The 461,373-nt window shown below is 38.0% G+C and carries 414 protein-coding genes, 8 tRNA genes and 1 riboswitch (2 of these 423 running past the window's edge); of the genes, 221 read left to right on the top strand and 201 right to left on the bottom strand.

Features of this window, described 5'->3' with window-relative positions:
• From thrS to R2800_06870, 3 genes are all read left to right on the top strand, one after another.
• Positions 1-828, top strand: partial view of a threonine--tRNA ligase gene (thrS, locus tag R2800_06880; protein MEZ5016757.1) — the 3' end only. Its footprint begins 1,110 nt before the window's first position; only the last 828 of its 1,938 coding nucleotides appear in the window; its start codon lies beyond the left edge, outside the window; the stop codon is at positions 826-828.
• A gap of 90 nt (positions 829-918) precedes the next feature.
• On the top strand, positions 919-1,473 hold the full coding sequence (gene infC, locus R2800_06875; protein MEZ5016756.1) for a translation initiation factor IF-3: 555 nt from the start codon (positions 919-921) through the stop codon (positions 1,471-1,473).
• Between the two features lie 354 nt (positions 1,474-1,827).
• Positions 1,828-2,916: a hypothetical protein gene (locus tag R2800_06870; protein MEZ5016755.1), complete on the top strand. Its 1,089-nt coding sequence runs from the start codon at positions 1,828-1,830 to the stop codon at positions 2,914-2,916.
• On the opposite strand, the gene R2800_06865 is transcribed toward R2800_06870, so the two are convergent.
• Positions 2,913-3,698, bottom strand: coding sequence for a C40 family peptidase (locus R2800_06865; protein MEZ5016754.1), 786 nt, complete (start codon positions 3,696-3,698; stop codon positions 2,913-2,915). The genes R2800_06870 and R2800_06865 overlap by 4 nt on opposite strands.
• A gap of 197 nt (positions 3,699-3,895) precedes the next feature.
• Here R2800_06865 and rny point away from each other — a divergent pair, with 197 nt between their 5' ends.
• The 12 genes from rny to R2800_06805 all read left to right on the top strand — a co-directional run bounded on the left by rny (position 3,896) and on the right by R2800_06805 (position 16,741).
• A complete protein-coding gene (gene rny, locus R2800_06860) occupies positions 3,896-5,473 on the top strand; it encodes a ribonuclease Y (protein MEZ5016753.1) in 1,578 nt (525 codons plus the stop codon).
• Positions 5,474-5,647: 174 nt separating this feature from the next.
• On the top strand, positions 5,648-6,238 hold the full coding sequence (locus R2800_06855) for a sigma-70 family RNA polymerase sigma factor (protein MEZ5016752.1): 591 nt from the start codon (positions 5,648-5,650) through the stop codon (positions 6,236-6,238).
• 422 nt (positions 6,239-6,660) lie between these two features.
• Positions 6,661-7,032 (top strand): hypothetical protein, encoded by a 372-nt coding sequence (locus R2800_06850; protein ID MEZ5016751.1) that lies wholly within the window; start codon positions 6,661-6,663, stop codon positions 7,030-7,032.
• A gap of 66 nt (positions 7,033-7,098) precedes the next feature.
• Positions 7,099-7,935: a DUF692 domain-containing protein gene (locus R2800_06845; GenBank protein MEZ5016750.1), complete on the top strand. Its 837-nt coding sequence runs from the start codon at positions 7,099-7,101 to the stop codon at positions 7,933-7,935.
• Positions 7,916-8,671, top strand: a complete 756-nt coding sequence (locus tag R2800_06840; GenBank protein ID MEZ5016749.1) for a putative DNA-binding domain-containing protein — start codon at positions 7,916-7,918, stop codon at positions 8,669-8,671. Before R2800_06845 ends, R2800_06840 begins: the two co-directional genes overlap by 20 nt.
• An 8-nt stretch (positions 8,672-8,679) precedes the next feature.
• Positions 8,680-9,120 carry a DoxX family protein gene (locus R2800_06835; GenBank protein MEZ5016748.1) on the top strand — a complete coding sequence of 147 codons (441 nt, stop codon included), beginning with the start codon at positions 8,680-8,682 and terminating at the stop codon, positions 9,118-9,120.
• Positions 9,121-9,221: 101 nt separating this feature from the next.
• Positions 9,222-9,752 carry a cytochrome P460 family protein gene (locus R2800_06830; protein ID MEZ5016747.1) on the top strand — a complete coding sequence of 177 codons (531 nt, stop codon included), beginning with the start codon at positions 9,222-9,224 and terminating at the stop codon, positions 9,750-9,752.
• Positions 9,753-9,843: 91 nt separating this feature from the next.
• Positions 9,844-10,044, top strand: coding sequence for a hypothetical protein (locus R2800_06825; GenBank protein MEZ5016746.1), 201 nt, complete (start codon positions 9,844-9,846; stop codon positions 10,042-10,044).
• 12 nt (positions 10,045-10,056) lie between these two features.
• A complete protein-coding gene (locus R2800_06820) occupies positions 10,057-10,518 on the top strand; it encodes a thioredoxin domain-containing protein (protein MEZ5016745.1) in 462 nt (153 codons plus the stop codon).
• A 179-nt stretch (positions 10,519-10,697) separates the two neighbouring features.
• The gene (locus tag R2800_06815; GenBank protein MEZ5016744.1) at positions 10,698-11,078 is read left to right on the top strand and encodes a hypothetical protein; all 381 of its coding nucleotides are present in this window, start codon (positions 10,698-10,700) and stop codon (positions 11,076-11,078) included.
• Positions 11,079-11,185: 107 nt separating this feature from the next.
• A complete protein-coding gene (locus R2800_06810) occupies positions 11,186-15,547 on the top strand; it encodes a CusA/CzcA family heavy metal efflux RND transporter (GenBank protein MEZ5016743.1) in 4,362 nt (1,453 codons plus the stop codon).
• A gap of 12 nt (positions 15,548-15,559) precedes the next feature.
• Positions 15,560-16,741 (top strand): efflux RND transporter periplasmic adaptor subunit, encoded by a 1,182-nt coding sequence (locus R2800_06805; protein MEZ5016742.1) that lies wholly within the window; start codon positions 15,560-15,562, stop codon positions 16,739-16,741.
• 75 nt (positions 16,742-16,816) lie between these two features.
• On the opposite strand, the gene R2800_06800 is transcribed toward R2800_06805, so the two are convergent.
• The 6 genes from R2800_06800 to R2800_06775 form a co-directional block, all read right to left on the bottom strand.
• Positions 16,817-16,903 (bottom strand) — tRNA-Ser (locus tag R2800_06800).
• 35 nt (positions 16,904-16,938) lie between these two features.
• Entirely contained in the window at positions 16,939-17,703 is a 765-nt protein-coding gene (locus R2800_06795) for a TatD family hydrolase (protein ID MEZ5016741.1), read from the bottom strand.
• A 4-nt stretch (positions 17,704-17,707) separates the two neighbouring features.
• Positions 17,708-18,331, bottom strand: a complete 624-nt coding sequence (locus tag R2800_06790; GenBank protein ID MEZ5016740.1) for a polysaccharide deacetylase family protein — start codon at positions 18,329-18,331, stop codon at positions 17,708-17,710.
• A 32-nt stretch (positions 18,332-18,363) separates the two neighbouring features.
• Positions 18,364-19,113: a tetratricopeptide repeat protein gene (locus tag R2800_06785; GenBank protein ID MEZ5016739.1), complete on the bottom strand. Its 750-nt coding sequence runs from the start codon at positions 19,111-19,113 to the stop codon at positions 18,364-18,366.
• On the bottom strand, positions 19,110-21,113 hold the full coding sequence (locus tag R2800_06780) for a BatD family protein (protein MEZ5016738.1): 2,004 nt from the start codon (positions 21,111-21,113) through the stop codon (positions 19,110-19,112). The genes R2800_06785 and R2800_06780 overlap by 4 nt, the downstream gene beginning before the upstream one ends.
• Before the next feature lie 75 nt (positions 21,114-21,188).
• Positions 21,189-21,881 carry an SDR family oxidoreductase gene (locus tag R2800_06775; protein ID MEZ5016737.1) on the bottom strand — a complete coding sequence of 231 codons (693 nt, stop codon included), beginning with the start codon at positions 21,879-21,881 and terminating at the stop codon, positions 21,189-21,191.
• A gap of 53 nt (positions 21,882-21,934) precedes the next feature.
• Between R2800_06775 and R2800_06770 the strand changes: the two genes are divergently transcribed.
• On the top strand, positions 21,935-22,621 hold the full coding sequence (locus tag R2800_06770; GenBank protein MEZ5016736.1) for an ATP-binding protein: 687 nt from the start codon (positions 21,935-21,937) through the stop codon (positions 22,619-22,621).
• Positions 22,622-22,664: 43 nt separating this feature from the next.
• Here R2800_06770 and R2800_06765 read toward each other — a convergent pair whose 3' ends face one another.
• Both R2800_06765 and R2800_06760 read right to left on the bottom strand, forming a co-directional pair.
• Positions 22,665-24,314 carry a hypothetical protein gene (locus tag R2800_06765; GenBank protein ID MEZ5016735.1) on the bottom strand — a complete coding sequence of 550 codons (1,650 nt, stop codon included), beginning with the start codon at positions 24,312-24,314 and terminating at the stop codon, positions 22,665-22,667.
• A gap of 46 nt (positions 24,315-24,360) precedes the next feature.
• Positions 24,361-25,305: a cytochrome c peroxidase gene (locus tag R2800_06760; protein MEZ5016734.1), complete on the bottom strand. Its 945-nt coding sequence runs from the start codon at positions 25,303-25,305 to the stop codon at positions 24,361-24,363.
• Positions 25,306-25,402: 97 nt separating this feature from the next.
• Here R2800_06760 and fumC point away from each other — a divergent pair, with 97 nt between their 5' ends.
• The gene (gene fumC / locus R2800_06755) at positions 25,403-26,806 is read left to right on the top strand and encodes a class II fumarate hydratase (GenBank protein ID MEZ5016733.1); all 1,404 of its coding nucleotides are present in this window, start codon (positions 25,403-25,405) and stop codon (positions 26,804-26,806) included.
• Between the two features lie 48 nt (positions 26,807-26,854).
• Here the strand turns inward: fumC and prmC are convergent, their stop codons facing one another.
• Entirely contained in the window at positions 26,855-27,706 is an 852-nt protein-coding gene (prmC, locus tag R2800_06750) for a peptide chain release factor N(5)-glutamine methyltransferase (GenBank protein ID MEZ5016732.1), read from the bottom strand.
• 69 nt (positions 27,707-27,775) lie between these two features.
• Here prmC and ribD point away from each other — a divergent pair, with 69 nt between their 5' ends.
• Genes ribD through queG form a run of 4 tightly spaced genes read left to right on the top strand, consistent with a single transcriptional unit; the run spans position 27,776 to position 31,257 of the window.
• Positions 27,776-28,849, top strand: a complete 1,074-nt coding sequence (ribD, locus tag R2800_06745) for a bifunctional diaminohydroxyphosphoribosylaminopyrimidine deaminase/5-amino-6-(5-phosphoribosylamino)uracil reductase RibD (GenBank protein ID MEZ5016731.1) — start codon at positions 27,776-27,778, stop codon at positions 28,847-28,849.
• Positions 28,849-29,727, top strand: coding sequence for an EamA family transporter (locus R2800_06740; GenBank protein ID MEZ5016730.1), 879 nt, complete (start codon positions 28,849-28,851; stop codon positions 29,725-29,727). Before ribD ends, R2800_06740 begins: the two co-directional genes overlap by 1 nt.
• The gene (locus R2800_06735) at positions 29,720-30,325 is read left to right on the top strand and encodes a YigZ family protein (protein ID MEZ5016729.1); all 606 of its coding nucleotides are present in this window, start codon (positions 29,720-29,722) and stop codon (positions 30,323-30,325) included. Before R2800_06740 ends, R2800_06735 begins: the two co-directional genes overlap by 8 nt.
• Positions 30,325-31,257: a tRNA epoxyqueuosine(34) reductase QueG gene (gene queG, locus R2800_06730; protein ID MEZ5016728.1), complete on the top strand. Its 933-nt coding sequence runs from the start codon at positions 30,325-30,327 to the stop codon at positions 31,255-31,257. Before R2800_06735 ends, queG begins: the two co-directional genes overlap by 1 nt.
• 1 nt (position 31,258) lies before the next feature.
• Here queG and R2800_06725 read toward each other — a convergent pair whose 3' ends face one another.
• The 3 genes from R2800_06725 to R2800_06715 form a co-directional block, all read right to left on the bottom strand.
• A complete protein-coding gene (locus tag R2800_06725; GenBank protein MEZ5016727.1) occupies positions 31,259-31,924 on the bottom strand; it encodes a protein-L-isoaspartate(D-aspartate) O-methyltransferase in 666 nt (221 codons plus the stop codon).
• A 60-nt stretch (positions 31,925-31,984) separates the two neighbouring features.
• Positions 31,985-32,560 (bottom strand): DUF5683 domain-containing protein, encoded by a 576-nt coding sequence (locus R2800_06720; GenBank protein MEZ5016726.1) that lies wholly within the window; start codon positions 32,558-32,560, stop codon positions 31,985-31,987.
• 107 nt (positions 32,561-32,667) lie between these two features.
• Positions 32,668-34,848: a carboxy terminal-processing peptidase gene (locus R2800_06715; protein MEZ5016725.1), complete on the bottom strand. Its 2,181-nt coding sequence runs from the start codon at positions 34,846-34,848 to the stop codon at positions 32,668-32,670.
• Positions 34,849-35,004: 156 nt separating this feature from the next.
• On the opposite strand from R2800_06715, the gene lipB reads away from it, so the two are divergent.
• Positions 35,005-35,739 carry a lipoyl(octanoyl) transferase LipB gene (gene lipB / locus R2800_06710; protein ID MEZ5016724.1) on the top strand — a complete coding sequence of 245 codons (735 nt, stop codon included), beginning with the start codon at positions 35,005-35,007 and terminating at the stop codon, positions 35,737-35,739.
• Here the strand turns inward: lipB and R2800_06705 are convergent.
• A complete protein-coding gene (locus R2800_06705) occupies positions 35,729-36,520 on the bottom strand; it encodes a hypothetical protein (GenBank protein MEZ5016723.1) in 792 nt (263 codons plus the stop codon). The genes lipB and R2800_06705 overlap by 11 nt on opposite strands.
• 133 nt (positions 36,521-36,653) lie before the next feature.
• On the opposite strand from R2800_06705, the gene R2800_06700 reads away from it, so the two are divergent.
• Both R2800_06700 and lpdA read left to right on the top strand, forming a co-directional pair.
• Entirely contained in the window at positions 36,654-38,303 is a 1,650-nt protein-coding gene (locus tag R2800_06700) for an amino acid permease (protein ID MEZ5016722.1), read from the top strand.
• Positions 38,304-38,465: 162 nt separating this feature from the next.
• A complete protein-coding gene (gene lpdA / locus R2800_06695; protein MEZ5016721.1) occupies positions 38,466-39,872 on the top strand; it encodes a dihydrolipoyl dehydrogenase in 1,407 nt (468 codons plus the stop codon).
• Positions 39,873-39,945: 73 nt separating this feature from the next.
• Here lpdA and R2800_06690 read toward each other — a convergent pair whose 3' ends face one another.
• From R2800_06690 to R2800_06675, 4 genes are read right to left on the bottom strand one after another with little or no spacing between them, the layout of a single operon-like run.
• Positions 39,946-40,611, bottom strand: coding sequence for a DUF2461 domain-containing protein (locus R2800_06690; GenBank protein ID MEZ5016720.1), 666 nt, complete (start codon positions 40,609-40,611; stop codon positions 39,946-39,948).
• 1 nt (position 40,612) lies between these two features.
• Positions 40,613-40,939, bottom strand: coding sequence for a hypothetical protein (locus R2800_06685; GenBank protein MEZ5016719.1), 327 nt, complete (start codon positions 40,937-40,939; stop codon positions 40,613-40,615).
• Positions 40,936-41,325, bottom strand: a complete 390-nt coding sequence (locus R2800_06680) for an MmcQ/YjbR family DNA-binding protein (protein ID MEZ5016718.1) — start codon at positions 41,323-41,325, stop codon at positions 40,936-40,938. The genes R2800_06685 and R2800_06680 overlap by 4 nt, the downstream gene beginning before the upstream one ends.
• A gap of 48 nt (positions 41,326-41,373) precedes the next feature.
• A complete protein-coding gene (locus tag R2800_06675; GenBank protein ID MEZ5016717.1) occupies positions 41,374-41,739 on the bottom strand; it encodes a VOC family protein in 366 nt (121 codons plus the stop codon).
• A gap of 162 nt (positions 41,740-41,901) precedes the next feature.
• Between R2800_06675 and R2800_06670 the strand changes: the two genes are divergently transcribed.
• Positions 41,902-43,374 (top strand): hypothetical protein, encoded by a 1,473-nt coding sequence (locus tag R2800_06670; protein MEZ5016716.1) that lies wholly within the window; start codon positions 41,902-41,904, stop codon positions 43,372-43,374.
• A gap of 48 nt (positions 43,375-43,422) precedes the next feature.
• Here the strand turns inward: R2800_06670 and R2800_06665 are convergent, their stop codons facing one another.
• Positions 43,423-44,997: a DUF1501 domain-containing protein gene (locus R2800_06665; GenBank protein ID MEZ5016715.1), complete on the bottom strand. Its 1,575-nt coding sequence runs from the start codon at positions 44,995-44,997 to the stop codon at positions 43,423-43,425.
• Between the two features lie 19 nt (positions 44,998-45,016).
• Entirely contained in the window at positions 45,017-46,750 is a 1,734-nt protein-coding gene (locus tag R2800_06660) for a DUF1800 domain-containing protein (GenBank protein ID MEZ5016714.1), read from the bottom strand.
• 168 nt (positions 46,751-46,918) lie between these two features.
• On the opposite strand from R2800_06660, the gene R2800_06655 reads away from it, so the two are divergent.
• The 8 genes from R2800_06655 (at position 46,919) to R2800_06620 (ending at position 52,205) form a co-directional block, all read left to right on the top strand.
• Positions 46,919-47,956, top strand: coding sequence for an acyltransferase (locus tag R2800_06655; GenBank protein ID MEZ5016713.1), 1,038 nt, complete (start codon positions 46,919-46,921; stop codon positions 47,954-47,956).
• A 199-nt stretch (positions 47,957-48,155) separates the two neighbouring features.
• Positions 48,156-48,560 (top strand): hotdog domain-containing protein, encoded by a 405-nt coding sequence (locus tag R2800_06650; GenBank protein ID MEZ5016712.1) that lies wholly within the window; start codon positions 48,156-48,158, stop codon positions 48,558-48,560.
• 134 nt (positions 48,561-48,694) lie between these two features.
• On the top strand, positions 48,695-49,285 hold the full coding sequence (locus tag R2800_06645) for an RNA polymerase sigma factor (GenBank protein ID MEZ5016711.1): 591 nt from the start codon (positions 48,695-48,697) through the stop codon (positions 49,283-49,285).
• 28 nt (positions 49,286-49,313) lie between these two features.
• On the top strand, positions 49,314-49,616 hold the full coding sequence (locus tag R2800_06640; GenBank protein MEZ5016710.1) for a hypothetical protein: 303 nt from the start codon (positions 49,314-49,316) through the stop codon (positions 49,614-49,616).
• Positions 49,613-50,122 (top strand): periplasmic heavy metal sensor, encoded by a 510-nt coding sequence (locus R2800_06635; protein MEZ5016709.1) that lies wholly within the window; start codon positions 49,613-49,615, stop codon positions 50,120-50,122. The genes R2800_06640 and R2800_06635 overlap by 4 nt, the downstream gene beginning before the upstream one ends.
• Before the next feature lie 116 nt (positions 50,123-50,238).
• Positions 50,239-51,048, top strand: coding sequence for a YHYH protein (locus R2800_06630; GenBank protein ID MEZ5016708.1), 810 nt, complete (start codon positions 50,239-50,241; stop codon positions 51,046-51,048).
• Between the two features lie 10 nt (positions 51,049-51,058).
• A complete protein-coding gene (locus R2800_06625) occupies positions 51,059-51,640 on the top strand; it encodes a toxin-antitoxin system YwqK family antitoxin (protein MEZ5016707.1) in 582 nt (193 codons plus the stop codon).
• Positions 51,567-52,205: an SCO family protein gene (locus tag R2800_06620; GenBank protein ID MEZ5016706.1), complete on the top strand. Its 639-nt coding sequence runs from the start codon at positions 51,567-51,569 to the stop codon at positions 52,203-52,205. Before R2800_06625 ends, R2800_06620 begins: the two co-directional genes overlap by 74 nt.
• 1 nt (position 52,206) lies before the next feature.
• Here the strand turns inward: R2800_06620 and R2800_06615 are convergent, their stop codons facing one another.
• The gene (locus R2800_06615) at positions 52,207-53,193 is read right to left on the bottom strand and encodes a hypothetical protein (protein MEZ5016705.1); all 987 of its coding nucleotides are present in this window, start codon (positions 53,191-53,193) and stop codon (positions 52,207-52,209) included.
• 118 nt (positions 53,194-53,311) lie between these two features.
• Between R2800_06615 and R2800_06610 the strand changes: the two genes are divergently transcribed.
• Positions 53,312-54,061, top strand: coding sequence for a Bax inhibitor-1/YccA family protein (locus tag R2800_06610; GenBank protein ID MEZ5016704.1), 750 nt, complete (start codon positions 53,312-53,314; stop codon positions 54,059-54,061).
• A gap of 54 nt (positions 54,062-54,115) precedes the next feature.
• Here the strand turns inward: R2800_06610 and R2800_06605 are convergent, their stop codons facing one another.
• The 3 genes from R2800_06605 to ispF form a co-directional block, all read right to left on the bottom strand.
• Positions 54,116-54,301, bottom strand: coding sequence for a hypothetical protein (locus R2800_06605; GenBank protein MEZ5016703.1), 186 nt, complete (start codon positions 54,299-54,301; stop codon positions 54,116-54,118).
• An 82-nt stretch (positions 54,302-54,383) separates the two neighbouring features.
• Positions 54,384-56,180, bottom strand: a complete 1,797-nt coding sequence (lepA, locus tag R2800_06600) for a translation elongation factor 4 (protein ID MEZ5016702.1) — start codon at positions 56,178-56,180, stop codon at positions 54,384-54,386.
• 66 nt (positions 56,181-56,246) lie between these two features.
• Positions 56,247-56,726: a 2-C-methyl-D-erythritol 2,4-cyclodiphosphate synthase gene (gene ispF, locus R2800_06595; protein ID MEZ5016701.1), complete on the bottom strand. Its 480-nt coding sequence runs from the start codon at positions 56,724-56,726 to the stop codon at positions 56,247-56,249.
• 115 nt (positions 56,727-56,841) lie between these two features.
• Between ispF and R2800_06590 the strand changes: the two genes are divergently transcribed.
• Complete coding sequence (locus R2800_06590; protein MEZ5016700.1) at positions 56,842-57,240, top strand: hypothetical protein; 399 nt, start codon at positions 56,842-56,844, stop codon at positions 57,238-57,240.
• 31 nt (positions 57,241-57,271) lie between these two features.
• Positions 57,272-57,763 (top strand): hypothetical protein, encoded by a 492-nt coding sequence (locus R2800_06585; protein MEZ5016699.1) that lies wholly within the window; start codon positions 57,272-57,274, stop codon positions 57,761-57,763.
• A 28-nt stretch (positions 57,764-57,791) separates the two neighbouring features.
• Here R2800_06585 and R2800_06580 read toward each other — a convergent pair whose 3' ends face one another.
• The 10 genes from R2800_06580 to R2800_06535 all read right to left on the bottom strand — a co-directional run bounded on the left by R2800_06580 (position 57,792) and on the right by R2800_06535 (position 67,963).
• Positions 57,792-58,181, bottom strand: coding sequence for a DUF6331 family protein (locus tag R2800_06580; protein MEZ5016698.1), 390 nt, complete (start codon positions 58,179-58,181; stop codon positions 57,792-57,794).
• A gap of 376 nt (positions 58,182-58,557) precedes the next feature.
• A complete protein-coding gene (gene hutU, locus R2800_06575) occupies positions 58,558-60,216 on the bottom strand; it encodes a urocanate hydratase (protein ID MEZ5016697.1) in 1,659 nt (552 codons plus the stop codon).
• A gap of 97 nt (positions 60,217-60,313) precedes the next feature.
• Positions 60,314-61,288: a c-type cytochrome gene (locus tag R2800_06570; GenBank protein MEZ5016696.1), complete on the bottom strand. Its 975-nt coding sequence runs from the start codon at positions 61,286-61,288 to the stop codon at positions 60,314-60,316.
• Between the two features lie 108 nt (positions 61,289-61,396).
• Positions 61,397-62,914 carry an FMN-binding glutamate synthase family protein gene (locus tag R2800_06565; protein ID MEZ5016695.1) on the bottom strand — a complete coding sequence of 506 codons (1,518 nt, stop codon included), beginning with the start codon at positions 62,912-62,914 and terminating at the stop codon, positions 61,397-61,399.
• 81 nt (positions 62,915-62,995) lie between these two features.
• Positions 62,996-63,913 (bottom strand): phosphoribosylaminoimidazolesuccinocarboxamide synthase, encoded by a 918-nt coding sequence (locus tag R2800_06560; protein MEZ5016694.1) that lies wholly within the window; start codon positions 63,911-63,913, stop codon positions 62,996-62,998.
• A gap of 149 nt (positions 63,914-64,062) precedes the next feature.
• Complete coding sequence (locus R2800_06555) at positions 64,063-65,136, bottom strand: Glu/Leu/Phe/Val dehydrogenase dimerization domain-containing protein (GenBank protein MEZ5016693.1); 1,074 nt, start codon at positions 65,134-65,136, stop codon at positions 64,063-64,065.
• A 60-nt stretch (positions 65,137-65,196) separates the two neighbouring features.
• On the bottom strand, positions 65,197-65,835 hold the full coding sequence (gene pdeM, locus R2800_06550; GenBank protein MEZ5016692.1) for a ligase-associated DNA damage response endonuclease PdeM: 639 nt from the start codon (positions 65,833-65,835) through the stop codon (positions 65,197-65,199).
• A gap of 26 nt (positions 65,836-65,861) precedes the next feature.
• Entirely contained in the window at positions 65,862-66,284 is a 423-nt protein-coding gene (locus tag R2800_06545; protein MEZ5016691.1) for a hypothetical protein, read from the bottom strand.
• 10 nt (positions 66,285-66,294) lie between these two features.
• Positions 66,295-66,813: a biopolymer transporter ExbD gene (locus tag R2800_06540; GenBank protein MEZ5016690.1), complete on the bottom strand. Its 519-nt coding sequence runs from the start codon at positions 66,811-66,813 to the stop codon at positions 66,295-66,297.
• Between the two features lie 76 nt (positions 66,814-66,889).
• Entirely contained in the window at positions 66,890-67,963 is a 1,074-nt protein-coding gene (locus R2800_06535; protein ID MEZ5016689.1) for a rhodanese-related sulfurtransferase, read from the bottom strand.
• A 105-nt stretch (positions 67,964-68,068) separates the two neighbouring features.
• On the opposite strand from R2800_06535, the gene R2800_06530 reads away from it, so the two are divergent.
• Together R2800_06530 and R2800_06525 are read left to right on the top strand one after the other, a co-directional pair.
• A complete protein-coding gene (locus R2800_06530; protein MEZ5016688.1) occupies positions 68,069-68,542 on the top strand; it encodes a hypothetical protein in 474 nt (157 codons plus the stop codon).
• On the top strand, positions 68,539-69,024 hold the full coding sequence (locus R2800_06525) for a hypothetical protein (protein MEZ5016687.1): 486 nt from the start codon (positions 68,539-68,541) through the stop codon (positions 69,022-69,024). Before R2800_06530 ends, R2800_06525 begins: the two co-directional genes overlap by 4 nt.
• A 1-nt stretch (position 69,025) precedes the next feature.
• Here the strand turns inward: R2800_06525 and R2800_06520 are convergent, their stop codons facing one another.
• From R2800_06520 to R2800_06495, 6 genes are all read right to left on the bottom strand, one after another.
• The gene (locus tag R2800_06520; protein MEZ5016686.1) at positions 69,026-69,259 is read right to left on the bottom strand and encodes a PspC domain-containing protein; all 234 of its coding nucleotides are present in this window, start codon (positions 69,257-69,259) and stop codon (positions 69,026-69,028) included.
• Positions 69,260-69,370: 111 nt separating this feature from the next.
• Positions 69,371-71,635, bottom strand: coding sequence for an aconitate hydratase (locus R2800_06515; GenBank protein MEZ5016685.1), 2,265 nt, complete (start codon positions 71,633-71,635; stop codon positions 69,371-69,373).
• A 214-nt stretch (positions 71,636-71,849) separates the two neighbouring features.
• Positions 71,850-73,280, bottom strand: coding sequence for a Glu/Leu/Phe/Val dehydrogenase (locus R2800_06510; GenBank protein ID MEZ5016684.1), 1,431 nt, complete (start codon positions 73,278-73,280; stop codon positions 71,850-71,852).
• Between the two features lie 21 nt (positions 73,281-73,301).
• The gene (locus R2800_06505) at positions 73,302-73,520 is read right to left on the bottom strand and encodes a CcmD family protein (protein MEZ5016683.1); all 219 of its coding nucleotides are present in this window, start codon (positions 73,518-73,520) and stop codon (positions 73,302-73,304) included.
• Entirely contained in the window at positions 73,513-74,211 is a 699-nt protein-coding gene (gene ccsA / locus R2800_06500) for a cytochrome c biogenesis protein CcsA (GenBank protein ID MEZ5016682.1), read from the bottom strand. Before ccsA ends, R2800_06505 begins: the two co-directional genes overlap by 8 nt.
• A gap of 40 nt (positions 74,212-74,251) precedes the next feature.
• Positions 74,252-74,905, bottom strand: coding sequence for a heme exporter protein CcmB (locus tag R2800_06495; GenBank protein MEZ5016681.1), 654 nt, complete (start codon positions 74,903-74,905; stop codon positions 74,252-74,254).
• 144 nt (positions 74,906-75,049) lie between these two features.
• On the opposite strand from R2800_06495, the gene R2800_06490 reads away from it, so the two are divergent.
• The 3 genes from R2800_06490 (at position 75,050) to R2800_06480 (ending at position 76,283) form a co-directional block, all read left to right on the top strand.
• Positions 75,050-75,122, top strand: a tRNA-Gly gene (locus R2800_06490).
• A gap of 65 nt (positions 75,123-75,187) precedes the next feature.
• A tRNA-Leu gene (locus R2800_06485) sits at positions 75,188-75,273 on the top strand.
• Between the two features lie 167 nt (positions 75,274-75,440).
• Positions 75,441-76,283, top strand: a complete 843-nt coding sequence (locus R2800_06480) for a hypothetical protein (GenBank protein ID MEZ5016680.1) — start codon at positions 75,441-75,443, stop codon at positions 76,281-76,283.
• Between the two features lie 306 nt (positions 76,284-76,589).
• On the opposite strand, the gene R2800_06475 is transcribed toward R2800_06480, so the two are convergent.
• Entirely contained in the window at positions 76,590-77,387 is a 798-nt protein-coding gene (locus tag R2800_06475; GenBank protein ID MEZ5016679.1) for a hypothetical protein, read from the bottom strand.
• Positions 77,388-77,564: 177 nt separating this feature from the next.
• On the opposite strand from R2800_06475, the gene rimK reads away from it, so the two are divergent.
• Positions 77,565-78,935: a 30S ribosomal protein S6--L-glutamate ligase gene (gene rimK / locus R2800_06470; protein MEZ5016678.1), complete on the top strand. Its 1,371-nt coding sequence runs from the start codon at positions 77,565-77,567 to the stop codon at positions 78,933-78,935.
• Between the two features lie 118 nt (positions 78,936-79,053).
• Here rimK and R2800_06465 read toward each other — a convergent pair whose 3' ends face one another.
• Positions 79,054-80,430: a T9SS type A sorting domain-containing protein gene (locus tag R2800_06465; GenBank protein MEZ5016677.1), complete on the bottom strand. Its 1,377-nt coding sequence runs from the start codon at positions 80,428-80,430 to the stop codon at positions 79,054-79,056.
• Between the two features lie 299 nt (positions 80,431-80,729).
• On the opposite strand from R2800_06465, the gene R2800_06460 reads away from it, so the two are divergent.
• Together R2800_06460 and R2800_06455 are read left to right on the top strand one after the other, a co-directional pair.
• Entirely contained in the window at positions 80,730-81,938 is a 1,209-nt protein-coding gene (locus R2800_06460) for an MBOAT family O-acyltransferase (protein MEZ5016676.1), read from the top strand.
• Positions 81,939-81,941: 3 nt separating this feature from the next.
• Positions 81,942-83,042, top strand: coding sequence for a hypothetical protein (locus R2800_06455; GenBank protein MEZ5016675.1), 1,101 nt, complete (start codon positions 81,942-81,944; stop codon positions 83,040-83,042).
• Between the two features lie 39 nt (positions 83,043-83,081).
• Here the strand turns inward: R2800_06455 and R2800_06450 are convergent, their stop codons facing one another.
• On the bottom strand, positions 83,082-86,318 hold the full coding sequence (locus R2800_06450) for an amidohydrolase family protein (GenBank protein MEZ5016674.1): 3,237 nt from the start codon (positions 86,316-86,318) through the stop codon (positions 83,082-83,084).
• A gap of 180 nt (positions 86,319-86,498) precedes the next feature.
• On the opposite strand from R2800_06450, the gene R2800_06445 reads away from it, so the two are divergent.
• From R2800_06445 to R2800_06430, 4 genes are all read left to right on the top strand, one after another.
• Complete coding sequence (locus R2800_06445; protein MEZ5016673.1) at positions 86,499-88,010, top strand: FG-GAP-like repeat-containing protein; 1,512 nt, start codon at positions 86,499-86,501, stop codon at positions 88,008-88,010.
• Between the two features lie 55 nt (positions 88,011-88,065).
• Positions 88,066-89,082 carry a hypothetical protein gene (locus R2800_06440; protein MEZ5016672.1) on the top strand — a complete coding sequence of 339 codons (1,017 nt, stop codon included), beginning with the start codon at positions 88,066-88,068 and terminating at the stop codon, positions 89,080-89,082.
• 289 nt (positions 89,083-89,371) lie between these two features.
• The gene (locus R2800_06435) at positions 89,372-92,110 is read left to right on the top strand and encodes a zinc-dependent metalloprotease (protein MEZ5016671.1); all 2,739 of its coding nucleotides are present in this window, start codon (positions 89,372-89,374) and stop codon (positions 92,108-92,110) included.
• Between the two features lie 127 nt (positions 92,111-92,237).
• Positions 92,238-92,924: an ATP-binding cassette domain-containing protein gene (locus R2800_06430; GenBank protein MEZ5016670.1), complete on the top strand. Its 687-nt coding sequence runs from the start codon at positions 92,238-92,240 to the stop codon at positions 92,922-92,924.
• A 2-nt stretch (positions 92,925-92,926) separates the two neighbouring features.
• On the opposite strand, the gene R2800_06425 is transcribed toward R2800_06430, so the two are convergent.
• The 3 genes from R2800_06425 to R2800_06415 are packed head-to-tail and all read right to left on the bottom strand — an operon-like array spanning position 92,927 to position 95,530.
• Positions 92,927-93,694 carry a glycosyltransferase family A protein gene (locus R2800_06425; GenBank protein ID MEZ5016669.1) on the bottom strand — a complete coding sequence of 256 codons (768 nt, stop codon included), beginning with the start codon at positions 93,692-93,694 and terminating at the stop codon, positions 92,927-92,929.
• Complete coding sequence (locus R2800_06420) at positions 93,687-94,790, bottom strand: glycosyltransferase family 4 protein (protein ID MEZ5016668.1); 1,104 nt, start codon at positions 94,788-94,790, stop codon at positions 93,687-93,689. The genes R2800_06425 and R2800_06420 overlap by 8 nt, the downstream gene beginning before the upstream one ends.
• The gene (locus R2800_06415; protein ID MEZ5016667.1) at positions 94,790-95,530 is read right to left on the bottom strand and encodes a formyltransferase family protein; all 741 of its coding nucleotides are present in this window, start codon (positions 95,528-95,530) and stop codon (positions 94,790-94,792) included. The genes R2800_06420 and R2800_06415 overlap by 1 nt, the downstream gene beginning before the upstream one ends.
• 56 nt (positions 95,531-95,586) lie before the next feature.
• Between R2800_06415 and R2800_06410 the strand changes: the two genes are divergently transcribed.
• The 3 genes from R2800_06410 to R2800_06400 all read left to right on the top strand — a co-directional run bounded on the left by R2800_06410 (position 95,587) and on the right by R2800_06400 (position 99,304).
• The gene (locus R2800_06410) at positions 95,587-96,795 is read left to right on the top strand and encodes a glycosyltransferase (protein MEZ5016666.1); all 1,209 of its coding nucleotides are present in this window, start codon (positions 95,587-95,589) and stop codon (positions 96,793-96,795) included.
• A 100-nt stretch (positions 96,796-96,895) separates the two neighbouring features.
• The gene (locus R2800_06405) at positions 96,896-98,095 is read left to right on the top strand and encodes a bifunctional 3,4-dihydroxy-2-butanone-4-phosphate synthase/GTP cyclohydrolase II (GenBank protein ID MEZ5016665.1); all 1,200 of its coding nucleotides are present in this window, start codon (positions 96,896-96,898) and stop codon (positions 98,093-98,095) included.
• Positions 98,096-98,116: 21 nt separating this feature from the next.
• The gene (locus R2800_06400; GenBank protein ID MEZ5016664.1) at positions 98,117-99,304 is read left to right on the top strand and encodes a glycosyltransferase; all 1,188 of its coding nucleotides are present in this window, start codon (positions 98,117-98,119) and stop codon (positions 99,302-99,304) included.
• Here the strand turns inward: R2800_06400 and R2800_06395 are convergent.
• Entirely contained in the window at positions 99,288-104,018 is a 4,731-nt protein-coding gene (locus tag R2800_06395) for a translocation/assembly module TamB domain-containing protein (GenBank protein ID MEZ5016663.1), read from the bottom strand. The genes R2800_06400 and R2800_06395 overlap by 17 nt on opposite strands.
• Before the next feature lie 242 nt (positions 104,019-104,260).
• On the opposite strand from R2800_06395, the gene R2800_06390 reads away from it, so the two are divergent.
• On the top strand, positions 104,261-106,387 hold the full coding sequence (locus R2800_06390) for a prolyl oligopeptidase family serine peptidase (GenBank protein ID MEZ5016662.1): 2,127 nt from the start codon (positions 104,261-104,263) through the stop codon (positions 106,385-106,387).
• 34 nt (positions 106,388-106,421) lie between these two features.
• On the opposite strand, the gene R2800_06385 is transcribed toward R2800_06390, so the two are convergent.
• Entirely contained in the window at positions 106,422-108,164 is a 1,743-nt protein-coding gene (locus R2800_06385; GenBank protein MEZ5016661.1) for a hypothetical protein, read from the bottom strand.
• 132 nt (positions 108,165-108,296) lie between these two features.
• Here R2800_06385 and aspS point away from each other — a divergent pair, with 132 nt between their 5' ends.
• From aspS to R2800_06370, 3 genes are all read left to right on the top strand, one after another.
• Positions 108,297-110,066, top strand: coding sequence for an aspartate--tRNA ligase (gene aspS, locus R2800_06380; GenBank protein MEZ5016660.1), 1,770 nt, complete (start codon positions 108,297-108,299; stop codon positions 110,064-110,066).
• Between the two features lie 84 nt (positions 110,067-110,150).
• A complete protein-coding gene (locus tag R2800_06375) occupies positions 110,151-111,371 on the top strand; it encodes a T9SS type A sorting domain-containing protein (GenBank protein ID MEZ5016659.1) in 1,221 nt (406 codons plus the stop codon).
• A 103-nt stretch (positions 111,372-111,474) separates the two neighbouring features.
• Positions 111,475-112,059 (top strand): hypothetical protein, encoded by a 585-nt coding sequence (locus tag R2800_06370; protein ID MEZ5016658.1) that lies wholly within the window; start codon positions 111,475-111,477, stop codon positions 112,057-112,059.
• A gap of 165 nt (positions 112,060-112,224) precedes the next feature.
• Here the strand turns inward: R2800_06370 and rplL are convergent, their stop codons facing one another.
• The 7 genes from rplL to R2800_06335 all read right to left on the bottom strand — a co-directional run bounded on the left by rplL (position 112,225) and on the right by R2800_06335 (position 116,607).
• Entirely contained in the window at positions 112,225-112,605 is a 381-nt protein-coding gene (rplL, locus tag R2800_06365) for a 50S ribosomal protein L7/L12 (protein MEZ5016657.1), read from the bottom strand.
• A gap of 66 nt (positions 112,606-112,671) precedes the next feature.
• Positions 112,672-113,208 (bottom strand): 50S ribosomal protein L10, encoded by a 537-nt coding sequence (rplJ, locus tag R2800_06360; GenBank protein MEZ5016656.1) that lies wholly within the window; start codon positions 113,206-113,208, stop codon positions 112,672-112,674.
• Between the two features lie 52 nt (positions 113,209-113,260).
• Complete coding sequence (rplA, locus tag R2800_06355; protein ID MEZ5016655.1) at positions 113,261-113,953, bottom strand: 50S ribosomal protein L1; 693 nt, start codon at positions 113,951-113,953, stop codon at positions 113,261-113,263.
• Between the two features lie 34 nt (positions 113,954-113,987).
• Positions 113,988-114,431 carry a 50S ribosomal protein L11 gene (gene rplK / locus R2800_06350; GenBank protein ID MEZ5016654.1) on the bottom strand — a complete coding sequence of 148 codons (444 nt, stop codon included), beginning with the start codon at positions 114,429-114,431 and terminating at the stop codon, positions 113,988-113,990.
• 168 nt (positions 114,432-114,599) lie between these two features.
• Positions 114,600-115,874 (bottom strand): M48 family metallopeptidase, encoded by a 1,275-nt coding sequence (locus R2800_06345; GenBank protein MEZ5016653.1) that lies wholly within the window; start codon positions 115,872-115,874, stop codon positions 114,600-114,602.
• The gene (locus R2800_06340; GenBank protein ID MEZ5016652.1) at positions 115,850-116,263 is read right to left on the bottom strand and encodes a DUF2752 domain-containing protein; all 414 of its coding nucleotides are present in this window, start codon (positions 116,261-116,263) and stop codon (positions 115,850-115,852) included. Before R2800_06340 ends, R2800_06345 begins: the two co-directional genes overlap by 25 nt.
• Before the next feature lie 5 nt (positions 116,264-116,268).
• Complete coding sequence (locus R2800_06335; GenBank protein MEZ5016651.1) at positions 116,269-116,607, bottom strand: TM2 domain-containing protein; 339 nt, start codon at positions 116,605-116,607, stop codon at positions 116,269-116,271.
• A 157-nt stretch (positions 116,608-116,764) separates the two neighbouring features.
• On the opposite strand from R2800_06335, the gene R2800_06330 reads away from it, so the two are divergent.
• Complete coding sequence (locus tag R2800_06330) at positions 116,765-117,493, top strand: hypothetical protein (GenBank protein MEZ5016650.1); 729 nt, start codon at positions 116,765-116,767, stop codon at positions 117,491-117,493.
• 5 nt (positions 117,494-117,498) lie between these two features.
• On the opposite strand, the gene R2800_06325 is transcribed toward R2800_06330, so the two are convergent.
• Entirely contained in the window at positions 117,499-118,029 is a 531-nt protein-coding gene (locus tag R2800_06325; protein MEZ5016649.1) for a hypothetical protein, read from the bottom strand.
• A gap of 209 nt (positions 118,030-118,238) precedes the next feature.
• Positions 118,239-119,066, bottom strand: coding sequence for a hypothetical protein (locus R2800_06320; GenBank protein MEZ5016648.1), 828 nt, complete (start codon positions 119,064-119,066; stop codon positions 118,239-118,241).
• Between the two features lie 245 nt (positions 119,067-119,311).
• Here R2800_06320 and R2800_06315 point away from each other — a divergent pair, with 245 nt between their 5' ends.
• The 5 genes from R2800_06315 (at position 119,312) to R2800_06295 (ending at position 124,860) form a co-directional block, all read left to right on the top strand.
• Entirely contained in the window at positions 119,312-119,836 is a 525-nt protein-coding gene (locus R2800_06315; protein MEZ5016647.1) for a hypothetical protein, read from the top strand.
• Positions 119,833-120,327, top strand: a complete 495-nt coding sequence (locus tag R2800_06310; GenBank protein MEZ5016646.1) for a hypothetical protein — start codon at positions 119,833-119,835, stop codon at positions 120,325-120,327. Before R2800_06315 ends, R2800_06310 begins: the two co-directional genes overlap by 4 nt.
• Positions 120,328-120,386: 59 nt before the next feature.
• Entirely contained in the window at positions 120,387-123,227 is a 2,841-nt protein-coding gene (locus tag R2800_06305) for a pitrilysin family protein (protein MEZ5016645.1), read from the top strand.
• A 119-nt stretch (positions 123,228-123,346) separates the two neighbouring features.
• Positions 123,347-124,552, top strand: a complete 1,206-nt coding sequence (locus tag R2800_06300; GenBank protein ID MEZ5016644.1) for an aminotransferase class I/II-fold pyridoxal phosphate-dependent enzyme — start codon at positions 123,347-123,349, stop codon at positions 124,550-124,552.
• A 5-nt stretch (positions 124,553-124,557) separates the two neighbouring features.
• Positions 124,558-124,860 carry a hypothetical protein gene (locus R2800_06295; GenBank protein ID MEZ5016643.1) on the top strand — a complete coding sequence of 101 codons (303 nt, stop codon included), beginning with the start codon at positions 124,558-124,560 and terminating at the stop codon, positions 124,858-124,860.
• 2 nt (positions 124,861-124,862) lie between these two features.
• Here the strand turns inward: R2800_06295 and R2800_06290 are convergent, their stop codons facing one another.
• From R2800_06290 to R2800_06265, 6 genes are all read right to left on the bottom strand, one after another.
• Positions 124,863-125,600 (bottom strand): response regulator, encoded by a 738-nt coding sequence (locus R2800_06290; protein MEZ5016642.1) that lies wholly within the window; start codon positions 125,598-125,600, stop codon positions 124,863-124,865.
• Entirely contained in the window at positions 125,593-126,627 is a 1,035-nt protein-coding gene (locus R2800_06285; protein MEZ5016641.1) for a histidine kinase, read from the bottom strand. Before R2800_06285 ends, R2800_06290 begins: the two co-directional genes overlap by 8 nt.
• Before the next feature lie 9 nt (positions 126,628-126,636).
• Positions 126,637-126,933 (bottom strand): DUF4288 domain-containing protein, encoded by a 297-nt coding sequence (locus tag R2800_06280; protein MEZ5016640.1) that lies wholly within the window; start codon positions 126,931-126,933, stop codon positions 126,637-126,639.
• Positions 126,934-126,957: 24 nt separating this feature from the next.
• Entirely contained in the window at positions 126,958-127,701 is a 744-nt protein-coding gene (locus R2800_06275; protein ID MEZ5016639.1) for a DUF5668 domain-containing protein, read from the bottom strand.
• Positions 127,702-127,813: 112 nt separating this feature from the next.
• Complete coding sequence (locus R2800_06270; GenBank protein ID MEZ5016638.1) at positions 127,814-128,863, bottom strand: glycosyltransferase family 2 protein; 1,050 nt, start codon at positions 128,861-128,863, stop codon at positions 127,814-127,816.
• Positions 128,864-128,878: 15 nt separating this feature from the next.
• Complete coding sequence (locus R2800_06265; protein MEZ5016637.1) at positions 128,879-129,097, bottom strand: hypothetical protein; 219 nt, start codon at positions 129,095-129,097, stop codon at positions 128,879-128,881.
• Between the two features lie 90 nt (positions 129,098-129,187).
• Between R2800_06265 and R2800_06260 the strand changes: the two genes are divergently transcribed.
• Complete coding sequence (locus R2800_06260; protein ID MEZ5016636.1) at positions 129,188-130,330, top strand: HAMP domain-containing sensor histidine kinase; 1,143 nt, start codon at positions 129,188-129,190, stop codon at positions 130,328-130,330.
• Positions 130,331-130,372: 42 nt separating this feature from the next.
• Positions 130,373-130,456 (top strand) — tRNA-Leu (locus R2800_06255).
• A gap of 45 nt (positions 130,457-130,501) precedes the next feature.
• On the opposite strand, the gene msrA is transcribed toward R2800_06255, so the two are convergent.
• Entirely contained in the window at positions 130,502-131,167 is a 666-nt protein-coding gene (msrA, locus tag R2800_06250; protein ID MEZ5016635.1) for a peptide-methionine (S)-S-oxide reductase MsrA, read from the bottom strand.
• 188 nt (positions 131,168-131,355) lie between these two features.
• On the opposite strand from msrA, the gene R2800_06245 reads away from it, so the two are divergent.
• From R2800_06245 to R2800_06215, 7 genes are all read left to right on the top strand, one after another.
• Positions 131,356-131,440: transfer RNA gene (locus R2800_06245), tRNA-Ser, on the top strand.
• A 142-nt stretch (positions 131,441-131,582) separates the two neighbouring features.
• On the top strand, positions 131,583-131,705 hold the full coding sequence (locus R2800_06240; protein ID MEZ5016634.1) for a hypothetical protein: 123 nt from the start codon (positions 131,583-131,585) through the stop codon (positions 131,703-131,705).
• 434 nt (positions 131,706-132,139) lie between these two features.
• A complete protein-coding gene (locus R2800_06235) occupies positions 132,140-134,893 on the top strand; it encodes a type I restriction-modification enzyme R subunit C-terminal domain-containing protein (protein ID MEZ5016633.1) in 2,754 nt (917 codons plus the stop codon).
• Between the two features lies 1 nt (position 134,894).
• On the top strand, positions 134,895-136,100 hold the full coding sequence (locus tag R2800_06230) for a restriction endonuclease subunit S (protein MEZ5016632.1): 1,206 nt from the start codon (positions 134,895-134,897) through the stop codon (positions 136,098-136,100).
• Between the two features lie 21 nt (positions 136,101-136,121).
• On the top strand, positions 136,122-137,345 hold the full coding sequence (locus R2800_06225) for a putative phage abortive infection protein (GenBank protein ID MEZ5016631.1): 1,224 nt from the start codon (positions 136,122-136,124) through the stop codon (positions 137,343-137,345).
• Positions 137,329-138,333 (top strand): hypothetical protein, encoded by a 1,005-nt coding sequence (locus tag R2800_06220; GenBank protein ID MEZ5016630.1) that lies wholly within the window; start codon positions 137,329-137,331, stop codon positions 138,331-138,333. Before R2800_06225 ends, R2800_06220 begins: the two co-directional genes overlap by 17 nt.
• Positions 138,330-139,799 (top strand): class I SAM-dependent DNA methyltransferase, encoded by a 1,470-nt coding sequence (locus R2800_06215; GenBank protein MEZ5016629.1) that lies wholly within the window; start codon positions 138,330-138,332, stop codon positions 139,797-139,799. Before R2800_06220 ends, R2800_06215 begins: the two co-directional genes overlap by 4 nt.
• 300 nt (positions 139,800-140,099) lie before the next feature.
• On the opposite strand, the gene R2800_06210 is transcribed toward R2800_06215, so the two are convergent.
• On the bottom strand, positions 140,100-141,470 hold the full coding sequence (locus R2800_06210; protein ID MEZ5016628.1) for an NAD-dependent succinate-semialdehyde dehydrogenase: 1,371 nt from the start codon (positions 141,468-141,470) through the stop codon (positions 140,100-140,102).
• A gap of 174 nt (positions 141,471-141,644) precedes the next feature.
• Positions 141,645-141,716 (bottom strand) — tRNA-Arg (locus R2800_06205).
• 52 nt (positions 141,717-141,768) lie between these two features.
• On the opposite strand from R2800_06205, the gene R2800_06200 reads away from it, so the two are divergent.
• Positions 141,769-143,889 carry an ATP-binding protein gene (locus R2800_06200; GenBank protein MEZ5016627.1) on the top strand — a complete coding sequence of 707 codons (2,121 nt, stop codon included), beginning with the start codon at positions 141,769-141,771 and terminating at the stop codon, positions 143,887-143,889.
• Positions 143,890-143,892: 3 nt separating this feature from the next.
• On the opposite strand, the gene R2800_06195 is transcribed toward R2800_06200, so the two are convergent.
• The gene (locus tag R2800_06195; GenBank protein MEZ5016626.1) at positions 143,893-144,489 is read right to left on the bottom strand and encodes a hypothetical protein; all 597 of its coding nucleotides are present in this window, start codon (positions 144,487-144,489) and stop codon (positions 143,893-143,895) included.
• Positions 144,490-144,605: 116 nt separating this feature from the next.
• On the opposite strand from R2800_06195, the gene R2800_06190 reads away from it, so the two are divergent.
• Genes R2800_06190 through R2800_06180 form a run of 3 tightly spaced genes read left to right on the top strand, consistent with a single transcriptional unit; the run spans position 144,606 to position 147,788 of the window.
• Positions 144,606-144,920: a DUF3467 domain-containing protein gene (locus R2800_06190; GenBank protein ID MEZ5016625.1), complete on the top strand. Its 315-nt coding sequence runs from the start codon at positions 144,606-144,608 to the stop codon at positions 144,918-144,920.
• A gap of 31 nt (positions 144,921-144,951) precedes the next feature.
• Positions 144,952-146,490 carry a glutamine-hydrolyzing GMP synthase gene (gene guaA, locus R2800_06185; protein MEZ5016624.1) on the top strand — a complete coding sequence of 513 codons (1,539 nt, stop codon included), beginning with the start codon at positions 144,952-144,954 and terminating at the stop codon, positions 146,488-146,490.
• A 5-nt stretch (positions 146,491-146,495) separates the two neighbouring features.
• Positions 146,496-147,788 carry a hypothetical protein gene (locus R2800_06180; protein MEZ5016623.1) on the top strand — a complete coding sequence of 431 codons (1,293 nt, stop codon included), beginning with the start codon at positions 146,496-146,498 and terminating at the stop codon, positions 147,786-147,788.
• Here the strand turns inward: R2800_06180 and R2800_06175 are convergent.
• The 3 genes from R2800_06175 to meaB form a co-directional block, all read right to left on the bottom strand.
• The gene (locus tag R2800_06175; protein ID MEZ5016622.1) at positions 147,785-148,927 is read right to left on the bottom strand and encodes an MraY family glycosyltransferase; all 1,143 of its coding nucleotides are present in this window, start codon (positions 148,925-148,927) and stop codon (positions 147,785-147,787) included. The two genes, R2800_06180 and R2800_06175, sit on opposite strands and share 4 nt — an antisense overlap.
• A gap of 126 nt (positions 148,928-149,053) precedes the next feature.
• Positions 149,054-150,148: a UDP-N-acetylglucosamine 2-epimerase gene (locus R2800_06170; protein MEZ5016621.1), complete on the bottom strand. Its 1,095-nt coding sequence runs from the start codon at positions 150,146-150,148 to the stop codon at positions 149,054-149,056.
• Positions 150,149-150,279: 131 nt separating this feature from the next.
• Positions 150,280-151,209, bottom strand: a complete 930-nt coding sequence (meaB, locus tag R2800_06165) for a methylmalonyl Co-A mutase-associated GTPase MeaB (GenBank protein ID MEZ5016620.1) — start codon at positions 151,207-151,209, stop codon at positions 150,280-150,282.
• A gap of 152 nt (positions 151,210-151,361) precedes the next feature.
• Between meaB and R2800_06160 the strand changes: the two genes are divergently transcribed.
• The 6 genes from R2800_06160 to R2800_06135 all read left to right on the top strand — a co-directional run bounded on the left by R2800_06160 (position 151,362) and on the right by R2800_06135 (position 158,025).
• Positions 151,362-152,492 carry an O-antigen ligase family protein gene (locus R2800_06160; protein ID MEZ5016619.1) on the top strand — a complete coding sequence of 377 codons (1,131 nt, stop codon included), beginning with the start codon at positions 151,362-151,364 and terminating at the stop codon, positions 152,490-152,492.
• Positions 152,485-153,132: an LON peptidase substrate-binding domain-containing protein gene (locus R2800_06155; GenBank protein ID MEZ5016618.1), complete on the top strand. Its 648-nt coding sequence runs from the start codon at positions 152,485-152,487 to the stop codon at positions 153,130-153,132. Before R2800_06160 ends, R2800_06155 begins: the two co-directional genes overlap by 8 nt.
• A 70-nt stretch (positions 153,133-153,202) precedes the next feature.
• Positions 153,203-153,946, top strand: a complete 744-nt coding sequence (locus R2800_06150) for a type III pantothenate kinase (protein MEZ5016617.1) — start codon at positions 153,203-153,205, stop codon at positions 153,944-153,946.
• Positions 153,927-155,213 (top strand): hypothetical protein, encoded by a 1,287-nt coding sequence (locus R2800_06145; protein ID MEZ5016616.1) that lies wholly within the window; start codon positions 153,927-153,929, stop codon positions 155,211-155,213. The genes R2800_06150 and R2800_06145 overlap by 20 nt, the downstream gene beginning before the upstream one ends.
• On the top strand, positions 155,206-155,790 hold the full coding sequence (gene lptC / locus R2800_06140) for an LPS export ABC transporter periplasmic protein LptC (GenBank protein MEZ5016615.1): 585 nt from the start codon (positions 155,206-155,208) through the stop codon (positions 155,788-155,790). The genes R2800_06145 and lptC overlap by 8 nt, the downstream gene beginning before the upstream one ends.
• A gap of 81 nt (positions 155,791-155,871) precedes the next feature.
• The gene (locus tag R2800_06135; protein MEZ5016614.1) at positions 155,872-158,025 is read left to right on the top strand and encodes a S46 family peptidase; all 2,154 of its coding nucleotides are present in this window, start codon (positions 155,872-155,874) and stop codon (positions 158,023-158,025) included.
• 60 nt (positions 158,026-158,085) lie between these two features.
• On the opposite strand, the gene R2800_06130 is transcribed toward R2800_06135, so the two are convergent.
• Genes R2800_06130 through metG form a run of 3 tightly spaced genes read right to left on the bottom strand, consistent with a single transcriptional unit; the run spans position 158,086 to position 162,570 of the window.
• Positions 158,086-159,105, bottom strand: a complete 1,020-nt coding sequence (locus R2800_06130; GenBank protein MEZ5016613.1) for an NAD(P)H-dependent glycerol-3-phosphate dehydrogenase — start codon at positions 159,103-159,105, stop codon at positions 158,086-158,088.
• A 30-nt stretch (positions 159,106-159,135) separates the two neighbouring features.
• Positions 159,136-160,461, bottom strand: a complete 1,326-nt coding sequence (locus R2800_06125; GenBank protein ID MEZ5016612.1) for an efflux RND transporter periplasmic adaptor subunit — start codon at positions 160,459-160,461, stop codon at positions 159,136-159,138.
• Positions 160,462-160,491: 30 nt separating this feature from the next.
• Positions 160,492-162,570, bottom strand: a complete 2,079-nt coding sequence (metG, locus tag R2800_06120) for a methionine--tRNA ligase (protein MEZ5016611.1) — start codon at positions 162,568-162,570, stop codon at positions 160,492-160,494.
• Positions 162,571-162,696: 126 nt separating this feature from the next.
• On the opposite strand from metG, the gene trxA reads away from it, so the two are divergent.
• Positions 162,697-163,059, top strand: a complete 363-nt coding sequence (gene trxA, locus R2800_06115; protein MEZ5016610.1) for a thioredoxin — start codon at positions 162,697-162,699, stop codon at positions 163,057-163,059.
• Here trxA and R2800_06110 read toward each other — a convergent pair.
• Positions 163,056-166,496: a T9SS type A sorting domain-containing protein gene (locus R2800_06110; protein MEZ5016609.1), complete on the bottom strand. Its 3,441-nt coding sequence runs from the start codon at positions 166,494-166,496 to the stop codon at positions 163,056-163,058. The genes trxA and R2800_06110 overlap by 4 nt on opposite strands.
• 63 nt (positions 166,497-166,559) lie before the next feature.
• On the opposite strand from R2800_06110, the gene R2800_06105 reads away from it, so the two are divergent.
• From R2800_06105 to R2800_06095, 3 genes are read left to right on the top strand one after another with little or no spacing between them, the layout of a single operon-like run.
• Positions 166,560-167,135, top strand: a complete 576-nt coding sequence (locus R2800_06105) for a YdeI/OmpD-associated family protein (protein ID MEZ5016608.1) — start codon at positions 166,560-166,562, stop codon at positions 167,133-167,135.
• 46 nt (positions 167,136-167,181) lie between these two features.
• Positions 167,182-168,354, top strand: coding sequence for an AIR synthase-related protein (locus R2800_06100; GenBank protein MEZ5016607.1), 1,173 nt, complete (start codon positions 167,182-167,184; stop codon positions 168,352-168,354).
• Positions 168,355-168,408: 54 nt separating this feature from the next.
• On the top strand, positions 168,409-169,254 hold the full coding sequence (locus tag R2800_06095; GenBank protein ID MEZ5016606.1) for a hypothetical protein: 846 nt from the start codon (positions 168,409-168,411) through the stop codon (positions 169,252-169,254).
• A 79-nt stretch (positions 169,255-169,333) separates the two neighbouring features.
• On the opposite strand, the gene R2800_06090 is transcribed toward R2800_06095, so the two are convergent.
• Entirely contained in the window at positions 169,334-169,897 is a 564-nt protein-coding gene (locus R2800_06090) for a hypothetical protein (protein MEZ5016605.1), read from the bottom strand.
• Positions 169,898-169,982: 85 nt separating this feature from the next.
• Here R2800_06090 and mtaB point away from each other — a divergent pair, with 85 nt between their 5' ends.
• Both mtaB and R2800_06080 read left to right on the top strand, forming a co-directional pair.
• Positions 169,983-171,257, top strand: a complete 1,275-nt coding sequence (mtaB, locus tag R2800_06085) for a tRNA (N(6)-L-threonylcarbamoyladenosine(37)-C(2))-methylthiotransferase MtaB (GenBank protein MEZ5016604.1) — start codon at positions 169,983-169,985, stop codon at positions 171,255-171,257.
• A 128-nt stretch (positions 171,258-171,385) separates the two neighbouring features.
• Positions 171,386-172,447 (top strand): cytochrome c peroxidase, encoded by a 1,062-nt coding sequence (locus R2800_06080; GenBank protein ID MEZ5016603.1) that lies wholly within the window; start codon positions 171,386-171,388, stop codon positions 172,445-172,447.
• 73 nt (positions 172,448-172,520) lie between these two features.
• Here the strand turns inward: R2800_06080 and R2800_06075 are convergent, their stop codons facing one another.
• Positions 172,521-173,294, bottom strand: a complete 774-nt coding sequence (locus R2800_06075; GenBank protein ID MEZ5016602.1) for an MbnP family protein — start codon at positions 173,292-173,294, stop codon at positions 172,521-172,523.
• Between the two features lie 178 nt (positions 173,295-173,472).
• On the opposite strand from R2800_06075, the gene R2800_06070 reads away from it, so the two are divergent.
• From R2800_06070 to R2800_06030, 9 genes are read left to right on the top strand one after another with little or no spacing between them, the layout of a single operon-like run.
• The gene (locus tag R2800_06070; protein MEZ5016601.1) at positions 173,473-174,294 is read left to right on the top strand and encodes an NAD(P)-dependent oxidoreductase; all 822 of its coding nucleotides are present in this window, start codon (positions 173,473-173,475) and stop codon (positions 174,292-174,294) included.
• Positions 174,295-174,305: 11 nt separating this feature from the next.
• Positions 174,306-175,202, top strand: coding sequence for an ABC transporter ATP-binding protein (locus tag R2800_06065; protein ID MEZ5016600.1), 897 nt, complete (start codon positions 174,306-174,308; stop codon positions 175,200-175,202).
• Complete coding sequence (locus R2800_06060) at positions 175,199-175,990, top strand: ABC transporter permease (protein ID MEZ5016599.1); 792 nt, start codon at positions 175,199-175,201, stop codon at positions 175,988-175,990. Before R2800_06065 ends, R2800_06060 begins: the two co-directional genes overlap by 4 nt.
• 8 nt (positions 175,991-175,998) lie before the next feature.
• Positions 175,999-176,778, top strand: coding sequence for a 5'/3'-nucleotidase SurE (gene surE / locus R2800_06055; protein ID MEZ5016598.1), 780 nt, complete (start codon positions 175,999-176,001; stop codon positions 176,776-176,778).
• Between the two features lie 31 nt (positions 176,779-176,809).
• Entirely contained in the window at positions 176,810-177,820 is a 1,011-nt protein-coding gene (ftcD, locus tag R2800_06050) for a glutamate formimidoyltransferase (GenBank protein ID MEZ5016597.1), read from the top strand.
• Positions 177,817-178,929 (top strand): tetraacyldisaccharide 4'-kinase, encoded by a 1,113-nt coding sequence (gene lpxK / locus R2800_06045; GenBank protein MEZ5016596.1) that lies wholly within the window; start codon positions 177,817-177,819, stop codon positions 178,927-178,929. The genes ftcD and lpxK overlap by 4 nt, the downstream gene beginning before the upstream one ends.
• A complete protein-coding gene (rnr, locus tag R2800_06040; GenBank protein MEZ5016595.1) occupies positions 178,913-180,946 on the top strand; it encodes a ribonuclease R in 2,034 nt (677 codons plus the stop codon). The genes lpxK and rnr overlap by 17 nt, the downstream gene beginning before the upstream one ends.
• A gap of 2 nt (positions 180,947-180,948) precedes the next feature.
• Positions 180,949-181,914 (top strand): polyprenyl synthetase family protein, encoded by a 966-nt coding sequence (locus tag R2800_06035; GenBank protein MEZ5016594.1) that lies wholly within the window; start codon positions 180,949-180,951, stop codon positions 181,912-181,914.
• 6 nt (positions 181,915-181,920) lie between these two features.
• On the top strand, positions 181,921-182,331 hold the full coding sequence (locus R2800_06030) for an EVE domain-containing protein (protein ID MEZ5016593.1): 411 nt from the start codon (positions 181,921-181,923) through the stop codon (positions 182,329-182,331).
• Between the two features lie 50 nt (positions 182,332-182,381).
• On the opposite strand, the gene frr is transcribed toward R2800_06030, so the two are convergent.
• Complete coding sequence (frr, locus tag R2800_06025) at positions 182,382-182,945, bottom strand: ribosome recycling factor (GenBank protein MEZ5016592.1); 564 nt, start codon at positions 182,943-182,945, stop codon at positions 182,382-182,384.
• Positions 182,946-183,102: 157 nt separating this feature from the next.
• On the opposite strand from frr, the gene R2800_06020 reads away from it, so the two are divergent.
• From R2800_06020 to R2800_06000, 5 genes are read left to right on the top strand one after another with little or no spacing between them, the layout of a single operon-like run.
• Complete coding sequence (locus R2800_06020; GenBank protein MEZ5016591.1) at positions 183,103-183,447, top strand: iron-sulfur cluster assembly accessory protein; 345 nt, start codon at positions 183,103-183,105, stop codon at positions 183,445-183,447.
• Positions 183,448-183,455: 8 nt separating this feature from the next.
• Complete coding sequence (locus R2800_06015; protein ID MEZ5016590.1) at positions 183,456-184,109, top strand: hypothetical protein; 654 nt, start codon at positions 183,456-183,458, stop codon at positions 184,107-184,109.
• A 31-nt stretch (positions 184,110-184,140) separates the two neighbouring features.
• Positions 184,141-185,175 carry a hypothetical protein gene (locus tag R2800_06010; GenBank protein MEZ5016589.1) on the top strand — a complete coding sequence of 345 codons (1,035 nt, stop codon included), beginning with the start codon at positions 184,141-184,143 and terminating at the stop codon, positions 185,173-185,175.
• A complete protein-coding gene (locus R2800_06005) occupies positions 185,176-186,129 on the top strand; it encodes a class I SAM-dependent methyltransferase (GenBank protein ID MEZ5016588.1) in 954 nt (317 codons plus the stop codon).
• A gap of 37 nt (positions 186,130-186,166) precedes the next feature.
• Positions 186,167-186,928 carry an ABC transporter ATP-binding protein gene (locus R2800_06000; GenBank protein ID MEZ5016587.1) on the top strand — a complete coding sequence of 254 codons (762 nt, stop codon included), beginning with the start codon at positions 186,167-186,169 and terminating at the stop codon, positions 186,926-186,928.
• 4 nt (positions 186,929-186,932) lie between these two features.
• Here the strand turns inward: R2800_06000 and R2800_05995 are convergent, their stop codons facing one another.
• A complete protein-coding gene (locus tag R2800_05995) occupies positions 186,933-188,477 on the bottom strand; it encodes a helicase HerA-like domain-containing protein (GenBank protein ID MEZ5016586.1) in 1,545 nt (514 codons plus the stop codon).
• A 66-nt stretch (positions 188,478-188,543) separates the two neighbouring features.
• On the bottom strand, positions 188,544-190,325 hold the full coding sequence (locus R2800_05990) for an acyl-CoA dehydrogenase family protein (protein MEZ5016585.1): 1,782 nt from the start codon (positions 190,323-190,325) through the stop codon (positions 188,544-188,546).
• A 99-nt stretch (positions 190,326-190,424) separates the two neighbouring features.
• On the opposite strand from R2800_05990, the gene R2800_05985 reads away from it, so the two are divergent.
• The 3 genes from R2800_05985 (at position 190,425) to R2800_05975 (ending at position 192,850) form a co-directional block, all read left to right on the top strand.
• The gene (locus R2800_05985) at positions 190,425-191,234 is read left to right on the top strand and encodes an alpha/beta hydrolase (GenBank protein MEZ5016584.1); all 810 of its coding nucleotides are present in this window, start codon (positions 190,425-190,427) and stop codon (positions 191,232-191,234) included.
• A gap of 1 nt (position 191,235) precedes the next feature.
• Positions 191,236-192,372, top strand: a complete 1,137-nt coding sequence (locus R2800_05980) for a glycosyltransferase (GenBank protein ID MEZ5016583.1) — start codon at positions 191,236-191,238, stop codon at positions 192,370-192,372.
• A gap of 67 nt (positions 192,373-192,439) precedes the next feature.
• Positions 192,440-192,850: a hypothetical protein gene (locus R2800_05975; GenBank protein MEZ5016582.1), complete on the top strand. Its 411-nt coding sequence runs from the start codon at positions 192,440-192,442 to the stop codon at positions 192,848-192,850.
• On the opposite strand, the gene R2800_05970 is transcribed toward R2800_05975, so the two are convergent.
• Positions 192,847-193,551, bottom strand: a complete 705-nt coding sequence (locus tag R2800_05970) for an SAM-dependent methyltransferase (protein MEZ5016581.1) — start codon at positions 193,549-193,551, stop codon at positions 192,847-192,849. The two genes, R2800_05975 and R2800_05970, sit on opposite strands and share 4 nt — an antisense overlap.
• A gap of 53 nt (positions 193,552-193,604) precedes the next feature.
• Here R2800_05970 and R2800_05965 point away from each other — a divergent pair, with 53 nt between their 5' ends.
• Positions 193,605-194,210 carry a DNA-3-methyladenine glycosylase gene (locus R2800_05965; protein MEZ5016580.1) on the top strand — a complete coding sequence of 202 codons (606 nt, stop codon included), beginning with the start codon at positions 193,605-193,607 and terminating at the stop codon, positions 194,208-194,210.
• Positions 194,211-194,262: 52 nt separating this feature from the next.
• Here R2800_05965 and R2800_05960 read toward each other — a convergent pair whose 3' ends face one another.
• Entirely contained in the window at positions 194,263-195,300 is a 1,038-nt protein-coding gene (locus R2800_05960; protein MEZ5016579.1) for a PorP/SprF family type IX secretion system membrane protein, read from the bottom strand.
• A 102-nt stretch (positions 195,301-195,402) separates the two neighbouring features.
• Positions 195,403-196,053 (bottom strand): uracil phosphoribosyltransferase, encoded by a 651-nt coding sequence (gene upp / locus R2800_05955; GenBank protein ID MEZ5016578.1) that lies wholly within the window; start codon positions 196,051-196,053, stop codon positions 195,403-195,405.
• Between the two features lie 209 nt (positions 196,054-196,262).
• On the opposite strand from upp, the gene R2800_05950 reads away from it, so the two are divergent.
• The 4 genes from R2800_05950 to R2800_05935 are packed head-to-tail and all read left to right on the top strand — an operon-like array spanning position 196,263 to position 200,786.
• Positions 196,263-197,024: an isoprenyl transferase gene (locus tag R2800_05950; protein MEZ5016577.1), complete on the top strand. Its 762-nt coding sequence runs from the start codon at positions 196,263-196,265 to the stop codon at positions 197,022-197,024.
• Entirely contained in the window at positions 197,017-199,686 is a 2,670-nt protein-coding gene (locus R2800_05945) for a POTRA domain-containing protein (protein ID MEZ5016576.1), read from the top strand. Before R2800_05950 ends, R2800_05945 begins: the two co-directional genes overlap by 8 nt.
• A 32-nt stretch (positions 199,687-199,718) precedes the next feature.
• The gene (locus R2800_05940) at positions 199,719-200,234 is read left to right on the top strand and encodes an OmpH family outer membrane protein (protein MEZ5016575.1); all 516 of its coding nucleotides are present in this window, start codon (positions 199,719-199,721) and stop codon (positions 200,232-200,234) included.
• 48 nt (positions 200,235-200,282) lie between these two features.
• Positions 200,283-200,786 (top strand): OmpH family outer membrane protein, encoded by a 504-nt coding sequence (locus R2800_05935; GenBank protein MEZ5016574.1) that lies wholly within the window; start codon positions 200,283-200,285, stop codon positions 200,784-200,786.
• Between the two features lie 46 nt (positions 200,787-200,832).
• Here R2800_05935 and R2800_05930 read toward each other — a convergent pair whose 3' ends face one another.
• From R2800_05930 to R2800_05920, 3 genes are all read right to left on the bottom strand, one after another.
• Positions 200,833-201,465: a DUF1684 domain-containing protein gene (locus tag R2800_05930; GenBank protein MEZ5016573.1), complete on the bottom strand. Its 633-nt coding sequence runs from the start codon at positions 201,463-201,465 to the stop codon at positions 200,833-200,835.
• Positions 201,466-201,504: 39 nt separating this feature from the next.
• On the bottom strand, positions 201,505-203,043 hold the full coding sequence (lysS, locus tag R2800_05925; GenBank protein MEZ5016572.1) for a lysine--tRNA ligase: 1,539 nt from the start codon (positions 203,041-203,043) through the stop codon (positions 201,505-201,507).
• Between the two features lie 83 nt (positions 203,044-203,126).
• Positions 203,127-204,110, bottom strand: a complete 984-nt coding sequence (locus R2800_05920; GenBank protein ID MEZ5016571.1) for a YCF48-related protein — start codon at positions 204,108-204,110, stop codon at positions 203,127-203,129.
• Between the two features lie 125 nt (positions 204,111-204,235).
• On the opposite strand from R2800_05920, the gene R2800_05915 reads away from it, so the two are divergent.
• Positions 204,236-204,688 carry a hypothetical protein gene (locus R2800_05915; protein MEZ5016570.1) on the top strand — a complete coding sequence of 151 codons (453 nt, stop codon included), beginning with the start codon at positions 204,236-204,238 and terminating at the stop codon, positions 204,686-204,688.
• 2 nt (positions 204,689-204,690) lie between these two features.
• Positions 204,691-204,891: a helix-turn-helix transcriptional regulator gene (locus tag R2800_05910; GenBank protein MEZ5016569.1), complete on the top strand. Its 201-nt coding sequence runs from the start codon at positions 204,691-204,693 to the stop codon at positions 204,889-204,891.
• On the opposite strand, the gene R2800_05905 is transcribed toward R2800_05910, so the two are convergent.
• The 3 genes from R2800_05905 to rlmD all read right to left on the bottom strand — a co-directional run bounded on the left by R2800_05905 (position 204,888) and on the right by rlmD (position 207,066).
• Positions 204,888-205,277 (bottom strand): nuclear transport factor 2 family protein, encoded by a 390-nt coding sequence (locus R2800_05905; protein ID MEZ5016568.1) that lies wholly within the window; start codon positions 205,275-205,277, stop codon positions 204,888-204,890. The genes R2800_05910 and R2800_05905 overlap by 4 nt on opposite strands.
• Positions 205,278-205,355: 78 nt before the next feature.
• On the bottom strand, positions 205,356-205,649 hold the full coding sequence (locus tag R2800_05900; protein ID MEZ5016567.1) for a DUF1272 domain-containing protein: 294 nt from the start codon (positions 205,647-205,649) through the stop codon (positions 205,356-205,358).
• Positions 205,650-205,653: 4 nt separating this feature from the next.
• Positions 205,654-207,066, bottom strand: coding sequence for a 23S rRNA (uracil(1939)-C(5))-methyltransferase RlmD (gene rlmD, locus R2800_05895; protein MEZ5016566.1), 1,413 nt, complete (start codon positions 207,064-207,066; stop codon positions 205,654-205,656).
• A 154-nt stretch (positions 207,067-207,220) separates the two neighbouring features.
• Between rlmD and R2800_05890 the strand changes: the two genes are divergently transcribed.
• Genes R2800_05890 through R2800_05880 form a run of 3 tightly spaced genes read left to right on the top strand, consistent with a single transcriptional unit; the run spans position 207,221 to position 212,092 of the window.
• Positions 207,221-208,645: a DUF5106 domain-containing protein gene (locus R2800_05890; GenBank protein MEZ5016565.1), complete on the top strand. Its 1,425-nt coding sequence runs from the start codon at positions 207,221-207,223 to the stop codon at positions 208,643-208,645.
• 23 nt (positions 208,646-208,668) lie between these two features.
• Positions 208,669-210,117: a DUF5106 domain-containing protein gene (locus tag R2800_05885; GenBank protein MEZ5016564.1), complete on the top strand. Its 1,449-nt coding sequence runs from the start codon at positions 208,669-208,671 to the stop codon at positions 210,115-210,117.
• A gap of 25 nt (positions 210,118-210,142) precedes the next feature.
• On the top strand, positions 210,143-212,092 hold the full coding sequence (locus tag R2800_05880) for a peptidylprolyl isomerase (protein MEZ5016563.1): 1,950 nt from the start codon (positions 210,143-210,145) through the stop codon (positions 212,090-212,092).
• 59 nt (positions 212,093-212,151) lie between these two features.
• On the opposite strand, the gene R2800_05875 is transcribed toward R2800_05880, so the two are convergent.
• Together R2800_05875 and R2800_05870 are read right to left on the bottom strand one after the other, a co-directional pair.
• Positions 212,152-212,544: a hypothetical protein gene (locus R2800_05875; protein ID MEZ5016562.1), complete on the bottom strand. Its 393-nt coding sequence runs from the start codon at positions 212,542-212,544 to the stop codon at positions 212,152-212,154.
• A 1-nt stretch (position 212,545) separates the two neighbouring features.
• Positions 212,546-213,100, bottom strand: coding sequence for an archaeosortase/exosortase family protein (locus R2800_05870; GenBank protein MEZ5016561.1), 555 nt, complete (start codon positions 213,098-213,100; stop codon positions 212,546-212,548).
• A gap of 96 nt (positions 213,101-213,196) precedes the next feature.
• Between R2800_05870 and R2800_05865 the strand changes: the two genes are divergently transcribed.
• Positions 213,197-214,606 (top strand): MBL fold metallo-hydrolase, encoded by a 1,410-nt coding sequence (locus R2800_05865; GenBank protein ID MEZ5016560.1) that lies wholly within the window; start codon positions 213,197-213,199, stop codon positions 214,604-214,606.
• On the opposite strand, the gene R2800_05860 is transcribed toward R2800_05865, so the two are convergent.
• Entirely contained in the window at positions 214,603-216,573 is a 1,971-nt protein-coding gene (locus R2800_05860; GenBank protein MEZ5016559.1) for a KUP/HAK/KT family potassium transporter, read from the bottom strand. The genes R2800_05865 and R2800_05860 overlap by 4 nt on opposite strands.
• Before the next feature lie 118 nt (positions 216,574-216,691).
• Between R2800_05860 and dusB the strand changes: the two genes are divergently transcribed.
• On the top strand, positions 216,692-217,687 hold the full coding sequence (dusB, locus tag R2800_05855) for a tRNA dihydrouridine synthase DusB (protein MEZ5016558.1): 996 nt from the start codon (positions 216,692-216,694) through the stop codon (positions 217,685-217,687).
• 3 nt (positions 217,688-217,690) lie between these two features.
• On the opposite strand, the gene R2800_05850 is transcribed toward dusB, so the two are convergent.
• Positions 217,691-218,764, bottom strand: coding sequence for an LptF/LptG family permease (locus R2800_05850; GenBank protein ID MEZ5016557.1), 1,074 nt, complete (start codon positions 218,762-218,764; stop codon positions 217,691-217,693).
• 14 nt (positions 218,765-218,778) lie between these two features.
• A complete protein-coding gene (gene tgt / locus R2800_05845; protein MEZ5016556.1) occupies positions 218,779-219,909 on the bottom strand; it encodes a tRNA guanosine(34) transglycosylase Tgt in 1,131 nt (376 codons plus the stop codon).
• A gap of 51 nt (positions 219,910-219,960) precedes the next feature.
• Here tgt and R2800_05840 point away from each other — a divergent pair, with 51 nt between their 5' ends.
• The 12 genes from R2800_05840 to R2800_05785 all read left to right on the top strand — a co-directional run bounded on the left by R2800_05840 (position 219,961) and on the right by R2800_05785 (position 232,594).
• Positions 219,961-221,121: a glycosyltransferase gene (locus tag R2800_05840; protein ID MEZ5016555.1), complete on the top strand. Its 1,161-nt coding sequence runs from the start codon at positions 219,961-219,963 to the stop codon at positions 221,119-221,121.
• Positions 221,112-221,738, top strand: a complete 627-nt coding sequence (gene rsmG, locus R2800_05835) for a 16S rRNA (guanine(527)-N(7))-methyltransferase RsmG (protein ID MEZ5016554.1) — start codon at positions 221,112-221,114, stop codon at positions 221,736-221,738. Before R2800_05840 ends, rsmG begins: the two co-directional genes overlap by 10 nt.
• 72 nt (positions 221,739-221,810) lie before the next feature.
• Positions 221,811-222,521: a YebC/PmpR family DNA-binding transcriptional regulator gene (locus tag R2800_05830; GenBank protein ID MEZ5016553.1), complete on the top strand. Its 711-nt coding sequence runs from the start codon at positions 221,811-221,813 to the stop codon at positions 222,519-222,521.
• A gap of 55 nt (positions 222,522-222,576) precedes the next feature.
• The gene (locus R2800_05825; protein ID MEZ5016552.1) at positions 222,577-222,786 is read left to right on the top strand and encodes a cysteine-rich CWC family protein; all 210 of its coding nucleotides are present in this window, start codon (positions 222,577-222,579) and stop codon (positions 222,784-222,786) included.
• 15 nt (positions 222,787-222,801) lie between these two features.
• A complete protein-coding gene (rlmB, locus tag R2800_05820) occupies positions 222,802-223,560 on the top strand; it encodes a 23S rRNA (guanosine(2251)-2'-O)-methyltransferase RlmB (protein ID MEZ5016551.1) in 759 nt (252 codons plus the stop codon).
• A 28-nt stretch (positions 223,561-223,588) separates the two neighbouring features.
• A riboswitch (cobalamin riboswitch) is annotated at positions 223,589-223,780 on the top strand.
• A gap of 121 nt (positions 223,781-223,901) precedes the next feature.
• On the top strand, positions 223,902-224,897 hold the full coding sequence (locus R2800_05815; protein ID MEZ5016550.1) for a DUF4465 domain-containing protein: 996 nt from the start codon (positions 223,902-223,904) through the stop codon (positions 224,895-224,897).
• A gap of 5 nt (positions 224,898-224,902) precedes the next feature.
• Entirely contained in the window at positions 224,903-225,907 is a 1,005-nt protein-coding gene (locus R2800_05810) for a T9SS type A sorting domain-containing protein (protein ID MEZ5016549.1), read from the top strand.
• Positions 225,880-226,968, top strand: a complete 1,089-nt coding sequence (locus R2800_05805) for a hypothetical protein (protein MEZ5016548.1) — start codon at positions 225,880-225,882, stop codon at positions 226,966-226,968. Before R2800_05810 ends, R2800_05805 begins: the two co-directional genes overlap by 28 nt.
• Entirely contained in the window at positions 226,958-228,904 is a 1,947-nt protein-coding gene (locus R2800_05800; protein ID MEZ5016547.1) for a TonB-dependent receptor, read from the top strand. Before R2800_05805 ends, R2800_05800 begins: the two co-directional genes overlap by 11 nt.
• Positions 228,905-229,033: 129 nt before the next feature.
• On the top strand, positions 229,034-229,693 hold the full coding sequence (locus R2800_05795) for a hypothetical protein (protein MEZ5016546.1): 660 nt from the start codon (positions 229,034-229,036) through the stop codon (positions 229,691-229,693).
• Positions 229,694-230,091: 398 nt separating this feature from the next.
• Positions 230,092-230,655, top strand: a complete 564-nt coding sequence (locus R2800_05790; GenBank protein ID MEZ5016545.1) for a sigma-70 family RNA polymerase sigma factor — start codon at positions 230,092-230,094, stop codon at positions 230,653-230,655.
• Between the two features lie 10 nt (positions 230,656-230,665).
• Positions 230,666-232,594, top strand: coding sequence for an outer membrane beta-barrel protein (locus R2800_05785; GenBank protein MEZ5016544.1), 1,929 nt, complete (start codon positions 230,666-230,668; stop codon positions 232,592-232,594).
• Between the two features lie 3 nt (positions 232,595-232,597).
• Here the strand turns inward: R2800_05785 and R2800_05780 are convergent, their stop codons facing one another.
• Both R2800_05780 and R2800_05775 read right to left on the bottom strand, forming a co-directional pair.
• Positions 232,598-233,371 carry a queuosine precursor transporter gene (locus tag R2800_05780; protein ID MEZ5016543.1) on the bottom strand — a complete coding sequence of 258 codons (774 nt, stop codon included), beginning with the start codon at positions 233,369-233,371 and terminating at the stop codon, positions 232,598-232,600.
• Between the two features lie 68 nt (positions 233,372-233,439).
• Entirely contained in the window at positions 233,440-234,003 is a 564-nt protein-coding gene (locus tag R2800_05775) for a GNAT family protein (GenBank protein MEZ5016542.1), read from the bottom strand.
• 165 nt (positions 234,004-234,168) lie between these two features.
• Here R2800_05775 and R2800_05770 point away from each other — a divergent pair, with 165 nt between their 5' ends.
• From R2800_05770 to R2800_05760, 3 genes are all read left to right on the top strand, one after another.
• Positions 234,169-234,600, top strand: a complete 432-nt coding sequence (locus R2800_05770) for a hypothetical protein (GenBank protein ID MEZ5016541.1) — start codon at positions 234,169-234,171, stop codon at positions 234,598-234,600.
• A 109-nt stretch (positions 234,601-234,709) separates the two neighbouring features.
• On the top strand, positions 234,710-235,888 hold the full coding sequence (gene rffA / locus R2800_05765; GenBank protein MEZ5016540.1) for a dTDP-4-amino-4,6-dideoxygalactose transaminase: 1,179 nt from the start codon (positions 234,710-234,712) through the stop codon (positions 235,886-235,888).
• Positions 235,889-235,898: 10 nt separating this feature from the next.
• Positions 235,899-236,333 (top strand): FKBP-type peptidyl-prolyl cis-trans isomerase, encoded by a 435-nt coding sequence (locus tag R2800_05760; GenBank protein MEZ5016539.1) that lies wholly within the window; start codon positions 235,899-235,901, stop codon positions 236,331-236,333.
• Between the two features lie 102 nt (positions 236,334-236,435).
• Here the strand turns inward: R2800_05760 and R2800_05755 are convergent, their stop codons facing one another.
• Positions 236,436-237,545 (bottom strand): endonuclease/exonuclease/phosphatase family protein, encoded by a 1,110-nt coding sequence (locus tag R2800_05755; protein ID MEZ5016538.1) that lies wholly within the window; start codon positions 237,543-237,545, stop codon positions 236,436-236,438.
• A 108-nt stretch (positions 237,546-237,653) separates the two neighbouring features.
• The gene (locus tag R2800_05750) at positions 237,654-240,050 is read right to left on the bottom strand and encodes a thiamine pyrophosphate-dependent enzyme (GenBank protein MEZ5016537.1); all 2,397 of its coding nucleotides are present in this window, start codon (positions 240,048-240,050) and stop codon (positions 237,654-237,656) included.
• A gap of 159 nt (positions 240,051-240,209) precedes the next feature.
• Between R2800_05750 and R2800_05745 the strand changes: the two genes are divergently transcribed.
• The gene (locus R2800_05745; GenBank protein MEZ5016536.1) at positions 240,210-241,277 is read left to right on the top strand and encodes a hypothetical protein; all 1,068 of its coding nucleotides are present in this window, start codon (positions 240,210-240,212) and stop codon (positions 241,275-241,277) included.
• Here the strand turns inward: R2800_05745 and R2800_05740 are convergent.
• The gene (locus tag R2800_05740; protein ID MEZ5016535.1) at positions 241,274-242,185 is read right to left on the bottom strand and encodes an EamA family transporter; all 912 of its coding nucleotides are present in this window, start codon (positions 242,183-242,185) and stop codon (positions 241,274-241,276) included. The two genes, R2800_05745 and R2800_05740, sit on opposite strands and share 4 nt — an antisense overlap.
• 146 nt (positions 242,186-242,331) lie before the next feature.
• Between R2800_05740 and R2800_05735 the strand changes: the two genes are divergently transcribed.
• Complete coding sequence (locus tag R2800_05735; protein ID MEZ5016534.1) at positions 242,332-243,744, top strand: arginine decarboxylase; 1,413 nt, start codon at positions 242,332-242,334, stop codon at positions 243,742-243,744.
• A 51-nt stretch (positions 243,745-243,795) separates the two neighbouring features.
• Here the strand turns inward: R2800_05735 and R2800_05730 are convergent, their stop codons facing one another.
• From R2800_05730 to R2800_05720, 3 genes are all read right to left on the bottom strand, one after another.
• Positions 243,796-244,233, bottom strand: a complete 438-nt coding sequence (locus R2800_05730; GenBank protein ID MEZ5016533.1) for an Hsp20/alpha crystallin family protein — start codon at positions 244,231-244,233, stop codon at positions 243,796-243,798.
• 355 nt (positions 244,234-244,588) lie between these two features.
• The gene (locus tag R2800_05725) at positions 244,589-245,461 is read right to left on the bottom strand and encodes an SDR family oxidoreductase (protein ID MEZ5016532.1); all 873 of its coding nucleotides are present in this window, start codon (positions 245,459-245,461) and stop codon (positions 244,589-244,591) included.
• Between the two features lie 81 nt (positions 245,462-245,542).
• Positions 245,543-246,808, bottom strand: coding sequence for an aminotransferase class I/II-fold pyridoxal phosphate-dependent enzyme (locus R2800_05720; protein ID MEZ5016531.1), 1,266 nt, complete (start codon positions 246,806-246,808; stop codon positions 245,543-245,545).
• A gap of 125 nt (positions 246,809-246,933) precedes the next feature.
• On the opposite strand from R2800_05720, the gene pafA reads away from it, so the two are divergent.
• Positions 246,934-248,568, top strand: coding sequence for an alkaline phosphatase PafA (gene pafA / locus R2800_05715; GenBank protein ID MEZ5016530.1), 1,635 nt, complete (start codon positions 246,934-246,936; stop codon positions 248,566-248,568).
• Here pafA and R2800_05710 read toward each other — a convergent pair.
• The 3 genes from R2800_05710 to R2800_05700 form a co-directional block, all read right to left on the bottom strand.
• Positions 248,565-249,251, bottom strand: coding sequence for an NlpC/P60 family protein (locus R2800_05710; GenBank protein MEZ5016529.1), 687 nt, complete (start codon positions 249,249-249,251; stop codon positions 248,565-248,567). The genes pafA and R2800_05710 overlap by 4 nt on opposite strands.
• A 100-nt stretch (positions 249,252-249,351) precedes the next feature.
• Positions 249,352-249,876: a hypothetical protein gene (locus R2800_05705; GenBank protein ID MEZ5016528.1), complete on the bottom strand. Its 525-nt coding sequence runs from the start codon at positions 249,874-249,876 to the stop codon at positions 249,352-249,354.
• 122 nt (positions 249,877-249,998) lie between these two features.
• Positions 249,999-250,070: transfer RNA gene (locus R2800_05700), tRNA-Met, on the bottom strand.
• A gap of 114 nt (positions 250,071-250,184) precedes the next feature.
• Between R2800_05700 and era the strand changes: the two genes are divergently transcribed.
• From era to R2800_05675, 5 genes are all read left to right on the top strand, one after another.
• On the top strand, positions 250,185-251,072 hold the full coding sequence (era, locus tag R2800_05695; protein ID MEZ5016527.1) for a GTPase Era: 888 nt from the start codon (positions 250,185-250,187) through the stop codon (positions 251,070-251,072).
• Positions 251,056-251,946, top strand: coding sequence for a pyridoxal-phosphate dependent enzyme (locus R2800_05690; GenBank protein ID MEZ5016526.1), 891 nt, complete (start codon positions 251,056-251,058; stop codon positions 251,944-251,946). Before era ends, R2800_05690 begins: the two co-directional genes overlap by 17 nt.
• Before the next feature lie 89 nt (positions 251,947-252,035).
• A complete protein-coding gene (locus R2800_05685) occupies positions 252,036-252,701 on the top strand; it encodes a VTT domain-containing protein (GenBank protein ID MEZ5016525.1) in 666 nt (221 codons plus the stop codon).
• A 35-nt stretch (positions 252,702-252,736) separates the two neighbouring features.
• Positions 252,737-253,960 carry an MFS transporter gene (locus R2800_05680; protein MEZ5016524.1) on the top strand — a complete coding sequence of 408 codons (1,224 nt, stop codon included), beginning with the start codon at positions 252,737-252,739 and terminating at the stop codon, positions 253,958-253,960.
• Positions 253,961-254,128: 168 nt separating this feature from the next.
• Positions 254,129-254,716, top strand: a complete 588-nt coding sequence (locus R2800_05675) for a thioredoxin family protein (protein ID MEZ5016523.1) — start codon at positions 254,129-254,131, stop codon at positions 254,714-254,716.
• A 33-nt stretch (positions 254,717-254,749) separates the two neighbouring features.
• Here the strand turns inward: R2800_05675 and mqnE are convergent, their stop codons facing one another.
• The 4 genes from mqnE to R2800_05655 all read right to left on the bottom strand — a co-directional run bounded on the left by mqnE (position 254,750) and on the right by R2800_05655 (position 260,498).
• Positions 254,750-255,904 carry an aminofutalosine synthase MqnE gene (gene mqnE, locus R2800_05670; protein MEZ5016522.1) on the bottom strand — a complete coding sequence of 385 codons (1,155 nt, stop codon included), beginning with the start codon at positions 255,902-255,904 and terminating at the stop codon, positions 254,750-254,752.
• Positions 255,901-257,256, bottom strand: a complete 1,356-nt coding sequence (locus R2800_05665) for a zinc-dependent metalloprotease (GenBank protein ID MEZ5016521.1) — start codon at positions 257,254-257,256, stop codon at positions 255,901-255,903. Before R2800_05665 ends, mqnE begins: the two co-directional genes overlap by 4 nt.
• A 50-nt stretch (positions 257,257-257,306) precedes the next feature.
• Positions 257,307-257,921 (bottom strand): DUF151 domain-containing protein, encoded by a 615-nt coding sequence (locus R2800_05660; protein ID MEZ5016520.1) that lies wholly within the window; start codon positions 257,919-257,921, stop codon positions 257,307-257,309.
• 66 nt (positions 257,922-257,987) lie between these two features.
• Positions 257,988-260,498 carry a DNA gyrase/topoisomerase IV subunit A gene (locus R2800_05655; GenBank protein ID MEZ5016519.1) on the bottom strand — a complete coding sequence of 837 codons (2,511 nt, stop codon included), beginning with the start codon at positions 260,496-260,498 and terminating at the stop codon, positions 257,988-257,990.
• Positions 260,499-260,692: 194 nt separating this feature from the next.
• On the opposite strand from R2800_05655, the gene R2800_05650 reads away from it, so the two are divergent.
• On the top strand, positions 260,693-261,289 hold the full coding sequence (locus R2800_05650) for a hypothetical protein (protein MEZ5016518.1): 597 nt from the start codon (positions 260,693-260,695) through the stop codon (positions 261,287-261,289).
• Between the two features lie 50 nt (positions 261,290-261,339).
• Here the strand turns inward: R2800_05650 and R2800_05645 are convergent, their stop codons facing one another.
• From R2800_05645 to R2800_05635, 3 genes are all read right to left on the bottom strand, one after another.
• Positions 261,340-261,855 carry a hypothetical protein gene (locus R2800_05645; GenBank protein ID MEZ5016517.1) on the bottom strand — a complete coding sequence of 172 codons (516 nt, stop codon included), beginning with the start codon at positions 261,853-261,855 and terminating at the stop codon, positions 261,340-261,342.
• A 65-nt stretch (positions 261,856-261,920) separates the two neighbouring features.
• Entirely contained in the window at positions 261,921-262,703 is a 783-nt protein-coding gene (locus tag R2800_05640; GenBank protein ID MEZ5016516.1) for a (Fe-S)-binding protein, read from the bottom strand.
• Between the two features lie 27 nt (positions 262,704-262,730).
• The gene (locus R2800_05635) at positions 262,731-264,056 is read right to left on the bottom strand and encodes a (Fe-S)-binding protein (protein ID MEZ5016515.1); all 1,326 of its coding nucleotides are present in this window, start codon (positions 264,054-264,056) and stop codon (positions 262,731-262,733) included.
• Between the two features lie 118 nt (positions 264,057-264,174).
• On the opposite strand from R2800_05635, the gene R2800_05630 reads away from it, so the two are divergent.
• Positions 264,175-265,074 carry a hypothetical protein gene (locus R2800_05630; protein ID MEZ5016514.1) on the top strand — a complete coding sequence of 300 codons (900 nt, stop codon included), beginning with the start codon at positions 264,175-264,177 and terminating at the stop codon, positions 265,072-265,074.
• A gap of 45 nt (positions 265,075-265,119) precedes the next feature.
• Positions 265,120-265,196, top strand: a tRNA-Arg gene (locus R2800_05625).
• Positions 265,197-265,262: 66 nt separating this feature from the next.
• Here R2800_05625 and R2800_05620 read toward each other — a convergent pair.
• The 5 genes from R2800_05620 to R2800_05600 form a co-directional block, all read right to left on the bottom strand.
• A complete protein-coding gene (locus R2800_05620) occupies positions 265,263-265,490 on the bottom strand; it encodes a tautomerase family protein (GenBank protein ID MEZ5016513.1) in 228 nt (75 codons plus the stop codon).
• 15 nt (positions 265,491-265,505) lie between these two features.
• Positions 265,506-265,910: a cupin domain-containing protein gene (locus tag R2800_05615; protein MEZ5016512.1), complete on the bottom strand. Its 405-nt coding sequence runs from the start codon at positions 265,908-265,910 to the stop codon at positions 265,506-265,508.
• Positions 265,911-265,993: 83 nt separating this feature from the next.
• The gene (locus R2800_05610; GenBank protein ID MEZ5016511.1) at positions 265,994-267,052 is read right to left on the bottom strand and encodes an alpha/beta hydrolase; all 1,059 of its coding nucleotides are present in this window, start codon (positions 267,050-267,052) and stop codon (positions 265,994-265,996) included.
• A gap of 111 nt (positions 267,053-267,163) precedes the next feature.
• Positions 267,164-268,042, bottom strand: coding sequence for a helix-turn-helix domain-containing protein (locus R2800_05605; protein ID MEZ5016510.1), 879 nt, complete (start codon positions 268,040-268,042; stop codon positions 267,164-267,166).
• 90 nt (positions 268,043-268,132) lie between these two features.
• Positions 268,133-268,855, bottom strand: a complete 723-nt coding sequence (locus R2800_05600; protein MEZ5016509.1) for a VIT family protein — start codon at positions 268,853-268,855, stop codon at positions 268,133-268,135.
• Between the two features lie 232 nt (positions 268,856-269,087).
• Between R2800_05600 and R2800_05595 the strand changes: the two genes are divergently transcribed.
• The 4 genes from R2800_05595 to R2800_05580 all read left to right on the top strand — a co-directional run bounded on the left by R2800_05595 (position 269,088) and on the right by R2800_05580 (position 279,802).
• The gene (locus tag R2800_05595; protein MEZ5016508.1) at positions 269,088-269,714 is read left to right on the top strand and encodes a hypothetical protein; all 627 of its coding nucleotides are present in this window, start codon (positions 269,088-269,090) and stop codon (positions 269,712-269,714) included.
• A 114-nt stretch (positions 269,715-269,828) separates the two neighbouring features.
• Entirely contained in the window at positions 269,829-271,592 is a 1,764-nt protein-coding gene (locus tag R2800_05590) for a T9SS type A sorting domain-containing protein (protein ID MEZ5016507.1), read from the top strand.
• A gap of 123 nt (positions 271,593-271,715) precedes the next feature.
• Positions 271,716-272,747: a hypothetical protein gene (locus tag R2800_05585; protein MEZ5016506.1), complete on the top strand. Its 1,032-nt coding sequence runs from the start codon at positions 271,716-271,718 to the stop codon at positions 272,745-272,747.
• A gap of 224 nt (positions 272,748-272,971) precedes the next feature.
• Complete coding sequence (locus R2800_05580; GenBank protein ID MEZ5016505.1) at positions 272,972-279,802, top strand: T9SS type A sorting domain-containing protein; 6,831 nt, start codon at positions 272,972-272,974, stop codon at positions 279,800-279,802.
• Positions 279,803-279,896: 94 nt separating this feature from the next.
• Here the strand turns inward: R2800_05580 and serA are convergent, their stop codons facing one another.
• Positions 279,897-281,123, bottom strand: coding sequence for a phosphoglycerate dehydrogenase (gene serA, locus R2800_05575; GenBank protein MEZ5016504.1), 1,227 nt, complete (start codon positions 281,121-281,123; stop codon positions 279,897-279,899).
• Positions 281,124-281,286: 163 nt separating this feature from the next.
• Here serA and R2800_05570 point away from each other — a divergent pair, with 163 nt between their 5' ends.
• The 3 genes from R2800_05570 (at position 281,287) to R2800_05560 (ending at position 285,254) form a co-directional block, all read left to right on the top strand.
• On the top strand, positions 281,287-283,545 hold the full coding sequence (locus R2800_05570; GenBank protein ID MEZ5016503.1) for a SulP family inorganic anion transporter: 2,259 nt from the start codon (positions 281,287-281,289) through the stop codon (positions 283,543-283,545).
• A gap of 110 nt (positions 283,546-283,655) precedes the next feature.
• Positions 283,656-283,976 (top strand): hypothetical protein, encoded by a 321-nt coding sequence (locus tag R2800_05565; GenBank protein ID MEZ5016502.1) that lies wholly within the window; start codon positions 283,656-283,658, stop codon positions 283,974-283,976.
• A gap of 99 nt (positions 283,977-284,075) precedes the next feature.
• Complete coding sequence (locus R2800_05560) at positions 284,076-285,254, top strand: C1 family peptidase (GenBank protein ID MEZ5016501.1); 1,179 nt, start codon at positions 284,076-284,078, stop codon at positions 285,252-285,254.
• Between the two features lie 74 nt (positions 285,255-285,328).
• Here R2800_05560 and R2800_05555 read toward each other — a convergent pair whose 3' ends face one another.
• Both R2800_05555 and R2800_05550 read right to left on the bottom strand, forming a co-directional pair.
• Complete coding sequence (locus R2800_05555; GenBank protein MEZ5016500.1) at positions 285,329-288,553, bottom strand: gliding motility-associated C-terminal domain-containing protein; 3,225 nt, start codon at positions 288,551-288,553, stop codon at positions 285,329-285,331.
• Positions 288,554-288,582: 29 nt separating this feature from the next.
• The gene (locus R2800_05550; GenBank protein ID MEZ5016499.1) at positions 288,583-291,561 is read right to left on the bottom strand and encodes a gliding motility-associated C-terminal domain-containing protein; all 2,979 of its coding nucleotides are present in this window, start codon (positions 291,559-291,561) and stop codon (positions 288,583-288,585) included.
• A gap of 381 nt (positions 291,562-291,942) precedes the next feature.
• Here R2800_05550 and R2800_05545 point away from each other — a divergent pair, with 381 nt between their 5' ends.
• The 4 genes from R2800_05545 (at position 291,943) to R2800_05530 (ending at position 296,745) form a co-directional block, all read left to right on the top strand.
• On the top strand, positions 291,943-292,743 hold the full coding sequence (locus R2800_05545; GenBank protein MEZ5016498.1) for an ABC transporter ATP-binding protein: 801 nt from the start codon (positions 291,943-291,945) through the stop codon (positions 292,741-292,743).
• Positions 292,736-294,538, top strand: a complete 1,803-nt coding sequence (locus tag R2800_05540; protein MEZ5016497.1) for a hypothetical protein — start codon at positions 292,736-292,738, stop codon at positions 294,536-294,538. Before R2800_05545 ends, R2800_05540 begins: the two co-directional genes overlap by 8 nt.
• A gap of 33 nt (positions 294,539-294,571) precedes the next feature.
• A complete protein-coding gene (locus R2800_05535; GenBank protein MEZ5016496.1) occupies positions 294,572-296,425 on the top strand; it encodes a M1 family metallopeptidase in 1,854 nt (617 codons plus the stop codon).
• 131 nt (positions 296,426-296,556) lie between these two features.
• Positions 296,557-296,745 (top strand): hypothetical protein, encoded by a 189-nt coding sequence (locus R2800_05530; GenBank protein MEZ5016495.1) that lies wholly within the window; start codon positions 296,557-296,559, stop codon positions 296,743-296,745.
• A gap of 3 nt (positions 296,746-296,748) precedes the next feature.
• Here the strand turns inward: R2800_05530 and R2800_05525 are convergent, their stop codons facing one another.
• Entirely contained in the window at positions 296,749-297,318 is a 570-nt protein-coding gene (locus R2800_05525) for a uracil-DNA glycosylase family protein (protein ID MEZ5016494.1), read from the bottom strand.
• Between the two features lie 131 nt (positions 297,319-297,449).
• On the opposite strand from R2800_05525, the gene R2800_05520 reads away from it, so the two are divergent.
• Positions 297,450-298,259 (top strand): mechanosensitive ion channel, encoded by an 810-nt coding sequence (locus R2800_05520; GenBank protein ID MEZ5016493.1) that lies wholly within the window; start codon positions 297,450-297,452, stop codon positions 298,257-298,259.
• A gap of 81 nt (positions 298,260-298,340) precedes the next feature.
• On the opposite strand, the gene R2800_05515 is transcribed toward R2800_05520, so the two are convergent.
• A complete protein-coding gene (locus tag R2800_05515) occupies positions 298,341-300,413 on the bottom strand; it encodes a thiamine pyrophosphate-dependent enzyme (GenBank protein ID MEZ5016492.1) in 2,073 nt (690 codons plus the stop codon).
• A 190-nt stretch (positions 300,414-300,603) separates the two neighbouring features.
• Between R2800_05515 and R2800_05510 the strand changes: the two genes are divergently transcribed.
• The 6 genes from R2800_05510 to R2800_05485 are packed head-to-tail and all read left to right on the top strand — an operon-like array spanning position 300,604 to position 307,937.
• Positions 300,604-303,138 carry a YfhO family protein gene (locus R2800_05510; GenBank protein MEZ5016491.1) on the top strand — a complete coding sequence of 845 codons (2,535 nt, stop codon included), beginning with the start codon at positions 300,604-300,606 and terminating at the stop codon, positions 303,136-303,138.
• A complete protein-coding gene (locus R2800_05505) occupies positions 303,135-303,674 on the top strand; it encodes an acyltransferase (GenBank protein ID MEZ5016490.1) in 540 nt (179 codons plus the stop codon). The genes R2800_05510 and R2800_05505 overlap by 4 nt, the downstream gene beginning before the upstream one ends.
• Entirely contained in the window at positions 303,643-305,091 is a 1,449-nt protein-coding gene (locus R2800_05500; GenBank protein ID MEZ5016489.1) for an oligosaccharide flippase family protein, read from the top strand. Before R2800_05505 ends, R2800_05500 begins: the two co-directional genes overlap by 32 nt.
• Positions 305,060-306,058: an ion channel gene (locus tag R2800_05495; protein MEZ5016488.1), complete on the top strand. Its 999-nt coding sequence runs from the start codon at positions 305,060-305,062 to the stop codon at positions 306,056-306,058. The genes R2800_05500 and R2800_05495 overlap by 32 nt, the downstream gene beginning before the upstream one ends.
• Before the next feature lie 2 nt (positions 306,059-306,060).
• Positions 306,061-307,290, top strand: a complete 1,230-nt coding sequence (rocD, locus tag R2800_05490) for an ornithine--oxo-acid transaminase (protein ID MEZ5016487.1) — start codon at positions 306,061-306,063, stop codon at positions 307,288-307,290.
• The gene (locus R2800_05485) at positions 307,290-307,937 is read left to right on the top strand and encodes a VIT1/CCC1 transporter family protein (GenBank protein MEZ5016486.1); all 648 of its coding nucleotides are present in this window, start codon (positions 307,290-307,292) and stop codon (positions 307,935-307,937) included. Before rocD ends, R2800_05485 begins: the two co-directional genes overlap by 1 nt.
• On the opposite strand, the gene R2800_05480 is transcribed toward R2800_05485, so the two are convergent.
• Positions 307,921-308,694 (bottom strand): tRNA pseudouridine synthase A, encoded by a 774-nt coding sequence (locus R2800_05480; protein ID MEZ5016485.1) that lies wholly within the window; start codon positions 308,692-308,694, stop codon positions 307,921-307,923. The two genes, R2800_05485 and R2800_05480, sit on opposite strands and share 17 nt — an antisense overlap.
• 111 nt (positions 308,695-308,805) lie before the next feature.
• Here R2800_05480 and asnB point away from each other — a divergent pair, with 111 nt between their 5' ends.
• From asnB to R2800_05465, 3 genes are all read left to right on the top strand, one after another.
• Complete coding sequence (gene asnB / locus R2800_05475; GenBank protein ID MEZ5016484.1) at positions 308,806-310,722, top strand: asparagine synthase (glutamine-hydrolyzing); 1,917 nt, start codon at positions 308,806-308,808, stop codon at positions 310,720-310,722.
• Between the two features lie 96 nt (positions 310,723-310,818).
• Positions 310,819-312,579, top strand: coding sequence for a tetratricopeptide repeat protein (locus tag R2800_05470; protein ID MEZ5016483.1), 1,761 nt, complete (start codon positions 310,819-310,821; stop codon positions 312,577-312,579).
• 333 nt (positions 312,580-312,912) lie between these two features.
• Positions 312,913-322,692 (top strand): T9SS type A sorting domain-containing protein, encoded by a 9,780-nt coding sequence (locus tag R2800_05465; GenBank protein ID MEZ5016482.1) that lies wholly within the window; start codon positions 312,913-312,915, stop codon positions 322,690-322,692.
• A gap of 257 nt (positions 322,693-322,949) precedes the next feature.
• Here R2800_05465 and R2800_05460 read toward each other — a convergent pair whose 3' ends face one another.
• The 4 genes from R2800_05460 to R2800_05445 all read right to left on the bottom strand — a co-directional run bounded on the left by R2800_05460 (position 322,950) and on the right by R2800_05445 (position 329,132).
• On the bottom strand, positions 322,950-324,389 hold the full coding sequence (locus R2800_05460) for a TolC family protein (GenBank protein ID MEZ5016481.1): 1,440 nt from the start codon (positions 324,387-324,389) through the stop codon (positions 322,950-322,952).
• A 1-nt stretch (position 324,390) separates the two neighbouring features.
• The gene (locus R2800_05455) at positions 324,391-327,552 is read right to left on the bottom strand and encodes an efflux RND transporter permease subunit (protein ID MEZ5016480.1); all 3,162 of its coding nucleotides are present in this window, start codon (positions 327,550-327,552) and stop codon (positions 324,391-324,393) included.
• Between the two features lie 21 nt (positions 327,553-327,573).
• Positions 327,574-328,656, bottom strand: a complete 1,083-nt coding sequence (locus R2800_05450; GenBank protein MEZ5016479.1) for an efflux RND transporter periplasmic adaptor subunit — start codon at positions 328,654-328,656, stop codon at positions 327,574-327,576.
• 140 nt (positions 328,657-328,796) lie between these two features.
• Positions 328,797-329,132 (bottom strand): hypothetical protein, encoded by a 336-nt coding sequence (locus R2800_05445; GenBank protein ID MEZ5016478.1) that lies wholly within the window; start codon positions 329,130-329,132, stop codon positions 328,797-328,799.
• Positions 329,133-329,396: 264 nt separating this feature from the next.
• On the opposite strand from R2800_05445, the gene R2800_05440 reads away from it, so the two are divergent.
• Positions 329,397-335,210 (top strand): T9SS type A sorting domain-containing protein, encoded by a 5,814-nt coding sequence (locus tag R2800_05440; protein MEZ5016477.1) that lies wholly within the window; start codon positions 329,397-329,399, stop codon positions 335,208-335,210.
• A gap of 349 nt (positions 335,211-335,559) precedes the next feature.
• Positions 335,560-336,591, top strand: a complete 1,032-nt coding sequence (locus R2800_05435) for a T9SS type A sorting domain-containing protein (GenBank protein MEZ5016476.1) — start codon at positions 335,560-335,562, stop codon at positions 336,589-336,591.
• Positions 336,592-336,805: 214 nt separating this feature from the next.
• On the opposite strand, the gene R2800_05430 is transcribed toward R2800_05435, so the two are convergent.
• From R2800_05430 to R2800_05415, 4 genes are all read right to left on the bottom strand, one after another.
• Entirely contained in the window at positions 336,806-336,940 is a 135-nt protein-coding gene (locus R2800_05430; protein MEZ5016475.1) for a hypothetical protein, read from the bottom strand.
• 192 nt (positions 336,941-337,132) lie between these two features.
• Positions 337,133-337,840: a hypothetical protein gene (locus R2800_05425; protein MEZ5016474.1), complete on the bottom strand. Its 708-nt coding sequence runs from the start codon at positions 337,838-337,840 to the stop codon at positions 337,133-337,135.
• A gap of 120 nt (positions 337,841-337,960) precedes the next feature.
• Positions 337,961-340,306, bottom strand: a complete 2,346-nt coding sequence (locus R2800_05420) for a TonB-dependent receptor (protein MEZ5016473.1) — start codon at positions 340,304-340,306, stop codon at positions 337,961-337,963.
• A 39-nt stretch (positions 340,307-340,345) separates the two neighbouring features.
• Complete coding sequence (locus tag R2800_05415; GenBank protein MEZ5016472.1) at positions 340,346-340,924, bottom strand: DUF3347 domain-containing protein; 579 nt, start codon at positions 340,922-340,924, stop codon at positions 340,346-340,348.
• A 70-nt stretch (positions 340,925-340,994) separates the two neighbouring features.
• On the opposite strand from R2800_05415, the gene R2800_05410 reads away from it, so the two are divergent.
• Both R2800_05410 and R2800_05405 read left to right on the top strand, forming a co-directional pair.
• Positions 340,995-342,929, top strand: coding sequence for an ABC-F family ATP-binding cassette domain-containing protein (locus R2800_05410; GenBank protein ID MEZ5016471.1), 1,935 nt, complete (start codon positions 340,995-340,997; stop codon positions 342,927-342,929).
• Between the two features lie 56 nt (positions 342,930-342,985).
• Positions 342,986-343,477 (top strand): YajQ family cyclic di-GMP-binding protein, encoded by a 492-nt coding sequence (locus R2800_05405; GenBank protein MEZ5016470.1) that lies wholly within the window; start codon positions 342,986-342,988, stop codon positions 343,475-343,477.
• 43 nt (positions 343,478-343,520) lie between these two features.
• Here R2800_05405 and rfbC read toward each other — a convergent pair whose 3' ends face one another.
• Both rfbC and R2800_05395 read right to left on the bottom strand, forming a co-directional pair.
• Positions 343,521-344,072: a dTDP-4-dehydrorhamnose 3,5-epimerase gene (rfbC, locus tag R2800_05400; protein MEZ5016469.1), complete on the bottom strand. Its 552-nt coding sequence runs from the start codon at positions 344,070-344,072 to the stop codon at positions 343,521-343,523.
• Positions 344,072-345,211: a DegT/DnrJ/EryC1/StrS family aminotransferase gene (locus tag R2800_05395; GenBank protein MEZ5016468.1), complete on the bottom strand. Its 1,140-nt coding sequence runs from the start codon at positions 345,209-345,211 to the stop codon at positions 344,072-344,074. The genes rfbC and R2800_05395 overlap by 1 nt, the downstream gene beginning before the upstream one ends.
• Before the next feature lie 145 nt (positions 345,212-345,356).
• Here R2800_05395 and R2800_05390 point away from each other — a divergent pair, with 145 nt between their 5' ends.
• The gene (locus tag R2800_05390) at positions 345,357-346,121 is read left to right on the top strand and encodes a hypothetical protein (GenBank protein ID MEZ5016467.1); all 765 of its coding nucleotides are present in this window, start codon (positions 345,357-345,359) and stop codon (positions 346,119-346,121) included.
• 11 nt (positions 346,122-346,132) lie between these two features.
• Entirely contained in the window at positions 346,133-347,395 is a 1,263-nt protein-coding gene (locus tag R2800_05385; GenBank protein MEZ5016466.1) for a glycosyltransferase N-terminal domain-containing protein, read from the top strand.
• On the opposite strand, the gene R2800_05380 is transcribed toward R2800_05385, so the two are convergent.
• A complete protein-coding gene (locus R2800_05380; GenBank protein ID MEZ5016465.1) occupies positions 347,359-347,952 on the bottom strand; it encodes a hypothetical protein in 594 nt (197 codons plus the stop codon). The genes R2800_05385 and R2800_05380 overlap by 37 nt on opposite strands.
• A gap of 133 nt (positions 347,953-348,085) precedes the next feature.
• Between R2800_05380 and R2800_05375 the strand changes: the two genes are divergently transcribed.
• The 6 genes from R2800_05375 (at position 348,086) to R2800_05350 (ending at position 353,277) form a co-directional block, all read left to right on the top strand.
• Positions 348,086-348,556, top strand: coding sequence for a hypothetical protein (locus R2800_05375; GenBank protein MEZ5016464.1), 471 nt, complete (start codon positions 348,086-348,088; stop codon positions 348,554-348,556).
• Positions 348,557-348,602: 46 nt separating this feature from the next.
• A complete protein-coding gene (locus tag R2800_05370) occupies positions 348,603-350,063 on the top strand; it encodes a TolC family protein (protein MEZ5016463.1) in 1,461 nt (486 codons plus the stop codon).
• Between the two features lie 6 nt (positions 350,064-350,069).
• Positions 350,070-350,852 carry an inositol monophosphatase family protein gene (locus tag R2800_05365; protein ID MEZ5016462.1) on the top strand — a complete coding sequence of 261 codons (783 nt, stop codon included), beginning with the start codon at positions 350,070-350,072 and terminating at the stop codon, positions 350,850-350,852.
• Between the two features lie 19 nt (positions 350,853-350,871).
• Positions 350,872-351,915: a thiamine-phosphate kinase gene (thiL, locus tag R2800_05360; protein ID MEZ5016461.1), complete on the top strand. Its 1,044-nt coding sequence runs from the start codon at positions 350,872-350,874 to the stop codon at positions 351,913-351,915.
• A 56-nt stretch (positions 351,916-351,971) separates the two neighbouring features.
• Entirely contained in the window at positions 351,972-352,475 is a 504-nt protein-coding gene (locus R2800_05355) for a calcium-binding EGF-like domain-containing protein (protein MEZ5016460.1), read from the top strand.
• Positions 352,476-352,560: 85 nt separating this feature from the next.
• Positions 352,561-353,277: an ATP-binding cassette domain-containing protein gene (locus R2800_05350; protein MEZ5016459.1), complete on the top strand. Its 717-nt coding sequence runs from the start codon at positions 352,561-352,563 to the stop codon at positions 353,275-353,277.
• A gap of 49 nt (positions 353,278-353,326) precedes the next feature.
• Here R2800_05350 and R2800_05345 read toward each other — a convergent pair whose 3' ends face one another.
• Positions 353,327-354,361: a PhoH family protein gene (locus R2800_05345; GenBank protein MEZ5016458.1), complete on the bottom strand. Its 1,035-nt coding sequence runs from the start codon at positions 354,359-354,361 to the stop codon at positions 353,327-353,329.
• A gap of 362 nt (positions 354,362-354,723) precedes the next feature.
• Between R2800_05345 and R2800_05340 the strand changes: the two genes are divergently transcribed.
• Positions 354,724-355,536 (top strand): SDR family oxidoreductase, encoded by an 813-nt coding sequence (locus tag R2800_05340; protein MEZ5016457.1) that lies wholly within the window; start codon positions 354,724-354,726, stop codon positions 355,534-355,536.
• A 102-nt stretch (positions 355,537-355,638) separates the two neighbouring features.
• Entirely contained in the window at positions 355,639-357,921 is a 2,283-nt protein-coding gene (locus R2800_05335; protein MEZ5016456.1) for a T9SS type A sorting domain-containing protein, read from the top strand.
• A 76-nt stretch (positions 357,922-357,997) separates the two neighbouring features.
• On the opposite strand, the gene R2800_05330 is transcribed toward R2800_05335, so the two are convergent.
• The gene (locus tag R2800_05330) at positions 357,998-358,594 is read right to left on the bottom strand and encodes a 50S ribosomal protein L25 (protein ID MEZ5016455.1); all 597 of its coding nucleotides are present in this window, start codon (positions 358,592-358,594) and stop codon (positions 357,998-358,000) included.
• A 138-nt stretch (positions 358,595-358,732) separates the two neighbouring features.
• Positions 358,733-359,680: a ribose-phosphate pyrophosphokinase gene (locus R2800_05325; GenBank protein ID MEZ5016454.1), complete on the bottom strand. Its 948-nt coding sequence runs from the start codon at positions 359,678-359,680 to the stop codon at positions 358,733-358,735.
• Between the two features lie 117 nt (positions 359,681-359,797).
• Here R2800_05325 and R2800_05320 point away from each other — a divergent pair, with 117 nt between their 5' ends.
• The 4 genes from R2800_05320 to R2800_05305 all read left to right on the top strand — a co-directional run bounded on the left by R2800_05320 (position 359,798) and on the right by R2800_05305 (position 362,221).
• Complete coding sequence (locus R2800_05320) at positions 359,798-360,304, top strand: transcriptional regulator (GenBank protein MEZ5016453.1); 507 nt, start codon at positions 359,798-359,800, stop codon at positions 360,302-360,304.
• A gap of 102 nt (positions 360,305-360,406) precedes the next feature.
• Positions 360,407-360,799, top strand: coding sequence for a hypothetical protein (locus R2800_05315; protein MEZ5016452.1), 393 nt, complete (start codon positions 360,407-360,409; stop codon positions 360,797-360,799).
• Positions 360,800-360,802: 3 nt separating this feature from the next.
• Positions 360,803-361,744, top strand: a complete 942-nt coding sequence (locus R2800_05310; protein ID MEZ5016451.1) for a TIGR01777 family oxidoreductase — start codon at positions 360,803-360,805, stop codon at positions 361,742-361,744.
• Between the two features lie 66 nt (positions 361,745-361,810).
• Complete coding sequence (locus R2800_05305; protein ID MEZ5016450.1) at positions 361,811-362,221, top strand: OsmC family protein; 411 nt, start codon at positions 361,811-361,813, stop codon at positions 362,219-362,221.
• Positions 362,222-362,281: 60 nt separating this feature from the next.
• Here the strand turns inward: R2800_05305 and R2800_05300 are convergent, their stop codons facing one another.
• The 4 genes from R2800_05300 to pdhA form a co-directional block, all read right to left on the bottom strand.
• A complete protein-coding gene (locus R2800_05300) occupies positions 362,282-363,004 on the bottom strand; it encodes a (Fe-S)-binding protein (GenBank protein ID MEZ5016449.1) in 723 nt (240 codons plus the stop codon).
• Between the two features lie 29 nt (positions 363,005-363,033).
• Positions 363,034-363,540, bottom strand: a complete 507-nt coding sequence (gene ribH, locus R2800_05295) for a 6,7-dimethyl-8-ribityllumazine synthase (protein ID MEZ5016448.1) — start codon at positions 363,538-363,540, stop codon at positions 363,034-363,036.
• Positions 363,541-363,614: 74 nt separating this feature from the next.
• The gene (locus R2800_05290; GenBank protein MEZ5016447.1) at positions 363,615-364,316 is read right to left on the bottom strand and encodes a tetratricopeptide repeat protein; all 702 of its coding nucleotides are present in this window, start codon (positions 364,314-364,316) and stop codon (positions 363,615-363,617) included.
• A 62-nt stretch (positions 364,317-364,378) separates the two neighbouring features.
• Entirely contained in the window at positions 364,379-365,371 is a 993-nt protein-coding gene (pdhA, locus tag R2800_05285; GenBank protein MEZ5016446.1) for a pyruvate dehydrogenase (acetyl-transferring) E1 component subunit alpha, read from the bottom strand.
• Positions 365,372-365,421: 50 nt separating this feature from the next.
• On the opposite strand from pdhA, the gene recF reads away from it, so the two are divergent.
• A complete protein-coding gene (gene recF, locus R2800_05280; GenBank protein MEZ5016445.1) occupies positions 365,422-366,498 on the top strand; it encodes a DNA replication and repair protein RecF in 1,077 nt (358 codons plus the stop codon).
• A 6-nt stretch (positions 366,499-366,504) separates the two neighbouring features.
• On the opposite strand, the gene R2800_05275 is transcribed toward recF, so the two are convergent.
• The 12 genes from R2800_05275 to R2800_05220 form a co-directional block, all read right to left on the bottom strand.
• Complete coding sequence (locus R2800_05275) at positions 366,505-367,362, bottom strand: hypothetical protein (protein ID MEZ5016444.1); 858 nt, start codon at positions 367,360-367,362, stop codon at positions 366,505-366,507.
• A 145-nt stretch (positions 367,363-367,507) separates the two neighbouring features.
• Entirely contained in the window at positions 367,508-367,924 is a 417-nt protein-coding gene (locus R2800_05270) for a hypothetical protein (GenBank protein ID MEZ5016443.1), read from the bottom strand.
• A 98-nt stretch (positions 367,925-368,022) separates the two neighbouring features.
• Entirely contained in the window at positions 368,023-368,838 is an 816-nt protein-coding gene (locus R2800_05265; GenBank protein ID MEZ5016442.1) for a hypothetical protein, read from the bottom strand.
• 101 nt (positions 368,839-368,939) lie between these two features.
• Positions 368,940-369,353, bottom strand: a complete 414-nt coding sequence (locus R2800_05260; GenBank protein ID MEZ5016441.1) for a hypothetical protein — start codon at positions 369,351-369,353, stop codon at positions 368,940-368,942.
• A 307-nt stretch (positions 369,354-369,660) separates the two neighbouring features.
• Complete coding sequence (locus tag R2800_05255) at positions 369,661-369,864, bottom strand: hypothetical protein (protein ID MEZ5016440.1); 204 nt, start codon at positions 369,862-369,864, stop codon at positions 369,661-369,663.
• A gap of 361 nt (positions 369,865-370,225) precedes the next feature.
• Positions 370,226-371,245: a hypothetical protein gene (locus R2800_05250; GenBank protein ID MEZ5016439.1), complete on the bottom strand. Its 1,020-nt coding sequence runs from the start codon at positions 371,243-371,245 to the stop codon at positions 370,226-370,228.
• Between the two features lie 72 nt (positions 371,246-371,317).
• Positions 371,318-372,310: a hypothetical protein gene (locus tag R2800_05245; GenBank protein ID MEZ5016438.1), complete on the bottom strand. Its 993-nt coding sequence runs from the start codon at positions 372,308-372,310 to the stop codon at positions 371,318-371,320.
• Between the two features lie 80 nt (positions 372,311-372,390).
• Entirely contained in the window at positions 372,391-373,452 is a 1,062-nt protein-coding gene (locus tag R2800_05240) for an AAA family ATPase (protein MEZ5016437.1), read from the bottom strand.
• A gap of 104 nt (positions 373,453-373,556) precedes the next feature.
• Positions 373,557-374,024 carry a hypothetical protein gene (locus tag R2800_05235; GenBank protein ID MEZ5016436.1) on the bottom strand — a complete coding sequence of 156 codons (468 nt, stop codon included), beginning with the start codon at positions 374,022-374,024 and terminating at the stop codon, positions 373,557-373,559.
• An 86-nt stretch (positions 374,025-374,110) separates the two neighbouring features.
• Complete coding sequence (locus R2800_05230; GenBank protein MEZ5016435.1) at positions 374,111-374,926, bottom strand: hypothetical protein; 816 nt, start codon at positions 374,924-374,926, stop codon at positions 374,111-374,113.
• An 82-nt stretch (positions 374,927-375,008) separates the two neighbouring features.
• Positions 375,009-375,506, bottom strand: coding sequence for a GNAT family N-acetyltransferase (locus R2800_05225; GenBank protein MEZ5016434.1), 498 nt, complete (start codon positions 375,504-375,506; stop codon positions 375,009-375,011).
• A 34-nt stretch (positions 375,507-375,540) separates the two neighbouring features.
• On the bottom strand, positions 375,541-377,145 hold the full coding sequence (locus R2800_05220) for a hypothetical protein (protein MEZ5016433.1): 1,605 nt from the start codon (positions 377,143-377,145) through the stop codon (positions 375,541-375,543).
• Positions 377,146-377,194: 49 nt separating this feature from the next.
• Here R2800_05220 and R2800_05215 point away from each other — a divergent pair, with 49 nt between their 5' ends.
• Entirely contained in the window at positions 377,195-377,377 is a 183-nt protein-coding gene (locus R2800_05215) for a hypothetical protein (protein MEZ5016432.1), read from the top strand.
• A 9-nt stretch (positions 377,378-377,386) separates the two neighbouring features.
• Here the strand turns inward: R2800_05215 and R2800_05210 are convergent, their stop codons facing one another.
• Both R2800_05210 and R2800_05205 read right to left on the bottom strand, forming a co-directional pair.
• On the bottom strand, positions 377,387-377,611 hold the full coding sequence (locus R2800_05210) for a VF530 family protein (GenBank protein MEZ5016431.1): 225 nt from the start codon (positions 377,609-377,611) through the stop codon (positions 377,387-377,389).
• A 12-nt stretch (positions 377,612-377,623) separates the two neighbouring features.
• A complete protein-coding gene (locus R2800_05205) occupies positions 377,624-378,433 on the bottom strand; it encodes a carcinine hydrolase/isopenicillin-N N-acyltransferase family protein (protein ID MEZ5016430.1) in 810 nt (269 codons plus the stop codon).
• Positions 378,434-378,540: 107 nt separating this feature from the next.
• Between R2800_05205 and R2800_05200 the strand changes: the two genes are divergently transcribed.
• The gene (locus tag R2800_05200) at positions 378,541-379,359 is read left to right on the top strand and encodes a hypothetical protein (protein MEZ5016429.1); all 819 of its coding nucleotides are present in this window, start codon (positions 378,541-378,543) and stop codon (positions 379,357-379,359) included.
• Positions 379,360-379,434: 75 nt separating this feature from the next.
• Here the strand turns inward: R2800_05200 and R2800_05195 are convergent, their stop codons facing one another.
• From R2800_05195 to R2800_05185, 3 genes are read right to left on the bottom strand one after another with little or no spacing between them, the layout of a single operon-like run.
• Complete coding sequence (locus R2800_05195; GenBank protein MEZ5016428.1) at positions 379,435-379,908, bottom strand: hypothetical protein; 474 nt, start codon at positions 379,906-379,908, stop codon at positions 379,435-379,437.
• Positions 379,905-380,300: a hypothetical protein gene (locus R2800_05190; GenBank protein MEZ5016427.1), complete on the bottom strand. Its 396-nt coding sequence runs from the start codon at positions 380,298-380,300 to the stop codon at positions 379,905-379,907. Before R2800_05190 ends, R2800_05195 begins: the two co-directional genes overlap by 4 nt.
• 32 nt (positions 380,301-380,332) lie before the next feature.
• The gene (locus R2800_05185; protein ID MEZ5016426.1) at positions 380,333-381,586 is read right to left on the bottom strand and encodes an MFS transporter; all 1,254 of its coding nucleotides are present in this window, start codon (positions 381,584-381,586) and stop codon (positions 380,333-380,335) included.
• A gap of 189 nt (positions 381,587-381,775) precedes the next feature.
• Between R2800_05185 and R2800_05180 the strand changes: the two genes are divergently transcribed.
• The 6 genes from R2800_05180 (at position 381,776) to R2800_05155 (ending at position 386,665) form a co-directional block, all read left to right on the top strand.
• Positions 381,776-382,360, top strand: a complete 585-nt coding sequence (locus R2800_05180) for a hypothetical protein (protein MEZ5016425.1) — start codon at positions 381,776-381,778, stop codon at positions 382,358-382,360.
• A complete protein-coding gene (locus R2800_05175) occupies positions 382,360-383,151 on the top strand; it encodes a hypothetical protein (protein ID MEZ5016424.1) in 792 nt (263 codons plus the stop codon). Before R2800_05180 ends, R2800_05175 begins: the two co-directional genes overlap by 1 nt.
• A 42-nt stretch (positions 383,152-383,193) precedes the next feature.
• Entirely contained in the window at positions 383,194-384,453 is a 1,260-nt protein-coding gene (locus R2800_05170; GenBank protein MEZ5016423.1) for an ABC transporter permease, read from the top strand.
• A 6-nt stretch (positions 384,454-384,459) separates the two neighbouring features.
• Positions 384,460-384,960 (top strand): phosphoribosyltransferase family protein, encoded by a 501-nt coding sequence (locus R2800_05165; protein ID MEZ5016422.1) that lies wholly within the window; start codon positions 384,460-384,462, stop codon positions 384,958-384,960.
• 26 nt (positions 384,961-384,986) lie between these two features.
• On the top strand, positions 384,987-385,934 hold the full coding sequence (locus tag R2800_05160; protein ID MEZ5016421.1) for an isoaspartyl peptidase/L-asparaginase: 948 nt from the start codon (positions 384,987-384,989) through the stop codon (positions 385,932-385,934).
• Between the two features lie 362 nt (positions 385,935-386,296).
• Entirely contained in the window at positions 386,297-386,665 is a 369-nt protein-coding gene (locus tag R2800_05155; protein MEZ5016420.1) for a hypothetical protein, read from the top strand.
• Here the strand turns inward: R2800_05155 and R2800_05150 are convergent.
• The 3 genes from R2800_05150 to R2800_05140 form a co-directional block, all read right to left on the bottom strand.
• Positions 386,644-387,570, bottom strand: coding sequence for a hypothetical protein (locus tag R2800_05150; GenBank protein ID MEZ5016419.1), 927 nt, complete (start codon positions 387,568-387,570; stop codon positions 386,644-386,646). The genes R2800_05155 and R2800_05150 overlap by 22 nt on opposite strands.
• 22 nt (positions 387,571-387,592) lie before the next feature.
• Complete coding sequence (locus R2800_05145; GenBank protein MEZ5016418.1) at positions 387,593-388,726, bottom strand: beta-ketoacyl-ACP synthase III; 1,134 nt, start codon at positions 388,724-388,726, stop codon at positions 387,593-387,595.
• 202 nt (positions 388,727-388,928) lie between these two features.
• Positions 388,929-390,431: a trypsin-like peptidase domain-containing protein gene (locus tag R2800_05140; GenBank protein ID MEZ5016417.1), complete on the bottom strand. Its 1,503-nt coding sequence runs from the start codon at positions 390,429-390,431 to the stop codon at positions 388,929-388,931.
• A 286-nt stretch (positions 390,432-390,717) separates the two neighbouring features.
• Here R2800_05140 and fusA point away from each other — a divergent pair, with 286 nt between their 5' ends.
• Positions 390,718-392,865, top strand: a complete 2,148-nt coding sequence (gene fusA, locus R2800_05135) for an elongation factor G (GenBank protein ID MEZ5016416.1) — start codon at positions 390,718-390,720, stop codon at positions 392,863-392,865.
• Positions 392,866-392,936: 71 nt separating this feature from the next.
• Here fusA and R2800_05130 read toward each other — a convergent pair whose 3' ends face one another.
• Complete coding sequence (locus tag R2800_05130; protein ID MEZ5016415.1) at positions 392,937-393,146, bottom strand: hypothetical protein; 210 nt, start codon at positions 393,144-393,146, stop codon at positions 392,937-392,939.
• Between the two features lie 70 nt (positions 393,147-393,216).
• On the bottom strand, positions 393,217-393,957 hold the full coding sequence (locus tag R2800_05125; GenBank protein MEZ5016414.1) for a hypothetical protein: 741 nt from the start codon (positions 393,955-393,957) through the stop codon (positions 393,217-393,219).
• Between the two features lie 80 nt (positions 393,958-394,037).
• Between R2800_05125 and R2800_05120 the strand changes: the two genes are divergently transcribed.
• Complete coding sequence (locus tag R2800_05120) at positions 394,038-394,658, top strand: Crp/Fnr family transcriptional regulator (GenBank protein MEZ5016413.1); 621 nt, start codon at positions 394,038-394,040, stop codon at positions 394,656-394,658.
• An 86-nt stretch (positions 394,659-394,744) separates the two neighbouring features.
• Positions 394,745-397,117, top strand: a complete 2,373-nt coding sequence (locus tag R2800_05115) for a TonB-dependent receptor (GenBank protein MEZ5016412.1) — start codon at positions 394,745-394,747, stop codon at positions 397,115-397,117.
• Positions 397,118-397,178: 61 nt separating this feature from the next.
• On the opposite strand, the gene R2800_05110 is transcribed toward R2800_05115, so the two are convergent.
• The 8 genes from R2800_05110 to R2800_05075 form a co-directional block, all read right to left on the bottom strand.
• Complete coding sequence (locus tag R2800_05110) at positions 397,179-397,688, bottom strand: DUF4920 domain-containing protein (GenBank protein MEZ5016411.1); 510 nt, start codon at positions 397,686-397,688, stop codon at positions 397,179-397,181.
• 13 nt (positions 397,689-397,701) lie between these two features.
• On the bottom strand, positions 397,702-398,682 hold the full coding sequence (gene rfaD, locus R2800_05105; protein MEZ5016410.1) for an ADP-glyceromanno-heptose 6-epimerase: 981 nt from the start codon (positions 398,680-398,682) through the stop codon (positions 397,702-397,704).
• Between the two features lie 31 nt (positions 398,683-398,713).
• Positions 398,714-398,983, bottom strand: coding sequence for a hypothetical protein (locus R2800_05100; GenBank protein ID MEZ5016409.1), 270 nt, complete (start codon positions 398,981-398,983; stop codon positions 398,714-398,716).
• 99 nt (positions 398,984-399,082) lie between these two features.
• Positions 399,083-399,610: a 3-hydroxyanthranilate 3,4-dioxygenase gene (locus R2800_05095; protein MEZ5016408.1), complete on the bottom strand. Its 528-nt coding sequence runs from the start codon at positions 399,608-399,610 to the stop codon at positions 399,083-399,085.
• Positions 399,611-399,629: 19 nt separating this feature from the next.
• A complete protein-coding gene (locus tag R2800_05090) occupies positions 399,630-400,904 on the bottom strand; it encodes a hemolysin family protein (protein ID MEZ5016407.1) in 1,275 nt (424 codons plus the stop codon).
• A gap of 61 nt (positions 400,905-400,965) precedes the next feature.
• Positions 400,966-401,532: a guanylate kinase gene (gene gmk / locus R2800_05085; protein ID MEZ5016406.1), complete on the bottom strand. Its 567-nt coding sequence runs from the start codon at positions 401,530-401,532 to the stop codon at positions 400,966-400,968.
• A gap of 108 nt (positions 401,533-401,640) precedes the next feature.
• Entirely contained in the window at positions 401,641-402,054 is a 414-nt protein-coding gene (locus tag R2800_05080; GenBank protein ID MEZ5016405.1) for a BrxA/BrxB family bacilliredoxin, read from the bottom strand.
• 140 nt (positions 402,055-402,194) lie between these two features.
• Positions 402,195-404,042, bottom strand: coding sequence for a CHRD domain-containing protein (locus R2800_05075; GenBank protein MEZ5016404.1), 1,848 nt, complete (start codon positions 404,040-404,042; stop codon positions 402,195-402,197).
• 167 nt (positions 404,043-404,209) lie between these two features.
• Between R2800_05075 and R2800_05070 the strand changes: the two genes are divergently transcribed.
• A complete protein-coding gene (locus R2800_05070) occupies positions 404,210-405,238 on the top strand; it encodes a formimidoylglutamase (GenBank protein MEZ5016403.1) in 1,029 nt (342 codons plus the stop codon).
• A 4-nt stretch (positions 405,239-405,242) separates the two neighbouring features.
• On the opposite strand, the gene R2800_05065 is transcribed toward R2800_05070, so the two are convergent.
• Positions 405,243-406,097: a neutral zinc metallopeptidase gene (locus tag R2800_05065; GenBank protein MEZ5016402.1), complete on the bottom strand. Its 855-nt coding sequence runs from the start codon at positions 406,095-406,097 to the stop codon at positions 405,243-405,245.
• 66 nt (positions 406,098-406,163) lie between these two features.
• Here R2800_05065 and R2800_05060 point away from each other — a divergent pair, with 66 nt between their 5' ends.
• Complete coding sequence (locus R2800_05060; protein MEZ5016401.1) at positions 406,164-407,246, top strand: porin; 1,083 nt, start codon at positions 406,164-406,166, stop codon at positions 407,244-407,246.
• Positions 407,247-407,276: 30 nt separating this feature from the next.
• Here R2800_05060 and R2800_05055 read toward each other — a convergent pair whose 3' ends face one another.
• A complete protein-coding gene (locus R2800_05055; protein MEZ5016400.1) occupies positions 407,277-407,795 on the bottom strand; it encodes an RNA methyltransferase in 519 nt (172 codons plus the stop codon).
• 78 nt (positions 407,796-407,873) lie between these two features.
• Between R2800_05055 and R2800_05050 the strand changes: the two genes are divergently transcribed.
• The 7 genes from R2800_05050 to R2800_05020 all read left to right on the top strand — a co-directional run bounded on the left by R2800_05050 (position 407,874) and on the right by R2800_05020 (position 414,488).
• A complete protein-coding gene (locus R2800_05050) occupies positions 407,874-408,176 on the top strand; it encodes an ATP-dependent Clp protease adaptor ClpS (protein MEZ5016399.1) in 303 nt (100 codons plus the stop codon).
• Between the two features lie 154 nt (positions 408,177-408,330).
• Positions 408,331-410,514, top strand: coding sequence for a S9 family peptidase (locus R2800_05045; protein ID MEZ5016398.1), 2,184 nt, complete (start codon positions 408,331-408,333; stop codon positions 410,512-410,514).
• A 14-nt stretch (positions 410,515-410,528) separates the two neighbouring features.
• Positions 410,529-411,476 (top strand): YihY/virulence factor BrkB family protein, encoded by a 948-nt coding sequence (locus R2800_05040; protein MEZ5016397.1) that lies wholly within the window; start codon positions 410,529-410,531, stop codon positions 411,474-411,476.
• Entirely contained in the window at positions 411,454-412,827 is a 1,374-nt protein-coding gene (locus tag R2800_05035) for a hypothetical protein (protein ID MEZ5016396.1), read from the top strand. Before R2800_05040 ends, R2800_05035 begins: the two co-directional genes overlap by 23 nt.
• A gap of 69 nt (positions 412,828-412,896) precedes the next feature.
• Positions 412,897-413,505 (top strand): thioredoxin family protein, encoded by a 609-nt coding sequence (locus R2800_05030; GenBank protein MEZ5016395.1) that lies wholly within the window; start codon positions 412,897-412,899, stop codon positions 413,503-413,505.
• 76 nt (positions 413,506-413,581) lie between these two features.
• Positions 413,582-413,863, top strand: a complete 282-nt coding sequence (locus R2800_05025; GenBank protein MEZ5016394.1) for a GNAT family N-acetyltransferase — start codon at positions 413,582-413,584, stop codon at positions 413,861-413,863.
• Between the two features lie 22 nt (positions 413,864-413,885).
• Positions 413,886-414,488, top strand: a complete 603-nt coding sequence (locus tag R2800_05020; protein ID MEZ5016393.1) for a tRNA-(ms[2]io[6]A)-hydroxylase — start codon at positions 413,886-413,888, stop codon at positions 414,486-414,488.
• Positions 414,489-414,563: 75 nt separating this feature from the next.
• Here R2800_05020 and R2800_05015 read toward each other — a convergent pair whose 3' ends face one another.
• The 3 genes from R2800_05015 to R2800_05005 all read right to left on the bottom strand — a co-directional run bounded on the left by R2800_05015 (position 414,564) and on the right by R2800_05005 (position 415,683).
• Positions 414,564-414,758, bottom strand: coding sequence for a cold-shock protein (locus R2800_05015; GenBank protein ID MEZ5016392.1), 195 nt, complete (start codon positions 414,756-414,758; stop codon positions 414,564-414,566).
• Positions 414,759-414,850: 92 nt separating this feature from the next.
• A complete protein-coding gene (locus R2800_05010) occupies positions 414,851-415,405 on the bottom strand; it encodes a GNAT family N-acetyltransferase (protein ID MEZ5016391.1) in 555 nt (184 codons plus the stop codon).
• Positions 415,406-415,467: 62 nt separating this feature from the next.
• On the bottom strand, positions 415,468-415,683 hold the full coding sequence (locus R2800_05005; GenBank protein MEZ5016390.1) for a zinc ribbon domain-containing protein YjdM: 216 nt from the start codon (positions 415,681-415,683) through the stop codon (positions 415,468-415,470).
• 63 nt (positions 415,684-415,746) lie between these two features.
• On the opposite strand from R2800_05005, the gene R2800_05000 reads away from it, so the two are divergent.
• Both R2800_05000 and R2800_04995 read left to right on the top strand, forming a co-directional pair.
• Complete coding sequence (locus R2800_05000; protein MEZ5016389.1) at positions 415,747-415,998, top strand: hypothetical protein; 252 nt, start codon at positions 415,747-415,749, stop codon at positions 415,996-415,998.
• A gap of 41 nt (positions 415,999-416,039) precedes the next feature.
• Complete coding sequence (locus tag R2800_04995) at positions 416,040-416,306, top strand: hypothetical protein (GenBank protein ID MEZ5016388.1); 267 nt, start codon at positions 416,040-416,042, stop codon at positions 416,304-416,306.
• Here the strand turns inward: R2800_04995 and R2800_04990 are convergent, their stop codons facing one another.
• From R2800_04990 to R2800_04975, 4 genes are all read right to left on the bottom strand, one after another.
• Positions 416,307-416,690 (bottom strand): hypothetical protein, encoded by a 384-nt coding sequence (locus tag R2800_04990; protein MEZ5016387.1) that lies wholly within the window; start codon positions 416,688-416,690, stop codon positions 416,307-416,309.
• A 53-nt stretch (positions 416,691-416,743) separates the two neighbouring features.
• Complete coding sequence (locus R2800_04985) at positions 416,744-417,235, bottom strand: hypothetical protein (GenBank protein ID MEZ5016386.1); 492 nt, start codon at positions 417,233-417,235, stop codon at positions 416,744-416,746.
• A gap of 72 nt (positions 417,236-417,307) precedes the next feature.
• Positions 417,308-418,768, bottom strand: coding sequence for a hypothetical protein (locus R2800_04980; GenBank protein ID MEZ5016385.1), 1,461 nt, complete (start codon positions 418,766-418,768; stop codon positions 417,308-417,310).
• Positions 418,769-418,852: 84 nt separating this feature from the next.
• A complete protein-coding gene (locus R2800_04975) occupies positions 418,853-421,333 on the bottom strand; it encodes an outer membrane beta-barrel protein (GenBank protein ID MEZ5016384.1) in 2,481 nt (826 codons plus the stop codon).
• Between the two features lie 257 nt (positions 421,334-421,590).
• Between R2800_04975 and R2800_04970 the strand changes: the two genes are divergently transcribed.
• Genes R2800_04970 through R2800_04960 form a run of 3 tightly spaced genes read left to right on the top strand, consistent with a single transcriptional unit; the run spans position 421,591 to position 424,549 of the window.
• Entirely contained in the window at positions 421,591-422,904 is a 1,314-nt protein-coding gene (locus R2800_04970) for a DNA polymerase IV (protein ID MEZ5016383.1), read from the top strand.
• Positions 422,864-424,018 carry a PA0069 family radical SAM protein gene (locus R2800_04965; protein ID MEZ5016382.1) on the top strand — a complete coding sequence of 385 codons (1,155 nt, stop codon included), beginning with the start codon at positions 422,864-422,866 and terminating at the stop codon, positions 424,016-424,018. Before R2800_04970 ends, R2800_04965 begins: the two co-directional genes overlap by 41 nt.
• A 30-nt stretch (positions 424,019-424,048) precedes the next feature.
• Entirely contained in the window at positions 424,049-424,549 is a 501-nt protein-coding gene (locus tag R2800_04960; protein ID MEZ5016381.1) for a DinB family protein, read from the top strand.
• A gap of 35 nt (positions 424,550-424,584) precedes the next feature.
• On the opposite strand, the gene R2800_04955 is transcribed toward R2800_04960, so the two are convergent.
• Entirely contained in the window at positions 424,585-425,004 is a 420-nt protein-coding gene (locus R2800_04955) for a helix-turn-helix domain-containing protein (GenBank protein ID MEZ5016380.1), read from the bottom strand.
• 93 nt (positions 425,005-425,097) lie between these two features.
• Here R2800_04955 and R2800_04950 point away from each other — a divergent pair, with 93 nt between their 5' ends.
• Positions 425,098-425,538, top strand: coding sequence for an SRPBCC domain-containing protein (locus R2800_04950; protein ID MEZ5016379.1), 441 nt, complete (start codon positions 425,098-425,100; stop codon positions 425,536-425,538).
• Between the two features lie 8 nt (positions 425,539-425,546).
• On the opposite strand, the gene R2800_04945 is transcribed toward R2800_04950, so the two are convergent.
• From R2800_04945 to R2800_04915, 7 genes are all read right to left on the bottom strand, one after another.
• Positions 425,547-427,352 (bottom strand): sensor histidine kinase, encoded by a 1,806-nt coding sequence (locus R2800_04945; GenBank protein MEZ5016378.1) that lies wholly within the window; start codon positions 427,350-427,352, stop codon positions 425,547-425,549.
• Positions 427,353-427,360: 8 nt separating this feature from the next.
• Positions 427,361-429,283 carry a sensor histidine kinase gene (locus R2800_04940; protein ID MEZ5016377.1) on the bottom strand — a complete coding sequence of 641 codons (1,923 nt, stop codon included), beginning with the start codon at positions 429,281-429,283 and terminating at the stop codon, positions 427,361-427,363.
• Between the two features lie 45 nt (positions 429,284-429,328).
• Positions 429,329-429,682 carry a DUF4260 domain-containing protein gene (locus tag R2800_04935; protein MEZ5016376.1) on the bottom strand — a complete coding sequence of 118 codons (354 nt, stop codon included), beginning with the start codon at positions 429,680-429,682 and terminating at the stop codon, positions 429,329-429,331.
• Between the two features lie 68 nt (positions 429,683-429,750).
• Positions 429,751-430,320 carry a Crp/Fnr family transcriptional regulator gene (locus R2800_04930; protein MEZ5016375.1) on the bottom strand — a complete coding sequence of 190 codons (570 nt, stop codon included), beginning with the start codon at positions 430,318-430,320 and terminating at the stop codon, positions 429,751-429,753.
• Positions 430,321-430,374: 54 nt separating this feature from the next.
• Entirely contained in the window at positions 430,375-431,325 is a 951-nt protein-coding gene (gene trxB, locus R2800_04925) for a thioredoxin-disulfide reductase (GenBank protein ID MEZ5016374.1), read from the bottom strand.
• 92 nt (positions 431,326-431,417) lie between these two features.
• Positions 431,418-432,341, bottom strand: a complete 924-nt coding sequence (locus R2800_04920; protein ID MEZ5016373.1) for a DUF4249 family protein — start codon at positions 432,339-432,341, stop codon at positions 431,418-431,420.
• 65 nt (positions 432,342-432,406) lie between these two features.
• Positions 432,407-433,180, bottom strand: a complete 774-nt coding sequence (locus R2800_04915; GenBank protein ID MEZ5016372.1) for a hypothetical protein — start codon at positions 433,178-433,180, stop codon at positions 432,407-432,409.
• 213 nt (positions 433,181-433,393) lie between these two features.
• Between R2800_04915 and R2800_04910 the strand changes: the two genes are divergently transcribed.
• From R2800_04910 to R2800_04900, 3 genes are read left to right on the top strand one after another with little or no spacing between them, the layout of a single operon-like run.
• Positions 433,394-435,259: a T9SS type A sorting domain-containing protein gene (locus tag R2800_04910; protein MEZ5016371.1), complete on the top strand. Its 1,866-nt coding sequence runs from the start codon at positions 433,394-433,396 to the stop codon at positions 435,257-435,259.
• Positions 435,260-435,289: 30 nt separating this feature from the next.
• Positions 435,290-437,131, top strand: coding sequence for a T9SS type A sorting domain-containing protein (locus R2800_04905; GenBank protein ID MEZ5016370.1), 1,842 nt, complete (start codon positions 435,290-435,292; stop codon positions 437,129-437,131).
• 6 nt (positions 437,132-437,137) lie between these two features.
• Positions 437,138-439,015: a T9SS type A sorting domain-containing protein gene (locus R2800_04900; GenBank protein MEZ5016369.1), complete on the top strand. Its 1,878-nt coding sequence runs from the start codon at positions 437,138-437,140 to the stop codon at positions 439,013-439,015.
• 84 nt (positions 439,016-439,099) lie between these two features.
• Here R2800_04900 and hppD read toward each other — a convergent pair whose 3' ends face one another.
• On the bottom strand, positions 439,100-440,227 hold the full coding sequence (gene hppD, locus R2800_04895) for a 4-hydroxyphenylpyruvate dioxygenase (GenBank protein ID MEZ5016368.1): 1,128 nt from the start codon (positions 440,225-440,227) through the stop codon (positions 439,100-439,102).
• A 34-nt stretch (positions 440,228-440,261) separates the two neighbouring features.
• A complete protein-coding gene (locus tag R2800_04890; GenBank protein ID MEZ5016367.1) occupies positions 440,262-441,419 on the bottom strand; it encodes a homogentisate 1,2-dioxygenase in 1,158 nt (385 codons plus the stop codon).
• A 114-nt stretch (positions 441,420-441,533) separates the two neighbouring features.
• Between R2800_04890 and R2800_04885 the strand changes: the two genes are divergently transcribed.
• Positions 441,534-441,917, top strand: coding sequence for a VOC family protein (locus R2800_04885; GenBank protein MEZ5016366.1), 384 nt, complete (start codon positions 441,534-441,536; stop codon positions 441,915-441,917).
• A gap of 3 nt (positions 441,918-441,920) precedes the next feature.
• Here R2800_04885 and R2800_04880 read toward each other — a convergent pair whose 3' ends face one another.
• From R2800_04880 to hutI, 8 genes are all read right to left on the bottom strand, one after another.
• Entirely contained in the window at positions 441,921-442,859 is a 939-nt protein-coding gene (locus R2800_04880) for a T9SS type A sorting domain-containing protein (protein ID MEZ5016365.1), read from the bottom strand.
• A 67-nt stretch (positions 442,860-442,926) separates the two neighbouring features.
• Positions 442,927-443,523 (bottom strand): DUF445 family protein, encoded by a 597-nt coding sequence (locus tag R2800_04875; protein MEZ5016364.1) that lies wholly within the window; start codon positions 443,521-443,523, stop codon positions 442,927-442,929.
• 79 nt (positions 443,524-443,602) lie between these two features.
• Positions 443,603-444,481: a glucose-1-phosphate thymidylyltransferase RfbA gene (gene rfbA / locus R2800_04870; GenBank protein ID MEZ5016363.1), complete on the bottom strand. Its 879-nt coding sequence runs from the start codon at positions 444,479-444,481 to the stop codon at positions 443,603-443,605.
• Between the two features lies 1 nt (position 444,482).
• Positions 444,483-445,532: a dTDP-glucose 4,6-dehydratase gene (gene rfbB / locus R2800_04865; protein ID MEZ5016362.1), complete on the bottom strand. Its 1,050-nt coding sequence runs from the start codon at positions 445,530-445,532 to the stop codon at positions 444,483-444,485.
• A gap of 119 nt (positions 445,533-445,651) precedes the next feature.
• On the bottom strand, positions 445,652-446,989 hold the full coding sequence (gene accC / locus R2800_04860; protein ID MEZ5016361.1) for an acetyl-CoA carboxylase biotin carboxylase subunit: 1,338 nt from the start codon (positions 446,987-446,989) through the stop codon (positions 445,652-445,654).
• An 88-nt stretch (positions 446,990-447,077) separates the two neighbouring features.
• Positions 447,078-447,566 carry an acetyl-CoA carboxylase biotin carboxyl carrier protein gene (gene accB / locus R2800_04855; GenBank protein ID MEZ5016360.1) on the bottom strand — a complete coding sequence of 163 codons (489 nt, stop codon included), beginning with the start codon at positions 447,564-447,566 and terminating at the stop codon, positions 447,078-447,080.
• A 36-nt stretch (positions 447,567-447,602) separates the two neighbouring features.
• On the bottom strand, positions 447,603-448,169 hold the full coding sequence (gene efp / locus R2800_04850; protein MEZ5016359.1) for an elongation factor P: 567 nt from the start codon (positions 448,167-448,169) through the stop codon (positions 447,603-447,605).
• 66 nt (positions 448,170-448,235) lie between these two features.
• The gene (gene hutI, locus R2800_04845; GenBank protein ID MEZ5016358.1) at positions 448,236-449,477 is read right to left on the bottom strand and encodes an imidazolonepropionase; all 1,242 of its coding nucleotides are present in this window, start codon (positions 449,475-449,477) and stop codon (positions 448,236-448,238) included.
• A 91-nt stretch (positions 449,478-449,568) separates the two neighbouring features.
• Here hutI and R2800_04840 point away from each other — a divergent pair, with 91 nt between their 5' ends.
• Both R2800_04840 and R2800_04835 read left to right on the top strand, forming a co-directional pair.
• Positions 449,569-451,245 (top strand): C45 family peptidase, encoded by a 1,677-nt coding sequence (locus R2800_04840; protein ID MEZ5016357.1) that lies wholly within the window; start codon positions 449,569-449,571, stop codon positions 451,243-451,245.
• A 32-nt stretch (positions 451,246-451,277) separates the two neighbouring features.
• Positions 451,278-452,480, top strand: a complete 1,203-nt coding sequence (locus tag R2800_04835) for a DUF2062 domain-containing protein (GenBank protein ID MEZ5016356.1) — start codon at positions 451,278-451,280, stop codon at positions 452,478-452,480.
• Here the strand turns inward: R2800_04835 and R2800_04830 are convergent.
• Both R2800_04830 and R2800_04825 read right to left on the bottom strand, forming a co-directional pair.
• Positions 452,467-453,732: a hypothetical protein gene (locus R2800_04830; protein MEZ5016355.1), complete on the bottom strand. Its 1,266-nt coding sequence runs from the start codon at positions 453,730-453,732 to the stop codon at positions 452,467-452,469. The two genes, R2800_04835 and R2800_04830, sit on opposite strands and share 14 nt — an antisense overlap.
• Positions 453,733-453,828: 96 nt before the next feature.
• Positions 453,829-454,686, bottom strand: a complete 858-nt coding sequence (locus tag R2800_04825) for an RNA polymerase sigma factor RpoD/SigA (GenBank protein MEZ5016354.1) — start codon at positions 454,684-454,686, stop codon at positions 453,829-453,831.
• A gap of 365 nt (positions 454,687-455,051) precedes the next feature.
• Between R2800_04825 and R2800_04820 the strand changes: the two genes are divergently transcribed.
• On the top strand, positions 455,052-456,230 hold the full coding sequence (locus tag R2800_04820) for an acyl-CoA dehydrogenase family protein (protein MEZ5016353.1): 1,179 nt from the start codon (positions 455,052-455,054) through the stop codon (positions 456,228-456,230).
• Between the two features lie 52 nt (positions 456,231-456,282).
• On the opposite strand, the gene R2800_04815 is transcribed toward R2800_04820, so the two are convergent.
• Positions 456,283-456,708: a hypothetical protein gene (locus R2800_04815; protein ID MEZ5016352.1), complete on the bottom strand. Its 426-nt coding sequence runs from the start codon at positions 456,706-456,708 to the stop codon at positions 456,283-456,285.
• A 145-nt stretch (positions 456,709-456,853) separates the two neighbouring features.
• Between R2800_04815 and R2800_04810 the strand changes: the two genes are divergently transcribed.
• From R2800_04810 to smpB, 7 genes are all read left to right on the top strand, one after another.
• Complete coding sequence (locus tag R2800_04810; protein ID MEZ5016351.1) at positions 456,854-457,321, top strand: hypothetical protein; 468 nt, start codon at positions 456,854-456,856, stop codon at positions 457,319-457,321.
• Between the two features lie 6 nt (positions 457,322-457,327).
• Positions 457,328-457,636: a hypothetical protein gene (locus tag R2800_04805; protein MEZ5016350.1), complete on the top strand. Its 309-nt coding sequence runs from the start codon at positions 457,328-457,330 to the stop codon at positions 457,634-457,636.
• Positions 457,637-457,689: 53 nt separating this feature from the next.
• Positions 457,690-458,193: a hypothetical protein gene (locus R2800_04800; protein MEZ5016349.1), complete on the top strand. Its 504-nt coding sequence runs from the start codon at positions 457,690-457,692 to the stop codon at positions 458,191-458,193.
• A gap of 117 nt (positions 458,194-458,310) precedes the next feature.
• Positions 458,311-458,844, top strand: coding sequence for a bifunctional pyr operon transcriptional regulator/uracil phosphoribosyltransferase PyrR (pyrR, locus tag R2800_04795; protein MEZ5016348.1), 534 nt, complete (start codon positions 458,311-458,313; stop codon positions 458,842-458,844).
• Between the two features lie 23 nt (positions 458,845-458,867).
• On the top strand, positions 458,868-459,797 hold the full coding sequence (locus tag R2800_04790) for an aspartate carbamoyltransferase catalytic subunit (GenBank protein ID MEZ5016347.1): 930 nt from the start codon (positions 458,868-458,870) through the stop codon (positions 459,795-459,797).
• A gap of 158 nt (positions 459,798-459,955) precedes the next feature.
• Positions 459,956-460,813, top strand: a complete 858-nt coding sequence (gene accD / locus R2800_04785; GenBank protein ID MEZ5016346.1) for an acetyl-CoA carboxylase, carboxyltransferase subunit beta — start codon at positions 459,956-459,958, stop codon at positions 460,811-460,813.
• An 8-nt stretch (positions 460,814-460,821) separates the two neighbouring features.
• Positions 460,822-461,271 carry an SsrA-binding protein SmpB gene (gene smpB, locus R2800_04780; protein MEZ5016345.1) on the top strand — a complete coding sequence of 150 codons (450 nt, stop codon included), beginning with the start codon at positions 460,822-460,824 and terminating at the stop codon, positions 461,269-461,271.
• 4 nt (positions 461,272-461,275) lie between these two features.
• Here the strand turns inward: smpB and R2800_04775 are convergent, their stop codons facing one another.
• Positions 461,276-461,373 carry the end of a saccharopine dehydrogenase C-terminal domain-containing protein gene (locus tag R2800_04775; protein MEZ5016344.1) on the bottom strand. The gene runs 1,225 nt beyond the window's last position, so 98 of the gene's 1,323 nt are visible here — the last part of the coding sequence; its start codon lies beyond the right edge, outside the window — the gene reads right to left on this strand; its stop codon occupies positions 461,276-461,278.

The following is a 461,373-nucleotide window of genomic DNA, read 5'->3' as shown; positions in this document are numbered from 1 at the left end:
GGTGAGCTTCATGGACTTACACGTGTACGCGGATTTACTCAAGATGATGCCCACTTGTTTTGTAGACCAGAGCAGGTAAAAGAAGAGTTTAAGAAAGTAATAGATCTCGTGTTGTATGTATTTAACTCTTTGTCATTCACTAACTATACTGCACAGGTATCTTTAAGAGATAAAGAAGATAGAAGTAAATATATAGGCTCTGAAGAAAACTGGGCGATAGCGGAACAAGGCATCATTGAAGCGGCAGAAGAGAAAGGTTTGAATATGGTGATCGAGTACGGAGAAGCAGCTTTTTATGGTCCTAAGCTAGACTTTATGGTAAAAGATGCCATAGGACGTAGCTGGCAATTGGGTACAATACAAGTAGACTATACACTCCCTGAGCGTTTTGAGCTGGAGTATGTAGACAGCGATAATAGTCGTAAACGTCCCGTAATGATTCATAGAGCACCATTTGGTTCTATGGAGCGTTTTATAGCTATACTTATAGAACACTGTAGCGGAAATCTTCCATTGTGGTTGGCTCCTTTGCAAGTAAAGGCATTGCCTATCAGTGAAAAGTTCATTCCATATGCACAAGAAGTGGCAACAGCATTGAAAAAAGCAGGTATAACTGCTGAAGTAGATGATAGGAATGAAAAAATAGGTAAGAAAATAAGAGAAACAGAGCTAATGAAAGTGCCTTACATGCTTATTATTGGTGAGAAAGAAGTTAATGATGGTACCGTTGCTGTTCGTAAGCATGGTGAGGGAGATCAAGGAACTGTAACCTTAAGTGATTTTGTTAAAAACATTACAGCCGAAGTAGCAGAGCAAATAAAGTACTAGGCTTTGATATGGTATAAATATTTTATACACTAAATAGTACACATTTAATTGGCAAATACACTATTTTTGCCATCAATTTAAAAATCATTAATGCAAAGAAGAAACAGAGGTAAAAGATATTTTAAACCAAGGCAACAAAAAGAGCACCGTACTAACGACGAGATAACAGCTAGAGAGGTGCGTGTAGTAGGCGAAAACATTGAGTCAGACGTATATCCGATAGCAGAAGCCCTAAAGATAGCACAAGATGCAGGTGTAGATCTTGTTGAAATATCTCCTAACGCTAAACCTCCTGTTTGTAAAGTAATTGATTACAATAAGTTTCTTTACGATAAAAAGAAGCGTGAAAAAGAACAAAAGGCTAAAGCAAAGCAATCTGAAGTAAAAGAAATTCGTTTTACTCCTAATACAGATGAACACGACTTTGATTTTAAAGCAAAGCACGCTGATAAGTTTTTGCAAGAAGGTAATAAGGTGAAGTGTTATGTGCAGTTTAAGGGTCGTGCTATTATGTTCCAAGAAAGAGGAGAGCTGTTACTTTTAAAATTTGCAGAAAGATTAGCTGATGTAGGTTCTTTAGAATCAATGCCTAAAATGGAAGGTCGTAGGATGATTGCCATCTTCACACCTAAGAAAAAGAAATAAACAGCTTGTGTTCTGCTTATGTGTTAATTTGAAATATCTATATAATACATAAAAAAAACTTAACACTGTTTGTAAACAAAAAAAAGGTTCTTAACTTTGTACCAACAAACCGATACTAATATCGCTTCGGCGCATATATAAAGATGTTTTCATGGTGATAGGGTTTATAGGGGCTGGCCTGTTCTCAGGCTGGCTTTTTTTTGTCTAGTCGATTCCTAATTATCACATTCACAGTGTCATAAATGCTCACGGCACAATATTTGCCTCCATATACCTGTTCTGTATTGTAAATCATTGTGGTCTGCTTGTAGACCAGCTTTTTTATTTATTTTAGTGCTAAATAGACTACCACCTATGGTATATAGATTAGTGTTTGCCTTATATATATTGCTAAGCTTTTCTCAAAATGCATTAGCTCAGCCTCTTTCCGTTTATACTAATATGCAGAACCAGATAATGGTTTGGGATAAGGGGATCATTAGAAAGGTAGACTATCTGGAACCTGTAGAGATAAAGATAGGTAGGAGTGCCATTCCTTATTTAGATAATTCAAGGTCTTTCAAGATATATTATAAAGGAGGAGTAAAGCAGGTAAATGCAGGATTGACAAATGAATTTAAAGTTAGTGACAATCTGATCGCATTTAGAAATAACCGAGCATTAAGTGTTTTTGATAAAGGGGAAGTTAAAAAGTTGTCTACGTACTGTGAGCAGTATTTTATGGGAGACAGTGTAATTATGTTCTTCGACCAAATACGTAGCGAATACAAAGCGTATTATAATGGACAGGTATTCCCTATAGAAGGCTTTTTGGCAGGTAATCCTCTAGAGGCAGTAAAGGTTACAGATAATATAGCAGCATATGATAACTATGCTAATCAATTCAGAATATTTTACGGTGGTGAAATTATAAGGCAGGAAGATTATGCAGTAAATAGTTTTGAGGTTGGTCGTAATTTGGTTGGCTATATTGACATAAATAGGCAGTTTAAAATATTTGATAAAGGAGATACCTATATTATTGAGGATTTTCCTCCCAACTCTTTTCAGATAGGGGATAATGTTGCAGCCTTTGTTTCGAATGATGGCTACTTTAAGGTTTTTTATAACGGAGAGGTAAAACCGATCGGTTTTTTTGAGCCCGAGTATCGTGTGGTAGATAATATGGTAGCTTTTAGAGACCAAAGCGGTTACTTTAAGGTCTTTTATAAAGGGAAGATTTACTCTTTAGAAAGCTACTATCCAGAGAAGTTTGTAATGCAATATCATTCCATTGCTTACGTAAATCGTATAGGTATGCTGCGTTTGTTTACAGAGGGAGAGATATATGATGTAACCAATGCATCTGTAGAGAATTGGGAATTATCTTATGATGTATTAAAATACCAGTTGGGTAGAAATATGTTCCGTATCTACTATAAGGGTAGAGAGTACCACAACTAAAATAAACGCTTGATAACACGTAAGTTGTGTGTGCGTTTTCTCAAAATTTTGCTAATAATACCACCTTGGTCTATCCGGTCTACAACTACTTTGCCACTAGTGTCGGTAGCATGTATTATCTGTTGATTATCCATAAGTAGACCAACATGGGTAATATTTCCAGCCTCGTTGTCAAAAAAAGCTAAATCTCCTCCTTGGGCATTTAATAGGAAGTCTACGGTCTCCCCCTCTTGAGCCTGTTGGCTAGCATCTCTGCTAATAGCCATCCCACAAAGTTTATAAGCCATTTGGCTAAGTCCCGAACAGTCTATGCCAGATGCAGTTCGCCCTCCCCATAAGTAAGGGGCATTGATAAATTGTAAAGCGGCTGCAATAATACCTCCTGTGGAAGGGCTCAACTCGTCTACGGCTTTCTTCTTTCCTTTAAACTTACCTTGTTGGTTGTTTATCAATGCTTTGCTACCCTTTAGCCCAAATAATTCAGCACCTAATGGTAACATTTGCTCCTGATTGTCAAAGACAATTTTGTCGCAATGCCTATAAGTTATGTGTTTAGGAACTTTAATATATTCTTTCCTAGTTACTATATCTAGCTGTCCTGCTTTACACCAACCTATATAATCATCCCACTCGCATCTCACTTGAGCCCATTCTTCCTCATTTATTTCTATGATTTCCACTCTTTCGCCAAACAATATTTGTGATACCATCTCGGCTCTATGAGAAGGTTCTGCTCTAAGTGGGGCTGCAAATACTATACTGTATGCGTATGCAAGTACCATTGGCTTGTTATAACCGTTGTTTTTTAAATTTAAGGTTGAAGATAGTACATCTTAACCGCTGATATTCATTTCCTTTACCGAAATCTTTTCTTAATTTAGCTCGTTAATAATTAGGCCAGACCATATAGGCATTCTGATATATGGAAAAGGCTAATTGATATGGATTTATTTAAAGACTAAAAGTCACAAAAAAAGTTATGGAATCGACGACTATAATTGTTGCTGTCGTATCGGTAGTAGCAATCTTAATAGGTATATTACTTGGTAAACTAATATTTGCAAAAAACACTAAAAAAGACATAGAAGACGCTGAAAGACAAGCACAAAAAATAATAGAAGACGCTAAAGAACACGGAGATACACTAAAAGAGAAAAAATTACTAGAAGCTAAAGAACGCTTTTTAGAACTGAAGAGTAAGCATGATAGTGAAGTCTCTAAGAAGAATAAAAGAATAGCTGAGGAAGAGAATAAGATCAAGCAGCAAAAACAAAGTGTTAATGACAAAGAAGCTTCTGTTCAAAAGCAAATAAATGAATACGATAGGTTAAAGAAAAACCTAGAAAGCCAACTAGAAGTAGTTAATATTAAGCGTACAGAGCTTGAAAAGCATAAAGAAGAGCACATAAAAAGCTTAGAAAAAGTAGCTAACCTATCTGCCGATGAAGCAAAAGCTGAATTGATAGAAGTGGTAAAAGAGGAAGCTCGTACCAAGGCAATGGCTCACGTGAAAGAGATCATGGAGGAGGCTAAGCAAAATGCTACGAAAGAGGCTAAGAAAATAGTTATTCAAACAATACAGCGTACAGCTGCTGAGCAAGCTATTGATAATGCCATTACAGTCTTTAATTTGGAGAGTGATGAAATTAAAGGTCAGATAATAGGTAGAGAAGGACGTAATATACGCGCACTCGAAGCTGCTACAGGTGTTGACTTGATCATAGATGATACTCCTGAGGCAATAGTATTAAGTTGCTTTGACCCGTTCCGTAGAGAGATAGCGAGATTGTCACTACAAAGATTAGTTCAAGATGGACGTATACATCCTGCGCGTATTGAAGAAGTGGTGGAAAAGACGAAGAAGCAGCTTGAAGAGCAAATAATGGAAATAGGGGAGCGTGCAATAATAGAATTAGGTATTCATGGTTTGCATAAAGACCTAGTGCGTCTTATTGGTAAGATGCGTTTCCGTTCTTCTTATGGGCAGAACTTATTGATGCACTCTAAAGAAACGGCGAACCTTTGTGCTACAATGGCCGCAGAACTTGGTCTTGGGCAGAAGGTGGTTAAACTAGCTAAAAGAGCAGGTTTGTTGCATGATATAGGTAAAGTGCCTGATGAAGAATCAGAATTAAGCCATGCGTTGCTAGGTGCTAAAGTAGCTGAAAGGTGTGGTGAGCATGCTGCCGTAGTTAACGGTATTGGTGCACACCATGATGAAATGGAAATGACTTACATTATATCTCCTATAGTACAGGCATGTGATGCTATAAGCGGTGCAAGACCTGGCGCACGTAGAGAGATGATGCAGAGTTATCTACAACGTATTAAAGATCTGGAAGCGCTTGCTACAGCATATGATGGTGTTGAAAAGGCTTATGCGATACAAGCAGGTAGAGAATTGCGTGTAATTGTAGAAGCAGAAAAAGTAAGTGATAAGGATAGTGATACATTATCATTCCAAATAGCAGATAAGATACAGAAGGAAATGCAATATCCTGGTCAGATAAAAGTAACAGTGATCAGAGAGTTGAGAGCTGTGAATATCGCTAGGTAAGCATTGTGGTAATATTTTTGACGACTTTAAAGAAGTGCTACTCTATTTTACTTCTTTTATGAAAATACTTAAGTGTCGAAAAAACAATATTTAATATATTTAGGCTGTCATTTATGGCAGCCTTTTTCTATTATTACTACTAATGCTATTTTGTGACATTGGCAAATAGAGTAAATGCAACATACAGATAATAACACAGTGCATCATAAATTAGCACCCGATATGTGGGTAGAGAACTATGGAGATATGCTTTATAGTTTTGTTGCATCAAGAATTTCTGATAAAGAGGTAGCAAAGGATATTGTGCAAGATGTTTTTGTTAGTGCATGGAATGGACGGCTAGGATATAAAGGTGAGGCTTCTGAAAAGAACTGGCTGTTTACAATCACAAGAAATAAGATAATAGATCATTATAGAAAGGCTGCTAATAATCCATTAGTATCTATTGAAGACAAGGATTCGGAAGGTTTTTTTGATCTTGAAAATAATTTGCATTGGGTAAATGATAGTAAACCCAAAGATTGGGGAGTGAATTATACAGATACAATAGAAACAAAAGAGTTTTATAAAGTATTGTCTCATTGTAAAGACGCATTGCAAGAGCAACAACAGGCCGTTTTTGTAATGAAGCATATGGAAGACCTCAGTACAAAAGATATTTGTAAGGTATTGAATATATCAGCGTCTAATTACTGGGTATTGATGCATAGGGCAAAATTACAATTGCGCAAATGCATTGAAAAAAGTTGGTTTGATAAATATTAAATGTCATTAGTGTGATTGGAATGATCAATTGTAAAGAAGCTTCAATTTTGTCTACAAAGAAGGCAGAAGGGGAGATAACTCTAAAGGAAAGGATTTTACTGTTCTTTCATTTGAGGGTGTGTGCTATGTGTAAACTATTTGATAAACAGAATAAGTTTATATCAAAGCATGCAAGCAATAAGAATATAGAGGATACAAGCTTGAAGTTATCTGATGAAGACAAAAAGAAAATTAATGAACAGTTAGGTCTTAAATAGTTGAAGATTAATATTTTAGTATTTAGATAAAAAGGGTTGGCAAGCGCCAGCCCTTTTATTTTGTATAAAAATGTAAGGTAATAAAAACTAAACCGTCTTAAGCATCGTAAGTGTATTTGAACATACACTTAATCTGTTTTATTAAATCTAAAAATGTAAACGACGATGCAAAATTCAAAAAAAGTAATTAAGAAGACATTATTTGCTACAACAATTGTTGCTGGTGCTCTTTTAGGAAGTGCAGCTATTAATCAGGCTGAAGCTTTTTCTTTTAGCGATCTAGGGTCAGGTGCTGATGTTAGAGCAGAACTTTTGGACAATACGAATAATGGTATTGTAGGTTTTGATCTTAAATGTGGAGAGGGTAAGACTAAAGACGCAAAATGTGGAGAAGGTAAATGCGGTGGAGATAAGAAAGGGAAAAGTAAAGATGCCAAATGCGGAGAAGGTAAATGTGGAGATAAGAAGGGGAAGAGCAAAGATGCAAAATGTGGAGAGGGTAAATGTGGTGACCACGGCAAAAAGAGCAAGAAATAGTTTTAGTTGATTTCGGGTGGGTTCACTTAGGTGAACTCACTCAAATAATACCTCTAGAAAAAAAGTATGAATCAATATACAGGTATAGGTTTTAGGAAAGATTTCTCAGAGGAGTTTCTGGAGGAAGGGTTGCTTACACCTTCTTTTGTGGAGGTAGCTCCTGAAAACTGGATGGGTATTGGAGGTTATTGGAAAAAGGTATTTGATAAAGTAGCAGAAAAATATCCAGTAACACTCCATGGCTTATCGCTTTCCATTGGTAGCCCAGAAGATTTAGACTATAGTTTTCTAAAAGAAGTAAAGGAGTTTATAGAACGATACGATGTAAAGGTATATTCAGAACATCTGAGTTTTTCTAAATGTGATAATGCACATTTGTATGACCTGTTGCCAATCCCTTTTAGGAAGGATGCCGTTGCACATATTTCTGATAAAATAAAGAAAGTACAAGACTATTTGGGGATGCCATTAGTAATGGAAATAGTGTCTTATTATACACCTGTAGCTGCTGAGATGAAGGAGTATGAATTTATTAATGCTGTTGTAGAAAAATCAGATTGTAAACTGTTGTTAGACGTAAATAATGTCTATGTAAATAGCTTCAATCATAATTATGATGCACAGGATTTTATAGATCAACTTCCTATGGATAAAGTGTCATATATACATATGGCAGGGCATGAACAGGTGGCCGATGATTTAATTATTGATACGCATGGGCAGCCGATAATAACTCCTGTGTACGATCTGTTTGATTACTCTGTGGCTAAAATGCCATTTTCTGTGCCTGTTTTGTTAGAAAGAGATTTTAATATTCCTGAAATGCAGGAATTGCAGAAGGAGATGAATCATCTTGAGCGTATTTGTAAAAAACATTGGGATTATGCAGCCATTACTCACTAAGGATACTGCCATACAACAAAAAAGTTTTGCTGATTATTGTAGAACGGGTGAAGAACCGCATTTGGAAGGAGTGACTTCTGATCGATTGCACCACTACAGAAGGTTGGTGTACAATGTAATAGATGACACATTACGCACGGCATATCCTCTTACTAATAACTTATTAGAAGAAGAAGAGTGGGATGATATGGTACATGACTTTTTTAGTAATCACAAATGTCAATCTCATAAAGTATGGGAAATGCCATATGAACTTTATGAGTATTTAGCAGAAGTAGTATCTCCATTAAAAGAAAAGTATCCCTTTTTTTTAGAGCTGTTATGGTTTGAGTGGTTGGAGGTGCAGATGTTTATGATGGAAGATGTAGAGAATGATGAGTATAATAATGAGGGAGATTTTGTACAGGATAAGATCGTTTTTAATCTGGAATATACCATTGAGCAATTAGCATACCCACTACATAAAAAAAGAACAAAAGATATAACTCAAGATGATAAAGGCAATTATTACGTATTGATATTTAGGGATAGAGAAGATGGTAGTGTTCAGTTTTTAGATCTATCCGTTTTTTATGCTTGGGTATTAGAGCAGTTGCTGGAACAAGGTGTTACAGTAAAAGAACTGTTGCCCATTGCCGCCCAAGCATTTCAATTACCTGAAGAGGAGTTGCAGAAACATGTTATTCATTTCATGGAAGTTTTGAAGGAGAAGAGATTTATTCTGGGGTTTAAATAAGAATATTTATGAAGCTGATAAAGAAAATTTACAAAGGCTATTTATCAATTGCAAATAATATGCAAAGCTTGGCATTGTTATTTATGCGTTTAATACTTGCATATGGTTTTTATAAACCTGCTACAATGAAGCTAAATAATATAGAAGGTATTGCAAGTTGGTTTGAAGATATGGGGCTGCCATTTCCGTTGTTGAATGCTTATATGGCTACAGGAACAGAAGTGCTAGGTTTCATTTTGTTAGCCTTAGGTTTTGGTGTGAGAGTAATAGCGATACCTCTGGTTATTGTTATGCTAGTAGCTATCAAGACGGTGCATTGGGGAAATGGTTTTGATGCAGGAGATAATGGTTTTGAAATACCTTTGTATTATATAGCTATGCTTCTTGTACTTATTGCTCAAGGTGCAGGGAAGATTAGCCTTGACCATCTTTTAAATAAGAAGAAATAATTTTTGCTCAATAATATATTTTATATTATTTTCATAATAACTGTTGCCGCATTCCTATGTTTTCTCATTAGTTAGAAACAATAATTTTTAAACAATAACTTATGAAGAAAACAGTATTTACATTTTCCGTGTTATCATTGTTGGCATTATCTGTAGCAATGCAATCTTGTAAGAATGATAATAACCCAACTCCAGCTACTCCAACAGTAAATGAGTTTATAGCAGATAATACAACATTTAAAGGTTTTGAAAGTTGGTATCTACACATTACTAAAAATGGTGCTGACCCTTCAGGGCTTGGAAATGCTCATGGTGGAGCAGATAATACTTCTGAAAGGAAAATTTATTTTACATCTAATTCTGTAAACAGAGTTAATGGACAATTCCCTGTAGGTACTATTATCTCAAAACGTACAACTGGTGCTAACGGTTTGGATATGATAACCGCAATGGCTAAAAGAGGTAATGATTTTGATGCAAGTGGTAATAACTGGGAGTATTTTGTACTAGCTGCTGATGGAACTATTATGATGGATAATGGTACAGCCATGAGGGGGAGCAATTTAATGAATGGTGCTTGTAAAAGTTGCCATGCTAAGGCTTCAACTAATGACTATGTTTTTACAAAATAGTAAAATTACTATATTCATTAAAGGCCGACAATTGTCGGCTTTTTTTATGTAAGGTGTTAGCAACTTACACGTCTATATCAATATGAAAAACATGTTATCAAAAGTAGGAGTAATGCAGCTGCTATATATTGCTTTAGGTGTCGTGTCTATTGTATATGCTTTTATAGATAAGCTGTCGATATATGCAATTATTGGCGTAGGTTTGCTGCTGAAAGGGTTCTTTGGTATTTGTTTTTCAGGTTCTTGTGGTGTACATATGCCGAGGAAAAGTAAGTATGATATTCGTAATTAAACAATGAGAAAAATGAAGAAAGTAATTTATTTATTACCGTTGGTGGCTTTATTATTTGTATTTGCGGCTAACCCGAAAGTAAAAGAGAAACAAAAGGCAGATGGTATTGAGTTTTTTCATGGCAAATGGAATGATGCTGTAACAACAGCTACAAAAGAAGATAAGCTAATGTTTATAGATGTGTATACTACATGGTGTGGGCCTTGTAAGGCATTGAAGGCAAGGACTTTCCCTGATAAGGAACTAGGTAATTATTTCAATGAACATTTTACAAGTGTAGCAATGGATGCAGAGAGAGGTGAAGGTGTGTTGTTTGCTCAAAAGTATAATGTGGGTGCATACCCTACAATGATCATTTTGGATAGCAAGGGGCGAGTAATTTCAACCATATTAGGATACAAAACACCAGAGCAATTATTACAATTTGGTAAGGCTGCTGTAGCCAAATATAATAAGGAGTATAAAAAAGGTTAATAGCTTTAATAATATTGGCAGTGAAGAGAGGTGCATCATGTGCCTCTCTTTTTTTGTCTCTGTATTTAGGAGTTAGGTGTGGTATGTCAAGAGGTGATTTTATCAATAAAATATATGGGTGTATTTCTGTATGTGTTTATAGCTTCTAATTTCATTATATTTGTTGTGCTAAGAATATTGTGAAAAACATTGTCGTCATATCATTATTGTTGACATTCCTGTCATTGCAGACTCCATTGCATGAAGTGTTGAAGCTTCCTGAATTGGTCTCTCACTACATGGAGCATAAGGAAGGTGATGCAAGTATTAGCCTTTTATCTTTCTTGAAAATGCACTATGCCGATAATGCTGCTGATGGTGATTACAGTAAGCATATGCAACTTCCTTTCAAACATTGCTGTACGCCAATATTTTTAGTGCTTACTACTGTTACTAATAAAGTGCAGGTTACATTCAGGAATTATATACCTGAATGTAAACAAGTCATTTATGGGTATATCAACCCTTTCCTAAAGATCGATTTCAAGCAGAGCATTTGGCAGCCTCCCAAGGCTTGTTAAGCAAAAGAAGTTTCTCATAATACTTATGTACTTATTTCATGTGCTGTGTATGGTAAATACTACCATTACAGATTCATGCATGTGAATTATTTAATGCTTAACATTTCATGCTTAATAAAATTATTTTCTTTTCAATAAAGAATAAGCTTATCATAGGCTTGTTCATGGTATTGCTGGTAGCTTGGGGAGCTTACTCTCTTAAAAAGCTACCTATAGATGCGGTGCCCGATATTACAAATAACCAAGTGCAGGTAATAACCAATGCACCTTCGCAAGCTGCAGCCGATATAGAACGGTTGGTTACATTTCCGATAGAACAGGCTGTGGCTACTATTCCAGGTATTAATGAAGTTCGATCTTTTTCTCGATTTGGACTGAGTGTTATAACTATAGTTTTTGAAGAAGATATTGATATCTATTGGGCTAGACAGCAAGTAACCGAACGGTTGTCTGATGTTCAAAATTCAGGAGGGGCAAATATAGGGCGCTCCTGGTTGGCACCTGTTACTACAGGTTTGGGAGAGATATACCAATATGTATTGCACCCTAAAGAAGGCTATGAGGATAAATATACAGCCACAGATTTGCGCACCATGCAAGATTGGATTGTACGCAGGCAGCTTCTCGGAGTAAAGGGCGTTGCTGATATAAGTAGCTTTGGTGGCTACTTGAAACAGTATGAGGTTGCAGTGAACCCTGATAAGCTTCGTAGTATGGGCGTTAGTCTTGCAGAAGTCATAACAGCTTTGGAGCAAAATAATAAGAATACAGGCGGAGCTTATATTGATAGTAAACCCAATGCTTATTTTATAAGAACAGAAGGCTTTGTGGAAAGCAATGATGAGATAGAGCAAATAGTAGTAAGAGTCAATAAGGACGGTATACCAATACAGATCAGAGATGTAGGAAAGGTGCAGGAAGGACATGCCATACGTTATGGGGCACTTACTTATAATACTGATGGAGAAGCTGTAGGTGGTATTGTTATGATGTTGAAGGGGGCAAACTCTTCAGAAGTAATAGCCAATGTAAAAAAACGAGTAGAGCAAATAAAAAGAACATTGCCGGAAGGTGTTGTGATAGAGCCTTTCCTTGATCGTACAAAATTAGTGAACAATGCTATCGGTACAGTTACTAAGAACCTTATAGAAGGGGCGCTTATTGTGATCTTTGTGCTAGTGTTATTGTTGGGAAATATGCGTGCAGGACTAATCGTAGCTTCTGTTATTCCGTTGTCTATGCTCTTTGCGTTTAGCATGATGAATCTGTTTGGAGTGTCTGGCAACTTGATGAGTTTGGGGGCTATAGATTTTGGACTAATAGTAGATGGAGCTGTTATTATTGTAGAGGCAACAATGCATCATTTATCAAAAGCTGCAAGACATAAACTACTCACCCGAAAAGAAATGGATGAAGAGGTCTTTAAAGCTGCTGGGCGTATTCGAACTTCCGCCGCTTTTGGTGAAATAATTATTCTTATAGTTTACCTGCCAATATTAGCTCTTACAGGTATTGAGGGTAAAATGTTCAGTCCTATGGCGCAAACAGTTGCTTTTGCAATTGCAGGGGCATTTATTTTGTCGCTTACATATGTGCCTATGATGAGTGCGTTGTTTTTATCTCGTAAGGTAGATGACAAACAAACTTTTTCAGATAAGCTTATTGCCAGATTACAATCATGGTATAGTCCATTATTAGAAAAAGCATTGAATTATAAGCGGAGTGTCGTTGTTGTGGCTTTTGTGCTGTTTGGTGCTGCTTTGTTGTTGTTCAAGAGTATGGGGGCTGAGTTTCTCCCTTCGCTAGATGAAGGAGACTATGCTGTAGAGGTAAGGTTAATGGCTGGGTCTAGCCTGAAAGAAACTGTAGATATGACAACAAAAGCTTCAGCGATACTACTTAAGGAATACCCCGATGAGATAAAAGAAGTTGTTGGGAAAATAGGTAGTAGTGAAATACCTACAGATCCTATGCCTATAGAAGCCTGTGACCTTATGGTGATATTGAATGATAAAGATGAATGGGTAAAGGCAAGTAATAAAGATGAACTCGCTAACAAAATGTCAGAATCCCTTGAGGTGCTTGCAGGGGTAGCTATCAGTTTTCAACAGCCCATACAAATGCGTTTTAACGAGTTGATGACAGGGGCTAAGCAAGATGTAGTTATAAAGGTATATGGTGAAGATTTAGACCTGCTTACTAATTATGCAAAAGAGATAGCAGGTATTACTGCAGGTATAGAGGGGGCTAAAGATATATATGAAGAACAGGTGACAGGTTTAACACAGATAGTAATAGACTATAATAGGGAGGCTTTAGCTCGACATGCATTAAGTATAGACGAGGTAAATAAAATAGTGAATGCAGCTTTTGCAGGTTACATAGCGGGAGAAGTGTATGAGCAAGAACGTAGGTTTGATCTGGTTGTGAGATTAGAAAATGATGTGAGGGATAGGATAGAAGACGTACGTGATCTGATCATTACAACTGATGATGGTAGAGATATCCCATTAACTCAGTTGGCAGATGTATCTTATAAGGCAGGGCCTAATCAGATACAAAGAGATGATGCTAAAAGGAGAATCGTAGTTGGGTTCAATGTTCGTGGTCGGGATGTTGCAACTGTAGTTGAAGAACTTGAGAAGAAGATAAATAAGCAAGTCGCTTTTGCTCCTGGTTATTATGTTACCTATGGTGGTACATTCGAGAGCCTACAACAGGCCCGTGCTCGATTAATGGTTGCAGTGCCTATTGCATTACTACTTATTTTCATTTTGTTATTCTTCACTTTTGGTTCTGTAAAGCAGGGGTTAATGATATACACCGCAATCCCATTGTCTGCTATTGGAGGAGTGTTAGCATTGTGGCTGAGAGGTATGCCATTTAGTATCTCGGCAGCCGTAGGTTTTATAGCTCTGTTTGGAGTGGCTGTATTGAATGGTATTGTATTGGTTGCAGAATTCAATCGCTTAAGGAAAGAAGAAGGAGAGCATAATGTTAAAGACATTGTTATGAAAGGAACGAGAACAAGATTGCGTCCAGTTGTTATGACTGCAATGGTTGCTTCCTTAGGTTTTTTGCCTATGGCACTCTCTCAAAGTAGTGGGGCTGAGGTGCAAAAACCATTGGCCACGGTTGTAATAGGTGGATTGATAACGGCAACATTACTCACCTTGTTTGTGTTGCCTTGCCTTTATTATATAGTGGAACAACTATCTGCAAAGAAGTCGTCTGTTAAGACTATTGCTTTAATGCTTGTATTGATATTTGTGGGTACTACTGCTAAAGCACAACAGTTGACATTGGATGAAGCAATAAATATTGCGGTTAAAAATAATTATGGACTACGTGCTGTAACGTCAGAAGTGGAGTATCATAGACAGATGAAAAAAGCAGCCTTTGATCTCCCCAAAACTCAAGTAAATGCTCAGTATGGACAATATAATAGTAGGGTGAAAGAGGATAATGCATACACCTTTTCTCAGCAAATTCCATTCCCTACCCAGATCTTTGCCAAATCCGCATTAGCTAATCAGGAAATGAAAAGTGCTTTGTTGCAGAAAGAGGTTGCTAAAAATGAGTTGATCTATAATGTAAAACAAGCGTACTATGAGCTGAAGTATTTAAGAGCATCAGAACGACTATTACTAAAACTAGATAGCTTGTATAAGGATTTTGCAAATGCAGCCTCTAAGCGTTTTAAAGCAGGGGAAAGTACGTTATTAGAACAGTCTACTACAGCTGCTAAAAGTGTAGAGATACACAATGGATTAATACAGAATGGTGCAGATATTTTGATAGCACAACGTAGGTTACAAATTCTGTTATCTACAGAAGATTCGGTTGTTATAGATGAAGATGTATTAAAGCCACTAAGCTTTTCTGTATCAATGGTAGAAGATATGCTTGCTAACCCTGAACTAAAAAGGATGCAACAGGATATATCTGTACGTCAACAACAAAAGGCTGTGGCAATTCATGCTACATTGCCCGATTTTACAGTAGGTTATTTCACTCAAACCATGATCGGTATTCCTTTGACAGATGTTACTAATCCTTCTTTAGCAACGTCTACAGATAGGTTTACAGGTATGCAGTTTGGGATTTCTGTTCCACTGTGGATAGGGCCACATATTGCCAAGATAAAAGCGGAGCATGCAAGGAAGGAAAGTGCTATTATGAAATATAGAAATGGTAGTATAGTACTGAAAGGGCTATATGAACAAAGTGTTCAAGAATATATCAAACAAAAGAATGCGCTAGATTATTATAATAGGGTTGGGCTTGATAACGCAGAGCTTATAGGAAATCAGTCTGTAAAGGCATATCAAGCTGGGGAAATAAGTTATACTGCATATCTCATTAATCTGCAACAGGTGCAAAGTATTAAACAACAATATTTAAAAACAATAAACAATTACAACCAGTCTATATTAAAGCTAGAATATCTTACTGGCAGTAATCTCTAAATATATATAAAGATGAAAGTATTCAAGTTTATATTATCAATATTGCCGCTTTTGTTATTTATGGCGTGCAATAATGGTAATAGTAGTAATAAAGAAGAACACACTGCTAACGAGCATCATGAAACAATAGCAGATGAAATTACACTCACTCAAGAGCAGTATTCTTCGGCAGGTATAAAAACTGATAAAGTTACCACACGTAAAATGGGAAATGTAATTGTAGCAAACGGTAAGTTAGATGTTCCTCCGCAGCAAATGGTAAGTGTCTCCATACCTCTTGCAGGTTTTGTAAAAAGAACGAGTTTGCTAGAAGGTGTTTACGTGAAAAAAGGGCAAGTGATAGCAGTGTTGGAAAACTTAGATTATGTTCAAATACAACAAGACTATCTTGATGTTAAAGGCCAATATGAGTTTGCTGTAAAAGAATATAATAGACAAAAGCAACTGGCGGAAGAAAAAGTAAACTCGGAAAAAACATTGCAACAAGCAAAAGCTAGTTTTCTATCTCTACAGGCAAGATACAAAGGGCTGGAAAGCAAGCTTAAGTTAATGAGCATTAAACCTTCGTCTATTGAGAACGGAGAGATCAGCAGTACAATTAATGTCTATGCTCCTATAAGTGGCTATATTACTAAAGTGAATGTTAATGTTGGACAGTATGTTTCGCCTCAAGATGTGCTTTTTCGAATTGTTAACACTGAGCATTTGCATGTAGAGTTAACAGTTTTTGAAAAGGATATATCGAGGTTAGAAGAAGGGCAGTCTGTGAGATTAAAACTAGCTAACGAAACAGAAGAGCGTAGTGCGGTAGTGCATCTTATAGGTAGAGAAATAAGTAAAGAACGTACAGTACTCGTGCATTGTCATTTAGATAATGAAGATGTTAAGTTGTTGCCGGGTATGTTCTTAAAGGCGTATATAGAAACGAATGCTACAGATGTATATGCGTTGCCAGAATCGGCCATCATAAGATTTGAAGGGGAAGATTATGTATTTGTAGAGGAGGGTACTTCAGGTAAGATGTATCACTATAAAATGGTTAAAGCTTCTATAGGATCTATAGATAGAGGGTTTGCAGCGGTTACTTTGTCAGAAGGTATTGGTCAAGACAGTAATGTTGTAGTTAACGGTGGATACGTGTTATTGGCAAAATTGAAGAATAGTGATGATGACGAGGGTGGACATGGTCACTAAACAAGGAGAGTATAAAGTATATTTAAAATAAAAAGCGTCTGTAAGAAATACTTGCAGACGTTTTTATGATTTCAGCGGAGAGAGAGGGATTCGAACCCTCGATACGGTTGCCCGCATACACACTTTCCAGGCGTGCCTCTTCAACCACTCGAGCACCTCTCCTAAAATGATGAGCAAAGGTAACAAAATGAACTTGTTTAACTACTGAAAATATTTAAAGCATTTTGTGTCGTGATATTGCCTATTTCTTTAGCACTTATGCCTTTAATGTCGCCTATCTTTTCTGCTATTAAGGGAATGTAACTGCATTCATTACGCTTGCCCCTATATGGAGTAGGAGCAAGATATGGAGCGTCTGTTTCCAGAACTATATGTTTAATGTCTACTTGTTTTATTACTTCAGATAGTTTACTGTTCTTAAATGTAGCAACTCCTCCGATACCTATATGCAGCCCTAGGTCGATGATTTGTTGCGCTTCTTTTATTGTGTCGCCAAAGCAATGGAAAATACCTTTTAGATTTCCATTTTGTCTTTGTTTTACAATATCAATACAGTCTTGAGTAGAGGAGCGGCTGTGTATAACAATAGGAAGGTCGTATTGTAATGCCAAATCTATTTGTTGGTTAAAGGCTTCTATTTGCTGCTCTTTGAAAGTTAAGTCCCAGTGGTAATCAAGTCCTATTTCTCCTACAGCTGAAAAGCGTTCCTTTTTTAACCATGATGAAACTATCTCTAACTCTTCTTTGTAATCTTCTTTTACATAGCAGGGGTGTAACCCCATCATAGGGTAGCAATTGTCAGGGTACTCTTTAGCAAGTTTCATCATGCCTTCTATTGTTTGGCTATTACAATTAGGCATATATAGTTTCTTAACATCAACATCAAATGCTCTTTCTAGCATTTGTGTTCTATCAACATCAAATTGTTCGTCGTATATATGGGTATGTGTATCTATGTACATGATCCTATTTTGGTAATCCTTTCATTTTCCAGTTTTTCTCCTTGCAGTATTCCAATACTTTGGGCAATGCATAGCTCATTCTATCCCATGCTTTTTCACTGTCATGAAATACTACAATAGAGCCAGGTCTTATATGATTAAGTACATTGTTCAGGCATTTCTGAGGGGATGTTTTTATGTCAAAATCAGCACTGAGTACATCCCACATGTATATGTTATAGGGCGGAGAAGAAGTTTGTAGTTGTGTTATCTGGTTTTTCTTTATCCTGCCATAGGGGGGTCTATATAGTTTACTATCTATATGCTCGGCGGCTTTAGTAATGTTAGATAGGTAATCTTTAGTGTTATGTTTCCATCCGTTGAAGTGATTGTGAGTATGGTTACCTGTAGTGTGCCCTTCTTTTACTATTCTGTTAAATACATCCTGATGCTCGTCTACATTTTTACCAATACAAAAAAAAGTTGCTTTGGCATTGGCTGCACTAAGTTGATCTAGCACAAAAGTAGTGATACTAGGGTGTGGTCCATCATCAAATGTCAGGTAGACAGCATCCTCATCTGGCATGCGCCATATCAGTTGAGGATAATAAGCTTTTAACCACCAAGGCGGCGTTACCCAGTATACCATGATGCAAACCAACAAAAAAGAAATGTAATTGCCTATATTTTTGTCAATACTTCTGCTGGCATCCAGCCCTTGCGGCCATCAGGCAAAATAACCTCTAACCATGAACCCTTTTGTTGCTCAATAGATACTTTAGTACCTTCTGGTATAAGGCTCGAGTTTTTTGTGGCATCAGGCTGTTGTTTAAAAGAAGAATTATTTTCCATTACAACAGCTTGCTGGCTATAGTATTTATTATCAGTAGCAAATATGGAGAATGTTAAAAAAAGTAGCCAAATAACTAATGCTCCCACTGTAGCCTGTTGTGGAATATTAAACGATATAATGTTCAGCTTCTTGAGTATATGTATAATAAGAACACTTACAAAAATTATTAATGCTAGTATTGCCCATAATGTAGCATGACTCGCATGTGTAATATTTTGCCACCATCGAATAAAGAAAATACGCTCAGTAGCTTGTATTCTATTAGCTATTCTAGTTTGAGTAAGATATAGGTTGTCTTGTGTTTTACTGTTTGAAGGGTCTATTCTCAAAGCACGCTCATAATTAAGCACAGCTTTTCCCACCTTGTTGAGTTTATAATAGGTATTGCCTAAGTTATAATACAATGCTGCAGACTCATGATCTTGGGCCAATTGTTCGTAGTATACTCTGGCACTATCATAAGCTTTGTTATTAAAAAGTGTATTAGCGGTATCCCATTTGGCATTATTGTCACTAGTAGCAAAAACTGATGTAGAAACTAGTGCAAGCAGAAAAGCAATTATTGTGAATTTCGTCATGCTTTAAAAGATTCTTCTAGTTTACTAATAACAGTAACGGCTTTTTGGTAAGCGTTCTGCATGTCGTTGTTAGTGTTGCTACCCGAATAAAGAGATGTTTCACATTCATTGATTATGTTGTCTACATCTTGCTGAAGGGTAGTGTCTATTTTGTATTTGTTAAGTACATCAAACACATTGTCTTTTGATAAACTTGATAAAGGGATATGAAGCTTGTCGCTTAGGTATAACCATATCGCTTTTGAGACTTCTTCATAGAAAGCAGTACGCTTCTGTTCTTCCATTAATTTCTTTGCCGTTACTAAACGTTTTAGTGCTACTTTGTTGGCTCTTTTGCTACGATGAAATAATGTGTTCTGCGAGAGTTCATCTTCTCTTCTTCTCCAAAGTATAACTCCAATAAATGCAAGTACTGGTACTGCGTGTAATGACCAATAGCCTACAGAGGTCAATAATGGCCTTCCTTTTTTGGTGTCATCAAGCTCTTCTGTGGTATTATTATGTAGGTCTGTTATGTAGCTTTTAGTTGCTACTACAGGTGCGGTGTAGTTTTTGCCCGCAGTTACAGTTATGATTGTTGGTTCTGTAGTGTCAGTAATATATTCGTTCGATTTTGTATCAAAATAAGAAAAGACAACACCTGGTATTTTATAACTACCGGGGATTTCTGGTGTTATAGTATAGGTGATTATTTTTTTCCCTTTTATGGTGGTACTTCTGCTCGTTATCGTATCTAATATTTGTGGCTCGTAGCTCGATAGTCCGTTGGGTAGAGATAGTTGAGGTGCTTCTATCAATTTTAGATTGCCGCTGCCTTCTATTTCCAACTTCAGGTTGGTAACGCCATCAGTAGTTATCTCAGTTTTGTCTATACTTTGACTAATTGTAAAATCGCCGACAGCACCACCATAGTTTTCCTGCTGACCTTCTATTGGTAGAGGGCGTACGTTTATTTTTACAGGCTTACTTTTAAGCTTCACTTTTACATCTTTATACACACTGCCCCCAAAAAAGGCGTCGTTAAAGAAAGGATCGTCCATAAACAGACTACCAAAAGCTTCATCAAAAAAAGGATCTCGCCCTTGAGACTTCTGTATGATACGAGCTACACCGTCTGCTTCTGCCGCATCAAGCTCTAGTGTGCCTGTTTGTTGAGGGAAAAGTGCTGACTTTTTTAAAGTAAATACTTGGTATTCCTTACCATCATACATTTCAGTTACGGGCTTTACATCTCTTCCTGTCGGTATGTCAAAGTCTTGAGTCCAAAAACCATTTAAAGAAGGGAGCTTAGAAATACTGGCATTCATTGGAATGCGAGCATATAACTTATATGTGGCAGTTATTTGTTCCCCTACATAAACATCATTTTTGTCAACAGTTACTTTGATAAATAAATTTTTATCAAGGTCTTCTTGAGATGCGATCTCATTATTTCCTTGTTGCTGTTGTTGCCCTTGCTGTTGACGTAGTTGTTGCTGTCTTTGTCTTAAAGCTTCCAGTTGTCTTTGCCTTTGTTGTCTTAGAGCTTCAAAGGGGTCATCGTAATATTGTTGTCTTTGTTGTTGCTGTTGGCGAGCTATACTACCATCAACAACTTCTACTTTTAAAGAGTTCGACTTGTATTTTGTTCCTGAGGCATCTACAGCAATGGCTTCTGGTATTGTTAATGTACCTTTCTTTTTGGGTTGTACTACGTAGGTAATACTCAAGCTCATGCTTCTGGTCATGTTGCCATTGATCACTGAAATATTAGAGCTTGTACTGGAGTAAGGCCCGCCTAGGATATTGAAGTTGTCGTGTATGCTTTTGTCAGGTGTAACACTATTTACGCCTGAAACGTTTTTAATGGTGTATTGAATATTCATTTGATCTTCAATACCCATTTTGTCGGCACCGGCTTGTAGGTAAAAGACTACCTCTTGGGCAATAGCATTAAAGCTACCCAATAAGATTAGTACCGATATGATAAATATCCGTAATGTTTGTCTTTTGTGCATCATTTTCAATACATGTAAAAATATCACTTACTGAAGCGCAACACTAGTTCTGATGGGATAAAAAAACGTTAAAAAACATTATAGGTCCCCTAGTTGAGGGCGCAGTACCAATAGCTCGACATCTGCCTTGGCAGATAAATTATAAGCAGCCCACATCATATCTGCTACATCTTTGGCATTCATTATTCTTTCAGGGTCTATTTCATTACCTTCCCAAGATCTGCTATTAGTAGCTCCCGGGCACACCGATGTTACTTTAATGCCTTCATTTTTAAGCTCTTCTCTAAGGTTTTCTGAAAAGCCTAATAGTGCATATTTAGTGATACTATATGCACCCCCGTTAGGGTATGCTTTGAGGCTGGCTACCGAACATATGTTGAATATGTGTTTTTTTATTTGAGGCAATAATGCTCTGGTTAGGTGATAGGCACTGTATAAGTTTACATCCATTAATGATTCGAGTCTACCCTCTGGTTCGTCTGATATGTTCCCGGGTATAAATTGTCCGGCATTATTTACTAAAATGTCAATGGTTGAGAATATATCAATGCAATGTTGAGCAAACGAAAGGACTTCTTCTTTTTTAGAGATATCTGCCTGATAGGTAATGATAGTACTTTCTGGGTATGCGTTGCTCCATTCTTTATTTATTAGCTCTAGATCCTGTTTGTTTCTGGCACAAATAGCTATAGAGAAGCCATTTTTCAATAACACTTCCGCCATAGCTCTGCCAATTCCCTGTGTGCCGCCTGTAATTACAGCATTACCCATAATATTAGTTTTAGTTTTGCAATTATCTTTAAAGGTAAGAACTATATAACAGGATGGAAACAATATTGAATTGGAGTTCAGGCAAAGATGCAGCATTGGCATATTATACTTTGCAAAATGATGATAGATATAATGTGTCTTCTTTGCTAACAACCGTTAATCAGGAAAAGGATAGAGTCGTAATGCATGGTGTGAGAAAGGAGTTACTATTAACTCAGGCTGATAGGATGAACATGCCAATCACAACTTTGGAGTTGCCTCCCTCGCCCAGTCATGATGTGTATAGCACATATATGAGCAAAACATTAACAGGGTTTGTGGATAAAGGCGTAGAAGCTGCAGCCTTTGGCGATATATTTTTAGAGGATTTAAAAAAATATAGAGAAGAACAGCTATCAACAATAGGCTTGAAGGCTGTATTCCCTCTTTGGAAAAAAGATACAAGAGCGTTGATCTCTATAATAGAGGAAGTTGGTATTGATGCAACTGTTATATGTGTAGATGGTAGTGTATTGGGTAAGGAGTTCTTAGGTAGAAAGGTCGATCGATCCTTTATGAATGATTTGCCCGAAGGGGTTGATCCATGTGGCGAGAATGGTGAGTTTCACAGTTTTGTATATTATGCTCCTTATTTTTCAAGTGCTATTGGGCTAGAGAAAGGTGAAGTAGTACATACGCATTATCAAAACCAAAAGGATAGTGCAGGGTTCTATTTTTTGGATATATATGAGCAAAAATAAAGTCACTCATAGAGTGACTTTATTTAGAATGATGCTTATCTTATTAGTCTAGTTTAACCCAAGCTACATGTGCTTCTTTCTTTCTTTTTTCTCTTTTTATTACTAAAGTAGCATATGTGCTAGTACTCTTTTGAAAATGAGAAGACTCAATAAAACTAAAGGTTGAAAAGTTGTCATTTGCTGGTCTGCCAAATAGATAGAACTTGTCGTAGCCTGCATATTTCAACTTGTGTAATACTGTATTAGATTCACTTACCCTAACCATGTTCTTGCGCTTTATAGTGCTTTTGTCATCGTCGAAGTTTTCTACATAATCGTTGTACAATATGTAGTTGTTGTTTTTTGAACTGATATAGTCAAATGAGACAAATTCACTGTTTGCATTTAATCCTGTAAGGTTAAATATGCCTTTAGTTTTTCTCTTTACATAAAACTCATCGATTAGCCCAGCTCCATTTTGAGCTTTGATAATAGCCATGCCTTCTTGCTCATTGCCCTTGGTGTCTAGCTGTGTAACTGCTATCTTGCCTAGTGCTGTTTGGGCGCTTACAATGGCTCCTGAAGAGTTGTAAGTGATGATTTGTGTGTTTTCTTCAAAAAGAATGGTTGTTGAGAAATCGCTATTGATAACGGCTGTTTGCGGCAATCCTATAAATTTCCCATTGTTACCTTTTGCATCTCCATAGTTTCTTTCCATGTATTCACTAGCCTTTACATTTAGTATTGGTTTTGTAGAAACAATGAAAAGAGATTGAGGGTCTATATAGCTCATTAGCGTAACGAAATACTTCATTCCACCTTTGTTTTTAAGGTAGGTTAGGGTTAACAATTGTAACGCTTTAGATCCAAGATTGTATTGTAGTATTGCAGAAGTCTCTTTAAAATCGTCTGAGAACTCGAGTTTTTTATTAGTAAATTCTTTTTCTCCGGCATTAAGGCGAGATATGATAAGTCGGGAATCTTTTCCTCCCGATTTTTTAGTGTTGTAGCCATAAGTAGTGATGAATATACTTTCATCACCTTTTACCACCATACCTAAGAAGTTAAGATATTTAAATCCTTGTGTGTCGTAGAATGCTTGGCTTACTCTTTTATGTTTGCCATCAACAATGCTGTAATGAATTACCTCAACACGTTCGTCGCTCTCTCCAGCAAAGCTGTTGAAGTTTACTACTGCATAGTTATCAGAGTTGGGGTCTTTCTCTACATAAAATTCAGGTGCCTTTACGCCTCCGTAAGCCATTGCCCAAGCAGATCCGCTCTTTAGCTTTGGTAATGTGCATATTTTCATTTCGCCATCAAGCTTGCCAGTTTGAGCATTTATTTTTACTCTGAAAAGAGTGGGTATTCTGTCAAGTACTTGGTAGATGAAAAGTACAGGTTGCTTGTCAATTTCATAGATACCAACAATCTTTGAGGCCTTCATTTTTTTTGGATCCCACAAATTGCTGGTAAGCTGGTTGGTGGCAATCACTTTTCTGTTTTTGCCATAAACGGTGATCTCAATACCTTTTTTATAGGTAAAATAGAATAGGAATGTATTACCATTCTCTAACTGTAAAAGCTTCTTTTTTCCTCCAGGGGGTTCTTCAAAGGGCGTGCTATATTCTGTGTTACTGATTTGAGCAGCAGCGGGGATGCCAATACTCATTAGTAATAAAGCCGACAGGGCAGTTAATAATAGGTGTCTCATAAGTAGTTAAATTATACCCTAAAAATAACTACTTATATTAATAGACCTAATTGTTTTTTAGGAATCTATCGTCAGTAAGTGAGTGTAAAAATGCTTCTAGATCTTGCTTTTCCTGTTCCGTTAGGTTGAGCGGTGTAGATACTAAACTGTCTCTACCGATTCCGTCAGGTAACATTTTTATGGGTTGGTCATAATAGTCTATTACTTCGCGGAGTGTCTTCATGCTGCCATCATGCATATATGGAGCAGTTATAGCTACATTTCTTAATCCAGGCACTTTGAATTTTCCAATGTCATCATGATTGTGCGTTGTAGCAAACCTTCCTGAATCATTATACTTTGTACCATTAAATAACCCTATACTCTTAAATTCATCAGCGGTAAAGTCAGGAGTGAAGTGGCATTCGAAGCATTTCCCTTTTTCCATAAAGACCTCTCTTCCTCTTTCTTGTTGTAGCGTTAGTCCACCCGATTCATCATTTAGCCAGCGGTCATTTGGTGTGTCGGCGGTCTCTAATGTTCTTTCAAAAGCAGCTATGGCGGCGCCAAGATTATCTTTGTTGGGTAGCTCGTTATATATCTTTAAAAATAGCTGTTTGTATTTGCTGTTATTTAGCCTTTCAATAGCTTCTGTCAGAGATAGGTTCATCTCTACAGGGTTCTCAATTGGGCCTAGTGCCTGCTCTTCCAGAGTTGCAGCACGTCCATCCCAAAATAGGGCTTCTCTAGATGCTACATTCATTGCAGATGGTGTGTTTCGGGTTCCTACACGCCCATGAACGCCTATGCTAAAAGCTCCAGTGTCTGCAAAAGCGTGCTCTGGCTTATGGCAAGATGCGCAACTTATGGTATGGTCTTCAGACAGTATAGGGTCGAAGAATAAAAGTTGTCCCAGCTGCTCTTCTGTAGTTACTTCTTCTTTTTCTGCAAATGAGAATAGAGACAGTGTAGCGATTGCGATAGTAATAAACGTTAGGTAACCGTATTTCACGTGGCAAAATTACAATATATAATATACTTCTTCGAGTATCGAGCAGCATTTAATATCTTTGCAGCGCTAAAATCTAGTTAATAATAAAAAACTATATATGGAATATCGTATAGAAAAAGATACAATGGGTGAGGTTCAGGTGCCTAAAGATGCTTATTATGGTGCGCAAACACAACGTTCTATCGAAAACTTCAAAATTGCAGTAGACACGAACAAGATGCCAATGGAAATTGTGCGTGGTTTTGCTTATTTGAAAAAAGCTGCTGCTTTGACAAATACCGACTGTGGTGTATTGCCTGCAGAAAAGTCAGCTTTGATCGCCAAAGTATGTGATGAGATATTGGAAGGCAAGTTGGATGACCAATTTCCACTAGTAGTATGGCAAACAGGTTCCGGTACACAATCGAACATGAACAATAACGAGGTAATAGCTTATCGTGCGCATGTATTGAATGGTGGTAGCCTTACCGATAAAGAAAAGTTTATTCACCCGAACGATGACGTGAATAAGTCTCAATCGTCTAACGATACATTCCCAACAGCAATGCATATTGCTGCTTATAAGATATTAATAGATATTACCATTCCTGGTATCAAGAAGCTACGTAATACTTTGGCTGCAAAGTCTAAAGAGTTTATGCATGTGGTGAAGATCGGTCGTACTCACTTTATGGATGCTACGCCATTGACATTGGGTCAAGAGTTGAGTGGTTATGTATCTCAACTAGATCATGGTTTAAAAGCTATCAATAATACATTGCCTCATCTTTCTGAATTAGCACTAGGTGGTACTGCCGTAGGTACAGGTATCAATACTCCTGAAGGATATTCTGAAAAAGTAGCTGCTAAGATCGCTGAGCTTACAGGTTTGCCTTTTATTACAGCAGAAAATAAGTTTGAAAGTCTTGCTGCGCACGATGCAATAGTAGAAGCGCATGGTGCGTTGAAAACTGTAGCTGTTAGCTTAATGAAGATAGCTAATGATATTCGTATGCTAAGCTCTGGTCCTCGTAGTGGTATCGGTGAAATATCAATACCAAGTAATGAGCCTGGTTCTTCAATCATGCCGGGTAAAGTGAATCCTACACAGTGTGAAGCATTGACTATGATCGCTGCGCAGGTATTGGGTAATGATGTAGCTATTAACGTTGGTGGTGCTAACGGTCATTTTGAACTGAACGTATTTAAGCCAATGATGATATACAACTTCCTTCACAGTGCAAGATTGATAGGTGATGGTTGTGTGGCGTTTAACGATAAGTGCGCTGTTGGTATTGAGCCGATCACAGAAAATATCAAGAACCACTTGAATAATTCATTGATGTTGGTGACTTCTTTAAATACTAAGATAGGTTACTACAAAGCAGCTGAAATAGCACAAACTGCGCATAGAGAAGGTAAAACTTTGAAAGAAACAGCTATAGCATTAGGTTATGTAACTGCCGAAGAGTTTGATGAGTGGGTAAGACCTGAAGATATGGTAGGTGAACTCCCTTCTTAAAATATTCTAACTAGTTATGAAGCCTCTGCAAATGCAGGGGCTTTTTTATTACTGTGCTTTTAGTATACGTAAGTTCCCATGCATGTCTTTTTTTATAGTCACATGCTTATAGCCCATCTCTAAGAATAGCTGCTCTGTTGCTAGGGCATGGTCGGCATGTAGCTCACAGTATATGGCTCCTTGAGGAGTTAAGTATTTTTGACCAAATATTGCAATTGCACGATAGAATAACAATGGGTCATTATTAGGCACAAACAAGGCAACCTCAGGTTCAAAGTCTTTTACATTACTATCCATCTGCTCTTTATACTCAACAGGGATGTATGGAGGGTTGGATACGATTATATCATAGGTTTTAAGTGTTGCCTGCTTTATTTCGTCTAAAAAGTCTAGTAACATAAAGTTGACGTCGGTATTGAGCGCAGCAGCATTTTGTTGTGCTGTAGATAAAGCTCCTTCACTCACATCGCAGCTATTTACGTTAGCTTGAGGCAATAACTGCTTTAGGGAAATAGGTATACATCCACTACCTGTGCCAATATCTAAAATAGTTATGTCCTGCTTGTTTTTCCAATCATCTGCTATTAGTTGTACAAGTTCTTCTGTTTCAGGTCTTGGTATGAGAACATTTGAGTTGACAATATACTTGTGTCCCATAAACCAGGTATGACCTATTACATATTGCATGGGTATACCTGTAAGAAGCTGTTTAGAACACTTAGTATATGCTGCTTCTTGTTCTATGGTAAAATGTTCTTCTTTTTTAGTAAGGCGCTGCAATTTGTTGTAACCCGTAATGTGTTCCATGATCTCATGGGCAATAAAGCTAGCTTCACCATCATTATAGATGGTCAATAAGCTCTCTTTCAGGCTATTATATGCTGCGAGTAGTGTTTGCACTATGCAAATATAATCTACTCTATGGTTTGCTAGAGGTATGCTTGGCTTTAGTTACTTTTGTGCTCAATAATGCAAATACAGGAGCAATATATAAAGCGTTGTCTAGAGCTTGCAAAGCAGGGTAAGGGGTGTGTAGCACCCAATCCTATGGTAGGTGCAGTGCTGGTGTACAATGACCGTATAATAGGAGAGGGCTGGCACCAGCAGTATGGACAAGCACATGCAGAGGTGAATTGTTTAGCAAGTGTAAAAGAGGAGGATAAAGGCTTAATTTCTCAAAGTACGATGTATGTTAGTCTAGAACCTTGTGCACATCATGGCAATACGCCACCTTGTGCTGAAAGACTGGTTGCGGAATCTGTAAAAAAAGTAGTGGTGTGCAATATTGACCCCAATCCCAAAGTGAATGGTGGTGGTGTAAAGATATTAGAGCAAGCTGGCGTGGAAGTCGTGTCAAGAGTATTGGAAGAAGAAGGGTTGTGGTTGAACAGGAGGTTTTTTACCGCTATGGAAAAGAAGGTGCCTTATGTGATATTGAAGTGGGCGCAGACGCGAAGCGGTTTTATTGCTCCTGCTGATTATACCCGCACGCAAATAACAGGTGCATCAAGCATGGAATTGGTTCACAAATGGAGAACGGAGGAGCAGGCAATACTGGTAGGCTACAATACGGCATTACATGATAATCCCAGCCTTACAGCGAGGTTATGGAAGGGGAAGGATCCATTGCGTATAGTTATCGATAAAGATTTGTCACTCCCTCAATCGCATAAGCTATTTGACAGTAAGACTAAAACCTGGGTGATAAACTGTGAGCAAGAAGAAGAGAAAGGCAATTTGATTTATAAAAAAATAGAGGAAGGTAGTGACCTGCCCAAGGTGATTTGCCAACTATTAGTAAAGGAAGGAATCCAATCTTTAATAGTAGAAGGAGGTGCAAAACTGCTAAATCAATTTATTGAAACAGGATTATGGCATGAAGCAAGAGTGTTTGTGGGGAATGATAATATATCGGATGGGATAAAAGCTCCACAGTTACGAAATGAAAAGCGACTATATACTACAAGCATTGGTGAAGATCGCTTAACCGTATCCGCAAATATTGATAATCCATTTGTCTACAGGGAGGGGTGGAGCTTGTAATGTTTTACTTAATAGCTGTTATTCTTCTTAATGTTTTTTTGTTTACACTGTTCAAACTTTTTCCTAAGTATGGTGTAAATAATCTACAGGCAATAGTTGTCAATTATTGGGTGTGTGTTGTTACAGGAAGTCTGTATTTAGGACATTTGCCTATTTCTGCTAAAAGCGTTGAAGAGCCATGGTGGGGGTGGGTTTTGTTTTTGGGTGTCTTGTTTATTTCTATGTTCAACCTCTTGGCCTATAGCACTAAGAAGGAAGGGATAACGACTACTATTATTTCCAACAAGTTGTCACTGGTTATACCCGTTATTATATCTATTGTATTGTATAACGAAAGTGTAACTGCGTTGAAGATTGTAGGTGTACTGTTAGCTATTCCCGGTATCTACTTGACTGTAAAAAAGAAAGGAGAGCGCATTGGATTATCAAAAAGTTTTGTACTTCCCTTGTCTATCTTTTTTCTAAGTGGTGCGCTTGATACGATCATGAAGTATATGGAACATACTTATCTTAGTCATGCTTCCATACAAGCCTCTTTTACTATTCATATATTTTTCATGGCTGCCATGTTAGGTAGTGTAGCTGTGGTATATAATGTTGTGACGGGTAGAACTAAGTTGAGTTATAAAAACGTACTAGCAGGTATTGTTTTGGGAGTGCCCAATTTCTTTTCCATATTCTATTTGGTTCGTTTGTTTAATGTTGATGTATTAGAGAGCTCGGCAATAATACCTGTAAATAATATTGCTATTTTATTGTTGTCTACTATTATCGCCATCATATTTTTTAAAGAAGAGTTTACCAAGTATAGGTTTGTAGGTATTCTTTTATCTGCATTGTCTATCTTGTTAATAGTATTGTCAAATACTTATGGATAGTGTTACAAAATATAAAACTATAGAGGCTCCTACTACAGGGGAGTTTAGAGATAGAGGGAGTAAGTTTTTTGCCTTTGCTTATCCTGTAAATACTGTTGAAGAAATAAAAGAGAAAGTAAAAGAACTAAAGAAAGAGCACCCTAAAGCAGTACACCATTGTGTAGCCTACAGGCTGGGTACTGATGGTAATATTTATAAGGCGGCTGATGATGGCGAACCTTCTGGTAGTGCAGGTAAGCCCATGCTTGGGCAGATAGATAGTTCGGAGGTGACTAATGTATTGGTTGTGGTGGTTCGGTATTTTGGTGGTTCTTTGTTAGGTGTGCCGGGACTGATCAATGCTTACAAAACAGCAACGGCAGAAGCATTACAAGTCGCAACAATAATAGAAAAATGGATTGAGAAAAAGGTAGAATTGGATTTTGACTACCCGCTTATGGGTGAGGTGTTGTATATTTTGAAGCAAGGTGAAGCAACTATATATAAACAAGATTTGCAGTTGTTTTGCAATGTGATTGCAGGTGTGCCATTGGCTTTTTATGACGAGGCTGTAGGGAAGTTGTCTCAAATGCATGGTGTGAAACTTAAAGAACTGTAGTGTTGAATAACATAGGCAAATACACAATGCTTATAAAGCAAGAAGCTCAACGGTTGGGCTTTGATAGTTGTGGTATTGCCAAAGCTATACCTCTTGATGAAGATGCAAGACGTTTAGAAGAATGGTTGAAGAATGGGCATCATGGTGCTATGAAGTACATGGAAAATCATTTTGACCTCCGTACCAATCCCGCTAAACTAGTGCCTGGTGCAAAATCAGTAATTACATTATTACTCAACTATTATCCAGAACAAAAACAAAGTAATGATGCACCTAAAATAGCGAAGTATGCATGGGGTATAGATTATCATTTTGTAATAAGGGATAAGTTAAATCAGTTACTCGCATTTATTAAAGAAAATATTGGCGAAGTAGAAGGGCGAGGTTTTGTAGATAGTGCTCCTGTATTGGAGCGTAGCTGGGCGCAGAGAAGTGGGCTGGGGTGGATAGGTAAAAACGCGAATTTAATCACCAAGCAGTCGGGTTCTTTTTTCTTCATTGCAACCTTGATAAGCGATCTGGAACTGGAAGAAGACGCACCTTTCCAAACTGATCACTGTGGTACTTGTACGAGATGTCTTGACGCTTGCCCTACCGATGCTATAGTATCACCAACCGAAGTAGATGGAAGTAAGTGCATCTCTTATTTTACTATTGAGCTTAAAGATGCGCTGATACCAACAGAGTATCATAGTAAAATGAAAGATTGGATGTTTGGCTGCGATATCTGTCAAGATGTATGCCCTTGGAATAGATTCTCAAAGCCACATCATGAACCTTATTTTGAGCCTGTAAGGGAAGTGTTAGACCTGTCTCTTGCAGAGTGGCAGCAAATGACAGAAGATACTTTTAGAAAAGTCTTTAAAAAATCACCACTAAAGAGAACTAAATATGTAGGGATTCAAAGAAACCTTAATGCGATAAAAAAGTAGGCTATTTATTTTTGCCCTCTAGCATTGGCACAAAGTCTGCTTTGCCCATTACTTCTTCTTTTACATTGCCGTCAGCATCTTTAGTTACCCTTATCATCTCCTGACCTTTGTCATCGCCAACAGGTATTATCATAATACCTCCATTCTTTAATTGCTCAACAAGTTTTGGAGGGATATATGGAGCTGCCGCAGTTACTATTACTTTGTCGAAAGGTGCATACGTAGGAAGGCCTAGGTAACCATCTCCGTAGAAACGCTTTAGGTAAGGGTAGTTATTAATAAAGAAAAAGTCGTTGACAAAGTCGTAGAGCGCTTTTTGACGCTCAATAGAGTATACCATAGCACCTAGCTCGGCAAGTACACACGCTTGGTAAGCACTACCTGTACCTACTTCCAGTACCTTGTCATATTTTTTTATTTCCAGTAGCTGAGATTGTAATGCTACAGTATATGGTTGAGATATGGTTTGGTCGGCAACAATAGGAAATGCCCTGTCTTCATAGGCAATACGTTCGAATGCTGGGTCTAAGAAAAAATGTCTTGGGATAGTATTTATTGCGGCTAAAACCTGTTCGCTTTTGATACCTTTTTCTCTAAGTAGGTCTACAAGTTTGCTTCTCAGTCCCTTGTGTTTGTAATTGTCTTCTTTTGGTTTGCTATGGAGCATATTGTAAAGTTAAACTTGCTATAGCTTAAATGAAAGTAAGCGCAAGAATATAATATTTCATTACTTAAAGTTAACGACTAACCCTGCACCTATATAGTTGGGTTGTATTACGGGTTGCATTTGCATAGATATGCTAGGAGATACGTCAAAGTTTCTTAGGTGAGCAGATGCTACGGCATCTAATATTTGCAAGCTGTAGCCTACTGCTGTAACTAATACAGTTATGTCTAAGTACCCTCTGAAGCCATCTTGTAAAGACTTTAGATCCTGCTCGCTATATCTACCTGCAAACTCATCTACCGTACTAGGGTCATTATCTATACGGTAAATGTAAGCTTTACGGTAGGTGCGGTATTGGCTTAAGTTAGATTGTATAAAATAGCCAGCTGCGGCAACTCCAGCATACACTATGGGTAGCTTCCAGTATTGACGATTATATATTTGGCCAAGTCCCGGCATGATAGAAGAATACATGCCTGCCTTTTTAGGGTTGGGTACAAACTCTTTTTTACTAAGCTTAAGTGTTGTGTCGGGTTTTATTGCTACAATACTAGTTGTACTGTCACTTTGCGCACTAGCTATCGACGGTATTGATAGTAGTGTTACTAGAACAATATGGAAGTAATAATGTCGCAATATTTGCTTTTTGAGTGCAAAGTTAATTGAATAACCCGTAAATATACACCTTAAAAGAAAAGCCCTACAATTGCAGGGCTTTTCTTTTATATAGTTTATATATTTAATTAGTCTATGGCTTTCCCTTCGCCAAGGCTAACATTCATGTTAAGTTGCTTCATGTCATTAATGATATTGACTGTTTCTGCTATGTAGATATCCTTGCTTAGGTTCTTTATCCAAGTTTCATTTTTAGAAATAGTATTGCTGTCAAGATTTATCTTTTGTAAATCTTCTTTTATGTTTACTACATCCAGTTTTTTGCTCATTTCTTCCAGCTTATCCATACGCTCTACGGCTTCGTTTGCCTCTTTAAGTTCAGCTTTATAATCTGTCTCGTTAAGTGCATATGTTTTGTCGTCTTGCTGTGCTTTTATTCTATCTGCTGTTTTTTCTATTATTTCAAAAGCTTCACTTTTGCTAATACGCTCTTTGCTTTTGCGGGCAAGTTGTTTTACAGGAACAGGGTTGGCTACTGTAACGTAGTCAGCCGAAGGTATTACATCCCATTTAAGTGCAGACTCATTGCTGCGCTCTCCAACATCAATATGTTGGTAAGCATCAGGTAGTATGATGTCCGGAGTTACTCCTTTAAGTTGTGTAGATCCACCATTGATACGGTAAAACTTCTGTACTGTAAGTTTTAAGGATCCTAGTTTTTCTTCAGATAGTAAATTGCCCTTTGTTTTTGCTGTGATCTTGTCAGAGACACTTAAAAACTGATCCAAGGACATGATATGTTGTACCGTACCTTTACCAAATGTAGGTGTGCCCACAATGATAGCACGCTTATAATCTTGTAATGCAGCTGCCATTATCTCAGAAGCAGAAGCGCTACCTTGATTGACCATTATAGCAAGTGGCCCATCGTAGATAGAGCCAGCTTGTCTGTCTTCATAGGTAGATGGTGGTGCGCCATTACTTTTAACTTGAACAATAGGGCCTTTGTCGATAAATATACCTGTCATTTCAACAACATCGCTTAGTGAGCCGCCTCCATTATTTCTTAGGTCTAATATAATGCCGTCTACTCCTGAGTTTTTCAGTTTAAGTACTTCTATAGCTACGTCTTCCGCACACCTACGGCCATTTATTCTTTGAAAATCTGCATAGAAGGATGGTAGGTATATATAGCCTATAGACTCGTCTTTGCCTGTTTTTATAATAGCAGATTTGGCAAAACCTTCTTCTAGCAATACCTCATCTCTTATAATAGGTATTACTTTAATAGCACCATTTACTTTCTTAACAGTAAGTCTTACTTCTGTGCCCTTTTTTCCTCTTATGATCTCTACAGCATCTTGTAAATCGTAACCTCTTACATCTACAGGCTCTTCTTCTCCTTGTGCTACTTTAATTATTTCATCTCCTGCTTTTAGTTCTCCTTGTTTCCAGCAGGGACTACCAGGTATTATTAGCGTGATCTTTATACTGCCCTCACTTTCTTGAAGCTGTGCACCAATACCGTAGAAGGTACCTGACATTGCTATATCAAATTGTTTTTTATCTCTAGGAGGGAAGTAATCAGTATGAGGGTCTTCGTTGTTGGTAATTGTATTGATAAATACAGTAAAAAGTCTGTCTTCATCAAGCTTTTTTAAACGCTTGAAATAACGTTCTTGGCTTTTTTCTATTAGTTCTCTGGCTTCTTTTTCCAGCTCTGCATCTGTTTTTACAACTTTAAGGCTTGTGTCTTTGTCCTTAACTCTTTTCTCTTGTTCTTCTTTTAAGTCAACGTATCTGCTCAATGTTCTGAATTTCAGATAATTTGTCCAGCGTTTTTTTAAAGCAGCGTTATCACTAACAAATTTTAGATCATCTCCACTCAGTGTTATTTCTTCTTTTTTAGAAAAGTCAAAAGGTTTACTTAGAATCTCAGGGTAGTATTTTTCAACTTCATTTATTTGTTGGTTGTAAAGTTGGTTCAATACCGTGAAGAATTTTATAGAGCCAGCTTTTATTTGGTCGTCAATTAAAAATTGGTACTCACTAAGTGTGTTGATCTCTTTTTGTGTGAAAAACTTTTTCTCATAATCTAACATGGATAGGTTTTTCTTATAGATTTTCAACGATAGGCTGTCGTCAATATCTCTTGCTGCAAAGTGCTTTTTTTCTAATGCACTTATTACTGTTTGTAATACAAGTTGTTTCCGCTCTTTAGCTTCTTCGTCAGACTTTACATATTTGAAAGAAAAGAAAGAAGCAAGGGCAAGTAGTATTAATGATGGTATTAGAATCTTATTTCTCATGAAACGCAACATATTCATACAATTGTTTAACTGTAAAACAAATGTAACCCATTTGCTGTTAAAAAAACGCTAATCACCAGCCATATATAGGGGATAATTATGGTGATATTTAGCTGCTAAATTTTGGTTGCTTATTTTTGCCTATTATCATTTTGTATGCAGGATATCTATTTTCAAGATTTAGGGGGTATTGAATACGGAGCCGCTTGGGACTTTCAGGAAACGCTAATGAAAGCAGGGCTTGAGGTAAAGGCAAAGAGGTTTAAAAAAGAAGAGGAGGATTCGGCTGAGGATACAAAGCATTATTTCCTTTTTTGTGAGCACCCGCATGTCTATACATTAGGTAAAAGTGGAGATAAAGAGAACCTCTTGGTCAATGATGCAAGGATGAAGGAGTTGGATGCGACGTTTTATAAAACAAATAGAGGAGGGGATATTACATATCATGGCCCAGGGCAAATTGTAGGTTATCCGATACTTGATCTGGAGAAATACTTTACGGATCTAGGGAAATATATGAGGAGCTTAGAAGAAGTTATCATTCGTACCATAGCCCACTATGGTATAAAAGGAGGAAGGCTTGAAGGAGCTACAGGGGTGTGGATAGATGAAGAGGATGTTTCAAAGGCTCGTAAGATATGTGCCATGGGAGTGCGTAGTAGCAGATGGATAACCATGCATGGCTTTGCACTTAATGTGAATACTGATATGCGTTATTTTGACAATATTGTGCCTTGCGGTATTAAGGATAAAAAGGTGACTTCTATAGAGCAGGAGCTAGGTAAAAAAGTAGACTTTGAAGAAGTGAAGCAGTTGCTGTTAAAGGAGTTTAGCCAATTGTTTGATGCTAAACTGATCAATAAAGAGTTACTTCACATTGCTAGTAAATAGTAATGTGCCCTTCTTCTATTACCTCTCTATTTTTTATTAGTATAAATTTATAGACTCCTTTATTCCTAAAGTTTCTTTTATCTATTATTACTTGCTTCTCCGAAAATCGTGGAATATCAAGTACTTCTACATCATCGATATTGAAAAACTTCAATGAATAAAGCAAAACACCTTCTTCTTGAGGTAGCTCTATATTTACATGACCTGTAAAAGGGTTAGTAAAAACGTATTGAGACTTGATATAGGTAAATTGGTTGATCTCGTCAGGTTCAGGTATCTCTATTGATAAATTAGCGATCAATTGTTCTCTTTCATTTTCCGGAGCATTTTCATCGGGGTTGCTGATAGTGCTTGTTTCCATTTTGATGTTTGTCGCATATTGCTGCAAGGAGTCGTTTGGGGGTATAACACTTTTGCTCAATAGGGTAGCACTGTCAATCTCAATTTTGATACGATTACTATACCATGTAAGGTCTGAAGCAAAAACGATATATAGCCTATACCAGTTGGTCCCAATTTCAGGATGCCCATCTATATAGGCTTGAGGTCCTTTTTTCTTGTTTTTGACATAGCCTATTGTAGCATAGCTATACACGCTGTCAGAAGAGCGTTGTACTGCAATGGATTTTATACCATCGTATTGGCATGTCCAGCTAAGTATATTGATACCCTTATCAGATGCGCCAATGATGTCCGGTAAAACAGGTTGGGCGTAAGCGCTTGTGGCTAAACAACATAAAGCGGTTACAGTCACTAATGATATAAGTACAGACCTAAACATTTTCCAAACCTACTTTAAAAAAATAGATTTTCAACATAGGCATTTTCAACATTTGTGCACAAGTGCGCTTCTCTACTTGTACAAACCATATTTTATAATTAGGTTTGAAAATACATTTTCCGACATATACACTATGGGTTTATTTAAAGTGAAACCACTTGATCTGCTACTTCAGGAAGCAGCGGATTCTGAAAAAGGTTTAAAAAAGACATTAACTGCACGTTCGTTAGTTGCCTTAGGTATAGGAGCTATCATTGGTGCAGGTTTATTTTCTATCACCGGTTTGGCTGCGGCTAACCATGCAGGACCAAGTATTACCATATCATTTGTCATAGCAGCTGTAGGTTGCGCATTTGCCGGCTTGTGTTATGCAGAGTTCTCTTCCATGATACCAATTGCGGGTAGTGCTTACACCTACTCTTTTGCTACGATGGGAGAGTTTATAGCATGGATCATCGGTTGGGATCTGGTTTTGGAATATGCAGTGGGAGCAGCAACCGTTTCTATTAGTTGGTCTCGTTACTTGGTAAAATATCTTAGTTATTTCAATATTGACTTAGGGCAATCCTTTACTTCCTCCCCCTATGAGGGCGGAATAATAAACCTGCCAGCCGTCTTTATTGTAATGTTGATGTCTTTTATACTCATGCGAGGTACAAAAGAGTCAGCCTTTATCAATGGTATTATTGTATTGATCAAGGTATCTATCGTGCTTATTTTCATTGCTTTAGGTTGGCAATACATCAATCCTAGCAACCTTACTCCTTATATTCCTGAGAATACTGGTGAGTTTGGCTCGTTTGGTTTTAGTGGTATTATTCGTTCTGCAGCTATTGTATTCTTCGCATATATAGGCTTCGATGCTGTATCTACAGCAGCACAGGAGGCTAAGAATCCTAAAAAGGATATGCCAATAGGTATCTTGGTATCTCTTGCCATTTGTACGGTACTTTATATTCTTTTTGCTCATGTTATGACAGGGGTTGCTAATTATCAACTCTTTAAAGGTCAGGATGGTATTGCTCCTGTAGCTGTTGCTATTGATAATATGGGGTCTATTGGTGCTGATGGAAATGTAGTTCCTGATTTCCCATGGTTGAATAAGGCTATTATTCTTGCAATATTGGGTGGTTATGCATCCGTGATCATGGTTATGTTAATGGGGCAGTCTCGCGTATTCTTCTCTATGAGTAGAGACGGGCTAGTACCTAAAGTGTTCTCTGAAGTGCATGATAAATACCGTACGCCTGCTAGGAATAACTTTATGTTCATGCTATTGGTGAGTGTGTTCGCAGCATTTGTGCCAGCTACAGTTGTTGGTGAGATGACAAGTATTGGTACTCTTTTCGCATTCATACTAGTATGTATAGGTGTTATTATTATGCGTAAGAATCAACCAGATGCTCCTAGGGCATTTAAAACTCCATTAGTGCCATTAGTGCCAATACTAGGTGTATTTACTTGTTTATTCATGATGGTATTTTTACCATTAGATACTTGGATACGTTTAATAGCTTGGATGATGATAGGTTTCGATCTATACTTATTCTATGGTATGAGACATAGCCGTCTTAATAAGGAGGGATTCTCTAGAAGAAGCTTTAAAACAGTAGCTTATACAGGTATGGGTATGGTTGCAGGCTTAGTGGTAGTAGCTTTCCTTCACTATAGAAGCATTGGTGAGATGGATCCGTTATTTTACTTCTCTATCATATTTGCATTAGTGCATGTATTGATATATGCTGTAGGTGCAAGACAGTATAATAAAATTACTAATAAGTAAGAGTAGAAGATATCTAATATGTTTTAATAAAAGCCCCTGCATATGCGGGGGCTTTTATTTGTCTATTATCTAAGGAGGCTATATTATAATCTATTCGATAAATTGGCTACATTTGCAAGCTGTATTTCAACAGTTAATCTAACAACAAAATTTATACTTACTATGGCATATGATGTTATCGTAATTGGTAGTGGCCCCGGAGGATATGTAGCGGCTATCCGTGCGTCTCAACTAGGTTATAAAACAGCTATTGTAGAGCGCGAAAATTTAGGTGGTATATGCCTTAACTGGGGTTGTATTCCAACTAAAGCATTATTGAAGTCTGCTCAAGTTTTAGAATATATCAGCCATGCGCAAGACTATGGTATTACTGTAGGCGATGCAAAAGCTGATTTTGCAGCAATGATTCAACGTAGTCGTGGTGTTGCAGATAAAATGAGTAAGGGTATCCAGTTCCTTATGAAGAAGAACAAGATCGATGTTATCAACGGTTTTGGTAAAATAAATGGTAAAAAGGAAGTTGTAGTAACGGGTACTGACGGTAAGGCTACAGCATATGCTGCTAAGCATATTGTTTTGGCTACAGGTGGTCGCGCACGTCAATTACCAAACTTACCGATAGATGGTAAGAAAGTAATTGGTTATCGTGAGGCTATGACATTGCCTACTCAACCTAAATCAATGATCGTTGTTGGTTCAGGAGCTATAGGTGTTGAGTTTGCTTATTACTACAATAGTGTAGGTACTGATGTTACTATCGTAGAGTTTATGCCTAAGATAGTGCCGGTAGAAGATGAGGATATCTCTAGAGAATTGGCTAAACAATACAAGAAGAAGGGTATTAATATTATGACCAACTCTTCTGTAGAGAAAGTAGATATTAGCGGTAAAACAGTGAAAGCAACAGTTAAGACAGCTAAAGGTGAAGAGATATTGGAAGCTGATGTTGTACTTAGTGCGGTAGGTGTTGCAGCGAATATTGAGAATATTGGTTTAGAAGAAGCAGGCGTTAAAACTGAGAAAGGTAAAGTAATGGTGGATGACTACTACAAAACAAATGTAGATGGTGTTTATGCTATTGGTGATATCGTTCCTGGTCAGGCATTGGCTCACGTGGCTATGAAAGAGGCAGTTATCTGTATCGAGGCTATTGCGAACAAGGAAGGTAAATTCAACCATGTTCCTGAAGTATTAGATTATAACAACGTACCGGGTTGTACTTATTGTTCTCCAGAAATTGCTTCTGTAGGTATGACAGAGAAGCAAGCTAAAGATGCAGGTCTTGAAATAAAAGTAGGTAAGTTCCCATTCTCTGCATCGGGTAAAGCAAGTGCTGCAGGTGCACCTGAAGGTTTTGTAAAAGTGATCTTTGATGCTAAATATGGTGAGTGGCTAGGTACGCATATGATAGGTGCTAATGTAACTGAGATCATTGCGCAAACTGTTTCTAGCCGTAAGTTAGAGACTACTTATCATGAGCAGATCGATACTATCTTCCCTCACCCAACAATGAGTGAAGCAGTAAAAGATGCTATTGAGGTAGCACTTGGTGAAGCAATACACTTATAAGAATTATAAGAACTGAAATAGACAAAGGCTACTCATTGAGTAGCCTTTGTTGTATAATGGATATTGGATTATTTTATTCTGCGGCACGGTTCAAGAAATCATCAAAAGGTTTCATTGCTTTAAATACCGTTGCCGAATGGTTTAAGAAATCCGGAGACGTCACTAGCTTGTCAGGGCATTCATTTGATGCAAGATAGCTCTTATAGCGTAGCAAGTCTATTTCAGGATGATCTTTTGGGTAGCCTTTAGGGGCTGTTTTTAATTGCTCTCCTCTTATCTCTCCAAAATATTTTTTGAAACTAGCGCTATTGATGATCTTTTTAAACTCTTTAGTGTTGTAGTCTATCTCCTGGCGTATGTTCCCGATCCAAGGGCTAGGGGGGAGGTAGGCGCCTCCAGCTAAGAAACTGTTGCCGGGTTGTATTTGTATGTAGTAGCCTGCACGATCGTGTATTTTACTTGGGCTACTGGATAAATGAGCCCCCATGTTAATTTTATAAGGGTCTTTATTTGCAGAAAAGCGCACATCTCTATATATACGGAAGATGGTTTTCTTAGGTGTTAGCTCACCTATAGGAGCGTCAAATTTGGCAATCTTTTTTATCAGCTCACTTATAAATTCTTCAAACTCTCCCTTAGCATCTTCGTAGCGTTTTTTATTGTCGTTAAACCATTCTCTGTTATTGTTGTTCTTTAGGTCTTTCAAGAACTTAAAAGTGGTATTGCTTATTGTTGACATATTACTTCAATGTTTTAGTGAAAGTTAACGATAGTTCTGTTAAATATTCCCAAGTATTACTTTCTTCTTTATCTACAATATACCATCCCTTTAGCGGCGGTTTCTTTTTAAAAGGACTTAGAGGTCTATATTTGTTTAGTCTTACTTTTTTTGGGTCAAAGTTTTCTCCCAGTCGAAACCCCATAGCATCTTCTTTAGTGTAGAAAGCAAAGACCTTATCCTTGTACTTAAGTCCAGGAGCACTCATCATTTTGCCCAAATGTACATCAGGGTCAGCCATAGAGTGTTTATTCACAAGGCTCATGAATAAAGATTCAGCTTTGTTCATTTTAAATTCTTTTGCAACTCTTCTCGAGTTTTTTTAGGTAAGCTCGCTACAACAATATTGTAAGAATGATCTATGAGTTCTTTTATGAAGCTATCTCTTAGTCCATGGTTGAGATAAACAGAATTCCAATGTTTTTTATTCATGTGCCATCCCGGTTGTATGGCTTCGTATTCCTCTCTAAGTTCTACCGCACGTTCTGGGTCACATTTTAGATTGATGAAATGAAAAGGAGGGATTTCTTCTTTGCCCATTTTCATTTCCATTACATTGGCTAAGGCAAATAGTTTGCCTGCTACTTTTATCCAAGCCGAGGTGCCGTCAAAAGGGTAATCCTCTGTAGTGGCAGGTTTGGAAAGGCAATATGTTCTAAATGATTCAAAGGTCATATTTCAAAAATAATAAAGGAGGGTTGTAACTCCCTCCTTTAAATAAAATTAACTCATTGAGTGAAGGGCTACTTTGTTGCCTTCGGTATCATTGAACATTGCAATAAAGCCATTTTCACCTATTGCTGTTTTAGGCATTATAACTGTTCCTCCAGCACTCTCTATTTTTGAAAGTGGCGTACTAAGGTCCTCGCCTCCGTTAAGATATACAAGAGCCCCGTCTTTACTTGGTTTAGCATTTTCAGATTGTAGTAAACATCCTCCAACACCATTGTCTTTTGTAGGGAAGAAAGCTAAAGTGTCACCATTCATTTCCATTTTTTGCATTTCGATGTTCAAAACTGCAGAATAGAATTTGATAGCACGCTCTAAATTTACTGCAGGTAGTTCGAACCAGTTGATTGCGTTTGACATAGTAATTGTTTTTTTTATTTAGTGATTATCTATAATGCAAACATATTGATATGGTATTAATAAAAAACCTAAAAATGCTTAAAAACGTAGGTTTCTAAAATCTGTATTTTTTAATTTATATACTGTTTTAAGTACTTTTATATAGAAATTTATATATTTCTAATGGTTAAAAATGAAGAGCTTTTTGTATTAATAAAGTCGCTCACCCGTTCTGAAAAGAGGTATTTTAAACTTGAAGCTACAAAGCAGAAAGGCAGTGCTAATTATTTATTACTCTTTGATGCTATAGAAAAACAAGAGCTATATGATGAAAAGGCTATAAAGAAGCTGTTTGCTGATAAAGCATTTATAAAACAGCTGCATGTTACTAAAAACTATTTAAGAGAACAGATATTAAGTAGCCTTAGGAGTTTTCATAGTAGGTTGTCGAAAGATGCAGAGCTAAAAGAGCTATTGCGTAATACAGAGATACTATTTCATAAAGAATTATATCAGCTATGTAGGGTAGAGTTAGTAAAAGCAGAACGGCTGGCAGAGAAGTATGAATTGATAACAGGAGCCACAGAGATAATAGGTTGGAAAAGAAAGCTTAGACAAGCATTGCAGCCACACGATTTCCCAACATTTATAACCTTGGCCAAGGAACAGGAGAAGAAAATTGCCTTGTTGCAAGAGTCTAATGCATATTGGCAAAATATTGTAGTGAATACTTGGCAAATGATAGGCTCGCAATATCCAAGAGGGAAGTATAAAATACTTCCGTTGCCAAAAGATCCTAATACTTTGGAAAATAAAGTGCTGGCAAGCAATATTAGTTATATAAAAGAGGTAGTAGGGCGAAGGCAAGATAAAGCACAAAAGCAGTTGTATAGCCTGATAGCACTATTGGAAGAATACCCACACAGGTTAAAAGAAGATCCTTCTGTTTATGTTTCTACTATTAATAATTTAGCTAGTTATCTAGTCTTCCAAAAAAAGGATAAGGAAGTTCTTGTATTGCTTAACAAGGCAAAAAACGTGTATAGTACCCTTGAATTAAAAACGGAGAACAAGAGCCTGTTAAAACAGATATTAAGAACATATAATTTAGAGCTGGAGCTATATAGAGACAATATTGGTAAGTCTGACTATACGATAGATTTCATTGTGTCGACAGAAAAGTTTATAGAAGCTAATAGAAACAAAGTCCCTAAAGATTACCTGTTGTCCTTATGGTTTCAGTTGGCGCATATAAGATTTCTAAATCATGATTTTGATAATGCTCTAAAGTGGCTAAATAGCATATTGAATGCAAAGTTTGGTAGTACAAGGCAAGACTTGCAAGTGCAAGCAAGAATGCTGAATTTGATAGTGCATTTCGAACAGAAGAACTTTTTTGTGTTGCGTTACTTTGTGAGTAGTACTAAGCGTTTTCTAAAGAAAGTAAAATTCATAGAGCCTTTTGAAAATGAGCTGTTTAAGTTTTTCGCAAAACTTTCTAATGCCCCTGAGTACGAGTATGAAAAATTATTCAAAGATATTTATGTTGTATTATTTCCTGAAAAGAAAGATAGCATGGTGCCTAATGAAACACTTGATTATATAGATTATAAAAAATGGATGGAAGGCTACATTAAGAAAAAGAAAAGGATATAGTTTATTAGCTATATCCTTTTCTGGGAATATGTACACCTGCCTCTAGCCTTAGTCTACTATAACAAGCTTTTTAGTGCTGTTAGTTTTACCGTTTGTAAGACGGTAGAAATAGTTTCCAGCAGGTAGGTTGTCTCTGTTTATTGTTACTTGGTGTTTGCCACGTTCCATTTGCTTCTGTAGAATGGTTTTTACTTTTCTGCCATTTACATCAAACAACTGTATTGTTGTTAGGCCTCCTTCCGATCCAAATTCAATAGTGGTATGTCTGCTAAACGGATTTGGATAGTTTTGGTGCAAGCTGTCATTAGCTCCAGCAATTGTAGTTTGCTCGATGTTGTTTACTTTCTTGAATACTGGTTGAACTTTGAAATTCTTTAATAGAATGTCGTCCATTGTCTGTTGAGATACTTGGAACCAGTCAGCTAATACCGCGGCATATACTTCTCTAAAGTCATGCTGCATTTCAAGGTTGTCAAAAACACTCGCATTGCCTGGGAGCTTAGGACTGCTACCAATAATACCTGGATTGACATGGTGACTAAACACCATAACAGGAGCAGCAACACCATGGTCTGTTCCTCCGCTAGCATTTGATTTTATTCTTCTGCCAAACTCAGAGAACGTCATGGCGGCAACGCGTTCTTCAATATCAAGTATCTTACAATCATCGAAGAAAGCAGCGATAGATTCAGATAGAGACTCTAGTAAGTTGGCATGATTACCAATAGTAGTATCTGTTGCGTCTGTTTGCAGTGAGTGAGTATCAAAGCCTCCAAGGTTTACTACGTATATTGGAGTTTTTAGACCACCTGCTATAAGGCGGGCTACTATCTTTAATTGTTCTGCAAATCGGTCACCAACAGGATATTTGGTTGATTTGTTGGTGGCTTTTTGTGCTGCTTTTGCTATTACATTTGTGTACGTTTGTGTTTGTTGAGATATGTATCTAACAAAAGTAAGCTCATGACCTGCAGGTGTGTTAGGTGCAGGTGTTACAGTACCATTAACTATGTTGTAAAAGCTATCAATATTATTAATAGCCATACCCATGTTATAGTTAGAGCCTTGTAGCGCAGGAGATGTACTTGATCCTACTTGTATCGCTAACGGGTCTGGCATTGAAGCGTTCGGGTAGCCAGTTGGGAAACCAGCATAATCCTTCTCAAGGTAGCGACCAAGCCATCCTGAATTCAAGTATTGTTTTGAATCAGACCCCGTCAACCAAATGTCCGTAGCACGAAAGTGAGAGAAGTTAGGATCAGGGTAGCTCACACCTTGAACAATATTGACTAAGTTATTGTTATACATATCCTGTACACCAGTCATAGCAGGGTGAAGGCCTGTAGTAGTTGTATTAGCCAAGCTAAGCACCTTGTTTTGCGGTATAAGTATGTTGCTACGCGCATTAGAAAGCTCGCTATATTTATCTAGTGGTATAACTGTGTTTAGTCCGTCATTACCACCATTAAGCTGAATAAGTATCAATACACGACCGTTAACGCTGGTTTGCTTACCCAATAGGTCTAATAGCGGATTGGATGCAAATGTATTGATAGGCATGCCGTTTATCATATAGGCCATACCTGCCAGCTGTGTCATTTTTAAAAAATCTCTGCGTTTCATTATTGGCAGTTTTGTTGGATTAACACAATTGATGTTCAGGGAGACGGGTTAGCTCTATTAATAAGCCATTTAGTCTCGATTTTACAATATTTGTATTGGCAGTATTAGGGTTACCTATATAAGCAGACCATGCATTTGTCCAATAGTAATCAGATGTTTGTCCTGATAGTAAAGTGGATTGCTTAAGGGCTATTTTATTTTGACTGGAAATTGGTAAACCTAACAATAAGCTAGAGAAGTAATCTATAAGCAAGTTAGGATCTCCGGGACTATAGAATTTTTTAGCAAACTCCATTGGGTCTACTTTTATGGCAGTTCCCGTTCCATACGAGAAGCCCGACCCTAACATCATATCTGTAAATATGAGCCTTCTTGGTAGTGTTGTGGAGTTTATCCAAGTTTCATAATACTCAGGTGTTTGATAGAATGCTGGCCAACCTGCCACATTTGGTGGCTCATTGGGTTCCATGTTTAGTAAAGAGGTGTAGTATCTTAGGTAATGATGTATTTTGTATGTCTTCTCCGTGCCAAAGTTTACAGGCAACTTTACGTCAAAGGTTCTGAATGTACCCATTACATAATCAAGCGGGGTTTTGATATAACATGCTTGGCTCAGTACATCAAAGAAATGCTCACTCTTTAACAGTTTGGTTAATATTGGCTTTATCTCAAAGTTGTTGAACATGAGATCTTGAGCCAGAGGTGTAATTATATCAGCTTCCGTGTTACTATCTATAACATAGTATACAAAGTACCGGTATAGCTTGCGCACAATAAATCGAGCAACTTCTTGTTTTTGAAATATCATGTCAATAAGCTCATCGGTTTCTTTAGCACCGTCTGTACCTGTTTTCCCAAATATCACTTTGTTGCCAAAGAAAGAAGAGAATTGCTTATTGGTAGTATCGTGCGCACTAGAGCTAAAATAGCTTGTAAGGGTAGTGTAGTTATTCCTCCAGCCTGTTAATACTTTAGCTGCAGCCTTTATGTCATTTTCAGAATATATAGGCTTGTAGTCTTTGCCCAAAGTAAAGAGCTCCATAAGTTCACGTGCATAGTTCTCATCTGGGGCGGTCTTTGTATTATAATGACCATTGAGGTAACGAAGCATTGCTGTGTCTTTGGTTACTTCTTTTACCAAAGTCTGAAAATTGCCTAAAGCGTGTTGCCTTAATAAGGCATTATGCCTATACATGAACTGGGCATACGTAACAACAACGCCTTCCGTTGCAAAATGGTTATGCCAAAACATCACCATTTTCTCCTGAATAGATCTATCAACATTGATCATTCTGTTGATCCACCAAGATTTGAAAGAATAGCGACGATGAGAGTTTAAAGTTCCTTGGTTAACAACTGTTGTTTTGTAAGGAGCATTTACCCAGGTTTGTTCATACTTAACACCGTGTGGGTCGTTGATCGTATTCTCGTAGTTGTTTACGGGAGGAGCTGGTGCTGTAGTAGAAACATTAAGTAGTTCATCTACGGCATCGTTCATGTTCTTCTTCTCAAAATACAGTACGTCCTCGTATTTCGGTCCAAATGTAGTTCTACGTAATAAGTGTATGATTTCCTTTTTTGTCCAAGGACCAGTATAAGGAGTAAGAGTAGAGGTTGTTTTGTTTAACCCTCTAGGTATTTCTTTGTTCGCATATTTTTTAAAGACGGCGTCTTCTTTGTTGTCTTTAGCCTCTAAGGATACTTGACTGTCAACAACTTCTTCAAAAAATTCGCGACGGTTTACTTTTCCCATAACCGTATTTTTATAATAAGACTTTGTGAGACCAAAATGGTTTAACTAAAATTAATATTCTTATTCAATATTATATCTTTTTTAATCTGTTTTTAACCCGCGGTTAAACACGGGTTAGGCTACTTATAAACTTGTAGATTAGAAGATAATTTAGTCCTTTTGTACGGAATGAATGTTCAGATAAAATCACTAACGGCAACTAGAGTAATTGCTGCGTTATTAATTGTTGTTTTTCACTATGGGAAGGAATTGCCGCCTTTTAGTAACTATATCCATTTTTTTCAACAGGCAAATATTGCAGTAAGCTATTTCTTCGTTCTTTCAGGTTTTGTCATGTTCTACTCTTATAGAAACAGGAAAGTGTTTTTCAAGAGTTTTATAATTAAAAGGATTGCCAGAATAGTCCCTGTGTATTACTTAGGGTTGATCTTAGCGGTATTGACCCTCGTTATTGATCATTACTATTACAATGGAAATTCTATTTCTAGCTTTTTCAGAGGTATTATATTGAATGCAGGTTTTATTCAGTCTTACTTTCCTAAGTATGCCTTATCCATAAATGTACCTGCATGGTCACTATCTGTAGAGATGTTGTTTTATCTCATGTTTCCTTTGTTCTTGCATTTTGCTCAAAGGAATAAGAAAGGGTTTGTTTTTTTTGTTATCAGCTTTTTTATTGTTTCTCAAATAGTACATCATCTTATGGTCAAGCTATTGCTGCCAGCTAATACGCTAGAGCATGCACATAGTCTTGTGTACTATAATCCGGTTTTTCATCTCAATCAATTCTTGCTCGGGATGTTGGGTGTTTATGTATATGATAAGTTTAAGACAGAGAATGTTAGGGTTTCTCCTTTAATGGCTTTTCTAAGTATTGTCATGCTACTTTATTTTCCACGCTCTGTAAGCATACATAATGGTTTACTAGCACCACTTTTTCTATTGTTGATAGTAGTAGTAGCCATAAAGGAACCTTGGTTTTTAAGGAGTAGAGTTATGGTGTTTTTAGGAGAGATAAGTTATAGTATATACATACTGCAAGTGCCGATATATTATTATACAAGCAAGTGGAATGAGGAATATTTGAATCTTGATAAGGTGAGCTTTTTTTATTTGTACATCGTAGTTCTGCTATTAGTCTCTGCAATTAGCTATAAGTACGTAGAAAAACCACTACGCAAAAAAATATCTTCCTATGCTAAATAAAAGTTTAGAATTGTAACACAAAACTATATATCTTTGCGCCGTGCAAAACACACATAAACATATCTCTTGTTGGAATAAACGTCGTTGTAAAACGAGGGGTATCGTGTCATGCATATAAATTAAAACTTTAAAGTGATTTATAAATAGATAGCCCCTCAGAGTTCTGAGGGGCTTTTTTTATGCTTAATAAAATAATGTCATGAAGCTGATTAACAAGAAGATCTGTATGGGTAAGGACATAGGTATACACGGCAATATGTTTGGAGGTATACTGATGGCTTGGATCGATGAAGCTGCTGCTGCATTTGCAACTGAGTATTGCTATACCCCCAATATGGTAACCCTGAAAGTAGGTGAGTTGTTTTTTAAACGCCCTATAAAGGTGGGGAATCATATTAGGGTGTATGGTGAAGTGGCACATTTAGGCAATACCTCTATCACCCTAAATATTGATGTGAGAAAACACAATTTATATAGTGGTGAAGAAACTATTGTTTGTACTACAAATATCACCTTTGTACGCATAGATGACGATGGCAACCCCACGGCTATTGGGGATAGTGTCAAGAAAAGGCACGAAGAGCAAATGCTAGCTGTTGCTTAATAGCAGTTTTGATGAGCGAGTTGAGTGGTGTTGTTTTTGCCACTCTTCTTGTTTGTTTTCTGGTGTCCTTTCTATCTCTATTTTTTAAGATGGTGAGAATAGTTAAAGTATTGCGGTAGCTTATATTTTATATCTTGGCGGCAATAATGCAGGCAGAAGAGCTGATATATAGAATCGCCAATAAAGATAGATTAGCCTTTAAAGAGTTGTATGAGCTGTTTAAGGATAAGGTCTACAATACCTGCATCTCTTATATGCAGGATAGCAGTGAAGCAGAAGAGGTAACTCAAGATGTTTTTCTGGAAGTATATAATTCAGCTAATAGCTTTATTGGGAAATCCACAGTGTCTACATGGATATATCGTATATCTGTCAATAAATGTATTGATAGGATAAGATATCAAAACAGGCAAAAAAGAAGAGGGTTTATAGCAAGTATATTTAATAAAGATACAGGGGAGCTAGAACATGATCCCGCAGGGTTTGAACATCCGGGAGTCGTGTATGAGCATAAGGAAAATGCCGCGGTGCTATTTAATGCTATAAAGCAACTGCCTGACAATCAAAAAACTGCATTCATATTAAAGCAAATAGAAGGGCTGTCTCAAATAGAGGTAGCAGAGATAATGGACTTATCTCAAAAGGCAGTAGAATCGCTTCTGCAACGTGCAAAAAGCAATTTGAGAAAACTATTGAAAGATTTTTATGATTCGACGAAGGATTAATTATAAAACCTCGTCTAAATAGGTGTGTATGAAAAAGGATATACAAGAGCAACGAATAGAGGATATACTCAATAGTATAGATGGGGTGCAAAGGGCTGCTGCACCTGATACTTTATTTGATGCTATTGAACAACGAATAGATAATAATACAAAACGTATAATACCTCTTAGAACAGTGGTAGCGGTAGCGGCAAGTATATTACTCTTGCTATCTGTGAATGTTTATTTGATTATGAATACTACTAAAGAACAAAGCTTGTCTAAGGGAGATATGAATTCTGTTATTAAATATTACGAATTAGAAGAACAACGTGTAAATATTGGAATATGAAGAAAGAGAACTTTTACACTATTATCATTGTAGCATTACTTTTACTAAACTTAGGCACACTTGGCTATTTGTGGACAGAAAGAAGACAGCCACAGCAAGTGCATATGCCTCCCCACCAAGGGCAAGAAGCACCGCTTAGGTTCATGGCAGATGAATTGGGTATGAGCGATGACCAATTTAGAAACCTGAGAACCCTTGCCCGCAAACATGGGCGATCTTTAGATTCTATTCAACAACGTATCAATGATGCAAGAACAAGCTTATACCTTCTGGCTAAGGATAGTGTTTTAGATACCGTGAAAAGAAATGAATATCTAAAAGAGGTAGAAGCCAATGAGTCGGCAAAACATATGATAACACTAGCGCATTTTCATGATATAAGAGCTATGCTTACAGAGGAGCAGCAAGATAAATTCAACGTTTTTGTTGAAGATATGGCAAGGCATATGGCTGCACCAAGACAAGCACCCAGAGGGCATAAAGGTCCACCACCTCCGTTGCATTGATAAGTTAAAGAAAATATAAAGAGAGCTAAAAAGGCTCTCTTTTTTTATTCGTGCCGAAGGAAATAAATAATGCTATTCGTCAAAACAGAAAGAGTAACCTTAAAATGTTTAACGATATGAAAAAGGCAATTATGTTTCCAGTTATGGCAATAGCATTAAGTCTACTAGCATTAGTAGCTTGCAATAAAACAGAGGAGAATAGTGTAGTTCCGTCAACAAATGCTACAAGTACAGTGGATGATCCAACAGATAATAACCCAACTATAAGTGGGGGAGTGCCCGATGTTTATAAAAAGATATATGGTGCTACTAATATCTCTATTGATGGTGACTATGTAGTAATTACATGCAATGGTCTGCCAGATCATAAAAGTCCTTACTATCAGGGAACACAATGGGATGCTGCCATGTATGAAGCATATAATGGAAGCAATAGCGCTTTTCATTTAAATCCCAACCGAATTAGCCAAGCAAACTTGGTGTTTAGAATACCGCTTAATCCTACGGAGGCATCTGCTAAACGTTCTACCCCGATGGGGCCTATGGGTGTGTCTCTTAATGGTGTTCCGTTTTATAATCAATATGCAGCTGGTGGAGCACCGCTAACAGGTGAGATAAATAGTTTTGACCAATATAATGGGCACCCACAACAAATGGGTGGGTATCACTATCATATAGAGCCTTTGTTTTTAACTGCTAATCATGGCAAAGAAGGATTGATGGGATTTTTACTAGATGGTTTCCCTGTATATGGTCCAGAGGAGAATGGGCAAACTGTAGTAAGCAGCTCGTTAGATGCGTATCACGGTCATAGTCATGCAACAGCCGACTACCCTGATGGTATTTATCACTATCATTTATCAGCAGATGCTCCTTACTTAAATGGTGATGGCTTTTTTGGCAATGCAGGAACTGTAGCTCAATAAAATTGTAACAATGAAAAATACTATAACCATACTTGTATTGTTTTTTCTAGCTGCATGTGTACAAAAGCCGTCTGTTGATAGCCGAGTATGGTTTAATAGTAAGGATATTAGTATTAAAGTGAAAGACGGTATTAGTTATGTAAGTGGAGAAAAGTTTACAGGGATAATTTACAGTCTGTATGATAATGGTGATACCGTTTTTGTTTACCCATATAATAATGGGAAGCTAGATGGAGTGGTGAAAGTATGGTATGATAATGGGCAATTACAAGAACAAAGAGGTTATGTAGCAGGTAGGAGAGAAGGAATGCAAAAAGGATGGTATATGGACGGTACTGTTAAATATATAGCTGGCTATAAGGAGAATATGTATCATGGGCAAGTGCAGGAGTGGTTCCCTAACGGTCAGCTTTATAGGGTGTTTAACTATGTGAACGGACAGGAAGAAGGAATGCAAAAGATGTATTGGGATAATGGAGAGTTGAGAGCTAATTATGAATCAAAAAATGGAAGAAAGTATGGGCTTACGGGAATTAAAAATTGTGCCACTCCTTGGAGTGATAGCCTTAAGCGTTTGTTTGCAGGCATGTAGTAGTAAGGAAGTGAAAGTTCCTTACTACAATACGGCTGACCTTACACCTACATGGCAGAATAGTGCAGAGGTGCATAAAGTTCAAGATTTTAGCTTTACCAACCAGGAAGGAGAGGAGGTGACCAACGATGCTTTTGAGCATAAAGTGTATGTGGCCAACTTTTTCTTTACCACATGCCCTGGTATATGCCCTAAGATGAATGCCAATATGAAAACTGTTGTTGAGAAGTATAGAAGCAATGATGCTGTGAAGTTTATTTCCCATTCGGTAACGCCATATATAGATAGTGTGCCTAAACTAAAAGAGTATGCTGATATGCATGGCATAAATAGTAAACAATGGCATTTAGTAACAGGTAGCAAAGGCGATATTTATAGGTTGGCAAGGCAGTCCTATTTTGCGGAGAATGAAATAGGGTTTAATGCTGATAGTACTGAGTTTTTACACACAGAACGTTTTGTGCTAGTAGATAAAAACAAGCAGATAAGAGGTGTGTATAATGGTACAGTAAGCTTAGAAATGGAGCGTCTTGTTACTGATATAGATCTGCTCTTAAAGGAATAGTTTAGTCTTCTTTTGTATAATAGACTATAGCTCTTTTTCGTAACGCCATGAGTACACCTTGTTGAGATATGGTTTGTGTTATCCAGCTCTTTTGTTGGTCATGGGTGTATTGGTAACTATTTTCTGTTTTTATATCATTAGAGAAGTTGGTCTCTTTTGTAAGCTCGTTTTGTTCGTTATAAGTGTTGGTTTGGTATAGGGTTGTCTTTTTGTTAGAGTCTAGTATAGTTTGTTGAATAATATTGCCATCTTGGTCATACAGATATGTGAATAGCGCTCTGACCTTACCATCTGTAGCATAGTCATAAAGATTTAGTCGGGTAATAGTGTCGTTTAGAGTATCTCGTAAATATTTCTGCGAGTTGAGTAGCTGCATCGTTGCTCCTCTGTACTCTCTTTCTTTCAACTGGTCTTTACTGTCATAACTTAATCTTATGAAGTTTTGCATGACATTGTCCTCATCTTTTATTTTTATGTTGAATACCTGACCATCTTTATAATAGAATAGAGTGGTAGATTCTAGTTTCCCTTTTTTGTCTTGTTGTACGAGTTCAGAAAGAAGGTTGTCGTTATTGTAGTGTAGTCGTTTTATAGATACGAGATGCTCATTTATATAATGCTCAATAGTATAGATTTTTCCTGTAGAGGTGTATTGATAGTCAGTATGGTTGCTATGGTTTACTTTCCCTCTGTTGTTATAAGTTAGATTGCGCTCTTGGGTAAGATGTCCCAGAGAATCAAACTGCATCTTGTTTTCCTCTATTAAGGTGTAGGTGGTGTCATTTTTTGTAAGTGTATCAGTAGAGCCACTTATTGCTATACTATAGTATTGCTCGGTCATTTCTTTTGCCACACCCTTCAGCGCAAAGCTTTCGCTATTTTTTGGAGTAGGTAGGTCGTCGTGATGCTGCGCTATTACCGGAGCTGATAATAGTACCAGCAGGGTAGGTAATGTTAGTCGTAATAGGAAGAAATTGCTATTGCTCATTGTGAGGAATTTAACGGTAATGTATTAGAATACCAACCCTTGTTTTTTATGCACTTTAGCAAATGGTTAATACAATAACCCTTATCTTTATGTTCTAAAATTTTAGAATAAACCTGATATGGAAGATAATAATCAATACAGTGACTATACTGTTTTAAGTGGGGAGGCTGGTACTCGCCCTCTTTCCAAAACATTTATGGCAAATGTTTTTCTGTGGATGTTTGCTGCATTAGCAACTTCCTCATTGTTTGCTTTCCTGTTTGCTAATAATGCAACCCTTTTAAGCTTGCTTATTAACCCTGAGACGGGTGGTATGACTATGTTGGGGATGATAACCATGTTTGCTCCATTGGGCTTTGTATTATTGATGTCTTTTGGGTATAACAGGCTATCAGCAATGGCTATGATGGTTATATTCTTGTTATATGCCACTGTTACAGGTATTTCATTAAGTTTTATCCTGCTAGTGTATACTGCTAGCTCGGTTATAGGGTGCTTCTTGTCTGCTGCCGCTATGTTTGGAATAATGGCAGTGATGGGGTATACTACTAATCAGGACTTGACAAGCTTTGGCCGTATACTACGTATGGGGCTTATCGGTATAATTATAGCAATGATCATCAACTTCTTCTTAGGTAGCTCTCAATTAGAGTACTTAATTAGTATTGTAGGTGTTGCTGTATTTACCGGTCTTACTGCTTATGATGTACAAAAGTTGAAGTATATAGGTATGGGTATAGAACAAGATGGTGGCGTAGCTGCTGTAGATGTAAAGAAAATGGCTATCTATGGTGCACTTACTTTATACTTAGATTTCATTAACCTGTTCTTGTTCTTACTACGCCTTTTTGGTGGAAGAAGAGACTAGGTATAGTTGCATGATAATATTGAAAAGCCTCGACTAATTGTCGGGGCTTTTTTATTACCTGTTAAGCGCATCAAAAGAACCTTCAATGATATCTTTAGACATTTCTTCCTCTTCCTGCTCCTGTTGTTTCTTTATGCTGTCAGCAGTAGTGCTATCTGTATGGCTTGTTGGTTCTTGTGTCGTATTGCTTCCACAAGCTGTGAAGAATAGCATAGCAACTGCTACTATAATGTATCTCATATTGGGTAATGATTGTATGACAAACATAAAGTAAAAAGCCGACTACATTATGTAATCGGCTTCTTATATAAATTCAGTTGTATTAATCGTCTAGCTTCAATACTGCAAGGAAGGCTTCTTGAGGTACTTCCACATTACCTATCTGACGCATACGCTTCTTACCGGCTTTTTGCTTTTCTAGTAGCTTACGTTTACGGCTAATGTCACCACCATAACACTTAGCTGTTACATCCTTACGCATAGCAGAGATGGTTTCACGAGCTATAACTTTAGCACCTACCGCCGCTTGTATCGCGATCATGAACTGTTGACGTGGTAGTAGCTCTTTTAGTTTAGAGCATAGCTTACGACCAAAGTCTTGTGTACGACTACGGTGTATCAATGCACTCAAGGCATCCACTTTCTCACCATTTAGTAGTATATCCATCTTCACGATGTCACTCTCACGATAGTCTAGTGGTTGGTAGTCAAACGATGCATAACCACGAGTAGCAGATTTTAACTTGTCGTAGAAGTCGAATACGATCTCTGCCAATGGTAGCTCAAATACCAGTTCTACACGAGTAGTAGTAAGGTAAGTCTGGTTGATGAGTATGCCTCGCTTGTTCAAGCAAAGGCTCATGATATTACCAATATAGTCGGGTAAGGTAATGATCTGTGCACGAATGAAAGGCTCTTCAGCTCTGTCTAGCTTACTAGGGTCTATCATCTCGCTCGGGTTGTTTACAGTAATCGCTTTGTCCTTCTCACGAGTAGTATATGCTCTAAAACTTACGTTGGGTACAGTAGTGATTACCGTCTGGTTGAACTCACGCTCTAAACGCTCTTGGATGATCTCCATGTGCAGCATGCCTAAGAAACCACAACGGAAACCAAAACCCAGTGCTTGAGAAGTTTCCGGCTCGAAGGTAAGAGAAGCATCGTTCAGCTGTAGTTTCTCCATGCAGTCACGTAGTTCCTCAAAGTCGTCCGTTACTACAGGGAAGATACCCGCAAAAACCATTGGTTTTACCTCTTCAAAACCACTTACGGCTTCTTTGTGTGGATTGGCTACAGAAGTAATGGTATCACCCACCTTTATTTCTTTAGCATTCTTGATGCCCGTGATAATGTAACCTACATCTCCTGTTTTTACAACATCTCTAGGCGCAAGACCCAATTTTAATATACCTACCTCATCAGCGCCATATTCCTCATCAGCATGGTAGAATTTGATTTTTTCGTTCTTGTGTATGCTACCATTAATGATACGGTAGTAGGCTATCACACCACGGAATGGGTTGAATACACTATCGAATATCAAGGCTTGTAATGGAGCATCAGGGTTGCCCTTTGGTGCTGGTACACGCTCTATAATAGCGGTTAGTATATCCTCAATACCTATGCCCGACTTACCACTAGCGTGGATGATTTCCTCAGGTTTGCAACCTATAAGGTCTACTATTTGGTCAGTCACCTCTTCTATCATCGCACCCTCCATGTCTATCTTATTGATAACAGGGATGATCTCCAAATCATTATCCAGTGCTAAGTAAAGGTTAGATATCGTTTGTGCTTGTATCCCTTGTGAGGCATCTACTAATAGTAATGCTCCCTCACAGGCTGCCAGTGCACGAGATACCTCATAAGAGAAATCTACGTGACCTGGAGTATCGATAAGATTAAGTGTATATGTTTCATCGTTGTGAACATAATCCATTTGTATGGCATGGCTCTTGATGGTGATACCTTTCTCACGTTCCAAGTCCATGTCATCCAATACCTGGCTTTGCATCTCTCTGTCAGTAACTGTTTTGGTGTGTTCCAACAGTCTGTCTGCCAGCGTGCTCTTGCCGTGGTCGATGTGCGCAATAATGCAGAAATTTCTAATGTGTTGCATACCTAAATTGAAGAGGGCAAAGGTACAATCTTTCTATGGTATACAAATAGGTATATTAATTATGTTTTAGCGTTTTTCTAGCAGCACATTGGCGGTAGCTACTACACCCTCTTCCCGACCTATAAAACTAAGGGTTTCGGTAGTGGTGGCTTTGATGGATACATCTGTTATTTCTAACCCTAGGATGCCAGCAATGGTTTCCTGCATTTGAGGAACATAAGGGCTTATTTTAGGAGCTTGTAGTAGGAGTGTACTATCAATATTCACTATACCATAGCCTTTCTCTTTTATCAGGTCAAAGCTCTGTTTGAGTAGTATTTTACTGTCTATACCTTTAAGGCTAGGGTCAGTATCGGGGAAGTGTTTGCCTATATCGCCCAAGCCCAATGCGCCCAACATAGCGTCGCAGATGGCGTGTAGCAATACATCGGCATCAGAATGACCAACTGCACCTTTATGGTGAGGGATATGGATACCGCCCAACCAAAAATCACGACCTTCTTCCAACTGGTGAAAATCTATCCCTTGACCTATTCTGAATGACATATGCTAACTTTTAAGGATAGCAAAGAAACGAAAAATATACCTCAATGTGGTTTTGTGTCATATGGGTAATAACTTTACTGTGAGGATTGAATGATTTTCAAACAATACTATGAATATGAAAAACTGGTTTTGTAAGCTCTCTCTACGTAGCCTTTTTCTATTGGATGCTGCTGGGGCATTATTATCATTGCTAGTATTGCTATTGGTGGTTTTGCCATTTCAGCCAATGTTGGGTATATCATATGATACCATTCACCTACTGGCAATTGTTGCTGGTTTTTATTTTGTGTATTCTATTTTGGGTTATTTATTCCTTCATAAAAAAGGGATGATTTCTCTGAAAATAATAGCGGTGCTCAACTGCTTGTATGCACTGTTTATAGTACTGTTATTGTTTTTTGAATATAGCCACCTAACCTTTTGGGGTGTTTTGTATATGTTGGGCGATGCAGCAATTGTATTGACCATAGGCGTAGCAGAACTATTGTATACAAAAAGAGGTAAGGCTGCATAAATGGTAGCCTAAGGAATACTACTTTTACGTTATGGAACAATACACACTGGGAAAGTCGATATGGAAGGTAGAAGACTATGAGGATATGAGCTGGCAAGATGCCAATGTATATGCCATGTCTTTTGTGAAGGATGCTGAAGAAGCCCTAAGTGGCAACTTGGTACTGGATATTGACTATATATTTGAGTGGGTGGACAATGACGATACTGAAGAGCACTATAGCTTTTGGGTAGCACCTTGTACGCTGGTGTTTAGCAATGTGCTGAACTTTAAAATGAGTATAGACAAGACAGAATACAATCTGGACTTAATAGACATCGCTGATATTCATTTACTTGAAAAGACACCTGTAGAAGAAGGTGGCTTTTGGTATAGCTGGCAGATAGAACTGGCTGACGGCGAGATAACCTTTAGCAGTGAAGATATGTACCAAGTAGTACGACAACAACCTATATATACTGATAGTCAAGTACTAACCCTTGAAGAAAGGGGAGGGGTATCTTTTAGTGTGGTGCCAATGTAGAACTGATGTATTATTATTGTAATGGTATTTAGTTTTCGCTTAGTGTATCTATTAAGTGGTCTAGAAGTTGGAGGAAAACACTTTTTAGGATGAAGTGATTTAGTATTCGTGATGATACTACAGCCTTTGTTGTTGCTTGTGTTATTTCTTTTAAAGAGACTAGTTGTTTGACTAATTTCATTTTATCAATCTCATTAATTGCCTCTTTGATATTTTCTGTAGTGAAATCATATGCTTGTATTCCACAGCACTCGGAATCGCATTTTGTCATTAGGTTGTTCCAAAAGGGTTGCATTGCCTTTAACTCTTGTTCTATTTCCAGCCTTTCGTCAGCCTTATCAGCACAATCAATCCACCTTATCCATTCTTTATCAGCTATGTAAATGTCGTTTTTATGCTCCCTTCTAATGTATGCCATACATGAATTTATGAAAAAAATATAATGTGTATAGGTGAAAAACTCCCCCCTCTTTCTTTTTACTTCAAAAGAAAGAGGCAAAGAAAATCGCCGATAATTTAGTACGCCAAAATTATCGTGGTTTATCTATTAAGCATTAGTACTACTGTGCTGCCAAGCTAAGTATTTCTATTAGTTATCATCGTGCTTTGAAGCTGTTCAATACAGTAGTGCTTAGTTGCATCAAGGTACATTCGAAACCGTTGGAGTTTTAGGTTTCGTGCCTTTTCTTTCGTTCTTTCTTTGGGTATGCAAAGAAAGGACAGTAATAACTACTGAAATAAAAAAGAGCTACCACATTTCTGTAGTAGCTCTATATCTTGAGTGAGATAAAGTATTAACCCCAAATATTCAGTCCAAATTTATTCGCATTGTCCGTAGCTTGCTGGTAGCCTGCATCGTGGTGGCGAAGTACGCCCATAGCAGGGTCGTTATGTAGCACACGTCTGATGCGCTCTGCTGCATCTTCAGTACCATCTGCCAATATCACCATACCTGCATGTAGCGAGTAGCCCATACCCACACCACCACCATGGTGGAAAGATACCCAGCTGGCACCACCAGCAGTGTTAATCAATGCATTCAAAATAGGCCAGTCTGCCACGGCATCACTACCATCTTTCATAGCCTCTGTTTCACGGTTTGGAGAAGCTACCGAACCACAATCCAAGTGGTCACGACCAATAACAATTGGTGCTTTAACCTTACCATCACGTACCAGGTCGTTGAAGAGTTGCGCCGCTTTTTCACGCTCGCCCATACCCAACCAGCAGATACGGCTTGGCAAGCCTTGGAAGGCAATACGCTCCTTTGCCATATCCAACCAGCGTATCAAGCCCTCATTCTCAGGGAAGAGTTCTTTTAGTGCTTGGTCGGTAGTGTATATATCTTCAGGGTCGCCACTCAAAGCTACCCAACGGAAAGGCCCTTTACCATCGCAGAATAGCGGACGGATATATGCAGGTACAAAACCAGGGAAGTCAAACGCATTCTCTACACCACGCTTGTCCTTAGCTTGTCCGCGTAGGTTGTTACCATAGTCGAACGTAATAGCACCACGCTTCTGAAGTTCCAGCATTTGGCGTACGTGCTTTGCCATAGTATCTAGCGAGCGGGAAGAGTACTCCTCAGGGTTGCTCTCACGTAGTGTATTGGCTTCTGCTACGCTTAGCCCTTCTGGAAAGTACCCAATCAACTCATCGTGTGCCGATGTTTGGTCAGTGAGTGTATCAGGAGTGATGTTTCTATCAATAAGTCTTTGTAGTAGATCTACCGCATTGCAACATACCCCTATAGACACAGCCTGCTTATTTTCTTTAGCCTTCAAAGCCCAGTCTATTGCCTCGTCAATATCGTGGGTGTATTTATCCAAGTAGCGTGTTTCTATACGCTTTTGTATACGCCATTCTTCCATCTCGGCAGCTAGGCAAACACCCTCATTCATCGTAATAGCCAATGGCTGAGCACCACCCATACCACCAAGACCAGCTGTAACATTCAAAGTGCCTTTCAATGTACCATTGAAGTTGATATCAGCCAGTGATAAATAAGTTTCGTAAGTACCCTGTACAATGCCTTGAGAGCCAATATATATCCAGCTGCCAGCAGTCATTTGTCCGTACATCATCAAGCCCTTAGCTTCCAGCTCACGAAAGTGCTCCCACGTAGCCCATTTGCCCACAAGGTTACTATTAGCAATCAGTACACGAGGTGCGTTTTTATGGCTACGTAGTACGCCCACAGGTTTACCACTCTGTACTAACAAGGTTTCGTCTTCTTCAAGATTTTTTAAACATTCCAGTATCTTATCAAAGCTCTCCCAGTTGCGGGCAGCTTTACCAATACCACCATACACCACCAAGTCTTCAGGGCGTTCTGCCACTTCGGGGTCAAGGTTGTTCTGTATCATACGGTAAGCCGCTTCGCTCACCCAGTTCTTACAATTCAGCGTAGTGCCCGTTGGCGACTTAATTACTCTGCTTGTTGTTTCACTCATAACTATAATTCTGAACAGCAAAAGTACAAAACGCCAGCCAACTGAGGAAGCAGTATAAAACTTGTTGATGGGGGGATATGCTGTAACAGCGTAACACCTACTTTTTCACAAACTTCACCACCGCATTATTAATAGGTTTTACCGTTTGCAGGTAGTCGTATATAGCCTCTAGGTCGCTATCTTTCATTGTGCTATACATCATCCACGGCATAATGGTATTGAAGTCGGTAGGTGCTAGCGTGGGCGAGTGGTAATTAGAGTCTTGATATTGCTTGAACTTGTTGACAAACATAGCCTTATCCCATATACCTAAACCCGTTTCGTGTGGTGTAATGTTGGGACTGGTCAATGTACCGAAAGGCATATCAAACACTCTACCCCCTGCAAACATAGAGTCGGGGATGATCTGCCCATCCTTTACAGGTGTATGGCATTCGGCACAGCCAGATGCATTGGTCATATATTTACCATAGGCAACAGTATTGCTTGGGGCAGGTACACTTGGGGCAGGTGTAGCCTCAGCAGGTATTAGCCTCATAATAATATTGAATGGAGGGTCTACCTCACGCTCCGGCACTTCACTAGCTATAGCTGGTAGCGAGCGCACATAGGCTATAATAGCATGTATATCTTCTTTAGCCATACGGCCATAGTAGTGGTAGGGCATAACAGGGAAAAGTGGTTCTCCATCTTTATCCACCCCTGTGGTGATGGCACGGTATAGTTCACCGTCCGTCCAGTTACCTATACCATGTGGTGTTATGTTTTTAGAATAATACACACCGGGAAAACCCATAGTGCGGTCAAAACGCTCTCCACCAGCCCCTAAAGTACCTTCCTTAAGTGGTGCTGCATATAAAGACCAGTCGCGGGTAGAGTGGCAGTCCATACATACACATACAGAGTTGGCCAAGTAGCTACCACGTGCTATTGTTTCAGGAGTTATTTCTACTGTAAGGTCGGGCGCATCGCCTACATTTGGTTTGAAATTCATGATGTAGCCATATACACCAACAATAATGAAGACGATCACTAGAACAATAATGCCTAGCCATTTCAATGCCTTTTTCATATGAGTATCAATTAGGGGGTTAACGACACTCACAAAATATAAAAATATTACATATAATAAAAGTAGCTATCTATAATTTCAGGAAATGTAACGTGTAAAAGTGTAACACTACTTATAAGAAGGGTGGTCTGTGAGTATATCCGGGAAGTATTTATTAGCTAGTCCTTCAAACTCATTGCCCTTCATAAATATGTCTATGGTTAGGTCGTCTAAATTCTTGCAACCAGCTGCAGAGAGTAGTTCCATAGCGGCGTGTATGGTATTCTTATGAAAATGATAGGTGCGTTCGCTTTTGTCTTTTACCACTAAGCCTTTCATCAGCATCTTGTTTTGTGTAGCCACACCTGTAGGGCAGTCGTTACTATTGCAGCGTAGTGCTTGTATACAACCCACGGCAAACATAAACCCACGAGCAGCATTACAAAGGTCGGCTCCGAGTGCTAAATGTTTTATCAATGTATTGCCCGATAGTATTTTTCCGGATGCAATGATCTTGATGTCTTTTCTCAGGTCGTAGTGCTCTAGTGTTTGGTGTACAAATATCAGTGCTGGCTGTAAAGGCATACCCACGCCGTCGGCAAACTCCATGGGGGCAGCACCTGTACCACCTTCTGCACCATCTACGGTGATGAAGTCGGGTAGAATGCCTGTACTGCGCATTGCTTCACATATATCTCTAAACTCGTCCGTACGCCCTATACATAGTTTGAAGCCAACGGGCTTACCACCACTAAGTTCACGCAGTTTTTTTACAAAATGTAGTAATCCAGTTACATCAGAAAAAGCTTTGTGTGATGGTGGAGAAAGTACTACGGTATTGGGCTCTATCATTCTTATACGGGCTATCTCTTCCGTGTTTTTTTTAGCAGGCAATACTCCACCATGTCCAGGCTTAGCTCCTTGAGATAGTTTTATTTCTATCATCTTCACTTCGGGGTAGTGTGCGCGTACTTTAAACCCTTCTTCGTTAAAAGTTCCATCTTTATGTCGGCAACCAAAGTAGCCAGTACCAATTTGCCACACTAAGTCGCCACCCATGCGGTGATAGTCCGATATACTACCTTCTCCCGTATTGTGATAAAACCCTCCTTTTTTAGCACCCAGGTTTAATGCCTCTACTGCATTTTTACTCAAGGAGCCAAAACTCATAGCAGATATATTGAGTATAGAAGCACTATACGGCTGTTTACAATCCTTACCACCAATAGTAACGCGTGGTTCTTCTTTTAAAATTTCAGCAGGAAAAATAGAATGTTTAATGCCTTCATACTCTGTTTTGTTCAAGTCGAGCTGAGTACCAAAAGCACGAGTATCTTGTACATTCTTGGCACGTTGGTAAGCTAAAGCCCGCTCTGTTTTAGAGAAAGGTCGTCCGTTGGTATTGCTCTCTATAAAGTATTGCTGCAGCTCGGGAGATATAGATTCTAAGATATAGCGCATTCTACCGATCAACGGATAGTTCCTTCTTATGGCATGCTTGTGTTGTATAGAGTCGTACACGCCTAATAGGAATAAGGCACCTACAATACCCATCATCCAAAAGGCTGTGGGGTAGGGCTGCATGTATACAGAAAAAGCTGCTAATAGAACTATTGGGATGCTAATGTAATAGAATAATCTGCGCATGAGTGTCATTGTTTATGCTAATGCAAGGTACATGGATTGCATAAAAAAAGCTGACCGAAGCCAGCTTTTAACAAAGTGTTTTTATAGTGCAGCTACGGCTGCGTTTAGTCTGTTGAGCCATTCTTCTTCGCTTAGTTCTTCCTTCTCAAACTTTTTGCCCGTCACTTGCTCATACAGTTCCACGTATCTTGCAGATATATTATTGACTACTTCATCGGTCATTTCAGGAATAGTTTGTCCATCCTTTCCTTGAAAGCCATTGTCCATTAACCACTCGCGAACAAACTCTTTAGATAGTTGTTTTTGAGGCTTGCCAGCGTCTTGTAGTTCTTGATAAGTGTTTAGGTAAAAGTAGCGCGAGCTATCTGGTGTGTGTATCTCGTCTATCAGGTAAATGGTGTCACCAATTTTACCAAACTCGTACTTAGTATCTACTAATATCAGTCCGCGGCTTTTTGCTATTTCCTGTCCGCGCTGAAATAGTGCACGTGTATAGTTCTCTAATTGTGTGTATTCAGCTTCGCTAACAAGTCCCTTAGCGATAATGTCTTCGCGGGAGATGTCCTCATCGTGCCCCTCATGTGCTTTGGTAGTTGGGGTAATGATCGGTTCAGGGAAAAAATCGTTTTCCTTCATGCCCTCGGGTAGTGCCACACCGCAAAGAGTGCGTAAGCCGCTTTTATAGGTGCGCCAAGCATGGCCTGTAAGGTTGCCACGTATTACCATCTCTACAGGGTAGGTATCGCATTTACGGCCAATAGTTACATTGCCTAAGGGTACGCTTACTTTCCAATTGGGTATTATATCTGCAGTTGCATCTAAAAACTCGGCGGCTATTTGGTTCAGTACCTGTCCTTTAAAAGGTATAGGGCGTGGTAGCACCACATCGAATGCGGAGATACGGTCGCTTACCTTCATCACCAAATGCTGATCGCCTATGGTGTATACATCTCGAACTTTTCCTTTGTAGTAGTTGGTTTGCCCCTGTAGTTGTAACATATAAATGCTTTGAATATAGTATCGTTGTATTGAGGGCAAAAGTAGTAAGAAAAAGGGGGATTTAGTATGCAGTTTTTGATAGGTAGTTACAAACAAAAAAGCCCCACCATAACGGCAGGGCTTGTATAAAACAAGTTGTTTCAGCTTTATTATAAACGAGCTTTCACATTAGCTATATCGCTAAGACGCTTCTTAGCTATCTTCATAGCAGCTGCTTGAGTGTGTAGATTCTCAGCATCTGATAGCGCAAATATCTCTAAAGTACGGTCGTAGATCTTTTCTACCTGTCCGTTCACTCTGTCTATGTTATAGCCATCTAGCTCTGCACTTACGTTGATCAATCCGCCTGCATTGATCAAGAAGTCAGGCGCATAGATAATGCCTTTTTTCATCAACATTGGTCCATGCTCATTTTCTACAGCCAATTGGTTGTTTGCCGCACCCGCAACAATAGCACATTTCATTTTGCTAATGCTGTCGGTATTCAATGTAGCTCCTAGTGCACATGGTGCATAGATGTCCATATCCATATCAAATATGGTGCTGTTGTCTACAATAGTTACAGCAGGATATTTCTCTTTAGTTTCTTTTAGTTTGCTCTCGCTAATATCAGCAATAGATACTACAGCGCCAGCATTTACTAAATGCCCTACCAAGTATTGACCAACATGGCCTACACCTTGTACTACTACTTTCTTGCCCGATAGGTCATCATTGCCCCATACTTTCTTAGCAGAAGCTTTCATACCTACAAATACTCCATAAGCTGTGAAAGGAGAAGGATCCCCACTACCGCCCATAAACTCAGGAACACCTGTTACGAATTCTGTTTCCATCGCAATGAACTCCATATCACGTGCAGATGTGTTCACATCTTCAGCAGTATAGTATTTACCGTTCAGGCTATTAACGAATTTTCCATAACGTCTCCATAGTTGCTCTGATTTAATTTGCTTCGCATCACCTATGATAACTGCTTTACCACCACCAAGGTTCAAGCCACTGATAGCTGCCTTGTAGGTCATACCACGGCTAAGACGTAGGGCGTCAATAATACCTTCTTCGTGTGTGTTATAGTTCCATAGACGCGTACCACCAAGGGCTGGTCCAAGTGTTGTATCGTGTATTGCAATTATGGCGTTAAGTCCGCTATGTGGATCATGACAGAATACGACTTGTTCGTGTTCCATCTCTTGCATGTGGTCAAAAATAGATTGCTGCATGTAGTAAAAATTAGGTGGCAAAAGTAGTGAAAAGAGATGATTTTTTGGGATTTATTTCCCCTATTTCCATTTGATGATATTATCGCCTGTTATTATATACAACTGCTTATAATCCTTTTGGTTGATGGTATGCCTACCGGTAAATTTCCCCAAAGCGGGTAATAACAGACTTTTTTCGCTGATGCAGAAGCAATCGGTACGAACGGTTGTTCTGCCCTTTAGCGGTATTTTCAACGCGGGGTGTATATGCCCATGTAGTAGAAAGCCTTGTGGCGTATCTATCTCATCATGTGCTATGGTGAAGGGGGCAATATTTAATACCTCGTCGTGTAAGGTAATATTCCAATTGGTATAGCTATCTCTGGGTAGTATATCATGATTCCCATTAACAAGATCTATAGCTAAAGCTTGATGTTGGTTGCGCCAATGAGAGAAGGAGTCTGTTTCCTTGTTGGGTTTGCTATGAAACATATCGCCCGCTACAATGAGTCGGTCAGCTTTATAGGTATGGATTAAATCAGACAGTATTTGCTCGTCCGTATCTTGAGTGATGCTAGGTATGGCAATACCATTTTTACGGAAATGCCCCGTTTTACCCCAGTGCATATCGGCTACTATAAGTGTGCTTTCCTTAGCCCAGTATAGCGCTCGTTGTGGTAGTAGTGTTATTAGTTCGCCTTGTAAATCTATCTCTAGCATGGGAGTATAAAGATAAGACTACCGTATTATAGTTTGGCTTTTACTAATGCTTCTTCTTCCTCTTCTATTTTTGTTATAGAAAATGATTTTATCCAGTTGAATCTAACTGTAGAACTTACTTCTTTTATGACTTCTGGTGTTGCTTCACTATATGGTTTGATATAAATGTTGTGTCCCAAAGTTATTCGAGGGTCTAGGTTCTTTGGTTCATAGACTCCTTTCTTCCAGTTGCTGACCAATTGGTCAAGTGAATCATTAGGAATAATATGTAAATCAATAGTTGAACCTATGCCACATATATAATATGCCGTTCTTAAACTGTCTATAGGTATCAAAACCATACTGCCAGGGAAGCCAAGCCGTGCTGTAGCTATGCTGCTAGTAGTTTGCTGTGCATTGACTATAAAGCTATTGCCAATCATAAGCAGTAGTAGGAAAAGATGTTTCATTGATTTAAAGTTACAGTTTATCGTTTATTAAAGTTTCTTCCTGCAATGACAAGTCTGCCATAGTATAGATCTGTATATCATGAATTTTCATCTCATCGAGCACTGCTACCATATCTGCATAAGTGCTACTCTTGTGTGGTTTAATGATCACTTGTAATTGATGCGCTTGCTTGGAGAAACTGTTAGGCAGTGCTTTTAGCTCCAGTTGTTTGGTAGGTAATAATGTTCGCAAAGTAGCAAAGTCGGCTGTGCAGAGGTCTTGTTCCGTAGTTAAAGCCCCGTTATAAAAAACGACCTTATGGTTGTTGATGGGTATGATAGTCATAGTGCTCGTATCAGTATAAGCAGTAGTAGTTTCAGCAGGTTCATAAGGCATGTTTAGGGTTAGTAGGTTAGGTTGGTTCATTGTAGTGGTGTATATAAAGAATGTGATCAGTATGAAACCAAGATCCACCATTGGTGTTAGGTCTACATTTGGAGCTCTTCTTCCACGTCTGTTGGTGTTGTCTTTAACTTGTAGGTCAGCCATAGTATAGTGTTTGTTATAAAGACGAGGCATTAAGCATATTCCACAAAAAAGCCCCCTGTGAAGGAGGCTTAATGTTTTATTGGTTTTGTCTGTTAGTTCTATCAGCTTTCCATTGCTCACGATGTTTGCGTAGCGGATGGTCTTTAGATTTATTAAAAATCTTTTGTCCGTTTTCTCTACCTGCACGGCGTTGTCTTTGTTCGTCTTCTGGTAGGTTGTACTCTTCCTGACAGTCGGGAGAGCAACAACCTTGTAGGTCAGTGGCACAGTTGTCGCATTGTATAAAGAGTAGGTGGCAGCCATCGTTTTTACAATTGGTATGACTGTCACAAGGGGCGCCACAAGTATGGCATTCTGCAATTACATCATCAGTAATGCGCTCACCCAGTCTATCGTCAAACACAAAGTTCTTACCAATGAATTTTACAGGCAGGCCTTGCTCTTTAGCCTTACGTGTATATTCTATAATGCCACCTTCTACATGGAATACGTTTTTGAAACCATTATGTAGCATATAGGCACTCGCTTTTTCGCAGCGTATACCTCCCGTGCAGTACATGATGATATTCTTGTCTTTATTTTCCTTGAGCATATCTACAGCCATAGGCAGCTGCTCGCGGAAGGTATCAGACGGGACTTCTATTGCATTTTGGAAATGACCTACTTCATATTCATAATGGTTGCGCATATCAACCACTATAGTGTCGGGGTCTTCCGTTAGCTCGTTAAATTCGTTGGCCTTGAGGTATTTCCCCTTTTTGCTCATGTCAAAACTAGGGTCGTCAATACCATCGGCAACTATTTTGTTGCGGACTTTTATTTTCAATACCCAAAACGATTTTCCATCATCATCCACGGCTATATTCATTCTAATACCTTTCAGGGCTATATCAGAACCGTATAGTGCATCTCTAAATGCTTCATAATTGCTTTCAGGTACGCTTATCTGTCCATTGATACCTTCTTCGGCAAGGTAGATGCGCCCAAACACTTTTAAGGGCTCAAATAGTCGCCACAGGTCGTCACGAAACTGCTGCGGATTGCTAATGTGGAAATACTGGTAAAAGGAGACTGTAGTACGCGGCTCGGTTTCGGCATACATACGTTGTTTCAGCTCCTCATTCGATACTCGGTTGTGTAACACTGGCATGGTGTACTCCTTTCTTTTTATGAGAATTAAATAATGAAAGCAAAGATAAGAAATTGTCTAATCCGTTTATCTTGTTTTATATTTAAGCAACACATTTTTTAACTGATGAAGTATTTGTTTGTTCTTATCTCATTGTTTGTTGCTACATTAATAACCCATGCCCAACCCAAACCCGTGGAGATGCGTATGTTGCAAGACCACTATTTTGCAGGTGATGAAAGCCTGTTGGAGCAAGGATTGAATACCATTGTGCTTACCAGTCGCAAGGAGTATGAAAAATATTTTGGTACTACTTCAAGACCAGACACGCCTCATTTTAGCAAAGAGTGGATGCTTATACTCGTACTGCCTACTACCAAATACGATGCAAGTCTTGTTTTTGAAAGAGTGTCTGTAAAAGCGGGAGACTTTATGGAAGTGTATTGCAATGTAGATACTAAAAAGAAAAAGCTCACTTACGACCATAATCCCCTTGCCGCATGTGTGGTACCAAAGCAAGAGAATATCAGTAAAGTAGATTTTTATAATAGGAGGAAAGGGCTACATTTAATGAGTACAGTAAACATTAGACAAAGATGACTTTGTTGAAGAATAGTTGGTTGTTCTTCTTACTGCTATTTGTGGGGTGTAAGAGCAGTAAGAATGCGAGCCAAGAACCTCAAGTTGTAACCATGACTACTTTAAGTAGTGGCTATTTTTTAAGGAACGACATTATACTCAATGATAGAATACACTGTATGGTAGCTACCAGTCAATCAGACATTGATGAATATTTTGGCTATGGAGCAGTAATGGGGGATAATCATATGCGCCCCGACTTTGGTAAAAACTATGTGCTGGCCATGGTGGTAAAAGCTCAAAATAAAGTAGTAGAGTTAGCCTTTCAAAAAGTTACGTTGCATAAAGGTAACTTGAGGGTACAATGCCTTATTAATGAAAAGAATGAAGACTTGGGATACGAAGCAACACCCGTAATTTTAGCTACAATAAAGCGAAGCGCTAAAATTAAGACCGTGTCTTTTTATGATAAGGAAAGACTGATAAGAAGGGTAGTGATGTAGGTTACATCCACCTTACAGGGTTTCTTCTGCTCAATCCCATATAACGTTTCATGTTCATCCAAAAGGCGAGTATCATGTAGATGATAATGGGGGAGCCTAGTGTGAGAAAAGAAATATAGACAAACCATAAACGGATACGGTTGCTACCTATGCCTAGGCGGTCGCCTACAGCAGCACATACGCCAAAGGCCTTCCATTCTATAAACTTCCTTACTGCAGAGATATGCTTGTACATGGTCTTAAAAATAAAGAATTTATTAGATATCCTTTATTAAGGTTTTCTAAAAGGCATAAAAAAGCCCGTAACGAATACGGGCTTTAAATTTATATGTTGCAGTATTGTTGATTACTTACCAAACTCTTCACGGATCACGTTTAGTGCACCACCTTTTACAAACCACTCAATTTGTTGTTTGTTGTAAGTATGGTTCACTTGTATTTCATCCTTAGTGCCATCAGCATGGTTCAATACAACTGTAAGCGGTTTACCAGGAGTAAAGTCAGTTAATCCTACTATATCAATAGCGTCGTCTTCCTGTACTTTATCATAGTCAGCCTTATCAGCAAACGTAAGACCTAGCATACCTTGCTTTTTCAGGTTAGTTTCGTGGATACGAGCAAAGCTCTTCACGATAACCGCACGTACACCTAAGTGGCGAGGTTCCATTGCAGCATGCTCACGAGAGCTTCCTTCGCCGTAGTTCTCATCACCTATTACCACGCTACCTATACCAGCTGCTTTGTACGCACGAGCGGTATCAGGCACAGCGCCATATTCGCCTGTAAGTTGGTTTTTTACCTTGTTAGCTTCTTGGTTGTATGCATTGATAGCACCAATAAGCATATTGTTAGAGATATTATCTAAGTGACCACGGAACTTCAACCAAGGACCTGCCATTGAGATATGGTCTGTAGTGCACTTGCCATGAGCTTTTATCAACAGCTTCATGCCTTTAAGGTCTGTACCTTCCCAAGGAGTGAATGGTTCTAATAGTTGTAAACGGTTACTGTCAGGGCTTACTACTACTTGTACATTGCTTCCGTCTTCAGCAGGAGCTTGGTAGCCTGCATCTTCTACTGCAAAACCTTTAGTTGGCAGCTCAAGACCTTGAGGCTCAGCTAGCATTACTTCCTCACCATTCTCGTTAGTCAACTTATCAGTAAGTGGGTTGAAGCTCAAGCTACCAGAAATAGCATAAGCAGTAACAATTTCAGGAGAAGCTACGAAAGCGTGTGTAGATACATTACCATCGTTACGTTTAGCAAAGTTTCTATTGAAAGAAGTTACAATAGTATTCTTACGGCTAGGATCGTCCATATGACGTGCCCACTGTCCTATACAAGGTCCACAAGCGTTAGCCAATACAATACCTCCCATTTTATCATAAGTGTTCAAGAAACCGTCACGCTCAATAGTGTAGCGTACCATTTCAGAACCTGGAGTTATTGTAAACTCACTCTTAGCTTTTAGGCCTTTACTCATAGCATCTTCAGCTATAGAAGCAGAGCGAGAAATATCTTCGTAAGAAGAGTTGGTACAAGAACCAATTAAGGCTACCTCTACTGCATCAGGCCATCCGTTAGCTTTTACCGCCTCAGCCATTTTGCTGATAGGTGTTGCCAAGTCCGGAGTGAAAGGTCCGTTTACATACGGCTCTAGCTCATCTAGGTTTATCTCAATTACTTGGTCGTAGTATTTAGCAGGGTCTGCATATACTTCCTCATCACCACGTAGGTGCTCTCTTACACCTTCAGCTAGGTCTGCAACATCAGCACGGTCAGTACCACGTAGGTAGTCTGCCATTTTATCGCCGTAAGCAAATAGAGAACAAGTAGCGCCTATCTCCGCACCCATGTTACAAATAGTTCCTTTACCAGTAGCACTTAGGCTATCAGCACCATCACCAAAATATTCAACAATAGCACCTGTTCCACCTTTTACAGTCAGGATACCTGCTACTTTAAGAATTACGTCTTTTGCTGATGTCCAGCCATTCATTTTGCCCGTAAGCTTCACGCCAATTAGTTTCGGCATTTTCAGCTCCCAAGGTAGTCCTGCCATTACGTCAACAGCATCAGCACCACCAACACCAATTGCTATCATACCCAAACCACCTGCGTTAGGTGTATGACTATCTGTACCTATCATCATACCTCCAGGGAAAGCGTAGTTCTCTAATACTACTTGGTGAATGATACCAGCACCAGGCTTCCAGAAGCCAATGCCGTAACGGTCAGATACAGAAGATAAGAAGTCGTATACTTCTTTGTTTACATCATTTGCAGTAGCCAAATCAGCATCAGCACCTACTTTAGCTTGTATCAAGTGGTCGCAGTGTACAGAACTAGGAACAGCTACTTGGTCACGACCACATGTCATGAACTGTAGTAGCGCCATTTGTGCTGTAGCATCTTGCATCGCCACACGGTCAGGTGCAAAGTTTACGTAGTCTTTACCACGCTCGTAAGCAACAGTAGCAGGGTCGAATACGTGAGAGTATAATATTTTTTCAGCCTGAGTAAGCGGACGACCAAGTAGGTTGCGTGCTGCATTTACTTTTTCAGGAAGTTCTTGGTAAACTTTTTTGATGAAATCAAGATTAAACGCCATGCAAAAGGTGGTTTGTATTGTGATTATAATTATTTCTAAGTCCCGCGAAATTATTCAAAAACAAAGACATTAGAAAATGAAAACTATAATGAGTTTCTAGAATGCTATCGTGTTTGACTATAATAGGGTGCAAAAGGCTGTAGGAAAGTGCTGTAAACAACAAAGGTTACCTCATATGGGTAACCTTTGAATATATCATTTGTAAGACAGAATACTATGGGAAGATACCAAGCTCCTCGTAAGCCACACCTACTTTATTGATAGCAACTACAAAAGCAGCAGTACGCATATCAGGTATGTTTAGGTCGTTCATAGCTTCCCTGATCTCGTGGTAAGAACCTATCATAGTGTCTTCCAAGCCAGAGTAGATAAGGTCAACCTCATCAGGACCATGTAAGATCTGCTGACGCTCAATATCTGAAACTTTCTTTCCTGTTAATTCTTCTACTGAATTTAATATAGTAGTGTTTTGGTTTTCGCTGAAACGCTTGTCAATACGGCCAAAACGTACGTGACTTAAGTTTTTCAACCACTCAAAGTAAGAAACCGTTACACCACCTGCGTTTAAGTACATGTCAGGTATGATCATGCAACCTTTTTTCAATAGAATATCATCTGCATCAGGAGTAAGAGGACCATTTGCCGCCTCACCAATGATCTTAGCTTTAATTCTATCAGCGTTAGAAGCGTTGATAACATTCTCTAGTGCAGCAGGAATAAGTATATCGCACTCTTGTTCAAGAGTTTCTGCACTATTCTCAATATTAATTGCACCCGGGAAGTTCAAGATGCTTTTAGTTGCTTTTCTATGCTCTACAACCTTGTCTAGGTCTAGACCATTTTCATTATAGATACCTCCTTCATATTCTGCAATACCTACTATTAGAGAACCAGCCTCATGGAAGTATTTAGCAGCGTGGTAACCCACATTACCTAATCCTTGAACAATAACTTTCTTTCCTTGAACGCCTGTAGTTAGTCCAAGTTTGTCCATATCTTCTTTAATACTGCAGGCTTCTTTAATGCCATAGAAAACACCAAGGCCAGTAGCTTCAGTACGTCCTCTTACACCACCTTGGGTAATAGGTTTTCCCGTAACGCAGCCTAATGCATCTACTTCTCCAGGTTTTAGAGAAGCATATGTATCAGCGATCCAACTCATTTCGCGAGCACCTGAACCATAATCCGGAGCAGGAACATCGATACCAGGACCAATAAAATTCTTTTTAACTAGTTCAGAAGCATAACGACGAGTAATCTTCTCCATTTCAAATGGATTGTATTGTCTCGGGTTTACTTTTATACCACCTTTTGCACCACCAAATGGTACGTTTACAAGGGCACATTTGTAAGTCATTAATGCGGCAAGTGCCATTACTTCATCCTGATTTACATCAAGACTGAAGCGTATCCCTCCTTTACAAGGTAGCTTGTGGTGAGAGTGTTGTACACGATAGGCTTCAATTACTTCGATCTTTTCCCCAATACGCACAGGGAATTTCATTCTGTATACAGAATTACAAGCTTTTATCTGCTCTAGTATACCAGTCTCAAAGCGAGTGTATTTTGCAGCTTTATCAAAGTTGCTTTCAACGCCTTCAAAAAAGCTGTAGTGAGTTGTTTCGGCAGTTACGTTCTCTACCATAGAGTTATTATTATAATTGAATTAGCTGTTATTGTTATTCTCTAATTTTTTAAGTTTCCTATCTATTCTTATTAAGAAAAAGATAATTCCAGCAAAGATAGTGGCTAATACTAAAACTACAACGTATATTTTTCCATCTTTTCTCATCACGTCCGCCATTTCTGGTGTCGATTCCTGAGCTAAAGCTAGTACAGATGTAAATAAAGTTAAAAGTGTAAGTAAAAAGAAATGTTTACGCATTATTCATCTTTTTTTCCAAATCAATTAAAAAGGCATTTTCTTTTTTATAGATAAACAAGCTATATCTTATTCTTAAGTTGGCAATCCACAAACCCAGTAAGAACCAGCCAATGACCGCGGGGTAGAAAACCATACGCATTTTACTGTTTAGATCGTAGGCGTTGAAGCCGGGGTTACCTCCATTACCTGGGTGTAGAGAATCTACCATTCTAGGTAATACAAATATAAGCGGTATCATAAGCGCAAAAGCAAAGATGTTGAATACAGCACTTATTTTAGCTCTTTTCTCATCATCTTTTATGCCACTACGCAATATGAGGTAAGCAAAGTAGATAAGCATGCATATAGCAGTTCCTAGTTGTTTAGGATCATTACTCCATGGTTCTCCCCAGGTGTATTGCGCCCATTCCATACCAGTAACCATGCCTAGGATGCTGAAGAAGATACCCACCTTTGTGTACTGTGCCGATCTAATATCGCTAACAAGATTCCCTTTAAGTAAGTAAACAAGCGCATGATAGAACGCAACACCGAACAGCAATATCATTGTAAACCACATAGGTACATGATAATAAAGATTACGGATAGTTTCGTTCAGTATAAAACGTGCAGGAACGGGTAATAGTAAACCTCCAATTATAGCATAGGCTAAGAGTGCAACACATAGGATTTTCCACCAAGACTCACGCATAATTGTATTGATCTGTTTTTTGCAAATGTAGTAGATAATATTATTCTTGCCACAGAAAAGGGAATAGTATTAATCCTAATATGATAGTAAGTATACTTAGTGCAGCAAGTATAAGCGCTAAACTCCACCATCCGGGTTGATAAACATCGGTAACGGCTTTTAGTGCAAGCCTGCTCAGTATCATTAATATAGGTGTAACAATAGGGAAGCCTAATATAGCCATTAAGGCAGCATTTTGCTGTGCTCTAGCAGCAATAGCCGATAAGAAGGTAAATACTACAGATAAGCTAATACTACCAAGCGCAGTAACTAGTACAAACAAGCCTGTTTGAACTATTGGGCTACCAAGCATAATATTGAAGAGTAGTAGGCTGACCAAACTCATTAACAGTAACAATACTGTACTGTATACCATTTTGGCTATAAAGAAATAATCAGGACGAACTATTGTATTATAGTATCTAAAGCGACCAGTAGACTCTTGTAAGAAACTTTTGGCTACAGAATTGACCGCAATGAATAATTGTGTGATCCAAAATAGAGCATTCCAAATGCTAGCCTGAGGCTGTCCCGACATCATGTAGACAACAAATACCGTAGTACTCACATAGAGTAGAACACCATATAGCGTATGTTTTTGCCTCCATTCTATAAGTAGATCTTTACGGATAAGTGAGGCTATTTGGCTAAACATGGACACAAAAGTAAGTCTATTATATTTTATGAATTCAATATTCTGCACGGGTAAAGGTATATGAGAAAAATAAAAATTTCTTCACCTGCTTGTATAATTGTGAGAGTACTGTATCTTTGCAGTCCCGAAGTTCTTAACACATATGCGGAAGTAGCTCAGCTGGTAGAGCATCACCTTGCCAAGGTGAGGGTCGCGGGTTCGAATCTCGTCTTCCGCTCTAAAGAAATTCCAAGCCCAGTGTTTGGAATTTTTTGTTTGCACAACATATGCTAGTGCATGGACGCCCTGGTGGTGGAATTGGTAGACACGCAGGACTTAAAATCCTGTTTGCAGCAATGCGAGTGCGGGTTCAAGTCCCGCCTGGGGCACTCAATTAACAGTATGAAAGTCGCTACTAAAGCGACTTTCGCTGTTTTTAGAACTTACTTAAGAAATCTAAGTGGACAAGAAGGCGGACAAGCATAAAACTCTACCACAATAATATTTTAGCTATAACCTTTTGATATTTATTATATATTTATATTAATATCACTCCATGAATGAAAAGGCCATATTATACTTTATAGGTGCAATACTTTCTTTGATGGGTGTTTTGTCAAAATTAAAGTATGAGAAAAATGAAAAAACAAATATTCTAGCTCAACCTTCTAAGTTCCCTCTTCGTTTAAGAAAAATATTATTGCTATTCAACCTATGGGGTTGGTTGTTTCTATCGCTATCAATAGTTGCATTTATCTTAGGTTATATTGTATATAATAAGGATTTAGTAAAGCAAGATGAATTAGATAAAATTCGAAAAACTAAGGATAGTATACAAGCTGCATTTATGGGGGTAATTACTTCGTTAGAAGCCCAGCAAAACTACAAACTTGATAGTTTGGGTATTAAGCTGAATTTAACTCATAAAGATGTTTTAGAAATTAATTCAGAAGTTGAAAAAAAGGGCAATACACTACAATCTTTAGTTGAGCTTGATAATGACAAAATAAAGTATCAGACTAAGGATAATGAGTTGATTATTGAATTACCAATAAGTAACAGTGGTAACGTTATAGCAAACAATATCAATCTTAATGCCTATATCATATTGACAAAAGATAATCGTGTTCTATATACAGCAGTTGTAGGTAAGCTAAAAAACATTAGTATTCCTCCTAGGTCAACTGTAAGGATTGGAGGTTCTAATGAAAAATGGATATTGCCAGAGCATTATAAATTACATATGTGTGTAATGGGTACTTATGAAGATTCATATTCAAAAAAAGTAAAAAATATATTAGAGTTGGTTGCATATAATAGAATTAGAGATAAATGGTACCTAGTATTAATAGAGGAAGGTAATACTTATGTCAGTTATCTAAAAAACTACTACAAATAGATAGTTTGCTTCTCTATTTATCTCTTAGTGAAATAAGTAATAATTCAATTGCTGTAAAATTTAGACAATAATACGGACATATATTTGGGCAGATAGGCGGACAAAGAAACAGACAAGGCACATTTTACTTTTAGGCGGACAAGCAGGTGGACAAGGACAACCAAAAAGAGTTTTATTATTTAAATGTTTATTTGTAGATAACTCAAAAACAATGTATAAGACATGAAAAAAAATGATAGTAAAAAAGGGGGTAGGTTCAAGTCCCGCCTGGGGCACTCAAAAGCCGACTCATTAGAGTCGGCTTTTTTATTTTATAATTCTTGTTCGGTGATTGTAAAGTCTATTCGTTTCAAATTTATCGGTTAGCGATATTGAAACATATGGTCCCATTCTGTTCCAAAAATGTTCCCACCATTTCACCAGCAATTCATCAACTTGTGATTGTAGCTTATAAGGGCATCTGATCAATATGTCTACAGGGTGTATTTGGTCTTCACTATTGGTGTATGTATCTATTTTTAATGACGTCTCATCGTTTAGGTGACTTGAAAATATCAAAAGCTCTCCATTGGGGTTGTCAATATTATTTTCAATCAAATTGTCAACTTCGTCAAAAGAGAAATTCTTTATTTCCAGTAACTCAATGATTTCTTGCAACTCCTTAGAATAAATAGAGATGCCATCATCGGTAATAACAGGGTGGAAATAGTCGAAGTTCACATAGTCCTGTTCTGAAAAATTGCAAGCAAAGGCTTTAAATTCTTCTATTAGTTGAATGTCTGTAGCATTGCAGTTTTCGTGTATTAAATCTAATATTTTATTGTCTTGTAGTTCTTTGTTTGAGAGGCTAAAGCCATTCTTGTCAAGCGCAGTATAATAGCTCAAGTGCCAAAAGTAATTGTTCCATGTACGATTACATTCAGGCATGGATAGATAATGGTCGCTTCTTATTTTTTTATATAGCTCGTCATCAGAGAATATGACTAGGTTCTCAAATAGGTGTAGCTGTTTTTTATCAAAATCGTACTTGTTGGTGTGCTCTTTTAGTAGTTGAGTGTATTCCGTTTTTATAAAGTCGAGCTGTTTCTCTGATACTATTTTCATTCTAGGATTTTCTATGCAATATGATGTGATGAAAATACTTAAGTTTCATGATTAATCTAAAGAGCATTTGTTCGCAATTTATTTTGATGTAATACTAGTCTAAGTCTATTATATATAACTTTGATGTTTTATAATTGAGGTATTAATTTTATAGTCTTATCAATAAAACAAGAACCATTGGATAATTTAAAGATAATAGGAAGTGAAGAGTGGTGTTCTTTTGAAACCCTAGGGATACCTGCCATAAAAGCGCGTGTAGACTCTGGCGCAAAAACGTCTTCTATACAAGCTAATAATATCAAAGTCTTTTATAAAAAGACCGAGGAATGGGTACGTTTTGAGGTGAATCCAATCCAGGATAATAGAAGTATTAGCATTATTTGTGAGTCTAGGGTCCATGCAAAAAGGTCTATAAAAAGTTCTATAGGTATAGCTGAGGAACGAATTGTTATAAAGGCGCTCATTACTATTGGAGAAGATACATTTGAAATTGAGTTAACACTAGCCAATAGAGACTCAATGGAGTTTCGAATGCTATTGGGTAGGGAAGCACTACATAACCGTTATTTAGTAAATCCTTCAGTAGCAAGCTTACTACCAGAATATACGCAGGAAGACCTCGACGAAAAATATAATGACTTTGGGCAAGAGAGGAAAGGGCTAAAGATAGCGGTACTGGCAAGTAATCCTGAACTTTTTAGTAACAAGCGTATTCTAGAAGCAGGCAAGGCAAGAGGGCATGACATGGTTTTCTTAAATGTGCAGCAAACGTATATGAAGTTTGATGCAAAAGAACCTCAAATAAGATATAGAGGAGGTAACGTTATAGATGAGTTTGATGCCATAATTCCACGTATTAAGCCATCTGTAACCTTTTATGCTTGCGCTCTTTTACGTCAGTTTGATACTATGGGGACTTTTTGCTTAAACTCTGCTGATGCTATAACACAGTCAAGAGATAAACTTTTTGCAACACAGTTGTTTGCTAAAAATGACATTCAAATACCCATAACAGGTTTTGCCAACTCTCCGCTGGATACCAAAGACTTAATAAGGATGGTAAACGGAGCACCACTTATTATCAAGTTATTAGAAAGTACGCAGGGCAGAGGAGTAGTTATCGCAGAAACCAATAAAGCCGCGGAGAGTGTGATAAACGCATTCAAAAGTGTGAAAACAGATATTTTAGTTCAAGAGTATATCAAAGAAGCAAATGGTCAGGATATCCGTTGTTTTGTGGTAAATGGTAAGGTAGTAGCTTCTATGCAAAGACAAGCGGCGAAAGGAGAGTTTAGAGCCAATATACATCAAGGAGGCACCTCGTCTAAAGTGAAGATAACCGCTGATGAAAGGAAGTTGGCAATAAAAGCCGCGAAGATCCTCAACCTACCTGTTGCTGGTGTTGATATTATTCGTTCAAATAAAGGTCCATTATTGTTAGAGGTAAACTCTTCGCCAGGGCTGGAGGGGATAGAAAGTGCTACAGGTTTAGATATAGCCAACATCATGATCACAGCGATAGAAAATAAGCTGAAATTTAAACGATAAGTATTGGAGACTTTATTGAATACTAAAAAGCCGAATTTATAATTCGGCTTTTTGATTGAGGCGATTTATATATAATCTTTCAATTTTTATTTAGGTTGTAATTGAGCTTACAGATATATTAACGAGTAATCACAAATTGTTTTGCTGAAACAGACCCCGCTTGACTGCATTGTAGCACATAGTTGCCTGTAGGGAGTTCATTTACAGGGATAGAATGGACGTTTTCCCCTTTGCTTAATTCGCCAGACCATTGTCGTAAGATTTTACTATTCATGTTAGTGATAGTATACGTCGCCTTGCCTGTTTTGTTGGTGTTTATCTTGTAGTTAACAACGTTGTTAGTCGGTATAGGATAGATATCTATTATTGTTGAGTTGTTTTTTATTTGTGCTATTGATGTTGTTTTTCCATAGTGGTATTTTACTGAGCTATGAGGCCCTTCGTTTATCCACTTTGCACCATCCCAAGTATATTTTTTCCTTGTCAGAGGGTTATGAGCATTATCGTAATTAGTAATGGTCTTTTCATAGTTTGTTAAATTGCCAAACTGGTCTATCTTCTCTGTTTGCCAAAATATAATGTCGTTGTTGGTATTGAAAGCAAAGCTGTCTCTGAAATCATAAACCCATGTTGGGCCAGAAGCATGAAATTGGTACTGGATATTGTTGCCTGTATAGGTGTTGCTGTCTTTTGTAGAGTAGTTTTTAAAACCATTGGTCCATCCAGTGTTGGTCATTGTTAAGGGGTGACCATTGTTAGTATAGCTAAAAGTATATTCTTGTGATAAGCTCCATGCCGATTGAGCGTTGCTCCACGTAGATCTAACTTTTTTAGTTAGTAAATTATTAAGATATATATAGTCTGTTTTTTCGCTATCTGCCCAAGAGTTATTTTTCCAAATATTCAGCTTCTCTGATACTATTGTGTTGTTATTGTAACTATATGTTCTTTCGGTAATATTAGTCCCATTAGCCGACTGGGACCTTGCAGACTGTAGTAAATTATTATTGTAAGTGAAAAGGTTTATAGAGTTAAGTGTATAGGAGGAATTGCCTTTGTTATATTTGTATGTGTGTTTGCTAGTCAGGTTATTAGTAGAGTTATAGCTTAAGGAGTCTTTTTGGGAAGGCTCCCAAGAAGAAGAGCTCTTGTTCCATATATATTGATAAGATAGTTGTAGGTTATTGTTAGCGTTGTAAGAGTTGACCTGCATTGTGCTGTCTTCATATGGAGGGGCCATATAGTCATTAAACGATCCGTAAGTAGTATCGCTATGGCTAATTTTTGTTATAAAGTAGTATTTCTTAAAGGGTAAGTCGTTAGTTGAAAAAGAAAAACTAGTGCCTCTATTTCCTGAAAAGGTATTCCATTGTGCACTTCTGACATGTAGATTGCCATTAAATACAGAGGAGTCTTCGTAACCAATAAGTCTGGTTTGGGCTTCTAAGCTCAAGCTTGCTAATGAAAGAGTAAATAGTAGTACAAATGTTTTCATGTTTTTTTTTCTTTAATAAGACGTAAGGTCTGTTTAAAAGGTTTGTTAGGGCTTTGAGATAAACATTAAGATATTATTATAGAAATATTACTTTTGACCTTTCCTAGAGCCTATAAGCGATTATGTTATTCAATTCATTGCAATTTGTGTTGTTCTTTATAATAGTAACTTCTGGTTACTATTTATTGAAAAGTCAAAAAAGCAGAACGTTACTCCTTCTTTTAGCAAGTTGTTATTTCTATATGTCTTTCGTGCCAAAGTATATTTTAATACTTGGGTTCACAATCATAATAGATTATTTGGCGGGTATACAGATAGCAAGGAGTGAGAAAGCAAACAGGAAGTTTTGGCTAGTGCTCAGCATCATAGCTAATGTAGGTATCTTGGCTTACTATAAGTATTTCAATTTTTTATTGGAAAGCTTCGGGGCTCTCATTCATATCAAATTCCCAGACTATCAGTTGCCATTTTTGGAAATACTTTTGCCTATAGGGTTATCTTTTCACACTTTTCAAGCAATGAGCTATACCATAGAAGTGTATAGAGGCAATCAGCCTCCTGAAAAGAACTTTATGATATACGCATTGTATGTTATGTTCTACCCGCAATTGGTTGCAGGACCTATTGAACGACCTCAGAATGTATTGCCTCAATTTCATAAGCTGAAACAGTATGATTGGGATAATATAAAAGAGGGGTTGACAAGAATGATGTGGGGCTTTTTCAAAAAAGTAGTGATAGCAGATAGGTTGGCACTTTGTGTAGATTATGTTTTTGATAATACAGGTTCTGTGTCTTGGGTGTCTTTAGTTGTTGGTGCCATGTTGTATTCTTTTCAGATATACTGCGATTTTTCAGGTTATTCAGATATAGGTATTGGAGCAGCAAAAGTTATGGGCTTTAAGCTTATGGAAAACTTTAATCAACCATATACAGCACATAATATTAGTAACTTTTGGAGTCGTTGGCATATCTCTCTTTCTACATGGTTTAGAGACTATGTATACATACCTCTAGGTGGTAATAGAAAAGGAGAGCTGAGAAGAAGGGTTAATGTTTTTATTGTGTTTTTATTGAGTGGTCTTTGGCATGGCGCCAACTGGACATTTGTTTTATGGGGAGCCTTGCACGGTTTTTTGGTAATGTTGCTTCCCGGACGAAAAAGTAGTGAGAAAAACAGATTGAAGTGGGTGACTTTTGCTTTGATCAACTTTGTATTCGTAACATTATTGTGGATATTCTTTAGGTCTCCTGATATAGCAACAGCCTTCGATTATATTCTGTCTATATTTAAATTACAAGAAGGTATTACCCGTTTTGGTCTTAATGGCATAGAGCTTATGTTCTCTTTCTTGTTGATCTTTATTTTGTTGTTTAAAGAAGGCTTAGTTAAGACATATAAGATCAGAAAGAATAGCTCATTTGTGTTCTATATGGTTTTTATGGTAGCGGTATGTTATTACTTCGGGATATTTGAAGAAAATCAATTTATATACTTCCAATTTTAGTGTATGAAAAAGATATTGTCTTTTATTGCAATGTTGCTGGCTTTAGGTGTTGTTATTATTTCAACTTCAAAGCTCATAATGAAAAAAATATCTGATAAAAGGGAAGCATTGCCAATAGAAAGTCCTTTTGCGCCACACAAGGTTAATTATACAGGAGACTTGGCTCGTATAGCCTATTTGGAAAATGTACCACAGTTTAAAGATACTGCTAAGCAAGAGTTTGTAGCTGCAGATAAGGGTAATGAGAATATAGATCTATATCTATTTGGAGATAGTTTTGTAAAAGATATTCCTGATAGTGTGTTTGCTGGAGTTAATACTCTTCACTTTGGAAGAAGAGATTATACTGAGCTGCATTATAATCTTGATACCTCAAAAAAGAATTTACTTATTATAGAAATAACAGAACGTTTTCTCAGGAGCTATTTTTATTTCCCTGATGAGATTTATAAGAATGTGAGACCGCAAACCGATATGGCATATAAGGAGGAAAGAATTATGCCATTTATTAATAGCACACAGTATAGTGGTTTCTCTATACCTAGTATTGATGTGCTTTTTAACGAGTCAATCAATCAGAATATTGAGTATAATTTATTCACATACAACTTTATGACGTCCTTAAGAACACTAAAGGCGGAAATGAATTACTACTTGTTTAATAGAGCATCAGGTAATGTTGTTATCTCAGATGACGGGGGATTTTTGTTTGTAAGAGAGAGTGTAAATAACGACAAATATGCGAGTAGTTATGTCGATGTGCCGGAGCCACTGGTAAGCTACTATATATCCGTATTCAATGCTATCTATGAGCATTATTTAAACGAAGGTTTTGATGATGTTTATCTTTCTGTAATACCCAACCCGGCTTCTGTATTGCAGCCAGAAAATTATAATGGTTTTATACCCGATTTGCAAAATCCTAATAGAGGATACCCTATGAAAATGAATATTGTGGATGTGTACAGTACTTTTGCAAGCAAAGATGCTGCACAATATTTTAAACATGGGGATACTCATTGGAATATAGCAGGTGCAAAAGTTTGGATAGAAAAAGTGAATGATCACCTTCGTTATTGGGATCAGGTATCAACAAAAAAATAACAGGACTAATAAGCGCTTGCTCATTAGCCCTGTGTTGAATTAGTCTTCTAAATGTCCCTCAGCTTCGTACCAAGGAAATGAATCTGCATTTTTATTTTGTTTCCAATAGAAAGGTGTATGAGGTTGGTTGTAGTTGCCTGTTTCATTCATTGTTTCTGCATCATATAGTCTTCCGTTAACCATGGTGTATCGTATGCTTTCTGTATTGTAAATGTCCTCAAGCGGATTTTTGTCAAGTACAATAAGGTCTGCAAGCTTTCCTTCTTTTAGGGAACCCACATGATTATACAAGCCTAAACTTTTGGCTGGGTTTACGGTTGCCGTACGTAGGGCTTCCATAGGTGTCATGCCTCCTTGTGCCATCATCCATATCTCCCAGTGTGCACCTAGCCCTTGTAGTTGTCCGTGAGCACCCATGTTAATAATAACACCCTCATCATTTAGCTTTTTCAAGCTTTCAGATACTAATATGTGTCCGTTTTTATATTCTTCTTCTGGTGCCATTATACGATGTCTGCTTCGAGTATCTACTACTGGGCGTGGAGTATATTTTAAAAGTCTGTCTTTCTCCCATACATTAGTGTGTTGATACCAGTAGTACTCGCCCGACAAGCCGCCATAAGCTACTACAAGGGTGGGGGTGTTGGCTGTCTTGGCATGTTTCCATAGTTGTATTACATCATCGTATAAAGGTGCTATTGGTAAATTGTGTTCTATGGTGGTATGACCGTCTAGTATCATACTTATGTTGTGATAAAAGAAAGAGCCACCTTCTGGTACAACTTCCATTTTTAACTCACGCGCGGCTTCTATTACCATCTGCCTTTGCTCTCTTCTTGGTTGGTTATAGCTTTTTACACTAAATGCGCCGAATGCCCTTGTACGGATAAGTGCACTTTTAGCATCTTGCTTAGAGTTGATAATGGCTTTAAAGTCACCATCAGCACCGTATAATATAGTTCCTGTTGAGAATACTCTTGGTCCTACAACAAGGCCGGCTTTTACAAGTTCACTTTGTGCAAAAACAAATTCACTATTGGCTGAGGGGTCGTGCATTGTAGTTACGCCATAAGCAAGGTTGGCATAGTAAGGCCAGTGTTTTTGAGGTACTATTCCTGAATAGAAATGGCCAGCGTGTGCATGAGCATCTATAAAGCCAGGCATAATGGTTTTGCCCTTACAGTTGATCTCTTTTGCTGACGTTGGTATTTTTATATCTGTAGCTTTTCCTACAGCCTTTATTGTATTGCCCTCAATGATGATCGTTCCGTTTTCAATAACGGCATCTTGCTCCATTGTAATTATTCTGGCATTAGTGAAGGCGATCATGCCTTCAGGCTTGTCCGTATTTACCGTTAGTCCTACGGTAATACCTTTTGCAGGTATTTTAAATGTAGAGTCAGGTTGTCCTCCCACAAATTCAAACAAGTCTTTTAGCTCTATGGTATAATACTGGTCACTTAAAGTGTAATGCAGTTTGTCACCTTTGCTGTTCCAGTGTAGGCTATAGCCTGCATCTTTTGATACTCTTCTAACAGGGATGGTTGAAGAGTCACTACTTAGATTTATAGGCTTTCCTGTATGTGGAAATGTGGCAATATATACTTGACGTAGGTTGCTGTAGGCCACCCAATCTTCATTTGGAGATACTGTGAATTGTTTAGCATATGTACTTTTGAAGATGGTGCGTTCATTATTACCATCCAGATCGCAAGAATTGAAAGACTTGTTCAGTCCTCCTCCAGATTGATAATAGATTCTATTGCCATCTTTATTGAAGCTAGGGCTAAATCCTTTTTGGGTGACAAATTTTTCTTCGCCACCTTGTGCAGGCATTATGTAAATGCCTGTTTTAGCTGTATGTGCCGCACCTAGAATGTTGCTGCTACCTTCTTTTTGATATACGATCCATTTGCTATCATTAGAGAATGAAGGGGTGCGATAAATTGCTTTTTTAGAGCTTAGTTTTTGAGGAGCACCACCAGAAATGTCTACGCTATAGAGCCCCCCGCTACTGGTGTCTTGCCAAGAAACATAAACAACCTTACTACCATCAGGAGAGAAGGTAGGGTCGTACTCAAAATGTTCTGCATCAGTCAATCGTTCAGGTTTGCCATTAGGTAGCCTTTTCTTATATAGCTGCCCTAGAGCATTAAATACCAACCATTTTCCGTTTGGAGAAGTTACTGCCTGACGAATAACTTGTACATTGAACTTGTCATCGTTTAACTCTTGTTGGTAGTTAACTACTTCGGATATTTTCTGTTTAACATCGCAAGAGAATGGAATTGGCAAAGATTGGTTGACAGAGTTAATATCAATTTCTCTTATTTTACCCTTTGCCCATATGATGATGCTTTTGTCGTTTGGCGCCCAAGCAAATCCTGTATAGATACCAAAAGTGGTCCAAGCTTCTTGTTGGTCTTTAGAGAGTTCATCATATATTGGCCATTCGTCGCCAGTTTCTATATCTCTTAGAAATAAGACTGTCTTTGTTCTTATTCTCTTTACAAATGCCAATAGCTTACCGTCATGTGATATCTGCGGGCGAACTGCCCCTCCCGGACCACCTGTTATGGTTTCTATTTTGCCCTCCTCTCTATCAAAACGTTTGATGACGAATATTTGCTTATTAGGATCCTTGTTATATTGGAAATAACCACCAGGGTACATGTCTTCACTATAGTAGACGTATCGACCATCGGCGGAGGCACAAGGTTCGTTCACATCTTGTTGGTCATTTTTTTTAACGGTCAGTTGTAGGCCGCTACCACCATTGATATGGTACATCCACAGTTCTCCTGCACCTAAAGAACGTGTCGAAGTAAAGTGTTTTCTAGCAATAATATAATTGCCATCGGGTGTCCAAACGGCATTGTTCAGCAATCTGAAGTTTTCTTTTGTGACCTGTTTGGCATTTTTGCCATCTATGTCCATTATCCAGATATTATCTCCTCCACCAGCATCCGAGGTGAAAGATATTTTCTTGCCATCCGGACTAAAGCGCGGTTGTACTTCCATTGCTTTACCCTGTCTCAAAACTTTGGCTTTACCTCCTGTTCTAGGCATAATATATATGTCGCCTAGTAGGTCAAATACAATTTCTTGTCCGTCTGGAGATACATCAAGGTTTAGCCATGTGCCTTCATCTACAGTAAAAGACACTTCTTTTTGCTTGCTGCCGGGGTTTTCTACATCCCATTTTTTCTTTTTATCTCCTGCAAATAAAATATGAGGGATGAGTAGTAATGTGATTAGTAACCAATTTTTAGTCATGTGTAGCAATTTTGACTAAAGATAGAAAAGCAATCTAATTGAAGAGAAGTGAGAGTTTGGGTGATTTCCTTTTATAGCTAAGGTTAGTTTTTCTTGTTCTCAAAATGATAACAATTACACAATGTTTAAGTTCAAGTAGTATCGTATCGCTATATATACTTTCGTAGTTCAAATTTTTGTATGAAAAAGGGTGGTATATTATTCTTGTCTTTGCTGCTATCGTTTTCTTGTAAGCAAAAGAAGGAGCTTGGGCAAGGGGAGCAGCTTGCTAAGCAGTATTGTGCAAGTTGTCATCAGTTTCCTGAACCAGAATTGCTGAACAAAAGCTCTTGGGAGCTATACATGTTGCCAAGAATGGGTGTTTTCTTAGGTGTTATAGAGCATGATTCACTTAAAGGGATACTAGCAGCAAATGCACAAGAGCAGGCCGCAATAGATGCCGCAGGTATAGTGCCTAGCAGGCAAATTGTAACTGATGAGGAATGGCAGCAGATAAAAGACTACTATTTGTCATTAGCTCCTAAAGAATTAGAGCAACCTAAAATTAAAGCGATCAGCAACAATTTAGATTTATTTAAAGTAAAAGTGCCAGAGTATAAATTGTCGCCTCCTAGTGCTACAATGATTCGCTTTGATACGGTTAATAATGCCATATTCGTTGGTGATGCTAATTCTCAATCCCTATCCATTTTCTCCTCTGATCTTAATTTTGTGCAAGGAGCAAAGGTAGGGGAAACTCCTGTGTGGATGCAGGAGTTCTCTAATGAGTATATGATAACGATGATGGGGTCTTTTTCGCCTACTGATGTGGGGAGTGGCTATATATTGTCTTTACCTAAAGGACAAAGCAAACCATATAAAGTAATAGATTCCTTGCGTCGTCCTGTACATAGCAGCTATGGAGATATAGACGGAGATGGTTTGATGGATATTGTTACCTGTGAGTTCTCTAAATGGACAGGTGTGCTCAGTTGGTGGCATAATAACGGTGATGGCAATTTTGATAAGCGAGTGTTGAGATATAGGCCTGGTGCTGTAAAAGCGTACCTGAAGGATATGAATAAAGATGGCTATGATGATATAATTGCACTCTTTGGGCAAGGAGATGAAGGTGTCTTTACATATTATAACGATGGGAAGGGCAACTTTAAAGAAGAATACACGCTGCGCTTTCCCCCTTCTTATGGCTCTACCTACTTTCAGCTGTTTGATTTTAACAAGGATGGTTTTGATGATATCATATATACCGCGGGTGATAATGCCGACTTCCCTCCAATATTAAAACCTTATCATGGTATATATATATACATAAACGATGGGCACAACAAGTTTGAACAACAGCAGTTTCTACAACTTAATGGCGCTTATGCAGCAATGCCTGCAGATTATGATAATGATGGAGATATTGATATAGCTGCCATTTCATTTTTTCCGGACTATCAAAAACAGTCCAATGAAAGTTTTGTGTTTTACAATAATGATGGGCAAGGGAATTATACACTCTCTACTATTGAAAATCCAACGCTAGGAAGATGGATAGTAATGGATAATGGAGATGTAGATAATGATGGAGATATAGACATAGTATTAGGTGCATTAGCTTTTGAAGTGATTCCTGCCAATGGACTAGTAGAGAAGTGGGTGGAAAAGGGAGTTCCTTATATACTCTTAGAGAATAAGACGGTTAATTAATATACTATTTTTGATGTTTAGATATTATAGATGCTATTGGTTAATTAGCATGTGCATGCTATTTGTTCAGAGTAGTGTGACGGCCCAAGAAATTGCAAAACATCGTAAGGTTTCTATATTGCCGGTGCCGGCTTTTGGATATGCCCCTGAAACAAGTACCTATCTAGGAGCAGTTTCTCTATTTACGTTCGATTTTTATAAAGACTCTTTGACCAGAGTGTCCAATGCTAAGTTGGAGTTTAATTATACTTGGAACAAGCAAATTATTATTGATGCCGATTGGAATTACTTTTTCAAGGAAGAAAAGTGGTTTACAAAGGGTAGGTTACATTATTCAAAATTTCCTGATAAATACTATGGTATAGGCAATGATACAAAAGAGGTTGATGAGGTTCTGTATACGAGTAACAGATATATTGCAGATATCTCTGTATATAAAAAAGTGGATCGAGAATGGTTTGTTGGGTTAGGTGGTAAATATATGTTGTTTGATAAGCTGCAGAAGGAAAGAGTTTTATACCCTAAGCTTTCGTCTAATAATTCTACAGGTCTGGGTTTTAGTCTATTTAAGGATGTGAGGAATAGTTTACTTAGCCCTAAAAAGGGGAGCTATTATTATCTGTATACTACTTATGTTTTTCAACAGAAATATCTAAAGCTAAACTTAGATGTCCGTAAATACTATACCATTAAGGAAATGCTGACTTTTTCCCTAAGAACTTATAATGAGTTTACATTTTCTCAACCTCCCTTCTACGACTTTGCATTTCTAGGTGGAGATAAGCAGGTAAGAGGCTATTACTACGGTAGGTTTAGGGATAATAATTTAAGTACGATACAGTTTGAAGCACGTTCAATATTTCTATGGCGGTTGGGGTTGGCAGCTTTTGGAGGGGGGGCTAATCTTTATAGTAACGTTTCAAGTTTTCGCTTAGGAGATACAAAGTATAATTATGGATTGGGGCTGCGTTTTCTTATCGATAGGAAGCAGGATATAAACCTAAGGATAGATTATGCAATAGGAGAAGGGGATAATAGCGGCTTTTATGTATCGTTTGGTGAAGCTTTCTGATATCTATATTGTTTTTTATTTTTATATGAGTTTCTTCTAGTGAATAATACTGTACTATTTACATTGTATTAAAGCTTAGTTCCAATTGTAAATAAAAAGTCATTTATAATCATCTTTTATTCCTTTTTTCTTATTAAGTGTTTGTTTTTCAACGTATTATGACATTTCTTTTTGTTGCTTAATACAACGCAGAAATCAAACTACTGTGACAAAAAACTTTGCAATTTTTTAACAGGAATATATATCTTTGAACCTATTGTTTTCAATTTTGTATCACAACGTTTTAATAATGATAAGAAAAGTAATTCTACTATTATCGATTCTTGTAAGTTTAGGTAGTGCGGCCCAAGCACAATGGTGTATAACGAGCGAGCAGTTGCAGACTTATAAAGAGCACAGCCCTGAAATTGAGATTTATAATGCTCAATTAGAGGCTCATATCAAGGCAGAAATTCAAAAAATGGCTTTGTTAAGAAGTCAACTAAAAACAACTGCTGACCCTACAGATACATTACATATTCCAGTAGTATTTCACGTTATACACGATTATGGTACAACTGATTATGTGTCTGACAATACACTTTATGACCTACTTGACGATATCAATACGGTATACATGAAGCGTAATGCTGATACAGCTAATGTTATAACTCCTTTTAAGAATTTGATCGGTAATCCTAAGATCGTTTTCCATTTAGCTACAAAAGATCCTAACGGTAAGCCAACTACAGGTATTACTCGTAAGCAATCTGTATTAACAGATGGAGGTGATGACCAAGCTAAATTTGATCAATGGGCTCCGGATTCTTATCTAAACATATGGGTGATACAAAGAATTGGTCGTGGTATTGCTTCTGGTGTAGTTGCAGCTTATGCAACTTTCCCTGCATCTGCGGCTGCAAGACCATATACTGATGGTATCATAGCTAGTGCTTCTCAGCTTAATACTAATAAGACTATTCCTCACGAAATCGGTCACTGTTTAGATCTTATTCACCCTTGGGGTAATACAGCTGTAGCTACTGCTTGTGGTGGAGATGATGAGGTTGATGATACTCCTCCTACTACAGGTCACTTTAGTAATGGACAACCATTCGGAGCAACGGCATCTGGTAACTGTGGTACAGCGTCTTTATATGATACTACATGTACTAACAATGTGAATACACGTGGTAAAATTCAAATTGATTCTACATTAGGATTCGGATCAAGCACAGCTACTGATGCAGGTATTGAATTTGATGCTAAGGCACGCCTTATGATACAATCTGTAAATATCTATCCTACAACAACTAGTGATCCGTTCACTATACAGCTACAACAATGGGATGCGGGTACTTCTTCATTCACTGTTGTAAGTTCAGTAAATGGTACTACTAAGTCTACAATAGATAAAAAGCCTCAAGAAGTTGCATTAAACTTACCTGTAAATATTGGTAATAGATATCGTTTGATAATGACTACTAACCCTGGTATGTCACACGATTCAGCTGGTCCTGGTGTAGTTTATTCTAAGTCTATTGCGAATGTTGTAGATATTAAAGATGATGCAAAGGGCGGTAGATATAATTTCCTTTATAATTGGTCTATCAGATATTTCTACTTAGCTAATGGTGTTGATTATCCTGATACTGTTAATACTCAAAACATTATGGACTATGCAAACTGTCCTATAATGTTCACTAAGCTTCAGGTTGAGCGTATGAGAGCGGCATTGTCAAGCGATGTGGGTCGTAGAAATAACTTAGTTAAAGATTCTACACATGTTAAGACAGGTATTATTTCTGGCTATGGCGGTAAATATGGTGTACATGTTGACTTAAAACCAGTTCCTGACTATTCGATCGAACGTCCGATAGGTGTAAATACAGAAAGAACATACTTCTTATGTGCTGACGGTGTTCAAAATTTCAGATTCAGAAATCGTAGCTGGAGAGATACAGTTACTGCTGTAGCTTGGGAGTTCTCTAATGGAGCTTCATCTGCAACATCTATAAACGGTGCAACAACAGTTCTAAATACATTTACCACTCCAGGTTGGGTTACTGTAAAATTAAAAGCTACAGGTAACAATACAGGCGATAGCACAATAGAAAGACAGGATGTATATGCTGCAGACCCAGGTAATCAAATACAACCATTATCAGGTTATTTCCAAGAATTTGATCCTAATGGAGATGTAGCGCAATGGCCGATGTTTAACTACTACAAAAACAATCAAAAGTGGCAAACGACTAATAAGTATGGTTTTTATGATAACAACTGTATCGTATACAACGCATATGATAGCCGTTCATTCCCTAGCGCATTTATAGGAAGCCCTAAAGGAGATTATGATGATTTCTTCTCTCGTGCTTTCGATTTGTCTAATATGAACAACGATTGTAACCTTAACTTTATGTCTTCTAACGCACTAAGAGCATATGAGCGTTCTAATAACACAGGTAATCCACTTATTTCTGATACTTTAGAGATAAGTTATTCTACTAACTGTGGTGCTAACTGGACAAAATTAAAAGACATATATGGAGCAGAATTGGCTAACAAAGGTGTTGTTAGTGTTCCTTATGCTCCATTATGGCAAGGTGACTGGAAGCTACAAAGCATTAATATTCCTACAAGTGCTCGTACTTCTCGTGTATACTTCCGTTTCCGTTATAAAGTTGGTGTTGAAGAAAATTCATTATTCTCTCTTGGTGTAGGTAATAACTTCTACATGGACCGTATCAACGTAAGTCCTTTCCCTCTAGGAGTTAACACACTATTGGATAAGAATAACAGCATTGCTGTAGCTCCAAACCCAACAAGTGGTGACGCATTTGTGGTTATCCAAAACAACCAAAACAAAACTGCAAGTGTAGTAGTTACAGATATTACTGGTAAAGTAGTTTACCAAACTCAAGAAGCTATTAATAACGGTATCAACCGTATCCAAATTCCAGCTTCTTCTATATCTGTAAAAGGTATCTACCTTGTTAAGGTAATAACAGGTGAGCATACTCAAACTCAAAAACTAGTAGTTAGATAATAAAATCAATAGCTATTTATAAAAAGAAAGCACCCGATAAGGGTGCTTTCTTTTTTAGGTAAATCTTTGCTTTTCTTCACGAAAAATTGCCATTATATTTGTTTAGACTAGTTAACGGTCTTTTGTTATGAGTGATACTATAGTTTCTTTAAGACATGCAAATATTTATCAGGGTAAAAACTTGATATTGAGTGACGTGAACTTTGAAGTGGCAAAGGGTGAATTTGTTTATATGATAGGCAAGACCGGTAGTGGTAAATCTAGTTTGCTAAAGACTCTCTATGGAGATTTGTATCTAAAGGAAGGGAGCGGTCATGTTGCAGGTTTCGACTTAAAAACTTTAAAGTGGCAGAATGTACCACAGCTAAGAAGAAATCTTGGTATTGTATTTCAGGATTTTAGATTGCTGACAGATAGGAATATACACGACAACTTGGAGTTTGTATTAAAGGCTACTGGTTGGAAAGATAAAGCACTTATAAAAGAGAAGATTGAAAATGTGCTTACTAAGGTAGGTTTGAAAAATAAGGGTTTTAAAATGCCATATGAGATGTCAGGTGGGGAGCAGCAAAGGGTAGATATAGCTCGTGCTTTATTGAACAACCCTAAGTTGATTTTGGCCGATGAGCCTACAGGAAACTTAGACCCTGATACTCGAGATGAAATAATGCATTTGCTATTCAATATTTGTAGAGATTATAATACAGGCTTTATAATGGCAACTCACGACTATTCTATTATACAAAAATATCCTGCCAGAGTAGTAAGAATAGAGAATAGCTCTATTAAGGAAATATCAGCAGCAGGAGTATAATACTATCTGCTAAACATTTTATAGATGTGTTTCCCGAAGCTTAATGTATACAGCAGCGGAAGCAAGAATAGAAAAAGAGGATTAAGTCTAACTAGGCGTCTATAAGCCCTTTGTTCTCCTCTACGCATAGCCCATTTGTTTTCACTTACGCCACCTTTTGATAATACAGGCCTGCCTAATTGTGTCAGTTGCATGTCTATATAAAATACTTTGTATTTATAAGCCAATCGCAGCCATAGATCATAATCTTCCATATACCTCATGCTATCCTTAAAAGGTTCAGCTATGCTTGTTTTTACAATAGCACAAGGTGTAGCAATGGTATTCTTATTTAAGAGTTTTACGAATGGTATACGATATACAGTGCCTGATTCAGGAAGTTTAATGGTACTGATGTCGTTCAATGTATAGGTATGGTATAGGAAGTTGATCTCAGGTCGAGCTAATAAAACCATATTGAGTAATGCTAACTTATCCTTGTGCCATATGTCATCAGCATCCAAAAAAGCAATATAATCACCACTAGCAATGTCCATGCCCTTGTTTCTCGCCACAGAACTGCCGCAGTTTTGTATTAGTTTTATGTATTGGATGGTGTTATACGTACTAAGTATAGTTTCAGTATCATCTGTACTGGCGTCATCTACTATAATTATTTCATAAGGGGCTAGTGTTTGTTTTAGACAGCTGTCTACAGCTCTGGCAATAGTAGCAGAGGCATTGTACGCTGGTATTATTACACTGAATTTTATTTGAGGCTCGTTATTCACTAAATAGTTTTTTATACACTCCTAAAAGTCGTTCTTCTTCATTTTGCCAACAATACTGTTCTCTTGCAAGAAGGCAGTTTTGTTGTAGTTCTTTATAGTAGTCCTTATCCAACAAAAGTTTATTTAGCCCTTCAGCAATACTTTCAGGAGTTACATCCTCCAATAATGTGGCTATTTTAAACTGATTGTTTATTTGTATATATTCTGGATAGGCAACGCCAAGTTGTGGTACACCGCTGTGCATATAATCAAAAAATCTATTGGCTAACGACAACTCATTACTCCTGCTTGTGGCTACAAATAGCGTAATGCCAATATAAGCAGCTTGTGTATATTTTGGTAGTTCGCTTGGTGGTATATACCCCTTAAAGATTATCTTTTCAGCTACCCCATGTTTTTTTGCTAATTCTTTAGCCTCATCAAAATAGTTACCTTCACCACAGATAATTAGTTTACTGTCTACATGCTTCATGGCAGGTATTAATTGTTCAAAACATCTGCCCTTGTTTACAGCACCTTGATATAGTATGTGAGGTGTTTTGTTTTCTGGTATTGTAAAAGGCTTGAGTATTGTCGCATTCCTTACAATAGCATAATTGATCTTGTATAGCTTATTGTATTCTTCTACATAGCTCTGGTTTACAGTATACCCATATTTAAAATTGGGTACTGTATGCCGTTCTATAGCATACCAGACTTTCTGTATACGTGGTCTGGATGCAATTTCTTCTATTTCGCAAAAAAGCTCGTGAGCATCATATACCCGTTTTATACTTCTTAGTTTAGATATATAATAAACGGGAAGAATGGTGTCCAAGTCTATTGCACAAATAGCATCTGCCCTTTTGAAGAGTAAGAAGAAAAGTAGCTTTATATTAAATGTTAGATAGAATAGCTTACCTCTGTCTATTCTCTGTTTCAGCCTTATTTGAGTATATGGTCTTTCTATAAGAGGCTTACTGTTAGGACGTTCTCTACCTACTAGCGTTACTTTATAACCAGCATTATGAAGCGATGTACAAATGCGTATCATCCTCTGGTCGTAGTTGGGGTCAGAGGTTACTGTCAGTATAATATGCTTCTTGCTGCTATTCATTAATATTCGTTAGAAAAGTATACTTTTTTGCCATTGATGATGGTATATGGTGGTTCGAAACCTGGCATGGAAGTAGCGCGTATATGTCTTTCGATCTTTTCTTTGTCCCAATTAAGGTCTATCTCCTTTAATTTAGTTATCTCATTTCTGTAATGTAGTGCGGTACCATATTCTACTTCTTTTGTTGATTGCTCGATAGGAGCGTAGTTCCCATTAATAATAGATGATAATGAGTCTTTAAATAGTTGAATGGAAGCCTTAAATGTTAGTTGGTATAGTTCATTGATCCAACAGTTCTCAGGTATTGGAAAACGGCTTTGGAAGAGTATGGCTCCATGGTCTATTTTACTATCCATGATGTGTATTGTAGTACCAAACTCTTTTTTACCATCTATTATTGCATAGGAAAACTGGTTGCTGCCTCTATACTCTGGTAATGGAGCCATGTGTAAGTTCACTGCCAACTGTTTTGCCTTATCTATATCTACTTGTTTTAATATTTCGTGATACTGTACAGAGTAGATAATATCACATTGAGGTATAGCTGCTAAATGCTCAAAAACGGTAATGTTATTCTTGTTAGCTAGAGCTATAAGGTTGTGCTCATTTCCAAACTCTTTTCTGTTTTGTGTTAGTATGCCAACAATCTCAATGCCTAGCTGTTCTTGCTCATCTATTAAATGAGCAAAGCATTGATAACCTATTGGTTTTGAACCCAAAAAAACGACCTGTTTTTTCATAGAAGCACAAAAATAAACCTTTTAAAGTTGCAAAATATTTAAGTAATTAGCACTACATGTCTGCTAAAAGATTATTAGTGCTAACAAATAGAGTGCCTTATCCGCTTAATGATGGCGGAAACTTGGCTATGAGTGCTATGATCAAAGGATACGTGAAGCTAGGCTGGGAGGTGTATTTGCTATCAATGAATACGACTAGGCACTATGTTGCAAATGATGTACTAAATGAGATTTATAAAGAATTGTATCAATTCGAAACTGTTGATATAGATAATAGTGTTGGGCCTTTGCAAGTGATCAGCAATTTCTTTTTCAGCAGGCAACCCAATCATGCTGATAGGTTTTACCAAGAAAGTTTTAGAGAGAAGCTTAAAGAAGTGCTTGTCAGCTTTAATCCAAGCGTTATACAGTTAGAAAGCATTTTCTTAGCCACCTACTTACGTGATATTAGAGAGGTTAGTAGGGCGTTTACTATTTTAAGGCTACATAATATAGAGTATCAGATATGGGAAAGGTTAGCTCAAGAGACTAAAAATCCTATAAAGAAGTATTATTTGTCAAATTTGGCGGGCAGAATAAAACATTTTGAAGAGGAGGTATGGGGTAAGTTTGATCTCTTATTGCCAATTACCAATATCGATGCTGAGATCGTTGCTAGTACTGTTACCTCAAATAAAATACACGTTGCTCCATATGGTTTAGAAACTGTAGTGCATGAGCAAGGGGCTAGGCAAGAGAAGTGGGTAGGCTATCATATAGGAGCAATGGATTGGCAGCCTAATGTAGAGGGCGTAAACTGGTTTATAGATGATGTGTGGCCAATAGTAAAGCAAAGTAGCCCTGAATTTGAATTTCATTTTGCGGGGCGAAATATGCCCCAACCTTTATTTGATATGAATATTGACGGGGTATTTTGCGAAGGTATGGTGCCCGATGCCAATGATTTTATTGGAGATAAAAAAATACTAATTGTACCGATTCATTCAGGCGGAGGTATAAGGGTGAAGATATTAGAAGCGATGGCTATGGGTAAAATAGTAATAAGTACAAGTATAGGTATGCAAGGTATTGATGCTCAGCATAATATTCATTTCTTACTAGCTGATAATGCAACTGGTTTTGCAAATGCTATAAGTTGGTGCTTGAATAATAGGGATAAGGCAGTAGCAATAGGAGCAAGAGCGAAGTCGTTAATTAGTAAAGACTATATGGCCGAATCTATCATGAGTGCCATCAACAAGAAAATTACTACACAAATATCTTAATGCTGATATTTATTATTTGTTGATATTGTTTTTTATGATGTTAATATATGGGTTATCGGCAGAATAGATAGTAAATTGCGTAGAATTACAGTAATAAGATATGTTAGATACTATAGAATCAGCTTTGGAAGACTTAAAGCAAGGTAAACTTCTAATTGTAGTAGATGATGAGGATAGGGAGAATGAAGGAGACTTTATCACTGCAGCAAGAAATGTTACTCCTGAGATCATCAACTTTATGTCGAAACACGGTAGGGGACTTATATGTGCGCCACTTACCGAGGAAAGATGTGAAGAACTGAATTTAAATTTGATGGTGGAAACTAATACAGTATTGCACCAAACTCCTTTTACTGTTTCTGTCGATTTGCAAGGTCATGGCTGTACAACAGGAATCTCTGCACACGATAGAGCCAAAACAGTTCAAGCATTAATAGATCCTAATACTAACCCTGATGAGTTAGGTCGTCCGGGACATATATTTCCGTTAAAAGCAAAGAGTGCAGGTGTGTTACGTAGGGCAGGGCATACTGAAGCTACAATAGACCTTGCTCGTTTAGCAGGTTTTGAGCCAGCTGGGGTACTTGTAGAGATAATGAATGACGACGGCACAATGGCTCGTTTGCCAGAGTTGATGGAAGTAGCTAAGAAGTTCGATCTGAAAATAATATCTATCAAAGACCTTATCGCTTATAGGTTAAAGCAAGAAAGCTTAATAGAAGAAGAGGTAAGAGTTAATATGCCTACTAAGCATGGCGACTTTGAATTAATAGCCTTCAAACAAACCACTACAGGTGAAAATCACATCGCTTTAAAGAAAGGAGACTGGGAAGCAGATGAGCCTGTTTTGGTAAGGGTACATAGCTCTTGTTTTACTGGTGATATTTTACACTCTCTTAGGTGTGATTGTGGAGAACAGTTGCAAAGTGCAATGGAGATGGTAGAAAGAGAAGGTAAAGGGCTAGTATTGTATATGAACCAAGAAGGAAGAGGAATAGGGCTGATGAATAAGCTAAAAGCTTATAAACTGCAAGAACAAGGTAAGGATACAGTAGAGGCTAATTTAGAATTAGGTTTTAAAAATGACCAACGCGACTATGGTGTTGGTGCACAAATACTTAGACACCTTAATGTGTCTAAAATCAAATTAATGACCAATAACCCTCGTAAAAGAGCAGGCTTGTTAGGTTATGGTTTAGAGATTGTAGAGAATGTGCCGATAGAAGTGAAGCCTAATCCTCATAATGAGTTTTATCTGCAAACAAAGAGAGATAAGCTTGGTCATGATATCTTAAAGTAGAGACAAAATAACTGAGGCATTTTGAAGCTACTCTTTTTTGCTAATAGAACACCTTATCCTCCGTATAGAGGTGATAAACTAAAGATCTATAATCTTGCTAAAAGGTTAAAAGGTGCTCATGAGCTCCATCTTCTTACTTTTGCGCAAACAGAAGAAGACCTAGCTTATCAAAAGGATCTTGAGGAAGTTTTTACAGAAGTGCATCAAATATATTTGCCCAAATGGAAGTCTGCTGTTAATTGCTTGTCAGCATTATGGAATAAAGCACCGCTGCAAGTGCTCTATTTTAAGTCGAAGGCTATGGAGCAAAAGCTTTCTGAGGTGTTGCAACAACACCAGTTTGATGCTATACATGTGCAACATTTAAGAATGTCTCCTTATTTAGCGGCTAATAAAGATATTCCACGCATATTAGATCTGCCCGACGCATTCTCTCTGTATTGGAAACGCAGGGTAGAAGCACAAACCAACCCTCTTTTAAAGATATTTGAACGAATAGAACATAAAAGAGTATTGGCTTATGAGCCAATAATAGACGAGTATAATTTATCATTGGTCTGTTCTCAAGAAGATCAGGGCTATTTAAAAGATACACATAGTACAGACAATGTAGCCGTATTGCCTAATGGTGTTGATCTGGATACTTTTTCTTTTAGAGATCATGATTACTCGCATAACTATACTTTGCTATTTACCGGTAATATGGACTACGCCCCCAACGTAGATGCAGTTCTCTATTTTGTAAATGAGATTTTGCCTGAAGTATCAAAGCTCTTTCCTAAGGTTAGGTTTGTTATTGCTGGTCAGCGACCTGTGGCTAAAGTCTTAGATCTTGCTGCTGACAATGTAGAGGTGACTGGCTTTGTGGAAGATATAGCTCAGATGTATGATAAGGCTAGTGTAGTGGTTGCACCATTAAGATTTGGAGCAGGTACACAGAACAAAGTCCTTGAGGCAATGGCTATGGGAGTTCCCGTTGTTTGTTCTAATATAGGGTTTAATGGTTTAGGTATAGAGTCAGGCGAGGGTGCATTTATGCATGTGGATAAGGGCGATTTTATTAAGCAAGTAGTAGACCTGTTGTCTAGCGAAGAACTTAGACGTAAAACAGGAACTATAGGTAAAGATGTGATGAAAGAAAGGTTTGGTTGGGATGCAATAGCACGCAAACTGGAAGGGTATTTTGAACAAATTATTTCTGCTCAGTAGTTTTTTTCTCTTTTTCCTTTTTCTTATTGTCAATATATTTTGAGCCTCTAAATAGATCACCAAAATTATTGAATGATTTTCTCCAAGACAGACCCACACCCGCACGAGATATATTTCTATCTACAAAGATATCATAGCTGCTTGTCCTGAAGATATTAGCTCTTAGATTACCACCTTCTCTTATTAGATACTGCACTCTAAAGTCACCTACAGGTTTGAAGTTATTACCGCTGCTAGAAGAGCTTTGTCTTCCCCAGTCTAGTGCACTACCTACTTCAACAGATAAGCGGTCATCAAAATAATTTTTCTTTAAACCTATACTTACTTCATTTCTATTGGTTGAAGTAGAACTACCCCCAGTATTGTAATTATAAGTTTTGTACTTTAAGCTGATAGATAAGTCCTCGTCTCCTGTTATTTTACTTACTAGGTTAGTAAGTTGGGTAGATGCAGTGCTGGATAGGATGTCACTAATATTATTAATAGCACCTCCTGTAGCACTACTGCCTTCTATACCTCCTTCTGATGAAATAAATGTGTTGATCAACAGTAGTGATGCTACTTCGTTGAGTAGTTTTTGATCGTTTTGGTTTACCGCTTTAAGTTCTTGGTATGCTAGAGTTCCTTGTGCGGTATTGTCTGGTAGTTCTATTTGAAAGTTTAATTCAGGTGAACCTAATGTGCCACGCATGAAGAGTAGAACATCTACATCACGCATCATTTTCGTTTGTTCAATTTCTCTTGAACCAGCATTAGCTAAAGACTCCTTGTTTTTACTTGATAGTAAGTCATATAATCTAGCACGGGTTCTGTATACGCCCTCAACATCTAAACCTGTTTCATACACGGCGCCATTAAATCGTATTACGCTGCCTTTGTTGAGTTGGAATTGGCGTTTAAGGAAAAGTTGTTTTAGTGTGAATATATAAGAACCATCTTCTATGACATAGGCGCCGTACATCTTAAAGTCGTTGCTCGAAGGCATGTCTATGATCAAGTTTCCTGTTCCTTTAGCATTAATAGCATCCCCTGTTGTAGGATCCATTACCATGGTTACTTCTCCAAGAGGGTTTAATACAGCTTCTATATGTATGTTTAGTTTGCTTCTACTGGCATTATCATCTTCTTGTTCTTTACCGTAGGTCTTAAATTTTATATAATTATAATTGCTTAAACCTGCACTTGAAGCTAACGGTAAATATAGGTGAGATTTTGCTGCAGGGCTTGCTTTTACGATCCTTATATCTACATCGTTAGTAGGGCCAGTAATAGACAATTCCTTAAATCCTGCTATGAATGTTCCATAAAACACATCGCTTTCGTCAGACTCTAGATTGATAACTTCAAATTTCTGTGATGTGGCACTTATACCAAGTGTTACGTTTTTAAATCTATTATGATAAATGCCTCCAGTTATTTGTGCTTCATTATCATAAATGTCGTAGATGTTTATTTTCCCCAGGTCAATTTTTTTATTGTCAACTGATATTTTAGCTGTAGGTATTTTATAGTTTGTTCCTAAAACATCTACTCGTAGTGTGGCATTGAAAAGCTGAATTGCTCCATCAATATCAGGTTTGCTGGAAGTTCCTTTTATAGAGATGCTGCCATCAATATTTCCTCCCAGCTCACTGATGTTTCCTTTAAGGAAAGACGTTGCCCAAGAGATTGGTACTTTATTAAAGGTGATATTACCGTCAATCTTTTCGTTGTTTAAACTGTCAAAAGATATATCTCCAAACACGTTGAGTGATTTGTCTTGGTAAGTTATTCCCGTTGCTCTATCTAAGTTGATGATATGCTTTTTACCGTTGTAAGATCCTATTACAACAATATTTCCCAATGTGTCTGTGCCTAGCTTTACATTGTTCATTTTTATGTTGCTGGAAATATTAGGGGTGCTTAGCACGTTGGTAAGTTCTATTTGACCGTTTATTCTGCCTTCGGGTTCATAGTCTGCCATGCCTATGATGCTGCCTATTTGGGCAATGTCTAGGTTATTGATCTTTGCAAGAATGGTTTGAGTAGTACCATTGTTTTGAGAGTTGACACTTATATGTTGAAGGCCTGATTGAATATTAAAATTGTCAACGAGTAATAACTTTTCTGAAAATGTAATTTTATTTCCCGATGGAATTTCCCAACGTGTGTTATTCAGATAAAACTCTGAATCGAAAATGGAGAGTAACAAAGAGTCGTTTTGAGCAATAGCTTTACCGCTAAGTTTAGCAGTACCAATAATGTCTGGGGTAGAGGTCTTTATAGTAAATCCTAATTCATTATTCCCAAGAGTTGTAGTTACGTCTAGAGAGCCTGTTATTACACTATCACCTACTATAACTTTATCAATATCTAGAGTCAGATCTAGTTGTTGAAAATTACCATTAGATTTTATTGTTGCATTACGTGCTAGTAGGTTGTTGAACTTACCGTAAGGTATATTCCCTGACAATTTTAGGTTCTTGTCTTTTGTGCTTAAAGAGCCTGAAAAGGAAACATTATTAAAACCGTCAATATTAGGATCTAATACATTTACGAGTTTATTGAATTCCCTAGTTCTTACTTTAAAAGAAAAGTCTTGATGAGGTACATCTTTTTCAGATCGTTTTATATAAGCAGGTAAGTATCCAGCAATATAGTATTGGAAAGATTCATTCAGGCTACTTAGGGTGTAGTCTCCCAATAGATCAGCATATATAGCATTACTTTCTACTTTTAGATGCTTTTCGTTATTGTTGATAGTAGATATTACAGAAATCGAATCTAGATCTATCCGACTACCACTTCTAGTAATGTCGATATTATAAAGCTTGGCATAGCCAACGAAGTTGTCAATACTACTACCTGAGCAGTTTAAGTCAAAGTCAGCTACCGCTTTTACCGTATCATCTTTAACTATGTTTATCGCAGTAAGGTTACTCGATAAGAGGTTGGCTTTAGCCTTTAGTTGCACAGTGTCTGAACTATAGTCTAAGGCGCCATAGAAACCTAGTAAAAGATTGTCGTCACTAACCAATAGATTCCCTTCAAACTTCTTTCTGGCAAGTACTCCATCAGCGCTAATGTTATTGTATCTATATCCCTTGTAGTCAAAATGGTCTATTAACGCATCAAGACGCACTTCAGACTCTTTAAAGTCAAGGGATTTGCCACTGATAGTAGTTTTAAAAGAGGTTGTGCCAAGGTCTTTAGTGTTAAACAATACACCTAGTTTTAAGTTTTCACCTAATAGTTCTCCGGAGTAGGTAGCATTTTGACTTATGCCTTTTGGCATATCTAGTTTAATGTTGGATGTGATATTGCCAAGATTACTAGTAATAGTACCATCGAAAACGAATGCTTGTATTGTTCCTGAATAATTTCCGGCGAAATGGAAGTCTGTTAAGCTGTCTATAGCTATTGTAGAACTGCTATCTTTTAAGGATGGGGCATAAATGGCTATACCTTTTCCGTTGGTATATATTTCTCCATTTTTATAGTCGAAAAAGGTATTATTAATGTCAGGTAATCCTTTTATGGATAAATCGCCCGAAACTGAGCTTATGCCATCTGTTATGTATAGGTCTTTAGTCTTAAGGTTGCTTACAGGTCCTTTGACTTCTCCTGATAAATCGATAGTGACAGGGTAGTCTCTTAAAACAGTAGCGAAATAGGCGATATCGTTTATGTCAACACTGGTCTTTTTGAAGTGTGCATCTAAAGAAACCTTGTCTATAAAATCTATAAAATCAGGGAAGCGATTGTAGCGCATGGCGTAGTAATCTCTTACTACACTATTGTTGGTTTCCAACAATAAGTTGTCACAAATAGACGCATTTGGAGAAACTGTAACATCTGCTCTAAAAGATCTTATTTCTATACCAGACCTTTCTTTAGCAGCAAGGTTGTTTAGCTGAGCTTTAATGGTATCTCCTACGATTGTTACATCAGTTATATCTGCATCTACATTTGAGGCAAGAATATGCGCAGGATCAAATTCATTATCATAGGGTTTCCTTTTGCCTACATCAGACCTAAAGATGCAGTTGTCTAAATTTAAAGAACTAAGTATAACCTTCCATTCATCTGTATTAAACGGAGAAAAGACGTAAGGCTTAGGTGCTTTTTTCGGTTTGGGAGGTCTGCCTCCATCGTAGTCTCTAAGAACAACCTCTGTATTGGCAGCTTTGATATCGGCAATGTCAATTATTTTCTTTTTTAGGTCAACCTCTCTTGCGTTTATATGAAATTTGCCAACTGTAAAGTTCATATCACTGCCTACCCATGCGTCATTCATGAAAAAGCGGATATTGCTTAAGTCAACTTCTTTCAAGTTTATATCAAAGTCAATTGGTTGTTTCTTTTTGGTGGTGTCTTTAGGCTTATTGCTAGCAAAAGCATCCGCTATAAATTGATAGTTCCAATCACCAGAAGAGTCCGTTCTGTATAAATTTGCAAATGCATCATGTAGACCCACATATTTTATTACAGGTTGGGCGCTACTTATCATAAACCAATCAGAAACTCTTAACCTTATTTCTCCTGCGTAGAGTAGCGTATCGTTATGTTGATCCTCTATATAGATGCCATTGATCAATACATGGTTTAGTAAGTCTATCCTTATATGCTTTATCTCAACAGTTGTGTTTAACTTATCAGATAAGGCGCTAGTTGCTTTTTTTACTATAAAGTTTTGTACAGGGGTAAAGTTGATAAGCACCACTAATAGTAGCAAAATGCTAACCAGTACAATCGCAGTGTTGCGTAGTATTTTTAAAAAGCGTTTCAGTGTAAAAGTTTCTATTTCGGAGTCACAAAAATAGCCTCAATAATCCATTTCCTATTACTTTTTTCATCTATTTAACAGCTTGTTGCTCAAAAAGGGGGAGGATAAAGGTGATTTTATTCGTCTGGCTTATAGAATAGAAGAAAAGCACCTTATTTTTGGAAGATATAACTGCACATAAAATATATAATATGAAGAGATATTCTTTAGTAACAACCTTAGCTTTGTTAAGTATTATGAGTTGTAAAACAGAACAAAACCCTGAGTTTACAGGTACTTATCCTGAAACTAAAAAAGTGGATCAGGTTGATGAGTATTTTGGTACAAAGGTGCAAGACCCATATAGATGGCTTGAGGACGATTTGTCTGAAGAAACAAAAGACTGGGTTACTCGTCAAAACAAGGTTACGTTCGACTATTTAAATAACATTCCGTTCAAGAAAGATATTGTTGATAGACTAACAGGCTTATGGAACTATGAAAAATTTAGTGCTCCTTTCAAAGAGGGGGAGTATACCTATTTCTACAAGAACGATGGCTTGCAAAATCAGTCAGTATTATATAGGCAAAAGGAGGGGAGTGATCCTGTAGTTTTCTTAGACCCAAACAAATTTTCTGCTGATGGTACTACCTCTATGGCAGGACTCAGTTTTACTAAGGATGGTAGCTTGTGCTCTTATTTGATCTCAGAAGGAGGTTCAGATTGGAGAAAAGTAATCGTATTGAATGCAGAAAATGGACAGCAAATAGGTGATACATTATATGATGTAAAGTTCAGTGGTGTATCTTGGAAAGGAAATGAAGGTTTTTATTATAGCAGTTATGATAAACCTAAAGAGGGTAGTGAGCTTTCAGGAAAAACGCAATTCCACAAATTATACTATCACCAGTTAGGTACTCCTCAATCGTCAGATCAGCTTATTTTTGGCGGAGAGCAAACCCCAAGAAGATACATTGGTGGTTACGTCACCGAAGATGAAAACTTCTTGGTAATATCGGCAGCTAATGCTACATACGGTAATGAGTTGTATTTAAAAGACCTTTCAAAGTCTAATAGTAAAATTGTACCGATAGTTACTGGATTTAAAAATGAGCATGACATTATATATTCAGATAATGGCAAGTTATATATCCTTACAAATGTTGATGCACCCAATAGAAAGTTAGTTACTGTTGATGCTGGTAATCCTTCTCCTGAAAATTGGCAAGACTTAATTGCTGAGTCTGAATTCCCGTTAAGAGCTAGTACTTGTGGTGGTAAACTATTTGTTAGCTACTTGAAAGATGCAGTGTCAGAAGTACATCAATATAACCTAGACGGAACTAAAGTGAGAACTATTGAATTACCTGGTTTGGGTTCTGCTGGTGGTTTTGGTGGTAAAAAGGAGGAAACAGAGCTTTACTACTCTTACACATCTTATATATATCCGCCGACAATATTTAAGTATGATATTGAATCAGGTGAATCTGTAGAGTATAAAAGGTCGGGTGTTAAGTTTAATCCTGAAGAATATGAAAGTAAGCAAGTTTTCTATGCCTCTAAAGATGGCACTAAAGTGCCAATGATACTTACCTATAAGAAAGGCCTGAAATTGAATGGCAAGAACCCTACATTATTATACGGTTACGGTGGCTTTAATATCAGTCTTTCTCCTTCATTCAGTGTAAGTAATATTGTATTCATGGAGAATGGTGGTATATATGCTGTAGCTAACCTAAGAGGTGGTGGAGAGTATGGTGATAAATGGCATGATGCAGGTACTAAAATGAATAAGCAAAATGTTTTTGATGACTTTATAGCTGCTGCTGAGTATCTAATTGCAGAAAACTATACTTCATCAGACTATTTAGCTATTGCAGGAGGTTCTAATGGAGGTTTGTTAGTAGGAGCATGTATGACACAGCGCCCTGATTTATATAAAGTATGTTTCCCTGCTGTTGGTGTTATGGATATGCTGCGTTATAATAAATTTACTGCTGGTGCAGGATGGGCATACGATTATGGTACAGCTGAAGACAGTAAAGAAATGTTTGAATATCTATATAATTATTCGCCGGTACATAATGCTAAAGAAGGTACTTGTTACCCAGCTACAATGGTAACAACGGGTGACCATGATGATAGAGTTGTGCCTGCTCACTCATTTAAGTTTGCGGCTGCTATACAAGCTGCACAAAGTTGTAAGAATCCTACATTGATAAGAATAGCTGTTAATGCTGGGCATGGTGCAGGTAAACCAACGTCTATGATCATAGAAGAACAGGCAGACAAATGGTCTTTCTTATTTTATAACATGGGACTTAGTTATAATAAATAACTTTAGTCCTGATATTTATAAAACAGGGAACAAATTATTGTTCCCTGTTTTTCTTTTTAAATAGATTTTTGAAACGACCTTTCTGCTTCTTCTCTTCCTTCTCTTTTTTAGGTTTGTTGAGCATTTCTAAAATATTTGGATCTCTTATAGCCGTTTTGGTAGCCGCTTGGAATATATTCTTCCATATGAGATTGAAGAAGGATTTATACTTGTCACGTTTTACATAAGTAGATACATGTCGTATCTCTTTACCAGGCATAGGGTTGTGTGTGTAGATGAAAACATTGTTGGCGATAAAGGATAGCATTCCGTCATTTTCAGATCCTTTTTTAGGCACAGCTCTAGGAATTTTTATTTTTAACCCTTTATATGCCATAGTGAATTTGCCTTTTGCATATTGCTCATTCCCCTCGATATCTATATCCAAATATTGTAATCTAAGTGAGTTGATCTCAAGTCTTGTTAATGCTTTTGATTGTTCTGTTACCTGATGAGCTTCTAAATCGGTTAATTTACCCTTTACGGAAAATCCTCCTTTTTCATCTGTAAGGTCAAGATTGAATACAGCGTTTAAATCAGAGTAAGTATTAAACTTAGCTTTTATATTCATCTCACAACTATTATTCGAGTCTAGTTGTTTAGGGATGTTGGTAATGTTATTTATTTCGCCTTCTAAGCTGCTAAATTCGATATCGCCTACTTTGTTGGTTTTTTTGTTTAGTTCAGAATAACCTACTGTACCATTCTTTATTTTTAGTTGTTTTATTCCAATAGGAAGAGGGCTTTTTTGTAAAATCTGGTGTGGAAATTTGCCTAGCTTGTCATGAGGGTCTTCTGGTGGTATTCTACTATGGAAAATATGCAATGAGGAATTATTGATATATACATTGTCTGAAATAAAAGCATTGTCGTATATCAGTTTCTGCCAGCTGAATTGAGCAAACTCTATGCTTTGTAGGTTTAGGTTGTATATGTCACATTGGTGGCCTACATGTGTATAGAACTCTTCATTATCATACTTAGGAAGTATTGTGAATCCATGAATAGTAATACGTTCTTGTTTGGTATCATAGTCAGCTTTTTCAAAAGCAACTTGGTATAATAAGCTGTCAGTTAATAGCTTAACGGCTCCTGTTTCAACTGTAGCCCTGTCTGCATAAAATATTTTTGAAGAGTCGTAAGGAGCACTAGGTATAAATTCCCAATCATATAAAGTCGTAGAAACATTACTGGCATTTACAAGAGTGCTTTTCTCTTTGCTCGTATTCTTATAAGTAATGTTGGCGTCATTAAGTATTATTCTGTTGAACTTGACGCTTCTTAAATGTGCTTTTTTCTTACTACTGGCATCGTCATTGCAAGCGCTTTTGTGGTCTATTATTATAGTTGGTTGTTCTATTTGTAATGAGCTACAGTTTAAACGTTTGCTATTTAAATAGGCTTCAATGTCAGTTCCGTTTATATACAATTTAGGGATGTATAAGCTAACTAGTACCCTTCTTTTAGGATCGTTGGCAGGAAGTTGATTGATTACAGAAGTGTCGGGAGTGATATTTACTTTCTTGAATGTGATCTGATTAGTAAAAATATTGACCCCTATACTTTTTAAGGATAGCTTATATAAGCCATCGGTACCATCTGCCACCCATTTAGGCAACTCCTTTTTTACTATTCCTTTATAATGCTGTGTTATTATGAGTAGGGTGGTAAGGGCAGCAACTGCTATTACGGCAAGGACAATAAGGACTATTTTTAGTTTTCGTCTCTTTCTAAACACGTCAATTGAAATATAGGTAGTAAGGTAAACTCTTTCTTATTTGAAGTTAAAGATTTGTTGCAAGAATATGAGTATTAGTTTTATCAAGCAAACTATTCCAACTATCTTGCACATTATTTCCAAAAAAGACATATGTATCGTACACATACATGCGGAGAGCTACGCATTAAAAATATAAAAGAAGCAGTAACATTATCGGGTTGGGTACAAAAAGTGCGCAAGCTTGGTGCTATCACATTTGTAGACCTAAGAGATAGATATGGTATAACTCAACTGGTTTTTAGTGAGGATTTGAATAGTTATTTAGAGCAAAACCCTATAGGTAGAGAGTATGTTCTAAAAGTAGAAGGAGAAGTTATTGAACGTAGCAATAAGAACCCTAATATGCCTACAGGAGATATTGAGGTAGATATTAAAAGCTGTGTGATATTAAATGAATCAGAAGTGCCACCTTTTACCATAGAAGAGAATACGGATGGGGGTGAGGAGCTACGTATGAAGTATAGATACCTGGATTTACGCCGTCAGCCATTAAAGGAAAAGCTAGAGTTAAGGTATAAGGTCAATCGTTCTGTTAGAAACTATATGGATACAGCTGGTTTCTGGGAAATTGAGACGCCATTCCTAATAAAGTCTACACCAGAAGGTGCAAGAGATTTTATTGTGCCGTCAAGGATGAATGAAGGACAATTCTATGCTTTGCCACAAAGCCCGCAAACCTTCAAGCAGTTATTAATGGTAAGTGGTTATGATAAATATTACCAAATAACTAAATGTTTTAGAGATGAAGCATTAAGAGCGGATAGGCAACCAGAGTTTACACAGCTTGATTGTGAAATGAGTTTTGTAGATCAAGAGGATATTTTGCAAACATTTGAAGGCTTGCTAAAGCATGTATTTGAAGATGTAAAGGGGATAAAAATAGAAGGTGATCTGCCGAGGATGACGTGGGATGATGCTATGTGGAACTATGGTAATGATAAGCCAGATACACGTTTTGAAATGTTGCTAAAGAACATCAAAGTAAATGGTAAAGCTCAAACCGACGTTTTTGAGGGAATGGATTTTAAGGTGTTTAATGAGGCAGCATCTATTATTGCTATTACAGTTCCTGAGGCCGCAGATTATTCCCGTAAACAGCTAGATGAGTTAACAGAGTGGGTGAAGCGTCCGCAAATAGGTATGAGCGGGCTAGTGTATATAAAATGTAACGAAGATGGCAGTTATAAGAGTAGTATAGATAAGTTTCTTACAGATGAAATGAAGAGCAAATTATCGACATTCTGTAATGCAAATAGTGGAGATCTAATTTTGCTATTGGCAGGTGGTGAAGATTTGACTAGAAAAGCCGCTTGTGAATTGAGATTAGAACTTGGGGAAAGATTAGGACTCAGAGATAATACTGTATTCAAACCTCTTTGGGTTATGGACTTCCCTTTGTTAGAAGAAGATGAGGAAGAGAAGAGATGGGTAGCAAGGCATCATCCATTTACATCTCCCAAGGCAGAACATATTGAATGGCTGTCTGACGCTTCTAAATATGGCGAAATAAAGGCAAATGCTTACGATCTGGTACTAAATGGTACTGAAATAGGGGGTGGGTCTATAAGAATATTCCAAAGAGATCTGCAGGAAAAGATGTTTGCAGCTTTGGGCATTAATAAAGAAGAAGCAGAAGAGAAGTTTGGCTTCCTATTAGGGGCTTTTGAGTACGGAGCGCCCCCTCATGGTGGTCTTGCTCTAGGGTTCGACAGGTTGTGTGCGTTACTTGGAGGTCAGGAAACCATTAGGGATTTTATAGCTTTCCCAAAAAACAATGCAGGAAGAGATGTCATGATAAATGCACCATCAGCCGTTGAACAGCAACAACTTGACGAATTGTCTCTAATTATTAAAGAATAAGAGTTAAGTTATTTAAAATCAATTATTTGCGTGAAATTATAACTTATAGTAAATTATTATTTACTGTAATAAATCCTTATGAAGATGAACCTATCAAAAAATAAAGTAGCAATATGTATTGTAGTAGTTTTATTACAATTATTGTTGAAAAATAGTGAGGTGAAAGCTCAATTTAGTATTATGCCTTCATCTCAATCAACTATTTGTTTAAAACGAGACACAGCTATTTTTTCTATTAGTCAAAACAACACTTTTCCATTCTTTGATACAATAAGTCTTGCATCTATAGTCAATACTGCTCCTAATCCCAATACACCTCCAACGGGCAATCTCACATATGCAGGTGTGCCTTTTAGTATATCAGCTCCTAATACTTCTTGGCATTCTTACATTGCATCAGGTTTTACAAATATCCCAGTTTCGGCTAGTATTGATATTCCTTGCCCCAAGCAAGTAGATACTATTTTTACTCTAATTAATACAGGTTGGGGAGAAACTAAGCCTAATAAAGTCATGACATTTATAAAATTAGATTTTACAAATGGAATGTCAGTTCAAGTACCACTTGATGGGAATGTAAATATCCGTGATCACAGGCAATATAATAATGCTAATAATATAGGTAGTAGTATTAATAATGGCTTCCCTATATCAACTCAGAAAGTATGGAGTACTATTTATAATGGTAGTGAATACCGCCGTGATATGCAAACTATAACAATACCTGCGCCTTATAACAGTTTTTTTCTTACTAATGTAACAATTATTGACAGTGGACAAACAAGTGTACATCGAGCGTTCATTACAGGACTAACAATACACGCAATAGCACCTGCCCCTATTGTTTGGCATGCAGGCTCTCCATCTGGTCCTATAGTACCATCAGGCCCAGCTCCAACTTATACTATTTCTGTATCGCCAATTGTAAGTACTACGTATTTTGCAGTAAGTGGTGACAGTAATTGCACTGTAACTGGCACAGTTAAGGTTATAGATTGTGATACAAATGAAACTGGTATTATCAACGCACAAAATTCAATTTTGGGTAACAATATCCTCAGCAATAACATTCCTAATCCCTTCAATGATAATACTACCATTAAATATGTTGTAACCCATTTTGAACAGTCTGCGCAAATTGTAATTTATGATTTATTTGGTCGTAAAATTGCTGTGTATCCAATAAAAAAAGGAGATGGAAGTGTAATTGTTAATGGTGAAAATTTAACCCATGGTGTTTACTTGTATTCATTGGTAATCGATGGTTATCGTGTTGATACTAAAAGGATGGTTTTGTCTCATTAAACCTGTTATTCAATAAATTATCTATGAAAATTTAGTAATACCGTAGGCGAGTGTTTTGATATTTTAAGCAGATTGTTATCTTTATACTTTGTAATAATATTATATGAAAAAGCTTTTTATTACTTCTGCATTGGCATTAAGTGTATGCATTGGTCTTTATTCTTGTAATAATGGCGTTTACGATGCTGATCCGACAACGGATTTAAGTGCCGGTCAAAACCCACTAAACCCAACTAGTGGTACTAATGTATTAATTGGGACAATGAAGGCTTACATCAATGGCCAAGAGGTGGTTTTCTCACCTGTGTACCATGTGACAGATACCTTCAATACACGTAGATTATATGCTCGTGTACCTAATGATAGTGTCTACAACAGATCTATCCTTATTACTTATGAGCAGAATGCGTACACTGGTCCTTCTATTGATACAATAGGTAAAAAACCATTGTTAAGTTTTGAGTACAAGGTTTATGATCCTGACAACAAATATTATAACATATACACTGCTACCCAAGGTAATGGTAATATGATAGAAGTAAATGTAAAAGGTGCAGAAGGTGGACATATGAGAGGTTCTATTACAGGTACTTTAAATAAAACAATGCCAGTAAATGCTCCTGCAAGCCAGGTTACTTTTGCAGAAACAGAGTTCTATTCTAAGAAAGAAGCATTTCCTTTGAAATAATATAGTTTAAATCACTGATATAAAAAGGGTCTACTATTTATAGTAGACCCTTTTAGTTTTTGGTTATAATACCCATTCACTTCTGTTTTATAAACAGAGTAGAATAAACACATAAAAAAAGCAGCCAATAAAGGCTGCTTTAATATTCTAGGTTGAATTATGTTATTAAGCTAACTCAACTTCAGCACCAGCTTCTTTAAGCTTAGCAGCGATATCTTCTGCTTCTGCTTTGCTAACGCCTTCTTTAACGTTCTTAGGAGCGCCGTCAACTAATTCTTTAGCCTCTTTAAGACCAAGACCAGTTAATTCTTTAACAGCTTTAACTACGTTAAGTTTAGCAGCACCAGCTGATTTAAGAACTACGTCGAAAGAAGATTTCTCTTCTGCACCACCAGCGTCTCCACCAGCAGCTGGACCAGCAGCAACAGCTACTGCAGCAGCAGCAGGCTCAATACCGTACTCGTCTTTCAATATTTGTGCTAATTCGTTAACTTCTTTTACTGTAAGGTTAACTAGTTGTTCTGCAACTTCTTTTAATTCTGCCATCTTATGATGTTTTAATAATAATGTTTAAAAATTGTGTTTATATAAGTTGGTCTTGGAAGCCAATAATTAAGCGGATGCTCTTTCTTCTAAAGCTTTTACTAAGCCAGCTAGTTTACTACCAGCATTCAAGCCGCTGATAACATTCTTAGCAGGAGATTGTAGCAATCCGATGATCTCACCAATAAGCTCTTGCTTGCTCTTAAGTGATTTCAACATTGATAATTGTTCGTCTCCGACGAATAGGTCGCCATCGATAAACGCTGCTTTCAATACAGGTTTTTCCGTTTTTGCATCTTTACGGAAAGAGCTAATGATAACCGCTGGGTCTTTAGCACTTTCAGAGAACATAAGAGCCGTAACACCCTTAAGTGCATCGTAAGTATCTGCATAGCGCTCAGCATCTAATTGCTCAAGAGCTTTACGTACCAATGTATTTTTAGCAACCTTCATTTCCACGTTTTTCTCGTGGCAAATACGACGAAGGTTATTATTTTGTTCCGCAGTTAATGCGTCTGTATTTGTTATATAGAAATTGTTATACTGAGAGAATTTCTCTTTAAGTATATCAATTACTTCATTTTTTTGAGCAGGTGTCATTGCCATAGCTAATGAGTTTTAATAATTTTTAAAAACTGCTGTTCTAAATCACTTTTAATTAAGAGACACTTTTTGTGTCAATAGTTAAACCAGGGCTCATTGTAGATGCCATGCTTATACCTTTTAGGTATATACCTTTAGCTGTAGCAGGTTTCATACGTACAAGAGTATTGATCAACTCTTTTGCGTTTTCTACAAGCTTGTTTGGCTCGAAAGATACACGACCAACAGATGCATGTATAATACCAGCTTTATCTACTTTGAATGAGATCTTACCACCTTTAACATCAGTAACAGCAGCACCAACATTATTAGTTACAGTACCAGTCTTAGGGTTTGGCATTAGGTTTCTTGGTCCTAATACTTTACCTAAACGACCGATCTTAGGCATAACTGACGGTGTAGCAACAACTACATCGATGTCAGTCCAACCGCTTTCGATCTTCTGAACAAATTCGTCAAGACCTACGTAGTCAGCACCAGCTGCTTTAGCCTCTTCTTCTTTGTCAGGAGTACAAAGTACAAGTACAGTTTTTGTTTTACCAGTTCCGTGAGGAAGGCTTACTGTACCTCTTAGTGCTTGGTCTGCCTTTCTAGGGTCAATACCAAGACGTATGTGCATATCTATAGAACTGTCAAATTTTGTTGTGTTGATCTCTTTTACCAACGCAGCAGCCTCTTCCAGTGAGTAATGCTTTTCTTTATCTATTTTAGCTTCTGCAGCTTTTCTATTTTTAGTTAATCTTGCCATCGCAACGAAAATTAATAAGGTTAACGATTAAGTTTTAGTTGTCCCAAGGGGCAGCACCGTTTACAGTTAAGCCCATGCTTCTAGCTGTTCCAGCTACCATGCGCATAGCACTTTCTACAGTAAAACAGTTAAGGTCAGCCATTTTATCTTTGGCAATAACCTCTACTTGTTCCCATGTAACCTTACCAACTTTGTTTCGGTTAGATTCTTTAGATCCTTTTTTGATCTTAGCAGCTTCCATAAGTTGAACCGCAGCAGGAGCTGTTTTGATTACGAAGTCGAAAGACTTGTCAGCATATACCGTGATTACTACAGGAAGTACTTTTCCTTGTTGGTCTTGCGTGCGAGCATTGAATTGCTTACAGAAGTCCATAATGTTGACACCCTTCGCACCTAGTGCAGGACCAATTGGCGGTGCCGGATTTGCTTGGCCGCCTCTACACTGCAGCTTTACATAGCCAGAAATTTCTTTAGCCATTTTCTTTTTTTTGGTTTTAACGAATTGTTTTTGTGGCTTTCTACCACTACAACTCTCCCAAATGCATACTTATATTAAGAGCAATATGAGAATTGGACGGCAAAGGTAATACTATCTTTTAATATGAGCAAAATATTTTTAATGCTCTTTTAGGGTGTTGTAAGGCTATCAAATATGGTCGTATAGGTTGGTTTTGGCTTTTAGGGTTTTCCATTGTTCTTCCGTTAGGCTTGGGCTATAGTTAATAGTACTGTTTAGTTCCGTTTTTATCCTAGCTGCACGTTCTTCGGGTTCAGGATGAGTGCTTATCCATTCCAGTGCTTCAGGTAGCGAGCCTCCTTTTTGAGCTATTTGCTCAAAGAAGTCAGCCAAAGCTAATGGGTCTATTTTAGCTTGTTGCAAATATTCAAGAGCAGCTTCATCGGCTTCAGTCTCATAATCTCTATCAAATTTTTTGGAGGTCAATGTTTTAAGTATTTCTTTGATTAACCCCATGTTTTGTGTGCCTCCTGCCAGCATTACCAATGTAGAGATTCCTATTTCCTTAGATAGCTTCTTACTTACATGGTCTTTTTGAATATGGCCTATTTCATGTGCTATAACGCCTGCAACCATGTCTGGGTCATCACAAAAGTCTATTAGCCCTGTATTGACAATTATATGGTCGCCGGGTATAGCAAAGGCATTTGTTTCACTGTCTGCAAATACATGTATATTTATACTGGCTGTATCAATACCATTAGCTAAGCATATTTTGTCTTTGATCTCCTTTATTATAGGCTGTACAGGTCCTGTTATCTCTCTCTTACCAGTTCTGTAGGTGTCTAATATAATATTGCCAAGTTGCTCTTTCTTCTTTGCGGTAAATTCATTTACGTTTAAGGTTTCTACCCATGGGAGTTGTGCTAATGCATAAAATGAGCCGCCTAGTAATGCAATTAATACAATAGTTCTGATCAAAAATTGAGTAATGTTCTTTTCTCTATTGTTTGATGAGAATATGTTGTTCGTAAGAGACCCCCATAACCACCACTGAACGTGAATTCCCTTTCTTACTTTAACAGCAAGCATAATACTGGCTATGAATTCAACTAAGTTGAATATTATCAAAACCGTCAAATAGGCGAAATAGCTATTGGTTGGCTCTGTCTTTTCTGAGAAAATGATATTTAGTGTCCATGCATAACCAATAGAGTTAATTAGGAAAATAGTCAATTGTGATAGGAGTGCCTGTGTGCAATGCCAGCGAATGAATTTGCTTTTTTTCAGATTGCCAAAAAAGAAGAGGGCAGTAGCTAATAGATTGATAATAGGTAAAGGAAGACCTACAATAATAGCTACTACAGACATTAAATAGCTATTGGATGCTTGTTCTTTCTCGTATTCAGAGGGTTTATAGCTAGTAAGTTCGTCCTCGTTTATATGGTTTTGAATAGGTTCCATATCCAATTGATTGATATTAATAGTAATAGGATTATTAATAATGCTTTGTTCCTTTTTAAGGCCTCTTCTGTTGTGACATATATCTTAAATAGACTAGCTCGCTTCCCAATAAGGTCTTTTAGTAGCCATATGGGCAAAATAGATAACATTGCCACCGCAAAAAAACCTAAAAGGTTGTGATGGATTGCTAATTGCCAATCGCCGTGTAGCACTGCTACAGAAGCCCTTGTAGTGCCACAAGAAGGGCAAGGGTATCCGGTAACATTTTTTATGAGGCATACTGTTCCCTCTCTAGGTACGTAGTATTGTAATATAAGCCAGCCCCATCCTATAATAGTAATGAGGCTGATAAAAATATAAAACCGCTTTCCTTTAGTTGAAAGAGGCATGTTTACTACAATAATGCAGCTTGAATAGTATTATAATTTACTTCTTTGGCTCTTCCCATGATCAAAAACCAATCAACTATGGCCCATATGCCCAAACCGCCGCAAGTTAGTAGCTTACCTACACCAAGTCCTACATCGCCAACCATAAATCGGTCGATGCCTAGTTGACCACCTAGTAATGATACAACTAACATGATTGTTGGGTCTTTTAGGCTAGCTGCCTGAATGTTCATGAATTTAGAATCATCTGCTTGTAAAAGTGATTCACGAATTGAGCTTAGGTGGTGACTTTCGAAGTATTTGCTGTTAGACATCAAATACATGTCAACTTTTTGTTGATCCATAGTTTGTTACTTATATCTGGTTAATGTTAGCTAATATAAGATTAAACTGTGTTATAGAGAAGTATATATTATAAATAATAGGGTGGTTTTATTCTAAAAGACGTTTAGATATTTTGATAGATGTACCTTAACTTAGGGATGTAATAAGAAAGTAGATATGTCAAAGAGGTTTTTATTAATAAGTTCGTTACTGGTATTTGCAGGAACTATCGGATGTACTAAAAAAACAGTAAATAATCCTGTGTACCCTAGTGATTCGGGAGCGTTTACTTATACGGTTGAGGGGATAAAAGACACTACTCTAGAACGTGTGGGTAGTGCTACTATGCCTATTTTAGTAAAGAAGTTGACTGGAGGAACGGAACGAGTTACATTTTCTCAGTTCGATGTGCCAGATGGTATGGACGTGACAATGGAAAAATCTATAGAAGAGCCTTCATTCAATACATTTATAAAGATTACCACTACCAGAACCAAAGTAGGGAAGTATCCTATAAGAATAACAGCTGCTAGTCCTACCACAGGCATTACAGAATATAAAATGACTGTTACTGTTACTGATTATACCAATGAAGCTACTGGACTTAAAGGTACATTTGAAGAGAAAGGTAATTGTTCAGCTACAGGGCATGATGTAAATGTTGTCATAGCAAGTAGTCAGATAAATAGAATTATCATAAGAGGCTTTTGGCAGGGAACAATGACTAACGAGGTGTATGCTGATTTGGATAGAAATAACAAGACACTATCTATTCCATCTCAAACAGTTTTTGGAATTACTTTCACAGGCTCGGGCACATATACCGACAATGAAATGGTAATTAACTATACGGCAAAAGGTACTACAGTGAATCAGACCTGTACAAGTACATTTACCAGAAAATAGTATGATTAAGGCTGTGTAGCGGTATAGACAACACCTACTGTATAGATGCCTGCAGGATACGCATTTCCTGGAGTTGCCTTGTAATTGATAGCGAATGTTTTAGCAGCGCCATTATCACAATCTGTTAATATATTAGTTGGTGTACTGCTTAAGGTCATATAATTGCTAGATCCTAATTGGGAAGAAACGTTACCACCAGTATTATTTGATGTAAGAGCTAGCTTTAATATGTTTACCGGCATAACAGGTGCAGGTAGTGTACTACCTGAATAAGAGAAATTAGTTGCATCGGTTTTTACGCTGACTACAAATTTCTCATTAGAACTTACTTTGAATTCTTGATTAGTAGATTGTACACCGTTAGCGTATTGGTTGGCATTGCTAAATGCAATACTTACATCTTCAGCTGTAATTGTATTGATTTGGATAACGGGACTTAAATCTAACTCAATAGATTGCCTAGCAGAACTGCTAGTGTTTTGACCGTAGGATATAGTAGCTACGGATAGTAGTAGTATGGTAATAGTTCTCTTCATTATCTCTTAGTAATTTGGGCGATAATTAATAATCTATATGAGTCTCTCTCTATTACCGTGAATATTTCACCTCTCACAATAAAATATTCATATGTGAAAGTAATACTTTTATTTGTATATGCAATACTTTATATAAAAAAAGAATAACAAATATGTTTTGTTATTCTTTAAATAATATGCGTAATTGATTGTTTATTAGTTGTTTGTGGCTATTTTTGGTCTTGAGGTTTTTTTACTTCAATAGTGCTTTCTACAGCTTCTAGAGGTATATCTTCACCAGCATCAAGCACACCAAGTACATTATATTTACCCTCAGGCATGTTTTTAGGTAGTTCGAAGGTTACTAGTCTTTTTTGTCCTGGAAACATAGGAAACTCTACATTGTCAAGTTTAGTCTGCTCGCCATCACTCATAGAGGTAAACTCTAAATATGCTTTACATTCTAACATGATATCTCCTGTATTTTTGCAAGACAGGTTATATACATTAGGTATATCTGCAACAGGTTTGATATCAATCACCTCAATTCCTTTTTCAGAAACATTAGGAGGTGTTTGGTATACGTGTACACCAACTCTTAATAGATTTCTCACCGCTGCTTGAGCATTATTATCGTCGGTTTTAGTTTGTTCCTGCACTGTTTCTATGAAGATCATAGCCCATCTCATTTTAGGCTTTGTATCATCGCCCGGAGCTCTTAACTGTACTGTAAGTTGTGTTGATTCTCCCGGTTCTAGTTCTATGAAGTTCTTGTCTAATGTTATCCATGAAGCGCAAGATCTGTCAATAGTATTGGGCTCATAGTAAGCATGACCACCTACAGAGTCTCTTATCCAATCGTTCAGATAGGTTCTAAATTGTACTTTTTGTGACGAACCATTTGAAATGTTGATGACTTGTGCTTCTCCTTGTCCTGCAGATAAGTTGAAATCTAAAGTAGTGGGGTATACCCCAAGGTTTTGTGCTATAGTATTGTTACTTATCCCTAATACCAATACTATGAGTAGTGTGAAAATAATACGTGGGTTAACTCTCATGTACGTAAAAATAAAACAACTATTCTTAAAATAATATAGATGTGCCAGTTATTGTATTTTCTATAACAGGAATAATCTAAAATAATCCTTAACTTTATAAAATAAGAGGATTCCTATTCACATAGATGCCAAGATATACTAGGTGTCTGGAAGTAAGTATTTTCATAGTATAAGGTATATAAGAGACAGATTATGAATGCTATGCAGCATTTATTAATTTAATGGTATAACTTGTATTTTCTTTAATGAGAGTATTTTTTTTAATATTATTTTCTTTTGTAACCATGTTTGCATTTTCTTCTTATAAAGGAGGAGATGATGACGATGATGGAGGTGGTAATGGAAATGGTAAAGGTAAGAATGACGCCTATTTAGAGGTCAACACTAATAGGAGTTTGAGCTTTACATGCACCAAGCCAGATGATTTAGAGCAAACTCAAGTAATCAATAACGCAATTACACTAAAGTTTAAAACAAAAAAGTCTAATTGCTCTATACATGCGAAGGTGACGAATTATACAGTGCCTCGTGGGGGTAATTCGAGTGTAATACCACTAGAGTTGTTATATAGTTCTAGTAACTCTTCCAATGCAACGGGGTTGATTACTCAACCCATACAGCTTACTCGTTACGATCAGCAACTTTTTATACAACCTAAAAAATCACAGACTTTCCAGTTCAGGTATGATCTAAGACTAATGCCCTTAGGGTATGAGTCACCTGCTGGAAGATATAATTTCACCATACTCTTTACAATGACACAGCCTTGAGGTATTTATACTCCATATTGTTATTATGTTGCCCGTTCCTGTTAGCTGCACAGGGATATACAGGCGGTGCTGTAGGATCTTTTGATGTTTATGATATACAGTCAATAAGTATTACAGGGCTGAAAGGGATTGTCAATTTCAATGATCCTAGCGATTACTTTGGAGGTCAGACAGTTAATAATTATGCTCAGGTTTCTATTAAAAGCAATAATAACTGGCAAGTAAGCGTGTCTACTAATAGTTCAAAATTTACCCCGCTTACTACAGGGGCAAGTAAAGATATGCCTTCTACTATATTGCAAATAAGGGTTAATGGTAAGGCCAATTTTATAAATATGACCATCAATAGCCAAACCTTGAAAACGGGCAATAGAGGAGGAATAAAAAAGTCGGGTAATGAATTCAATATCGATATGAAGTTTGACCCCGGATATAAATATAATGGTGGCTTATATGATATCGGTCTCATTTATACACTTACACGCCAGTAGTAGGTTTTAGGCAGATATAGCCTATATTTACGAAATAATAATTTCCTGAGATAACAATTATGAAAAAATTACTTCTTGCTATAGGAGCTATAGCGTTGCTATCTACAAATGTAGCCTACAGTCAGGCTAAGCTGGTAGAAACCGTAAAGAAAAAAGGTAATGAGCTTGTGATACCATATGAGCGTTATGTATTGCCAAATGGTTTGACATTGATCATACATGAAGATCACTCTGATCCTATTGTGCATGTTGACGTTACGTATCACGTAGGTTCTGCAAGAGAAGAGATAGGGAAGTCGGGTTTTGCGCACTTTTTCGAGCACATGATGTTCCAAGGGTCGGATAACGTGGCTGATGAGCAACATTTTAAGATCATTACTGAAGCAGGAGGTACACTTAATGGTACTACCAATAAAGACAGAACAAACTATTTTGAAACAGTGCCTAGCAACCAGCTTGAAAAAATGTTGTGGCTTGAGGCAGATCGTATGGGCTTCTTATTAGATGCTGTTACACAGAAGAAATTTGAAGTGCAGAGAGCTACTGTAAAAAATGAGCGTGGCCAAAACTATGACAACCGTCCATATGGTTTAGTAGGTGAGGTAGCGGCTAAAAATCTATATCCATACGGTCACCCATATTCATGGTTGACTATTGGTTATATAGAAGATCTAAACAGAGTAGATGTTGGTGATCTTAAGAATTTCTTCCTTCGTTGGTATGGTCCAAACAATGCTGTGCTAACAGTAGGTGGTGATGTGAATAAGAAAGACGTTGTAGCACTTGTTGAGAAATACTTTGGTTCTATACCAAGAGGTAAGGAAGTAAATAAAATGTCTTTGCCTGCACCTGTATTGGAGAAAGATAGGTATGTTTCTATGACAGATAACTATGCTAAACTCCCAATGCTAAGAATTGTTTACCCAAGTGTGCCTAACTATCATGAAGATGAGGCGCCGTTAGATTGCTTAGCAGAAATATTAGGCCAAGGCAAAAACTCTATTTTCTATAAAAACTTTGTAAAGGCTCAAAAAGCTGTTGCTGCAAATGTGAGCAATCCTTGTAGTGAGCTTTCTGGTGAGTTTTCTATCATGGTAGTTCCTTATCCTGGTCAAAAACTATCAGACATGAAAGAGATGGTAAAAGCATCTTTAGAAGAGTTTGAACAAAGAGGCGTTACTGACGAGGATATTGAGAAATTTAGTACTGGCATGGAGTCTTCAATGATCAACGGTCTTGAAAGCGTTTCAGGTAAAGTATCATCATTAGCTTCTTTCTATACATTTACCGGTAATGCTAATAGAATAAAAGATGAGGTGAAGAGATACTCTAGCGTAACTAAGGAAGATGTAATGCGTGTATATAATAAATACATCAAAGGTAAGCATGCTTTATACGTAAGCGCTACACCTAAAGGGCAAGAGTCAAACATTGCAGGTGCTGACAATTACACTGTATCAGAAGCTGGATACAAGTCGCCAAACTATGGTTACGACGGGTTAAAGTATGTAAAAGCAAAAGATGATTTTGACAGAAGTAAAATTCCTGCAAGCGGAGCTACTCCTGTAGTAAAAGTTCCGGATTACTGGACTGCAAACCTTCCGGGTGGTGTTGAAGTAATAGGTACTCAGACAAATGAAATACCTGTAGTTACTATATTACTACATTTTAAAGGAGGTAAAATGTTAGATGCTAACGATTTCTCTAAAGTAGGTTTGTCTAGCATGTTTGCATCTATGATGGACGATGATACTAAAAACTATACTGCCGAAGAATTTAGCGTTGCGCTAGATAAATTAGGTGCTAGTATAAGAGTAAGTTCTTCTTTAGATGGTATCGAAGTAAGCGTAAGAACGTTAAGTAAAAATCTAGATAAAACAATAGAGCTTCTAGAGGAGAAGTTGTTGAATCCTGTTTTTACGCAAGAGGCATTTGATAGAGAGAAAAAGAGTACAATTCAAGGTATTCAAAACTCAGCTACAAGACCTACATATATAGCTAGTACTGTGTTTAGTAAAATGCTATATGGTGATAAGAACATATTAGGTTGGCCAAGTTCTGGTACTGTAGAAACAGTATCTAACATTGAATTGGCAGACATACAAGCATATTACAAAGATTACTTCTCTAAAAACGAAGCTGAAGTTATTGTTGTAGGAGATGTATCTAAAGATAGAGTTTTATCAAAGCTGCAGTTCTTGAATAAAATTACGAACAAGCAAATTGACATGCCTGAGATTCCGGCAGTAGAGTCTAAGAAGAAACCAAAATTATATTTTGTAAACGTTCCTAAAGCAGCACAAACTCAATTTAGAATTGGTAAGGTTACAAATATGAAATATGATGCACTTGGAGACTATTATAAGAGTAATGTATTGAACTACCCATTAGGTGGTGCATTCAATAGCCGTTTGAATCTTGACTTAAGAGAAGATAGAGGATGGACCTATGGTGCTAGAAGTTACTTCACTGGTGATAAATATACTGGTACTTATCAATTTAGTGCTGGTATAAAAGCTAACGTTACAGATAGTGCTATGATGGATATCATTAAGATAATGAAAGAGTACAAAGAGAATAGCATTACTTCGGAAGAGCTAGCATTTACAAAGAGTTCAATGACTCAGAGCGATGCTCGTAAATACGAGTCTGGATATCAAAAAGCAGGTTTCTTAAGCAGAATACTTGATTATGATCTATCTGCTGATTATCCTAAAGAGCAAATGCAGATCCTTGAAGGATTGTCTGTACAGGAGATATCTAAAATGACTAAGCACTTCCTACCTGCTATTGAGGAAATGGATGTGGTTTTAGTTGGAGATAAGGAAACAGTTTGGGAAGGCATACAAAAGTTAGGTTATGAAGTTGTAGAACTGGATAAAGACGGTAATAAACTATAATAGATTTTTTAATGTAATATCCAACGCCGCCCAAAATATTGGGCGGCGTTTTTTTTCTGAAAGCATTAACGTAACTTTTTGCCTCATATCACTTACATTCGTATTCTAATTTTAATAAAATGCAACAGACAGATTATATAAGCGTGCCTTATGGCCAAACAGTACATGGTGAAGAGGAGATAGAAGCGGTTGTAAAAGTGTTGAGAACATCTACCCAAATGGGTAAGCATGTAAGGGAAATGGAGGAGCGTGTGGCTAAGCTGTATAGCAAGGAATATGGCATAATGGTCAACAGTGGTTCCTCTGCGTTGTATTTGGCAGCTGAGCTGATGGACTATGAAAAAGGTTCGGAAATAATTACACCTGCACTAACATTTTCTACAACTGTGGCACCACAAGTTAAAAAAGGGTGGGTGCCAGTATTTATAGATGTAGAGGAAGGGACTTATAATATAGATGCTAATAAAGTGGAAGAAATGATCACGCCAAAAACTAAGGCTATGATCATACCAAACCTTATGGGTAATTTACCTAACTGGAAACAACTAAGAGAGATAGCTGATAAGCATAACTTATTCGTTCTAGAAGACTCAGCTGATACTTTAGGAGCAGAGGTTGACAATGCTTCTTCAGGTAGATATACTGATATGAGTACTACAAGCTTTTATGGTTCTCATATTATCAACTGTGCAGGTAATGGTGGAATGCTTTGTGTAAATGGTGAGGCTTTTTATAATAGAGGAAGGCTATTAAGAAGTTGGGGTAGAAGTTCTTCTCTATTTGTAGAATCGGAGAAGATAGAAAATAGATTCAATGTAGAGGTTGATGGTATCCCTTACGATGCAAAATTTGTATTTGAAGAGCCTGGGTACAACCTTGAGCCGTCGGAAATGGGTGCTGCATTTGGTATTGTTCAGTTAGATAAATTAGCTAGCAATATAGATACTAGAACAGCTAACTACACCAAAATGAGGAAGTTCTTCGAGCAGTATGAAGAGTATTTCGTTTTGCCAAAACAGTTCCCAAATTCAAGAACAGCATGGTTAGCTTTTGCAGTTACCATAAAAGATACGGCTCCTTTTGTAAGAAGAGATCTGCAAATTTTCTTAGAGAAAAGAAATATAATGACACGTACTGTCTTTACTGGAAATATTATGAGACAGCCAGGTTTCAAGAATGTAGAATATCGTTGTAGTAAAGATGGCGCTCCAGAGTCAGACAAAGTAATGCGCGGTGGTATGTTGTTAGCATGTCATCATGGCCTTAACGATGCACAAATAGCACATGTTATGGATAGCGTTACAGAGTTTATGAAGAGTATATAAAGTTTATGGATATTATAATAAGTATCTTTTTAGGATACAGAAATGGTATTAAAGCCAAGAATAAGGGCTATAATAACATGGCTTGGGCATTATTGTCTATTGGTGCCTTTTTCTTGGGAGAAGTATTGGGTTGGTTGTTGATGTTTGGGTTGTTTTATAATGGCAGTTATAGTCAGGATAATGTATTGGTTTTCATAACATCAAATCCTATAAGAGTTATTACTGCACTTTTTTGTGGTTTTGGAGGCTATTTGTTAGTAAAATTCAGGCTGAGTAAACTGCCTGATATATCTTCAAAAGTAGAATAGGATTACCATCCTAAGACCTCTTTTAGTTTTGTCATACCACTTTTACTAACCGTAATCTTTTCTCCGCAATGGAGTAGGGCAATATGGCTGTCTTTACCATAAGGTTCTATTTTAGATAGCTGGCTGATAGGAATAATATAAGAACGGTGTACACGAACAAATAGCTTAGGGTCGAAGTTCTTTTCTATGTTCATTAAGGTTGATTTCTTCAAAAAACTACCATTTGCCGTCACTACTTTGATGTAGTCATCATTAGCTTCAATGTAGAGGATGTCTTGAGACGGGATGATCTTTATTTGTCCTTTGTCCTTTACTACTATTCTTCGCTGAAACCCTTCAAACATTTTATTTTCCGTTAGCGTTTCTATATTAGTGCCAGTATTGGTGTTTAGTTTGCTAAGCGATTTTTGTATAGCGTCATCAAAACGCGATCTTGTGATAGGTTTTAGTAAATAATCAATTGCATTAGCTTCAAACCCTTTTAGCGCATATTCATCAAAAGCCGTAGTGAAAATAACTGCAGGAGGATTTTCTAGTAATTCCAGCATTTCAAACCCGTTTAATTTAGGCATTTGAATGTCTAGGAATATTAGGTCTGGAGATAATTCTTGAATCTTTTTAAACCCTTCAAATCCATCCTCACATTCAGCTACTACATTAAATTCAGCATAGTTTTCCAATAGAGAGCGCAATAGCTGTCTGCCTAGCATTTCATCTTCTATAATGATTACTTTATACATCTTTCTGAGGTATTTTGATTATAGTTTCAAATATTCCGTCTTTAGCGTTTGTTTGTAGTAGGTCTGTTCTATTATAGGTTAAAAACAGTCGTCTTTGTATTCCTTTTAGCCCGAAGCCTGTCCCCTTATGTGGCTTACTCTCAACATCATGGGGGTTTGTAATAGTTATTATTAAAAGGTGAGCTTTTTGTGTGATATTGATCTCAATATTGATACGCCCGGTATTGCCATATACACCATATTTTACAGCATTTTCTAAAATAGGTTGTAACAAAAAAGGCGGTATTGTGGCAGTTTCGCTGGCATCGTTTTTAGTTATTATGTTTAGTCTGTTGCCAAAGCGTATGGCTTCTATATCTAAGTATGATTGGATGTATTGAAGCTCTTCTTTAATAGGGATATTCTCTTTAGCATCCTTGTTAATAGAGCTACGTAAAAAGTCTGATAGTTTACCCGTCATCTCTTGTGCCATGTCAGGAGAGGTATATACTAGTGCGTTGATAGAGTTAAGGCTATTATATAGAAAGTGAGGTTGAAGTTGTTGACGAAGTTTGTACAATTCAGCTTCTCTTAAGAGCATGTTGGCATCACTTTGTTCATTTAACTTTTTTTCAAGAGCCGTGTTTTTCTTTGTAAGTGCGGCATAAGTAGCTGTCCATGCACATAGTAGCCATATGGCTATATACCTGATCGGCATAGAATAAGACAAGAAGGTGAGTAGTTCTTTATCATCAGGCGCTACAATAATTCTAATGATAAATTCGTTGATGTATTCTGCAATAAAACTAAGAACCGTAGCTATTATTATGGAATAGAGTAGAATCCCAACTTTAGTGGGGTAGTTATTTATAACTATTGTAACAGAAAGAATCGTTAATGGTAATAGTACTAGTGATATAAGGCTATCTGTTAATGCAAACTCAAAACTCTGCTCATAAAAACAGTAGAGCAGCGCAAATTGCATTATTACAATGAATAATGAGAAAGATGGTAGCAGCCAGTTATTATATGTTCTTCTTGTAGCCAAATACTTTATTTAACTAGCCCAAACTGGTGAGGTTACCGGTGATACTTCTTTTATTATTGAAAATAGTTGAGCTCCATGTTTTAAGTCTACTTGTTGCAGGTCTTTTACTGCAACCATAACCCAGGTTATAGGTCTGCCGTGTCTGTCTATAAAAGTAGACTCTTCTGCCGCGCCTATTTTTTTAGCTTCTTTTAAGGCCTCTCTATCATCTTCGGCAAAAAGTACCCTCCATTGTTCTTCGTATTGTTCCGATTTTACTTCAGAACATTTGATGCTGAAAATTATTTGTGCGACGTATGCGTTCATTGCAGATGTTTTATGGCTAATGTTTTAATATGATTTGATTTCAATACTTCCAAATGTGCAGCTACCGTTAAGAACAAGTGTTTTCTTATCTTCTGTGCTGGCACTGCCAGTATACATACTTCTATGGTCTTCCAAGCTGCCAAAGCTTGGGTCTATATTGTTTTTTACATCCCAATCAGAAGGGATGATCAATTCAACACCGCCAAAGGCAACTTTGGTATTCAAAACCATAGGCGCTCCATCTATATTATCAGCTTGTAGTAAGTTGATCTCAGCACCACCAAATGTGATATTAACATCGCCTCCTTTAAAGGTTTTTGAGGTTACAATTTCTTTTCTTCCCCCAAAGGTTACATCAACATTTACAAGGTCACTGTCGTTGGTGTTGGCTTCAATATCTTTGTAGCATCCACCCTTTTTTTTTGATTGAGGTTTAAAGATAATATATATACCTATTAGCATTAAGCCAGCGGGTAGTGCTAGGGTGGCAGAGCTAACTCCCAATATTGTAAACTCAGGTATTAGTTTAAATACGCCGATAGCGATCAAAATGTAAGGGGCATTATTTCTAAACTTGTTTTTAATACCTATTAGTAAACCTACGGCTATGAGAATGATAGGCCAAAACTCTCTTATATTAAAATTTAAAAGCTCAAGCTTTCTTAGCAAGATAACAGCACCTACTAATAAAACTGCAAACCCGAACCACCTCTTGTCTCCCTCTTTGCTAGAGCGACCTTTTCTTCTGTTACTTATTTGGTTTGACATAGTTATTTATTTAATGATGTAAAGATAGTATTGTAAACAAGGCATGGGTATCCTTATTAGGTAAGAAAAATATACTAGTCGGTGAATGACGTAATATGGTCGGTGAGTGCTATTAATGCAGCTTTTTGGTGTCCCAGTTCAGTTTTGGGAAGGTCTTTTTTCTTAGCGCAAAGTATTGCCAAATAATGCTTTTGGGGTATATCCCTGCTGTGTTTGGATGCATAATATGCTTTTGTGCATCTTTTCTCTTTTTAAGCCATTTTCGCAAACCGCCATAAAAGCTAAAATGTGCCTTTATTACTGTAAAGAAGCCTTTTATATTGCCTGAAAGTAGTAGCTGTAGGCCTGCTATGCCATCCAATACGAGGCGTAATGGTATGAGCCACAGAAGCTTAGACGCTTTTTCGTTCTTAAGTAGTAAAACAAGGTTGTTCCTGAAGTTATAAAAAAGCTTTTGTGGGCTACCATAGCTTATCACACTGCCACCTACATGAAACACTGTAGATTGACCTATATAGCCAATTTTGTAGCCTGCGTTTTTTAATCGCCAGCAGAGGTCTACCTCTTCCATATGAGCATATAGGTCTTTATCTAAACCACCTACTTTATGATATAGATCTGCACGTACCATAAGGCAGCCACCAGAAGCCCAAAATATTTCTATATCATCATCATACTGCCCTTTGTCTTCTTCCAGGTCATTAAATATGCGACCTCTACAAAATAAGTACCCCCATTTATCCATGAAACCACCTCCCGCACCAGCATATTCAAAATGTGTACGTTGTTTCCAGTAACGTATCTTAGGCTGGCATGCAGCTAGCCCTTCATGTAGCTGCATTGCGTTTATCAAGGGGGAGAACCAGTTAGGAGTCACTTCAAAGTCGGCACTAAGTAATACGTAGTATTTAGCTTCTATTTGCTTAAGCGCTTCGTAATAGCCATTAGCAAAACCCTTGTTAATGGCTATTTGTAATGTTTTTACAGTAGGAAAGTTGGATTGGATATAATGCAAAGTATCATCTGTAGATGCATTATCTACCAGTACCACATCATATTTTGTGTTAGACTCAGATACAATTAATGGAAGAAATTGCTCGTGCCATTGCTTGCCATTATAGCTGAGAATAACGACAGCTGTATCTGAATCGCAAATAATCATCGCTAACGCAAATGATTATTTATACTTAGGATTATACTTAGTATTATCAGGTACTTCTATGTCTTCGTTGCTCTTGTAGCTATCTTGGTATAATCTGTAGCAGCCAGACCACGCAAAGATGAAAAAGCCAAAGAAAAATAATATGAAAAGAAAACGAGACTTTGAAGGCTTACTTAGTTCAATGTCTGCTGGGTTTTCAACCGTGTTATCCTGATTGTTGTGTTGCATCTCCATGAAAAACGAATTTCCGTCGCCAAAAATAGTGGTTATTCGTTCAAAATCATAATATTTTTACCAAGAATTGGTTATTATCTTGAGTCGTATATGCAGCAATATCTTAATTGGAAAACATATTTAACCATTATAGCAGTATGTATCGTTGGTGCATCCCTCTATTATACCAATCAGCTAGCTAGCAAATTAGCTATTGAAGAACGTAAGGAGGTAGAAAAATTGGTGGATGGGTTCATAACTATAAATAAAGCCGCACCCGAGCAAGATGTGACGTTCGTATCCAAATTTATTTCTGATAATACTACCATCCCGCTCATTATTACCGACGAAGAAGGAAATATCATTGACTTTAAAAATATAGATACAGCTCGCTCCAACAACGGTGCAAAGTATCTGGAAGATACCTATAACGACCTGAAGAATTTAAGAGAACCGCTAGTGGCAGATCTGGGTTTTGGTCTAGGACGCAACTATGTTTATTACGGAGATTCTTATTTATTAACACAGCTAAGGTATTACCCATTTATACAGCTGGGTATAATTATACTTTTTTTACTGGTTGTAGTTATAGCCCTAAGCACTGCGCATAAATCTATACAGAATCAAGTTTGGGTAGGGCTTTCCAAAGAAACAGCTCATCAGTTAGGCACTCCGCTTAGTTCTATTGAAGGTTGGTTGGAGCTTTTGAAAGATGATGAAAAGAACCATGAGGCAGTGAATGAAATGCAAAAAGATCTGGACCGCTTAAAGTTAGTGGCTGACAGATTTGGAAAGGTAGGTAGTGTGCCCAATATGGTAGAGGAGAACCTTATTAGTAGATTGGAGAGCATGGTAGGTTATATGCAGAAGAGGGCACCAGCCAAAGTGGATATTTCCTTGAAGTCGGAGGAGCCAGAGGTATTAGTTAATATTTATGGACCTTTATGGGATTGGGTGATTGAGAATTTGATCAGGAATGCGTTAGATGCTATGGAAGGAAAAGGAAGTGTTGTTATTGAAGTAAACAATACACCCCAACAAGTGATCGTAGATGTAAGTGATGATGGTAAGGGCATACCCAAGCACCAAGCAAAGAAAATATTTAACCCGGGTTTTACTACAAAGAAAAGAGGGTGGGGTTTAGGCTTATCATTATCAAAGCGTATTATACAAGATTACCATCATGGGTCTATATTTGTAAAGGAGTCGGAAGTGGGTGTTGGAACTACTTTTCGCATCATACTTAGAAGATAGTTTTCAGTTTTTCAATTTTCAAACTACATTTGCAATCCTCAAGCGGCGGTGTTGAAACTGGTAGACAAGCAGCGTTGAGGTCGCTGTGTCCGCAAGGACGTGGGAGTTCGAATCTCCTCTGCCGCACATTATAAGAATAAAGGCTGCCTATTGGCAGCCTTTATTTATTGCTTAGTTTTTTAGTTTGTCTTTGAAGACTTTTTTAAACTTCTCAAGTTTGGGTTTTATTACAAAGGTGCAGTAGCCTTGGTTGCTATTGTTATTGTAGTAGTCTTGATGATAGTCTTCTGCCTTATAAAAAGTGTCATATTCGGATATCTCTGTTACAATTGGTCCATTGAATGCACCTTCTTCATCAAGTTTCTTCTTATAGTATTCTGCTTTTTCTTTTTGCTCCTTGCTATGATAAAATATAGCAGATCGATATTGAGTACCAACATCATTACCTTGTCTGTTAAGTTGGGTAGGGTCATGGGTGGTCCAAAAAGCAGCTAGTAGCTCATCATAAGTTAGCTTGTCAGTATCGTAATACACATTTACAGCTTCAGCATGGCCTGTTGTTCCTGTGCACACTTGCTTGTAGGTAGGGCTGGTTACATGGCCGCCAATGTATCCTGACTCTACTTTGTTCACCCCGTCTAGCTGTAAAAACTGTGCTTCTACACACCAAAAACAACCGGCAGCAAATGTAGCAATGCCTACTTCTTTTCCTTTTTCTGTATTTGTATTCATTTCTTTAAACGTCTTTGAGTTGTTGTAACCGCTTTTTTGAGCACAAGCGGTTAAGTGTATAATGGATAAAAATAATAATACGGCATATCTGATTACTTTGATCATAGTTGCAAATTTATAGTATAGACGAGTCAAGGGCTTAATACTTTCATTGATAAATACTATTGTTATTTCTTTAACATATACGGCCAATAAAGGCTTTTAGATGTTGGTCTTAATATTGAGGTTTAAAAAATATAACATTATTATAAAATTGTTTTTGAAAATCCATCAGCTTATATAATTTTGCGCTCGGAGGGATGGCAGAGTGGTCGAATGCGGTAGTCTTGAAAACTATTGACTGTCACAGGTCCGGGGGTTCGAATCCCTCTCCCTCCGCATCAGAAAAGTTAAAAGCTTTCAAAACCCCACAAACATTAGGTTTGTGGGGTTTTTTCTTGCAATCAATTCTGCCAAAAAGATACTAATTCTTGGATAGGCAGGTAAAGACGCACTAGCTAAACGTATATTTAAATAGTTATTGCCTGAGGTAGATGAAGTAGTCAAACTGATAAAGAGAGAGGAAGAGAATGTAGCACAGGTAATAAAGGAAGATATGATGGAAAGTATTGGTTTTGAGCCAAAGTTGAGATATGAGTATTAGCAGCAGAAAGAGACTAAAGCAGCATAGTATTATGAAGGCATCTACTAATATAAATGGCGTTTATACAGTTGTTCTACGGTATATAGTTTAATTATACATTGAGTAATGATTGTAAAATAGAGCAGTATTTTACTAGTGTTTATTAAGCCTAAAGTAATTTTAAGACTTGTACGCGCGTGAGGATGAGGATGTTGACAAATGTTTACAATTTTATGTTTAACTACTTGACAAAACATTATATTTTTTAGTGTCTTCATTCACATTTTATTAAGAACATAGTGTCTATTATTAGCTTATTTTTATAATGTTTTCATGGTGATAGGGTTTATAGGGGCTGGTCTGTTCTCAGGCTGGCTTTTGCACAATAAGGGTGTTTTCACCCTGTATGATTAGAATGAGCATTTTTGTATTATTGTTGGTGTTTTAGCCACATTATGAACCAAAATCCTGAACAATTAGCTCGTGATAATATAGATAGGCTTTTGCAGGCTAGTGGCTGGCTGGTGCAGGATAATAAGAAGATAGATTTATCTGCTAATAAAGGAATAGCTGTAAAGGAATATCAAACCGATGTAGGACCAGCAGACTATGTGTTGTTTGTAAATAGAAAGCCATTTGGTGTTATAGAAGCTAAGCGCGAAGATGAAGGGTTTCGTTTAACAGTACATGAAGATCAATCTCATGATTATTCAGTGGCTAAGCTGAAACATCTAAACAACGGCCCTCTGCCATTTGTGTATGAGAGTACGGGTGTAATTACTCAATTTACCGATTATAGAGACCCAAAGCCGCGTTCCAGAAGCGTGTTTACTTTTCATCGACCAGAGACACTTGAGGAGTGGGTAAAAGATGAAGCGTCTTTAAGGCAAAGGTTGCAACGACTACCAGACCTTAATACCGCCTCTTTAAGAGACTGCCAAGTAAACGCTATTACAGATCTTGAACAGTCTTTTAAAGAGGCAAGACCTAAGGCATTAATACAAATGGCTACGGGGGCAGGTAAAACATTTACAGCTATTTCATTTATATACCGTTTGCTGAAACATAGCGATGCTAAAAGGGTATTATTCTTAGTAGATACCAAAAATTTAGGGGAGCAGGCAGAGCAGGAATTTATGAAGTACCTGCCTAATGATGATAATAGAAAGTTTACAGAGCTCTACTCTATACAACGTTTGCAAAGCAGACATTTGGCGCAAGACTGCCAAGTATATATAAGCACCATACAGCGCCTATACTCTATACTAAAAGAGCAAGACCTAGACGAAGCTCTAGAGGAAGAGAACCCCAACGAAAGAACCTTAGAGATAAAAGAGCCACCACCAGTAGTCTATAATGAGAAACTACCGATTGAGTTTTTCGATTTTGTAGTGATAGATGAGTGCCATAGGAGTATATACAATGTGTGGCGACAGGTGTTGGATTATTTTGATGCTTTTCAGGTAGGGCTTACGGCTACGCCTGATAATAGAACCTTTGGCTATTTTAATCAAAACGTAGTAAGTAACTATGGCTATGAAGACGCCTTACTAGATGGCGTGTTAGTGCCTTACAATGTATACCTTATAGAAACACAAATTTCTAAAAGAGGGGGTGCTATATGGCGTGGGCAGTATGTAGACAGGCGCGAAAAGCTCACTAGACACAAACGCTGGACACAGCTAGATGAAGACATTACCTACTCTGCTAAGCAGCTAGATAAAGACGTGGTAAACCCTAGCCAAATACGCACCATTATAAAAGCATTTAAAGACAACTGGCAAGGGATGTTCCCCAATAGGAAGGAGCTACCCAAAACGCTCATATTTGCTAAGACGGATAGCCATGCTGATGACATAATAAAAATAGTACGGGAGGAGTTTGCAGAAGAGAATAAATTTTGCAAGAAAATAACTCACCGTGCTGATGACCCTAAGGGTACACTGGCAGAGTTTAGAACAGAGTACAACCCTCGCGTAGCCGTAACGGTAGATATGATAGCAACGGGTACTGATGTAAAGCCGTTGGAGATACTCCTCTTTATGCGCGATGTAAAAAGCCGTAACTACTTTGAGCAGATGAAAGGTAGAGGTACAAGAGTAGTATCGATAGATGAGCTAAAGAAAGTAACCCCGAGTGCTACCTATACCAAAGACCATTTTGTAATAGTAGATGCTATAGGCGTGAGTAAGAGTGTGAAGACCGATAGCCGACCTCTAGAGCGCAAACCTACTGTGCCACTAAAAGACCTACTGCAAGCTGTAGCCGTAGGCAATACGGAGGAAGATGTGTTTACCAGCCTAGCCAATAGGCTATTGAGGCTAGATAAACAGCTAACCGAGCAAGAGCATACGCAGCTGCAAGAAAAGACCAAAGGGCTGGCGCTGAACGATATTGCTAAAAACTTACTCAACGCCCACAACCCCGATACGCTAAACGACCTTGCTGAAAAGATAGAGCGAGAGCATGCTGCAAAATCGCCACAAGAAAAAGAGCAGCTATTAGCCAATGCCAAGGAGCAACTATTGGTAAATGCAGCTAAGGTGTTTAACGGGGAGCTGAATGAATATATAGACCATGTGCGCCGTGTGCACGACCAGATAATAGATGAGGTGAACATGGACACGGTAACACACTTAGGCTGGGAGCGAGATAACGACCAGCAAGCACAGCAAACCGTAGATAGCCTAACAGTGTGGATAGAAAAACACAAAGATGAGATAACAGCCCTACAGATATTTTACGGGCAACCCTACCGCCGTAGGGAGCTTACCTACAAGATGATAAAAGAGCTACTGCAAAAGCTACAGCAAGACCAGCCCACACTAGCGCCGCTACGGGTATGGAGTGCTTACCAGCAACTAGAGCAGGTGAATGGTAGCCCTAAAACAGAGCTAACCGCACTGGTAGCCTTAGTGCGTAGGGTATGTGGTATAGATAGCCAACTGACAGCCTATAGCAAAACGGTGGATAAGAACTTTAAAGAATGGGTATTTGCCCAGCAGGCAGGGCAGCTAAAATATAGCGAAGAGCAGATGCTATGGCTACGCATGATAAAAGACCATGTAGCCAATAGCTTTAATATAGATAAAGAAGACTTTGAGCTAAGCCCCTTTAATTCACAGGGTGGGCTGGGCAAAATGTGGCAGCTATTTGGCGATAAGACAGACGATATTATAAACGAACTAAACGAGGTACTAGCAGCATAAGATGAGCGAAGAGACAAAGATATTGCCAAAAGGATGGGACATAAAACATTTGAATGACCTTTGTGATACAATTTCAGTAAACAAAATCAAGCTAAAACAAAAGGAGTATTTATCTCATGGTAAATTCCCTGTAGTGGATCAAGGACAAGAGATAATTGGGGGTTATTCTGATAAAGAAGAATATATAGTCCCGAGTAATCCGCCATATATTGTATATGGAGACCATACGAAAGTTAAAAAATATATAACCTTTGATTTTATTGCTGGTGCAGATGGGGTTAAAGTTTTAAAGCCTAAGGGTAGCGTAAACCCTAAATATTTTTTCTACTTATTACATGTAGTAAAGATTCCTGATAAGGGTTATGCAAGACACTTCCAGTTCTTAAAAAAGGCTGATTTTCCAACACCTTCTCCAAAAATCCAAGAAGCCATAGTCGCAAAAATAGAAACGCTATTTAGTGAGCTAGATAATGGTATAGCACAGCTAAAAACAGCACAGCAGCAGCTAGATACCTACCGCCAGAGTGTACTTAAATGGGCTTTTGAAGGCAAGCTCACCAACAAAAATGTAAAAGACGGAGAGCTCCCCCAAGGCTGGGAGTGGGTAAGGCTGGTAGATGTATGTAATAAAATACAAGATGGTTCTCATTATTCTCCTAAGAATCAATTTGATCAACCTGGAAAGAATAGATATCTGTATATAACAGCAAAAAATATAAGGAATGATCGCATGGAAATGTCAAAAGTTATATATACTGATAAAGAGTTCTTTGATACTATATATAATAGATGCAACCCTGAATATGGAGATGTATTACTAACAAAAGATGGTATAAATACAGGACATGTAACATTGAATACACTAAAAGAACCATTCGCTTTATTGTCAAGCGTATGCTTGTTTAAGACTGATTCTTCAAAGTTGTCTCCAGCATTTTTGAAATACTACATTCAAAGTCCAATTGGTAAACGGAACATAATCGGACAAATGTCGGGTACAGCTATCAAAAGGATAATACTAAAGAAAATAAAAACGTCTGAAATTTACTTGCCACCACAAGATGTACAATCTCACATAGTCCAAGAAATAGAAAGCCGCCTAAGTGTGGCAGATAAACTACAAGAAACCATCACCACCAGCCTCGCCCAAGCAGAGTCGCTCCGCCAGAGTATACTCAAGCAAGCCTTTGAGGGTAAGCTGGTGTAAAACATGAAAACTATACTATAGATGAAACTAACCAATGAAGAACAAAAAACCTACAAGACTTATGGTAATGTATTGTGGAGGTTTTTTGCAGGTGCTAGCATTTTCGTGGGTTTAGCTATTTTATACCATGTATTAGTAAAAGCAGGTAATGGTTATCACATTCCTAGAGAGTCTGAAATTCCTGACCTTGAAAAAACAGGACAGTTCGGGGATTTCGTTGGAGGTGTCATTGGTACATTTTTTTCTCTTGCAGGTGTTTTCTTGTTATACCTAACCCTTAATAAGCAAACTGCTAGTTTTAGTAGAGAGCGTTTCGAGAATAATTTTTTTGAATTGCTAAAACTCCATAGAGATAATGTTGCAGAGATGAGCTATACGAAACATAATAGTCAATCGGGAGTGTTTTCTCAATCAAAAAACAGAAAGGTATTTAGAGTGATTTATCGTGAATTTACGGAATGCTACAAAGAATTGAAAGCCTATACATCTACTGAAGATTTGAATTCTCTTTTAACCGATAGCTACAAGGCTGATTTAAATAATATCAAAAATAGCATTAATGATGATCTCGATATTATAGAGCTTGCTTTGATTGACATCACATACAGTATCATTTTTTTTGGCGTTGGCCAAGAAGGGGCAGCAATATTAAAAAATAGATTTGAAGGGAAGTATAATAGTGACTTTACTAATGGCGTGATACGTTACTTTCAGTGCAAACCGAAAAAAGAGAACGTGAGCGACTTTAATAGTTGGGAGCAACTACAAAACTATTCATATCAGTACTTACAAGAAATAATTAAAGGTGTACTAACTGCGGATACTATAGATGAAAATGTTGAAGAAGATTATTTTAATAGTGTTGGAAGTTTTATTTACAGGTTATTCTTAATTAAGAATAAGTATAAATACTATGATGGACATCAGCATAGATTAGGGCATTATTTCCGTCATTTGTTTCAGTGTTACAAGTTTATTAATTCTAATAATTCATTATTAGAGGAAGAGAAATACTATTATGGTAAAACATTAAGGGCTCAATTATCTACCTATGAACAAGTTCTTTTGTTTATTAATAGTGTTTCAACTCTCGGTATGAAGTGGGAATTACTGCCTGAAGATGATAAAAATGAAAGTAGGATGATTACATTTTATCATTTAATAAAAAATGTAGCCGGAGATAATATTGAAGGAATAAAATATGCAGATTACTATCCTAATGTGAATTATGAAGCAGATGAGTAAAAATATATCGCAAGAATACATAGGTGTATTATTAGATAAATCTAGCGGAAAAAATTATCATAGCAATCCTAAAAGGATATCCGCGAAAAAGGCTTTTGAGTTAACTGAAAAAGAGTTAAGAAGGCTGAATACAATTATTCGTAATAAGAAAATAACTGATGAGCATTTAGCTAACAAGATATTTATGCAGCTTAAACATGAAGCTTCGGAACTTGTTGTCAATGAGTATGTGGAGGATCATTTTACGGCAGCTTATTACTCTTTTTCTGAAATAAAACACAAAATGGAAAAAGAAAATATTTTTGATTATCGAGGTGTGAAAAAGTATGGCTATTTGATAAGTACTTTGTTGTATGATATAATACCATATGCAAATTATGTAGGAGGGAAAGAGGAAGATGGTTATTCATTTTTTAATGGTTGGAAGTCAAATGTGGAAATTTCAAGATGGCATTTTCATGGAACAATGCAGCTTTTATATAATTGCACGTTTGAAAAAAAGGTAATCGATGATAAGTTTGCTTTGATTCTATCTGCAGTGTCTCTTAGGCAAACACTTGAATTGAAGATGAGAAGAATATTAGGGCTAGGTGATTTTTATGATAAGAAAGGGCAAAAGGTATTTGTAAAACATCATTTTTTCTTCGACTTTGTGCTTGAAAAAAAAGAGAGTATAAATATTGAAGGCGTAAATATAAAGTTACTTCAAAAGGTATTTGAGTTTTGCAATTATGCGGTTCACATGGGGCTCATGCCATACGTTTGGCAAATGTTATATGCGGAGAAATTTACATGCCCCTTGTTTTTTGATATGAATAGAAATGAGGATGATAAAAGTTGGAATGCATATAGTTCTGTAAAAATCAATAATTATGAAACTATTAAGCAGGAACTAGAAGATAAGGTTAGGCTAAGTTTTCCTAACACTGAGTATGATTTACATTTTGATTGGATTAGTCCTGAAGCTCAAATAATTGATAATAAATGACAACAGCAACAATAGTAACAAAGGTATGGTCGTTTTGTAACACATTACGAGACGATGGTGTAAGCTATGGAGATTATCTGGAGCAGCTTACTTATCTACTCTTCTTAAAGATGGCAGATGAGTATAGCAAGCCACCGCATAATAGAAAGATCGGTATACCAGAGGAGTATAATTGGGAGAGCCTTAGCAAGCTAAAAGGGGATAAGCTAGATACACATTATGCAAAGCTTCTAAGAGCCTTAGCCAAGCAAGATGGTACATTGGGACAGATATTCACCAAGAGCCAAACAAAAATTCAAGACCCTGCCAAGCTCTATCGTTTAGTACAGATGATAGATAAGGAGCAATGGGTAATGATGGGCTCTGATATAAAGGGAGATATTTACGAAAGCCTCTTGGAGAAGAATGCAGAAGATACGAAGAGTGGAGCAGGGCAGTACTTTACACCTCGTCCGCTAATTAAGGCTATGGTAGAGTGTTTAAAGCCTGAGCCTATGAAAACCATTGCCGACCCCGCATGTGGTACAGGTGGTTTCTTTCTTGCTGCCTATGACTATCTGATTGAGCAAAACTTAGACAAAGAACAAAAACAGTTTTTAAAGCTCAGCACCTTTCATGGTAATGAGATCGTAGCCAATACACGCCGTTTGGGCTTAATGAACCTCTTCCTACACAATATAGGTGATATTAATAGTGAGAGCTTCATATCGCCTAATGATGCGCTTATATCAGAAGAGAGTACTCATTACGACTATGTTCTAGCTAATCCTCCTTTTGGTAGAAAAAGTAGCATGACTTTTACCAATGAGGAAGGAGAGCAAGAGAAAGAAGACCTTACCTACAACCGTCAAGACTTTTGGGTGACTACAAGTAATAAACAGCTCAATTTTGTGCAGCATATTAAATCTATGCTCAAGTCTGATGGTAGAGCAGCTGTTGTAGTGCCTGATAATGTATTGTTTGAGGGTGGTGCTGGTGAAACAGTTCGTAAGAAGCTATTAGAAACAACAAATCTGCATACTATACTACGTTTGCCTACAGGTATATTTTATGCTAATGGTGTAAAGGCAAATGTTATTTTCTTTGACAATAAGCCTGCCAGCAAAACAGCATGGACTAAGGAGGTTTGGGTATATGATTATCGTACCAACATACATCATACGCTCAAAAAGAGTAAGATGGGCTATGCTGATCTAAAGGATTTTGTAGATAAATATAATGCGGATAATCTCAATAAAAGAAAGCAAACTTGGAGCAAAGACAATGAAGAAGGACGTTGGAGGAAATTTACTTATGATGAAATAATAGCTAGAGACAAAACAAGTCTAGATATATCATGGATAAAAGATGACTCCTTAGCGGATTTAGATAATCTACCTGATCCTGATGTATTAGCAAATGATATCATTGAAAATATTGAGGCTGGTTTAGAAAGCTTTAAATCTATCATAGCAGACTTGAAATAGAAAGCTAAACTAAAAAGCATTGTGTTGAATTTTGTTGAAATGTTTATAGAGTGCGTGTAGTTGATAGCCGTATTTTACGGTTAGTTGCGGGAAGATAAGGTAATAATATTGTGTAATTCTAAGTTAGTTCGTACCATTATTTGGTATTCAAAAGTTCTTTAATTGGTGACCTAATATTTATAAGGTAGTAGAAAGTATTGCTAGGTAGGGGAATTAAGTTCGAATCCCTCTCCCTCCGCCAAAAAAATTAAGCCCCATATTTGGGGCTTTTTACATTCATACAATTTTATGTTCGGCTATCTATAGACTAAGCCCTTTTACAAATACTGTCTTGATATTTACAAACTCTTTGATGCCGTGTTCTGACAGCTCACGACCATATCCTGAAATTTTAGTACCGCCAAATGGTAGTCTAGGGTCTGACTTAACTAAAGAATTAATGAAAACAGCCCCATCTTCAGAGTGGTCAATAAACAGTTGTGCATGGGTAGCATTTTTGGTACAAACTGAAACTCCAAGACCATAATTGCTCTTGTTGGCTAATTTTAGCGCTTCTTCAACACTATCTACTACAATTATTGAAGCTACTGGTCCAAAAAGTTCTTCATCAAATGCCGGCATGCCTGGAGTCACATCCGTAAGAATGGTAGGCAGGTAAGTCGCTGCTGTCCTTTTGCCTCCCATTAGTAGTTTTGCTCCTTTTTCTATTGAAGTTTGCACTTGTTTGTCAAGTGCTTCTGCTAGGTCTAAGCGCGCCATCGGGCCTATTCCTGTTGTTTCATCAAGAGGGTTGCCAAGTTGCAATGCCTGTATGTTTTCTTTTAAAAGTTGTGTAAACGCTTCTGCCACATCTCTCATTACAATAAAGCGTTTAGCAGCTATACAGCTCTGCCCTGTATTCACCATTCGTGCAGTAGTACCCACTTTAGCAGCATCCGCAAGGTCAGCATCACTGAGTACCACAAAAGCGTTGCTGCCCCCAAGTTCCAATACTGTCTTTTTAATGTTTCTTCCTGCTGTTGCAGCTACACTTTTGCCTGCACGTTCACTACCGGTAAGTGTTACAGCTTTTACAGCTTTATGCTCTATAACACCGACGGTTTGTTCAGAGGTAATGATCAGGCTTTGAAATGCACCATGAGGAAATCCTGCATCTTTAAATATTTCATCAATATTTAAAGAACAACGAATAACATTCTGCGCATGTTTTAATAAGCATACATTCCCTGCCATCAATGCAGGTGCTGCAAAACGAAATACTTGCCAGTAAGGGTAGTTCCACGGCATAATAGCCAGTATAGTTCCTAGCGGGTGGTATTTCACCATGCTCATTTCCGCATCAGTAGGCACCACCTCATCTTTGAGCATGTTTGCAGCATTGTTAGCATAGTATTCACAAACCATAGCACATTTTTCAATTTCAAGATGTGCTTGTGTGATGGGTTTGCCCATTTCTAAAACTATACTTCGGGCATATTTGTCTTTTCTCTCCCTTAGGATATTGGCAGCCTTTTTGAACAGCTTGCTACGTTCTTCAAAACTGGTTAAACGCCATTGTTTGTATGTGTTGTCGGCTAATTCAATCGCATTATTAATATCACTTTCACTATATGTTTCAAACTCTTCAATAACTTGATTGTTATAAGGGTTAATACTTCTAAATTTTTCCATCGTTACTAGTGTTGATCTGTGCTAATAGGAGTAACAAAATTACGAGAAACTATAGACTGTCGTGTAAGGTGAACTATAGTTAGAATTGATATAAGCTTTTGATCGAATCTACACTTATGTTTCTATGACTAAATGGTCAGAAGTGCCTGAGTATGTATGAAATAAAAAGGGTAGTAGCCCCGCCAGGAATCGAACCTGGATCTAAAGTTTAGGAAACTTCTATTCTATCCATTGAACTACGGGGCCAATAAGGTTGGCAAAGTTAAGAAATAGAAATCATTGATACTATATATAATAAATGCTACATTGTGCTGTCGTAGATGTATATACTGAGTTGTATTTTATGTGTAAATCCTTCAAATTTCTAAATTCCTTATTTGTACTGGTTCTGGCATCTGTTTTTTTTGCCAGTTGTAATAATAGGTTAGAGCCGCGGCCTAAAGAAGATACTCCAGTATTTGTTGATATTGCTGTAGACGCTATTAATGAGATAAAGAACACTAAAGGGAATGAAGCTGCTATTGCTTACATAGATAGCATTAGAGGTATATATATAAACAGGAGCTTGTCTGACAAGTATTATATGTATTACGTCTATGCAGATACTTATGAGCGACTTAACGACAACGATAAAACTAATAAGTACTGTGATACAATAATAAATCTATTAGAAGAAAACGACCCCTCCAACTTTTGGTTCAATAACTATATATGGGCCTACTTTTTTAAGGCAGATATTGAGTTGAAGAAAGGTAATCTTGATGAAGCGTATGAATACTACTACAAGGTGTTGTATTTGGCTGAAGAGTATGGTGATCGTTGCGCTATTGGGTACTATTATTTAAGGACAGGTCATATTATTTATTCTACGGAGCATTATGAAGATGCGGCTGTTTACTTTAAAAGAGCTTTTGATGAAAGTAATGGTTGTATAGATAATTTTGGAAGCTTCTTGCGCCAGCAACAAACGATAAATAATATTGGTCTTTGCTATGAAAAGGCTAACATGTATGATAGTGCTATTTATTATTATAAAGAAGGGATTAGATATATAGAAAGCAATTACAAGAGGTTTACAAATACAAAGCATTGGTTGGCAGATGTAGCTATTGCTGTGATAAACGGCAACCTTGCAGGTATATATGTAAAGCAGGGAAAGGTAGAAGGCGTTGAAGAGATGCTATTAAACAGCATCAATACAAATGAAAAAATAGGTCATGATCTAACAGATGCTCAATATACAAGAATCAAGCTCAGTCACTTTTACTTACAAAATAATAGGTTGAAAGAAGCAAAAGAGCTACTAGACTTAGTAAAAAGTATTAATGATACATTATATAATTATACTGTATGGGTAAGATGGAATGGCGCTATGAGCACCTATTGTGAAATTAAAAATAACCCTGCTAATGCTTTTGTTTATTACAAAGCGTATAAAAATGGCCTGGACTCTCTACATAAGTCAAGAATCAATTTTTCATTAGCCAATGTTGATAATAATGTAAAGAATTTAGGCAAAGAGTATAAAATAGCTTCTTTAGAGCAATCGGCAAATCTTAGAAAAATATCTTTAGCAATAGCACTGATCATAGCTGCCTTAGCTTCTATAATAGCCATTCTTGTGTTTAGAAATTCTGGAAGAACTAAGAAGCATATAAGAACCTTGCAGGAAATGAATCACCAAATAAATCATCAGAAACTTAAAATAAAAGAAGCTTTTGATGATTTGGAAGCTGCTGATAGTGAAAAAGATAGGATTCTAAAGGCTGTTTCTCATGATATGAGAAGCCCTGTTAACTCTGCAATAGCTTTGATAGATCTATTAGAAGAGGATAAAGATGATTTTACTGAAGAACAAAAGGAGTATCTTAGTTTATTGAGAAACTCATGTCAAAATGCATTAACCTTAACTAATGACCTTTTAGAGATAGCAACGCTGCAGGCTGATAAGTTGGAGAAGGAGATGGTAGATCTAAATATTTTAGTAAAGAATAGGGTAGACCTTATAAAGTTTAGGGCCGCAGAGAAAAAACAACTAATAGATCTAAGGCTACCTGATAATCATTTATCTGCTCGTATTAATAGTGACAAGTTCTCAAGAGTTATTGGTAATCTTATTACCAACTCAATAAAATTTAGCCCAGATAATACTACTATTAAAGTTGAGCTAGCACAAGAAAATGAACATTTTCTGTTCTCAGTAAAGGATAGTGGTATCGGTATTCCTGAAAGTATAAAGGGTAAGATATTTGACATATTTACCGATGCAAAACGTTATGGTACTTCAGGAGAGCAACCTTTTGGTTTGGGGCTATCCATATCAAAACAAATAGTGGAGGCCCACTTAGGTAAGATATGGTTTGAGAGTAAAGAAGGTGAGGGCACTACTTTCTATGTAAGCATACCTCTTTCTTCTTAATGTCTAGTGCCACTCTAGGGTTTTGATCATGCGCATAATGTCTTCTCTCAAAAAGTTGTTTACAGGCATTAAAGAGTCGGCATTAGGCTTTACATTAAAGTAAAGCGCACCACGTACAAAGTGCTTTGTTGAATCTGTAGCAAAAAATTGATATGCTGTAGCTGCATTGCCATCTACCTTATAGAATATTCCATGAACTTTCCTTTCTGGGAAATGAAAAACAAAATCTTCTATCATGTCTGCTCTAGAGCTATGTACGGTATAGGTCATGCCATATGAATCCTCAACTAATTTGTCTAATTGTTGAGAAGGGGTTATTTCCTTGTAGCTAAAGTATAATTTACCTCCTGTTGTGTCGTAATCTACTACGATCCAGTAGGGGTTTTCGGTCTCTTCACCAAAGAAAACAGTATCGTTGACCACTTTGCTATATATAGGATGTTCAAAGCTGTAGGGGAAACCTTCAGCTTTAAATTCTTGATATTCATGTTTTTGCGGTAAGTCTATCTTATAGTAGCCTCTAGGTTTTGGGGTGAATACCTCTGGTCTGCAGCCAACAATAGACAGTAATAAAAAAACGATTATTGTGTACCTTAACATAACCCCAAAACTAATTGAATTTGTGATAATTAATACAAACTAACCTTTAGTCTTTATTTATTCGAAGGTGTAACATAGTTTGTTTAATTTTGCAGCCAAATCTTAAAAAAAAATAGATGCAACAAGACGTACCTCAAGATCAGCAGTTGAATATTGAATTGACAGAAGAGATGTCAGATGGAGTTTATTCTAATTTGGTTATTATAACACACTCCTTTGCCGAATTTGTTCTTGACTTTGTGAATGTTATGCCTAATGTGCCTAAAGCAAAAGTAAAATCCCGTGTTGTAATGACCCCTCAACATGCTAAACGCTTGATGAGAGCCCTTGTGGAAAATGTGAAAAGGTATGAAGCTCAAAACGGAGTAATTCAAGAACAGGAGCAAGTGAATATACCATTCAATTTTGGAGGAAAAACAGGTGAAGCTTAATTATATACAATAATTCACACATACATACTTGATGAACGAGAAGATATTAATACTAGACTTTGGCTCGCAATACACGCAATTAATTGCCAGAAGTATAAGAGAGCTAAATATTTATTGTGAGATACAACCTTGTACAAGTCCTATTGAGTACAGTGATGAGCTTAAAGGTGTTATTCTATCAGGAAGCCCATACTCTGTAAACGACCCAGCGGCGCCAAAGCCAAATATTAAAGATATTGCGGATAAGTTGCCGGTGTTAGGTGTTTGCTATGGTGCTCAGCTTCTAGCTCAACAATCAGGAGGTACAGTAGGTAAATCTACTCACAGAGAGTATGGTAGAGCACATTTACAAGATATAGTAAACGATGCCTTGTTAACTACAATTAATACTGGTTCACAAGTGTGGATGAGTCATAGTGACTCTATTAAAGAGTTACCTGAAGGTTTTACAATTATTGCTAGAACAGAAAGCATACCTGTAGCAGCCTACAAAGCCGCTGATTCGTATGCGACTAATCCTGTTTACGGTATACAGTTCCACCCAGAAGTAACGCATAGCACAGATGGTAGACAGCTATTCAAAAACTTTGTTGTAGACATTTGTGGTTGTAAACAAGATTGGACTCCTGCTGCTTTTGTTGAGGAAACTGTTCAACGCATAAAAGATCAAGTAGGAGAAGGTAAGGTCGTAATGGCATTAAGTGGTGGTGTCGATTCTACCGTTGGTGCTACATTAGTGCATAAAGCTATAGGTGATAACCTTCATTGTATTTTCGTTGACAACGGATTGTTGAGAAAAAACGAATTTGAACAAGTTTTGGAAGGATATAAGCATTTAGGGCTTAATGTAAAAGGTGTTGATGCCAGCCAATTGTTCTACGATGGTTTAGCGGGTGTAAGTGACCCCGAAGGCAAGCGTAAGGTAATAGGCAAGTTGTTCATTGATATTTTTGATGAAGAGTCTAAGAAAATAGAAGATGCTAAGTTTTTAGGACAAGGTACTATCTATCCTGATGTGATAGAATCAATATCTGTTAATGGACCTTCGGCTACTATTAAGTCGCACCACAATGTTGGTGGCTTGCCAGAGACGATGAAAATGGAGCTAGTAGAGCCTTTACGCTTCTTATTTAAAGATGAGGTACGTAAGGTAGGTAAAGAGTTAGGTATTGATAGTATTTTCTTGCAGCGCCATCCTTTCCCAGGGCCAGGTCTTGGTATAAGAATATTAGGAGAAGTATCAAAAGAGAAAGTGCAACTATTGCAAGAGGCTGATGCTATATATATGCAGCACCTAAAAGATAGTGGCTCTTATAATGATGTATGGCAAGCAGGTACGATACTTTTGCCTGTTCAGAGTGTAGGTGTTATGGGAGATGAGCGTACCTATGAATATACAGTAGCGCTGCGTGCTGTAACTTCTGTTGATGGTATGACAGCTGACTGGTCGCACTTGCCTTATGAGTTGTTGGCAAAAATTTCTAATGATATCATTAATAAGGTAAACGGTATCAATAGGGTGGTGTACGATATTAGCTCTAAGCCACCGGCAACAATTGAGTGGGAATAATTGTTATGAGTAGATATACGAGATTTCTGTTATTGTTTTTGTCCATTAGTGTGCTTTGTAACACTAATGCAGAGGCGCAATTTTTCAAAAAATTATTTGGGAAGAAAAGTAGTAATACAGCAACAGTAGATACTGGCTCAAATAAGAAGAAGGATATAACAAAGATAAATACACCGTATAAAGCTCAAAAGTTCACTTATCCTCAATCTGTAACTAGAAATAGCTATAGAGTAGATGTATTTATGCGTCTATATCTCGATGAATCTATCGTTGAGAATAAGGTTGTTTACAAAACAAAATTGCCCAGCAAAATAGTCCCAAGCTTATTTTTTTATGAGGGTATGCTTATAGCTTTGGATACGCTCAATAAAAAAGGGTATAATTTTGATATTCATGTACATGATATAGCTAATCCATATACTACGCCGGAGATGTTGATACAAACCGGCGAACTTGATGGAACTGATTTGCTAATAGGAGCCCTACAGTCTAGCGATATACCAGAGATAGCTGACTATGCTAAAAGAAATGAAGTAAACTTTATTTCAGCACTTTCTCCTTCTGATGCAGATATAGTTAATAACCCATATTTTATAATGATCCAACCAACATTGCAGGTACACTGTAATGAGATAAAGAGTAGGCTTTATGAAAGATATGGAAAGGTAAAACCACTTATGCTTTACCGTACTAATAACGATATCGATCTTGAGGCATACAATTATTTAAAAGAAGGTGATGAGTATGGTTATATAGAGCAGAATTGTAATTCATTCCCTCTAAAGAGTGATTTAGAAAAACACTTTATTGCAGGGGGTAAGAATATTATAGTGTTGCCTATTATTAATACTACTTATGCTGTTAAGTTATTAAATGCTTTAGCTGAATGGTTTCCTACTTATAGTTTTGATATATGGGGCATGCCCTCATGGAATAATATGAGTAGTTTGAAAAGCCCTACAGCTTTCCCTAATATGGCTGTACATCTTACCAACCCGTTTTATTTCGATAATTCTACAGGCTATGGCAAAGCTCTTTCTAAAAAATATGCAGAGCAGTTTGGAGATGAAACACCCAATGAGCTCGTATACAGAGGTTATGAGATGATCCATTGGTATGCCGACCTGCTCAAGAAATATGGTAGGATATTCAATAACAACATCAATCAAGGGTTTACCCCATTTGCAAGGTACAAGGTAAAGCCTGTTACTGATAAAGATGGAAATATAAAATACTTGCAAAACACTCATTTGTATCTATATAGATACCAGAGTAGTTCTTACATCGTATTGTATTAGATTGCCTCGTCTTTTCTTCTAGACTCTTTATTGAGTGGAAATTCTTTAGTATTTGCGGTCTTAATATTGATCATTCTTTTCTTACGCATGAAATAAAGAATGCTGTATAGCCCTACAGATAAAGCAAAAATACCTAGTATGCCAATATTGGGGTTGAAGTCTTGGGTAACAAGCGACACAACTATGATCAAAATATTGGCAGTTATCAAGATGGTTACAGTTCTAGAGTGCGTAAAACCCAAGTCTAGTAAATAGTGGTGTAGGTGTGTTCGGTCTGCTTTAAAAGGAGAAACTCCTTTTACTATTCTAGTGATAAACACTCTAAAAGAGTCAAATACTGGCACAAACAAGATAGATAGTGCAACAACCAATGCGCCTTTTTCTCCATGTATTAGTGTAGCAAGCTGTGTTTGCGGGTTGTAAGAATTGACAAACATGATACATAGTATGGCTGTCATAAAGCCAACCAATAGTGACCCTGTATCTCCCATGAATATTTTTGCAGGCGCTATATTAAATCTAAGGAAACCTATTATAGCTCCCATAAGAGAAAACGCTAGACATGCAGCGCCGGGATTATCAAATGCTGCTAAAAAAATACCTAGTATACCTGTACTTAAAGTGCCAATGCTAGCGGCTAAGCCATCAATGCCGTCAATAAGGTTTACTGCATTGGTGATGAATATACAGCCTACAATACTGAAAGTAATGCTATACCAGTAAGATAGTTCGTGAACGCCTAAAATGCCATGTAAGGAAGTCAATCTAATATCCGCAATGCCCACAACTATCAAAGCTGCTAATAGTTGTGCTAAGAACTTTTTAGAAGGACTTAGTGATATCATGTCATCCATTATACCTGTTAAGAACAACAGTAGGGAAGAGGCAATAATAAAGTTCCACTTGACAAATGCAGCCGGTTGAATGAAAAGAGAAGCAGTGGTTATAAAGGCAAAAAAGATACCTACTCCTCCTAAGTTAGGGACAATACGACTATGTATTTTCCTGTCACTATCTGGAACATCAAAAAGTCTTTTCCTACTTGATATCAGTATGATCTGAGGAATAGATACCAGGCTGATTATAAGCGAAGTTATAAAGCACAGTGCATATAAGAGATGTTCTGGTAACTGAATCATTTACAGTAGTACTGGGTGTTATATTTGTTGCTAAGTTAACTTTTAAATGTCACCTTTTTAATATAAAAGTATTTAATAACGTGGGAATATTATAAATACATATTCTGATAATATCAAATACTATGCCTAATCAATTATTTTTTTCAAGACTTTTATAATACGTTCTCCTGACTTTCCATCCCACAAATATGGTATTTGGCTTTTTTTCCAATGGTTATTGTATAATTTTTCAAAGGCACTATTAAAGTTGTCATGCCTGTTTTCTATCACAATGTTAGAACCAGCCTCCACGGTTTCAGGATGAGCTACTTGCTCAGCAACAGTAATACATGGTATTCTCAAACCAGTAGTATTGACTTGTAATATTGGATCATCAGTTATTACTACTTTGGCTCTATGTGTTAAAAAGCCTTTTTGCCAATAGTCTAGTTCGCTGATAACATATAAGTTATGTGCTCTGATGCCAATTGATTGGTAGGTTTTTATAATGTCACTATTGGCAAGAAATACGATCGGGATATTCTTAGAGGTACGAATGATATTGAGCAGCAAAGATTTTAGGTCTTCTGCCGATTTTGAATACAAACTACTTTGGATAGATAGTAGACAGTATTGCTCGGGCTGCAGATTTAAAGTAGCCCATTCTTTCGGTTGATTAAAGAAGTTAGCTTGCTTGTTTAGCGTATCTATTAGTGTGTTACCTACAAAGAATATATGCTCTTCAGGAATTCCTGTTAGCCTCAAATTTTCATTGGCTACCCTTGATGTGGTAAAATAGTAGTCTGAGATCACATCAGTAACCAAACTGTGTACTTCATTTTTGCTAGAGCGGTCACCTCCTCTTATACCAGCCTCCATATGTGCTATGAGTACACCTTGGGCTCTACTTGCAGCTATACTGCAAGACATGGCAGCATTTGTTGTGCCTGTTACGATACATACATCAGGAGGGTTGTTGTATAATACTTTTCCGTAGCGAACAAGGATAGATGCGGTTTGTTCATTTTCTGACTTGCTAGTGCACTCTAAAAAAACACTCGGGGTAGGAATGTTTAGTTCAGGTAGATAATCTCCCCAATTGTTTATTTCTGTTTGAGAGCCTGTATATATTAAACGGTAGCCTATGTTATTATCAGAACGTTGTTCTTGTTTTACAACGTTGATAATAGGCGCAATTTTTAAGAAGTCTGAATAGTTACCCGCTATAATATCAATTAGCATACATCCTTGTCATTTGCCAGTGCCTTTCATTTGTTCTAATGAAGAGAACTACCATGCCAATATTAAGTATAAATGTAAATATAACAAATCAATTGCGACGCATGTGGCGGGTTATTTCTCCACAATTATTTTTAGGTTATCAAGTTGGTCTTGGTCAAGTAGTCTTTGGTAAAGGAATACAAGTTGAAGTTAGGACTCGTTATAGCTGTGGATATAGCTTGGCTGATCTGCTTTTTACTGTAGTTTCTCATCTTTTCAGCTTCAATGAGTTGCCAGCATTTTTCAGTTAGTAACTGAACTCGCTTCGTTGTATTAGATTTTTTCAGCAAGTCTTTGTCGATACTCTCTGCCAGTTCTTCAATTCCTGAGCTCTTAGTAGCAATAGTCTTTACAACAGGTATCTCATATTCATCGCTGGCTTTTTCATGAGCAAGTATCTTCAAGTTTCTATATAACCTGTCGGCTTCTTCTCTATCAGCTTTGTTAACAACAAAGATGTCAGCAATTTCCATAATGCCTGCTTTTATGGTTTGCACTTCATCACCCGCTTCAGGCACAAGTGCTACCACCGTAGTATCTGCCAAGCCGGCTATCTCTACTTCGCTTTGTCCTACACCTACAGTTTCTACTAAAATATAATCAAAGCCTCCATTTTTAACTACGTCACTAACCTCAATTATTTTTGCGTTCAACCCGCCTAGTGCTCCTCTACTTGCCATAGAGCGTATATATACATTTGGATTATTGTAAAAGTTGGACATTCTTATTCTGTCCCCTAATAAGGCACCGTAGTTGAATGGTGATGAGGGGTCAACAGCAATTACAGCTACCTTTTTGCCTTTACGATCCCAGTGCGTTAACAGGGAATTGACCAAAGTGCTTTTGCCTGCTCCGGGAGGTCCTGTAATACCTATTATTTTAGATTGCTCTGTGTGTTTTAGTGCTAATAGTAGCTCTTCATATCCGTTTAGCTCGTTCTCAACAATAGTAATGCCTCTGGCCAATGCTCTTTGATCACCATTTTGTATTGCAAACAGAAGTTCTTTAATATTACCTTGCACTAAATCTTTCTTTATTTCGTTAAGAGGACTAAATAAGCTTAGTGAACAAATTTAACCATCTAAATCGAAAATTCTTTTCTAAAACTGATCTCGCAATACTCTGCATTGTGTTGATGGTTGCTGGTTATTTCTTTTCACGAGCGCTGTTATCAATGTCTATGATACTTATGGGTGTTATAGCATTGTGGAACATTCACCCTAAAGAGTGGTTAAAAGAACGTTGGTGGTTAGTAGGGGCAAGCTGGGTAGCATTATATGCGCTTTCTTCTTTCTGGAGTGAAGATTCGGGGTATTGGTCGAGCAGGGTAGAAGTGAAGTTGCCGATATTACTACTGCCATTGGCTTTTGCTTTTATACCAAGCTTTACAATTAAACAATTAAAGCGGCTTACATTTTTTATAGCTATTTGTTTATTGGCAGGTAGTATTTATAGTATTTGGCACTTACTAGCTAGTGCCGACTTTGCTGAACAGTATAGATACTCCAAGGTGCTACCAACAATTGCACACAATGATCATATCAGATATAGTTTGTTTGTGACACTTTTCATCATTTGGTCATTAACTATATGGTCTTACTATACCACATTGCAGAAGTGGTTTATTGTAAGTGTTATAATACTGCTTACGGCATTCTTGCATGTACTAGCTGTAAGAACAGGACTGCTTGGTTTATATATCTTTTTCTTTGTTGGTGCTTTACACATCATTTTTAATAAAAATAGAGTAGTCGGTGGAGCATTGATTCTATTAATAATGCTGTCGGGTATTATAGGGTATAAGTATGTGCCTACTTTGAGGAATAAGGTGGACTATGTGGTGTACAGTTATAAAATGCTGCAAACTGGCAATCATACAGGAAACTATAGTGATATCGGGAGGTTGCTATCTTATGATATAGCATTAAAGAAGTCAAAAGATAATATGCTGCTGGGTGTAGGTGTTGGTGATATGATGGATGAGATGAATGATGGGTACGAACAGTGGTACCCTTATGTAGAACAGCAATATCGTTTAATACCACATAATCAGTTTTTAACCGTTTTGTTAGGAACGGGAGTTGTAGGATTACTATTATTTTCTGTTTGGATATTTATGCCACTTGGGTTGTTGAGAAGAAAAGGGAGCTTTTTCTTATTGGCCACATGGTTAGTGCTCTTACCAATGTTATTGGTTGAACCAGCATTAGAAGTGCAGATAGGAGTGTTTGTTTTTTTAATATTTCTACTTTTGCAAAGACATCTGTTACTAAAAGGAGTGTCCTTAGAGAAAGTGTATGACTAATTTTATTCCCATTTTCCCACTAGAGATAGTTGTTTACCCCGAAGAACAGCTGAATCTTCACATATTTGAACCAAAGTATATACAGCTTATCAATGAGTGTATTGAAGAAAATAAGCCATTTGGTATTCCTGTTGTACTAGATAAGAAAATACAGCAGTATGGTGTTCTAATTGAAATTGAAGAGTTGGTAGAGCGCAAGGACTCAGGGGAAATGAATATAAGAACCCGATGTAAGCAGATCTTCAACATTCTAGAAGTGGTAAAAGAGATTCCTGACAAATTATATTCAGGGGCAATTGTTAGTTATCCGGAAAACAATACACAGAAGGGAGACTCAAAAATAGCCCAGCTTATAATAGAAGAGGTGCACAAGCTCTATAAGTTGCTTAATGTTGAAGATAAATTTCCAGTAAAAGGGGAAGAGGATATACTATCCTATACAATTGCTCACTACATAGGTTTGTCCAAAGAGCAGGAATATGAACTGCTTACTCTATTTGCCGAAATGCAACGTTTGGAATACATCAGAAGGCATTTGAAAGAAATTGCTCCCATGCTACAAGAATTGGAGTCAATGAAAGCTAGGATAAAGCTCAATGGCCATTTTCGTAATTTGTCGTTAGATGATCTAGACATATAAAGGAAAAAAGCGACCTACTTACCTAGAATAAATGAAGTTTTCTTATTTTACGACCTAAATCTAATATAGCATGTCTGTAACTCTTTGTATTGATTGGGGAAATAGCTTAGTAAAAGCTGGAATATTTAATGGCGAAAAGCTGGAAGAGAAGTATGTCTTTCATGGCCAGAATGGGGGTGAGCAAATTACTGCATTGTTAGATAAACATGATCCTGTAGCGGCAATCATGTGTACGGTATCTAATGATTCGGATAGTGCAGAGTCTATTATTGGTGATAGGGTAAAAAAGTATATAAAGCTTGATAATAATACACCATTGCCTATCATGAATGCTTATACTTCGCCAGGTTCTCTAGGTGCAGATAGGTTGGCGCTGGCTGTAGGCGCTTATGTAAAATATCCTAATAAGAATAATCTTGTTGTCAGCTTAGGCACATGTATTACTTATAATTTCATACAAAGTACACGTACTTTCCGTGGAGGTGCTATATCACCAGGTTTGCACATGCGTTTAAATGCTATGCACCATTTTACTGATAGGCTACCTGAAGTGAAGCTGGATGGTGAAGTTTTAATGCTAGGTTATGACACCGAAACAGGAATAAGAGGAGGTGCTGTATGTGGTATGATAGCTGAAATAGATGGAATGGTGACAGATTTCTCTTCTCAGTACCCTGATTTTAACGCTGTATTAACTGGTGGCGATATGTCTTTCTTTGAAGGCAAGCTGAAAAGTGAGATATTTGCAGACCCTGATTTATTATTAACAGGGTTAAATCTAATTCTGAAACATAATGCGCCACAAGTATATTAAGTACTTCCTAACTCCAATAATTGTTTTATCAATAAGCTTTTCTACGGCTACTGCTCAGAAATCTAATAGGGAAAATGCTCCCTATTCCAGATTTGGTATTGGGGAGTATAGAAATGGTGCAAACCCGCTGCTAAAAGGAATGGGTAGTATTACTACGGCCTACAGCAATCCTTTTGCCGTCAATTCTTATAACCCTGCATCTTACGCTTCGTTGAAGCTAACCCTATATGAGGCGGGAGGAATAGCTAGTACAAGAACAATATTCTCTGGGTCTGATAAGTATCCTACAGGGCAGGCAACTTTATCCAACATAAATATTGGTATCCCAGTTAGTAAAAATGCAGGTATGGCTTTGGGTTTACGTCCATACTCACATGTGTATTATAACTTAAAAGATACCTCTGTACAGCCTGGTTTGGGTAATAGTGTAACCACATATCTTGGTGATGGTACCATGCACTATGCTTTTATAGGTGCAGGTGGAAAGTATAAAGGCTTTAGCGTTGGTTTTAACTTTGGTTACTTATTCGGTTCCATCAACAAGTCTACTTTTATTGAGTCATTAGAAGATTTGAATACCGTAAAGGTTAGTAATTCAGAGTTTTCACAACACACTAGAATCGGGGGTATACATTGGAATGCTGGTATACAGCATGTAGCTAACATAAATGACAAACTTTCTCTAAGGAGTGGGGCTACCTTATCCCTTAGTCAGAAACTTAAAGCTAGTAGGCAAGAGTATTGGATTGCTCTATCAAGGGTAGTAGCAGGTTCTGAAGATACAGCTTTTGCTTCTAAAGCTACAGATGGGCAATATACGCTGCCTATGAGCTATAGCGTTGGAGTTCAGTTAACTAGCACTGATAGCTGGACGCTTGGTTTAGATTTTACAGGCACACAATCCAGCCAGTTTAGAAATTATGGCAATGTAGATTCTGTTGCAGGTTATTCTTACAGAATTGCTTTAGGAGGAGAATTTACACCAGATCCGTCTGCAACACGTCAATATTTACAAAGAGTAACTTATCGTTTGGGTGCCTATTATGGTACGGATAATGTGTATTTAAATAATACTCAATTCGACTACTATGCAGTGACATTTGGAGCTAGTTTGCCGTTCAAGCGTTCTAACGACAGGTTGCATACTGCCTTTGAAATAGGAAAAAGAGGAACAGAGTCCAATGGTTTGTTTAGAGAGAATTTCTTTAAATTTTCATTGGGTATAACACTTAACGATAAGTGGTTCATCAAACGTAGATATGATTAAGCTCAACAACAATATTTATAATACTATTACCCGGATGATATTGCTTCCGGGTATTTTGTTTTGCTTAGCATCCTGCAAAAACGATCCTAAAGAAATAGAGGCATTAGTTAGCCAAAAACAGCTACAACAAGACCGTGCTGAAGATGTGACCATTATATACAGTGAGCAGGGTAAAGCCAAGGTCAGATTGCAGGCCAAAACATTTATAAGGAATGACGTAGCAATGCCTCCGTATACAGAAATGGATGACGGACTAAAAGTGGAGTTCTTCAATGATAGCTTGGCTGTAGAAAGCACATTGACAGCTATTTATGCACGTTATTATGAGAAAAAAGGCAATATCCTAATAAGGGATAGTGTAGTAGTAGTGAATAAAAAGGGGGACGAGCTACATACTGAAGAGCTGGTCTGGAACCAAAAAGCTAAGAAGATATATACGGATAAATTTGTACGTATAATAACACCTACACAGATAATGTATGGTAATGGATTAGAGGCCAATGAGGACTTTTCTTGGTATAGAATAGTAAAGCCAAAGGGGATTGTTAAGGTAGAAAAGGAAAAAATGCCGGAATAATTCGAAAATCCCCTCATATATACCGCTAACACTTAAGCTCGAATTATTACTTTTGGGCAATAAATAGATTAAATACATAAGATGAAGAAACTATTATTATCACTTATTGCGATAGTATTTCTATTGCCGGCACGTGCTGATGAAGGTATGTGGCTACCAATGCTAATTGGAAAGAACTATGATGAGATGGTTAAGCTAGGGCTTAAACTATCTAAAGATGATTTGTATAACATCAACAACAGTAGTTTGAAAGATGCCGTTGTACAGTTTGGAGGTGGTTGTACAGGTGAAATTATTTCCGGTAGCGGTCTATTGATCACCAACCACCACTGTGGATATGGTGCTATAGCATCTCTTAGCTCTGTAGAGAAAAACTATTTGGACAATGGTTTCTGGGCATATAGTATGGATCAGGAGCTTCCTGCAAAAGGGATAACAGCTTTATTCTTAGAAAGAATGGAAGATGTTACAGACAAAATCAATAAAGCTACTAAAGGTAAAAAAGGAGAGAAGTTTGAAAAGCGCTATAAAAAAGCGGTAGAGAAAATAGTTGAAGAGGTAGAAAAGACTGGTAACTATGAAGCTCAAGTAAAGTCTTACTTCGAGGGTAACCAGTACATTTTATTGGTGTACAAGCGTTACAAAGATGTACGTTTGGTAGGTACTCCACCTAAATCTCTAGGTAAGTTTGGTGGTGATACAGATAACTGGATGTGGCCACGTCATACTTCAGATTTCTCAATGTTCCGCGTGTATGCTGATGAAAACAATGAGCCTGCAGCATATTCTAAGAATAATGTTCCTTACAAGCCTAAGAAGTTCTTGCCAATTTCTGTAAAAGGTGTTGAAGAGAGCGATTATGCTATGATATTTGGTTATCCTGGTCGTACAAACCGTTATGAAGTATCTTATGGTATCGACCTAGCTATTGAAGAGGTGAACCCATCAATTGTAAAACCTCGTGAAGAGCGTTTGGCAATTATGCGTAAGTATATGAAAGCGGATAAGGCTACTTATCTTAAGTTGACTTCTTACTACGCAGGTATCTCTAACTATTGGAAGTATTTTATTGGTCAAACTGAGCAGTTAAAGCGTTTGAATGTTGTAGACCAAAAAACAAAAAGCGAAAGAGCGTTTACCAACTGGGCACATAAGAATGCTCCTGAGTTTAAAAACCTCATGACTGACTTCTCAAAAGTTTATGCAAGCTATCGCCCTTATGCAAGACATCAGGTTTATTATAGCCAATGTTTTAAAGGGTCTCAATTGGCAGCTATAGCTTCTAGTTTTTACGATTTGGAGCAGGAGCTAACTAAGAAGAAGACTAGTGCAGAAGATATAGAGAAAGCTACTAGTAAGATCGAGCGTAGCTACAAGTATTACATGGGTAGCTTTGATATGGATACGGAGAAAGATATCCTTGCTGCTATGGCTAAGATGTTCTATCAAGATATTCTAAAAGCGCAACATCCTGATATCTACCAAAGAGTTATTTTTAAGAAGTTTGGTAGTAACGATCTAGATAAAACATTCAAAGACTATAGTGCCTATGTTTTTGAGAATACCATGATATTGGATACTGCTAAATTGAATGCATTCTTGAAAAATCCTACACTTTCAGAAATGGATAGCGATCCTGCAGTTCAATACGCACTTAGCTTCGTGAAAAACTATACAGACAATTACAAGTCGGTGTATGAAGCTTATGCTGAGAAGAAAGAAGAGTTAAAGAAAGAATATATACGCGGGTTAATGGAGATGAAGAAAGGGGAGTTATTCTACCCAGATGCCAACTCTACAATGCGTATTACTTACGGTCAGGTGTTAAGCTACAGTCCTCAAGATGCTGTTCATTTTGACTACTATACTACACTAGAAGGTTTGATGGATAAGTACAAGCCGGGTGATGACGAATTTGACGTGCCTAAAGAATTGATAGAGCTGTATAATAATAAAGACTACGGTCAGTATGCTGATGAAAACGGCAAACTACGTACTTGCTTCATCACTACAAATGATATTACAGGTGGTAACTCTGGTAGCCCTGTTATTAATGGTAATGGAGAGTGGATAGGTATTGCTTTCGATGGTAACTGGGAAGCAATGAGTGGAGATATTGCTTTTGATAAAAAGTATAAACGTACTATTTGTACTGATGCTCGTTTTATCCTGTTCTTAATTGAGAAAATGGGTAAGGCTCATAATCTAATTGAAGAAATGGAAATACATAAATAGTAGTCCATTTTCTAGAGTTAATAAAAAGAGCTGCTAATTAGCAGCTCTTTTTTAATGTGGTTATGATAATGTTATTTCCAGATCAAGGAACATCTCAGCAGGAGACTTGCCTTCCCATAGTACCTCGTATATAGCTTTGGCTATAGGAACATCTAGTGCAATCTCTTTAGAGATTGCTTGCATGCCTCTAGCTGCATAATAACCCTCTGCAACCATATTCATTTCCAGTATTGCATTTTTAACAGAGTAGCCTTTGCCAAGCATGGTACCTAGCATACGGTTTCTACTGTGTAGCGAATAGCATGTAACTAACAAATCGCCAAGATAGGCACTGGTATGAAAATCAGGTCTCTCGTCAGAAGGGTGAAATTTACTAAAGTGTGCATTTAGGAAACGATACATTTCTCTGTAGCAGTTAGTGATATATACGCTTAAAAAGTTGTCGCCATAATCAAGCGCATGTGCCATACCTGCTCCTATAGCATATACATTTTTAAGTACTGCGGCAAACTGTGCACCCCATATATCATGGTTGGCTGTGGTGTATATATAAGTGTTTTTAAAGCTAGTAGCGATACTATTGGTTAGGTCGTCGTTGAGGCCCGACAAGGTCAGGTAGGAGATACGTTCGTCTGCTACCTCTTCAGCATGGCATGGCCCTGTAATGGATACATACTTCTGTAGGTCAAACCAGTCGTATTGACTAAGATGGTCGTTGAGCAATAAGTTACTATCGGGAAGCACCCCTTTTACCGCAGATACTATGTTTTTACCTTTTAGCTGGTTCAGGTCAATACTCTCAAGTACACTCTGTGTATATGCAGAAGGGATGCATATTATTAAAGTGTCACAAGTATTTACCACTTCTTCAAGATTATTGGTAGGTATTATCGTCTCAGGAAGAAAACGAACAGATGTAAGATAGTGTGGGTTATGATTTCTACTTTTTAAGTTTGTTATGGCCTCTTCATTTCTTACCCACCAGTATATTTTGTTATTATTATCCGTAAGGATTTTAGCTATTGCCGTTCCCCAACTACCGTTCCCGATAATGCCTATTTGTCCTAATATATTGTTCAATTAGCTTAAAGTTTGATTAGTAAGATACTATTAATCCTCTTTAGATTCATACAGTAGCTCTTTATCTACTATACGAACTGCGCTTTCATCTTCAAGGGTACGGGCAATAGCACCATAGGGAGCTATTACTATTTCTTCACCTTCACTAAGTCCGTCGGTGATCTGTATGTATTCATTGTCCTGTATGCCTGTTGCTACATCTCGAATAGCTACTTTGCCTTTTTCTTTGTTGTATACAAAAACTACCTGTCTGATCTTGTCGTCATTTACAGCGTTCATCTTTTTCTGTACACTATCAGGCCAGTCTCTGGTTGTTACAGCATTTACAGGAATAGATAAGGTTTTGTCTTCTTTTCTTGTTTGTATATCTACAGATGCAGACATTCCGGGTTTAAATACAAATTTACTTTGACGTAACTCCGTACTTAGGTCTTGATAGCTGTCTTGTAATATGAGTATATGCACCGTGTAGTTCGTGACCTGGTCGGTACTCATTTGTTGTGTGCCTGAAGAGGCGCTGGACACCGCTACTTTTGATACGATCCCCGCAAATTTTCTATTACGGTAGGCATCTGCCTGTACAATTGTGGTATCTCCAATTTTAACTTTTGCAATGTCCGTTTCACTCACTTCCACACGCACTTCTATACGGCTCATGTCTGCAATGGTCAGTATTTGTGTGCCTGCCATCTGTGCTGTTCCTACCACACGCTCGCCCAATTTTACGTTTAGTTGGGATATAACACCTGAAGTAGGGGCTACAATAGTGGTTCTTCTCAAGTTCTCTCTAGCTTGGTTAAGGTTGGCACTGGCTCCGCTAATGCTGTACTGTCCGCCTTCGGCACTAGCTTCACTAGCTTCGTAAGATGCTTTTGCGCTTAGGAATTGAGCCTTGAGTTGCTCATATTCCATAGTAGAGATTACTTTATCTTTGTATAACTGAGTGTTACGTTCAAAGTTGGCTTTAGCTTGCTCATAATTAGCTTTGGCTTGCGCCATCATTTTTTGTGAGTTGGCCGCACGCGACTTAGTCTCTTGCAGACTAGCTTGCGCCTGATTAACCATAGAGCTATATATCGCAGGGTTGATTTTTACCAATAGCTGTCCCGTATATACGCTGTCTCCTTCTGCTACCGTCAACTCAGTGATCTCACCACTTACTTCGGGGCTAATTTTAACCTCTGTTTCAGGGTATATCTTGCCACTAGCAGTTACGGTTTCTATAATGGTATGTGTTGTAGCCTTCTCTATGGCAACTTTTGTTCCTTTATCACCTTTTAGTTTTGCGACAATAACTAGTAATACCAACAATGCAGCTGATATACCTATTATCCACCAAAGCGTTTTCTTTTTCATGTGTTTAGCTTGTGCGTATTGTAAAAATAACTAACGTACTTCACTTCCTGGGGCAGTACCTGTTATAGGTGATACAAAAATTAACTTTCCATCAGCATCCTCAGCCATCAAGATCATACCCTGACTCTCAATACCTCTCATCTTTCTCGGAGCAAGGTTAACAACTACAGTCACTTGTTTGCCAATAATATCTTCAGGCTCATAATGCATAGCAATACCCGAAACTACGGTTCTTTTCTCAAAACCAAGATCTACTTCTAGCTGGAGCAGTTTATCTGCTTTTTTTACTTTCTCGGCACTAATAATAGTTCCCGCACGTAGGTCTATCTTAGCAAAATCGTCAAAGACAATTTCAGGTTTTACCGGTTGATGTGCAGGTGCTTTTTCTTCTTCCACAGCAGGGGTAGTATTTTTTAAGTTAGCATGTAGCTTTTCAATTTGAGTAGCTATTTCAGCATCTTCTACTTTTTTGAAGAGTAGTTCTGGAGCCCTAAGTGCATAACCCACTTTTAGCAGATCTAGTTTGCCTGCATTTTCCCAGTCCAGCATTTTGTCTACTACCTTCATCATATGTAACATTTTCTTCACTGTATTAGGGAAGAATGGGTTACCCACAATGGCAAGGTTTGCGGTAAGCTGCAAGCATAGGTGTAAGCAGTTGTCGATCAGCTTTTGATTGTCAGGGTTTTCTCCAACTGTTTTTGCAAGTATCCATGGCTCTTTGTCTTGCATGTACTTATTACCCTTTCTTGCAAGGTCTATTACCTTGTATACAGCATCGCGGAACTTATAGTGCTCAATATCTTGTTCAATAGCTTTGCAGCCATTCTTAATGGCAGTCATCAATTCGTTATCAGCATCGTCTGCCACATCTTTATGGAAAGGAGGAACTTTACCACCACATAGTTTATGCATTAACACAAATGTGCGGTTGATGAAGTTGCCGAAGATAGAGACCAATTCATTGTTGTTTCTGTCCTGAAAATCCTTCCAGGTAAAGTCGTTGTCTTTATTTTCAGGTGCGTTGGCACAAAGCACATACCTCAAGGTGTCTTGTTGCTCAGGGAAGTCTTTCAAATATTCATGCACCCATACTGCCCAGTTGCGAGAGGTAGATACTTTATCACCTTCTATATTCAAGAACTCATTAGCAGGTACATTGTCAGGTAGTATATAACCACCATGAGCCTTTAGCATAGAAGGGAATATAATACAGTGGAAAACGATATTATCCTTTCCAATGAAATGTACCAGTTTTGTGTCCTCTTTTTGCCAGTAGTCTTGCCAGTTAGGGGTTAGCTCTTTGGTAGCGCTGATGTACCCAATAGGTGCATCAAACCATACGTAAAGTACTTTTCCATCCGCTCCTTCAAGCGGTACAGGAACACCCCAGTTGCTATCTCTTGTCATGGCACGTGGGTGCAGTCCACTATCTATCCAGCTTTTACATTGTCCGTACACGTTCGCCTTCCAGCTATCTTTTTTACCATCTACTATCCATTCTTTCAACCACTCTTCGTATTTATTCAACGGGAAGAACCAGTGTTTAGTTGGTCGTTTCTCCAATGGAGCATCACTTAGGGCACTACGAGGGTTTTTTAGTTGGTCGGGAGAAAGGGTAGAACCACATTTCTCACATTGGTCACCATAGGCATTTTCATTAGCGCAAATAGGACATGTACCAATGATATATCTGTCTGCTAAGAATACATTAGCATTGATGTCGTAGTATTGTTCACTTTCTTTTTCTTCAAATACACCTTTATCGTATAGGTTTTTAAAGAACTCTTGTGCTGTAGCCCTGTGTGTATCTGAAGAGGTACGGGAATAGATATCAAAAGAGATACCCATCTGTTCAAAGCTATCTTTTATCATGCTATGGTATCTGTCTACTACCTCCTGAGGGGTAATACCTTCACGCATAGCCCTTATGGTGATAGGTACACCATGCTCATCGCTACCACACACAAATTTTACATCTCTTTTTTGCGCACGCTGATAGCGTACATATATATCAGCAGGTAAAAAACAGCCCGCCAAATGACCTATATGTATGGGGCCGTTGGCATATGGTAATGCAGCTGTAATTAGTAAACGCTTATAATCCATTCTTTATTACTTAATTTCAGGCTGCAAGATAAGAAATGAGCAGCGTAGTAGCTTTATAAGATGCTGAGTTTGTTTGTAAGAAAAGGCCTGTTTTAACGTCTTTATAAACGAAAAGAAAGATTATATATGTTTTTTAAGAAGAAAGCGCCGAAGTTGAAGGCGAAAATGATAGATGGTAGCAACTTTCAAGAGGAAGTAATGAATAGTGATAAGATAGTATTTCTTGACTTTTGGGCACCTTGGTGTGGACCTTGTAGGGTTATAGGGCCTATTGTTGATGAATTGGCAGAAGAGAATAAAGACAACCCAATAATGATAGGTAAGGTAAATGTGGATGAAAACCCTCAAATATCAGCACAGTTTAGGGTACAGAGTATACCTACATTGGTGTTTATGCACAAGGGTAAGGTGATACAGCAAGTATCAGGCATGGTGCCAAAGCCCAACCTGCAGGAGTTTATCAATGAGTTGCTTCAAAAAGTAGCTTAGTCTGTTACTAAGAAGCTTGTTTTATAAGTGCTCACACTATTGGATAGCTTTAGTAAGTAGACGCCCTTAGGTAGTTTTTCTATGAAAATTTCCTCAGTTAGCCCACCGCTATTTACGGTTACAGGCTGCGTGTGTATCAATTGACCAACAGTATTGATAACCTGGAGTTGTAGTGGTTTCTTATGGTCAAGCTCTTTGTTCAGCTTTATCCTAAATGTACCCTTGTTAGGGTTAGGGAACAGGATGATATTCTTGTCCTCTAATTTGCTAATACTACCAATAGCTGTTGGTATACGGATAGTTATAGCATTGCTAAAAGTGTCACGAGGTGCAGAGCAAGTATCGTCACAGTGTAATAAGCAGGTTATAGACTCGTAGTCAAAAATGGTATTACTCGTAAAGCTACTGTTGGTGGCGCCTGTTATATCAATACCCATGCTTGTCCATTGGTAAGATGGGTTGTTACAATTGGTTGTAGTAGCTGTAAATGTAACAGCAGTACCTTGTGATATATTACTGTCCGGAGCAACACTAATATTGATACTAGGTCTTGTTACCATTGATGATGGTCTTATGTCTACAGTTACAGTGTCTTTATTGTTGGCACAGAAGCTATTTAGGTTTGATACAACAGCATAGGTTGTAGTCACAAGAGGACTGGCTATAGGGGTAGCTATGCTGGTATTACTCAAGCTGTTTGGTGTTCCTGATAATACCGTCCAATTATATAGCCCGCCTCCTGTTGCATTGAGCTTTACAGATTCGTTAGGACAAACCAATAGGTCGGGCCCTGCATTTGTTTTTGGCCACACTCTTATAGGTAGAAGTTTAGCATCGTAACGCAAAAGACCCGGAGGGCGGCAAGTAGAATCTACAATAGTAAACACAAGATTACTGATGCCTCCTGATTCTGCTGTTGGTGTCCAGCTAAAGGTGCCATTTATAAGATGGCTGCCTTGCCCTGAGTAAGTAATTGTTGCTCCTGGTGCAGCTGTAGATAGGTTGTCTGATATTGTTAAGAGCGTATTGGTATCTGTTGTGTAAATACTGAAACAAAAGGAAATGGATTGTCCAATACACAGGTCAAGAGGATTGTTTGCTGTAGGCATAGTGATGCCACAACCTACCGTGAAATTATTAGGTGCAGGTGCTTGTCCAGTAAAAGATTGTACTTGTATCTCTTTCATCACAGAGCCTATTAAAACCCCATTTCTATATTCATAGGTTCGTATAGCATAGGTGTTTCTTCCTGCTGTAGTAGAGGTAAAGCTTGTTAGGCCTGTAGTTGGGTTTAATGCAAAATTGGTTGTACCTGTTTGGAATGGATTGGATGGTATGCTTATTGCAGGTGACATGCTTTGATAGGTTACAGCTACAGGAGTATCGCTACAATTGGTTACACCAGTTAGCGGATGTATTATTTCTGTTACCAAAGAGTCTCCATCTACATCTATTGCACCTGCATTGTAGGTAGTCGTGGTATTAGTAAAGGTATAAGGTATAGAGCCTACACTGTAGTAAGGAGAAGAATTATTGTTAGAAATATTATTGTTGAATGTAGCTTCTAAATAAAATGGAGTAACTGTTGGCGAGAGTATGTTTTTGCTGTTTGCATTTCTCCCTGCCAAATAGGTAGAGGCCCTCCAAGAGTTACATTTTGAAGGTAGCGTTACGATTTTGTAGTACCAATGAACCTTATAGCCTGGTACCGTAGCGCCCATACTATCGCAGGTTGTTTTTGTACCACAGCTTAGGTTGCCTCCAGAGTGAGGTGTATTGCCTCCCGTGCTACCTTGCCATTGAGGCATTAGGTAGGAGAGCGTAATGTTGTTGCAAGTATCTCTCAGGCAAATAGGAATGCTGTCTGGAGCAGAGCCACTAGTGCAGTCTTGGTATAGTTTTACAAAGAAACGATAAGTAGAATCTGCCAAGTGTTCGTAAATCATTTCTCCACCTGCCGTACCAATATGTGGTGGGCGCACAGTAACTGTAACGGTGTCTTTGCTATTATTGCAAAAATTGGATACACCTGATGATACAACATATGATGTAGTGGTGGTAGGTGTAGCTATAGGGTTAGCAATATTGGTGTTGTTTAAGCTATTGGCTGTGCCAGATAATACCGCCCAAGTATAGTTTCCTCCACCTGTTACGCCTAAAAGTGCTCTTTCGCCAGCGTTAATAATAGTATCAGAACTAGCTTTCACAGCAGGCCATACATAAAAAGGGATAACATGTCCGTATGTTGAAATAATTCCAGGGGAAGAGCAGCTAGAATCAATCACCGTAAAAATAAAAAATTGATATCCAACATCAGATGTTGTAGGTGTCCAACTAAATTCAACATGAACAGAGTCGCTATTTTGCCTCGTATAGGTAATGTTTGCATTAGGTAGTGTAGTATTATGATTATCTGTTAGCCTAAATACAGAACCTAGTGTGCTCGTCACCAAGTCGAAACAAAAAGACAATTGTTGTCCAATACATGCATTTGTCCCATTTGATACTAGGTTGGGTCTAGTTTGGCCACATTTATACTTTAGTACAGGTTGTTGAAAGTTAGATGGCGGTTGAAAAGTTTGTATTTGAGCCTCTTTCATTATGGAGCCTATAAGTACCCCATTTCTGTATTCACTAGTGCGTATCGCATAACTATTCCCTCCTGTATCAGTTGAAGTAAAGGAGTGAAGGCCCGTAAAAGGGTTTAATGAGAAATTATTAGACCCTGTTTGAAAAGGGTTGTTAGGTATGTTAATTGCAGGTGTATCAATTGTATAAGTCACATTTGTAGGTGTACTACATGAACTTGTGCTAGTTAGTGGGTGTATAATTTCTGTTACAATGGAGTCTCCATCAGCATCTTTTGCTTCATAGTTTATGGTGAAATTTCTGTTCCTATAAACAGCTTGTAAAGACCTTTTGCTGTAGTAAGGTGAAGAGTTGTTGAGCGCTATTGTATTGTTGAAATACAATTCAATATAAAGCCCTGTGTTCGTTGGAGTATCTATGTTATTAGTTGCTGGGTTTCTACCTGCAACAAGTGTAGATATCTTCCATTGGCAACGTATTGGAAGTGTTTCTATTGTAGCATACCAAAAGGTTTTATAACCTTGTATTGTTGAGGTGATACTATTACAGTTGGTGGTAACGTTAGGGCATCTATTAGTAGATGCTGTGCTTGGTGGCGTACCTGTATATTTAGTCATAGTACGTGTAAAACGGCTATTGGTACAAGTGTTATAAAAGCATAGAGGTATTGTTGTCGGCTCGGCACCATTACCACAGGCTTGGTCTAGTGCAAAAAAGAATCTATAGGTAGAATCTCCTAGCCACTCGTAAATGATCTCACCACCTGCGGCTCCTGCAGCGCTAGATTTTTGAGGGGTTATACATGCAATTGTTAAAAGTAGGGCTATTGTCAGGTGTTTTAATTGCATAGAGGGTATATTTAGTATAAATATAGACTTGATTAACTGGAAATTAGTTGGTTGTAGATAATTATGAAGCCTAAGTTTTTTAAAAAGCCTTCCGACTTTGGGAAATGGCTCGCACAAAATCATGATAAAAAAGAAGAACTCATAGTAGGGTACTATAAAGTAGCCACGGGCAAACCGAGTATGACATGGTCTGACTCTGTAGACGAAGCGCTATGCTATGGGTGGATAGATGGTATCAGACGAAAGCATGATGAAGAGAGTTATACTATCAGGTTCACGCCGCGTAGACCTAAAAGTATATGGAGTGCAGTAAACCTTGCCAAAGTAGAGCAGTTGATAAAGGAGAAGCGTATGCAACCTACAGGTCTTGCCATATACAAGAATAGGTCGGATAATAAAATGAATGGCTACTCTTTTGAACAAAAGAAAGAAGATATAAAGCTCCCTAAAGAATTTGAGTCTTTATTGAAAAAGAATAAAAAGGCATGGACGTTTTTCCAGTCTCAAGCACCATATTATCAAAAAACGGCTACTTGGTGGGTTATAAGCGCTAAAAGGGAGGAAACAAGACAGAAAAGGCTTGGAGAATTAATAAAAGACTCTGAAATGGGGCTAAGGGTAAAGCCTTTAAGGAGGTAGGGGATATTCCTTTTTACTTTTTACCTTTGCGCTCTATACAATTACTATGTCTGATAATAATAGATACAACCAAAGAGGTGTTTCCGCTCAAAAGGAAGATGTACATAAAGCTGTAGCAAAGTTAGATAAGGGGCTGTTCCCCAATGCGTTTTGTAAAATATATCCTGATTTTTGGGGTGGAGATGACGCTTTTTGCAATTTGATGCATGCTGATGGGGCCGGTACAAAATCGATATTAGCCTATATGTACTGGAAAGAGACGGGTGATATGAGTGTATGGCAGGGTATTGCTATTGACTCAATAGTGATGAATATTGATGACATGCTTTGTGTAGGGGCAACAGGTCCCTTTACCTATTCTTCAACAATAGGTAGAAATAAGCATCTTATTCCGGGTGAGGTTATATCAGCATTGATCAATGGTACACAAGCATATTTTGACAGGCTTCGTGACTATGATATAGACATTAAGTTTTTAGGTGGTGAAACTGCAGATGTAGGTGATGTGGTAAGAACTGTGATAGTAGACGGGACTATGGCTTGCCGTATGCGTAGGGATAAGCTGGTGACCACTGAAAAAATGCAAGCTGGTGATGTGTTAGTATCCTTGGCCAGCTACGGGCAGGCTACTTATGAAGATGAGTATAATAGTGGAATGGGTAGCAACGGACTGACCAGTGCAAGACATGAAATGCTACATAAAGAGTATGCTACAAAATATCCTGAAAGTGTAGATCCTAATTTGCCTGATGAGGTAGTTTATAACGGTAATTACAAGCTTACGGACTCTACAGAGACCACTCTTGATGTTGGTAAGATGATATTGTCACCAACACGTACTTATGCACCTGTAATACTAAAAGTTCTTGCTGAGCATTTTGATAAGATACATGGTATAATACACTGTAGTGGTGGTGGGCAAAGTAAATGTCTACATTACCTTCCAAAAGCTTTAAGAGTTGTCAAAGACAATTTATTACCTATTCCTCCGTTGTTTAGGATGATCCAAGAATCTGCAGGAACAGATTGGAAGGAGATGTACCAGGTGTTTAACATGGGGCAGCGCTTAGAGATATTTACGGACAGAGAAACTGCTGAAAGTATCATTGAAATATCAAAAGGGTTTAATATAGATGCCCAGATATCAGGATACGTTGAAGAGGCAGAACAAAAAGAAGTAGTTATTAAAAGCGAGCACGGTACATTTACTTACAATTAATGTAAGTAGCAGGTTTTTGGCATAAAATATGCTAAACAACAATAAAAGAACCTTATGTATTTAAAGACAACCTTATTTGCCAGCATCTTACTGATGCTTTCTTCTGCTGCATTTGCTCAAGACAAAATTTTTAAAAGAGATGGCTCTGTTATAGAAGCCAAAGTGTTAGAAGTGGGTGTAAAAACCGTTTCTTACAAAAGAATAGATAATGAAGATGGGCCTAGGTACACGATAGCAAAATCTGCTCTTGAGAGAATAGAATTCGAAAACGGTACTAATGAGTTTTTTGACGAAAGAAGTAGAGTAAGGCATAGCCCTAAGGTAGATAACTCAAAATATGGGAATAATATACTTGCCTTCTTTCCTATGCTAGTAAACAATGGAGGAGTAGGTCTTGGTTTAAGTTATGAGAGGCTGCTAGGTAAAGAAAGTATCATTTCATTCTATATGCCTGTTTCTGCTACTATAAGATCAGAATATGGTAATTACTATAATAATGGAAATACAATAGTACAAGGTAATCCAGATTCTTATTCTTACTTTGTTATGCCCGGTATAAAAATATATCCTACTGGTGCTAAAGGTAAAGTGAGATATGGAATAGGGCCCGCTGTTGCTTTGAATTACGGTAATAATGCAGATAATTTACAACCGCTGTACGGGGCTAATGGAACTATTACATATAATTACAGTAGGAGAGATTATTTCTCAGCAGGCGCTGTCATCAATAACTCATTAAATATAAGTCCAACAAAACGCCTATATCTCGGGTTGGAACTAGCCTTAGGTTTTATTTTTTATGAGGACTATGGTGGAAGTAGCTATACCTACAGTTTTGAACCATATGACTTAGATGAGCCAATAGCTCAGTTTGGTTTTAAGATAGGTTACAGGTTTTAATTTATAGTTATAGTTATTGCAAACAGAAAAGGTACTCTATAGAGTACCTTTTCTGTTATTATTAAGACTTATGTACTTACTACTGTAATAGGCTAGCCTTCATTGTCAACGTAGTATTCAATTCAACTCTTGTTTCTTTAGCAGGTATTTCAACAAAGTGCGCGTATACACGATAGTACATAGAATCTAGAATGAAATACTCTTTCAAATTGATGTTCGTAACATCCAGATCTACTTTTTGAATACCTTTTGCAATATTGTTTTTATAAGCTATAAGTTGTTCGTTTGTACCACTTGCGCTTGACGATACATATAGTTGTATCGTATCTACATAGTTGAAATTGCTATTCAAAGGGTTGGTAATAGTCATATTCAACTTTGAAAGCAGCACGTCTGTTATCAGGTTAGTAGCGGTTTTATATTTTTCAATATGCTCTTTAGAGTTGGTAGCAATACCAAATCTTGGTAGAGATTCTGATGCGCCGCCTTGAGGTAGTTGTGTTTGTTGGCTAGGTAGCCCCGGCACATCAATAAATTCCTTATAATCAAAGTCTTGAGAGAAGCTGGTTAGTTCTTTTAGCTTATCACAGCTAGCAAAAAATACAGAAGTTGTGATGAATGATATTAGTAAGATTTTTTTCATTTAATGGTTTTTTGACATATAAAAGTACACTTATTAGTAGTTTCTAACAAGAAAGTATTGCTAAATGCATTAATTTTGCGCACTTATGCAGAAAACACAGTCTGTTGCATTTCATACACTTGGGTGTAAGCTGAACTATTCAGAAACTTCAACTTTAAGTAGACAGTTGGAGAATGAAGGCTTTTTGAAGAAAGACTTCTCTGACATAGCAGATGTTTATGTGATAAATACTTGCTCAGTAACAGACAATGCAGATAAAGAATGCAGGCAGATAGTAAGACGTATACAAAGAAAAGCTCCTGATGCTACTGTAGTGATAACAGGGTGCTATGCACAGCTAAAGCCTGAGGAAATAGCATCAATAGAGGGGGTAGATCTGGTTTTGGGTGCAGCTGAAAAGTTCAATCTGCCACAACACCTAAAGGAATTAACGAAGGGTGATAGTGCCAAAATATGTTCTTGCGATATAGATGATGTTGAAGGGTTTAATAGTTCATATTCCATAAGTGATAGAACACGTACTTTTCTTAAAGTACAAGATGGGTGCGATTATAACTGTAGTTTCTGTACAATACCTCTTGCCCGTGGTCATAGTCGTAGCGATAGTATACAAGGCGTTGTAGATAATGTAAAAGAGCTGGCGAGTACAGGTACAAAAGAGATCGTTCTAACAGGTATTAACTTAGGAGACTTTGGAAAAGGAAACGAAGGAGGGAAAAGAAAGGAAGAGAATTTTTACGACCTGATACAAGAGCTGGATAAAATTGAAGGCATTGATAGATATAGGATATCTTCCATAGAGCCCAATCTGCTCACCAATGAGATCATTGAATTTGTTGCGAGCTCTCAAAAATTTATGCCTCACTTCCATATACCATTGCAGAGTGGTAGTGATAAGATCTTGGGATTAATGAGGCGTAGGTATAGAAGAGATCTGTATGTAGATAGGGTGAAAAGAATAAAAGAGTTAATGCCTGATTGCTGCATAGGTGTGGACGTTATAGTTGGCTTTCCTTCAGAGACAGACGAGGACTTTAAAGAAACATTTGACTTCTTACACGAGCTAGAGGTTTCTTATTTCCATGTGTTCACCTATTCAGAGCGTGCTAACACACTGGCAGATGAGATGGAGGGTGTAGTGCCTAAAAATGTTAGACAGGAACGTAATAAAGCATTAAGAAATCTCTCCTATCAGAAAATGCAATATTTCACAGCCCAGCACAATGGGCAAAAGCGTACTGTATTATTTGAGCATGCTAATAAAAATGGCATGATGGAAGGATATACGGATAACTACATAAAAGTACAGACACCACATAGAAAAGAGTGGGAGAATCAAATAGTAGAGTGGCAACTTTAACACACTGTCAGCACTTTTTTCTGTAACTTTTGTTACTCAACTTTTAAAGGATTATTTTTAAGTTACTATGTAAGACTATGTACATATACGACGTATGTGCAAGCATGTAATTACATAAAAGTACTACTATGTTCAAAGCATTAAATAAGAGAGTAGCTTCTATTGCTTTCTTTCTATTAGTTATGGTGTATTTGTCTTGTAATAAAGATAAAGACCCTGATCCCGATCCAGGTAATGGTTTGCTGGGTTTGGTAGAGATGACGCCTTTTAAGATCCCGGTTAATTTGGGTTATGATATTCCTAAGATACCTGACGACAACGTTATGTATCTGGAAAGAGTGTTGTTAGGAAAAGAACTCTTCTTCGATACTCGCCTGTCTAACAATAATGAATCTTGTCATACCTGTCACAAACCAGAGTATGGTTTTTCTGTAGACGGGGTTTCTACTTTTGATAAAGGTTTGACTTCATTGCCTCTGGTGAATTTGGCGTGGTATGAGAACTTCATGTGGAGTGGTCGTATCGTAGGTACTCTTGAAGATGTTATGATGTCGGAGTTAAACAATAGGTTTAATACAGATATAAACAAAATACGTGCTGTAGAAGATTACCGCAAGAAGTTTAGTATGTATTATGGCATTAGCGAAATAACCAAGCAGGATGTAGCTAAGGCATTAGCACAGTATATGAGAGCTTTGGTTTCTTCAGATACTAAGTATGATAGATATTTGAGAGGGTTTGAGGCATTGACTGCTGAGGAAGAGGCTGGGCGTAACCTATTTTTTACAGAAAGAGCAGATTGTTTTCATTGTCATGTAGCATCTGTTTTGACGGATAATATGCTTCATAATAATGGGCTGGATAGTGTGTACACCAAAGAAATAGACAAAGGTTATTATAATGTAACAGGTGACCCTAAAGACCTAGGTAAGTTTAGAACACCTAATCTGAGAAATGTAGCTTTGAGAACTGATTATATGCACGATGGTCGCTTCAAAACATTGGAAGAAGTGGTTAATTTTTATGATCATCAAGTACATTTAGTAAGTAATGTAGATCCTATTATGACAAAGCCGGGTAAGGAAAGTGGCTTAAAGCTAGCAGAAATAGAAAAGCAACAATTAATAGCTTTCTTAAAGACCTTTACAGATTACACAATGATCAACGATACGCTTTTTAAAGCACCGTAAATTTTATTAGCATAAAATATAAAAGCCCGATAGTTATATACTATCGGGCTTTTAATTATTGTTTGTAAAACGATTACTCTACACTTTTTAGATAGATGCCATTGTAAAAGTCTGTTGCCATTTGTTTGGCTACTGCACTTTCTGAATGTATGATGTATACTTTGCTTAAACCTTCAGAAGAGTGCCAAAGTTTTGCAGGGTTAGCTTTTAGTGTTACTGTTTTGGTTTGGCCACTGCTTACAGTCAGTTTACTGTTAGACATATCGGCTGTTTTAGTAGTAACAACGTTATAGTCGCCTTTAAAACCTCCAAAATGTAGTTGATAGTTGCCATTAGGCGAGTTAGGAGACTTGCCCTCTGCTTTCATCATGATGTAGCCAGTGTTCCAATCCCAGAACATGCCGTTTGAAAATGATAAGGCACCTGTGTGTGCTCCCGATACATTCATAAGGCTATCTACTCCCATAGTGTATTCCATGGCTACATAATTACCATTAGGTATGTCAATTACCATAATGTATTTGTCAGCTGCATCAGTACAGCTATTACAAATGAGGTGGTAACTGTCTGGTTGTGCCCACCAGCTGCCGTCAGCTCTTTGAAGTTTTATATTCGATACATAGAACTTAAGTGTTGTAAAGGTCATAGTATCTCCTGTCTTAGGATGTACATATTCTTTTTCAAGTTGAAAAGGAGCTTCATTGGCAGCCCATACATATTCAAACTGTAGTTTCATGCTTCCTTTCCCTAGGTCTTGAGGTGTTGGGTTGTCATCTTTTCGGCAAGAGTAAACGGTGGCAAACACAAGAGCTAGAGCTAAAAATGATATTCTTTTTAATGTGCTCATAACGGTGTAATTAAGTGGTTAACTAATAGTTGTAATTTATTGAATTACACTATTTTCTACTGTAACAATGGTTACAGTATTCACGGCATTTTTGTTAAAAATAGTCACTATTTCAAGGGCGGGATAAATTTATGGATAATAGCTGTAACTTTTAATCATATTTAAACGATATAGAGATATGTACTACAAAGGCAAAACCGTTTTTATTACTGGTGCTAGTAGAGGTATTGGCAGGGCAATAGCTTTGCGCTTAGCTAAGGATGGCGCTAATATTGTAATAGTAGCAAAATCAGTGAAGGAAGATAATAGGCTGGGAGGTACGATACATAGCGTGGCAGAAGAAGTGGAATCGGTAGGAGGAAATGCACTGGCATTGCAATGTGATATAAGAGATGAAGAGCAAATAGTAAAAGCTATTGAGCAGGCAGTGTCAAAATTTGGTGGTATAGATGCAGTAGTGAATAATGCTTCAGCTATATCGTTAAGCTCAACTGACGATACGCCATCAAAACGTTTTGACCTAATGCATGATATTAACGTTAGAGGAACTTATTTGGTAACAAAGCATTGTATACCTCATTTAAAGAAGTCTGATAATGCCCATATACTCACATTATCCCCTCCGTTAAATATGAACCCTAAGTGGCTGTTGCCATCTGTAGCATATACAATGAGTAAGTATAATATGAGTATGATGGCTTTGGGATGGGCATTAGAATATAAAAAAGCGGCTATAGCGTCTAATGCGATATGGCCTGTCACCACTATTGCTACAGCAGCTGTACAGAATCTACTAGGTGGAGATATGTTGATGAATAGAAGTAGAAAGCCTGAGATAGTTGCAGATGCAGTGCATTACATACTACAGCAACCAGCAAGCGAATATACAGGGCAAACACTGTTGGATGAGGACGTTCTGAAAGCTGCAGGCATAACTGATTTGGAACAATATGCTGTAAAGCCTGGTAGCCCTTTACAAAAGGATTTATTTTTAGATTAAACGAATATAATTTGGAAACAATATTATCCATTAATGGAATATCAAAAAGATACGGACCGATACAGGCATTAAAAAACGTGTCTTTTGAGGTGCCTAAAGGTTCTGTATTTGGTGTGCTAGGGCCTAATGGTAGCGGAAAAACAACACTGTTGGGCATATTGCTAAATGTACTCAATGCTCATGCCGGCACTTATAGTTGGATAGGAGGCATGAATAACAATGCTGCAAGAAAGAGTATTGGTTCTCTCTTAGAAACCCCCAACTTTTATCACTACATGACTGCTTGGGATAACTTAAAAATATCAGCCTCTATAAAAGGGCGAGGGTATGACGATAGGGAGCGTGTGCTAAAACAGGTGGGATTGTATGAACGCAGGAATAGCAAATTCCAAACTTTCTCATTAGGTATGAAGCAACGATTGGCAATTGGTGCAGCATTGCTAGGAGATCCTGATATCTTAGTTTTTGATGAACCGACAAATGGTTTAGACCCTGCTGGTATAGCGGAGATAAGAGATCTGATCACAGAATTGAATAAAAAGGGAAAGACCATTATCATGGCAAGCCACTTGCTCGATGAAGTAGAAAAAGTATGTACACATGTTGCTATACTAAAGAAGGGAGACCTACTGCTAAGTGGTAAAGTGGATGAGGTGTTGGTGAATGAGGATCAAATAGAAGTAGGTGCCCAAGATTTGGATCTACTTGAAAAGGTTGTAAGCACACTAAATGGTGTGCATAGCATGAAGCGAATGAATGGCTATTTGCTGCTCGGGTTTGATGAAAATATTACTCCCCAAAACATCAATGAATATTGTATGGAGCATGGGGTGATATTATCGCGTTTGAACATGAAGCAAAAAAGCTTGGAAACAAAATTTATGGAACTGACTAAAGAAAAACAATGATAAAGTTATTATCTATAGAGTGGCTCAAAGTAAAGAAGTATAGAACCTTTTGGATCTTAATAGGTTTCTTTATCGTTCTGCTTCCGTTATGGAATCTTGGTATTACTGATGGTTTCCTAAAGTTTGGAGGTAAAAATGATATTAATATTTTAGATCAAGCATATACATTCGAGCATGTATGGGCTAATCTAGGCTTTTGGGCAAGTATATTCGTCATTTTTATTTCTATCCTTACCATAATTATTACTACCAATGAGTACTCCTTTCGTACAAGTAGGCAAAATGTAATAGATGGGTTGAGTAAGTTGGACTTTTTCCATGCAAAATGGTTCATGGTATTGTTATTTACCTTCTTTACTGGCTTGTATGTATTTATTGTTGGTGTTTATTTTGGTGCTACAAAAGGAAGTATCAGCGATTTCCCTGGAGAAATAAAGCAGTTAGGATATTTGGTGTTGCTGGCACTCAATTATTATTCTTTCGCCTTATTGATAGCATTCTTGTTTAAGAGAAGTGGTATTGCAATCGGTATGTTCATACTTTATACACTAGTGCTAGAGTCAATGATAAAAGGTATAGTCAACTGGGGGTATGATACAGAAATAGGAAATTATTTACCGCTACAAGCAAGCGATGAATTACTGCCGTTCCCGCTAATGAAAGCAGTAAAGGATATGGCTGGTATGGGTGGTGAGTTTAATGCAACTCCATATTTGATCATGTCCCTTGTTTGGATTCTTAGCTATTATATAATAGGTAGGTTGAAAATACTCCGTAGTGATTGGTAGATTTGCATATGGCAAATGAACAACCGATTATATTAGTGACAAATGATGATGGTATTACTTCTCCTGGAATTAAAGCCTTGGTAGATGCTGTAAAGTCTTTAGGTAAGGTAGTAGTGGTAGCTCCTGATAGCCCTCAGTCGGGCATGGGGCATGCTATAACCATTGGGGAACCATTAAGATTACATAAGTCAGATGTTTTTGGCGCTATAGAAGCTTATGAATGTAGCGGTACTCCTGTTGATTGTGTAAAATTGGCAAGAGATATCATTTTACACCGCAAGCCAGATATCTGTGTTAGCGGTATTAATCATGGTGCTAACCATTCTATCAATATCATTTATTCAGGTACTATGAGTGCTGCTATGGAGGCTGCTATTGAAGGTGTACCTTCTGTAGGTTTCTCTTTGTTAGATTATAGCTATGAGGCCGATTTTTCTATAGCTGGAACTGTAGCGAATACGATTACCCGTAAAATGCTGTCTTCTGACTTACCTAAGCACACATTGTTTAATGTAAACATACCTAAGGTTGGCCAAGAGGAGTTTAAAGGGTTGAAAATGTGCCGACAGGCGTATGCGAAATGGGAAGAAGAGTTTGAGCAACGGAAAGACCCAAGAGGAAAGGACTACTACTGGATGACGGGTAAGTTTGTAAATCTGGATAAAGGTGAGGATACAGATGTGCAGGCTTTGGCTGACGGCTATGCCTCTGTTGTTCCTGTTAAGTTTGACCTGACAGACGCTGAAATGAAACAAAAGCTGAGTAATGACTGGTCGGATATTTTATAATGTACCCATACTTTATTTCCCGTAGTTTTACATGATGAATACACCAGAACAGCTACTGGAATGTGTTGCTAATTTTAGTGAAGGCAGGGATGTTGAGGTAATTGAGCAGATAGTCTCTTCTATTGATAATGTTGAAGGGACATTTGTTTTGCATGTAGACAGGAGCCCTTCTGCTAATAGAACAGTTATTACCTTTGCGGGTACTCCCAATGAGGTCATCACATCTGCATACAATGCAATAGAGAAGGCGGCTGAGTTGATAGACATGCGCAGGCAGGAAGGCGTACATCCACGTATAGGTGCTACAGACGTTTGCCCACTAATACCGCTTAAGGGTATATCTATAGAAGAAACAATTGCCCTTTCTCGTCAGCTTGGTGAAAAAGTAGGAGCGGAGTTAAATATCCCGATATACTTATACGAATATTCGGCGCGAGAAGCATATAGAAAAGCACTGCCTACTATTAGAAAAGGGCAGTATGATGGGTTTGCAAAGAAAATGAAAGAGGCAACATGGCAACCGGATTACGGACCTCAGTTATTCAATGAACAAACAGGAGCTACGGTAATAGGAGCTAGAGATATACTGGTAGCATTCAATATATCGCTCAATACCAAAGACGAGCGAAAAGCACAGTACATAGCTTCCCGAATAAGAGAAAGTGGATATATAAACCCCGACACTAAAGAAAGAGCAGCAGGTAGGTTAAAGAAACTGCGTGCCATTGGCTGGTATATGTCGGACTTTGAATGCGCACAGGTATCCATGAATCTGTTAGATTATAGAGTCACTTCTCCTCTTAAAGTTTGGAATGCTAGTAAAGAGCTAGCATCGGAAGTAGGGGTGGAGCTTGTTGGTAGTGAATTAATAGGTCTAATGCCCGAAGCCTGCTTGCTTGAAGCGGGAGGATGGAAGCAGGGGGATGATAAAGAAGTTATACTTCAAAAAGGTATTGATTATCTTGGGTTAGATAAGGTGAAGCCGTTTACTGTGCGGGAGAAAATATTAGAATATAGATTAGAAGAAGTAGGATTAATATGAGTCAAAAGAACTTTTTATACTATTCATTTGCTGTGGTCAGGGTGTTGCTCTATCCATTATCATTGGTATATGGTGCTGTAGTATGGTTGCGAAACCGACTATATGATACAGGTTTTTATTCCTCAATAGAGTTTGATGTGCCTGTAATAACTGTGGGCAATCTGTCTGTAGGAGGTACGGGAAAAACACCACATGTTGAATATTTGATAAGGCTATTGCAATACCAATATCGTGTTGCTACAATGAGTAGGGGATACAAGAGGCGTACGCAAGGGTTTCTATTGGCAGATGAAACCTCTAATGCCTTGCATATAGGCGATGAGCCAATGCAGTACAAAATGAAATATCCAGACCTTGTAGTAAGTGTGGCAGAAGAGCGAATGGTGGGTATACCCAAACTATTACAGAAAAGACCCGACGTAGAGGCCATTCTTCTTGATGATGCATTTCAGCATAGGTCGGTAAAGGCAGGAGTAAATATGCTAATTACAGACTATTCCAAACCTTTTTATAAGGATATGATATTGCCAATGGGTACACTTAGAGAAAGCCCTAAGGCTTATAAAAGAGCAGATGTGATCGTAGTGTCTAAATGCCCGCCCAATTTAAGCTTGGAAGAAGCAGAAGAAATGAAGGGTAAGATCAATCCTATAGGCGATCAACGTGTATATTTTTCTACAGTAGACTACCACACACCTTATGACCTATTGAGTCATCAGCAAATAAACCTTACCAATAAAAATGTAGTATTGGTATGTTGTATTGCAAAGCCCGACCCTTTTGTTGCATACATAAAGCAAAAAGCGAAGGAGGTACATACCTTGACCTACAATGACCATCATTATTTCTTAAAAAGAGATATGGAGGAGATAAAAGAGGCTTTTGATACTTGGGACGTAAAAGATAAAGTAATAGTAACAACAGAAAAAGATGCAGCAAGACTCGCACTACATATAGATACATTGAAAGAATGGGGTATTAGTATTGTAATAATACCTATTGCAGTATCCTTCCTATTTCAAAAAGGGCCTGAATTTGATAGCTTTATATTAAATTATGTAGCAAATACTATTAACGAAAGCAATATGTTATATGGCGAGGAAGGTTAAGAAAAGGAAAAAGAATAGTAATAGTTCAGGTACTAAAGTGTATACCGGTAGGTTAGAGATCACACGCTCTGGTTTGGGGTATGTCATCGTTGAAGGCCTGGATAAGGATATACTGATAAAGCGAGAGCATATCAGAAATGCGCTGAATGGTGATGAAGTGAAGGTTGAAGTAGTGACAAGGGCTAAAAAGTTTGGCGCTCGTTTGGAGGGCACAATTAAAGATGTAGTAAGACGAAAGCAGGAAGAGTTTAGTGGCAGGGTAGAGGTACATCCTCATTTTGCATTCTTAGTACCAGATAGTGACAAGGTTCCTGTTGATATATTTATCCCACTACATTTACTGAATGGTGCTAAACATGGTGATAGAGCAATAGGAAGAATTGTAGAGTGGACGGGTAAGACCAAGAATCCTGTTGGGGAGATAGTATCTGTTTTGTCCAACCAATCGGCCAATGAGATCACCATGCAGGGGATATTGGTAGAGAATGGTTTTCCACTTAAATTTCCTGATGACGTTATAGAAGAGGCAGCTCGTTTTCCTGAAGGTGTTGATGATAATGAGCTAGAGAATAGAGTGGATATAAGAGAAGAGTTGACATTTACTATAGATCCTGTAGATGCAAAGGATTTTGATGATGCTATATCCGTAAAGCCAGCAAAAGGGGGCTATTATGAGGTGGGGGTACATATTGCCGATGTAAGCCATTATGTAACAAAAGATTCTGCATTAGATAAAGAGGCTTATAAAAGAGCTACAAGTGTTTACTTGCCCGATAGGGTATTGCCAATGCTTCCTGAGCGCTTATCTAATGAACTTTGCTCTTTAAGACCTAATGAGGATAAATATGCATTTTCTGCGGTATTCAAGATCAATAAAAAAGGTGAGGTCAAAGAATACTGGCTAGGGAAGACCGTTATAAGATCTAAGCGACGTTTTACCTATGAAGAAGCACAAGAGATCATAGAAGGCGCAGCAGGCGATCATCAAGAGGAGATTCTTCTTTTAAATGAAATAGCACAGAATTTAAGAGCGGAAAGGTTTTCTGAAGGAGCTATCAACTTTTCTTCGCAAGAAGTAAGGTTTAAACTAGACGAGAGTAGTAAACCGATTGAAGTAATAGTAAAAGAAAGTAAGCAAGCGCATCAATTGGTTGAAGAGTTTATGCTATTGGCTAATAGGACCGTAGCAGAATTTGTTTCGGAATTAGAGGTAAAAGGAAAGCCCATTCCTTTCCCTTATCGTGTACACGATGTGCCGGATGAAGAGAAACTTAAAGTCTTTATGACCTTTGCTGCAGGTTTTGGACATAAATTTTTGGTGAACACTCCGGAGAACATAGCATCGTCTTTCAACGAAATGCTACGATTGGTAGATGGTACACCAGAGCAGCATGTATTGCAAACATTGGGTATACGCACCATGTCTAAGGCGGTTTATACTACCGATAATATAGGGCACTATGGCTTAGGGTTTAAGGATTATTGTCACTTTACTTCTCCTATTAGAAGATACCCCGATGTGTTAGTGCATAGGATACTCGAGGAGTGCTTGCTAGACAAAATAAAACCGATAAAGCATTTAGAAGCACAGTGTAGACATTGTTCTGAACAAGAGCGTAGAGCGATGGAGGCAGAAAGAACAGCTAATAAGTATAAGCAAGTAGAATACATGCAAGACTATATTGGTGGCGAGTTTGATGCTGTGATAAGTGGTGTGGCCAGCTTTGGTTTTTGGGCAGAAACAGTGGAGCATAAATGCGAAGGAATGGTGTCTATATCAGACCTTTTTGAGTTTGATGAATTTGAATTGATAGAGCAGGAATATGCTTTAGTAGGTCGTCATACGGGGTTGCGTTTTGGGATGGGAGATAAGGTTAAAATTCAAGTGGTAGCTACTAATCTGGAAAAAAGACAAATTGATTTTACTATCCTTGAGGCACCACAACAGACAACGACTAAAAAGACAACTTCTGATAAAGGAGGCAATAAGAAGAAGAAAACTAGGAATAAAAAGTAAGTATGCACGGTTTTAAAGAGCTAGTAAAACTTTTTGAAGAACGATTATTGTCTGTGGAGTCCTTACAAAAGTCTCCACACAATTTATATGAGCCTTGTAGGTATTTATTAGGCTTAGGCGGCAAGCGGGTGCGTCCTGTTTTATGCTTAATGGGTAACGAACTATTCTCTGATATAAAAGAAGGAGCATGGCATGCCGCGATAGGAGTAGAGTTGTTTCACAACTTTACATTGGTGCATGATGATATCATGGATGAAGCACCGCTCAGGAGAGGGAAAGAGACTATACACCATAAATACGGAATGACTGCGGGTATCTTAAGTGGAGATATATTATGCATCCTTGCTTACGAGCAATTGGGGTATATCAAAGAGGCCTTAGCACAAGTATTACCACTCTTTACACAAACAGCTGCTGAAGTGTGCGATGGTCAGCAGATGGATATGGATTTTGAACAGCGGTCTGATGTTACTATTGAGGAGTATCTAAACATGATAGCACTTAAGACATCTGTATTGCTAGCCTGTAGTTTAAAGATGGGGGCATATATTTCTGGTGCCAATGAAGAGGAAGCGCAAAAAGTATATGAGTTCGGTAAAAATTTAGGCATAGCTTTCCAACTACAGGATGACTATTTGGACGCATATGGTGATCCTGAGAAAAATGGCAAACAAGTAGGGGGGGATATAAAGGCAAATAAGAAAACCTATTTGTTGCTCAAAGCAATAGAGAATGCCAACCCGGAACAGCGAATAGAAATTGAAGAGTTATTGGCCTCTACTGGTGATGATAAAGTGGAAAAGATGCTTTCACTATACGATAGCTGCAATGCTAAGCAAGCTGCTAAAGATGAGATGTTGAAGTATTCAAATTTAGCATTTGATAATTTAGCTACAATTAATGTAGCAGAAGAGCGAAAAGCACCATTGCGTAGTTTGGCTGAATATTTATTACAAAGAGAAAAATAATATACTATGAATTACTGGTTAGTAAAGTCGGAGCCCTTTAAATATAGCTGGGAGCAATTAGTAAAGGATAAGAAGACTTTTTGGGATGGGGTGCGTAATTATGCTGCTCGCAACAACCTCAAAGAAATGCAAAAGGGCGATCATTGCTTTTTCTATCATAGTAATGAAGGGTTAGCTATTGTAGGTATTGCAGAAGTAGTAAAAACGGCTTATCAAGACCCTACTACTGATGATGATAGGTGGGTAGCAGTAGATATTAAACCTGTAATGGCATTGCCTACACCCGTTACGCTTAAAGACATTAAAGCAGAACCTAAATTGGCTAATATGGATTTAGTAAGGTTGATGCGTCTGTCAGTAGGTAAGGTAACAGCTGCTGAATATAAACTTATACTAAAGATGGGTGGTGTTAAATAGTTGCCACCGTTATAACTAATAAAAAAGCCCTGCATAGCAGGGCTTTTTTATTATATGGTCATTATTTCTTTGTCTTTCTCTTTGCAACGTTCATCTATTATCGCGATGTATTTATCTGTTAATCCTTGTACACGTCCTTCAGCTTCTTTAGCGGCATCTTCACTTAAGCCATCTTTTTGCTCTTTTTTGATGCTTTCAATACTATCTCTACGTACCGATCTGATACTGATCTTAGCTTGTTCTCCCTCTGCATTTACACGTTTTACAAGCTCTTTACGTCTTTCTTCCGTAAGTGGTGGTAAATAAAGACGTATGAAATCACCATCATTTTGAGGATTTAAACCAATATTTGAAGCAATGATAGCTTTCTCTATAGGTTGTAGCATTGTTTTTTCCCATGGTTGTAAAGACAATGTCCTTGCATCCGGTATAGTGATATTGGCTACTTGATTTAGCGGGGTAGCAGTACCATAATAGTCTACCATGATCCCGTCTAGTATTTGAGGAGTAGCTTTACCGGCACGAATTTTACCAAGTTCTTGTTCTAGATGGTCTATGCCTTTTTTCATGCCATTATCGGCACCTTTAATAATATTTTCTATAACCTCGCTCATAAGATATGTTGATTAACAGATAGCAAATGTAAAAAATGTTCTTTAAGATAATTTATACCATTTTTTCTATATATTTAAAACAGGTATTTAAACGTAAGATATACTTATTTGGTTACGCTTTAATGTTAGGTTATTTTTACACAAATATTTAGCAAAAATGGAAACTAATATAAAAGCACCTTTGAGGTTAACAGAAGGCGCAGTGAAAGAGATAAATAGATTGATGGCCGAGCCTGACTATGAAGAGGGACAAATCCTTAGAGTAGGTGTGAAAGGTGGAGGATGCTCTGGTTTAACCTATGTGTTGGGTTTTGATAATAAAGAGGAGGATGACGAGTTATATGAAATAGAAGGAATTCCGGTAATAATGAAAAAGGCACACGAGATGTACCTTTTTGGTATAGAGGTGGATTTTCAGACAGGTCTTAATGCAAGAGGCTTTATTTTTAATAACCCTAATGCAAGTGATACTTGTGGCTGTGGTACCTCTTTCTCTGTATAAATGTATAAATGATAAGATTTTTCTCCATACTGCTTATATTTCTGCTAGCCATTGCTACTAATAGCTATGCTCAGAAAAAGGTCAGTCCCCCCAAAGAGTCTACGATAAATAAGTATTCTAGATCAGGTAAGCGGCATGGTATGTGGGTGCATACCAAAAAGGAAAAGCTAGGAGAGCCTGCTTACTCCGAATTTGGCAAGTATATAGAGGGCGTAAAATATGGTGTTTGGTATAAGCTGGATAAGAAAGGGGATATTATAGCTATTGAAAATTATAGGAATGACGTCTTGGATGGAGAAGTGAAACTATATGAAAATGGCAGACTATCTTGTGTGGGGATGTATAGAGGACTTAATCCTACTCGGGAGTATGACTCGATCGTGATTGAAGACCCTATTACAGGTGAACAACAATTAGTAGGTGTGGCTAGTGAGATGGGCACGGTAAAACATGGTATGTGGTATTTTTATGATACAGAAACAGGGCGGATGAATAGAGAGGAGGAATACCAAATAGACGTGATGATCCATGCCAAAGATTATCCCTATTCAAAAGCAGATAGTATTTTTTACAATAAAAGAAATACTGGTCTCCCACACAAAAAGAAGGGAGGTGCCTATTATAAGCCGCCAGAAGAGAAACGTACCAGCTATATGAATTAAGTGTACTACTTTAGTGCTTACTCTTATGAATATGCGATCTAGAATGTTGTTCCGTTCTGTAGTACTACTTGGTATTTTCAGTTGCTTCATTACTTCATTAAAAGCACAAGTGTATTTCGATAGTGTTTATCAGGACTATATTTACGTGTATAAGAAGGTAAGGGAGTTTGATATGAGCTTTACAGAAGCTATGCCTATAACTTCCAGTAAGACATTTATATTAGAGAATGAACATGTATTTAGGGCTATAGACCAATACCGAAAAAAATATCCTGATTATAATGAGTTAGATCTCTTGGTAGAGCTTTCTGCAGATGTTTCAGTAAAATTTTTAAAGGAGCAGGTCTCTTCTTTAGAGTGTAAGCATAATGAGCAAGATTATGTACTTGCGTATAGTAATTATATCTGCGACTGTGTAGAGCAAAAGGCTAAAGCGATGCCTGGCTATAAGTGGGCTGCTGCCAAAGATACCGTTATGAAGCAATGCGCTGTTTCATTCCGTGAAAATATGGATGATAAGGTGCTACAACAAAAAATGAAAATGTTTAGTGCTGATGAAAAAGTTGCTTTGCAGGAATGTGCTAAAGTGCATAGCTACATCAACTGCGAAACACTGACCATTGATGTAATAGGAACCTGTATCAATAGGGCGGAAAGATACTATTATACGGAGAAGGGACTGAGGATGGAGAAAGAGGCAAGTGTGGTTAATCAGTACTTAAAAGAAGGGCAACTCTTGCCAAGTGAATTATTTTTAAAAGGGAAGGAGTTAACGGAGGCATATACCCTATTATCATTAGAGGCAAAAGAGTATTTAGAGTTAAGTGATGTACTGACCTATGAAGTGCAGGATTGGGATCATATATACTCCCTATGGTATAGAGAAGATAAAGGTGAAGTAAAGGTGTTATTTGGTATCGACTATCAGTTTGGCTTCAATATGGGGAAAGCTGAAATGCAAGACATGTCTTATAGAACGGTAGAGGAAATGAATAGTAGCTCCTTGCTACAGGAAAATATAAAACGTTTATTAGCAGCACCTATAATGGGTGGTAGTGAAGAATAAATGATGAATATAGAAGAAAAACAATTGATGTTTGAAAACAGGCTACGTAAAGTGCATAAGCACTTTAGTAAGTTGGCGCGTAGGCAAAATGTTAGTTGTTTCCGATTTTATGATAACGACCTGACAGAGTTTCCCTTTGCTATAGAGCGGTATGGAGAGGATATCTACATGGCTGAGTATAAGAGCAGGCATGGTATGGAAGAAGAGGAGCATGAGCAATGGATACAGTCGAGTAAGCAGGCGGTAATGAACGTACTGGAGCTTACGGAAGAGCATATTTTTATAAAACGCAGACAGAAGAAAGAAGGGAAGCAAGGACAATACGGCAAGTTTGGTGAAGAGAAAATAGAAAGAATAGTAACAGAAGGTGGGCTGAGTTTTATACTGAATATGACCGATTACCTAGATACTGGTTTGTTCTTAGACCATCGTATCACACGCGATATGGTACGGGAAGAATCAAAAGGAGCTAGAGTGCTAAATCTTTTCTGTTATACGGGTTCTTTTAGTGTTTATGCAGAGGATGGTGGAGCAGAGATGGTTACGTCTGTTGATATGTCAAAAACCTATATCAACTGGGCGAAAAGAAATATGCAGTATAATAAACTGTATGATGAGGAAAGGCATCATTACATACATGCTGATGTGTTACAGTTTATTACCGATCTGGAGTCAGACTCTTATGATATTATTGTTTGTGACCCACCTACCTTTTCTAACAGTAAAAGAATGGAAGGAACATTTGATGTACAGCGTGACCATGTGTGGCTACTCAACGAACTAAAAAGAGTGCTGACAATAGGGGGTAAAATATATTTCAGTAATAACTACAGAGGGTTTAAGCTGGACGAAGAACATATAAAAGGAATGATGATCACCAATATTACGAAAAAAACTACCCCTTTTGATTTTCAAGGTAAACTAAAAAGATGCTGCTTTTCACTGGAAAAGTAACAGTGCATGTCTAACTTGTGGAATTATTGTAGCAATAATGAGTGAAGTAATAATAAAAGTAGAGCAACTAGTTAAGAAATACGATGACTTTGTAGCGGTCAACGGGTTGAGTTTTGATGTATATAAAGGAGAAATATTTGGATTGCTAGGGCCTAACGGAGCTGGCAAAACAACTACTTTGGAAATTATTGAGACCCTACGAAAGAAAACTTCCGGAAAGGTTACGGTAGATGGTAAAGATCTAGATGCCAATGCCAATGATATAAAAAAGATAATCGGTGTGCAGCTGCAAGCAGCAGGATACTATCCTAACCTTAACTTGGTACAGATAATAGAATTGTTTGCAGGGTTGTATAATAAAGAAGTAGACCCATTAGCATTGCTTGATACAGTAGACTTAAGAGAGAAAGCTAAGAATAAGTACAAGCAACTTTCAGGAGGACAAAAGCAAAGATTCTCTATTGCAACAACCCTTATCAACGAACCTAAGATCATATTCTTGGATGAACCCACTACGGGGCTAGACCCGCAAGCTCGTCGCAATCTTTGGGAGTTGATAAAAAAGGTAAGAGAGCGTGGAGCTACTGTTGTAGTAACGACACATTACATGGACGAGGCAGAAGAGCTTTGCGATAGAGTAGCTATAGTAGATGCAGGAAAAATTATAAAATTAGATACTCCCGACAATCTTATTGATAATCTAGTAGCATCAGGTTTTAAACGCCCTAAGCGCGTGAAAGAGGCTAACTTAGAAGATGTGTTTTTAGACCTGACAGGCAAGGAATTAAGAGACGAATAATTGATCAACGGCGTCTACTACTTCTACGTCTTTTAGTAGTGCCTCCTAGTCCTAGCGAACCTAGTAAGCTACGTACTAACATTGTACCTGCGGTGCGCATCATGCTTCTTACTACAGAGCTTTCGCCTAATTGTTCAATAACAGTTTTATCTTCTTTTTCTCTTCTTACTTTACGTTCAGGAGCTTCTTCTTTGGCTTCTTTTATCTTTTCGTTGATGAGTTCATAAGCGCTTTCTCTATCAATCTCTTTATTATACTTCTCTACAAGCAGTGATCTTTTTACGATATCGTTGATCTCCTCATCTGTAAGTATATCCATTCTTGATTTTGGAGCACAAAGCATAGTAGCTGCTAATGGGGTAGGGATACCTTTCTCATTCAGCAATGTAACAAGCGCTTCTCCTATCCCCAATTGTGTAATGACTTCTTTTGTATCATAGTATTCGCTAAGAGGATAGTTTTCTGCTGTTTGCTTTATCGCTTTTCTATCGTTTGCAGTAAAGGCGCGTAAGGCATGCTGTATTTTTAGGCCTAATTGACTTAATACGGCAGGTGCTATATCTGTAGGGTTTTGAGTTACAAAGAATATACCTATGCCTTTTGAGCGTATTAGTTTTACGATAGTTTCTAGTTGCTCGATAAGTATATCATTAGCATCGTTGAATATGAGGTGAGCCTCATCGATAAACATTACCAGCTTAGGTTGATCGCTATCGCCTTCTTCAGGCATGGTGGCATACAGTTCGGATAGTAACTGTAACATGAACGTAGAGAAAAGCTTAGGTTTGTCTTGTAGGTCAGTAACTCTTAAAATATTTACCATGCCTCTTCCATCATCAGCTATACGTAATAGGTCGTCTACTTCAAACGATTTTTCACCGAATATTCTGTCCGCATCTTGCTGTTGCAAAGCAATGACTTTGCGCATTATTGTACCTATAGATGCAGAAGACATGGTGCCGTATTCTTCCTTCAACTCCTCCTTGCCATCATTGGCAGCCCACTGTAGCATTGATTGCAGGTCTTTGAGGTCTATCAAAGGCATGTTATTATCATCACAATACTTAAAAAGCATAGCGAGTATACTTTCCTGTGTGCTGTTCAGGTCTAATACCTTGGCAAGTAATATCGGTCCAAATTCAGTTACTGTTGCTCTTAGGCGTACACCTGCTTCTTCACTAAGCGATAAGAGCTCTACAGGGTAGGCTGTAGGAACAAAGTCTATACCCAAAAGTTGGCAGCGTTCATCTATTTTAGGATGTCCGGGGCTTTTGGCAGCTATACCGCTCAGGTCACCTTTTATGTCCATCATCAATACAGGTATGCTGGCATCACTCAATGCTTCTGATAATACTTGCAGTGTTTTTGTTTTTCCCGTACCTGTAGCTCCGCTAATTAAACCATGACGGTTTAATGTCTTTAGCGGCACTTTTACTGCCGCATCGCTCACTACTTCTTTATTCAATATTGCTTTGCCTAATAAAAAGGAATCTCCTTTGAAAGTGTACCCTTTATTGATTTCTTCGATGAATTGTTCCTGTGTTGCCATATATACAAGTAAAAAGCCTGTAAAATCTACAGGCTAATTTAATATGTTTTTTATCAATCTTCTTTTCTAGAAGATATAACTACCTTTTTCTATCATTTGCTGTCCAATTTTTCTTCTTGCTTCTTTGGTATTAAAGCTAGCTACTTTGGTAAAACGTTTTACGCCGAGTAGCATCATCCTTTGTTCGTCACCAGTAGCAAAGGCATTTATTGCGTTTTTACCGGCATGGTTTATTCTATCTGCCGCGTCGCTAATGAAAACCTTTGTAGCATCTGTAGCCAAGCCTGCATTTTTATTGCCACTATCTGTCATTTTCATTGTTCTCAACAGCATGCTTTCCGCCATGAAGGTGTCGTTGAGCATATCAGCTAAATACATCAGTATTTCTTGCTCACCTTCTATTTTTGTCATTAGCTTTTGCACAGCTGCTCCTGCACACATGAGTATAGCTTTCTTGAAGTTAGCAATAGCTTTTAGCTCAGCCGCAAAAGGTGTGTCGTCCTCTCCAAATTCAGGGATGCCCATTAATTCTTTCTGTACCGCCATTGCAGGGGTTAAGATGTTTATCCTGCCCTTCATGGCACGCTTTAAGTACATGTCAAGCGTTAATAGCCTATTGATCTCATTAGTACCTTCAAATATTCTGTTGATACGGCTATCTCTGTAGGAGCGTGATATATTGTATTCGTCAGAAAAACCATTACCTCCATGTATTTGTACGCCTTCGTCTACTACATAGTCCAAACATTCAGACCCTATAACTTTTAAAATGGCACATTCAATGGCATACTCTTCAGCGGCACCTAATAATGTTTCATCATCACTTTTTCCTGACTTTGCTAGTTCATTTTCTTTATCTGTTATCCATCTAGATGTTCTGTAAAGAGCACTTTCTGTAGCAAATGTGCGTATGGTCATCTCTGCCAGCTTGTGTTGTATGGCGCCAAACTGTGCAATAGGTGTTTTAAACTGTTCTCGGGTAACGGCATACTTTATAGTATTGGCCATGGCTTGTTTAGTGCCACCAAGAGCAGCAGCACATAGCTTTAAACGACCAATATTCAAGATGTTGAAGGCTATGATATGACCACGACCTATTTCTCCCAGTAGGTTCTCTTTGGGTACTTTACAGTTCTCAAAAAACACCTGACGAGTGCTAGATCCTTTAATACCCATTTTATGTTCCTCTTCTCCAAAGCTCAATCCCTCTGTGCCACGTTCTATTATAAAGGCTGAAAAATGTTCTCCGTCTATTTTAGCAAAAACAGTAAATACATCAGCAAAGCCAGCATTTGTGATCCATATTTTTTGACCATTTATGAGATAGTGCTTACCATCATCGGTAAGTTTTGCAGAGGTTTTACCACTGAGTGCATCAGAGCCAGAATTGGGCTCGGTAAGCGCATAAGCACCTTTTAATTCACCTGTAGCCAATCTAGGTACATATTTCTGCTTTTGTTCTTCTGTTCCAAAATATAGTATCGGTAATGAGCCAATGCCATTATGTGCAGCTACAGCTACTGAAAAGGAATGCCCTGCGCCCAAAGCTTCGTTGATAATGGTAGCTGTGACAAAATCTTCACCCAAGCCTCCATACTGCTGTGGAAATGCAGCACCTAATAATCCCAGTTCTCCTGCTTTGTCCAGCAGGGTAGGCATAAGCCCCTCTTCTTGCTCGTCTATAGCTTGGAGTTTTGGTCTTACTTCTTTAGCTAGAAAATCAGCGCATGTATCTTCTATTAATCGTTGCTCTTCTGTAAAATCCTCTGGTGTGAATGTGTTGGATGGCGCAGATTCGTTAATTAGGAAACCTCCGCCTTGTATCACCTGTTTTGACTGGTCTTCCATAATATATCCTTTCCTATGAAGTTACTTAAAATTTATGCTTATTACTTGTTAAATAATTGTTCTAATAACGGTTTATGAATAACTATTTTTGTGTTAGGAATGGGTGCTGTTTCAGGATATATTAAGACTGGCGAGGAACAACTTCATTATATTAAATATGGTGAGGGGGATAAACTATTGATTGCTTTTCATGGCTATGGCGATGATGCTAGTTTTTTCGCCCCATTGGCAGAATGTATGGATAAAGAATATTCTGTGATCTCCTTTAATTTACCCCACCATTCAGAAAGTCAGTGGTCTCCATTAAAGTTGTGGGAAAAGGAAGCACTTAATGAGCTAATTGCAAATATCTTAAGGCTTTTTAACGTAGAGTATTTTTCCTTGTTAGGGTATAGTATTGGAGGTAGAGTATGTATGAGTGTTTTAGAACAGTATGGTGACAAGGTAGATCGTTTGGTCTTGATAGCATCTGATGGCTTGAGGTTTAATTGGTTTTACTACTGGTTGACAAGAACGGTTACAGGTAAATTTATTTTCAAAAGTTTCTTAACCAATCCTGCCTTGTATATGCCATTGATAGATGTTGCAAGAAAAGTAAAGCTACTTAATGAAGGCAAGTATAAGTTTGCAATGAAATACATCAGTAGTGAAGTAGATAGGAGGTTCTTACTTAATGTTTGGATGACGATGAGTAAACTGATTCCAGATGTCGGGAAGACAAAGCAAATTATAAGAAATGAAAAGATAGCGACAGAAGTGTTCATGGGTAGATATGATAAGGTGATTCCTGCCAGATATGCATTAGCGTTTGCAGAAGGAGTAGGAAGTGCAGAGGTGACTATATTAGAGAAAGGCCATCGTATATTCGATTCAGAAACACTCCCTAAAATAGCTTCTTGTTTTTCGTAGTATGTTGTTAGTTGTATTAGCTATAGTGGCTGCACTATTATATGCGGCATTGATGTTTGCCTATCGAAAAGGATGGCAGGCAAAAGATGCTACAAAAGTGGTGAAAGACTTTGTGCCTACAACAACTATTTCTATAATAATACCAGCACGTAATGAAGAAGAGTGTATTGGAAGATGTCTCAATTCTATTCTAGCTCAAGACTATCCCAAAGAATTGGTGGAAGTAGTTGTAATAGATGATCACTCTACAGATGATACTGCAAATGTAGTGAGTAGTTTTGCCCATCGTAATGTACGTTGTTTATCATTGTCCGACCATTTAAAAACAGATGATCTGATAGCGTATAAAAAAGCGGCATTGACAATTGGCGTTAATAATACTATAGGAGATTTACTCATAACAACGGATGCAGATTGTATCGCTACTCCTAATTGGTTACGTTCTATTGCTCATATATACGAGAAAGAAAAGCCCGTGATGATTATCTCTCCAGTAGATTATATATCTGATGACTCTGTGTTACAGGTGTTTCAGTCATTAGATTTCATGAGTATGCAAGGCATTACCGTAGCCTCACATGAGTTGCATATGGGTAACATGTGTAATGGTGCTAACCTTTCCTTTACAAGAGCTGCTTTCATAGCTGTAAATGGGTATGAAAATATAGATCATTTAGCCTCGGGAGACGATTATTTGTTGATGATGAAAATGAGCAAGCATTTCCCATCAAAGATCGCATGTCTAAAATCTATACAAGCTATTGTGAAAACAGAGCCACAATATAGTTGGTCAGGTTTTATTCAACAAAGGATAAGGTGGGCATCAAAGTCGGGTAAGTATGATGATAAGCGCATGACCAGTATATTGGTGTTTGTTTATCTTTTTAACGTGTTATTCCTAGCTCTATTAGTTGCTAGTTTCTTTAGCCATCAATATCTATGGGTTTTATTAGCCTTGTTACTTCTGAAAATAGAAGTAGACCTTATTTATTTATATCCTGTAGCTCGTTTTTTCAAAAAAGAAAAGCAGCTGTGGCTGTTCCCTCTACTTCAACCATTACATATCTTCTATATAATAGTCGCAGGTCTGCTTGGTTTTGTAGGTGTTTACAAATGGAAGGGCAGAACTGTGAAATAATGTTTAAGTTATGCTAATGTATTAGCAATAGGTATGTGATATATACCAGTTTTCGTATATTTCGCATATGCGCAAAGTTATATTCATTTCTATTCTTATTTTGTTGCTATCGGTAGTAGGGTATACCTATTGGTTTTATTATAGTCCTTACAGCTTTGGCTATAGAGAGGGCTACCTACAAAAGTTTTCTCGAAAAGGTAATTTGTTTAAAACCTATGAAGGGGAGCTGATACAACAAGGCTTTGGGCAAAGAGGAAACACTTTTAATGCACAATATTTTTATTTCAGTACTGTAGATGTTGCTTTGGCCGATTCTCTGGAAGAGTGTATCGGCAAACGAGTTAAGCTACATTATGTGCAATACCGCAGAAGTTTGCCATGGAGAGGTGATGACTACAATGGAAAAAACGACGAAAACGGTCAGTATGTAGTTGACGAGATAGCAGAGGTCAATGAGGCTGATCTAGGAGACTACTAAGCCAAAAATAAGAATACTGTAGGCAGCTTTTCTAATTCAGGCTTATTCTTTTGCCAAGCTTTTATTGTCTTGGTTTTGTTATAAGCAGCTTTGCCTGTTATATCCTGTGCTATACATAGTTTGGTGTTAGGGTTGCATTTCTTAAATAGCTCATCAAGTAGTGCGTTGTTTCTATAAGGCGTTTCAATAAAAATTTGTGTTTGTTTTTCTTTGGCTGAAAGCTGCTCGTAATGTTTAATGCTTTTGCTTCTTTCCGGGTCCTTAATAGGTAGGTATCCATTAAAAGCAAATCTTTGCCCGTCTAAGCCTGACGCCATTAATGATAGGATGATACTATTAGGCCCTGTTAAGGGATAAATGGCTATATCTAATTCTTGCGCTTTATATACCAACTCTGCTCCCGGGTCAGCTATTCCCGGGCAGCCCGATTCACTCATTACACCAATGGAATGACCTGCCTTAACCCATTCATTAAATGTATTCAGGTCAGCACCTCTTTTTTTATCTATCTCTGAAAAATGGAGGTCATCAATAACTATTTCGGGGTGTAAGGCTTTAAGAAAACGACGCGCTGTGCGTATATGCTCTACAAAGAAATGGGTTACCTCAAGCGTAACAGTGCTTATTTCTTTAGAAAGTGTATGCAGTGCATCCTCTGCTATTGGTATGGGTATTAAGTAAAGTGTAGCTCCTTTTTTCATTCTTCGCAAAATACGGTTTGTTATCAATATATCTTCTGCTGTACATTTGATTTATGATATTACCCGAAACATTTTATACGAGAGACGATGTAGTATTAATAGCTCAAGAACTTTTGGGTAAAGTGCTGGTGACTAATATTGACGGTAACTATACTGCTGGAATGATAGTAGAAACCGAAGCCTATGCAGGCGAGGGGGATAAAGCCTCTCACGCTTTTGGGGGAAGAAGAACAGCACGAACAGAACAGATGTATAGTAAGGGAGGTAATGCATATGTATATCTATGTTATGGTATCCACCATCTTTTTAACGTTGTTACTAATAAAAAAGATATCCCTCATGCCGTACTAATTAGAGGTCTTGAGCCAATTGATGGTATCGATATTATGCTGAAAAGAAGAGGCATGGCTAAACTTAAACCTAATATTTCAGCGGGGCCGGGTACTTTAAGTGAGGCTATGGGCATTACTACATCTTTTTCGGGAGATAGTTTATTACAAGAATCTATTTATATAGAAGATAGAGGATTTAAAATAGCAGATGAAGCTATTGTAGTTGGCACTAGGGTAGGTGTAGGGTATGCTAAAGAAGATGCATTCTTGCCTTATCGATTTAGCATAAAGGGTAATAAATACGTTAGCAAAGGCAAAGGGGCATAAAAAAAGCAGATTCAAGTGAATCTGCTTTTCAAATATAATGTGTGTTTTTGTATTAGAACTTAGGACAAGCGAAGTTGTAAGTTGGCTTGTGTGCTGCTTTGTTGATAGCACCGTTGAAGATAAGAGATACTTCATAACCACCGTTACCACCTGTAGCAGGAGCAAAGCTAGAAAGGTTAGCATCGTAGCTTACACCCAATTTCATTTTAGACCACTCGAAAGCGATGTAAGGAGAAAGAGCATCACCATAACGGTACCAACCACCTAGATAAAGTACTGTGTTTTTAGAGAACTCATTGTCATGACCAGGGTTAAGAACAAAACCAACTGCAGCTCCAGCCATAACCTCTGTTGCTGATGCTTGGCTTTGGTATAGACCACTAGCATATAGTACTACATTCTCATTCAAGTCAAATGAACCACCGATGTAACCAGTGTAACGAGAGTGTATTTTGTGATTACCATTCAAGAAAGACTCAACAGGTTGAGTAAGGTGGTAGTAAGAGATACCAACATAAGCTGTAGCATGCTCGCTTACTCTACCAGAGTACATTAAACCTGCGTTGAAATCAGGATAAGTTAAATCGGCATTACCCACATTCTCACCAGTAGTGTAAGGAGTACCGCCAGTAGCAAAGTCAAACTGATCTTCAAATTTAAGAGAAGAGAAGTCAATTGATTTTTGAACTAAGGCACCTTGTATACCGAAAGATAGTGTATGACGCTTTTCGTAACCTAAAGCTTTATGATAAGCGAATGATAAACCAACAGTAATGTTTTGCAGACCACCAAGACCAGATCTGTCGAAAAGGCCAAGAACACCGATACCCATAGCATCGCCATTGTTCAACTTACCTTTCATCATAGCCATGTCGTATGATATAGTACCTGTTGTATACGGATTAGGAGAAACTGACCCCCATTGAGAACGGTAGTTTGCTGCCAAGCGTAAATCGCCCTGAGTAAGGCCCGACAAAGCAGGATTTAGAGTAAGTGGTGATGCAAAATATTGAGTAAAGTGCGGATCTTGAGCTATAGCGGAAGTTGTAAATACCATTGCTGCACATACTCCTAGTAATATTTTCTTCATCTGGGTAACGTTTAGTAAATGTTTAGTTAATGTTTCTGCTAGGCAAAATAAGCCAAATAATCTTATTATGCAAGACAGGTTCTTATATTCTTTACGTTGGGGTTACGATTGACGTTTTTCTCCATATGATAGGTCGCCCGCATCCCCAAGCCCTGGCACAATATAGCCTCTAGCTGTCAGTTCGTCATCTATGGCGCCTACCCATAAATTAGCGGCAGGAAATTTTCGTTTTAAGTACTCAATACCCACAGTACTAGCTATTACAGATACTACATGTATGCTTTCAGGCTGCTCAGCATCTGTTAGCGCTTTTATTGATAAAGCTAGTGAAGAACCTGTAGCCAGCATGGGGTCGGCTATTATGAGTGCTTTTCCTGTTACATCAGGGCTTGTGAGGTATTCCTGCTCTATTTCGAAGGAGCCATCTTTATGGTGCTTTCTATAAGCGGCAATAAAGGCATTCTCTGCATGGTCAAAATAATTGAGCAAACCTGTGTGTAAAGGTAAGCCAGCTCTCAAAATAGTAGCTAAAACAGGCTGTTGGGCTAATTCTAGAGAAGAAGACTCTCCAAGAGGTGTTTGCACCGTTACTTCCTTGTAAGTCAATGTTTTACTGATCTCATAGGCGGCAATTTCGCCTATACGTTCCATATTTCTTCTGAAACGCATTCTGTCCGTTTGTATCTCTACATTACGTATTTCGTTGATCCAGCAGGAGAGAATAGAGTTCTTATCACTCAGATTTGTAACCATAGTACTGTGAAATAATTCAAAAAATATGAGAAAATAAAAATTTTAAACCCTTAAAATCAACTATTTAATCATATATAAAGGTGTTAAAAAGCCCTAATTGCCGTTAAAGTCGAGTTAAACTAAACTCTATATATTTTGATACCTAGTACAACCCGCTATTTTTGTACCTTTGCACACCTTTTAAATATAAATGTGTACTAATAATATCTATGGATATTTTACAATCTATTGATCGCAACAAGTTGCCAAAGCATATAGCCATTATAATGGATGGTAATGGTCGTTGGGCAAAGGAGCGAAATCAAGACCGTGTTTATGGCCACCATGAAGGTGTTATCAGCGTTCGTGAGATTGTGAATGGTTGTGCAGAGTTGGGTATCTCCTACCTTACGTTATATGCTTTCTCTACAGAGAATTGGAATAGACCGCAAGAAGAAGTGAATGCTTTGATGGAGCTTTTGGTAAACACCATTCGTAAGGAAGTAGAGGAGTTGAAAAAGAATAACATTCGTTTGCATGTAATTGGCAATTTTGAAAGCCTGCCTGATATCTGTCAGAAGGAGCTGAATGAAGCTAAAGAAATTACAGCTAGTAATACAGGGTTGAACCTAATACTTGCGTTGAGCTATAGTGCTACTTGGGAGATAGCAGAGGCGGCTAAAAAAATAGCTAAAGAAGTAAAAGCAGGAACACTAGATGCAGATACAGTTGATAGTGATATGTTCCATAAGTATTTAACTACGGCTGATTATCCTGATCCTGAATTAATGATCCGTACAAGCGGAGAAAATAGAATAAGTAACTTTTTATTGTACCAATTGGCTTATGCTGAAATGTATTTTACATCAGTACACTGGCCAGATTTTAGAAAACCAAGTTTGTACGAAGCCCTGTTAGATTATCAGCAAAGAGAGAGAAGATTTGGCAAAACGAGTGAACAAGTTCAAACGAATACAACCCAGCATGCGTAATAGATTACTACCATTACTTACACTTATAATTATTGCCACTACTTCAGTTGTTGCCAACGCACAGTTGTCAACAGGTAGTTCTTCCGGTATCAACGGAATGAGAAACGGTAGTAACGCTGTTCCTTCCAAGCCTAAGGAATATCTGATATCCGGTATTACAGTTTCGGGTACTAAGTACTTAGATGAAGATCTGTTGATCTCTATTACAGGATTATCTCTTGGAGATAAAGTAAAACTTAAAGGAGATGAAAAAGTAGCAAAAGCTTTGCGTAATCTTTGGAAGCAAGAGTTGTTTTCGGATGTTTATGTAGAGGCTACAAAGTTTATAGGCGATAAGATATTTCTTAATATTCACGTTGAAGAAAGACCAAGGCTAAGCAGATATAACTTTAAAGGAATTAAGAAAAGTGAAGCACAAGAACTACAAGATAAAGTAGGGCTAGTAAAAGGTCGTGTGGTAACTGATGCTACCAAGAAAGAAGCTGTTGTTAGAATTGAGAAGTATTTCTCAGAGAAAGGTTTTTCTGATATTAATGTTGGTGTAAGAGAAAGAATTGATACACTAGCTATTAATTCTATCATGCTCACCTTCGATATCGATAAGGGGCTGAAGTCAAAGATCAATCAAGTTAATATCGCTGGTAATACTCAAGCTACAGATACAAAGTTGAAAAGAAACTTGAAGTCTACCAAAGAGATGGCTCGCTTGTCTATACACCCTGCTGATGAGATAAGTATATATGAAAAGAATGAGCACTCTTTCAGCAAATTTGTAAACGAGTATCAGTTTTTACATCCTACACAGACATTGGAAGCATTAGATCCTTATTTGAGATTTAGAATATTCTCTAGCTCTAAGTATGATGAGAAGAAATATGAATCAGACAAACAAGCATTAATCGCATACTATAATACACTAGGTTTTAGAGATGCGAGCATTGAGAAAGATACAGTATATCGCTTACCAAATGGTAACCTTAATATTGATATCAAAGTAAGAGAAGGACATAAGTATTACTTCGGTGATATAGAGTGGAAGGGTAATACCAAATATTCTAATGAGCAGCTATCTGAAATTTTAGGAATTAAAAAAGGAGATGTCTATAATATAGATGTACTAGAAACTCGCTTAGGAAAAGTGTTGAGCCCTGATGGAGATAGAGATATCAGTAGTCTTTACATGGACGATGGTTATTTGTTCTTTAATGTAGACCCTATAGAAACATCTATCATAGGTGATACGATCAACTATGAAATGCGTGTTACTGAAGGGCCGCAGGCAACTATTAGAGATATTACTATTGCGGGTAATAATCGTACGAACGAACACGTTATTCGTCGTGAGCTACGTACACTACCTGGTAATAAGTTCAGCAGAACAGACTTGATACGTTCTCAAAGAGAGATCGCCAACCTAGGTTTCTTCGATCAAGAGAAGATAGGTATACAACCTAAGCCAAACCAAGAAGACGGTACGGTTGATATAGAATATACCGTAGTGGAGAAATCTAGCGACCAATTACAACTATCCGCTGGTTTTGGAGGTGGTGTTAACTTCTATGGTAATATCGGTATTACCTTTAATAACTTCTCTCTTAGAAACATTTTCAAACCTAAATTCTGGGATCCGCTACCTGTAGGTGATGGTCAGAAATTCTCTATTAACTATCAGTCGAACGGTCAGTTCTATAACTCATTGAACTTCTCATTTACTGAGCCGTGGTTGGGTGGCAAAAAGCCAAATGCCTTAACTACTAGCTTTATGTATAGTAAGTTCTCAGGCTCTTCTATCGGCCAAAATGCTAATGCAGCATTTATGAGAGTTGTAGGTGGTGGTATCTCTTTAAGTAAGCGTATTAAATGGCCGGATGACAACTTCATCTTCACTTACGGGTTGAACTATCAGAACTTTAAACTTAAGGATTATGAGCTGATCTCAGGTACTGGGTTTAATAATGGAACAAGTAATAACTTGTATTTCAAATTAGTGTTGGCACGTTATTCTGTTGACCAACCATTGTACCCGCGTTCTGGTTCTAATATTAGCTTCACCTTCCAGTTTACACCACCGTTCAGTGCATTTGGTAATAAAGACTTTGCTAGTGTTACTCCTGCTGAAAAATATGAGTGGATAGAATACCATAAATATAAATTCAAAGCAGAGTGGTATCAAAAGATCGCTGGAAACCTAGTGTTTAAATTAGCTACTAAATACGGTTTCTTAGGCTACTACAATAAGGATATTGGTTTCTCTCCGTTTGAGCGTTTCCAGCTTGGTGGTGATGGTTTGAGTGGTCAAAATTTCTTCATTGGTCGTGATATTATTGCGCATCGTGGATATAAGAATCCTTATTCTTATGATGCAACAATTTTCAACAAGTATACTGCGGAGATAAGATATCCGTTCTCTTTAAGTCCTACTTCTACTATCTATGGTTTGATGTTCGTGGAAGCGGCTAATGCTTGGAGTAACTTTAGTAACTATAACCCGGCAAAACTTAATCGTTCTGCAGGTCTAGGTATTAGAGTGTTCTTACCAATGTTTGGTTTGCTAGGTCTTGATTATGGTATAGGGTTTGATAGATATAATGCGGCTACAGGACAAACCAAGTTGGGTGATATTGCAGCCTTTACCTTTATGTTAGGCTTTGAACCGGAATAACAATATTATTGTAATTGATAAATCTATTAGTTATGAAAAAAGTGATTTTAAGTATAGCGTTGATGTTTGTTGTGGCTTTTGCAGCCAATGCTCAGCGTTATTGCATTATTGATTCAAAGTATATACTTGACAATATTGTTGAGTATAAAGATGCGCAAACTAAGCTAGATCAGCTTTCTGAAACTTGGCAAAAAGAGATCGATAATCAGATGGCTGAAGTAGATAGGATGTATAAATCTTATCAAGCAGAGAGAGCTATGCTGTCAGATGACATGCGTAAGAAAAGAGAAGATGAGATAATTGCAAAAGAGAAAACAGCCAAAGATCTGCAAAAGAGTCGCTTTGGTTACGAGGGAGACCTGTTCAAGCAAAGACAAAAGTTAATAAAGCCGATCCAAGATAAAGTATATAACGCTGTTCAAAAATATGCACAGTCTAGAGCATTTGATATGGTATTGGATAAAGCAGGTGGTATTACCATGTTTTATGCTGACCCGAAGCTGGACAAAAGTGACGATGTGTTAAAATTACTTGGAATAAAGAAATAATGGCACTTACTTTGCACCCCTAAGTTTAAAATAAAGCTTAATACAAAAATGAAAAGAATCGTATTATTTATTGCTTGTACTTTATTAGTAGGCAATGCGGCTATAGCCCAAATGAAAATTGGTTACATCAACTCTAGTGAGCTACTACAAGCTATGCCTGAGTTTAAAACCGCGGAAACACAAATACAAGCTTACGCTAAAACTTTCCAAGACCAGCTACAAGCTATGGGACAGGATTATGAGAAGAAACTAGCTGAATTTAAAGCTAACGAGGGCACTTGGTCTGATGCTATTAAAGAAGTAAAGGTTAACGAAATACAAGATCTACAAACACGTGTTGAGAAGTTTAACCAAAGCGCACAACAAAAAGTAGAAGCTAAGAGACAAGAGTTACTACAGCCAATACTAGATAAAGCGGATAAAGGTATTAAAGATGTAGCTAAAGAACATGGCTATGATTATGTACTAGATGCTACTGCAGGTGTATTATTGCATGCAAAAGAGTCGTACAATATCTTACCTCTGGTAAAGCAGAAGATGAATATCAAATAAGACTAATTCATAAAAAAGGAAAAGGGGCTAGATTCTAGCCCCTTTTTTAATGTTCAATTTCTTTACCGTATGCTTTCTCGCCTGCTCTAATAGAAATAGCCAGCTTATTCTCATCTGGTGGTATGGGGCAAGAATAACCACCTGCATAAGCACAATAAGGGTTATAACATTTGTTAAAGTCGAGCTCTATTTTCCCATCTTTAACGTCTTCTAATGAAAGGTCTATATAACGACCGCCACCATATGTTTCGGCATTTACAATAGTGCCATCGGTGAAGGGTACGAATAAATGGTTTTTATACTCTTCTTGTTGCATGAGTTTTTGGCTTTGATATACAGATAGTTCAACCAGTGTGTCCTTTAACGTAAAAGATAAAACGCCATATTTTCTATAGCTCTTGGTTTTGCCACTGTAGGTTGGTAGCTCAAAAACAGGAGACTCAGGTGTTAGGTTTAGTTCAGCCATTACTTTGTAAGATTCATTAATAGGAAAGAATCGAATAAAGCCTGTATCCTCACCTTTGAGGGGACTACGTTCTTCTTTTATGAAGTCTTCTTTATAGTGTTGCCTGTAGGTCATTATTTCTTGCTCATACGTAGTAGCGGTTTGTGTTGCTTTATCAGAGCAGGAGCTTACACCCCAAGTGGCTAGTAAAATGGTTAAAAGGTAATATCTCATTGCATAAAATTAAAAAAGCCCTTCGAAAAGGGCTTTTGTTTATTCTGTAGTTTCTGCTTGTTCTTCTATTTTTTCTGGTCTCATTTGAGGGAAGAGTAAGACATCTTGTATCGATACATTGCCCGTAAGCATCATGGCAAGTCTGTCAATACCAAAACCGATACCCGATGTAGGCGGCATACCATATTCCAACGCTCTTAAGAAGTCATGATCAATATACATGGCTTCATCGTCACCACGCTCCATAAGCTTTACTTGATCTTCAAAACGCTCTTTTTGGTCTATTGGGTCGTTAAGCTCGGTATAGGCATTAGCGATCTCTTTACCGTTTATCAATAACTCAAAACGCTCAACCAAACCTTCCTTCTCTCTATGCTTCTTTGTTAACGGACTCATATCGATAGGGTAGTCGATAATAAAGGTTGGTTGTATATAATGATGCTCACATTTCTCACCAAACAATTCATCAATCAACTTTCCTCTACCCATAGAAGCATCTACTTCAATATGTAGATCCTTACATACTTGTCTGATGCCATCTTCATCCATTTCGCTAATATCAATACCTGTATGCTCCTTTATAGCATCATAAATACTGATACGCTTGTATGGTGCTTTGAAGTCAATTTCTTTACCGTTTATAGTAGTAGTAGAAACACCGTTAGTAGCAATAGCCGTTTTCTCCAAAAGCTGCTCTGTGGTTTCCATCATCCAGTAGTAGTCTTTATAAGCTACGTAGAACTCTAGAACTGTAAACTCTGGGTTGTGTGTTCTGTCCATCCCTTCGTTACGGAAGTTGCGGCTGAACTCATATACCCAATCAAAACCACCAACAATAAGACGTTTTAAGTACAACTCATTTGCTATACGCAAATATAGTGGCATGTCTAAAGTATTATGATGCGTTACAAAAGGACGTGCTGCAGCACCTCCCGGTATGCTTTGTAATACAGGTGTGTCTACTTCCAATGCGCCACGCTCGTTCAAGAACTCACGTATAGCATTCTTCATTTTCGTAATCTTAATGAAGTCTTTGCGCACGTTAGGGTTGACGATAAGGTCGGCATAACGCTGCCGGTATTTGAACTCCAAGTCTGTTACCGCATCATATACTTCTCCATCTTTTTCCTTAACTATCGGTAGCGGACGTAATGCTTTGGTCAACAAGGTGAACTCTTCAACGTGGATAGACATTTCACCTGTTTTAGTAGTGAACATATATCCTTTCACGCCCACGATGTCACCTATGTCCAATAGCTTTTTCCATACCGTATTGTACATGGTCTTATCTTCTCCCGGGCATACATCGTCTCTTCTGATGTATATCTGCATACGGCCAGTGCTATCCTGCAATACTGCAAAGTTGGCCTTACCCATATCACGAACACTCATGATACGACCAGCGAAAGAAACAGATTTGAACTCCTCTTTCTTCTCTTCGGTGTATTGTTCCTTCAGCTGTGCGGCAGTATGCGTTATCTCATACAATGGTGCCGGGTAGGGGTTGATACCTAGTTCCTGTAGCTTTTCTAGTTTTTCTCTACGTAATATTTCCTGTTCGCTAAGTGTTGCTTGCATTAGTAATAAATATATGCGCTGTAAAAATTGAGTGCAAAAATAATAAGATATATGCCAATCACCTAAATTGTTTGTGAGGAGCTTTATTTCTTTATATGAAGTCTGTAAATGCTGCCGTTATCGCCCACCACAACTAGGGTGCCATCGCCAGCCATAGTGATACTTCGTAGAGTTTCACTAGTAAACTTATCAAATAAAGACCAGTTGTTGCCACTGTCTTCTGAATAGATGATAACTCCATTTTCTCCTACTGCCCATCCGTTCTGTCCGTCTACGAAATAAATATCATGCAATTCATATTTGGGTTTGGTAATATCTTTGCCGTTGCGTTGTCTATACCAATTGTTGCCCCCGTCACTAGTATGATAGATGCTACCTGCTACACCACAAGCCCAAAGCTCCTGCTCTGTTCTAAGATGCAGCGCAGTGAAGTTATCATTTACAGGATTTTGAATACGCCATGTCTTACCTTTATCAACAGTTTTTTGAATTACACCATAGCCCGCTATATAAGCGGTTGTAGCATTAGCAACAGCTAGGTCATTCAGCTCATATTTAATAGAATCCCAGTACTGTATCTTCCCATTACCATCCACATGCATTATAAAACCCGAATTGTAGCTAATACCTCCAATAGCTAAACCCTCGTTAGGGTTGAAGAATCCAATGTCTTTATATTCCTTCCATACATCAAGCTGTGTGAACTGCCAATTGTCACCTTTGTCAATGCTAGACATCATTTTGCCGTCAAAACCGATGGCGTAAAGTTTGCCAGATGGGGAGGTGTTAATGCCGTAAAGGCCTTTCCCCGCCTGTGTAAAGTCGTAATATTTCCAGCTTTTTCCCCAATCGGTAGTCCTTAATAGTGTTGCTTTCTGAAAACGGTCACCACCAACGGCATATCCGATATTATCGCTTATAAAGTAAACATCATTTAGTCTGTCATAGGTCTCAGTATGTATTTGCTCCACTTTAGCCCAATGTAGTAGGTCTTTTTTACAGGATGAGTAGAGTATACCATTTAGGGTTATAAGTAGTACTATTCCTCTAACAACTGTTTGTTTCATCTTTTTGGTCAATTGACCCGCAATATAGAATTGATTTTTTATTAACAGTTTCGAGTTTGTTTGCAATGTAAAGTTTACTTTACTTTGTGTATTGTTTAATTTACATAATGTAAACTTTTATTGATATGAATAATTTATTATTGCCTCATGTGTTTAGGAAAATAGGTTTCATCATGTTGCCTATAGCTGCTGCTTTGTTTGTACTTGTATTATTACAGGAGTATACATTGCCTTTTCTGGATTATCAGCCTGCTGCTCTAAAGAATAAATCCATATTTGATGTCAGTAATGGTAATCTTACGGATGAATTGACGCTATTGGTCATTTTTGCTTGTTTGTTCTTTATTGCTTTTTCTAAGGAGAAGATAGAGGATGAGTATTTACAAAAGATTAGATTACAGGCATTGCAGATAAGTGTCTATATCAACTATGCTATACTGGTGTTAGCTACGTTTTTGGTCTATGGTCTAAATTATCTGAATGTAGTTTTTGGAAACCTCTTTACCATTCTGATTATTTTTATAGCTGTTTATTACTATAAAGCACATATCAAGTCTCGTCTATCAAAAAATGTATAAGTATGAAAAACACAATTAGAGTAGAGCGAGCGAAGAAGAACATTACACAGGCTAACCTTGCTGAGTTGATCAATGTGTCTAGACAAACGATCAACGCTATAGAATCGGGCAAATATGTTCCCTCTACCGTTTTAGCATTAAAAATGGCACAGTACTTTGAAATACCTGTTGAAGAGTTATTTGAATTGGAAGAAGGGGATTAGTTCATTGCATTGGCAACAAGTTGGGTGTCTGTATATTGTACAAATTGTTTCACCTTACCATCACTAAGTCTATAGCGATGGATAAAGGCGGCCTCCATTGACTTTTGAGTTTTATTGTAAGTGCCAGAGTATTTACCTATGGCAAATACATCGTCGCCTGTAGCTACAAACTCGTCAATTGAAGCACTCCATCCCGTCCAGTTTTCACCAAAGCCAGCAAATACATTTTTGAAGATAGCATCTGCGCCTATATAGTGCCCACCGTTGGGGAATCCCTCCATTTGTTTCCAGCTGATATCATCAGCAAATAGCTCACGAATAGCTTCAGTATTCTTAGCTGAAAAGTTTTGGTACAGCTCCTTTATAGTTTCTAAGTTGGTTTTCATTAGGTATATATTTTAACGAAAATAGGTAATGCATAAGCATTACCTATTTAGTTCTATTGATAGTAGGATAGAATATTATTACCTAAGTTCTGGTGGTACATTTCGTCTCCTACTCAAAAGTTCATTATGCTTCTCTATATCTACAGGTCTATGTTTTTCTACAGTAGCGGCAGGGTCTTTTTGTAGCTGAGACTTTACCCTTATAGGTCTAGGACTAAAGTTGCCACCATCACAGTTGGGACATACGTTGTGTAACACGTCCTCCACACAGTCTTTACAAAAGGTACATTCGTATGTACATATCATAGCTTCGGTAGAGTTGGGCGGTAATGCCTTAGCGCAGTTTTCACATATAGGTCTTAGCTCTAGCATAAGTTTATTTAAGTTCTAACAATACCACATTTTCTATATGGTGTGTATGAGGGAACATGTCTACTGGTTGAATTTTAGTGATCTTGTAGGCACTATCCAATAATTGCAGGTCTCTTGCCTGTGTGGCAGGGTTGCAACTTACATATACCACCTTAGGCGCCTTCATCTTTAGTAATTGCTCTACTAATGACTCGTGCATGCCAGCTCTCGGCGGGTCGGTAATGATGATGTCTGGTCTGCCATGTTCTTCAAAGAACTCATCCGTACATATTTTAGCAACATCCCCCGCATAAAACTGGCAATGTTCAATATTGTTCATCTTGGCATTCTCATAGGCATCCTTCACCGCATCTTCTACTACTTCAATACCTATTACCTTTTTGGCTGATTTAGAACAGAATATGCCAATGCTACCCGTGCCACAATAGAGGTCGTAAAGCACTTCTTCTCCTGTAAAACCTGCAAAATTTCTTACTACTTTATAAAGGTTTTCTGCTTGGTAGGTATTAGTTTGGAAGAAAGACTTCGGAGATATCTTAAAACGGAAATCTTCAAGAGTCTCTTCGATATAGCCCTTGCCATGATATAGTTCTACATCAAGGTCATGAAGACTATCGTTCACTTTAGGGTTGATGGTATAGTGTAGGGTAGTTATTTCAGGGATATTAGCTAATAGATGGTCCAGTAAAGCCTTTCTTGCTGCTTCATCTTCGTGTTGTATAACTAGGTTGATCAACACTTCTCCTGTTCTGGCTACTCGTATTACAATATTTCTTAGCCAGCCACTATGCGACTTAAAGTCGTAGTACCTAAGGTTATGTTTCTGTGTGTATTCGTGTAAGAGGTCTAAAAGTTTGTTGGTAGGCTCTTCTTGTAAGTGACATTTATTGACCTCTACCACTTTATCAAAAAAGCCCGGGGCATGAAAACCAAGTGCTGGTTCTAATGGAAGCTTCGCATCTCCGGCGGCTTTTAGTTCTTCTGTAGTTCTATATCTGTGTATACAGAAAGTAAATTCCAATTTGTTTCTATAAAAGCGCTCTTTGGGGCTGCCTAGTATGGGTAATATTTCAGGTAGTGCTACATTGCCAATACGAGATAGCTGGTCGGCAACCTGCTGTTGCTTGTATATTAACTGTTGGTTGTAGGGTAGCATTTGCCATTTGCAGCCACCACACACACCAAAATGTTCACAAAAATGGTCTACTCGTTCTTCTGACGGAGTTACCAATTGTAGTATTTTTCCTTCTGCCCAGTTCTTCTTGTTCTTTATTACCGCTACATTCACCACATCGCCAGGTATGGCATTGGCTACAAAGAGTACTTTGCCATCTTCCAGCTGAGCTATACTTTTCCCTTCAGCAGCATAACGCTCAATTTTTATATTTTCTAACGGTTTTCTCTTTTTTCTAGCCAATGGTTAATGTTAGTATTTAGTTAAAGAAGCAGCAAATTTACAACTGTTTTAGCATCAATAAGCGTCTATATGTTTTAAATTTGGGAGTTAGAACGATAGTATAGCTATCAGTGTAATAGATAGTATATAAATGTTACCTTCACGGATTCTGGTTATGAGATATATAATGCTGACCCTACTAGTATTGGCAGGTATTGCCAATAATGCTTATGCAGGGCAAGACGGTTACAAAATTCAACTTAAGTTTAATGATAAGGCCAATCATAAAGTGTATTTGGCCAGTTACTATGGTAAACCCCTGCCTACCATATATAGGGTAGACTCTGCCCAGTTGGATGACAAAGGAGTGGCGACCTTCAACAGTACAGAAAAGATAACAGGCGGAATCTATTTAATGGTACTGGACGATAACGCTACCTATTTTGAGTTTCTATTAGACAATGGAGATGATTTCAGTATCACTGCTACGGCTTCAAAACTGCCCAAGGAAGTAAAGTTTAAGAACTCAGAAGAAAATAAGAGATTTAACGACTATGTCAATTACTTGACACAAGTAGGGGAAGGGCAACAGCAATTACAACAACAGCTTAGTACAGCTAAAACACAAGCGGATAGTAATAACATATACGATAAGGCAAAAGCCATTAATGATGGTCTTAATCAATATCGTGTAGACTATATCAAGAAATACCCTAAAACATTATTGGCCAATATCTCTAGTGCATTGCTAGTGCCTGAGGCACCTAAAGGACCTCATTATAACGAAGATGGTAGTGTGGATTCTATGTTTGCCTTCCGCTATTACAAAGAGCACTATTGGGATGGGTTTGATTTCTCGGATGAAAGATTGATCTACACACCTATTTATGAGAGTAAATTGCAATATTTCTTTAATAACGTATCCATGCCTTTGGCAGATAGTGTTATTTATGAAGGAGATAAGCTTCTGGCAAAAGCCAGAGCGAGCAAAGAGGTCTTTAAATACACATTACATTGGCTCACTAGTGAGTATACACAGAAAAGTGACGTAATGGGTTTGGATGCTGCTTTTGCCCACTTTATAGAAAAGTACTACATGAAGGGGGATGCGTTTTGGCTAAACCCTGGCACGCTACAAAAGTATATTGATAGGTATAAGTCTATAGCGCCAAACATGATAGGTAATTTGGCACCTCCATTAACCATGAGAGATGTAGACAGTAACTTTAAGTCATTATATGGTGTAGAAGCCAAATATACTTTGATCGTATTTTGGTCACCTACATGTGGGCATTGTTTAGAAGAAGTGCCAAGAATAGATTCTGTATACAAAGCAGTATTGAAGGATAAAGGTGTAAAGGTGTATGCTGTTAATGTAGATAGAGATCAGGCAGTGAAATGGAAAGAGCAGCTTAAAAAGCTGAACTTAGACCATTGGACCAACGTATACGACCCTGATAAAAAATCACCCTATAAATCACAGTATGATATATACGGCACGCCTCGTGTATATTTGCTCGACGAAAAGAAGGTGATCATAGGTAAAAACCTTGACCATACTACTATAGGACAAGTAATAGAAATGGAAGAAAGGAAATAAATATTATCATAAATACATATTAGATGCAAAAACTTATACTAAGTATAATAGCAATACTGTTAATTGGTATTTCGCCTGATGCGACAGCAAAAGGAGTTAAAGACGGTTATCGTATTAAACTAAAACTTACCGATGTGTCGGATACGATGGTTTACATCGTACACTACTTTGGTAAGCCGCTACCCACTATCTATAAGACCGATTCGGCAAGATTAGATAAGAAAGGAGAAGCAATCTTACAAAGCGATGAAGAAGTACTAGGTGGTATCTACATGATATTACTATCTGATAAGAAAACATATTTCGAGTTCTTGATGCATAATGGAACAGATATGTCTATCACGGCTTCAGCAAAAGATGCTCCTGATGGTGTTACTTTTAAAAACTCACCTGAAAATGAGCGTTTTGTTACTTACGTTAGTTATTTAAAAGGCTATGGTGAAAAACAAATGGCGCTAAGGAAAAAGCTGGAAACTGCGAAAACAGCAAAAGATACAGCTGCTTTAAATGATGAGTTTAAAGTACTTGGTAAGAAATTAGTAGACTATAGGAACGATTATATTAAGAAGTATCCAAATACATTACTGACCAATATTTTCAGAGCATTGACAGTGCCTGTGGTACCTGAAGGTCCACATACTCTGCCAGATGGTACTAATGATTCTACATTTGGCTATAGATATTACAAAGAGCACTACTGGGATGATTTTGTGTTTAGTGATGATAGATTGATCAATACACCTATCTATGATGGTCGTCTCAACCAGTATATGAACGACTTGGTATTACAAATGGAAGATAGTGTTATTAAAGAATCTGACATGCTACTTGAAAAGGCTAGAGGTAGCAAGGAACTGTTCAAATACACTTTGTACTGGTTGACCAAGAATGCTGAGCAAAGTAAAGTGATGGGTATGGATGCTGTATTTGTATACTTGGTAGAGAACTATTATATGAAAGGCGATGCTACATGGTTGTCTCCTGAAGACTTGGCTAAATATATAGATAGAGCACATAAGATAGCACCTAATGTTATCGGTAATATAGCACCTGAGTTAAAGATGCCGGATATTAATGGTAAAGACCAATCGTTACATGCAATAGAAGCACCATATACACTTTTAGTGTTTTGGTCTCCGGAATGTGGGCATTGTTTGGAAGAAGTTCCTAAATTAGATTCTGTTTATAAAGCAGAGCTTAAAGGGAAAGGAGTAAAAATATATGGCGTGAGAACGGACAGTGATATGGATACTTGGAAGAAAGTAATCAAGGAAAAAGGCCTTGAAGACTGGATCCACGTTCATGATCCTGAAAGAAAAACAAGATTTAGGGCTGATTACGACATATATAGTACACCTGTTTTATATTTGCTGGACGAAAAGAAGATCATTAGAGGTAAAAGAATCGACCATACTAATATCTTAGAAGTAATAAAGATGGTGGAACGCCAAAAGAAAAATAATAAGAGCTAATCATATTAAATAAAAACCTAGAAGAATGCGTAAGCTATTTTTTACCTGTTTCATTACAGCTACTACTATTACCAGCGGGTGGGCACAAACATTGTTCCACTACGGGAAAAACCCTGTTGACAAAAAAGACTTTCTACGTATTTACGAGAAAAACAGCATCAATAAGAAGCCTGACTATTCAGAGAAAGCTTTAAGAGAGTATCTAGAGCTTTATTCACTTTTTCGTATGAAAGTGAAAGAGGCGGAAGAAGCTCATTTAGATACAATGGCTAACATAGAGAGCGAGCTTAATAACTACCGTAAGCAGCTCGCTAAAAACTATCTTACTGATGAGCAGATATCAGAAAAGCTATACAAGGAAGCTTATGATCGCATGTCAGAAGATATAAGAGTTGCGCATATTTTGATATTATCTGCACCCACAGCTACATCTGCTGATACCGTTAAGCCATATGCCCAAATAGACAGTGTGTACAATGCACTAGTAAAGAAAAAGGCAGACTTTGGCGAAATGGCTAAAAAGTATTCTGAGGATAAAGGATCGAACATTAACGGTGGAGACATCGGTTATATTACAGCACTACAAACTGTTTATGATTTCGAAAATGTAGCATATAATACTCCTGTAGGTACGGTGTCTAAACCATTTCGTACTCGTTTTGGCTATCACTTACTAAAAGTGCTAGACAGAAGAAAAAGTATGGGAGAAATAAAAGTAGCACAGATACTACTAACTACTCCTAAGTCTAAAGGTGAAGAAGGTATTGCTGAGGCTAAAGAAAAAATAAAGAAGATAAAAGCAGAGATGAAGAAAGGTGCCAGCTTTGAAGATATGGTAACCAAGTATTCTGAAGATAAATTCTCAAAAGACAATAAAGGGGAGCTGGATAAGTTTGGTACAGGTAATATGGTTCCTGTATTTGAGAAAGCTGCTTTTGCATTAAAAAATCCTGGTGACATATCAGAGCCGGTACAAACAGACTATGGTTTCCATATCATTAAGTTGATACAAAAATATCCTCTTAAGTCTTATGAGGATATGAAAGGACAGATCAAGAAAAAAGTAGATAATGATTCTCGTTCTGACCTTGCCAAAGAAATATTCTTCAATGCAATAAAGGAGAAAAACAACTTTAAAGGATATGAGGAGAACCTTGATGCTATCGTAAAGAAAATAGGTGATAATAATCAAACTTTTGAGGTGAGTGATTTTGCTTCGTTTAACAAGCCTGTTTTTGAAGTTAAGGGTAAGAAGTATTTACAGAGTGATCTTGCAACTTATGCTTTCTCGTTAACAAGAGGAAGAATAATGGGGCCTGTTGATCGTTTTGTTACTGATGTATATAAGCACTATATACGTACAGTTGTTCAAGATGTGGAAGAGCACAACTTGGTAGAAGAACATCCTGACTTCAAAGCCTTAATGGATGAGTATAGAGATGGTATCATGTTATTTGAATTGATGGATCGTAATGTATGGGGCAGAGCCTCTAAAGATTCTGTTGGCTTGAAGGCATTCTACTATCGCAATACAGATAAGTATAAATGGGATGCTGGTTTTAGAGGCGCACAATATAAGTTCAAGAACGATGAGGCATTGAAGAAAGGCCTGAAAGCATTAGCTAAGAAAAATGTAACGGATGAGGATGTGCTTAAAGCAGTTAATGGTGAAGATATGCCTGATGGTGTATTAATAGAAAGAGGCTATTACGAGTTTAAAACTATTACGGATTTTACATTTGCTGACATAACACCAAACAAACCAACAAAAGCAATTAAAAATGCTGATGGTTCTTACGTTGTTGCTGTTGCAAGCGAGAAGTTTGATGCTCCTACCAATAAAACTTTGGAAGAGGCTAGAGGATACGTTGTAGCAGACTACCAAGAGTATTTAGAGAGCAAATGGAATAAGAAACTACGTGATAAATATCCTGTGAAGGTTAATGAAGAAGAATTTAAATCTATGGTTAAATAGCCAAAGGTTCCAGAATAAAAAAGCACCGGTATTTCCGGTGCTTTTTTTATAAACTTTTTTTAGTCATTGTTTACCATCGATAATCGATGCATCATATATATTACCGTAAGGGGGATAGGACTGGAAAAGAATAGTCTTACAGCACCAAAATGATTTTTTTGTTGTAATGTGAGGTCTAGGAAAAATATATCTACAAAGCCTCCTATGAAATAGATCAACAAACCTGCTACATAGCTGATAAGCCATAAATACTTTGGCCACGTAGTATCATAGGCTCTATAGTAATAATAACCTATGGCAACAACAACAGCATAGATAAGTATATGTAGTGATTGCCTTAAACGCTCATCCAGTGTTTTGTGAAACTCGGTTTCATTGAGATAGTTATAATCTACCCAACATACAATAACTATAAGTATCCATGTTATCCAAAACCTCTTGTCGCCTAACATATCAGCTCTCTTTGGTTTTTACGGAATGTAGAAATGGTTTGGTATATAAATACCATAGATAAAATATACCTCCATATACCATTATTTTAAACAGGTAATGGTGGGCAAAGTCCATATAGTCGGGGAAGGTGATATTGATATAGGCCAAACCGCTGACACGGGCAATGTTTAAAATGTGAATGATCAATAGTCCTACTGTACAATACAGAAAAAGCCTTTTCTTTTGCACGGGAAAGCAAAGGATGAACCCTAGATAAACAACAAACAAAGCTAGTCCGTTACAGCCATCTGCAATGCCTATTGCATGTCTGCCGTTAATAATCACTTCTTCACCTGTACGTGTTGGTATGGTACTTACGTTATCGTAAAATTGGGAAAGCACCATTACGGTATTATCAGCAACAAAAGCGGTGAGGGGGATATCGATAACACGTTTAGGTTCTAATAAAAAGATATAAGACACTTGCCAAACAAGTAGTACGATGATAGCTTTTATTAGAAACTGCCTTACTATTTTAGGTAGTGAGGAAAACCACTGCTTAAACTTTGTTATCATAACCGAGGCATAAATATATCAATAAAAGAGTTCTAAAACTTAGGTTATCATGCAGCTATATTATGTACTTTAGTACAAGCATATAATTGAGTATTCATGAAGATTTCTTTTCACGGAGCAGCACGCACGGTTACTGGTTCAAAACACATAGTACATCTAAATAATCCTAAAAGAAAAATATTACTGGACTGTGGTCTTTTTCAAGGTATGGGTAAAGAAACCCTTACGCTGAATAGTGAATGGGGTTTTGACCCTCTGGAGATCGATCATGTTATTATTTCTCATGCGCATATTGACCACATAGGACTTTTACCACGTTTGGTTAAAGAAGGGTATAAGGGTGTTATATACTGTACTACGGCAACTCTTGGGTTGTTGCAAATTTTGCTCCGAGATTCTGCTTATATACAAGAAGCTGATGTAAGACATATCAATAAAATAAGAGATAGGCAAGGACGAGAAAAGGTAGAGCCTTTATATACTGAGGCAGATGTTTTGGAGGTTTTTGACCTGATACATACCATTGATTATGATACACCATATAAAATAGAAGAAGGCATTGAGCTTTTGTATACAGACTGTGGGCACATATTAGGTAGTGCTGCAGTTAACCTAAAGCTAAAGGAAAATGGTACAGAGGTTCGCTTAGCCTTTAGTGGAGATATAGGTAGATATAGAGATATGATACTTCGTTCACCACAAGATTTTCCTCAAGCAGACTATATCATCATGGAGTCGACCTATGGTAATAAGTTGCATGACCTTGTAGCTCCTGCAACGGACGATCTATTACATCATATAGAACATACTTGCCTTAAGAAAAAGGGGAAGCTCATTATCCCTGCATTTAGTGTGGGTAGGACACAGGAGCTATTGTATATGCTCAATAGGTTGGAGCTAGAACGACGATTGCCTAACCTCAAGTATTATGTTGACAGTCCATTGTCTGTTGAAGCTACTAATATTATCAAAAGACACCCTGAATGCTTTAATAGCCATGTAAGAGCACTATTGGAAAAAGATGATGACGTCTTCGATTTCAAGGGGCTGCATTTTATTGAAAATGTGGACGAGTCCAAAAGGTTGAATTATAATGATGAGCCTTGTGTTATTATTTCAGCATCAGGTATGGCAGAGGCTGGTAGAGTAAAGCATCATATACTCAATAGTATAGGCGATGCCGACAATACAATTCTAATTGTAGGGTATTGCGAACCGCACTCTTTGGGTGCTAGGCTTAGGCGCGGAGAAGAGCATGTGACCATATATGGTATACAACATGCTGTAAAGGCAGAAGTAGGTGTTATTGAAAGCATGAGTGCACATGCTGACTATGACGACTTGTCTCAATGGCTATCTTGTCAAGATCCTCAACAGGTGAAAAAGGTGTTCCTCGTACATGGTGAGTACGAGAATCAAATAGCCTTTAAGAACAGATTGATAAGAAAAGGTTTTTTAGACGTAGAGATACCACGACAACATGATGAGATAGGGTTGGGGCTTTAGTGTAGTATATTGATGTCTTCCAGTCTTTTTAGCTTGAAGTCAGATACTGCAGATACATACATAGGGTACTTTTCTGTTGTAACGTCCGACGTGTCTAAGCCAAATGCACGTTCTTCCGACAAGCTGAAACGCTTCAAGATGAAGTAGCCTCGCATGATCAATCTTTCAATTAACGGCAGATCATTATCTCTGGATAAGAATTTCTCAATAACGATAAATCGGAAATCTCCTTGTACATTCTTTCTGCTCAATGATTCGTAACGGCTAAAAACGTTCACCTCTTTATTCTGCATCATTCCTTCTACTACCTTTTTGAACATAAGCTGTATTTTATGTTCTACCCTAAAACCTAGCCTGAAGTCTATACGTATGATCTCGTTAGGAACGATTGTTTGTACCTGATATTCCATGGTATAAGGATCGTCCAATACATCTACGTGTACAAACCAGTAAATATCAGCCCTTTTGGGTTTCCGCTGCACAATAGAATACATGATCTTGTGTTCTATTTCCTTAGGGTTGTTGGCACTGGTTAGGTAAACTAAGTGTGTTGCGTATTTAGGAATGCTTTTATCATTACTGATCTCCTGTAGTGTAGATACATAACTTTCCAATTCCACAAATTCTACATAACGGTTTTTGATTCTGCGCGCCTTATACCACACAAACATTACTGTAAATAATATGCCTGCAACTATTAATGCTACATAACCACCATGAGGGAATTTCTCCAAATTGGCAATAAGGAAGGACATCTCAATAGTAGGGAAAACCATTAGATAGGCAATGATCCAAACCTTAGGATATCGCTTAACATACATGTAGTAAGAGAAAAGCGTTGAGGTCATCATCATACACAGCGTAATAGCAAGACCGTATGCTGCTTCCATCTTTGCAGATTTTTGGAAGATGAGCACTATTGTGATACAGCCGATGTATAGAAGTAGGTTGATGCCCGGTATAAAAGATTGCCCACGTTCTATAGTAGGGTAGTTGATCTTCATTTTAGGCCATACATTCAGCTTTATGCCCTCGCTTATTAGTGTGAAAGATCCTGATATCATTGCTTGGCTGGCAATAATGGCTGCAAAGGTTGCGATAATGATACCGATAACAACAAACCAGTCTGGCATTAAATTAAAGAAAGGGTTACCTGTAGCTGAGGACCATACTTGTCCCTTTTGTTGCAGTAGCCATGCTCCTTGTCCAAGATAGTTCAGTATTAAACACGCCTTTACAAATATCCAAGACATACGAATGTTGATCTTGCCGCAGTGTCCAAGGTCAGAGTAAAGTGCTTCAGCACCTGTTGTACAAAGGAAGACAGCACCCAGTAGCCAAAATCCTTCAGGGTACATGGTCAATAACTTAATGGCATAGTATGGGTTGAAGGATTTGAATATGCTCCAGTCGTTGCTGATATGCATCAATCCCAACACAGCCAGCATGCTGAACCATATGGTCATTACAGGGCCAAAAGAGCGTCCTATATATGCTGTACCAAACTGTTGAAAGAAGAATAACCCCGAAAGTATTACTATAACAATAGTAATGATCGTTTTGTCTGAAATATCACCTAGCGATGGTATGTTTTGTAAGCCTTCTATAGCTGAGGTTACAGATATAGGAGGGGCTATCATCCCATCGGCCAATAGCGTTGCACCACCCACCATAGCTGCAAAAACAGCCCATTTGCCATGTCTCCGCACCTGTGCAAAAAGTGCAAATGTGCCTCCTTCTCCTTTATTGTCAGCTCTTAAGGTAAGTAGCACGTACTTTACCGTTGTTTGCAAAGTAAGTGTCCATATAATGCAAGACAGGCTACCATATATCAATAGCTCGCTAATTTCTTTACCATTGCAAATGGCATTCATTACATATAAAGGAGAGGTTCCTATATCTCCATAGATAATGCCAAGTGCAACTAATAATCCTGCAAATGATAACTTGTCTAGATTTTTTCCCACAACCTTTGCTGATGTTTAGAAATAAGGGTGACAAAGTTAGTGCATTATTACATAGTAGAAAGGATTAATAACTATAAAGCGTAGATATGGAGACAACTTCGTAAATTTGCAATCTTTTATGGTCAAGATCAGAGATATAGAGTTAGGTGAATTTCCTTTGTTGCTAGCCCCAATGGAAGATGTTAGTGATCCTCCGTTCAGGGCGGTATGTAAGGAAAATGGTGCGGATCTGATGTATACAGAGTTTATATCTTCTGAGGGGTTGATACGAGATGCTATAAAAAGCAGGCAGAAGCTGGACATCTTCGATTATGAACGACCTATTGGTATCCAGATATTTGGTGGGGACGAGGAAGCTATGGCAATGGCCGCAAGTATTGTTGATACGACCAATCCTGATCTGGTAGATATCAACTACGGTTGCCCTGTGAAAAAAGTCGTGTGTAAAGGTGCCGGTGCAGGGGTGCTTAAGGATATTGATCTGATGGTGCGCCTTACCAAGGCTGTTATCAAATCAACCTCTTTACCCGTTACTGTTAAAACCCGTTTGGGCTGGGACGATAGCTCTAAAAATATAGAAGAAGTAGCCGAAAGGCTACAAGATATAGGTGTGGAAGCGCTATCGATACATGGTAGAACAAGGGTGCAAATGTATAAAGGTGAGGCTGATTGGCGTTTGATCGCTAAAGTGAAAGAAAACCCACGTATTACCATGCCTATATTCGGGAATGGTGATATTGATAGTCCTCAAAAGGCTCTGGAGTATAAAAATAGATATGGTGTAGATGGTGTGATGATAGGTAGGGCTGCTATAGGCTACCCTTGGATATTTAGAGAAGTGAAACACTATTTAGCTACTGGAGAGACCTTACCTCCACCAACACTTGAGGAGCGAATTGCAGCTTGTAGAAAACATTTAAGAGGTTCTGTAGAATGGAAAGGTGATCGTTTAGGGTTATTGGAAATGCGTAGGCATTATGCCAACTACCTGAAAGGGCTACCTCATGTAAAAGAATTCCGTACTAGACTGGTAACTACCGACGACTATGACGAACTGGAAGCCATACTAGATGAGGTTATAGTTCATTATAAAGGTATAGAAACAACCGTCTAGCTACTACCTTATTTGCCTTCTATATAAGTATATAGCTAGTAAGCCAAATATAAAGTTCGGTATCCAAACCGCTACTATAGGGTCTAGTATAGATTTAGTGGCATAGGTATTGGTAAGTTGCATGGCTAATATATATACTGCACTAATAGCGATACCCAATGCCAGGTGCAGTCCACTACCTCCACGTATCTTTCTACTAGCTATACACACACCTATTATGGTAAGGATAAGTGCCGCAAAAGGTTGAGAGGTTCTTCTGTATTTTTCTACATAGAAGAAGTTTAATGTTTCTCTACCTCTAAGCTTTTCTCTTTCTATAAACTTATTGAGTTGAGGAGTGGTCAATGCTTCTTTTATGGCATCATCTTCGTCTAGGTCCAATGGTTTAAAAGGGTATTCCTTTTCAAGCTCAGGGTAGAATTCTAGTTTTTCGTTGATGCCGTCATTGATACGTACGGTTACATCATAAAGTTTCCAGTTGTTTTTTGCAGAGTCGTAACTAATGCGCTCCGACATTATTTTCTCTTTCAGTAACGTGCCTTCTATCGTTTCAGCAGTAAATCTGTACCCTATGTTAGCTTGGTAGTTGTAGCTCTGTACATAGACATATAGGTTGTTGGTCAGCCTTAAGTGTACGTTATCTCCAGAAGCTATGGCTTCATGATTAATATATTTATTCTCAAAAGCTAGTCGTTGTTTGTTAGCAGCAGGTACTATCCAGTGGTTGGCTATCAAAGAAATACTACATAAGAAGACAGCTCCAATAATATATGGTCTTAAAAATCTAGGAAAAGAGATGCCTCCTGCTAATATGGCTATGATCTCGGATTTATATGCCAGCTTAGAGGTGAAAAATATGGTAGCTATAAATATGAATAATGGAAAGAGCAGCGCTGTAATGTGTGGGACAAAGTTTTTATAGTAGTTCAATATCTCCATTGCAGGGGCATTTCTGCTTACAAAAGATTCTACCTTTTCTGAATAGTCTATAACACAAGCGATAACCGCGAGTATCAATATCGCAAAGAAGAAAGTAGATATGAACTTTTTAATAATATACTTGTCCAGTATGGGCATGCTCTAGATAACGGTTATAAACGTTGTTTTAATATGTCTATTTGTTCTTTTTTCCACGAGTTGAAATCTCCTTGTAAAATATGTTCTCTTGCTTGTCTTACCAAATGCAGGTAGAAGGCCAAGTTGTGGATACTAGCGATCTGTAATCCTAGTATCTCTTTTGCCGCAAATAAATGTCGAACGTAAGCTTTGGTGTAAAAATTACTAGTCGGGCAGTCTATACCATCATCAATAGGTGTGAAGTCTTTTTCCCACTTCTTGTTCTTGATATTTATAACACCTTTTGAGGTAAACAGCATGCCATTTCTTCCATTGCGTGTTGGCATCACACAGTCAAACATATCTACACCAAGCGATATGTTTTCCAATATATTCCATGGTGTGCCTACACCCATTAAGTATCTTGGTTTTTCTTCCGGCAAGTGTTCACAGCACCAAGCACACATTTCATACATCATCTCTTCAGGTTCTCCAACTGATAAACCTCCTATGGCATTACCATCACAGTCCATGCCTGCAATGAATTCAGAAGATTCCTTACGGAGGTCTTTAAACGTGCTGCCTTGTATAATAGGGAATAATGATTGCTCATAGCCATATTTAGGCTCGGTTTCGCTCATCTGCTTTACACAACGAGCTAGCCACCTGTGGGTTAGCTCCATCGACTTTTTAGCATAGCTATAGTCTGAAGGGTAGGGAGGGCACTCATCGAAGGCCATAATAATATCAGCACCTATGCTCCTTTGAATGTCTATTACATTTTCAGGAGTAAATAAATGCTTTGAACCATCTATATGCGATTGAAAAACCGCCCCTTCCTCTTTTAGCTTACGGTTGTTGGATAAGGAGAATACTTGATACCCTCCGCTGTCAGTAAGGATAGGTCTGTCCCAGCCATTGAACTTATGCAAACCGCCCGCCTGCTCAATAATATCAGTGCCCGGGCGCAAATATAAATGGTAGGTATTGCCGAGTATGATGTCGGCATTGATCTCTTTTTTAAGCACATCTTGAGCAACACCTTTCACACTACCTACCGTACCTACTGGCATAAATATAGGGGTCTGTATCTCCCCATGACCGGTAGTTATGGTTCCTGCTCTCGCTTTTGAGTTGGCGTCTTTTGCTTTAATATCAAAATTCATTCGGCACTAAAGTTCTAAAATCATTAGCCAATACCATGTTAAGGTACTAGTATGTTCAATTCTTTATGTTTCTTTGCAGCAATGCTTGCAGAGATAATATTCATTGTTTTTCTAATAGGAGTCCTTATTCAGTTAGGTTATCTTTTGAGTATTTTCGCTCATTTTTTTTCTTTGCCAGCTAATAAACCCATTACGACAGCAGCTGTTCCTGTTTCCATTATTATCTGTGCTAAAAATGAGGCCGATAACCTACGCAGGTATCTACCTAAAATATTGGCGCAAAGATATAAGAATGATGTCGGTAATTCGCTATTTGAAGTAATTGTTGTTAACGATGCCTCTGTTGATGATACCCAAGAGGTATTACAAGCGCTGAAAGAGCAGTATCACTTACTAAACATTGTTACCATAACAGATGCCGACAACCGTGATAAACCTGGCAAAAAATATGCTTTAAGTAGAGGTGTTGCAGCTGCACAACATGATGTGCTATTAATGACGGATGCCGATTGTGAACCTTTAAGTGAATCTTGGCTTAGCTATATGGTTGCTCCTATAGTAGCAGAGCAGAAGGATATAGTTCTGGGATATGGTAAGTATCGTTCTGTTAAAGGATGGTTGAATGCTTTTATAAGATGGGAAACCTTACACACTTTTGTACAATATAGCAGCTATGCAATACTTGGTATGCCCTATATGGGAGTGGGCCGAAATATAGCCTGCACCAAGTCGGTTCTATTAAAGGCACAGCAGTCGCCCAAATGGAATAAAACAGCATCGGGTGACGACGATATGCTTGTTCAGCTTGCAGGAGAAAAGGATAATGTAAAGGTAGTATACGCAAAGGAGGCTCATACTGTATCTACTCCTAAAGAGCATTATGCCGATTGGAAGCACCAAAAGCAACGCCATTTTTCTACAGGTAAGCTTTACAATAATAGGTCTAAATTACTTTTGGGGCTGTATGGTATTACTCATGGGCTGATGTGGCTATTATTCATCGCATTGTTATTTACCCCATATAGAAATGTTGCTTATATAGTAATGGGGGCTAGGTGTATTGCCTATTGGGTGTTTTGGAGCTATGCTGCTAATAAATTAGAGGAGCAGGCTATAATAAAAAACATCATACCAACTGATTTTGGCTGGGCTTTATATAATTTTGTCTTTTCGCCATACATTATTTGGAAAACTAAACAGACGTGGAAATAATCACAAAATATTTTGCCGACTTTACGGAGGAACAGCTGAAACAATTTGGGCAGTTGAAGGAGCTATATGCCGAATGGAATGATAAGATCAACGTTATTTCTAGAAAGGATATAGATCAGCTCTATGAGCGTCATGTACTGCACTCTTTATCCATAGCTGCGGTTTGTCATTTTGATGATGGAGCCAGTGTTATAGATGTAGGTACGGGAGGTGGTTTTCCGGGCATACCTTTGGCTATATATTTTCCTAATGTAGAGTTTTTGCTGGTTGATAGTATTGGCAAGAAAATAAAGGTGGTAAATGAAGTGGCTGCAGCTATAGGGCTTAAAAATGTAACGGCTATACATGGAAGAGCAGAAGATGTAAAAAATAAGCAGTTTGACTATGCAGTTTCTCGTGCGGTGGCGCCTTTAGGTAAATTGTGGAGCTGGGTAGGTAAATTGATAAAAGAGGGGCAGAAAAGTGAAGACCTACCTAATGGCCTAATATGTCTCAAAGGGGGCGACTTAAAGCAAGAGTTTAAGGAGTCGGGGTTAAAGCCAACGGTTTGGGATGTATACGACATTTTTCCAGAAGAGCATTTTTTAGAAAAGAATGTGGTGTATGTAAAACGATAATGGAAATAAGGACCAACATCCCAAAAACAATTCCTATTTTTAAGCCCTGAAAAAGTAATAATACCATAAAATATGGGAAGAATATTTGAAGTTCGTAAGTCTAAAATGTTTGCTCGCTATGACCGTATGGCGAAGCAATTCACAAGAATAGGTAAAGAGATAGCCATAGCTGTAAAAGCAGGTGGTCCAGACCCTGATACCAATCCGGCTCTTCGTCGTGTGATGCAGAATGCTAAGTCGGTAAATATGCCGAAAGACCGTATTGAAGGCGCTATTAAGAATGCTTTAGGTAAAGATACAAGCAACTATGACGAGGTGTTGTACGAAGGATATGCACCTCATGGTATTGCAATATTGGTAGAAACTGCAACAGATAATACTACACGTACGGTTGCCAATGTACGTTCTCACTTTAACAAAGGTGGTGGTACACTAGGCAATAGCGGTTCAGTTGGTTTTATGTTCAAGCACTTAGGTGTTTTTAAAATGGCTGCTGAAGGTGTGGATCAAGAAGAGTTGGAACTAGAATTAATAGATGCAGGACTAGAAGAAATGGGAGAAGATAGTGAGGGTAACCTTGTGCTTCGTTGCGAGTTCAACGATTTTGGTAATATGCAGAAAGCGCTAGAGGAAAAAGGCATTGAGGTGAAATCGGCGGAGCTGGAGTGGCTACCACTAAATACAGTAGAAGTTACAGATGAACAGTCAGAAGATGTGTTCAAACTCATAGAACGTGTTGAGCAAGACGACGACGTTCAACGTGTATTCCACAATATGGGGTAATAAGCAATAATATTAACTAATAAGGCCACTTTATAAAGTGGCTTTTTTTGTACTTATGGCTAGTAAAAAATGTTCAAAATGTGGTGCTGCTTTTGGTTGTCATCCCAATAGCAATGGTTGCTGGTGCGAGCAATATCAATTATCAACAGCCTCATTACAGGAACTGAAAGCTAATTTTTCAGATTGTCTCTGTCCTCAATGTTTAGCTGAATATGAGACTACTGAAAATGAAGATGAGCGCAAAAGCAATAATACTGCTAATTAGAATTAACTTTGCAGCATGAAGAAAGGTGCTTCGCTACCCATACTAATAGGACGTAAGCCAATGTTGGAAGCATTGGAAAGTGGTACTACAATAGAAAAGTTGTTTATTCTTCGCTCTGCCACAGGTGAAGAGATAAGTAAGATAAAACAACTGGCTAATGAGCGTAATATCCCTATCAGTCAAGTACCTATTGAAAAGTTGAATAGACTTACAAAGGCACAGCACCAAGGGGTAGTAGCATGGACGAGTCTTTTGGAATATGTTGATTTACAATCTGCCATATCTCATGTAGTTGAGCAAGGTGAAAATCCTCTGTTCGTATTGTTAGACGGGGTTACTGATGTTCGTAATGTAGGTGCTATTGCTCGTACTGCATTATGTTGTGGTGTTCAAGGACTTATATTGCCTACTTCATCATCCGCTTCGCTTACCGAAGAGGCTATAAAAACATCTGCAGGTGCGTTGAATAAAATTATGCTATGCCGTGTGCCGTCTGTGCCACAAGCAGTAGATATACTTAAGCTGAACGGAATAAGCATATTAGGAACACAAATGAAGGGTAGTGTGCCTGTGTATGATGCTGATATGACCATTCCTTCTTGTGTGGTAATGGGTGCGGAGGATAAGGGCATCAGTAAAGATGTGCTCCGTAGAGCTGATGTGCTGATAAATATCCCAATGGCTAAAGCTTTTGATTCGCTAAATGTATCTGTAGCAACGGGTATGGTTCTTTATGAAGCACAGCGTCAACGTATTTTATCCGAACAAGGATAACTTTTTATTTTTTTCTTCTCGAACTTTTATACATTTGCCGCACAAAGGTTTCCTACTTGTAGGAATGAAAAGGGAATTAGGTGAAAATCCTAAACATTACCCGATGCTGTAAGCTTCATTTAAAACCTTTTGCAATCTTATGCCACTGTTCCGTATGGAATGGGAAGGCTGCAAAAGAGAGAAGTAAGTCAGAAGACCTGCCTTAGTACATTTTACTTATCGCTGCTTTCGGGAAAAAAAGCACAGTAAGAATAGGTCGAGGCTTTTATTATAGCATTTACTTCTTCTCATCTGACATTTCCGTAGCTGCGTACATTTTTTAATTGTTTAAACAATTTATTATGCGCAGAATTTTTACAATCGCAACAGCCTTAGTTTTAGGCGCAACAGCTACTCAAGCACAAACAGTAGCCACATTCGATACCTTAACATTAGTAGGTACGGATACTTTTTATGTAAACTACAGCAACCCTGGAAATGACGTTGGGTTTGATGATGGTTTGGCACATTTTCCTACCAATTACGATACCGCAGGTTACAAAGGACTAAGAAAAGGATTTGTTTATTCTAATATGACCGATAGTATGACCAGTGGTTATACTAATTCTTTCTCTGCAAAGGCAGCAAAGGGTTATAATGGTAGCAATCAATATTTAGTAGCTAGTGGAGGTACTAATAAGGTGTATCTAAAGGGTGCTGCAGTAGGCAAGCCTGTAAAAGGGTTTTATGCTACCAATACCACCTATGCGTACAATAGTATGCGCGATGGAGATGCATTTGCTAGAAAGTTTGGTGACTCAGGTACAATAAAAGGTAGTCATCCTGATTGGTTCAAACTAACTGTATATGGATATGCAAACGGTAGTAAAAAGGCTGATAGCGTTGATTTCTATTTAGCAGATTTTCGTTTTGCAGATAGTACCAAAGACTATATTCTAAAAACGTGGGAGTGGGTTGATTTACAATCGTTGGGTAATGTTGATAGTTTGGAGTTTAAAGTGACTTCTAGCGATGTTGGTCAATGGGGAATGAATACGCCTGCTTTTTTCTGCATGGATAACTTTACAACAGATGAAACCGTTTCTGTAGCTACCATAGCTCAGCCAATTGTAGCTAAAATATATCCTAACCCTGCTGTAGATAAACTAAATATACAGTTGCAGAACAACTCTGTAAAAAGAGTAAATGTTATCTCTATTTCTGGTAAGGTAATAGCGCAGTATTCGGTAACAGGTAGCTTAACTACGATCAATACTTCAAGTTTAACTTCAGGTATGTATCTATTGCAATTGGTTGGCGAAAATCAAAATGCAGTAGTTAGATTTGTAAAACAATAAGCGCTATGAAAAGTGTTGTATTAATATTATCCTTCTTGTTAATTATATCTGAGGTGCATGCACAATATGCACCTCAGGCTACAGTTTCGGGTAGTACTGCTATTCAGAATAGTGATAACTCAATAGTTGGCTGGGCAAAGAGTTGTACTATAGAGCGAGGATATATGGATATTGCCGATAAAGCAAAAGGCAAGGTGACTTTGGGAGATCCTAGCTATGCAGTGGGGAATGCCGATAATTTTATTGTGAGTCTTGGAGATAGTGGTGTGGCTGTACTTACGTTCAGTAGTCCTATTTACAATGGTCCAGGAGCTGATTTTGCAGTTTTTGAAAATGGCTTCAGCAACCCCAATGACCCTGAAGAGGCCTTCTTAGAGTTGGCTTTTGTAGAAGTGAGTTCAGATGGTATTAATTATACCCGCTTTCCTGCATCTTCCAATACGGGAGCGCCACAAGTGCCGGGCTCAGGAGTTTATATGAATGCTAGAAAGATCAATAATCTGGCAGGAAAGTATATGACAGGTTGGGGTACGCCCTTCGATTTGCAAGAACTGGTAGGAACCGCAGGACTGGATGTGAATAGTATCACACATGTACGTATTGTAGATGTTATAGGAGATATAGGGGCTAATGGCTCTAAAGACAAGGATGGAAATGTTATAAATGATCCTTACCCAACGGCTTTTGCCAGTGGTGGCTTTGATCTGGATGGTGTAGGGGTAATGAATATGGCAGGAGTATTTCCTAATGCTATCGCTTCCGTCACCGCAAAGCAATATCATATTTATCCTAACCCTACTAATGGTATGATTTCGATTACTGCTTCGGATAATCAGCTAGATGGGGCTAACTTTATCATATTAGATGTTGCAGGGAAGGTGTTGGAGAAAGGAGTATTGAAAGAAGCGCGTAATCAGATAAATCTTACCTCATATAGTCCAGGCATCTATAATATTATATTGAAAAGTAAAAAAGGTGACCAATGGGTAGAAAAAATTACCAAGTTGTAAGGCTGTTTGTTTTATTCGCTTTTCTTTTTGCTGCATGTGAAAAGGATACCGTAAGGACAACGCCATCCACACAACCCCCAACAGGCAGTACACAGCGCAATGTCTTTGTGGTATGCGAAGGTACTTTGGGCAATGGTAATAGCTCTTTGCATCTATATACTCCCGGTCAGAATTTAGTGTACAATGATGTTTACAAACAAGCCAATAGCGAGCTGCTTGGCGATGTTTTTCAAAGCATGACACGTATTGATAAACGTTTGTTTTTATGTGTCAACAATTCTGATAAAATTGTAGTACTCAACTTGTCAGACAGGAAAAAGGTGGGGGAGATAAATGTGTCTAAGCCACGGTATATAGTAAGCGCTTCTTCTACCAAAGCCTATGTCTCTTCTATTTTTAGTGATAAGGTTCATATTATCAACCCTCAAACTTTGTCGGTTGTAGGGGAGATAACAATGCCCTATAAAAACCCCGAGGGTATGATATTGGTCAATGGTCTATTATATGTATGCTGTTGGGATACGAATGCTAATAATATTTACGCCATTGATATTAATACCGATAAAATAGTAAAGGCCATACCCATAGCTGGCAAAGCACCTCATGATATTAGTATAGATAGAGATGGTAAGATATGGGTGTTGGCAGGTAATGCCCCTAAAAAAATATGGGCTACTTTGACTCGTATTGAAACATTAAGTAGCCAGATCATGAAGTCGTATAGTTTTCCTCCACTGGCTGAGCCTATGCGTATAGCGTTCAATCAGTCTCGAGATAAGTTCTATTTTATTGAGGTAGACTATAATGGAAGTACGCAGTATAATGGTGTGTATACCATGGGTATTTACGATGATAAAATTCCTACTACACCATTCGTAGCTGCTGCACAGTTTCAATACTACTGGGCGCTGGGAGTAGATCCTACTAATGACGATGTCTACATTGGCGACCCTAAAGGTTTTGTTCAAAAAGGTTCTGTATCTGTCTATCGTGAAGATGGTACAAAAAAGAGTAGCTTTGATGTGGGTATAGGTCCGGGTCAGTTCTATTTTGAAAACTAAGCAACATATTATCTACCAGTTTACGTCTTTTAAGAGTTGCCTGAAAGTAGCTCTTTTCTTCATTTGTTTGTCTGCGCTACATACAACTAAGGCTCAAAACTTAGCTGATACTTTAAAAGGAGTAGACATAATTGATAAGGCAAAATTGTCTAATGACGACCGTGTAAATAAATTCTCGCCTGGTCAGAAGAAGTTCACAATAGATAAATTAACGCTATCTGCTTACCAGTTTCAGGACATGGGTAATTTGTTGTCGCAACAAGTTCCTGTGTTTGTTAAGTCATACGGGGTCAACAACTTAGCCACAGTTAATTTTCGTGGTTCTTCAGCTGCTCAGTCTCAGGTTTTCTGGAATGGGGTACCTATACAGAATGCGGCATTAGGTATTGCAGATGTGTCTTTGCTGCCTGTTTCTTTGATGGATAAAGTAAACGTAGTTTTAGGTAGTTCGTCCGCATTATGGGGTAGTGGTAATGTTGGAGGGGCGTTATTGGTAGAAAATGATCTACCTAGGTTTCAGGAAGAAGCACATAGCGAGCAGTCAGCATCTGCTGTTGTAGGGAGTTTTCAGCAATATAGGATAGGGTTAAGTACTTCTTTGGCTACAAAGAAACTTGTGTTGAGTTTGAAGTTGTTCAGTCAGTCGGCACAAAATAACTTTCCATATACGAAAGCAGGGCAAGACCTAAGAATGGATAATGCGGGCTTGAGAAGTGGTGTTGGTCTATTTCAGTTAGGGTATAAAATAAATGCACAACAAAAGCTAGGCTTAAAGGTTTGGTATCAGCAGTATTATAGAGAGATACCTCCTGCATTATTTGAAGCATTCTCGGTAAAGAATCAACGTGATGAATCTGTACGTCTTTTGCTGGATTGGGGAAAGGATGGAAAGTTGCCCGTATATGCCAAGCTCTCTTATATAAGAGACTATATGCATTATCAGGATACAGTGGTTCTTCTAAATAGTAAAAACATTACAAATCAGGTTTTTGCAGAAGTTGGTATTGCCAAATCTTATAAAGGGCAACATCATTTTAAGTTATTTGCACCAGTGCATATGCTATGGATGCAACGTGTACAGCGTAATGATACCAAGACACAAAATAGAGTAGCCCTTGCTGCTGCCTATGCTTTTAATAACAGGAAGGGGAATATAGAGCTTGCTGCAAACCTCAGAGGCGAAGCGGTGAACAATAACAGCTTTTTGCTACCGGGCATTAGTGCCTCTTATGCTCCTCTGAAATGGTTGAGTCTTGGTGCTAATGTGCAGCGTACTTATAGAGTGCCTACGCTGAATGAACTGTATTATGTGCCCGGGGGCAACGAAAAGCTAAAACCCGAGCAAGGATGGACACAGAGTGTAGGCTATAATGTAACTGCGCAAGTAGAAAAGCTAAAGCTACAACATGGATTTTCGGTTTTCAACAGGCAGATAGATGATTGGATATTATGGTTTGGTGGTGCTATTTGGACGCCGCACAATATAGCCTCAGTACATAGCAGGGGTATAGAAACGGAGAATAAGCTGTTGATACCTATCAGAAAGCTAAAATTGCATCTGAAGTTTAATGGTGCTTATACCTTAGCTACAACGGTAAGCAGTTATCAGCCCAATGATGGCAGCATAGGAAAACAGATACCCTATACACCAAGATATACCGGTCAGGCAAATATTGGGTTTACATGGAAGATGTTCTATGTGAATTACAATCATGTGTACACAGGGGTTAGGTACATCACTACCGACCAGTCTTTTGCTTTAGAGTCCTATGTTATTGGTAATCTGCAACTTGTGTTCGATACCGAAATAAAAGATCATGCCTTGAAGCTTATCGCTTATTACAATAATATTTGGAATACCGACTACATGGTAGTAAATGGCAGGCCAATGCCAGGGGCAAATTGGATGCTTGGTGTGAATTTTAGTTTTTTATAAGTCTTATATCGCTTGGTTTGTAATGAGCATATGTTAATGTTGTAACTGTTTTTAACTACCGGTTATTTCCTCGTTCTAGTTGCTATTAGTTTGGCTTTTTCTTAGCATTTTACCCTGTATTATTGTCGCATGAAAAAACTTGCTATAGCCTTATTGGCCATCACTACGCTCTCTTTATCTTCTTGTTCAAAAGTACTTTTAGGTATCTACGGGATAAAAAGTGCCAAACCGATGTCTAACAAAGAAGTAGGTCGCGTGGCACAAAAAAATGGGTATTCCCTATATAGTATTTATACATTAGATAGTAGTTATAATCAATTGGTTCATAGTGATATAGATTTTCAAGGAGTTAATGATTCTGATAAGATCTACAAGGTGTTAAATTTTAAAAAGCAATTGTCGCAGCCATTGCAGTATATGTTGTTTGATGCTTCAGGCAAGCTAATAGTGCATAGTGTAAATTGTCATACAGGTGGTTTTCCCAATCTGAAATGGGATAGGGAGCAAGCTTTTCAGCAATTCCCGCCTGTTCCACTTTCCTCTGTCGATAGTACTTTTACTATGGATGACTTGAAAAAGTATCTGCATGTTGTTAATGTAAATGGTGGTTCTCAAAGCTATGACTATCAATGTGTTGTGTTTTGGAATAGATTTATGGGCCGTCAGAGTAAAAGGTTGGTAAAACTTGCCTTGAGCAATCTAAAGCAGGCAGAGCTTAAAGGCAAAAAAGTAAGAGTTCATTTAGTGAATAATGAGCACTATTTCTATCAGTTAGGTTTTGATTTGTAATTATAACTTAGATCATATTATTGTAAGCCAATTGTTTAATAACTTTTATCTAAAGTTATAATATAAGCATTTTACTATTCTATTACCGATTTGATGTGTTGTTCAATGTATCAACTTTTGTTGTAGTAAAAGCTAGGTGGTACTATTAAGACTTCTGTAAGCCAATGGAAGAAAAAGTACTCTTTTAAAATAGCTTACCCTTCTGATTATCAGCTATATATCTTAATCTAATATTAATTCAAGTAAATTTCTCATATCTCCTTTCTAGTGTGTATATTAGCATGACAAGTTTTTATTGTTAATTGTAAAAATTGTAACGTGGTTTACCCAACCCAATTGATATAGGAGCAGTCTATACAGTTGACATTTTCATTAATACCCGTTACTTGGCTATAGCTTTGGCATATACAGTACCTGGTCAGACCAGCGAGCTAGAAGAGCTCATCAGAGGGTGCATGCAGAATGAACGCAGCGCACAGGAACAGCTATATAGCATGTTCACTCCTCGAATGATGGGAGTAGTTCGCAGGTATATAGACCACATAGAGCAGGCCGAAGAAGTTTTAAATAATGGTTTTCTGAGAGCTTTTCAAAAGATAAACCAGTATAACTTCCAAGGCTCATTTGAAGGTTGGTTAAGAAAAATAGTGTTTCACGCAGTGTCTGACTATGTAAAACAGAATGCTCGTTATAACGACAAGATATTGTTGGTAGAGAAAGACGAGTATATACATAAAGACCATGCAGATAATCTATACTATAACCAACTTTTGGAGTTAGTACAATCCTTACCGGTGGCTACTAGGTCTGTGTTCAACTTGTATGTTATGGAGGGGTATCCTCACAAAGAAATAGGAGCTATGTTGGGTATAAGTGAAGGGACGTCCAAATGGCATTTGTCGGAAGGGCGAAGAATGTTGAAAGAAAAAATTGAAAAACTACAATTGCATTTAAAAAAATAAAATTATCCAAATGGATAACAACTTAACTAACATAGACGACCTCTTTAAGCAGCGTTTGGGCAACGCTGAAGAGGCTGGCCGTCCGGGTTCGTGGCTTAAAATGAAGGACTTGCTCGATGAGCATATGCCTGTAGGAACAGTACCTACAGCACCTGCCACAGGCAATAAACGCAAGCTAGGTTTTGCAGCTCTATTGCTACTACTTTCTGCCATTACCATTGGTGGTGGTTACGAAATGTACTCTTCATTTAAAGGAAATGCTGTGTCTGATGATACGATGGCGCTTTATGCCAGTCAAGGTACTGGTAGTGGAGTAGCCGGTGGTGTGATGAATAATGCCGACGAGCGAATTGCCCAACCTTATAATGAGTTTAACAACAAAGAGAACAATACAGCTACTTCAACTGAAGGGTCGATCGTAGGTGGTGGTACTAATAATAGTGCTACCAAAACTGTTGTGATCGACGCTGATCAGATGACTACAACTAAAGGTCCAAGTAGTTCAAATACTGTAACAAAACGTAACAATTCAATCAAGTCCACTGTGGCTAGTAATAGCGACAAGTCGCTTAATAACAATAGTTTACCTGTAGTTAAGGAAAGTGCTACTGTAGCTAGTCAAAATGTTACAGATAATACTAAACCAGCTACTATCAGCAGTGATAATACACAGCCTAAAGCAATTGCAGGTAATATGAGTAAACCGCAATCTACTGCTGTAGGCGGTAGTACTCCTGCACCACAGCAAACTAAGCAGCAGTCTAGAGATATGGGTGCGTTGGCATTGAATAGTAGTGCGGAAAGAATGAATAATACGGGCAACAAGCAATTGCCATCAGGTGTACAAGCTGACTTGAATATTAACACCAAACCTGTTCCTGATAATTCGAATAATAATAAAACTGCATCTACAGAAAACTATTTAGTTGATACAATTGATAAGATCGAAACAAGAGAAAGTGTGGCTAAGGATGGTAGCGTTATGGTAGATACATTATCAGTTGGTAGAGTAGCAATAAAATCTAAGAAGCCTGCAGAAGAAAAAGAAGAAGCTACAGTTGCTATGAACAATAACAAGGATAAAGACGCTTTACCTGAAGAGTTATTGTTACAAGCGCAGAATGCTAATTTAGAAACTGAAGATGGTGCCGGTGTTTATACGGACTTGTCTAAGAAGAAAGTTTCTAGTCATAAAATGAAGAACTATAACGGACACCGTTTTGAAGAAATGGTTCGTAACGCTAAATTCAAAATGAAGAGCGTTAAGTTCTATCCTGGCCTAGTAGCAGGTGTTAATAGCTCTATTGCTGCTAACAACGTGTCTGGCTTCCAGTTAGGTTTTGTAGGTGATCTGTCATTAAGTGATAAATGGAGTGTACTTACAGAATTGAAATATGTACAACGTTTCAATAATAATATCAACTTTAGCGAAAGCTATTATACTAACTTAGACTCATCGTATAACAGTGGCGGTGGTAAAGTATATACTTTTGACTCAGTAGGTAACTCTTACAACTTCTCTACGCTAGGAGCATTTGAGATGCCAATAGCACTTAGGTATAATGTTAAACGCTTCAATGTATTTGGAGGGGTGAATTTGGCTTATAACCTTAAGACTAAAGTTACTCAGGTAGATTTACCAAATCAGATCACTAAGGAAGGTGCTACGGGTTTTAGTCCTGACTATACTAAGATGGCTGGTGCTCCAAGTGTTAAGGTAAGTGACTTTACTAATAGATTCACAGTGGGTTATTTACTTGGTGTTTCTTACAACTGGTCTCCATCTATGAGAGTAGATATGAGATTAACACAATCAGTTTGGGATAATGCCGGTACTAATGGACAGAAGACAATATCTAAGGAGTTGTATAAGGTGCCTAATGTACAGTTGAACATTAGCTACCGTTTTAAACAAAAAGCTTATAAGAAGTTCCGCTAAGCATTACTGCATAGCGGCTTCTTTCATTTCCTTGCTTAGATTTTTGCCTAGGTATCTATCTATAGCTCCTTCTGCTAAGTATATAATTGGTGTAAGTATCAGTGCCATAACTGCTTTGTAGGAGTAGGTAATTAGCGATAATACTATTACTCGTTGTATTGTCCAGTCTCTCCCAATATAGAATGCGATGAACAGAACAATAAAGCTGTCTACCAATTGAGAAACTAGGGTAGAGCCTGTAGCTCTTAACCATACTTTCTTTTCACCTGTGGTTTGCTTTATTTTATGAAAAGCCCAAACGTCTACAATTTGGCTTACTAAGAAAGCTGTGATACTACCTACTATTATCCACATGCCTTGCCCAAATATGCTACTAAATGCTGATTGCATATTAGGAACGCCACTATCTGCTTGACTAGATATCCAAAAAGAAGGCTCAGCAGGTACTTCTATAGCTACATAAAACATAAAAAAAGCATAGCTAATAAGTGCTACCGCGATATATGAAATACGTTTTACAGCCTTTGGGCCATAGTATTCATTCACAATATCCGTCATTACAAATTCTAGTGGCCAAAGTAAAACGCCGCAAGTAAGTGTATACGTTAAGCCCTCTTGCCCTAAAAAGGAGAAGGGGTGTTGCTCAAGACCAAGTAATAACTCTAAAGAGAATAGTTTTCCTCCAATACATTCTGCAATTAGTGCATTAGCAATGAAAAATGAGGTAAGTACAACAAATAGTTTTGTTGCTTTGTTTTTTAGTATATAGTGTACCATTTTGCAGCTTTATATTGCTAATATAAAGCCAATACAACTATAAATAGAGTAATGTGAGTATTTGACTATTAGAAAAAGTCTTGGCTTTCAAAGTCTGAGTAGCTGCTAGGACTAAGGTCTGATTCATTATTCAACTCATAGTAATTCCATAAGTAAATATTACCATCAGATTCAATAGCTCTTTCTCCCATGTAAGAAAAGCCTGCGTTGATGTAATCTCTGTCTTTATTAAAGTTTCCGATTATTGCACGTGCACACAATTTGTCAAGACCGATATTATTAAATGCGTAATCAATGAGTGTATTACAGATCTCTGTCTCAAAGCCTTTGCGAATATGTTGAGGAAGTATTTCGTAGTGTATTTCGTAGGTGTTCACTTCTTCAATAAAAGAGAAACCAGCTAAACCTACAAATTCATCATTCTTAGTGGATACAGTGCCTATACCAAAACCGAGATTATGAAGTTCTTTTATGCAAGCATCTAGTTTGTCAGAAACTTGTAAACTATTGTTTATGGAAACTAAAGGTATGCTCTGCTGAAATGCATAGAAGTCGGGGTAGATGAGCTGAAAATTTTGAATATCTGAATGCTCTAAAGGTTTGATAATCAAATTGTCAGTTGTGATATACATGACTTTCAGGTTTTTAATTACGATGGTTTACAAAGATAATAAAAATAATACACATTATAGTTTTTTTTATTTCAATGGTATTATAAGTTTTTTTTAACGATACCAACCAATCCAATGGCACAGTTTTTACGTCTATATAAGTAGCATAACCAAACTTTTTAAGTTATGAACTTCAGAATATTAATGTTAGGCGGAGATAGTGAGGCTATGATTCCCGATGCGGAATATTTAAGAAATAGAGGCTTTAGGGTATATACCTGTGCAAATGAGTTGGCAGACGAGATGATTTCGGAAATTGTACCTGATGTTGTATTTGTGAATCCGAATAACCCGGGATTGAGTAGCACAAAATTGTATCATGAGCTATTAGATAATGTAAAGTTTTCCAGCATTCCCTTAATATATACGCTTGCTGAAGATGAGGTTTATTTAGTGAATACAAAAAGAACTGCCCCTAAAAGCAAGAGAAACTTTACAGCAGATAATATTATTGATGGTATAAGATTGGCTATTACCAAGCCTAAGAAAAATAAGGCGAAGACGAAAGTTCCGTCTCTAATAGAAATGCAACTACCTTATTATGCGCATACAGCATAAGTGAGCTAATAGTTGTGCAAAAAAATAACTGAATAATTTTAATGAGCATATGCTTATTATATTTATATTCAGTTGTTTAATTTTGAGCGACTAACTTATTAGCTAACACATGCCTAACTTGCAAGCTGATAGAACAGCGTCTACATTGTCTGTTCCTTTCAATGTTCCCTACCTTACAGGAAAAGAAGAATATTATATAAAAGATGTGCTGCGTAGTTTGAAACTATGTGGTAATGGTGAATATACTAGGAAGTGTCACCAGTTTTTTACCGATAAATATGGCTTTAAAGCTTGTTTTCTGACAACATCTTGTACAGATGCTCTTGAAATGGCTGCCATATTAATTGATCTGAAACCAGGAGATGAGGTGATAATGCCATCATATACTTTTGTGTCATCTGCTAATCCTTTCATTTTGCGAGGTGCAAAAGTGATGTTCATGGATAGTAGGGCAGACCACCCTGGTATGGATGAGGATAAAATAGAAGAGTTAATAACGCCCAATACTAAAGCAATAGTAGCGGTACACTATGCAGGTGTGGCTTGTGATATGGATAAGATAATGGCAATTGCTCAAAAGCATGATCTTATAGTGATAGAAGATGCTGCTCAAGCTATTGACTCTTATTATAAAGGCAGGCCTTTGGGGTCCATTGGTCATATGGCGGCGTTATCTTTTCACGAGACTAAAAATATAAGTAGTGGAGAGGGGGGTATGTTGGTAGTAAATGATGACCAATTTATAGAACGAGCCGAGATAATTAGAGAAAAAGGTACGGATAGAACCAAGTTTTTACGAGGGGAAGTGAATAAATATGGATGGGTTGAGGTAGGTTCTTCATTTTTACCGTCAGAGCTTATAGCAGGATTTTTATATGCACAGCTAGAAGAGCTAGAGGATATACAGGTTAAAAGAATGGCTATTTGGAATAGGTATTATGAAGAGCTTAAAATGCTTGCTGATATGGGCAAGTTTCAGCTGCCTTTTGTGCCCGAATATGCCACAGTCAATGGACACTTGTTTGGATTGATAATGCCTGACTATAAAGAGCAGAAAGCACTAAGACTTTTTTTGAAAGAGAGAGGGGTGAGTGCTGTTTTTCATTATAATCCACTTCATAGGTCAGACTACTACAAAGACAAGCATCATGGTGAGGCGCTGCCAAATTGTGATAGATATGATGACTGTTTGCTAAGACTACCGTTATTTGCAGGTATGACAAGCGAGCAGCAGGACTATGTTATAGCATGTATAAAAGAATATTATGAACAAAAACTAAGTAAATAAAATAATAAATATGGGAATTGCAGATAGACTAAAAGCCTTAAGAGACGAAACGTCTAATAAAAACCTTGAAGAGGGTAAGGCTTTCTTAGCAGAAAATGGTAAACGTGATGAAGTCATTGTTTTAGAAAGTGGTTTACAGTATGAGGTGCTCAATGAGGGCGATGGCGATAAGCCGACGGAGTTTAATAAAGTTACTTGCCATTATCACGGCACATTAATTAATGGTACAGTATTCGATAGTTCTGTACAAAGAGGACAGCCCGCATCTTTTCCATTAAATATGGTGATCAAAGGCTGGACAGAGGGCGTGCAGTTAATGTCTGTAGGTAGTAAATATAGGTTTTTTATCCCTCATGATCTTGCTTACGGTGACCGTCATGTAAGTGCTGAGATAGGCCCTAATAGTACCTTGATATTTGACGTAGAGCTTCTTGGTATCAATTAATTAAACTAGCAAACTCCTTTCAAGTAAAGGAGTTTGCTAGATATCCACCAAAGGAAGAAGAGTATAGTCTGTTTTCTACTTAATGGCTATTTATAGCAAATATTAGCTCTTCATTCTTTCTTCTAAGTATCGTTGAGAGAAGTCTGTATCAAATTCTACCCACATAGGTAGATGATCAGACATTTGATGTGTGCGCCATTGTCTATACCAGCTCATAGTAGGAGCTTTAGTGCCTTTTTTTACGGATTCCATTGCTTTTAAGTAAAGCTTGTAGTCTTCGTCTGTATTAGTATATACATGATTGAAAAAGTCAAATATACCGGCATCGGTTACTACCGCATTGCCATATTTATTGTTATAAACAATTTGGTCGTAGAACTTATCCTTATTTACATTAGAGCCGTGTAGGTTCTCCTTTTCTATCTGAGCAGGTATGATGAAGTCTGTTTTATGGGTTAGTGCTTTAAAGGTTTCATCTTGTCGGTCAATTATATTGAAATCGCCTAGTAGTATAAAGTTTTGTCTATCCCAATAGTCCTTGTCGCTGCTGTACTCGTTTTCGGTTTTAGCTCTTTTTTTAAAGAATAGAGCTACGTCATGTATTTCTTTTGTTCTATCAGTAAGGTCTTTTGCGTCGCCAAAGAGTATATGCACGGTGCATAAGTAAAACTTAAACCACCCTGACTGAAAGGAGACCAGATAAGGGGTGCGCCAAAATTGAGCAACAGGTTCATAAACAGTTTTTCCGTTCTTTTTGACAGTGTTACCGTTACTGTCTTTTTTTATTTTTGGTGGTATTACGATCTCTCCCGCTACTGAAGTGAATTGTACTTTTCGTTTATCATAGATGTATGCCATGCGCTCTCCATTACCTCTGCTACCTTCGGTAATATCTGACACCAGATAATCCCAATGGTTGCCTAAGATGCGCATTACTTTTTTTAAAGGATCCAGACTGCCTTTTATTTCTTGTACTGCTACCATGTCAAAAGAAGAGATGACCTCGGCAATATAATAGAAGCTCTCCTCTAGTCTGTTGCCATATTTGTTGCCGTCAAACTCTCTGATGTTCCATGTAGCAAGTAGAAAGTTTTTATCTGTAGTTTTTTGAGGTATAGATTTTAGCCCTTCTTTCAGAGAGAATAGTTTTTCAACTACGTTTTTTCTGTTGGAATCAAATTTCTTCCAACGTATTCCAGAATAGTTTGGCATGGTTAAGTGGTTTAGTTACTTGTAAGATATATATCCTTTTTTCATAAAACAATAAAGCCTCACAAAAGTGAGGCTTTATTTATGTGTGTATATTTTATTTTTATCTATTTACTCTGCCATCATTTCTTCAATAATAGCTGTTATGCTTTCTGCATTTGGTTTAGAGAAGTAGTCTCCGTCAGTAGCATAAGCAGGACGGTGTGCTTTTGCAGTAATTGTACGTGGAGCAACATCCAGCCATTTGTATCCACCTTGTTTTTCCATAACGTGTTGGAACATATAAGCAGTTGCACCTCCCGGAACATCTTCGTCTATAAATACTATACGGTTGGTCTTTTTAAGAGACTCTAGTATGATATGGTCAACGTCAAAAGGTAATAGTGTTTGTACGTCTACCACTTCACAGCTTATGCCTTTAGGTTCTAAATAGTTTACAATAGCCTCTTCAATAACTCTCAATGTAGAACCATAAGAAACGATGGTAACGTCTTCACCTGCTCTTATTATTTCAGGCTTACCTAAAGGAACAGTGTAAGTGCCTAGGTTCTCAGGAAGCTGCTCTTTTAAACGGTATCCATTCAAGCATTCTACTACAATCGCAGGTTCGTCACTTTGTAGTAATGTGGTATACATACCTGCTGCTTGTGTCATGTTTCTAGGTACACATAGATACATGCCCCTAATGCTGTTCAGGATCATGCCCATTGGCGAGCCACTATGCCATACGCCTTCCAGTCTGTGTCCGCGTGTGCGAACGATTAATGGACATTTTTGCCCGCCACGAGTACGGTATTGCATTGTTGCAACATCATCGCTCAATGGTTGTAGACCATATAGTAGATAGTCTAAGTACTGTATTTCGGCAATTGGTCTTAATCCACGCATTGCCATACCCAGCCCTTGTCCTATAATTGTTGCTTCGCGAATGCCAGTGTCGGATATACGAAGTGCACCATATTTTTCTTGTAGCCCTGCAAAACCTTGGTTTACGTCACCAATTTTACCAAGATCTTCCCCAAAGGCAAAAACAGCAGGGTTGTTAGCAAAAGTATGGTCGAAGAATTTATTTAATATTTCGTAGCCATTAAGCGTAGGCGCATCAGCAGCATAGGTAGCAGGTACTGTAGCTACACTCATAGCATTATATTTCGACGCTGAATGTAAATGAGAAGAGAAGTTGTCTTCATTCTCCTGAATCAAAGAGTCGCAATAATTACGCAAATTTCTAGCAGCTTCAGAGTTTCCAGTAGAAAGTGCTGCCACCTTTTGTAAGGTTTGGATAACATCTTTTCTGATTGGCTCCTTAATTGCTGCAAGGCTTTGAGAAAGCTCTGCTACAGCTGTAGCATTAGCACCACCTTCATAAACTATTTGGTTACATAGGTTGGTTGCTTGTGTTATTTGCTGTTTTATAGGAGTGATGAAGCTTTCCCATGCTTTTTGTTTAGCAGTTCTGGCTTCTTGTTTTGCCTGTTTTTCCTGCTCGTCCAATTCTTCCTCTGTAGAGATGTTGTTCTCTAATATGAAAGAGCGCATTTTGACAATGCAATCCATTTCTTTTTCCCACTCCAGTCTGTCTTTAGACTTGTAACGCTCGTGTGAACCCGATGTAGAGTGCCCTTGAGGCTGTGTTACTTCCTGTACGTGGAATATTGTTGGTATATGAGTTTCTCTAGTTTTCGCAATTCCCCTCTTGAAGGTATCTACAAGGCTAGGGTAGTCCCAACCTTTTACTTTATAGATATTAAGTCCACCTTTATTATCATCCCATTGCATACCTGCTAAGGCATCAGAGATAGAGTTTTTAGTAGTTTGATATTTTCTAGGTACAGAAATTCCATATCCGTCGTCCCAAACGAAAATAGCAAGAGGCACTTGTAGTACACCAGCAGCATTCACGGTTTCCCAGAACAAGCCTTCAGATGTTGAAGCATCTCCAATGGTACAGAAAACAACTTCATCACCATTTTTACTGAATTTTTCAAACCCTTCACTCAGCTCACTCACATTACGAAACATCTTGGAAGCAAAAGCTAAACCCAGAGAACGCACCATTTGTCCTGCTGTAGGAGATATGTCGCTTGAAGATTGAGGGGCATCAGTAAGATTTTTCCATTCTCCTTGTTCATCCAGCCATCTTGTTCCGTAGTGACCGTTCATCATTCTGCCGGCAGATGATGGCTCGTGGTTAATATCCGGATTGGCATATAACTGTGCGAAGAACTTTTCTATATCACTCATGCCGGTGGCAAACATCAATGTTTGGTCGCGATAGTAGCCCGAACGAATATCACCAGGTTGCATGCACTTAGCAGCAGCTATTTGTGCCAGCTCTTTACCGTCGCCAAATATGCCAAACTTAGCCTTGCCGGTAAGTACTTCTCGACGACCTATAAGGCTCGCCTCACGACTGGCTACGGCTAGGTAATAGTCATGTAGGACCTCTTCTTTGAACTCGTCAAACGATAATCTTGCGTCCTGTTTTATTGTTGCTTGATCCGACATATATTCTAGTTGTCTTAAATTATTGGTTTGCAAAGGTAACTCGGAACATATAATATACAAAAAAGACACTTAAAATCAGTATTAACTATTCTTTTTGCTATAACATTTTAACAATACTGAAATGCTAAACTTAAGATGGTTATTTTTGGTGCTACAGATATGAAAAGGAAATTGATATTGCCTTTTTTGCTTTTGTTTGTTTCCGTAGTTGCTACAGCCCAAACAGATAAGCAAAAAGCCCAAAGTTTAGCACAAACTGCTGTAAAATATATTGATAATAAGGCTTATGATGAGGCTATAAGCTTACTTGAGCAGGCTCATCAATTAGACAGTACAGTATACAGATATAGGTATGAGATGGCTTATGCTTATTATTTGAAGCAAGACTTTAAAAAGTCGTTACAGATAATGGAGCGTTTGGCAGGTAAGGAAGACGTAAATGATAAGGTGTATCAGCTTTTGGGTAACCTGTATGATATGAATGGTGATACGACCATGGCTTTACGGTCTTACAAGGTGGGGTTAAGGAAGTTTCCTAAGTCAGGGTTGTTGTATGCTGAATATGGTAATTTTTATTACGACCATAGGGACTATAACAGGGCTTTAGCCTATTATGAAAGGGGTATAGAAGTAGCTCCCAATTATCCTACCAACTACTTTAGAGCAGCTATCCTTTTTCTTTCCTCTCAAGAAGAGATATGGGGAATGATATATGGCGAACTGTTTATCAATCTGGAGCCTAACACAGATAGAACAAAGCAAATAAGTGCTATGCTTTATGAGACTTATTTGAATGAAATGGAGATAACTTCAGATAGCACAATGGCTGTTAGTTTTTCTAAAGATGCCACTTTGGTAAATGGTCATTTGCCATTTGCACATAAAGTATATGAACCCTTATTGCTGTTAAGTGTAGTGGAAGAGAAGAAATTGAATATGGAGGCCATATGTCGTATTAGAAAGCGCTTTATTGAAGGTTATTATGAGAAGGGTTATGACAAAGAATATGATAATGTATTGTTCAGCTATCAGAAGAAAGTGTTGGATGCTGGACATTTTGATGCCTACAGTCACTGGGTTTTAATATCGGGCGATAAGCAGGAGTTCAATGTATGGTACGACAAGCACAAAGACGAGCTGAATGCTTATGCTAAATGGCTTGGAGATAATAGATTGGAGATCAACAATAAAAACGCATTTATTAGACAAAAGCTTGAAAAGCCCTAATCGATACCGTTTTTCTCTACGATATAGCCGGGAGATACCTTTTTAGGTTTGCGTATTAGGTAAAGCATTTGTAGTACTACAGAGCTGAGTATCAATAGCATTCCTACATAGAACTTTATGTCTAGGTCTTTATGCTCACCAAAGAATAAAAAGGCCAGTAAGATACCGTACACGGGTTCCATATTTACACTCAAAGTAGAGGTGAATGCACTTATGTGTTTCAATGCATTAAGTGCTAATGATTGAGACCATACCGTGCAGCAAAGGCTTAGTATGACCAGCCATAACCAATCGCTTGTTTCTGGTATTAAGGCAACATCTGGTGTGTACCATACCATAAAAGGAATTAGTAGAGTAAGCATGGCCCAGCCTGCGGTCATTTCGTAAAATACCATAGTGCGGGCAGGGTATTTCGTGGCTATCTTCTTGTTTAGCACCACAAACCAAGAAGATAGCATAGCGGCAATAATGCCTAGGATGATGCCTTTCCAATACAGCTGTTGGAACTGGTAGATAAAGTAAACGCCTATAATGGTGATAATGCTGAGAATAAATTCCTTGTAGTTGTGCTTGCCTTTATTAACAAAGGGGTCGAGTAGGGAAGTGAATATACTTGCCGTAGATAGGCAAACCAATGCTACCGAAATACTGGAGTATTTTATAGAGCCATAAAAGGCTACCCAATGTAGCCCCATCAAGCAACCGATCCATATAAGCCTCCATTTGTCTTTTTTGCTTACGGGTACCCATTCTTTTCTATAAAAAAGAATAACCGCAACGAAGATGGCCGTAAGTAGCATTCTGTACCATACCAATACTGGTGCACTTAAAGAAATAGTCTTGCCAAGTACGCCTGTAAAGCCCCAAAGCAATACGGCTAGGTGCATCTGTATTAGTGCCTTCTTCATCAGAGTGCAAACATAATCTAAATGCAGATTGGGAGTATTATTTTACTATGTTTTTATATTTTCAAAGGCTATATCAATCAACATAAAAAGTTACATTTGTACCTTACAAATAGTAGTATACACACACAAACATTTGTTACTGTTACATGAACAATACGTACACTGATCTTGTAAAACAGACATTCGATTTTCCTCAAGAAGGTTTTGAAGTAGTCGATGATTATCTACAGTTCAATGATGTGGATGTCAAGAAGTTAATAGATAAATACGGAACGCCGTTCAAGCTAACCTATTTGCCCAAAATTGGTATGCAGATAGCAAAGTCAAAAAAGCTTTTTGCTGATGCTATAAAGCGTTATAACTATGAAGGTGAATACTGTTACTGTTATTGTACCAAGAGTTCGCACTTCTCTTTTATCGTAGAAGAAACGCTGAAGCATAATGTGCATTTAGAGACTTCTTTTGCTTATGATATTGAGATCATTAAGAAGCTTTATGCCAGAAAGAAGATAACTAAGGATACTTATATCATATGTAATGGTTTTAAAACCAGACCATATACCAGAAATATTGCTAAACTCATCAACGATGGGTTTAAAAATGTAATTCCTGTATTAGATAATAAACGTGAGTTTGAAGATTATGAGAAGTCGATTAAATCAGATAGTCCTGTAAGTATAGGAATAAGGATAGCAACAGAAGAGGAGCCTAAGTTCGACTTCTATACTTCTCGTTTGGGTATAAGAAAGCAAGATATACTGGAGTTTTATATAGACAAGATCAAAGGGAATGATAAGTTTAGCTTAAAGATGCTCCACTTCTTTATGAATACAGGTATTAGGGATGATATCTACTACTGGAGTGAGCTGAATAAGGTATTGACCTTGTATTGCCAGCTTAAAAAGATATGCCCTGAGTTGAATGGGCTTAATTTAGGTGGCGGTTTCCCTATCAAGCACTCTTTGGGTTTCGATTACGATTATAAGTATATGGTCAACCAGATCGTATCTACGATAAAGAAGGTTTGTAAGAAAAATAAAGTAGACATGCCTGATATCTATACAGAGTTTGGCTCGTTTACTGTAGGGGAGAGTGGTGCTGTAATATATAGTGTGCTGGACGAGAAAGTACAGAATGATAGAGAGATATGGTATATGATCGATAGTAGTTTTATTACTACACTACCTGATACTTGGGGTATAGGAGAAAAGTTTTTAATGCTGCCAATTAATAAGTGGAGTAATGAATATCAAGAGGTGCATTTAGGAGGGCTCACCTGCGATAGTCATGATTTCTATACGTCTGAGGAGCATATTAATGCAGTTTTCTTACCCAAGACCGATAAGGAAAAGGGGCAGGAGCCATTGTATGTTGGTTTCTTTCATACCGGAGCTTATCAAGATCAATTGTCGGGTTATGGTGGTATCAAGCATTGCATGGTGCCTTCTCCTAAGCATATTGTCGTGGAAAGGGATGAGAAAGGGAAATTGGTAGACTGGTTGTATGCAAAAGAACAGTCGCCTCAAAGTATGTTGAAGTTATTAGGATACAATAAATAATAAAGGCGAGCTTTATGCTCGCCTTTTCTGTTATATCAACCCCTATCAAACTTAGCCTACACTTATCTCTTTTACTTCTGCGATTATATTTTCCTTTTTAGGTAATGTTATTTTTAATATGCCATCATTGTAAGTGGCGCTGATGTTTGCTGCGTTTACTTTTTCGCTTAATGAAAAGCTTCTCTTGAAAGAGCGGAACTGGTATTCGTTACGCAATACCTTGTCTGTGTTTTCTTCTTTAGCTTCTTCGTGGGTGAAGGAAATGTATAATACATCCTTTTCTACCTTTATCTTAAAGTCTTCTTTTTTAAGCCCTGGTGCCACTAGATCAAGAACGTATGCGGTTTCAGTTTCTTTGATATTAGCCGGTGCTGTTGTATTACTCCAGTTATCGTCATAAAAGACGTTGCCAAAATTGTTTTTAAAAGCATTTTCAAAGAATCCGCCTAAAGTTGGTGTTGCTACTCTGTTGGTTTTGTGATTATACATAATGTAAGTTTTTAAGTTTTTTAAAATTTGAATACACTTTGTATTAATCAAACTGAATACCAACTATAAAATTAGTGACTTTTTGTCTTTTCTAGGTGATATGTACTGACAAAATGTCTTTTTGTGTGATTTTTTGTAAATGCTTAAGACAGATTATAGGTGGAGTATGTCAATAAATAATCTTATTGATTAATATGTAGATTGACTTATGAATAGTAACGTAGAAATTCGTACATATAACAGAAAAAATAATTTTCTTATACGAAAGCTTTTTCAGATATTTGTCATACTTACGATGGGTTAGTAAGTACAGTCCTAATCCCAGCTATACGTAGCTGGGATTTTTTTGTGCCTATTATTGTAGTAGCTCTTTCATATAGCTATCTATATTTCCAAATAGCATATCAGGGTATTCTCTATTGAATTTCATTGTTATGAAACCACCCTTTAATGGTCTGTTAGCAGGTTGGTTTAGTTCTTCCGTATTCATAGGTATCAGTTCGTACTCCGCATTTGGGAAGTATTGTATTACTCTAAGAGCTAGTTCAATACGGTTCATATAGTCTGTGCCACCTATGTGGTAGATTCCAGACTTATTATCTCTTAGTAATACAAACATGGCGCGTGCGATATCCCAAGCATTGGTAGGGCAGGCATACTGATCGTAGGGCAGTTTTAGTGTTAGTTTGTTGTTGTTGATACATTGTTCTGCTATTCTCGCTACAAAGTTTTTTCCTCTGGCTTCATTGCCGTATACATTCGTAATACGAAGAATTAGTGTATCTGGTATTGTGTTTAATACTATATGCTCTGCTTCTAGTTTATGCTTGCCGTATATGCTTACCGGGTTAGTAGTTTGGTCTTCAGTATAAGGACCTTCCTTCCCGTCAAAAACATAATCGGTAGATATGTATACAAAGCGTGCATTGCATTTCTTAGCAATAGAGGCGAGGTTGATAGTGCTTTGCACTGTTTTTTGGTAGCTCTCTTCTATGTTAGTTTCGCAATAGTCTACATGAGTTAATGCGCCACAATGTACTATCACATCAGGGTTGTATTGTTCTATATCAAAATTGTCTTTATGTTCTAGGTCAAGCGTATTGTAGAAAACTGTATTGGGTACTTCGTAGGAGAAGTAGGAGCCAACTACGTCCCATCCTTTTTCTGTAAAATGCTTTTGACAATTGCTGCCCAGTAGTCCTGATGCGCCTGCTATAAAAACTTTCATGTATAACTATTTGTGTGTGGTGTGCAAAAATACAAAAGCCACCTTAAAGAAAGGTGGCTTTGCTTATAATGTATAGATACCTTAAACGGTTGTTGCAGGTTCTTCTGTTTTTACCGGTGGATATTCTTTTGGATATTCTTTATTGAACAGTTTGTCTCTTACCGCAGAGAATGCAGCTAATGTGATATCAATATCTTCATCTGTGTGAACAGCTGTAGGAATCAATCTTAGCATAATTACATCCTTAGGTACAATTGGGTATACCACTACAGAACAGAAAACATTGTAGTTCTCACGTAGATCATAGATAAGCTGAGTCGCTTCAAACAAGTCTCCACTAAGTAATACAGGTGTTACAGGAGAGTTGGTAGTGCCTGTATTAAAGCCTTGCTCTTTTAAACCATTTCTAAGACGGTTTACATTATGCCAAAGCTTAGCTTTTAGTTCAGGCTTAGTACGTAGTAGCTCAAGACGCTTCATATTACCAACTACTAATGGTAGTGGTAATGATTTAGCAAACATTTGAGAACGGGTATTGTAACGTAGATACTTTAAAACTTTTTTATCACCGGCAAGGAATGCGCCGATGCTTGCCATCGATTTAGCAAATGTAGAGAAGTAAATATCGATACCTTCAATACAGTCTTGCTCTTCACCAACGCCTGAGCCATTTGCACCTATCGTTCCGAAGCCATGAGCATCGTCTATGAATAGTTTGAATTCGTATTTCTCTTTTAAAGCAACCAGTTCTTTAACTCTTCCTTGGTTGCCCGACATGCCAAATACACCTTCAGAAATAACTAAGATGCCGCCACCAGTCTCTTCCGCTAGTTTAGTAGCTCTTTTTAGTTGCTTCTCACAATCTTCAACGTCATTGTGTTTGAAAACATAACGCTTACCTGCGTGAAGTCTCACACCATCTAAGATACATGCGTGAGATTCTGCATCATAAACTATAATATCTCTACGGTTGCATATACAATCAATTGCAGAAACCATACCTTGGTAGCCATAGTTAAGCAACATGGCATCTTCCTTACCGACAAAATCGGCAAGTTGAGCTTCAAGCTGCTCATGTAGGGTAGTATTACCACTCATCATACGAGCTCCCATTGGTGATGCCAAGCCATATTGAGCTGCAGCATCAGCATCAGCTTTGCGTACTTCAGGATGATTTGCAAGACCTAGATAGTTATTCAAGCTCCATACAATTCTCTCCTTGCCCTGAAATACCATACGGTTGCTGATCTCTCCTTCTAGTTTAGGGAAAGAGTAATAACCAGGTACTTCATCCGCATGTTTTCCAATTGGGCCTAAGTCTTTGTCAAATTTGGCAAATAAATCCATAAATAACAGATAGTTGAAATTTTGTAATAAAATTGGTAATCCAATAAAATATCCGCAAAATTAATGAAAATATTATTCCATTATAATTTTATAATGTCCATTTTTGCTTTAAGAAGTTAAAATTTATGAAGTATTTAGGCTGGTTTGTAGTATTTGTTCTGTTGGTTTCTCCTGTATTTGCCCAAAAGACTAAGCAGGTAGAACGCCCTAAATTAGTAGTAGGCCTAGTAGTAGACCAAATGAGATGGGACTACTTATATAGATATTATGATAGGTATTCAGATAAGGGCTTTAAACGATTGATGAATAAAGGATATGCTTGCCAAAATACAATAATCAACTATATTCCAACAGCTACAGGTCCTGGTCATGCTTCTGTGTATACAGGTTCTGTTCCTGCGATACATGGAATAGCTTCAAATAGTTGGATAGAAGTTAAGACGGGCAAGCAATGGTATTGTGTTGAAGATCCATCTGTTACATCGGTTGGCGGAAGTGATAAAGCAGGTAAGATGAGTCCTAGAAACTTGAATACTACTACTGTTGGCGATGAGTTGCGCCTATCTACCAATAAGCGTTCAAAGGTATTTGGTGTAGGTATTAAGGATAGGGGGAGCATACTGCCCGCTGGGCACACGGCAAATGGAGCTTTTTGGTTTGATGATAGTACGGGTAATTTCATGACCAGTAGCTTTTATATGGAAGCGTTACCCGATTGGCTAAATCAATTTAATAATAAAAGATTGGCTGATAAATATATAAAACAGCCTTGGCAGCTTTTATATGATAAGGCAACTTATACTAATAGCTTGCCTGATGATAATGCTTATGAAGGCACTTTTCTTATGGAGAAAAGCCCAATCTTCCCGCACAAATTGTATGAGGGTAAGCAGAGTAATTATAAGTTTTTAAGATATATGCCAGCTGGCAATACCATCACTTTAGACCTGGCTGAGGCTTGTATCATTGGAGAGCAATTAGGCAAGGATGATAATACAGATATGCTATGTATTACTTTATCATCGACTGACTATGCAGGTCATAATTATGCGCCTGATGCTATGGAAATGGAGGATATGTTCTTGAGGCTTGATCTTGACATAGCGACCTTTTTAGATAAGTTGGATGATCTGGTAGGAGCTGGGAATTATACTATTTTCCTAACAGCAGACCATGGTGCTGTACGAAACTCAATGTATTTAAATAGTCTGAAAATACCTTCGGGCAATAAGTTAGAATATAACTCTAGTGTAGAGCTTAATCATTTTTTAGTTGAGCAGTTTAAAGTTGCAGGTTTAGTAAAAGCCATTAGCTCTTATCAGGTGTACTATAATGAAGAGAAGATAAAAGCAAATCAGCTTGATAGAGCTAAAGTAAAAGAAGCTACAGTAGCTTATTTGTTGGAGCACGAAGGTGTTGCTACAATAATTGACTTGGAAGAGCTAGATGCATTGACTATACCTGAACCTATAAGAACAATGATCGTCAATAGTCATTATCCGAAAAGGAATGGTGCATTGCTTGTATTGTTGAGGCCAGGCTGGTATAGTGGTTATGGTAAAACAGGAACTACGCACGGCTCTTGGGCACCATACGACAGCCATGTACCATTGTTGTGGTATGGCTGGGGTATAAATAAAGGGGTGAGTTATAAGACTGTAAATATTACAGATATTGCAGCTACATTATCCTCTCTTTTGCATATTCAGATGCCTAATGGAAATGTAGGTCAAGTAATAGAAGGGGTAATCGAAAATTAATCCATATTGGCAGCTACTTTGCCAGCACCAGCATATCTTCGTTGCCAGTAGTCTTCAGTAATATTGCTGATCATGATTCCGCCACTGGTAGAGGCATGAACGAAATAGTTATTAGCAAGGTAGATGCCTACATGCGATATTCTTCTACCTCTAGTTTTGAAGAAGACAAGGTCGCCTTCCAGCAATAGGCTTTTGTCCCAAACCCTGTCGGTCATTTTATATTGTTGATAGCAGGTGCGAACAATATCGGTACAGTATACTTTATCGTATAATCTTTGGGTAAAAGCAGAGCAATCGATACCCGATCGGTCAGTACCGCCATACCTATATCTTACACCGTACCAGTCCTCTATAAATCGGTAAAGAGGGTAGTTAGTAACCTCTTGTGGCATTACCTGCATCTTCTGTGCATATTTCAAGAGTAGAATATCCGTAATATATTGTTGTCGTCTGCCATGTTCGAAGCTTTCTACTACGATCATGTTTATTTTAGAGCTATTATTACCGCCTACTTCTACATTCTTCATAAAACGAGGGGAGCGATAACGAATTGTAGTATTGCTAGATGGTGCTTTTCTTTTATATGAGGAGGAGGTGGTATATTGGCTACTACCGCAACCAATGAGTATTGTACAAGAGAGAATAATTAATGTAAAGGAGAACCCCAGCAAACGGTTCATCATTCCACACATTTTTAATGATTACTACAAATCTAGCGATTTTAGAACAAAAAAGCACACTAAAATAGTGTGCTTTAGTATATATAATTAGGTTTAATGCCTTTTACAGGGCGGTAAGTTCTATTTGGTAAATATGGTTAACGCCATCAATAGTTTCTTGTCTTCTAACCTTTAAAGAACCGTAATCCATATTTTCTATTTCCCACTCAGGGTCGTAGCCTTCTCCACCAAAGTTTTTGAAGTAGATATATCTTAGGTCACTTACCATAGACCAGTTGAAACTTGTGTATGTAGCAGGTGCTGCTGGCTGACCAATAACATTACTGTTTATGGTGGTGTCGCCTCCATTATTTGTAGTGTCTATTGGTGGTGGGGTAGTTGCAGTATCAAAGCAGTTGATAAGACTTTCTTCCCAGCGGCCTTCGCCATTTCTTAAAAAGACATAGTAATTGTCTTGTTCACAAGACTTAATCGCTGTGTATTTACCGTTATCTCTTATGTTTTTTACTCTCCAGTAGCGAGTTACCAAGATCTCACGACGGTTTTTTAGATCGCCATTGATGTCTTTTCTTTTCTCACAAGCAGTAAGCGAGATAATAGCTATGAATACTAATAATATGTTTTTCATATGCTGTGTTTTTTGGGTGCGTTATTTAGTGTTTTGTTTTAATATGTTCGTTTAGTCAAAATAAAAGAGCCACTCTATAATTCTCTCTCTCAAAAAGAATATATAATGTGACTCTCTCTATGTAGCGAGGACAGGGATCGAACCTGTGACCTTCGGGTTATGAGCCCGACGAGCTACCGCTGCTCTACCTCGCGATGTGGATGCAAAGATAGGCAACATAAATGAATAAACAAGCTAAATTGCTATATTTTAGTTATTTAGATGTTATTGCAAAAGATCAGAGCCTTTACATTACTTTTGCACATATTATGCCAAACACACACAAATCGGGCTTTGTCAACATTTTTGGTGCGCCAAATGCAGGAAAATCAACCCTGCTCAACGCACTATTGGGAGAGCAATTGGTGATCACCTCACACAAAGTACAGACCACAAGACATCGTATATTGGGTATTCTTACCGAAGATGATTACCAAATAGTCTTTTCAGATACTCCGGGTATTATAGACCCGCAGTATAAGCTGCATGAAAAGATGATGAAACAGGTGAAAAATGCCTTGGAAGATGCTGATGTTGTGATTCTTATGCATGATATTACTAAACCCATTGAGCAGCTACAAGAGATAGTTGCTGGGCTTAGCATACAAGTGCCGGTTATTTTATTATTGAATAAAGCGGATAAGATAAAAGACGATAAGGCTAAAGCTGAAATACTGGAGACCTTTAAAATGGTATATCCTAATTGGCAAATAGAAATGATATCGGCGTCTAAAAATGAGCATACGGATAAAATAATACCTATGGTATTAGAGCTTCTGCCGGAAGCACCACCATATTACCCTGATGCTAATATGTCTGACAGGCCAGTTCGTTTTTTCGTGAGCGAATTGATACGCCAACAGATATTTGAGCTATACCATGAAGAAATACCATACCACACAGCTGTTATGATACAGTCTTTTGAAGAAAAACCTCACATCACCGTTATAAAAGCGGAGATAGTAGTGAGTAGGGATACACAAAAGATCATCATGATAGGTAAGAAGGGTAGTCTTATAAAACAGCTAGGCATTAACTCTAGAAAACTCATAGAAGAGTTTATTCAGTCAAAAGTACACTTAGAGCTTTTTGTAAAAGTAAGACCGAAGTGGAGGGATAATGATAACTACCTTAAGGAGTATGGATATAATTCCTGATCAACTACCTCGTATACAAGCCTTAAGTAAGAGCTGGGCTCCTACAGTAAGTATAGATATGCTGCGCTTGGACGAGGTGCATCAGGTCATCTCAGGTAATAAATGGTATAAACTCAAGGAAAATATAAAAGCTGCCCTTTCTGCCGGAAATGTCGGGCTAATAACTTTTGGTGGGGCTTACTCTAATCATCTGATCGCTACTGCCGCAGCTGCTAACGCTTATAATATAAGATCGATAGGTATTGTAAGAGGGTTACATGCTGCTGAAAACCTAACAACTACCTTGAAAAGTTGTATTGCTTATGGTATGGAATTGCTCTTTGTATCGAGAGAAGAATATGCTCGCAAGGAAGAAGAGCTTTATTTGAGCCAGTTAAGTGCTAAGTATCCTAATTATATGATAGTTCCTGAAGGTGGTGCTAATCATTATGGCAGATTAGGAGTTACAGCTCTGGCAAAACTCGTTTCTGATGAGTATGATCATATATGTGTATCTGTAGGAACCGGAACTACAATGGCAGGTGTAATAAACGGAGTAGGGGAAAAAACGAAAGTATACGGATATGCACCAATGAAGGGCGGACTATACTTGAAGGAAAGTATGACTAGCTGGGTCGATAACGCTAATTGGCAATTGTTTGATGATTGGCACTTTGGAGGTTTTGGTAAGCACAACCAAGAGCTGGTAGACTTTATGAATGAGTTTTATGTTATAAATGATATTCCCCTTGATATGGTATATACCGCCAAGATGATGTATGGTGTAAAAAAACAGGTAGAAAATGTTGTTTTTCCATCAGGAGCAAAGGTGCTGGCAATACATACAGGTGGGCTGCAAGGTAATTCCAATATTGCCACCAAGCTGGTATATTAATGACGGAGTTAAAGTCTTATATTCGCAAACAATTTTGAAACAGCGCGTTGGCTGTTTTTATTTAATTTGCAGCATAAGTTAAGATATACATGCACGAGCTTTTAGATTTACTGAAGAACCTGATAGACCCTCAATGGATAGGTGCACATGGTGGTATTTACATTGTAATGTTCATCATCTTTGCAGAAACAGGACTCTTTGTTGGTTTCTTTCTTCCCGGCGATTCTCTGTTATTTGTTACAGGAATGATCATCGCCAATTCTCAATTACCATTTGCTAGTGATGCTGCAAATCTGTTTTATTGGATATCGCTTATTATTGTCTGTGGTATTATAGGCAACTTCGTAGGTTATTGGTTTGGTAGAAAATCGGGCGACCTATTATTCAAAAAGAAAGACACCTTGCTCTTCAAGCAAAAGCATTTACATCAAGCTAAAGACTTCTATGATAAGCGTGGAGGAGTGGCCATTATACTAGCTAGATTTCTACCGATAGTAAGAACATTTGCACCAATAATAGGTGGTGTAGTGAAAATGGATTATAAGAAGTTTGCCTTATATAATATTGTAGGTAGTATAGCTTGGGTGTTGAGTATGGTAATGTTGGGTTACCTGCTTGGGGAGAATGTATGGGTAAAAGATAATCTTGAAAAGGTAATTATAGGTATCATATTTGTTACTACAGCGCCTGTATTGTTCAAGATGTTCTTTGGCAAAAAGAAATCTACTACATTAGAGGAAGGTAACGGTGCGTAAACAAGTTTGACGCATGGTATAATACTTTCTTTATAATGGATAAAAATAGAACCGCTTCTTTATTTAGCATCCCTGTTCTTGTTGCTGCATTAGGGTATTTTGTAGATATCTATGATCTGCTACTTTATGGCATAGTTCGTATTGAAAGTCTGGAAAGTTTGGGGCTTAACCCTCAAGAGATAACCGATGTAGGTTTGAAGCTGGCAAGCTGGCAAATGACAGGGCTTTTGATAGGTGGTGTTATTTGGGGTATGATGGGTGATAAGCGAGGAAGACTTAGCGTCCTATTTGGTTCTATCATTTTATACTCTTTAGCCAATGTTGCCAATGGATTGGTAGAAACTACCACACAGTATATTATCGTTCGTTTCATAGCTGGTATAGGTTTGGCAGGTGAGCTTGGTGCTGGTATTACCCTTGTTAGTGAGCTTATTCCTAAAGAAAAAAGAGGAGTAGCAACATCATTAGTTGCCGGGCTGGGTCTTACAGGTGCCGTATTTGCTTATTTTATTGCTCAGTGGTTTGATTGGCGTACTTGTTATTTCATAGGTGGTGCATTGGGCTTTTCTCTATTACTATTAAGGATATCGGTATTTGAGTCAGGTATGTTTACCCAAATGAAAAATTCGGATATCTCTAAGGGTAATTTCCTGATGTTCTTTACTGATAAAGATCGACTGAAACGATACTTGTTGAGTATTCTTATTGGTTTGCCTACATGGTATGTTGTTGGTATTCTATTGTTCTTCTCTAACGATTTTGGTAAAGCATTTGGCATAGCGGAAAAAATAGAGCCAGGCAAAGCGGTTATGTTTGCTTACGTAGCTATTTCTGTAGGAGATGTGGCTATAGGTTTGCTTAGCCAGAAGTTAAAGAGCCGTAAGAAGTCCTTGTATGTTTTTTATGCTATTACAGCGGTAGGCATAATCCTGTATTTCACTCAAGATGGTGGCTCTGCTAATTATATGTATGCTATTAGTGCATTATTAGGTTTTGGTACAGGGTTCTGGGCCATATTTGTGACTATGGCAGCAGAGCAGTTTGGAACAAATCTTAGAGCTACAGCAGCTACTACAATTCCTAATATGGTTCGCGGAGCGCTACCTGCTATCGTATTCCTGTTTACCTCATTACAGGGTAGCTTTACTTTCGTTCAGTCCGGTATTATTACCGGTATTATCATTATGGTTATTAGTATAGTAGCCGTTACTATGATAAAGGAAACTTTCGGTAAAGACCTTAATTTTTACGAGGAATAAGATTGATTATACTGCTACTCTTGTTACACAATAATAGAGTACTTGTGTATACTTTGCAGACGTAATAAAAACTATTTCCTTACAGCTGTATTCCTTATAGCGAGATGATTTATTTCAATCGACTCTATATGTGAAAGCAGCTAGTTTTACATCTGCTAAATCAATATTATGAGTAACGTTTTTAGTAAAGTAGATAAGTATTATAATTATGATGAGTTTGCCACTTTAGTGGAGCAATTAGTTGTTGATGAAAAGACAACTGGTCCTGACCAATCAGAGCGATTAGTTGCTTTTACTAAGTTGAATGCTCAACGAATGAAGCGTGTTATAAAGACAACTAAGTTGAGTGATGAGCTTGTGGATAAGCTGAAAAGCAAGCCAAAGCAGATATGGTGGTTGATAACAGAAGCTTGGTGTGGGGATAGTGCACAAAACTTACCCGTATTTGCCAAGTTAGCGGCAGCTTCCGAGGGTAGCATTGATCTACGCATCCTGCTACGTGATGATAACCCCGAAATAATGGATAATTATTTAACTAATGGAGGGAGGAGTATTCCTAAGTTAGTCGCCCAAAAGGATGGTGAAGATATATTCACTTGGGGGCCTAGACCGCAGCACGGTCAAGATATGCTTAAAGAATGGAAAGCTGATCCTAATGGTAGGTCTCATGATGATTTTGAACAAGACCTACATGCCTGGTATGCTAAAAATAGGGGAGCAGACCTATTGGCAGAAGTAGAAGCATTAATAAAATAAAAAAGAGAGCTAATCGATTAGCTCCCTTTTTTATTATGAGGTTGGTATGTTATCGAATACTTCTATCTCGTTGTAGAGAGTGTCTCGCTCTACCGGTGTTTTGCCAACGGCAGCGATCAGGTCACATATTTCTTCAGTGGTCATAGCAGGGGACTGCTCTTCAGAGCCAGCCATAGAATATATTTTTGTTGTATCGTCTATGGTGCCGTCAAGATCATTTACCCCAAATGACAAGGTCATTTGAGCTGAAGACCTACCCAGCATAGGCCAGTAAGCTTTAAGGTTTTTGAAGTTATCCATAAACAAACGAGCTATAGCATATAAGCGCATGTCTTCTATTATAGAAACCTCAGGGAGGTGTGACATGTCGTTGTCTATGTTTCTAAACTTAAGTGGTATAAAGCAGTTGAATCCACCTGTTTTATCCTGCAAGTCACGCAGCTGGCTCATATGATCTACACGCTGTTTGTAGTTCTCTATATGTCCGTAAAGCATGGTAGCATTAGAGTGCATCCCCAACTCATGCGCAGTTTGGTGTATTTCCAGCCAGCCTTTAGCATCTACTTTATCAGGACATATTTCATCTCTTACAGCCTGATCAAAAATTTCAGCACCGCCACCCGGTAAAGACTGCAAGCCTGCATCACGCATTTGAGTCAATCCTTCTTTTACGCTCACTTTGGCTTTTCTAAACATATAGTCTAGCTCCACAGCGGTGAACCCTTTGATGTGCAATTCTGGTCGTAAGGCCTTTATCTTGCTGATCACCTCACAGAAGAACTCTAAGTTCATCTTAGGGTGTACACCTCCTACTATATGTACTTCAGTAACAGGTTTGTCGTCAAACTTTCTTACCATGTCAAGCATTTCTTCAATGCTCAATTCCCAGCCGTCGTCTCTATGTTTGTACTGTCTAGAATAAGAGCAGAAGTTGCACGTGAACACACAAACATTAGTAGGTTCTATATGGAAGTTTCTATTGAAGTATACTTTGTTACCATGTAGTCTTTGAGTGACATGGTTTGCTAAAGCGCCTACAAAAGGTAGTTCCCCTTTTTCAAAAAGCAAAACGCCCTCCTCGTCGGTTAGGCGTTTACTTTCAATGACTTTTTTAGCAATATTTTTTAACTGACTATCTAAATCTGATTGGTTTAGAATCTCTTCCAGATTAAAGTCTGTATTTATCATTGTACGATTACTTTTTTCGATATTATACCTGCATCAAAACCAAGCTGCAAAACATATACACCTTTAGGTGCATTAGTTAGATCTACAGAGTAGTTAGCTTTTTGTTCTGTAACAACAATTTTTTCTACCAACTGACCTGTAATGTTTAAAACGTTAATGTATTGCAGGTTATTAGTTTGCTCTATAAAGTTGATGTTAACTACACCATTTGATGGGTTTGGAGCAATGCTGAATGTATTGTCTCTTTCTATGCTAGAGATAGAAGTAGGCCATGTCATTACATCACCGTTTAGTGTAAGACCATAAGAAGCACCTCCGGGAGCTATCTGTGCACGCATACGTTCTACTTGACCTTTTGTAAACATGATAGTACATGCATCACCTGTATAGTCCATGTAGTTCATATACATTTCACCACCTACATGAGGGTTATTACTACAGTTAGCTTTAACGCCTGTAGGGCATACAGATTGGTTGGCATCTTCTTGACGTGGTGTATCCCCAACATCGTCGTCATCTAAACAGTTTCCTGATCCCACAGCAGTGTTACCCCAAATATGGTTCAGGTTAAAGAAGTGCCCTAACTCATGTACAAGAGTTCTACTTCTTCTTGCCACTTGGCTTACAAAGTATTGGTTAGGAGATCCGTCAGGTACTCCGATAGCACCATAATGTATAACGGCACCTTGATATCTTAATGGTATTTGTAACTGTTGTGTAAACTGTGGGCTATAAGCATAACCTAAAAGACCTGTAGTAGTAAGGTTGGTAACCCAAACATTTAGGTATTGATTATGATCCCATGCATCTAGTCCACCACCGTTTGTATTCTTTACATTGTTGTCTGAAGCACTATATCCTGTAAAATTGGCTGGTTTAACCAGTATTTCAATACCAGTAGTACCTGTGCCGTCAGGCATTCTGTGTGCCAAGCCAAAATTCATCTCGGCATTGCCTATCAGTGATTTAAATGCAGTAGGCACATTGTTTATATCAATATTAGTAGCATTAAAGTCACTGTTAAGCACAGTTATTTGTTGCTGAACACGCTTGTATATACCAGCTTGACCACCAATTTGGTCTATTTGCGCTTGTGATAGTACGAAGTGAAATACAACGGGTATAGAAACATTACCTGTTGTTTTATTAGCACTTTTTGCTCTAGCAGCACTATATGCTCTTACTTCTTCATTTACCTGTGCTCTGTATTCCTCAAAAGCTTTTTGTTTAATAGGATCTTTGGCTATCTCTTCCAAGATGATCTCATTACCACATTTTTTGTTTTGTGCGTGTATTGTATTCCCCCACAACACCAAGCTGCCTAGTGCAGCAACGACCAGCGATTTTCTCATTTAAAAGTTTCTAAATAGTTTAATTAATATTGATTTATGTAAGGGGGCAATCATTTCTTAGTTCTACTGTTTATTTCATCTCTTATAGTTATTGCTCTTACATAGTCTTCTTGTTCCAGTACTTGTTGCAGAAGAGTGTTTAGTTCTTCTAAAGACATGCTTTGCAATTCCTTATTTTGTTCTGCGGGTGCTATGGCAGCTGCAGATACTGGGTTGTCTATAGATTTATCAACTGCATCTTGATTCTCTTCAGACGGATCTAAGTATAAGCCGGCTGCATCAAGTATGTTCTCAAAAGTGAATATTTTACAATCAGCCCTCACTGCCAAGGCTAGTGCGTCTGATGTTCTAGAGTCTATTTCTACGCTTTCACCGTCTCTATCACAAATAAGTTTAGCAAAAAATATGCCTTCTTCTAATTTGTAAATCACTACTTCCGACAATGTTATGTTAAAGGTAGTCATGAAGTTAGCGAATAGGTCATGTGTTAATGGCCTACTTGGTTGCATTCTTTCCAAGGCTACTGCTATGGCTTGCGCTTCAAAACCTCCAATAACAATCGGTAAACGACGGAGACCATTAAGCTCTCCTAAGACAACGGCATATGAATGGGTCTGGGTTATACTATGAGATAGCGCTACAATTTCCAGTTCGATCTTTTTCATTTAATGTATTCGTCTTTCAGACCAGTAAGGCACGTGAAGTTAGTACATTTCTGCCACTTTTCGTTATCAAAATAGCGTTGGCGGCTTCTCCTTGCCTTCTTCATCCTTTTCTATAACGGAAAGCTCTTTTAGCGTATTGTCTGCTATTTTAGTACCAATGGTCTTCCAGCCCGTTATGTCAATTTGCTCATATAGGTCAAATACCTCTTCTTCCAGTTCTGATTTTTTCTTGCCCGATTTAAGTAATAGAGAAGGTTCTTGCTCTGTTGTGACAAATTCTAGGTAGTTTCCTTCCCCTTCTTTTATAACACTATATCTATTTTTTAGGGTTTGCGTTTCTATTAAGAAGCGCTTAGCATAGAAATATTTCGATTTTTTATCAAAATATACCGCACTAACCACCTTTTTAGGGTCAAAACGTTCGATCCTTATTACCTCTTCTGGTTCGTATCTGTTAGTTAGTTCAAAATCGGTTAACTCGTAGGTGCCGTCTTTATAGAAAACCAGCACTCTATCATTTTCCTCAAAAGAACCTAATAGCATACCACGCTCTTCTTTATTCAATCTTCCCACTACATCATTATACCATATTTTTTGACCTGCAAGGGTAGAGCGTCCTTTTTCTTTAAACCTTGTACTCTTGATCGGATATTTAGTTACTTGGTTTCCTCCTGCACCTCTACCTTTTATTTCCAACTCTTCAAAGTAGTAGTCAAAAACTTTATTCCTAGCCTTACTGCCTGGAGATAAGGTAATGGTTATCACTTCTGCCTCACCATTAGGATTGGCACTAAAATGATGCACCTTACTCATAGGGTTGCCCTTAGTAAGATCGTACTCTTTGTCTCGGGTAATGCTCGTTACGTTAAAACGTTTGGCATAACTAATACCTGTTTTGCCATCTACATACAACATATTATATGTAGTACGTTCATCGTTCTTATTAAATACAGCAACGTGAATGATATTTTTACCAACAAAGGTTTTATCCGTCACTTTGGTCACTTGCATTTTACCATCTTTTCTAAATACGATGATATTGTCGAGGTCAGAGCATTCAAAAGCAAACTCATCTTTCTTTAAGCTGGTGCCGATAAACCCTTCTTTGCTATTGACATATAGTTTGGTATTGGCAATAGCAACATTGGTTACCTGTATCGTTTCAAAAGGTCTGATCTCTGTTTTACGTTCACGTCCTTTGCCATATTTCTTTAGTAACCCTTCGTAATAGTTAATGGCGTAATCTGTAAGGTGTTCAATGTTATATTTTACTTCGTCAATATTAGCTTCAACACCTTTGATATGTTCATCTGCTTTAAAGGAGTCGAACTTAGAAATCCTTTTGATCTTTATTTCTGTAAGGCGAATGATATCGTCTTGAGTTACTGCTCTGCGTAACTTCTTTTTGAATGGCTTTAAGCCATTGTCAATAGCTGTCAAAACTCCTTCCCAGGTGGTCTCTTCCTCTATATCTCTATATATCCTGTTTTCTATAAATATTTTTTCGAGAGAAGAGTAGTGCCAGTCGTTCTCCAGCTCACCAAGCTTTATTTCCAACTCTTTAAGCAGAAGAGATTTGGTATGTTCTACCGATGATTTTAATAACTCCGTAGCACCTATAAAACGAGGTTTGTCTTCAACAATAACGCAAGCATTTGGAGATATGGACACCTCGCAGTCTGTAAACGCATAAAGTGCATCAACTGCTTGGCCGGTGTCCAAACCAGCTCCTAGCTGTACGATCAGTTCAATGTCTTTTGCGGTATTATCCGTTACACTTTTTACTTTGATCTTGCCGTTATCATTAGCCTTGATGATGCTATCCGCCAGTTGCGATGTGGTTACTCCATAGGGAACGCTTCTTATGGCTAATGTCTTTTTATCTACTATTTCTATTACAGCACGCACTCTTACCTTGCCACCACGTTTACCGTCGTTGTAGTTGCTGACATCTATCATGCCACCTGTTGCAAAGTCAGGGTAGAGCTCAAATTTTCTGCCTTTCAGGTTTTTGATAGAAGCTTCGATCAGCTCACAGAAGTTGTGCGGTAATATTTTGGTGGAAAGACCTACAGCGATACCTTCAGCCCCTTGTGCCAGCAGAAGAGGGAATTTCATTGGTAAGGAAACCGGCTCATTCTTACGGCCATCGTAGCTTAGTTGCCAATTGGTAGTTTTAGGGTTGAAGGCTACCTCTAAAGCAAATTTAGACAGGCGTCCTTCTATATAACGTGCAGCAGCAGCACTATCCCCAGTTCTTATATCTCCCCAGTTACCTTGTGTTTCTATCAGTAGGTCTTTTTGACCCAAGTTTACTATTGCATCTCCTATAGAAGCATCACCATGAGGGTGGTATTGCATTGTTTGACCGATAACGTTAGCGATCTTGTTGAATCGTCCGTCATCCATTTCCTTCATGGCGTGTAATATCCGTCTTTGCACGGGCTTTACTCCGTCGCTAACAGCCGGTACGGCACGCTCTAATATCACATAGCTGGCATAGTCTAAAAACCAGCTCTCATACATTTGATTGATTAATACAGAATTGTGTTCAGCATGATTGCTTTGTTCCGTCATCTATTGTGTCTTCTGTTATTTTAGTTGAAATGTTTGGATTATCTCTTCTGTGAAAGAATCATATAAAGTTAATCATTTGGATAGTCATGTAAAACAGTTGTTGACTATTATATGGCTATTTGAGTAAACAATACCGTGTTCAGGGTATTTTATTTAGTGTAACTTGTATTTACTTTGTATCAAATATGAAATTTATGAAAATTATAAAATCAACAGTACTACTGATGTTGCTATCAGTATTGACTGTAAACGCCCAGAAAATAAAAGTGACCAACGGTAGCCTAGGGGTGCTGAAAGGTGTGGATAAAATAAACATTGAGTATGACTATGAAGGGATGATGATCGGTAAAAAGAAATCGGAAGGAGAGTACATTAAAGAGAAAAAAGCGGCTTACAATAAGAAAGAAGAGGGTAGAGGTGAGCAATGGGAAAAAGCATGGGTTGCTGATAGGGCAGGTCGTTATCAACCTCATTTCGAAGAGCTATTTAATAAAGTGAGCGGTAAAACTGTAGGAGACTTTCCTGATGCTAAGTATACTATGGTTGTAAAAACTACTCGTACTGAGCCGGGGTTCAATATTCATATTCAGAGAAAAAATGCAGAAATAGACCTTATGATCTCAATTGTAGAAACAGCTAATAGAGATAGTAAGAAGGCCGAGGTTACTTTAATAAAAGCTCCGGGTCGTTCGGCAGGAGGGTATGATTATGATAGTGGTGTGCGCATAGAAGAAGCTTATGAAATGGCGGGCAAGGCTTTTGGTAAGTATGTGAAGAAACAAGCCAAATAAAGACTTCCATTATAGGTAACAAAAAAGCAGTGCAAAATGCACTGCTTTTTTTATGAAGTTATCTCAAAGTTGACCCTTGAGGCTAGCCAAGATCGTTCTAATGGTATTAACCAATTGCTCATAAGAGCTTCTTTGGTATCTACAATATTATTAAACAATAGCGTGTCTTTAGTAATGTAGACTTTGTCTAAGGCATACTGCACCTGATTGACTGGTAGCATTTCTGCTTTTCCCTTCACTAAAAATGTCAACATCATTCTGTCAAACATTTTTACTTCATATTGTTTCTCAATGCTTTTGATAACTCTTACTGACGAGTCCGTACTACAGCCACTAACGCCAGTAGCAGTTTCGTCGGCCATTATTACTATAAATTGATTATAGAGTAGTTTGGCCCAGCCTTTTACAGGTGAACCATGCGATTGCCATTGTGCATAGAAATGGTATAACTGCTCATTTATTTCTTTTTCTTCTTGTGCATTAAATGCTCTGCTGCTTTGATAGACCCATACTCTGGAGTCATCGGCAAAATCAGAAGGAATAAGATTGCTTAATTCTGCTAACATGAGGCAAAGTTACGTTGGAAATAAATACTAGAATATCTAGTTTGGTTATGTAGCTAGTAATTAAATCAATCAGCCAAAGACTTCGCTACCATTTCAGCTACATCTAGTACCATTACATCATCTTCCTTCTCTTGGTTCTTAACTCCATCTCCTAGCATCGTAGTACAGAAAGGGCAGTTAGCAGCAATGATATTCGCACCTGTAGCAACAGCCTCTTCAGAGCGGTCAAAGTTGATACGCGTTTCTCCTTTTTCCTCTTCTTTAAACATCTGCGCTCCACCGGCACCACAACATAAACCTTTTGTGCGGCAACGCTTCATCTCTATTAGCTCTACATCAAGTGCTTGTAGTACTTCGCGTGGGGCTTCGTATATATTATTGCCACGACCTAGGTAACAGCTATCGTGGTAGGTTATCTTTTTTCCTTTGAATTCGCCACCTTCTTTTAATCGTACACGTCCGTCGTTGATCAATTGTTGTAAGAAGGTAGTGTGGTGTATTACTTCATACTCACCGCCAAGAGCAGGGTACTCATTCTTAATGGTGTTAAAACAGTGCGGACAAGCCGTAACTATCTTTTTTATATTATAGCCATTCAGTGTTTGGATGTTGTTGTAGGCCATCATCTGAAAAAGAAACTCATTGCCCGCACGGCGAGCAGGGTCTCCCGTACACATTTCTTCCTTGCCCAATATGGCAAACTTAACACCTACTTTATCTAATATTTGCGAAAATGCTTTAGTGATTTTCTGTGCCCTTTGGTCGAAAGAGCCGGCACAGCCTACCCAAAATAATACTTCTGGTTCTTCTCCATTCGCTGCATATTCAGCCATCGATTTTATCTGCATATTCTATTCTTTCTATTGTTAGTATAATTAAGCTTCTGCCATTTCTTCGGCCCATTTATCACGCTCGTCAGGACTGAATTTCCAAGGCGCCATATTGTTCTCTACATTGCTAAACATTAGGTTCCATTCTTCTGGGCTGTTACTTTCTTCCATGATCAGGTAACGGCGAAGCTGTGTGATAATATCAAGAGGGTTGATGGTTACAGGGCAAGCTTCAACACAAGCCTGACAAGTGGTACATGCCCTTAGTTCTTCTACCGAGATATAGTCGTGTACCAAAGATTTTCCATCATCTTGAAACTCTTTGTTTTTATTGATGTTGGCACCCACTTCTTCCAAGCGGTCGCGAGTGTCCATCATTATTTTACGTGGGGATAACAGTTTGCCTGTTTGGTTAGCAGGGCACATATCAGTACATCTACCACACTCTGTACAGGCATAGGAATCCATTAGGTTTTTCCAGCTCAAGTCCATGACATCCTTAGCGCCAAAGCGTTGAGGTTCTGCCGGAGGTGCATCAGTAGGGGCCTTGTCTGGCTCCATCATATACAATACCTCGTTTTGTATATCCTTCATGTTGCTAATTTCACCTTGCTGAGCCAAGCGCATGTAGTACGCATTGGGGAAGGCAACTATAACATGGAAATGCTTAGAGTAAGGGAGGTAGTTCATGAAGAGCAACACACCTATGATGTGTAGCCACCAGCCACCACGCTCTATAGCTATTAGAGCATTGTCAGACAAGCCTGCAAACATTGAAGTGAAGTTGCTGGTCAGCCAAAAAGGTTCTGTTTGTGTATAGTGAGCTATACCTCTGCTTTGTAGAACAAGGTCAGCAGTATTCATTGCTAAGAATAAGCTCATTAAAACAACCTCTGTTATAAGGATAATATTTGCATCATTCTTTGGCCATCCCTTTAGTTCTCCTTTTATAAGGCGGGGTATCTTTAGCATATTTCTTCTTATCAAGAAGATAACACAAGATATAAGTACCAGTGCTGCTAAAACCTCAAAAGAACCGACAAGTACAGAGTAAAGACCACCTAACATTGGTGCAAAAAGTCTGTGCTTACCCAGTATCCCATCTAGTATTATTTCTAATATTTCAATATTAATTATAATAAAGCCTGCGTATACAAATAGGTGAAGTATAGCGGGGATAGGGCGTTTGAACATTTTTTTCTGCCCCAGCGCTAATAAAACCATATTGCGCCAACGCTGTCCCGAATTGTCGCTCAAGTCCTCGTCTCTACCTAGTTTTATGTTTCTTCTTATTTCGCCAACTTTCTTGGCAAAGAAGTATATAGCCGCCCCTGTAAGGAGTATGAATAATATCTGTTGTACTATTTGCATCCGCACAATTATTTATAGCCTCGAAAATAATTGCTTTTACCTTAAAAACATAGTTTAACATCACCTGTTGTAAGGTTTCAAAGAAATTGTTTAGGTTTGAACTAAATGTATGGGTGCAATGCTTAATAAATTATTCGTAGCAACGGTACTTGTTGTTTTATTGTTTTCTGGTGGTACTAAAGCACAAGATTTTAAGACCATTGAAAAGATAGAAGACTCCTTGTTAGTAACGGTAGACTCTATGTATCATGCCTTTATACCTGAAGATAGGGTTGGGCATACAGAGCGTTTCATCAAGCAATTGATACGTGCTTTGAAGGTGCCGAACTCTTACCAGTATCCTTTTGAGCGCTTAAGTAATTCGGTCAATATTATAGAGCCGGTAGGTAAGGAGTTTAGAATATTCAACTGGATAACAGAGCCTACAGACGTAGGCTTTAGGTATTATGCGGCCATACAAATGCCTGAAGAGGAGCTAAAGCTATATCCCTTGTATGACTACTCTAACGAGATGAAGAAAGGCGCTCAAGATAGCATACTTACAAAGGGTAAGTGGTATGGCGCTTTGATATATAATATCGTTACTAAAGAAAAGGATGGTGAAAAAATATATACACTATTCGGGAAGAATGCCAGCGCCCCTATTAGTAATAAAAAGGTACTAGATCCAATGAGGATCACCGATGATGGTGTTGTATTTGGTATGCCGATTTTTAAAATGTATGGTCCTGCCAATGCACCGGGTGGAACGGTGAACCGTTTTATTCTTGAGTATAAAAAAGAAGTACAAGTGTCGATGAACTGGGGTGCGGATATAGATGGTATTTATTTTGACAAGCTCGTATCTCAAGTAAACGACCCTAATAGGAAATATACCTTTGTGCCAAGTGGGCAATATGACGGTTTTAAATGGGGTAGAGGTATGTGGAACTATACGTCAAATATCATAACAATAGATGTTAGAGAAGATGGCGAAGCACCTACTCCGCAGCCAATAAAAGGAAAATCAGAAAACTAAGAGCGTTTTTACCTAATTTTTATTTAACTTTGCAGCGCAATAAATGGTTCGGTAGCTCAGCTGGATAGAGCATCTGCCTTCTAAGCAGACGGTCATTGGTTCGAATCCAATCCGGATCACCAGATATTGTAAAAGCCTCTGATTATCAGAGGCTTTTGTCTTTTTAGTGCTAGCGGTGTATTTGGCTTTTACATTTCGTATCCAGGTTTCTTATAGAGCTTGTCTTTCTTGTTTACTATATCGGGTAGGTATACCTGCTCCTTCCAGTCTTGAGGTGTAACCTCTTCAAACGATACGGAAAAAGATTCTTCACGAAGGCCTAGTATTTCTACTGCACTTTCTACTATATGGTCGGCTAGTTGTTGTTTGCGTTCTTCGTCATTTCCCGGCCAAAGTTTTACTGTAATGTGTGGCATATTGTTTAATGTTTTTTAGTGGCTATTGTATTGCTCTTCGCTTACTTGCTCTTTCCAGTCTACAATACCCTTTTCTGTGTTAGGTACTACATATATCTGTTGCAAACCTACATCTTTACTTGCACCGTGCCAATGTTTCACATTGGGCGGACACCAAACTACATCGCCTTTCTTGATGGTTTCTATCGGCTGTCCTTCAATTTGATGATAGCCTACACCATCTGTGATAATGAGTATTTGCCCAGCTAGGTGTGTATGCCAGTTGCTTCTAGCACCCGGTTCAAAATATACATTACCTACTAGAGTGTTGTTGGTTGAGTCAACAGATAGCAGATTAAAATTCCACGCATTGCCGGTGAAGAGTTCTGCCGGTCCTAATTCGCCTTTCGGAAAAATGGCGTCTAAATTTTGTGTACTCATGCCTTCGTTTTTTTGTTTGTTGCAGCTATACATGCTCGTGAATGTCAATAAACATAGTAGCACTACAGTCCAATTTTTTTTCATTAATTCAGGTTTTTTGTAAAGAAACTTTCCAGTTTGTCGAAAGGAATGATATCCACCTTGTCATACAAGTCTGTGTGTACCGTATTAGGGATGATCATTAGTTCCTTTGGTTCTGCTGCTGCTTTATAAGCATCTTCACTAAAGTAGCGGGAGTGTGCATTTTCTCCAGCTATCACTAGCATAGGGCGTGGAGATATTTCATTGATATAAGTGAGGATAGGCATGTTCATCAAAGATAGCGGTGTGGTGATGGTCCAAGAGCTATTGGAGTTGATAGAACGTGGGTGGAAACCTCTGTCTGTTTTGTAATAGTCGTAATAGTCTTTTACAAACTGTGGTTCGTTGCCTTGTAGTTGATCGGGCAAGCCCATTGGGGTGAGTGCAGGTGTACCGTTTTTAGCATCTTCCCAACGTTGCAAGCTCATTTGTTCTAATATTTGGGTGCGTTGCTCTGGAGTCGTAGCGTCAAAATATCCTTTTGCATTTACCCTCGACATGTCGTACATGCTGGTGGTGGCTACAGCTTTAACACGTTTGTCTACCACTGTTGCGTTTAAGGCAAAACCGCCAAAGCCACAGATGCCAATAATTCCTACCTTATTACGGTCTATGTTTTCCTGAAGACCAATAAAGTCAATAGCTGCACTGAAATCTTCGGTGTTGATGTCGGGAGATGCTACATTGCGGGGCTCACCACCACTTTCGCCTGTGTAAGAAGCATCAAAGGCCAATGCAGCAAAACCACGTTCCGCCATTTGGTTAGCATACAGTCCTGAAGCTTGTTCTTTTACGGCACCAAACGGTCCGCTAATGACCAATGCTGCCAAAGTAGTATTGGTAGTCTCTTTGGGTAGATATAGGTCGCCTGTTAGGGTAATGCCATATCTGTTTTTGAAAGTTACTTTTTTGCGAGTCACCTTATCACTCAAAGTGAAGGTATACTTATTGTCTTGTTCCATATTGTCTACTTTTTTTAATGTTTCTTGTTGTTGGTTCTCTTTGCAACCCTGTGCTAAAATCATTAGTGCAGCAGATGCGATGATGATTATTTTTTTCATAACACTATTGTTTGACAAGAACAGCTCTTTTTATAAGCTAATTCTTGAAAGCAAAGTTACAGCTGCGTGGAGCCCTGTTACAAATGATAATCAAACCAATGATTAAGAAAATCAAACTACCTGCTCTCGGTAGGCTTTCGGATTAGTGCCCGTCATTCTTTTAAAGTAGTTGTTGAAATAGGTAGGGTATTCAAAACCAAGCGCATAGGCAATGTCTGCAATGTTCCAGTTGGTATGGTGCAGCAGCGCTTTAGCTTCGCTTACGATCCGTTCAGCAATATGTGTACTGGTCGATCTTCCTGTTACTTCTTTTATAGAACGGTTCAGGTAATTGACGTGTATGGCCAGTCCATTGGCATAGTCTTGAGCGGTTTTGAGCTGTAGTGGACGGTCTATGGTCTCAATGGGGAATTGTCGTTCCAGAAGCTCTAAGAATACTGCTGTAACACGCGAAGCTGCATTTTTGTGCTGGTCGAAGTGCTCAGAAGGTTGTAGTTTCATGGCTTCGTGGAGGATGAGCTGGATATAGTTACGTATTAGCTCGTCCTTATAAGCATATTCCGACTCCTGTTCTTCAATCATTTTCTGAAATAAGCTGTTTAGAAAATCTCGTTGCTCAGGTGTGATATGTAGTATAGGTGTGCCTCCTATTTTGAATAGGGGGGAGTGTAATAGACTTTCTGCACGCTCTGAAAGCTTTAGGAATTCTTCTGAGAACAAACACGTATAGCCAATATAGGTAGTAGATAAGGTTTCCCATGAATAGGGGATGTGCGGGTTGCCAAAAAACAGGATAGTGCCTTCTTCATCAAAGCTACGGTCTGCGTAGTGTATCTTGCTCTTGCCGGTTGTTAGGCATATTTTATAAAAGTCTTTCCTGCTGTAAATACGTGTAGCATTGCTGTCTTCTTCAATTCTGAATACCTTGAACCCTTTCAATTTTAGCTCATTGTTAAAGGCTGATACCGACTGTGTTTCCTGACTGCTCATACTGCAAAGTTAAGAAAATCAAACATTAGTGCTTTGGGTAGTTGAGTTTAGGCTAATACCATAAGCAAAGGAGTACTAGTTGGTATTTTTTTATACTGCTACTCCAAAAATACGACCTACTACAGCAGTAAGTACCATTGCTAATGTGCCCCATAGAGTGATGCGAAGTATCGCTTTTCCAACGTTAGAACCACCTGTCTTTGCAGCTACTGCACCAAGCAATATCAAAAATGCAATAGTAAAACCGTATTGGTAGTAGACCATGTCTTTTACAGGCATAAAGATGGAAATCAAGAGAGGTAATACTGCTCCGAAAGTGAAAGAAGCTCCAGATGCCAAAGCTGCTTGTAGCGGCTTGGCCTGACTAATTTCGTTGATGCCTAACTCGTCTCTAATATGTGCCCCCAATGCATCATGTTCGGTTAACTCCTTAGCTACTTGAAGGGCTGTTTCTTTTTTCAATCCTCTTTGTTCGTAAATAGTAGCTAGGTATTGCAACTCTTCTTCGGGCATCTCTTCCAACTCTTTTGCTTCGCGTGCTATGTCTGATTTTTCAATGTCTGTTTGAGAACTTACAGATACATATTCGCCAGCCGACATGGACAATGCTCCTGCTACCAAGCCTGCTAAGGCAGCCAGTACTATAGCCTCGCGAGATGTACTTGCTGATGCAACACCTACAACAATACTTGCTGTAGATAACAACCCATCATTAGCACCTAGCACAGAAGCTCTAAGCCAGTTGCTTTTATGAATATAATGAGGGGATAGATAGTCTTTTAGCGGATTTTGGTGTTTTGGTTCAATCTGCATGAGTATCTTTTTGTTGGTTGTTATAAATATAAAAAAAGCCGTTAAGTATCTTTTGTGAAAGCTGTCGTTATATCACTTTATATGTTTTTTACATTGTTAAGTTTAGCAAGTGTTTAAGTGTTTTTAGACATACATAGCCCTTAGGGAATATTTGCAAATTAACTCAACACTGTTGACATACTGTTGTCACTAGCCAGTTCTACTTTTGTGTCAAATAGAAAAATTAGTATAAATGAAACAACTTTTAATTTTTACCATAGCCATTATTATTACGAGTTGTGGCTCACAAAAAGGTATGAAAACAGAAGAAAATGAAAACCAAACAGCAGCGCAAAAGAGCATTAATATTATTGTTCCTAAAGCTAGTCAATTTGTAAAGAGCCCATTAAGGAATAGGATAAGATTGAAACTCAATGCATCTATTTCTGAAGTGTGGGCATTAGTTGGGAAGTTAGAACGAATGCCAGAGTACAGCTTAGGGTTAAAGAGGTTAGATGCAAATTATAATAATGAAAATGTATGTACAGGTTACACTTGCCATTTTTATCCAATGACAGAAAAGGGAGAGGTGCTCTCTCATAGTGAAACTATGTTATGGTACGTCCACGACAAAGGTTTTGTGACTTTGGCAGACGAACCAAATGTATTCGGATTACAACAATCATTAGGTGTTGTAATGTTAGAAGAGGAGGAGGAAGATACGATATTGCAGTGGGATGTTCATTTTACTTCGGAAAATGATGAGATTATAAGAATGAATATTTTAGGGTTTGAGAAAGCGCTAAATATTGATATAGCTCAAAATTTGATTAAAATATTCGGAGGTTCTGTACTAGAAAACTATACACAAACTTATTAAAACTTCCATCCGTTATTTTTCTTTCTTGATATAAATGTGTTGTATTCTTATACATAAATCAACCAATAATGCTAAAAGGGCGTCTTATTGTATGTATAAAGAGTACAACTCATTATGTTTTCGATAAATAAGTATATCTGTTTTATTGCCTTATTGTTTTTTGTAGCTACTTCAGTGATTGCCCAAACCACGAGGAAAGTATTATTCTTAGGCAATAGTTATACCTATGTAAATAACCTACCACAGTTAGTAGCTAATGCAGCACTATCTGTAGGAGATACACTTGCCTATGATGTTTATGCACCAGGAGGATATACGCTGCAAGAACATGGACAAGACACTAATGCTACTAATAAAATAAAGAATCAAACTTGGGACTATATTGTACTGCAAGGACAAAGCCAAGAGCCTATTACAAAAACAGGAAAATTTAAGGGGGGAGCAAAAGGGTTGAACGATATTGCTAATCAATACAATTCCTGCTCGGTAACCATGCTATATGTAACATGGGGTCGTAAAAATGGAGATCCCACTAATTGTCAAAAGTATCCTGTAATGTGTACTTATTTGGGTATGGATACAACATTGAGAAATAACTATTACGATCTGGCTACTGATATAAATGCAGAGGTTTCACCAGTATCTGTTGTTTGGCAATTTTTAAGAACTAACAACCCCAGTATTGATCTTTATCAGTCCGATGGTAGTCATCCATCATTGGCTGGTTCTTATGCTGCAGATTGTTGTTTTTATTCAACTATATTTAAAAAAGACCCAACATTAATAACCTATAACCCCGGCCTTACTGCTATAGAGGCCTCTATTATAAGAAACGCAGTGAAAGCTCAGGTATATAATAATCTTAGTGCTTGGGATTTTAAACAAGCGCCAACATCAGATTTTTTCTACGAGATCGGCACAGGCTTAAATGAAGTGGTTTTAACGCATAAATATTCTCCTGCGGTAGAGCAATATTCATGGACATTTGGTGATGGAGGTACCTCTAGCATAGCATATCCATCTCATTCCTATAGCACAAATGGTACCTATAAAATTACATTAACAACATCATCCTGCGACCTACAGGGAGTGCATACCAGCACTAGCGACACAACTGTACAGTTTTGCAGCCATACACCAACTATATACACCAATAATCCTTGGGTATGCCATGTCGATACTTTGTTAACACAAGCTGCTGATGCTTACCAGTGGGTTGTTGATGGAGTTTTGGTGCCAGAAAATGCACAAACCCTTACTAACTATAGAAAGTATAGTGGTTCTTCTTATTCCGTATTTGCAACTGTTGGCGGATGTACTGAGCTTTCAAGGAAGTTTACTAAAACGCCTGATTTCTCTGGGTACTATTTTGATATTAGGCAGCAAAAAGACCCTTGTGTTGGAGATACGGTATGGTTTGCAGCATTGCATATCAATGGATCATTATCAGGTGCTGAACATATATTTTGGTATAAAAATGACACATTATTATCCGCTATTACCAATAAGGATACCATGTTTATTACAACACCTGGTAAATATAAATGTGGGGTAGTCGATCCTAATTCAAAATGTCCTATAGATACTACTTACTCCTCTATAATAGTATTTGACTGTACTACAGGTATTCGTACAAAGAACACAAATGATGTATTCTGGAAGTTTTATCCCAACCCAACAGTTGAAAATATTACAGTGGTAATGAATAAAGAAGCTGAGAGTAAGAAGCTACAGCTATTTGATATGACTGGTAGCTTGTTGAAAGATATCAGCGTGTCAAATAATCAAGTAGTAAATATTTCTGACCTTCCAGCAGGACTATACTTCCTAAAACTGGAGGGTGTACCACGATCTACCTACAAATTAATAAAAATGTAATTAACCGCTTTCCTAATATTGGGTTTGTAAAAACAGGTGTTTATACTCTGTTTTATGGAGTTGCTGTGTGTTACCTTTGCGCCTTGAGTTTATATATTAATTTAACTATATAAAACGGTTGCTATGAAGGTATCTATCACATTTATTGCTTGCACCATGATATTTTGGGCATATAGTGCCGTTGGTCAAACTGCTAATAAGTTTGATGCTGGTCTATTTAATGACTCTACCTATAAATACTTAGTAAAAGCAGGTTTTTTACCTCAGGATAAGAACAAGCCACTAACAGAAGAACAAACTGAACTGATGCATCAGTTCTTCTATTATACTGTTGCTTTAGATGAAACAAAGGCGATAAATAAGCTTTGGCAGGAGTATGCTAAGAATGTGAGTACATCAAGGTCTTATTCTTCTTACAAGGCAAAATCTACCTATTATAGTAATAATCATTATTTGGTCAGTTTGACTACAGATGATAAAAAAGGTTATGATACTGTAATAGGAGGGGAGCGGTATATATTAATGACAGCTTGGAAATCCAAAGGTTTTGGAGACTATTTGGGGATTGACACGCCTAAGACCGGATTGCCATATTTTACTACCTATAAAGATTTCTTTGTATATCCATTTTTTGTAACAAAAGCCAGTGAGCTGAATAGCTGGATAAAAAGACATAAGGAGGAGTTTGACTGTCCCTATGAAAAGAAAAGCTGGTTTGATAGATGGCTGTTTAGGCAAGCCAATAAAAGAGAAGACAGTATAGCTGCTTATAAGTGTAAGGAGAAGCAAAGGATGCGTTTGATGCAATTATTAGGTTTGACTCCCGCATCTACCAATAGTCTTTTTGTTGAAATGTGGGTGAAGGATGGAGACCAGTTTAGGCCTGCAATTGATTCCAGTATTAATTTCGAATATATGCCACTTGTGTTGAGTGACCCATATTTAGATGGTCTTAATAACTATTCTGTAGGCTCTTTTTCTGAAAGTAGTATGCTGTCTCAATATCCATTTTCGGGTTTAGGGTACACTTGGGACTGGAATGTTGCTAACACTACACATGTTGGATTGTCTGAATTTGTACTGAACAACAATAGAAAAGTATATATAAGGAAGGTGTCAACCACGAAGGAATATATACGGAATGTTAGTCAATAGCCTATTATTTTATACATTTTTACACTTAATAAATAGACGCTTATAAATTTTATTTATTATTATTTAATATGACAATTCTATGATAAAGCAATTATAATTCGTATTTTGCCAGACCTTTTAAAGTTTTATATATCAGTTGCTGTATAGAATCAAGTGTTATTCTTAACACAAGACTATGTTACAACTATATATAAAATGAAAATTAATACCCCAAAAACAAGAACATGATTGTAAAATTACTCGACAAAAAACACAGTGCTGTTTTTAGGAAAAGTCTATTCCTCAGTATGCTTTCGCTACTTATTAGTATGCAAGCATTAGCACAACCAACAATTACATTTACCAACAGTTCCCCGACAGTATGTAGTGGTATTACCACAGCAGGTTTTACATACTCGGCTACTACAGGTGCCCCAGTAGATTATAGTATAGACTGGGATGCGGCTGCTGAAGCTCAGGGTTTTAACGATGTTGCTAATGTAGCATTTCCTGCAAGCCCAATTACGACTACTGTACCTGGTACAGCAGCAGCAGGTACTTACAATGGTATCCTTACTGCTCGTGATGGCGGTGCAGTAACTAGTATTAACTATCCTGTTTCAGTAACAGTTAATGCAACCTCTGTTGTTACTGACCATGGCGTAAATAGAAATATTTGTGCTGGTGATAATACTACATTTAGTGTAGTGGCAACAGGTGGAGGTTTAACCTACCAATGGGAGTCTAGCATTAACGGCGGTGTTACTTATAACAACGTTGTTAATGGCGGTATATACTCAGGAGCAACTTCTGCTACGTTAACACTTACTGCTGTGCCTGCTTCATCTAGTAGTACACTTTTCCGTTGTGTAGTAAGTGGTGGTGGTTGTACCAATACTTCAGCTGCAAGATTGTTGGTTGTAAACGTTTTACCTTCAATAGTTTCTCATGGAGTTAATAAAACTATATGTGCAGGTAGTAATACTACATTTGATGTAATAGCATCAGGAGCAGGTATTACTTATCAGTGGCAGTCTAGTACAAATGGTGGTACTACTTATAACAACGTAGTGAATGGTGGTATCTATTCAGGTGCAACAACGCCTAACCTTGCTTTAACAGCAGTACCAGCTACTTCAAGTAGCACTTTGTTTCGTTGTGTGGTAAGTGGTACATGTCCTCCAAATGCAATATCAGGTGCAAGATTGCTAGTGGTAAATGAATTACCATCGATCACTGCACAACCAATTGATAAAACAATTTGTTTGGGTGATAATGTCACTTTTGATATCATTGGTTCAGGTGCTAATGTAACTTATCAATGGCAAGAAAGTATCAATGGTGGAGCTACCTTTTCGAATTTAAATAACGGAGGTATCTATTCAGGTACTACTTCTCAAAACCTGTCAATAACTGCACCTCCTATTGGGATGAACAACTATCAGTATCGTTGTGTGGTTAGCGGTACTTGTACGCCTAGTGTTACTTCTACAACAAGAACATTAACTATAAATACAGCTCCTGCAATAACAGATAATGGAGTTAATAAAACAATATGTGCCGGCGATAATACAACATTTGGTATTACGGCAACAGGCTCTGCTTTGACTTATCAGTGGCAGTCTAGTACTGACGGCGGTACTACTTATAATAATGTAAACAATGGAGGTATCTATTCAGGAGCAGCAACAGCAACATTGTCTTTAACAGCAGTGCCAGCTACATCTAGTAGTACATTATTCCGTTGTGTGGTAAACGGTGCTTGTACGCCAAATGTTACCTCTGCTGCAAGACTTCTTGTAGTAAATGAATTGCCTTCAATTGCAATTCAACCAATAGACAAGACGATCTGTTTCGGAGCTAGTACAACCTTTGATATTATTGGTTCAGGAGCAGGAATTACTTACCAATGGCAAGAGAGTACTAATGGTGGAGCTACTTTTAGTAATCTAGCAAATGGTGGTGTATATAGTGGTGTTACTTCTCAAAACTTAGTATTGACTACTCCGCCTGTAAGCATGAACAATAATCAATACCGTTGTATTGTGAGTGGTACATGTCCTCCGGCAGTTACATCAGTAGCTAGAACATTAACCGTTAATGCTTTACCTGCAGTTACGATACACCCTTCAAACAGTTCAGTTTGTCCTGGAAGTAACACTAGCTTTAGTGTAACTGCAACTGGAGCAGGTTTGATGTATCAATGGCAACATAGTATTGATGGTGGTGCTACCTTCACTAATATAAATAATGGTGGTATTTATAGTAATGCAACTACAGCTACATTAAATATTACAGGAGCACCTGCTTCTATTCATAATAATCAATACCGTTGTGTAGTAAGTGGCACTTGTCCTCCAAGTGTAAATTCTAATGCTGCTACTGTGACAGTGTTAACCGTTCCTTCAGTAACAGATAACGGAGTTAATAAAACAATATGTGCAGGAGATAATACAACATTTGGTATTACTGCTACAGGATCTGGTTTGACTTATCAGTGGCAGTCTAGTACTGACGGTGGTACAACTTATAACAATGTTGTTAATGGAGGTATCTATTCAGGAGCAACAACTGCTACTTTATCTTTAACAGCAGTGCCGGCTACATCTAGTAGTACATTATTCCGTTGTGTGGTAAATGGTACATGTACGCCAAGTACAATGTCTGCTGCAAGACTTCTTGTAGTAAATGAATTGCCTTCGATAACTGCACAGCCGATTGATAAAACAATTTGCTTAGGTGCTAATACTACTTTCGATATCATAGGTTCTGGTGCTAATGTTACTTACCAATGGCAAGAGAGTACTAATGGCGGAGCTACTTTTAGTAATCTAGCAAATGGAGGTGTATATAGTGGTGTTACTACTCAGAATTTAGTGTTGACCACTCCTGGTGTAAGCATGAACAATAATCAATATCGTTGTATTGTAAGTGGTACATGCCCTCCTGCAGTTACTTCAGTAGCTAGAACGTTAACTATAAATACAGCTCCTTCAATAACAGATAACGGAGTTAATAAAACAATATGTGCCAGCGATAATACAACATTTGGTATTACGGCTACAGGAACCGCATTAACGTACCAATGGCAATCGAGCATTGATGGTGGTACTACTTATAGTAATGTAAACAATGGAGGTATCTATTCGGGAGCAACAACAGCAACATTGTCTTTAACAGCAGTGCCAGCTACATCTAGTAGTACATTATTCCGTTGTCTAGTGAATGGAGTTTGTACTCCAAATGTTACTTCAGCACCAAGACTATTAGTTGTAAACGAATTACCATCTATCTCAATTCAGCCGGTAGATAAAACTATCTGTTTCGGAGCTAGTACAACCTTTGATATTATTGGTTCAGGAGCAGGAATTACTTACCAATGGCAAGAGAGTACTAATGGTGGAGCTACTTTTAGTAATCTAGCAAATGGTGGTGTATATAGTGGTGTTACTACTCAGAATTTAGTGTTGACTACACCTGGCGTAAGCATGAGTAACAATCAATATCGTTGTATTGTAAGTGGTACGTGCCCTCCTGCAGTTACTTCAGTAGCTAGAACATTAACTGTAAATGGCTTGCCTGCAATTACAACACAGCCTTCAAATAGCTCAATTTGTCCTGGTGGTAACACTAGCTTTAGTGTAACTGCAACAGGAGCAGGTTTGACTTATCAATGGAGAGTAAGTACAGATGGTGGTACAACATTTAGTGATATAATGAATGGTGGTATTTACTCAGGAGCTACTACAGCTACATTGAATATTACAGGAGCTACTGTTGCTAATCAAGGCCATCAGTACCATTGTGTTATTAGTGGAACATGCCCTCCACTTGTTACAACAGATAATAAAACATTAACCATCTTAGCTGCTCCTGTAGTTACAGATCATGGTGTTAACCGTACAATTTGTGTTAGTGATAATACAACATTTGGTATCACAGCAACAGGTGCAGGTTTGACCTATCAATGGCAGTCTAGCACTGATGGTGGTAATACATATAATAATGTGGTGAATGGTGGTATTTATTCAGGTGCAACAACTGCTACTTTATCTTTAACAGCAGTGCCAGCTACTTCAAGCAGTACATTATTCCGTTGTGTAGTAAATGGTACATGTACTCCAAGTACAATGTCAGCGGCTAGATTATTGATAGTTCAGATTCCACCTTCAATAGCTGCTCAACCAATTGATAAAACAATTTGTTTAGGTGCTAATACAACTTTCGATATCATAGGTTCTGGTGCTAATGTTACTTACCAATGGCAAGTAAGTACTGATGCAGGTGCAACGTTCAATAATGTATCTAATGCAGGTGTATATAGTGGCGTTACTTCACAAAGCTTGATGTTGACAGCACCTGGTCTTACAATGAATGGTTATCAATACCGTTGTATTGTAAGTGGTTCATGTGCACCATCTGTTACATCTGTTGTAAGAACCTTGACCATTAATACAGCTCCTGCAATTACTACACATCCTGCTAACGCTGCTATATGTGTGGTGGGTAATGCATCATTTAATGTTGTTGCTACAGGTACTGCACTTACTTACAAGTGGGAAGTTAGTATTGATGGTGGTGCGACGTATAATGATGTAATCAATGGAGGTCTTTATTCTGGTGCGTCTACGGCAACACTAAACTTAACGGGTGCTTCTATGACGGAGCATAATTATAAATATCGTTGCGTTATAGGTGGTACTTGCCCTCCAAGTGTAACTACTACGGAAGCAACCTTAACAATTAACACATTGCCTGCACTTACTTCGCAGACTACTGATAAGACGATTTGTGAAGGTACTAATACAAGTTTTGGAGTAACGGCAACTGGTTCTGCCCTTACTTATCAATGGCAAGTAAGTACTAATGGTGGTGCAACGTTCAATAACATTGCAAATGGAGGTATCTATAGTAATGCAACAACTGCCACGCTGAACCTTTCAAGTGTTCCTACATCGGCAAATAACAACCAATACCGTTGTGTAATAAGTGGTGCATGTACGCCAAGCGTTACATCTGCAGCAAGACAGTTAACTGTTAATGCGTTGCCTACTATTACAATCCAACCTGTAAATAGTACTATATGTACCGGTAATAATACAAGCTTTACAACAACAGCTACAGGTACAGCTATCTCGTACCAATGGCAAGTAAGTACTGATGCTGGTACTACTTGGAATAATCTAACTAATACAGGTATCTATAGTGGAGCAACAACAAACACGCTTAGTTTAACCAATGCAACAAGTACTGTAAATCAGGTTCACTATCGTTGTGTTGTGAGTGGTACTTGTACTCCGGCAGCAATAACTAATACTGTGAAGCTTACTATTAATGCTAATCCTGCTATTCATAATCATGGTGTGAACCGTACTATATGTGTTGGTGATAATACTGTGTTTAGTGTTGCAACTTCAGGTGCAGGTCTTACTTACCAGTGGGAGTCTAGTACAGATGGTGGTAATACTTATAGCAATGTTACAAACGGTGGTATCTACAGTGGTGCTACTACTAGTACATTAGCGCTTACTAATCCTCCTGTAACATCAAGCAGTACATTGTTCCGTTGCGTTGTTAATGGTATTTGTACTACTACTCCTATTGTTTCAGGTGCAAGATTGCTAGTAGTAAATGCATTACCTGCAATCGTAACACAACCAGTAGATAGAGTGATCTGTGATGGAAACAATACTACATTTGATGTGGTGGCAACAGGTGCAGGTCTTACTTTCCAATGGCAAGTAAGTAACAATAGCGGTGCAAGCTTTAGCAATATATCAAATGGTAGTATCTATAGTGGTGTTAATACTGGTAGTCTTGTTATTACTGGTGGTACTACTGTAGAGAATGGTAATGAGTATCGTTGTATTGTAAGCGGTGCTTGTGCACCAAGCCTTACAACTGTATCAAGAAAACTTACAGTACATGCATTGCCAGTTATTGTGGCTCAACCTCAAAATACAAGCGTATGTAATGGTAGCAATATAACTATCTCTTGTACAGCTTCTGGTTCGGCTATTAGCTATCAATGGCAAGTAGACGCAGGCGCTGGTTGGGTGAATATTAGTAATGGTGGCGGTAGCGGTACTTATAATAATGTTACCTCTAACATATTAAGTATTATGAATGCTCCTGCTGCAATTAATGGATATTCTTTCCGTTGTGTGGTAAGTAGTGTTTGTGCTCCTTCAGTTGCCACAAATGCAGCAGTCCTAACTGTTGATGGCTTACCTGCTATTGCTGATAATCCTTCAAACAAGGTTGTTTGTGCAGGTGATAACACTACATTCGGTGTGAACGCAACAGGTGCAGTATTGTCTTACCAATGGCAATTAGACATGGGTAGTGGATGGAATAACTTGAATAACGGAGGTGTATACAGTGGTGTCACTAACAGTACACTTACTATTACAGGTGTAACGCTAGCTATGGATAATTATAAATACCGTTGTGTAGTAGGAGGTAAGTGTAATCCTGATGTTAACTCGGCTTCTGCAACTATGAACGTGGTTAAGAAAGAAGTTTCTACTATTAACATCACATCGAGCAATGGTACTATTTTAGTTCCGGGTAAGAAAGTTACCTTCTATGCTAATACAACAAACTCTGGTATTAATCCTAAATACAGATGGAGAAAGAATGGTGTAGATATTCCTGGTGCTGTATTTGTTACTTATACAACAAGTGATCTGGCACTTAACGATAAGATAGAATGTCTATTGCAGGCTGACTTCCCTTGTAGAGTAAATGATTACGATACTAGTAATACACTTGAGATAAATGTTCCGGTATCAATTAACAATACTGTTGCTAATAACTTCGAATTAGGTTTATACCCTAATCCAAATAATGGTGTGTTTACATTGAAAGGAAACTTTGCTAATGTTAATGATAAAGCGGTAATCTCCGTTTACAATAATGTTGGTCAAAAAGTGTACACCGAATCAGTTGAAATAAACAGAGGTGAACTAAATCATAAGATTCATTTAGATAATAACTTGTCTAAAGGAATGTATATTATCTCTGTTCAAGTTGATGGAATGGTATATAATAAAAGGTTTACTATTACTCAATAAATAATATGTACAACGTATTCATTAGAATACAATGTTTAAAATACAGAAAAGCCCCTACGTTCGTAGGGGCTTTTCTTATTAAAGCTTATTAGAGTTATGGTTTTATGATCCTTGCTTTTATAGTACCGGGTATCTGCTCAAGTTCAGCGAGTATTTCTTCAATTTTATCGGTAGGTTCTATGTCCAGTATTACATAGCCGATAGTAGCGTTAGTTTGTAGCGATTGGGCTAATATATTCAAATCCCTATCTGCTACTATCTTGATTATTTTCCTTAAGATACCAGGCTCATTATAGTGTATATGTGTTATTCTTTGAGCATTGTCATTATGAATAACTGTTGTTTCAGGAAAGTTGACTGCAAATGACGTAGCGCCTATATTGTTGTACTTAATTAATTTTTCAGCTACTTCTAATCCAATATTTTCTTGAGCTTCCTGTGTGCTACCTCCAATATGTGGTGTTAGCAACACATTGTCGAACTGCTGTAGGGGAGAAGTGAAAGTCTCTTTGATGGATTTTGGCTCAACAGGGAAAACATCTATTGCAGCGCCTAGTATTTTTCCTGATTCTAAGTTATTTACTAGTGCGTCAATATCTATCACATTACCTCTAGAGTAGTTGACGAGAAAACTGCCATTTTTCATCTTTTTAAACTCTTTTTCACCGATCAAATTTTCAGTAGCACCAGTGGCAGGTACGTGCAATGACACAACATCTGACATGGATAGCAGTTGCTCTAACGATTCTACTTGAGTGGCATTACCATGTTGTAGTTTATTATCAACATCGTAATAATAAACATGCATACCTAAGGCACTAGCTATGACGCTTAGCTGCGATCCTATATTACCGTAACCTACTATACCCAATACTTTTTTTCTTACCTCGAAGGAGTCTTTTGCAGACTTTTTCCATATGCCTTTATGTGCAGCAATGTTTTTTTCGGGTATGCCCCTCATTAAGTGTATTATAGTAGCAATTGTAAGTTCAGCAACACTTCTAGTATTTGAGAATGGGGCATTAAAGACGGGAATTCCTAAATATCCGGCATGGTTGGTGTCTACTTGATTGGTACCAATACAAAAACAACCAATACTAGAAAGGTTTTTAGCGGCATCTAATACTTCTTTTGTTAAATGGGTATTAGACCTGATGCCTATTATGTTTACGGATTTTATTTTATCAACAAGTTCTTGCTTGGAAAGGCTGGTTGTAATTTCCTCAATATCAGTATATCCAGCCTCTATAAATGCATTTTTGGCGTTAGCGTGTATTCCTTCAAGCAATAATACTTTTTGTTTTGCTATATCTGTATTCATAAAACTATACTACTTACGCTTAATGATACTAACAAATTATTAAAACACACGAGTTTTACCACATATTATGAACTAGAAAGTGAGTAAGAGAAAATATTCCTATTATTTCCTTATTTTAGTTAGTTCGGCGATAATTTGAATGAATATTGACTAATAATATCTAATGTCTATTAATAATACTCCTGCGGATTGGTTTAAGGGACTGGCACAGAATTGGAAAAATGATCTGGTAGCAGCTATAAGTGTGGCATTGGTAGCTATGCCTTTAGCATTAGGTATAGCCATAGCATCGGGTGCCCCTCCTATGTCTGGTATTCTATCAGTCATAATAGGTGGTTTTGTTACTACATTTATCAGAGGGAGCCACGTTGCAATAAATGGCCCTGCTAACTCATTGATAGCCATTGTTATAGTAGCAGTTGCTAGTCTTGATGATGGCTCTGGTAATGCGTTTAACTATGTTTTAGCGGCTTTCATAGTGTCTGGAGGCATACAGGTACTTTTAGGTTTGTTTAGGTTGGGGCGTTTAGCAGAAGCTATCCCATCTTCTGTAATACAAGGTATATTGGCTGCAATTGGTATAATAATAGTAGCGAAACAGCTACATGTTGCATTGGGTACTACTTCTGATGCGCCAAATATGATAGGCGTTTTAATAGATGCATTTAAAAATATTGGGCAGATCAACCCTTTTGTAGCCATAATATCATTGTTGGGTCTATTGTTATTGATTTTCCATGCCAAGATAAGTTATAAACTCTTCCATTTTTTACCAGCGCCTATGTGGGTGTTGATTATAGCAATACCGTTTGTGTATTTGTTTAATTTTTTTGAACCTCATAGTATTTCTCTTTTTGATAGGAGTTATAATGTAGGGCCAGAGTTGCTAATACATATTCCCAATAACCTGCTTAATAGTATCCAGCATCCTAATTTTAGTATGCTTGGTAAAGGCTCTTTTTGGCTGGTTGTTACCTCACTTACTTTAATAACAACAGTAGAATCTTTGGCCAGTACAAAGGCTGTAGATAAGCTGGACCCGTACAAAAGAAAGACGAATTTGAATAGAGACCTTATGGCAGTAGGGTTAAGCAGTATTGTTTCAGGTCTTATAGGAGGTTTGCCAATTGTTACGGTAATTGTTCGTAGCACAGTAAATATTCATAATAATGCAAAAACAAGATGGTCCAACTTCTTTCATGGGGCATTGATTCTGCTATTTATAGTATTGTTAGCCCCTGTTATGCAGTCCGTACCGTTAGCTGCATTAGCTGTAATTCTTGTTTTTTCAGGCTATAAACTTACAGCACCTAGGGTGTATGTCAATACTTACAATCAAGGGCTGGAACAATTACTATTCTTGGTAGGGACGTTGTTTATTACTTTATATAGTAGTTTGCTATGGGGTGTTCTCGGAGGTATTGTATTGACTTTGGGTGTACACTTATTGCTGGCAAGAGTACCCCTTTCGGTTTTCTTTGGTATGATCGTAAGGCCGGGAAATAAGCTGATGCACAAGGAAGGCAATAACTATGAGCTAAAAGTAAAGGGGGTTGCCAACTTTTTAACCATGTTGTCGATAAACAAGCTGTTAGAAAAAGTGCCACAAGGAGCTAGTTTGAAGATAAATGTTTCTACAGCAAGGTTAGTTGATTTGACCGTACTAGAAAGTCTTGATGATTTTAAAAGGATACACAAACTAAATGGTGGTAAGGTGAATATGGTTGGATTTGAGCATCATGTGGCGTCAACCAACCATAGGTTTGCTTTGAAAAGCCAAACAGCTCCAATACCTCATCGCTTGTCTTCGCGTGAGCAGAATATTAAGCAAGTAGCCTTTGAAAACAATTGGGGTTTTAGGCATGAGATTGAGTGGGATACTTATCTATTATCTAGTTTTAAGTTTTTTGAATCAAGACCTCTAGAGTATAAGACCAATATAATATCAGGCATGTATGAAGATCGTGATATGTCTTGGGAGATATGTGATATCACTTTTGATGAGGGTGCCTTAATGGCAATGGAGGTTTATCATACAACAGTTAAAGTCATAGAGTTGCCATTTGAAATACCTGAATTTACTCTTGAGTCTGAAGGTATTTTTGATAAGATATTTGATAGGGTAGCTTCCATAACTGGTCAAAAAGATATTGATTTTGCAGACTCTACAGTTTTCTCCAATAAACTACTATTGAAAGGTGATGATGAAAAAGCCGTTAGGAAGTTCTTTACACCTGAGCTTGTTGCTTTTTTTGAGGAAGAGCAAGCCTACCACGTGGAAAGTAATGGTAATGCCTTACTGATATTTAGAGATCTTAGGTTGGCTAGAGTGAGTGAGATAAATAAAATGCTTCGATTCTCTGATGAATTAATCAAAAGAATTAAACCTATAGAGGAAGTAGTGCATAGCTATGCCGATTAAAACTTATTGGTTGGATTCTATTTTAGGTTTCTTCTAAAAAAACTAGATAACTTTACATTTCCTATTGTGTGTTAGCTTAAAGTCCCTTTTAAGGAAAGAAATTTATATCCATGTTTATAAGAAATAACTCCTTTTCAGATTTTGAAACTTTATTAGAAGCGATCTATGATTTTGACTTAGGGGAACATGAGCTTAAGTTTAAATCTATTATTGAATCTGTTAGTAATGACATAGATACTAATGCTGAGATACAAGAATATGTAAAAGGTATGGACGCTGAGGATGGACTGGAATTGTTAGATGATATACGTCTGGAACAGGTTGCTAAAAGGCTTGAAGCTATGTACGACTCCTTTGAAATATATAGTGCCTGCTTTTATGGAATAAAAAATGAGCAAAAAGAGTTGTTGTCTGAGCTTATCCTGCAATAATATCACCAATATTATCACCTCTTAGTTATTATTCCCTCCATATATATTTAGTTATATTCGCAAGCTATTAATTTATATAATTTTTAAAACTGCGATATAATGAAACAACTAGTGACTTTTGTCGCTTTGTCATTTCCTTTATTAGCGTCTGCACAAGACGACCTAATAAAAAAACTAGATGGAAATGCTAGCGATAGTGCAAAAGGTAAATACACCTTTACACATGTAATCGATTTAGAGAATACGACGGTTAAGAACCAAGGAAGTTCTGGTACTTGTTGGAGCTATTCTACCAATTCTTTTCTAGAAAGTGAAATGGTAAGATTAGGTAAAAAGCCAGTAGATATAGCTGAGATATATACTGCAAGATGCGTATATCTTGATAAAGCTGAGAATTATATCAGAATGCATGGCTCTTTATCTTGGGGAGACGGTGGCGCTTGTCATGATGTTATTAATATGTATGCAAAATATGGAGCTCTTCCTCAAGATGTATATGATGGTCTAAATTATGGTACTAAGAAGAACCGTTTTGCTGAAATGCAAGGTGTATTGAAGGGGATACTTGATGTGGCAGTAAAAAATCCTAATAAAAAACTGACTCCAAATTTGAGAGCTTCTTTTAAGGCGGTGCTAGACATCTACTTAGGTGATGCCCCAGAGAGCTTTACTTGGAATGGTAAAAAATATACTCCTAAATCCTTTGCTGATGAAGTTATCGGTATTAACCCTGATGACTACATAGAGTTTTCTTCATTTAAATATCAACCATATTACCAAAAAAATATACTGATGGTTCCTGACAACTGGAGCTTTGATAAGGTGTATAATATCAAGATGGATGATATGATAGATGTTATTGACAATGCATTAAAGAAAGGGTATACAGTTGCTTGGGCTACAGATGTAAGTGAAAAATATTTTAGCTGGAAAAATGGGGTGGCTTTCGTTCCTGAAAAGGAATGGGAAGACATGGAAAAGGAAGAACGAGAAGTTCTATTTAATGGGCCTATGCCAGAACGTACTATTACGGAAGATATGCGTCAGGAAGCATTTGATGATTATACTACTACCGATGATCATGGCATGCATATAGTTGGTGTTGCAAAAGATCAAAATGGTAAAGAATATTATATCGTAAAAAATTCTTGGGGCGAAAAGAATGACTATAAAGGTTATCTCTACGTAACTAAAAATTATGTTCGTTATAAGACTACTGCATTTTTACTGAATAAGGGTGGGGTACCTAGTAAAATAATGAACAAGTTTAATAAGTAGAATTTCTAAAGTTTTCTGTAATAATAAAGCCGCTACAATTGTAGCGGCTTTATTATTTATGTAGTTCTAATTGATTATCTGATCAATGTTACTTCACCTTTGTAGGTCTCTACATACCCATCAGGGAAACCTACTCTTATGATGTAACTATAGTTACCCATATCCTGTGGCTCTCCTTTCCAAGTACCATTCCACGCTACATTAGGACCTGCACCACTGAATATTTCTTGACCCCAACGGTTGAATACTCTAAACTCCATTACTCTCTGGAAGCTCAGGTTAGACACCTTGAACAGGTCATTCTTACCATCACCATTAGGACTGAATGCTGTCGGTACAAACAGATTATCTCTGTAATCTACACTAACATGTAAGGTATCAAACGCTCTACATCCATTCAATCCAATACCACCAACGATATAACGTGTTGCTTCTTTTGGTGTAGCTATTGGGTAAGATATGTTTGGATTAGTTAATGATGATACAGGGCTCCAATTGTACATTCTAGCGCCAGTAGCTAATAGCTTGAAGCTTTGACCATACTTAATAGTACTGTCATCTTTGTTAAGGATACGTACATCTGGTAAAGGCATGATAGTTACTCTTGCCTCAACAGTGTCATAGCACCATACACTATCAGAAATAGCTACTCTATATACTGTAGATTTCTTAGGTGTTGCTATTGGGTCAGGACAATCTACACAGCTTAGTGATTTCTCTGCATTTAGGTATTTACCATCCTTATACTCATACCAGTTGTAAGTAAAGCCATTGTATGCTTTAAATGGCACACCATCATTATAACATACTGCGGTGTCTTCAGGGAAAACTTTAAAGTCATGCTTAGGTACATAAATACCCACAGTATCTCTTACAATACAACCACTACGACCAAATGTTTCTACAACATAATCAGTTGTTGCTGGAGCATAAGCCAATGGTTGTCTTATTGTCGAGTCTGACAAGAACTCACCAGGAGACCAGTTAACCACAAATGGCTGAGGATCAGCTTCACAATATTTGAATCTAAATATTGGACGAGCTTGTACAGCTTCTATACTAGTTGAGTTGTTTACAGCACATACATCTTTAGCAAATGTATCAGCAGGTAATAAAGTTAAACCACTTACATAAGTAGTAGGAGAGTATTTAATTAGAGGAGGTTGACCTGCAGTATTATTACAGCTTACAACAACGCTATCATTATTGCTATAACAGAATTCAACGATTAGGTTACGAGTAGTATCCCAGTTGTACGGTGTAGTGAAAACAAACTCTTTCCAACCATTAGGCATGAATTCATTAGCTGAAGAATAGACTTGAACTAAACCATTTTCAAAACCACCATTAGTAGTCAACTCATCTTTATTAGTACACTTGATCTTAATAGTAAAGTTATTATATCTATGTGTCGCTAAAGTAGATTTATCTAGCTCCATTGATAGGCTATTGATAGTAGCAGAACGTAGTCCTGACTCCCATAGGTCTGCCTTACGGATTAGATATTGGTGCTTCATCGTATATACATTATTTTGCAATGTAGGTGTTGTAGCGCCAAATGTATCATAAGGTACTGTTCCATATACTGGTGAACCAAATACAGTAGCTTCTTCAGGAGTAGTACAAGATGTCGGATTGCTTACACCACATTTTACATTACTTTGAGGTGGCTTACCTGTAATTAATGCTTCTAACTGAATATAGTCAGGACGACATTGTATAATTGGGCTTCTTGGTAACGTCGTGATTTTATTACTTGTATCAATAAACACTGCTACAGTATCTCTATTCTTACAATTACCAATCAAGTCAGGAGTTTTTACAACATAACTTCTTGTTATAGTTGTTGTAGCAACAGGATTGTGTATGTTACTATTACTTAATCCTATAGCAGGGCCGCCATTCTGATCTTCCCAACTTACCTTCAGGTCGTCAGCACCTTTTACAAAAAGCTGGCGAGGGGTAGGGTTGAGTTGACAAATAGGTAAATCAGGACCAGCGTCTAAACCTGCTACAACTTTGATTAAAATAGTTCTAGCATTTTTAAGTACGATAGGTTGCCAAATAGCACATGTTGAGTCTTTTGAAGTAACTACAAGAGAGTGTTCTCCTATGTCAGCAGTTGTTGGGGTCCATGTAAATGTACCAGTTACATTATTAGTACCTTGACCTACAGCGCTGAATGCGGAACCTGCTATGATATTGTTATTAGCGGTCATGTATAGATTGTGAGTTGTACTATCTGTTTGAGAGTTTACTTCAAACTCTAGGTTACTACCCGGGCACGCAAAGACAACATCACCATCTTTTGTATTGATAATAGTACCTTCTTTGATTTTTACAGATAGTTTTTGCAAGTCATCAATATCAGGAGGTGGTGCAGTACATGGTAAAACAGATACCTGAACATCTCTATATACATAACTTAAAGGAATACCTGTTCCACGCTCATAGTCATTAGCTCTAAAAGCAAATACAAAGAAACCTTGCGCCGTAGGCGTAAACGTAGCCGTACCTGTAATAGAATTAAGCTTATAAGGATTGCTCGCGGCAGAAGCAATAGGGTCAGCTACACTGTAGCCTGCTGCATAGCCACATGGGTTACCAACGTTACCTGCTGGTGTAAATGGTGTTTGTTGTAATATCTCAAGAGAGTCACCATTTATATCATAAGGCTCATTCAAATAAGTAGTAGGCTGGTTGATACAAATATAAGGTAGCGGGTTACTAAGGAACCTAGGCGTACTATTATTATACTTCGTCAAGTTATTCAAACCAGCTTCTAAGTATAAAGAACCACAGCCTGTAAGGTTACTAGTATTTCTACCACCATTAGACCACCAGAAGCGCCAGTCTGTTTGAGGGCTAGGTAATGTTACCGTACCTGTATATCTTCTTACTCTAAATGCAGGGTATTGATCTTTATTGGCTAATATCCTACAGCTGTTCAAAGGAGCGAAAGCAGGACACAACGAGTGCGTCGTGTCAGGCCTAGCATTCGGGTCTGTAACTGTTATATTATTAACGCCTGTAGCTCCATTAAGAGACTCATATCTTACAGTCTGTGTTGTACCAGCATCAAGGTAACAGTTTTGACATCCTAAATATATCGTCAAGGATATGTCGTATTTGTACTCAGGGCTTGAACATCCGTCTGCTCCTTTACCGGCATAAGTTACATATATGTCGGCAGCGGCAAAGTGACAAGCTTCTGCGGTTTTTGTACTTAATACACTTAGCAATAAGATAGCTAAAGGCATTAATACCGTTCTCATTTTATTTTTTATTCGTAGTCCCATCTTATATGGTTTTATTCTAATTAATATTCTTATCTAACAAGAGTTACGTTACCTTGCTTATTGATTGCTCTACCAGTAGGAGAGATACCATCTACAGTATAGATGTAAACACCCATTGGTTGTGGTTTGTCATTGAAACGGCCATCCCATCCTTCATTGATGTCTTTAGTTTCAAACATTTTCACACCCCAACGGTTGTACACCGCAAAACTCTTCAATTCAAAATCTCCTCTGCCTACTAGCTTGAAGACACCGTTTCTGCCATTACCAGGTGCAAACGCATTCGGTAATTTCACATAACTATCTTCCATTACTAATACATCCACAGAGTCTGTAACCGTACAACCACCTTCTGTTGTACCTCTAACGATATATCTTGTATTAACCTCAGGTCTTGCTATCGGGTTACCGCTGCTTGGGTTGCTTAAACCTAGTGGTGGGAACCAGCTATAGTACAAACAGTTGCCTTGAGGGTCCATTTGATAACTTTCCTTAGGATAGATCCTTACTGAATCCGGTAAGTGTAGTATCGCTTTCGGACGTACCACGATCTTCACATTAGCTGTATCCTTACAATTGTTAGGGTCTACACCATAGATGGTATACAAACGATTAGCTACAGGCCATGCTTTTGGTGTCAAACCATCGGTGCTGCTGATATTGATATCAGGGCTCCAGGTATATTTAGTACCTACTGGTACGGTCAAGGTCAAGCTAGCAGTATCTCCAGGGCAGATAGCTGTATCTGATGATACTTGTAAGAAATCTGCAGGGTATACCGAAATGGTCACTTGCTCTGTATCCGCACAACCTACACTTGAAGCCACTCTTAAAGACAAGGTTGTAGTTGCTGTACCCTTGAATATCGGATTAAGTATCGCATCATCATTTAGTGATGATCCTGGTGTCCACTTATAAGTATAACCAGTATAAGAAGCAGGGATCACTTCTCCTTTCACACTAATGGTATCATCAAAACAGATAGAAGCATCAGGGCTTACCGTTACTGTTGGTATTGGTTGAGCCTCTATAGTGATGCTCGCCAAGCTGTCATCACAACCTGTGTAAGAAGCTCTTAATACATAAGTATTAGTTCCTTCTTTTATTGGAGTGATCTTAGTGATCAAAGTACCAGGACTAGATAAAGTAGAACCTGATGTATCTACCCAGTTATAAGTATAACGAGTATCTCCTTTACCACGGATCTCTATAGTTTCTCCTTCACAGATCACTGTATCAGGATTATCCAAGTTAAAGCCATCCAATACATCTATGTTTACTGTATCTCTAGCTTTACAGTTGTTTTTATCTGAACCTACCACTACGATGTAGGTAATATCTACAGGAGTATTGGTTGTTGGGTTAGATATTGTATCTGAACTAAGATAAGTTGCAGGCGTCCACTTATAATTATATTTAGCGCCTTGTGTAGCTGTTGGTTTGATGTTTAAGCTTATTGTTTTACCAGGACAACCGATAACATCATCTTGACCTTGGAAACTTGGTCCTTGCAATACATTTACCGTAACCGTATCACTATTATCCTTACAGAAAGACGATGCTCCTGAGGTCACCACATAAGTAGAGGTTTTATTTGGTGTTGCTACCGGGTTAGGGATATTAGGGTTATTCAAACTGTTTTGATCACCACCTGGTAATACGGTCCATGTGTAGTTACCGCCACCAGTCACTCCTAAGAAAGCAGCTTCGTTAGAACAAATACTTGTATCAGGCACAGCCTTGGTTGTTGGCCATACATAGATAGGTACTGTGATCGCATATACTAATAAGATACCTGGAGGACGACAAGTAGAATCCTTCATCGTTAAGATGATATTATTCAAACCTGCGTCTGCAGCACCAGGTGTCCAAGAGAAACAACCACGAACAGAGTCTGTCTTCTGGTTGGTATAGGTCATAGTAGCTGCAGGGATAGAAGAAGCATGGTTGTCTTCTACTATGATGATAGCTCCAGTATCTTGTGATTCAATATCAAAACAAAACTCGATCTTTTGATCGATACAACCATTGACCTGATTGTTCAACCATTGACCTCCGGTTACTGTAGTAACGATACTTGGTGTATCGATCTTCGGAACTACTGCACTACATGGTAATACCTGTACCTGTACATCTCGTATGATAGAGCCTAAGAATTGATTGTTCCTATATTCAGTTGTTCTGATCGATAAGGTAGAAGCCCCTTGCTGCGTAGCGGTAAAGGACATCTGACCTGTTGCTGTATTAAGAGAAAAGTTATTATTACCTGTTTGTAAAGGGTTGGTAGGGAAAGAGATAACCGGGGTTTGGTTAACCAAACCTATGTTTGTAGCAGCATTCTGACAGCTACTACCCACCAATGGGTTAATGATCTGAGATACTAAAGAGTCTCCATTAGGATCGATCGCACCATTATTGTACGTATATTGTTGGTTCACACATACATATGGGATCGGTTTAATAGAGAAATAAGGTGAGGAGTTGGCCCAGGTGAAGGAACTATTGAATATAGTCTCCACATATAGGTTACCACCTACGATATTGTTACTACCGTTACGAGCACCGATCCATACCGCAAACTTCCAAGAGTTACACGCTAATGGTAAGGTCTCGATAACAGAATACCACCATTCTCGATATCCGGGAACAGAGGAAGATGAGTTTTGACATTTGTTGGTATACTGAGAACAACCTGCTGATACAGGAGAACCATTTGGCTGGTTATACGGTGGTACCGTTCCTGTCCATTGCGTCATCGTTCTGTTGAACGTTGTATTGGTACAACTATTAAAGAAACAAAGACTAACAGAAGTAGGTTGAGAGATACCTGTACAGTCGCGGTAAAACTTAAAGAAGAATCTATATGTAGAGTCTCCTAACCACTCATATACAATCTCTCCACCTGCAGCATGCGATGCTTTTGCCTCTTTTGAAGCGGTGGTTAAACTAATTATCGCAATAAAGGCAATAATCAGTAGTCGTGCTTTTTTAATCGGATGGTATTTCATTTTATAGTGTTGATTTCAAACATCAAAAAACTGTTAATCTGTTGCTTTTATATCTATTTTATAAAGGTTTTACAATATAGATAATGATCGCCATATTTTAACAATATCTTTATCACTATTTAAGACATCGTTTGCTATTTCTAGGTTGGGCATAAAAGGCATATTAATTGATAAAAAACCTTAATTTTTTTAAGCATTAATAACTTCTAGGTAAAAAACGGTGTAATTCCTGTTCAGTTATTAATTATTAGCTCATATATTAGTTTGATTTAGATGTGAAATATTTGGTTTTTTTAAGTTTTTAAGCTAAAAAGTCTACATATTGCAGTCCAAAAAGTATAAAATCGTCATTTTTAGTACAAATATTGAATAGTTGATATAATGGAACCAATTATAACTATCCGAGGACTTTCAAAAAGTTACGGAGATAAAAAAGTATTGTCAAATATAGATTTAGACGTTTTTGCAGGTCAAATAATTGGCTATATAGGCCCTAATGGAGCTGGTAAGTCAACTACAGTGAAAATTCTAACTGGCATTATACAAGATTACGAAGGTGAGGTTAGGGTTAACGGGGTGGAATTGTCTGAAAATATACTCGATATTAAAAAGAAGGTTGGGTATATACCGGAATTAACAGAAATGTACGACCTCTTAACTCCAAGGGAATATTTACAATTTGTAGGGAAATTGCATCACTTATCTGATGAAGTAATAGAAACAAGGTCTACCCAAATGTTAAGTGCCTTTGGTTTGTCCGACAATATGGATCAAAGAATGGACAGCTTTTCCAAGGGTATGAGGCAGAAGGTATTGATTACATCAGGATTAATACACAACCCTTCAATAGTCGTATTGGATGAGCCATTGTCTGGACTTGATGCTAATGCGGTCATTATGGTAAAAGAGTTGTTGCAAGTATTGAAAGATGAGGGTAAAACAATTTTTTACTGCTCTCATATGATGGATGTAGTAGAAAAGGTATCTGATAGAATAGTATTGATCAATAATGGTAAAATAGAGGCCGATGGCACTTTTGAAGAACTGAAAAGAGGTAGTGCCGATTCGTTAGAAAAGATATTCTCAAAGCTTACAGCACAAGAAGGGGACGCCGTTCATGCAAATAACTTTGCATCAATATTTAAATCTGAGATAACTACAAATACTGAAACATATGAATAAGTTTCTGTTGTGGATGGTGATGTTGCCATCAGGTATTTGGAAAAAATTGGGTGTTGATCTAATTCAACTTAAAGCTATTCTAGAGGCTAAGCTAAAGATGGATGACAGGAAGCCACTGTCATTTGGAGGGAATAAAGGCGTAGAGCGCTCGAGGAAAAAGAAAAGAAAGAATACATCTGGGATTACGATGTTGCTATCGTTTTTTATGGGTATTATTTATGTCTTTCCTATTACTTTGGTATGGTTAGATCCGGTAATGGGACTCGCTCTGTTCTTTACCATATTCATGTTCTTTCTTGTATTTACGCTTATTACAGATTTTTCAAATGTATTGGTAGATACTAAGGATAAGTTTATACTTTTTCCGAGACCTATTGATGATAAGACAATAACCTTGTCTAGGCTTTTGTATGTATGTATCTATCTCTTTAGGATAGTGATACCAATGTCTATGCCTGCATGGATCGTATTTACAATTGCAAAGGGATGGTTAGGATTTTTATGGTTCCCGTTACCTATATTTTTAAGTGTTTTTGTCGTACTGCTGTTGGTTAATGGCTTATATCTTTTGATCATTAAGCTATCAAAACCAGGTAAGTTTAAAGAAGCGATAAATTACTTTCAAATAGCATTTTCAATTGTCTTTTTTGCTACCTACATGTTAGGTACAAGAATGATAGATTTTGAAAATATAGATAAAGTCAATTTTCAAGTTTTTGACTGGGCAAGATATATTCCTTCCTATTGGTTGGCAGCTGCTTGGACTTGGGTAGAGCCTTCTGTTAAGGCATTGCCGGGAACGAAGATATTAAGTGTTTTAGCTATACTTTTCCCTTTTGCAAGTTTGTGGATTACTATAAAATACTTAGCGCCTCAGTTTGCAAAGAATCTTACAAAATCTGAAGATGCTAGAGTAGTTGAAGAGCCTATTGCGAAAAAGAAAGTAAAAGTTAGTAGTGATAATCAAAAAGCACTTTATAGCAAGTTAGCAGACCTGTTTAATAAAAATGGTGTGGAGAAGGCTGGTTTTATGATGACATGGTTACAAACCGCCAGAAGCCGAACTTTTAAGATGAGAGTGTACCCCTCGTTTGCCTATGTGCCTGTTTATTTCTTCTATTTTATGTTTAACAACAGTAGCTCATCTATAACTGAGACAATGAGTGGGTTGAAAGAGAATACAGGTGCTATGACCATGCTATTATATTTTACCACTTTTGTCATTTTACAGGCATTGAACTTTATTACTATGTCTGACCAGTATAAGGCTGCATGGGTATACTATGCTACGCCTGTAGAAAAGCCAGGGAGTGTCATTGCTGGTGCATTTAAAGCAATGTGGGTAAAGTACTTCTTGCCTTTTATGATAGTAATAGGAGGCTTTGTGGTATATGTATGGGGAGTAGGAGCTATCATCGACATTCTGTTAGCTATGGTAAACATTACCTTCTTTGCTGTAGCCATTACTAGAATAAGTAATAGGTATCTGCCGTTTTCTATAAAGGAGCAAATAAAAGATTCGGGAGGTAAAACTGTTTTTCGTGTAATTGGTACTTTAGGGCTAATTGGAGGCTTGGGTTTTGTACACTATAGTATAGCAAGTGTAGGTAGTATGCAAAATATATTGGAAGGCTTAAGGCTACAGCATTTTATTAATTTGTCTTGGCTTACTTGGCTGTCTATAGCATTAAAGTTGATATTCCTTATCTTGTCTTCAATATTGCTTTGGGTTTCGTTTGATAGTTTGAAAAACACAAGTTGGGAAACCTTAAAACGCTCTGAAGAGCATATGTGATCTATCTCAAATTAATACAAGAAAAAATATATAATGTTTAAAAAACTATTGTCTATTGTCCTTGTTGGGGCATTGTTACAATCTTGCAACGAGCCTGATGCTGCTCAAGAAAAAAACTTTGTTGCAAAAGATCTGCATACACAGTCTAATGCAGACAAAGTGTCTATAAGTCATTTGAATTTAGACGTTACAGTAAACTTTGATGAAAGAATTATTGATGGTACTGCTACTTGGACCATTGAAAATAAAGGGAATGAAAAAGAGCTTAAATTAGATACTTACGACCTCACAATAAAAAGTGTTACTGTTGACGGAAATGCTGTCGAGTTTAAGAAAGGAGATAAAGTAGAACATTTGGGTAGCGTATTAATAATACCTATTACAGAACAGGCTCAAAAAGTTGCAGTGAGCTATACTACAGGTAAAGGAGCGAGAGCATTGCAGTGGATGACGCCTCAACAAACAGCTAGTAAGGCACACCCATTCTTATATACACAGTCTGAAAGTATATACGCACGTTCTTGGATACCTGCTCCAGATGGTCCTGGTATACGTTATACATATGAGGCTACAGTACGAGTGCCTAAAGGGTTAATGGCTCTAATGAGTGCTGAAAATCCTCAAGAAATAAGCGAAGATGGTGTTTACCATTTCAAGAATGACACACCCATACCTGCTTATTTAATGGCTTTAGCAGTCGGTGATCTACGTTTTAAGGCAATTGATGAGCGTACCGGAATCTATGCAGAACCTGTGATGTTAGATAAAGCGCATGATGAGTTTATAGAAGTTGGGCAAATGGTATATACTGCAGAAGACTTGTATGGATCATATAGATGGGGTAGGTATGATATGTTAGTGTTGCCTTCAGGTTTCCCGCTTGGTGGTATGGAAAACCCTAAGCTTACTTTCCTTACACCTACAATTATTTCAGGTGATAGATCATTGGTCAACTTAATTGCGCATGAGTTGGCTCATAGTTGGAGTGGCAATTTGGTAACCAATGCTACCTGGAATGACTTTTGGTTGAATGAAGGGTTTACCGTTTATTTTGAAAGAAGACTTACAGAGCAAATGACAAGCAAGGGGTATGCAGATATGCTTTGGGAACTAGGCTACCAAGACTTGGAAGCGACTGTTGAAGAGATAGGTGCTGCTGATAAAGACACATATTTGAAATTGGACTTGACAGGGCGTGATCCTGACGACGGGTTGACAGATATTGCTTATGAGAAAGGTGCTTTGTTTTTACGATTGATAGAAAATAATGTTGGCCGTGAGCGTATGGATGCATTCCTGACCAGCTATTTTAATGAACATGCGTTTAAAACAATTACTACTGAAAAGTTTATCGCCTATCTGAATGAACATTTGATAAAAGGAGATGAAGAACTAGCAGCTAAAATAAATATTGATGCTTGGGTATATGGCCCCGGTATACCTAATAATGCTCCAAGAGCAGATAAGGAGCGTTTTGACAAAGTAGATGCTGAAAGAGAAAAGTTTTTGTCTGGTACTAATGCTACCGATTTAGTAACTAATGATTGGACCACGCACGATTGGTTGCACTTTTTAAGAAAAATGCCTAAGCCATTGACAATAGATCAGATGGCTACTCTTGACAAAGCATATTCGTTTACAGAAAGTAAGAATAGTGAGATAGCAGACCTATGGTATATTATGGCAGTATCAGCAAGTTATGAGCCTGCTTATACTGCGATGGAAAACTTTTTGATCAATGTAGGTCGTCGTAAATTCTTAACACCTCTATACAGAGAAATGATGGAAACGGGGAAAGAGGATATGGCTAAAGCTATTTACGAGAAAAGTAGAAATAACTACCATCCATTAGCACAAACAACATTGGATGAGCTAATTAATAAGTAGCATAATAAATACTACTAAAATTTATTCAGAGGTCAGTGAGCAATATGGTCACTGACCTTTTTTTGTCAGTATTTTTCTATGGTGTTTTATGCTCAATTTTGTATTTTTATTATATGACAAGAGGGTTGCGAATGATAAAAAAGGCGGCAGTATTATTGCTTGTACTCACTTCTTTAGGGTTTGGTGTAGATTATTATACTGCTCAAGGTCGCCTGCCTAATGTCTTTACTCTCGTGCCTTTTCTTCTTCTTATTGTTGTATGCCTGATATGGTTGGTAATGTATGTGTTTAGGTTTATTGTAGATAATTCTAAATCATAGTTATTAGATATGTTTGTTAACTACATTTTGCAAATAGGGTATTACTTCTTTTTCAAACCAAGGGTTCTTGGTTAACCAAAAACGATTGCGTGGAGATGGGTGAGGTAGAGGAAGCATATTAGGTAAGTACTCTTTGTACGCTTGTACTGTTTGGGTTAGGTTACTTTTTATATTTTCTTGCAGGTAGTATTGTTGTGCATACTGGCCAACAAGTAATGTTAATTCAATTTTATTCATGCTGTCTAAAAGCATTTTATGCCATTGGGGTGCACATTCTTTTCTAGGTGGTAGGTCTCCTGTTTTCCCTTTCCCGGGGTAGCAAAACCCCATTGGTACTAGTGCTATTTTAGATTCATTATAAAAAATAGTTTTGTCTACGCCTAGCCATTTTCTTAATTGGTTCCCGCTAGGGTCATCCCAAGGAATTCCTGTTTCATGTACTTTTCTTCCGGGAGCTTGTCCTACAATAAGAATTTTTGCTTGTTCACTAACTTGAATAATTGGACGTATGCCATGCTCTAGATATGATGCACATATGTTACAATCGTTTATTTGCCTAATTAGATTTTTCACTACTGAAAGGTACGATGTATATAATTATTGCAACAGATAGGATGCTATTGCTACATGTTTATCGTTATGATAACTTTTAAGCCCTTGTGTATTTATTACCTTTGTGCGAAACAAATACATAAAATCGTTAAATGAATTATTTAGATCAAGTAACACAATTAGCTATTAGTTATGCGCCCAAAGTACTAGGTGCTGTCATTACATTATTTATTGGTTTCTGGTTAGCTAGAGTGTTGGCAAGTAGATTAAGAAAGGTTTTAGAAAGTAAAGATGTTGATGAGTCATTAGTCCCATTTCTACATTCATTAGTATTGATACTGATAAAGGTATTAGTTCTATTTAGTGCAGCGTCTATGTTCGGGCTTGAAGTGACTTCTTTTGTGGCCATTTTTAGCGCTGTTGCATTTGCTGTAGGTATGGCTTTGCAGGGTAACCTAAGCCATATGGCAGCAGGTATTTTGATCCTGTTTTTTAAGCCATTTAGAGTAGGACACTTTATTGTTACTCAAGGGTATTCTGGTACAGTAAGAGAAATTCAAATATTCAATACTATTTTAACTACGTTGGATAACCGTGTGATCATAGTTCCAAATGGTGCAATAATGTCAGGTCCTATTGAAAACCTTACTGCTAATGATAAGCGTAAAGTGCCTATGACTTTCGGTATAGGTTATGGCGATGATATTGATAAAGCTCGTTCTGTTATTAAGCAGGTGGCAGATGGATGCCCTGAAATAGATCATGACCAACCTGTTGATATTATTGTTACAGAATTAGCGGATAGTTCGGTTAATTTCTCAGTTCGCCCATGGTGTAAAACTGCTGATTATTGGACGGTGTATGCCTATATGCACGAACACATAAAAAAGGCATTTGATAAAGAAGGTATTGGTATTCCATTCCCACAAATGGATGTACATCTTCATAAGAAAGATGCTTAATGAGTTAGTCTAGTTTCTTATAAAGTAAAAGCCTTGCAGTATTGCAAGGCTTTTACTTTATGTATGTTTATTGTTGCCTTTCTAGTAGGATAACAGCGTTGCTATTTTTTCAGCAACCTTATCAGCGTTAGGTAACATCGCCTCTTCGAGTTTCATGTTCATAGGCACAGCAGGTAGATCAAGTGCACCTATTGTTTGTACCGGAGCATCTAAAAATTGGAAACAGTTTTGAGCAATTCTGCCAGCCAGTGCTTCGCAGAAAGAGTTACGCAGCTGTTCTTCTGTTAATACGATACACTTACCATGTCTCTTTACACTATTGAATACTAATTCTTCATCAAGAGGGTAGATGGTACGAAGGTCAATCACCTCTACTTTGTCAGGGAATTGTTTTGCTGCATTATATGCCCAGTGCACTCCCATTCCATAAGTAACAATACATAAACTCTCTCCATTGTCAATAGCTTCTTGCGACGCTGCTTGTACAATATTCCCTTTTCCAAAAGGTAGTATGTAGTCCTTGTCGGGTTCAATACATTTAGCCTCTTCAGTACCAGGCACCTTGCTCCAGTATAGACCTTTATGCTCTAGCATCATTACAGGGTTAGGGTCATGAAAGGCTGCTTTGATCAGACCTTTTAAGTCTGCCGCATTACTTGGGTAAGCTATTTTAATTCCTTTTATAGTAGCTAATGTGCTTTCTACACTACCACTATGATAAGGACCACCACCACCATATGCACCAATAGGTACCCTTAGTATACAGCTAACAGGAAACTTTCCACATGTTAAATAGCTACTTTTACTGATCTCTGTAACCAGCTGATTGATAGCAGGGTAGATGTAGTCTGCAAATTGAACTTCAACTATTGGTTTGAGTCCTAATGCACTCATGCCTACAGTGCTACCTATTATATAAGCTTCTTGAATGGCTGTGTTAAAGACCCTGTCATCTCCAAACTTATTCGCCAATGTTGCTGCTTCTCTAAAAACACCTCCAAGACGTTTACCTACATCTTGCCCATAGAAAAGACATTCAGGGTATTCGCGCATTAGCTCTTCGATGGCGTGTAGTGCGGCATCAACCATGACTACTTTTTCGCCACCAGCTGGTTTACGAATGCCTTGCTCCTCTGTTATCGGCGTTGGAGCATATACATGGTCTGAAACTGTACTTGGGTCAGGGTCTGCAGCTGCAACTGCTAGATCAAATTCCTTTTGTGCATATGCTCTTTCTTCCTGCTCAATATGGTCAAGCATAGAAGCGGTCATGCCCTGACGTTGTAATAATAGAGCACGAAGTTTTGGCCCTGGGTCATCAACACTATGCTTTTCCAAGTCTTCATCGGTACGATACCATTCTTTACGTACTCCTGATGTATGGTGACCTAATAGAGGCACTTTAGCATGTACCAATATTGGTTTACGCTCTTTTCTTACCCAATCGATAGTATACTCCATCGTTTGGTAGGAGTCGAGGAAGTCACTACCATCTACACGCACGCGCTCCATTCCTTTAAAACCAGCTGCATACTCGTAAGCATCCATGGTTCTTGCCTCATCGCTACTTACTGATATGCCCCAGTCATTATCTTGTACTAGGTAAATAATTGGTAATTGGTGTAATACGGCAAATTGGAAAGCTTCACTTACCTCACCTTCTGTAACACTACCATCTCCCAGTGAGCAGATGACAACAGGAGGTTTCTTGTAATCTTTTAGTTTTTGCTTTTCAATGTATTGTATTCCTTGAGCAACACCTGTTGTTGGTATTGCTTGCATCCCTGTAGCACTGCTTTGGTTTATTATTTTAGGAAAACCTTCTCTTCTGCTATTAGGGTGGTTGTAATATGCCCTACCGCCTGTAAAAGGGTCGTCACCTTTGGCTAGTAGTTGTAGCATCATTTCATATGGTCGGAATCCCATTCCGAGCATTAGGCTTTCGTCACGGTAGTATGGACTTACATAATCGTCAGGTTTTAATAAAAATCCTGTGGCTAATTGTATAGCTTCATGTCCACGAGACGTACTGTGTACGTATTTGCAAATTTGCCTATTCTCATCATATATATCTGCCATAGCTTTGGCAGTCATCATAAGGCGGTATGCCTTTAGTAGCAGGTCTGTCGGAAGTTTGTCTTTTTTTCTATCCATAATAAAAGCATAGCAAAAGTAATGTCTTATTGTGATAAATTAGCGGATGTATAGCTATTTGTGTTAATATCACTGGAATATTATGTTTTGTTAAAAAGCTCCTCTCAAACCATTACCAGTTATATTTTTTCTGTCTTCACTTTCATAAGTGAATAGAACCGCTATTTTTGTTTTTACTTAAACCAAGTATATGCAATCTTTCGATTTTAAAAAGCTACTGCCACATCTGTTGATCATTTTAGGTTTTATAGTATTGGCAGCATTGTATAGTTATCCTCAACTTCAAGGTGAGGTTCTTAACCAACATGATATTGTTTCATGGAAAGGTATGGTGAAGGAAGGTATGGACTATCATGAGAAGACTGGTGAGAATGTGTTATGGAGTAATTCCATGTTTGGAGGTATGCCTACATATACACACTATGTTCCTGAATCAAATAACTACATATACAGCATTCAAACTGCCATTACTACCGTGTTAGGCAAGCCTATAAGCTTTTTGTTTATAGCAATGTTCTGTTTTTACATCCTGATCTCAACTTTGGGTGCTAATAAGTTGATAGGTATAATAGGGTCTATAGCATATGCTTTTTCATCGTATAATGTGATCATAATTGGCGCAGGACACGAAACAAAAATGCTAGCTATAGCTTATATGCCTGCTGTAATAGCAGGATTGCTATTGCTATATAGGGTCAAGTGGTGGCGTGGCGTGCCTATATTGGGTATATCATTGGCATTGATGATATCTACAGGGCATTACCAAATAATATATTATACAATATTTATAATACTTGCGGCTTTGATCGATTTGTTCATAAAAGCAATCAAGAATGGTGCATTGAAGAAATTCTTTATCAGGTCGTCAATAGCTGCAATAATCGCGTTGGTTGCATTAGGGCCAAATATGCCTAGCTTTTTAACAACATTAGAATACAATAAAACTACCATGCGTGGTGGTAATAGTGAATTGACCATAAACCATGATGCTAGTAAGCAGCAGAGTAAAAATGGTGGATTAGATAAAGATTATGCTTTTAGGTGGAGTAACGGTAAAATGGAAACGTTTTGCATACTAGTACCAGGTTTATATGGAGGGTCTTCGTCTGAAGACGCGGGTGAAAATTCGGCAACTTATGATAAGCTAACTAGCATGGGAGTAGGGGCACAAGATGCAGCTAGAGTGTCGTCTGCATTGCCATTGTATTGGGGCGATCAACCTTTTCTTTCAGGTCCGGTATACTTTGGTGCTATAATTTGTTTATTGTTTGTATTAGGACTGCTTGTAATAAAGAGTCCTCATAAATGGTGGCTTGTTGCTGCAAGTGCTTTTGGTATCATGATGTCTTGGGGAAAGAATTTTGAAATGATAAACTTCCTTCTTTTTGACATTCTACCTGGTCTAAATAAATTCAGAACGCCATCTATGTGGTTGGTTATTCCGCAAGTGTTATTCCCCTTACTAGGTATGTGGGGGCTATATGATATAGTTCAGGAGAAGGTGAGTAAAGAGGAATTATGGAAAAAGGTAAAGCTGTCTGTTATTATTACTGGTGGTTTGAGTTTACTACTGGGTGTAGGTGGTAGTATGTTTTTAGACTTCAGGTCTGATAATGATGCACAGATCCTTCAACAATACACACAGTCATTTGGTAATAACCAACAGGCAGCACAACAAGTAATGAGTGCTATATATGAAGATAGGGCTGATATGGCTATGAACTCGTCATTAGTAAGTGCCTTATTCATATTGTTAGCAGGTGGACTACTGTGGGCATTTGCGCAAAAGAAGATCAAAGGTCAACAGATGCTTATTGGTCTCGCCATATTGGTGACCATTGATCTGGTGAAAACAGATACACGTTATTTGAATGAGTCGAATTATATAGAAGAGGATGCTTATGATGCAGCTTTTATTCCTCGACCAGTTGATCAACAAATAAAACAGGATCCTGACCCTTACTACAGGGTGTTGGATTTAAGTAGAAATACCTATAACGATGCTATACAATCATATCATCATAAGACCATTGGAGGGTATCATCCTGCAAAAATAGAAGCTTATCAAGATATGATAGATATTCACCTAGGTGGAAATGGCTTTAATGCCGAGGTGTTGAATATGCTGAATGCTAAGTATATTATATTCGGAGGGCAGGGAGGTCAAGCTACGGCTTCTCCTAATCCTGGTGCTTTAGGTAATGCATGGTTTGTCAATAATATTAAGTGGGTGGAAACAGCAGATGAAGAAATTTTATCATTAAGTGCTCATAGACTTGGTGATACCTCAACTGTTCCTGATGCATTTAATGCTGCTACTACTGCTGTTATCAGAAAGTCTTTTGAAAAAGAACTCGGTGATGGTGTAATTGGGAAAGATAGTACAGCTTCTATTAAGTTGACAAAATATGGTCTAAATGACCTGAGTTTTGAGTCAAATAATAGCCAAACGGGACTGGCTGTGTTTTCTGATATCTATTACCCATATGGTTGGAAGGCATATGTAGATGGGCAAGAGACGCCTATTGTTAAAGCAAACTACATATTAAGAGCTATCAAGATACCTGCAGGACAGCACAAAATTGAATTTAAGTTTCATCCTGATAGTTTCTACACTGGTAATACTATTGCATTAATATCGAGTATTCTACTTATATTAATGACGATAGCGGCTATTGTCATGATGTTTAGACAGGGGCAGGCAGGTACAGAAACTAAAGCATGAGTAGTATTATCTCAAAAGTAATTCGTAAAGCTTTTCGTCTACGTGAGGAGATGAGTGTAGGCTTTTATGTTACTGACTTTTTGTTTCGTAAGCTATTTCGACAAAATTCGGGTGTGAAGTGGGCTGTACATCATACTGCTACAATTCATTGTCCTGAAAGGATAACTCGGGGTATAGGTACTTATCCAGGGGACTCGCCGGGAGTATATATAGATGCTAATAATGGTATAAAGATTGGCGATTACACTAATCTGGGTCCTAACGTTGGTTTGATATCCTCAAATCATGATTTTGTAAATAATGACGAATATGTAAAGGCTCCACCTATAGAGATCGGTAATTTCTGTTGGATGGGAAAGGGGGCAACAATTTTACCTAGTGTGCAGCTTGGCGATTTTACAATGGTAGGTGCTGGTGCTGTAGTTACTAAAAGCTTTAAAGATGGATACTGTGTAATAGCAGGCAATCCGGCAGTAATAATTAAACAACTAAATAGAGCCGAGTGTGAAGCTTTTGCAAAAAGCAAACAGCAATAACGGATATATCGGTAATTCGATACTCATCTTTCTTATTAGGGTATTTCCTTCGTTGGCAAATATTCTAGTGGTAGTTTTCTTTTCGCGCTTATTGGATAAAAGTGCTTATGGTGTTTATCAAAACTTTTGGGTAAATGTATTACTACTAAGTGCTATAGCCTCATTAGGTATTCAATCGTTTATCGTTACCTATACTTCCTCCTCCATAGCATCGCTACTTAAGTCTATGCGTGTTTCTCAGTATCTATTGCTTGTGTCTTGGGTGCTACTTGTAGGGGTTGTTTTTGGGCTATTGCAAAAAGCTGAAGTAGGATTGAGCGTTGCCTTTGCTGCTACTTTTCTTTCTGTTTATGCCTTTAGTATCATATTCGAGTCTTTATTAACGGCGTTTAGGAAGTTTAAGTTGTTAGTATGGCTTAGCTTATTTCATACAATTGTTTTTGGATGGTTGCACTGGTTATATGTTAATAGACAGGTTACGCTGAAGGAGTTATTTGTTTATTTATTGATATTAGGGGTAATACGTTTATTGCCGTATGTGTATGTAAGCTTTAAGGAAATTGCAAAGCATGATAAAGAAAGCCATGATATTAAAGCTGTAAGAAGATTGTGGTTGCATATTGGTTTTTTTGAGATTTCGCAAAGACTACTTACGTTAGTTGATAAGTTCATCATTGGCTTGTTGTTGAGTAGCGAACTTTTTGCCATATACTTTAATGGTACAATTCAAATTCCTTTTTTGCCATTATTGCTAGGTGCTGTAGGTAGTGCCATGCTAATGCAAATGGCTGATGACAGCAAACAGGTTGATGAAAAGCTGATCAGGATGGTAGCTCATTCAGGTCAGGTATTGTCTGCAGTGGTCTTTCCTCTATTTTTCTTCTTCTTAATTTATAGGTATGAGTTGTTTCATGTAGTTTTTACCAATAAATATGAGTCTGCAATACCCATATTCTTCGTCTCGATATTAGTACTGCCACTTAGGGCGTATAATTTTACTACTGTTCTACAAAATAGGCATAGAGGAGGGTTGATCAATATCGGCGTTTTTATTGATCTATTATCCATACTATTATTACTATATCCTTTGTATCAATTGTTTGGTTTGCCCGGTGTAGCATTAAGCTTTGTGTTAAGTAGCTATATACAAGGAGCATATTATCTTTATCAAACAGGAAAGCTACTTAAAGTCCCATTTTATAAGTTAATACCATTAAAAAACTGGTTGATAAAGTTAGTTGTCTTTGGCGGTGTTAGTATTGGTTTACATTACATGTTTGTTCAAACGTTTACCGAACAAATTGTGTTAATTTTGGGAACAGTTGTGACAGTAGTAATAGTTGTACTAGCTCTTATTCTAGAATTAAAGCAAAACTCAAATCTTGATGGCCAATCAGTTCAGAAGGAAGAAGCTTAAGAATATTAATAACACAGGCTTTACTAATAATAGTAATGTTGAAGGGGGGCGTTTGACCAATAAAGATGGCAGTATCAATGTTCAGAAGACAGGCAGGCCTTTTTGGGAGCGTATCAGTATGTTCCACACATTGTTGCGCATGCCTTGGTGGAAGTTTTTACTGAGTATCTTTGCAGTTTATTTTGTCATCAATCTAGTTTTTGCTACACTATATGTTGTTATTGGTGTGCATAACCTTACAGGTATTGCAGGGCATGCAGATGATCTATTGAACGGTTTTGAACAAGCTTTTTTCTTTAGTGCGCAAACATTAACTACCGTAGGTTATGGTCATATAAGTCCTTTGGGATTAGCTGCCAATGTTGTGGCATCCATAGAGTCCTTTGTTGGTATACTATCTTTTGCATTAGTTACCGGTTTATTATATGGTCGTTTTGCAAGACCACAGGCATTTATGATGTTTAGTGATAATGTTTTGGTAGCCCCACACAAAGGTAAAAGAGCTTTGATGGTTAGATTAGCTACCTATAAGAATAATCATATAACCGATGTGGAGGCTATTGCAACAATGGCTATGCATATGCGAGAGGCTGACGGGAGACAAGTAACCCGCTTTTTCAGGTTGGAGCTGGAGATAACAAAAATTGCCTCAATGGCATTGAGTTGGACACTAGTTCATCTCATAGATGAGAAAAGTCCATTATTTGGGATGGGGCATGATGAAATAATGGATGCTGATATAGAAATACTATACAATATGAAAGGATTTGATGACCATTTCTCCAATATTGTACAGCAAAGAACATCCTATACGGTCTCTGAAATGGTATATGGGGCCAAGTTTTTACCCATGTTCCATAAGTCAGATGATGGAAATACTACGGTATTAGAGTTAGATAAGATAAATTTGCACGAACGGGTTGACGTACCGGAACCTGTTGATATTGATGAATTAATAAAAAGTTAGACATGATTGACATGAAAGAAACATTGACACAACAATTGTTAGAAAGGGAGAGTAAGTATAGTGCCCATAATTACCACCCATTACCTGTGATGTTGACCAGAGGTGAAGGCGTATTTGTATGGGACGTGGAAGACAAACGTTATTACGATTTCCTTTCAGGTTATTCAGCGTTAAACCAAGGACATCGTCACCCTAAGATCATGGATGCATTAATGGAGCAAGCCAATAAGCTTACATTAACTTCAAGAGCTTTTCATAGTGATGTATTTGGTGAATTTGCAGAATATATTACTCAATACTTTGGCTTTGATAAAGTATTACCAATGAATACAGGAGCTGAAGCTGTAGAGACGGCATTGAAATTGGCTAGAAGATGGGGATATGCTGTGAAGGGTATTCCTAACAATAAGGCAAAAATTATAGTTTGTTCTGAAAACTTTCATGGACGTACTATTAATATCATTTCTTTTAGTACAGATCCTGAATCTAATAGTGAGTTTGGACCATATACCCCTGGTTATGAAATTATACCTTACAATGATCTAGAAGCATTAGAGAAAGCACTGAAAGCCGATGATGTAGCGGCATTTATGCTAGAGCCAATACAGGGTGAGGCAGGCGTTGTAGTGCCAGATGAAGGATATCTTGCTAAGGCTTATGATTTATGCAAGCAAAACAATGTATTATTCATAGCGGACGAGATACAATCTGGTTTAGCGCGTACAGGTAAAATGCTTGCTTGTGATCACGAAAATGTACATCCGGATATATTGATATTAGGAAAGGCATTATCGGGTGGCGTTTTCCCTGTATCTGCAGTATTGGCTGACGATGAAGTGATGCTAACGATACATCCGGGTGAACACGGATCTACTTATGGCGGTAACCCTCTTGGTTGCAAGGTAGCTATTGCTGCGTTGAAAGTATTGAAGGAAGAAAGAATGGCAGAACATGCGGCAGAAATGGGTGTATATCTTCGCCAGCGTTTGAAAGATTTAAATAGCCCACTTATATCAGTAGTAAGAGGTAAAGGATTGCTGAATGCTATTGTAATTAAACACGAGAACGAAAATGCAGCTTGGGATATCTGTGTAAGAATGAAAGAAAATGGTCTATTAGCAAAACCTACTCATGGTGATAAAATTCGTTTTGCACCACCACTAGTAATTACAAAAGAACAGTTGGATGAATGTATTGACATCATCGACCGTAGCTTGAAAGATTTTGCTTAATGCAGCAGGATAATACTAGTCAAAGCTTTTATACATCGGATATATGGACGAATATGATCGTTGGTATATCCGATGGGCTTTCTATACCGTTTATTATAGTTACAGCCTTTAGTAATGTTGTTGTTAATAACGAGGTAGTTATATGGATAGGTGCTATAGCAGCTGGTATGGGAGCAATAGCAATGGGGGTGGGTAATTATCTGTCTAATAAAGAACAACTGGAAGAGCAGCTGGGTATATTAGATGAACGCGAGATTGAAATAATGATAAGCTCTGGTATCACTAAGGAGATCATTGAAAAGATGGAACTACATGCTTTGAGTAATAAAGAGAAGTGGGAAGTCTTGGTAGATGAATATGGGTTAGGCTTAGCTAAGCCTGATGTTAAGCGAATAAAACAGACAGCAGTTTCTGTTGGATGCTTTTATTGCTTAGCTGGTTTGATCTCAATAATACCTTATTACTTTACAGCTACTACTAGTGAAGGTAGGCTATGGTCTGTTATCATTACTTTGTCTCTATTAGGGTTGTTTGGTGTTGTAAAAGCTAAACTTACAGGTTTGTCTATTGTAAAAGAGCCAGCTCGACTATTGGTCATTACTTCTACAGCTGCGGCTTGTTTATATTATGTTACAGGTTTGTTTTAGTGTCTTTTATTTCTACCAAAGCGTCTTCAGGATATTGTATATGCTCTAGGTATAAACCATGACCAGCTACACTAAAGTCTGCATTTCCGCAGTCTTTTGATTCTATGATCTTTTTGAACTCGTCAATCGTATGCCTTCCTCTGGCTACCTGTAGTTGTGTGCCTACCAGTCCACGCACCATACCCCTTAGAAAACGATTGGCCTCCACTATGTAGTGTAGCTCATTGTCTCTTTCTTCCCAATAAGAATCGAATATCGTGCAGTTATAGGTATAGGTTTGCGTGTTTCTTTTTGAGAAGGTTTCAAAGTTGGTGTATTCTTTTATGATTTCTGCAGTTTTATGGAGCGTATTGATGTCAATACTAAATGGATAAAACAGGGAGCGGTTATGAAGAAAAGGGTTTTTACGATTATGGATTTTATATCTGTACCTTCTTTTCTCGGCTGCAAACCTAGCATTTAGTTCAGGGTCGTTGGCTCTGTAAAGTGCTTTTAATGATATAGAGAAAGGGAGTAGCGCATTAACTCGATAAACAAAATTAGAAGGAGGTGTTTGGTCGATGTCGAAATGAAAATAGCTACATAATGCATGCACTCCTTCATCTGTACGGCTAGCACCAATTGTTTCTATCTCTTGCCTAAGTAAAGTAGATATTGCTTGATTAATTGCTAATTGTACAGTAGGTAGGTCTTTTTGTATTTGTGACCCATGAAAAGCCCCACCATCATACATTACCTCCAAAAAATACCTCGCCATAATTTTCTCTTCTGTTCGCAATATTACTTTTTTAAGCCCAATAGTTCATATCTAATGCTTGAAAGCTACGCTTTGTAACATAATATGTTATTTTCGAGCTATTGATTTTGTATGTGTGGTATTACAGGTTTTATAAGATTTAGAGATGAAGTAGCTGCTTCTGTCTTAGAAAGTATGAATAATACTATTCGTCACCGAGGGCCGGATGATGAGGGGTATGTATGTATCAACGCAGAAGGCGTTTTAGATAGTTACTTTGGTGAGGATAGTGTTGAGGAGATCAAGCATAAGAATAAACATATACAGAGTGCAGGTACATGTAGTGTCGGTTTAGGCTTTCGAAGGTTGTCTATCATAGATCTGTCTTATCATGGACATCAACCAATGGTTTCGAAAGAGAATGGTATAGCCTTGTCCTTTAATGGTGAGGTATATAACTACAGAGAGTTAAGATTAGAATTGTCACAACTAGGTGCTCGGTTTGTAAGTGATACAGATACAGAAGTGATATTGAGAGGGTATGAGCAGTGGGGAATATCTGTAGTAGAAAAACTAAATGGCATGTTTGCCTTTGTTTTGGTTGATAATAAGAAAAGTAGACTGTTTTTAGTGCGCGACAGAGTTGGAATTAAACCGTTGTTTTATCATCGGTCTAACGAGGGGATTACATGGGCGTCAGAAATAAAGGCGGTTTTAAAAGCCCCATGGGTAAAGCCTGATGTTAATTGGGATGGCGTATTTGCTAATTATCAACTGCAAACAACACCTTATCCATATACTTGTTTTAAGAACATAAGTTCTATTGAACCTGCTTCTTTTTTAGAGGTCGATATAAATACCAATAAGGTAACCAAGGTTAGGTATTGGGATATTCCTGTTGACAAGGAGAAGCAAACAATATCAGAGCAAGCTGCAGCTAAAGAACTGGAGGCGCGTTTGGAACAAATAGTTTCTATGCAATTACGTTCAGATGTTCCTGTTACTTCTTTGATGAGTGGCGGTATAGACTCGACTACTTTAACAGCAATGTGTGTGAAGAAAAACAGCAATTTTCATGCTTATACTTTAGGGTTTGATGGAACCGGTGAAGGAGCTGATGAGTTACCTCAAGCGATAGCTATGGCTAAAAAGTTGGGGGTGAAACATCATGTCCATTATTTAAAGCCCGAAGACGTTTTAAATAACTTGGATGCTACATTGAAACATTTTGAAGAGCCATATTCAAACTTAGAGCCGGGGTTTGCTGCTTCTGATTATTTACATAAAGAAGGTTACAAAGTGGTGATGAATGGGCTAGGTGCAGATGAGGTGTTTGGTGGGTATGCCTATTATCTCAGCTATATGAAATGGCAGTTGCGTTTACGCTATGCTAAATATAATAAGCTAATACCTGCATTAAGTGATACGATCAAAAAAGTAAAATATCATCTTGAGATAGATACTGTTCTAAAGTTTCATACACATCATAGAGAAGGAATGAAGACATATGAGCTACCTCAGTTAACTAGTATGCCTGTACTTTCTTTAGCAGAAATGTTGAGTGATGATAAAGGGAGTTCATTATTAGATATTCCTGAAGCATTGTTTTACTATGATATGAGAAATTATGTAGGCGCTCATCATGTTTATCGTGATGATCTGAGTGCTATGGCACATAGTGTGGAAATGCGCTATCCTTTTCTTGACCATGAATTAATAGAATGGGTGGCTACACTCCCTATAAATATTCGCTACAGTACTATTATTAATAAACCACTTTTGCGCAAGGTGTCTGAAAAGTATGTTACTCATGATAATCTTATTATGCCTAAAAAAGGTTTTAGTTTGCCATTAAATAAATGGTTGCAGAAAGATAATAGTATTCAAGATTATGCTAACGAAAAATTAACTGCGCTTAAGAAAAGGCAGTTGTTCAATAATGCGACAATAGATAAGTGGTGGAAGAGGAAAGATGAAGGGGTATATTTTACTAAACTTTGGCAACTAGTTACTACTGAAGTTTGGCTGTCTGAATATATAGAAGCCTAATTTTTTACGGTTTGTATATTTAGGTACAAATTGGAGGGAATATATTTATGAATATATTTACCTTATTCTTTCACCTAAAAGTTTACAGCATATTAAATGTTGTTCAAAAAATATAGTTCATTTTTACTTATTGTAATAAGTATTTCTTTCTTATTCGGGTTAGAAAGTTATGCTCAAGATGAGTACCGATACCTATTGCATAAAACCTATGCCGAAAGGGTCCCTTTGTTTGATACAACAGTCTTTCAAAAGCTAAAACATGCAGATAGTGCTGACTGGGCAAAGGCATACACGACAATAAAAAGGCTTGCAGAAAAAGAAGGCGATGAAGGTCTTTTGATGGAAGCAAAACTAGGTAACTGGTATTATCTAAAACATAATAACTATTATGGGAATGAAGAGGCGGTAGATGAATTGAAGCTTCTTCTTGATGAAGCCAACCAGAAAAGTTTAGATAAGTATGTAGTATTAATTCGGTTTGAGCTTGCTGGTCAATATTTTTATCATCTACACAATTATCAAAAAGCGTTTACTCAATACATAGAAAACTATTCTGCCGTAACTCAGATTTCTTCAGCTGATCTACCTAATAAGAAATCTATAATAGTTCATACGGGTAATGCTTATTATAACTTTAGAGACTATGTAAATGCAAAGAAGTATCTCTTAATTGCCGATACAGTCAATAATAGTTGGCGGACAAAGGTTGGAATTCAATGTAAAAACACATTAGGTTTAATACACAGGAATAATAAGCAATACGATTCAGCTATCTATTATTTTGAACAGTGTATTGCAATAGCAAAACAAACACAAGACAGTATTTGGGAGGCTATAGTTTTGGGAAACATTGGGATATCATATTACCAGCAAGGTTTTTATGAGAAGGCTATTCCCTTATTGAAAAGAGATGTGGAAGGAAGCTTTTCTTTTGGTGCATTTGATAACGGGGTTAACTCTATTGTAAAGCTTGTAGATGCTTTTGTTGAGGTAGGTGATCTTGAGCAGGCTAAACTCTATCTAGACAGAGGGTGGAGGTTTGCAGATAGTATGCGAGATAAGACAAAGCACTTACCTGCATTATATAATGTGTCAGCTAAGCTCATGATAATGTCAGGTGACTATAAGCAAGCACATCATCTTAGAGACTCTGCAGATCTATATGCAAAAGTATTAGTAGAAAGAGATGATATAATGCAATTGGCCCGTGTTGAAACAAGAATTAGACAAGAGGTGCATGATAAGGAAATAGAAAAACTAAATGTTGAAAAGGAGCTTGTTACAACGGTGCGTAATGGATTATTGATAGGTCTGGTACTATTGACAATTATTACCTATTTAATCATTAATAGGCAAAGGATTAAGCATAAAACAAACCGTAAAATTTTATTATTTGAAAAAGAGCTTACGGAGACCAAACTCCAAAATGCATCTGCTCAGCTAGAAAGCTATACTAAGAGCTTGCAAGAAAAGAATCTTTTGATCGAGAAGTCGACAGACGAGATCAACAGATTGCAAGAGAATCTTGATCAGTTAGATAGCGAAAAAAATGATAATGTGATTTTGCAGCAGCTATATGATTCCACAATACTTACTGATGGAGAATGGGAGGAATTTAGACGATTGTTTGAGCAAGTACATACAGGTTATATTAACCGTTTGAAGGAAAAACTACCAGGTCTAAGTCCTGCCGATATTCGTTTTATAGTGTTGAGTAAACTAAAGTTATCCAATAAAGAAATGGCTGGCATACTTGGTGTTCAGCCCGATTCAATGAGAACATACAAGTATCGACTTCGTAAAAAGTTTAATATAACCGACGACGAGACCTTATCCTATATTATCGATACTATATAATAGATATTACACTTATTTCATTTTAATTGTATCTATAAGTTGTTGTTTAGTAATGTTGTCACGCTTTTGTGACGCCAATACTACCATATTGTAACGCACAATAATTGACTGGAGAATTGTTCCTGAGCATATTTACTTAATGCTCGTTATATCCAAAAATAAGTTTGGTTTTAAGAGGCGACACTTGATTGTCCTGGTGGTAATTGTCGTGTATATGATCATAGGTTTTTCCATTTGGTATGCCTATGAACAAAAGGTAAAGGCATTGAATGGAAGGATAGATGAGATAAAGACAAGGAATGATAGTTTGAATAAATATAAAAATACAGATATATGATTGCCGGAAGTATTAAAGGGTTTCAGAAAGTGCTATTCAGTATATGCCTATTACTAATAAGTAGTGTGGCTTATGCTCAAGCACCTTCTATAACAACACAGCCAGTAAATAAAAGTGCATGTGCGGGTTCTAATACCACATTTAGTGTTGTAGCCAGCAATGCAAACAGTTACCAGTGGCAAGTAAGCACAAATGGCGGTAGTACATGGAGCAATGTTTCTAATGCAGGTATTTATAGTGGTGCTACAACAAGTACATTAACACTTACTGCCGTTACTACAACTTATAATAGTTATAGGTATAGATGTATTGCAACGGGTAGTGCTAGCCCGGCTGCAACTTCTAATTCAGGCACCCTTACTGTCACGGCTTTACCAACGGTTGCTTCCGTAACAGGTGGTTCTACCTGCGCCGGCGTTAGCGGACAAGTGAGTGCTGTTGCCTCTACGGGAGCTAGCATTAACTGGTTTGCAGCTTCAACAGGTGGGAGTGCTATAGGTACGAGCAGTACTTTGACAATTCCTAACCCTACAGCAACTACAACTTATTATGCTGGAGCTACAATAGGAGGGTCTGGCTCGCCAGATACGGCTATGACTCCATACAATACCAATAATGGCCAGAGAGGTGCAATGTTTGATATTGTTACCAATACGGCTATGACTGTGACAGGTTTTGATGTCAATATCTATTCAGGAACTACAGCCAATTATTATATATACTATAAGGTAGGTACCCACGTTGGGTCGGAGAATAATAGTGCAGCGTGGATACCTCTTGATACGGTATATTCTCTCACCTCTGCCGGTAATAATGTGCCTACGCCAATGGGTTTCAATATTTCTGTGGCACTTCAAGCTAATACGAGATATTCATTTTATATAACAAACGATTTTGGAGGAGGAACTTCTTACACAGACGGGACATCAGTCGGTGGTTTCTGGGCAGGTAATAGTGATGTTACTATTTACCAAGGTGTAGGTAAATCTTTCCCTTTTGGACTAACATTTACTGTAAGAAATATTAATGCAACAATGTACTATACAACTTCTGCAGGTTGTGTTAGTGCAGCAAGAACAGGGGCTACACTAACGGTAAATGCAAATGCAAATATTACAGCTAACCCGCCTAACAGATCAATTACAACAGGTAGTAATACAACTTTTAATATTACAGCAACAAACGCAACAACTTATCAATGGCAAGTAAGTACCAATAGTGGTAGTACGTGGTCTAATGTATCTAATGGTGGTGTTTATTCTGGCGCTACTACAAATACACTTAGTTTAACAAGTGTTCCAAGTTCATACAATACCTATCAATATAGATGTATAGCTTCTAACGTTTCCAATTGTCCAGATACTTCCGCTGTAGGCACACTAAGTGTGTCTGGTACGGCACCATCAATAATTGGGCAACCTTCAAATAGTATTATATGTGAGGGTAGTAATACTACTTTTAGTGTTACGGCAACTGGTACAAGTTTGACCTATCAGTGGCAAGTGAGTACTAATAGCGGTGTGAGTTGGACGAACCTTTCCAATACGGGAATATATAGTGGTGTCACTGCCAACAATTTAACATTAACTAATGCTACTGCCACCTATAATGGTTATCAGTACAGATGTGTAGTAACAGGTGCAGTGTCTCCGGCAGCTACTTCAACGGCTGCTTCACTTACTGTAAATCTGGCACCTGCCATCACAGCACAACCTTCTAACAGTATTATCTGCTCTGGTGCTACTACATCTTTTAGCGTTACGGCAACTGGTACAAGTCTGACCTATCAGTGGCAGGTGAGTGCCAATAGTGGCGTGAGTTGGACCAATGTTACTAATACAGGTATCTATAGTGGGGCAACTACAAGTACATTATCGCTTACAGGCGTTACAGCCACTTATAATAATTATCAATACCGCTGTGTAGCATCAGGTAGTTGTACTCCAAGTGCAACCAGTAATGCTGCGATATTAACTGTAAATGTAGCACCAACAATAACAGTACAGCCTAGTAATAGTACCATAGGGGCTGGTGGCAATACAAGCTTTAGTATTACAGCAAGTAATGCAACCGGCTATCAGTGGCAAGTAAGTACTAACAGCGGTGTAAGTTGGACTAATGTTACAAATGGTGGTGTGTATTCTGGTGCTACTACAAATTTGTTATCGCTTACTGCTGTATCTGCTTCTTATAATAGTTATCAATATCGCTGTGTAGTATCGGGTAGTTGTACTCCTAATGCTACTAGTAATGTGGCTACGCTTACTGTAAATGTAGCCCCTGCTATAACTACACAGCCTTCTAGCAGTATTATCTGCTCTGGTGCTAATACCTCTTTTAGCGTTACTGCAACAAATGCTACAGGTTATCAGTGGCAGGTGAGCACCAATAGTGGTGTAAGTTGGACCAATGTTACTAATACGGGTATCTATAGTGGAGCAACTTCTAATACATTATCACTCACTGCAGCTACTGCTACTTATAATAGTTATCAATATCGTTGTGTAGTAACTGGACTAACTACGCCCAATGCTACTAGTAATGCTGCGACGCTTACAGTAAATATAGCACCCGTTATTACAGCACAACCTTCTAATAGCACTATCTGTTCTGGTGCTAATACTTCATTCAGCGTTACCGCAACAAATGCTACAGGTTATCAATGGCAGGTGAGTACCAATAGTGGTGTGAGTTGGACAAACGTGACGAATACTGGTATTTATTCAGGAGCTACAACAAGTACACTTTCTTTGACATCTGCTACAGCCACTTATGATGGTTATCAACATCGTTGTGTGGTTTCAGGAAATTGTACGCCAAATGCTACTTCTAATGTTGCTTCTTTGTCTATCAATGTTGCCCCAACTATTACGGCACAACCAAATAATAGTATAATTGGTGCAGGTAGTAATACGAGCTTTAGTGTTACGGCAAGTAATGCTACAGGTTATCAATGGCAGGTGAGTACCAATAGTGGTGTGAGTTGGTCAAATGTGACGAATACTGGTATTTATTCAGGAGCTACAACAAGCACGCTTTCTTTAACTGCGGCTACAGCAACCTATAATGGTTATCAGTACCGTTGTATAGTTACTGGTCTATGTACACCAAATGCTACAAGTAACACAGCGACACTAACGGTAAATTCTGCGCCTGCTATTACAGCACAACCTACTAATAGTGCTGTATGTAACGGTGCTAATACAAGTTTTAGTGTTACAGCAAGTAACGCAACAGGTTATCAATGGCAAGTAAGTACTAATAGTGGTGTGAGTTGGACTAACCTTACCAATACGGGCATCTATAGTGGAGCAACTACAAGTACATTATCATTGACAGGTGTTGCTAATTCAAATAACGGTTATCAATACCGCTGTGAGGTTACAGGACTAACAACACCTAATGCTATAAGTAATGCTGCTATATTGACTATTAATATACCACCTGCCATTACAGTGGGTGCATCAAGTACGTCTGAGTGTGAAGGTGGAAGTACAAATTTTTCTATTACTGCTACTAACGCAACGGGTTATCAATGGCAAGTAAGTACAAACAGTGGCGTCAGTTGGACGAACCTTGCAAATAATGCTATATATAGCAATGTTGCGGCAAGTACACTAGGTATTGCTAATATTACTTTAGCTATGAATGGCTACCAGTATAGATGTATAGCTAGTGGAGCTTGTACCCCAAATGCAACGAGCAATGCATACACGCTGACCGTTAATGAACTACCTGCTATTACTGCACAACCAAATAACAGTACAATATGTGCTGGCGCTAATACAAGTTTTTCAACAACAGCTACTGGCACTGCACTTACTTATCAATGGCAGGTGAGCACTAATAGTGGAGCTACGTGGACTAATTTAACTAATGCTGGTATCTACAGTGGTGCTACCTCAAATATATTATCCCTTACAGCGGCAACAGTTGTATATGATGGTTATCAATATCGCTGTGTGGTAAGTGGTACATGTACACCAAGTGCAACGACTAGTGTAGCTACTTTGACCATTAATACAGCGCCTGCTATAACCATGCAGCCTGTAAATACAAATGTATGTAGTGGAGGAAATGCTTCGTTCTCAACTATAGCAACAGGCACAAACTTAACCTACCAATGGCAAGTGAGTACGAATAGCGGAGCAAGTTGGAGCAACTTGACAAATGCAGGTGTCTATAATGGTGTAACTACAGCAGCATTGTCCGTAACAGGTGCTACTGCAACAGAAAATGGTCATCAATATCGCTGTGTGGTAAGTGGAACATGTACGCCAAGTGCAACTACTAATGCGGCTACTTTGTCTATCAACTCTATATTGACCATTAGTAGTCATCCTTCAAATAGTATTATCTGTGTTGGTACTAATACGTCCTTTGCTGTAGCAGCATCAGGCACGGGAGTAACTTATCAATGGCAAGTGAGTACTAATAGTGGAGCTACATGGACTAACTTAACCAACGCTGGTATTTATTCTGGTGTTACCACTAATACACTTGATTTAACTGCAGTAACTGTAGCGGAAGATGGTCATCAGTATCGTTGTGTTATTAGTAGTACGTGTACCGCACCTGCTAATTCTAATGTGGGTACACTTACCATCAATACATTACCTACCATAACAGCACAGCCAAGTAATAAAACGATATGCGCAGGACTTAATACAACGTTTGGTATTACCGCTACAGGTACTGGAATAACTTATCAGTGGCAAGTAAGTACTAATAGTGGAGCAACATGGAGTAACTTGATCAATACAGGTATTTACTCTGGTGTTACTACTAATGCTTTAAGTCTAACTGCTGCAACAATCGCTGAAAATAACAATGAGTATCGCTGTGTAGTAAGTGGAACATGTACACCAAATGCAACGAGTAATACTGCTACTTTAACAATAGAGACAGCACCAACAATAACTACACACCCTGCTAGTACCACTACTTGTGATGGCAGCAATACAATGTTTAGCATTACAGCAACAGGTGCAGGTTTGTCTTACCAATGGCAAGTAAGTACCAATAGTGGAGCTACATGGGGTAACTTGACCAATACAGGTATCTACTCAGGTGTTACAACAAATACGCTTGCTTTAACATCCGCCACAACTGCAGTAGATGGTCATCAATATCGTTGTATAGTAAATGGGACATGTACGCCAAATGCTACAAGCAATGCGGCTACATTGACAATTAATTCAACACTAACTATCAATACACAGCCTATAAATAGTACCATCTGTTCTGGTAATAACACTACATTTACTATTGCGGCTACAGCATCTGGGCTTAGTTATCAATGGCAAGTAAGTACCAATAGTGGAGCAACTTGGAGTAACTTGATCAACGCTGGTATTTATGCAGGTGTTACTACAAATACATTAAGTCTGACAGGAGTTACTATTGCAGCGCATAATAATCAGTATCGTTGTGTGTTGAATAGTACTTGCACACCTCCTGCAAATTCCAATGCTGCAACACTAACAGTAAATGTAGCCCCAACAATAACGACACAAGCTAGTAATAGTACAATATGTCAAGGAGATAATACCTCGTTTAGTATTACTGCAACAGGTGCAGGCTTAACCTATCAATGGCAGGTAAGTGTCAATGGTGGAGTAACATGGACAAATGTCACTAATGCTGGTATTTACACAGGTGCTACCACCAATACATTAAACATTACCGCAGCATCAATTGCTGAAAATAATAATCAATATCGTTGTGTAGTAGGTGGTACATGTGTGCCAGGGGTTAATGCTAATGCTGTTACACTTACAGTAAATGAACTTCCGTCTATTACTACACAGCCTATTAATAGTACCATTTGCTCAGGATCTAATACTAGTTTTAGCATTACAGCATCAGGTACGGGCTTAACTTATCAATGGCAAGTGAGTACGAATAGCGGCGCTACATGGAGTAATTTAGCTAATGTTGGTATCTACTCAGGTGCTACTACTAGCCAGTTGAACTTAACAGCAGCAACTACAGCAACGCATGGTAATCAATATCGTTGTATTGTAAATGGTACATGTGCTCCATCTGTTACAAGTAATACTGCTGCACTCACTGTAAATACAGCCCCCGCTATTAATACGCAGCCAGTTTCTGTTACTATCTGTGAGGGTAATAATACCATCTTTAACGTGGTAGCTACTGGTACAGGCTTAACCTACCAATGGCAAGAAAATAGTGGTAGCGGATGGAATAATATTACCAATACGGGTGTGTACAGTGGTGCAACTACATCAACTTTAAATCTTGCCAATCCTCCTGCTGCTATGAGTACTAATCAGTATAGATGTATTGTAGGAGGTGCATGTGTACCAGGGGTAAATACTAATGTAGTTACACTCACCGTAAATGAATTACCATCCATTACAACGCAGCCTGTTAATACAACTATTTGTAGTGGCGATAATGCCAGCTTTGGAATTATTGCAACGGGAACAGCATTAACTTACCAATGGCAGGTAAATAACGGTAGTGGCTGGACAAACGTGACCAATGCGGGTGTCTACTCTGGAGCAACAACCAATATGCTTAGTCTAACAGCAGCGACTACAGCTTTACATAGCTATCAATATCGTTGTGTAGTGAGTGGGGCATGTACACCTTCTGTAACAAGTACCTCTGCTTCAATAACTGTAAATTCAGCACCAGCTATCAGTACTCAACCTATGAATAGTACTATTTGTGAGGGAGGTAATACTTCTTTCAATATAGTGGCAACAGGTACGGCATTGACTTATCAATGGCAGGTAAATAATGGTAGTGGGTGGAATAATGTTACTAATACAGGAATATATACAGGTGCTACTACTAGTACGCTTTCTTTAACTGCGGCTACAGTTGCTGTAGATGGTTATCAGTATAGATGTGTAGTAGGAGGTACATGTGTACCAGGTGTTACGTCAAGCGGTGTGATATTGACTATTAATACCTCACCTGTTATAACAACACACCCCCTTGCAAAAGTTATATGCAGTGGTGATAATACTAGCTTTAGTGTATCGGCCATAGGAACCGCTTTGACTTATCAATGGCAAGTGAATAGTGGTAGTGGTAGTGGTTGGTCTAATGTGGCTAATGCAGGTGTTTATTCAGGAGCTACTACTAGCACATTGAACTTAACAGCCGCAACTACAGTAGTACACAATTATCAATATCGTTGTATAGTAAGTGGAGCTTGTATGCCATCAGTAACTTCTGCTGCTGTTGGTATAATTGTAAATATTGCTCCTGCTATTTCTACGCAACCAACTAATAGTACTATTTGTGAAGGAGGGAATACTTCTTTTAATATAGCCGCTACAGGAACAGCTTTAACTTATCAGTGGCAAGTGAATAGTGGTAGTGGCTGGTCTAATGTAACCAATGCAGGTATTTATAGTGGCGCTACTACTATAAGTTTAAGCTTGACAACAGCATTGGCCAATGTGAACGGTTATCAATACCGTTGTGTATTGACAGGTACATGTACACCTTCAATTACATCTAATACAGTAACGCTTGTTGTTAATACTTCACCTGTTATTACAAGTAATCCTGTTAGTGCTACTATTTGTGCGGGCAGTAATACAAGTTTTAGTGTGTCGGCTACAGGAGCAGGTTTAACTTATCAGTGGCAAGTAAATAGTGGCACTGGTTGGAGCAACGTGACCAATGGGGGAGTATATAGTAATGCTACTACAGCAACATTGAACATAACTACAGCCCCAACCTCTATTAGTATTAACCAATACCGTTGTCTGGTTGGTGGTACTTGTGTGCCATCAGCAACTACGTCGGCAGCTACTTTGATCGTTAATAGCTTGCCATCTATAGTAACACACCCTAGTAATACCGTTACTTGTGTGGGAAGTAATACTTCTTTTACTGCACAAGGTACTGGCGCTGGTTTGGTATATCAGTGGCAAGTAAATAGTGGTAGTGGTTGGACTAATATTAGTAATGGAGGCATTTATAATAATGTAAATGCAGCAGTATTAAATATTAATGGAGCTACGGCAGCTATTAATGGATACCAATACCGTTGTATGATAAGTGGTACATGCCCACCTACTGTTATTACTAATGCAGCTACATTAACAGTAAATGAATTACCTGTCATTACCAGTCATCCAAGCAATAGTGTAATATGTGATGGTAATAGTACTACCTTCAGTGTGAGTGCAACAGGTACAGCAGTAACCTATCAGTGGCAAGTGAATGCAGGTGGTGGTTGGAGCAATATTGGTAATGGTGGAGGTAATGGTATGTATAATAATACTAATACCGCTACTCTTAGTATTAATGGTGCTTCTACTGTTGTAAATAGCTATCAATATCGTTGTGTTGTAAATGGTTATTGTACACCACCGGCTATTAGTAATGTAGCAACGCTTACTGTACACCCAATCGTAACACCTGCAATAACGATTATTGCTTCAGATACTGATATTTGTGCTAATACTTCAGTTACTTTCACAGTAACATCTATTAGTAATGGAGGAAATAATCCGTCTTATCAATGGAAGAGAAATGGTGCAAATGTGGGTGGTAACTCTACTAGCTATACTACTACCAGCTTGTCTAATGGAGATGTGATCACTTGTGTGTTGACCACAACAGCTCCTTGTCCTACATCTACCACAGCTACAAGTAATGGGGTAACCATGACAGTGCATCCACTATTGTTGCCCACTATAAATGTAACAAGTGCTACGGCGGACTCAGTATGCGCTACAAGGTTAGCCTCTTTTACGGCTACTACTACTAATGGAGGTACTGCTCCAACCTACAGATGGTATGTCAATAATACCTTGGTGGGTTTTAATGCAGATACATTTAGTACGAGAGGGTTATTGAATGGAGATATAGTTAGTTGTGAGCTTACCAGTAATGCACTCTGTGCAACCCCTAAAACAGTAACAAGTAACAAGATAGCTATGCGTGTAATACCGCTAAGTTTCTCAACAGCAAGAATAGATGCCACACCTACAGATGAGATATGTGAAGGAGAGCAGGTAGCTGTATATTGTTATTATACTAATGGAGGAACAACTCCTGCGTTTGATTGGTATTTAAACGGTGTGAAAACGAATAATATATTCGGCTCGTATACAAGTACTGCTTTTAAAACTGGAGACTCTATTTATTGTGTGTTTACTAATAGTAATGTTTGTCCTGAACCTGTTGTGACCAATACAGAGATAATGACGGTACATAAAACACAAACTACAGGAGTTTCGCTTACTGTAAGTTCAGGTAATGTAATTGCTCCGGGTTGGTTGGTAACGTTTACTGCAATACCTAATAATCCAGGTGCTAATCCTAAATATATATGGAGGAAGAATGGGCAAATAATAGTAGGGGCAACAACCGATACTTATACTACAGATGATCTGAAGTTTGGTGATAAACTAAATGTGACCATGAAAGCCGACTGGCCATGTGTAGTTGATGAATATGTAACCAGTAATACTATTAGAGTAAATATACCTGCTGGTGTTACTGCCACTACTAAAGTGGATAATAAAATAACATTGTTCCCTAATCCTAATAATGGTCAGTTTGTATTGAGGGGCAAAATTGGTGGTCACTCAGGTAAAGCCTTAATGTATATCAGTAATCATCTTGGTCAAAAAGTATACAATACGAATGTTGACATTATTAGTGGAGCGTTTGAAAAACAATTTGACCTATCTGGTCAATTGGCGAAGGGTATGTATATGGTCACAGTTGAGGTAGACAATAAAATGTATCATCAACATGTTGTGATATTTGAATGATATTAATTACATGAAAGGAGCGTATTCTTACGTATACCTTATGCAATTGCTATAAAATGGTAGAGGTGCCATTATTGCCTTGTTTCTTTTTGGAGCAAGGCAATTTAGTTTCAATAAATAAGGAGTTTCTAGAAAGAAACTCCCTTTAAAATCAACACTATAGAGATAAGACTATCTCTATGTTCCAACCTCTCTCTTATGAAGCATTAACTATTTGGTAATTCACTTTTTTAAATTGGTGTAACTCTTGCTTTATATTATTGACTCCATCCTCCGCCAAGTGATTGATAGATATTAACCATAGCATTCATTTGCTGCATCTTTAGTTCTACCATTTCAAACTTTGCTTCTACAGCATCGCGTTGTGTAAGTAATACTTCCATGTAGTCGGCACGTGCAGATTTGAACAGCTTTACAGATATGTTAATTGATTCTGTGAGTGCGCCTACTTGTTGTGTTTTTATCTCGTAACTGTTATTAAGGTTATTGATTTTAGATAACTGATTAGCAACCTCGTTATATGCTTTTAGTATAGTTTGCTCATAGCTATAGATGGCTTGTTGTTGTTTAGCATTGGCATTCAGATATTTGGCTTTTATCTCATTCCTATTAATAAGAGGTGCTGCTAAATCTCCCACCAGCGAGAATATAAGTGACTCAGGCTTTTTAATTAAGTAAACTGCATTATAAGCTTGTACGCCAACACCTCCCGTAATACGCAAAGAAGGGTAGAATGCTGCCTTTGCAGATTTTACATCCAATTTTGCCGCCTTCAGTGCAAGCTCCGCCTGCTTTATATCGGGGCGGTTACTTAATAATTGCACAGGTATACCTGCTTTAGCATTTATCAATTCTGCATCTACAAACTTTTCAGAACTTCTTTCTATGTGTTGTGGGTATCTACCTGCAAGAAAATTTATTCTGTTTTCTGTTTCTGTTATACGTTGTAGTATTGCATATCTCAGGCCTTTTGTTTTTAATACCTCTGCTTCAAACCTGCGAACAGCCAGTTCGTTTGCTTTTGCTGCATCTTTTTGAATCTTTACAATATTTAGCGCATTGCTTTGTATCGCTATATTCCTATCTAGGATGTTTAGTTGATTGTCTAATGCCAAGAGCTCGTAATAGGAACGTGCTATTTCCGAAATTAGGTTTGTAACTATAAAGTTTTTACCCTCAATAGAAGATAAGTATCTGGCAACGGCTGCCTTTTTAGCATTACGTAGCTTTTTCCAAATATCAACTTCCCAAGATGCATCTAAACCAACTAAGTAATCTTGTAGCGGTTCTGGTGTTTCCTTTCCCGGTTCTATTTCTACATTTTTCTCAAGCGCACCAATGTTTGTATATCTAGAAACTTTATTTATTCCACCTGCAGCGCCAATGTTTACTTCGGGTAGGTATTTACCTTTTTTAGCCCTTACCTCGTTACGGCTAATTTGTATCTCCTGAAATGTTATTAATAACTCTTGGTTTTTATTTAATGCAGTGTCTATCAGTGTTTGCAGATAAGGGTCAGTAAAATATGTTCTCCAATTCATTGTTGCTGAATTGGTAGTATCTACTGTACCTGTCGCATATGTCTTTGGAATAGTTTTGTTCAGCTTCGCTTCTATTACAGAAGGAGCTTTGCATGCCTGAAATGTTAGTATCAGGCATGCTGTTAGAATGTATGTATATTGTTTTTTACTAAACATTTTATTCTACGATTTCTTCTGTTAAAGGATTTTCATCTTCATTTTTTATTAATGTACGTCCCTCGGCAAGCCTGCCAAAGATGTAATACAAGCCAGGCACTATAATGACCCCAAATACAGTTCCCAGTAGCATGCCACCGGCAGCAGCTGTACCTATTGTCCTATTGCCAACTGCCCCAGGACCTGTAGCTACAACTAATGGTATCAAGCCAGCAATAAACGCAAACGATGTCATCAATATTGGACGAAAACGAACCTTAGCACCTTCAATGGCTGCCTTTAGTATTGTAGCCCCTTGTTGGTGTTTTTGTACTGCAAACTCAACTATTAGTACCGCATTCTTGCCAAGTAGCCCTACAAGCATTATTAGTCCTATTTGTGCATATATATCATTTGCGAGACCCATGATCTTTAATAAAATAAATGCTCCAAATACGCCTGCAGGTAGTGAAAGAATTACTGACAACGGAATGATGAAACTTTCGTACTGGGCTGCTAATACTAAATAAACAAAGCCTAGCACTATGAGGAAGATGTACAGTGCTTCGTTTCCTCGGTTTGTTTCATCTTTGGATAAGCCTACCCAATCAATATCATAACCACGAGGTAATGTTTTACTTGCTACTTCTTGAATAGCCGCAATAGCCTCACCTGAACTATAGCCTTTTGCTGGCGATCCATTTATGGCAGAAGATGTGTACATGTTATATCGAGTGATCTCGTTTAAACCTTGTTTCTTCTTTATTTTCATAAAAGCAGAGTAGGGAACCATTTCATCTCTATCGTTTTTTACATATAGGTCCAAGAGGTCTTGCGGTAGTTTTCTATATTCAGGTGCAGCTTGCACATATACTTTGTAGAATTGCCCAAAGCGTATAAAACCTTGTTCATAAGTGCTCCCGATAAGAATAGATAAAGCATCCATAGCGTTACCTATAGATACCCCTTTTTGCATAGCTACTTTGTTGTCTATCTCTAGTTCATACTGCGGATAGTTAGCAGCAAAAAAGGTGAATAGTCCCGAAAGTTCTTTACGTTTCTTGAGCTCTTTCATAAATTCGTCATTTACTTTCTCAAAGGACTTGTAGTTTCCGGTATTTGTTTTGTCCAATAGTCTTAAAGAGAAACCTCCGGCAGCACCATAGCCAGGTACGGCTGGTGGTTGGAAAAACTCAATCGTTGCACCAGGTATTTCTTTCGATCTTTCTTCTAATTCTTCTATGATCTCTTTAGCGTTATGTTTTCTGTCTGACCAGTTTTTTAAGTTGATCAAACATGTACCCGCATTAGAACCACGACCTTCTGTCAATACCTCATAACCAGCCAATGCTGAAACCGATTGTATACCTTCTACTTCTTCTGCTATATGTTGTAGCTGACGAGAGATGTCATTAGTTCGCTCCAATGTTGAGCCAGGTGGAGTTTGAATAATAGCATATACCATGCCCTGATCCTCAGCTGGGATAAATCCTGATGGCAGTTTTTTAGTTGTAAAAAATATCCCAGCACAAAAAGCTGCTAGTATACCAAATGTAATTACCCTCCTGCTGACAATAACATTTAAAAGTTTCACGTACTTGCCCGTTAGCCTCTCGAATACTCTGTTGAACAGACTAATGAATTTATCTATAGGCGTTTTCTTTTTAGGTTTGCCATGATCGTTTTTCAGTATCATAGCGCAGAGAACAGGTGTTAAGGTTAATGCCACTATGCCTGACAATACGATAGATGTGGCCATGGTTATTGCAAACTGTCTATAGAATATACCCACAGGGCCAGTCATAAATGTTACTGGTACAAATACAGCCGTCATTAAAAGTGTGATGGCGATAACCGCACCACTTATTTCCTTGAGGACCTTTTTTACAGCTTTGTATGGAGAAAGATGTTCTTCTTCCATTTTGGCGTGTACTGCCTCTACTACCACTATCGCATCATCAACAACAATACCAATTGCAAGTACAAGTGCAAAAAGGGTAATAAGGTTAATGGTTAGTCCAAACAGTTGCATGAACATAAAGGCTCCAACAAGAGATACCGGCACTGCAATAGTAGGTATAAGGGTAGATCGCCAGTCGCCCAAGAAAAGAAATACCACCAAGGCTACAAGGATAAATGCTTCTATTAAAGTATGGATCACCTTTTCTATCGACGCATCTAGGAAGTGTGATACATCATAACTTATTTCATAATCCATTCCTGGAGGAAAGGAACTAGCCTTAATTTCTTTTAGTTTTTCTTTGAGTTGCTCTATTACTTGGCTGGCATTACTACCGTAGTTTTGTTTTAGTACTATAGCTGCTGAAGGCTTATTGTTTAAGTTAGAGTATATGTCATAAAATTCACTACCTAACTCTATATCTGCTATGTCTTTTAAATATAGTTCTTCTCCGTCTGGTGTAGCTCTTATGATAACTTTCTCATATTGTTCAGGTTTGTTGAATCTTCCTTCATAAGTTAAAACATATTCAAGTGATTGAGATCGCTTGCCATCACTACGTCCAATTCTTCCGGGGGATCCTATTATACTTTGCTCGCTCAAGGCTTTCATTACCTCTTCAGTTGATACGTTGTAAGCTCTCATTCTGTCTGGTTTAAGCCATACACGCATTGCAAACTGCCTGCTGCCCAATATTTTTGCACTAGCAACCCCTGTTATTCTTTGTAGTTCAGGTAATACGTTAACACTTGCATAGTTATACAGAAACTTCTCATCTGTATTTTTATCATTGCTATACAGGTTTACATACATCAACATATTGGGCTGAACATAGTTTACTATAATACCCTCCCTTTGCACGAGCTCTGGTAACCTGTTTGTTACCTGTTCTATACGGTTCTTAACATTTACTACTGCTTGGTTGGGGTCTGTACCTAGGTTAAATACAACTTGAATAGTTGCTTCTCCTGCACTAGTGGCATCAGAGGTCATATAACGCATACCTGGTACACCATTAATAGAGCGCTCCATAGGTATGAGTACTGAATTGACCAAAACTTCTGCACTTGCCCCGGGATAGGCTACACTTACCAATACCATAGGAGGTGCAACGGAAGGGAACTGAGATTTAGGCAGATTGGTCATTGACAAAAAGCCCAGAAATAGAATGACAAGCGATATAGATATCGCAAGCACGGGCCTGTGAATAAATCTTCTAAACATTTGTAATTTTTTCTGGGTTAATTATTCTGTATATAATTTTAGATTGGCGATAACTGACCGCGGCTTCTGATAGTCGTATTGTATCTCTGCACCGTCTGTTACCTTACGAAGACCTTCTAGTAGTATTTTATCCGTTTCTTTTAGATCATCAGAAATAATATAGAGGTCAGGCATTTCAGCATCAACAGCTATAGGTTTTAGTTTTACTTTATTTTCTCTATCTATTACATATACATACCTCTTGTCCAATATCTCAAAAGTGGTTTTTTGTGGTATTAAGAGGGCATCTTTGAAAGATATACTTGTTTGTATATTGCCTGTTTCCCCATGTCTTAGTAATCCTTTTGGGTTAGGGAATGTAGCTCTGAAAGCAATATTGCCCGTTTCGTTATTAAAGTCAGCTTCAATAGCTTTTACATAGCCACTTTGGTCAAATAATTTATTATTAGCCATTAGGAGTTTTACCTTCATCAGTGTATCGTTTTTTTCTGATGATTTATATTCCAGATATTCCGCTTCAGGCACATTAAAATACACCCACATCTCGCTATTGTCTGATAATGTTGATAGCAGATCTCCTTCATCAACAAGGCTACCCAGTTTTAAATGAAAACGGTCAATGATACCGTCAAAAGGTGCTCTTATTTCTGTGAATTCAAGATGAACCTTGGCTAATGATAATTCAGCTTTTGCTTTGTCGTATTTTGCTTTAGACATAGCCAGCTCGTTAACGGAAACGATATCACTGTCAGCCAAGCGTTTGGTGTTTTGATACTCGATTTCTGCCACTTTAGCTTCAGCCTCAGCGCTTTTAAACTCAGCCTCATATATCTTGGGCATTATCCTAAATAGCAGCTGTCCTTTTTTTACAAATTGACCTTCGTCTATTAATATTTCTTGTAGATATCCTCGCTCTTGAGCGCGAAGCTCAATATGGCGAGCAGCGCTTATTTGGCAAACGTAATCTTTGGTAATTGATGTGTCTGTTTTTAATGGACTTGTTACTAAGAACTTTGTTTCAGTTTCTTCTTTTTCTTGATGAGACATGCAACTTGTGTATAGCAATATCGCACACAAGCTCGAAAGCATGAGTATTCTCTTCATAACTTATGTAGTTATTATAATAAATAGATGAGTATGCCAATAAAGACGCAAGTAAACTTCTGCGCGATATGTGTAGGCAGTACAATAAGTTTTGTGACTGCTATTATAGCAGTTGATACGTGATCAAAAGGGGGGAGGACTTATACGGTATCTAGCTTAAGCCGATGGAAAAGAATGTATAGTTTGTCAGAACAGTAGTTTGGCTTATCGTCTGTTTCTGTTACAATGTTCTGGCAATGTTCTGGTGTTTCGTGATATACTGTGTAATAAGTAGGTAGTAGGTCTAAATAGTTTAAAGTACTATTATCGTCATCATTTTCAATATCTAGATCTGCTACAAATTCTGCTGTTACATCATCGTAAACTAGAGACTTCTTTAGATTGGAAGATTGCGTAGCACCAACAATAAGCAAGAAGAGTGCTGTAAAGAGCACCTTACATGTAATGCTATACTTTTTTGCAATATTAGTTTGCATATCTACGCTTGTAGTATACAAATGTAGATACTTATCTATAACAATTCAATTTTCTTTTATAAAAGAGATGTTAAAGAAGTGGTAAGTAATTATAAGTCGATAAGGAAGTCTTTGTAGAATGAGATAGGAGTTTTGTATAACCAAAATGTTCATTCGTTGTATCAAGCATCTTGATTTCTACTAAATGTATATACTTTGCAGAGTATGACTAGCAGTAGTTTTTTACTAATGTTAGTCTTATTTATAAACCTAAACCCTTTTCTTATGAACCTACGAAAACTTAAAAGGTTGCAGGTATTTATCTGCTGCTTTGCCTTGTTGTTCATTACTCAGGCGGGTACTGCCCAACAAAAAGAAAGCAAAAAAAATGAAAAAGAGGTTGCTACATCTAAATGGAAGCAATATGCAAGCAACCCCAATCTCACCTACAAGCAAATAGTAGAAAATTGCGATAAGCTATTTGCAGAATCTCAGGAAACGGATACAGCTGAAGATGGAGACGCTAAACGGTATGCCCGATGGAAGTTTTTCTGGCAGAATCGATTAGATGCAAAAACAGGTAAGTTGCACTCCTTTTCTGAAGCCTATGCCCTCAAGCAAAGAGCTAATGCTAAAACAGATTACTGGAGAAACTGTAGCGGAGAAGATGAAGGTCAACCATGGAACTTTATTGGACCTCAGGGTATGGCCACTCCTCATTTGGGTAGAGTAACTGATGTGCTTGTTAACCCAAATAATAAGAATGAGATATACATATCGAATACCTTTGGTGGAATTTGGAAAACAACAAATGATGGTGCTAGTTGGGTATGTCTTACTGATAATGATGCCCAACTTGATGGGCTAGGTGTTAGTAGCTTTGTTGTCGACTTTTCTCAAACACCACACGTTATTTACGCAGCTATGGGGTCTACAGAAGAGGTGGTGACACATAGCGCAGATCAAACTTTCTCTGTAATGAAATCTCCTGATGATGGACAAACATTTAGTGTTGTTAATGGTCTACAAATAGGTAGCCTTAATTGGGATAAGGAAGATAAAGTTATGGATATGAAGATCCACCCTTCAAGCGGAATGGTGTTTATTACAACAAGATACAAGGTGTTGAGAATACACTCTGGAACTTTTGTAACAACATTGCTTGATTATTCAAATTTAAATGCTGACCCTGATAGGCTATTTAAAGGTTTCCATAATATCACTTTTTTAGAAGCTACTAGTAGCCCTTACAGACCAGCTCCTATGTTTATTACAACACAAGGTAATTTTGATGGTTTTTTTACAAGTGCTTTATTATTGAAAACAGACAATTGTACAGATATTGTTAACACTCCTACATTTACTAACATTACGTCAAATTTAACTACAAGTGCTTTTAATGCTACTACTGATGTAGTAACTAATGGTGCCTTTACTAATAATTCAAGTAGTTGGTTAGGCTTTAGTCCTTGGGGGCAAAATACAGCTATTGGCGATGGCGTTTGGGAGTGGGTAAATGGCGCTGCAGAAAATTATTTTAATTGGTCTCCTACTAACTTGTTACAAGGATTGTGTATGGAAACAAAGGTGCCTGGAGTTTTTGGTAGTGTTAATACGCCGATAACTTTTAATACAAAAGTAGATTTACCAGTTAATACTAGACTAGTGATCAAATTAAAAGATATGTCTAGTCAGTATGGTTGGGTTTTCGATCCTTCTTGTCTTACTTCTGGTACTGGTACGCCAATAACACTTTATGATAGTGATACCGATCCTTCTGTTATAGCAAGCCACGGTAGTAACACATTTGTTTCAAATTATAACATACCTACTTATACAGGAAATATTAGCGGTGGTCATTATAACCGTCTGGTATTTGAAGTGCAATTTAAAGCCGGTTATATTGGCTATCAACGTGTAAAAGTTGATGATGTTTCATTGACACAGCCTAATATACACCATCTTGTTGCTGGCTATTCTCCTGCAACTCCTAATACTTTATATTCTTTAGTGATGCCAGACTTTTTTGCTGGCACATGTCATATTCAAAAAAGTACAGACTACGGTTCTACTTGGACGGATATGGGGAATTTCTCAGGTGTTAATAATAGAGGGAATTTCTACAATGATATGGAGATGTCTAAAATAGATGGAAATAGAGTTTATCATAATGGTCTTTCTTTCTATTCTTTTTATAATGGCAATTCAGGCGCAGCAAGTGTGGCTTCGGGTTGGGGTGTAAGTAGTACTCACGCTGATGTTAGAAGCATGTATATTCATGATAATGGAAATGGTACTGAGGATCTTTTTGCAGGCCATGACGGAGGATTATCTGTATATAGAAATGGATCATGGGAATGCTTAACATGTGAGCCTACAGCAAAAACAGATGTATTTGATTGTAGCCAATCATTTGGTATAACATCTGATGTTCATAGCGGAGATGTAATGGTTGCTGCTTTTGATAATGGTATTATGACATCAAACATGCTAAACTATAAGGATTGGACCAATAGTCTTTATGCAGACGGCTGGTTTACCAAGTATGCTAAACGTCAGGAGTTATCTGGTACTTATATCGTGAACTATGGTGGAGGACAAACTCAGAATATATTGATAGGCGGTTCATCTTATACTGGAGGTGGCGTAGGTAATATTCGTAGCAGTCACCTATTTCATACAGGCTGGTATACCAAGCCTAAAACTACCTATGAAGGAGAATATTATGCTGGATATCATATTTTCAGATTAAACATTAATCAATCTACCAATTCACTAAACTGGAATGACCTGTCGGGAAGTTGGGCTATTCCGAGCAATAAACCAATATCAGCTTATGCAGCTCATCCTAATAACAAGGATATGATCATTGGTTATTCGTCAGGTCTGTGGGATGGTACTAATGGTAGCTTTTTCTACACGTTTAATGGTGGTACTACATGGGGTTATCATCATAACGCAGGTAACTCTAGTAAGATATTTAATAATTACATTCCTGTAGATATGTGTATTGATCCATTAGAATATTTTGCACCGGGTCATTATAGAGCTTGGGCAAGTATGAGTTGGTACGGTGCGCCAGGTCAGGATAGAGTACACTGTGGTACATACCAAAATGGTTCATGGACTTGGATAGATTATTCTGACGGTTTACCTGACGGACCAGTAAATGCAATAGTATATGATGAGCAATCAAAAACACTATTTGCAGGTACTGATATTGGTGTTTATGCAAGAGATGTTGATGATCCGGGTAGTGCATGGCGTTGTTTCTCTAAAAACATGCCTAATAGCATGGTAATGGATCTTGAGATCAGCTATTGTACAGGTAAAATATACGCTACATGTTATGGTAGAGGTGCATGGTCTGCAGATTTGCCACCATCTTGGCATACTTTCTTTGCTAATGATAAGGGTAATACAGAATATATACAATCGAATACAACTTGGTCAACCTATCAGCATAAAGAAAAAACAGTGATAGTACAATCTGGTTCAAAGTTGACAATAACTGGTTGTACTGTAGCTATGGGTAGAGGTAAGCATATTGTTGTAGAGCCAGGTGCTGTTTTGGTAGTAGATAATGCTACAATTACTAATGAATGTAATCGTATGTGGGGTGGTATTATTATAGAAGGTAATCCTACAGTAGATCAATCTCAAGTTAGCGTTGCAGGTGAATTTTCACCACAACAAGGTCTTGTTATTATCAGAAATGGGTCTAACATTGATAATGCTTATGTTGGTGTTTACAGTGGTGGTGCATACTATGATGGTGATGACTTCCCTCAATATTTCCCAGGTAAAGATGGAGGATATGTATGGGCAGAAAACTCAGCCTTCCATAATTGTAGACGTTCTGTATCATTTGCTGAATATGGATTTCTTCAAAGTTCTACTATCGACAACTGTGATTTCGTAGCAGATGCCGTATTGAACAATGAAGTGTATACTAACTATGATGATGGTGCAGTAAGATATGGTTCAAAAGATTTTATCGCTATTTGGGCATCCCATGGAGTTAATGTTTTAAACTCTAGGTTCTTAAATACTATCAACCCTAACAGACCTGATTTGAGAGGTGCTGGAATCGTTAGCCATAATGCTGGTTATACAGTAGATGGTTGTGATTTTACAGACCTTACAAGAGGTATTCATGCTGGTGCTGATTTTGGACAAGTAGACAATATTGAAATTAAGAACAGCAACTTTATAAACTTATGGCGCTCTATTGCAGCAAGGTTAGTAAACAACTTAATTATTACTAATAATACAATTGAAGTTGGCGAGCCGTTAGACGATCAATTAGGTTCTGTAGTTTATACCAGTGTTGGTGACATGGAGGATGAGAATAATGCCGCGTTCTATTACGATTCTTATGGTATTAATATTTCTCATGCAGATATCTTCTCTATACAAGACAATACAATTGTTGAGCATAAAGTTACACTTCCAGGTATGCCAGCAGGCCAGCTATATGCTAAGTTTGGTATTATTATAAATAATACTAACAATGATCCTGGTATAACAAACAACCCTGGTACTCAGTATGCTTATAGGATATACAGAAACACTGTACATACAGATATTGGTATAACTGCTAACCAAGACTGTAGAGGTGTACAGATAAGATGTAATGATCTGACTTCTGAGAATGAATTGCGTGGCATATTAGTATCAGAGTATTTTACGCATCACAACGATCCTAACTATCCTCCTTCTCCAGGTCTATTATCAGATCAAGGTTATTGTTTGACCAATACGTCACCAGCTGGTAATTTATTTAGAACAAATCCAATTTGTGGTGGTGAGGAACATATAGGTATTAATGCGCCTCAGCCTGGTTTGAACTTTACTTATAATTATCACTTTGCTGGTACTGCTTATGAGCCTGTGTGTTATACTGGTGCACCAACCAATATGATCATTAACGCAAATAATTGTATGGCTAGTCAAAATAATGCATGTCCTGATCCACTTCCATATGTAGGAGGAGGTACCGCAGGTGGTGGTGGTGAGCCTAAGCAAATGACTGCATTTAGCATATCAAACATTTCTAATGATATTGCTATGGCAGATAATCGCTTAGCCGCACTTAATAAAACTATACACGATGGTAATAGCCAAGAGTTACATGAAATGCTTGAAACATCTTTTTATAGTAGTTCTGATATGGCTCAACGCTTACAAGATGCTGGTCCTTATCTAAGTGACGATGTAATGATAAAAGCTATAAAGCATATACCTGCAATGGATATGACGGATATCAAAAAAGTGTTAATTGCTAATGCTGGTTTGAAGCCTGCAGTTTGGAATGCTATGTCTGAAAACTATCCTGAGTTAGCAGTAGATAATGATATGATAGCTGCACAAAAAAATCAATCTGCAAGAAAATTAAATGAAGGTATCATTAGCGATCTTGCATATGAAAAGAGCATTCATACTATGAATCTTGTTAGTAGATATAGCGACATGAATGAATGGAGCAAAATTGCAAAACTATATGCTGATAATAGCCAATACAGAATGGCAGTTCCATATTATCTTAAAGCTAACGATATAACTAGTGCTAAAAATGCTATCGATAAAATAGAAAATGAAGATTATAAAGAGGTAGCAAAACTATATATCGACAGACTGGAAAATAATAAGTTAAATGCTGGTATTTCAAATTCGGAAAAAGAAATACTAGATGCTATCGCATTACACCCAAATACAAGAGCTGGCGAAATCGCGAGAATGTGGTTGGCTCAAGAAAACGGTAATGTGGTATTAGACTTAATGCCAATGTTGAAAACTAGTAATAATGAGACAAATGAAGAAGGTGGTTTAAATAACATACCTAATAGCGAAACAATTAATGTACATCCTAACCCTGCAAATGACTATGTTGTTATAGCAAACAGTAATGCATGGGGTGCAGGAGCGGTTGTTAGTGTGTATGATGTTACCGGACGTAGAGTAGTGAAAACTATTCCGGCGCCGGATGCAAAAGCACTTCAAGTCAATACTAGTAACTGGATTTCAGGAGTTTATTTTGTCAATGTTAAATTACAAAATGGAAAAATGATAAATGCGAAGTTTATAATCAATAGATAAACAATTATTACTGTGAATCTAAGGGGGAACTATTTAGTTCCCCCTTTTTACGTATACAATAGATCCTTCAGTATTGGGTATAAATGTTGTGAATGTTCGAATTAGTTTGCAACCTAATGTTAATAGTAAAGCATCCGCATTAACTGTTGATATTATTGTTTTTTAGCTTTTGGTTAAAGCTTTTTTGTGGTAAGATTTTTTTTACGTCAGGCAACCTTTTATGTGTGTACTGCATTTATAGACATATGTGAAGGTATATGCCGTATCCTTTATGTTTTCTTATAGACATTGAACACAGGAAAAATAATGATGTCGTAATTATTAAATCTTAACTATAAAAACAAAAAAAATGAAGCGTACGTTTATTATTACTTTACTGATGTTATGGGTGAACAGTTTTACTATCGCCCAGCCTATATTACAAAATGTAGTAAATTATTCTGTTGGTGATTCGGCACATTATTATACATGCGATACAATCGGGTACTCTTCTGGAGGTTCAGGTGCAAGCCAAGTGTGGGATTATTCTAATTTGAATATAGTCGATTCTTTCGTGTTAAAAGTATTGGATAAGAATAATGCCCCATCGGGTGTTGGTAGTCAATTTGCTAAAGCCAACATTGCTGAAACAAGTATGAATGCGGATGTGTTTGTTGAAAATACTGCTACCAAGTACAGCATAGTAGGTGTAGTTGCTGCAGGTACAGGTTCTGGTCTCACAGTAATCAATTATACAGATCCTCAAATTGTGCTACAAAGATCATTAGGCTATCAAATGACATTTGTAGATACATTTTCAGTGAGTTATAATGTGTCTTCTTTTACTGTTACAGGTACGGGTTATTCTACTACAGAAACCGATGGGTACGGTACCTTAAAGCTTAAAAGTAAACAGTATAATAATGTTTTAAGGGCAAGAGTTGAGAGTGTTAGAAATGATACCATGCAAGGGATATCACCGCCTAATAATATAATAACAACACATAGTACTATGCTACTGTGGTTTGATAGTATGCATAAAGAACCTTTAATGCGCGTTGATTCAGTAAGGATTGTGTCATCTACATTTAGCAATAAGGTATTTACTGTTTCAATGCTTAAAGAAACAGGCACTACCTCTATTGGAAGTGAACAAAAAATGCTTTCTAATATAAACTGCTATGGCGAAAGTGGTATTCTAATGCTGAGTGGTTTAACCAATAACAAACAATATTCTGTAGCATTGTACAGCAGCTTAGGTAGGAAGGTGTTAGAACATAAATTTACGGCAAATAGTAGCACCCATAGTATAGCAGATAATAATATAATGCCAGGTTTTTATATACTACACATCATAGAAAAAGGGAAACAGCCAACTGTAATAAAGCTATACTGTAGATGATTTTAGTGTATCAGGTTACTTTTATTATTTAGTTGTTTGTGCAACAAATGCTCTGAATGCAGCCTACAACATTTTCAGGAAAAAGTAAAGCCTCCAAGACTGGAGGCTTCTGTTACATATAGAGGATAAGAGAGAACTTGTTATGATGCCATGTAGCTGTTGTCTATATTCTACTGCACTATTATCTGTAGCATACAAGCATTTAGTAAAAAACTTAAAGGTTAACTGCTAAAACAATGCAAGTGATGATAGCAACAAAGAGTGCATTCTTTTTAAGTGCATTTTTTTTTGCTATAGCTTTTCCGATGTGTAAAGTTGCTTGTTGTTGAAGAGTGATCGTGCTTTGCATGATTGTGTTTTTTTACTGTGTGTGTTTTTGTTTTGAAACGCCCGAGACGCTGTTGTGTGTTTTGTTGACACAAAGATGCAACAAGAACGAGCCTAGCTCCAAAGAATTATGTTTGCTTAACGCTATGTTTAGAACTGGTTAACAGGAAGTTTGTTAACGATTAACCAGCTATTAAGAAGTGAAATATGCCTATTAGGCTATAGCGTCAGACTGGTTGGGGTGTATAGATTCTTCTGAACTTAGTTTTACCATAAGATACCCTGCATAAATAAATAGGATACCAACAAACTCGGTTATGTATAATACTTCTATATAACCTGCTTTGGCACCTGCTCCTCCTATACCACCTAATAGGCAGCCAATTGCTATGAGTATATTACCCCACATACGTTTTTTATACAATCCCTTACGTGCGTACAATATTGCAGAATAAACAGCACCGCCTACTAAGAAAATAAGAGCATATACATTGATAAATGGTGTTATGTACCTAATGTATGACCACTTAAGAATATAGCCACCTAGCTTATCATGCTCACCGGGAACTAAAGGAGATCTGATGACTAAAACAGAAACAACAATGATAGTAAGGATTAAAACATAAGATAGGAAATCTGAAAATTTCGTTTTAAGAAGTAAGTGTACTGTGCCTTGAGCTAAAGGTGCGGCTCCAAGTAATGCTCCAAAGATATACCATGCTTTAAAGTTAGCAGGCATATAGCCCATAGTGGCATGAATACTTTCAGTAGCTGTACCAGCGCCATAAAAGAAAATACCTAGCATCCACCATAGTAGGTATATAGAGGACGTGTCCTTTAACCAGTGTAATAAAAGTTGGATAAAGAAGTAAGCTGAAAAAACAGATGTAGCAATAGGAATATAATTCACAAAGTTCATCATGTTACTTTTAACGGCGCAATACAAATGTAAGCTCTAGCAATATACCATAATGTTTTAATTGTCACAGAAATGACATAAAGATTTAATATATCTTTGGTAGTCAATATTTTAACCCGTCTATTAGAACTTGAAATTGTAGGTAATACTTGGTAGAATAGGAAATATGGATACTTGCTTTACCGTTGCTTTTACTCCTTGATTTAAATCCCCTTTTGTGTCTACATATAAGAAGTATGGGTTTTGTCTGCTATATACATTGTAGATAGAGAATGCCCAGCTACTACGCCATTTTTTATTGGGCTTTTTAGGTTTGGGTGTATACACAGCAGACAGGTCAAGGCGGTGGTATGCAAATAATCTATAAGCATTTAGGTCGCTATAGTCAGGTACTACATTTAAATCTACAATATAATAGTTGGTAGGGAGTGTTATCGCATTACCCGAGCCGTATACGAATACGGTTGATAAAGTCCATTTTTTATTTAATTCATAGCTGGCTACTAAAGATACATCATGTCTTCGGTCATATTTAGCAGGGTAGCGGTTACCATTATTAAGGTCTTTAAATGTTCTATATGTCCAAGACAAGGTATAGCCTATCCATCCCGTGAATTTTCCTTTGGTTTTATTGATAAAGAATTCTGCACCATAAGCCTCTCCATTACCAAAAACAAAATCCAATTCAGGATCTCTTATGGTATTAGGTACATAACCTTCGCGGTATTCCACTTGGTTATTCATGTCCTTGTAATAGATCTCTACAGAAGTCTCTACAGCATTGTCAAATAGGTTTTTAAAATAGCCTATTGAGTATTGCCATGCACTTTGTGGCCTTACTTGTATGGTGCTAGGTACCCATAGATCGGTAGGTAGGGTACTGCCATTATTTGTAATTAAGTGTATATACTGATAAGCTTTGGCTGCGCTAGCTTTAATAGAAGAAGATTCATTTATTTGGTAGCGAATGTTTAGCCTTGGTTCAAGTCCTCCGTATGTTTCTACTATATCGTTCTTGCCATATACGGTGCTGTCTGATGGGTTGCCGTTAAAGTCTAGTTGGTATCGGGTATATGGACCTGATTGTGCAAACCAAGAATAGCGAATGCCCGCATTTATTTTTATTCTTGTGTTTAAGTCAAAATCGTCCATTATATATACTCCTCCTTCATGCGCATATTTTATAAGGGCATTGTTAGGTTTCAATTCCACATCTCCCGAACTGCCTGATACTTGATTAGGAATAAATTTATGGTAAGTATATGCTAGCCCGGCTTTGAACTTATGGTTGAAAGAAGTGTAGTAGTCTAGATCTGTTTTAAAATTATAGTCTCTAACACCCGATGATAATTTGAAATCAAAATCCCCCTGATTGGCACCAAACTGAAATTGATAATCATTATAAACAGCAGTAGTGTTTAAGAATAGTCTATCGTTAAAAAGGTGGTTCCATCTAAGGGTAGCAGTACTGTTTCCCCAAGGTATGTCTGCTGCAAAAGCACCACTACTACTAGCAAATTTGAATTTGTCTCTACCGAAATAGCCACTCAAGTATACGCGGTCTTTTTTAGTAAGCTGATAATTGGCCTTTAGGTTGGCATCGTAAAAGAAATACCCTGAGTTTTTTAAAGCCTCATTAGCAAAGGGCTTAATCAAGACGTCTATATAAGTACGTCTTCCCGATAGCATAAATGAACCTTTGTTCTTTTTTATTGGGCCTTCTAGCGTTAGTCGTGATGCAATGAGTCCTATGCCACCTTCTGCATGATACTCTTTCATGTTGCCTTCTTTCATAGACACATCTACAACTGATGATAGCCTACCTCCGTAATTGGCGGGCATACCTCCCTTTATGAGTGTTACGTTCTTTAAAGCATCAGTATTGAAGACAGAAAAGAAACCGAAGAGATGACCTGTATTATATACAACTGCGTCATCTAGTAATATTAGGTTCTGATCGGGGCCACCACCACGCACGTAAAAACCAGAATTACCTTCACCTGCTGATTGTATACCTGGCATTAGTTGTAGTGTTTTCAGGATATCTGTTTCTCCAAACATTACAGGTAGCTTTTTTATCTTATCTACAGCAATGGTGATGGTGCCCATTTCTGTCCCTTTCACATTTTCATCCTTTCTGGTTGAGCGTATTTCTACCTCTTTAATTCTGGCTTGGTTCTCCATCTCCACATTGTAGGTGCTGCTTTCTGTAAGGGTAAGCTCTATTTCTTTACTTCCATAGCCTATATAAGAGTAGATGAGGTTGTGTTTTCCTGTAGGTAATGTTATAGAGTAGAAACCGTAGGTATTGGTTTGTGTGCCAATTTTTAAGTCTTTAACATATATAGTAGCCGCAATAAGTGATTCACTACTACTGGCGTCTCTCACATATCCGCTTATCGTCACCTTGTTTTGTGCCAATAGACAAATAGGAAAGAATAGGAATAGTATAATTATTATATGCTTCAATGGAGTATTTATTAGATATGTGCAGCAATTTAAGGCTACTTATTCAATTATATCAACCACTTCACCACATTCTAGCATTTTTTTGCCTAAATAAGGGTTTTGTATCTCTTTTTCGCTGCTTAGCCAGTAGGCGCCATTTTCATTGAAAACAAGCGGACAGTATTGTTGGTATATCTTTACTCCTTTCAGTTTATATTCTTTAAGTAATTGATATAGAGCGTTGGATATAGTTTTTAAAGGCACTCTTTTAAGCTCTACAGATTCGTTTTTGATAGATAGTGCCTGTTCAGAGTATTGTATGATAGTATCTAGCAGAGGGCTAGGGGGCATTGTGTTGATCGTGTCACTGGAGATTTGGTCTTGTAATGTTTTACATGCTGATGCTAGGTATTTTGCTGCATCATTAACTTTTGGCTCATCACTCTCAGTATAAGCATTTTTTAGATCGAGATAGCTTTGCAGTATGACTGTCAGAGTACTCGTTTTGTCTGTATTTAGTGTGCTGTTTACCGATAGGTATCTGTCGTTTGTATTATCATCTGTCTTTGTTGATTTTTTGTTATTACACCCTGATAAGGTAAAAGCAACAAGTATAATAGACAGATAGATAAAACGCATATGGAAAAAATTTACACAAATCTACAATAAGTATAAATGCTATGCTCTTCATTTGTAAATTTGCAGCCTTATGTTGATTTCGTTACAGAATATTTCATTTCATTTTGGCTCGAGAACTATACTAGATGGTGCTAATTGGCAAATAGGTGTAGGTGAGCGTATAGGTCTTGTAGGAAGCAATGGTGCGGGTAAGTCTACCTTGTTGAGGCTGATGACAGGAGAGTATCAGATAGATGGTGGTGCTATCAATAAGCCTAAAGATGTGAGTCTTGGCTTCTTTAATCAGGATCTATTGAGCTTTTCAACACAGGAATCTATCCTTACTGTTGGTATGCAGGCCTATGAAAGAGCTCATGAGCTGGAAAAAAAGATGCAATTGCTATTAACACAGCTGGAAGACAAGCCTGATGATGAACAGCTGTTGGATGAATATAGCCATGTATTACATGATTTTGAAGTGGCAGGTGGCTACGAGATGGAACATAAAACGGCCGAGGTGCTGGAAGGGCTTGGCTTCTCCACTAAGGATCTACAAAGACCATATGATGAGTTTAGTGGTGGCTGGAGAATGAGAGTGCTGTTGGCTAAAATGATGTTGCAACAACCCGATCTATTACTACTGGATGAGCCTACCAACCACTTAGACTTACCATCTATTGAATGGCTGGAGCGTTATTTACAAGCTTACCCAGGTAGTGTTGTTATTGTGTCTCACGATAGGTATTTCCTCGACAGAATGGTAAATAAGATCGTTGAGGTTTGGCAACAAAACTTATATCAATACACGGGTAACTATACTTTCTTCCAAAAAGAGAAGGCAGAAAGGATGGTGATGCAACAAAGAGAGTTTGAGAACCAGCAGGCATATATAAGGCAACAGGAGCGGTTTATTGAACGATTTAAGGCAAAGGCCTCTAAAGCGGCACAAGCGCAAAGTGCTATGAAGAAGTTGGATAAGCTGGATAGGGTTGAATCTCCAGATGCTTCGGTACCCGTGATGAACATCAACTTTGATGTGGCGGTACAGCCGGGTAAGATCATCTCCACGCTGAAAGGTGTAAGTAAGCGCTATGGAGAGCTGGAAATACTGGATAATACAGGTGCCGAAATAAATAGAGGAGACAAGATAGCGCTGATAGGTGCCAATGGTAAGGGTAAGTCTACTTTGTTGAGGATCATCGCAGGAGTAGAAGATGTGGATGGCGAAGTGAAAAAAGGGCATAATGTAGAAGAAAGCTTTTATGCGCAGCACCAACTGGAATCGCTTGGTTTAGAGCATGAGATACTGGAAGAGATGCTGGTGAGTGGAACAGGGAAAACTGAGTTGGAGTTAAGAATGCTATTGGGTTGTTTCTTGTTTAGTGGGGATGATGTGTTTAAGAAGATAAAAGTGCTGTCTGGTGGAGAGAAAGCCAGAGTCGCTTTAGCAAAGACCATTGCGATGAAGGGTAACTTCCTGATGCTGGATGAGCCTACCAACCACTTGGATATGCAATCGGTAGAAATGCTGATAGATGCCATGAATAAATATAAAGGCACATTTATATTGGTTTCTCACGACAGGTATTTTATCAGTAAGACCGCAAATAAAATATGGTATATAGAAGATAAGAAGATAAAAGAGTTTGTAGGGACGTATGATGAGTATGTCATTTTTGAACAAGAGAGAGAAAAGCGCAAGCAACCTGCTAAAGTAGTGGTTGAAGAAAAACCAAAAGAGCAAAAAAAGACCCAAGCCCAAACTGATGAGTTGCGAGAGTTGAGAAAGGAGCATCAGAAGAAGCAAAAGAAACTACAGAAGTTAGAAGAAGAAGTGTCTAAAATGCAAGAAGAAAAAACAAGGATAGAAGCACAGTTGGCTAACCCTGAGTTCTATGCAGATAAGGATAAGTTTTTGAAGCTAGACGAAGAGTACAAGATGCACACTCAGGCACTTGAGGTGCAAACAAAAGAATATGATAAACTCTTTGAAGAGCTGATACAACTGGAAGAGCAGCTGGACTAACCTTGCAGTTTTTAGCAAACTGATGTATCTTGATAAATACAATAAAATAAAATCATATGCCTTCATTAGATATTGTAAGTAAAGTAGACCTGCAAACTCTAGATAACGCTATAAATATTGCCAAAAAAGAGATTGAGAACCGTTATGATTTCAAAGGCTCTCATGTAGATATATCATTGAATAAGAAAGATATGACAGTGACTGTTGAAGTGGAGAGTGATATGCATATGAGACAGGTTGAAGATATCATTCTTACCAAAGCTATGCGTCAGGGTATCGAAGCTAATAGTTTCGATATGTCTAAGGAGGCTGCTGCTTCTGGTAAGCATTTGAAAAAACTGTTGAATGTAAAGAATGGATTGGATAGGGAGAATGCTAAAAAAGTGGTGAAGCTAATAAAGGATAGTAAGCTAAAGGTGACACCTGCTATTCAAGATGATCTGGTAAGAGTGTCGGGCAAAAAAATTGATGATCTACAGGAGGTAATGAAGATATGTAAATCTGCAGGCTTAGATGTGCCACTGCAATTTGTAAATATGAAATCATAATAAAAGGGCTACAATTTGTAGCCCTTTTATTATTTACCGTGGTTTAGAAACCACTATTATCATCTTTGAAGCTAGGTAGTACCAGGTCTTTTTCTGAGACTATAGCCTTGTTCAGGTCTATCTTCCAGTCGATCTTAAGGTCTGGGTCGTTATAGATAACACCACCTTCACTTGGTTTGTTATAAAGGTTATCGCATTTGTAGAATACCTCTGCTGTTTCGCTAAGAACAGAATAGCCATGAGCAAAACCTCTAGGAATCAAGAATTGTCTTTTGTTTTCAGCAGATAACTCAACTCCATACCACTGACCGTATGTTTTGCTGTCTTTTCTTAAGTCAACCACAACATCCCATATGGCACCTTCTAGCGCTCTTATCAGCTTTGTTTGTGCATGAGGCGCTTTTTGATAGTGCAAGCCACGAAGTACATTTATGGTAGAGCGTGCTTGGTTGTCTTGAACAAAAGTATTCGTAAAACCTGTAATATCTTTTAATGTATTTGCATTGAAGCTCTCGAAGAAGTAGCCTCTATCATCATTAAAGACATTAGGTTCTAATATGAATAATCCTTCAAATGGGGTTTCTATAGCTTTCATTATTTGCTTAGTTCGTTTACTATCTCAAGGAAGTTGGTTGTTATATAGGTCAACTCTTCATTGGTAAGTTCGGTATGTATTGGTAGTGATATAACGCAGTCCTGCAGCATATCTGTTACCGGTAGGTCGTAAGAAGCACCGCCAAATTCAGCCAACATCTTCTGCTTATGACAAGGAACAGGGTAGTATATCATAGAAGGGATATCGCGTTCCTCCAGTTTTGCTTTTACAGCGTCTCTATCAACATTTTTCAGTTGTAAGGTGTATTGATGGAAAACATGTTTGCTGTAAGCTGCTCTAAAAGGAGTAATAATATTATCACTTGCTTTAAAAGCATTATCATAAAAATCAGCGGCAGCTCTACGGGCATCACAATACTCATCCAAATGGCGAAGCTTGATACGAAGCACGGCAGCTTGTATATTATCCAATCGGCTATTGCAACCTACCATGTCATGGTAGTAGCGCTTTGATTGTCCGTGATTGGCGATCATTCTCAATTTGTCAGCTATGGCATCATCATTGGTGAACATAGCACCACCATCACCATAGCAACCCAAGTTTTTAGATGGGAAAAATGACGTGCAACCGATTAGGCCCATAGAGCCATTTTTTACAGTTTTTCCGTCAGAGAAAGTATAATCGCCACCTATAGCTTGTGCGTTGTCTTCTATAATAGGAAGGTTGTGCTCTTTAGCTACAGCCAATACAGCTTCCATATTAGCGCTCTGTCCATAAAGATGAACAGGTATTATAGCTTTGGTATTAGGAGTGATAGCCGCTTTTAAACCCTCTATATTCATAGTAAATGTATCAGCATCTACATCAACAAATACAGGTTTAAGTTTTAAAAGCGCAATTACCTCTACAGTAGCTATATAAGTATATGATGTTGTAATAATTTCATCGCCAGGCTGTACACCCAATGCCATTAAGGCTATTTGTAATGCATCAGTACCATTAGCACATGGTATTACATGTTTTACGCCCAAGTAATCAGCTAGCTCAGTAGAAAAATCTTTAACATGAGCTCCTCCAATAAACATAGTGCTGTCCAGCACCTCATGTATTGCGGCATCTACTTCTGGTTTTATCTTTTGGTATTGACGCTTTAGGTCTACCATTTGCAAGTTTTGCATAGCGGCTATTTTATGGGTGCAAACCTACAGCATAGCTATCATTAGTCAAAGTATTGTTATTTATATTATTGCAGTTTTATGATTGTGGTAACAGGGTGCTGCGCTAGAAATATATTATCTTCACCCCATAATTTTTGAGCGGAATATGAAGAAGCTACTACTATTACTAGTATTGGTAAGTTTTACAGCATTGGATACAACAGCCCAAGATGACCTTTTTGGTGCGCAGAAGTTGCCGGCAAGAAAAGGGTTTATCATTGGTGTCAATGGTAACTTTGATATACCTGCTGCTGATATGGCCGATCGTTTTGGTGCTAGTTATCGTATTGGTGGTCAGGTGTTGTATAAGTTAAAGTCCAACTGGGTTGTTGGTCCTAAGGTCGACTTTATACTAGGCGACAGGATCAGAGAAGACTCTTTGATGAGCAACATAAGAGATGAGTATGGGAATTTTCTCAATCAGGATGGAGAGAAAATGGGAGTTGCTACTTTTCAAAGAGGGTATATGATAGGCCTACAAGTAGGTAAGATCATTAATTTGTCGAAAACATCTAGTGATAACGGCATATTGGTAATGACCTCTGTAGGTTTTATGCAGCATAAGATCAATATCTTCGATAGAGATAAGACCATACCACAGCTAAGGGGAGATTATCTTAAAGGGTATGATAGATTGACGAATGGTCTTTTTGTTGAGCAGTTTGTTGGTTATACCTATTTTGCCAATAATGGTTTGGTCAACTTTAATATCGGTTTGGATATTGCGGCAGGTTTCACCAAGCTTCGTCGCGATTATCAATATGATCTGATGAGAGGAGATAATAGTAGTCGTTTAGACATACTATTTGGTATAAGAGGCGGTTGGTATATACCGATCTTTAAACGAAAATCTGAAGAATTCTTTTTCTAATACACCAGCCTATGTCTGCCATAATTTACTGGTTGGCAATACAGCTTTATGCTATTGTAGTGCGTATAGCAGCATTGTTTAACCCCAAGGCTAGAAGCTTCATTGCGGGTAGAGAAGGGTTGTTGAGCACAATTAGATATGCGCTTGTCAATGAAAGGCGTCCAAGAATATGGATACATTGTGCTTCTGTAGGAGAGTTTGAGCAAGGGAGGCCGCTAATAGTACAGCTAAGGGAAAAATATCCCAATTACGCTTTTGTACTCACTTTCTTCTCTCCATCGGGTTATGAGTTGAGAAAGGACTACGAAGGAGTAGACTATGTTTTCTACATGCCATTTGATGGGTTGTATAATGCTAAGAAGTTTGTGAAAATGGTCAAGCCAGAGTTGGCTATTTTTGTCAAATACGAGTTATGGTATTTCTATCTAAGACAACTAGCCAAAAGAGGAGTGCCAACTATATTAGCGTCTGCAATATTTAGAAAAAAGCAATTGTTCTTTAAATGGTATGGGGTGCTGCATCGCAGAATGCTTCATGTTTTCGAACACATCTTTGTGCAAGATGTAGGTTCCCTGCATTTATTAAATAGTGTAAATATTGATAATGTATCAGTAAGTGGAGATACAAGGTTTGATAGGGTTATCAATGCCAATAAGCAAATAGAATTTTCGCACGATATTATAGAAAGTTTTACCGCTGACCACAAGGTGATAGTAGCGGGCAGCACTTGGCCAGCAGATGAGCGTTTACTGAAAGAGGTAGTAAGTAAACTTCCTAGAAAATGGAGAATAATACTAGTGCCTCACGAGGTGCATGATGCCCATATTGAGTATATAGAGACACTGTTTAAGGGTAATACTATACGATGGACAGAGTGGGAAACCCGCGCCGATAAAGACAAGCAGGTGTTGATAGTAGACAAGATGGGGCTTTTGTTGAAACTATATCAGTTTGCCGATGTGGCTTGGATAGGCGGAGGAGTAGGTAAAACAGGACTCCACAATACCTTGGAGGCAGCAGTATTCGGCAAACCTATAATTCATGGCGAAAACTTTAGCAAATTTAAAGAGGCGAAAGACCTTATTGAATTGAATGCATCTTTTGCTGTGAGGAAAGCCACAGAAGTAATTGATCTACTCGATCATTGGGAAAAAGATACAGCAGCATACAGCTTGGCCTGTAAGAACGCGCATAGCTATGTATTATCGAATGCTGGTGCTACGGCTACTATTATGGATCATATAGCAGCAAAGAAGTTGCTGACCGTATCGTAGAACATCTTTACAGAGTCACTATCCTCATTCCAGTTTCTTTCTTTACTTACTTCATGCTCCAGCCATTCTAACGCAGGTGCGGCAGTGTCGAAAGTGTTTATATGGCCGATCACTTCATCGTACGCAGTAGTGTCATTATCAAATAGCTCACTGATGAATTGGTACTTGTCATTGATGCCGATGAACTTTTTTATGTTTTTATTCGCGGGTAATGGTGCATTGACAACAGGCAGTGGAGTAGGGGCAACGTCAGCAACCTCCGTTGTTTGAGGTGCCTCTTTTTCTTCAAGGGGTGCAGCATCGTTATCTTCTATTTGTTGTACTACTGTAGGTTCTGGTGCGTGTGGAGCTTCGGCTTCTTTGGGTTGCTCTTCCGTTTTCGGTTTTTCTGCTACAGTGCTATTGCTGGTATAGACTTTTTTGTTTCTCAGTTCAGTAAGGTCAGCGTAGAGTACCTTTGTATAATCCAGCATGAGGTCTACCTCTATTAGATCTATTTTTTCTGCTTTTCTTGATAGGTCTGCCAGTTTATTAAGTAGAACATTGATACGCTGCATAAAAGGTTAATTTATAACAAAAATATTGCTGTGTGTATAGTTTCCAATTTTCAATTGAGTAATTTAAGCATCATTATTCAAATACGTACTTTCGCAGAGTAGTTTTTTGAGAAATACAGTATTCAAATTATATATGGCAGAAAAGAAAAGACCAAAGAGGTCGGTAAAGAAACAGGAAGTACAAGCTACTACAATTGTAGACAGAAGTGAAATAGATAAGCATGTGATCGATCTAGTGCTCCGCACTTTATATAACAATGCTGATATAGATGTGTTGCATCTGGAAGATGATATATATAAACCCGCAAAAGTTCAGATACCGCATAAAGAAGCAGAGAGGCTTTGGGAGGTAATGACCAGTACGGGCTTAATAAAACCCGTTGTTGGTTATGGCAATTCCGGTAAAATAGAATTGACCAGATCAGGTTATCAATTAATGGCTCAGTTTGGTGGGTATATTGCTTATGTAGAGTCTCTTAAAAGACCTGAAGAGATGCAGACATTGGAAGAAGAAGAGCATGGTAAAGGCGACTGTGAAGAAGTGACTCCAGTAGAAGACAAAAAAGCTAAGGATAAAGAAAAAACTGAAAAGAAACCTAAATAATAAGCGCCGTTTTAATACTAGTGCTTTTTTAAACTATTTTTGCACCATGTTGAGAGTATTGTGCACTTTATTAGGTGTATGTTTATTGTCTATCAATTCTTCTGCACAAGTAGAGGGTGGTACTTGGTCTTTGCAAGAAGCTATTTCTTATGCGCTCGACCATAATATCTCTATAAAGCAAAATGTACTCAATCAGAGGCTCTCTAAACTGACGCTAAGACAAAGTCAATTGTCTCAGCTGCCCAATGTGAATGCTAACTCTACTCTAGGGCGCAGTTATGGTAGATCGGTAGACCCTACATCCAACCAGTTTGTTGATGGCTCTAGCTACGATTTCCTTTCTTTATCTGGTAATGTAGATGTGCTTGTTTTTGGTTGGTTTCAGAGAAGAAATACCATAGCACAGAATAAGTTCTCCTTAAGAGCTGCCTCAGCAGATCTGGAGCAGCTAAAGAATGATGTGTCTTTGAACGTAGCTACAGGGTATCTACGTGCCTTGTTGGCTAAAGAGCAAGTAGCGATCAATGAGAAGCAAGTAAGTCTATCGTTAGCACAATTGAAGCAAACTCGACAATTTGCTGAAGCCGGTAGGCTACCAGAGCTAAATGTAGCGCAGCTGGAGTCTCAATTGGCTACAGATAGTTCAAGTCTTATCACAGCAATAACTAATTATAACGCTGCTATACTAGATATAAAGGCCATACTCAATCTAGATTTTGAAGAGCCTTTTGATGTCTATGTGCCCGATGTAGCTATTGGCGAAGTAATAAATATAGCAGGTTTATCGCCTGAGGATATCTATATAGAGGCGCTACAGCATTTTGGCAGCATAGAAGGTAGCGAATATCGTTTGAAAGCAGCTAAGAAAGGTTTTGCAGCATCTAAAAGTGCGCTACTGCCTAAACTCTCTTTGGGGGCACAGTTGGGTAGCAACTGGTCGAGCAACTTAAAGGAATTTACTGGCTTTACGCCTACAGGTACAAGGGCTACAGGTGATTTTGTGCCTATAAGGGTGCAGGCATTCAATTTGGATACATTGCTACCCGTGTTTCAGCAGGTAGGTACTTTTGCTACAAGGGATGTGCCGTTGCAACAACAGTTGGATAATAACTTCAGGCAAACGGTAACCTTGAATTTGAATATACCTCTTTTCAATGGTTGGCAAGCACAGACAGCTGCTAAGCAGGCTAGGATAAATGTACAGACACAAGAGCTTAATAAATATCAAGCAGAGCTAAAGCTGAAGCAAGACGTGTATAAAGCATACAACGATGCTAAAAATGCGTTGCAGAAGTACAATGCTGCCAATAGAGCAATGGTAGCAGCTACCAGAGCGTATGATTTTGCGGAGAAACGCTATGAGCTTGGCTTGACCAACACTATCGAGTATTTAACAACACAGAATAATCAGTTTTCGGCAGCAGCTAACTTTGCTAGTGCTAAATATGACCTTATCTTTAAGCTAAAGGTGATTGATTATTATTTAGGGAAAGAGATAAAACTATAATTGCACATGTCGGAACTCAAATCGGTGATACTTACTGCTGCTAAAGAGGCTGGCGCAATAATAAAGGAATATTTTGAAGGTAGCTTTACTGTAGAAAACAAGGGTACGATCAATAATCTTGTTACCGAAGTAGATAAGCATGCCGAAGCAAAGATCATCGCCATTATTAAAGAGACGTTCCCAACACACAATATTTTAAGTGAGGAGATAGGTGCTATAAATCAAGAATCGGAATACCAATGGATAATAGATCCTATAGACGGCACGGTTAATTTTGCCCATAGTATACCTATCTGTTGCGTGAGCATAGCAGTAAAGCATAAAAATGAGTTATTGCTAGGAGTTGTTTACAACCCTATACTCAATGAGTTGTTTTTTGCGGAAAAGGGTAAAGGCGCATTTTTAAATGATAAGCCGATCTCCGTATCTGAAAAATCGGAGTTTAAAAAGGCTTGTTTGGTAACAGGTTTTCCTTATAAATGGCCTAAGACCTATGAGCATCCAATAAAGGTATTCGAACGTTTTATTATGGAAGGGCTACCCGTACGTCGTTTAGGCTCTGCAGCTATCGACCTATGTTGGGTGGCTTGTGGTCGTTTCGATGGTTTTTGGGAGTATAACCTTAACCCGTGGGATATTGCAGCCGGTTATCTTATTGTATTAGAAGCGGGTGGTAAGGTGTCTAATTTTGATGGAGACCCATATAGTGTTTTCGATAAAGAGACACTAGCTACCAATGGCTTGATACATAATGATATGTTGAGCGTAATACACGGTATATCTAAATAATTTTTACAAATAATATATAATGGAAGAACGTACTGAAATATCTACGTTAGGAGAATTTGGTCTAATTGAACACCTTACAAAAAACAATGAAACCAACCAGTCTAGTACATTGTTGAGTGTAGGAGATGATGCTGCAGTTATAGACCAGTTTGGCAGGCAAACTGTAGTGTCTTCCGATATGCTGGTTGAGGGCATCCATTTCGATCTAATGTACACGCCGTTAAGGCATTTAGGCTATAAATCTGTTGTGGTCAACTTGTCTGATATATGTGCTATGATGGCAACGCCAACACAGGTATTAGTGAATGTGGCGCTTTCTAATAAAATATCCCTTGAAGCAATAGATGAGTTCTACGAAGGGGTATATGCCGCTTGTAAAAAATATAATGTAGACTTGGTAGGAGGAGATACGACCAGCTCTCTGAAAGGGTTTGTGATAAGTGTAACGGCAATAGGAGAAGTAGCACCTGATAAATATGTAGCAAGAAGTGGCGCTCAGGATGGCGACCTTATTTGCGTTTCGGGTGATCTTGGTGGCGCTTATTTGGGCTTACAGTTGCTAGAGCGTGAAAAAGGCATATTCTTGGAAAGTCCAGGTGTACAACCCGATCTTGGTAATAGAGCCTATACTGTTGGTCGTTTCTTAAAGCCTGAACCAAGAACTGATATTGTTACTTGGCTGGAGGAGCAGAAAATAGTGCCAACTTCAATGATAGATGTGAGTGATGGGCTTAGTTCTGAATTGTTGCATCTGTGCAAGTCTAGCGATGTGGGCTGTGTCTTATATGAAAATAAGATACCTTTTCATGATGAAACTAAGGAGGTGTCGGTAGAGTTTGGCATTGGGCCAACTATTTGTGCTCTTAGTGGTGGGGAAGATTACGAGTTGTTGTTCACTATAAAGCAGTCGGATTATGAAAAAATAACTATGAGTGAGCAGATAAGTGTGATAGGCTATATCACTAATAAAGAGGCTGGTACGAAGATGCAGGCTACTGGTGGTAAGGCTCACGATTTGATTGCACAGGGCTGGAATATTTTTGATAAAGAAAATAATGACTAAGCCTTTACATAGTCAATAATTTTTGTATTTTGGCGTAAATAACATTAATTCATAGCATGAAGTTTTGGAAATATCCTTTGATTACTGTTCTTGCATTCTTCGGAATCGCATCTACTGTATTATATACATCTTGTGAGCAAGATAGCTGTCTTGTATTAAGATGTAGAAATGGCGCAACTTGCGCGGGAGGCTTCTGTCAATGCCCTGACGGTTATGAAGGTCAGGAATGCGGATATGCTGCTATTCAACGTTTTGTAGGTGTTTATGATGGCATCACACAATATCAAGGTGTTCCTAGCTTTACAGACTCAGGAGTAGTATTTGTAGTGAAAACACCTAATGTGATAGGTATGTACAAGCACAGTGCTCCTCAAGATACTATCATTGGTACTATTAGCGGTGAAGAAGTGATCGTTGATGATGCTAACAACAACAGGTATGCTCGTATTCATATGGCTACACCTACACAGGTTGTATTCTATCTTAACGAAAAGGTTAAAGATTCTACTATAATCACCACCTTTAGAGGTAACCTAAGACCAGGTACTAGTCTTCGATAATTATATTATTTTCTATATGAAATGCCGGGATGTTTTCCGGCATTTTTTTATGCAATGTGCTTCACAAAATCATTAGATTTGCTTCATGTCAATAAAGGTAACATCACTAACTAAGGTATATGGCAGTCAGAAGGCTGTAAATGATATTAGTTTTGAGTTAAAGAAAGGGGAGATCGTTGGATTTTTAGGGCCTAATGGGGCAGGAAAATCTACTACGATGAAAATGATCACGGGCTATCTTCCACCTACAAAAGGTGATATCTCAGTATGTGGCTTTGAGGTACAGAAGCAGCCTATGGAGGTGCGCAAACGTGTTGGTTATTTGCCGGAGGCCAATCCGCTTTATTTTGATATGTATGTGAGAGAATATCTTGAGTTTAGTGCAGGTATTCATGGTCTTGGTTCAAAAGCCAAAGAGCGTATTGCTGAAATGATCACGTTAACGGGCTTGACCAAAGAGGCACATAAAAGAATAGGCATGCTCTCAAAAGGATATAAACAACGTGTAGGCTTAGCCCAAGCTATGCTGCACGATCCTGAAGTGTTGATACTGGATGAGCCTACGTCAGGCCTTGACCCCAACCAAATTATCGAGATAAGAGAATTGATATCTAATATAGGTAAAGAGAAAACAGTATTGCTATCTACACATATCATGCAAGAAGTAGAAGCAATGTGTAGCAGGGTCATCATTATCAATAATGGTACACTTGTAGCCGATGATGCTATTGAAACATTGAAAGGGGACAGAAGTCTTGAAGATGTTTTCCGTTCACTTACTATGAAAGAAGCCGTATCGTAAAAAGCTTATTATACACAATGAGAAAGAGGAGCATTTAGCTCCTCTTTTTTTATTCATTCATTGAGTCAGATGATCTCTTTAATTTCTGAAATTTCTCTTTGTTCTCCCTTTCACGCTTTTCTTTACGTTCGTCATCGGCATTATAGGCTTTGATGATCTGCTTCACTAATCGGTGTCTTACTACGTCTGCCTCGTCAAGCTGTACATAGCCAATACCGTCTATGTCCTTTAATATTCTTGACGCTTTATATAAACCTGAAGTTTGATTTTTAGGCAGGTCAATTTGTGTTAAGTCACCCGTAATAATAGCTTTTGCTGAAGGACCAATACGCGTTAAGAACATTTTTAATTGTAGGTCAGTAGCATTTTGTGATTCGTCCAGAATAATAAATGCGTTGTCCAATGTTCTACCTCTCATATAAGCCAGCGGAGCTATCTCTATGATACGGTTAGCCATATAATAGTTCAGCTTGTCTGAAGGTATCATATCGTCCAGTGCATCGTATAAAGGCCTTAAATAAGGGTCTATCTTTTCTTTAAGGTCACCTGGTAAGAAACCCAAGCTTTCGCCTGCCTCTACAGCGGGGCGGGTAAGTATGATCTTTCGTACTGATTTGTTTTTCAAAGCACGAACAGCTAGTGCTACAGCCGTGTAGGTTTTACCCGTACCTGCCGGACCAACGGCGAATACCACGTCATTCTGTTCAGATGCATTGGTTAGTATTTTCTGATTTTGTGTTTTTGCACGTATTACCTTACCGTTAGGGCCAAAAACAATGATATTGTCATTGTTGCTGGCGTCAAGGCTTTCTTTCATAGGGTTGCCTTCATCTTCGTCTCCAAGTATTTGTGCAAAATAACTTTCTGATAGGTGGCCGTTGCGCTCTAAGTATTTGATAACCTGTTCAATTCTGTTTTGCGCATTTTTTACTTCGTCACCTTTGCCCGCAAGTTTTATCTGCGTGCCCCTTGATAGTATTTTTAGTAGTGGAAACTTACGTTTCAAAATATCAAACTTACTATTGTTGACACCAAAAAACTCAATAGGATCTACCGTCTCTAAATTTATTATCGTTTCTGTCAATGTGCTTAGGTTTTACTTGTTAACTAAATATACTGAATCTTGCCCATGCACGGTGTTAACTTAATGTCAAATAGACCTATGGCTGTAGTCGGGTCATTTTATCTACAGGGTGTTACTATCTATTGTACAGTCAATCCATTGGTTGCACTCTTGCATACAGTTTTTATTCCTTGTTATACCTCATTATCGTTGGTCGATATTGTACCTGAGGTTTCCCGTCTCTATGAAATTAAAAATATTGTTTGCTCTTTTCGGGTCAATTTATCAACCTCTGTGCATATCTTTTATGATCGTTCAATAAGTCTTTCTTTTAGAATAATTTAGCTTAAAGTCTATTTTTGTACGAACTGCAATTGATCAATATGTATTCTTTAAAAAATAAAGTAGTAGTAGTTACAGGTGCTTCTTCGGGTATAGGAAAGGCTTTGGCCGATGAAGCTTTGCATAGGGGAGCAAAAGTGGCTGTTTGTGCACGTAGTATAGATAAGCTGAAGAAGATCTATGACCATGATGACTCTTTAGTACATATTCATGAAGCAGATGTAAGTAAAGCAGAAGACTGCAAAGAATTTATTGAAACCGTAATGGAGAAATGGGGTGGTATTGATGTATTGATAAACAATGCGGGTATCAGTATGCGTGCCTTGTTCGAATATACAGACCTAAAGGTTATAGAAGAGCTAATGAACATCAACTTTTGGGGTACAGTCTATTGCACAAAACATGCGGTTACTTCTATCAAACAAAGAAAAGGAACTATAGTTGGTGTTTCCTCAATAGCAGGCTACAGAGGCTTGCCGGGTAGAACAGGGTACTCTGCTTCTAAATTTGCCATGCAGGGTTTCTTAGAATCTTTAAGAACAGAATTACTGCATACGGGCGCCAACGTAATGTGGGTAGCACCTAATTTCACTTCTTCCAATATTAGAAATGTAGCCCGCAGCGCAGATGGCTCGGCACAAAAAGAAACACCCTTAGATGAGAAAAAACTAATGAGCTCGGAAGAGTGTGCTCGCCTGATATTAAATGCTGTAGAGCAACGTAAACGCACGCTGGTAATGACAGCACAGGGTAAACTTACGGTATGGGTCAACAGGCTATTTGCCAACTTAGCCGACAAGTTAGTGTACAAGCACTTTCTAAAAGAGCCTAATTCTCCATTAGCAGATTATTAAAAATGTATAAAGAAAGCAACTGTAACCAACGGTTATAGAAGATATAATGTCTTAATTATATAGACGTTATACGTATCTTTATTCTAATTCAACATTTCACATATGAAAAATGTTATATCTGTAGGTTTGTCATTATTACTATCTGCTATAGTGGCTACGCCATTATATGCACAGAAAGATGGTGATATCTTTAAAAAGCAAACAGGACCTTATATAAAAAATGGCACCGGTCAAAAAGCATTGGGCTGGGCCGGAGGCTTTAATAACCCTCAATTTGCTTTAGGTGATATTAACCAAGATGGTACGCAAGACCTTGTAATATATGAGCATGGCTTTGGGGTAAAGACATTTGTAGGAAATGGTGCCGGAGGTTATATCTACAGACCTGAATTTGAAAATAACTTCCCGGATAACATAACAGGTTACTTGAAGCTAATTGATTATAATGGTGATATGGTACCAGACTTGGTACACAGGGGGAGTACTGGTTTTGCCATTCATAAAGGGTATTATGATAATAAGCAGCTGAAATTTACTTTTTATAGAAACCTATATTACAACTCTACTGTAACTGGTTTAACCAATGCTTATGTAGAGCCGAATACAGATATTCCTATTGTAATAGATATAGATAAGGATGGAGATGTGGATTTCCTTTCTTATGAATTCTCTGGTTCACGTATCAGCTATTATCGCAATTGTAGAATAGAAGATGGTTTACCTCCTGATAGTATTCGTATTTGTTTGAAAGACCTTTGTTGGGGTAGAACCAACCAACCGTATGATAGAACACACTTTTTAGGTTCATTATGTACTTCCAAGCAAAATACCTTCAGTACTTGTAAGGGATGCCCTCCACCGTCGGGCCAAAAGCCTACACACGTAGGCAATACGTTATGTGCTTTTGATTCGGATGGAGATGGTGACTATGATGTGCTGAATGGTAATATATCGTTCCCTGATGTACAGTATTTTCAAAATGGTAAAGTAGATTATGGTTTAGGTCTTTTGGATAGTATGATCAGCCAAGACACCATTTGGGATAGTAATGGGGTAGAAGCTATAACTAAGAACTTCCCTGCAGCTTTTTGGCTAGATATAGATGCTGATGGCGATAATGATATCATTATCTCTCCACATGAAGAGCTAACAGAAAACTATAAGAGCGCTTTGTTTTATGAAAATGAAGGCACAAACGCTAATCCAAACTTTATTTATAAAACAGACGAGTACCTGGTAAGAGATATGATAGATCTAGGCTCAGGTGCTTATCCTACATTATACGACTATGATAAGGATGGTAAACTAGACCTTTTTATTGGTTCTGATGGCTTTTATCAAAGTAATGGTACTTACAAAAGCAAGGTAGCTTATTATAAAAATACATCTACAGGTACTACTACATCTTTCGAAATGGTTACCGATGACTTCCTTAACCTTGAGGCGATGAATTTTGTTGGTATGGCCTTAGCATTTGGAGATATTGATGGCGATACTTTGGATGATATGGTTATCGGAAAAACAGATGGTACACTTGCGCTGTATTTAAACACGGCTACCAGTAGTACTGTACAGCCTGTATGGACACTGTATCAACAAGCTATTACACTGTTAGGAGCAATTAGTCCTTTTGATGCAGGTGATTTTGCAGCACCTTGTATTTATGATATTGATAAGGATGGTGATAATGATATCATCGTAGGTAACCAGTTGGGAGATCTAATACATCTTAAAAACAATGGTAGCACATCTGGCAATATAGCTTTCCTGAAAGGAAGTGATAATCTTGGTGGCGTGAAGATCAACGAGAAAGGACAAGTATATGGTTATTCAGCACCATATATAGGACCAATAGACAATACAGGTATAGACTATTTAATGGTGGGTACCAATAATGGTCATGTTTTTAGATTTGATGGATTTCAGAGTGGAAATATAACCACACCGTTCACAAGAATAGACTCTTTATACTCTTATGTAAGTGTTCATAATAGGGCAGTGCCAACATTTGGTAATATAGATAATAGCTCTGACGGCTTGTATGAAATGATAGTAGGCAACTTCCTTGGTGGTGTAAACTATTATAGACAAACAGCACCTGTGAGCGTGAACGATGTTCTGAATGGTAACATGGCTGATGTGAAAGTATATCCTAACCCTACTAAAGATATCTTGAATATAACATGGGGTACTGATTTTGCAAAAGCAAGAACTGTAAGTGTAAAAGTAGTTTCTATTACAGGGCAAACTCTAGTATCTAAAGAATATGGTGCAGAAGAAAAGACCGGACAACTTTCAGTGAGCAACCTGCCTTCAGGTATGTATTATTGTATAGTTGTAGCTAGTGGCAATAAAACAGTTAAGCCTGTGGTGATCGTTAGGTAGCATTTAAGGAAAGACCATAAATATAAAAAGCCCCGAATTTCGGGGCTTTATTATTGTGTGTATTGTTAGTCTGTAATTATTCAGCGTCACCAGATGCAGCGCCTTTGTTTTCGTTATCTGCTTGACGTAGAGCACGAGTCATTACTACAGATGCGATAGGAATACGTGGAGGGTTCATGATCTCAATGTTGTCTGCAACGATATCCTGTACACGTACGTTACCGTTAAGCTTAAGGCTATTGATATCTACATCTAAAGCCTCTTTCAAATACTTAGGATAAGTACGAACCTTAACGCTCTTCAATTTGATCACCAAACGACCACCAGCTTTAACACCTTCTGGTTGTCCGTTGAACTTAATTGGCAATTCAGCGATAACTTTCTTACCATCTACTAACTCTAAGAAGTCAACGTGGATAAGCTCGTCGTTAATTACGTCAAACTGCATATCCTTCAAAATGCAACGGTAAGTTTTACCATCGATCTCGATCTCTGCAATTTGGAATTGAGGTGTGTAAACCAGAGCACGAAGGTCTAGTTTTTTAGTAGTGAAGTGAATGCTCTCTTCACCGCCATAGATAACACCAGGTACCATTCCTTCAGAACGAAGTTGGCGCGTTGTAGCTCCACCAAAGTCGCTTCTGCGTGTTCCTTGTAGTTTTATTGTATTCATTACTTAAAGTTTGCCTTTCTAACGCCGATCGAGATCTGCCAACATCCGGTCGCTGAACAAGCTATTATTAATTTTTCTAAATAAGGTACGGCTATTACACCGGGCAGTTTTATTGTATATACAGTCTAAAAAACTTCTTTATTTAATATTGCTATGTGCAAACAATGAGGTAATTGACTTATTCTCAAATGTATTGCGTATTGCTACTGCAAATAGCTCTGACGTTGATTGTACTTTTATCTTCTCTATCTCTTGCTTCAACGGTATCGTATCACATACTACCAGCTCTTCCAGCTCCGAATTTGCGATATTCTCATATGCCTTACCACTCAACACCGGGTGTGTACAGAATGCTCTCACTGATAATGCTCCTTTTTCTTTCAGCGTAGCTGCTGCCTTAGACAGTGTGCCTGCTGTGTCGCATATATCATCTATCAATATCACATTCCTTCCTGCTACATCACCTATCACGGTCATCTCTGCTACCTCATTAGCACGCTTACGTTGCTTATCACATATTACCATATCCATCTGGAAATACTTGGCAACTTCACGTACTCTATTCGTACTCCCTACGTCAGGGGCCGCAAAGATAAGGTTTTCTATGTTAAGATTTTCAATATAAGGGATGAAAATTGCCGAAGCATCCAAGTGATCCACTGGTATGTCGAAGAAACCTTGAATTTGTGGTGCGTGCAAGTCCATGGTCATTATCCTATTGGCACCTGATTTGGCTAGTAGGTTTGCTACCATTTTAGAGGCAATAGATACACGTGGCTTGTCTTTTCTGTCCTGACGAGCGTAACCATAATATGGCACAACCGCTGTAATATACCCTGCAGATGCACGTCTTGCTGCGTCAATCATCATTAAAAGCTCCATCAGGTTGTCTGCAGGAGAAAAAGTAGATTGAACAAGAAAAACATAATCTCCACGAATAGATTCATTAAAGACCGGTTGAAACTCACCATCACTGAACTGGTTAACGGTTAGGTCTCCTAGTGTTGTGTTGAATGATTTAGCGATTTTTTCGGCTAAATAGCGTGAATTTCTACCTGAAAAGATTTTTACTGAAGGCTGCTTCATGACTGTTTTTTGGAATTGAGTGCAAAGTTAGATAAACCTCATTGTTATCAAAAAATGAACTATTATTTAATTTTCAGTAAATATTGAAAGTTTGGATAAATACGCTATCTTTATGCTATGAAACTAGAAGAAGCAAAAGGACAGTTTATACAAACATGGGGTGTACTAGGGTCTCAATGGGGTATCAACCGTACTATGGCGCAGATACATGCCTTGTTGCTAACTGCTCCTACCGAGCTTAGTGCAGATGATATCATGACACAATTACAAATTAGTCGTGGCAACGCTAATATGAATATCCGTGAGTTGATAGACTGGGGTATAGTAGAAAAAGTTTTGATACCGGGTGAGCGTAAAGAATTTTTTAAAGCAGAGAAGGATATATGGAAGGTAGCGATGAGGATCATCAGTGAGCGAAAGAAAAGAGAGCTGGACCCAATGATCAGTGTGTTGGAAAAACTAAGCCAAGTAGAGGAAGACAAAAATGATGCTGAAGTAAAGGCTTTTACAGACATGGTAGGGCAGCTACAGAAATTTACTAAACAGGCCGATAAAACACTTGGAGGATTAGTAAAAGCGGACGAACATTGGTTCACTGGTACGTTGATGAAGCTCTTTAAATAATATTATAAACTTATGCCGGGTACTGTCTCGGCATATATTTGGCATTATACCTTTCATTATTTTCTGAAAATTCTATCTAATTAATAAATTAAAACCAATATCATGTTACACAAATTCAAAATATTCGACCTCGTAGGACAATTGCTTTGTTTGATGGTACCTATCATCTTAGGTGCATACTTTGATAATGGCAGGTATTATGTATTAACCTATTTTACTGTTGGCGGCTGGCAGCTCATTAGTTTCTTAATCAGTGCCGCTACCATGAAGGCGGAGGAGAAAGCAGCAGCAAGAAAGATATATGGTGTGCTTTTGCTATGTACATTAGGCTCTGCATTATTACTGCTTACTGGTTGGGATCCGGCTTTTCTATTGCTGTATGTATACCTTTTCTTCACACCTCTTATGGCGATCATGTATTTCATTATCACTGCACGAGAATCCAGTATAGCAGAGAGTAATATTAAAAGAAATGAGTTCGTTCAAAAAAGATAAACTATGTTTCAACAAAAGAAAATAGTAATAGCAGGTGGTACAGGTTTTATAGGTAGGGCAATGGCTGAGCGCTGGGGCGCAGACAACGAGGTCGTTATACTCAGTAGATGCCAAGACGGACAGCAGAGCAACTATTATGGTAATGACCAACTCCAGCAAAATGTAACCACAATATGTTGGGATGCCCAAACACTTGGCGACTGGGTGAAACATCTTGAAGGTTGTGATGTGCTGATAAACCTTGCAGGCAAATCTGTAAATTGTAGGTATACCGAAAAGAACAAAGCCCTGATAATGAGTAGCAGGGTAGATGCCACTAATGTACTGACTCAGGCGATACAGCAAGCGGCACAACCGCCAAAGCTATGGATAAACGGTGCTTCTGCTACTATATACAGACATGCTACAGATAGACCTCAGGATGAATATACAGGAGAGATACAGAACGACTTCTCTGTACAGGTATGTAAGGCTTGGGAGCAGGCATTTCAGAAGGCGAGCCTGCCACAAACCAGAAAAGTGGTTTTAAGACTAGCTATCGTATTTGGTAAAGATGGCGTACTAGTACCCTATAAAAACCTAGTAAAATATGGGCTTGGTGGCAGGCAAGGTAGTGGCGAGCAGCTATTCAGCTGGGTACACATAGAAGATGTATGCCGTATTGTAGAATGGCTGGATACACATACAGAAGCTACCGGCATCTATAATGTGTCTAGCCCCAACCCCGTTAAGAATAAAGAGCTCATGAAGCAGCTAAGAGCACAGATGGGTATGCCTTTTGGCTTGCCAGCTAGTAGCCTTATGCTAAAGATGGGCGCACTACTTATAGGTACAGAAACCGAGCTGATACTAAAGAGTAGGTGGGTGGTGCCAACACGGCTGTTAGAAGAGGGGTATGAGTTTGCTTATAGCACGGTAGATAAGGCATTGGTAAATCTTATATAAGGCATAACAATAAACTTAAAGAGAGATAACGCTTCATTGTTATATTTGTAACAAACAATAACGATCATGATCAGAAAAGCTACAGCCGTTTGGAACGGTTCAGGTAAAGAAGGAAATGGACACTTGTCTACTCCAAGTACCGTATTAAATAAAACTCAATATTCATTTACCAGCCGTTTTGAAGACGGAGTGGGAACTAACCCTGAGGAACTAATGGCTGCTGCTCATGCAGGCTGTTTCAATATGAAGTTGTCTTTTGTATTGGGAAATCATGGCTTTACGCCTGATGAGTTGCACACAGAGTGTAAGTTGACTCACGGTGATAATGGTATTACTAAAAGTGAGTTGATCTGCCGTGCTAAAGTGCCTGGTATCGATGCTGCAAAGTTTGCAGAATGTGCTGAAGATGCAAAGCAAAACTGCCCAGTGTCTAAGGCATATAACATGGAGATAGTTATGGATGCTAGTTTAGTATAAACAGTATTGATAGGATATAAAAAAGGGGAGTGATAGTCGTTATCATTCCCCTTTTCTTTTTTACCAACCACTAGCCAGTACGTCGGCAATATGTAATGTCTTTAACGGTATGTTCTCTTTGTCTATATACCCTTGTACGTGCATCAGGCAAGATACATCGGTAGAGATCATATACTCTGCTCCGGCATCCAGTGCACTCTGTACTTTGGTTTGTGCCATACCTATTGATATCGGTTCATACTTCACGGCAAATGTACCACCAAAGCCACAGCAGGTCTCACACTCCGCCATTTCCGCCAGCTCCAGTCCTTTTACGTTGGATAGTAATTTTCTAGGGCCTTCCTTAATGCCACACTCTCTTAGAGCGCCACAAGCATCATGATAAGTAGCCTTGCCCTCGAAGGTGGCACCCAGATCTTCTACTTTCAATATTTGGGTAAGGAATTCGGTGAACTCGAACATCATTTTGCCTACTTGGTTGCTGTGCAATGCCTCAGGGCCATCGCCAAACATACGCTCGTAAGAGTTGCGCACATAGCCGGTACAAGAGCCACTAGGGGCTACTATATAGCTATCGGTATCAAAATCGTTCAGGAATTTCTTGCCTACGCTTCTTGCCTCGTCCCAGTAGCCGGCATTGAATGCAGGTTGCCCACAGCAGGTTTGTTTGGGGTTGTAGCTTACATCACATCCTAGCTTTTCTAGCACCTTTACCATATTCATGCCCGTTTCGGGATATAGCTGGTCTACAAAGCAGGGTATAAAAAGTTGTACTTGATACATTGTATTGTATGGGTATAAATGAGTTAAATCTATTGTTTTAATGCTCTACTATTGTTGATCATCTTCAACGCTGTTATTGCCGCTTCTTCACCTTTATGGCCATGTGCACCACCAAGGCGCTCCCAAGCCTGTGCTTCGTTATCCAGCGTTAATACACCAAAGATAACAGGTATCGGCAAGGTTACATTCAGTTGGGTAATACCATCGGTAGCTGCTTGGCAAACATAGTCGAAATGTGGCGTACCACCACGTATCACCGCACCAAAGGCAATGATAGCTTCGGGTGCTGTAGCTCCATTTCCAGCAGTAACGTCCCATAGTTGCTTGCAGGCAAAAGGTAGCTCGAAACAACCGGGTACTACTATTTGGTGACTGGCGGTTAAACCATGCTGTTGCAATACGCGAGTAGCACCTGCTACTTGTTCTGCTGTTATTTTATCGTTCCATTCGGTATATACTATAGCCACTCTTGCCCCTGCTATGTAGCTAAGGGTAGAGGTGTCTAGTAAGGATATACTGTCTTGAGATTGTGCCATATGAACTAAGAAAAAATCCCCTTTTAGCCATCAAAGGTAAAAAGGGGAAGTGATTATCTAAAATATAGTATTACTTACTGTACGTCTACCACGCCCATTCTTGCCAGGTCTTTATCCACAGTTTGTGCTTCTGTGCTGGTAGGGTAGTTGTTCTTTATTTTAAGGTAAGCGTCTTTAGCATCGTCGTTTTGGTTATTCATTTCGTATGCCATAGCCAAACGCTGTAAGTATATAGGTGCATATAGCTCGTCATCAGCTTTAGAAGCTGCTTTCTTATAGTTGTCGATACCTTTAGCAATATTGCCTTTTTCCATATAAGCATCGCCCAAAGCACCCCATGCAGCATAAGCTACCAGTGTACCTTTACCGTTAAAGTCTTCCAGATGTTTGATGGCATTATCAAAGTCGCCCATTTGTAGGTAAGACACACCCGCATAGTAGTTAGCCAAGTTGCCCGAAGGAGTGCTACCGTATTTACGAATGATGTTTAAGAAACCTTGGTGCTGACCATCGCCGTTCAATGCATAGTTCAAAGAGTCGGTTTGGAAATAACGCTGAGCGGTCATCATAGCTGTAGCCGCTTTCTCTTCGTTAGGTTGTTGGTATAGTGTAGTATAGCCAAAGTAACCTACAACTACTACTAGTACTGTTCCTACTATTAGGTTGATACGTTTCTTATTCTTTTCATAGTAATTGGTCACGTTGTTGAACGTTTCCATATCATCACCCGCATTGTTAGCAGTATTATTCGGGTTGTTTCTAGCTCTATCTGCCATTTTTATTATCCTTTAAGGGATTTTAGTATAAGTTGTAAAATAATTTGCGAAAATAGGTCTTTTTAGTCAGTTATGTATGGATAGTCGTCTTCCACGTAAATATCCTTGTATAGCTCACTATCATCAGGCCATGGACTATCTTCTGCAAACTGTACTGATTCCTGTACTTCAGCCTTCACTTTCTCGTTGATGGCTTCTATTTCTTCCTCAGTAGCCCATTTGTTGTCCATTATGGTCTTCAACACTTGGTTGATCGGGTCTTTCTCTTTGTACTCTTCCAGCTCGTCTTTAGTACGATACTTGGCAGGGTCACTCATTGAGTGTCCGCGATAACGGTAGGTTTCTATCTCTAAGAAAGTAGGACCGCCTTTTTCACGAGCACGCTTAGCAGCACGCTCTATAGCCGTATGCACTTCCTCGCAGCTCATACCATCTACTTTATCACCAGGCATATCATAAGCATCTGCCATGCGGTAGATGTCCAATGTTTTAGACGTACGCTCTACAGATGTACCCATAGCGTATTTATTGTTCTCACAAATGAATACTACAGGTAGCTGCCATAGCATAGCCATGTTGAAGGTTTCGTGCAACAAGCCCTGACGAGCAGCACCATCACCAAACATACATATAGTAACACGGTCTTTATTATTGTATTGGTCGGCAAGGGCAATACCTGCGCCCAAACCTATCTGACCACCTACGATACCATGACCACCAAAGAAGCGTTTCTCCTTAGAGAAGAAGTGCATACTTCCGCCTTTACCCTTGGTACAGCCAGTAGCCTTACCATATAGTTCTGCCATACATTCTTTGGCAGATATACCTTTTGCGATCGCTAAACCGTGGTCGCGATAAGCAGTAATAACATTATCGTCGTCGTTGATAGCCGTCATCATACCCGCAGACACGGCCTCTTGACCGATGTATAGGTGACAGAAGCCACGTATTTTCTGCATTCCGTATAGTTGTCCCGCCTTTTCTTCAAAACGGCGTTGTAACAACATGATCTCGTACCAATATAAATAGGTCTCTTTTCCGAATGGAGTCTTCACTTTCTTCTTAAATTTGTGCGAATTTATAAAAACTTTTGTTCCTTTCAGGCTTGAAGATATTAAAGAAAATAACACTCACGAGCTTTCGCAACTATTCTTTTTCAGAATTTTTGTTCAATTCGTCTATAACCTGCATCACTGGGGCTAATGGCAGCGGTAAGACCAACCTGCTCGATGCTGTGTATTATCTCTGCTATACCAAGAGTTATTTCACTGCCTCTCAGCAGCATATAGCACAGAATGGGGGGGAGGGTTTCCGCCTAGAGGCACAGTTTGCCAACGGAGAGGAGCAGGAAAAGATAGCCTGTAAATGGAAACAGGGTAAGAAAGAACTACAGGCAGATGGGGTAGACTACGAGCGGGTGACCGACCATATAGGTAAATATACCGCTGTGATGATAGCCCCCGACGACCTCGAACTCATTAATGGTGGCAGTGAGCTGCGGCGCAAGTGGATAGATAGCGTGCTTGTGCTGACGGATAGGCGCTACCTAGACGCGCTGATGAAGTACCAAAAAGTATTGCAACAACGCAACGCCTGGCTAAAACAAGAGGCTCTAAAGCCTACGGGCGACAACACAGCACTGGACTTCTACAACCAAAACCTAGTGGCTGATGGTACCTATATATATGACTGTAGAAAAGCCTTCCTCGAGGAGTATATACACCTGCTGAAGGACTTCTACGCAGAGCTGAGTGGTGGTAAAGAAGCATCATCTATAGAATACAAGACTGACCTGAATAACAATACGTTAGAAAATTTACTTAAACAATCGCTACAGAACGATTTGTACCTGCAACGCACCACAAAAGGCGTGCATAAGGACGACCTGACCTTCCTGCTGAACGAGAGCCCTACCAAGCAATATGCCTCGCAAGGGCAGAAGAAGAGTTTCCTCTTTGCGCTGAAGCTGGCACAGTATGCCTACCTCAGCCAAAAGCTGGGTAACTACCCGATACTATTGCTGGACGATATATTTGAAAAGCTGGACGAGCAACGCATCAAAGCCCTATTGAAAATCATCCACGGAACGGGGTTTGGACAAGTACTCATTACCGATACCCATGCCGACCGGATAAGGGATGCCTTTGGCGAAGGGGCGGAGGTAGATTTTATTGGGTTGTAGAGGGTGTTAAAATCCATAATCTGCTTTGACTAACTTAACATCGGCAACGTCCATGTCTCTGAGTATTGAGGTTATATTATTTGTATTAAAAGTAGCTTTTACTTTTTCTTTCCCAATAACACTCCACTGCATTGTGTCAATATTGTTGTTAATTAGTATATCTATGAGTTTGTCTTTATCTTTAATATTAATGTTTAATCCATATTTGTTTAAACGATTTATATAACTGGAATCATTAAACTTATCGTCATTATTAAATATTTTTTTTGATATTGTCTTTGTTTTTATATCAGTTATTTCAGAGTTGATGTCTTCTAATTTCTTTAGAATATATTTCTCAGTTTCACTACTATTTGCGACCGCTACTTCTTTCATCTTAAAGTCGGCTATGGCATTGTATATTGGATTGTCAGGTTCTTTATCTTTTATAGCACTCTCTATTGCTTTTATAAGTAAAGGTTTTAAGTCCTCAACTCCTGCCATGTCATCTTCATAAAATATAGTACGTTCAGTAGTTACATCGAAGGGTAGGCTTGTACCTTTCTCTGCAACAACAACTATAGGCATTCTCGCCGCATGGCGTACTGCTAGTTCATACATTACATTTGGATTAAGTCCTGTTAGGTTGGCAATAACAAGGTCATCTTCTACAAGGTGTTTGATGACTTGTTTAGTGATAGACCCTGACTGGTCAATGCGATGTGCTACATGGCATTCAATACCTAACTCTTCTAATACCGGTATTATAGCAGCATCTATCAATCCGTCTGTTTTTCTTCTGGTATTGGTATTATCTCCACCAATAGGTGTTACAATAAAACAGTTCTTTTGTTTGGCTTCTTCTGTATGTTTAGCCTTTGCCATAATAAGGTGTATTAATTCTCACTAAGTTACGCAGTACTTATTTGCTAAAACACCGTGAAAACACCTTGTTTACTTTATTCGTCACTGCAAGGCACGAAGCAGCCTCAAGAAATGCAGTGGTAGATTTTATTGGGTTGTAGGTTGTCTATACAATCTCAACGTAGTTGCGCAGTTCCATTAGTAAGTGGCGTGTTTCCAAGAAGGTTAGAGGGATGTCGTAGGTTTCTTTTGTTCTGTCTTTTTTGAAGATAGTTAATGCACCCCTTGTTTTTTTGCCTTCATAATTTTCCTCTCTAATAGGAGTAACTGCCTCTATATCACTGATAGCATACTTGAACTCTTTTTTCTTGAAGGGCATTTTCATAATTAACTCCTCGGTGGTGACGGTAAAATATACATAGTCGCTAATTGCCTTATATAGCAGAAATAACCCAAACCCAAAGCTCACAATTGCTTTCCATTGGTTTATAGCATCATTGTATAGTAACCAACTTAATAAACATAGAGCTACTATTAGGATGGTAATAAAGAATAGGAGTGATTTCTTGCCAAAAGTTTTCATTCGGTAAATATAATAGATAAGCGTTTAGTTGAGGGCCTTATAAGTCACCGCTAGGCACGAAGCAGTCTCAATGATCTGTTTTATAGTCTTGCAGAGGATTATTCGAACTCGAAATTAATGGTACCTCTTATGACAAATTTTTGCGTTGTGCCCGTACTTAAATCTGTGGACTCGTAGGGTAGTGTAAATGTGTTGTTGGCAAAATCTATTGTTCCTGCTCCCTTTATGCTATGCGTTAATACAGGGCTGTGCAGGTAGGTGCCTGCTACTTTTCTTTCAGCCAGAGAGATTGTGGCATTGTTACAGTCGAGTGCAAAACTGGTAAGGTTTCTGCCATCGGTGTAGTAGTTTTTATTGTTGGTACTACGACTTAATACTACGTACAGAAAGAATAAATTGGATGGATAGCTTGGCCCAAAAGTAATGTCGGGGTAGTCGCTAATATGCTCTCCTGCTTCGTTGTAGGTGCCTACAGTTTTGCCATAGTCTGTGCCAAACCTAAAGACACAATTTGCCTCTGAAGAACTATCTACTACTAAAACAACGTCTGCTTCTTTGGGCAGGTGTCCTTCTGTTTTTCCTATTAGTTTGAAAGGGTAGCTCCCTGGCTTTACGTATTTTACCGTTAGAGAGATGACGGCATCGAAGGGAGGCAGCTCATTGTTTTTAGATATACTTGCCGAAACACCGTCGGGCAGCCCTTCTATAGATATCGAAACTTTATTTGGGTTGCTAAAGCTGGTATGATTCACCGATAGCTCAAACTTTCTGACGCTATATATCTTTGCCAACACCTTTTGGTAGGTGGTGATACTATAGTTATTGTCTACAGCAGGTTGCGTTATCTCTTCCTTTTTTTTGCAAGAAGATAGCAGTAGCAGCAAGAGTAGCAGAGGTGCTATAAGGTTTTTCATATCGGCAGTTGATAGGTATATCTTAAAGATACGGCACAAGCCCCGCTTTTTTGTATGGGCAATGTCATTATAATAACTCGCGGCTACTGGGGGTGGGTGGCTTATAGAATATCTACGTGTTTACTTAGTTCTTTTTGCAACCAAACACGCTCGAAGAAAAAGCCGGATAGGTTGTAGGTGTCTTCTGTATTGTCTTTCTTTTGAACGGTCATTTTTTTCTGTGTTTTATTGGAATCGTCCTTATACACATCGAAGGTGACTACCTGTATATCGTTCATAAAGTAGGTTGTTTTCTTCTTTCGGAATGGCAGCTCCACGCACAACTCATGATCGCTAATGGTTATCACAATATAAGTAAGGTAAGCACCATAGCCTACTACGGCAATATTTAAAGGTATAAGCAGCAGTACCCATGTGTCTAGCTTGCCAATAATGGTCATGTAAAGCGGGATAAGCGTTATAGCTAATGATATAATGACGTATAATAGGAATGATTTTTTACCGAAGGTCTTCATTCGGTAAATATAATAGATAAGCGTTTAGGTAGTCTCAGGTGTTGCCTGTCCTTTCTTTGCTTGTCCGATGAAAGAACGAAAGAAAAGACCAGAAAATTTAATGACAGCCAAATTTTCTTTGCATCGCTGATGGGTCTAGGTGCTACTGTGCTGCCAAACTGTGGTACTTTTCCGTCATTTCGAATCCCTTTAGGGTGAGCAATCTCCTGAGCATTTGCAAGCTGCTTACCTACTCATTAAGGAGATGTCTCGTTTCTCTCGACATGACAAGCTTTTATTCGACATGACGGGCATTGATGGTGCTTACTTACTGTGGTAGCCACTCTTGCTCTATGTTGCGGATGTGGTGAAAGTTGAGCCATACTTGAAAGGTAAAGGCGTTCTCGGGACGATGCTCGATGATCTCACCCGTACGCAGGGCTATGACAAATACATCCATAGTGCGTGCATAGGCTGATAGCTGCGTGGCGGTGTAGGCGAAACCCGCAAAGCGGGTGGTGATTTTAGTCATATAGCTGATGGTTTTCAACGTTTATCATGATTGATAGCCGAGACCACCCCAAACAAAAAGGACGTGGAACTCAACTTACCGCCATTGAGGTACTGGTATACCCGAGACACGAATAAGAGAGCCCACGCCTTAGCGTGAGCGTCCTTACTTTGTCCTGCGTCTCTTGATAATTACCAGTTTTCAATGACAAGACTAAAGCAATAACGCTTTAATATTTTCAGTTGTAAATGTACGGTATTATGCGGGAAAAGGGGAGTAGTGTTTTCACTGTGTGTCACCCCGCACTGCGATGCGGGGGCTCAAAGTATGAGTGTGGTATTGTGTGATATGCTGTATTGGGGTATGGTAGTATGGGGGTGTGTTATGATTTTAGTATAGTTTCAAAAAAAGTAAATAGATCTTCTGTTGATTTTTTATTGTAGTTAACATCGTTCATGAGTTCTTGAAACTCTGTTTCTTTATCATGCCTAATATTTAGTTTTGAATGGTGAAATGTTATTATAAAATTAAAGCTTGTTAAATAACGAATCCTACGTTCACCTTCTTTAGTAGGTATTAATATGTGTTTTCCTTTTCTTTCATAAGCACCGTCTTCAAATTCAGCACATGTTATTAACTTATTATTATGTAATGCATATTCCTCTTGACAAAAACCAAACAGGTCTATATCTTCTTTGATAATATTATTACTATATCTCGGGTTTATGCCTGTTTCTTTTTGGGGAGAGCATTCTAAGTAAATATAGTTGTAGTCAGGGTTATTATTAATATTCACTGCAATCCTTTTAATGCATAGTTCTATATTATTTAGTAAGCATGTTTTTGTGCCAATTCTTTTAAAACTATCGATATACATACTTAGTCTGCCTCTAAACCACCATATTGGAGAGTATGTAACCTTTTCAATTTCATCTTTATTAGTTGCTTCTAATGGTTGCCTCAATAAAATTTCTAACTTTTTTATTATTTCATTGGGGTTATTATACCAATGCAAGCCTCTTTTACCAGGAAATGCTAATCCTAATCTTTCTGCGAAAAAATGCTTTGCATCATAATTTATTATCAACCTTTCTTCTTCCTTTATTTCCTCATCGTTGATTACGTTACTTGTTCCATTTATGTGTTGACTTTTTGTAAATATTGTTTTTATAAAAGAAAATATTGCTGTAATAGTTATAACTATTAATATAGATAGTAAAGTGTTGTTAGTACTTGTGTTTTGATAAAATAACTTTATAAATTCTTTTATAGTCTTACCGCCTATATGTTCTTTTATGTAGAGAAAAAGTCCACCTGCTAGAGTTATTATAACTGCTGCTATAATTTTGCTGAAAACGGGGTCTCTCCATGCTTTCTTTGCATAATGGAATATTTTATTCATGATATACTGCATTGTTTTCTTTGTTCCACTGTTTCAATACGCATAGGAGTTGTACCGGTGGAACATGGAACATTAATCAATTGTATACTCACCTTGTAATACCTCTCTTGTTTTATGTCCTTGTGGTAATTGGAATTTCTTTTGTTTAGTCCTATAATCAATATGATAAGTATAGTTATGTATAAATATTTTCAAACAAGTGCTGACTTTATATCCAAGTTCTGTAAATTGAAAAAAGTCCATGTCGTTTATTTCTTCTATTGGTACAGATCTTAACAAATTATCTTCTTTCTCTAAGTCTTGGGCAAAAGGTCTAATTTCATCGGTTAAAAATGGAATCATAACAAGTTTTCCGCTAAAGCCACCTCTTTTTTTTGCTTTTTCTAAATTATAGCTATCAAAAGCAAGTAAGTATGGTTTATGATTATTGTTTTTATCTTTTTCAACATTCTCTGCAATAATTTTTTTTCCCAAAGGTCTTAAAGCAACAGATAAACCATGTTTATATTTGTTATACTTGAATTTATGTTTTTTATAAAAATCCAAACTATCTAATATTAGTTGTTCTAGTATTTTAGTTGATTTGTTTATTTCTGTTATTGTTTCTTTAGTAGTATTATTACCAAACTCTGTAGGATAATGAAATAGCTCGCCAAGTCGTTCTTTAGTAATAATAAGTTTATCAATAAACTTTGAAATGTCACTTGGGTTATACGTCAATATTTCTTTTATAAAGTAGTCTGGTTTTTGAGATGCATTTAATAATGCAAATAAATCTTCTACATACTGTATACAAGTGGCAATAGCATCAAAATATATCCCATTTTTTATTTCTTGAGCTATTGTAGCATCTCCATTTTCATCGTCATGTTGTTTTACATTATGTTTTATGTCATTGAAAAATGTATATCGTTCATTGAGCATTTTTTCAAGACTGAGTAGTTTGGTTAGTCTCCAATCACTATAATAGGTATTTAAGTAATATATAGTTTGCTGTACAGATGCTTTATGTCTTTGTTGGTTATTCATGGTATGGTTTTCTTCATACAAAATAGTATTTATCATACATAATACAAGTTTCGCTATAAATAGTGTTCCACTGTTCCAGCATATAAGGTGCCAGAACAGGTGGAACATGAAACGGGTTATGATGCTTTGAGGTATCTATTTACGGTAGCTAATCCTACCCCCAACTCACTCGCAATATGCCTTTGGCTCCATCCCTCCTCAGTCATTTCCTTACACCGTTGTATGAGGTAAGCTTTGTCGCTGTCGTCGGTTTTGGTTTTTAGGTGTTCCCGTTCCTCGCCCGTGCCCATTATGGCAAACTGTAGGAAGTTGCTGGGCTTTTCTACAATGCAGAGCAGTACATTCTCGCTGTGGTACACTATTTCGGTATTGCGGGCTTTTATCTGTTTTATATAGCGCATGCCCTGTGTCTTGTTGCTCTCGCCTATGCAGAAGCTACTATCGCAAAAGTTGATGAGCATTTTGCTGCCCTGTAGGTCGTTGCGGCCAATGGGTTTGCTCTGGTCGCGCTTGGGGGTGTGTGCCAGTGCCAGTATGCTGAGGGAGAAGCGCAGCTTGAAGGCCTTGAGTTCTTTCATAAGGGGTAGGGCATCGCGTGCCTGCTCGGTCTCGTGGCGCAGATAGGTGAGGTTGTCTATCACCAATACCTTAGCCCCTGTTTCCTGCACAGCAGCTTCTAGGGACATCATAAGGCATTCCTCAAAGGTTCTACAGCCATTCATCAGCTCCATATCGGGGTGCAGTTCGGCACGGTAGAAGTTGTTATGAAACCGATAGTGCTTTTGGTAGTCGATACTGTAGCGGGCTTCAAACTGCTTTTGAAACAACTCGAAATCGAAGTAGACCACCGGTTGTGCTTTTGCTTCCAGCTTCATCCCCATGATGGGCATACCCTTGCTGATGCTATCGGCTATCTGCACGGCGAGTATGCTCTTGCCCACGTTGGTATCGGCAAATAGGATGCAGAGCTCTCCCTCGTGCCACAGCTCGCTAAAGAGCATGGTGGGTATGGGCATGTTGTGGGCGTCTTCCATCCACTGGTTGCCATCTTTGATGATGAAGAGACTGTTGCGCTCTTTGTAGGGCATACTGTCTAGCAGCTTGTCTACGTTGTCTTTAATGGTTTTGATGTCTAGTCGCTGAAGAAAGCCTTTGTGTTGTTCATTTTCTGTTTTCACGGATAGGTGTTTTTATTGTTATTAAATAATAACAACAAAAATACAATTATTTATCCTTTTTGTGAAAATGTATTTTTATAGCTCTGTATAGGCGTTATAGTGTGCTATTTTTCCCAAAGGTTATACAATCGCACTGTAGTCTTTGTGTATTTGCTGCTTATGTAAAAGGAGTGCTTATACTTTATCTTATGAGTAGTAGTGTCTAAGTATAGACGGCAATAATACTCTTTAACAGAGCTGTTGGTATAGTTGTAGTAAATAGAATTGGTAATAGTGCTATCGTTATTAGTAGCTCTGGTCAAGGGTAAGTTGTCTTTATAGTAACCTGTAAAATCTATTTGTATGCTGTCTGCGTTTATTTTATTGATAAAAACACTGTCTAATGCTACCCATTCCTTTTTTTTGAAAACCAAGGGGTTGTCGTACTCGTAGTATTCTATCCATCCTTCTAAATAGTGCCAGCCGCCTAGGTAGGTATGGTGGGGCACTGTTTGTACTTGTGGTTCTTCTTTCTTAGTACAGGCATGGAGCAGTACTGTAGCTAGTAGTAGTATAGGTAGGTAGCGTTTCATACAATAACAAGATACGGTTTTCTTCTTGTCTTCTTTGTCATGCTGCTGTAACTAATTGCTGTTGTGTTTTAGAGGTAGTTATGGCTTTAAAAACGGAGTTCTCCTTTTATTTTAAATACTTTTTCAACCTTGTTATCCATGTTTTGAGACGTATACGTCATCTCGTATTTTTTATTCTTATAGTCTATTGTTCCTAAGTTTAAGTAACGGCAATAATACTTAGTTGATGGAGATGTGCCTGAATTGTAAAGGGTTGTTGTTGACAAACAAATATTTTTCTCATAACAACCTACCCACACCCCAAAGAAGTTTTTGCTGCTATCTGCGTATATGTTTTTACCGTTTATACGATCTAAGATAAGGTTGCGCATATACATGAAGTTCTCTTTTCTGTCATTTTGAATAGCGACATCGCCAATCTGCATGTCGTTTTCATCATAAATGTGGATTGAGCCATGTACCATTTTTTCATAAAACCAATTTTTACAACCATAGAAGGGAACAGGTTTTACTACGTTTAGCTGTATTGGAAACTCATGAGGAAGGTAGCCTTCGGTGCCAGCCATTATTTTTATAGAGTAGGCGCCTGGTTTTGCATTTATAAGTTTAATAGTAGCACGACTTATATAGGAACTTACTTCTTCTTTTGTTGAGAAATCTACGATAACGTTTTCAGGTAAGTCTTTAGTATATAGGTTAACTTTTTTTGGAGCAATGCCGAAGTTTTGTTGGGTAATATTCACAAAGAACTGTGCTGTGTCAAAGCTGCTAACACTTATGATGCTTGCGTCGCATGTTAGTTTATAGCTGTTATCTTTTGTAGGTGTTGTACTTTGTTGCTTATTGCAAGAAAAAAGTATTGTAGTGCTTAGCCATATAAGACTTAAGTAGTAGCTTTTCATATCGTAATAGTTACTACTAATACGTGAAAACTAGATTATTATTGTTTCTGGAGTGTAGGAGTAGATGTACTTACTACCACTATCATGTACCAATTAGTACATACTGCTTAGCTTGGTTGCCGTTGAGAGTAATGTCTTTATCGAAGGGGATGCCTAGCTTTTCTATCACACGTATGGAGGCGATGTTCTCCTGGTACACCACACAGGTTATTTCGGGGAAGTGAAATAGGTTGATGCCTAGCTTTAGCACAGCCTTGGCTGCTTCGGTAGCATAGCCCTTGCCCCAGTGTTGTTGGGCTAGTCGCCACCCAAAATCTATACGGTTATCTATAGCCATGTAGCCACAGAAGCCAATAAGCTCTTCGGTCTCTTTCAGGAAAATAGGAAAGCGCGACCAACCATTATCCTCATAGCTCTTCATCGACTTAAGCACATAGGCTTTCGCTTCTTCGTAGGTAGGGGTGTGCCCATCACCTATATAACGCATCACCTCGGGGTTAGACACAAGTGCAGCGTAGTGCGGAATATCCGTTTGTTGCCAAGTGTTTATCAGTAGTCGTTCTGTAGTGGCAATGGTCACGATAGTAAAGATAGTTGTTGGGTTGTTTTTTATTTTATGGGGTCTTATTGGCGTCTATTTCTTTTTTAGTCTTGCCTTTCCATTGCTTAGTACGTTTGCCGTTCTTATCATATTCTTTCCATGTGCCTGTTTCTTGTTTTAGGTATACATGTCCCTTTCTCTTCAGCTTGCCATTTTTATAATAGAGCTTGAAGGTGCTTATATTGGTCTTTTTGTTTTTTACCTGTAGTGTTTTCAGTTCGCCGCTTTCGTAATATCCCTTATAGGTTATTTGTTTGCCTTTGTATGGTGATGTGGTTTCATGTTGTATGTTGCCGTTAGGGTAGCACTGTTTGAGGTATATGACGGAGTCTTTATATCGTTTGGTTTCATAAGATAATGTTTGGTTTTCATAGGAGAAGGATTGGTAGGTAATTACTCCTTTATCATCCATCGTTCTTTTTTCAGAGAGGTCACCTTTATGGTCGTAAGATAAAAATGGTGCTATTTCTTTTCCTCTATGCATTATGCCATAGTCTTCATTTTTTTTAGGTGGGTCGTAAGTGCTTAGGTAAGATAGTGCTCCATTTTCATTGTATCTTTTTTCCGCCCAGTTGTTACTACCATCTCCTACAGGCGTGTATTCGCGCTTTAGCTTTCCTTCAAAAAAGCTTTTTGTCCATAGCGTGTGTATGCCTTGCTCGTACTGTTTTAGAACTTTACTGTTAGGTATGGCTGTGTTCTTAATGCGCCCGCTGTCGTCTTTAAAATAAGAGGTGGTCACCCATATGCTATCTCTAAGCCCATCGGTATACTTACCTACAATGCTATCTCTGCTATGTCTATTATCCTCATAGTATTCCCATATGCCATTGGGCTTATCGTTGGCAAAGCCTCCTTTGCTCATAAGTTTGCCTTCACTGGTATATAGCTCATAATAGCCACCTTGTAGTCTTAAGCGATCCATTTGGTTAAGAAAGGCAGTGTCGTGGTGGTAAACCGTTTTCTCCGAAAGACAATCGTGAGAGAAGGAGAAATATAGTTTTGTAACTATATCATCATGATGTTCTTTACCTTCATATTTATTGATCAGCGTTGTGTCCAGGTCAAAATAGCTATTAGGTTGGTAGGCTGTTGGGGGTAATGTTTCCAGATAGACGAAGTAGAAATCATCAGCCTTGCTTATACTGTCTAGTTGCTTTTTGAGTAGCTTGTTGTTGCTGGCAGTTATGCTGTCAATTGGCACAGGTTCTTGTACAATGTCTTTTTCTATCCAAAGATCAAAGGTGTCTTTTCCGTACAAATAATGCTCGTCATCAGCATAAAATAGATAGGTGTTATTTAACCTCAAACTTGGGTTGATAGGCATTTCTTTAATATTGCCCAGAATAGTACACGGACCAAGGCCAATGGCTTGAGTAGTACCTATTACTTTAGAAGACTGTTTTTTTCCTCTATACCATTTCGTTACCTGAAGCTCATAGATGTATTCGATATTGCCTTCCTTCTCGAAAAGGTTTTTGGTGAGCACCTTTGCCTTGAATATATAAGGTGTGTTGTGGTATCTCCATGTGGTGGTCTCCTCTTGTTGTTCTACTGGTTGTGCAGTTGTGGCAATGCTAATGATCAAAAAGGAGAGTAAGGAAAGGTATTGTTTCATCTACTACTAAGATAAAGCTTTTCTTCTTGGCTTTGTTATATCTTACAGCATGAGTAATACTTGGCTGTTTTTCAGAAACTTTCCCTTGCTGATACTTCTATTTGGTCTGCTGCTTTTTGTGTTGTCTTTTATCAGCACCTCCAAGAAGTGGGAGTTAAGAGCATGGGGTATGTATAGTCTCTTAGCAGGTGGACTGTTATACCTTATCAGCTTTACACTTTGTAGTGCCTAATGTGTTGTTTTAATCTTCCGTTATCATCAGTAGATACAGGTCTTCCACCTGTTTGCGTGCCCAAGGTGTTTTGCGCAGGAAGGTGAGGCTCGATTTTATACTGGGGTCGTACCTGAAGCAGCGGATATTGATGCGGTTGCCCAGCTCTTCAAAACCAAAACGGTCTACCAGTTGCTCCAGCATCATGAGTAGGGTAATGCCGTGTAGCGGGTTGTTCTTCTGTATTTCTGCCATTATGTAAAGGTATTACTTCAACGGTATCTTTCTTCTTTTACCCTGTGCAAATGTTTTTTTGAGGTCTAGTTTTGTTACCTTCTTATTATCTAGTTGGTATACCAGTACCAGTTTCATATCGCTAATGTTGATGAAGGTAGAGTAGAGTGTGCCCCCTGTTTTGCCCTCTACGGAGTTGGGCGGTTGTGCTGCACCGCTTAAGAAATTGCTCACTTCCAAAAAGCTTAGGCTGTCCTTTCCTTCGGCGGCGTTCATCTTGTCTATTATGCTGTTGTACCTGTAGCAGGGGTAGTTGCCCTGTGTGGTGTCGGCAAGTAAGAAGTTGGTCATCACTAGGCGGTTGTCTTTAATGGTCGTTATGGTCTTCACGCCATCCAGCCATTCTACCACTACAGCATTTCCTGTACTATCGCCCAGCATCATGTGTGCATTGTTGAGTATGATGTTGCGTTCTTCAAGCAAATGGAGTGCCTCTGTTACATTGTGGCAGGTAGCCAATAGGTCTCTACCCAAATTCCCTTTTTTGTTTTTATGCCCTTTAGGAACTGATTGCTCGGGCGTAACTGCTCCGTCGAAGAATAGCCCAGCTTCGTTGATGCCTCCTTGTGCAAATTTGTCCCACCCATACCAGAGGTTGGCGAGCTTGTCTTTAGTAGCAGGCTCTATTTGTATATAGGCGTTCACGTCAAAGAAATAGTCTTCGTTGTTGGCCACATATATCTTGCCCGTAGCCTTGTCTATATAGTAGAATACAGAGCAAGCATTGGCGCTGGTGAATAGGCTGGTGGTTAGTAATAGCAGTAATGTGTGTAGTAGGTTCATGTAGTTGCAAAGCTATGGTGTGATACTATAAGAGGGTGTTAAGGTTGTTTTGAAAAAGAAAGTAGGTTTCTATACATTTATGGATAATTAGTACTAAAAACCTATATATGAGAAACGCCTATCTGCTCCTTTTGAGTATTACGATCTTCTTGTCGGCTTGTACCAAAGAGCCATCCAATCCTACATCCAATGTATCTGTAGTAGTGGATAGTAGTTATATTATCAATGGTATTCAAAATATGAATATTACACTTCGGGAGAAAAAAGAGTTTCCATTGATCGTACAGTTTACCAATAAGGGGGAGCAAGAGCTGATCAACCTAAAAGCAACAGGTATGCCTAAAGGGGTGTCTGTCTACTTCACGCCCAATGGTGGTATTCCTAGTTTCAATACCGTGATGACGGTAGACTCCAAACTGCCTGCCAACGGTAACTACCCTATAAAGATAGAAGGCACATCTACCAGCGGAAAAACAAGAAGCTATGAGGTAACGCTAAACGTTTCCGGTGCTTTGACCGACTGTGCTTCCCTTATCGTAAACAATGCAGAAAAAATAGAAACTACCATACAGGGAGATACGAAGGTGCTATTTGCCGATACGGAGATGGGGTACTATATCAACAATACTTTTGTTGTCAATAACTTGGTGCTAAGACATTTGCCAACTACTGAAGTGGTGGTGTTTGATATTACGAATAGCGTTAATTTCGAGTTTCCGCAACTAATATTCGATTGTGATAAGCGTACCGTTACTATGCCTGAAACCGTGTTGCAAATAAGGGAGTTTGGTCAGAGTGCTAATGTGGTCAATTATACCGTGTCGGGTTCAGGTACATTCAATGCTGATGTCTTAGAAATTATTTATACCTCTAAGTCGAGCAAAGGGGATAACACGTATCGCGCAACAGCAAAGTTGAATTTATAAGTCTATAACTCGTCTTCATACATGAGGAACTTCGCCAAATAAAAGCTGTACTGATAGTTGTTGGGGTAGGTAGATTTACATTTTACTTTTTTCGTAAGTGAATAACAGTTGGTTATACTGCTCAATAAGGGTAGGGTCACCATCTGATTGGCATAGCTCGTCTACTAGGTCGTTTACTAGCCTGAATTCTGTATCGTTTTTTATAGTCCCTCTTTTTAGTATTCTTTTTGCCTTCTTAGCATTAGAGATGTCGTGGATATTTACATTGTATTGCTCTTTTAGTATGGCGTTTAGTTCTTCGTACTGTTCTTTAGTAAGGCAAAGTTTAGCCATTGTATGTAGGTCGTTCTGCGCTTCTTGATAACCTCTTAACCACTCACTTGGAGTGCCATTTTTATTCTGTAACGTATTTTTCGCCTGCTCATAAACAAAGATGCTCTTCTGTTCTTCAAAAAGAGGAGGGTCGTCGTACTTGGTTTCTAAATACTCTAGTATGCTAGTGCACCAGTTGCAAAGGTGTTTTAGTTTTTTCTCAATACTCTCTTTCATTGCCTGTAGGTAGCCTTATATTTTGCTTTGATAGCTGTACGGAAAAATAGAAAAAATGTAAAGCAACTGATTACCAAAAGATAAACACCGTTGATGTCTTTTAGGTTTTGTGACGTGAAGAATATATAGATATAGATGTCTACCAGTAAAAGGATGAGGTTGGCTACTAAAAATCCTACAACGTGTTTTATCCTAAACGATAAGTGAATAGGAAAAGATAGTACTAGAAGTACGATTATTGGTATAAAAGCAAGAATAAAAAAATAGTAGGCAAGACTTGGTAGGTTGTCTAAGCTACGTAACTCGTCTACAGCAACTTGTCCTCTTAAAATGTTGATGAAAAGGAAAAACAAGAAGTACTTAAGGGTTATATAAGCAATTGCTTTTTTCATGAAGCATTGTATTGTGCACAATAGTAAATATACTACTTCCCATCCATACGCAGCTGGCGTAGCTTAGGCGCTTTGAAGTAAGTAATGCCTACTACGCCTAATGTCATACAGCCACCAAATACTACGGCGGTGACCGTGCCCATTAGCTTGGCAGTAAAGCCACTCTCGGCTGCACCCAACTCGTTGCTGGAGGAGATGAACATAGTACTTACTGCAGCTACACGTCCGCGCATAGCATCGGGGGTGTATAGTTGCAGTATAGTGCCACGTATTACCACACTTATAGCATCGAACATGCCACCTAGTAATAACATGCCAAAGGAAAGGATAAAGATGTTGGACAAGCCGAAGATGATGGTCGTTATCCCAAAACCTGCTACAGCAAACAAGAGTTTGATACCTGCGTTCTTCTTCAGTGGCACAAAGGATAGTATGAACAACATGAGTATGGCACCAATGCCCTGTGAGGCGCGCAACCATCCATAGCCCACTTCGCCCACTTGTAATATCTCGTCGGCATATACAGGTAGTAAGGCTACCGCACCACCAAAGAGTACGGCAAACATATCCAGTGCCAATGCCGCCAGTATTATTTGTGTGTTGAACACAAAGCTCAATCCTTCTTTCAAGCTCTTGAATACAGGCTCTTTAGTTTGTTTCATGATAGGCTTGCGTTTGATACGGCTCACCAAGAACAACGCTATCAACTTGAACCCGAATACTGCAGCCAAGCTCCAGCTAAAACCAATATAAGCAATAGCCAAACCTCCTAACAACGGACCTACAACTGCGCCTAGCTGCCAAGCCGTACTGCTCCATGTGCTGCCGTTAGCATATAGTCGCTTAGGTATCAGTAGTGCAAAGAGTGCAAAGTTGGACGGGCTACCAAAGGCACGTATCGCCCCACCTATGAACACACCCAAATAAATAAGCCATACGGTATATTGAGTGCCTACCGTATCTAAAAAAGAGGGTAGCGACAGTAGGAAGTAAAACACAGAGAGTAGCGTAAACCCAACGATGCAGTATAGCATCATATTGCGTTTCTCGCGCTGGTCTACAAAATGCCCGGAGAATAAGGAGAACCCTATAGCGGGTATTACTTCCCACAAGCCAATCATGCCCAGCGTAAGCGGGTCTTTAGTGAGCTTGAACGCCATATATGCCACAATGGTCATCTGCATATTGAGCGACAACAGCAGAAAGAAACGTGTACTTAAAAAGTATCTGAACTCTTTGTAGTTAAGTACCTTATTGTTGAGCAGAAAGCGTAAGGCGTATCTCAAGAGAATTATCTATTTGTGTGCAAAGGTAAGGTTTCGGTAAAACACCATGTATTGAGTTTGCCTATTAACTGTTGGATAAAATTGTATCGTTTGGAGGATATTGCCCTCATTTGGCATTATGTTTGTTTCTATGTTTTACCTAAACCATTTATGTTAGTGGATCATCTTCATTAGTAAATGCTTAACCCTATGTATAGAAAATCTAATACTCAGTTTGCAGTAATGCTGCTTTTTCCTACACTATTAATGCTCTCCGGTTGTTGCGGCTGCGGTAAATATTACAACAATGGTAAGGATAACAATGCATGCATAGTGCTGAATGGTACTAGCATACTAGCCTACAACAATGAAGACAGTGTAGAAAGAGCTATCTATGATAAGGAGCCTGTATATGGAGATGCTTTGCTGCTAAGGGTGACTTTAAAGACCTCTACAGTGCTATGCTATAAAAAGCCGGAGACGAATATTTTATTTCCTGCTGCCTATGCTACCACTTGTCGTTACGATATAGCACCCAATAGGTACAAAGACTCGATAGTACATTACTATATATCTGCCAACAAACCTTATGACGATAGAAATCCCGGAGGTGCTGAGCTGAATGAATTTTTCCTAATGCCCACTGCCGAAGAACTGAACGGTAAAGGTGTATTTGATATATTGGGTATTAAAAGACCGGCAACGAGTGGGGAATATATCTACACTATCAATATACAGCTGGCCGATGGTCGCTATATAGAAGCACATACCTCATCTATAAATGTAGCTAACTAATGAAACGTTTATTGATATTGCTGCTGGTTATCCCATTATTATCTGTAGCAAAAACAAGTAAGGAAACACCAGTGTACTTCAGGTTTGGATATCTGCACACTTCACTATTGGGCAATACCCATGCTTTTCGCAACAATAACTTTTTCTACGGTCAGGGATACAATGGTCATGGCGTAAACATGTCGTTGGCCATACCGTTGAAGAAAAACTGGTATGTGGGTTTTAACTATGAGCCTACATCAATACTTATCCTTACAGACAGGGTTGCCAGTCAGGCCTATACCATTTTTGATGATGCACAGCATTATACACGCATTAATAAGTATAACATAACAAATGAGATAGGCATACATCAATTATCACTGGAGGTAGCAGGCCTTTTCAAAACAAAATATGTAGAGCTAATGCCCACAGTTAAATCAGGTGTATTGATCTACGGCGGTTCGGATGATATCATGAACTATAGTCGCAAAAGACTTAATAGTAACTATACAGACGAAGTTCGTGTGTTGAGAAGTAATAGCCCTACTACCGTTTTTTGGAGTGTAGGTCTGCGGGTCAATAAAAGGTTGTCAAAGATATTTGGATTTACTGGTGGTGTGTTCTACACAGGTGCTCCCGATCTTAATGTGGGGTATATTACCAAGACCACCGATTTCTTGGGGCACTCATGGCAGTCGGCACCTGTGCGGTATACACAGTCTTTTCAAGCGTTTCAGTTTCAGCTTGGCGCCACATTTTATACATGGAAAGGCAGGAGGAAGAGAAATGTTAAAGCTGTAGATAATTAATTATATTTTATCCTCGTCAGTAAACATTAAATTTGCGTATCAATGAATCATTTTGCGCAGATAATAGGTACTAGTGTTGTACAAGCCTTTAGAGAACTAAAGGCCAATAAACTGCGTACATTCCTTTCTCTTTTAGGCATCACTATAGGTATCTTCTGTATAATCTCCGTACTCACTGTGCTGGAGAGTATGCAGAATAATATAAGAGACAATATGGCGAGCTTGGGTAGCGATGTGCTTTACATCAATCGCAAACCTTGGATGGCGGAGAACGGGGAATATAAATGGTGGGAGTATTTGAGAAGACAACCCTTATCTCAAAGAGAGCTGAATGCCATCAGAGAAAAAGTACATGGTGTGGAATATGCTGCACTGTCTTACTCCAAGGGGGTAACCGTAAAATACAAAGACCAAGAACTATCGGGCACGGTAGGCTATGCGGTCACCAATAACTTTGATAAGATACAAACCGTAGATATAGCACAGGGCAGGTACCTCAGCTTTTCTGAAATAGATGGCGGGGTCAATGTTGCTGTTATTGGCGCAGAGGTATATGAGCGATTGTTCAGAGGTAGTAGTGGTGCTATCAATAAGTCTGTCACCTTTATGGGTAGGAAGTTTGCCGTGGTAGGCATCCTCAAACGTTCGGGGCAGAATATGGCGGGCTTCAATTTCGACAATGCAGTTATCTATTCCTTCAACACAGCAAAATCGCTGGTCAACACTTCTTCGCTCAACTGGAACAACGACCCTCTGATAATGGTAAAGGCGCGCGATGGGGTAAATGTAGATGATATGCAGCTGGAGGCAGAAGGTGCGCTCAGGGCTATAAGAAAAGTGAAACCCGGCGAGAAGAACAATTTTGCCATCAATAAACTAAGCCAAGTGTCCGAGAGGATAGATGATGTCTTTGGTGTTATCAACCTCATTGGTGGTGTAATAGGAGGCTTTTCTCTTATTGTAGGGGCTTTTGGTATTGCTAATATTATGTTTGTTACGGTTAAGGAGCGTACCAAAATGATAGGCTTGAAAAAGGCGATAGGAGCACGTTCGCAAAGTATACTCCTGGAGTTTTTGATAGAGGCGGTGACCTTATGCATTACAGGTGGGCTTATAGGTATTGCTATTGTACTACTGTTGGGTGTCTTGCTTACCTATGGTTTCGATTTCCCTACAATATTGTCTTTCAAAAACATTTTTATAGGTATTGGCATTTCCGCAATTGTCGGCGTACTTTCGGGTTTCATTCCGGCACGTACGGCATCTAGGCTCAATCCCGTAGTTGCCATAAGGTCAAACTAAAGGAATATGAAAAAGAAACAAGTACTGATACTAGATAAAGAGCGCATCAACTGGAAGATGCAACGCATGGCCTACCAAGTATGGGAAAACTTTAGCAATGAGCAGGAAGTGACCCTATTGGGCATAGAAGGTAGCGGGGCTACAGTAGCGCGCAGTTTGGCACGCAGACTGGAAGAGATATCGCCAATAAAGGTTAGGGTCATTATCGTGAAGATGAACAAGAAAGAACCTTTGGCAGAAGAAATAGTTATAGGTGAAGATCTTTCTGAAAAAGCCGTGATACTAGTGGATGACGTAGCTAATTCAGGCAGAACATTGCTCTACGCATTAAGACCGCTACTCAACTATAAACTGAAGAAAGTTTTTATAGCAGTGCTGGTAGACCGTAAGCATAAATCATTCCCCATCACCCCAGATATTGTAGGGCATACCGTAGCCACTACTTTGCAAGAACATATAGAAGTAGAGACCGATGGTGACTATATCACCGCGGCATATTTACAATAAGCATTAATAATACTAAGTAATATACAATGGCAATAACACTGGTAATACATGGTGGTGCAGGGAATATTCATCCCGGAATGATGACTAAAGAAGAGGAACAAGCCTATACCGAAGGTTTGAAAAAGGCATTGGACGCGGGGTATAAAGTACTGGAAGAAAAGGGAGCTGCTATGGATGCAGTGGAAGCAGCAATAAAAGAGCTGGAAGATAATCCTTTGTTCAATGCAGGTAAGGGTGCTGTGTATACTAAGAAAGGAGTGAATGAAATGGATGCTGCTTTGATGAATGGTAAGAACCTTGCAGCAGGTGCTATAGCTGGTGTGCGTAATATCAAGAACCCAATATCGCTTGCCAGAGAGGTCATGGAACATTCAGGGCATGTATTCTTGAGTGGAAAGGGCGCTAGTGAGTTTGCTTTGTCTCGTGGTATCGACCAAGTGCCTGACGATTATTTTTACAATAAGCTGCGCTACGATCAATGGTTAGAAATACGCCATAGCGATAGCTATCAATTAGACCATAAAGGAGATAACCTTAAAGGTGCACCTAACGATCATAAGTTTGGTACTGTAGGTGCCGTTGCTTGCGATGCTGAAGGTAATCTTGCCGCAGGTACTTCTACCGGAGGGATGACCAACAAGCGTTTTGGTAGGATAGGTGATAGCCCCGTAATAGGTGCGGGTACTTATGCCAACAATGCCACTTGTGCTATAAGCTGTACAGGACATGGAGAACCTTTTATACAAGCTGTAGTTGCTCATGATGTGAGCTGCCTGATGGAGTATAAAGGACTAAGCCTTCAAGAAGCCTGTGATACAGTGATAAAAGACAAGCTGCTAAAAATAGGTGGCGAAGGTGGACTGATAGCAGTTGATGCTAAAGGTAATGGACTATTCTCCTTCAACTCTAAAGGTATGTACCGTGCTATGAAAAATAGTGAAGGGGTGGAAGAGGTAGCCTACTATGGCGAGTAAATAAATATATGTTGTTATGCCTAAATGGTTATTAGTATTTCTACAGATTTTAAGTATACCATTATTGTTTTTTGGTGCAACTTTTAAAATACAACATTGGCCATTTGGGGGGATAATCTTCTATACTTCTATGAGTATAACACTTTTTTGCTTTGTTTATCAAGTATGGAAGATGTCAAAATTAAATAACAAGGGGAAAACGAAAGGAGTGTATGGATTTATTCTCATGTTGCCATTAACATTGCTTGTATATATAAATGCTCCAGGTCATAATGTTAGGTACTTTTATATAGCTGCAATTTTTATAGTGCTAAACATTATTAACCTAATTTACGTTACACCTAAAATATTTAATAAAGCAAATGAATAACCTTATCAGAAAGATACCACGTATTACACACCTTTTATTTTATATCTACTTGTCTGTATTTATTATTTCCTTGTTGGTTAGAATACAGCACTGGCCTAATTATCAGGAGATATACCTTATCTGTATTGTACTAGGAGCTTTACTTGTTTCCTTTATGTCTATAGAAATAATGACCAGCCAATTGAAAATAACGGATAAGCTCTTGAAGGTAGCGTCAATAGTTGTACCTATTACAATACTTGCAATACTTAAGGCAGAGGCATTGTTGGCACTTGTAGCGCTATCTGGTTTTATTTATATGAGAGTGGTTAGGAAAAAGGTATTCCCGCTAGGTAAGGGTTACAATCGTCCTTCTTCGTAGTCTATTCCTTTGTAGTATTCCACGTCTTTTATCAGGTTGCGCTTCTGTAGCTGTAGCTGTATAAAGGCCGTAAGGTTGGAGATGGGAGAGAGTACGAATATACCTAGCATCAATAAGCGTTGAAATAACTTTACTCTGCTTTTACGATTAGGGTCGCCGGGGCCACCTTTCTCACGTATGTATTTAGCAAACTTTCTAAAATTGGTAATGCCTCTTCGCTCTAGTATTATTAGTCCGGGCTTCATGGTTATGGCGCCCTTGTCTAGCAAATGCGCTTGCAGCTCGCCGAGTTTGTTGTTATTCAGATGATCCAGTATTGGTTGCCCAAATCTTGTAGCTAAACCAATATCCTCTGTACTTACACCCGCCTCAGGTAATATGCCCGACGCTTCTTTCTGTCCTTTGAATGCCCAACGGATTATGGTGAATAATGCCACTAGGTTTGGGTGGGTATCCATCAGTACAATGTTGCCTACCAGTTTACCACCTGCATTGATAATATCTTCCTTCACACATTCTTGCCCGTTCAGCCACATGTTCCTACAACCGATGACCGTCACCACAGGTCTGCCTTTCAATAAGCTCGCATATTGGCTTTTCAGAAAAGAAGTGGTAGGCTGCGATGGACTTAAGAACCAAGGCTGATAACCCAATATTACCAAGTCGTATTCCTTATCCAGTATGTTTTGGGGTATTGGTTTTATAGGACTAGGTACGCGCGCTACACACTCAGGCATAGCATCGAAGAACTTGTCCGACTTCCAAGGGAAAGGATAGTCTTGCTCGGGTTCATACTTTACAATATCAATATCCGCCTCTGCTTTAATATCAGCGGTAAGGTTATTGAGTATATCTCCAAGCTGCCCCGATTGGGAATAGTATAGTACAAGTATGCTTTTCTTCATCGGGATAGTAATTGTCAGTTATTTATACAACCGTAAGGTAGATATAAGCGTAAGAGAAACGTGCACTTTCAGGTACCATCACTAATATTCTGTCTCCTTTCTTCAGCCTACCGCTATTGAACAGTTCCTCCATCATGATAAAAGGAGAAGCACTTCCCACATTACCTACTTTAGGTAGGTTGTAGAACCATTTCTCGTCAGGTAGTTCCAAACCAATAGAGGCCATTACTTCGCCCACTTGTTTTTTGAAGAACTCGCTCGACATATGTGGCAAGAAGTAGTCTATATCATCACTAGTGAGGTTGTGTTTCTCCATTAGCTTTTTCAAGAACACACCACCTTTAGGTACTACATTTGCACCTAGTAGTTTGGTATCCTGCTTTAGAGAGAATACACTATTATTCGCCCATTCTTCAATAGCATGGTCGTTCCAGCCTGTCAGTGAGGTGTCCTCATTTTTGACAGCACCGGCATACATACAAGTTTCCAGCTCATTAGCAAAAGAGGTGATCTCTAACCATTCTATTTTTAGGGATAGACTATCTTTATTAGGTTCGCTCTGCAAGAGGGCAGCTCCTGCACCATCACTAAGCATCCATCTCAAAAAATCTTTTTCAAAAGCTATTATCGGGTTTTCCTCCAATCGCTTTAGGTTTTCTGCTTCTGCTTCAAAGCGAGAAGCGTGCATCCAAGTTGATATCTTTTCAGAACCAGCACTAACAGCATAGTCTGTTTCCCCGCTGCCAATAGACATGTAGGCATATTTCATGCCTTGTATACTACTGCAACAAGCTCCTGATGAGGAGATGAGTTCTACATTTTGTATACCTAACTCTCCATGAGTCATAGCTGCATGAGAGGGTAGTAGCTGATCGGGAGAGGTTGTACCTACAGTAATTAGCTGTAGGTTATCTATAGGTAATTGCTCATCAAACAAAAGCTTAATGGCATTTGCAGTTAATTCTGAGTTTTTATGGGTGCTTTTACCATCTTTGAACGCGTAATAACGTGTTTTGATACCGTTGTTTCTTAACACAATAGCACGCGCCTTCGAAGGTTTATTATTCACATAACCCAACACCTGCTCCATCTCATCATTCGCTATAGGCTCATTGGGTAAAAACTTTGATATTCTTGTTATATAAACGGGTCTCACTATCAAGTATCAATTTGGCTTGCAAAAATAGTCATAATCTATTGCTTTACTAATTCATAGCGAAAATAGTTACACACAGAGTATGAAAACTAAAATACTATTTATACTCTGTATATGGTATCTGTATTTTTGTATATATGTAACTAAAGAGGCATACCCTTTATAGATATGCCTCTGGATGGTTGTTATATGTTTGATCTCGTTATTGTTCTAGACTCTGTAGCTTTTTGATATTGGTGATACCATAATAGAACATAGCTCTATTGCCGGGCACCATTCCTGCTATCTTTACATTGTCATTTTTAGAGATGATCTCTTGCACATCAGCAGGACTATTTACTTCTATATCGTTAATAGACAATATGATAAAGCCTTTTGGCATTGTAGTTTGTTTGGCTAAAATACCGTTCCCTACATCTGTAACTACCACACCGCTTTTCAAACCATATTTGTCTTTTTCAATATTGTTTACGGTACGGAACTGGCCACCAAGCATTTTTGAGACCTCATTTTGCTTTATTATTTCGGTAGTACCATTAATATTTCTTAGTTCTACTGATGTTACCTTCTTTTTCCCATTTCTTACATATCCAACGCTGATATTATCGCCTGGCTTAAATCGGGCAATTTGTTCCTGTAATTCAGGTGAGGTGTTGATCGGCGCACCGTTGATGTCAACGATAAAGTCGCCCTCTTTAAGTCCTGCTTTCTCGGCACCTGAGTTTTCCAGTACTTTGGCTACATATACACCGTTTTCTTTGTCTAGCTTCAAATTGCTAACCACCTCTTCAGAGGCATGCTTTCTGTCTACATAGTTAATACCTAAGTATGCCCTTTGTACAGAACCGTACTCAATAAGGTCGTCTGCTATTTTGCGTACTATATTGGCTGGTATGGCATATGAGTAACCGGCATAAGAGCCTGTAGGGGAGGCTATTGCAGAGTTGACACCTATTAATTGGCCACTGGTGTTTACCAAAGCGCCGCCACTATTGCCGGGGTTTACCGCAGCATCTGTTTGTATAAAAGACTCCACAGGAAGGCTAGATTGACGTCTGTTAATACCCAAAGCTCTGCCTTTCGCACTTACAATGCCCGCCGTAACGGTAGCATCTAGCGTAAGCGGATAGCCTACAGCCAGTACCCACTGGCCAAGCCTTACATCGTCGGAGTTACCAAATTCCATATATGGAAGGTTATTTTCCTCTACTTTAAGAATGGCAATATCCGTAGCAGGGTCTGTAGCTACCAGCTTGGCATCTGCTGTATATCTATCATTGAAAGTTACTTTTACTTCGTCGGCGTCTGATATAACGTGGTTGTTCGTTACAATGTAGCCATTTTCAGAAATGACAACTCCTGAACCCGAGCCCATTTGTGGTGGTATATAATATTGTCTTCTACCAAACAGCTGACCAAAGAAGTCATCTCCAAATCTTGGGTCTTGTGCTATTATAGATTTACCCTTTTTCTGAGTTTTAATATGAACTACAGCACTTACCGAAGCTTCTGCAGCAGCTTGAAAATCGATAGGGGCTGCTGCTGCTACCGTATTCCCTGAATACTTAGCATAGTTGACCGGTAGCGCACGGTTTTCAGTCTGTTGTACAATTATAGGATCGTTTTGAAATTTAGCTGCTATAAACACTGTTGCTATAGATGTGATAGCAGCGGTAAGGACAACTGGAATGATTTTTAGTTTCATGTTTGTTCTATTTTCTGTTCACAATTTCTGATCTATACAAAAATATTATCTATCAATGATAGAAAAGTGTTAAAAACACCTGCTGGTAAGCGTATTAGCTATAGAAAAAGTTAAAATGTAATAAATGGTTATATATAATAATATATTTAATGCAAATAGGAAGCATCAATACATTTGAACATATAAATAAAACAGTTAAATAAGTCGTTTTTTCCTTTAATAAAATCATTACCTTTGCACCTCATTTAAATAATAGAATCTTTTAATTTAACTCAATATCTGAACAATGGCAGACTTACGCTTACAGCGCAACTTTGGTATTGCAGCTCACATTGATGCTGGTAAAACCACAACTACAGAACGTATTCTTTATTACACAGGTGTAAACCACAAGATAGGTGAGGTGCACGATGGTGCTGCTACCATGGACTGGATGGCACAAGAGCAAGAGCGTGGTATCACTATTACTTCTGCTGCTACTACTTGTTTTTGGAACTTCCCAACTGTACAAGGTCAGCCAACTGATGAGTCTCAACAATACAAATTCAATATAATCGATACTCCGGGTCACGTTGACTTTACTGTAGAGGTAGAGCGTTCTATGCGTGTATTGGATGGTCTTGTAGCTTTGTTCTCTGCGGTTGATGGTGTTGAGCCTCAATCTGAGACTGTATGGCGTCAAGCAAACCGTTATAGAGTACCACGTATCGGTTTCGTAAACAAAATGGACCGTATCGGTGCTGACTTCCTAATGGTGGTTAAGCAAGTACGTGATATGTTGGGTGCAAAAGCGGTGCCTTTACAACTACCAATTGGTGCTGAAGATGATTTTAAAGGTATCGTTAACTTGATCACAATGAAATCTGTGGTTTGGGACGATTCTACTCAAGGTATGACTTATACTGAAGGTGAAATACCTGCGGATATGGTTGACGAAGCTAACCAATACCGTGCTGAGCTTGTAGAAGCTGTAGCTGAGTATGATGATAACCTAATGGAGAAATTCTTCGACGATCCTGATACGATCACTGAAGAGGAGATCCACGAAGCTATCCGTAAAGCAACTATCGACCTAAGCATTATCCCAATGCTATGTGGTTCTGCATATAAGAATAAGGGTGTACAAACTGCTCTTGACTGCGTTATCCGTTACCTACCTAGCCCAGTAGACGTAGAGGCTATCAACGGTACTGATATCAATGGTGAGCCGCTTACTCGTAAGCCAGATCCACAAGAGCCATTCTCAGCACTTGCGTTCAAGATCATGACTGACCCATTCGTAGGTCGTCTAGCATTCTTCCGTTGCTACAGCGGTACGCTTGATGCAGGTTCTTATACATACAATATGCGTTCTGGTCGTAAAGAGCGTATCAGCCGTATCATGCAGATGCACGCTAACAAGCAAAACCCAATTGATAAGATCATGGCGGGTGATATTGGTGCAGCAGTAGGTTTTAAAGATATCAAAACAGGTGATACTCTTTGTGATGAGAACAACCAGATCATCCTAGAGAACATGTTCATCCCTGATTCAGTTATCTCGATAGCTGTTGAGCCAAAAACTCAAGCTGACGTTGATAAAATGGGTATGGCTATCGCTAAACTTGTTGAGGAAGATCCAACACTACGTGTTAAGACTGACGAAGAGACTGGCCAAACTATCTTGAGTGGTATGGGTGAGCTTCACTTAGACATCATCATCGACCGTATGCGTCGTGAGTTTAAAGTAGAAGTTAACCAAGGTGCTCCTCAGGTGGCTTACAAAGAGTCTTTCAGAGATATGGTTACACACCGTGAGACTTATAAGAAGCAAACTGGTGGTAAAGGTAAATTCGCTGATATCCAAGTTGAGATCGGACCAGCTGATGAGGACTTCTTAGCTGTTGAAGAGAATGGTAAATTCCAATTCATCAATAGTATTGTCGGTGGTTCTATTCCTAAGGAATTCATCCCTGCGGTACAGAAAGGTTTTGAGCAATCAATGAGCACTGGTGTTCTTGCAGGATATCCTGTTGATAGCATGAAAGTTCGTTTGTTTGATGGTTCATTCCACGCTGTCGATTCAGATGCTGTTGCATTCGAATTGTGTGCTAAGAGTGCTTTCCGTGAGGCAGGTAGAAAAGCAAAACCTCAAATTCTTGAGCCTATCATGAAAGTAGAGGTTATTACTCCTGACCAATACATGGGTGATGTGTCTGGTGACTTGAACCGTCGTCGTGCAATGCTTGAGGGTATGGATACTCGTAACAACGCTCAGGTTATCAAAGCGAAAGTTCCATTAAGTGAAATGTTCGGTTATGTAACACAACTTCGTTCTTTATCTTCTGGTCGTGCGTCTTCTGTAATGGAATTCAGCCATTACGCTCCAGCACCAAGAAATATTGAAGAAGAGGTAATTGCAAAATCAAAAGGTAGCAAAGTAGAATCAGAGTAATCTGAATCTTACCGATAAACAAAAAGGAAGCTCAAATGAGCTTCCTTTTTTTATGCGTTAAAAAAAATAAGTTATTTGATATTGCAAGAAACACCAACAGAAGAACTTACTACGTTTGATGTTTCACACTCAGTCTTAGCTAGTGCTTTAGTGTTGTTAATAGTTCTTGACGAAAGAATAGTACCAGTGCTAGTTTCTTTACACTCACAAGTGTAGTCTTTTTTGCAAGACGTGAAACCTATAGCAAGTAATGCGGCAACGAATAGGATAGATTTTTTCATAATAGTCAGTTGTTAAATGTTTCAACAATAATAGAAATATATCATTAAAACTCATAGCTATTAATGAAAATTAATTGTTTATAAATATACCATTGGTATATCTATAGGTGCCGGTAATATACTTGCATGGATAGTCAAGTTCTTCACTTATTTGTGCATGTTCATAGGTGATAGTCATGGTTTTAGGCTGATAAGATAGAGTAGGTGGTACACCTTTGGGTGTTTCAGATTCATCTCCGGTCATACACATGTTTTCAGATGAATAGAAGTAGACATTTAATTCTTTAAACAATGCCCCTTCTTTATTGAATGTGTTGATCTCATTGAATTTTGGTTCTCCTTTAAAGAATACAAGATGTGAAAAGGAAACTTCCGTACCAGTTTCTACACTTCTGGGACGAACATATCGCTTGTCAAAAATTAAATATTCGGTTGTGCTATCTGTATTTTTAAACTTGATTATATCTGTTATCTCAGATAGGTGAGGCATTTGTATATCAGATTCAATAATCTTTTCTCCTTTTTTGTAGTATATATAGGTTTGGAAGGTATTATGACAATATGCCCCGCAAGTTTCTCCATATATAGTAAGTATTTTGAAACTACTATCGGGTGCATAATTTATTTTACCAAAATCAAACGTAGCATTATCGTATTCATCAATACTATTCCTAAGCTCTTTTATTTTTTGATTAATTAAAGAATCGTCTATTGAGCTATTCTTTACCAGTGTTTCTTGTGCGCAGATATTATTGGCAGAAAATATAAATAGTATGACCGCTATATTTTTTATGTGCTTGGTAAGTAGCATATGTCGTAATATATTGATTAAGCTTTATAAGGAATGTTAATTCGTAAGGCTTTTGTAATTTAGATTATCATTCTATACTTATGGATCAGTCGCAAGCGTTAAGTCAAATAAAGGAATACCTGCTACAGTTAATACCTGACTTGCCAGAGGAGGTATGGTTAAGGTTTGTGGAAAAATGCGTGGTGAGAACCTATACCAAGAATACCACTATTTGTAAGCCAGGCATGGTATATAACACAGTCTCTTTTGTGTGTAGTGGCTTGTTGCGTAGTTATTACCTTATTGATGGTAAAGAGATTATTACAGCTTTTGCTTATGAGAATTGTTACTATTCTGAATATGAAAGTTTCTTGACCCAAACAGCTTCTAAAATGTATACTACCACCATGGAAGATACCACAGTAGTAGACATTAATTATAAAGAGCTACAAGATCTATATAGTAACTCTCCAGAATGTGAGAAAATAGGTAGGTTGATAGCAGAGGACTTGTTTATTTTTCTTTCCAACCGCAATTCTTCTTTTCAGTTTGATACGCCTGAGACTCGTTACATAAAGTTTTTAGACGACTGTGAACCAATAATACAACGTATCCCTCAATATATGATCGCGTCTTATCTTGGTCTTACACCTGAAGCGCTAAGCCGCACCCGTGCACGTATGAGTAAGAAGAGTAATAGCCTTATTGATTCGGATCAATAATTTTAATTTTAGAAAACTTATTGACCTAAATCAATTTTTAAGTTCAGGCATAGTTGCAAATTTGCAACTGTATTAAACTAGTACTCATGAAAAAAATTGGGTTAGCCATCTTATCCTTACTGTTGGCTACACAAGTGATTGCTCAAAGCCAAACACAAACTATTTTTGGCACTATTACTGACGATGCTTCTCAGAGCCCCTTGATCGGTGCTACAATTGTTTTAGCGAACAATTCATCTCTAGGAACTGTAACTGACGAATACGGTAATTTCAGGCTTGTAGGTGTGCCAATAGGGCGACAGGCTGTTCAAGTATCTTATACTGGCTATGAAACAAGAGTAATACCTGATATCATCGTTACAGCGGGTAAAGAAGTGGGGCTGAATATCACACTTATCGAGTCAGTAAAGAAATTGGATGAAGTGACCGTTGTTTATAATCGTTCCAACGACCCTGATCGTACTAACAATGATATGGCCATGGTTAGTTCACGTTCCTTCAATATTGGAGACACTAAAAAGTATGCAGGCGCTATAGGCGACCCCTCGCGTATGGCGGCAAATTTTGCTGGGGTAGTATCTGGTAACGATAGTAGAAATGATATCGTGGTAAGAGGAAACTCACCTAATGGTATGCTATGGCAATTAGAAGGCTTGAACATCCCAAACCCCAATCACTTTGGTTCTTTAAATAGCACAGGTGGGCCTGTTAGCATGCTGAACAATAATAACCTTGCCAAGTCCGACTTCTTGACTAGTGCTTACCCGGCACAATATGGTAATGCTTTGGCTGGTGTCTTCGACTTGAGGATGAGGAATGGAAATAGAGATAATCATGAGTTTATGGGTCAGGTGGGTTTTAATGGTTTTGAGCTTGGAGCTGAGGGGCCTATAAGTAAAAAATCACGTTCCTCTTTTCTATTGAACTACAGGTATTCTACCTTAGGTGTGTTTCAGGCACTGGGTATTAATTTTGGTACAGGTGCAGCACTACCTATCTATCAAGATGTGAACTATAAGGTAAGTACAGGAGTAGGTAAAAAAGGTAAGCTTAGCTTTTTTGGTATTGCAGGCCTTAGTAAAATTGATCTTCTAGGTAACGAAGTAGATACCAGCGAGACCAACTTATATGGTAGTGCCTATTCTGATGTAAGAACGACTTATTCTACCACAATAACAGGCTTGGCTTATGAGCATAATATCTCTAGTAAGACGACAGCAAAACTAACTTTGGGTTACAGTACAACATCAGAAGAATTTACCAATGATTCTATTAGTTATGTAGACAGGAATATTGTTTTGCCTAAAGCAGAAGGGAATTTAAAAACAAAGAAGCTATCTGCAGTTTTAGGGCTTTCTCACAAGATCAATGCAAAGAATAGCTTGAAGGGAGGTATCTATTACGACCACACTATTTTCGACCTGTATAATAAAGTGGTATATAATGGCATCATCAATAGAACTATAGTTGACCAGGACGGTAGCTTAGGTTTAGGTCAGGTATACTTACAGTGGAAACATCGGTTTAATGAACAGTTGTCATTAGTTAGTGGTTTGCATGGTCAATATTTGTTCATGAATAATTCAGTTGCTGTAGAGCCAAGAGTTAATTTAAGTTATAAACTAAACAATAAGCATAGGGTAGGGCTTGGTTACGGACTCAATCATCAGATGCAGAGTATATACACCTATTATGTGCAAACAGCTACAACAACGGGAGTACAGCTAACCAATAAAAACTTAGACTTTACAAGAAGTAATCAGTTTGTAGCAACATATGATTGGAACTTTGCACCCAAAATGCGCTTTAAATTAGAGGCTTACTATCAATCCTTATCTAACGTTCCTGTTGAACAACGTGCTTCTTCTTATTCTGCTCTGAATAGTGGCTCTAGCTTTATTCCTGATGATGAAGATAGTCTGGTAAATAATGGAACAGGAACTAACTATGGTGTTGAAATGACTGTTGAGAAGTTCTTCAGCAATAATTATTACTTTCTAGTTACAGGCTCTCTTTTTGATAGCAAATACAAAGGTGGTGATGGTGTAGAAAGAAATACTGCTTTCAATACAGGATATGTACTAAATGTATTGGGAGGTAAAGAGTTCAAATTGGGTAAGAAAGGAAATAATATACTTTCATTGAACCTAAAAGTGGCAACAGTAGGTGGTAGATATTTTACTCCAATTGATCTACAAAGATCGCAAGCTGTAGGCGATGCTGTTTTTGATAGAGCTAATGCTTTTTCTGAAAAACAGAATAACTACTTTAGGGTAGACTTCAAGCTGAGCTATAGAAAAGAATATAAGAAAAGCACACTTGAAGCATCAATAGATCTACAAAACGTAACAAACAATAAGAACATCTTTAGTCAGGGCTTTGATCCAAGAAGGAACAGTATTTACAGTAATTACCAGCAAGGATTTTTCCCTGTGCCAATGGTAAGATATACTTTCTAGAAAAAGATAAAGCCCGCTACATAGAGCGGGCTTTATTATAAATATAAGTTTTGAGCCGTTATTAGTACACTAATAGGCCTGTTGCATTGATCTGTATTTCATCTTTAGGCTCTGTAATAGCCGCTATTTCTTTAGCGGTAGCACCTGCATCAGCAGCATAGTGTTGTAGGTCAGCCACAGAAACAGTTTTCTTCATGCCAGTACCATAGATAATAACTCTGTTGTTCATTAGGTCTTTTGGTATTACAAACTGGTGGTCGTTGAATGTAACAAAGATATCGTCTCCACCTTCGTTCTTTACTCTCATCCAGCAACCTTCTTCTTGGCATACTTCAGAGATATTTGCTTCTATAACCAAGCCTTCCATGCTTTCTTTTTCTTGCATAGAAGTAGTAAAGTCTGCTATTGATATAGGAGTGCTTGCATCAAACTCATCTCCGTAGGCGGTGAATTCCGGTGTAGCTTCTTCTACAGTTTCTGTAGTTTCTTCGGTAGCTTCATTGCTGCCGCAAGATTGTAGTGAAACGACTAAAGCCGTTGCCATAGCAAATGCTAAGATTGTCTTTTTCATAAGTATGATTTTATTAAATATAAGCATCTTTATCTAAGTAGTGGTGTACATAGTCTGCCACACCATCTTCTAAAGAATAAAACTTTTGATCGTACCCTTTACTCAATAGCTTACTCATATCAGCTTCTGTGAAATACTGATATTTATCTCTTATGTCTTCAGGGGTATCTACATAGTCAATATGTTCTGGTAGGGATAAGGCTTTAAAAATAGCTCTTACCAAGTCGTTGAATGTTCGCGCTTCACCTGTACCTAAATTGTATAAGCCACTTTCTGGCTGGTGCTCCATTAGCCACAGGCACACATTTACCACATCGAGTACATATACAAAATCTCTTATTTGCTCTCCGTCCTTATAGTCAGGGTGGTGAGAGCGAAATAGTTTAACAGTACCTTTTTCTTTTATCTGATGGTAGGCATGAAAGATCACAGAGGCCATACGCTTCTTATGATATTCATTAGGGCCATAAACATTAAAGAATTTCAGTCCTGCCCAGAAGGGTGGTGTGTTGTTTTGCTGTAATGCCCACTTGTCAAACTCATTCTTAGATATGCCATAGGCATTGAGGGGAGCCAGTTGGTCGACGATGTTATGATCGTCTTTATAGCCATGCTCACCACCACCATAAGTAGCCGCAGATGAGGCATATACTAATGGTATATTGTGTTGGCTACACAACTCCCACAGTTTAATGGTGTAGTCTAGGTTGAGCTCTTTATGGACTGCGTAGTCCATCTCTGTAGTGTCTGTTCTGGCACCAAGGTGGAAAATGTACTGAATCTCGTTATGATGTTCAGCAAGCCAATTAGGAAATTCTGCTCTGTCTATTTTTTGCAGATAGTTTTTATCTGATAGATTTTGCGCTTTACCTTCTTTGGTAAAATCATCTACCAATATAAGTTGCTCAAAGCCTTTTTGGTTTAAAATGCCTGTTAAGACACTACCGATAAAGCCGGCAGCTCCAGTTACTACAATTGTATCTTCTTTCTGCATCAAATTCCTCCCGTTTTATCGTAGGCTATTACTAGTGTGCGTGCTCTTCGTGGCTAGCTTCTTCATGATGTTCTTCACCATGGTGCTCCTCTGTAGCTTCGTGATGCGCTTCTTCTCCATGATGTGCAGGAGCAGCATGCTCAGTAGCGTGTGCTTCTTCACCATGCCCACCTTCGTCATGACTCATCACATTAACAAAATTAACCATAGCTATGAAAAGGAAAAAGATTAATGCTGCAAAAGCTATTGATGAAGTAGACGGGGTTCTTGAATCGTTAGTTTTTTTAGTATCGTGTGACATATTAATGTGTTTGAATAATAGCGCAAATCTAATTCTTTGTGCTGATATTTCTAAGTAAAAAGCCTGCAAATGCAGGCTAAATATATGTTTGTATTAATATTATGATTTTGGTGTAGGTGCTTCCATGACGCTGCCACAGCGAGAACATTTCCTCTTATCCTCACTTTTGTAAAAGCGCTCCATAACAGGTGGTAGTTGTGTTACGATGTCTGTTAGGTGAAAGTATTCATCATATAGCTTCTCGTTGCAAGATTCACAGAACCACAAAAAGCCATCTGTGTCTTTTTCATCTCTTACTTTTTCTATTACAAGTCCTACAGAGTTCTCTCCACGTTGAGGTGAATGTGGTACTTTAGGTGGTAATAAGAACATTTCTCCTGCCTTGATAGGAATGTCTACGATCTTGCCGTCTTCTACTATACGTACAGTTATATCTCCTTCCAGCTGATAAAAAAGCTCCTCACTCTCGTTGTAGTGAAAATCTTTACGGCTATTTGGTCCGCCAACTACCATAACGATAAAATCTCCTGCCTCTTTGTACACACATTGGTTGCCCACAGGTGGTTTTAGTAAATGACGGTTATCTTCTATCCACTTATTAAGGTTGAATGGTCTTTGTATAGCCATATTGAATATTTTAAAAAGGTTATTGTTTTAATACTTTCAGCTTTACGGTTTCTATTCTCGTATCACTTACTAATAGCACATCAAACTCGTGATGGTTAATGATAATGCGTTCTTTCTGTTCCGGTATTGTTTCATGATTAGAGATGATATATCCGGATAATGTTTCAGAGTCGTCCGTAGGGAAGTTGAAATTGTACTTTTCGTTCAGGTAGTCTAATTCCAAACGTCCTGATAGGATATATTCATTCTCAGATATTTGCTTTTCTACATATTCCTCCTCGTCAAATTCGTCGTTAATATCTCCAAATATCTCTTCTAATACGTCCTCCATGGTTACTATACCTGCAGTACCTCCAAACTCGTCTACCACCCAAGCTATGCTTTTGCGCTCTTTGGTAAAGTTGTTCATAAGGTCAACGGCACTCATGGTCTCGGGAACGGCACTTATCTTATGCAGTACTTCTTTTATGTACTTAGGTCTTCTGTTCAAGTCCAAATGGTGTACATAACCGATTATATTATCAATGGTTTGATCGTAGACAATGATCTTAGAAAGCTTAGTTTTTATAAATTTTGCCCTTACATCAGCAATAGAGGTTTGTAGTTCTATGGCCTCCACCTCATTTCTAGGCACCATACATTTTCTGATCTTTACATTAACCAGATAGAGGGCATTTTCAAAAAGCTCTGTATTGAGCTCGTTAGAGTCATTCTCATGCCCATGCATGGTCTGTTTTATAAAAACTTCGAGGTCTACACGATTGAACACCGTTTTGTTGTCCTTCATCCTTACATTAAAGAGATACTTTAATATAAACTCGGATAAGGCTACAAATATCTTAGCAACAGGGTAGAGGATAACATACATCAGCTGCATAGGCAAGCTGAATATATTCAATGCCTGTTCTGCCTTTGATCTAAATATTGCTTTGGGAAGGAACTCGGCCAGTAATAATACTACTATGGTAGCAAATATAGTGTCGAGCAATAGATGTATATACTCACTGTTGAATGGTGCAGGGAGTATCTCTAAATAAGGCTGTGTTAGTCGGGTCATTAAAAGACCATATATCACCAGCATCACATTGACACCTACCAGACTGGTACCAATATATTCGGCAGGGTTTTCAACAAAGCGGGAGAGTATCTTTCCTGTTAATGTGCCTTGCTTTTTCTTTAGCTCTATGTTTAGTTTATTGGCAGAGATAAATGCGATTTCTGTTCCGGCAAAGAAACCAATAAGCAATAAACAACCTAGTATGTATAATATGAGCTGTAAGAGTTCGTGATCCATGTGTAACCAAAGATAATAAATAGACTAATTGCCTGCGTAAAAACTAAGTTATTATATAAAGCTATGATAGATAAGTTTTTACAGTACTGATGAGTTCCACTGTAGCTGTCTCCAGGTCGTCGTTTACTATGATCTTATCAAAAAGAGGGGCGTAGTCCAGTTCTTTTTCTGCTTTACCTACTCTTTCTTCCAGTGTTTCAGGTGTTTCAGTACCTCTTTTTTCCAATCTTTTCCTTAGTTCTTCTACTGATGGAGCTTTGATAAAGACACTTAGGGAATTCTCAGGGTATTGCTTTTTTACGTTCAATGCGCCTACTACGTCAATATCTACAAGCGGGTAATGCTCCCGTTTCCATATGCGTTCAAACTCAATTTTTAGCGTACCGTAATACTTGCCCTCGTATACCATTTCCCATTCAATAAATGCCTCTTTTTCAATATGTTCTTTGAACTTATCTACAGTAATAAAGTAATAGTCTTTCCCGTCTATTTCTCCAGCTCTTGGAGCTCTAGTACATGCCGATATTGAAAATGAAAGTTCAGGTAAAGCAGCAAGTAATCGCTTTACGAGTGTTGTTTTTCCGGAGCCTGATGGTGCCGTAATGATAATGACTTTATTGTTCTCCAAGGTTGAAATTATATACTGCGAATAAAGTAAATATTTCTATGATTACTAAATATAAAAGAGGTGTGAACAATACACACCTCTTTTGAAATTGAGTTTACTATAAGATACTTAGCAATGCTCTTCAAAAGCTTGCAATAAGTTGGTTGCTATCATTTGTGCCGGACGACCTTCTATCATATGACGCTCTATCATATGTACCACTTTACCATCTTTCAAAAGTGCAATGGCAGGAGATGATGGAGGATAAGGCAATAAATACTCTCTAGCTTGTTTTACTGCATCTACGTCAAATCCAGCAAAAGAAGTCAATATTTGGTCAGGCTTTTTAGCTGCATTTTTTACTGCCATGATAACACCGGGACGTGCAGTACCAGCAGAACAACCACATACAGAGTTGATGAATAGTAATGATGTTCCTTCCTTCGTCAATGCATTATCAGCATCTTCTTTAGTCAATAATTCTGTGAAACCGTTATCAGTTACTTCAGCCTTCATCGGGGCTACTATTTCTATTGGATACATTTATTAGATATTTTGGCTACAAAGTTACATTAAAGAGTGCTTTTGCCTACAGTTTTATCATAGTTTCTGCTAATCTGCATATAAAAAGAGCCACAGTGGACACTGCAGCTCTCGATTTACATCAGCCGTTTACCCTGTTATTACTCTTTAATTAGTTTGAAGGACATTTGCCCTGTTTTGTTAGTTACTTGTATGAAATATACTCCTGTAGGAGCATCGTTCAATGGTATATTTACTCTGTTAATACCCTTAGTGAAGTTTTGTGTTGCTGTCCATACTTTGCGTCCCATCATATCTACAGCGCTTATTGTAGCGGTTGTAGGCGTGATTAATGTAATGTCAAGAATTGCATTATTAGTAGTGGGGTTAGGGTATAGTTTAGCAACAGTGCTAATAGTACCTAAAGTTCTTGTAGATGTAGGTATTGTATTGCACAAATTACGTGTTGTGTTTCCTCTAACTTCGCCATTAGCATTGGCAGAGGTGTGGATGTTTACATAAACACTGTCTTTTCTGAACTGGTTAGAATTGCCTTTTGTAAATGGTGTAGTCATCTCATTATCTAACCAATAGCCAAATATTCCACCGTTAGCATATTTTGGTGTAAGGTTGTAGATAACGCCACCATTTTGCCCTGCAATATTATTGTGAAAATGTGCTGCGGTAAAACCAGTTAGGTTGTCGACAACCATCATGTAGTGAGCACTAGTTTGGTCGCGGTCTACCGATACCATACCTGTACCGGAAGCAGTTGAATTTACCATCGGAGCTTCTTGAGCACCATTTATATGATAAGTATATCCCTCTCGGAATGTTTTATACACTTGACCTCTTACTTCACCAGCAGGGTTTGCAGTAGTGTGCACGTTTAAGTAAATGCTACCTTCTAGTAAGTAGTTCATTAGAGAGTCTGATAGGTCAGCGCCGGTAAACATCCCTGAGATAACATTGCCATTGATACTACCTGAAGGGATACCAATAACAACGCCACCACTTGTGCCTAAAGCCCCATTGTGTAAGTGAGCAGCTTGTATACTACCTGTTAGGTCATTTAGCTGTGCATCATACCATAGCGTGTCGAAGGTATAATTGATACGTAGAGAAGCTACACCCATGCCGTTGGCCATACCTGTTACAGCTGTAGTTTCTTGTGCTGTATCCAGCATCGCATCAAACTGTACATAGGGTTGCATCATTAACTGACCACGTATTTCACCACCAGCATTGGCAGCAGTGTGTACGTTCAGGTAAATGTCACCATTCTTTAGGTCAGAAAGATATGCAGTTGGGTCTACATCAGCCATGATGGTATTTCCATTTATCATTGTTGTTAGGTTCTCTACAACAGGACCATTAGTGCCAGCAGCGCCCTTGTGTAAATGAGCGCCCGTAATAGTACCACTAAGTCCATCTACAACCACTTTTATAGATAATTTGCCTTCGTGTTTTTGAAGCATAAAGACACCAATACCACGAGCATTAGTAGTTACAGCCGGCACTTCGTTCATGCCATTCAGCATTACCGTCATTGCTTTATCTTCTTCAGGTACTATTTGTCCTCTTATTTCACCATTGGCATTTGCCGCTGTATGCAGGTTTAAATAAAATTTACCGGCAAACATTTTAGCGATAAAACTTTGTGTAAGCGTAGACCCTGTTATAGTTCCTTTTAAACGATTGCCCGATAAATAAGGCATCATATCTACTACTACAGCACCATTACTACCCATTTCTCCTTCGTGTATATGAATGCCTGTAATAGAACCACTCAGCCCTGTAGCAGTCATTTCTACACACATAGTGTCTCTTGTGTCGTTTAAATAAAATGTAGCTAAACCAAGTGCATTGGTTGTGACAGCAGGCACTTCCTGACCTCCATTCATCCTTGCAGCAAACAAGTATTTTGACGTTAGGTGATCTGCCGTAGCTGTTTGTGATGTAAGTAGCAATGTCATTGCTACTGTAGCTAATTGTATAAAGCTTTTCATAAGAATAAGTTTTCTGATTATACAAGTACTTACGAGCCTAAAACAATTATGGTTTTATATTTTTCAAAAAAACTTTTAAAATGAGATATGTGTATGATTATGAGTCTGTAGAGCAAAAATTTTACTATTTATAAAAAGTGTGTAGCTTGTAACCCCAAATAAGGCAAATGGATAATTTAGTTGTACTCAATAGAACGGATCTAGACAGACTGATCGCAAAGCGACCAGGAGAAGTTAAGTTTGGCGAACGTGTAAGGGTTGCTAATAGTGATAACTGGCTGCAAGAGGTGCAAAATACAGATGCAAAATTTGTATTGCTCGGCATTCCTGAAGATATAGGCGTTCGTGCCAATCATGGCATTGGCGGTACACATACTTTTTGGAAGTATGCACTTGGTGCTATCCTTAATGTTCAAGATACTAACCTGCTAAAAGGGGAGGAACTCTTTGTGTTAGGAGCGTTTGATCTGCAAGCACAAATGGAGAAGTCTGAAAACGTAAGCATCGAGAAGCTAAGATATTTAGTAGGCGAGGTAGATAATATCGTATATCCGGTAATACAAAAGATAGTAGCAGCAGGAAAAGTGCCTATTATCATTGGTGGAGGACATAATAATGCCTACCCAATACTTAAGGGGGCATCAGAAGGTTTGAAGTCTCCATTGAATTGTATCAACCTTGACCCACATAGTGATTACAGGGGAATGGAAGGTAGACATAGTGGTAATGGTTTTAGATATGCCAAACGAGAAGGTTATTTAGAGAAATACTACGCACTTGGCTTGCATGAGAACTATAATGGTCAAGCAATAATAGAGGAACAAGACGACGATCCCGATCTGTTTTTTGCATTCTTCGAAGATATATTCGTAAGAGAGAAAAAGACCTTTTATGATGCGGTGCGCCATGCAATGAATAAAACGCAAGGCAACCCCGTAGGGCTGGAGTTGGATATGGATTGCTTGGAACGTAGTTTGGCTAGTGCTGCTACCGCATCGGGTATAACTGCTATTCAGGCAAGAAGGTTTGCTACATGGGTAGCGCACACCATTCACCCGGCATATTTTCATATAGCAGAAGGTGCCTATGAATTAAGAGATGGTAAAAGAGATAGCCTTACGCCTAAAATGGCTGCCTATTTAGTGACCGACTTCATGAAAGCCTACTTGGAAAAAAGAAGAATGAAGCTGATGTAATGCTTTAGAAAGCATCTTCGGCAAAGGTGTCTCCTTGGGAAACATCTCCTGTTGTAAATCCTTTTTTGAACCAATACACTCTTTGTTGGGAAGTGCCATGCGTAAATGCGTCGGGAACGACCATACCACTACCATGCTTGCGTTGTAGGTTGTCGTCTCCAATAGCATGTGCTGCATTTAAGGCTTCTTCAATATCTCCTTCTTGTAGAATATTGTTCATCCTATCGGCATGGTAAGCCCAAACGCCTGAAAAGAAATCGGCTTGTAGCTCTAGTCTCACCGATAGTTTGTTGTACTCCACTTGATTAAGTTGGCTTCTTAGTGTTTGTACTTTATCTGAAATGCCTAAAAGGTTTTGTACATGATGAGCTACCTCATGTGCCACTACATAAGCCATAGCAAAATCACCAGGTGCGCCGAATCTATTATGCAGTTCATCATAAAAAGACAGGTCTATGTATAATTTCTTATCCGCAGGACAATAAAATGGACCTGTAGCAGAGCTGGCTCCTCCACAGGCAGATTGTACATTGTCTCTATACAGTACTAATACAGGTGGCTCGTATTGACCTCCCATTTCTCTGAATAGTTTTTCCCATACCTCTTCAGTATCGGCTAATACTACTGATACAAATTCGGTGTCCTCTTTTTCTTTTGTGCTTAGCGGAGCGGTGTTTGTTTGGTGTGGCTGATTTATAGAGCCGGCTTGTTGTAAAACAGCAGAAGGGTCTCCACCTAGAAGATATACTACAAGAGCAATGACCAATACACCGATACCTCCACCAACTACTTTGCCTCTTCCTCCTCCTGTTCTACGGTCTTCTATATTAGTACTTTGACGTCTTCCTTTCCAACGCATAGGATATATATTTAACATCAAAGCTAAAATTATTGCGCACATAATCACAATTACTAACTTTAAGGCATGATGAAAAAATTAGTAACAGTTTTAGGGATATTATGTTTTGCATTTACGGTTAATGCACAAACAGAGAAAAAGGCATTTACTATTTCTGGTTATGGAGAGTTGTATTATGCTTACGATTTTGACAAGCCACTTAATAATAGACGCCCTAATTATATCTATTCTCATAACAGACATAATGAAGTAACTGTGAACCTCGCAATGCTAAAAGGCAACTATGAAGAGGGACGTGTACGTGCCAATCTTGCCTTGATGACCGGTACATATGCCAATGCTAACTTATCAACCGAACCAGGAGTTTTAAAAAATATATACGAAGCTAATGTTGGTATTCGTTTGCATAAGAATAAAGAAATATGGTTAGATGCGGGTGTTATGCCTTCTCATTTAGGTGCTGAAGGGGCTATAAGTATGGATTATCCTACGCTAACAAGAAGTTTATTTGCAGAGGGGTCACCATATTACGAAAGTGGTGTGTGTCTGAGCTATAAGAATGTAAGTGAAACATGGTATTTGGCACTACTATACCTTAATGGGTGGCAAACAATACAAAGACAATCGGGCAATAGTACGCCATCAGGAGGAACTCAAATAACGTACACCCCAAATGATAAAATAACGGTTAACTGGAGCACGTTTGTAGGTAGTATTACTCCTGATGTGTCTCGTAGAATGCGTTATTTCAGTGACCTGTATGGCATTGTTAAAATAGGGAAGAAATTGACCTTAACTGCATTATTTGATTTTGGCTCTGACCAATCGGCAAAGGGTAGCAGTAACTATTATGGTTGGTATACCGTAGCAGCAATCCTTCAATATCAACTCAACAATAATGCAAGTATTACAGCAAGAGGCGAATATTTCCAAGATGCTTATAACCGCGTAGCGGGTACACCTATCTTTACTGATTTCTTAGTTAGTGGCTATAGTTTAGGGTATAATTATGAAGTAATGAAAGGTGTAATGTGGCGTACAGAAGCTAAATATTATAATAGCTACGATCCGATATTTTCAGGCAACTCGTTATCAAAAAGAGATAATCTATTATTTACCACTTCTCTAGCGGTTAGATTTAAGAGATAGAAGTATTAAACATTATGGGGAATGGTGACTTTAACGTACCATTTCCCATAACACAACACCTAGACTAACAGATATGTTGAGCGAGTGCTTACTACCATATTGAGGTATTTCCAGACATCCATCGGCCATAGCTAATACTTCGTCTGATACACCATTTACCTCATTGCCAAATACTAATGCAATAGGGTCGTTGTTATAATCAAACTCGTGAAGCAGGGTGCTATCATGAGCTTGTTCTACACCGTATATCTTATATCCAGCATTTTTAGCAGCAGTAACAGCATCTAGCGTAGTAGGGAAGTGCTGCCATCTAACCGTGTCAGTAGCTCCAAGTGCGGTTTTATGTATATCTCTATGGGGAGGAGTAGGCGTAAAACCGCATAGATAAAGTGCTTCTATAGCAAATGCGTCAGCAGTTCTAAAGCTAGAGCCTACGTTGTGCATGCTGCGAATATCATCTAGTATCACTATGATCGGTTTTTTAGACGATCCTTGCATTTCTTCAACGGTCTTTCTGCCGAGCTCTTCCATTGTCTTTTTCTGAAACATGATGCAAATATATAAGCATTAAACGCGTGTCAAAGTAGTATTTTTCATATCTTTGCACACTTATAAAGATATAATGATATGAACCTAAAAGAGTTATTTAATAACAGTGTAGATTGGCAAACCCAGGAAGACGTAGCTACAGAAGTGGAAACCGATGGTTTACATAACCTTGTAGTGTGGAATGATGACGTGAATACTTTTGATTGGGTGATAGAAAGTTTAATAGATGTATGTGAGCACTCACCCGAGCAAGCAGAGCAATGCTCGCTTATTATCCACCACAATGGGAAATGTAGCGTTAAAAAAGGCACGTTTGACAACCTTAGACCAAGAGCGGAAGCGCTTATAGATAGAGGTATACAAGCTACAATAGATTACTAATTTACTTCAAGATATATTCAGCAGCTATCAAGTACATACTTGGTAGCTGTTTTGTTTTATATAAATCACTCATAATCTAACCCCTAAGTATTTGCTACATTATTTCCACCTCTGCACAATTGGTGTTATTTTTGGAGATACTACAATCATACATATGCGCTATTTACTATTAATACTTGTTGCATGTATAAGCATGCCATCGTTTGCACAAAAAGGCAATAAAGAAATTACACTTGAGGACGTGTGGAAGAACGGTACTTTTCGCAGTCAAAGTGTACCCGGCTTTAATGCCATGAAAGATGGAGAGCGATATTCTAAAATTGATAGAAAAAGAGGAGAGAAACGTCAGCAGATAAAAATATATAATATAAAAGATGGTAAAGAGTTGGCTACTGTATTTGATACTGAGGAAGCTTTCTCTGCCAATCAGAAATATTATATGCAGAGCTATGAGTTTAGTGAAGATGAACAAAAGCTACTCTTAAAATCAGATGCGGAGTATATCTATCGTCGTTCGGCAAAGTATATAGTGTATGTATATGACATAAAAACTAAAAGCGTTGTGCTCTTAGATGATGAAAAAGTATTGCATGCTTCTTTTTCGCCGGACGGTACTAAAGTGGCCTTCGTGAAAGAGAATGATCTGTATTATAAAGATCTAGCTGAGGGTAATACGATACAAGTTACTCATGACGGTAAGTGGAATGAAATAATAAACGGTAACTGTGATTGGGTATATGAAGAAGAGTTTGGTTTTACTAAAGCATTTCAATGGTCTCCTGATGGTAATTATTTAGCATTCTATCGTTTTGATGAAACAGCAGTGCGTGAATATACTTTGCCGTACTATAAGTCTAAATACCCAAAGATCAACACTTATAAATATCCTAAAGCTGGGGAAGATAATTCTATTGTAAAGATCCATGTGTATAGCTTGTCGTCAAAAGTTACTCAGTCAATGGATATCGGTAAGGAAACTGACCAATACATACCTCGCATAAAATGGAGTAATAACCCTAAAGAGCTTTGCATTTATAGGTTGAACAGGTTGCAAAACAAACTGGAACTACTTTTAGCCAATGCTGATAATGGTTACTCAACAGTTATCTATGAAGAAACCAATAAGTATTATGTAGACATTAATGATAATTTGGAGTTTTTGCCAGACGGTCAGTCATTTGTTTTTACAAGCGAGCGAGATGGTTATAACCATTTGTATTATTACAACTGGAATAAGCAAAAGCTTAAAGACTTAACTGTAGGCGAATATGATATTGATAATATTGTTGGTGTTGATAAAAAACGCAAGCTTATTTATTATACTGCAGCTATCAATAGTGCGCTGGAAAGAAAGCTGTATTCTGTAGATTGGAAGGGTGGTAAAACAAGATTGTTAACGCCGGAAGACGGAACGCATAGTATAACTGCTATTGAAGGTTTTAATTATTTCTTGGATAATTATACCTCTCTTAACGAGCCTTCTATTTATTATTTACGCAACGCTAAAGGTAAAATAGTAAGCACGCTGGAAGATAATATAAAGCTAAAGCTGACCATGAATGAATACGATCTAGGTAAGCTTTCTTTTACAACATTTAAAAGTGCCGATGGGGTAGATTTAAATGCATGGATGATCACTCCTCCTAATTTTGACAAGAGTAAGAAATATCCAGTCTTAATGTTCCAGTATAGCGGGCCAGGTTCTCAGCAAGTAGCTGACAGATTTCCTGTGAGCTATTATTTCTGGCATCAGATGTTGGCACAAAAAGGGTATATCGTAGTATGTGCTGATGGTACAGGTACCGGTTTTAGAGGTGAAGAGTTCAAGAAAAAGACCTACCTGCAATTGGGCAAGCTAGAAAGTGATGATCAGATAGCAGTAGCCAAACAATTAAGAAACTTGTCATATGTAGATGCTAACCGTATTGGTATATGGGGATGGAGCTATGGTGGTTTCATGAGTAGCACTTGCTTGTTCAAAGGCGGAGAGTTATTCAAAATGGCTATAGCTGTAGCGCCGGTAACCAACTGGAAGTACTACGACAATATTTACACAGAGCGTTATATGCGTACACCACAGGAAAATCAAAGTGGCTATGAAGATAATGCACCTGAAAATATGGTAGAAGGTATGACTGGTAAGTTCTTACTTGTTCACGGTACTGGTGATGATAATGTGCATGTACAAAATGCTATGATGCTACACGAAGCTTTGGTGCAGGCAGATAAAGATTTTGATAGTGAATATTATACCAATAAGCGTCATGGTATATCTGGTGGTAATACTAGATATCATTTGTTTAAGAAGATGACAGATTTCATTCTCAATAATCTTTAGTCGTTCTTTGTAGCATGACTAAGCTGGAAAAAATCATTCTTGATTCGAAACCTGTGCAGGTAGTCTTTTCGGTTGCCGATAAGATAGTGCTACCTGGTGCTGATGGGCTTAGTTTATACGAGATAGGTCGTTTCTTTTTTAGAGAACTTAAGGACAATAGACTATTTGAAAGTTGTGCTGCCGTTACCTATAACTTTGTAATGGCAATACCGCCTACATTATTGGTATTGTTTTCTTTAGTGCCCTATCTGCCATTGCAGGGGGTAGAAAAGACCATATTAGACACCTTGAGGTTGATAACACCCAACGAAAGTTTTTACACAACAATCAGTGGTGTTGTTATCGACTTTATACACAATGAGCAAGAAGGGGTTCTTTCCATAGGTATCTTGACCACCTTATTTTTCTCCTCAAATGGTATGATGGGGTTAATACAGAGCTTTGAACGGGAACACCTCTCTCAGGTATATGTAAAGCGCTCGTGGCTAAAACAAAGATGGGATGCATTAAAGCTCACTTTGATGCTCTTGTTAGTAGCTATACTAAGTATTGCCGTGCTCATTTTACAAAGTAGTGCCTTAAATGATATTCTACTGAGCATATTTGACAATGTAGTTATAATCAGATTGGCGAGTATTATTATTATCTCATTGATCATATTTGTTACCATATCCATATTGTATAAATATGGTCCTTCATTAAGCAGACCTGTAAAGTTCGTATCTCCGGGTGCAGTTTTTGCTACGATTTTAAGTGTCATATCCTCGGGAGTCTTCTTCTTCCTAGTGAACAACTTCATCCATTATAATAAAATATATGGTTCTATAGGTACGGTAATGGCTTCAATGGTATTGATATGGATCAATACGTTGATCATATTAATAGGGTATAACCTCAATGTAAGTATATTGTTAGGTAATGTATTTAGAAAAGAAAAGATTGAAAAGCAAAAAAACATATAGTGTATTTATATTGGTGGTATTGCTACTTACCTATGCCAGCTGTGGAGAGGGGATAATAGGCAAGGTGACTTTTAGTAAGCATGTAGCACCAATATTATATAAGAATTGTACTATTTGCCACAGACCTGAAGGTTCAGGCCACTTCAATCTTATCACCTATCAAGATGCTGTTAACTATTCTTCGGGGATTGTCTTTGCTACAAAAGAACGATTGATGCCACCATGGCCGGCAGATCCTCACTATACGGAGTTTGTAGGGCAAAAATTATTGACTGATAAAGAAATAAAAATACTAGAGCAATGGGTTGAAGATGGTTTGCTCATTGGTAATGAAGAGGAGATACCTGCAGTGCCTGAATATCCCAAAGGGTCACTGGTAGGAACGCCTGATATGCGTATACCCGTTCAACCTTATTTATTACCTGCCAATAATCGTGATAGGTTTTTACTGGTGAAAGTACCTTTTGAATTACCTGAAGGAAAATATGCCAGCCTTATAGAGTTTGCCGCTGGGCCTAAAAATGTAGTGCACCATGTGAATGGTGATCTGATCAAATATAAAGAAGGAGAAAAAACTGACGTATTTGGTGGCGAACGTGTAGTGGATATGGTGGAAGATAGTACTATAGTACAGGCCTATAAAACACTAGACTTGCCCAATGATGATGGTTCATATCCTGTGTTGCAAAAGTCGGTAGTGAATTATCTGCCGGGTACAGAGGGGCAATACTACCCAAAGGGTATAGGAGGGTATTACCTGCCTAAGAAAGGAGCTTTCTTGCTTAACGACCTCCATTATGGTTTTACCACAAGTGAGTCAGTATGGGATAGTTCTTATATCAATATCTTTTTTGCAGAGGAAAAACCTAAAAGGCCGGTACAAGAATTTCAATTGGGTACTTGGGGTATAGCACCAGTAGAACCTGACTTGATCATTGAGCCCAATACTGTAAAGAAAGTACACAGTAAAATTGTAATACCTGATGACATATCGGTATTGACGATAAACCCGCATATGCACTTATTGGGCAAAAGCTTTAAAGCATATGCCTTAAAGCCTGACGGGGATACGATCCGTCTTATTTCTATTCCTAAGTGGGATTTTAACTGGCAGTATTTTTACACGTTTAAGAAGATGGTGAAAATTCCTAAAGGAAGCACCATTGTTGCAGAAGGTGTATATGACAATACGCGTAAGAATCTTAATAATCCTTTCAGCCCTCCCCAACGTGTTACCGACCAAGATGGTAGTATGCGTGCTACAGATGAGATGTTTCAGTTTATAGTTACTTATCTGATATATCAAAAAGGTGATGAGTTTATCAGTTTAGAAAGAGGTAAAGAGAAATAACTTAACAAGTTTCTAGTACTATATGCTGTACCTTTACGAGAGGTAAACACAAACGTAAAACGATTCTTTATGAAGAAAACACTATTGTTAGCTACAGCTTTATTGGCAGGAGTAGCTTTTACAGCTACGGCACAACACAAATTTATAGACATAGGGACAGCTATACCGATGTCTACTACTAAGATGGAGGCAACCGATGGCAAAACAGTAACCTTGGATAAAGCAAAAACAGACAAAGGGCTTTTGGTGATGTTCTCTTGTAATACTTGTCCATATGTTATCAAAAGCCAGGCTAGAACAAAAGAGATGATGGACTATGCTGCGGAAAAAGGTATAGGCATGGTTGTTATCAACTCAAATGAGGCAAAACGTGATGGAGATGATTCTAAAAAGGCTATGACCAAATATGCTAAGAAAGAAAAATATACTGCTCCTTATGTTATAGACAATAATTCGGCTGTAGCAGATGCTTTTGGTGCTACACGCACACCTGAGGTGTTTTTGTTTGATGCTAGTGGCAAGCTTGTTTATAAAGGAGCTATGGAAGACCAACCAACCAATCCGTCTGAGTCGAAAGAATTATTCTTAAAAGATGCGATTGATAATATGCTATCAGGCAAACCTATTGATCCTAATACAACAAAGTCTATAGGTTGTACTATAAAAAGAGCATCATAAAAAAACTAGAATAATATTTTTGAAGCCAACCATTAGGTTGGCTTTTTTATTATAAACCCTAGTTGTATTTTGAAGTATGGAAGTAAAGCAAACAGAAAACGAAAAGCGTGGTAAGTTTTATATAGAACTAGACGGCGTAGAGATTGCCAAGATGGAATATGTATATGCCGGTGCTGATAAATATATAATAGAACATACCGAAGTAAATACTGCCTATGAGGGCAAAGGTATAGGGAAACAGCTAGTAAGTGCTGGGGTAGACTTTGCCAGAACGAAACAGATAAAGATAATGCCACTATGTCCTTATGCTAAAGCGGTGTTCAGCAAAGTGGATAGCTATAAGGACGTTTTGTTTTAAATAGGTTTATTTTTGCCAACTTATGAGTACTGCAGACAATTCGATACTAGGTTTAAAATTACCAACAGACCCTAGATGGGCCGATCTGGCCTCTGTTTCCCTAAAAGAGATATTGACCGATCATGCTTTTTGTGAGCAAAAGGCAGCAACCACATGTATCTCTATTATCCAGCTTCATCCAGATAAAGAAGATATAGTCAATCAGCTTTCTGCAATAGTAACTGAAGAGTGGGGACATTTTAGAATGGTGTGGGCAGAGATGAAGAAACGTGGTTTTGAGTTGGGTAAACAACGTAGGGATGAATACGTAAATCTGCTAATACAAAACAAACCGCGTGTTGCAGTGCCAGAAGACAATCTGTTAGTAAGGCTATTGATGAGCGCCTTGATAGAAGCACGTAGCTGCGAACGCTTTAGAGTGCTGAGTGAAGGTTTGGAAGAAGAAAGCCTGAGAAAGTTCTATCATAAATTTATGGTATCGGAAGCAGGGCATTATAGATTGTTTATAGACCTTGCTGAAAAATATTATGATAAAGAAAAAGTGCGTCAATACTGGGATCAATGGCTGGAAATAGAAGAGCGTATCCTTAAAGAGCTTACACCGAGAGGTGATAGAATGCACTAAAATAATAAAGGCATATCTGGAAAGATATGCCTTTTGCAAATGATATATACTTAGCAGTATATAGTTAGAGTTGACTTATTTTACAACTGTAACGTTCACTGCATTTAGACCTTTTTTGCCTTCTTCAACATCGAACTGTACTTTATCGTTTTCGTAAATGTCACCATTTAGGCCAGATACGTGTACAAAGATGTCTTTTCCACCGTCAGATGGAGTAATGAAACCAAAACCTTTAGTCTCATTGAAAAATTTAACTGTTCCTTCTTGCATTACTTATTGGTATTAATTAATAAAGTACAAATCTATACTAATATTATTGATTAGTCTAATGATTTTAATATTATTCCATAGTAAATTTGTAATTATTTAACATTCAGGGCATAGATGGTTTGTGTTTCCGGCTCTGTTTTTCCAACAAATAGATTTTCAAGGCCAAAATCGCGCTGAAAATCATTGCTTTGTAACAGCTTGATAGAAGCTAGGTTGTTTTTATGGGTATAGGCCGTTATCGTTTTCAGAAGCATAATTTCTTTGCCATAAACAAGAACTTTTTTTACGCTTTCGCTCATTATGCCTTTATTATGGTGTTCTGGGTGCAACTCATAACCTATTTCTGCTAAATCATTTTCTGGTTCTATATTCCAAAATACTATGCTACCCAGCATGTTTTGTGGTTGTTCTTTAAGGCAAATGCACCACATTATTACTTTGCTCTCTTCTTGTTCTGCTAGTATTTTCTCTATACGTGCTTTACTCTCCTCTATATTCTTTAATGGCGCTCTGCCATGTATGTATTTATTTACAGTAGCATGGTTGCGTATATCCATCATATTGGCAGCATCATCAACGGTTACTGCTCGTAGTAATAAACGCTCTGTTTCTAAAGTTGGAAATGGAGAGAACTGTAGATGTAACATGTGGAGAGGTATATTGAATATATCATAAAATAGCCCTTAGATCAACTAAGGGCTATATATGATTATGCTTTCTTTAGAAACTCTGCACGTAATACCATACGTGTACCATTAACTTTACAGTCTATCTCTGCAGGATCATCAGTGAGTTTAATGTTCTTCACCTTTGTACCTTTTTTGATGTCATCTGCACCTTTTACTTTAAGTGTTTTGATGACTATTACTGCATCTCCGTCCTTTAGTTCATTTCCGTTACTGTCTTTTACTATTATGTCTTCCATCGTTATTGGTTCTGTTTATTTAATAACTGCAAAGATAATATTATTGTTTATTTTGAGTGGACTATGATAGGAGGTCCTGTTCTGCTACAAGCTGCCATAGCTGGTGGTATTTTTTTGATTTCATCATTAATATGGGTTCTAGGAACGCTAGTATTATTCATAGGGTTGTTTAAAGTAGCCAATAAGTTGAAGGAACTAAACATGCCTTACAAGTCCTACAAAAGGTTTGGCATATTCTTTATTGTAATGTTTGGGTTTAGTGTATTGAAGTTGTTATTGACAATACTATCAGTTGTTAGAATGACTTATACTTAATTGCATTTAGTTTTTATCTTGCACCTCAAATTACTAACAGGATGAATCCACAAATTGTCGGCGGTTTACTCTATATACCAACTATATATTTTGCCTACTTAGCCTATAAGAAATTTATGGAAATGAGAGCTCATGGCAAGAAAGCTAAAGAACAACCTAGCTTAAAGGGGGATAAAGAATATGAAGAAGAAGGAGGAAGATTGCTAAGACGTTTTAATACTTTGGGGTTATTGACACTAGCAATGTATTTAATTGCTTTTCGTGTATTCACATCCCCATCTATGGCGGAGATATTTGCGGGTTGGTAGTTACTGCCACTGTGTTTTGGTAAAAATATATACACCATTCTTGTCGTAAAACTTATGCTGCACACGATAGGTGCTATTAGGCAACTTTACGCCTTCATCATTCTTGTCATCGCCACTATGCATACGCGCTCTTGCTACATCCTCAGCAGTAGCATTGGGCATGGTATAGTAGTTGCACAGTATTAGTCCCTTTAGATAGCGCACACTATCCAGTCTAGTATCTTTATTCAGTATTTCAGGACAACTTTTATCTGCAGTTATAGCAATGGTCTTTAGCCGCTCTTCCGTCATAGGCTTTACGGTAAACTGTTGCGCCTTTACATTGTGTATGCTGATCAATACCATTATTATGGTAAATAACCTTTTTATGAGACCTCCATTCATAATATAAATATAAGGAATGCTAGAACGTTTTTTAGGCTGATATAGAAGCTTTGCTATAATTCATAGTAGACTCTTATAATGTCATATCCTTTTGTATTAGGTTTTACAATATGCTTGTGGTAGTAATAAGTGCAAAGGTTGTATTCCTGGTCAAAGTGTATTGCTATACGTTCATTAGAACCTGGTGCATTGCTTTCAAAATATGGCCATGTACTTTTGGGTACACCCTCATCTCTGAAAATGAAATTCTTCTCTTTTCGATATAGCTTTATAGTAGTTGGGAATACACCATAGTGAGGAAGTAGCAATACAGAGTCATCCTGTAGTTCCATACGTAATGTAAAGCTATCAATATGATAGCTTGTATTTTTAGAAGTGTCGTCGGGATATATGGTGATTTCTTCACCACCAAATAATCTCGAACCTGTAAGGTCTGCTAGTGTATATGCTGGCCTAATATAAGGACTAGTATCCTCCTTTTGCTTACAGCTATAAAGTAGACATGTTGCAAGAAGCAAACATAAGAAGTTGCTGTAGGTATTCACGATAGTAGTTTTAGTCTACAGTTAAGTTACGTTTTTAAAATATAGGTTTTGTAATTAGTTTGTCTGTTATTATTATTTTTCATTGTTCATCTGTACACTTGCTTCTAGCTCGGCAAATGGTATAATGGTTTTCATATTATACCTGTTTTTCCAAGGCCAAGCTTGCACTATAGTATCTACTTCTAGGTCTAGCTCCTTTATAGCATTATACAAGGCTATTTGTTTGCTGCCGGCTTTGCGCAATGGTGCTCCATCTTTGATAAATGCCATATCACCTTGAAAGAGTATCTTCTCTTCAGGAAAATAGAACAGTGTATAGTCATCAGTATGTTCTGATTTTTCACCTATATGGTATAGTATCATTTTGTATTTGCCGTCAGTTATCGTTTTCGTTTTTTCTACTACCTCTGTTAATAAAAGTTTGGGTTGCAGTTCTAAACTATCGGGGCTAAGGGTATGTGGGTTTAATGTAATGAACTCTAGATAGCTAATATCACTTGCTTGAGTAAGCACCGTAGCGTCTGCATGTACAAATGGGCGAATACCACCAATGTACCAAGGATGATGATGGCAAAAGCTGTAATACTTTACAGGTTTATTGGGTGCTATTTTCTTAGCCTCTGCTAATACTAATTCTCCATTTTTACTATTTAATGGTGCATCTACGACTACAAAGAAATCATCTAAAGCTACCAGCAAAGCTGCGGACTCTGCTTGTGGCAGGTGTATTGCATAGAGATGGTCGCTTAGCTTTTGGGTAGTAGCCGTATGGGGTACTTCAGGCTCGTCATCATGTATCTTATAGTCAGCAGGCTGTTCAATAAGTACAGGTGCTTTATCTATATGTTTTACATACTGGAGGTGTAAGGTGTCTGTAATGCCATTTACCTGTTCAAAAGTTATTGTTTGCGGATAATGGTAATGAATGTCTTTATCAATATTAGTATAGTTGGTATACCTAATAGTATATACAACGTCTCCATATAGCTCGTCATCAATTGTGATGGTAACCATGTCTAGTTGGTTGTATCTATTAATGTATAGGCTAATGGGAACATCGTTGATCTTATTGCTGTATATAGTATGCTCCTTATTACTTGTTTGGGTGTTTGTCTTGTCCAGCTTACCAAACTTTTGTAGTAGTAGTATAGGGTGGTGTTTAGCTATTCTAAACACTTCATTAGCTAGCATGCTCTTGGTTATTTTCGCTGGCTGCTTACTATTGAGAGGTTGTTTAAGGAGTACCCCTTCTTTAAAAGTTTTTAGACTGATATAAGCTCTATCTCTAGTGGCAAAGGAATCTCTAAGGCTAATGCTATTACTGCTCACCCACATGGTGCCACTATGTGCTATATGGCTGGTCATCCAAGGGCGGGGAGAGTGGTAGGTTTTGTATTCGCTATGCGTATAAGTATATACATCTGTTTTATCAGAGGTCATCTGTGCTATACATTCCTGAAGAGCGTCGTTGGTAGCAAAACTATAGGTGCTACAACTTAATAGTAATACTGAAGCTAGTAATACTCTATACATGTGAAGGCGATTTTTGGTAAACGATATTGTAAAAGACGGTAAAATGATTTTATCCGATAGTTAATGAAATGGTAAAAGGAAATACTAAAACAACTCAGGTACTTCTCGAGCTGCAGGGAAGGAAGTGAACCTGTATATTAATGATAGCATGTAGTAACTACCTATTCTGTTTACGGCAACGTCTTCATAATAGTTGTCATTAATGTTCCTTTGTACGGTAGGGTATTTGTTGAAGATGTCAAAAGCTTGTATGCTTAAGAATAAACCTTTTATTTTTTTGAATTCTTTATCTACTGATGTGTTGATGAGTAAAAAGTCTTGTTCAAAATCTTGGTTTAAGCCATTGTTAGATATATAAGAGATATCATACTTCCAGGTAATGTTGAACGGTAGGATAAAGGAGCCTTGTTGTGATAAATTATGTGTCTGTAATAGGTTGTTAGTGCTATTGGTAGTTATAGTTTTATTCCAGCTATAGTTATAGGTCAAAGACCCTTCGTAAATATCCTCTAAAAAGAAAACCATTCTTATTCTGGGACTGATCAGATAATTCTTTCTTTTCTGTAAGATGTTATTGACCACACTGACATTATTTTGAAGAGATCCTTGTATTGATGTAGTCAGTCTTATTTTCTTTTTTAGAATAGGGACGGTATTACTAATGCTAGATGAAAGGCTATAATTGCCATCGGCATTTATGGGTCTTGTTTCTCTTTTACTATTGGTAATGATAACATTGTTGGTGATCTTTTGCTGATACCAGCTGCCATGCAAATTAATATTGGTATTTGCCCCGGAAGGCTTGTAATTACGATAATTGAGGCTAATGGTATTGCTTATTTCTGGTTTCAGGTTAGGGTTGCCAATATAGATGTTAAGGCTATCAGTATAGTCGGGCACAGGTTGTAGTTGATTAAGATTGGGGGTATTGATACGACCATTATAGCCTAAGCCAATGTTTTGTGTCTTGCTCAAATCATATTGAACATGAAGACTAGGTGCATAGTTTATCCCTTTTTGCGCTACGTTGTTATTGCTGTTAATCGGGTCAGTAGTTTTACGATCGTAGGGTAGTAATTGAAAACCTAGTGTAGTATAAAACCTATCAGTAGTATACTGATAAGTAAGTCCTATGTTATGTTCTATATTAATGTTTTCATAAGTTCTACTTTGTGCCGTGTCGGTTATGGTAGCGCCATTGTTCTCCAGTAACACTTCTCGGTTATTGTTGCTGTTGTCGTAGGTGTTATTATAGTCCAGGGACAGTAGATTCCTTTTGCCAATTGGTTCGCTATATCTGATGCCTACATTAGTAGATAGATTCTTATTGTTCCCGTTGATTAGGTTGATAACCGTATTGGAAGAGAGCGGCATAGTGTAACTATTGCTTGTAGTATTGTTGCCTTTGTTCTCTTTGTTAGAGTAAGTGGCAAAAGCTCTTATAATTAGTGTTCGCTTTTCTTTGGCAAATGCCTTCATTACGGTATTACTCAGCCTAAGGTTAATATCATCATTGTTATTAGTTACTGTAGTAGTACGTTGAAAATCGATAAGTCTTTGCTCGTTCTGATAGGTGATATCCGAATTGTTGTTATCAGCGTTTTGGTTTCTATAGCTTATCGAGATATCGTTGTTGATCCTTAGTTTTTCATTAGGTTTCCATCTGCTACGCAAGTTCAGTCTATGGCTATTGTTTTGGCTAACGGTGTTTTGTTGTTGCTCTTGCAGTAGTATGCTATCATTGGCTAAGTATGTGTTTCTTAACGTGGAGCTGGTAAGGCTGTTGGTATGATTATCAAAATAATAACCACCACTAAGTTTCCATTTAGGATTGATGTTGTTAGAAAAGTTGATATTTGCTTTCCGCTCATTGCGCACACCTGGAGATCTCCATGCATTGTTATTGAAGCTATTGCTTACGTCAGACATACCCGTGTTGTTGATATTGCCTATTGCAGTTACACGGCTTCCTTCTTTAGACATGTAGTTGCCAAATAGTCCCGACTGGTACCTGTCTTTTGTGCCATAGCCCACAGCGCCTCTGCCGTAAATACCACTCTTATATTTTTTCTTGAATTGCAGGTTGATGACTTTATTCTCTGCCGTTTCTTTGCGTCCGCTAAAGCTGGCCTCCTCACTATGGTAGTCAGCTACTTGTATCTTTTCCAGTATTTCGGCAGGCAGGTTTTGGGTAATAGAGGTAAGGTCATCGGCATCGTATTCTTTGCCGTTGATGTATAGTTTGGTAACCGTTTTGCCATTAATGGTAATAGTGCCGTCTCTACTTACTTCTACACCTGGTAGTCTTTTCAGAACATCTTCGGTGGTGGCTAGAGGGTCTTTATAAAACGAATCTACCTGATAGCTAATGGTGTCTTTATTGATCTTGATAGCAGTTTTGGCACTGATGATTATTTCACCTATTTGCAATGTGTCATTGAAAATAGAATGAGTAGTAGAGTCTTGCTGCTGGGCTAATAGCCTAGATAATGTAAATAATAGTATAAAGGTGAGTAAGCCTGTTTTCACAAATGGTGTTCTGGTTTTTCTTAACAAATGCAGCAATCGTCCTTTTTAACTATATGATAATCAAAGATCATTCTCTAAAAGGTAATGGTATCTACAATCCATTAAATATATGTTTTTTAATGGATTTTCTTGTGAACACGTGGGCACTATAAAAGTGTTAGTTGTCATTACTTTCCCTTGCATGTATTTATACGCCTTTCGTAATATCCTTTTCTTTATACAAAAATCTATATTTTATTTGTACAAATGTCTAAAATGTGTACCTTGCTGTTAGAAACAGAAAGCACAAACACATGAGACAGGGTTCTTCTGCCACAGCCAATCTTGATGCAGTGGTGATGTACATAGATATGAATAGTTATTTTGCCAGCTGTGAGCAGCAGGACAACCCCCATTTGCGTCACAAACCTATGGGTATCGTTACTTACGATGGCCCACATTCTGCCGTAATAGCTCCCTCGCGAGAGGCCAAGACCTATGGGATAAAAACAGGCATGCGCCTGTCGGAGTGCAGGGAGCTTTGTCCGCAGATTATCCCTGTATTAGGCCGTCCATACCGTTATAGAGAGTATCATATCATGATCATGGAGGTACTCAATAGCTATTGCGATGATGTGATAGCCCGCAGTATAGATGAGGCGTCGATGAATTTCACTTCCTACCGTTTGGTATACAAAGATTTCGTAGCTCTTGCCAAGCAGATCAAAGAAGATATCCGAAAAAAATGTGGTGATTATATTACCTGTAGTATAGGCATTGCACCCAATTCTTTCCTTGCTAAGCTGGGTACGGAGCTACAAAAACCTAATGGGTTGGTACGCATCACTCCCGAGAATATAGATGAACAATTGTCTAAACTAAAACTCACCGACCTGCCCGGTATCGCTACTCGAAACGAGCGTCGGCTCAAGATGGTAGGCATCAATACACCATTGCAGTTGAGGCATACTTCAGAGGCATTGTTGCGCAAGGCATTTGGTGGTGTGGTGGGCAATTATTGGTACAAGCGGCTCCACTTTATGGAGATAGACATTTACACCAGCGGATATAAGAATATGAGTGCAGGGCGTACGGTGTCGCGTCAGCAAAGGGAATCGAAACAGGCGTTGGATAGTTTGCTTATTTCTCTCTGCACCCGTTTGGAGCAGCGCATGGTAAAGCAAGAGGTGTTTTGCAGGTCGCTACATTTCCGCATCAAGTATCGAGACCATACCCGCTGGGAGACTACTGTAAAACTGGCACACCCTGAACAGGATGCTATTGAGTTGAGGAAATATATACTACACGATGCACGAGCATTTGAGCAGTCGAGAAACACAGACCTCTTTAACAACAACGTACAGAATATGTGTGTGACCATTGGCAGCTTCGTAAGCGATAAGATGGTGCAGTACACACTCTTCGATAATCGTATACGACAGGATGTGCTACGTAAAGCCATGTACAATATAAAAGATAAATACGGACGGGATAAGGTGCGCAAAGCTTCCGAGACCATTACGCCTAAGGTAATGAGAGATGCCATAGGTTTCGGCTCGGTAAAAGACCTCTACGACCCCAGTAAGGATGATGGCAAGGTCAACCAGTATCTACTGGAAGAAGAGTAGCAAGCAAACAAGATTCAAAACAGAACATAAAAAACACATCATGATCAACCAGCAAGCCGATCACCGGCATGATAAGGGAAGGGGTGCGCAGTACAACCCCAAAAACAAGTACTTAAAAAACGAATACGTGCAAGAACATTCAGAAGGCATAGACGATTGGGAGCAGGAAAAACGCCATACGGAATATATCTATGACGATAGCCGCACATTGGTCAATAAAGTGACCAGTCCCGATGTGGGTATGATGTATTCTGCCAATCCTTATCAGGGTTGTGAGCATGGGTGCATTTACTGCTATGCACGAAACTCACATGAGTATTGGGGCTATAGTGCAGGGGTAGATTTTGAGAGTAGGATAGTAGTTAAGAAGAATGCACCTGCATTACTCAAGAAGTTTTTTGAAAATAAGAATTGGCAACCAGCCCCTATATCCCTATCTGGCAATACCGATTGCTACCAACCCATAGAGCGTAAGATGCGCATCACTCGCAAGCTATTAGAGATATGTCTTGACTTTAGAAATCCTGTAGGCATACTCACTAAAAACGCATTGGTTTTGAGAGACCTCGACCTACTACAAGAACTCAACAAGTATGGATTAGTGAGTGTTTTCTCTTCCATCACTTCGCTAGATGAAGACCTTCGTAGAGTGTTAGAACCAAGAACAGCATCATATAGGTCAAGACTAAAGGTAGTGGAGACTTTATCTAAAGCAGGCATACCTACCGGTATTATGAATGCCCCAATCATACCGGGGCTTAATGATAATCATATGCACGACGTCCTTAAAGCTGCCTCTGAAGCAGGAGCACAAAGAGCAGGGTATACGGTTGTAAGATTGAATGGTGCTATAGGTGGTATCTTCAAAGACTGGTTGTTTAAAAGCTTTCCAGACAGAGCAGATAAAGTATGGAATATGATAAGTGCCTGCCACAATGGACAGGTCAACGATAGTCGCTTTAGTAACCGTATTGTAGGTGACGGAAAATATGCAGAATTGATACGCACACAATTCAAGCTCTACTGCAATAAGTTTGGGTTAAATAAAATAGATAGCCAACTAAATACACAAAACTTTAGGAGAATACGCCACAGTCAACTGCCACTGTTTTAGTAAATTTACCACCATATATAAACTAACATAATGAACATTGTACAAGAACTTATTGACGAACTGAAAAGAGAATCAGTAGCTACCCGCAAGCTGTTGGAAGTAGTGCCCGAAGGCAAGAACGATTGGAAACCACATGAGAAATCGTTCCCTTTAGGCAGGTTGGCAGGCCATGTGGCAGAACTACCCGAGTGGCTAGCCCTTGTGATAAAGAAAAATGTATTTGATATAGGTAGCGACCATTTTGAGCGTTTCTACCCAAACAATAAAGAAGAGCTATTGGCTAAGTTTGATGAGAAACTACAGATGGGCTTAGATACATTGGCTTCTATGACAGCTGAGCAACTGGAAGAAGAATGGACCTTTAAATACGGTGATCATATTATCAGTCAAAGCAGCAGATATCAAAATATAAGAACTTGGGCGTTGAACCATCAGATACACCACCGCGCGCAATTAGGTGTTTACTTACGTTTATTGGATGTAAAAATACCAGGCACTTATGGTCCTTCAGCAGACGATAGGGGTATGTAATTATTGATAAAAAAGTCACTCTTTTGAGTGGCTTTTTATTTTACATGGTGTTCTTTTTTTAATTTTTGAGTTATTTCTTTTATTACTTTATTCCTTTCTCCAGTTACTCTTTTCAAGTAATTGACGTCGGCATTATTCCCCTCAACATGTATTGCCCCCCAGTGGTACATATCAATTACAATAGGCACTAAATCAAGCCCACGTTGCGTAATAGAGTATATATACGAAGACTGGTTGTCTTTATCAATCTCCTTTTTGAGTATACCATTATCAACAAGTCTCTTTAGTCTTTCTGTAAGTATGTTCGTCGATATACTTTCCAGTTGTACAAAATCTCTGAAATGGCGATGACCAAAGAAAATAATATCTCTTAGTACCAACAATGTCCATTTGTCTCCAAACACTTCTAATGATAGGTTCACTGGGCAATCTGACCGTCTCTTTATACTATCCATAAAACAAAATTATACATAGTACTTGTAAAATAAAAGTACTTTTTATTACATTTGCAATGTACTTGCAAAGTGCAAGTACATAAAAGCTAAATTATGGGATACACAACAGAAATTATAATAGAAGCAATGCCTGCAGATGTATTTAATGCATTGACAAAAAAAGTACAAGACTGGTGGGGGTACACGGATAATGAAGTAAAAGAACTTGCGGATATATTTACTACTAGCTTTGACAAAACCTTCTGGAAGTTTGAAATAACAGAGTATGTGCCAAACAAGAAACTTACCTGGACTTGTATTGATGCTAGACATGTACATGAAGGGTATAATGGTATAGAAAAAGAATGGCTGGGTACTAAGGTGAAATGGGAGCTAGTATTATTAGCTGACAGGACTAAAGTATATTTTGAACATGAAGGTTTAGAACCAGAATTGAACTGTTACGAATTATGTAGTACAACTTGGGAAATGTTTTTAGTTACTAGTCTAAAAAAATATGTAGAAACAGGTATAGGTAAGCCAAGTTTGATGTAAGTATCAGATCAAGGTATATGGATGGAGACTACAGTGCCTTTTCCTGGTGCTGTGTCCCATTCTATAGTACCATTTAGGTAACTAATTCTTGTTTGTAAATTTTGTAATCCTATACCATCTTTTGAGGATACCTTTTTAGGATCAAAACCATTACCATTATCTTCAATAGTAATATTTATACCATCTTCATCCTTTATAAGTGATATATCCAGAGTATCGGCATGTGCATGCTTGATCGTATTGTTTACACATTCTTGTACTACACGATAGAGCACAGTTTCTACATTACTGGCCAGCCTCTCGTTGAGCCCTTCTGAGTAGACGTTGATTTTCAGTACATGGCTATCTATTTTGTTCAAAAACTCTCTTATAGCTGTACCTAAACCCGATTTCAACAAAGCATTGGGCATAATAGCATGAGATACAGTACGCACTTCTTTACAACCTTCATCAACCAATAGTCTTGCTTTTTCGAATGCACTACGTTGTTCTTCATTGGCAAAAGGTATGTCGTTACTAATAACCGACAGGTTCATACTAGCAGCACTCATAGTTTGCCCAACACCATCATGAAGATCTCCTGCTATACGCTTCCTTTCTTTTTCTTCAGCTTCTATTACTGCTTTGGTGGCTAGCTCTTGTTGATGTATAATGGCTTTTTGTAAACGATCTTGTTGGCGTAGTCTATAGCGGTTGTAATAGGAGGTGCCTAATAATAAAACCAGTAATAGTAAAACAACAATTCCAATAATGACGTAATTCTTCTTACTGATCTGCTCTTTTTGTAATATTATTTGTTGCTCTTTTTTCTCTGTCTCATATTTTGTTTGCAACTCAGACAGCTGTTTCGAAGTTTCTTCACTGAAGATAGAGTCTTTTAAAGCATAGGCAGCTCTACTGGTTTTTAAAGCTAAGCCCATTTTACCTGCATCTTCCTCAATAGTAGATTTGAAAGATAGGATATCAATAAGCTCCCTGTTCAGATGTTCAGACTGTGCTATTTGATAAGCAGTGTCAATATGTGCTAACGCTTGTTTGTAATTCCCTAAGGCTTGGTAGGTACGAGCCAGGTGCATATTAGACAAGGAAATGCCATATTTATCTTCATTCAACTTATCATAGGTTAGGCATTGTTTTAGGTTGCTCAATGCTTTGTTATATTCCTTATTAGCTATTTGAATATCTGCTATGTTAGATAAGGCAATGGCTATTGCATTAGTGTTATTGATTTTTTTCGCATAGGTTAGTGCACTATCATAGCTCATTAAAGCGGAGTCACTAATGCCTAATTCATTATATACTGTACCTAAATTATTGTAGGTAAAAGAAATAGCGCTACCCAAATTAAAGTTTTTAGCTACCTCATTAGATCTTCTGTAAAAGGGTAGTGCTTCTCGCCATCGCTTCATGCTTTTGTATACAATGCCAATGTCATTATAGGTTACACAAAGCCCATAAGGGTCTTTGGTCTTTTCCTTTATTTTTAGGCTTTTAAGATGGTAGTTCAGCGCCTCGTCGTAGTTGCCTTTATTCTTTTCTAAAGCGCCAATTACAGCATAACACTCTGATAGTACTTTTTCATTATTGTATTTTTGAGCTATAGCAATAGCTTCATTAACATATAACCTGCTTGTATCTCCTGATATTCTTAAATACTTTTTACCGATCAAATAGTTGATCATAGCTTTATCACTATCTGAAGAAACAGTAAGAACCTGCTTAAAACTATCAATACTTGTTCTATTACTTTGTGCGTAGGAAACACTACTATGAAAAATGACAGCTATTATTAATATCCAGTATTTGATCTGCATAGTTCTTTTTAGTTAACATCAACATGTATACTCACAACGGTGCCTTTCCCTTTTGCGGTATCCCATTCTATAGTGCCGTTGAGATAGCTGATGCGTGTTTGTAAATTCTGTAATCCTATGCCATCCTTATTGTCTATTTTCTTCAGGTCAAATCCCTTCCCGTTATCTTCTATAGTGATGCTGATACCATCTTCATCTTTTATTAAAGTGATGTCTAATGTATCAGCTCCTGCATGCTTAATTGTATTGTTAACGCATTCTTGTACTACACGATAGAGTACAGTTTCTATATTACTTGGTAGTCTTTCATTAAGCCCTTCGGTATAGATATTCACCTTCAGTACTTTAGCGTCTATTTTATGTAAGAACTCTCTTATTGCCGTTGCTAATCCCGATTTTAATAATGCATTGGGCATAATGGTATGAGAAACTGTACGCACTTCTTTACAACCTTCATCGACCAATAGTCTTGCTTTTTCAAATGCACTACGCTGTTCTTCATTGGCAAAAGGTATATCATTACTGATAACTGAAAGGTTCATGCTAGCTGCACTCATGGTTTGTCCTACACCATCATGAAGGTCTCCAGCTATACGTTTCCTTTCTTTTTCCTCAGCTTCTATTACCGCTTTGGTGGCTAGCTCTTGTTGATGTATGATGGCTTTCTGTAAGCGGTCTTGCTGGCGTAGTCTATAGCGATTGTAATAAGAGTAACCTAGTAGTAAAATGAGGAGTAATAAAATAACAATACCTATTATGATGTAATTCCTTTTAGTTATCTCTGCATCTTGTAAGATTATCTTTTTCTCTTTCTTTTCTGTCTCGTACTTAGTAGACAGCTCTGATATGATCTCTTTATTCTCCATATAAGAGATAGAGTCTCTAAAAGATCTATATTGTTTTAAATAGCTATAGGCAGAATCATAGATCCTATTTCTCGAATAGAAATCAGACAAGCTTTCCAAGGCTTCATAGTGTTGTTTGTTATTGCCAATTTCTATAGCTATAGCTAATGCCTTTTTTATGTTTTGTTCAGCCAGTTTTAGATTACCTTTTCTTTCATAATTCTCACCCAAATAGTTATAAGTATAGGCGAGTTCGTTCATTTCACCTATTTGCTCTCTTATTTCAATAGATTGTTTCAGGTAAGCTTCTCCATTTACAACATCTCCGTTTTTGGAATAAGCAGCACCAATGTCGTTGTACAAGAAAGCAACATCATCTAATCTATTTGTTTGTTGAGCAATGGCGAGTGCTTTTTTATAATAGTATAATGAGCTATCAAAATTCCCCTTCTCTCGTTGTACAATGCCAAGGTTATTTAATGATTGAGAAATAGCACTGGAGTCTTTTAGTTCCTCTCTTATGGCTAGTGCTTTTAGATGATAGTCTTGCCCTTTTTCTAGGTCGCCAAGATTAAGGAATAATATGCCTAGTCCGTTATAACTGCTACTTTGTAGATTTTTATCATTATGCTCCTCTGCTATCTTTAATGCGTTTAGTGCATGTGCCACGGCCTCATTGTAGTTAGCCTTTCTTCTTTTTAAGCTAGCCAGCATAAACTCTGCCCAAAATTGGTGTCGATAGGCATCTATTTCTTGAGCAATTTTCAATCCTGAATCTACAACAGCAATACCTTCATCGATCATACCTACATTATCATATGCATAACACATGCTTATATAGGCTGCCGCTAATTCTTCTTTATGATTTCCCGACATAGCTTTGTCTATCGCATGCCTGCTATAAACAATTGCCTTTTTGTCGTTTTTGCCTAATTGATAATAGCTTAATCTGCTGTATATATCAGCTTGAAGTTTAATGTTGTTATCAGCACTAGCTATAACATTCAATAATGAATCTTCAGTATTGTCTTGTGCTATACATGGTGTGGCAAATAACAATAATAATAGTGTGACAAGAAGTCTCAATAGAAAAGATAAATTAGTGCAGTACTAAAATAGTTGTTTTGAAGGCTATTTTAGTACCCCTAAATGGGTATTTTTAAATCCTGAGAAATACTTTAAGCCATAGCCAAATATTCTATCCATGGCTGAATGGCCAAACAAAATGATGCCCGATAGAAGTAGATAGTCATTGCTCAATAATAAACCCAAGACTACAACTATTACAGCTACTGCTTTATGATGCCCTATATTGTAAGTTATAGCACCTACTTTATTATTAACGAGATAGCCCAGCATACTAATATCCGGTGCAAGGTAAAGTAGGGGATAAGCCCACCAGTATAACTGAACATCTAATAGTGTCAGTAAATAGATAGACAAACTAAAAACTGCAATTTCTTCAAATTTCAATACATTTTTCATTGTTTCTGATTTTGTTGATACAAAGGTGCTACAGAAACAAAGGCGCTGAATTGATATATATCAAGAAATTAAGAGAGGTGCTTTTTTCGTAGTCGACTAAGTGTTTCAGGTGTCATACCCAGCATAGAGGCGAGGTATTGTAATGGCACTTCATTAAATAGATTAGGCTGCTGGTCTAATAAGAACTGGTAACGTTCTTCAGAGCTCATGTATAGATGTCTGCTTACTCTGTCTTCCAACAAAACAAAACATTTGGCAATAAATAGCTTCTCCAATTGATGCCATTCTGGGATGGTATTGCCTATATTATTGTAGTCCTCTTTTGTTATAGAGTACAGTGTACAATCTGTCAATGCTTGTATTTGCCAGCGTGCAGGTGTATTAAATATGAAGCTGGCGAGGTCCGTCACAAAATAACCTTGTGTACTTATCCATTGAGTTACCTCTTTATCGTCAATTACTGTATAGATACGTACCAGGCCTGTACTTATAAATGAAAGTTGGCCACAGACTCTTCCTTGTTTTAATAAGAAATCCCCCTTATTTACTTTTTGAAATTGAAAGGATGCAGCAATATCTGCCAGCTTATTATCGTCAACAGCAAAGTAAGATTGTATGTATTGTTCCAGCTCGGTCATTGGGATAAGAAAAAGCCCCGTATAAATACGAGGCTTTGAAGTTAGTATTTTTATTTAGCTAGCTGCATGTTCTAGCTCACCAAGATAGCGTTCTGCATCCAAAGCAGCCATACATCCGCTGCCTGCAGCTGTTACTGCCTGACGATAAATTTTATCTTGTACATCTCCACAAGCGAAGATGCCTTCAATATTGGTCTTAGAAGTACCCGGAGTAGTCATTATATACCCGGCATCGTCCATATTCAATACTCCTTTAAATAGATCAGAGTTTGGCTTATGGCCAATAGCAACGAAGAAAGCTCCTAGAGGAATAGTAGTCTCCTCATTAGTTTTGTTATTAGTAATGGTAACACCAGTTACCTTATTATCACCTAATACTTCCTTAGTTTCACTATTCCAGTATATTTTGATGTTTGGTGTGTTCTTTACACGTTCTTGCATCACAACACTAGCACGCATTTCATCTCTACGAACGATCATATGTACTGTAGAGCAAAGCTTTGACAAATAAAGCGCTTCCTCAGCAGCAGTATCACCAGCACCTACTATAGCCACTTCTTGCCCTTTGAAGAAGAAACCATCACACACAGCACATGCTGACACACCATGACCATTAAGACGTTGCTCAGACTCAATGTTCAACCATTTAGCAGAAGCTCCTGTTGCAATAATTAATGCATCAGCAGCTATCCATTTTTCTTCGTCTATTTCAACCTTGAAAGGTCTTTGTGTAGTATCAACTTTAGTAGCGTATCCCCAACGAATATCTGCACCCATACGCTTAGCCTGCTTTTCAAAGTCTATCATCATCTGAGGTCCCATAATACCTTCTGGGTAGCCAGGGTAGTTCTCTACATCTGTAGTGATGGTCAACTGACCACCTGGTTGTAAACCTTGGTACAATACAGGATTAAGACCTGCACGAGAAGCATATATTGCTGCAGTATATCCTGCAGGACCTGAACCTATGATCAGGCAACTTACTTTTTCCATTTCTTCAGTCATGTTCTTCAAAATTATTCCCACAAAAATGCGAAAAAAAACTAGCTATCGCAAAGGGAGTTATCTATAGTGGTATTAAATAAAAGTTTGTAAGGTTATTTTAGTATTACCGTAGTATATATTGATCCATATCCTGCCCACACACCCAATGCTCCGTTACTCATATTAGACTTAACTCTTATAGGAGAAGCGAATGGATTGCCCAGTGTCACCAACGAATATTCATACTGGCTCCAAAAATCATACACTTGCTTATCTATTGCACTCCAACGCAATTGTATGGTATCTCCTACAAAGGCAATACCTAATGAGTCGAAAGACTTAGTACTATAATAAGGCTCTCCCAATGGAAATTCAGCATTGAAGGTCACACCATTAATGATCTCATCAGAAAAAACTGATGATTGAGCAGGGAAAAATGGACCTCCATTTAAAGCTGTATAGTATCTCACGAAGTTTCCGGGAGTATCAGGATCTTTAAAGTAAATTTTCAAGAGTCTGGCATCAGGGCCTATATCAGCTATACCTTCTCTTGATTCGGGATAAAATGATATAACGGAATCTAATGAAGTAGGGGTGGGTATTTTGGTAGTGCCTGTATATACAGCTCCATCTACTTCAACTGTTAAAGTATAAGTAGTTTCAAAACGCCCTAATAAAAAAGAGCTCTGACTGGTGTCAATACTATAGAAATAAAACTTGTTGTTCCCACTAGTGTCTATTTCATATTCTCTAAGCGTATATATTGTAGTGCCGTCATTCACGGTAACCTTAGCATTATGTACATAGCTGCTTTGTAAGGTATTCAAATCAAACGAGCCGAAATAGCCGATAGAGCGTGTAAGAATAACAAAGGGTGGTGTGTTATTTTCAATACCTCCTTCTATCACCAACTTGCCACTGGAAGCATCATTAAGTTTAATATCTACTTCTTTTTCGCATGCAGAAAAAGCTATTAATGTAATAGCAATTATACTTAGCCAATATTGAAAATGTTTTTTGCGGCCTTTTCTTTGCACTTGTTATCTGCTTTGGTGAATAGACGCTATGAAATTAAGGTAAAAGAGCATTATATATGTCGTATTTACTTATGGTAAATATAACTCCCGTCTGGCGCATACATAACAGGCTGTATCTTATGGTTACGCTCAAAATAGTCATATCCATATTTTAGATTGACCCAAAACTTCTGTTTGGTAGTATCATCTGCGTAGGTTTTTCCTAAATAGTCTAAACTACGGCGAGAGAAGCGTGTAGGAAAGATATGTATTGGAATATGATTTTGACCATTGATCTTAGCATTGAGACATACGGTGTACAACTCTTGTATAATAGTATTAGTCATTGGCATACAACCCACAGTAAGACAACCTCCATGTATATAAATATCTCCACCCGGACGTTCCTTATTACTCAACAACATGTCTGAATAGTTAGGGTAATTCACAAGCATCGACAAGTGATAGTCACTTTTAGGGTTAAAGTCCTCTATAAAATATTGTCCTTCAGGCACTTGCCTATCGCCTTCCCAACGTTTTGGTCCGAGTACGCCCGATAAAGCACATATATGATAGGTCTTTACCAGTTTATATTCTGCTGTATCACTATCGCGTCCCCAAAGCTCCATTTCATTTTGGGCTTTAAAGGTGCGTATATAGATGTCTTTGGGTGGGTAGGAAAGCCCCTTAGACGTAAACATATGCTTTAATGAATCGTTGAATTTCATATAAGCATTAGATACCCTTGTAAAGGAAAACTGGAAATTTCTAAATGTTTGTAAATCATCTTGTGCTACCGCTAAGTGTGCGGTGAATGCCATAGTACAGAATAAAACAAATACACGAAGTAATCTACTCATAGTCAAGCTGCGTCTCTAAATTGTTGGGTTAGTATATAATCTTTGGGCTAAAAAGACGAACAAATATAATGATTTTAGCAATTGTGATGATAAAATGCCTTATTGATTAACGCCATATTAACGGTAGATTAAACTAAAAAAAGATATAGACACCCCGTGTTTTCACCCCTTTATATTGTACATTTATATATCTAACCTGAAAAACAACCTATTATGAGCTTCAAAACTCTATCAAGTACTACTGCTAAGTACTTTTTACTGATCATTTCTATTTGTTCTTTTTCAATATCTAAAGCACAAACGACTTATACCTGGTATCAAGACCTGGATGGTGATGGCTGGGGCAACCCGAATGTTTCTATGACTGCAGCCACACAGCCTGCGGGGTATGTACTTAATAATCTGGACTGTAATGATGGAAGTGCGAATGGAAGTAAATGGGAATATGTAGATAGTCTTTATGTAGCAGATTCTATTTATGATGCAGTTAATTACCAAATGGCTGTAGACAAAAAAAACAACATTTATATAGCTCATTCTAGAGGGCCGTATGATAATCAATTTAAAGTAAAAGTATACAATGGTAATAATATCAAACGTTTACCCAATCCAATAATGGGTGATAATTCGGGGCCTAAAGCAACAATTAGAATTGCTATTGGTACAAATGACACACCATATGTATTATGCCCAGATTCAGCATGGTTATCAAGATATACTGTAAAGAAATATAATGGTACTACTTGGGTTACTGTTGGCAACCATGCTTTTACACCTGGTGCAGGAACAGGTGGATACCATAGTGAAGACTTTGTAATTGGACCGAATGGAACGCCCTATATGGCCTATCAAGATGGTAGTGCTATCACTGTTATGAAGTTGGCAAGCACAAATATTTGGGTATATGTTGGTACAAGACAAGCTGTTTCTGGTACTCAACCAATGCTAAGAGTAGATAATAACGGAACGGTATATTTATCAACTGAAAACCAATCGGGCAGCTTGTATTATGCCAAAGTGATGAAGTTTAGCAATAATTCATGGAGTCAAGTGGGTAGTAATATTAGTATTTACAGAAGTTATATGGACGATAGATATTGTGCATTTGATTTAGACAATAACGGTGTACCACATTTACTATATGGAGATATGTCACTTAATAGAAAAGTGACATTAAGTAAATACAATGGCACAAATTGGGTTGCTGTAGGAAATCCAGGGTTCTCTAATGATATTTCTGAGAACCCGAGATTATCTTTTGATAAATCAAATAACCCATATGCTTTATTTGGAGACCGTAGTTATCCTACAGCTTGGATGCTAGTGAAAAAATATGATGGTACCAATTGGAAAACTTTAGCAGACACTACTGTAACTCATAACGCAACATACCATTTGTCTATGGTAATAGATAACTATAACATACCGTATGTTATGTTTAGAAATTATGCAGGCTCCGGCTATAAAAATGCAATACGTCGTCTTGCACCAGTTGGCGGCACTGGTACTACTGGCCCTACACAGCCTACAGCTTCAGGTACGCCAACAACTATTAACGCTGGAGATAGTACTATACTAAAAGTGACTACAGGCAGCCTTAATGATGCTACAGACTGGATATGGTACACGGGCAGCTGTGGTGGCACAAAAGCAGCGTTGAGCACCAATACTGCTAACGGTGCAACTGTGTCCGTAAAACCAACGACAACAACTACCTACTATGTAAGAGGAGAGGGTGGCTGTCTACCAGCTGGTGCTTGTGATAGTGTGACTATTACTGTAAATACTACTTCTATTAACGCTCTATCAGGAGAAGCTAAAAACATATCTCTATACCCTAATCCTAATAGTGGTGTGTTTACAATCAAAGGAATATTTACTGGCACATCAAATAAAACTACAATCGTAGTAAGCAACAGCATTGGTCAGCAAGTGTATAGTACAACAGCTGCCATAAGTAATGGCGAATTGAATTATCAATTAACGCTGCCGAAGAGTATACCCCAGGGTATGTATTTGCTATCTATAGAAGTAGAAGGGCAAGTATATCACCAACGGATGAACTTAATTAAAGAATAATATTCACCATAACCTACTAAATCAAAAGAGATGCAAAAGAGGATAATAACAATTATTGCATGTTTACTAATAGCCGTAGTAGCACAAGCCCAAACCTATACTTGGTATCAAGACCTGGATGGAGATGGTTGGGGCAACCCCAATGTGTCTATCACAGCAGCTACACAACCTACAGGTTATGTGCTCAACAATTTGGACTGTAATGATGGGAGTGTGAATAGTACCCAATGGAGATGTGAAGATAGCACACGACTATATGATTCTACTTGGCAATATGTCCCGTTTGAACGTTACGATATGGCGGTAAATAGTAATGATGAAAAGTGCATTGTCTTTAGAGCCAATGATAATTGGGTATATAACTACCAAGTAATGCGATATAACGGTAATCAGTTTATCAAATTACCTGACCCCAATAATATTAGTACTCCGACAAGCATATTTCACCAAGCACGACTTGCTTATGGTATCAACGATACAATTTATATCTGTTATTCAGATCCTACTGTTTCTAATAAGCTAACAGTAAAGAAGTTTAATGGCACCAATTGGCAAACTATTGGTAATAATGGTTTTTCTCCATCATCTGTATTAGTATTTCATGACATGATAATTTATAATGGTGTGCCATATGTTGTATTCTCAGAAGGTAATGGAATTACAGTAATGACGTTTAATGGTACGAGTTGGTCGTACCTTGGTTCTAGAGGGTTTATTACTACTACTGAAGGTTTTGATAAAATAGATATTGGTGCAGATAATAATGGTACTATTTATGTTTATGCAGATGGAGGTATTAGTAGTAGCGATAAAGACAAAGCCTATGTATGGAAATATACAGGTGGCAACTGGAATCTGGTAGGAACGCCAATTGACAGATATTATTCAAGTGCTTTTGCATTATCCCCATCAGGAGTACCACATATACTATATGTAGATAAGACTAATAAAAGAATGACTTTAAGAAAGTACGATGGAACAAATTGGTCGTTGGTAGGGAATGCAGGTTTTTCTGATAGTACAGGAGGTGCTTTAATTCGCTTAGCTTTTGACCCCATGGGCAGAGCATATGCTTTATATCCTGATGCTAGTCTTACTAATTATTGGCTAACGATGAAACGTTTTGATGGTACTAGTTGGGCTACCTTGGGTGACGCTGCAGTATCAAATGCTTATATATATGAGAATCAGGTCTCTATGGATGTTGGTAAGGATGGTATTCCTAATGTTATGTTGTTGTATTATCATTTTCCTGGAGGAGGAAAACTTTTAGGGGTTCGTCGCATAATGCCTGTGGGCGGTAGTGGCACAACAGGCCCAACACAGCCAACAGCTTCAGGTACGCCAACAACTATTAACGCAGGAGATAGCTCTGTGTTAAAAGTAACTGCTGGTAGTCTTAACGATGCTACAGACTGGATATGGTATACAGGTAGCTGTGGCGGTACTAAGGCAACGCTGAGTACTAATACTGCAAATGGTGTAACTGTGTCTGTTAAGCCAACAACTACTACAACTTACTATGTAAGAGGAGAGGGTGGTTGCCTACCCGCAGGAGCTTGTGATAGTGTGACCATTACAGTAAATACTACTTCTATTAGCTCGCTATCAGGAGAGCCTAAAAATATTTCTATATATCCTAATCCTAATAGTGGTGTATTTACGATAAAAGGAATTTTTGTTAATAGCAACGAAGCAATAATATCTGTATCAAATACTATTGGTCAGGTCTTATTTAGTGCTACTGTCAAGCTAAAGAATAATCAATTAGATTATCATTTAGCTATGCCAACTAATACACCAAAAGGGATATATTTATTGTCGCTAAAAATGGGGGAGAACTTCTATAACCAACGTATAAGTATAAAATAGTATTAAGTGCTAAAAAGTTTCTTTATAATCATTACACTGTTTGCATGTTCTATTAATCTTACTGCACAACCATTCACTTGGTATCAGGACCTAGATGCAGACGGTTGGGGAGATCCTAATGTTTCTCAAATTGCCAATACACAACCTAAAGGTTTTGTTTTAAATAATATTGACTGTCATGATAATAGATTTGACAAAGCTTACTGGCAACGCGTTGATAGCTTATATATTGCTGACTCTACCGAAAATGGATACAACTTTGACATAGACGTAGATAGCAAGAATAATATCTATATTGCCTATACTACTTATAATAGTAATTATGTAGGCTATAGGCTTATTAAATATAATGGTGTTAACACCGTTAGAATGCCTGATCCAGTACAAATAAATGGAATTACTCAATATTCAAAAATGAATATTGAAATTGGTCCTAATGATGTACCATATGTGCTTTGCCCTGACACAAATTGGTTTTGCAGGTATATAGTAAGAAGATTTAACGGAGTTTCATGGGATACTGTAGGTAATGACTGTATTCCATCTAGATATCAACCTACAAGTTCTTTGAAGCCTGATTATAATGCTGAAGATTTTATTATTGGAGCAGATGGTACACCTTATTTTGCTTATCAAGATGTTGGGCCCGATTATGTTACAGTTACAGGATATAAGAATGGGAAATGGGAAGATCTTGGCAATTATAGTTCGCAAAGGCGTGGTATAAAGCCAATAATACAAGTTGACACTAATGGTGATGTATATGCTTGCACCGAGGAGGGAATTGGTATCACTCTAAGTCATAGAATTTCTTTAGGGAAATTTATAACTCATTGGGTAGGTGCATCAAATCCTCTTATACCTAAAAAAACATATTCTGATAATAGATTTGTAGATTTTGCTATAAACGACAAAGGTGAAAAATATCTGGTACATTCCGATTATAGTAATCAATGGAGAGCTATGGTAAAGAAATGTAATGGCACTTCAGGAAACTGCTGGTCTCCAATAGGTAACCCTACATATAAAGGAATAACTCATGATACAGCAGAAAACTTTAGTTTAAGTTTTGACAAAACAGGAGGTGTATATTTAATGTACACTGAACATATTTATCCTAACATCGGGTTGAAGATGAGAAAGTATAATGGCAACTTTTGGGAAGTGCTGGGTGATACTTCTATTACTGATAACCCTACTGTACACCAAGCTATGTGTGTTGATACAAGTGGCATACCCTACATTATATCAAAGCATTATGATGGTTCAAAATATACAAACGCATTATTTCGCTTAGCACCTAAAACTACAAGTAGTATTGGTGCGGCAAAACCCGTAATTACCGCCGCACATAAAGCAGTAAAGGCTGGTGATACATCAGAGCTTAGAGTTATTTTGGGCAACCTCAATGATGCTGAAAGATGGGTGTGGTATACTGGTAGTTGTGGGGGAGTAAAAGCAGCTCCTGTAAGTAGTAATGCAAATGGATCAATAGTACTGGTGACGCCCAATAATACAACCACATATTTTGTAAGAGGCGAAAGTCCATGTTTACCTGCAGGCTCATGTGATAGTATTACTATTAGTGTGAATACCACATCGGTAAATGCACTATCTGGAGAGGCTAAAAACATCTCCATTTACCCTAACCCTAATAGTGGTGCTTTTACGATAAAAGGATCATTCACTAGCATGTCAAAAAAAGCTACAATAGTTATAACTAACAGTGTTGGCCAGCAAGTGTATAGTACTATAGCTACTATGAATAATGGTCAACTGAATTATCAGCTTGCATTGCCAAGCAATACACCTCAAGGCATGTACTTGTTATCTATAGAGGTAGAGGGTCATGTATACCACCAACGCATGAATTTAATAGATTAAGAAATAAGTAAACACTAAATACTAAATACAAAAAAGCGTCTCTGTTACGGAGACGCTTTTATTATTATAGTCTATTTGTTCTTATTACAAGTTACCTCTCTTAGCTTGTTCTCTTTCTATTGATTCGAACAATGCTTTGAAGTTACCCGCACCAAAGCTCTTAGCTCCTTTACGTTGAATGATCTCAAAGAATAAGGTTGGTCTGTCTTCTACAGGTTTTGTGAAGATCTGAAGTAGATAACCTTCATCATCTCTGTCTACCAATATCTTTAATTCTTGAAGTTGTTTTACTTCCTCGTCAATATTACCTACTCGTTCTAGTAAAGTTTCATAGTATGCATCCGGAGTATCCAAGAATTCTATACCACGAGCTTTTAGTTCTTTAACTGTAGCTAAGATGTCGTGAGTAGCTACGGCAATATGCTGAACGCCTTCACCTTCATAGAAGTCAAGATATTCTTCAATTTGAGATTTTTTCTTTCCTTCAGCTGGCTCGTTGATCGGGAATTTCACATAACCATTACCATTACTCATTACTTTACTCATCAAAGCAGAGTATTCAGTATTGATATCTTTATCATCAAAAGTAAGAATGTTGGCAAAGCCCATTACATCTTCATACCATTTCACTGTCTCGTTCATGCGGCCCCATCCTACATTACCTACACAATGGTCTACATATAATAGACCTGTATCTTTAGGGTTGTAATCACTTTCCCATTTCTCATAGCCTGGCATGAATATACCGTTGTAGTTTTTACGTTCTACAAACATGTGTACGGTTTCACCGTAGGTATAGATACCCGCTGTGCGTATTTCACCATGCTCATCAGTAAGCGTTTGAGGCTCTTGATAAGACTTAGCACCACGCTTGATGGTCTCTTCATAAGACTTATAAGCATCATCTACCCAAAGAGCTAATATTTTCACACCATCACCATGCTTTTTGATATGCTCTGATATTGGGTGATCAGATTTCATAGGAGTAGTAAGAATAAGACGGATCTTATCTTGTATAAGTACATAAGAAGCTCTGTCTTTCACTCCTGTTTCAGGACCTGCATATGCTAAAGACTGAAAGCCAAAAGCTGTTTTGTAGTAGTGTGCCGCCTGTTTAGCATTACCTACATAAAACTCTATATAGTCAGTACCATTAATAGGCAAAAAATCTTGTGCATTTGCCATTTTCTGACTTGCTGTTTGTGTCTCCATATTTATCTCTTTTTAAATATTTTCAAATTTACAATTACTCTGCCCAACTCATTTCATAGTTGCCATCCTCAATACCTTGAGCATCTTTGGTCATTTTCAAAGGATAGAATGTATCTACCATCACGGCAAGTTCTTTTGTTTCCTTCTGACCAATACTTTTTTCAACAGCACCAGGGTGAGGGCCGTGAGGTATACCAGCAGGGTGCAAAGTTATCATTCCTTTTGTAACATGCTTACGGCTCATAAAATCACCGTCAACATAGTATAATACCTCGTCGCTGTCAATGTTACTATGATTATACGGTGCAGGTATTGCATCTGGGTGATAATCATATAAACGAGGCACGAAAGAACAGATAACAAAGTTACGAGCATCAAAAGTTTGGTGTACTGGTGGTGGTTGGTGTACACGGCCAGTTATTGGCTCAAAGTTATGTATGCTATAAGCATAAGGGTATTCACATCCATCCCAACCTACTACGTCAAACGGGTGATGGCCATAAGTAATAGGATAGAGTAGCCCTCTTTTCTTTGTTTGAATCAAGAATTCACCGGTTTCATCTATAGCCTCAAGGTCTTGAGGTTTACGAATATCGCGTTCACAGAATGGTGCATGTTCTAATAGTTGACCATATCTGCTTAAATAACGTTTAGGGAAACCTACAGGGCTAAATGATTCAGTGATAAATAGACGGTTGTCTTCATCATCAAACTCTATTTGATAAACTGTACCTCTTGGAATAACAACATAGTCGCCATAGCCAAATGGTATTTTGCCATAAGCTGTTTTAAGTGTACCTGAACCTTTGTGTACAAATATTACTTCATCTGCATCACCATTCTTATAAAAATAGTCAGTTAAACTCTTTTTAGGAGCTGCTAGCGTTATTTGCACATCATTATTAAATAGAACGATCTTTCTACTTTTCAAATAATCGTCCTCAGGCTTTATATCAAACCCTTCAAAACTTCTATGTTTTAATATAATATCAGTAGCCGCAACAGGGGATACATCTACAGGCTCTCCCGACTTGATAATTACGGTTGGTGGATGTATATGGTATAACAAAGAATAGTTAGATGAAAAGCCTTCAGTACTGAATAGTTCTTCTGAATATAGCTTGCCATCAGGTCTGCGAAACTGTACGTGACGCTTTTGAGGAATCTCACCTAATGAATAATAATGTGACATTAGCAATCTATTTTGGCTAAAATTACAACAATGCTAGGCTCTATACAACGGTTTAGGGTTAAAGCTGATATAAATCATGAAATCTGAATATATTGCATCTATAATTGAATATACATGTCTGATATATATATACCAAAGGATTACAATAGGGTAATGCCTTACTTGATATTAGAGCAGCCTGAACTGTTCTTAGCATTCGCTCAAGATGTTTTTGGCGCTGAATTGAAACTGAAAGTAATGAGAGATGAAAACACCATGATGCATGCTGAAATATTAATAGGAGATAGCTGCATTATGTTTGCAGGGGCTACTGAGCAATTTAGTGTACAAAATGCAGGATTATACATCAACGTAGCTAATGCTGATGCCACGTATCAAAAGGCTTTGGGAGAAGGTGCTACTTCTATAATGGAGCCTTCTGACCAAGAATATGGACGCAGTGGTGGTATAAAAGATCCCTGTGGCAATAATTGGTGGATAACAACTACACCGAGGTAGTCTTTATTCCACTAATAACTTACCTCTATATAGTACTTGTTTATTGTCTTGAACATTATAGTAATACATTCCTGATGGAAGACTAATATTATTAACCCTTACCTTATTTTGATTTATTAAGGATCTTTGAAACACTCTTTGTCCTGTACAGTTATGTAAGTACAGATTGCCATTGTTTATCTTTGTAGGCAACTCTAGTGTAAAGTAAGAGTGTACAGGTTGGGGGTATAGCTTGGTAGTTTTAGCATTTTGTAGTTCACTTACTGTAAGAGTCGTATCATTACAAATAAACGTAATTCCAGTGGCTGTAGGAACATTACCATTATTCTTCAGACAAATCAAGCTTTTTTTGAGCGTGCTAATATAAGCTACCGTAGGCATAACAGCACCACTTAGAGGAAAGAAAAGATCATATGTACAGCCAACACCCTCAATAACATCATACTCTTTAGCAAAGCAAAAACTATATTGATTATAGTCTACTATACTAAAGGTTCTTCTTTTATGATAAATATTGTTTAACAAAACAGAGTCTATTTTACTTACATAGTGTTTAATGTATTGCCTTGTATTGTTAACGGGACAATTTATCTCTGTGATACTGCTAACTGTATCCCCTAATTTTAGATTATAATCGTATAAAGTTCTTTCTATGTTACTATCAATAATAACATAAACCTTATTGTCACTGCTATCAAATCTTACTAATCCTCTTAAATAAGTTTCACCTGCAAATAGCTTCCTATAGCTTTTATTATTTATTACTGTATCACCTTTATAATTATAGTAGTAATAGTTTACCTGATATCCTGTTTGGGGTTTTGTTTTTTTGTACGACGATACATAGTACCAAATGTTTGTACTATCAATAAAGTCTATCTTTTGAGCTTTAGCCTGAAAAATAAAAGAGAGTATTAAAATGGATAGGAGTATGTGTTTCATAGGTCATGCAAATTATATACTTAAATGTACGTATATACAGATGTATTTTTACTATACGTCTGTCACATTACTGCAACAAAGTGATAGCTACCTGCACTAAACCTATTAGGAAACCTACTACGCCACCTAGTATTTCTACAAAACGGAATTCCTTTTTCATGATAGCAAAAAGGATGTCTTCTAGTTTGTCTGAAGAGAAGCCGGCTACCTTTTCTGTTACCATTCTTTCTATATCTATCTTCTCTTTAAGTCCTTCTGTGTATTGACCTATAATTTGAGGAAGAAGGGTATTGATCTCATCCATCATACCTTCTTTTATTTTATCTAAAGTGCTGCCGGTAACAAACATGGCTATTACAGGTATCTTTTCTTTTAGGCGAACTTGTAAGAAGGTGTTGATATGTGCTTCTATAGTAGGAGTAAGCGCTTGTAGTTGTTTTTCGTCTTTTAACTTATCCGCTATCTCATCAAAATGCAATAGCTCGTTGGCTACCAACACCCCCAGCTTTTGAGCAAACTGTTGCTGACGTTTAGGGAATATCCCTTGCAGTTTATAGCCTAAGATATTAATAGGCTCTTTGGGGTGGAATAGCATTTTGATAGCTATCCAGTTAGTAAAATAGCCTATAAAAGCGGATATGATTGGTATAATATAGATCAACATCTTCTGTAAAAAGTCTAATACAACAACAAGTCCGCCATATAGCGGACTTGCGAAGATAATAAGTGATATCTAAAAAAGATTATAAACTAGGTTTTACCTCTTCAGCTATCATTTTCATATAAGCACCATAGCCACTCTTCATATACTTATGAGCTAATTCCATAAGTTGATCCTTGTTGATATAGCCCATTCTATAAGCTACTTCTTCAATACAACCTATTTTCAAGCCTTGACGCTTCTCTATAACTTCGATAAATTGACCTGCTTCCTGTAGAGAATCAAATGTGCCTGTGTCTAACCAAGCTGTACCACGGTCTAATACACCTACTTCCAGCTTGCCTTGCTCCAAGTAAGTTTTATTAACATCTGTTATTTCTAATTCACCTCTATGGGAAGGCTTGATATTTTTTGCTATTTCAACCACGCTATTATCGTAGAAGTACAAACCAGGAACAGCATAGTTTGACTTTGGTTTTTCTGGTTTTTCCTCAATACTGATAGCCTTTAGATCCTCATCAAACTCAACTACACCATAGCGTTCAGGGTCGCCAACAGGATAGGCAAATACAACAGCACCATCAGGGTTGTTTTTTCTACGTAGCAGTTTGCCCATACCCGAGCCATAGAAGATATTGTCTCCTAATATTAAGGCTACTGGGTCGTTGCCAATAAAGTCAGCACCTAGTATGAACGCTTGTGCTAAACCCTCAGGCTTAGGTTGTGCTACATACTCAAAACGGCAACCTATTTGACTACCATCTCCCAATAGTTTCTGGAAAGAGGCTTGGTCTTCAGGTGTAGTAATGATCAATATTTCTTTTATACCTGCTAATAGAAGGGTAGTTAATGGATAATAAACCATTGGCTTATCATACACAGGCATTAGCTGTTTACTAACCGATATTGTTAAGGGGTGTAGGCGTGTGCCTGACCCTCCTGCTAATATTATTCCTTTCATATTAGTTGTATTGCTTTTCGTAATATTTTTGATAGTCGCCAGAGGTTACATGATCTAACCACTCTTGATTGCTCAAATACCAATCGATAGTGATAGACATACCTTCTTCAAAAGTAACTGAAGGCTCCCAGCCTAGTTCATTCTTTATTTTGTTGGCATCAATAGCATATCTACGATCGTGACCAGGACGGTCTTTTACATAGGTAATTAATTCTGCCGATTCTCCTTTAGCTCTTCCCAGCTTTTCATCCATCTTCTCGCAAAGTAGTTTGATCAGCTCTATATTCTGCCATTCGTTAAACCCGCCTATATTATAAGTTTCGCCTTGCTTACCATTATGGAAAACCGTATCAATAGCTCTAGCATGGTCTACCACATATAGCCAGTCGCGTGTGTATTTACCATCACCATATACAGGTAGTGGCTTTTTATTGCGGATGTTATTGATAAATAGTGGTAACAACTTTTCAGGGAATTGGTTTTGACCATAGTTGTTAGAGCAGTTGGTCACTACAAACGGCATACCATATGTGTTACCATAAGCACGTACCAAATGGTCAGAAGCGGCTTTTGAAGCAGAGTAGGGCGACTGCGGGTCGTAAGGAGTAGTTTCTAAAAAGAAACCTTCAGCACCTAATGAACCATAAACCTCATCTGTAGAAATATGATAGAACAATTTGCCTTCAAAATTACCTTTCCATAGCTCACGAGCTGCATTTAACAAGTTAGCAGTCCCCATTACATTGGTTTGTATAAATGCATTTGGATCTGTTATAGAACGATCAACATGGCTTTCGGCAGCTAAGTGAACAACACCGTCAAATTGATGCTCTTCAAATAAGGCATTGATAGTTGCTGCATCTGTAATATCCGCCTTTACAAACTGATAGTTTGGTGCGTTTTCGATATCTGTCAAGTTCTCTAGATTGCCTGCATAGGTCAAGGCATCTAGGTTGACGATCTTATAATCAGGGTATTTATTGACAAATAACCTTACTACATGCGAGCCTATAAAACCTGCTCCTCCGGTAATAAGTAGTGTTCTTTTCATATCAGTATAACAAAGTGTCTTATTGGCGGCTAAATTATATAAATAAAAAGTAAAGAGCTTTGTAAAAGGCTGCTATTAGCAAATCATTTACAAAGCTCTAAGTATTTCCAAACGGTCAACTACTTCAAATCAAAAGTTTCGATAAACTTAGTTGTGAAGTTGCCGCTCTTGAATTTTTCGTCTTTCATTAGTTGTAAATGGAAAGGTATAGTTGTTTTAATACCTTCTATTACATACTCGCTCAAGGCACGCTCCATAGTATTGATAGCCTCCTCACGTGTTTGTGCTACAGCTATGATCTTAGCGATCATAGAGTCGTAGTACGGAGGAATGGTATAACCGCTGTAGATATGAGAATCTACACGTACACCATGACCACCAGGGGTATGCAATACAGTGATCTTACCCGGACTAGGGCGGAAATCATTGTATGGATCCTCTGCATTGATACGGCACTCAATAGCATGCATTTGCGGTTCGTAGTTCTTACCGCTTATTGGTATACCGGCAGCAATCTTTATTTGTTCCTTTATCAGGTCAAAGTTGATCACCTCTTCCGTTACACAATGCTCTACTTGGATACGAGTATTCATCTCCATGAAGTAGAAGTTGCGGTGCTTATCTACCAAGAACTCTACAGTACCTACACCTTCATAATTAATAGATTCTGCTGCTTTAATAGCTGCATCACCCATTGCTTTACGAAGCTCAGGAGTCATGAAAGGAGATGGAGATTCTTCTACTAACTTCTGGTGTCTACGTTGGATAGAACAGTCACGCTCACTAAGGTGACAAACAGTACCTTGTTGGTCGCCTGCTACTTGTATCTCTATGTGGCGAGGTTCTTCTACGAACTTCTCCATATAGATACCGTCATTCTTAAATGAAGCAGCAGCTTCTGTTTTAGCACTATTGTAGGCCTTTTCTATTTCATCATCTCCCCAAACGATACGCATACCTTTACCACCACCACCAGCAGTAGCTTTAAGCATTACAGGGTAGCCCATATCTGCAGCTATCTTCTTCGCTTGTTCTACACTTTCCAATAAGCCGTCAGAACCAGGTACAACAGGCACGCCAGCTTTTATCATAGTTTCTTTTGCTGTTACCTTATCACCCATTTGGCGAATCATGTCAGCAGTAGGACCTATAAATTTGATATTGTATTCACTACATATTTCTGAAAACTCAGCATTCTCTGCTAAGAAGCCATAACCAGGGTGTATGGCATCAGCATTAGTAATTTCTGCTGCAGCCATTATGTGTGGGATGTTCAAATAAGAATCTGCACCCATTGGCTTACCTATACATACTGCCTCATCAGCAAAACGCACATGTAGGCTATCTTTATCAGCAGTAGAGTAGACGGCTACAGTACCAATACCCATTTCTCTACAGGTACGTATAATACGAAGCGCTATCTCTCCACGATTGGCAATTAATATTTTTTTGAACATGAGATTACAATTGTTGTAAGCAAAAAGCTGATGGGTAATTACTGAGTATGCTCAATATTACTCCTACCAGCTATGTATAAATCAAATATTACACAGGTTCAACACGGAAAAGTGGTTGATCGTACTCAACAGGCTCACTATCACCTTTGATAAGTACTTCTACTACTTTACCTGAAACCTCACTTTCTATTTCGTTGAATATTTTCATCGCCTCGATGATACATACCACTTGACCAACTTCTACAATGTCACCTACAGATACAAACGGTGGTTTGTCTGGGCTAGGCTTACGGTAGAAAGTACCTATGATCGGTGCATTGATAGTTTCTGTATTATCAGCCGCAGCAGGAGCTGAATCAGCGCTTGCCGCCGCAGGTGTAGCAGCAGGAGCTGCAGCTTGTGGCACCGCAACAGGAGCTGGAGCTGCATATTGCATTTGAGGCTCTACAGCCGTAATAACTCTGGTTTCGCCACCTTGCTTGATAGTAAGTTTGAACTCACCATCTTCTATTTTAAGTTCTGTAAGGTTAGACTTATTTATAGCTTTTATAAGCTCTTGTATTTGTTTGAATTCCATAATGGGAACAATTTTTTGGATTTAGTTTTAATAATGTTACTCCTTCACACGCTCCATATAAGCGCCTGTTTTAGAGTCTATTCTTATTAATTCATCTGTATCTACAAACAAGGGAACCATTACAGTAGCACCAGTTTCTACAGTAGCTTGTTTCAATGTACGTGTAGCAGTATCTCCCTTAATACCAGGTTCAGTATAAGTAACCTGAAGTACTATGTTAGCAGGAAGCTCAACGTTCATCGGTACATCGGTCTCCGTATTTACAGAGATAAAACATTCCTGACCATCCTTGTATAAACCTGGATTGTCTATTTTATCTTCCGTCATTGTTATTTGCTCAAAAGATTCTTGGTCCATGAAGTTAAAACCCATGTCGTCTTTGTACAAGAATTGGAAGTTCCTTTTTTCTACACGTACCGGGTGAATAGTTTCACCAGAGTTCCATGTGTGCTCAATTGTTCGTGTATTGTCTACACCTTTTAATTTAGCCCACACTTTAGCTGCAGAACGAGCTGTTTTGTTTTGTCCGAATTCAACAACTGAATATAGGTTATTATCCAGTTTGAGAATCATTCCATTACGAATGTCTGATGTAGTTGCCATAAATTTATTTTGTACGGATAGCAAAAGTAATCAGTAAAGGCTAAAAAACGGTAAAAAACGTTCAATTTATATGATATGATGACCTAAAATCATCTTTTCTACCGGATTATTACCAAAATCATATGGTATATAAGATAAAGAAGGTATTGGTTTGGTTATGATCAAATTAGCCTGTTTGCCTATTGCTATTGACCCTAAACTGTCCTGTAGCTCCAATGCTGCTGCTCCGTTAAGGGTAACTGCATTTATAGCCTCTTCAGGGGTCATTTTTAGCTGTGTACAAGCCAAAGTGAGTAATAAAGGAATATTGCCTGATGGGCAAGAACCCGGATTATAATCTGTAGCCAAACATACAGGAAGGTCTGCATCTATTAATTTTCTCGCAGGTTGGTAGCCTACACCTAAGAAAAATGCTGCGCCAGGTAATAAGGTTGGTATGGTATTGCTACCTTTTAAGGCATTGATCTCATCCTCACCTACACATTCCAAATGGTCTACACTCACAGCATTGTGCTTTACACCTACCTGCACACCGCCTGAGTAGTGTAGCTGATTGGCATGGATCTTAGGCTTAAGCCCGTATTTAGCACCTGCCTCCAATATTTGTTCTGTTTCGTCAACGCTAAAGAACCCTTCTTCACAAAAAGCATCTATATAATCAGCTAGCCCTTCACCAGCCACTTCCGGTAGCATTTTATTAATGATGAGGTTGATATAACCTTCATGATTGGTCTTATACATCAAAGGGTAGGCATGTGCCGCCAAGAAAGAGGCTTTTATAGGGATGATATTATCCTCTTTCAATCGTCTTATAACCCTGAGCATCTTTAATTCGCTTTCCAGACTTAAGCCATAGCCACTTTTTATTTCAATAGCACCAGTTCCTTGCGCTATTACTTTATGTAATCTGGCCAAGCTTTGGTCATATAGTTCATTTTCACTTATAGCTTCTATCTTCTTAGCAGAGTTTAATATGCCACCACCTCTTCTTGCTATTTCCTCATAGCTCAGGCCTTTTATGCGGTCTTCAAACTCAGACTCTCTCGATGATGCAAATACTAAATGCGTATGAGAGTCTACCCAAGCAGGAAGAACCATCTTGCCAGAAACATCCAGTACATCTTCTGCATGCACAGTATGCCTGTGCTCCATATCCCCAAAATCCTTGATCTTACCATTTTCTATCAGTAGCCAAGCATTTTCTATACAATCGATCTTCCCCATATCTGCTCCGCTTACGCGAGCTTTTCTTTCTTCACCTTGCTCTACCAAGCATAGCTGTTTTATGTTCGTCAGTAATAGATGCATATGATAAACGTTTTCTTAACTCAAATGTAAAATGATATTTTTAAAGCACCCAGCAACTGTGGAGAACATTTAAACCACTTATCTTTGCCTAATGCGAATTATCAAGAAGATACTTAAGGCTTTAGCCTATACTATTAGTATCTGTTTACTCCTCATACTGGTCTTGATCATATATATATGGGCTGCTTCTGATGCAACACCACCTAAGGTGGTCGATGATGCGGCCTTAGAACAACTGGAACGTAAGCATATATCTGGTACTTTATATACCATAGAAGATACCAACTGGATACGTCAAAACTCGCAAGGATTATATGAGATGTATGTTTCTGGTAGTCCGTATCAGTTAGGGTTAAAGAATGGTAAACTATCGCAAGAACTCATTGTAGAGCAAGAAGTAGCTTTTACCGACCAGATAAAGCAGATGATACCCTCTAGTAAATACTTGAAATTTTTAAAGTATATCGTTGGGTTCATGAATCGTGATTTGCCCGACTATGTACAAGAAGAGTATCAAAAAGAGATATATGGCGTTTCGCATGCTGCTGCCGATTCCTTTAGCTGGATAGGGGATAACTATGACCGTATTCTCAACTATCATGCGGCACATGATATAGGTCATGCCTTACAGAATATGATGCTGGTAGGGTGTACCTCTTTTGGTGCATGGGATGATAAAACAGAAGATGGCTCGTTGTTGATAGGTAGAAATTTTGATTTTTGGGTAGGAGATAAATTTGCCGAGCATAAAATGGTCAATTTTTATGCACCTGAACAGGGGCATAAATTCATGTTTGTAACATGGGGTGGCTTCACAGGAGTGGTGTCAGGTATGAATGATAAAGGGCTTACAGTTACTATTAATGCCGCTAAATCTGATATTCCTTTCGGTGCTGCAACGCCCGTTTCTCTGGTGGCTAGAGAAGTGTTACAATATGCAGGTAATATAGAAGAGGCTATAGCTATTGCCAGCAAACGTAAGATGTTTGTTTCCGAAAGCTTTTTAGTTGGTAGCGCTGCCGACCATAAAGCTGTAGTGATAGAGAAAACACCTAAAAAACTGGATGTATATGACCCTAACGGAAAAGCCATACAATGTACCAATCACTATCAAAGCAAATTGTTTGAACAACAAGAACTCAACATAGAGCAAAAACAAAACAGTGCTTCGGTATATAGGTATGAAAGATTGGAGGAGTTGATGAATAATAACTATCCGCTTAATCCTACCAAAATGGCTGCTATATTAAGAGACCGTAGAGGATTACATAATGCTGATATTGGAGAGGGTAATGAAAAAGCAGTCAACCAATTAATAGCTCATCACTCTGTTATTTTCCAACCTGACAGCTTACGTGTTTGGGTGAGTACCAGTCCTTGGCAGCTCGGAGAATATGTGTGTTATGATTTAAATAAAGTATTTCAACTGCATGGTTTACAAAAAGATACAGTTATCGCTATTGATAGCTTAACCATTCCTGCAGATAGCTTTCTTAGCACAAAAGAATATAAAAACTTCTTGACATTCAGAGCCAATAAAATGTCTTTACTGGCTGGCAGTAGCGTAGATACGGGAATAGTAACACATAGCAATCCTAACTATTACGATGCCTATAGAATAGCGGGGGATTATTGCCTACAACAAGGATGGTACAACGCAGCTATCGACTACTATAACAATGCCCTGACTTTAGAAATAGCTACCGTAGAGGAACGAAAAGGAATGGAAGAGAAAATAGCTAAGTGTAAAAAGAAAATAAACGAATAGTCCAACGCAATAAATATCTTTGGCAGGCAAATATGTCGACAGTTGAATATCCATTGTATGAAGCACAATTTGAACGAGTAAATGCTTGTGCACTCATACCTACCTACAATAATGCCGCTACCATTGCAGAAGTATTAGAGAGTGTTTTACAGTATACCTCTAGGGTTATTGTTGTAAACGATGGTTCAACCGATAACACCAAAACTATTCTTGAGCAGTTTCCGCAAGTACAGTTGGTTAGCTACATGCCCAACAAAGGCAAAGGTATCGCCCTAAAAACAGGTATACGAGCGGCTAATGAACTAGGTTACGACCATGCCATAACGATGGATAGTGATGGCCAGCATTTTGCCAAGGACTTAAACCTTTTCTTAAATCAACTGGAAGAAACTCCAGATGCCCTTATTGTTGGCGCACGCAATTTGGAGCAAGAAAATGTACCCGGCAAAAGCAGCTTTGGTAATAAATTCTCTAATTTTTGGTACTGGGTCAATACTGGAAAAAAATTACCTGATACCCAAACGGGCTATCGTTCGTATCCGGTAAAAAAACTGGCTAAGAAGAAATACGTTACGCGAAAATATGAGTTTGAGATCGAGATATTAGTGCGTGCAGCATGGAGCGGTATTCCTGTTATTAGCATCCCTGTTTCTGTGTATTACCCCAAGCCAGAAGAGAGGGTATCACATTTTAGACCATTCAAGGATTTTACAAGGATTAGCTTACTTAATACCGTTTTAGTACTTATTGCCTTGTTATGGATAAAGCCAAGAGACTTTATAAGAATGCTCACCAGCAAAGAGGGCTTAAAGAAAATATGGAAAGCGCTTTTTATAAACCCTGAAGAAAGCAATCATAAAAAAGCTGCCTCTGTAGGTTTTGGTGTATTTATGGGCATTGTACCTATCTGGGGGTTCCAACTGGCTGTGGGCATACCTTTAGCATTGTTTTTTAGGCTTAATAAAGCGCTATTTATACTAGCTGCCAATATTAGTATTTTCCCGCTTACCTTCTTTGTTATGGCTGCTAGTTTGTTTACCGGCAAGTGGCTACTAGGGCACGACTTGAGCATAGAGATCGGCAACTTTACCCTAGAGCGATTTAAAGACGAGGGTATAGCCTTTTTCTTAGGTGGAACGGTGCTCGCTATAGTTGCCTCACTAGTGTTTTACCTCGTAACTCTTGGGGCTCTTTCACTTTTCAGAAAAAAGAAAAACGTATCTACGGAGTCTTAGTCTTTTGCCAAGCTTCTTTTAATAATAAATATTCTCTCTTAGGTCGGTATAGTTTGAAAAACTCATACATGGCATATCCTATTGTTAGAGTATACCAAAGAGCGATCACTTTGGAGGCAAATAGAAATTTGTAATGCTCAATATCTAAATACTCTGGGAAACTCTTCTCCAAACTTAAAAAATAGGGGATGGAACACAAGATGTATAAGCGGTACTTCTTGGTATAAACACCATAGAAAAAGAAGAGGATTATCATGGCATGGGCATAGCGCTCATGCATCTGCGTATTGAAATAGTAAAAGTATAGTGTCACCAACCCACCTGCAAGTAGTAACAGCTTTACTAACTCATCTTTATCAGTGGCTTCCAGCCTCATCCTTATAGCCTTAAACAAGACAGTAAGTAATGTAATACCACTAAATATGAAAAACAGAAGCAGCCCCCAGTTCTTGAATGATAATAGAAAGTAGGTATCAGTATCTACAGTATGATTAGGGTTACCACTATATATGAGATACCAAATATTAAAACCTGAAACCGAAACATGAGGATACCTACCTACAGCCGATGTAACCACAGCTAACAACTGACTACCATTGCCTGCTAAGATAAATGGCAATGCGATCAGTAATATCGTGCTACACATAGTAGCCAACAATAGAATAGCTTGCTTGATATTTTGCACGGCATACACCCATACAATGACCAATACAGGAAGGTATATGATGGCTTGCAACTTGGTGCCTAATGCTAAGGCAAAAAGCGCGGCACTCCATACGGGTTTATAAAAGCCTACTATAAGCGCAAGGAATACCAAATTACAATACACACTATCTACCTGCCCCCATATCAGGGTAGTGTACATATAAGCAATATTGAGCAGTAGGAATAGAAATGGTATTCTATAAGGCACTATCTTTTGCCTAAAGCCACAGAGTATGAATATGGGTAGAAAGTCGAAGAATAGCGGTATGAGTTTCAGGTAATTGATATTCTGTACAATGCTAAACTCATTGCCTTGTATCTTGTCGTATATCCATATCAGGTACAGGTAAATAGGGTGGTAGTCGACCATGAAGTCGTTATTGTACACATCCGTAATGCCGTGCTGATGGATGTAGATAGCCCAGTTGGTCCAAAAGTCAAAGTCGTATATCATATAGTCTCTGGGGAGAATAGTGATATACAGTAAGAATAGCAGTAATAGTACTATCCGGTTCTCTTTTAAGCTGTTTGGTGTGCTGATGTCCACAGAGGTGAAAAATAGTAATTGCTACACGATAAACAATAAAAAAAGCCACAAGTTTTATAACCTGTGGCTTGAAAAATAATATATAAAAGTATTGTATTATCCTAAGTACCCTTTAAGGGCATTGCTATAACGTGCTTTTTGCAAACGCTTGATAGCTCTCTCTTTAATTTGACGAATACGCTCTTTCGTTAAGTCATATTTTTCTCCTATCTCTTCTACAGTAGGGCCGTTGTCTCCTTCTAGTCCGAAGTATGCTGCTAATATCTCAGCTTCTCTAACACTTAGTGTTTTAAGAATGCGTTGAATTTCGTTACGAAGAGAGTCTTTCATTACATCATCATCGGTATCGCCACCGCCAGGTAGCAGATCGCCCATAGCCACATCTTCTGCTTCGTGCACCGGTGCATCAAGAGAAGTATGTCTGCTATTAGTAGTGAAGATATTGGTCACCTCTGTCTCACTCATTTCTAATATCTCAGCTAGCTCCTCTGTAGATGGTTCACGCTCAAATTCTTGCTCAAAAGCTATAAATGCTTTGTTAGCCTTGTTGTAAGTACCGATCTTGTTTTGAGGAAGACGCACTAAACGTCCTTGCTCTGCTAATGCTTGTAAGATAGATTGACGAATCCACCATACTGCGTAAGAGATGAATTTAAAACCTTTAGTTTCATCAAAACGTTGTGCCGCTTTAATTAAACCTAGGTTTCCTTCATTAATAAGGTCACTCAATGTAAGCCCTTGGTGTTGGTATTGTTTAGCAACAGATACCACGAAACGTAAGTTGGCTTTCACCATCTTATCCAAAGCCCACTGGTCACCCATGTGAATTTTCTGAGCAAGAGTAGTCTCTTCCTCAGGAGTAATCATAGAAATCTTACTAATTTCCTGTAAGTATTTCTCAACCGCCTGTGAATCCCTGTTTGTAATCTGGGTGGCAATTTTTAACTGCCTCATAATAATATCTATTTAAAAATGTGCAATGAGTTAAAGCAAGTGCCTCTTACAACCATAAAGACAATGATTTTTTCTAAATGGTTTGTTCGAGAATTGTCATTTATTTAATAATATTTTAACCTCAAATATTGTTCCAAATTTCGTATAAGTTTAGCCTCTCTAACGTACTATATCGCTATTTTATTGTTGAGATACCTACCTGTATTGCATCTGGCTAGGCTATATATATAACTTATATGCTTATAGGTAAGCTATTCTGTCATAAATATTTGTCTTTCAGTCACTTTTTTCCAGCACAAAATTATAAGGACACTGTCAAATATGCTACCTTTGCGCGTCACATTAACATAAATTTTAACGTTTAGATGGAAAAGGATTTATATCAACACCCCGATTATTATCTCTTAGACGAACTTTTGACCGATGAACAAAAGCTAATTCGCGATTCTGTACGCTCTTATGTAAAGAAAGAGATATCTCCAATAATTGAAGATTATGCGCAAAAGGCAGAGTTTCCAAGCCAGATCATTAAAGGATTGGGTGAGTTAGGTTGTTTTGGTCCTTTTTTACCGGAGCAATATGGCGGTCCGGGTCTTGACTATACTACCTATGGTATTATGATGCAAGAGCTGGAGCGTGGTGATTCAGGCATCCGTTCTACAGCATCGGTACAGGGGTCTTTGGTAATGTTCCCTATCTACAAATTTGGTAGTGAGGAGCAGAAGATGAAATACCTTCCTAAGTTGGCTACAGGTGAAATGATGGGCTGCTTCGGGCTTACAGAGCCAGATCATGGTTCTAACCCTGCTGGTATGCTGACCAACTTTAAAGAAGAGGGCGACCATGTGATCCTTAACGGTTCTAAAATGTGGATATCCAACGCACCATTTGCTGATATAGCTGTAGTTTGGGCTAAAGATGAGCAAGGTGATATTAGAGGACTTATTGTAGAGCGTGGTATGGAAGGCTTTAGCACACCTACTACACATGGCAAATGGTCTTTACGTGCATCTGCAACGGGTGAGTTGGTATTTGACAATGTAAAAGTGCCTAAAGAAAATATACTACCTGGCGTGAAAGGACTAAAAGGACCTTTGACTTGCTTATCTAGCGCACGCTATGGTATCGCTTGGGGCGCATTGGGTTGTGCTATGGATTGCTACGATACAGCACTACGCTATGCTAAACAGCGTGTACAGTTTGACAGACCAATTGCTGGTTTCCAACTAACACAGAAGAAGCTAGCCGAGATGATCACTGAAATTACTAAAGGACAGTTGCTGGTTCAGCGCTTGGGCACACTAAGAGATGAAGACCGTGCTACACCTGCACAGATATCTATGGCTAAGCGTAATAGCTGTGAGATAGCTTTAAAGATAGCTCGCGAAGCCAGACAAATATTAGGCGGTATGGGTATAACTGGTGAGTTTAGCATTATGCGCCATATGATGAACTTAGAAAGTGTGGTAACCTACGAGGGTACGCACGATATTCACTTATTGATTACAGGCATGGATGTTACAGGCATCAATGCTTTCAAATAGCTCGGATGAGCAAAGAGTGAGAAAAGGGAGGCTGCATGTATTTGTAGCCTCTTTATTTTTGTAGTTGTTCCAGCTGCTCTTTTTCGTTGATAGAGATGGCCATCTCTATTTTCCATTCTCCATCTATCTGCTGCTTTACGATATACTCGTAGTCGCAGTTATACACATCGCGATGGTCTTTATCCAAATACCTCCAATTCACTTTTACACGCACTATCTTATCGGTAATGGAGTATTTGTTACGAACATCGGGAGCAGCAGCAACAATACCATATTTTTTGTAGAAACGTCTGCCTTGGCTAATGGCCCCTTCTAGTGGTGCTAAATCGCTATATACAGAAGAGCCGTCGTTAGACAAGAAAGTGCAGGGTAGTGCATAGAGCATAGCCATTGCTTTTGCATCATTTTTCTCTAATGCAGCGGCATATTGGTCAAACAATTCATTGATCTCATTAGCGGTTATTACGGCTCTACTCATGATGGCTTTCTCTCTATTGTGTAACTAGATACAAAGGTAAAGGACTCTTGCTTGCAAACTAAATATAGGGAAAGAAATATGTGTTATCTTTTACAGCTTTTTATGGCGTAAGTATTGTATATTTGTTATAATTAAAGAGTTGGTTATGAAACTATTTCTATATACACTGATATTATTTGTGGGTATCAGTACCTATGCTCAAGAGTTTGAAGTGCCTTCAATAGAAATATTAGAGATAGAGCCCCCTAAAAAAGGGGCTAGTATGGAATATAAGTTTCCAGATACAGTAACTCACATTCTGGAAAATAAGATGAGTCAGCATGATGGTTATTGGTTTATTGAGATGTATGTGCTTACAGATGATACAGTACGATTAGCTTTATATAAGCTTAATACTAAAAAGCCAAAAGATTGTTCTGGTGATATGGGCATTATTTTTTCTAGTACGAATAGGCATTTTAAGTATGGTAATAGAGAAATGCCAATTATACTAAGTTCAGATCACAGGTTTGCATTTCCTAGTTTTGCAATGACTGATGGATATGTTATAAAGTTTGTAGCGAGGAAATGGTATAGTGATGCAACGATTATTCATGCAGGCTATTATTATTAATGTTTTATGAAAAGAGCATATATCGTATTAGATGGTTGTTTTACAGGAACTGGCGTAAGAGATATAAATACACAAGAGTGGATAGAAATATCAGACTTGGTAGTTTCCGACAATTTAAAAACTAGCCTAGAGAATTGGGCAACTGAGTATCAGAAATATACACCAGGTAGTTCGCTTGAAATAGATGACAATACTTTGAAAAGACTAGATGATGAAGGTCTTAGATTGTCAAATGCAATAATGACAGAGAACGAAGACTATAAAATTGATTATTATGATTCAAAATATGGAGGAAGAATATACATTAAGTATTAAGCTAATTGTTACAAGAACAACCATTGAAAACCTATAACAAAACGTAACAATAGATGTCATCTAAGGGAAATAGAGTAATACGAAATAGGCTTTTCTTATTTATGGTGTTCGGAGGGTTCTTTATAGTTACAGCACATAAATTGTATGATAGATACGTAACTGATGATGAATACCACGCAGCAGATTTTCGTGAATATCTAAGTGAGTTTGAATACTTTTCATCTTTACATAACGACATCTTTGAACCAAGCAATATTGGTGAGAGTTATATAATTAACTATACAGCAAAAGGTTTATTTTGGGAGCGTTGTATATCTGCAACAAATAACATTGATTCGATGTGCAAAAATGATTTTATAGATGAAAAGCAAGAAAAAAGAGCTAAAACCTTTATGGCAGATGTTGACATGAGAGCTATTATTTATGAAGAAAAAAGCATTCTTTTTATTTTTGCGGGTTACCCCCAGCCTGTAATAGTTTATGGTAGTTCTAAGGAGTATGAATCATACTTAGGATTAAAATTAGCAGATAACTACACTTTATATATGATGGAATGAAACAAACATTGAAAATCTGTAACAAAACGTAACAATTCGTAACATTTTGAAAGAAAATCGAGTAATATTCAGAAATTCCCGCTTAGCTTCTTATTTTTGGTCAAAATTTCGCAACAATTGAAGACGCTGCTCAATCATAGTCAACTCAATATTACGCTGCAGCGGTTAGCTCACCAGTTAGTCGAGAATCATCTTTCTTTTAAGGATACTGTTATTATTGGCATACAGCCACGTGGTGTGTTTTTGTCCGACCGTATTGCAGAACTTGTAAAAGAGATAACCAACGAAACACAGATACCTTATGGCAGATTAGATATCACCTTTTATAGAGATGATATCAACAAGTCGAACGAGATACAAGTCCCTAAGAAAACGGATATAGAATTCAGCATACAGGACAAAAACGTCATCTTAATTGATGATGTCCTGCACACAGGGCGCACTATACGCTCCGCTATGGACGCTCTAATAGACTTTGGCCGACCAAGAAACGTGGAGCTATTGGTATTGATAGACAGACGATTTAGCAGAGAGTTGCCTATACACCCCGATTATGTAGGACAAACCGTAGATACCATAATTACCCAAAAAGTAATTGTAGAATGGGCGGAAGAGGACAAGAAAGAAGACGTAGTTGTATTGATAGACTAATTATTTAAAGAAAAAAGAGATACATGTCATTATCGGTAAAACACTTACTGGGAATTAAAGAGCTTCAACCGGAGGATATTCAAACTATTTTCCGAACGGCGGACAATTTCAAGCAAGTATTACAACGCCCGATAAAGAAAGTACCATCGCTGAGAGATACTACCATTGCTAATATCTTCTTCGAAAACTCTACCAGAACAAAAATATCTTTCGAACTAGCAGAAAAAAGGCTTGGTGCTGATGTGGTCAACTTCTCTGCCTCAGGCTCATCTGTTTCTAAAGGGGAGACCCTCGTTGATACAGTACACAATATCCTAGCCATGAAGGTGGATATGGTGGTAATGAGGCACTCTGCAAGTGGAGCGCCATGGTTCTTGGCCAACCATATAGATGCTAGCATAGTAAATGCAGGTGATGGAGTGAATGAGCACCCAACACAAGCTTTACTAGATGGCTTTTCTATGAGGGAGAAAGTTGGAGACCTAAAAGGTAAAAGGGTAGCGATAATAGGAGATATAATGCACTCCAGAGTAGCTTTAAGCAATATTTTTTGCCTGAAGAAACTAGGTGCTGAGGTAGTAGTTGCTGGGCCGCCTACACTAATACCGAAGCATATTGAAGAGCTAGGCGTAAAAGTAGAGTATAATGTAAAGAAAGCTCTACAATGGTGTGAGATCGCCAACGTACTTAGAATACAGCTGGAGCGCCAAAACAAGCCACTATTCTCTACACTAAGAGAATATGCGCTGTTTTACGGAGTAAATAAGCAAATGCTGGATAGCTTACAGAAAGAAATAGTGATCATGCACCCTGGACCTATAAACAGAGGGGTGGAGCTGAATTCAGATGTAGCAGATAGTGACCAATCTATTATTCTAGACCAAGTGGAGAATGGCGTAGCCATACGCATGGCTGTACTTTATCTATTGTCTGGAAAGAGAGAAATGGAATGATAAAAACATAAATGTAAAAGCGCAACGATTCAATATTTTTACATTTTGCATTAATAACCTACCTTAGCCGTTACGAAAGCATTTAAAATGTCCATAAAAGGGCATAGATAGGGAAGCCACATCGGTTTCCATGTTTTTTTAAGCAAACTTGATATTTTATGTCATCTACTTGGTTTAGACGAATAAAAAAAGGCATACATACTAGTACACACGAGAAAAAGGAAGCTCCAGACGGATTGTGGACTAAATGCCCTGAGTGTAAGAAAACCTCTACAGCTAAAGAGCTAGAAGATAATCTATATACATGCCCAAAGTGTGAAAATCACTTTCGCATAAACGCTAAAGAATACTTTAATATTCTGTTTGATGAAGGCAAATATGAAGAGTTATTCAAAGAAATAAAGCCAACAGATAAATTAGAATTTGTAGACTTAAAACCCTATAAAGACAGGCTAGTAGATGCACAGAGCAAAACTGGTCTTACTGATGCTATGACCGTTGGTGTAGGTGAGCTTGACGGGAAGGGCTTTGTGATAGCATGTATGAACTTTAACTTCATTGGCGGCTCTATGGGCTCTGTTGTTGGTGAAAAGATCAGTCGTGGTATAGACTATGCTATAAAACACAAAATGCCATTTATGATCATCTCCAAATCAGGTGGTGCTCGTATGATGGAAAGTGCATTTTCTCTAATGCAAATGGCTAAGACCTCTGCTAAGCTAACTTTATTATCTAAAGCGCAACTACCATATATTTCTTTCATGACCGACCCAACTACGGGTGGTGTTACTGCTTCTTTCGCAATGTTGGGAGATGTTAATATTGCCGAACCAAAAGCGTTAATTGGTTTTGCTGGCCCTCGTGTTATCAAAGAGACAATTAAGAAAGATCTTCCTGAAGGATTCCAACGTTCAGAATTCTTGCGCGATAATGGCTTCTTAGACTTTATTGTAACAAGAAAGGAACTCAAGCAACAATTGTCTACTGTGCTTGACTGGTATATGAAGGGTAAATAACCACTATTTTGGCTAAAGACAAAGTCTATATAAAAAATAAACCTGCCACTTTTGAGTATGCTATAGAAGATAAGCTTACTGCAGGTATTGTATTGACCGGTTCTGAAATAAAGTCAATAAGAAATAGCAAGGTGAGCTTTAACGATAGCTTCTGTTTTTTTCATGAAGGTGAGTTATGGATAAAAAGTCTGCATATAGGACATTATGAAAATGCAGGTTATATCAGTCATGATCCTACTCGCGAACGCAAGCTGCTACTCAACAAAAAAGAGTTACGCAAATGGCAACAAAAAATAAAGGAGAAAGGATACACAATAGTACCTCTTAGCATGTATATCAATGAAAATGGTTATGCTAAACTAGATATTGGGCTAGGTAGAGGTAAAAAGCTTCACGACAAACGCGAAACCATTAAAAACCGTGATGCTGAAAGAGAAATGAAACGCTACTTAAAGTAATAGTTTAAATTACTGTTTCTTTAAATTCAATACCATATTGTTCTAATTCAGCTAATACAGGTTTATAAACTGCTGCCATCGTGGGGATTTGAACACCAGGAA

The organism is Flavipsychrobacter sp. (genome assembly GCA_041392855.1).
Classification (GTDB): Bacteria; Bacteroidota; Bacteroidia; order Chitinophagales; family Chitinophagaceae; genus UBA5543.
The sequence above is the reverse complement of the archived record's forward strand: the minus strand, read 5'-3'. Positions and strand labels throughout refer to the sequence as shown.

Bases quoted from the DNA above. Each gene is read 5' to 3' on its own strand.
- infC (MEZ5016756.1), top strand. From the start codon at position 919: ATGCAAAGAAGAAACAGAGGTAAAAGATATTTTAAACCAAGGCAACAA.
- R2800_06870 (MEZ5016755.1), top strand. From the start codon at position 1,828: ATGGTATATAGATTAGTGTTTGCCTTATATATATTGCTAAGCTTTTCT.
- R2800_06865 (MEZ5016754.1), bottom strand. From the start codon at position 3,698: ATGGTACTTGCATACGCATACAGTATAGTATTTGCAGCCCCACTTAGA.
- rny (MEZ5016753.1), top strand. From the start codon at position 3,896: ATGGAATCGACGACTATAATTGTTGCTGTCGTATCGGTAGTAGCAATC.
- R2800_06855 (MEZ5016752.1), top strand. From the start codon at position 5,648: ATGCAACATACAGATAATAACACAGTGCATCATAAATTAGCACCCGAT.
- R2800_06850 (MEZ5016751.1), top strand. From the start codon at position 6,661: ATGCAAAATTCAAAAAAAGTAATTAAGAAGACATTATTTGCTACAACA.
- R2800_06845 (MEZ5016750.1), top strand. From the start codon at position 7,099: ATGAATCAATATACAGGTATAGGTTTTAGGAAAGATTTCTCAGAGGAG.
- R2800_06840 (MEZ5016749.1), top strand. From the start codon at position 7,916: ATGCAGCCATTACTCACTAAGGATACTGCCATACAACAAAAAAGTTTT.
- R2800_06835 (MEZ5016748.1), top strand. From the start codon at position 8,680: ATGAAGCTGATAAAGAAAATTTACAAAGGCTATTTATCAATTGCAAAT.
- R2800_06830 (MEZ5016747.1), top strand. From the start codon at position 9,222: ATGAAGAAAACAGTATTTACATTTTCCGTGTTATCATTGTTGGCATTA.
- R2800_06825 (MEZ5016746.1), top strand. From the start codon at position 9,844: ATGTTATCAAAAGTAGGAGTAATGCAGCTGCTATATATTGCTTTAGGT.
- R2800_06820 (MEZ5016745.1), top strand. From the start codon at position 10,057: ATGAAGAAAGTAATTTATTTATTACCGTTGGTGGCTTTATTATTTGTA.
- R2800_06810 (MEZ5016743.1), top strand. From the start codon at position 11,186: ATGCTTAATAAAATTATTTTCTTTTCAATAAAGAATAAGCTTATCATA.
- R2800_06805 (MEZ5016742.1), top strand. From the start codon at position 15,560: ATGAAAGTATTCAAGTTTATATTATCAATATTGCCGCTTTTGTTATTT.
- R2800_06795 (MEZ5016741.1), bottom strand. From the start codon at position 17,703: ATGTACATAGATACACATACCCATATATACGACGAACAATTTGATGTT.
- R2800_06790 (MEZ5016740.1), bottom strand. From the start codon at position 18,331: ATGGTATACTGGGTAACGCCGCCTTGGTGGTTAAAAGCTTATTATCCT.
- R2800_06785 (MEZ5016739.1), bottom strand. From the start codon at position 19,113: ATGACGAAATTCACAATAATTGCTTTTCTGCTTGCACTAGTTTCTACA.
- R2800_06780 (MEZ5016738.1), bottom strand. From the start codon at position 21,113: ATGATGCACAAAAGACAAACATTACGGATATTTATCATATCGGTACTA.
- R2800_06775 (MEZ5016737.1), bottom strand. From the start codon at position 21,881: ATGGGTAATGCTGTAATTACAGGCGGCACACAGGGAATTGGCAGAGCT.
- R2800_06770 (MEZ5016736.1), top strand. From the start codon at position 21,935: ATGGAAACAATATTGAATTGGAGTTCAGGCAAAGATGCAGCATTGGCA.
- R2800_06765 (MEZ5016735.1), bottom strand. From the start codon at position 24,314: ATGAGACACCTATTATTAACTGCCCTGTCGGCTTTATTACTAATGAGT.
- fumC (MEZ5016733.1), top strand. From the start codon at position 25,403: ATGGAATATCGTATAGAAAAAGATACAATGGGTGAGGTTCAGGTGCCT.
- ribD (MEZ5016731.1), top strand. From the start codon at position 27,776: ATGCAAATACAGGAGCAATATATAAAGCGTTGTCTAGAGCTTGCAAAG.
- R2800_06740 (MEZ5016730.1), top strand. From the start codon at position 28,849: ATGTTTTACTTAATAGCTGTTATTCTTCTTAATGTTTTTTTGTTTACA.
- R2800_06735 (MEZ5016729.1), top strand. From the start codon at position 29,720: ATGGATAGTGTTACAAAATATAAAACTATAGAGGCTCCTACTACAGGG.
- R2800_06725 (MEZ5016727.1), bottom strand. From the start codon at position 31,924: ATGCTCCATAGCAAACCAAAAGAAGACAATTACAAACACAAGGGACTG.
- R2800_06715 (MEZ5016725.1), bottom strand. From the start codon at position 34,848: ATGAGAAATAAGATTCTAATACCATCATTAATACTACTTGCCCTTGCT.
- lipB (MEZ5016724.1), top strand. From the start codon at position 35,005: ATGCAGGATATCTATTTTCAAGATTTAGGGGGTATTGAATACGGAGCC.
- R2800_06705 (MEZ5016723.1), bottom strand. From the start codon at position 36,520: ATGTTTAGGTCTGTACTTATATCATTAGTGACTGTAACCGCTTTATGT.
- R2800_06700 (MEZ5016722.1), top strand. From the start codon at position 36,654: ATGGGTTTATTTAAAGTGAAACCACTTGATCTGCTACTTCAGGAAGCA.
- lpdA (MEZ5016721.1), top strand. From the start codon at position 38,466: ATGGCATATGATGTTATCGTAATTGGTAGTGGCCCCGGAGGATATGTA.
- R2800_06690 (MEZ5016720.1), bottom strand. From the start codon at position 40,611: ATGTCAACAATAAGCAATACCACTTTTAAGTTCTTGAAAGACCTAAAG.
- R2800_06685 (MEZ5016719.1), bottom strand. From the start codon at position 40,939: ATGAACAAAGCTGAATCTTTATTCATGAGCCTTGTGAATAAACACTCT.
- R2800_06680 (MEZ5016718.1), bottom strand. From the start codon at position 41,325: ATGACCTTTGAATCATTTAGAACATATTGCCTTTCCAAACCTGCCACT.
- R2800_06675 (MEZ5016717.1), bottom strand. From the start codon at position 41,739: ATGTCAAACGCAATCAACTGGTTCGAACTACCTGCAGTAAATTTAGAG.
- R2800_06670 (MEZ5016716.1), top strand. From the start codon at position 41,902: ATGGTTAAAAATGAAGAGCTTTTTGTATTAATAAAGTCGCTCACCCGT.
- R2800_06665 (MEZ5016715.1), bottom strand. From the start codon at position 44,997: ATGAAACGCAGAGATTTTTTAAAAATGACACAGCTGGCAGGTATGGCC.
- R2800_06660 (MEZ5016714.1), bottom strand. From the start codon at position 46,750: ATGGGAAAAGTAAACCGTCGCGAATTTTTTGAAGAAGTTGTTGACAGT.
- R2800_06655 (MEZ5016713.1), top strand. From the start codon at position 46,919: ATGAATGTTCAGATAAAATCACTAACGGCAACTAGAGTAATTGCTGCG.
- R2800_06650 (MEZ5016712.1), top strand. From the start codon at position 48,156: ATGAAGCTGATTAACAAGAAGATCTGTATGGGTAAGGACATAGGTATA.
- R2800_06640 (MEZ5016710.1), top strand. From the start codon at position 49,314: ATGAAAAAGGATATACAAGAGCAACGAATAGAGGATATACTCAATAGT.
- R2800_06635 (MEZ5016709.1), top strand. From the start codon at position 49,613: ATGAAGAAAGAGAACTTTTACACTATTATCATTGTAGCATTACTTTTA.
- R2800_06630 (MEZ5016708.1), top strand. From the start codon at position 50,239: ATGAAAAAGGCAATTATGTTTCCAGTTATGGCAATAGCATTAAGTCTA.
- R2800_06625 (MEZ5016707.1), top strand. From the start codon at position 51,059: ATGAAAAATACTATAACCATACTTGTATTGTTTTTTCTAGCTGCATGT.
- R2800_06620 (MEZ5016706.1), top strand. From the start codon at position 51,567: ATGGGCTTACGGGAATTAAAAATTGTGCCACTCCTTGGAGTGATAGCC.
- R2800_06615 (MEZ5016705.1), bottom strand. From the start codon at position 53,193: ATGAGCAATAGCAATTTCTTCCTATTACGACTAACATTACCTACCCTG.
- R2800_06610 (MEZ5016704.1), top strand. From the start codon at position 53,312: ATGGAAGATAATAATCAATACAGTGACTATACTGTTTTAAGTGGGGAG.
- R2800_06605 (MEZ5016703.1), bottom strand. From the start codon at position 54,301: ATGAGATACATTATAGTAGCAGTTGCTATGCTATTCTTCACAGCTTGT.
- lepA (MEZ5016702.1), bottom strand. From the start codon at position 56,180: ATGCAACACATTAGAAATTTCTGCATTATTGCGCACATCGACCACGGC.
- ispF (MEZ5016701.1), bottom strand. From the start codon at position 56,726: ATGTCATTCAGAATAGGTCAAGGGATAGATTTTCACCAGTTGGAAGAA.
- R2800_06590 (MEZ5016700.1), top strand. From the start codon at position 56,842: ATGAAAAACTGGTTTTGTAAGCTCTCTCTACGTAGCCTTTTTCTATTG.
- R2800_06585 (MEZ5016699.1), top strand. From the start codon at position 57,272: ATGGAACAATACACACTGGGAAAGTCGATATGGAAGGTAGAAGACTAT.
- R2800_06580 (MEZ5016698.1), bottom strand. From the start codon at position 58,181: ATGGCATACATTAGAAGGGAGCATAAAAACGACATTTACATAGCTGAT.
- hutU (MEZ5016697.1), bottom strand. From the start codon at position 60,216: ATGAGTGAAACAACAAGCAGAGTAATTAAGTCGCCAACGGGCACTACG.
- R2800_06570 (MEZ5016696.1), bottom strand. From the start codon at position 61,288: ATGAAAAAGGCATTGAAATGGCTAGGCATTATTGTTCTAGTGATCGTC.
- R2800_06565 (MEZ5016695.1), bottom strand. From the start codon at position 62,914: ATGCGCAGATTATTCTATTACATTAGCATCCCAATAGTTCTATTAGCA.
- R2800_06560 (MEZ5016694.1), bottom strand. From the start codon at position 63,913: ATGTTACAACTACAGGGGCAAACCAACTACTACAAAGGAAAAGTTCGA.
- R2800_06555 (MEZ5016693.1), bottom strand. From the start codon at position 65,136: ATGCAGCAATCTATTTTTGACCACATGCAAGAGATGGAACACGAACAA.
- pdeM (MEZ5016692.1), bottom strand. From the start codon at position 65,835: ATGCTAGAGATAGATTTACAAGGCGAACTAATAACACTACTACCACAA.
- R2800_06545 (MEZ5016691.1), bottom strand. From the start codon at position 66,284: ATGAAACATCTTTTCCTACTACTGCTTATGATTGGCAATAGCTTTATA.
- R2800_06540 (MEZ5016690.1), bottom strand. From the start codon at position 66,813: ATGGCTGACCTACAAGTTAAAGACAACACCAACAGACGTGGAAGAAGA.
- R2800_06535 (MEZ5016689.1), bottom strand. From the start codon at position 67,963: ATGCCAGTGTTACACAACCGAGTATCGAATGAGGAGCTGAAACAACGT.
- R2800_06530 (MEZ5016688.1), top strand. From the start codon at position 68,069: ATGAAGTATTTGTTTGTTCTTATCTCATTGTTTGTTGCTACATTAATA.
- R2800_06525 (MEZ5016687.1), top strand. From the start codon at position 68,539: ATGACTTTGTTGAAGAATAGTTGGTTGTTCTTCTTACTGCTATTTGTG.
- R2800_06520 (MEZ5016686.1), bottom strand. From the start codon at position 69,259: ATGTACAAGCATATCTCTGCAGTAAGGAAGTTTATAGAATGGAAGGCC.
- R2800_06515 (MEZ5016685.1), bottom strand. From the start codon at position 71,635: ATGGCGTTTAATCTTGATTTCATCAAAAAAGTTTACCAAGAACTTCCT.
- R2800_06510 (MEZ5016684.1), bottom strand. From the start codon at position 73,280: ATGGTAGAGAACGTAACTGCCGAAACAACTCACTACAGCTTTTTTGAA.
- R2800_06505 (MEZ5016683.1), bottom strand. From the start codon at position 73,520: ATGCGTAAACATTTCTTTTTACTTACACTTTTAACTTTATTTACATCT.
- ccsA (MEZ5016682.1), bottom strand. From the start codon at position 74,211: ATGCGTGAGTCTTGGTGGAAAATCCTATGTGTTGCACTCTTAGCCTAT.
- R2800_06495 (MEZ5016681.1), bottom strand. From the start codon at position 74,905: ATGTTTAGCCAAATAGCCTCACTTATCCGTAAAGATCTACTTATAGAA.
- R2800_06480 (MEZ5016680.1), top strand. From the start codon at position 75,441: ATGAATGAAAAGGCCATATTATACTTTATAGGTGCAATACTTTCTTTG.
- R2800_06475 (MEZ5016679.1), bottom strand. From the start codon at position 77,387: ATGAAAATAGTATCAGAGAAACAGCTCGACTTTATAAAAACGGAATAC.
- R2800_06465 (MEZ5016677.1), bottom strand. From the start codon at position 80,430: ATGAAAACATTTGTACTACTATTTACTCTTTCATTAGCAAGCTTGAGC.
- R2800_06455 (MEZ5016675.1), top strand. From the start codon at position 81,942: ATGAAAAAGATATTGTCTTTTATTGCAATGTTGCTGGCTTTAGGTGTT.
- R2800_06450 (MEZ5016674.1), bottom strand. From the start codon at position 86,318: ATGACTAAAAATTGGTTACTAATCACATTACTACTCATCCCTCATATT.
- R2800_06445 (MEZ5016673.1), top strand. From the start codon at position 86,499: ATGAAAAAGGGTGGTATATTATTCTTGTCTTTGCTGCTATCGTTTTCT.
- R2800_06440 (MEZ5016672.1), top strand. From the start codon at position 88,066: ATGCTATTTGTTCAGAGTAGTGTGACGGCCCAAGAAATTGCAAAACAT.
- R2800_06435 (MEZ5016671.1), top strand. From the start codon at position 89,372: ATGATAAGAAAAGTAATTCTACTATTATCGATTCTTGTAAGTTTAGGT.
- R2800_06430 (MEZ5016670.1), top strand. From the start codon at position 92,238: ATGAGTGATACTATAGTTTCTTTAAGACATGCAAATATTTATCAGGGT.
- R2800_06420 (MEZ5016668.1), bottom strand. From the start codon at position 94,790: ATGAATAGCAGCAAGAAGCATATTATACTGACAGTAACCTCTGACCCC.
- R2800_06415 (MEZ5016667.1), bottom strand. From the start codon at position 95,530: ATGAAAAAACAGGTCGTTTTTTTGGGTTCAAAACCAATAGGTTATCAA.
- R2800_06410 (MEZ5016666.1), top strand. From the start codon at position 95,587: ATGTCTGCTAAAAGATTATTAGTGCTAACAAATAGAGTGCCTTATCCG.
- R2800_06405 (MEZ5016665.1), top strand. From the start codon at position 96,896: ATGTTAGATACTATAGAATCAGCTTTGGAAGACTTAAAGCAAGGTAAA.
- R2800_06390 (MEZ5016662.1), top strand. From the start codon at position 104,261: ATGAAGAGATATTCTTTAGTAACAACCTTAGCTTTGTTAAGTATTATG.
- aspS (MEZ5016660.1), top strand. From the start codon at position 108,297: ATGTATCGTACACATACATGCGGAGAGCTACGCATTAAAAATATAAAA.
- R2800_06375 (MEZ5016659.1), top strand. From the start codon at position 110,151: ATGAACCTATCAAAAAATAAAGTAGCAATATGTATTGTAGTAGTTTTA.
- R2800_06370 (MEZ5016658.1), top strand. From the start codon at position 111,475: ATGAAAAAGCTTTTTATTACTTCTGCATTGGCATTAAGTGTATGCATT.
- rplL (MEZ5016657.1), bottom strand. From the start codon at position 112,605: ATGGCAGAATTAAAAGAAGTTGCAGAACAACTAGTTAACCTTACAGTA.
- rplJ (MEZ5016656.1), bottom strand. From the start codon at position 113,208: ATGGCAATGACACCTGCTCAAAAAAATGAAGTAATTGATATACTTAAA.
- rplA (MEZ5016655.1), bottom strand. From the start codon at position 113,953: ATGGCAAGATTAACTAAAAATAGAAAAGCTGCAGAAGCTAAAATAGAT.
- rplK (MEZ5016654.1), bottom strand. From the start codon at position 114,431: ATGGCTAAAGAAATTTCTGGCTATGTAAAGCTGCAGTGTAGAGGCGGC.
- R2800_06345 (MEZ5016653.1), bottom strand. From the start codon at position 115,874: ATGGAACCTATTCAAAACCATATAAACGAGGACGAACTTACTAGCTAT.
- R2800_06340 (MEZ5016652.1), bottom strand. From the start codon at position 116,263: ATGCCTCTTTCAACTAAAGGAAAGCGGTTTTATATTTTTATCAGCCTC.
- R2800_06335 (MEZ5016651.1), bottom strand. From the start codon at position 116,607: ATGGATCAACAAAAAGTTGACATGTATTTGATGTCTAACAGCAAATAC.
- R2800_06330 (MEZ5016650.1), top strand. From the start codon at position 116,765: ATGTCAAAGAGGTTTTTATTAATAAGTTCGTTACTGGTATTTGCAGGA.
- R2800_06325 (MEZ5016649.1), bottom strand. From the start codon at position 118,029: ATGAAGAGAACTATTACCATACTACTACTATCCGTAGCTACTATATCC.
- R2800_06320 (MEZ5016648.1), bottom strand. From the start codon at position 119,066: ATGAGAGTTAACCCACGTATTATTTTCACACTACTCATAGTATTGGTA.
- R2800_06315 (MEZ5016647.1), top strand. From the start codon at position 119,312: ATGAGAGTATTTTTTTTAATATTATTTTCTTTTGTAACCATGTTTGCA.
- R2800_06305 (MEZ5016645.1), top strand. From the start codon at position 120,387: ATGAAAAAATTACTTCTTGCTATAGGAGCTATAGCGTTGCTATCTACA.
- R2800_06300 (MEZ5016644.1), top strand. From the start codon at position 123,347: ATGCAACAGACAGATTATATAAGCGTGCCTTATGGCCAAACAGTACAT.
- R2800_06295 (MEZ5016643.1), top strand. From the start codon at position 124,558: ATGGATATTATAATAAGTATCTTTTTAGGATACAGAAATGGTATTAAA.
- R2800_06290 (MEZ5016642.1), bottom strand. From the start codon at position 125,600: ATGTATAAAGTAATCATTATAGAAGATGAAATGCTAGGCAGACAGCTA.
- R2800_06280 (MEZ5016640.1), bottom strand. From the start codon at position 126,933: ATGAACGCATACGTCGCACAAATAATTTTCAGCATCAAATGTTCTGAA.
- R2800_06275 (MEZ5016639.1), bottom strand. From the start codon at position 127,701: ATGTCAAACCAAATAAGTAACAGAAGAAAAGGTCGCTCTAGCAAAGAG.
- R2800_06270 (MEZ5016638.1), bottom strand. From the start codon at position 128,863: ATGATTATTTGCGATTCAGATACAGCTGTCGTTATTCTCAGCTATAAT.
- R2800_06265 (MEZ5016637.1), bottom strand. From the start codon at position 129,097: ATGGAGATGCAACACAACAATCAGGATAACACGGTTGAAAACCCAGCA.
- R2800_06260 (MEZ5016636.1), top strand. From the start codon at position 129,188: ATGCAGCAATATCTTAATTGGAAAACATATTTAACCATTATAGCAGTA.
- msrA (MEZ5016635.1), bottom strand. From the start codon at position 131,167: ATGATCAAAGTAATCAGATATGCCGTATTATTATTTTTATCCATTATA.
- R2800_06235 (MEZ5016633.1), top strand. From the start codon at position 132,140: ATGAACCAAAATCCTGAACAATTAGCTCGTGATAATATAGATAGGCTT.
- R2800_06230 (MEZ5016632.1), top strand. From the start codon at position 134,895: ATGAGCGAAGAGACAAAGATATTGCCAAAAGGATGGGACATAAAACAT.
- R2800_06225 (MEZ5016631.1), top strand. From the start codon at position 136,122: ATGAAACTAACCAATGAAGAACAAAAAACCTACAAGACTTATGGTAAT.
- R2800_06220 (MEZ5016630.1), top strand. From the start codon at position 137,329: ATGAAGCAGATGAGTAAAAATATATCGCAAGAATACATAGGTGTATTA.
- R2800_06215 (MEZ5016629.1), top strand. From the start codon at position 138,330: ATGACAACAGCAACAATAGTAACAAAGGTATGGTCGTTTTGTAACACA.
- R2800_06210 (MEZ5016628.1), bottom strand. From the start codon at position 141,470: ATGGAAAAATTTAGAAGTATTAACCCTTATAACAATCAAGTTATTGAA.
- R2800_06200 (MEZ5016627.1), top strand. From the start codon at position 141,769: ATGCTACATTGTGCTGTCGTAGATGTATATACTGAGTTGTATTTTATG.
- R2800_06195 (MEZ5016626.1), bottom strand. From the start codon at position 144,489: ATGTTAAGGTACACAATAATCGTTTTTTTATTACTGTCTATTGTTGGC.
- R2800_06190 (MEZ5016625.1), top strand. From the start codon at position 144,606: ATGCAACAAGACGTACCTCAAGATCAGCAGTTGAATATTGAATTGACA.
- guaA (MEZ5016624.1), top strand. From the start codon at position 144,952: ATGAACGAGAAGATATTAATACTAGACTTTGGCTCGCAATACACGCAA.
- R2800_06180 (MEZ5016623.1), top strand. From the start codon at position 146,496: ATGAGTAGATATACGAGATTTCTGTTATTGTTTTTGTCCATTAGTGTG.
- R2800_06175 (MEZ5016622.1), bottom strand. From the start codon at position 148,927: ATGATTCAGTTACCAGAACATCTCTTATATGCACTGTGCTTTATAACT.
- R2800_06170 (MEZ5016621.1), bottom strand. From the start codon at position 150,148: ATGCTAATTGATATTATAGCGGGTAACTATTCAGACTTCTTAAAAATT.
- R2800_06160 (MEZ5016619.1), top strand. From the start codon at position 151,362: ATGTCTATGATACTTATGGGTGTTATAGCATTGTGGAACATTCACCCT.
- R2800_06155 (MEZ5016618.1), top strand. From the start codon at position 152,485: ATGACTAATTTTATTCCCATTTTCCCACTAGAGATAGTTGTTTACCCC.
- R2800_06150 (MEZ5016617.1), top strand. From the start codon at position 153,203: ATGTCTGTAACTCTTTGTATTGATTGGGGAAATAGCTTAGTAAAAGCT.
- R2800_06145 (MEZ5016616.1), top strand. From the start codon at position 153,927: ATGCGCCACAAGTATATTAAGTACTTCCTAACTCCAATAATTGTTTTA.
- lptC (MEZ5016615.1), top strand. From the start codon at position 155,206: ATGATTAAGCTCAACAACAATATTTATAATACTATTACCCGGATGATA.
- R2800_06135 (MEZ5016614.1), top strand. From the start codon at position 155,872: ATGAAGAAACTATTATTATCACTTATTGCGATAGTATTTCTATTGCCG.
- R2800_06125 (MEZ5016612.1), bottom strand. From the start codon at position 160,461: ATGAAAAAGAAAACGCTTTGGTGGATAATAGGTATATCAGCTGCATTG.
- metG (MEZ5016611.1), bottom strand. From the start codon at position 162,570: ATGGATTATAAGCGTTTACTAATTACAGCTGCATTACCATATGCCAAC.
- trxA (MEZ5016610.1), top strand. From the start codon at position 162,697: ATGTTTTTTAAGAAGAAAGCGCCGAAGTTGAAGGCGAAAATGATAGAT.
- R2800_06110 (MEZ5016609.1), bottom strand. From the start codon at position 166,496: ATGCAATTAAAACACCTGACAATAGCCCTACTTTTAACAATTGCATGT.
- R2800_06105 (MEZ5016608.1), top strand. From the start codon at position 166,560: ATGAAGCCTAAGTTTTTTAAAAAGCCTTCCGACTTTGGGAAATGGCTC.
- R2800_06100 (MEZ5016607.1), top strand. From the start codon at position 167,182: ATGTCTGATAATAATAGATACAACCAAAGAGGTGTTTCCGCTCAAAAG.
- R2800_06095 (MEZ5016606.1), top strand. From the start codon at position 168,409: ATGTATTTAAAGACAACCTTATTTGCCAGCATCTTACTGATGCTTTCT.
- R2800_06090 (MEZ5016605.1), bottom strand. From the start codon at position 169,897: ATGAAAAAAATCTTACTAATATCATTCATCACAACTTCTGTATTTTTT.
- mtaB (MEZ5016604.1), top strand. From the start codon at position 169,983: ATGCAGAAAACACAGTCTGTTGCATTTCATACACTTGGGTGTAAGCTG.
- R2800_06080 (MEZ5016603.1), top strand. From the start codon at position 171,386: ATGTTCAAAGCATTAAATAAGAGAGTAGCTTCTATTGCTTTCTTTCTA.
- R2800_06075 (MEZ5016602.1), bottom strand. From the start codon at position 173,294: ATGAGCACATTAAAAAGAATATCATTTTTAGCTCTAGCTCTTGTGTTT.
- R2800_06070 (MEZ5016601.1), top strand. From the start codon at position 173,473: ATGTACTACAAAGGCAAAACCGTTTTTATTACTGGTGCTAGTAGAGGT.
- R2800_06060 (MEZ5016599.1), top strand. From the start codon at position 175,199: ATGATAAAGTTATTATCTATAGAGTGGCTCAAAGTAAAGAAGTATAGA.
- surE (MEZ5016598.1), top strand. From the start codon at position 175,999: ATGGCAAATGAACAACCGATTATATTAGTGACAAATGATGATGGTATT.
- ftcD (MEZ5016597.1), top strand. From the start codon at position 176,810: ATGATGAATACACCAGAACAGCTACTGGAATGTGTTGCTAATTTTAGT.
- lpxK (MEZ5016596.1), top strand. From the start codon at position 177,817: ATGAGTCAAAAGAACTTTTTATACTATTCATTTGCTGTGGTCAGGGTG.
- rnr (MEZ5016595.1), top strand. From the start codon at position 178,913: ATGGCGAGGAAGGTTAAGAAAAGGAAAAAGAATAGTAATAGTTCAGGT.
- R2800_06035 (MEZ5016594.1), top strand. From the start codon at position 180,949: ATGCACGGTTTTAAAGAGCTAGTAAAACTTTTTGAAGAACGATTATTG.
- R2800_06030 (MEZ5016593.1), top strand. From the start codon at position 181,921: ATGAATTACTGGTTAGTAAAGTCGGAGCCCTTTAAATATAGCTGGGAG.
- frr (MEZ5016592.1), bottom strand. From the start codon at position 182,945: ATGAGCGAGGTTATAGAAAATATTATTAAAGGTGCCGATAATGGCATG.
- R2800_06020 (MEZ5016591.1), top strand. From the start codon at position 183,103: ATGGAAACTAATATAAAAGCACCTTTGAGGTTAACAGAAGGCGCAGTG.
- R2800_06015 (MEZ5016590.1), top strand. From the start codon at position 183,456: ATGATAAGATTTTTCTCCATACTGCTTATATTTCTGCTAGCCATTGCT.
- R2800_06010 (MEZ5016589.1), top strand. From the start codon at position 184,141: ATGCGATCTAGAATGTTGTTCCGTTCTGTAGTACTACTTGGTATTTTC.
- R2800_06005 (MEZ5016588.1), top strand. From the start codon at position 185,176: ATGATGAATATAGAAGAAAAACAATTGATGTTTGAAAACAGGCTACGT.
- R2800_06000 (MEZ5016587.1), top strand. From the start codon at position 186,167: ATGAGTGAAGTAATAATAAAAGTAGAGCAACTAGTTAAGAAATACGAT.
- R2800_05995 (MEZ5016586.1), bottom strand. From the start codon at position 188,477: ATGGCAACACAGGAACAATTCATCGAAGAAATCAATAAAGGGTACACT.
- R2800_05990 (MEZ5016585.1), bottom strand. From the start codon at position 190,325: ATGGAAGACCAGTCAAAACAGGTGATACAAGGCGGAGGTTTCCTAATT.
- R2800_05985 (MEZ5016584.1), top strand. From the start codon at position 190,425: ATGGGTGCTGTTTCAGGATATATTAAGACTGGCGAGGAACAACTTCAT.
- R2800_05980 (MEZ5016583.1), top strand. From the start codon at position 191,236: ATGTTGTTAGTTGTATTAGCTATAGTGGCTGCACTATTATATGCGGCA.
- R2800_05975 (MEZ5016582.1), top strand. From the start codon at position 192,440: ATGCGCAAAGTTATATTCATTTCTATTCTTATTTTGTTGCTATCGGTA.
- R2800_05970 (MEZ5016581.1), bottom strand. From the start codon at position 193,551: ATGAAAAAAGGAGCTACACTTTACTTAATACCCATACCAATAGCAGAG.
- R2800_05965 (MEZ5016580.1), top strand. From the start codon at position 193,605: ATGATATTACCCGAAACATTTTATACGAGAGACGATGTAGTATTAATA.
- R2800_05960 (MEZ5016579.1), bottom strand. From the start codon at position 195,300: ATGAAGAAAATATTACTAGGAGTATGTGCAGCAATGGTATTTACAACT.
- upp (MEZ5016578.1), bottom strand. From the start codon at position 196,053: ATGGTTACAAATCTGAGTGATAAGAACTCTATTCTCTCCTGCTGGATC.
- R2800_05950 (MEZ5016577.1), top strand. From the start codon at position 196,263: ATGGATATTTTACAATCTATTGATCGCAACAAGTTGCCAAAGCATATA.
- R2800_05945 (MEZ5016576.1), top strand. From the start codon at position 197,017: ATGCGTAATAGATTACTACCATTACTTACACTTATAATTATTGCCACT.
- R2800_05940 (MEZ5016575.1), top strand. From the start codon at position 199,719: ATGAAAAAAGTGATTTTAAGTATAGCGTTGATGTTTGTTGTGGCTTTT.
- R2800_05935 (MEZ5016574.1), top strand. From the start codon at position 200,283: ATGAAAAGAATCGTATTATTTATTGCTTGTACTTTATTAGTAGGCAAT.
- R2800_05930 (MEZ5016573.1), bottom strand. From the start codon at position 201,465: ATGAGATATTACCTTTTAACCATTTTACTAGCCACTTGGGGTGTAAGC.
- lysS (MEZ5016572.1), bottom strand. From the start codon at position 203,043: ATGCAAGCAACACTTAGCGAACAGGAAATATTACGTAGAGAAAAACTA.
- R2800_05920 (MEZ5016571.1), bottom strand. From the start codon at position 204,110: ATGAAACAAACAGTTGTTAGAGGAATAGTACTACTTATAACCCTAAAT.
- R2800_05915 (MEZ5016570.1), top strand. From the start codon at position 204,236: ATGAATAATTTATTATTGCCTCATGTGTTTAGGAAAATAGGTTTCATC.
- R2800_05910 (MEZ5016569.1), top strand. From the start codon at position 204,691: ATGAAAAACACAATTAGAGTAGAGCGAGCGAAGAAGAACATTACACAG.
- R2800_05905 (MEZ5016568.1), bottom strand. From the start codon at position 205,277: ATGAAAACCAACTTAGAAACTATAAAGGAGCTGTACCAAAACTTTTCA.
- R2800_05900 (MEZ5016567.1), bottom strand. From the start codon at position 205,649: ATGCTAGAGCTAAGACCTATATGTGAAAACTGCGCTAAGGCATTACCG.
- R2800_05890 (MEZ5016565.1), top strand. From the start codon at position 207,221: ATGAGATATATAATGCTGACCCTACTAGTATTGGCAGGTATTGCCAAT.
- R2800_05885 (MEZ5016564.1), top strand. From the start codon at position 208,669: ATGCAAAAACTTATACTAAGTATAATAGCAATACTGTTAATTGGTATT.
- R2800_05880 (MEZ5016563.1), top strand. From the start codon at position 210,143: ATGCGTAAGCTATTTTTTACCTGTTTCATTACAGCTACTACTATTACC.
- R2800_05875 (MEZ5016562.1), bottom strand. From the start codon at position 212,544: ATGTTAGGCGACAAGAGGTTTTGGATAACATGGATACTTATAGTTATT.
- R2800_05870 (MEZ5016561.1), bottom strand. From the start codon at position 213,100: ATGATAACAAAGTTTAAGCAGTGGTTTTCCTCACTACCTAAAATAGTA.
- R2800_05865 (MEZ5016560.1), top strand. From the start codon at position 213,197: ATGAAGATTTCTTTTCACGGAGCAGCACGCACGGTTACTGGTTCAAAA.
- dusB (MEZ5016558.1), top strand. From the start codon at position 216,692: ATGGTCAAGATCAGAGATATAGAGTTAGGTGAATTTCCTTTGTTGCTA.
- R2800_05850 (MEZ5016557.1), bottom strand. From the start codon at position 218,764: ATGCCCATACTGGACAAGTATATTATTAAAAAGTTCATATCTACTTTC.
- tgt (MEZ5016556.1), bottom strand. From the start codon at position 219,909: ATGAATTTTGATATTAAAGCAAAAGACGCCAACTCAAAAGCGAGAGCA.
- R2800_05840 (MEZ5016555.1), top strand. From the start codon at position 219,961: ATGTTCAATTCTTTATGTTTCTTTGCAGCAATGCTTGCAGAGATAATA.
- R2800_05830 (MEZ5016553.1), top strand. From the start codon at position 221,811: ATGGGAAGAATATTTGAAGTTCGTAAGTCTAAAATGTTTGCTCGCTAT.
- R2800_05825 (MEZ5016552.1), top strand. From the start codon at position 222,577: ATGGCTAGTAAAAAATGTTCAAAATGTGGTGCTGCTTTTGGTTGTCAT.
- rlmB (MEZ5016551.1), top strand. From the start codon at position 222,802: ATGAAGAAAGGTGCTTCGCTACCCATACTAATAGGACGTAAGCCAATG.
- R2800_05815 (MEZ5016550.1), top strand. From the start codon at position 223,902: ATGCGCAGAATTTTTACAATCGCAACAGCCTTAGTTTTAGGCGCAACA.
- R2800_05810 (MEZ5016549.1), top strand. From the start codon at position 224,903: ATGAAAAGTGTTGTATTAATATTATCCTTCTTGTTAATTATATCTGAG.
- R2800_05805 (MEZ5016548.1), top strand. From the start codon at position 225,880: ATGGGTAGAAAAAATTACCAAGTTGTAAGGCTGTTTGTTTTATTCGCT.
- R2800_05795 (MEZ5016546.1), top strand. From the start codon at position 229,034: ATGAAAAAACTTGCTATAGCCTTATTGGCCATCACTACGCTCTCTTTA.
- R2800_05785 (MEZ5016544.1), top strand. From the start codon at position 230,666: ATGGATAACAACTTAACTAACATAGACGACCTCTTTAAGCAGCGTTTG.
- R2800_05780 (MEZ5016543.1), bottom strand. From the start codon at position 233,371: ATGGTACACTATATACTAAAAAACAAAGCAACAAAACTATTTGTTGTA.
- R2800_05775 (MEZ5016542.1), bottom strand. From the start codon at position 234,003: ATGTATATCACAACTGACAATTTGATTATCAAACCTTTAGAGCATTCA.
- R2800_05770 (MEZ5016541.1), top strand. From the start codon at position 234,169: ATGAACTTCAGAATATTAATGTTAGGCGGAGATAGTGAGGCTATGATT.
- rffA (MEZ5016540.1), top strand. From the start codon at position 234,710: ATGCCTAACTTGCAAGCTGATAGAACAGCGTCTACATTGTCTGTTCCT.
- R2800_05760 (MEZ5016539.1), top strand. From the start codon at position 235,899: ATGGGAATTGCAGATAGACTAAAAGCCTTAAGAGACGAAACGTCTAAT.
- R2800_05755 (MEZ5016538.1), bottom strand. From the start codon at position 237,545: ATGCCAAACTATTCTGGAATACGTTGGAAGAAATTTGATTCCAACAGA.
- R2800_05750 (MEZ5016537.1), bottom strand. From the start codon at position 240,050: ATGTCGGATCAAGCAACAATAAAACAGGACGCAAGATTATCGTTTGAC.
- R2800_05745 (MEZ5016536.1), top strand. From the start codon at position 240,210: ATGAAAAGGAAATTGATATTGCCTTTTTTGCTTTTGTTTGTTTCCGTA.
- R2800_05740 (MEZ5016535.1), bottom strand. From the start codon at position 242,185: ATGAAGAAGGCACTAATACAGATGCACCTAGCCGTATTGCTTTGGGGC.
- R2800_05735 (MEZ5016534.1), top strand. From the start codon at position 242,332: ATGAACAATACGTACACTGATCTTGTAAAACAGACATTCGATTTTCCT.
- R2800_05730 (MEZ5016533.1), bottom strand. From the start codon at position 244,233: ATGTATAATCACAAAACCAACAGAGTAGCAACACCAACTTTAGGCGGA.
- R2800_05725 (MEZ5016532.1), bottom strand. From the start codon at position 245,461: ATGAAAGTTTTTATAGCAGGCGCATCAGGACTACTGGGCAGCAATTGT.
- R2800_05720 (MEZ5016531.1), bottom strand. From the start codon at position 246,808: ATGGATTTATTTGCCAAATTTGACAAAGACTTAGGCCCAATTGGAAAA.
- pafA (MEZ5016530.1), top strand. From the start codon at position 246,934: ATGAAGTATTTAGGCTGGTTTGTAGTATTTGTTCTGTTGGTTTCTCCT.
- R2800_05710 (MEZ5016529.1), bottom strand. From the start codon at position 249,251: ATGATGAACCGTTTGCTGGGGTTCTCCTTTACATTAATTATTCTCTCT.
- R2800_05705 (MEZ5016528.1), bottom strand. From the start codon at position 249,876: ATGAAAAACATATTATTAGTATTCATAGCTATTATCTCGCTTACTGCT.
- era (MEZ5016527.1), top strand. From the start codon at position 250,185: ATGCCAAACACACACAAATCGGGCTTTGTCAACATTTTTGGTGCGCCA.
- R2800_05690 (MEZ5016526.1), top strand. From the start codon at position 251,056: ATGGATATAATTCCTGATCAACTACCTCGTATACAAGCCTTAAGTAAG.
- R2800_05685 (MEZ5016525.1), top strand. From the start codon at position 252,036: ATGCACGAGCTTTTAGATTTACTGAAGAACCTGATAGACCCTCAATGG.
- R2800_05680 (MEZ5016524.1), top strand. From the start codon at position 252,737: ATGGATAAAAATAGAACCGCTTCTTTATTTAGCATCCCTGTTCTTGTT.
- R2800_05675 (MEZ5016523.1), top strand. From the start codon at position 254,129: ATGAGTAACGTTTTTAGTAAAGTAGATAAGTATTATAATTATGATGAG.
- mqnE (MEZ5016522.1), bottom strand. From the start codon at position 255,904: ATGATAAATACAGACTTTAATCTGGAAGAGATTCTAAACCAATCAGAT.
- R2800_05665 (MEZ5016521.1), bottom strand. From the start codon at position 257,256: ATGAGAAAATCGCTGGTCGTTGCTGCACTAGGCAGCTTGGTGTTGTGG.
- R2800_05660 (MEZ5016520.1), bottom strand. From the start codon at position 257,921: ATGAAAAAGATCGAACTGGAAATTGTAGCGCTATCTCATAGTATAACC.
- R2800_05655 (MEZ5016519.1), bottom strand. From the start codon at position 260,498: ATGACGGAACAAAGCAATCATGCTGAACACAATTCTGTATTAATCAAT.
- R2800_05650 (MEZ5016518.1), top strand. From the start codon at position 260,693: ATGAAAATTATAAAATCAACAGTACTACTGATGTTGCTATCAGTATTG.
- R2800_05645 (MEZ5016517.1), bottom strand. From the start codon at position 261,855: ATGTTAGCAGAATTAAGCAATCTTATTCCTTCTGATTTTGCCGATGAC.
- R2800_05640 (MEZ5016516.1), bottom strand. From the start codon at position 262,703: ATGCAGATAAAATCGATGGCTGAATATGCAGCGAATGGAGAAGAACCA.
- R2800_05635 (MEZ5016515.1), bottom strand. From the start codon at position 264,056: ATGCAAATAGTACAACAGATATTATTCATACTCCTTACAGGGGCGGCT.
- R2800_05630 (MEZ5016514.1), top strand. From the start codon at position 264,175: ATGCTTAATAAATTATTCGTAGCAACGGTACTTGTTGTTTTATTGTTT.
- R2800_05620 (MEZ5016513.1), bottom strand. From the start codon at position 265,490: ATGCCACACATTACAGTAAAACTTTGGCCGGGAAATGACGAAGAACGC.
- R2800_05615 (MEZ5016512.1), bottom strand. From the start codon at position 265,910: ATGAGTACACAAAATTTAGACGCCATTTTTCCGAAAGGCGAATTAGGA.
- R2800_05610 (MEZ5016511.1), bottom strand. From the start codon at position 267,052: ATGAAAAAAATAATCATCATCGCATCTGCTGCACTAATGATTTTAGCA.
- R2800_05605 (MEZ5016510.1), bottom strand. From the start codon at position 268,042: ATGAGCAGTCAGGAAACACAGTCGGTATCAGCCTTTAACAATGAGCTA.
- R2800_05600 (MEZ5016509.1), bottom strand. From the start codon at position 268,855: ATGCAGATTGAACCAAAACACCAAAATCCGCTAAAAGACTATCTATCC.
- R2800_05595 (MEZ5016508.1), top strand. From the start codon at position 269,088: ATGAAACAACTTTTAATTTTTACCATAGCCATTATTATTACGAGTTGT.
- R2800_05590 (MEZ5016507.1), top strand. From the start codon at position 269,829: ATGTTTTCGATAAATAAGTATATCTGTTTTATTGCCTTATTGTTTTTT.
- R2800_05585 (MEZ5016506.1), top strand. From the start codon at position 271,716: ATGAAGGTATCTATCACATTTATTGCTTGCACCATGATATTTTGGGCA.
- R2800_05580 (MEZ5016505.1), top strand. From the start codon at position 272,972: ATGATTGTAAAATTACTCGACAAAAAACACAGTGCTGTTTTTAGGAAA.
- serA (MEZ5016504.1), bottom strand. From the start codon at position 281,123: ATGAATACAGATATAGCAAAACAAAAAGTATTATTGCTTGAAGGAATA.
- R2800_05570 (MEZ5016503.1), top strand. From the start codon at position 281,287: ATGTCTATTAATAATACTCCTGCGGATTGGTTTAAGGGACTGGCACAG.
- R2800_05565 (MEZ5016502.1), top strand. From the start codon at position 283,656: ATGTTTATAAGAAATAACTCCTTTTCAGATTTTGAAACTTTATTAGAA.
- R2800_05560 (MEZ5016501.1), top strand. From the start codon at position 284,076: ATGAAACAACTAGTGACTTTTGTCGCTTTGTCATTTCCTTTATTAGCG.
- R2800_05555 (MEZ5016500.1), bottom strand. From the start codon at position 288,553: ATGGGACTACGAATAAAAAATAAAATGAGAACGGTATTAATGCCTTTA.
- R2800_05550 (MEZ5016499.1), bottom strand. From the start codon at position 291,561: ATGAAATACCATCCGATTAAAAAAGCACGACTACTGATTATTGCCTTT.
- R2800_05545 (MEZ5016498.1), top strand. From the start codon at position 291,943: ATGGAACCAATTATAACTATCCGAGGACTTTCAAAAAGTTACGGAGAT.
- R2800_05540 (MEZ5016497.1), top strand. From the start codon at position 292,736: ATGAATAAGTTTCTGTTGTGGATGGTGATGTTGCCATCAGGTATTTGG.
- R2800_05535 (MEZ5016496.1), top strand. From the start codon at position 294,572: ATGTTTAAAAAACTATTGTCTATTGTCCTTGTTGGGGCATTGTTACAA.
- R2800_05530 (MEZ5016495.1), top strand. From the start codon at position 296,557: ATGATAAAAAAGGCGGCAGTATTATTGCTTGTACTCACTTCTTTAGGG.
- R2800_05520 (MEZ5016493.1), top strand. From the start codon at position 297,450: ATGAATTATTTAGATCAAGTAACACAATTAGCTATTAGTTATGCGCCC.
- R2800_05515 (MEZ5016492.1), bottom strand. From the start codon at position 300,413: ATGGATAGAAAAAAAGACAAACTTCCGACAGACCTGCTACTAAAGGCA.
- R2800_05510 (MEZ5016491.1), top strand. From the start codon at position 300,604: ATGCAATCTTTCGATTTTAAAAAGCTACTGCCACATCTGTTGATCATT.
- R2800_05505 (MEZ5016490.1), top strand. From the start codon at position 303,135: ATGAGTAGTATTATCTCAAAAGTAATTCGTAAAGCTTTTCGTCTACGT.
- R2800_05495 (MEZ5016488.1), top strand. From the start codon at position 305,060: ATGGCCAATCAGTTCAGAAGGAAGAAGCTTAAGAATATTAATAACACA.
- rocD (MEZ5016487.1), top strand. From the start codon at position 306,061: ATGATTGACATGAAAGAAACATTGACACAACAATTGTTAGAAAGGGAG.
- R2800_05485 (MEZ5016486.1), top strand. From the start codon at position 307,290: ATGCAGCAGGATAATACTAGTCAAAGCTTTTATACATCGGATATATGG.
- R2800_05480 (MEZ5016485.1), bottom strand. From the start codon at position 308,694: ATGGCGAGGTATTTTTTGGAGGTAATGTATGATGGTGGGGCTTTTCAT.
- asnB (MEZ5016484.1), top strand. From the start codon at position 308,806: ATGTGTGGTATTACAGGTTTTATAAGATTTAGAGATGAAGTAGCTGCT.
- R2800_05470 (MEZ5016483.1), top strand. From the start codon at position 310,819: ATGTTGTTCAAAAAATATAGTTCATTTTTACTTATTGTAATAAGTATT.
- R2800_05465 (MEZ5016482.1), top strand. From the start codon at position 312,913: ATGATTGCCGGAAGTATTAAAGGGTTTCAGAAAGTGCTATTCAGTATA.
- R2800_05460 (MEZ5016481.1), bottom strand. From the start codon at position 324,389: ATGTTTAGTAAAAAACAATATACATACATTCTAACAGCATGCCTGATA.
- R2800_05455 (MEZ5016480.1), bottom strand. From the start codon at position 327,552: ATGTTTAGAAGATTTATTCACAGGCCCGTGCTTGCGATATCTATATCG.
- R2800_05450 (MEZ5016479.1), bottom strand. From the start codon at position 328,656: ATGAAGAGAATACTCATGCTTTCGAGCTTGTGTGCGATATTGCTATAC.
- R2800_05445 (MEZ5016478.1), bottom strand. From the start codon at position 329,132: ATGCAAACTAATATTGCAAAAAAGTATAGCATTACATGTAAGGTGCTC.
- R2800_05440 (MEZ5016477.1), top strand. From the start codon at position 329,397: ATGAACCTACGAAAACTTAAAAGGTTGCAGGTATTTATCTGCTGCTTT.
- R2800_05435 (MEZ5016476.1), top strand. From the start codon at position 335,560: ATGAAGCGTACGTTTATTATTACTTTACTGATGTTATGGGTGAACAGT.
- R2800_05430 (MEZ5016475.1), bottom strand. From the start codon at position 336,940: ATGCAAAGCACGATCACTCTTCAACAACAAGCAACTTTACACATCGGA.
- R2800_05425 (MEZ5016474.1), bottom strand. From the start codon at position 337,840: ATGATGAACTTTGTGAATTATATTCCTATTGCTACATCTGTTTTTTCA.
- R2800_05415 (MEZ5016472.1), bottom strand. From the start codon at position 340,924: ATGCGTTTTATCTATCTGTCTATTATACTTGTTGCTTTTACCTTATCA.
- R2800_05410 (MEZ5016471.1), top strand. From the start codon at position 340,995: ATGTTGATTTCGTTACAGAATATTTCATTTCATTTTGGCTCGAGAACT.
- R2800_05405 (MEZ5016470.1), top strand. From the start codon at position 342,986: ATGCCTTCATTAGATATTGTAAGTAAAGTAGACCTGCAAACTCTAGAT.
- rfbC (MEZ5016469.1), bottom strand. From the start codon at position 344,072: ATGAAAGCTATAGAAACCCCATTTGAAGGATTATTCATATTAGAACCT.
- R2800_05395 (MEZ5016468.1), bottom strand. From the start codon at position 345,211: ATGCAAAACTTGCAAATGGTAGACCTAAAGCGTCAATACCAAAAGATA.
- R2800_05390 (MEZ5016467.1), top strand. From the start codon at position 345,357: ATGAAGAAGCTACTACTATTACTAGTATTGGTAAGTTTTACAGCATTG.
- R2800_05385 (MEZ5016466.1), top strand. From the start codon at position 346,133: ATGTCTGCCATAATTTACTGGTTGGCAATACAGCTTTATGCTATTGTA.
- R2800_05380 (MEZ5016465.1), bottom strand. From the start codon at position 347,952: ATGCAGCGTATCAATGTTCTACTTAATAAACTGGCAGACCTATCAAGA.
- R2800_05375 (MEZ5016464.1), top strand. From the start codon at position 348,086: ATGGCAGAAAAGAAAAGACCAAAGAGGTCGGTAAAGAAACAGGAAGTA.
- R2800_05370 (MEZ5016463.1), top strand. From the start codon at position 348,603: ATGTTGAGAGTATTGTGCACTTTATTAGGTGTATGTTTATTGTCTATC.
- R2800_05365 (MEZ5016462.1), top strand. From the start codon at position 350,070: ATGTCGGAACTCAAATCGGTGATACTTACTGCTGCTAAAGAGGCTGGC.
- thiL (MEZ5016461.1), top strand. From the start codon at position 350,872: ATGGAAGAACGTACTGAAATATCTACGTTAGGAGAATTTGGTCTAATT.
- R2800_05355 (MEZ5016460.1), top strand. From the start codon at position 351,972: ATGAAGTTTTGGAAATATCCTTTGATTACTGTTCTTGCATTCTTCGGA.
- R2800_05350 (MEZ5016459.1), top strand. From the start codon at position 352,561: ATGTCAATAAAGGTAACATCACTAACTAAGGTATATGGCAGTCAGAAG.
- R2800_05340 (MEZ5016457.1), top strand. From the start codon at position 354,724: ATGTATTCTTTAAAAAATAAAGTAGTAGTAGTTACAGGTGCTTCTTCG.
- R2800_05335 (MEZ5016456.1), top strand. From the start codon at position 355,639: ATGAAAAATGTTATATCTGTAGGTTTGTCATTATTACTATCTGCTATA.
- R2800_05330 (MEZ5016455.1), bottom strand. From the start codon at position 358,594: ATGAATACAATAAAACTACAAGGAACACGCAGAAGCGACTTTGGTGGA.
- R2800_05325 (MEZ5016454.1), bottom strand. From the start codon at position 359,680: ATGAAGCAGCCTTCAGTAAAAATCTTTTCAGGTAGAAATTCACGCTAT.
- R2800_05320 (MEZ5016453.1), top strand. From the start codon at position 359,798: ATGAAACTAGAAGAAGCAAAAGGACAGTTTATACAAACATGGGGTGTA.
- R2800_05315 (MEZ5016452.1), top strand. From the start codon at position 360,407: ATGTTACACAAATTCAAAATATTCGACCTCGTAGGACAATTGCTTTGT.
- R2800_05310 (MEZ5016451.1), top strand. From the start codon at position 360,803: ATGTTTCAACAAAAGAAAATAGTAATAGCAGGTGGTACAGGTTTTATA.
- R2800_05305 (MEZ5016450.1), top strand. From the start codon at position 361,811: ATGATCAGAAAAGCTACAGCCGTTTGGAACGGTTCAGGTAAAGAAGGA.
- R2800_05300 (MEZ5016449.1), bottom strand. From the start codon at position 363,004: ATGTATCAAGTACAACTTTTTATACCCTGCTTTGTAGACCAGCTATAT.
- ribH (MEZ5016448.1), bottom strand. From the start codon at position 363,540: ATGGCACAATCTCAAGACAGTATATCCTTACTAGACACCTCTACCCTT.
- R2800_05290 (MEZ5016447.1), bottom strand. From the start codon at position 364,316: ATGGCAGATAGAGCTAGAAACAACCCGAATAATACTGCTAACAATGCG.
- R2800_05275 (MEZ5016444.1), bottom strand. From the start codon at position 367,362: ATGGCAAAGGCTAAACATACAGAAGAAGCCAAACAAAAGAACTGTTTT.
- R2800_05270 (MEZ5016443.1), bottom strand. From the start codon at position 367,924: ATGAAAACTTTTGGCAAGAAATCACTCCTATTCTTTATTACCATCCTA.
- R2800_05265 (MEZ5016442.1), bottom strand. From the start codon at position 368,838: ATGAAAAACCTTATAGCACCTCTGCTACTCTTGCTGCTACTGCTATCT.
- R2800_05260 (MEZ5016441.1), bottom strand. From the start codon at position 369,353: ATGAAGACCTTCGGTAAAAAATCATTCCTATTATACGTCATTATATCA.
- R2800_05255 (MEZ5016440.1), bottom strand. From the start codon at position 369,864: ATGACTAAAATCACCACCCGCTTTGCGGGTTTCGCCTACACCGCCACG.
- R2800_05250 (MEZ5016439.1), bottom strand. From the start codon at position 371,245: ATGAATAAAATATTCCATTATGCAAAGAAAGCATGGAGAGACCCCGTT.
- R2800_05245 (MEZ5016438.1), bottom strand. From the start codon at position 372,310: ATGATAAATACTATTTTGTATGAAGAAAACCATACCATGAATAACCAA.
- R2800_05235 (MEZ5016436.1), bottom strand. From the start codon at position 374,024: ATGAAACGCTACCTACCTATACTACTACTAGCTACAGTACTGCTCCAT.
- R2800_05230 (MEZ5016435.1), bottom strand. From the start codon at position 374,926: ATGAAAAGCTACTACTTAAGTCTTATATGGCTAAGCACTACAATACTT.
- R2800_05220 (MEZ5016433.1), bottom strand. From the start codon at position 377,145: ATGAAACAATACCTTTCCTTACTCTCCTTTTTGATCATTAGCATTGCC.
- R2800_05215 (MEZ5016432.1), top strand. From the start codon at position 377,195: ATGAGTAATACTTGGCTGTTTTTCAGAAACTTTCCCTTGCTGATACTT.
- R2800_05210 (MEZ5016431.1), bottom strand. From the start codon at position 377,611: ATGGCAGAAATACAGAAGAACAACCCGCTACACGGCATTACCCTACTC.
- R2800_05205 (MEZ5016430.1), bottom strand. From the start codon at position 378,433: ATGAACCTACTACACACATTACTGCTATTACTAACCACCAGCCTATTC.
- R2800_05200 (MEZ5016429.1), top strand. From the start codon at position 378,541: ATGAGAAACGCCTATCTGCTCCTTTTGAGTATTACGATCTTCTTGTCG.
- R2800_05195 (MEZ5016428.1), bottom strand. From the start codon at position 379,908: ATGAAAGAGAGTATTGAGAAAAAACTAAAACACCTTTGCAACTGGTGC.
- R2800_05190 (MEZ5016427.1), bottom strand. From the start codon at position 380,300: ATGAAAAAAGCAATTGCTTATATAACCCTTAAGTACTTCTTGTTTTTC.
- R2800_05180 (MEZ5016425.1), top strand. From the start codon at position 381,776: ATGTATAGAAAATCTAATACTCAGTTTGCAGTAATGCTGCTTTTTCCT.
- R2800_05175 (MEZ5016424.1), top strand. From the start codon at position 382,360: ATGAAACGTTTATTGATATTGCTGCTGGTTATCCCATTATTATCTGTA.
- R2800_05170 (MEZ5016423.1), top strand. From the start codon at position 383,194: ATGAATCATTTTGCGCAGATAATAGGTACTAGTGTTGTACAAGCCTTT.
- R2800_05165 (MEZ5016422.1), top strand. From the start codon at position 384,460: ATGAAAAAGAAACAAGTACTGATACTAGATAAAGAGCGCATCAACTGG.
- R2800_05160 (MEZ5016421.1), top strand. From the start codon at position 384,987: ATGGCAATAACACTGGTAATACATGGTGGTGCAGGGAATATTCATCCC.
- R2800_05155 (MEZ5016420.1), top strand. From the start codon at position 386,297: ATGAATAACCTTATCAGAAAGATACCACGTATTACACACCTTTTATTT.
- R2800_05150 (MEZ5016419.1), bottom strand. From the start codon at position 387,570: ATGAAGAAAAGCATACTTGTACTATACTATTCCCAATCGGGGCAGCTT.
- R2800_05140 (MEZ5016417.1), bottom strand. From the start codon at position 390,431: ATGAAACTAAAAATCATTCCAGTTGTCCTTACCGCTGCTATCACATCT.
- fusA (MEZ5016416.1), top strand. From the start codon at position 390,718: ATGGCAGACTTACGCTTACAGCGCAACTTTGGTATTGCAGCTCACATT.
- R2800_05130 (MEZ5016415.1), bottom strand. From the start codon at position 393,146: ATGAAAAAATCTATCCTATTCGTTGCCGCATTACTTGCTATAGGTTTC.
- R2800_05125 (MEZ5016414.1), bottom strand. From the start codon at position 393,957: ATGCTACTTACCAAGCACATAAAAAATATAGCGGTCATACTATTTATA.
- R2800_05120 (MEZ5016413.1), top strand. From the start codon at position 394,038: ATGGATCAGTCGCAAGCGTTAAGTCAAATAAAGGAATACCTGCTACAG.
- R2800_05115 (MEZ5016412.1), top strand. From the start codon at position 394,745: ATGAAAAAAATTGGGTTAGCCATCTTATCCTTACTGTTGGCTACACAA.
- R2800_05110 (MEZ5016411.1), bottom strand. From the start codon at position 397,688: ATGAAAAAGACAATCTTAGCATTTGCTATGGCAACGGCTTTAGTCGTT.
- rfaD (MEZ5016410.1), bottom strand. From the start codon at position 398,682: ATGCAGAAAGAAGATACAATTGTAGTAACTGGAGCTGCCGGCTTTATC.
- R2800_05100 (MEZ5016409.1), bottom strand. From the start codon at position 398,983: ATGTCACACGATACTAAAAAAACTAACGATTCAAGAACCCCGTCTACT.
- R2800_05095 (MEZ5016408.1), bottom strand. From the start codon at position 399,610: ATGGCTATACAAAGACCATTCAACCTTAATAAGTGGATAGAAGATAAC.
- R2800_05090 (MEZ5016407.1), bottom strand. From the start codon at position 400,904: ATGGATCACGAACTCTTACAGCTCATATTATACATACTAGGTTGTTTA.
- R2800_05080 (MEZ5016405.1), bottom strand. From the start codon at position 402,054: ATGTATCCAATAGAAATAGTAGCCCCGATGAAGGCTGAAGTAACTGAT.
- R2800_05075 (MEZ5016404.1), bottom strand. From the start codon at position 404,042: ATGAAAAGCTTTATACAATTAGCTACAGTAGCAATGACATTGCTACTT.
- R2800_05070 (MEZ5016403.1), top strand. From the start codon at position 404,210: ATGGATAATTTAGTTGTACTCAATAGAACGGATCTAGACAGACTGATC.
- R2800_05065 (MEZ5016402.1), bottom strand. From the start codon at position 406,097: ATGCGTTGGAAAGGAAGACGTCAAAGTACTAATATAGAAGACCGTAGA.
- R2800_05060 (MEZ5016401.1), top strand. From the start codon at position 406,164: ATGATGAAAAAATTAGTAACAGTTTTAGGGATATTATGTTTTGCATTT.
- R2800_05055 (MEZ5016400.1), bottom strand. From the start codon at position 407,795: ATGTTTCAGAAAAAGACAATGGAAGAGCTCGGCAGAAAGACCGTTGAA.
- R2800_05050 (MEZ5016399.1), top strand. From the start codon at position 407,874: ATGAACCTAAAAGAGTTATTTAATAACAGTGTAGATTGGCAAACCCAG.
- R2800_05045 (MEZ5016398.1), top strand. From the start codon at position 408,331: ATGCGCTATTTACTATTAATACTTGTTGCATGTATAAGCATGCCATCG.
- R2800_05040 (MEZ5016397.1), top strand. From the start codon at position 410,529: ATGACTAAGCTGGAAAAAATCATTCTTGATTCGAAACCTGTGCAGGTA.
- R2800_05030 (MEZ5016395.1), top strand. From the start codon at position 412,897: ATGAAGAAAACACTATTGTTAGCTACAGCTTTATTGGCAGGAGTAGCT.
- R2800_05025 (MEZ5016394.1), top strand. From the start codon at position 413,582: ATGGAAGTAAAGCAAACAGAAAACGAAAAGCGTGGTAAGTTTTATATA.
- R2800_05020 (MEZ5016393.1), top strand. From the start codon at position 413,886: ATGAGTACTGCAGACAATTCGATACTAGGTTTAAAATTACCAACAGAC.
- R2800_05015 (MEZ5016392.1), bottom strand. From the start codon at position 414,758: ATGCAAGAAGGAACAGTTAAATTTTTCAATGAGACTAAAGGTTTTGGT.
- R2800_05010 (MEZ5016391.1), bottom strand. From the start codon at position 415,405: ATGTTACATCTACAGTTCTCTCCATTTCCAACTTTAGAAACAGAGCGT.
- R2800_05005 (MEZ5016390.1), bottom strand. From the start codon at position 415,683: ATGGAAGACATAATAGTAAAAGACAGTAACGGAAATGAACTAAAGGAC.
- R2800_05000 (MEZ5016389.1), top strand. From the start codon at position 415,747: ATGATAGGAGGTCCTGTTCTGCTACAAGCTGCCATAGCTGGTGGTATT.
- R2800_04995 (MEZ5016388.1), top strand. From the start codon at position 416,040: ATGAATCCACAAATTGTCGGCGGTTTACTCTATATACCAACTATATAT.
- R2800_04990 (MEZ5016387.1), bottom strand. From the start codon at position 416,690: ATGAATGGAGGTCTCATAAAAAGGTTATTTACCATAATAATGGTATTG.
- R2800_04980 (MEZ5016385.1), bottom strand. From the start codon at position 418,768: ATGTATAGAGTATTACTAGCTTCAGTATTACTATTAAGTTGTAGCACC.
- R2800_04970 (MEZ5016383.1), top strand. From the start codon at position 421,591: ATGAGACAGGGTTCTTCTGCCACAGCCAATCTTGATGCAGTGGTGATG.
- R2800_04965 (MEZ5016382.1), top strand. From the start codon at position 422,864: ATGATGGCAAGGTCAACCAGTATCTACTGGAAGAAGAGTAGCAAGCAA.
- R2800_04960 (MEZ5016381.1), top strand. From the start codon at position 424,049: ATGAACATTGTACAAGAACTTATTGACGAACTGAAAAGAGAATCAGTA.
- R2800_04955 (MEZ5016380.1), bottom strand. From the start codon at position 425,004: ATGGATAGTATAAAGAGACGGTCAGATTGCCCAGTGAACCTATCATTA.
- R2800_04950 (MEZ5016379.1), top strand. From the start codon at position 425,098: ATGGGATACACAACAGAAATTATAATAGAAGCAATGCCTGCAGATGTA.
- R2800_04945 (MEZ5016378.1), bottom strand. From the start codon at position 427,352: ATGCAGATCAAATACTGGATATTAATAATAGCTGTCATTTTTCATAGT.
- R2800_04935 (MEZ5016376.1), bottom strand. From the start codon at position 429,682: ATGAAAAATGTATTGAAATTTGAAGAAATTGCAGTTTTTAGTTTGTCT.
- R2800_04930 (MEZ5016375.1), bottom strand. From the start codon at position 430,320: ATGACCGAGCTGGAACAATACATACAATCTTACTTTGCTGTTGACGAT.
- trxB (MEZ5016374.1), bottom strand. From the start codon at position 431,325: ATGACTGAAGAAATGGAAAAAGTAAGTTGCCTGATCATAGGTTCAGGT.
- R2800_04915 (MEZ5016372.1), bottom strand. From the start codon at position 433,180: ATGAGTAGATTACTTCGTGTATTTGTTTTATTCTGTACTATGGCATTC.
- R2800_04910 (MEZ5016371.1), top strand. From the start codon at position 433,394: ATGAGCTTCAAAACTCTATCAAGTACTACTGCTAAGTACTTTTTACTG.
- R2800_04905 (MEZ5016370.1), top strand. From the start codon at position 435,290: ATGCAAAAGAGGATAATAACAATTATTGCATGTTTACTAATAGCCGTA.
- hppD (MEZ5016368.1), bottom strand. From the start codon at position 440,227: ATGGAGACACAAACAGCAAGTCAGAAAATGGCAAATGCACAAGATTTT.
- R2800_04890 (MEZ5016367.1), bottom strand. From the start codon at position 441,419: ATGTCACATTATTATTCATTAGGTGAGATTCCTCAAAAGCGTCACGTA.
- R2800_04885 (MEZ5016366.1), top strand. From the start codon at position 441,534: ATGTCTGATATATATATACCAAAGGATTACAATAGGGTAATGCCTTAC.
- R2800_04880 (MEZ5016365.1), bottom strand. From the start codon at position 442,859: ATGAAACACATACTCCTATCCATTTTAATACTCTCTTTTATTTTTCAG.
- R2800_04875 (MEZ5016364.1), bottom strand. From the start codon at position 443,523: ATGTTGATCTATATTATACCAATCATATCCGCTTTTATAGGCTATTTT.
- rfbA (MEZ5016363.1), bottom strand. From the start codon at position 444,481: ATGAAAGGAATAATATTAGCAGGAGGGTCAGGCACACGCCTACACCCC.
- rfbB (MEZ5016362.1), bottom strand. From the start codon at position 445,532: ATGAAAAGAACACTACTTATTACCGGAGGAGCAGGTTTTATAGGCTCG.
- accC (MEZ5016361.1), bottom strand. From the start codon at position 446,989: ATGTTCAAAAAAATATTAATTGCCAATCGTGGAGAGATAGCGCTTCGT.
- accB (MEZ5016360.1), bottom strand. From the start codon at position 447,566: ATGGAATTCAAACAAATACAAGAGCTTATAAAAGCTATAAATAAGTCT.
- efp (MEZ5016359.1), bottom strand. From the start codon at position 448,169: ATGGCAACTACATCAGACATTCGTAATGGAATGATTCTCAAACTGGAT.
- hutI (MEZ5016358.1), bottom strand. From the start codon at position 449,477: ATGCATCTATTACTGACGAACATAAAACAGCTATGCTTGGTAGAGCAA.
- R2800_04840 (MEZ5016357.1), top strand. From the start codon at position 449,569: ATGCGAATTATCAAGAAGATACTTAAGGCTTTAGCCTATACTATTAGT.
- R2800_04835 (MEZ5016356.1), top strand. From the start codon at position 451,278: ATGTCGACAGTTGAATATCCATTGTATGAAGCACAATTTGAACGAGTA.
- R2800_04825 (MEZ5016354.1), bottom strand. From the start codon at position 454,686: ATGAGGCAGTTAAAAATTGCCACCCAGATTACAAACAGGGATTCACAG.
- R2800_04820 (MEZ5016353.1), top strand. From the start codon at position 455,052: ATGGAAAAGGATTTATATCAACACCCCGATTATTATCTCTTAGACGAA.
- R2800_04815 (MEZ5016352.1), bottom strand. From the start codon at position 456,708: ATGAGTAGAGCCGTAATAACCGCTAATGAGATCAATGAATTGTTTGAC.
- R2800_04810 (MEZ5016351.1), top strand. From the start codon at position 456,854: ATGAAACTATTTCTATATACACTGATATTATTTGTGGGTATCAGTACC.
- R2800_04805 (MEZ5016350.1), top strand. From the start codon at position 457,328: ATGAAAAGAGCATATATCGTATTAGATGGTTGTTTTACAGGAACTGGC.
- R2800_04800 (MEZ5016349.1), top strand. From the start codon at position 457,690: ATGTCATCTAAGGGAAATAGAGTAATACGAAATAGGCTTTTCTTATTT.
- R2800_04790 (MEZ5016347.1), top strand. From the start codon at position 458,868: ATGTCATTATCGGTAAAACACTTACTGGGAATTAAAGAGCTTCAACCG.
- accD (MEZ5016346.1), top strand. From the start codon at position 459,956: ATGTCATCTACTTGGTTTAGACGAATAAAAAAAGGCATACATACTAGT.